This window comes from Faecalimicrobium sp. JNUCC 81 (assembly GCF_053667625.1).
In genome coordinates this window covers 979650-1441022 of the sequence record NZ_CM132203.1, presented here as the reverse complement: position 1 = coordinate 1441022, position 461373 = coordinate 979650, and the positions used below count along the sequence as shown (strand labels likewise).

Here is a 461373-nt window from a genome sequence, read left to right as displayed (position 1 = left end):
ATTAATTCATTCTTAATTACATAATATGATTCTTTTAGTCTTTCATGGTATGTTGGCATGATCCAACCATACAAATCATAAGTAGCACTATGCAGTCTATCTGTTTTATTTCCTTCCTTTACAGTTACCCCTACATTTATATCATTTATAATTAATGGCTTTGTTTTAAATTCTTCATAAAAGTCATTTTGTATTTGTTTTGTTGAAGGGTCCATAAAGTTTAAAATCCCCCATGGAATTCTTAACTCTATATAATTTTCTCCTATATAAAAATCCGATACTGAGTTAAAATCTTTATCTTTTGGATTAGCATTTCCATACACTAATTTACCGGTTTCATAAACTAATTTATCTGCAAATCCTTCTAATGATTCTACGTACATTTTAGGTCTTGTTTCTATAAATATCGGAGAAAATTCATCCATATCTGGTGTATGTTTTATTAAATCAGGCCTTATTTGATTATTCTTTTTATTTTCATAGAAATTAAATCCATTATAGTACTCATGAACTAATATTTTAGAATCATTCCTATCTTTTATACTAACTATAAAATCTGATGGCCTATCAAATTCTAAATTTAATTGAGAACTTTTATTTGAACCTGATTTTGGTGTTGTATCTAAATCTATATATAAATCTTGCTTATCAAGGTCTAGATTATTCGAAAATTTTAACATTAAGTATAAATACTTTTCATCACTTTTCATTGATAAACTCATATTACCATTTTTGTTTAAAACATCCTCTTCTTTCCAATCACTTATAGTATTATCCGGGTAACTCACACTTTCTTTTTTACCTGGATCAAATGCCATAATCCCAAAGTTTTGGCTATATGTTTGAGCATCACTCCAATAGGCTGACTTATCTAAGATTTTACTTTCTTTAGTATTCCATGATGAATTATGCCAGCTATCTTGAAATTCAAATATAAAGCTTCCTGCACAATTAGACCTCTTTATAGATTCATAAACATCTGCTAGTGCTTGACCCTGCTCTTTTTCATTTATATACCCTTTTGAAGAGTTTTCCATATTAAAGTCACCTGCAACTCTAGCTGAAGGTATCCCAAACTCTCCAATTACAACTGGTATTTTATGATATTCTTTTATCTTTTTAAAATAATAATCCATATTATTTTGATACTCTCTAACTTCAGAGTATGATGGATATATATTGTATGTTGCAAATACACCTGTTTTTAACTTCCTCTTTGCTTTTATATTTTCTGGATTTAGATATTTCTTTAGCTCATCTTCTTTATTATCTTTTGATAATATACTATCTCCTTTTGGATTTTCTCTACTACTTACTATATGATAAGATGAAGATCCTACAAAACTTATAAGGCTTTGCTTTTTATACATTTCTAATTCATATCCTGCTAAATAATCTCCCATTTGTGCCATATATGATTCAAATGATGATGCTTTATCATCTGTGTATAAAAACTTTCCACTATAAGATTTTTTTTCATTCATAATCTCAGTATATATAAGGTCATGTTTTGCAAATTCTATACCTATAGTGTATCCAATTATATATTTAGAAATATCAGTATTATAAAATTGAACTATATCAGGCTTGTCAAAATTATATGGATTTCCATGAACTGAATCTATTATAAGCTTTATATTAGTTTTAAAAACTTCCTTCAGTTTATTATCTTGAGGGTCATATCCATCTTTTAAATAAGTTTCATCAAAATATATTCCTTGAACTAAGTAAATTGGATTTTCTCTATCTTTGTTAAACTTCTCTAGTGCATTATAAAAGTGTTGACTCATAAGATTTGAAACTTTTATACAGTTTGCTCCCATATCATAAATATACTGTATCCATCTAAGATACTCTTCTTCTTTTACAGTATTTTCACTTGGGAACACCCCTGGCTTAGCTGGATCTAAATTAACTCCAACTATTTCAAACTTTTCCCACTTATTATTCTTAGCTATATATATCTCTTCACCTTTTATTTTTGTAAAATAAGTATCATCCATTCCTGCCATTCTATTTGTAGCTATATCATCTATGAAGTTTGCTATTAATATAAATATTATAGTACTAATTATTAAAAATCGTTTCACATGTTATCACTCCTGCTAATTTGCCCATTTTCTAAGACTATCTATATTCTCATCCATCCATTTTCCCCTTTTAACTATAAAGTTTTTCATTAAGTTAATCTCTTCATCATAAGAAGTAGCTTTACCTGTAGCATCTTTTAGTAAATGATCATTCTTTTTTAAGAACTCTTTGTATTTACTTATATCAGCTGAATATTCTCCTGACACATCTCCGTTCTCTTCAAAAACTTCAGCTTGATTAGACATATCCATTGGCCATTGATAAAAGTTTCTCTTACTTGCATCACCTAATGATTTTACTGTTTCATCTATTAGGTTAAGTAAATATTCGTCACTAAGGTATGTTTTTCTAAGTAATTTGTACCTATCTACTACTTTATTTGCAAAGTTAATATCTTCCATTAATCTATCAAACCAAGGTCTTTGGTTCATAAAGAAAGCTGTATAGTCATATGGTTTACCAATATCATCATTGTGATTTCCTAATGACTTATTAAAGTCCCATACTGGTCCTGCTTTTATTTTTTCTTCATAGTCTTTGTATATATAAGTACTTAATAATCCTGCGTCCGTATTTTTGAAAAATTCATTTATTATATAATAATCTACAAAAGAATCTATATCTATATACTTGTTATACCCTAATACTGGGTCATTAAATTTATCTGAATATAAAACTCTTTCAAATTCACTAATATGCTTTTCTATATATTTGTATTTTTCTGGTGTAAGACTATTTTTAGGATATACTACATTAAGACCATAATGATAAAGGTATGTTTCTTTACCATAACTTTTTAGTTTAATATCTCCTTCTTTTTGTCTATCTTTTGCAAGTATAAAACTAGTTTCATTAAGATTTTTTAAAGACTTAGTTATATCTACTCTCTTGTCACCTCTTTTTATTTTTTCAATCATAACGTAAACACCTTTATAGTGTTTTTCTTTTATTTCTGTACTATTGTCATCAATTAAAAATACTTCACAAAATCTAACATTTGGTGCATATTCCATTATATTTCTAGATGTTTTTAATGCTATATAATTTCTCATAAGCGATTTATCTGCAAATGGACCATTTAATACCCAATCTGAACTTTTTGCCATACCAAGCATTTTCTTTTCATTTTCTTTACCTTTATTAGTTAAAAGTTCAATATTATATTGTTTTTTAGGATATTTACTAGTACTATTTCCTCTTATCTTTATACTTGCTTTACTTACAATATTAGGATCATTTGATAGCTTATTTGACTTTTCTTTATTATCATATACTTGCATATTTACAGGGATTTTTTCTTCTCTTGGAACTAACTTACCATTTGTATCTATTATAACTATCGGTAAGTTAAAATCTGAACTTTCTAGACTGCTTTCATAGGTTTTATTAAGATTTTTATTTTGAATTTTTTTAACTTCTTCTCGTGATTTTTCCTTTATACTATTTAGATAGGCTGAACTAAATATTGCTATAAAAACAAAACTCAGTGCCATAAATGACCTAAATATGTCTTTTTTCATAATTTATCACCTAACCTATTGTTTCTCCATTTTGAGCAACTATATTTACAGTACTTACACCTTCTATTTTATATAATTCATCTATTATATTTTTATCTTCATTATTTTTTATTTTTATTTGATATATTATTTCCATATTATTTCCAACAGAGTTTTTAGCTCTTAACTGACTTCCCTTAAAAGCTTTAAAAACACATCTCATTATATCCTCTTCTCTTTCTCTATTACCTCTTATAATAAGTATATATCTTTCTTCTTTACCAAATCCACTGAAACTAAACATAGCTAAAACTCCAAATAAAAATAAAGATCCAATAGATGCTATCATATAGTTTCCACTACCAACACTTAAACCTACTCCTATACACCAAAATATATATGCAGTATCCCTTGGATCTTTAATAGCTGTTCTAAAACGAACTATAGATAGTGCACCTACCATACCTAGAGATAACGCTATATCACTTCCTATAACTATCATTACCATCGTAGTAACCAAAGTTAACATTACTAATGATACATTAAACTTGCGATTATACATTACTCCACTAAAAGTTATTTTATATGTCCAAAATACTACCATCGATAGTATTAATGCTATACTCATCATTTCTATTGCATCAAATGCTGTTATAGCTCCACTTGGTGCAGTTAAATATTTATATAATGTTTCTTTCATTTTTGCCTCCTTTATAACATATAATTTTCAAAAAATCGTCTTGAAGTACAATACTTGCTAAGAGATTGATTTGTTGTATCCAAATCAGTTAATGCTTGAGATATCCAGCAAAATAGCTCTCCATCAAACTTAACTTCTAAAAGTGCATTGTAATAATCTACTATCGGTGTCATTATTACATCCTCACTAAACATATTAAAGTCAAATTCATTGGACCTAATATCACTATCTAAAGTAACTCTTATATTATTTTCATTGTGTATATACGCTCTTCTATTATAATCAACTAAAACGACAGGCTGATATTGTTCTACTGTCATAATGTTATATGCTGAATGAGCAGTTTGATTATCATACTTTAAAAGTACACTATAATCTTTGTTTATAAGCTTTATCGCATCTTCTCTACTTATTGTTGTTGTTTCTTTAATTTGGCTTATATTTAGTTTTCTTTTTATTTCAAGCTTTACAGTATCTGTATTTGTATCATATATTCTTAACCTTATTTTTTTCCTTATTTCTTCTCCATCCATTTTAGAAAAATAATCACAATTATTTATACTATCAAAGTATAAACTCCTAATTCTATATCCATATTCTTTATTATTTTTATCTGGAGTTAAAACTTTTTTAAATAATTCATTAACTTTGTAATAGTCTATTTCACCTATAGGATATTTAAGCTCCCTTCTATTGACTATCATAATTTTCCTCCTTTCCCAAACAATTGCAAAACTATTTTAACTGTTTTAAATTTATCGAAATTTTATAAATACAGTCTTGTTTTTTGTATATCATAAGTATACTCGAGCAAAACTACTTTTTTCAATATTATATAAGTAATAACCACATTTTTCATCTTCATATATAATATTTTGTCATCTTTTTCCAATATTATTTTTATTGGTAATTATTAAAATTTTTCAAATAAAAATTATAAATATTATAGAGATATTAAAATTATGAAATAAAAAAAGTGGCTTAGTTAATTTAATCTAAGCCATACTTTTTATATTATTACTATATTCTTTTTACCATTTTTACCGTTTATTAATTTGAAATCTGCATCTTTTATTATTTTATTAAAATTATTTATACATTTATCTATACCAGAAATACCAAAACTACAAGTTACATTTATATTTTTTCCCTCATAAGTAAATAGAGCTTTCTCTATATCTTTTCTTATTTTTTCAATAATTTCATAACACTCCAGTTTTGATGTCTTATTCATTACTATTACAAACTCATCTCCACCATATCGTCCTACCCATCCATATAAGTTAATATTTATCTTAATAATATCTGATACAGATTCCAAAATATAATCTCCACACATATGACCATATGTATCATTTATAATTTTAAAGTCATCTATATCCATAATAGCTAAAGATAGGTCATATTGATTTTCTATGGCATTATTTATATCTGATGGTGTTTTTTCATTTATATACCTTCTGTTATAAATATTTGTAACTTCATCTATTATAGCTAAATCATTAAGTCTTTGAATTTCTTTTTCTGCTTGATCCATAGATTTACTAATTAAACAGCCTGTTATATTATCATTAGTTATATCTTTTAAAACCTCAACTATATATTTTTCTTTATTTTTTATTATAGGCGTTGCCATTATAAAGTATATCCGATCTTTTAAGTACTCTACTTTAGTAAATGATTTATTTTCATTATAAGCTCTCATTGAAATGCAATTGCTGCATTCAGAATTTTTTCCCCAAAATTCATAACATTTATGTGCACTATATTTTACATCGTCCTTTGAAATTTCTAAAGTACATTTTCTGACTGGATCTAATATTCTCCTATATTCAAATAGCTTATCTATTATATTTTCGTCATCTAATGCTTCTTTATATATATTCACCATTACATCCCCCTAAGGCTTAATACCCATAACTATTAATATAAAATTACATATATAATATCATTGTTATATTATATTTTATCACTTACTTTAGTAATAGTCTAATTTTTCCAAAACAAAATAATACTTGCAAACTTGCAAGTATTATTTAAAAATCACTTAAACTATATATATTTAAGCTACTCTGAAATTATATCTTTATAAAAATTAGTCATAGATAATGTTATGTATGGCACTAACCATAAAAACCCTATTCCTAAAGTAAGTAATGAAAGTATAGCCCATCCTAGGAAACTAATATATAAAACAAACAACTTCCATTTATTACCTTTCATTATCTTTTTACTTAATTTCATAGCTTTAAAAACACCTAAGTCTTCATTTTCAATTATTATATAAGGTGTAAGCGATACTCCGTATACAAATATATTGTAAATTATTAAAGCTAAAATTATTATAATAATAGGTAAAACTAAACTTGCTGTCATACTTTCTATAGACATCTCTACTAGTCCAAGTAAAGCAGGAATAAAGTTCATTGAAAAAGCAAATATAGTTATAGCACATATGAAAATTAATATTAAAGCTATTATTCCTACTATCATAGTATATCCTAATGTTTTTAGTACTTTATTAGATGATACGATAAAATCTTTAAATTCTGCGTCTCCATCTTTTTCTAAAAATTTCAAATAGAAATTTGAACAACCAGCTGTTACTATTGATGTTAATATATACGTAATTACTAGTCCTATTGTGATTCCTATTAAGGATTCTATATTGTTTTGTATCAATTCTTGTGCTATTAATACTACACTTGTTACTAGTGTTAATAATACTGGTATTTTCCAATGTCCTTTAAGTTGACTCTTTGATAATTTTTTTAATTCTAATCTAGTGATATTAACCTCTCCCTTATGATGATTTTAATTTATAGATTTATAAGTATAAGTTTTACAAAGACTTTTGTCAACTTTTTCCTATATATAATTTTATTTATTCTAAATTAAGTTTTTTATTTAATATATAAACTGTACCAGCAAATAAAAGACCTATTATAATAATACTAATTATAAACATATAATTTGATCCATTTGCTGATAGTTTGCTCACTTGAGAAATACCTGATTCATAATCAAAATCGATTGGCATATGTGAAATTATTGAATTATTTACATTCCCTATAATTACATTAATTATAAAAAATGTTGCAAGTGCTACTATATTTCTATGTTTATTAAACTTAGGTAACTGCCCTACTGATAGTGATAAATATATTTGTAAAATAAATGTTGAGTATGCAAGAAATAACCCTGCAGATATAATAAAAATTAAACTTCTAAATTCTGGTTGGCTTGATAATCCATTCCAAATTTCATTAAAAGCTAAAGTTATTTCAGAAATATTCATTGCATTGAATATAATCATAAAAGATAAAAGTGCTACTAAACCACTTAAAATAGTAAATATTAATGATGCTAAATATTTTGAAATTATAATACTACTAGTCTTAACTGGCAAAGTAAACATTAAATAACCTTCATCCCCTAAAAGATTTTTTCTAAATCTTTGTATTGCTATAATTATACTTAATACATATAAAGCTACAAAAAGTCCTATTAATACTGTTGTCATTATAAACTGCATTTGGAATAATTCACTTCCACCAAAAAGTCTATTTAAAAATGACATAGCTATTATTGCTATATATATTGGAATAAATATTCTTATATAAGCTTTAAGTTCATATTTTAATAATTTTCCTAACATTTAAATTCCTCCCTAAATAAGGCATCTATAGATTTACCTTTTTCTTCTCTAATACTTTCTACATCCCCTTGAAGTACTATATTTCCATCATATATAAATATTACTTCATCACATATATTTTCAATTTCACTAATTAAATGAGTCGCAATTAATAAAGTACTATCCTCACAGAAATTAGCTAAAATAGTTTTAAGAATATAACTTCTAGCTGCTGGATCAACTCCGCCAATTGGCTCATCTAATACATATAAACTTGCCTTTCTTGACATAACTAATATTAACTGTACTTTTTCTTTAGTCCCTTTTGACATAGTCTTAAGTTTTTCATTTTTATCAATATTTAAGCTTTCAAGCATATCATAAGCTTTATTAACATCAAAGTCTTCATAAAAATCTTCAAAGAATTTAATAATATCAGTAACCTTCATCCAATCATTAAGATAAGTTCTTTCTGGAAGGTAAGATACTGTTTTTTTAGTTTCAACAGATGGTTCAATTCCATTTACTAAAACTATTCCATCATTTGGTGTTAATAATCCATTTATAAGTTTTATCATAGTACTTTTACCATTTCCATTTGGTCCTAAAAGACCTATTATCTTTCCTTTTTTCAAGTTTAAATTTATACCTTTTAAAACTTCTTTTTTACCATAGCTTTTGTGTACATTCTTAAATTCTACAATACTATTCACTATATTCCCTCCCTTAAATTCTCCGTTACAAGGTCTATAATTTCTCCATTATTATATCCAAGTTTTACTAGAGTATCTTTTAATTCTTTTATTCTTAAATTTGCTACTTCTTCTCTCATGTCTTTAATTTTTTCTTCATCATCAGTTACAAACCTTCCACTAGTTCGTTTACTATAAACTAATCCTTCTCTTTCAAGTTCTGATAATGCTTTTTGCATAGTGTTTGGATTTACTTCAGCTTCTTGTGCCATGAGCCTTACTGGATCTAGTTTAGAACCTACTTGTAATTCACCTGATATTATACTTAGTTTTAGTTGTTCTACTAACTGTATATATATCGGCTTATTATTATCTATTTCCCATTCCATTTTTCCACCACCTCATTGTATTAATATAATAGTACAATAGTACAAAAAAAATTGCAATAATTTTTTTATAAAATAAAAATTCACTTCATTAATATATAAAAAAGCTATGTTAAATAACATAGCTTTTTTATATATTAATCTAAAGTTACATTCTCTATAGCTAAATTTTTATAGAAATTAGTATCAGCTAATGACATATACGGAATTAACCATAAAAATCCTATTCCAAGTGTTATTACTGAAAGTATACCCCAACCTAAAAAGCTTAACTGTAGAACAAAGTATTTCCACTTATTACCTTTCATTATTTTTATACTTAAGCTCATAGCTTCTAATAATCCTAAACCATCTTTTTCAATTATAATATAAGGTACCTGTGCTACTGCAAAAGTGAATATTATAAATGCTATATACATTAAACATATTAAAATTATTCCTACTACATTTGCAATTGTTATTCCATCACCATAAAATACTGAGGCTGCAATTATCCCAGTTGATGCAAATACAGATATAAATCCTATTATCATTGAAATTATTCCTATTATAACAGTATAACCTAATGCTTTTAGTAATTTATTAGATGGTACTAAAACATCTTTAAATAAAGCGTTTCCATCCTTTTTCAAAAATTCTAAATAAAAATTAGGTAATCCTATAGTTGCCCATACGGAAATTGCCCATACCACTACAAATGTTATTATGATAGTTGGTAAAGACTGTGCTTCTTCCTGAAATAAGCTAGCTATAATTGTTACTATTAAATATGCTAATGTTAATAGTACTGGAGTTTTCCAATGTCCTTTAAGTTGGCTTTTTGTAAGTTCTTTTAATTCTATTCTGTTCATGTAACAACCTCCTTTAATAATATATATATTATTCATTGTGTAATTATGTGCCTTAGTAAAATTTTATTATTCGAGCTTAATAACAAAAGATATAAAATTTACTTTATAATTAAATAATCAAAAAAGAATTGCCTTCAAATGATTAAACCATTTAAAGGCAATTCTTTAAATTAATACCTAGAACCAATTAAGTTGGCACGTTTCATATTTATTTTTATAGCTATCTATAATATCTTCCATTTTGTATAAAATATTGTATTTATTACACTCTAATTCAAATAAATCTCTTAATTTTTTAGATTTAATGGATTCGTATTCATATCTATCTCCATAAATTTCAATATACTTATTTACTATATCTTTAGAAAATATAGTTCTTAATTTATCATAATAATATTCTCTTTGATTTTGTCTAAGAGTTACTCCCATACCATAGGAAAAAATAAATTTAGCCCCACATTCATAAGCTTTTCTTACTATTTCCTTTACATTTTCTTCACTGTCATTTATAAATGGTAGTATCGGCATTAATAATATTCCTGTAAATATACCATTTTCACTTAGTTTTTTTATTGCTTCAAAGCGTTTCGATGAAGTAACAACATGTGGTTCAATTTGTTTACATAAATTATCGTCATAAGTTGTAATAGTAATCTTTACTAAAACAGGTGAATGTTTTTGAATTTCTTTTAATATCTCTATATCTCTTGTGATTAAATTACTTTTAGTTGCAATCGATACTCCAAATTTAAAGTCATTTATAAGTTTTAAAGCGTCTCTAGTAAGCATATATTTTGCTTCAAATGGATTATAAGGATCACTCATTGCTCCAGTTCCTATAACACCTTTTTTTCTTTTACCTTTTAATTCTTTTTTAATCATTTCTATTGAGTTTTCTTTAATTCTAACTCTATCAAAATCTATGATCTGATAACAACTACTTCGAGAATCACAATAAATACATCCATGTGGACACCCTTTATATATATTCATATTGTAATTTATAGAAAACCAAGGATTATTTTCTATATAATTAGAAATTATAGATTTTGCTTTTATAAACTCCATTTTAGTATCCTCCACGTTTTATGCATTATAACTTATTTGTATAAAATTTAATTATTAATAATATCTGATTTAATATTTTCTGTCCCTGGAATTGTAAATATAATAGATATAATCCCACATACTATCATAAGCATTGGATAAAACATATAAGGTACAATAGTAAATGGAGATACTCCTGCAAGAGATGATGCAACTAATAGTTGTCCTCCATATGGTATTATTCCTTGAAACGCACTAGAAAATATATCTAATAAACTAGCGCTTTTTCTAGGGTCGATATCAAATTCATCAGAAATTTCTTTTGCAATAGGTCCTACCATAATTATAGATATAGTATTATTAGCTGTACAGATATCTGCTAAACTAACAAGAGCTGCTATTCCAAATTCTGCACCTTTTTTATTTTTTATTTTACTTTTAGTAAATGAAAGTAACCACTCTATTCCGCCATTTACCTTTATAAGTTCCACTAATCCTCCTATAACTATTGATATCATAGCTAGATTTTGCATGCCTACCATACCTTCAAAACTGACTTCAAATAATCCCCCTATATTAAATGATTCAGTTATAATTCCGATTAATCCACTAATTAATATTCCACTAGTTAAAACCACAAAAACATTTACACCTAATAATGCCATTAATAAAACTAAAATATATGGAATTATTTTTATTAATGAATAAGATGTATCTCCACTTATATTTCCACTTCCCGAACCTATAACTATAAATATAATAGCTGTTAATATTGCTGCTGGAAGTACTATTTTAAAGTTAGTTTTAAACTTATCTTTCATATTACAATTTTGAGTATTAGCTGCTGCTATAGTTGTATCCGATATCATCGATAAATTATCTCCAAACATAGCTCCACCGATTATAGCTCCTAAGCAAAGAGTTAATCCTATTGAAGTTTTATCTGAAATCCCTACAGCAATAGGTACAAGAGCTACTACTGTTCCTGTTGATGTTCCCATAGATGTTGATACAAAACATGATACTAAGAACATTCCTACTACCAAAAGGTTTGGTGGCAATATTGACATTCCAAAATTAACTGTTGATTCTACTCCTCCCATAGCTTTTGTAACTGAACCAAATGCACCTGCTAATAAAAATATTACACACATTAACATAACATTAGAATTTCCTGCTCCATTAGTAAATACTTCTAGCTTTGTATTTAAATCTCTTTTATTATCTATTAATATTGCTACACCAACTGATATAAAAAATCCAACCAAAATAGGCATTTTAGAAAAATCTCCTGTTATTAATGCTGTGGATACAAATAATAGTATAAAAACTGCTAATGGTGCTAATGCTACTGGATTTCCACTTATTTTCTTATTCATACAATACCCCCTGTTATATTTTTAGATTCTAATAAAAAATTCGCTTTGCTCATGTCGCCAACGACCTAAAAACCAGGTCCATTGCTCAAGTTTAGATGATATCAAATTGTAACTTATCAACAAAACAGATAAATTATAATTTACTTATAATTAAAATAATTAAAAAAAGCTTAAGTATAAACTTAAGCTTTTTAGCGAATTTATACTTATCTTTCAGCTTTGTGCTGCAGGATTTAGCACCATTGCATATTTAATATGCTGGTTGCCGGGTTTCAAAGGGCCAGTCCCTCCACCTCTCTAAATAAGTTTATTTATTTGTTATAGTAATCTAATAAATATAAGGTGTCAATTATAAAAAATAAATGATATATAATATTTATTTTTTATAATATTTAAAACTTTGTATAAATATATTACTAATTATATGTCCATACTATTTAATATTTCTTTAAGAGCTTTTAGTTCATCAACTGTAAAAGTTAATCCTTTACCCATCTTCTCGTGTTCTTCATCCCATTCTCTTATATCATATTTAGCTTTATTATTATTCCAGCTAACTAAGTTTAGCTCCTTTTTCCATCCTTTTGATGATTCTGAAATAACTCCATATTCATACTCTATATCAAATTTAATATTTGCCATATTTATATCTCCTTTATACTTAGTTTGTATTTTGAGCTGCTAATTTATATTGGTTTTCTCCTATTTTTTCAATATCAACTATAACAAACTTATCTTTAACCCAATTATCACTAGACTTAATTCCGTTTCCAGTTGTAAAGTAGTCAACATATCCATCAACTGACTGTATATCATAGTTCATACTAACTCTAAAATCGCCATTCTCTAAACCACTTTTAAAAGTAACATTTTTTACCTTATAATTTTTTAATATATTAATATATTCTCCAGATTCTACTTTAATATTTCCATAATCGTATGCTAAAAGGATTTCAAATAACTTTTTAGCTATCTTTTTTTTATCAGTCTCTGAAGTTTCTATTACACTTGTGTGGTTTCCTATTTTTAAACGTCCTTCTCCTATATTATCATAGCTTTCCTTGCTTAATAGATCCTTCCACAAATTTAAATCTTGTGGTAATTTTCTTAAATCAGTTTTTATAACTTCTTCTATTTGACTTCTATTGTAAGTGTATATAACACCATGTTCTTCTCCTAGCTTTATATTAACTATATCAAGATTATCAACTAATGCAAATAATATAACTGAATTAGTATAAAGTAAATTTGTTATATTATTTTCTTTATATTCATTACCTAATTTATAATTAACAGTAATTTCATAAGGCTGTTTGTCTGTTTGCAAACTAAAACCATCCTTTGAATTATTTCCCGGCAAATACTCTAAAATATTTGAAATTTTAGAAGAGTTACCTATTTTTGTACCTTTAAATTTTGATAATTCATTTAAATCAATACTACTTTCTTTCTTTATATCTTTATTAACTTTAATATTCAAATTCTCTTTAGATTCACAACCTACTAGACCTATTGCACTTGTTATTATCATAATTGAAGTAATTATGCTAGCTATTTTCTTCATATATCGTCTCCTTATCTTCTATGTAGTATACATTTTAGTAAAATTTTTCGAATATAAGAATAATTTTTAATTGCTCTTCTAAATTAAATCCTAAATTTCCCATATATCTAATTATACCATTATGTTTTGAGTTATTATCATCAAGTTGAATTTATCTATCACTTATATGCTTTTATTTCTAACTTCTAATTTAACCAATCTCCTCAATGCTATAGATAAATTTCATATATCTTTCAAATATGATATGTATGAAAGTATAGACTCTATAAATAAAAAAATCAATATTATCAACATTATTGTAACTTTATCTTCATATTATAACTATAATTAACAAGAATTCTTAGGTAATACTATATTAATAAATAAAAAAAGAAGGCCCAAGCCTTCTTCTTTTATTTATTATTTTTTACTAATGTTACTTTTGAATTATCTAATCCATCTATTATAAAATCAAATTCATCTAATTTTTCATATTGACTAACATCAAAAGTGATAGAAACATAATCTTTTCCATCTTTACTCTCCATCCATCCTGGCCTTTCACTTCTGTATTCTTTACCATTTTTATCTACTAATTTTGCATTTAACATTATAAGTTCATCTATCGGCTCATTAACCACAAAATCTATCTTTATTCCAGTTGCAAATCCTTTTGCTTCAATTATTTCTACTTTTTCATTTTTATCTTTAGCTACATAACTTACTTCTTTATTATTTATAATAAAATCATTAAAATCTAATTTTAAATCCCAATTCCCTTCTATGTTTGATATCTTATTAGTTTGTATTCTAAGTCCTTTTATATCGCCTAGTGAACCTTGTGATGAAGTAAACACACACCAAAAATATACTTCATTTTCATTTAATCTGCTTACATCTATATCTTCATCAGCACCTGAAGTCAAATGATATTCATTTCCATCTTCATCAGTTAATGGAGGAGACATTATACCATCTTTTCCATATGTTTGAAGTATCCTTCCTTTATCATCAGTTATAGTAAAATGATTCATTATACTTTTATTTTTAGTTTCTGGATTTTTGAACTTTTTTAATTCATTTGTATCCTTTGAACTTAACTTAAATTTAATATTTATAATAGTAGGGTCAGCTACTAAATCTACTACTTCTAACCTTATTCCATTACTTTCACTAAATACGCCTTCTGCTTTTTGTTCATATCCATTTTCTTTTGCACTTTGAACTCCTCTATATCTTCCTTCAAATAATACTTTATTAATATTCGCTAATACTGGTTTTCCGAAACTTAAACCTCCTATAACAACCATCGCTACCGCAGCTGCTGTTTTTTTATTTATATATTTTTTCTTAGCTTTTATATTTTCTTTTTCCATATCTTTTATCATATTAAATGCATCCTCTTTTTTATTTATTATGCTTTGTGGTATATATTCTTCTTTATTTAAGTTTTCTTTTATTAATTTATCTAAATCATTTTGCATTTATAATCCCTCCTTCTTTATTATTTAGCAAAAAATTTTTAAGCTGTTTTTTCCCCCTAGAAATTCTAGATTTTATTGTGTTTTCATTTTCATTTAAAATTTCACTTATTTCTCTAGAATTAAATCCTTCGACATAATATAGATTAAGTACTAATTTATAATCCTTATTTAATTTTTCAAAAGCTTCATCAAATTCTAATTTATCATGTGTTTGGTCACTATAGCCTTCTTCCTTATAACTGTCTATAAATATAATATTTTTATTGTTTCTTATAATATCATTGCACTTATTAATTAAAATTCTTGTAATCCAGGTTTTAAAATATGTAGTTTGTTTTAGAGTATGAATACTTTTATAAGCGGATATTATTGTTTCTTGTATTGCATCACCTATGTCTTCTTCATTATGAAGTATTGCTTTAGCCGCTTTATACATAGAAATTTCGTGTTTATTAATCAAACTTATAAAAGCTTCACTATCTCCTTTCATCGCTTTTTTTACTAAAAATTCCATTTTATCCTCCATTTTGTTATCTTTTACAATCATTAGACGTACGTTTTATTTAATTAGTTGCATATATTATTATTTTTTTATATTATTTTTAAATCTATAAAAAATAGTAGTTACTAAAAAGTAACTACTATTTTAACATGTATTATGCTTTAGTTTTATTTTAATTAATATATTCTTCTATTTCACTTGTTATATCTTTTATATCTACTATTTTATTTTTATATGTAATTTTCATCTTTATATAATTAAGTTTATTTTTGTAATCTTTTTTAGGTATTTCTACTTTGTATCCTTTATCTTGCCAAGTAGTCCCATCTATATCATTTTGTTTTTCTTCATAGTATTCGCATTTATAAGTTTTTTCACTTTCACCTATTCCAAGTATTATATCCATAGATTTTATCTCTTGATTACCTCCATCTTTTTTATTAGATTCATAATAATTTCCATCATTATCTACATACATATTATTTAAATTTACATATATACTTAATTTTTCTCCATCTACATCATTATCTTCTCCATAACTAATTGATGGAGGATATGGAATAAACTCATATTTATCTAAATCAGTTATATCTCCACTTTCAGATATGCTACCTTTTGTTATTACTTTATATTTATATTCTGAACCTATATTATACTCCATAACTCCTGTATATGATAAATTCCCATCTTCAGCTAAACTAATCTCAGTCCATTTATCTGATTTATCTTCTTTATACATAAAATATACTTTAGAATCATTACTCAATCTACTTAAATCTACTCTTATATTTAGTATATATTTATCATTTTCTACTTTATCTAGTTTAAAGTTTACATCTTTTGTAAGATGTGTTTTAGCTAATTCTTCATTTAATGTACTTTGAACCTTTAGACTTACATTATTAATTAAATCCATAGCCTGGCTATGATTTCCAAATGTTGTATTCGATAAATCTTCTACTTTTTTGTTCATTATTAATATAACCATAAACTGGTATATTAAAGCTATAATTACTAATGATATAACCCCTATCTTTAAATATTTTTCCATAAATCCTTCTCCCTCATATAAAATTCATCCCAAATATATAGTATCATAACTCATAAATATTAAATATAAACATATAATTACAATTAATATCTATATTTATAATACTTATATGACCAGTCCATTCCAAGAACAGGCATTATCATATTAGCTGTTTCTTTATCTTATGGATCTAGATAAATATTTGCTTGATTTTCAACAAATGTATCCATCATTGTATAAAATCCTCTAGATCCTACCCATCCACCAACTGACATTAATAATTTTACATCACTAAATTCTTTTTTCATTACTTGTAATAAATTAAAATGACCTTTATATGGTAAACTTTCATCTAATTAATAGAAATACTATAATCAATACATTTCCCATATATATTCATTTTAAACATATATATTTAATCCTTTATTTTTTACAAATTATTCTAAAACGTTTTAGATATAATAAAAAAGAGATATATTAAAATAATTTTAATATATCTCTTTCACTAAATTATATTTTTATTAGGCTTTTTTATTTATTGGTTTTTTAAGTATTCCAAGAAGTAACATTCCAACCACTGAACCTGCTATTATTGCTATTATATATCCTACTGGATTTGATACAACTGGTATTACAAATATTCCACCATGTGGTGCACGAAGACCTACATTAAATATCATACTTAAAGCTCCTGCAACTCCTGAACCTACAATACATGCTGGTAATACATGAAGTGGATCAGCTGCTGCAAATGGTATTGCACCTTCTGTTATAAAAGATAATCCCATAACATAGTTTACTTTTCCTGACTCTCTTTCTTCTTTTGTAAATCTATTTTTAAAAAATGTTGTAGCTAAACCTATTGCTAGTGGAGGAACCATACCTCCAGCCATAACAGCTGCCATTATTTCATATTGCCCTGATTCAAGTGCTGCTATACCAAATACATACGCTGCCTTATTTATTGGCCCACCCATATCTGCTGCCATCATAGCTGCAACTAATATACCTAATAATATTTTAGAACTAGCTCCTAAACTCATTAAGAAGTTTTGAATTGAAGTATTAATTGCCGCCACAGGAGGTATTACTATAAATGTCATTATTACAGATATTAATAGTGTACCAAACAATGGGAATATAAGAACTGGTTTTATGCCATCAAGTGATTGTGGTAAACCTGAGAATAATTTTTTAAGCCCTAAGACTAAGTATCCTGCTATAAAACCTGCAAGTAAAGCACCTAAAAATCCTGAACCACCATCTCTTGCAATAACTCCTCCTATAAAACCTGAGACAAAAGCTGGTCTATCTCCTATAGAATAAGCAATATATCCTGCAAGTATTGGTAACATAAAGCTAAATGCAAGATCACCTATACCTTTTAAGTATGCTGCTAACGGTGTATTTGATCCAAAGTGTTTAGGATCTATTGTATAATCATCAAATAAGAAAGCAAGTGCTATAAGTATACCACCAGCTACAACAAATGGTAGCATATTAGATACACCATTCATTAAATGCTTATATATTTTTCTAAATGTTGTTTCATCTTCATCAAAACTAGAAGTAGACCCTCCTGAACCACTATGATTATAAATTGGTGCATCACCTTTTGATGCTCGCTCTATTAATTCATCTGCTTTGTGTATTCCATTAGCAACCTTAGTTATTATAACCTTTTTACCATTAAATCTTGCCATTTCAACATTTTTATCAGCTGCTACTATTATACATTCTGCATTTTCTATTTCCTCAGGTGTTAATATATTTTTAGCCCCAGCTGAACCATTTGTCTCTACTTTTATAGAAACACCTTTTTTCTCACCCATTTTATTTAAGCTCTCTGCCGCCATAAATGTATGTGCAATCCCTGTTGGACAAGCCGTAACTGCAAGTACTTTTGGGTAACCTGCTTCTTTAGATACTACTTCTTCAACATATTCATCAGCAAATTTTTCTCTTTCTTTATCATCTATTAATTTAATAAACTCATCTACTGAAGATGCATTTATTAAATTATTTCTAAATTCTTCATCCATAAGTATAGTAGATAATCTTGATAATACTTCTAAATGTGTATCATTAGCACCTTCTGGAGCAGCTATCATAAATATTAAATGTGATAAACTACCGTCAAAAGATTCATAATCAACTCCAACTTTAGAAACTGCTGCTGCAAGCGCTGCCTTTTTTACAGCTTTTGATTTAGCATGAGGTATTGCTACACCTTCACCTATTCCTGTCGTACTTAAGTTTTCACGAGCAATTATTGCTTCTTTATATTCTTCTTTATTAGATAAGTTGTTTCCATTATTCATTAAATCAACCATTGTATCAATAGTTTTTAACTTATTTTCACATGGCAAGTCTAGTTTGACACAACTTTTATTAATTAAGTCAGTTATTTTCATATTATATTATTATCTCCTTTACTATAATTTCACTTAAAAGGCTTTCTATAAATTCTCTTTTAGCTAAGTCACTACAAAATGCGGTTGCACTACCACAAGCTGTACCTAATTTTAAGGCTTCTTCATAACTATTAGTACTTATATATCCAGAAACGAATCCTGCTACCATTGAGTCTCCAGCTCCAACTGAATTTATAACTTTTCCTTTGGCAACATTACTTATAAAGACTCTATTTTCTTCTGTAACTAGTATTGCACCATCTTTTCCCATAGATACTAATACATTTTTAGCACCCATATCCTTTAACTTTCTAGCATAAAGTGCTACATCTTCATTTGATTTTAGCTTTACATTAAACATTTCTTCTAATTCATGATTATTTGGCTTTATTAAAAATGGTCTATGTTTTAATACATTTAAAAGTAAATCTTTAGTTGCATCAACTACTACCTTAACGTATTTATTTTCTAATCTTTTCATTATATTCTCATATAAATTTTCATTAAGTGTTTTAGGTATGCTTCCTGATAAAACTAATACGTCACCTTCATTTAATTTATCTATTTTTTCATATAGTTGATTTAACTTTTCATCATTTATATGAGGACCTTGTCCATTTATCTCTGTTTCTTCATTACTTTTTATTTTTACATTTATTCTTGTAAATCCATTTTCTAAATCTATAAAATCAGTTTCAAGTCCTTTTTCATTAAGAGCATCTTTTATAAAAGCTCCACTAAATCCACTTATAAAACCTAGAGCTGTACTTTCATATCCTAACTCTTTAAGTACACCTGATACATTTATTCCTTTTCCTCCAGGATATACATTTTCCCTACTTATTCTATTTACACTTCCTGTTTTTAAATTATCTAACATTATTACATAATCTATTGCAGGGTTTAATGTCACTGTATAAATCATATGCTACACCTCTTTCTTAATTTTTAAGAAATATTATATTATTATAATACTTAGAAAACATTTTCCGTGAAAGTCAAAAAATTTCCCTTAATCAAAAGAGAAATTTATCTTTATTACTTAAACATATTTACAAACTTTTCGAAACTTCCATTTTCACATATACTAACAACTTTTGCAATTGAATCGACTCTTTTGTATATAGTAGAAAATAATTCTTCATAATCTAAAACTGTTTCAGGATTAACTGCTAGAATTATAACCAGCCTTACTTTTGATAATTCCCAGTTTATTGGACTTTTAAGTATTCCTATTGCTATTTTATTATTATATATTGTTCCATTTGCACCATGTGGAATAGCTACCATGTTTCCAATTTCAGTAGTTGCTATTTTCTCTCTTTCAAAGAATGAATTTTTCATATCACTATCTATATGACCTAGTTTTATTAATTTATTTGACATAAAATCGATAACGTCTTCTTTACTTTTAAAATCTAAATTTGTAAAAAATAGTTCTTTGTCAAATATATTTTTAACATTAATATCTACATATATATTTTCTGTTTCTATATATTTTTCAATAATTTTAATCTCTTTATCACTTAGCAGTGGAGATATGTTTATAACTGGTATGGATTCAATGTTTATAGGAACCGTTGATATTATAAAATCCACTTCCATAGCATTTATATAATCTACTAAATAAGCAGGTATAATCTTTAAAATTTCAAGCTTTTCTCTAAATATATTTTCAAGCTTTGATTTTATAAGCATAGATGTTCCTATACCTGAAGTGCATACTATTATAGTTTTAAAAGTCTTTTTTTCATTCTTATATGATGCTCTTTCAAGTGCACCACCTACATGTATAGCTATATTTGCTATTTCATTTTCATTTATTTCTATATCTAAATCTTTTTCTATAGTTTTCTTGGCTATTTTTGCTAATTCAAATGCAAATGGATATTTTATTTTTATATCTAATGTCTTTATATCATAACTTTCTATTCCTAGCTTTATCTTTTTATATAAACTATTTATATGATTGTATAAACAATCCTTAAATATCTCATCATCTTTTATATTAATAGATGTTGCTAGTTTTAAATTTTCACAAAACTCATTTATAGCATTTTTTATTATATCTTTATTTTTATCATTATTTATTACTAGATTTCTCTTATTTTTATAATCATTTATGTAGTTTTTTATAAATCCTTCATTATTATAATTTCCTCTACTTAAATACAGTAGTATATGATTAATTATATTTTTAAATTCTGTATCTAGTAATATTAGTTTCTCATTATTTAAGTTATTTAATACAATTTTTTTTATTATAAATATATTATTTTTTACTTCATCACTTAAAAATTCATTTAAATTAAGTTCATTATCAGATTTTATGCATAAGTCTATTATGCACTTTATTATATTTTCCTCAATTCTCTCTATATATATTCCTTGCTTATGTTTTGTTAATATTTCAATATTATATTTAGCTAATACTTTTTTAACGTCTTTTAAATCATTCTTAATAGTAGAAGTGCTTACATACATTAAATCTGCTAAATCTTCAATTCTTATAGCATTACTTTCCTTTGAACTTAGAATTAATAATGTTTTTATTATATAATGAACTCTGTCTATATCATTATAAGTATCACTGTTAATGTTTATATCTTCAACACTACCTTCTAACTTATATCCAACTCCTCTTATTGATAAAATCTGAGCATTTTTAAGTTCTTTATTTAATAATTTTATTTCACTTTGAATGGTTTTAGTAGAACATCCGATTTCTTGACTAAGCGCTATGCTACTTACTGGCTGATCTGAATTCAAAAGAATATTTATTATATTTAATGCTCTTGAGTTAATATTTGTCATAATCAATTAAGCCCCTTCTTATTTACTTTAATATAATTTTATATACCCTAAAATTTTATTTTTATTATAATACATTATCATAATCTATACTTAAATAAAAAAATAGCCTAGAATTTTTTATTCTAGGCTATTTTTTTAAACCTCAACACATAATTTCATATTATTTTCATAGCTACAAACAAGACATTTTAAAATACTTACCATGTACTCTATTGCACCTTTAATATAAACTATTGATGAAGTTGTCATTATAGTTGATATTACTGAAACAAAAAAATATAAATTTCTAGCATCATAATCTTCCTCCAACTATTTAAAACTTTATATAGTTTATGACATTATACTTTATTTATTTCTTCTTATAATTAACTTATATATTAATGTAATTAAACTTAATCCAATAATTGCTCCTAAAGAATCAATTAAAACATCTTGAATCATTCCTGCTCTACCTGGAATAAATAACTGATGTATTTCATCAGTTATTGAATATAAAAATGTTATTAAAAAACCATAAATAAAAGATTTTTTTATATGTGACTTATGAGCATATACCATTATAAAGCTTAATACAGCTAACATTGCATAAGATATCATATGTGCAGATTTTCTTATTATAAAAGATGCGCCTTTTGATTTATATAATATATGTAAAATATTTCCTAATACACTATCTTCTGATATTTTATCTAAAGCATGTATAACTTTGTTTGATTGAATTGTAGATACTGTCGCAGGTTGGTTTGAAAAATAAAATATAACCCCCATCCAAAGTATAACTAATACTATTGATATCTTTTTCATAGTGAACTCCATTTCTAAATTAATACTAATTTTTATTTCATGTTTTTGATATATTATAGCATAAATCTATTTTTATAAAAAATTTTTAATTGATAATTTTTTCTTAGAATTAAATTTAATCTCTTAGGCAAACTAAAAAGGTAATTAATATTACAATAAATTTAAAAGGAGATTTATATAATGGAATCTAATCATAAACATTTACTAGATGGATCTTTAGCTCAATATAATGATGCTGCAGTTCCAAAAATACCTGTATTTGCAGGAGAAGACATGACATCTGAAGTTTATTACTTCAAACCAGGTCAAGTACTTAAAATGCACAAACATCCAAATGGAGAACAAATATTTTTCTTCTTAAAAGGCCATGGTAAAATGACTGTTGGAGATAAATCTCATGATGTATGCGTAGGATGTACTTTATTTATAAAACGTGATGAATGGCATGAAATAACAAACAGCAACGATGAAGAAATGGTAGCTGTTCAAGTTACTAAAGTTGATGCTGGTGCAGAGTATAAATAAGAATGATGTAAATTTATATAATTTAAAAAGGTATTACCATAATTTATGGTAATACCTTTTATAAAATAATACATATTCTAAAAATGGCAAGTATTCAAAATAGTATTTACTAATTATGCTTTTTTAAGAGCTTCAATTAATTCATCTTCTGAATCAGCAGTTATTAATTCTTCACCTGAATATGCTGTAAGCTCTGATCCACATTCATATATACATCCGTCTTCTATTTCAACTTCTCCACCTAAACGCGCTTTTAACTCATCTATACTTATTCCTGAGCACATTGAACATATTTTTATCATATTAAATTCCTCCTGTGTTTTTAATTGTATAAGCTATCATTATATATATACACCAGAATTTAATATTAAAACATTTTTTATAATTTTTTTGCAAATTATTATTTAACTCTATCATAAACTATAGGATCTACAAATCCAAAAGTAATTTTTCCATTCTTTCTAAAGACTTCGCTAACTATTAATCGGTCGATTTCAGTACTCTCTTTTAATGTAAAAGTAAATCCTGGAGAAAATTCACTTACACTTTCTCCATGAAATACTCCATTTTCTTCTTTATACACCATTGGTGTAAATTTTTCAGATTTAATTAATTTACTATAATCCATAAATAAATTATCATTATTATTTCTAAAATCTTCTTTACTTACTCCCTCTGGTAATTCATATGAGATTAATACTACATTGTTATATTCATTTAATGTAAATAAAAATAAATGAGGTAATATATTCTTTCTATTATCTAAATCATAATAACTCTCTTCTATAACAAAATATCCATTAAAATCTTTTGGTAAGTTACTTATTTTATTGTTACAAATAGCATTTATATGCTTTGCTTTAGGATGTTTTACTTCTCCAACCTTTAATTCTTCTTCAATCTGCCTATTATTATTAAATTCTCCACATAAGTTCTTTAAAAATTGATTTAATATTTCCATTTCATCCTCCTATGTATTTGATAATTATATAGATACAGATATTATTATGTTAAATAATATTTGCATATAAACTTTATTTGCTAAATCTTTCTATAAGTGCTTTTATAACTTCCTCTAAATCACCACTATCTTCAACTTCTTGAGTTCTTGGAGTTCCTATTCCTCCTCCATGTTCAAAGTTTGTAACAGAAATAATTATTTCATCATCTGCAAAGTCAAATAATAATCCTACTAAATGGTCTAAGTCTAGATTCAGTTCACCTATATCTTTTATACTGTTAGAATCTTCATATAAATCTTGTGCATAGTGTTTCATACTATATTTTGTTCCATCTATAAATTCTATTTTTTCACAACTTTCATAAGTTTTCCCTATAGTAAAATGAAGTGAATATTCTTCATCTAATAATAATCTTATATAATCATTAGCTTCTTCTAAACCTTCATAATCCTCATCAAAAGTTATTACATCCATATAGTCTTTATCTATTAAACAAACTCTTGATATAGAGCTTGGAAATTCTAAAAGTAATTCTTCAGAGTTATCTTTATAGTAATTTATAAAATTAATTAATTTAAATTCTTCCGGTTTTATTCTTATAGGTCCCATATTATACTTCCTTTCGTTTATGCAATTTTTATCTTCTACAAAATATTACATAATTCTCATAAATGCAAAGTATAATATATCATAAAATAAATTTAATTAATAGGTTTTCTTATTATATAATTATTTTTATATTCTTTTATTTTTTTATTAATCTCACTTATATCGTAGTCATTTCCAATTACAACTCCTTTATTCTCATCTATTATTTTTCTATTTAAAGAAGATTTCATATCTAAACAAGCTAAAATTCTATTTTGTTCTAATGTAAAATTTACAGTATGCATAGTACCCGAATTCACATCACTTTGTGCTACTATTGTTGCTAAACTTAATCCACTTTGTATTCTATCTCTTTCTACAAAGCTATTTTTGAAAGACTTATATCCAACAGGATATTCGCTTATTAAACACCCTTTATTATTTAAAATTTTCTCTGCTAAGTTATAATTTTCTTTGGGATATACATTATCTAGACCGCAAGGCATAACTGCAATAGTACTTCCACCCACATCTAGACATCCTTTATGCGCCATTTCATCACATCCTAAAGCCAATCCACTAACTATACTATAATTTTCCTTTGATAATATACCTCCTAGTCTATATGATGATTTTAATCCTTTTTCATCTGCACTTCTACTTCCAATGATAGCTACACAATCTTTATTTATAATACTTTCATAATTTCCTTTATAAAATAATATCACTGGTGCATTAGGTATATATCTTAAATGACTCGGATAATTATTACTTAATATGTCTACAAATTTAATACTTTTTATTTTTGATTCTCTAATTATACATTGTGATTTTTCCCTTGCTATTTTTACCTCTTCTAATTTTGGTACTACAATCCGATTATTATCTATCTTCATATTTACAAACATATCTACTATATCTGCTTCATTTTTAGGCATATTGTGCATTTTTTCTATGAAATTAGTAGTAGTCTTTTTTCCTACTTTATTTATCGATAGTAAAGTTAATACTAAGTTATTCATTTGGCATCTACTCCTTATAACATAAGTTTTCCCAAATATTGTTTAATATATATACATAATAAAAAAGCAGTGTAAAATTATTTTACTCTGCTTTTATTTGATTTATTTAATTCTACTTACCTAAATAATTTAATACTGCATTTAAAGTTCCCCATCTATCATTTCCTTGTAATTCAACATCTCCCTCTATATCATTTGCGGCAGCACCAACCACAAAGACTTTTTTACCTAAACCTTCTTTATATTCATTCATTGGTACAATAATATAGTCTTTTAATCCCCAACCTAAAATATTAGCTATATTTTTATCTACATCTCCCTTATAAACTATACAATTTTCATACACATCATAACCGGGAGTTTGTGATTGTGATGGTGGGTTTCCTCCTACCTCTTTATATGATATTTCAAAATATTTACAAATACCTTTTACTGTCGCTTTTGCTAATTCATCTCTGTTATTTTTTAATATTTTTAAATCATCTCTATTAGTATAAAAAGCATATTCTTCAAGCACTGATGGCATTAAAGCTTTGTAGATTACAGTAAAGTCAGCAACTTTTACTCCTCTGTCTTTCGCTTCACTATCTATTGATCTCATTGCTTTATATACTTCATCTTGTATATCTCTTGCTGCATCTTTAGATTTTTGGCTTGCGTTAGAAGCATAATATGTTTCAGTTCCTCTTGCTGCATTAAATTTTGAATCATAAGCATTTGAATGAATACTAAAAAATAATGCATCTGGCTTTCCTTTTGATATCCAATAATCATTTGCACGTTGAGCTCTTCTAGTAAGACCTATTTCATTTTTCTTATCTGGATTTGGATTAGTTAAATATACCTCTATCCCCTGTTTTTCTGCTATAGCTTTAATCTTATATTGCATATCATTGTTAAATTCCCATTCTTTCATAGATTTATCAGGTGCTTCTTTTCCTGATACATATTCAGTATGTCCGCTATCAAGTATTAATAGTTTCATATTTCCATCTCCCTATTTTTCGTATTAATATATAACTTATCTTGTTTATTTACTGTACTTATAATTATAAATTTTAGACTGTACACTAATATTATAGTATTAGATTTAGCCTATTAATTGTTCCTGTAATTTGGCAATTTTTATTACTTATAAAAATATTTATATAATATAGATAAAATATTTTTGTGTAATTGCACTTAATATCGACTATAATATTTTATATACAAAATGAGAGTAAGGTGAAATAATTGGACTATAATAAATTACTAGATTTAATAAAAGTAAATACAGATATCCCTAGATGGAATAGGGGTGTAAGGTACTATAATAAAAAATTAGTTGATCATGTCAGTTTTAATATAAATGAAAATATAATAACTCTTGAAGGCGTTTTAGAATCTGAATTTAACAATGAAGTTTATACAAATACACTATCAATAGATCCTATAAATTTAAAAATAATCGGCGGAAGATGTACCTGTGAAGATTTTAGATCAAAAAACACAGGTACTAAATTATTTATATGCAAACATTTAGCTGCAACTTCTATCTCAGCTATTTTAATGGCTAAAAAAGATCTTGTTAGAAATATTACTACAAAGTTCGAAGATGAAAAACCTCCTAAAATATATCCTTCTACACCTGATAAAAAGCTTTTGGAGTTTTTTAATGACACTTATAAAAAACAAGTCAATCTAGAAGTTAATTTGACTATAAATGAAGGTAATGTACATGCTGATTTTAAAATAGGAACTGATAAAATGTATGTATTAAAGAGTTTAAAGGATTTTTCAAACTCTAGAATATCTACTTCTACACTAGACTACGGTAAAAACTTTACTTACGATCCTATTAATCATTATTTTTCAAATATAGATGAACCAATAGTCGATATTATAGAAGAATATGGTTGCAACTATCATCCACATATAAATTCGACTATTAATCCTAAAATATTAGATTTAGGTGAAAGTGGATTAAAAAGATTTCTTAAGACCTTAAAAAATAAAGATTTCACTTTTAATTATAAAGAAGAAATTTATAAACCTAAAATAAATGAAAATTTAATTCCTATTAATTTTGATTTTAAGAAACTAAATAATAAAATAGCTCTTTCTTCCCAAAATGATATACCTATCCCCCTAACGAGTAAAGGTGATGTTATTTTGTATGAAGAAGATATTTATTTATTAAATAATGAGTGTGCTCTAAATTATAAAAAAATCTATGAAATACTAAATGAAACTAAGACTGTAGTATTTGACAAAGAAGATATGGTTGGTCTTTTAGGTCATCTTGTTCCTAAATTAAAGCAAATCTCTGGCAATGTAGTTTTAGATGAAGAAATAAAAAATAATATAATAAGCGATTTTAAAGTAGAATTCTATTTTGATTTTAAACATTCTGATACTATTTGTGATTTAAAGTTTGTATATAATGATGAAAACGGTCAAAAGTTTATTCTTCCAGATAAAGACAAAGAAAAAGATATCGCTAATATTTTAATATCTTTTGGTTTTGTAAGAGAGAGTGATACTTATGTATTTAAAGAAAGTGATTTGCATTTATTTAATTTCTTAGATAAGGAAATTCACAATTTAAAAGATATTGGTGAGGTATATTATTCTGATAAATTTAAATCTAAGAAAATCTATAACTCCTCATCAATACAAGCAAGCATTAGAAGTGGTATTGATGGTTATTTAGATTTTGATTTTAGTATTTCTGACATTGATAAAGATGAATATAAAAATATACTACTTGCTTTTAAAGAAAAAAGTAAATTCTATAAATTAAAGGACGGTAGTTTTATTAATTTAGCTCAAAATGAAACTAAAGATTTCTTTGAGTTAATGGATAACTTAGACCTAATTAATGATATTGAAAACACAAGAGTTCATGCTAGTAAAGGTTTATACATAAATGATGTATTGAGTTCTAAAAATTTAGACTTTGTAAAAGGTACTGAACATCTTGAAAATATTTGTGATAGATTTAGAAATATTGATGATATAAATTTTGATATTCCAAAATCCTTAAATGCAACCCTTCGTGATTATCAAATTAGTGGCCTTAATTGGTTTAAAACGCTTGATCATTATGAATTCGGGGGAATTTTAGCTGATGAAATGGGTCTTGGTAAAACAATACAGACCATAGCATTTTTATTATCTAAAAAAGAAGAAAAAGATAAATCACCAATAAGTTTAATAATCACTCCAACATCACTTATTTATAATTGGAAAAATGAATTTGAAACCTTTGCACCTGATATGAATGTTTCTTTAATTCATGGAAATAAAAAAGAACGTGATAAAGCTTTAGAAAATTTAGAAAATGTAGATGTTATTATAACTACCTATGGTACATTAAGAAACGATTTAGATAGCTATTTAAATAAAATATTTGATTATTGTATTATTGATGAAGGACAAAATATAAAAAATCCAGTAGCATTAAGTACTGAAGCTGTTAAAAGTATAAATGCTAAAGTAAGATTTGCCTTAACAGGAACTCCTATTGAAAATAACTTACTCGAGCTTTGGTCAATATTTGATTTTATTATGCCTGGATATTTATATTCTCGAAAAAGATTTTATGAACTATTTATTAATAATGAAGATAATACTTATAATCTAAAAAAACTTATAAAACCATTTATACTTAGAAGAACAAAATCTGAAGTTATGAGAGAGCTACCTGATAAAATAGAGAAAAAATTCTTTGTTGAACTTAATAAAGATCAAAAGAAAATATACGGTGCTTATGTTAAGGATATTCAAGAAAAAATGATTGATAAAGATGTTAAAAAGGATAAGATAGTAATCTTCTCTTACTTAACAAAATTAAGACAACTCTGTCTTGATCCTAGAGTACTTCTTAAAGATTATAATAGCAAAAGTTCAAAAATAGAAACTACAATCGAGCTTTTAAACGATTATATAGAAAATGGACATAAAATATTATTGTTCTCACAATTTACATCTGTACTTAGAAATCTTGGAGATGAACTTAGTAACAATAATATAACATACTCTTATATAGATGGATCTACTCCTGCTAAAGAAAGGTTATCTTTGGTAAATGAATTTAATGAAACTGATAAAAATAAAGTATTTTTAATTTCACTAAAAGCTGGTGGAACAGGTCTTAATCTTACAAGCGCTAATGTGGTAATTCACTTTGACCCTTGGTGGAATCCATCCGTTGAAAACCAAGCAAGTGATAGAGCACATAGATATGGCCAAAAAAATGTTGTTGAAGTTATAAAACTTATTGCTAAAGGAACTATTGAAGAAAAAATCGTAAAACTTCAGGAAAGTAAAAATGAACTTATTAATGAATTTATTAATGGAGATTTATCAAACGGTAGTTTACTAAAAACTTTATCTGATAAGGATATAATCGATCTATTCAATTAGAATTATATAAATTTAATTATTTATAATATAAAATTGCCCATTCCTATATAAAATATATAAGAATGGGCAACTTCAATTATTCTGGCATTATTAACTCTTCTATAATTAATTTACATTGTTCTTCTTCATCAACACTTTTTATCCACTTTTTACTTAATAGCCTTCCTACACACCAAAGCCCTTTTATAATTTCATCAATTTTTAAGCATATTAACACTATTCCTGCTGGCAATTTAAATACTAATCCAGCTATTGCTCCAAGTGGTATTGATACAGTCCATAAAAATAATATATCAGCTATCATTAAAAACTTTGTATCTCCTCCTGCACGAAGTACTCCTTTTGTAAGAAGTGATGATATTGACATAAACACTACTAAAAATGAAGTAGAATTCATAAGTTGTATTGCCATTTGTTTGGTATTATTGCTTATATTATAAAAATCTATAATTACATTTTTAAGTATAAATATAAAGAATGCAGAGCTAATCCCTAATATTATAGACATGGCTAAAAATGTTACAGCTCTTTCTTGAGCTAGCTTATGCTGACCTTGACCAATTGTATTTCCTGTTATAACTCCACTTGCATTAGATACACCCATTAAAAATACATTAGTAAATTGTAAAACAACACTTGATATACTGTTGGCTGCAACCATGTCAGAACCAATTCTACCCATTATTACAGAAACCATATTAAGTCCTATTGCAAGTATTAAGTCACTTACTAAAACTGGACCACCTACTCTTATATAGTTTTTAAGTAATTCTTTATCTAATTGCAATAAATACTTAAATTTAAAGTTAAGTTTTTTATCTATTTTAAATAAGTATATCATTATAACACTAAACTCTATTATTCTTGCTGTTAATGTTGCTATTGCAGCACCTTGGATTCCAAGTTCAGGTGCACCTAGATTACCAAATATTAAAACCCAGTTTAAAAATACATTTACAAAAAATGAAGATATGGATGCAAATAATGCAACTTTTACACTTCCAACTGTTCTAAATAATATATTCACAGTAGTTGATATTCCCTGGAATATGAATGAAAGTGATACTATTTTTAAATACATCATACCTTGATTTGAAACTGATGTCTCTTTAGTGTAAATAGACATTATAGTTTCTGGAAAAACTTGTGCTAAAAATAAAAATAGCAGTGCAAATAACACACTAGCCTTTATAAGTATTGATAATACTTTATTTATAGATTTTGTATCTTTTTTTCCCCAGAACTGTCCAGATAAAACTCCTGCTCCTCCGCCTAATCCAAAGTTTATTATTAAAAATATAAAACAGAATTGGTTTGCAAGTGATGCAGCAGATAGTGTTATTTCACCAAATGATCCAAGCATCATTGTATCCGTCATACTTACCCCAACATTTATAAGACCTTGTAGAGCTATCGGTATGCTTATAGCTGCTACATTTTTATAAAATTCTTTGTCTTTTACAAAAATATTCAATTTTAATCCTCCCGTAGTAATCAGTTCTTATTTGAGTATAATTTTCACTAATATGTACCTTATCATAATTACCCCATTTTTTCAATCTCACTCATCCATAAAAAAAATTATATCGCTCTTAAATCTATATTAAATTAGATGTATTTTTAAGCATTTCATATTAATTATTTTATTTTTAAATATTACTACTGTAATACCACAAAAAATATTTTTTATAGCTATAATTATTATATAGATAAAAATTACTAAATAAGTTTAGGGGGATACCTAATGAGATTTGAATGTTTTTATTATCCGATATTAATTGATGATGAAGTTGTAAAAAGTAATGAAGATTTAATATCATTTGAATTTAGAGATGCTGTTCCTTGTAAAACGCTTTATTATAATTATGGGCAAAATTTTGCAATCTATAAAAATGAAGATTTTTTTATAGTTGAAAATGGAGTTTTAAAAAAAACAATAACTTCTAAGGATCTAAAATATCCATTGAAGATGGTATTTAACAAAGGTACTCAGCTTACAGTATTCTCTCAAAAGGATCTATCATCAATTAGATTATTATTAAAAGGTGAAAATGAAAGAGAAAAGCAATTAGGGGAGCTATTCTTTTTATCAATTGCATTAAACAGAAAGATAAAAAATATTCAATACAAAGTTATGTCTGATTTAACTAATAGTTCTAGCGATTTTAACTATCTAAATGAAGAAATTGATTTAAGAACTAAAAAACTATTAGATGATTTAAGAACTGTAGAAAGCAAGTTTAATAACTTAATTATAAACTATCCCGATATAAAAAATTCTTATTTAGACTATATGAATTTTAGTAACAAAGAAGATATACTTCAATTATCTATAAATAAATATTTTAAAGAAAATACTGAAGAATATAAAGAATATATGCTTAAAAGTTCTGTTTGGAAATCTAAGCCTATTTATCCAAAATTCAAATTAGATCACTTAGCTAATTCTTGTAACTATAATGTCTAAAATAAAAAGCTACTTAATTTTAAGTAGCTTTTTATTTTAATCTAGAAATGATTTTATATCCTTATATAATTCAGATGGAACAATATACCATACGCTAATACCATCTAAATCTCGTCTTGCAAAGCTTTCATTTTCACATAATCCAATTACATTACCTTCATTATCTTTTATAAATAAATCAGGTTCAAGACTTACATTTATATCTTTAACTTCAACCCAATTACTATCTTTCATATTTTTTATTATAGCTCCTACATCGTAAGGATCTGTAATAACTTTGCTTATATCTTTTTTTATATCTTTTATTATAATCTCTTTACCTTCATACATAGCTATATCATTATGTTCTTCTTCACTATAATTATAGTATACTAAATATTGATCTACGCTTATACTATCAGAAGAACCTTCACTTACTTTTTTCATAGGTACATATACTATAGGGCTATATTTGTATATATTATTTTTTGAAATAAGTTCTTTTGTAGAATAGTCATCATAATTTATTTCATACACTTTTTTGTCCTCTAAAGTATCTGTATAAATATGGTTGCTATATTTAATAGTATAACTATCAGCTTCTTCATATTTTTCAAATTTTGTATTTTCTATTATATCCATAAATTGATCAGTGTTTAGATTAACTCTATCATCAGAGCCAATAAACATGTTCATTTCATTTTCATTCCTTATCTTGTCAGCATATATATCATACTTTCCATCTTCAGGATAAAAATTTATATGATATTGTTTATCATTACCTAATACACTATAATATAAGTTTTCTATACTACCATCTTTTTTATATCCTAAATTGAAATCTTTCATCTCAGAATAATCTATGTTTAAGTTATCTTTTATAGTTTTCCAATCTTTTTTTATATAATCAATACTATTATTATTAGTTATTATAGAATGATTTCTATTCTCTATTTTTTCATAAATTACCCCACTAAGCACTCCTGCATAAAGCATTATAACTCCAAATATAGCTGCTCTCTTTTTAGTAATCTTATTCAATCTAGGTCTATTTCTCATTATAAAATAATAAAAACAAAATCCTACTGGCAATATGATAGAAACACTCTGTGTATTAAAACTTAAATGATTAAAGTTTTCGCTGCTAAAATTAAATGATCCTAACAAATAAAAGCCTATTACCTTCCACCCTAAGTTCGTTTCATCTTCTTCTCTTTTAGTATAAATATATATAAGACCTACTACTAAAAATATCCAATGCCCCAAAATTGATAAAATATAATTCATTATTCCTCCTTATTTCATCCCCTCTATGCACTCTTATTTATGCAAATTATATTATATAGCCATATTTAATATTTAGAAATTTATTAAAAATCTCCAAAACTATCGTTACCACTATCAAAACATCCACAATCATTATTTCCATATTGTAAACGCCTTTAATTATTTTATATATATTAATATACCACATTATAACTTATATTTTATATTGTAATATTTTGTATATAAAAAGGTTACCAAAAAATCTTTTGGTAACCTTTTTGCTTAATGCGCTAATTCTACTTTTTTATACTCATCATATACTATCTTTTTATGCACATACTTACTAGTTGCTGCACTTACTAATCCCCCATACTCAACATTAAAATCAACTGCATCACCAATATCATACTTTTTACTACATCCGCTCATATTAAGTATCATATGGTCCGAACTAGCCCCTAATATTTCTATATCTTTATCTATTGGACTAATAGATGTTATATCTATGTCCTGTCTTCCAATAGCTACAATCGCCCTTTTTAGTATACCTTTATCTTCATACTCTGGCTTATTTCCAAAAGCATCTACACCAATTTGACCAATTGGAAGAGATGGTTTTTCTTTATTTTCAACTATTTCGCATACTAGTTTAAATACATCTTGATGGGCTCCTTCTAATATCTTACCATATGCAGTTTCACGTCCAAGTGCTATAGCTTCTCCGAGCCTTAAATTTGTTATACCGTAAGGCATTTCAAATGATTGTGCTAAATAAATTGAACTTGAATTTCCGCCAGATATAAAATTTAATACTATATTATATTTATTTTCTATTTTTTTAGCTAATTTTGATAATCTCCCAAGATTATCATTAGATGGTATTATTGCACCGTAACATGTCAAATTAGTAGCTAGACCATATAGTTTTATATTTTTTAATTTCAAAATATCTTCTACCGCACTTAATAATTCTTCTTCTTTAAAGTATCCTTCTCTTAAGTCCCCCAAATCAACCATTATAACAACTTTATGAATTATATTTTGCTTTTTTGCCTCTTCATTTAATTTATATATAGTTTTAATTTCTGAATTAAAACTAATATCTGAGTATTTTACAACATCACAAATTTCACTAATCATTGGTATTCTAAGTAATATTTTAGGCAAATTTATATGTGATAAATGTCTTAAATTTTCAATCCTTGAATCTGCTATATAATCAACATTTTCTTTAGTTATTTCTTCTACAACCTCTGGTATAGCACAATATGACTTAGTAACCATAGCCATATCCATATTATGGTTTTTGCAAATATCTGATACAACAGCTACATTTTGTTTCAGCTTATCTATATTAATCTCTAACCTTGGATACATAATTTATCCTCCTCTAAATCCAAGCTTTTTAGCATAAGCTTTAAAGATGCTACCTCATATTTTTTAGATAGTACTCCAAGAGATGCCATAATATAATCGTTATCTACTAATATTTTTGCTTTTGACTTTGGGAATAATAAATCTTTATTTCTATTATACTCTCTAATAGATTTCATAATTTCAACTCTTTGCGGCAACCTTGTAAGTGCACCGCCTGTGCCAACAATATATTTAACTTCACTTAAATCCTTGCCTTCAGCTATTTTACTTTTGCCACTTGTTCCATATATATTTCTAATAATCCCTGCATGTCTTTTAGTAGCTCTAAGTACTGCTTCTTTTGTAAGTCTTTCAACAAATTTTATCTGATCTTGTGTCTTTGGTATAGGTAAGTAACTATTCATTATTTTATTTACATCTAGATCTTTTAGTTCTTTCTCTAGCTCTTCTTTACCAATTAAATTAACAATATTTCTCATATTTACATAAACACCTAAATCACCTTCAACACTTCTCTTTGCAACAGGCTCTGGGTTTACTAATATTCTATTTACACCTTCACTACCTTCTGTAACAGAATGTATATCAGTTGTAGCTCCTCCAACATCTATAACCATCAAATCTCCTAAATAGTTTTTTAAAAGTTTTGCAGATTCCATAACAGCACCTGGTGTTGGCGTTATATGTTCATTAACCATTTCTTTTACATGTTGCATTCCAGGTGCATTAGTTATATGTTCTTCAAATACATTCTGAATAACATCTCTAGTAGGCTCTATGTTTAGTAAATCTATTTTAGGATAAACATTGTCAACTATATACAATTTATAATTTGTATTTTCAAATATTAATTTTATCTCTTCTACATTTTCAATATTTCCTGCATAAATTACAGGAACACCTAAATTCAAACCTGCAATAAGTTCTGAATTATATATAGCGGTATCACGCTCACCATAGTCCACTCCTCCCGCTATTAATATGATATTAGGCTTAATTTCCTTAATCTCTTTTATATCTGTTCTTCTTAATTTACCTGCAGTTACTTTATGTATAACTGCACCTGCACCTAGTGCTGCCTCTTTTGCAGCTTTAGCCGTCATGTCATAGACCAACCCATGAACAGTCATCTTAAGTCCACCTGCAGCACTAGATGTCGCAAACATATCATCATATTCTATACTTTCTACACCTAAGTTTTTAGATAAACTAGAAATTGCACCTTCTAAACCCTTTCTAACATCTCCGCCTTCAAATACAGTTGTTGGAGCTTGGCCTTGACCAATAAATTTAGGATTATCAGAGTTTATACCGTCGATGGCATTTACAACTGTTGTTGTAGATCCTATCTCAGCAACTAATACATCTATTTTCATATCTTAATTGTTTTCACTTTCAGCTAATTTCTTTTGAAGATTTTCTCTTCTTTTTTCAACTAAAAATGTCGCTACATTTACTCCTCTATCATTTCTTCCAAATCCAGCATCCATTCCTTGTTCAACTGCAATCTCAGGCGTTACTTGTGTTCCTCCACAAGCTATTATGACTTTATCTCTTATACCTTTTTCTATACAATATTCATGCATTTTTTTCATATTTTTATAATGTATATCATCATGGCTTATTATTGTTGATGCTAATATTGCATCAGCATTTAATTCTATTGCTGCATTTACTAATTTTTCAACTGGAACTGAAGTTCCAAGGTAATTACATTCTATACCATATTTTTCTATACCACCATGCTTAATATCTATTATTTCTCTAAGCCCAACAGAATGTTCGTCTTCACCTACTGTTGCACAAACTATCTTCATAGGCATATTTTCTATATCTGCTCTTATTTCATCATCAGTCATTATCTTTTGTTCTTCTGGTATTACTAAATCATTTATATCTATGCTAAATCCAACTTTTCCTTTTAACTCAACTCTAGTTCCTTCAGCACTATGCATTACTTCTCTACTTATAACTTCAACCTCTTCTAAATTCATATTCTTAGCAAATTCTATTGCTGCAAATTCAGCTGTTCTTTTATCTGTTGGTAGCATCATAGTAATCATTACTGTACCATCTGCACACCATTCCATTTCTGGTTTTATTTTAGTAGAATTTCTAAATTCTTCAGTTTCTTTAAGTCTTACATTTACATTATCAATATCATCTAGTTCATCTATATATATTATTTTATCTGGATCTTCAAATGTACACCCATCTATTAAATTAGAAGGATTTAATACACAAGTTTCATCATATTGAGCTATGTTGTTGTATCCAAAGTGAGCTGTTACTGGTGCTAAGTAATCTTCATCTCTTTCATAGACTGTTCCTGCTCCTACTCCTTCCCTTATTTTTCTAGATATTCCATCACCATTTCGTTCTGGATAATTTCCTGAATCAACAAAAAATCCTTTTTCAACAGCTTCAAAATATCCACCAACTTCTAGAATTTCTTCCATGTATAAAACAGCTCTTTCTTTTAACTCTCTAGACTTATCTCTTAATGCACCAGTTTCTTTAAGTTCTATCATATCCATTAATCCGTCCATACCAACTAAAGCTTGCTTAGCAGTATCACAGGCTTCTATATTGTACATATGCCAAGGTACATTTCTTCCTTCATCAGGAGTTATAGTCGACTGTATATCCGCTCTTGTTAAAACTGATGTTAATAAATTAAGTACATGAGTTACAGTAGCTTCTCTAGTTGAAGAGTCCATATATTTAGTATTCATTTGAGCTCTCATTTTATATTCATTAAATAACTCTCTAAGCGCTACTGCATAAGGAAGATCTAATGTTAAACATGGAGCAGGTGGCGCTGTTGGAGGAACTGTTGATAAGCATATATTATCTTTTTTTATACCAACTTTATGTGAAAAAATTGAATTTAGTGCATGTTGTACCATAAGTTCCGGCATAACCTTCCAAGCTTCTCTTGCAGTTGCATTAGCATTATGAGCTCCATCTATTTGAGCCATATTTGAAAATGCCATTATATTTTTCGCTTCACAAGCGTCAACAAATGATCTTATCATATTTATATTTCTATAAAGTACATTATATTGTGGGTCTTGATGAGCTCCATTTATACCTTCTTCTGCAAACATTACGGCAACTTCAGGTCCTGCAACTCCACTTACATAAGAATGGTAATTTATAGGTCTTCCAACTTCTTCTTCTATAAAATCAAGAGCTTTTCTTTGTGCTCTAACTTGTTTTCTAGTTATTGGAACTCCACCTATACCTTGAGGTGTACCTTCTATAAGTCCATCAAAGTGAGATTGACCAGCAGTTCTTATAACCATTATGTGATCCGCTCCATGATGAGCTGCCATTCTCATTCTTCTTATGTCATCTTCAAATCTACCAGAAGCTATTTCTGTGGTTATTACACATTTTGGCTGAGGATCTATATTATTAAAGTATTTAGCTGATGGAAGAGCTACACTCTCAACTAGGGGCGTTGAGCAATCTTGATATTTAAAGGGTCCCATTTCTAAGTCTTTTTCATTTTCTCTCCAAGTCCAACCTTTTCTATTTGGTCTATAATTTTCTAAATCATTTAATATATACTCTATATCTAACTTTTTATTTTCTTTTAACATGACGCTTCCTCCTTACCAAATAGATTATCTATTTCATCTAAGCATTCTCCATTTGCTAATTTAACTCCAGCATCTCTTACACTTATATTTTTAACCTTTGCTAATTTATAGACAATATGACCCGCACCCTTACTTATAAGTCCTTTTTCTAGTACTAGATTAACTATTTCTTTAGCTTCAAGTGACGAAAATCCCATTCTTAAAAGTACTGATCTTTCTATTGATGGAGATGTATTCTTTCTGCCTAATTCTAGCATAGGATCAACTATTTCTTCTGCTAATCTCCAAAATCTTGCATGCAGCTCTTCATCACTTAAATTAGCTAAATGAGTTCTTCTATCTTTATAATCATCCAATCTCTTTTTCATATATATCCCCCTAAATTTTACATAGTATTTCTTTAGAAACTTCTTTCACGAACTCTTCACTAGACTTACTATCTTGGGCTAGAAACTCTATATCCTCTTTACTTAAATATTTTACATTATTATTTTCTATTGCATTTTTTATATAAGATTTTCTTATTTTATCCATATTTATTTCATTTATTTTTATTAAATTTGGATGAGATGGTAATATTAAATTCTGACCACATATTTCTTCCTGTGGATTTCCAAATTTTATTTCTATTCCATTTTCATGAGCAAATGTAAGCTGTGGATTTATATGTTTTCCTGCCCCCGTATATTCTGTTTCTTGAACTACTATAACTTGACCTTCATCTAGTTCTTGAGCTAAACAAAATGCAGCAGTTAAAGATGTATTACCAGCTGGACCTCTCTCTAAACCTTCAAGCTGTGCCAAAAGCTCGGTCATATAAAATACTTCTCCTTGATTTACTGTTACATATCTATCCATATATCTAAGTGGTCTTGCAGCAGATCTTGGTACATCTGATCTATCTGGCCAAGTAGAAAATGGAATTCCAAATCCAGTATGACCTGTCGTAAAAGATTTTTTGTTAAATTGACTATCACTAGCCATATGAAGACCTTTTAGATTAACACTAGCTCCGACTACTTTAGTATCCATTGCACCTGCTTTTATAAGACCTCTTGCAGTTCCTGTCAAATTACCTCCACCTGCATTAGTACAAACTACTACATCTGGATCTTTTCCTATTCTTTCTCTAAATTGCATAGATATTTCATACCCTAAAGTTTCTACTCCTGCTATTCCAAAGGGAGAATAAAGTGACGCGTTAAAGTACCCTGTTTCTTCTAACATTAATAAAAATGTATAAAATAACTCTGGTCCTACTGTTAACTGAACAACTTCCGCTCCATAAGCTTCACATTTTCTGGCCTTTTCTATTATTTCTGGTTGTCCAATACCTGTACTATCATAACATTCTTGAACAATTATACATTTAAGTCCTTGCATAGCTGCTTGAGATGCTACTGCAGCTCCATAATTTCCACTAGTTGCTGCTATTACACCTTTATATCCCATTTTTTTAGCATGATATACAGCAGTTGCTGCCCTTCTTGCCTTAAAACTTCCTGATGCGTTAGCTGCTTCATCTTTTATAAATATTCTTGCTCCCTTTCCTTTTGGTGCTACTTTTCTAGCTAAAGAACTTATATTTTTTAGCTCTATTATAGGAGTATTCCCCACTGCGTGATTTGATTGAATTTTTTCTATTTCATCTAAAGAGTAACCCGTTTCTCTCATCATCTTTTCATAATCAAAAGATATTCCATCATTTTCAAATAAAGCATAATCTATTCCTATTGCATTTTTCATAATTTCATTTTTTCTATTCATAACCGCTTTGTAACTATTGTCTTTCATCATTTAAGTCACCTCCAAATAATATTTCTCTTGCACAAATTCCTATTTGAAGTAACTCTGGCATACACTTTCCATAATCATGAGTATAATAAGGATTGACTTGTAATAAATTTCCTTCAACTAATCTTCCTGTAATAGTTTCTACTTTTACCAAATCACCTATGTTTGCATCATTATCTATAAATCCTTTAACCCACATTTCAAGAGGATGAGATTTTGTATCCTCTGGTACTTGTGGTGCTCTTTGGCAAGGATTTAAAACTATATTGTGGATTATAACCCAGTCTCCACGTTTAGCATCCATACTATCACTCTCCTTTATATTAACTCGTACTAACTAGATTTTATAAAACTACTAGCTAGCACGAATATTATTAAGTTTTAAGCTTCTGCTGATTCTTTTAGCTCCACTAACTTTCGTACATCTCCCATCATCGCTCTTGGAACTGGAATATCTAACATTGATTTTAATCCTGGTTTTGCGTTTATTACATGAGGTATAGAGTTTACACACATAGCAATAGTTCCTATTCCACCTGGTATCTCTGGAGTTATTTGTAAATCTATATTTGGTATACCTTTTATACTTACATAATCTCCTGTTGACTGACCTTCTAAGTGAGGTAGTATTTGTTGTGGATGTTCCATTTCTATTTTAATTTCTCCATTAACGTATCCATATCCGCATTGTCTACATCCTGCTACATTTCCGGCTTCTACTTCTGCATATTCAGATTTTCTATATACACTACTCATTATTGGTTCTCTAGTTTGTTCTACTTTTTCTAAATTCCATCCTATACCTTCAGTTATCATATTTACAGATTCAGGGAATCCTACATGCCCTGCTATTGATTCATTTTCAACGCCTTTATCAAATACCTCTTTCGTTACACCAACACCTTGTTCTATCATTACAGCCTTTCCAAATGGAGATAAATCATTAACTCTGGCAGCCTTTATGTAGTCTACTTCTTCACAAGTTCCTGTAAGTGCAAGAATTAATAAATCAAGTACAAATCCTGGATTTATTCCTGTCCCAAGAACTGAAACTCCGTTTTCTTTAGCTATTTTATCTAACTTTTCTGCTAGTTCTGGCTCTTGAGCCTTAGGAAATGCCATTTCTTCAGCAGTAGATATAACATTTATTTTCTTTTCTAATACCAACTTTATCTTGTCAAACGCACCTTTTGTAAATGAGTCTGTAGCTATTAATACAACATCTGCACATTCTTCACTAAATACTTCATTTGGGTTAGAATTTATTATAACGTCTGCTCTTTCTCCTCTTTCACATCCTAATACTTCATATATACTTTTTCCTAATCGATGTTCATTTCTATCACATACCGCAACTATTTCTATTCCTATTTTCTTTAAAATCATTTTTGCCATTCCACTTCCCATTGCTCCAAATCCCCAAATTCCAACTCTAACATTTCTCATTAAAAATTCCCCCTTATTTAAAATAATAAAAATACCTACTATTTAATAAAGCAAACATCATGCCATATATGATATTTTTTATTATTAATTTTCTAAAAGTTAATAATTTACAGCTATTAACTTCTAATTAAATATTTAACAATTAATTAGTTGTAAATTGTTTATATAAAATTTATAATATAAATAAAAACAAATAAAAAAAGAGCATTAAATTTTGCATTAACTGCAAATTTTTTTGCTCTTTATAATCCTTTAAACTAATTATTTATAATCTAACAGAAGATACATCTGTTGTTCTAAGTTGTACGGAGTTATATCAAATTCTTCATATGATATCTCCTCACCTGATTTTGAAATTTTATAAATTGCAAGATCTCCTGTGTTACCACCGCTGTATATAGATCTTATTATCTTTAAGTCTTTACTTTCATAGAATATTTAATTTACGTTCTTTTTATATTGTATTTTTTCATTTTATATTGTAAATTCTGTCTACAAAGTCCTAGTATAGCAGCAGCTTTAGTGACATTATCATTACTTTTATCTAAGGCTTCGTTAATATATCTTTCTTCTATATCTGCCACTATCCAATCTAATGGTCTAGCTTCTACATCTATTACATACATATTTTCAGCTGTATTAGTTTTATATTCATTTATATTTATAATGTCTTCGCTTAAAAGTTCTTCTTCATCCATCATGCTCATACTTGAATAAATTGTATTTTCAAGTTCACGTACATTCCCCTGCCAATAATGATTTCTAAGCATTTTTTTACCTCTATCCACTATGCCCTTTACACTTTTATCTAGTTTTTGATTATATTTTTCTATAAACTTATTAGCCAATAATATTATATCTTCTCCTCTTTCTCTTAATGGAGGTATTTGTATATATATAACATTTAACCTATAGTATAAATCTTTTCTAAGTTTACCTTCATTTAATATATATTGTGGATTTTCATTAGTAGTGGCAATAACTCTAACATCAACAGGTATATCTTTTGTACCTCCTACCCTTCTTACGTATCCTTCTTGCAAAACTCTAAGTAACTTTGCTTGAAGTTGAAGTGGCATTGAATTTATTTCATCTAATAAAAGAGTTCCCTTATTTGCCTGTTCAAATAAACCTGGTCTATCTACTGCTCCAGTAAATCCTCCTTTTACTGTTCCAAATAATATCCCTTCTAATAAACTCTCTGGAAGTGCTGCACAATTTTGTGCTATAAATGGATATTTCGCTCTTTTACTATCATAGTGAATAGATTGACTTATAAGTTCTTTTCCGGTTCCAGTTTCTCCATATATTAAAACTGTAGCATCACTTTTCGATGCTTTTTTAGATATATTAAGAGATTTTTTTATACAATCACTTTCTCCAATAAAGTCATCAAATTTATAAAATATTTTTTTATTCTTTTCTATATTATTACCCTTAGTTTCTTCAAGCTTCAAAATCTGTTTTGATAGAGTCTGAATTTGTGTCATATCTTTAGATATTTCAAGTGCTCCCACTAGTTCATCTTCTACTATTATAGGAATAGTTGTATTTATAGTTGTAATTTCTTTTCCATCTTTGTTTAGATATATTTGCACATTATTTTTTATAGATGTTTTACTCTTTAGAACTTTTAGTAATGTGCTATTTTTTATCTCCATAGTTCTTGCTATATCAGTAAATGGCTTTTTAAGTACTTCTTCTTTATCCATTTGCTCTAATTTTGCCATAGAATCATTATAGATAATAGTTTTGTAATTTTTATCAATAAAGTGTACCCCTTCATCTATACTCTCTATTATTTTTTCAATAACTTCACAGTATATCTCCTCTTTCATTTACTTTCCCCCCAAAATACTATTTATCTATTTATGTGCACATAACTTTCTTAATTCTAATATTTATCTACTCTGTTTATATATTACATAAGAAGCCTTTATCCTTTTAAATTTTATAAAATTTGTTATATTTTAAAATAAACTATAACTTCTTATAAATATAAAAATACTTATATCTAGTTTTGTTAGATATAAGTATTTTTATATTTCTTACTATTTAATTATATGTTCTATCTGATTTATTAATCTATACTTTTCTTCATCTGATATAGACTTAATTTCAGATATTTCTACTTTTAATTTTAAGATTTCTTTATCTTTTTCATCTAATCTTTTTCTACATTCATATTCTATATCTTTAAAGCTTTTACTTAACATGTTTATAAGAGATGCCATTTCATCAGAACTTCCAGCTATTCTATTAAGTAACATCAAATTTTGTTCAAGTATCTCAGGTATTTCTTTTAGTGAATATCTTAGCTGATGATCTATTTCTCCATACCCTTCTTCAAATATTGTTCTAACTTGTATTTCTGCGATAATTTTGCTAGTAGTCGGGTAAGACTCTACTAAATAGTGAACTGATCTGTATCCTGATAACCTAGAACATACATGTATTCCTAATTCTTCAAACTTTTTAGTATTATCTCCCTCTCTTATATTTGCAACTATTTCATTTACATTCCACATTCGACTTATAAAATCATGTATTTCTTCCCAATCCTCTTTAAATATATGAATTACTCTTATACCTAATAAATCTGTAATTTCCTCTTTATAGTTATCTAAATTAAATTTAAAGTCGTTACCATATTTATTTTTTCTATCTTGAGTTTTTCTTATAATCTTTTCAATTAGATGATCACCATCTTTTACTCTTGTTTTAACAGAGTGTACTTTATTGTGTCCTCTTAAAATATTACCAATTAATTCAGCTTGTGTTTCATAGCTTTTCCTATACTGGTTATAATCATCATATATTTGTTCTAATGTATCCCAATCTATATCATTTTTAACTAAAAAATTTTCGCTTATGTTGTATCTTTTCAAAAAGTCCTTTTTATTAAGCATTTCATACCTCCAGCTGACTTTTAATTTTATTAATTCCCTTGATTATCTCTTTTTATTTTTACCATTTTTTTCTTTATGCTTATTTCTTTATATTTCTTTAATATACCTTCTCCTTTATGATTTAATATATCAACATAAGAACATAAATCTTCTACTTTTATAACCCCTATATCATCACCTTTTATACCATCTAAATTGCTTATAGCTCCTACTATATCTATAACTCTTATTTTTTTCTTTTTCCCTGCATTTAGATATAGAGTAGTTACTTCACTATGAATTTTCATATCTGATTTTTTTATTTTCTTATTCTTTAATAATTGCATTTTATATTCTTCAAATTTTATTTTACCTTTTTTAACATCTTTTTCTTCCATATATTCTTTTTCTTCTATATCATATCCAATATAATCAATTATTTCATTTATATATTTTTCATCTTTATTTGATACAAGAGTTATAGCCTTTCCAAATTTATCTTTTCTTCCCGTTCTACCTATTCTATGAACATAGTTCTCCTTATCTTTTGGAACATCATAGTTTATTACCAAGGAAATATCATCAATGTGAATACCTCTTGATGCTACATCGCTACTTACTAATATATTAAACTTTTCCTCTTTAAAATCTTTTATAACATATATTCTCTTATCTTGAGACATGTCTCCATGAAGTTCTCTTACTAAAAATTTATCTTTTTTCATCTGGCTATATAACTTCATAACTCTTTCTCTTGTATTTAAAAATATCATTAGTGATTTTGGATTCTCTAAATATATAAGCTTTTTTAAAATTTCATATTTTTCCTTTTCTTCAATTTTTATAATTTCTTCATGTATTTGTTTTTTATTAATTATTTTTATATCTTCTATATCTACCATAGATGAATTTTTCATATATTTATCACACACATATTTTATATCCTTATCTATAGTTGCAGAAAAAAGACCAATAGCTTTTTTGTTTGGTGAATTTTTAAATATAGTATCTATTTGATCTATAAATCCTTTATTTAACATTTTGTCCGCTTCATCTATTATTAAATATTTTAAATTATCTAAGTTTATAGTTCCTCTTTCAATATGATCTATTATTCTTCCAGGAGTTGCTACTACAATATGAACTCTTTGTTTTAAACTTGCAATTTGCTCTTTTATAGGTTGCTTTCCAAATATAGCACTACATCTAATCTTTTTAAGTCTACCAATGTTAAATATCTCTTCACCAACTTGTAGTGCTAACTCTCTAGTTGGAACTACTACAAGGGCCTGTACATTAGTATTATCTATCTCTATATTCTCACATATTGGTATAGCAAAACTTGCGGTTTTACCACTTCCCGTTTTCGACTTTACCACTACATCTTCACAATTTAACAATCTTGGAATTACTTCTTCTTGAACCTTAGATGGTCTTTTATAACCTAAGTTATTTAATGCTTTTAGTATTTCTTTATTTAATTTAAAATCTATAAATTTATGGTTCATCTTTTGCTCCTTTTAATTTTTATCAGCTATTCATTATATCATAAACTAAAAAATACATAGCTATCACATTTATATTATTTCTTAGTATTTACTTATAAGAAAAAAAGCATGAAATAATAAAATTATTATTTCATGCCTTTTTTATATGGTATTATAATTTATTTTTAGTTAAATTATAATACACTCTTAGACCATAAATGTACACCACTCCAGTATGATGAATTTATATTAGCTTTTTGCACATTTGATCCTGGCTTTGGTGCATGTATCATTTCACCATTTCCAATATATATTCCTACATGGCTGACATTGCCAGTTCCATTAGTACTAGAGAAAATTAAATCTCCTGGTTTTAAATTTGATTTACTTACAGTAGTTCCAACCTTAGATTGTTCTACTGATGTTCTTGGTAAAGTCTTTCCCGCTCCATTTTTATATACATAATACATTAATCCTGAACAGTCAAATGAATCAGGTCCTTCTGCTCCCCATACATATGGTTTGCCAATTTGAGCTTTAGCTAAATTAACTACAGCTTCTCTTTTATTCTCCGAAGGTTTAGTAGTATCTTCACTTGATGATGAGCCTGAACCTTTTGTTATGTAGTCTGCACTTGCCCATCCTGTTTTTCCATTTGATAGTTTTATTTTATACCATCCATTTTTGCTTGCAAGTAATTCTACTTTATTGCCTTTGTATACTTTTCCTACTACAGAGTAGCTTGTTCCTGCCCCACTTCTAACATTTAATGTAGATGTTGTCACTGTACCATATCCTGATACTGCTACTTCTCCTGAATTATTACCTGAGTTATCTGATCCTTTTGTTATGTAGTCTGAACTTGCCCATCCAGTGCTTCCATTTGATAGTTTTATTTTATACCATCCATTTTTACTTGCAAGTAATTCTACTTTATTGCCTTTGTATACTTTTCCTACTATAGAGTAGCTTGTTCCTGCTCCACTTCTAACATTTAACGTTGATGTTGTCACTGTACCATATCCTGATGCTGATACTTCTCCTGAATTGTTACCTGAGTTATTTGATCCTTTTGTTATGTAGTCTCCACTTGCCCATCCAGTACTTCCATTTGATAGTCTTATTTTATACCATCCACTTTTGCTTGCAAGTAATTCTACTCTATCACCTTTGTGTACTTTTCCTATTATAGAATTACTTGTTCCTACTCCACTTCTAACATTTAATGTAGATGTTGTCACTGTACCATATCCTGATACTGCTACCTCTCCTGAATTACTACCTGAGCCCTTTGTTATATATTGCCCACTTGCCCAACCAATAGTTCCATTTGACAATTTTACTTTATACCATCCATTTGACTGATCTAGTATTTCAACTATATTTCCTTTATATGATTTAGTTATTACTGAATGATTTGTTCCTGCCCCACTTCTTATATTTAACACGTCGACATTAACTGTTCCTTTTTCTGCCGCGTATGAATTTGTCACACCAATTGCCATAACTGCTGAACTTAATACTATCGCTTTTGTTATACTTCTTTGATTCATCAACCTTCCTCCCATTTATTAATAATATAACCATAGATTTTCTCTATCGACAAAATCTACCTATTTATAGGTTACTATAACAGGAGTTTATTGTAAATAAAAATTGCATAAAAGTTACAAAAAAGTTACAATTTTTTACCATTATTGTATTTATTTTTTAATTTTATTTTTAAATGTAAAAATATGTAAATTTATATTGGAATTATATGTAAAAATATGAGTTAATTTAGTCTAAGTACTTAATTTAAGCCTAATTTTCTGAATTTGAAGATTTTAATTTAAATCGGCTAACTATAAGATAAATAGCAATTAAAATCATAACAAATAAAGATATTCGTAAATCTTCTCTTTCCTTTTTAAAGAAATTAGAGGTTGTATCTAATCTAGTTAAAATACTCAATACAGCTACTACTAATGTAATCTATATTAAATTAATTAATGTTTTTTAAATTTAATTATAGTTAATATTATAATTTTAAATAACAAAAGCACCTTAGTTAAAAGATGCTTTCATAATGTAAAAAACAATCAAAATTTTAAGTATAACTTATCTTAATAATTCTTTTTAGTCTTCTATGTATTCAAATATAATTTTTTGATTTTCTTTTAATGTTATTTCTTCTTTTTTAGCCTCAATCCCACTTGTTTTTATTTTAACTTCTGCAACAAATGGTTCACTTCCCTCTACCATTGATAATAGTTCTTGGGCTTTTTTACGACCTATTTTAGATGCAACTTCTTTTAAGACTGCGATTTTCTTTAACATTTAATCTACCTCCTTTTATAATTTTAATTATATCATTTATTATAAAAAATCAAAATATATAAATAAAAACCGTATTATTTAATAATACGGTTTTTATTTATATATTATTTTTTAATTTTTGATTCTACGAAGTTAACTACATCTTGAGGTATTAAGTTAGTTTTTTCATATCCAACTCCACCATTAGAAATATCAAACATAGCAACTTCTCCGCCTTTAAATTTATTATCTACTAAATCTTTAATTGTAAGTTCTACACCTGTACCAACATTTTTAAGAGCAGATGTAAGTATTGTATCTGGAGCTATGCGATTTTGAGGAAGATCTACAGCAACAGCTAATTTACTAAGTTCTTTTCCTGATTCATAAACTCCTGAATTAACGCCTCCACCTGCAGTAAATATAATATCTATTCCACTTGTATACATTTTAGTTGATATAGCTTTTCCTTTTGCCGAATCGGTAAATGAGTTTGCATATTGAGTTATTAACTGAGCATCTGGCTTTACCTCTTTTAATGCTTTTTCATATCCTACAGCAAAATTACTTACTGATGGAATATCCATTCCTCCAATAAACCCAAACTTATCTGATTTGCTTACTTTAGCAGCAACCAAACCTGCTAGATATCCAGCTTCTTGTTCATTGAAAAGTATCGATCTTACATTTGATGGTATTTTATCATAGCTTCCATCTATTATTGCAAAGTTTTGCTTTGGATAATATCCAGCTGCTTCCTTTATTGCATCGGCCAGCTTAAATCCAACCCCAATTACTAAGTCTGTACCTTGATCAACAGCAGTTTCAATATTTGTTTTATACTCACTGTCTTCTTTAGACTCTATGTAATTTACCTCTACTCCATACTTTTTCTCAGCTTCTTTTGCTCCTGCCCATGCTGACTGGTTAAAGGATTCATCGTTGACTCCTCCTTTATCTAAAACTAATGTTATTTTTAGTTTTTTATCTTTAGTATTATTTTCTTTAGAAGAGCATCCCACTAATCCTAAAATACTTAAAAATAAAGACATAACTACTAATGCTAATTTTAGTCTTTTCATAACACCCTCCTATTTAAATTTCTTTATCAATTATATTATATTTTTATATAAAAAGTAAATTTATTTTTGTCGTTTTTTGTAGTATTATTTTTTTAATTCTCCGCTTTCTACTAAATAACAAAAGGCTTCCACAATATTACTATCAAATTGCTTCCCTGAACATTTTCTTAATTCATTTATAGCTTCTTTCAAAGTTTTTTTCTCACTATATACTCTATTAGTAGTCATTACATCAAATGAATCAGCGACAGCTATTATCCTAGATACAAGAGGGATCTCTTCTCCTAAAAGTCCTAGCGGATAACCTAGACCATCCCATCTTTCATGATGCGTTAGTATACTTCTAGATATATGACTTAATTCCGGTAGTAGCATTGCTAACCTATACCCTTTTTCTGAATGTGTTTTCATGATTTCATATTCATTATCCGTAAGTTTATCTTGCTTAAGTAATAATCGCTCTGGTATACCAATCTTTCCTATATCATGTAATCTACCTACTAAAGATAATTCATCTATAGTTGCACTATCAAGTTTCAAGTGCTTACCTATTAAAGTTGCATAATTTGCTACCCTTTCGGTATGCTCCTCAGTTTCTACATTCTTTGACTGAAGACTTTCTTTTAATGAATGTAGTATAGAGCTTCTAAAGCTTTTTCTATTTAGTATTTTTTGCCTATAAAGCTTATCCTCTGCATCCCCTAACACTTTATCTACTTTATCAATTTCATTATTTAATATTGAAAATCCCATAGACATACTAAGTTTAAACTTATCACCTTCATAGTTTTTACAGATAGAATTCAATCTTTCCATTAACTTATCACATTCTTTATTAGATGTTGATGGTATTAATATAACAAATTCATCTCCACCCCACCTAAAAATAAAACCTTTTTCATCAAACACTTCTTTTAATTTTTTTGAAATTTCTTTCAATAGCTCATCTCCTTCAAGGTGACCTATTGTATCATTGATTATTTTAAGTCCATTTACATCTCCAATCATTATACCTATTGGAAATTGTCCATTTTTTATTAATTCTTCTATCTTTTCATCAAAATAAGCTCTATTATATAGTCCTGTAAGAACGTCTGTATAACTTAAATATCTAAGCTTTTTTTCTATTGATTTTCTTTCTGTTACATCTCTAACAACTCCAACTATTCCCCATATATCTCCACTATCATTAATTACAGGTGTCTTTATAGTCTCTACAATTTTTATATCACCATCTTCAGTTGGAACTTCTTCGTCTATAATTAATTGTTTTTTAGTTTCTATAACGACCTTATCATGCTTTGCACATGTTTCTACAAAGTCCCTATCAAGATATAATTCTAAATCTGTTTTTCCAATTACATTATCTATACCTAGATTTTCATAAAAATCTACACAGTGTCGATTTACACCTCTATATATACTTTTGTTATCTTTATAAAAAACTATTTCAGGTATATTATCAATTATAGTCCTTAGTATATTTCTCTGATTTTCAAGTTCTTCATTATATGCATTTGATATATCTATTAAAAATCCTACCCAGTTATGACATTTATTATCCTTTGATTTATCACAAAATACTATATGCTTAAATAAAGAGTTATTTATTTTTTTTATATCTGTAAGTTCTTTATCTATACATTTAATATAACTAACTAAATCTCTTTTATAAATATTTGAAATATTATTATAAAAGTCTTCCAGCGATAAATTAAAGTTAATTTCAAAATATTTATTTATGTAAATTATCTCCCCTAAGCTATTTTTAATCCACACAGGGAACGGAATAAATTCAAATATAGTTTCATTAATACTCATTACTTGCCCCCTCTAATCTCTCTTTTTATTTTCATACCCCAATACAATATATGTTAATTAATATTATATCATAATTATATATCATGTTATTATTTAACAACTTTTTAAAACCCTATAATCAATTATAATTTATTTTTTATTTAACTTTTAAATCATTTTGTAAAACCCTTTTAATATAAAATAAGCTGTCACTATTTAAAATCTAGTAACAACTTATTTTAACCTGTATTATTTATCTTGTTATCTATATACTAAGACCTGTTCTGAACTGACTATTATAAAGATTTGCATAGAAACCATTATTTTCTAATAATTCATTATGGGTTCCTCTCTCTATTACTTCTCCTTCTTTTATTGCAAGTATAATATCTGCATTTTTTATAGTACTTAATCTATGCGCTATTATAAATGTAGTTTTTCCTTCCATTAGGTTACCCATAGCTTCCTGAATATGAGATTCTGTACGAGTATCAATTGATGATGTAGCTTCATCAAGTATTAGTATTGAAGACTTAGAAAGCATAGCTCTTGAAATTGAAAGTAATTGACGTTGTCCCTGAGATAAATTACTCCCATTATCAGATAAGACTGTGTCATATCCATCTGGTAATTGTCTTATAAAGTGATCTGCATTAGCAAGTTTTGCTGCTTCTTCGATTTCCTTGTCATTTGCATTAAGATTTCCATATCTTATATTTTCACGAACACTTGTTGAGAATAAGAATGTATCTTGGAGCACTATTGATATCGACCTTCTTAAACTACTCATCTTTATATTTTTAATATCTTCTCCGTCAATAGTAATTTTCCCGCTATCTATATTATAAAATTTATTTAGTAAATTTATTATAGTAGTTTTCCCAGATCCAGTTGGACCTACTATTGCTACAGTTTGGCCTTTTGATGCCTTTAAATTTATTTTTCTAAGTATTTTTTTATCTTTTTGATATGAAAAGTCTACATCTTTTAAGCATACGTCTCCATATAAATCATTAACTTCTATTGCATTTTTATTATCTTCTTCTTTCTCTTCATCAATAACCTCAAACACTCTTTCAGCTCCAGCTAATGCAGATTGTATTGTATTTGCAATATTTAGCATCTCGTTTATAGGTCTATTAAAGTTTCTCATATAAAGAATTATTGTAAACACTACACCTACAGTTAAATCCATTCCTGATAATATAAAATACCCTCCAGAAACTGCTAATATTAAATATGTAAAGTTGCTAATTGTATTCATAATCGGACCCATGCAACCAGATAAAGCCTGTGCATATATTGCACTTTTAGTAAGGTTTGAATTTATTTTTGAAAATTCTTCCTTAGCTTTTTTCTCTTGTGAAAACAATAGTGTTACCTTTTGACCAGAAACCATTTCTTCTATATACCCATTTAATTTACCTAATTCATTTTGTTGATTAATAAAAAATGGTTGTGTATTTTTCATAATAAGTCTAGTTGTTAAAAACATTATAGGCGTTGTTATTAATCCTATTAAAGTTAAACTCGGACTAAGCATAAGCATAGCTATAAGCATACCAAATATATTTATTATACCTGAGAAAAATTGAGCTATACTTTGAGATAATGTAGTGTTTATATTATCAACATCATTAGTAAGTCTACTCATTAAGTCTCCGCTTGAGCTAGTATCAAAATATCTTAAAGGTAGGTTTTGCATATTTTTAAATAAATCACTTCTTATATCTGCTGATGTTTTCTGAGCTATATTTACCATTAGTCTATTTTGAATAAAAGTTGCTATTGTACCTATTACATACATTCCAATTAAAACTAAGCATATTTTTAAAAGCCCATCAATATCTCCAACTACTATATATTTATCAATTATATCTCCATTTAATTTTGTACCTACTATACTGACTAAAGTAGTTATTATACAAAATATAAATATTGATAATAATGCTATTTTTTTATTACCTAAGTACTTTAGTAATCTATTTATTGTTTCCTTTGGATTTTTAAGTTTTTCTCTTTTACCACTAAAGTTTTGATTATGCCTATTCCCTGCAAGAGGATTTACTTTACTCTTAGACAATTGATGTCACCTCCTCACCTAATTGTGATACTGCAATGCTTTTGTAAATTTCACTATTTTTTAATAATTCATCATGAGTTCCCATATCAGATATTTTACCGTCATCTAATACAATGATTTTATCAGCCTCCATAACACCAGATATTCTTTGTGCTATTGTAATAACTGTCAATTCCTTCATTCTAGAATTTATTGCATCTTGAAGTTTAGCCTCCGTTGCCATATCAAGTGCACTTGATGAATCATCCATTATAAGTATTTTAGGATTTTTCATTAAAGTTCTTGCTATAGAAAGACGTTGCTTTTGCCCTCCTGATAAGTTTTTGCCTCTTTGTTCTACTATACTCTTATAAGTATCTTCCTTAGATTTTATAAATTCATACGCTTGGGCATCTTTTGAAGATGATTCCATTAGTTTCATATCTGCATTTTCATTTCCAAACTTTAAGTTATCTTCAATCGTACCTGAAAATAATATACTATCTTGTAAAACTATACCTATATTGTCTCTAAGATCTTTTAGTCTTATATTTTTAACGTTAACTCCACCAATTAAAACTTCTCCACTAGTTACATCGTAAAGTCTTGGAATTAAGTTTACAAAAGAACTTTTACCACATCCTGTAGACCCTATTATTCCTATTTTTTCACCCTGCTTTGCTTTAAATGATATATTTTCAAGTACTAGCTCACTATGCTTATTATATTTAAAGCAAACATCTTTAAACTCTATATCAAAGTTATTAATTTCAACAGAATCTTTTGAATCTTTTATAGAACTTTCTGTATTTAAAACTTCATTTATTCTATCTGATGATGCTTTTGCTCTTGAGAAGTTTAAACTTATACCTATAACCATAATTATTGAGTTCATTATTTGCATTAAATAGTTTATAAATGCCATAATTTTACCAACCTCAAGACTTTCTGTATTAACCATATTCCCACCAATCCATAAAACAGCTACAACTGTTAAATTCATTATTAAAGATGCAATGGGCCATAGTACTAGGTTCATATTTTGAGATTTAATGCTATTATTCATTAATTCACTATTAACTTCATTAAATATCTTTTCTTGATTTTTTTCTATAGTAAATGATTTAATGACTCTAACCCCTAATATACTTTCACGCATAACGGTATTTATCTTATCTAATTTTTCTTGAGCTACCTTAAATAAAGGCATTGATTTTCTTAGTATAAAAACAACAGATACTATTATTATAGGTATCGATGCTGCTAGTATAAGAGATAATTTTGAGCTTAATCTTATTGCCATAAATAATCCACCAATTGCTAGAAGCGGTGCTCTTACCATAATTCGAAGTCCCATAAGTACCATATTTTGAACTTGAGTAACATCATTTGTAAGTCTTGTAATAAGTGATGATGTTTTAAATTTATCTATTTCTAAAAATGAAAGTGTCTGTATTTTATCAAATATTCCTTGTCTTAAATTTTCTCCCATTTTCATAGCTGCTATAGATGCAAAAAATGAACACGATATACCAGCTACAAAACTTATAATAGCTGTGATTATCATTTTCAATCCAATATTAAATACATATGATAAATCTCCATTTGCAACACCTATATCAATAATATTTGCCATAAGAGTGGGCTGTAATAAATCCATTATTACTTCTAGGCTCATTGTAATAGGTGCTAAAATTGCACAAATTATCGCTGAACCTCTTAAATATTTTAATAACTTAACCAATTTATTTATCTCCTTTTTCTAAGTTGATATAAATCTTATTTAAAATACATATTGTTTGAGATTTTTCTTCTTCTGAAAAATCTTTAAAGCATTTATCATCTAAGTCAATAAATATCTTATCAACTCTTCTTTGAACTTCTTTGCCCTTATCAGTTAAATATACATTTAAAATTCTTTTATCTTTTGGATTTCTTTCTCTATATATAAGATTTTCTTTTTCCATTCCAGCTAATATACTTGTAGCTGTAGCAGGCTCTATTTTACAATAACTTGCTAACTCTCTTTGGCTACAGCCTGAATTATCTATAAGAAAATCTAGTATTTTAGGCTTTCCTTGCGTTAACCCTATTTTTAAAAATTCATTTTTTGCATTTTTACGATGTGCTCTCATTAACTTCATTAATGCAGCATGTAGAGTTCCATTATTTATATGTCTTCTATCTTCTTTAATATGTAACACCTCCAAAGTATAATAGTTAGATGGCTAATCATTAGCCATCTAACTATTATACTTTATCATATTAAATTTTATATGTAAATTGTAGTATTTTTTATTTTTAATACTTAAGCTGTGTAGATAAATATCCTTAGGGTAATATATAAATAAAATTTATATATTTTTAATTCATTAAAAAGAAAGGAGTTTGTCATTTATTTTGACAATATAATAAAATGATTAGCATCTTAGGTTTAATTTTTTCATTAGCAATTATAATGTATCTCGCTTATAAAGGATACTCAACTATTATTACCGCACCAATAATTGCAATAATTACTATATTAGTTACAACTGGATTTGATAGTCATCTAATGGCTAACTATACAGAAGTTTATATGGTTGGTTTTTCTAACTTTATAAAAAATTATTTTCCATTATTTATGACTGGAGCAATTTTTGCAAAATTAATGGAAGAATCAGGTTATGCAAAATCAATTGCACACTTTATTACTATAAAACTAGGAAAAGATAAATCAATTTTAGCAGTAGTATTGTCTGGAGCTTTACTTACATATGGAGGTGTATCTTTATTCGTAGTTGCATTTATTTTATATCCTATTGCAAGTATGTTATTTAAAGAAGCAGACATTCCTAAAAGACTTATTCCTGGAACAATTGCATTAGGTTCCTTTACCTTTACAATGACGGCACTTCCAGGTTCACCTGAAATCCAAAATGTAATTCCTATGAAGTATTTTGGAACAGACACTTTTGCAGCTCCTATTATTGGTATATTTGCAAGTATTCTTATGCTGAGCCTTGGTATGATTTGGTTAACAAAACGAGCTAAATCTGCAAGGTCTAATAATGAAGGTTATGGAAATCATAAAGAAGAAATAATTAAAGGAAATTTAGATAATTTGCCAAATATATTTTTATCTATTCTTCCTATATTAATAATATTCATTACTAATTTAATTTTTTCTAAATTGTATTACCCTAATATAGATGGAAGTTATTTAAGTAAATATAATACAACATTAAGTAGTGTTTCTGGTATATGGAGTGTAATTATAGCTATTGTTCTAGCAGATTTATTTATAATAGTAACTAATTTAAAGTCTATAAAAAATATGAAAAGTGTATTAGACACTGGAGTATCAAATTCATTTAGGCCATTGCTTAATTCAAGTGCAATAGTTGGATATGGTAGCGTTATAAAATCTCTATCTGTGTTTGGAGTTATTCAATCATTTGTATTTGGAATTTCATCAAATCCAATAATATCTGAAGCCTTATCAGTAAACCTTATTTGCGGACTTACAGCTTCTGCCTCTGGTGGTCTTGGTATCTCCCTTGATGCTTTAGCTCCAACTTATATTAATATGAGTCAGGCTTTAAATATATCACCTGAGATACTTCATAGAATAGCTTCACTTTCTTCGGGTGGATTAGACACACTCCCTCACAATGGAGCGGTTATAACAACATTAGCTATTTGTGGATTAACACACAAGGAATCTTATAAAGATATTTTTGTTACATCTGTTGTTATACCTATTTGTGTAACATCTATAATTGTTTTGTTAACGTCTTTACAAGTAGTGATTTAAATAAAAGGGTGAAATGATTCACCCTTTTATTTTATTACCTTGCTGTCTAAAATAGTTGCATTAGAGTATTTTTTTAATAATTTTATACCGTATTCTATATAATCATTTAGCTCTTCATATCCATTGAAGGAAATTATATTCATAAGTATATGCTTAGTATCTTTAGTTGTCATGGCTCTTACTGAATCTGATGTAGTACTTCCAAATTTCCCCTTTTCATCTTCAAACACAGGTAGATTTTCTATATTAATTGATCCTCTACCAATGCCATCATAACGTTCTTCATTGCAGCCTACATTAAAATATATTACACCACTTACCTTATATAAATCATATGTTCCTACTGAAAAAAAGCTTTTAAGTGATATTAAATTATTTATATCTACTATATTATTTACCTTATATAATTCCATACCTTTTACTACTCTTTTAACCAATGATTGCGATGAAAGTCTATACCTACTTGGATCTTTCCCTAAACTTTTATATGCTTTTCTAGATGCATCTATATTTTTTATTTTTAATATATCACTTTGTGTAATACTTTCTCTTATAGTACTACATTTATCATCTATTAATTTCCATAATTTATCACAACCATCATAAACATCAACATTTGCCTCAATACATCCTATTGCTACTTGAGGACATTTCTTCTTTAGTTCATCAGATATTTTAATTTCTACCATATATATCATCCTTTCTTCAACTTTATGTATTTATTAACATCATCCTTAATAGTTATACTATTTTTTTATTACTTATATTTTATATACTAACATAGTTTGAAATATTACTTATCCACTTTTTATAATACCTAATTTATAGTAATATAAATATGTATAATACTATAGAAATTTGGAGGCTTATTTATATGAGAAGTTCATGGGAAGAATATTTTATGGGTATAGCCGAAAGTATAGCACAAAGAGGAACTTGTGATAGAGCTTTCGTTGGAGCTGTTATTGTAAACTCAGACAATAGAATAGTTAGTACTGGATATAATGGTAGTATTTCAGGTGATGATCACTGTATCGATACTGAGCATAAAATGAGAGATGGCCATTGTATAAGAACTATACATGCTGAACAAAATGCACTATATTACTGTGCTAAGGAAGGTATAAAAGTTAAAGAGTGCAGTATATATGTAACTCATTTTCCTTGCTTAAACTGTACAAAAGCTCTTATCCAATCTGGTATAAAACATATTTATTATAGAAATGATTATAGAGTTGATGAATATGCATTAGAGCTTTTAAACTTGGCTAATGTAGGATATACAAAACTATAAATAGTAAAATATCTGGCAATAATATAATTTATACTATTTAAGTGGAGGCTTATTATGATTATAAATATAACTGAAATGGCAAAAGTTGCTCTTGATAATATGATAAAAGACTATAATGTAGATAGTAATAATATTAGAGTATACTTAAAAAGCATAGCTTGATATGGACCTATATTTAATGTAGCTCTGGATGATCCTACTGAAAAAGATGAAGTATTCAAAGTTGATGATTACTTGATAATAATTAATAAAGATTTAGCTTCTAAATTTGAAGTGGTAAATATTTATTATAAATCAACTCAAAGCTATGGCGATTTTCATATAACTACTGACTTAGTATGGAAAGATGAGTACCATTATAGCGATTGGGCAAAACCTTGGTAAATTTTACTTAAATTAATAAAAACCTCATGCTTAAAACATGAGGTTTTTATTATTCAAATGGGTATTTTATTTCCCACTGATTTCTAACATTATCCATTAAATTCATAACGTCAATAGACAATTCTAAATTTTTATTCTTTAATTTATTTAATATGTAACTATTCATATTTTCTACTTCATACTCTAATGCTTTTGATGTATCTCCTACTTCTATTTTTTCGCTAGAACCATCTGTATAAGTTATTAAGGCACTACAAGCTCTTGGAAAATTATCAACCGTTATAAATGCTAATTCTCCCGCTATTATACATCTTTTAGGCATCTTAGACCTCATTGTAAGAGATACAACTGCCATTTCATCATTATCATTTTTTAAAATTATTCCTGATTGTTCATCTACTCCTGTTTCAAATTCTTTAACAGTTGTTAATACTTCATTTGGTTGACTCGATAAAAAGAACCTTGCAAAAGATAGTGCATATGTACCTATATCTAAAAGTGCTCCACCTGCTAATTCTTTGCTAAAGAATCTATTATTAACGTCATATTCTTTACAACTTCCAAAAGATACTTGTATCATTTTTAACTTCCCTATTCTACCACTATCGATTATATCACGTAGCTTTTTATACAATGGCATATGATAAATTGTCATTGCCTCAGTAAGTATTAAATTTTTTTCTTTTGCTAAATTGACTACTTTTTCTAATTGACTATTATTTACCGTAATAGCTTTTTCACAAATTACATGTTTGTTTTTTTCTAAACTTTTAGTTATAAATTCATAATGGTTACAGTGAGGTGTTGATATATATACAACATCAATATTTTCATCATCTAACATTTTATCTACATTGTCATATACCTTTTCAATATTATATTTATTAGCAAACTCTTTTCCTTTTTCAATATTTCTTGCAAAAACTGCATATATACTTTTATTAACGTTATTTATAGCGTTCGCAAAATCTGTTGCCGCTATTCCAGGACCTATTATTGCCCAATTTAAATTACTCATATATTACCTCCTAATTATTTAGAAATTGTTGCCTACTACTAAGATTTTACTGCATATATTTTTATAGTATTATGATAGCTTATTTTCTTCAATATTAAATTTATAAAAACTTCTTTTTTAATTAGTTTCTTAGATTACTCTAAATAGTTACAAATAACCAACCTTTATTTACATAATTTACCACGAGTGATATATTTAACTTGTACACGTTTTCACAATTAAAGAATTTTATTGAAATATATGAAATATATTTCGGGCAAACTAATATCTAATAAAAATATTTTATAAAGGAGATATACATATGCTAAGCGAGGTATTATTAAAAAAACTTAATGATCAAATTAACTTTGAATTTTATTCTTCTTACACTTATTTAGCAATGTCTGCTTATGCTGAGTCTATTGATTTAAGTGGTTTCGCTAATTTCTTTAGAGTTCAAGCTGAAGAGGAATTATTCCACGCTATGAAACTTTATGATTATGTATTCCAAAAAAATGGTGTTGTAGAATTAGAGGCTGTTCCTAAACCTAACACTAAATTCGAGGATATAATTGATGCATTTGAAAAAGGTTATGAGCATGAACAATTAGTAACAAGTAGAATATATGAACTTGCTGATTTAGCTTCTGAAGAAAGAGAACACTCTACAATGAGTCTTCTTAGATGGTTTATAGACGAACAAGTTGAAGAAGAAAATAACTTTAGTTCTCTATTAAAAAGAGTAAAAAGGTCTAAAGAAAATCCAGCTGCTTTATATATGATGGATGATGATCTTGCAACAAAAGTATTTACACCTCCAACAAATCAACAATAAAGCTATAAAATTTATTATATTTGCTTATAAAAAAATACTAGATAATTATCTAGTATTTTTATTTTAATCTATACATTCTACATTCATATGGTCTTAAATTTATATTACAACATTCAATATGATTATCCACATTATAGTTTGATAGTATTAAGTTTTTGTGATTTAATTTAAAGTTTTTTAGATCACACTCTAAGATCTTATCACTTATATTACATATAACAATAACTTGTCTATCTTTAAAAGTCCTTGTATACGCATAAATATTTTCATCTTCTTTAAGTAATAAATCGTATTTACCATATACATATAACTCATCACTTTTTCTTATTTTTATCATATTCTTGTAAAAAAATAGTATTGATTTTTCATTATTTAACTGATTCTCTACATTAATATTTATATAATTAGGATTAAGTTTCATCCATGGATTTACTTTACTAAATCCAGCATTTATACTATCGTCCCATTGCATCGGGGTTCTAGTATTATCTCTTGAAGTTTCCCATACTTCTTTTATAAGTTCTTCATGAGTTTTACCATTATTAAGTTCTATATAATAGTAATTTTTAGTTCTTACATCATCATAATCTTCAATAGAGTTAAAAGCTACATTTGTCATTCCAATCTCTTGTCCTTGGTATATAAATGGAGTTCCTTGTAACATAAAATACATCAATCCTAATGAAGTAGAACTTTCATACCAGTAGTTTTTATCATCACCAAGTGAAGATACACATCTTGCTATGTCATGATTTTCTATAAATAGTGCATTCCAACCAGTTTTATAAAGTCCCTCTTGCCACCTAGTTATAACTTCTTTAAATTTTACTAAGTCAAGTTTTTCTCCTACTTTATTATTCCAAAGGTCTATATGCTCAAACTGAAATACCATATTAAACTTACCTTCTTCTTCCCCTACCCACATATGAGCATCTTCTGTTTTTACTCCATTAGCTTCTCCAACAGTCATTATATCGTATTTATCAAAAGTATTTTCTTTTAATTCCTTAAGATATTTATGTATTCCTTCTACATTCATATGCTTATCAAATGATGGTACGTATTCTAAATTATCAGGATTTGGCATATCTTTTAAATCTTTTTCTTTATTTATATGACTTATAGCATCTACTCTAAAACCATCTATACCTTTATCTAACCACCAGTTCATCATATCATATATTCTACGTCTCATATCTTCATTTTCCCAGTTCAAGTCTGGTTGTTTCTTTGTAAATAGATGAAGATAATATTGTTTAGTATTTTCATCATATTCCCAAGCAGAACCTTTAAATATACTTTCCCAGTTATTTGGTTCTTTATTATCCTTTCCATCTCTCCAAATATACCAATCTCTTTTATTACTATCTCTAGATGATTTTGATTCTATAAACCATGGATGCTCATCACTGGTGTGATTTATAACTAAATCTATTATTAGCTTCATATTTCTTTTGTGTACTTCTTTTAAAAGATTATCGAAATCTTTCATTGTTCCAAACTCTTCCATTATATCTTGATAATCACTTATATCGTATCCATTATCATCGTTTGGCGATTTATAAAATGGAGATACCCATATAACATCTATACCCAAATCCTTTAAATAGTCTAAATTTTCAATTATTCCTCTTATATCACCTATTCCATCATTATTTGAATCATTAAAGCTTCTTGGATATATTTGATATGCAACAGCTTCTTTCCACCATATTTTTTTCATTATTTGTCCTCCACAGTATACCTATAAACTTATTATATTTTTACCTCAATCTCTACTCCATAATGGTCTGAAACTATATCTTTATTTATATTATTAAATATCACATTAGAACTTACTACTTCTACTTTTTTATTGCTAAGTATTAAATCTAGCCTCAATTTTTCATCATTATAATCCCATCCAGCTATATTACCTTCAACAGTTACACCATCATCTTTTTCAATTGATAAATAGTATGTATCTATAAGATTTTTGCATAAATAATCATAGCCTTCATTTTTTATATTTGCATTATTATTAAAGTCCCCCATAATAAAAGCTATATTTTCTTCTTTTATATTTTCAAGTAATTTATTAGCCTGATTTATAAATGGTTCTTCTTTATCATGCCACCACCCCAAATGACATGAATAAAAACTTACTTCTTTACCTTTATAATTTGATTTTAATTTAACTATTTTTCTAGTTTTCCAAAATTCATAATCATTACTATTTGTTATAAAAAAACTTTCTTTTTTATGAATCGAAAGCTTTGTTATAAGACAAATCCCTTCCTCATATATATCATATCCTATATGACACATATCCCAGAAAAAGTTGTAATTGAAATTTCCAAGTTTCTCAAGTTCTTTCTGTAATACTAAAGCAAAATTATCTTCCTTTATATTTTCATAAACTACTTTTGAACTTTTTTTCTGACTTACTTCTTGAAGTGCTATAACATCATAGTCATTTTCATTTACATTTTTTGCTATATATTTTATTTTTTCTAATTGTTTATCTTCTTGCCATGAATGACAATTTAAAGTTAAAAGCTTCAATTTTATACCCCCAATATATCTTGGATATTTGATTTTAATACATCTGCTTTTGGTCCATATACAGCTTGAACTCCTCTATCTTTAATTATAAGACCTAATGCTCCATTTTCTTTCCATTGCTTTTCATTCCATACTATAGAAGTATCCTTAACTGTAACCCTTAAACGAGTCATACATGCATCTACATCTTCAATATTATCTGATCCTCCAAGTAGATTTATTATTTTTTCTGATAACATATCTTTTTCACTATTATCTGTAGTTTTAGAAGATGATTGTTCTTCTCCATCTTCTATATAATTCCCATTACGACCTGGTGTTGCTATATCAAATTTCTTTATCAAGAAATTAAATGTAACAAAGTTTAAAGCAAAGAATGCTATACAAGATAATACAAAGTTTACTAAATCCATAGTCAATCCTGCTTTAATTAACATTGGAGTACGAGTTAAAAATTCTATAAAACCAAATGAGTGTACTCTTAAATTTATTAAATCTGCTAATGCAAATGCAAGACCTGTAAGTATTGCATATACCGCATATAATACTGGTGATATAAACATAAACATAAATTCTATTGGCTCTGTAACTCCTGTTAAGAAGCATGCAAGAAGCGCTGATAAAAATATTGGTTTATATTTTTTTAATTTATCACTATCAACATTCTTATACATTGCAATAGATATACCTGCAAGTGATGCTGTAGATAATATTACTTGACCTGCTTTAAAACGAGCTGGTGTAATAGTTGTTAATAAACTATTATATCCTGCTATATTTCCTGCATCTTTTAAATTTATTAAGTCAGTTATCCAAGCAAGCCATAACGGATCTTGGCCTGCAACCATAGTTCCTGCTGCTGAACCTGTTATTATTTCATATACTCCACCTAACTCTGTATAATTCATTGGAACTGTTATCATATGATGAAGTCCAAATGGTAATAATAATCTTTCAAGTGTCCCATATACAAATGGAGCAAGTACTGGTGCTGTATCTTTAGATGAAGCTATCCACATACCAAAAGCATTTAAAGCACCTTGAACAAATGGCCATATTATTGATAATACTATTGACGCTATTACTGAAGCAATTATAACAACAAAAGGTACAAAACGTTTTCCATCAAAGAATGCTAATGCTTGAGGTAATTTACTAAAGTTATAGAATTTATTATATAATACCGCTCCCATAAATCCAGAAATTATACCAACAAATACACCCATATTAAGTGCTGGAGCTCCTAGTATTGATGTAAAGTAATCTTTAACTAAAAGTTCTGCTCCTGTTAATGAAGTTACTGTTGCTAAAGGATCTATTAACATATCTAAATTTACTCCAAATATTGATCCTGTTATACGATTTATTAATATAAATGCTATAAGAGCTGAAAATGCGCCTCCTGAACGTTCTTTTGCCCAAGATCCACCTATTGCTACTGCAAATAAGATGTGTAAGTTTCCAATTATTCCCCAACCTATGTCTTCAACTACTCTAGCAATTGTAGCTATTAATTGCATATCTGATGACATTCCTATAAGTTTTCCGATTGAAACCATAAGTCCTGCAGCTGGCATAACAGCTATCACTACTAATAAGGCTTTTCCAAACTTTTGCCAAAAATCAAATGATCCTAATTTTATTTTACTCATATTCCCCCTACCCTTTCTTTTTATTATAAGTGTTACATTATGCAATCGATTGCATAATGTAACAAAAAAATATAAGAAATTTTCTTAATTTTTATTCTTTTATATATTGATTATAGCATCCGGTGAAAACATTTTCAAGTTTTTTCAACTTTAATTTTAATTTTTAATTATTTTTATATAATTTTAATAAAAACTTATGCAAACGATTGTCTTTATTAATTCATAATAAATAAAAAACTGATTAGATACACTAATCAGTTCTTTTATAGTAACTTAGTTTAAACTTCTAATTTATCATTAACTATATACTTATTTCCATATATCACTACCTCTATAGGGTTTCCAACTAAATTTTCTATACTTATTAAATCTTTATTTATAGAAACCTTCAACTTGTTATCCCTATAATTAATATTAAAAGAATATCCTTGCCACTTATCTGGAAGTTTAGGGTTAAAACTTAAAGTTTCTTTATATGTTCGCATTCCTGCAAATCCTTGCACTATAGATAACCATGCTCCTGACATAGAAGTTATATGAAGACCATCTTCAGTATCATTGTTATAATTATCTAAATCCAATCTTACAGTTCTTGAGTATAGCTCATAAGCTTTCTCTAAATTATCTATTTCAGATGCTATTATAGAATATATACATGAAGATAATGATGACTCATGTACTGTATATGGCTCATAGAAGTCAAAGTTTCTTTTCTTTTCCTCTAAACTAAACTCATCTGAAAAATAATACATTCCTTGCAATACATCTGCTTGTTTTATAAAACAAGATCTTAATATTTTATCCCACGACCAGTTTTGATTTAAAGGTAGATTTTCTTTAGGTAAATTTGATACCTTTATAAATTCTTTATCTAAAAAGTCATCATGTTGAACAATTATATTTAATTCTTCATCATAAGGAAGATACATTTTATTAGCTATATTTAACCACTTTTCAACTTCTTTATCTGTAACATTATTTCTTTTTACAGATTCCATACACTCTACTTTTAATTTTTTTATATTTTTAACCGCATATTCTAAACACCACTTTGCAATAAAGTTAGTGTACCAGTTATTATTTACATTATTATCATATTCATTCGGCCCTGTAACCCCATGAATCATATATAATCCTTTTCTAGCTGATAGATGAACTCTACTTGCCCAAAATCTTGCAACTTCAACTATTACATCTATACCTTTTTCTTTTATATATTCATAGTCACCAGTGTAATTTGTATAATTATATATTGCATATATAATGCTTCCATTTCGATGAATTTCTTCAAAAGTTATTTCCCACTCATTATGGCATTCTTCACCATTAAATGTAACCATTGGATATAAAGCACCATCCAAACCTAATTTATTTGCTTGTATTTTAGCTGGATCTAATTGATTATATCTATACTCTAAAAGATTTCTAGATACTGATTTATCGGCAACTCCTAAATATACTGGTAAACAATATGCCTCTGTATCCCAATAAGTAGCTCCTCCATACTTTTCCCCTGTAAATCCTTTTGGACCTATATTAAGTCTTGCATCTTCTCCATAATATGTTGAAAATAATTGGAATAAATTATACCTTATACCTTGCTGAGCTGATTTATCTCCGTATATTTTTATATCAGCAGTTTCCCACCTTTTATTCCACTTGTCACTATGTTCTTTAATTAATACTCCATAGCCTTTATCTATCTCTTTAGATAGTATTTTATTACATTTATCTAAAAGTTCATTCTCTTCATAATCTCTTGTAGTAGTTATCGCTACATATTTTTCAATTGATATTATTTCATCTCTTTTTATATCAAATACTAACCTATTTTCACTATAACCTTTTTTGTTCATACAGCTTAATAATTTGCTATTCTTATTAGCACTTATATTCATAGTAGCGCCTATAGTAAATACTTCTGTTTTAAATAAATTTTCCTTAGTTTTTGCTATTAAGCTTCCATAATTTTCTTTAGAATCTGATGATATATGAACCCAAAAATCTTCATCATAGTTTGAATCTTCATTTCTAACATTTGAATCTAAATATGGTCTAAATGTTATCTCTCCATCAAAGTTTAATGCTTTTACATCATATTTTATAACTGCCATTTCTTTTTTAGCTATACTTAAAAATCTTACGACATTTACTTCTATCTCTTTTCCACAAATATCTGCAATAAATTTACGAGTTAACACTCCATTTTTCATATCTAATTCTCTATAAAAATCTTTAACTTTTACTTTACCTAAGTCTAAAACTTCTCCATCTACAAATATGTCTATTCCTATATAATTTACACTATTTAAAACTTTGCCAAAATAGTTAGGATATCCGTTTTTCCACCAGCCAACGCGAGTTTTATCAGGGAACCATACTCCTGCTATATATGAACCTCTGTGACTATCCTTTGAATAACTTTCTTCGTAGTTACCTCTCATGCCCATATAACCATTACCTAAACTCATTATTGATTCTGCTAATCTATTTTCATTAAATTCTATACTATTTTGAATTATTTTCCATTCATCTATATTATCAAATAAACGTCTCATAAAATCCCCCTTTATAAATTACTAAAACTATAAATCTTTACTATATTTTTCAACTATTTTTTCAAAGATTAATTCGTCAGTACTTTTTACAATATACTTAGCCTTTTTTAATATCTCAAAATTTCCTACTCCTACAGAATACATTCCTGCTTTATTTATTGATTCTATCCCAGCACTTGCATCTTCAATTCCTATACAATTTTTAGGATTTACACTTAATCCTTTTGCTGCCATTAAAAATATATCTGGCGCAGGTTTACTATTTTCACATTTTGATGCATCAGATATAAAATCAAAGTAATCTATAAGTTTTAAATTATTTAGTACCTTTATAGCATTTTTACTTGCAGATGCTAGACCTATTTTTATGTTATTTAATTTTATACTTTCTAATAGCTCTACTATTCCTGGCAACACATCTTTTGGATTTATATTTTCTATTAAAGATACATAATAATTATTTTTATCATCTGCCATTATTAATTTTTCTTCCTTATCGAAATAATTCTCTTTTTTGCCATGAATTAATATTCTTTCCAAAGATTCCATTCTACTTATTCCCTTTAGGCTTTCATTGAACTTTTTATCTATATCTATTCCTAATCTATCCCCTAGCTCTTTCCACGCTAGATAATGAAAATGAGCTGTATCTGTTATAACGCCATCTAAATCAAATATAAAAGCTTCTATCATGTTTGCTTCCCTCCCCTTTTTGGACAATCGGTTGCATAGTTAAGTAAAAAATGCAATTACATTTATATAAATAACCTATTTAAATAAGTTATTTATATAATGCTTTTGCATTTTTACTTAAATGATTCTCTTTCTATAAACTCTGTATTTACAATATAGTGAGTATTAGTACTAATATTAGATTCTAATTTTTTTATTAGTAATTTTGCTGCGTAATATCCTAGTTTGTCTGCGTTTATATGTACAGATGATAATGGTGGAGTTTGATACTGAGCCAGCTGATTGTTATTAAATCCTACCAATGCAATATCATCTATACTATTGTCTTTAAGCATATTTCCTGCTCCAAATGCTAATAAATCATCTGTTGCTACTATTGCACTTACTTTTCTTTCTTTAACTAATAAATTAGCTGCATTATAACCTTCATTTTCATTAAATTGCAACTTATGTATAACCAAACTTTCATCATAATTTATTCCATTAACTTCAAGAGCCATTTTATATCCTTTTAGTCTATCTCTAGACATGTTTAGGCTTTTCATAGCCCCTATAAACCCTATCTTCTTGTGCCCTTTTTTTATAAGTTTATTAACTACATTATACATAGCTTGAAAGTTATCATTATCTACCCATAAAACATCTTCAGTACTTTCAGGTCTTCCTATAGCTACAAATGGAAAATTTATTTTTTTTAAGTATTTTATACTTTCATCATTTTCATTTACCCTTAAAAGAATAATTCCTTCCACCAAATTAGCTGCTGTTATTTCCTTTATACTTTCAGTTTCTGTCTTATCACTTTTACTAAATGCATAAGTTATATAGTAGTTTTTGCTTTGTGCATATAAACTCATTCCTTTCATAGCATTTATGAAAAATGGATTTGTAAGTAAATCATCAGCTTCACTTGGTAACACAACTCCTAGTATTCGAGTCTTATTATTAGCTAAACTTCTTGCAATAGGATTTGGCTTATAATTTAGTTTCCTTACTGCCTCATGAACGCGTTCTTTAGTTTCATCACTTATTCTAGGATTATCAGATAACACTCTCGATACTGTAGATGTAGCTACTCCAGCTTCCTTTGCTACGTCTTTTATAGTAATTTTAATCATGCTCAACTATCCTCTATATTATTCTTTCTATTTTATTTTATATATAACTTAATACTTTCATATCAGTTTTATAAATTTTTTCTTTTTAAATATATTTAATATAAATTAAAAATATTTATAGTTATAATTATATCATACTTACTAAATACATCTCTATCCATTTATTTAAAACGTCTATTCATGGATAAATTATTTATAAATATCTAACTTATATATTTTCAAACTAGTATGTTTTACTACAACTCTATTTTATACTTCCTGATGTAACACTTTTTATAATATGTTTTTGAGCAAAGAAGTAGAATAATAGCACTGGTATTATAGTAAGAACTAATCCGGCTAAAGCTAAATCCCATTGTTTTGTGTATTGTCCAAAGAAGAAAAACATTGAAAGTGGTATTGTTCTTGTGCCTGGAGTATTTATAACTAATGATGGTAATAAGAAATCATTCCATATCCAGACTGTATTTAGTATTGCAACAGTTATAGATATTGGCTTAAGTAATGGGAATATTATATATCTAAATGTTTGCCACTTGGTACACCCATCTATTAAAGCTGCTTCATCTAATTCCTTCGGTATTCCTTTTACAAATCCATGATATAAAAATATTGCTGATGCGCACCCAAAACCAATATACATAAATATTATCCCTGGAACATTAAGAAGTTTTAATTTTCCCATTATATTTATAAGTGGTAACATTATTGATTGGAAAGTTACAAGCATTGATGATATAAATAAAAATAGTATTATATTACTTAATTTAGAACTTGTTCTTTGTAACATCCACGCCGCCATAGATGCAAATAATATTATAAATACTATACTTACTATTGTTATAAGTAAAGAATTGCCTAAGACTTTTATAAAATCTAATTGCTCCCAAGATTTAGTATAATTATCAAGCATCAAACTTGATGGAAGCGCTAGTGTACTTTCAAATAATTCACCTTTCGTTTTAAAAGAATTTACGATTATTATATAAAATGGAGATAAACATACTAAAGCTAATATTATGCCTACTATATCTAGTCCTATTTTACTAAATTTATTTTTCATTATGCCTCCACCTCGTCTTTCTTAGTTAAATAAACTTGCACAAGTGTTATTATTGCAACTAATACAAAGAATATTACAGCTTTTGCTTGAGCTAAATTCATCTTATTATATGAAAATGCAGTTTGATAAACATTAAGAGCAAGCATTTGAGTTGCATTTCCTGGTCCACCATTTGTAAGTGCTAAGTTTTGATCGAATAATTTAAACGAATTTGATAATGTTAAAAATAAGCTTATTGTAAATGCAGGTCTTATCATTGGGAAAGTTATAAGTCTTATTCTTTGCCAAATATTTGCTCCATCTATTTTAGCTGCTTCATTTAATTCAGGCGGAACATTTTGAAGTCCTGCTACATATATAACCATAACGTATCCTGACATTTGCCAAGCCATTATAATTACCATTCCCCAAAATCCTGTTGTTGAATTTGACAGCCAACCCATCATCCATTCTTGACCTAAAGCTTGACCTATTGAATTAAATACATTAACAAATATAAATTGCCATATAAATCCTAAAATTAACCCACCAATTAAGTTAGGCATGAAAAATATTGTTCTTAATAAATTACTGATTTTCGATTCTCTTGTTACCAAAAGAGCTAAAGCAAATCCTATAGCATTTATAGTAATTACTGATGCTACAGTAAATTTAGCTGTAAAGAAAAATGAATTTCTAAATCCTTCATCTGAAAATGCTTTTATATAATTTTCAAATCCTACAAAATTTATATCTTTAGAAATTCCATTCCAATCTGTAAATGAATAATATATACCAACTATTAGTGGAATAAATATTACAACTAAAAACGCAAATAAGCTAGGTCCTACAAATGCCCAAAAGGCTAGGTTATTTTTATTTTTACCAATTTTTTTAACTTTGCCACTCATATATTTCACTCCCCTTAGTTTTATAAGTTTAAAAGTATAGGAAAGTATACCAATACTTTCCTATAACCTAGATCATATTATTTAATGCTATTTTCTTTCTTCTGCCCAAGTAGCTTTTGAATTCTTAACTAAGTCTTCCCAAGTCATGCTTCCATCTAAATATTTTTGTAAATCAGCTCCAACTACATTTTCTCCCCATCCACTTGGGTATCCCATAAATACCCAAGGCATAGTTTTACCTTCATTAGAGTATTTTAATACATCTGCTGATAATGGATCTTTTGGTTGTAGTTCATCAGATTCATATCCTTTAAATGCTGGTATAAAATTAAAATCATTTATTATCATTTTTTTACCTTCATCTGAAGTATATAGCCAATTTAAAAAATCTTTAGCTGCATCTTTTTGAGCATTATCTTTATCTTTATTTATAGACCAATACATTGGAACTCCTACTGGTATAGAGTCTTCTACTACACCTTTAAGTGGCATTGGAAGTATACCTGAATTTTTCGCTACATCAGCATTAACTCCTTCTATTCCTCCATATGCCCAGTTCCCCATTTGAACCATTGCAACTTTTCCAGTTGAATATTTTTGTTCTACTTGCATAGCATAGTCAACACTATTTATAGATGGTAATTTTCCATCTGGCTTAAATGCATATGTAGTCTGTAAATCAAATAGATCTTTTAGTTCTTTATTATATTTAAATTCTAATTCTTTTGCCTTATATGCATCTGTTCCATCTTTAAATTCATTAGATAAAGCAACATTCATTAAATGTAGACCTGTTACCCATTTTTCTTTTCCTGGTACTGCAAATACTGCTTCAATACCTAACTCATCTTTTTTAGAATCTAAAGTTTTAGCTGCATTTTCTATAGCCTCAAAACTAGTTAAAGTTGTTGGATCAATTCCTGCTTTTTTAAATACTTCTTTATTATATATAAATCCATACCCTTCTTGATTAAATGGCATACCGAATATTCCATCATCATTAGTTACTGCTCCTAATGTACCATCAAAAGCTTCTTTAACCCAAGGTTGGTCTTTTAAATTCTCTACTTTAGAGTTCCAATCTTCAACATCTTGAGGTCCACCTATATTAAATATAGTTGGTTCTTGGCCTGATTGAAATTTAGATCTAAGGGCTGCTCCGTAGTCGTTTCCACCGCCTACAGTCTCTATATTTATGTCTACATTAGGATTTTTCTCTTCATAAACCTCAGCTGCTTTTTCTAGTGCATCTTTCGCTTCCACTTTAAATTGGAATATATCTACAACTACTTTATCACCCTCCTTAGCTGTACTTCCTCCACTTGAGCTACATCCAACAACACTAGCTCCGACTAATACTGTTACTGTTAAAAGACTTAGAATTTTTTTTAATCCCATATTATCGTCCCCCTAATTAAATTTTTAAGCAATCGTTTGCATCGCCTTATGTTTTCATTATAGCACTTCATTTTTTCTCGTGCAATCGTTTTTCCTTTTTTATTTATTTTTATTTTCGCAAATTAATGATACACTATTTGGTATATACCATTATATAGTGTATCACTTTATCAAAATTCTAATGTAGTTTCATCTATAAATTTAATATCTTTTCTTAACTTTTTTAGATCATTTATTAACTTTTCTACAGTTAAATCTTTTTGCTTTGCTTCTATCATTACATCAAAATCTTTATTTGCCATCTCCTTAGCTATATCTAAAAAATTTGAAAAATCAATTGCATTTATATAATCCGAATGCTTTCTATCATTTTCAAATTCTCTGGGGCTTGAAAAGTGAATTTTAGGAACTAACGTTTCATCTTTCCATGTATTAAATATTTCTACAAGTAAATCACCTATAAACTCTCCATCATTATTACAATTATGATGATGAACGTCTAATACCATTGGTAAGTTTATAGCTTTGCAAATATTTAAAACATCCTTTGCTGTAAATATCTTGTCATCATTTTCTAATATAATTCTTTCCCTTATTCGATTGGGAAACTTATCAATATTATCAATGAATCGTTTTATTGCTTTTTCCTTACCTCCTAAACCTCCTCCAATATGAATAACCATTTTCCCATCTTTATAATTTAATGCTTCAAATATATCTACTTGTTCACTTAAATTTCTTATTGTATTTTTTACTACATTTTCCTTATCACTATTTATTACATTGAATTGATCTGGGTGAAAATCAACTCTCATATTACTTTCTTTAATTATTCTTCCTATATATTTAAAGTCTTTTTTGAAATATTTTTTATAATCCCACATAACTTCTGGATGAGTTGATAACGGTATTAAATTAGATGTTATTCTGTAAAAATGTATATTATTTTCTATATTATATCTAAGTATTTTTTCAAGAGCATTAAGATTTGAATAGGTTACTTCTTTAAGTTTATTAATTTTTTCATCTTCTGTTTTTAATTTATTATACCTTGAATAAGTTAGTGTACTTGAAGAAGTTACTTTACCTAATTTTAAAGCTATTGCTACATATCCAAGTCTTATTTTCATAATATTTCTCCTTAAAATTTGAATGTAAATTTATTTTTCATTACTATAATCTTTAGTATTATCTATTTTTATTTAATAAATTATAATTTCTCATATATATAATATTTAAATATTAATTTACATATATATGAACATAGTACTTGTTTATAAGTTTATACTTTAAAATAAAAATTTACTTTAAACCACAATTGGCGAATTACTTTGCTTAAGTTTAAAAATATAAGGAGATAAACATTATGAAAAGAAAAAATTTAATACTAAATGCATTAATATTAACCTCAACTACCATGGCTGTAGGTTTTATAAATATGGGGTTTAGGGTATATTTATCTAATAAAATCGGAACTGAAGGAATGGGACTTTATCAACTTTTAATGAGTATATATATGATGGCAGCTACTTTAGCCATATCCGGAATTAGAGTAACTACTACTCGCCTTATAGCTGAAGAATTAGGTAGAAAAAATGTAAAAAAAATTAAAAGCATAATGAAAAATGCAATTATTTATTCTCTATTTTTTAGTTCTTTAGCAACCTTTTTAGTATTTTATAATGCTGAACTTATTGCTACTTCTTGGATAGGAGATGAAAGGGCTATAATCCCTCTTAAAATATTATCAGTATCATTACCTTTTTTTGGTGTAGGTGCATGTTTTCATGGATATTTTTATGGAATGAGAAAAGTTATAAAGAGTGTAACATCAGATATTATAGAAATTTCAACTTTGATGATTATAATATGTTCTTTTATAAGTATTACTCTCCCAAAGGGTTTAAACTATACTTGTATTTTAGTAACTGCAGCTAATTCACTTTCTGTAATAATCTCAACACTTTTTTCCTATATAATGTACATATTTGAAAAGAAAAATATAAATAAAACTATAGCTTCAAGGAGTGATAGTTGTAGTCTGTTTGGGATATCTAAGATAGCGATACCTATAGCGTCAAGTGCATATATACAAACAGGTCTTAGAACAGTAGAAGATATACTAATTCCAAATGCCCTTAGATTATATGGGTCTTCAACATCCGCATCTTTATCTATATTTGGACTTATAAAGGGAATGGTTATGCCTTTACTTAACTTTCCTTCCATATTTTTAGCTTCATTTTCAACACTTATAATACCTGAAATTTCAGAAGCTAATGCACTTAATCAAAGATTAAGGGTAAATTCCATAATATCTCGTGTTTTTAAATTCACATTACTTATTGCTATATTCGCTTCTGGATTATTTATAATTTATTCTGACGAATTAGGAATGACAATTTATAATAATAACGAAGTTGGATATATGATAAGAATATTGGCTCCACTTATACCATTTATGTATTTAGATAGAATTGTTGATGGTAGCTTAAATGCTCTAGACCAACAAATGAGTACTTTAAGGTATAATTTCATTGATATGGGAATAAGAATATTTTTAATTTTATTTCTAATACCTAAAAAAGGTATTGATGGTTTTATTATAGTTTTATTTACAGGAACACTTTTAAACTCTTTACTTAGTATAAATAGACTTTTAAAGGTAACTAAGCTTGATTTTCTTTTATTAGACTGGATAATAAAACCAACATTTTGTATAACATTATCAAGCTTTTGTACAAAATTTTTATTTAATTTACTTGGATTTAGCTCCTTAGTATTTATACAAATAGGCGTTGTTGTTATTTTTTATTTTATATTTCTTCTATTATCTAAGACCATATTAAAAAGTGATATTATGTGGTTTATAGATGCTTTCAAAAATGATATAAAATCTGATAAAATTGGAGACTTAGGTGTATATAAAAGATTCTAGAAAAAAACTATGGATTATAATAATCCATAGTTTTTTATTATTTTATTTTATCTAAAAATTTTACTATACTTTTAGAAGTAATATCTATTTGTTTTTCCTGATTTATTATAGCGTCATTGTCTCCTTTTTGTTTACCATAATCTCCAAATTGAGCATGATTTCCACCTTCAATTTCAACAAATGTGGCATCTGATGGTAATTTTTCCTTAGACTCTATAAGAGATTTAAAGTTTACTACACCATCTTTACTTCCCCATATTGAAATTACATCCATACTTAAAGATTTTAAATCATCATTCATAGGATATGATGCTAAAAGAACTACTCCGTCTACTAAGTTTCTATTATTACTAGCAAATTTAGCTGCAATAGTTCCTCCTAAAGAGTGTCCTCCTACCACCCAAGTGCTTATATCACTATTTTCTTTAATTACATCTTTTGCTTTGTTAGGAGAAAGTATCGCTAAATTAAGAGTTGGTTCAACTATAAAAACTTTATACCCCTTTTTAGCTATATCTTTACATATTGGTGCATATGATTCTGGATTAACCTTAGCCCCTGGATAAAATATAAATCCTTTTGTAGGGTTAGTGTTTGTAGGTGTAAATGTTATAAATTTATCCTTATTTACTATTACACTTTCATCGCTTACTAATGCTAAATGTGCCATTGCTTGTGGTTTATATGAGTTATTTGCCCATATAAAAAATCCTATTATAGCAATTACTAAACCTGCTAAAATCCACCTCATTATATTTTTTATATTTTTATGGTTTATTATTTTTTTATTATCTTTTTCTCTAGTTTTATTTTCTTCTTCTACTTCATCATTTAGTATCGGCCTTTCTAGTTCCATTGTTATACTAAATGTTTCGTATAACTTTTTTTCTCTTGATTCTGCGTCATCACCCATACTATACCTCCAAACTCATTTCTATACTATTATAGTTTATCATATATAGAAATTTTTTTCACCTAATGAATTAAAGAGATACTCAATTGAGTATCTCTTTAATTCATTATTTTTTGAAATCTATAATTTCTTTTTTATCAAGTGTTACTGTAGTTTCACTTAAGCTAGTATATGCTATTACTTTACCCTTTCTTATTGAATAATATACTGGCACTTGTCTCCTTATAGCATCAAATCCGTTTTCCGCAGGTAATACTATTAAGTTACCTGGCTTTCCTACTTCTATTCCATATTTATCTTGTATATGAAGTGTTTTTGCACTATTATTAGTTATTAAATCTATAGACTCATTTATTTGCCCATACCCCATCATTTGGCATACATGAAGTCCCATATGAAGAACTTGCAACATATTTCCTGTTCCAAGTGGATTCCATGGATCCATTATATCGTCATGGCCAAAGCATACATTTATATTTGATTCTACCATTTCTTTAACTCTTGTTATACCTCTTCTTTTAGGATAAGTATCAAATCTACCTTGAAGGTGTATATTTACAAGTGGATTTGCTATAAAATTAATTTTACTCATTTTTAAAAGTCTAAATAGTTTATATGCGTAAGCTCCATTATATGAATGCATAGCTGTTGTATGACTTGCTGTTACTTTTTCACCCATATTATTTTCATATGCTCTAGTTGCCAGTACTTCTACAAATCTTGATTGTTCATCATCTATTTCATCACAATGTACATCTATTAAAACATTGTATTTTTTAGCTAGTTCAAATATTTTATCTATAGATTCTACCCCATATTCTCTAGTAAATTCAAAGTGAGGTATTGCCCCTATTACATCTGCACCAAGCTTTAAAGCTTCTTCTAATAATTGAAATCCATTAGGGAACGATAGTATACCTTCTTGTGGGAATGCAACTATTTGTAATGTTACATAATCCTTTAACTCTTCTCTTAGTTCTACCATAGCTTTTATAGCCGTTAAATTTGGGTCTGTTGTATCAACGTGAGTTCTTATAAATTGTATCCCATTAGCAACTTGCCATGTTATGGCTTTTCTTGCTCTAGTTTTTACATCCTCTATTGTTAAGAATTCTTTTCTCTCTGACCAACATTCTATTCCTTCAAACAAAGTTCCACTTTCATTCCATCTTGGTTCTCCAGCAGTTAATGTTGTATCTAAGTGAACATGTGGTTCTATAAATGGTGGTATAACTAAAAATCCTTTTGCATCTATGACTTCTTCATTAGATTTTTCTATATTTGCTTCTATTTTAGTTATTACTCCATTTTCTATTAATATGTCTACTAAGTCATTATTGTTTCTTAATTTTGCATTTTTAATTAACATATTTATCCTCCTAAGATACTTCAATTTAATAAATTTATTGTTATTTAACTGCTGATTAAACTATTATGCAGCTTTTTTTATTTCTATGTCATTTGATTTAGTATTTATTTTACTTAAAGCAACATAAGTCACTATTGCAGTAAGTACTGAGTTTAAAGGTGTTATTCCAGGTATTGCATAAGCACCTATAACTCCTGCTACCCATGCTACTATTGCATTTATATTTAGATTTTTAAATTTTGCAATTTTAAAATCTACGTATTTAGCTTTATTCAATATAAAGTAATCTGCTATTATTATTGCACCTGTTGCTGGTATAAATGAATTTAGTAAGTTTAACCATCCCATAAAGTTGTTGTATAAGAACATTGCAAGTAATGTACCTACTATTCCATTTATTATAACCATTCTATTTTTAGGTTGCTTAGTTATATTTGAAAATCCAAGTCCTGAACCATAAAGTGCATTATCATTAGTTGTCCATATATTTAAACCTAATATTATTATTGCTGGTATTATAAGACCTTGCATAAACATTACTTCAGCAATATCTGATTGTCCTGTAACCATTGCTCCTATTGCACCAAAAGCTAACATTAATGAGTTACCTATTAAAAATGCTATTACCGTTGTTGATACTGCTATTTTTTTACTTTTAGAAAATCTTGTAAAATCTGCTGTTAATGTACCACCGCTTATAAAAGTTCCTACAACTGAAGCAAGTGCTGCACTCATTGTCATAGTTCCTGTTGGCTCTATAGCTAGTAATCCTGTCATACCTCCAACATCTCCTATAGCTTTTCCTGCTGATATACTTCCAAGTATTGCTATTGATGGAACTGCTATCATACTTAATATTGTAAGAGATTTCATTCCAAAGAATGCTGTTGCTGTCATTAATATACCTGATACTAAAACTAGTATTCCTACATCTATACCTGTAACCTTTGATACTGGTATAGCAAACATTGCAACACCTACTCCAAACCATCCAACTTGTGTAGCTGATACTAAAAATGATACAAGATATGAACCTTTCTCACCAAATGAATATCTTGCAAGTAAGTGTGTTGAAAGTCCTGTATCCCCTGCCATATAAGCTAAAAGACCTGTGTATACACATAATATTGTATTTCCTATAATTACAGCTGTTATAAATTGATCCATTCTAAGACTAGTTCCTAAATTTCCACCTGCTAACATACTCGCTGAGAAAAATGTAAATCCTAGCATAACAACTAACATTGGTATAAATCCTTTTTTTGAATTACTAGGTATTGCTTCTAGTGAATAATCATGATCGTGATGTTTTTTACTCATAATGATGTATCTCCTTTTATTACAAGTACCTATAAAAGAAAAAACCTCTTGCTTAGCAAGAGGTTTTCATACAAATAGTTTATTAAAATAAATTTAGATATAAATTATCCTATGATTTTAATAAACTTCTTTTATTTTCTTCCGAAAACCTTGCCAGCTTCTCTGAACTGGATTAAAGGTACTTTTTATTTTATTAAAATCATAATATCATATTTGTCGAATTGTGTAAATATATTTTTATTGTTTTGGAACTACGACTTCTCCACTTACAATTTTTTTAACTTGTTCATTTACATAATCTATTACTTCCTTTGGAACATTTTTTTCTGTAGTTGGCGCTAGCCCTACAGCATTATTTTCTAATCCATACACTTTCACTTGTCCACCATCAAATTTACCCTCTTTTAAATCTTTTACAGTATTATAAACACCTTCATTTACTTTTTTCATAGCTGAAGTTATTACTGTATTTGGCGCAACCTCATTTTGGTCTCTATCAACACCTATAGCAAATTTACCTTGTTCTTTGGCCACTTCTATTGCACCTAAACCAACATCTCCTGCTGCAGAGAATATTATATCTGCACCATTTGCATACATTTGCTGTGCTATTGATTTACCTTTAGCTGAATCTGTAAATGTATTTGCATATTGATCTATAACTTTTGCATTTGGATTAGCTTCTTTCACTCCAGCTTTGTATCCTACTTCAAACCTTTTTATAACTACACCTTTTATTCCACCTATAAACCCAACTTTATTAGTCTTTGTCATTTTACCAGCTACTAATCCAACCACATATCCAGCTTGTTCTTCACTAAATGTTATACAAGTTACATTGTTTGGAGTTTTATCTTCATAATCAGCATCAACTATTGCAAACTTTTGATCTGGATAATTTTTAGCTGCTGATAAAATAGCATCTTTTAACTTAAATCCAACTCCTATTATTAAATCATTTCCATCATCTACTGCAGTTTCTATATTTGCAGTATATTCAGAGTCTTGATTAGATTCTATGTAACCTACCTCTACACCTAAATCTTTCTTAGCCTTTTGAAGCCCTTCCCAAGAAGATTGGTTAAATGATCTATCATTTATACCCCCAACCCCTGTTATCATAGTTACTTTTACCTTATTATTATTCTTATCATCATTGCCCTTATTCCCTGTACATCCTATTAATGCCAATGATGATACCATCGCTACCATTATTAAACATAATATCTTTTTAAGTTTCATTAAAATACCTCCTATATATTTTAGTTATCATTATTTAATATTCGCAAAATATTTGTATAATATAATAAAAAAATACCTAATTATTAGGTATTTTTTTATTATATTATACAAATTGTAGTTCCTGTTTACTATCTATCTTTATAGTTTCATCTAATATACATATTAAATTTTCACATACTATTTTATCATTTGTACAATTTATATTTTTCATTTGATTTATTATATTATCTCTAAAATCCTCATATTCTTCTACTGTAAAATTTGATACATCATCTATATTGCCTAGCATATTAATAAGGTTTCCATCTTCTATTTTACCTTTCTTTACACTTATATAAAAGTTATACATATCACTGATTAATCTTTTTTGTGTTTTAATAAATTCTTCTTCTTTTCTATCATTAAACATTGTATTAACTAGTAATAACCTATCCTCTATTAATGTTGGTATTAATAAAAGATTTTTTATACTATGATGATTATTCTTATCTTTTACGTAGTAAGCTATTTCCTTTACTATTTCTTTAGTTGTATTTTTATATATATTTATCAAGTCTTTATGACCTTTTTTAGCATCATACGGAAGTATATATCTATTTGCCAACAATGATATAATAGCGCCTATTATTATATACATTACTCTATGTAGTACTAGTATATCCGGGCTAGATGCAATTGCGGCTGAACCTAATGATGATACTGTAACACATATTATTAAATATTTATAGTTAGTTAGATATGAATTCATATATCCTGCTAAAATCAAAATTAGCCCTCTTATAGATTCATCTTTTATTATTGTAAATAATACAAAGAATAAAGCTGAACCAATAAGAGTAGCCTCTACTCTCTGTTCAGACTTTGTTAAGCAGTTTTCTGAATATGTTTGAGTCAAAGAAAATACAGTAAACATTATCCATCTTCCGTCTTGTAACTTAAAGTAATCCATTATAAAACCTGCTATAGCCGTTAACAATCCTATCTTAAGAGCATAAGAAAATCTTAAAGACTCAGTATTGAAATTTCTCTTATGTATTGAAATCGATTTAAAACTTTGTGGTATTTCTATTTTTTTGTTAGTATCAGTTTTTATTTTATTAACTTTGTATTGTTTTATATTCTCATATATATTTTCTTCTAAATTATATATCTCATATAAGTACGAATCATCTAAATCTTTTTTCCCCTTAATATCCTCTAATTTTTGTACTAGATTTAAATCTGTATCATTTTTTATTAAACTTTTTATATCATTTAATTCATTATTTATTGTGTCTAATATTTTATTTTTATTTTCTATAAGATTATCTAAAGTATTTTCAACCAATCCAAGATCATTAAGATTATATCTATCAAGTATTAAACTTATCCTTTCTAGGGAAAATAAAATATTTAATAAATTAATACCTTTTTCTGTAACATAAAATTCTTCTTTTCTATTATCATAAATTATCCTTTTTAACTCTTTTGATAACTCTTCTATTTTTTTATCACAAGTATTAGTATTTTTATTTTCTTTTAAGAATTTTATTTTATATTTTAATTCATCACATATTAATAAAATATTTTTTTCTCCTAGTTTTTGTAGCTTATTTTTATTTAAAATTAGCTGAACAAGTATTACAAAGGCTGCACCAAATACTAAAGACATAAATCTCATTGGCAGTTGCTCTAGATTAATTGGTGTACTAACCATAAATAAATATTGAAGGCCAAATGGTACATACATAGGTTTTCTTAATTCATAATTAAAGAAGTAACCTACCATAAATAATGCTAAAAAATTACATATTAGTCCAATCAAAATATTTTGAGATGCAAAAAAAGCTAATGAGCCTAATATTAAATTTATCGATAATATTTTGAAAAAATTACTTAATAATGTTGATGTCAAATCCCTCTCTAAAAACATTAATGTTGCAGTTATTACCGTAACACCTATAAGTGTATTTTCTTCTCCAAATACTGTTTTAAATATTACTATAAAACTTAAAATAAAAATAAATAAAAAGGTCTTTGATACTACTACCTTTTTGGTCATTAAATCACTCCTTTTCTCGATTGTTTGTAATATTAATATTATCATAATTGGAAATTAAATAAAAATTTGGTAATATACGATATATAATTTATTTTTATACCTTTTTATACTTTTTTATACGTATGTTATCGAATATTAAAGACTATAATATTTGTATATTTTTGATGTGTACATATTTTATTACTTTATTTTAAAATTTTAATAAGTAAAAAATGATGTAAATATAAATAAACAGCTTTGCATACTTATACTTGCATCATTTTATCTTGATTACTCTAAATTAAAAAGCTTTATTGCATTAGTAGTTTTAACTTTTCGTTCTAATGATTCATTAAATTCTTCTTTTACCACTTGGGTATAAATAAGATCTATCATAAAAATTTGAGCTAATTTAGATGATATAGAACCGGTCTCTAAAACTGTTTCTCCTGATATATACCCTAAATTCACATCTGATATGTCCTTTAACTCAGACTCTTTATTTTCAGTTATAGATATAACGTTTACTTTATTGGTTTTAGCTAATTTTACTGTTTTTATAATTTCCTCTGTTTCTCCTGAGTGAGATATTGCTACAATTAAATCGCCTTCATCCATTATAGATGCCATCATTATCATTGTATGACTACTATCAAAACATGTACAGTTTAAACCAATTCTCATAAATTTATAGTTTGAATCCTGTGCAATTATACCCGAATAACCAATTCCTATAAAGTATATTCTTTTTGCATTTATTATTAGCTGAGAACATTTCTGTACATCTTCACTATTTATTATTTCTACAGTATTTGCCAAAATATTAATGTTAGAATTTAATAATTTTCTTGCAGTATCAATAGCAGATTCATCATTTTCTATATTACTGTTTATTATATTTCTTTTATAGCTATTTGATGAAATCTCTTGTGCTAATGTAACTTTAAAGTCTTGTAAACTACTAAAACCCATTTTTCTTGCAAATCTTGTTATTGTAGATTCTCCAATATTGCTTTCTTTAGCAATTTGAGAAATCGGCTTATAAGCTACATCTGATAAATTTTCTTTTATATAGCTTATAAGTAACTTATCCGACTTTGTAGCCTTAAAATCTGGTACCTCTAATTGTTCTAAAATATTCATATAAACCCTTCTAACTTAATACACTTTTTGTAAATAATTATACAATGCTCCTAACATTCCTGCATCATTTTGCATTTTTGCAAATTCGATTTTAGTATTATTATAAACACTCGGTATTAATGTATTTTTAAGTTCTTTCTCTATCTTAGGCTTTAAAAACTCTTCTTGTGCCATTATTCCTCCACCTAATATTATAACTTGTGGATTTATTAAATAGGCAATATTTGCTATTCCTATTGATAATGATTTTATCATATTATCAATTTCATTTAAACAATCTTCATCATTATTTTTTGCTAAATCAAATATTATTTTCCCATTTATATCTTTTTCATTTAACGATTTTGCTTTTGCTATTCTCTTTACTAAACTTGTTGTTGACGCTAAATCTTGGAATGTCTCTCCATTTATATTCATGTATCCAATTTCACCGGCACTATTACTGAACCCATGAATTAATTTGTTATCTAAAATCACGCATCCACCTATACCAGTTCCGATAGTCATGCAAATAGATGATTTACTATCTTTTCCAGCTCCTATCCACATTTCTCCCAGTCCTGCACAATTTACATCATTTTCAACTTCGCATCTTATATTAAATTCACATTCTATTTCCTTTTTAATTTCCATACCTGTGTAGTTTGGTATTAAATGTTCTAAAGCATAAGATATTTTTCCAGCTTCAGGGTCTACCATTCCAGCTGTAGATATACATATTCCACTTATATTATTGTCACTTATATACTTTCTTACGATTGTCTTCATTTTCTCTAGTATCCCAAATCCACCTTTTTCAAGTGCTTCAGTATCCATACTAGATTTATCTATTATTATTCCATCTTCCAGTGCTAACCCATATTTTATAGAAGTTCCACCTACATCTATACAAACGAATTTTTTCATAGTCAATCTCCATGCATAATTATTTTATAGTACTTTACTTATATTTTCTAATTGTTCAATATAATTTCTCTCTACATCCAAGTTTATAGTATCTTCTAGTTCTAAATCTTTTTTTGTAGTGTGATATTTATATATATTTTTACTTAAATCCCTTCCAAGTATATTTAATCCAATCTGAGAATAATGAACGTCATCTATTACTAAATTTTCATCATGGAAAGTCATAGCTCTTTTACTTCCAAGTGATAAAATTTCACATTCTTTGCATGCAGCTTCTTGGGCTGCTGCTATTCTTCTAGTTCTAATAAAGTAATCTTTGTGACCTAACCAATAGCCTGTTAAACTTATAAACATTTTATCTATATAGCATTCATCTTTTAATCTATTTGCTATAGATTTTAGGTTCTCTTTATAGTATAATGCATCACTACCATATTTTGCATCACTTTCTCCCTGAATCCATATGACATATTTATTTTCTATTTCATATTTTTCACTTATTTTTTTACATCCCTCATTAAATTTTTTTATAGCATCATTTAAAAACTGATTTGCATCATGATTCCAATTTTTTATTCTTGATCCATCTTTAGCTTCATGTATAAAGCAAACTTTATTACCTGTCATGCTATTCCAATTATTTGAAAATGCAGGGGCTATAGTTCCATCCCCTTCAGAACTTTCCAAAACACATCTCATTTTTATAATCTCTCCGCTTTTTAGGTATTCAAAACAGTTTTCATTTGGAATTTCACTGTCTTTTGGATTACCCACTCCCCTTGCATTACTTTGACCAATTAGTAAAAATACATCTATTTTTTCCATTATGCCTTCCCCCCTTAATTTACATAGGATTTGATTGCTTTTATACTAAATCAGGGAGAGTAGAAAACTACTCTCCCTTTTAATATATTTTATAGGTACATTTTAACTATCTCACTATTACCTTGAATATAGCTTTCTTTATATTTTCTTTATTGTTAACTTTTATAGCTGTCATATGTCCATCTTCTGGATAGCAAACTAAGAAATCTCCTTTTCTAAGTTCAACATAACTATTAGGTTCTCCTTCAAGAGGAAGAAAGTCACCTTCTTCTTGATAAGGCTTTTGTTCTAAATTTTCTATAAAGTTTAAGTCTATTCTCTCACATCCATCAAGCATTAGATGAACATCTATATATTTTTTATGAGCTTCCCAAAATCTATCTTCTTTTTCGCAAGTCTCATATCCAACTATATTTACGAAAATATCATCTCCATCTATAACGTGGCTTCCTTTTTCATAGTCTAATAATACATTTTCTTTAGCATAATCTAAACATCTAAGTAAATCTTTATCTAAGTTGGCATACGTTTTCTCGTGTTTTATATTTCCAAATATCATGTTTAGTTCCTCCTACTTAATATTATCCTTCAAAATATATAGTTGCTTCGTTGTTAGTTTCTTCTTTTTTATTAGACATTTTTAATTGAATAATACTTGCTATTTGACCTACTACTACTGATGTAGTTATTGTTACTAGCGAATAGGCCCAAGAAGTAACTTCTGGAACATTATATTTTAAGTAAACAACTAATATAGCTGAAACTGTAAATCCTACATAAGCTCCAAATCTAGTTGCTTTTTTACAGAATGCTCCAAGTATGAATATTCCTGCTAAAACTCCAAGTACTAGACCCATAAAACTATTAAACCATTCGTAAGCTGATTTTATTTCTCCATTTGCAAGTACTATAGCAACACCGATAGCCACTATACCTACACCTAAAGATATATATTTAGCTATTTGAGTTTGTTTTTCAAAACTCATATCTTTACTTATCATAGTTTGAATATCTAATGTCCAGCTTGTTGCAACTGAGTTAAGCCCAGTTGATAATGTAGATTGACTAGCTGCATATATTGCTGCAAGTAATATTCCTGTTACCCCTACTGGTAATTGGTATGCAATGTATGATGCAAATATCTGGTCTTGTTGAGCTGTTTGAGCTAACTCTGGATTTTGTCCATAGAATACGAATAAACAAGTTCCTATTAAATAAAATACTGTAGCAAGTACTATTGATAATATACCATTTCCATAAGTCATTTTCTTTAGTTCTTTTAAATCTGTAGTTGTTGTAAATCTTTGCACTATATCTTGACTTGATACATATGAAGATAATGTATTAAGTCCAGCACCAACTAATATTATAAATACACTTGATTTTAATATGTTTGGATCAAATAAAGTTTCACCTTCAGCTAAGAATTTTCCACCTTCAGAAAGAGATGACATTACTGATCCAAATCCTCCATCTATTTTACTTATTAAGAAGAATAAAGTACAAGTAACACCTACTATTAAAACCATACCTTGTATAAAATCTGTCCATAAAACTGATTTTAAACCACCTGTATATGAATATATTATTGCTATTACACCCATTACAATTATTAATGCGTTAACTGAAATTCCTGTAAGGTCTGCTAAAACTACTGATGGTAAATACATTATAATAGACATACGTCCGATTTGATAGATTATAAACATTAAAGCACCGATTACTCTAAGTCCTTTACTATCGTATCTTATTTCTAAGTATTGGTAAGCTGTATCTAAATCTAATCTACTATATAATGGTAAGAAGAATTTTATTGTTAAAGGTACTGCTATAAATATACCTAGTTGTGCAAACCATAATATCCAAGTTCCACCATATGAGTTACCTGCTAGTGACAAAAATGATATTGGACTTAAAAGTGTTGCAAATATTGATACTGATGTTACCCACCAAGGTATAGTCCCATCACCTTTGAAAAACTCTTTTCCCTTCATGTCTTTCTTTGAAAATAAAAGTCCTGCAAATAATACCGCTAATAAATAAACTACTAATATACCAAAGTCAATCATTGTAAAACCTTGCATATTTTACAACTCCCCTCTTATTTTTGTATAAAGAGAAGTATTTTAAATACTTCTCTTTTCTTTTAAGTTAGTTTTTATAATTTTAATAAAGCTTCTTCATTTTGAAAGTATTTCTTATGCATTTCTTTAGCTTTTGCTCTCATTTCCTCAGTTGCTTCCTTCATAGGTTTTCTACAGAATCCTGCTTCTACACCTTCTTCTTCAAGTATTGCTTTTATTGTTTGATATAATCCATTTCCTAATATATCTGTTATTAAGTCATTAGTAACATGTTGTATTTCTAAAGCTTGTTCTATTTTTCCTTCTTGAGCTAACTCAAATATTTGTCTAGCTCTTAAACCATTTACGTTGAATGTTGAACCTATAGCACCATCTACTCCAAGTACAGTGGCTGGTAGCATCATTTCATCAAATCCAGCAAATATTAATTTATCAGGGAATCTCTTTCTCATTCTTTCTAATAAGTAGAAATCTGCTGCTGTAAACTTAACACCTATTATTTTTTCATTTTCAAATAATTCAGCAAATTGATCTAAACTCATGTTTACACCAGTTAAGAATGGTATAGAATATATTATCATTTTGTTATCTACAGAGTTTATTATTGTTTCATAGTAATGCTTTATTTCTGCAAAATCGAATTTATAATAGAAAGGTGTAACCGCACTTAGTGAATCATACCCTAAATCAGTAGCAAATTTAGCAAGCTCAACAGCTTCTTTTAAGTTAACAGAACCAACTTGTGCTATTAATTTTATTTGATCTTTAGCTTCATCTTTAGCTATTTCAAATATTCTTTTCTTTTCATCAGTCGATAACATAAAGTTTTCACCTGTAGATCCACCTACATAAAGGCCATCAACTTTGCACACATCAATGTTATGTCTAATTATTTGTCTTAAACCTTTTTCGTTTATGTTTCCATCCTTATCAAATGATACTAGTAATGCTGAATAAATTCCTTTCATATCTGTTCCTCCCAAAATTTATATATATTTTTTTATTAAACTAATTTAAGTTATTACTTATTTTATAACGTTTTATAATGCTTTTACAAATTTTTCTGTTATAAGTTGAGGCCTTGTAATTGCAGATCCCACAACTGCTGAATGTACACCTTTACTAAAAGCATCTTTTAAATCATTAGGTGTATTAACTTTTCCTTCTGCTATAACTGGTATTGATAAATCTTTTACTAATTTTTCCATCAATTCTAAGTCAGGTCCATCAGTTTTTTTAGTATATGGAGTATATCCTGATAATGTTGTTGAAACACAGTCTGCTCCACATTTACATGCATTTATACCTTCTTCATAATTTGATATATCCGCCATAACCAATACATCTTTTGACTTTATATAATCTATTAATTCCTTTAAGCTTTCATCATTAGGTCTTTTTCTATTAGTAGCATCTAATGCTATCATTTCACACCCTGTAGTTAAAAGTTCATCGACTTCTTTTTTAGTTGGTGTTATAAAGATTTCTGAATCTTCATAGTTCCTTTTTATAATACCTACTACTGGTAATGAAGTTACTTCTTTTATTTCTATAATATCTTCAACACCTTGAGCGCGAATTGCAACTGCACCACCCTCCATTGCAGCTTTTGCCATTCTACCCATTATAAATGGGCTATGTAATGGCTCATCTTCTAATGCTTGGCATGATACTATTAACTTGCCTTTTACTATATCTAACATTTATTACCCAACTCTTTCCTTTTTGAAAATATTTTTCTTTTTTCTATAATTGAATAATAACATGAAATCATTTTCCCTGCAACATATTTTCATTATTTTTTTAAAAAAATTTATTTTTTTCTCTTTTATTCATGATTTTAAGCTAAAATCATTTATTTTTCTATGGTTTTGAAAGTTTATTTCAATTACTAATTATAAATATCACTCTACTATTTAGAAAGTTTTTTTCATTTTATCATTTTTACACTGACTATTTATAACATAAAAAAATAAAAGAGCCTAAGGGCTCTTTTATTTTTTTATGTTATACTATTTCTTTTGTCTTTTTATTTTTATTATTTTCATTTCCTAATATATAACTCCCTAGACCCATAAATATTGCTCCTCCAACCATATTTCCAAGAGTAACTGCTGCTAAATTATATATTGCACCTGATATAGCAACACTTTGTATTGCTGGAGAAAATAAAGCAACTCCAAATATAGTCATATTTGCAATACTATGTTCAAATCCACTAGTTATAAAAGTAAATAAACATAAAAATATCATAATTAATTTAGCACTATCATCATTAGTCCTAAATGAACACAATACAGCTACACAAACTAATATATTACAAAGAACTCCTCTAAAGAAAAGTGATGTAAATGAAGCCGATGCCTTTGCTGCTGCTATTGTTGTGAAAAACTCCATAACTGGACCTTTATCTATTAATCCTGTTCCAACAAACAAAGCTGCTACTATTAATGATCCTATTAAGTTACCTATAAAGCTATATATCCATACTTTTGATGTATCTTTAACACTTACACCTTTATTTAAAGTTCCTGCTGCCATTACCATATTATTTCCAGTAAATAATTCTGTCCCAGTCATTATAACTAAACTAAGTGCTACTGCAAATGATAATCCCATCATTATTTTAGTCATTGGAGAATTTACTTGAGTTAATAAACCTCCAACTGTAAAAATTAATATTACACCTAATCCTACATAAAGTCCTGCAAAAGCAGCAGACACAGTATATCTAAGTTTACTTCCATTTAATAAATTTACCTTATTCCTTGCTGCATTAGTCAATTTTTCTAATGTTTCTTTATGCATTTTTATTTTCCCCCCAAAATGTTTTATTTAGTATCTAACACCACTCCAATATACATTTTCATTAACTTTTGTAATATCCTTAAACTCGACACCTTCTAATGCCCATTTTTTAAATTCCATAAATCCAGTTCTATCAACTATATATCCTATATGTTCTTTTCCTCCTGGAGCATTTCTATCTATATATTTATCTACATATTTATATGTGTTAAGTATTATCTTAACTATACTATCTTCATCAGCCCATACTAAAAAATCCTCTGCAAGTCTTGGATTTTTCTTACCAGTTCTACCCATTATAGCTAACCTATAATATTTTTTATTATCCCTTGACCATGCTCCTGTTGGACAATTAAGTACACATTCTCCACATCCTATACATTTATCATGATCTCTTATAACTTTATAATTTTCTGATTTTAAAGCTCCTGTTGATAAGACTTTACATTTTTTAACACATGCACCACATGATACACATCTATCTTTTTCATAATGCGGTAGTGTCATTCCTATTATTCCAAAATCATGTGTTCTAGCTTTTATACAATCATTTGGACATCCTGTTAGTGCAACTTTAAAGTGAAAATCATTTGGAAATATTTCTTTTTCTATTCTAGCTGCAAATTCAGTTGTATTATATTGAGCCTTTGGACAGACTTTATTTCCTATACATGCTGCTATATTTCTAGTCCCTGCTGCAGGGTATCCCTTATTTTTTTCATACTGATTTATATTCATCTTTTCTATAACTGGCTGAATAAGTTTATTGACCTCATCCATATCATCCATACTTATACCAAGTATCTCAAATCCTTGCCTAGTTGTTATATGAATTTGTCCATTTCCATATTCATTTGCAACTTTAGAAACTATCATTAGACTTTCAGGGTCTACACATCCACCTGGTATTCTAACTCTAAGAGAAGTTTCATATTTATTTTTAGTTATTCTAAAAGCATTTTTCATTACTTTTTTAGTATTTATATCTCTTATCATATTAAATTCCCCCTAATCTATAAGATTTTTAGCATAAGAATAATCAAATACTGGTCCATCTATACATATATAAGTATCATCCATTTTACAATGTCCACATTTTCCTACTCCACAACACATCTTTCTTTCATATGAAACCCAAATATTATTTTCAGCTAAATTTCTCTTTAAAAATTCCTCTACTGTAAATTTCATCATCATCGGAGGACCAACTACTATAGCACTAGCATTATTAATATCACCTATTGAAAGATTTGCTATATACTTTGTTACTAGTCCTACATGACCTTTATAATCTTTTTCAGCCTTATCAACTGTCATAATTACTTCTAGTTTTTCACTCCATCTTTTTAAATCTTCTTTAAATAAAATATCCCACGGAGATCTAAACCCTACTATTAACTTAAAACTTTTACATTTATCTATATTTTTATAAAAATATTCAACTATTCCTCTAACTGGAGCAAGACCACTTCCTCCTGCAACTACTACTATTTCTCTATCTTCATATATACTTACATCAAAACCATTTCCATATGGTCCTCTTATAAAGAATTTATCTCCAATTTTATAATTAAATAATTCATTAGTAACTTTACCAACGCTTCTTATAGTAAAATCTACATAATCATCTCCATATCCTGATACTGATATTGGACTTTCTCCAAACTTAGGTATAGATACTTCATAAAATTTTCCTGGCAAAACATCATCTGTACTACATTTAACTCTATATGTCCATTCTATCTCCGTATGCTTTACTATATCTATTATTTCTGCTCCTACTGGTATATATTGGTTCATATTAAGCTTCCTCCTTGTTGACTTCATCATTTACTTTTTCTATACAACTTGAAAATGATATATATTGTGGGCATGCATCATCACATCTTCCACATCCAACACACATATGATTACCAAATCTTTTGTTAAAGTCATAAATTTTATGCATTGTTTTAAACCTCATTCTTTGACCATGTTTATTTCTAAATGAATGCCCTCCTGCCATATCACTATATCCATCTACTTGACAAGAAGCCCATACCCTTCTTCTTTCTCCGACATTTTCGTTTTCTTTATAAAAAATATCTTGCATAGTAAAGCATGAACATGTTGGACAGACAAAATTACATCTTCCGCAAGCTATACATCTTGCATCATATTCATCCCACATAGGGTTTTGTGATATTTTTTTAGAATCTAAATCTTTTGGAATTTCTATAGATATTGTGTTTTCTTTAACATAATCAACTAAAAAATCAGTAGACTCTCCTTCAAAAATATCTAAATCTTTATCTTTTATATCTAAATAAACTTCATTATCTCTTAAATTTAATGCCATAGAGTAATTATCAGTTTTATTTGAATCCATACTTACGCAAAAGCAATTTCTAAAGCTTTCCTTACATCCAACTAAAACAAATTTTACTTTTTCTCTAAGTCTTTTATAATAATAATCTTCTTCTATTCCATTTTCTAAATATATTTGATCTAATCTTTTTACTGCATTTATATCACATGCTCTTAAGAAGATAATCGTTTTCTTATTATCAATATCACTTTCCTTAAATTCTTTTTCTGTGAAGTAGAATAATATCTGTGTTATTGGAAGAATTATTTCCTTTGGTGAGAAGTTTGATTTTCTATTAAGCTCCATTTCTTCTATGCTACTTACCTCTTGATACCTTACTACATCAGTATCCGAATATGTACCTTTATATGGCATTGATACTGGTGCAAGTATTTTGTAGTCATTGCTTAAATATTTCAATCCTTCATTAAAGCTTGCTAAGTTTATTTTTTTTTTCATGACTTAACCACCTTTTCCCTATCTTTGTTAATAAAATATTAACACTTGCTTATTTAGTTTTCTGTGACTATTATCACAATATAAAAAATTCTCTCTTAATTAATTGAAATAATTACATTTCATATTAATTAAGAGAGAATTATTATAACTATAATTCTTCATATAATAAAAGACTTTAAATTTAATTTTATCATATATAATTAAATTTATTTTTATTCACATAGTACAATCTAATTGCCTTTAAAATATTTAGCTAATTCTTCTTTCTTTGTATAAATTTTTTTACCATCTACTTTAACTAATTTTTTATCTTGTAATATTTTCATAGACCTTGATAAAGTCTCTCTTTTACATCCTAACATATCTGCTAAATAGGTTATTGTTAAGTTGAAATTTATAAGAGTCCATTCTCCATTTCTTATTCCAAATTCTTTGCTTATTCTATATAGTTTAGCTGCAAGTTTTTTGTCTATTTTAATAGATATAGAGTTTTTAAGTTGTCTATATAATCTTCTAGTTCTTAATTCAGAATATGATAATATATTTCTTGTTAATATAAAATCCATTTCCATAAGATTTAAAAATTTTTTCATGTCACATTCTAAAACCAGAGATTTTTCAAATGCTTCACATCCAATTGTTGAATTCCTTTTGTTATCTATTAAAACTTCATTTATCATTTCCCCTTCCTTTAGCATAAATATTATTTTTCGTTCTCCATTTTCGCTTATTTTAAATATTGATACTTTTCCTTCTAATAAAAAATATATTTTACTTATGCTATCATTTTCACGAAATAATACTTCTTTTTTTTCCAATCTTCTAATAGAACTTATCTCTAAAACACTCTTTATTGATGCGTTACTTATATTTTTAAATATATGTATTTTATCAATATCACATTCTCTAATTTTTTTCACATTCATCACCTTAATATTTATAAACTATATATTATTATATCACATTCAGTTTTATATTTATAAAACCTAAAAAAGGTGAATATATATTCACCTTTTTATAACTCTAATTTATTACCACAGCATATACAATAGTTACTATCTGCGTCCATTTTATTATTACAATGTGTACAAATTTTAAAATCTACTTGACTATCCTCTGATTGAATCTTTCTACCACATTCAACACAGAATTTATCATTTACATTTGCTACATACCCACATTCACAAAAGATTCCTCTTTTATCTTTTTCTAATTGATTTATATTTAAATTATTTTCATATATTATTTTATCTAGTTCTAATATTTCATTACATAATTCATTAAAACTGTAATCATTGATTTCATTTAATCTAATTTTTTTTAATGTAAGAATTCCCATTTCTAGTAATAAATTAGTTTTCTTTAACTCAGCTTCATTTATTACTTTTTTTGTATCTAATTTTGATTTTAGGTGTTCAACTTTTTCTTTTCCTTTTTCAAGATTGTCTTGAACTTTCGAAAAATTTTTTTCTATTTTATCCTGCATATCCTATATTCCTTTCTAGAGTTATTAAAATGTATTTAACTTGTACCCTATCCATGATACAACGTAGCTATATATAAAAGATATTAAAATAGTAGATGGGATGCTTGTTCCCATAAAAATTGATGCATTATAATTATTCATCTCAAATAAAGATATATTTCCTCCTAAGGTTATATAGCTAAACATTGCCAATATACCCATAACAATTGAATAAGATATCGCAAATATTAAAATTGATTTTTTCCCATTTTCTTTATATTTATATTTAATATTGCACCCTGATATTAAAACTATTAATAAAGATAAAGTAATCATAGAATAAAATATCAATTTAGTATTAAAAAATATTCCTGTATTAAATATAGATATAATATTACTATTTATGCTAATAGGAATAAAGTTTGAAAACTCCCAAATATATGTCGTAAGTTGAGACAATACTACTCCTATATTAAATTTGTCTAAATACCCATAAAGTCCAATTTCATTTAGGAAACTCGCATCTGATAAACTTAATACTAAAAGTAATAAAAATACTGAAACATATCCTATTGCTATTGTATTTATAGCGCTTTTAAATATGTTTAGATATATATTATTATTTCTGTATTTTTTCTTGAATGAAAATATATAAGTGGTCATAAATCCTATAATAAATCCATTAACTAATAGACTTGAAAATCTATATCTAAAGTTTATTGCTAAACCATAGTCTATCATATCCATTGGATTCGATTTAACAGTTGCAAATATACTTATAATAGCTAACATTAATCCATAACTAATTCCAACTCCTATAGAATTTCGTACTACTGAGTTTAAATCTTTATTTTCTTTCCTAAGAAATATAAAGTTAGATATAATTATAGAAATTATAGGTACTATAAGCAATATTAACATACCTATATGAGCTTCTATAGAACCTGATCCTACCATAGTTGATGAATATCCATCTAATACTCCAAGATTTAAAGCCATTATTATATGCAATGGATTTATAATATAACTTATCTCTGAAAATTCTAGACTAATAAATCCTTTTATAAAAAATGCTATAACTAAAAGTATACCTAATGATAAAGAAGACGTTAGTAGGATTTTTCCTATATTAAATCTTTCTAAAATATAATTTATATTTTTTTTATTTTCTCTAATACCTTCAAGCTGACTTTTATCATTTATCTCATACATATCAGCTCCACAATACTTACAATAGTTATTTCCTGTGCTATTTTCACCTTCACATATTTTACAAATACTATCTTTTAACTTTTCTAATTTAAAATTATTATTTTTATTGAAATTTAAAGTTTCTCCACTTTTATCACAATAGTTTTTATATTTACCATTGTTAGTGTCTGTATTATCCATCTTCTCCTCCATTTTTATAATATAATTATTTAGAATATACTAATTGATACATATTATATTGTCAAGTATATTATAAAGCTCTAGCAAATTGCTAGAGCTTATAATCGATTATACCTTTTTCTAAATTGTATAAATCTGTAAATCCTGACATAGATAATATATTACAAGCAGTTATACTTCTATGTCCACTTCTACAGTATACAACTACTTTTTTATCTTTATATTCTTCTATATCATATATATCATATAAAAGATTTTGTAGAGGTATATTAACTGATGTATCTATGTTACCTTCTTCATATTCTTCTTTTGTTCTTATATCTAATAAGAAAATATCCTCTTTGTTTTCTATTATCTTTTTTAACTCATTTTTTCCTATATTTTTAAAGTTCATACTAATTCACCTCTTTTTGTTTATACCCAAAAGTATTATGTCAAAATCATTGTGCTAAGATGAATTACTAGTATCTTAATGAAAATATTTCATCTAAACTCATATTAAATATACAAGGTTTATCAAACTCCCATGTTCCTTCATATATTAATTCATTTTGCAAATAAAAAGTTCCTTTTCCATGCCTTTTTCCGTGCATAAATTCACCTGTGTACTTTTTACCTTCTTCCCATATATATGTACCTTGACCATGGACTAAATTATTCTTCCATTCACCTTCATATATTAAATCTCCGTTGGAAGCATAACATTTTCCATAGCCTTCCATTTTATTATTATTAAACTCCCCTACATATACACATCCATCATTCCATTTATATATTCCCATCCCAGATTTTTTACCGTCTTTCCAATTACCTATGTATTCATCTTGGCTTTTATAGTTCATTTGACCTATACCACTCATTACATCATCTTCAAAAGATCCTATATATATATTTCCGCTTGGAAATGTACACATTCCCTTACCTGACTTTATATCATTTTTAAATTCTCCTAAATATTCTATACCTTCTGTAAATGTGTAAATGCCTTTACCATTCATTTTACCATCTACTATTTTTCCTATATATATATCACCATTTGAAAAGTTATATATTTTATTATTTATTTTTTTCTTTTTGACTTCTTCATTCTCTTGTATTATTTTACCTTCTTCTAATGCTAACATTTCTTCTTCTGTTGCTTTTTCATCTTTTCTTAATGTATTTTTTTGTATGCTTTTAACTGATTTAATTTCTTTATTTACTTCATTTATAAATCTTAAGTATTCGTTATATATATCAATGTGTTCTTTAGATAACCTCATAATGTACTTCTCCTATCACCACTAGTCAACTATTATTACCTCAAACTTATTATATATTAAATCCATTCTACTTTTCTATACATATATTTAAAAATATAATTTTAGTATGCTTATTTAATTAATAAAAAAAGAAATTTTAAGTTAATATTATTTAAAATTAAAAATAGGCTACACCCTCGCCTGGTATACCCTACTTTTAACTTCACATATAAAATTATCCGAATTCCATTAAATAGCTTAAGCTTTCCGCTCCATTTACTATAATCTATACAAACTTCTTCTTCACTACTCCCACATATAATTATGTATAAGTAATACCGATGTAATTTAAACTCTAGAGTTTTGAGAGGATACGCACTCCTCTCAATATATATTATATATAAAATTTATAAGTTTTATACATATCTTATAAAAATTTTTCTTTAAATCCTCTTCCTTTAACTTCATTTACATCATTAACTGACATAAATGATTTTTTATCATATTTTAATGATATTTCTTTTATTTTTGGTATTTCATTGGACGAAACTATACAGTATATAAGTTTCTTTCTTTCATGAGTATAAGCACCCTCAGCCTCTAAAAAAGTAACACCTCTATGCAATTCATGCATTATTTCTTTTGCTATGGCTTCACTTTCTTTAGATATAACCATTACAGATTTTTGATTATTCATAGCATCCTTTACAATATTCATTACTGAAGAACTTAAAAACATTCCTATAAGAGTATATAATGCCAATTGCATTCCAAATAGTACTCCACCTATTGATACTATTAAAATATTTATAAAAAGCATTGTATCTTTTACTGGAATATTAATTTTCATCTTTAATATTGCTGCTATTATATCCGTTCCACCTTGTGAGCTTTTAGTCTTAAATACAAGTCCTGATCCTATACCTGATAGTATACCTCCATATACACTTTGAAGTAATATATCTTTTACTGGTATAAATTGACCTACATCCTGTGTTATACCTAATAATGTAGAAAATAGTATCATGTTTATTAAACTTGTAATACAAAACTCTCTCTCTAGGTAAATAAATCCTAAAATGAATATAGGTATATTTATAATAAATGTTAATAAACCTATATTTATATCAGTTATATAATTTATAGCTGCTGATGCACCAGGCACTCCTCCACTTAATAGATGTGCTGGTCTTAAAAAACCGTTGACCCCTATAGATGAAATTGTCATTCCTGCTATTATGACAATATATCTTAAAAATATATTGTCTTCTAGGGCGGTGTTAACTTTACTCATTTCTTTCTCCCTTCACCTTTTTCTACGTAGTCATGTACATAGATATTTTGATTAAATAATATTTTTATAATATATATTATTTAATACATCATATATTATATTACCTTTTTTTTATATGTCCAGTGCAGATTTTTTAATTTACATATATTGTAAATTTAAAGTATTTAACTTCTGATTAAATAAATCAAATTCTATCATAGCATGATAAATATATTTTAAATCTTGCAATAAATTATTACTTTATTATTTGCTTAATTTTTAATATTATCACTACCTTATATAGTATTTTCAGTTTCTTATACGCTTTACATACTGTATACATGAATTACTAAAATGAAATATATAATTTTAAAGTTTCAATTTATGAATAAGCAATTTTACTTATTTCATTTTTACTTAGTAAATTTATTTTTTATTTTAATTAAATTTTATAATAAATTTATTATTATAGGTATTAAAATAACTGTTATTATTCCAGATATGCCTATGGATAAACCACTCATTGCACCTTCTACTTCTCCCATTTCTAATGCTTTTGATGTTCCTAGTGCATGTGCTGATGTTCCTAGTGCAATCCCTTTTGCTACTGGATGATTTATCTTACCTATTTTAAATACCACTGGAGCCAATATACCTCCTAGTATTCCTGTAAAAATTATAGCAACTACAGTTACAGATTCTATACCATTAATTGTATTTGTTAAAGATAATCCCATTGGGGTAGTTATTGACTTTGGAATTAATGAATTAATTATGTCCATATTGGCATTTGTAAATTTTCCAATTATCATTACAGATATAAAGGATACTACAACTCCTGAACCTATGCCTATAAGTATTTCTAATAAATGTTTTTTAAATAAATCGAATTGTTTATATAATGGAACTGCAAGAACTATTGTAACAGGCCCTAAAAAGTAATTTATATTATCTCCTCCGATTTTATAACTTTCATAAGGTATTTTAGTTATATCTAAAAATAGTATAATTCCTAGTATAGCTATTAATAATGGATTGAATATTGCTTTTTTCGTTTTTCTCTGTATATATAATCCTATATTAAAAAATAAAATTGTTACAACGATTCCAAATATTGGTGTTTTTAAAATGTCATACATGATTAACTCTCCTTAACTTTACTTTTTATCATTTTTTCGACTACAATGCCTGTGAAATACATAACTATAACTGTACTTATAAGTATTGTTATTACTAGCACCCAAACATTACTTGCTATTATATCTAAAGATTTTATTAACGATACTCCTGCAGGTATAAAAAATAGTGCCATATTGTCTAAAAATAAATTACTGAGCTTTTCTATCCCTTCAAGTTTTATTATTTTGAATTGTAGCATTAAAAATAATAAAATCATCCCCACTATACTTCCTGGTATTACAACTATACTTCGTATTAGCGAGCTAATATATTCTCCTACAGCCCATATACCTAATATTAAAGCTAGCTGATTAAATAGTTTCATTGTTATTCCTCCTTGAAAAATCTGATTAAAATATTAATGAAAAGTTAAAGGGAGGTTTAATCCTCCCTTTTCCCCCTTATCTATATTACTACTTTGGTATTTTTTTTTCAAATTAATTTATAAAATCAATTTTCCGTATTTATCTATATAGTTGTTGTTATTTCCATCTATTACTTGAGCATAGCCATCTTCAAAATCTGATATAGAATCAAATATAGGAATTATTTCTATATCTCCTTCTTTATTTAAAAATCCCCACATTCCACCCTTAGGGCTGCTTATTCCTCTTGTTAATGAATTATATCCTATATTAAATCTAGCCAATCCATCTTTAAAATTACAGGCATAATCAAATATTGGATCAATAATTATTTCACCTATTTTGTTTATATAACCCCATTTTTCATCTATGCATATAGCCGCTAAACCTTCATAAAATGGCTTAGCTCTATCAAATAATAGCTCTATTTTTAAATCTCCAGATTTATCTATATAGCCCCACTTATCGCCTACTCTAACTGCTGCTAATCCCTCTGAAAAATCTGTTGCTATATCATATCTTGGAGATACTATAAACTCCCCTAATTTATTTATATATCCATACTTATTCTTAACTTCAACTAAAGCCCGTTCATCAAAAAATTGGTTTACATATGTGTATGTATTAGGTATTACAATCTCTCCATCCTTATTAATAAATCCCCATTTTTTATTTACCTTTATTCCTGCTAGTCCATCTCTAAAATTTGCTGCCATATCAAATTTAGGTTTTATTATTTCTTTAAGAGATTTATCTATATACCCATAGTTTCCATCTACTTTTATTCTAGCTAATCCTTCGTTAAATTCTGATGCACTTTCCAAATGAAGCATTATATTTGTATTTCCTAATTGATCAATATATCCAAATACCCATCTTACATTTTTTCTTATCTTTTTAATATAAGTAATAACACAGTAACCATCTCTGAATCTTTCTGAAACATATTTAAACCTCGGTTTTACAACAATATTTTTATCTTTATCAATAAACCCATACTTTCCATCTCTAAGTATCGGAAGAAATAAATCTTTATTTATCATGCTTAGCCTCCCCCAATAAAAAATAATTTTATCCTAACATTACAGTTTATTATTTTATAGGGTATACTATGCTTATTCTTAAAATACTGTTATCTTTACTTGTTTACATTATCTTTTATAAAATTCAAAAAGTTATTGTTTGAAATTTTTTCTATATCTATATCTTTATAGCCTCTACTTTTAAGTTCATAAATTATATTTTGAGTTTTAGATGCATTCTCTAATCCAATGGTTACTTCTTTTCTTGCATGAATATTTTCTTGTACATCATCTTCTATATAATCACAGTAATCAAAACCAAAACATACTGAATCAATACCTATTAAGTCAACCATATAATCTATATGATTAATTAGATTTTTCAAATCTTTTTTTGACTTTTCTTCGTGTATAAAGTCTCTATATGCATTTATACCTACTATCCCTCCAGTATCTTTAATAAGCTTTAACTGTTCATCTAATAAGTTTCTGCCTACGTTGCATAGTTTTCTACAGTTAGAATGACTTGCTATTATAGGTTTTTTAGTATTATTATAGATATCATAAAAGGTTTTATCACTTGCATGAGATACATCTATTACAATTCCAAGCTCTGAAGCTAATTTTATATACTCTTTTCCTTTTTCTTTAATCCCAAAGTCATTATTTACCTTTATTCCACATGCGAATTCATTTTCTTCATTCCAAGTTAGCGAAGAAAATCTTATACCATAGTCATATATTTCTTCTACCTTACTAATGTCACCTTCTAGTACACTAAGACCTTCTAAATTCATCATGGCTGTTATTTTTCCTGACTCTAATGAATTTATATACTCTTTATAATTTTTAGCTATAAATAAATAATCTTTTGAAATCTCAACTTCATCTTTAGCATATTTCATCATTTTTTTAAATATTTCATAATTATCATATTTGCTATTAGGCTTTGTCCAAAATACAAATATTCCTCCATTTATTCCACCTTTATTAAATTTATTTAAATGATATTTTTCGATTATATTACTTTCACCATTTATTTTTTTATTAAATACATCTGTAAATATATCTGCATGAATATCTAGTATCATGTTCAATCCTCCTATTATAGTAAAAATTTATTTTCTAGTTTTATAGTTATTGCATAAAAAAAGCATTACAAAATAATTGTAATACTCTTTTATATATATATGCTTATTTTTCTTTTAAAATATCTTTTACTTTAGAGTTATTATACATACTATCTGGAACTTCACTTCTCATTCCATAGAATGTTTTCTTAGCTTTTTCCAAATCTCCATTGTTGTAATATAACATACCTAATTGATAAAAAGCATCATCATAGTACTCTGACGTAGATGTATAAGTATTTATATACTTATTATAGTACTTTATAGCTTCTTCCTTATTCCCTGTTTTTTCACTTATAAGAGCTACTTGGTATATTGATTCAGAAATAAATTTTTGTGATTTTCCTCTATCTATAACATGTTTAAAGTTATTTATAGCATCAGTATATTTTTCTTCTTTTTTTAATTTTAAGGCTTCATTATAAAGTGTTTGCTCATCTGCTACTACCACCACTTCTTTAGGTGATTGTTTCTCCTCATTTTTTGCTTTATCTAATTCCTTATTAGTATTGTCTAATTGCTGAGTCTTTTCATCTAATTTTTTATCTGCTTCACTTAACTTTTGTTCTTTGTGATCAATCTCTGATTCAAGATTATTCATTTTATTTTTTGTATTTAAATAAAACGCTCCCATGCCTATAGCTAAACAACCTATAATTACATATGGTAAAGGACTCTTTTTATTTGATTTTTTAGGTTTTTCTTCTTTTTTTGATATTTCTTTAGATTCTGATGTATCACTTTCTTTTTTTTCTTCAAATATTTCATTATCTTTATCTATTTCTCTAAGTTTATGTAAATAAATTTCTCTCTTTTTTATATTTTCAAGTTTATCATATAACAATGATAATATAACATATGGCTCTATAAGCTCTGGATTTTCATCTATAATATTATCTAATATTTGTATAGACTCGTGATTTAATTCTTCATTTATAAATCTTATAGAATGATTATATCTTCTTAAAAATACGTTGAAATCATCTGATGATAGCATATCAACATATTTTCTAGATAATTCATTGTTTCCATAACACATACCTGTATAAAAACTTTCAAACGCTCTTGAAAAGTCACATTTTAATAACTTAAGTAATCCCTTTAGATTAAGAATATCAACATCTTTAGGGTTGACTTCTAATGCTTTTTCAACAATATTACATGCACTCGTTATGTAATTTTTTTCTGCTAAATCTAGTGCATTATTATATCTTTTGTACGATTCTATTTTTAACTCTTTCGTTGTATCATCTGATGCACTATTTAATGTTTTTTGTAAATTTAGTATAGTTTCTTCTTTATAATTTGTTGTAACATAGCTTTTTTTTAATGCCTTTAATGTATCATTGCTTTCTTCTTCATCTATATTAAAAAAAGTTAAATCACTTTTATCTTCTGCTATCAAAGATGTATCTAAGCTTTTTCTAGGCATATTTTCTATATCTTGTTTGATATTTTTACCTAAAATAACAATCGCCTCCCATTTTAAATATATATCTAAGATACCATATTTGATATTTTAAGTCAAAACTATACATTTATTTCCATATATTTACCTATTTTTAAAATATTTCAAATGCTTTTTTTAAAACTTTAATTGCTTTTTTACTATGTGGAGGATATTTTATCGGAATATCTATTTTTGACGACTTCATAACGCTTTTTTGATGAGAAAATGTTTCAAAACTTTTCTTACCATGATAAGATCCTATACCGCTATAACCAACCCCTCCAAATGGCATATTATGGTTTGTAATATGCATTATAGTATCATTTACACATCCTCCTCCAAAGGATATTGTACTAATGATACTTTCTTCAAATTTATTATTGTTTGTGAATAAATAAAGCGCTAGAGGATTTTTATGATTTTCTATAATTTTAATCAAATCATCAAAGTTCTCAAATTCTAAAATAGGCAATATAGGACCAAATATTTCTTCACCCATTACTTTATCATTCATATTAGCATTATTTATTATAGTAGGTTCTATTTTTAAATTATTTTCATCTATATTTCCACCATAAATTACTTTTTCATATTCAATTAAAGATATTAACCTCTCAAAATGATTTTTACTTATTATACTTGTGTAATCGTTGCTTCTTAAAGGTTCATTTGTATAAAATTTTATAATATATTTTTTGATATTTTCTATAAGTTTAGATTTTATTTCTTTATGAGCTATAATATAGTCTGGAGCTATACATGTTTGGCCAGCATTTAAAAATTTTCCCCAAACAATTTTTTTTGCACTTATGTCTAAATCTGCACTTTTATCAACTATGCATGGACTTTTCCCTCCTAATTCTAGTGTTACCGGTATTAATTTTTTTGCTGCTGATTCCATAACTATTTTTCCAACCTTTGGGCTTCCTGTGAAAAATATATAATCAAAGTCTTTTTTTAATAAATACTGATTTGTGTCTATTTCACCTTCTACAACCCATATATATTCTTCATTAAAGCTTTCATCTATTATTTTTTTTATTATTTTTGATGTGTTAGGTGCTAACTCAGATGGTTTTATTACAGAACAGTTACCACCTATAATAGAACCAATTAATGGTGACATACAAAGTTGAAAGGGATAATTCCAAGGTGCAATGATTAAACAGAGCCCGTATGGCTGATTGTATATATAGCTTTTAGATCCTATATTTAGAGCCGGTGTTTTGACTTTTTTAGGTTTACTCCATTTTTTAATTTTATTTCTTACACTTTTTATTTCTGATATTACAATTCCAATTTCTGTTTCATATGCTTCAAATTCACATTTTTGTAAATCATCTTTAAGTGCTTTTAATATACATTTCTCATTTTTTTTAATTGAATTTAATAATTTATCTAGCTGACTTACTCTAAAGTCTGAGCTCTTAGTAACTTGAGAATTAAAATATTTTTTTTGCTTTTCTAATATATAATCTATTTCTTTAAATTTTTCCATAATAACCTCCTCACCTAATTAAATAAAAATAACCTTTGTTTTAACAAAGGCTATTTTATTTATTAGTTTATATAAATTATATAAAAATTTTCAATTTTATGTTTATAAATTACTTATTCTTGATTTGGCTGTTGTGTATTTTCTGCCGGTGGTACTTCTGCTGGAGGATTTGGAGTATCTGGTTGTGGTGGTGTTACTGGTGGTGTTGTCGCCGGCGGCGTTGTTACTGGTGGCTTTGGAGTTTCTGTTGGTGGCTTTTCTTCTGGTTTTTCCATAGTTCCCACTGCTATAACACCTTGTTTTTTAGGATAATATGATGTTGCTACTTTTTCCTTCTTTGTAACATTTCCATTTTCATCTTTATATATTCTGTATGTAGATACTGTATATCCGTTTCTCCCTTTTTCTAACTGTTTTTCTTCACCTTTTAAAATAGTAGGGTCTTCTACTTTTTTTATAGGTGCTTCAGATACACCATCTATACTTGTTGATATTTGTATGTTTTGTTTATCTTTAGAACTACCATATATTTGACATGTAACAGTATTTCCTGATACATAATTTTTTACATATATAGGGTGTTCAAGTGTGTTTTTAAACACAAAATCTATTCCCGAATCTGTAACAGTTGCATCTCTTCCTTTTGATACATAAGTAGATGGTATTGAATGATTTTTTAGTTCAATAAAACTTACCCCTGAGTATAATGCTGCATTGTAAAGAGTTGATGATACCTGGCAGACTCCTCCTCCTACACCTTCTTGTACAACCCCTTGTACAATTACTGGTGCATTTTTATACCCATTTGCTGTAGTTCTCATGCCTGTATGTTCATTATAAGAAAAACTCTCTCCAGGCATTAATAATACATCACTTGATTTGTTTGCTGCTAATTTTATATTTGTACTTCTCCCAGATACAGATGAATCAAATTTTGTCGTATGACTTCCAAGTAGTGTGTTTACTTCCTGCAATTGCTCCCTTGTTATACTTGGCTCTACTTTTGTAACTACCAATTCTTCTTTTGTATTTCCTTTTTCAAGCTCTCTTACAATATTTTTTAAGCTTTCTTCAACATTTACTTTTAAGCCACTGTTTGAATCATTTATTTCTATACTTGATCCACTTATATTTATAGATGCATCTTTTACATCTACATCTATATCTCTTGCTATATTTTCTATACGATTTTTTAACTTATCTTTATTATAATCTATAGCTATGTTTAAATTATTTTTTTGACCAAGTTCTGATTTGATAGTCTTATATATATTTTCCATAAAATTATTTTCTTTATTTAATTTATATGCATTTTCTACAGTACTATCTAAGTCGTAAGAAAGATCTATATCTTTATATGGAACTTGCCACGATTTATCTAAATATGAAATATCCAAATCCTTCAGTCTATACTTTTGTTCTAATTCACTTTTAGCACCTTCTTTTGTTAGCCCTCCAACGTTGATACCATTTATATATGTATTTTTAACTATCTTTTGCCCATTTATCTTAGTTATAGTCATCCCTATGAATAATATTACAATGACACTTACTATGCCAATTCCAATATATATATTCTTTTTCATATTACTCATTCTTTTGTTTCTCCTTACATTAAAATTTGTCTATATACTATATATATTTAGATATTACTTTAATATATCCTTTTATAATACATAAAAAACTATTTTTCTTTTATATCTAGTTACATTTTCTATTATAATATGATTTCTAATAAAAAGTCTAATTTTAAAGTTCATTCTAATAAAACCATTTTATTCCAAATACATAAATTTTAAAGAAAAAGAGTATTAAGATGTGTTAAGTAACACATCTTAATACTCTTTTATATTATCTTCAGAAATAAAGTATACTTTTTCTGTATACATATTTATAATATATACTTCTTTCGCTTTGAACCATCCTTTATTTACTATTTCATAATAATATAAGTCTTTTTCGTCTCCTAAGAATTTATCTAGGTTTTCTTGATTGTCAATATATCTACTTGCCTTTTCCTTAGATACAGGGTATAAATCTTTATACTTATTACCTTTTTCTTCTAGTTTATTTTTTAATATAAATTTAGCTTTTTCTTCATTTATTGCAAATTCTAATTTACCATCTTCTAATATTCTAAAATATCCATCTGAATAAGTAGTTTTATATTGCTTATTTGAACCTTTATATGAATAAATTGATTTAGTTTTTGCATCTATTAATATTTCATCTATTAATGTACCATGTTCGAACACTTCAACATAATAATATTTTTCTTGATTTATCATTTGTTGGTATGAATCTATAGATATATTTTTTTTCTTTATTCCACTCTTTTTCGAAATGATATTTATAATATCTTCTGGTGTTAAAGTATAAATAGATAAATTATTTTGATATTTTTTTTCTAATGAAACTATTTTTTCATCATCAAAGTAATAATGTTTTAAATAACCTATATATTGCAATGCCTCTTCATAATTTCCTTGAGTATTAGATTCATCAGCCTTTTCTAAGTAATAATCATACATATCTTCAATACATTCTTTTTTACTTTTTTGTGCTAAATCGTAATATTTTTTATCTTCTTCTAAAATTTTGTCATATTCACTTATAGCTTCATAATATTTTTTCTTTTCTTGATGTTCTGTTGCTGTTTTGTATAACTGTCTAGATTCATATAATTCTTTTATTGTCTGTTTATATACATCTAATTCGTTTACAATAGCCTTTAAAGTAGATGATATACTGATATATGACATTGCTGTATCATAATCTATATTTTCCTCTTGATACATTTCACTAACCCTTTTGGCTTGTTCTATAATTCTTTCAATATTTAATTCAATTCCATTTAGAGAATTTATTGTATTTATTAATGCTAAGTACTGTTCTTTAGTTATCTGTCCATTTACATACTTATCTCCATTAGTAAGAAGTAATTTATCTATCTTTTTGGAAACTGACTTATTGAATCTTCTCATTTTACTTTCAGAAAATTCTTTTTTTAGTGTGTTATTGTAGTATTGACTTGCATACTCGTATTTTCTATTTTCTATACTTTTTAATAATGCATCAGACTCTTTGCCTATACTTAATTCTTCACTACTTATAAAAAACACTATCATTAATAATATAAGTCCTAGTATTGATAATGAAACGGTAATTATAGATTTTCTTTTGCTATCTATAAAATCTACACATTTATCAAACAATTCCTTAAAATTCATTCTTGTTCCTTCCTTAACTTTAGTAATTTATTTATTCTTCCAACTTTGTTTAATTATATCATATATATACATTATTAACCATATATTCCATTACTAGACATTTATCTCATTCGACAAATTATAGCATTTTATTCCTTTGTAAAAATGTATATTATACTAATGTCATCCTTTGATATAGCTTTACTTAGCTTGCTTAAATCCCATTTATAATTTTTATATAGCATCCATCTAGAAAAAACACTTTTATTATATTGGTTAATTGTTTTTTCTAAGCTTTGAAATAGCACCTTTTCGTTCATAAAACTATTTTCATATCCATCAGTAAACAAAATTACAGAATCTAATTTATTACTTTCATCATTTTTTTCTATGTAATAAATAAAGTTTTTGTATGCTTCAAATCTTCCTAGAGAGTCCACAATTTCTTTATTTTTTGTTTCTAAAACTTTTTTATAAGAATCTTTGTTTTTTACAACTATATTTCCATCGCCTATCTTTAAATATAACCTAAAATCATTTGTTATTAAGGCACTCACTAATGTTGTAGAATATTTTATATATTCTGTTTTAAATACTATAGCATTTATATTTTTATAATGTTCATTTACTAAATCCATCCATTTATCATAAATTAATCTTTGTATATTACCTTTTTCTAATTCATGTTTAACTTCATCCAATGATTTTCCTATAAACATCTCTAAAATATCAATTGATGAAATACAAGCTAGTCTTGATCCATCACTACTATATTCAAAAAAATCTGTACTATGACCATCTGCTACTGTACAAATAATAGAGTCATCTACTATTTTATAATCAAGATAGTCTTGAGATCCTTTACCCTTTTTTATATTTTTATATCCAACTACATCAGCTTCAAATAAATTATATTTCATATCATAATACCTCCATATAAATACTTCTATTTACTTTGTATTATAATTATTTATAGATTATAACGTCATATCATTATATTTATTATAAATTTAATATTTTAATAAGCAAAAAAACACAGTGATTACTGTGTTTTATACTTTATACTAAACTTGATGTTATACATTTTATGATATTTTTCTCTTTCTAACTTCACTAGTATGTTTACTAGTTTGCCTTACAACTTTATGAGAGCCTCTATTTTTTCGCACCTTTTTTTTCTTAGAAAATATTTTCTTAGAATTATACAAAACCAACCCAATAGTTGATGCTATAGTCATTCCAACAAATAACATAAAGTATATGTCTATACCAATAAATATCCTCATAACTGCATTTATTATAATTAAAGCAAATGTTAAAGAAAAACAGGTAACGGCTGACATAATAAATATTCTTAGGACTTTTTTCAACTTTATCACCCCATATAGTAACAAATCCCTACATTTAATATTATATTTAACTATACCAAAACTAACGAAAAATATCAATTATTATTGTTATTTTTTGTTAGTTTTGTCATTAAAATGTTAATCTTATTCAATGTAACAATAGACATGATTTATAAATACAATAAGAATAGGTTACTATTTTATTAAATTGAGGGGTGATTTAAATGCCAAGTCTGCCAAGTTTAGGATCAAAAGCTCCTGATTTCAAGGCTGATACAACATCGGGACCTATTAAATTATCTGACTACTCAGGTAAATGGGTCGTATTATTTTCACATCCTGGTGATTTTACACCAGTCTGTACTACTGAATTTTTATGCTTTGCTAAGTACTACCCTGAATTTCAAAAAAGAAATACTGAATTAATTGGACTTAGCGTTGATAGTAATAGCTCTCATTTAGCTTGGATTTATAATATTTTTCAACTAACAGGTGTTGAGATCCCATTCCCTATTATTGAAGATAGAGATATGAGAGTTGCTAAATTATATGGTATGATTTCTGAACAAATGAGTAATACATCAACTATTCGATCTGTATTTATTATAGATGATAAACAAGTTCTAAGGACTATACTTTACTATCCTTTAACAACTGGAAGAAATATACCTGAAATACTTAGAATTATAGAAGCTTTACAAACTAGCGATAGAGATAGTGTTGTTACTCCTGCAAACTGGTTCCCTGGAATGCCCGTAATTTTACCTTATCCTAAAACATATAAAGAACTTAAAAATAAAGTTTCCAATTGTGATAAAAACTACTCTTGTATAGATTGGTATCTATGTTTCGTTCCAGATAACAATAGTAGTGTTGATAATTACGAAGGAATAAATTATATACCTAACTATTCAAATAAAAAACCGAAATTAGGGGCTTGTTCAAAAAATAATACTAGACCGCCTATAACAGATATAAATTTCCAACCAGTTGATATATCATTTTGTCCAGATGTAACTCCTATAGTTATGGAGTATGTTCTTGGAAACCCTACTAATGTTGACCCTCAACTTTTAGATGCTGTTATTTACGCATTCGTTGAAATAAATCCAGATGGAACTTTATTTGTTCCTACTCCAAGATTTTTAAATCAATTAGTACAATTAAAAGCAGAAAAACCTAGCTTGCAAGTAATTGCCGCTATTGGCGGCTGGGGTGCTGATGGATTTTCTGATGCAGCTTTAACACCTGCTTCTAGATATAACTTTGCAAGGGAAGCTCAAAAACTAGTAAATCAATATGGATTAGATGGTATAGATATAGACTGGGAATATCCTAGCACTAGCGCTGGTGGAATAAAATCTAGACCTGAAGATAAAGAAAACTTTACACTTTTACTTACTGCATTAAGAGATGTTTTAGGAGAAGATACATGGCTAAGTGTAGCTGGTACCGGTACTATGGAATATATAACTAAAAGTGCTGATATAGGTGCAATAGCTCCTATAATTGACTACTTTAATCTTATGAGCTATGACTTTACTGCTGGCGAAACAGGAGCAAATGCAATGAAGCATCAAGCTAACCTTTATGATTCACCTCTTTCTCTTCCTGGGTATAGCGTAGATACTATGGTTAGAAATCTTGAATCTGCTGGAATGCCTTCTGAGAAAATTCTTCTTGGAATTCCTTTCTACGGAAGATTAGGTGCAACTATAACAAGATCTTATGATGACTTAAGAAGAGATTATATAAATAAAAATGGATATGAATTTAGATTTGATAAACAAGCTCAAGTTCCATACCTTGTTAGAAATGGTGAATTTGCAATGTCTTATGATGATGCACTATCAATATTTTTAAAAGCTCAATACGTACTTGAAAATTGCTTAGGTGGAATTTTCTCATGGACATCGACTTATGATCAGGCAAATATATTAGCAAATGCTATGTATCAAAGCATACATGATCCAGTAAAAGTTCAATCAGAACTAAAAAATGTATATGGAACCTTAAGAAAATAAATATATTTTAATAAATAAAAAGTCTTGTAATTAATTACAAGACTTTTTATATTCCTATTGCAGTTTTTGCTAATTTATCAGCTTCTTCATTATATTTATCACCAGAGTGTGCTTTAACCTTAACAAACTTAACATTTAACTTATCTTTTATTGAATCATAAAACTTTTTATATTCTATAGTACCTTCTTTATTGGTTTTCCATGCTCCTATGCACCACTTTTCAATGCCTTCATAATCAAAATAAAGTGTTAAATTTTCTATATTATTACTTATACAATATCTCATAGCAATTTTAGAAGCTTCTATCTCCCCTGCTACGTTTCTCATACTCACAAGAGATTCATCTTCCCCTTTTACACTATAAGTTTTTTGTACTATGTTATCTTTTATCATAACTATACCTGATCCATATGCTCTAAGAGAATGTTCATAGCTTCCATCTACATAGGCTTCTATACTATTTTGGGGATTTTTTGAAATTGTAGCTTTATTACCTTCTATATATTCTTTTGCTTCATCAATTGTAGTAAAACTTTTATACTCTGCTCCAGAATATCCATCTACTTGCATCTTACATTCATTCCAAGTATTAAATATTCCAGTCTTTTTTCCTTTTCTTACCGCATAAAATTTCTTCTTGCTCAATCTCATCACTCCCTTGCATGTTTTACATACTATATTCTAACCTAAACACATTGAATTTAAAAGTTTTATTTAGTTATCCAAATTTTGATAATATGCTACTTTTTTCTTTTTTAACTTTAAAAATAAAAAAATATATGATATAATTTATTTATCAAATTAAATATCGGATATAACTAATGGTAGAGGTCGCATCGTTAATAAGTAGTTTTGTGGAGGTAAGCACGAAGAAGCAAAATAAAAGGTAACTGTGCCGAAACATATAAGTAACGCTTTAAATCTTATATGTTGGGGTCATATATAATATATATGGCACTGTCACAATTATATTGTGGAGTACTATCTTTAGATTAAGTATACTATTCATTTTTTGAATGCTTAAGTCTAGGATAAGTTCTTTTATCCTGGACTTTTTTTAATATCTAATTTCTCCTTGACGTTATATTCGACATACATTACAGGAGGATTTTATGAAAACAAGAGAAAAAAAACAAGCAACACTTTTTGATTCGCTGTTGTGCTTAGGTTTTTTAGTTGCAGTGCTAGTGACGTGTTTAGTAGTATTAAAAGAATATGAAATATCTGCACATATACCTTTAGTATTAGGAGGAGTATTTGCAGCAACAGTCGCAGTTATTAAACTTGGTTATACTTGGAAAGAACTTGAAGAAGGAATTTTAGCTTCTATAAATACAACTATGCAAGCAATACTTATTTTATTAATTGTAGGTATGTTAATAGGAACTTGGATTATATCTGGTGTAGTTCCATCTATGATATATTGGGGACTTAACATTTTATCTCCAGGAATATTCTTAGTAGCTACAACATTAATATGTGCCATAGTATCCATATCTACAGGTTCTTCTTGGACTACTGCTGGTACTATAGGTATCGCTTTATTAGGTATTGGTAGTGCACTTGGTATTCCTGTTCAAATAATAGCAGGTGCTATAATCTCTGGTGCTTACTTTGGAGATAAGATGTCACCTTTATCTGATACAACTAACTTAGCTCCAGCGATGGCTGGTACTAACCTATTTGATCATGTTAAGCACATGCTATATACTACTGTTCCAGCTTTAGTTATATCTCTTATACTTTACGCTATAATAGGTATGAAATATGCTGGCAGCCAAATAGATACTACTCAAATAGCACAAATACAAAATGCACTTTTAGGTAATTATAATACGTTATCACCATTTTTACTTTTAGTCCCTGCATCAGTTATAATATTAGTTATACTAAAAGTTCCAGCAATTCCTGGACTAATATTTGGTGCCTTATTGGGAGGGGTTATAGCTGTTATATTCCAAGGTGCATCTATAGCTGATGTAATTTTAGTCGCTAAAGGTGGATATGTATCAACTACTGGTATGGATTTTGTTGATCAATTACTTAGTCGTGGTGGCCTTGATAGTATGTTAGGAACTGTATCTTTAATGCTTTGCGCTTTGACTACTGGCGGTATATTAGAAAGAACAGGTATGCTTGAAGCTTTAGCAAAGGCTATATTAAAAGTAGCTAAAGGTACTTTTGGATTAATCGCCGCAACAATATTTACTTGTATAGGCACTAACTTAGCTGTAGCAGATCAATATTTAGCTATAGTAATACCAGGAAGTATGTACAAAGAGGCATTTATAAAGCAGGGATTATCTCCTAAGAATTTATCTCGCGCGTTAGAAGATAGTGCTACAATAACTTCACCTTTAATTCCTTGGAATACTTGTGGGGCTTATATGTCTGCTACTCTTGGGGTTGGATCTTTTGCATTTTTACCTTTTGCATTTTTAAACCTACTTTGTCCTCTAATATCATTATTCTATGGCGCAACTGGTATAACAATATCAAAACTATCAGAAGAAGAAAAACTTGAATTAAGTATAGAAAGTTAAGTACAAAAAGAGCGTTGTTTATAGCAACGCTCTTTTTATACTCAGTTAAATTTTTATTGTCTTATTATTATAAATGCCATATATGCTATATACATTAATGATAATAAAGCACCCTCTCCTTTATTAATCTTTCTCTTAGTTGCTGATAATATATAACCTAATACTGTCACAATTATCATAATTAACATATCTATAAATACTATTGGATGTATTTGTATGTTATGTATAGTCGATGATATTCCTAACACAAATAAGATATTAAATATATTTGATCCAACCACATTACCTATTGCTATATCACTTTCACCTTTTCTAGCTGCAATTATGCTGGTAACAAATTCCGGAAGTGATGTTCCTATAGCTACTATTGTAAGACCTACTAAGTTTTGACTCATACCCCAAGATAGCGCTATATCACTTGCTGAATTTACAACTACGTTACCACCTATAATTATCCCTAAAATACCAAGTATACTCATTATTATACTTTTACTCATAGACATTGGTTGACTTGTCTGTTCTATTTCCATTTCTTCTTTTGATGTAATTGCCATTTCTATTAAGTAATACATAAATATAGAAAACAATACTAATAGTATTAAACCATCTGCTCTAGTTAGTAAGTTTTGATTATATCCTTGAAACTTAGTATCATGCGCTAATATCATTAATACTATTGATGCTAAAATTGCAAAAGGAAACTCTTTTATTATAGTACTTTTTTGTACTTTTATAGGATTTATTATAGATGCAATACCTACAACAAATAATAGATTAAATATATTTGATCCAACTACGTTTGCAATTACCATATCATTATTTCCCTGTAATGCTGCTGTTATACTTACAGCTGCTTCTGGTGCACTTGTGCCAAATGCCACTATTGTAAGCCCTATAATTAATGATGGTACATTAAAAATTTTAGCTATTGAAGATGAGCCTGATACAAATGCATCCGCTCCTTTTATAAGAAGTATAAAACCTATTAGCAATAATATATAACTCATATAAATTCTCCTTAAATTTATTTAAATACAATTATTATATATTTTTTCTAAAATGTCTTATCTTATTCAAAATGTAATCATAATATATAAAAAAGCACTTCTATTAGATAGAAGTGCTTAAAATTCTTAATTTAGCTTTATGCTGGGTAATGTAATAATGCTCCTGGTCCTAATGGTACTCCTAACATCATCCATATTCCAAGTAATATTATCCATCCTATTAGGAATATTATTGTATACGGTATCATTGTAGATATTAATGTACCTATACCAGCTTTTTTATCATGTTTTTGAGCAAATATAACTATCATCGCAAAGTAACTCATAAGTGGTGATATTATATTTGTAGTCGAATCACCTATTCTATATGCTACCTGTGTTAATTCCGGAGATATTCCAAGTTTCATAAACATTGGTAAAAATACTGGAGCCATTATTGCCCACTTAGCTGAAGCTGATCCCATAAATAAGTTTATAAATCCTGCAAATAATACAAATACTACCATAAGAACTATCTTATTCATATTCATTGATTGTAGTAAGTTTGCACCTTCTATTGCAAGTATTGTACCTAAGTTAGTATATGCGAAGTATTGTACAAATTGTGCCATAACAAACGCTAATGCTATATATCCACCCATTGAACTCATTGCTTTACCCATTTCACTACATACATCTCTATGATTTTTAAATTGGCCTGAAGTTCTACCATAAACTATAGCTGCTACGAAGAATATTATGGCCATTAAAGGTACGAATCCATTCATTAATGGAGAATGATCTATTATAGATGCTACAAATCCATTAGTTTTTTCAACTTCTAAGTTTCTAAGTAATGAATTTGGCACTAATGTTATAACTATTATAGCAGCTATCATTAGTAAAACCACTAAATTAGTAACTTTTAATGCTTTATTTTCTTTATCAGTTAAGTTTCTTAAATCATCATCTTCTTTAGATAAACTTGAGCCACCTTTGTAAGCACCTAATCTTGGTTCAACTATTTTATCTGTTATAAACCAACCTAAAAAAGTTATTAAGAATGTAGATACCATCATGAAAAACATATTTGAAGTTGCTGTAACTGTATATGTAGGATCTATCATTCTTGCAGCTTCGGTAGATATACCCGCAAGCATTGGATCTATAGTACCAACTATTAAGTTTGCACTAAATCCTCCAGATACCCCAGCAAACCCTGCTGCAAGACCTGCAAGTGGATGTCTACCAAATGACATAAATATAAGTGCTCCAAGTGGGACTAATACAACATATCCTGCATCACTTGCTATGTTTGACATAACTCCTAAAAATACTACCATTGGTGTAACTAATTGTGCAGGTGTTACTGATACTGTCTTTTTAAGAAGTGCTGATATATACCCACTTCCTTCTGCAGTACCTATACCTAACATACCAACTAAAACCATTCCAAGTGGTGCAAAGTTAACAAAGTTAGATACAGCATTTTCTAACATATAAGCTATACCTTTTTTTGAAAGTAAACTTATTGCTGGTATTGTTTGTTGTTCTAGAGTGTTTGTTGTTCTATTTATTAATTCACCTTCTACTGAAAGTCCTGTTGCTGCTGCTATTGCAGATATAATCATGATTGCTAAACAAAATAGTCCAAATAATGCTATTGGATGCGGAAGTTTATTACCTACAGTCTCAATACCATCTAGACATTTACCAAATAAGTTCTTTTTTTCTTTTGCCACTGTATTACTCATTTGTTTCCCCCCTAAATGTATTCTTATGTAAAAATTTTCTTTTATATGTAATTTATTATATCAACATTTTTTTCATTGTCAATACAATTATACAAATTTTCTATAAATTTAAATAAATACATAGTTGACTTTCATTTTTTCATTCACAAGTTATATTATGTATACATAATTCTATATCATATCTTAAGTTAATAAATAAAAAAATCTAGTTAATTCAATGCTTTAACTAGATTTTTTTATTTATATTATTTTTTTATTCTTTTTATATTCTTTTATTTTTTTGAATATCCAAAAATCACAATTGCATTTTTTATATAAATCCATTTTTATAAATCTATTTTTATAAACTATTTTTTTAGTTTTTCTTTATGTATTAAATAGTTTTGATTAAAGTACTTTACTTTCAAAATATCAACAGCTGAATCTTCATAAATTACTCTACTTTTCATTAATCTATTTTTCATTTCATCATTCATATATTTTTCTACTTTTTTCATACTTACTTTTTCATTATAATTTAGTGATCTTATTATTTCTTTAAGTGCTAAATTCATTACATCCTTCCTAGATGTATATAAATGCTGATTTATATAGCTATATATTCTATTCTCATTCATAATTGATATATTGCATTCATGTAAATCTTTTTCTAATCTTTTTAATGTATTTATATTAGTTCCTGTATTAAATATTATAAAGCATCCATAATCATACTTACTCCTTAAAATACGTCCCATAGCTTGTTTTACTTTTATAGCCATTTGAGGATAATTTATTTTATAATAAGGTTGATTATATTTTTTCATTATTGTAGAATACAAAGGATCTTTAGGATTTATATTAGGTATTTTATCTAATGTAACGCATGTTAGACCATCGCCTGGAACATCTACTCCTTCAAAACATCCTTTCGAACCTAAAACTACACATCTTTTATTTATATCTTTTAGGTTCTTTATACCTTTTTTATTCATATATACTTCTATATTTTTACTATCTAAATTCTCTTTTAAAATTTCATAAGTTCTTTCTTGTCTATCTTTGCTGTTAAATAGCGATAGTAAATGACCATCTGTTATTTGAGATATATTTCCTATTATCTTACTCATTTCTTTAGGAAAATCTTTATTTTGATAGGTACATATATCATTTATTCCTATTATTGAAATTCTTTTTTTATAATCATATAGCGGGTCTATAATTTTTTCTACATTGTCTACTCTGTTTATCCCTAAGGTATTTTTAAAATAATTCATATTATTTTCTATACTTAAAGTGGCAGATAAAAATATACCACTATCTATTTGTGATAATATATTTTCTTCAAATAACTGTGCTAGTTTAAGAGGTACTACTCTAAGCTCGAAACTTTTAAAGTTTTTATCTATATCTACTATTCTTGCATAATCATCATCTTCACTATATTCCATAAATAAATCAAATATAGTTTTTATCTCTTCTAATTCCTTTATTCTAACTTTACCAAACTTATAAACTTCAGCTTCTTTGTCTATACTATCTTCATCTAAGTTTCTATCTATTGTCACTAATATTGAAACCAAATTTCTTATTATATTTTCACAGCTATTCTTTATTTTATCGCTATATAGATTATATTTAATATCAATATAATTATTCTCACTTTTAACTTTTCCAGCAACTTCATTTTCTTGTAAATTTAACTCCCATTTTAAATTATATTTACTTATATCTTTATAATTGCTACTTATGCCAAAAGTTAATATTGAGCTCATTTCTTCTACTATTAAATTTATACTTCTACTTATTCTATCTTTTATATTTCTATCAAAATGAACATGGTGATAAAATTTATCAAACGGTTTTATCTTACCTATGTGTTTATTTTTATTGTCATATATAAATGGGCTATTTTTTATATTCTCATAAGGATATATTTCTTGTAAAAAATAATTTAACATTTTATAATCTATAATACTTGAGAAAAATTCATAACCTTTTTCTACTAAATTATGACCTTCATCTACTATTATATTTTCTAATGGCTTTTCTTCTTTATATGGCCACTTCGCTAAAAGAGAATGGTTTATTACAGTTATATCTTCTTCTTTTAATTCTTCAATTCTGTTTTTATATAAACAATTTTTAAAACACTTTTTAGGCCTACATAAATTCGGGTCACAACATACATATCTTAAATGAAGTTCTAACTCTTTAAATCGTTGAATTATTAAGTGACTTATTTCTTCTATATCTCCATATTTACCTTCCTCGGTTAATCGTTCTAATAAAATAATTGAAAGTATATCATTTTTAGTTAATTCTTTATCACTATATTCTCTTTTATAACTTTCTAGCTTTTCAACACAAATATAATTATTTTTACCTTTTATATATCCATAGCTTACTTTATTATTTAAGCCTAACGAATTTAATACATTAGGAATATCTTTATTTATTAATTGAATTTGTAATTCTTTAGTGTCTGTAGATATTATCACTCTTTTTTTACTAAATCTAGCTTCTAAAATAGCACTTACCAAATAACCTACACTTTTTCCAATACCAGTTGGAGCTTCTATGCATGCTATTTTAGCACTACCTCCATTTTTTCTAAATGTTTCTCTTATGGTTTTTGTAAGTTCATATTGTCCAGGTCTATATTCATACATAAAACCTTCTTTACTTGCCCATATATTTTCGTCTTTTAATAATTCCTCATAAATCATCTTATTTTTATTAATTTGTTTTATAATATAGCGTTCTTTTGATTCTTCATTTTTTTCTATTTTATTTTCTTTGTCTTCATAAACTACACCTATTAAATTGCTTTGGTCATAATTTGCATTATCTATTAAATCACTCCACTCCCATTTATCTAATTTATGACTATTTAAGTATGAATTTATCTTAAATGTTAATGGCTCTAATGTAGATTTTTCATTTTCTTTAAGCCTTATAAGTAATGAGTTTACAATATTTATATTATCAAAACAATTATTTAATAATTTGTATTTTTCATCAGTTTCATAAGTAGTTATGTGTTTTTTTAAGTACTCTAAACTATATTCTTTGTGATATGGTTCTAATACTGCTGCTAATTCCATTGAATCTATAATATTATTTTTTATATCTGGCAAATAGGTGTTTATAAATTCCTTTTTAGGTTGTGAATCATGAATAATAATAAATTTATTTTCTAAAAAATTTATTATTTTGTTTTTTATTTCCAGAGAAATGTATTTTTTATCTTTTATTAATATGTCCAATATATAGGTTTCATTGTTCTGTATTTTTACAGCACAAATTTCTATTATTTCAGAATTTATTGGATTTAATCCACTAATTTTTATATCTAAATATATAATATTATCTAAAACACTTGTTATTGTTTTAGATAATTTACTTATTATTCCTTTCATTTAATTTACCCTTTCGATTGTCGATTATATTTACATGCTTAATAATTATATGACAGTTTTGCCCAAAAAGTAAAAGTGTAATTTAAAATGTATAATTTTAATTTTATTATAGAAACTATATTTAAGTTAATAATCATTTTAAATTTTACAACTTACTAGAGGTGATATTATGAATAAAAGAAATTACAGGACTTATTTCATAATAGGATTTTTTATTTTAGTATTTGGAGGATTAGTTGGTACTAACTTTTACATGCTAAATAAAACTAAAACTCAAATATCAAATGGTTCTCTTAGTACACAAGAGTATAGTTGGTATTTCAATCCTAGAAATGACGGAAAACAACCAGAACCTATAAAAGAAGCTAGCTTTTTTAATAAGTATAGTTCTTATTATGTAGGTAATCCGGATGAAAAGGTATTATATTTATCTTTTGATGCTGGATATGAAAATGGTAATACTGAAAGCATTCTTGACACTTTAAAAAAACATAATGCTAAAGCTCAGTTCTTTGTAGTAGAAAGTTATATAAAGAATAATCCTGAGATAGTAAAGAGAATGGAGAAAGAAGGCCATTTAGTTTGTAACCATTCAAAGTCTCATCCTTCTATGGCTTCAATTACAGATTTTGAAAAGTTTAAAACTGAAATTATAAGTGTAGAAGAAGCTTACAAGGAAGTTACAGGAAAGGATATGCCTAAATATTTTAGACCTCCAATGGGTAAATTTAGTGAACAGTCTTTAAAGTATACTCAAGATTTAGGATATAGTTCAATCTTTTGGAGTTTTGCATATGTAGATTGGTATAATGATAAGCAACCATCACACGAATTTGCAAAAGATAAAATATATACTAGAACTCACCCAGGCGCAATAATTTTACTTCACCCTAATTCTAAAACTAATACAGAAATATTAGATGAAGTAATAACTCATTGGGAACAAGAAGGATACAAGCTAAAAACATTAGACTACTTAACTAAAAAATAGTACCCTTGCTTAAATTAAATAATTAAAATTTATATAAAAAGGATATAAAGTTAATTCACTTTATACCCTTTTTATATATTTTAGGTAATATAAGTAAAGTAAATTTTTTATTTATTATGCATCTATAAGTATATTTTTACCTTTAAAATCTGCTACCCAATAGGGCTTATAAATACTTTTAATCTCTTTTATATATATATTTTGAAAACTAATTTTATCTAGGTTTTCTTTTTGATATTTATCCTTTAAAAAGAATATTATTTGTGCTTTAACTCCCTCTATCATATCGTCTTCTTTTATTTTAGATCTTTTAATACAACTTTTTGATATATATCTTTTTGATGTATTTGGAACATTATCTATTGATTGAGAGTATCCATTGTATGTATTTACTAACATGGTTATTTTATTTCTTTTAGTGTTTTGTCTAAACATTTTATTTCTTTTTTCTTTAGTTATAACTTCATAACTTAATACCTTAAATTCTATGTATTCTAAATGTACATCAGTTGCTACACTATTAAATTGAGCCACTCTACTCATTAATGGCATCTTACTTAAAATATGCTTTTTAGCTTCTTTTTTATTTACTTTAGACTCAATTACTTCTACTCTCATAAACTTCCTCCTAAGATGAATTTTTTTATCTTAGTAAATTATATTAAAGTAACCTATAATTTCATGTATGTACAAATAAAAATTACATATCATAAGTATTATATTTTATTTTAAAAGGAATGATTATATATGTATTCTAAGATTTTAACAATAATTTTAGCTCTTTCTCTTTTATTATGTTTTTCTAATATTTTTAAAGGGAAAGATTTAACAAAAGAAGACATTAAATATACTTATAATAATGATGTCCCTACTATAAATGAACAGGATATACTTCCTCCAAATGTAAAAAACATATCTCCTGGAAAGTGCCAGCAATATATAGTTAGTAAGCCTACTATAAAAATAAATTATAATGATGAAAGTGGTATAGATACATCTTCAGTAAAACTGTATGTCAATTACAATGATGTAACTAAAAAATGTACAATAAGTAATCATACAATAATTTATACTCCAGATAAAAAATTTAAACGAGGTAATCAAATAGTTAAACTAGAAGTGTCTGATCTTTCTAAGAATAAAAATAATACTACATTTGAATGGTATTTTACAGTTGGTACTCCTGTTTATACTCACTATTATGGTTTGCTACACTCTCATACAAGTGCAAGTGACGGTCATGGTACCTATGATGATGCTTATTATATGGCAAGAGATAAAGCAAATTTAGACTTTTTTGCAATAACAGAACACTCAAATATGTTGGACAATAATTTAAATTGTAGTATAGAGGATGCATCTTCTAGTAAAAAATGGAATGAGCTTATAAAAGCTAAAGATAAATTTAATTCAAACGGAAATTTCACAGCTCTTAATGGTTTTGAAATGACCTATCCTCATAACTCAAAAGATCCTATAGGCCATATTAATATATTTAATTCAAATGGATTTGTAACTGAGAAACATCCTAATATGACTTTAGAAAATTTTTATAAATTAATTTATGACCAAGGAGATTTGATTGGTCAATTTAATCACCCTTGTGATAAATTTGGTAAATTTGATAATTTAAAATATTCTCCTTATGGTGATGAGGTTATATCTCTTATTGAAGTTGGTAATGGATACAATAAAAATTTATCTAAAAATATAATCTCTCATGATATGTACCAATTAGCACTTGATAATGGCTGGCATGTGGCTCCTACTTGTAACCAAGATAATCATAGAATAGATTTTGGTGTCGCTAATGAATTTAGAACAGTTATACTTTCTACTGATTTGACTAAAGATGCTTTATTTGACTCTTTAAAGAAAATGAGAGTTTATGCTACCCAAGATAAAAATATAAAAATAGATTATACTATTAATAATCTACCTTTAGGCTCAACTATAAGTAAAACTTCAAAATTAAACTTTTCTATAAGTGCAATTGATAAAGATTTTGATGATAAAATAGAAGAGATTCAAGTTGTAAGTAATAATGGAGAAATTATTAACAGCAAAAAATTTAATTCTAACTTAGCTAAATTGGACTTTACTTTAAAACCTACTAAAAATAAATTTTATTATGTAAAAGTAATTCAAAATAATGAAAAAATATCAGTAACAGCTCCAATATGGGTTAAATAAAAATTGGATGATAGGATTTACCTTCCTATCATCCAATTTATATATACTCCCATTCCATTTTTAGTGTCGTCATTACATACATGAGATAAAGCACCTATTAACTTACCATTTTGTATTATAGGGCAACCGCTCATACCTTGAACAATTCCTCCATAGTTTTCAATTAAATTTTTATCAGTTACCTTAAATTCAAAACCACATATTTCTGGTTTATTTTGTTCATTAATTTTAGTTATCTCTATATCATATGAATTTTTTGACGAATCCTTATCATCTTTTATTAAAACTTGGGCCGATCCTAAATTTACATCATCCTTATCACCTAACTTGTATATACTAGCATTTTTAAATACTTCATTTCCTATTATTTTTCCTCTTATTCCAAAGTCGTTTATATTTAATATATTACCTTGAACACCATATATTTTTTCACCATACATATTTCCAACTTCATTGAGATTTGATTTTTTTATTTGCTTCAACTTGCACAAATATATATCTCCCTTTTTTGATAAAATATCAGGTGAATCAGGTATTCTCATATTATGTCCTAAAGCACCAAAGGTACTATCCTTTGTATTTATATAAGTTAACGATCCAGAAAAAGGTACTTCTTCTGTGAAATAACTAGGGTTAATATCATATTTAGAAAGATATAAGGTTTTTATTTTATTATCTCTAAGTATTTTTAATTTTATATTATCATTATCTTTCATATTTATATTTAAAGTTAATATATCTTTTCTAGTTGCATTAGTTATAAAGTCTTTATTAAATGCTTTTTTCACAGCATTTCCTTGTATATAAGTTATCAAATCATATTTTTTCAGTTTAAATCTACTATCATCTTCTACATAAAACATAAGTTTTTCGGTTTTTATATTTATGTGAAGAAGTTCTCCTCCTACAATAACTTCTTGGTCTATATTTTTATTATTCTGTATTGAATAACATTTGCTAGGTAACAATAGTATAACTAAAAAAATTATTAAGGAAATTATTTTTATGTCAATCCTTTTGGATTTTGTCATCTAGTCTCTCCTTCCTTAAATGTTTTGATTTAATTTTATTATATGTAAATCATTATATTATATAATGGTAACTAATTTATCATTATTTAGTATTTACTTATATTTGAATTATTTACTTATACTAAAAAAGTAATAAAATTTACTTAGTAAACTTTATTACTTTCTTCCGATTTATACTTTACCATGACACATAATTAATAAATAAAAAATAAAAATATAAAAAAGTATATATATTATCTATATATATTTTATATTTATGATATTATTCTACTTTTTGTTACATTTTAATTCATCTTTTTAGTATTAATTTTTACAGGTATTTGTATTTCTGTAATAAATTCTTCTACATTTCCTGTTTCATGAATATCTATTTTATATATTTCTATTGGTTCTTTAATAACCTCATATTTATTAGTATTTATAAAATCTAACATTTTATTAATATATTCTTTGTTATTTTTGTAACTACCTTTATAAGTTAATATTACATAGTATCCTTCATCTACAACTATATTATAAATATCTTCATCATCTTCTAAAAAACAAAATACTGATTTAAACTCGTTAAATATTCCTTGATTTATTTTTTCTAAGTTAAATACTGCTCCTATATTATTATTTCCTAATATATTGAATCTATCTTCATATTCTTTTTGTAATTTTTGAATTAAAAAATCTACATCTTCATCTTTTTTTATATCTGCATTTAATTTTAAAGCCTTTCTTTTATTTATGTATACAAGATTTATCTCATTTATATTAGACTCATTTATAACATTATTAATTGAATCTAATCTTTTATTTATACTTTCTCTATAATTTAATAATTCTCTTATTTTTTCATCAATAAGGTTGATTTCTTCATTTAATATTTTATTAGTAGTTTCTATATTTCTATCATCCAAATATTCTTTTATTTTTTTCATAGAAAAATTTAAACTTCTAAGTTCTTTTATTAAATTAAGTCTCCATATATCTGATATACTATACATTCTATATCCATTTTTATCTCTAAATGGTTTTAGTATTCCTATCTCTTCATAATACATTAAGGAGTCTCTTCCGATTCCATAAATTTTAGATATTTCACCTATTTTATAATATTCTTTCATATATTAACTCCTTTAAATTTAATATTAATAGGCTATGGATTATAATCCATAGCCTATTAATATTATACCAAAATTCCATCTTCTACATTTTCTTTATTATCTTCATTTTCATCTTTATAAAGTAAACTTATAATTTTTCCACTTATACTTACTGCGATTATTGAGAAAAATATCTGTCTAAAATCTAAGTATGATAATGATAATAGAAGAACAACTATATCTGTTATTAAATATATATGGTGAATTTTAAGCGGTGTAAACTTATTGCCTAAAAGAGCAATGACATCATCTCCACCGGATGCTCCCCCACCTCTTACAACGAGACCTACTCCAATACCTACCCCTAGACCTGCAAATATACTTGCAAGTAACATATTATTTAAAAGGTTTGGAACTATAAATCCTATACTTTCCCATATCTTATATGTTGATGAAAATGTAATAGTTGCTGTTAATGAATATAATAAAAATCTTTTTCCAAAGAACTTTGAACCAAGTGCAAATAATGATAAATCTATTATTAAGCTTGTTATTGAAGGAGATATATCAAATAAATTCTTCATTAAAAGTAATAAACCTAATACTCCACCTTCCGTTACATTGTTTTGATAATTAAAATTGTAACTTCCAAATGATAAAATAGTTGAACCTATTATTATCAATAAAATACTTTTTACTATTTGTTGTTTTGATAGCAAAATATCACTCCTATTTGTATAATTACTAACTAATTTTTTCCTTAATATTAGTATATACCTTAGTATAATACCAATGTACATACTTTTTTATATATAATTTCTAACTTCTAAATTTAAGCGCATGTAAATAGCTTAAAAAATAAAGTTTTTATTAATTTCCAAATATGTAAATATGTATTTATCATAAAGAATTAAAAATTTACACAAAATATATTGAATTTAATTTTATGGAGGTGCAACAATGGAAAATAATTCTTATAAAATAGCTCATATAACTAAACAAGAAGAAGATGCTATTAAAAAAGCTGAAGCTGCATTAAAGAATGAAACTGGAAAAGATTTTGTTGTTATAGCATGGGAGAAAAAATAATACTTTATTAAAAGCAAAACACCTAAGGTTATATAACCTTAGGTGTTTTGCTTTTAATAAAACTTTTTTATACAATATGTAAATGACCGTATCCATTAGCAATTATTTTATCAGATATTTTAAAATCTATAGCTTTTTTAAATATAGGTCCATCTATTACAAAGGTATGATACTCTCCATTTTCTCCACATGGATCTGATCCAGTCTTCTTTATATCACTTATAATTTCTCTAGTCAGTTTTTTACCTAAAAATTCTTCTCCTAAGTTATTTAAGTTTACTTTGTTTATTATAGTTGTAAATCCGCTATCTATAAATTCATAAACTAATTCTTCTCTACTGCCTTGCCATAGAGGGAATTCTGACTTCATATTAGCAGCCTCGCATCTATCTACTCCCCACTGTCTATGATGAACTATATCTATGTCTCCATATGCGCAAATAGTAGCTCCCATATCTTTAGCTACTAAAAGCATTTCTTCAAATGTTTTTTCATAGTTAGAAACATCACATTCAGCTTTTATAAGAGGTATATTTAAGCTTTCGCTAACTTGCTTTAATAAGTTATGGTTTAGACCATGAGTCCATGATTCATCTTCATTTTTTTTAACAGCTGTTAAAAGTGCTACTGGTGTATACCCTCTTTTTATCATTTTATATAAGGCTAATGTACTATCTTTACCTCCACTAAATGACATTACGAATTTTTCATTAGTCAATTTTTAATACCTCCAAATATCTCTTTATATCTTATTCTCACTAATTGAGTATAAAGAAAGTTCCTATTACTAGTAAAACAGCTCCTATGCCTTTATATAAGTGTATCGATCCTTGTCCTAAAATAAAACTATCTATTAAAAATCCTATAAGCATTTGTGATACTACTATCAACGTCAGAGTATTGGATACCCCTAACCCTGGTATAGCCCTTACAGTAAAATATATTACAAGACCTCCAAGTACCCCGCCTATTAGTAACTTTGGATCTATATCATTTATATTACCTAATGATTTTAAATCTCCTGTTATCAAAATACTTATTAAAAAAAATATAGATCCTACTATTAGACTTATAAAGGTTGCTGTTAATGCAGTTGTACTTTTTCCAAGTTCTCCATTTACAAATGCTTCTAAAGCAGTTGATCCACCTGCTAATACCGCACATAGTATTGGTACTATATTTGACATACTCACCCTCCTTAAGATTAATATTTATTAATATACTTTATGATATAACTTTTTTATTAATACCATATACACTGTGTCTTAATAAAACTTTGATATGGTGAGTATTATCAATATATAATATTTTCTATATTTTCCTTAATATAAAAGGTAGCATATCATAGGAATTCATTCAATATTTTTATACTTTATTTTAAAAACCAATGCAATCATTTCAATAGTAGTAATGAGACTTTTATTATATTTGACTTTAAAACTATTTGAGTAAATTGTAATTTTTGTTATAATTAATTAAAAATTAATGTATAAATTTATAAACAGCGAGGTGAAATTTATGTTTCAAATATTTAATATTAACTTTGATAATATGTTAAAAAAAGAAAACTCTACTAAATTTATATTAATAGGAGTTTTATTATTAGTTCTTGGTGCCTTTTCTTTTTTTAATAAATATCTAGGTATAAAAATTATTTCTATGGCTTTAAGTATAGTTTTATTATTTTTTGCATACTTAAACTTAAAAAACATTAATGATCTTAGAAGATATGCTTCTAAAGAAGAAATAAGGCCATTTACAAATTTACAGATGATACTTTTAATTAGTGCGGTTGTATTATTTTTATTCCCAGAAAAAATACAAGTTCTTATTTCTTCTACTGCCGGAGCTTATATTATTTTTTCTCAAGTAAAAAGATTAATAGTTAACAAAAATAATCCTTATTATAGATTTGGAGCTTTAAATATATTAACTATATTATTTGGATTTACATTAATATTATCGCCTCTATTTTTATCTAGGTTCATAGTTTCAATATTGTCTATTTTAATAATGCTAATAGGTTCATATTTAGTTTCTATGGGAAATAAACTAAAATAAAAAAGAGGACATTTGTCCTCTTTTTTATCTATATACACTAGTATCTATATGTTTTTCATATACCTTTTTACCCTCTTTATCATATCCATAAAGATATGTATTTGCTACATTTCCACTTGCATATCCTACAGCCTTGTATTCAATTCCATTAAGTGCTTTTTCATTTGACCAAAACTCTATTGTTAAAGTTCCTCCGCCTGCTTTTGTGTTTATCACTAATGGGTATTTATATGTATTTTTAAACTTATAATCTATACTTCCTGTAGCTAATGTAGCATCAAGACCTCTTGGGACATAATGTACTGGTTTTGAATGATTTCTTCTTTCAGTTGGAACTATACCTGCTTTTAATTGTGTATTATATAAAGTTGATGATACCTGACAAACTCCTCCACCTACTCCATCTTTAAGTTCTCCATTTACTATAACAGGTGCATATGAATATCCATTTTCTATAGTTATATCACCTAAAGTCTTTTCATAAGAAAATTCTTGTCCCGGCATTAATATCATATTATCTAATTGCTTTGCTGCAAGTTCTACATTTCTTCCTCTTCCTCCACCTGCTCCATAGCTAGTTGAGTATGTTGATATTTTAAAGTTTACTTTCTTTAGCTCTTCCATTGGTATATTTGGATTTTCAGTTTTATATTTTGCATCTATTTTTAAATTTTGATTATATATATTTTTTTCTTTCATACATTTTTGTATTTCATTAAATAATTTATTTTCGTCAAGTTTTATACCATCTTTTCCTTCTACAAAATTTATATTTTCTCCATTTATTATAGCTTCTGGTTCTTTAGATTTTTTATTAGTATCTTTTGCTACTTCCTTTATAAAGTTTTTGATTAAATTATCATTTGTATTAATAGTAAATTTATAGTCTGCATTTTTACCAAATGTTATTTTGCAAAACTTTTGTATAAAATTGCCATCCTTTCCATAACTCATAATCTCATCTTCTAATTGATTCATATTATATCCTGATGCAATGTCTTTAATCTTTAGTTTGTATTCTTTATTATTAGCTTTTATATATATTTGACTTTTTTCTATACTATTTTCTATAGATTCTAATTTTGATTTCAACTGTTTTTCATATAATTTTGATACATCTTCTTTGTATACAGTTACATTTGGATATACTAAATTTTCATACTTTGATGTTTTTATATACATTACTATAAATAATAATATTAATACACCGATTATAATCCATATAATAGCATTTCTTTTGTTTTTACCACATTTAGATGCTTTTTGTAGGTCTTCCTTTTCCTCATTATTAATTTCCTCATTTTCGATAAGTACGTTCTCACTGTCATTATTATCATCTAATACTTCTTCATTTTCAGAAACATCTTTTATCTCTTCTTCTGTTTGATTAGAAATATCACCATCTTTAATATTTCTACTTATACTGTCTTTTTCTTCATCCATACTTTACCCCCCTCAAATATCTGATTAGTAAATTTTATTAGGATATAAATATATATATTCAGTAAAATATGTAACAGTATTGTAATTATTATTCATGCTAATATGTAATTTGTATATATAATTTATTTATGGTAATATATTTTAATATAAATTATTTACTTCATAAAATATAACTTAGAAAAAGGTGATATAATTGACAAATTTTAAATATGCTTTTGATAATAAAAGATATCATACATGGAATTACTACCTTAGAAATACTTTTGGTGAAAAAGTGTTTAAGGTATCTATAAATGCAGGTTTTACTTGTCCTAATATAGATGGAAAAGCTGGATACGGTGGATGTACTTATTGTAGCAAAGAAGGTTCTGGAGATTTTGCTGGAAATCCTAAAGATAATCTTATTAAACAATTTGATGATATAACTCAAATGATGCATAAAAAATGGGCCTCAGCAAAATATATAGGCTATTTTCAAGCATTTACTAATACTTATGCTCCATTAGATGTTTTAAAGGAAAAATACGAAACTATACTACAAATGGATAATGTTATAGGGCTTTCTATATCAACAAGACCTGATTGTCTTCCTGACGATGTGATTGAGTACTTAGGAGAACTTAATGAAAGAACTAATTTATGGGTAGAATTAGGACTTCAAACTATTCACGATAAAACCTCTAAACTTATAAATAGAGGTCATGATTATGAAGAGTTTCTTAAAGGTATTGAAAAATTAAAGTCTAAAAATATAAAAACTATAGTTCATATAATAAATGGCCTTCCAGGAGAAGATTATAATATGATGATAGAAACTGCTAAAGCAGTTGCTGATTTAAATGTGGATGGTATTAAAATACATTTACTACATGTTATAAAAGATACTCCTATGGAAAAAATGTTAGATAAAGGAATGTTAAATTTAATGACACAAGATGAGTATGTAAACTTAGTCTGTGATCAATTAGAGATACTTCCTGAAACTATGATAGTTCATAGACTTACTGGAGATGGAAAAAGAGATGAACTTGTAGGACCTTTGTGGAGTTTAAAAAAATGGGAGGTTTTAAATGCAATTGATGATACCTTAAAAATACGTAATTCTTACCAAGGTATAAAATATAAAAAATAAAAAACACCTATAATGCTAATACTGGCATTATAGGTGTTTTTTATGATATGAATCTTATATCATTTCTAATAATTATTACATTATTTACATTAATTTCATATTGTAAATTGAATAATTTATTGATATCATTAATATGTCTTATAAATTTTGGTTGATTAACTTTAACCATTTTAAACTAACGAGGTGTAAAATATGTTAATGAACGCTCATTTTTTAATAGCTAAATCATTACTTGGAAATATAGATTATAACAAATCGTTTTTCGTAAGTGAAAAAAACTTTATCTATGGTAATATAAAGCCCGATTCATCATCTAAATATGTCTTTCAAAAACATTATCTTGATGAATCTCTAGATACTATAGTATCTAAAATAAATCACTTATGTAGTCTTACTTTAGATTCTTTATCTAAATATTTTTCTGTAAGCAAATTCAGCCAAGAATTAGGTGTTATTTGCCACTTTTTATGTGATTTTTTCTGTGTTCCTCATAGCCAACGTTGGGAGTTTAAACATAGTATGAAAAAACATATGGCCTATGAAAAAGAGCTATCTATCGTGGCTAAAGAAATCGATTTATCTAAATTTAAAGGGGATGTTATAACTCATGATAGCTTCGAAGATTTTTTCTATGAGCTGTATAATGAATATGTAAAAAAACTAGATTACAAAAATGACTTGCTATTTTCATCTTATATATGTAATAGTGTCATTGATTATATATTAGATTCTATATTAAAAAATACAGTAAAATCTTACACTATGCTTAAATGTATTTAGGTGTTGAAAATTTTCAACACCTTTTTATTTTTTATAATTTTAACAATTCTACCCTTAATTCATTTAATAGTGTCTTTGTTGCCCTCATTCTAATTTGTTGTCGATCTCCATTAAATACAAACTTCTTTACTATAGTTTTTCCATTTATGTAAATTCCCATATATACAAGGCCAACCGGTTTATCATCAGATCCACCTTCTGGTCCTGCTATTCCAGTAGTTGACAATCCAACATTTGTATTAAAGTTTTTAGCTATACCCATAGCCATTTCTCTTGCAGTTTGCTCACTTACTGCTCCGTATGTATCTAGTGTTTCTTTTTTTACACCTAACCTATTAATTTTAGCTTCATTAGAATAGGTTACACATCCTTCCATAAATACAGAAGATATACCTGGATAGTTTATAAGTGAACTACTAACTAATCCTCCTGTACAAGATTCTGATGTAGAAATAGTCATATTTTTTTCAACTAATAGCTTTGCTACAACTTCTTCTATAGATGTATCTCCTTCTGCGTATATAAATTCCCCTACTCTTTCTCTAATTTTATCCTCTACTTCACTTATAAGATTATTAGCTTCTATTTTATCTTTAGCTTTAGCAGTTATTCTTAAAGTGACATCCATATTGCCTACATATGGTGCTATCGTTGGGTTACTTTGTTCTTTTATTATATCTATTATTTTGTCTTCAAGTAATGATTCTCCTATTCCAAATAGCCTTAACACCTTCGACTCTAAAATACTGTCTGTTGTATTTTGTAAATACGGCTTTACGTAGTTTTCAAACATAGGTATCATTTCTCTTGGAGGTCCTGGAAGCACTATTATTGTCTTGCCCTCTTTTTTTAGTATTGCACCTGGTGCTGTTCCATTTTTATTTTCAAGTATTATTGAATTTTTTGGAAAATACGCTTGCTTTTTATTATTTTCAGTAAGTCCTATATTTAATTTTTCAAAGTGCGATTTTATCTTATTTAACGATAGTTCATGAAGTATTAATTCTTGATTAAAATATTTACATGCTACTTCTTTAGTTATATCATCATCAGTTGGACCTAATCCTCCTGTTGTTATTACTATATCACTTCTTTTTAAACTATCCTCAAGTACTTGTAATAGTCTATTTTCATTGTCTCCAATACTAATTTGATAGTAAACTTCAATTCCTAATAATGCTAATTCTTTAGCTAGATATTTTGAATTGGTATTTACTATATCTCCTAAGAGTATCTCAGTTCCTACAGTTACTATTTCTGCTTTCATATTTATCACCCCTATAAATATAATTTTAAACTATTTTATTTAAATTAGCTCAATTTTAAAATACTATTACTTTAGTTTCTTTTTATGAGTTATAATATATATAGTTTTTTTTATTATAACAGTATAAATTTTTTAATGAAAGGGTGATTCCTTATAAAAAAACTAATATATTTATTGATACTAGGTATAATAATCACTCCAATCTATATTATACAAAAAGCTAGCAACACCAATTTAGAAAAAGATGGTTTTAATATAATACAAGAAACTTCAAATTTAGATAATGACAATAAAAATTCTTCTGAATATGTTTCTTCTAAAATTGAACCAGTATTTTCTTATTCCCCCATTCCTGATAATATAAGGAGTAAGATGATAGGTTTATCTATGCCTAAATCTGAGCCCATAAGCTTTGATAGTCTTAGTTATCTAAAACTTAGTTACTATGACTTTGATGGAAATACTCATATTGGTGAAATGGTTGTAAATAAAGATATTGCATCTGATGTTGTAGATGCTTTTAAAGAGGTTTATTATAAAAAATATCCTATTGAAAAAATAAGATTGATAGATGAATACAATGCTGATGATGAACTTTCTATGTCTGATAATAATACTTCTTCTTTCGCTTATAGAAAAATTAAAGGTACTAATGTTATATCAAACCATGGAAAAGGTCTTGCAATTGATATAAATCCACTTCAAAACCCACATGTAGTCGGAAATACTGCTAATCCTAAAGAAGGCTCTGATTATATTGATAGATCCAATATAAGAAAGGGTATGATTATAGAAGGAGATGACCTTTATAACGCCTTTACTCATCGAGGCTTTAGCTGGGGTGGACATTGGAAAAATCCTGATTATCAACATTTTGAAAAAAAATTATAAATATAGAAATATAGGTGATGTTATGAATTTAATGACTTTAGAAAATATAAGTAAAAGTTACTCTGAGAAAAAATTATTAGAAAATATATCTTTTGGTATTAATGAAGGAGAAAAAATAGGTATTATAGGTGTTAATGGTACAGGTAAATCTACTTTACTTAAAATTATAGCAGGAACTGAAATATGCGACTCTGGTAATATTACTAAGGCTAACAGAGTTAGAATTGAGTACCTTCCTCAAAACCCTGATTACAATGAAAATTTAACTGTTTTAGAACAAGTTTTCAAAGGTACTTCTCCTGAAATGAAATTACTTTTAGAGTACCAAGAAACACTAGAAGAAATTAATAAAAATTATAATGATAGTTTAAATAATACGCTAATTTCTATACAAGAAAAAATTGATGCTCTAAATCTTTGGGATTTAGAAAGTGAAGCTAAAAATGTATTAACTAAGCTTGGCATAACTAATTTTAATCAAAAAATAAAAGAATTATCTGGTGGTCAAAGAAAAAGAGTTTCTCTAGCTTCAGCTTTAATAACACCTTGTGAATTATTGATATTAGACGAGCCTACTAACCACTTAGATAATGATACTATAGACTATTTAGAAGAATACCTTAATTCAAGACGTGGTTCTTTAGTTATGATCACTCATGATAGATATTTCTTAGATAGAGTATCAAATAGAATTATTGAACTTGATAAAGGAAGATTATTTAGTTATGATGGTAACTACTCAGTCTTTCTTGAAAAGAAAATGGAAAGATTAGCTCTTGAATCTAGTATGGAAGAAAAACGTCAAAATCTAATAAGAACAGAACTTGCATGGGTTAGACGTGGTGCTAAGGCTAGAAGTACAAAACAAAAAGCTAGACTTCAAAGATTTGATGAACTAACAAATAGAGAACATATTTCATCTGATGAAAAAATGGATATATCTGTAGGTTCTAGTAGACTTGGTAAAAAAATTATAGAAATTCACAATATATCTAAATCTTTTGGAAATAAGCTATTAATAGATAATTTAGAATATACATTAGCTCGTACTGATAGAATCGGTATCATTGGTAAAAATGGTATGGGCAAGTCTACTCTTATAAATATATTAAATGGTGAGCTTAAACCTGATAGTGGTAATATAGAAATTGGTGAAACGGTAAAAATAGGATGCTTTAATCAAGATGATTCTCATATGCATATTGATATGAGAGCTATTGATTATATAAAAGAAGCTAGTGATTATATAGAAACTAGTGATGGTACTAAAATATCAGCTTCTCAAATGTGTGAAAGATTTTTATTTAACTCTACTATGCAGTATACTCAAATAGGAAAATTATCTGGTGGAGAAAGACGTAGACTTCATTTACTTAGAACATTAATGATGGCTCCAAATGTTTTATTACTTGATGAGCCTACAAATGATTTAGATATAGATACTCTTAATATACTTGAAAATTATATTGATGAATTTAGCGGCATTGTTATAACGGTTTCACATGATAGATATTTCTTAGATAGAATTTGTAATAAGATATTTGCTTATGAAGGTATAGGGAAAATTCATATATATACAGGAAATTATAGCGATTACCTTATTTATAAAGAAATTCAAGGAATTGAATTTAAAGAAGATAAAGTTGAAAAAGAAGTTTCTAATTCTCCAAAAAAGGAAAAACCTAAAAATGATAAAAAACTTAAGTTTACTTATAACGAACAAAGAGAATTTGATAGCATAGATAGTGATATAGAAAAGCTTGAGCAGAAAATTGAAGAACTTGAACAAAGTTCTGTAAAATTTGCTACTGATTTTGTTAAATTACAAGAAGTACTTGATAAAAAAGCAAATGCAGAAGCAGAACTTGAACATAAGTATGAAAGATGGGAATATTTAAATAATCTAGCTGAAGAAATAGCTAATTCAAAAAACTAAGAGCTATCCCATATGGGATAGCTCTTTTTATTGTCATTAAACTACTCTTTTTTTCATAAATTTATATTAAGTGTCTATAAATTTATATTTAAAGGAGCTGTATATATTGAAAAAGTTAATATTTCTATTTTTTATAATTGCTACTCTGTTTATTTCTTTAGTAGGATGTAGTAGTACTTCTGATGCAAACCAAGTAATTGATACTACTAAGTCCGAGACTTTTGGTAAAAACAATGAAGGTAATGTTTTAGCAACCATATATACATCTGATTCTTCAGCTGAAAATATTATTAATAAAGAAATTGCTTTAAAAGAATTAAGCGCAGATTCTTTATTTAATGAATTGAAAAATCAAAAAGTAATAAACGAAAATACAGCATTAAATAATTATAAATCTTATAAAGAAAATGGCCAAATAATCGGTATTATAGATTTTTCAAAAGAATTTTATGACTCTAATTTAGGATCTTCTGGGGAATCTCTAATGTTAAATTCTATAGCTAAAACTTACATTGATAATTTTAAATTAGATAAATTTAAAATATTAGTAAATGGAAACGAATATGAAAGTGGTCATATATTATTCGAAAAAGATGATTTCTTTACTAAAGATGGCCTAAGTAATTAATTTTTAGGTTTATTTTTTAACAATATTTTTATAAAAACAGCTAGATTATTATTTAAAATCTAGCTATTTTTATTTTAAAAACTATCTACTCTTCTATAGGTTCATCTATATTAAAACTATAAATTATATGATCTATCACCTCTTCATAAATAGTATCAAGGTGCTTATCAACAATTACTCTAACATCATAAACTCCTCTTTTACCTTTAGCTATAAATATATAGTTATAAGTTCCATCAATACCTTCTCCGCATATAAGTTTCCCATTGCAGTTTCTATTATTAAAATCAACAGATTCTATACATCCCATATTATTTGCTACACTATCTAGTGATACACATCCCGCCATATTATAGGGTATCTCGATTAAGAATACTTGCATTTTTATATTAAATATAACATCTCCATTAAAATTGTCTATAGCTACTGCATCAAAACAATCTTTATTTTTAGGCTCTAGATTAATCCAATCATTTGGAATATCTATACTAAATCCTAATCTGCTTTTTTTATTTGTAAATCCTATATCAATTTTTTTATCTAAATTAGGTTGTTCATTATATCTTATTTCTCTTAAAAGTTCTCCTGATTTTTTAAATCCATGCTTATAAGATTCCATTAAATACTTTTTAGCTTTATCCTTATTTTCCTCTACCCCTAATCCATCTTTGTATAATCTTCCTAGTTCATATTGCGCCTGAGAATTATCACCTTCTGCACACTTACTTAAGTAAAATACTGCATCTTCATAGTTTTCTTCATCTAATAAATCCATTCCCGTTTCAAAGTCGCTTAACATATTGCCTTTACTTTCTAGTACATGTTTTATCATTTCCTTTTGATGTTGCAGTTCTCTTTCTCTTTTTTGTTCATTAAACATTTCCCTAAATATATTATTAATGGCCATAATTTACCTCCCTAGATAAACTTTATACATTAATATCATTTTATTTTTATTAATCTTATTATGTTACTTTCTTTAGCTATTAAATTATTACCTCCAATTCTTTGTATATTTTTTAACATTTATTTATATATTTTTTTGAATTTTTCAACAATAAAATTTTTTTCAGTAAATATCGTTGACTTTTCTCTAAAATTATTTTAACATTAAATCAACAAGTCAATATTTTACATTCAGTGATGAAGAAAGTAGGTTATATTAATTTTATAGAGAGCCAAGGGTGGTGGAAGCTTGGTATTGAAATTTAACTGAAGAGAGCTTCTGAGAATATTACCTGAAATTAAGTACGGTAATAGGTTATCTCGCCTTAAGAGATTTGAGTGGATAAAAATATTAATTATTTTTATCAACGAGAGTGGTAACGCGGAACTTTTTCGTCTCTTGGTCTTTCTAGACCAAGGGGCGTTTTTTAATTTCAAGGAAACTGTACTTTGTCTGATTTATAGATAAAATATAGTTTTCAATTGCTAGGCTTTAGCAATAAACCTGATTTATAGGTTATTTGAGCTATGTATTAGCGAACTAATTGAGCGACATTAGAGAAGTTAATTTTTTATTTTATTAAAATTTGGAGGTTAAAATTATGGAAAAAAATTTATCAGCAACCCAGAAAAATAACTCGGGATTAATGAAATTCTTAATACCATCACTATTTGGATTAATACTATTTATAATCCCAATACCTTATGGAAGTATTGTTCCTTTAGAAGGCTTATCACCTATAAACATAGGTATAGGATTTTTATCAGAACTTTTTAAAATTACAGTTGGAGAATCACTTAATACTTTAGCATTAATAGTTATAGTATCATCTGCAGTATTATCTATTTTAAGTAAATTTATAAATATAAAAAACGAATTTTTAAATGGACTTTTAAACGTTTCACCATTTTGGTTAGTGTGTAGAATACTAGGTGCAATATTTATTGTTATGAGCATATATCAAGTTGGTCCTGAGTTTATAAATTCAGAGGTTACAGGTCAAACTATGTTAGGTTTGCTTCCTAGCTTACTTGCAATATTTTTAGTATCAGGATTTTTATTACCACTTGTAGTTGACTTTGGTCTTATGGATTTATTTGGTACTTTAGTATCTAAATCTATGTATAAATTATTTAAGGTTCCAGGCCGTTCTGCTGTAGATGCTATTTCTTCTTGGCTAGGAGATGGTACTTTGGGAATAATGATAACAAATACTCAATATAAGCAAGGTTTTTATACTGCTAAAGAAGCTGCGATTATATCAGTATGTTTCTCTTTAGTATCACTACCATTCTCAACTGTTATAGCAGATCAATTAGGATTTATGCCTTTATTCGTTCCTTTTTATGGTACAGTATGCGTTGCATCATTAGCCTGTGCATTAATAATGCCTCGTATATACCCTCTAAAAGGATTTAAAAATACTACATTTAACAACGTTGATCACTTAAAAGAAGAATTCGTTCCTGAAGATGCTAATATATTTGAGTTCGGTTTAAATAAAGCTATATATAGAGCATCTACTGCTCCATCAATAAAAGATATATTAATAAACGGATGTAAAACAGTAATAGATATGTACCTTGGTTTATTACCACTGGTCATGGCTTGGGGAACTTTAGCATTAATTGTTGCAGAGTTTACGCCATTTTTTAATATTATATCTTTCCCAGTTGTATTTTTATTAAAATTATTACAAATACCTGATGCAGTTCAAGCTGCACCTGCTGTACTTGTTGGTTTTACAGATATGTTCTTACCATCAATAATGGTATCTGGTGAAGGTATAAGCCAAGTAACTCAATTTATAATAGGTGCATTATCTATAACTCAGTTAATATACCTAACAGAAACTGGTGCTGTTATATTAAAATCTGATATACCACTTAATTTAAAAGATTTGTTTTTAATATTCTTGACACGTACTTTAATTGCTTTACCTATAATAACTTTACTTGCTAAACTTATAATTAAATAAAAATTTAATTATAGTGTTTCAATTTTATAATTAAAGCATATTATATATAAGGAATGTATTCGACCTTTGCGGATAACTAATTCCTTTTAAAATACTACTTTTATTTTAAAAGTAGTATTTTTTATTGTAATACATAAACTTGACTTTAATTTCTTTAGTATGTACAATTTTAAATATGGAGGTGTTTTATGGAAAATTTATTAAAAGAATTAAAATCTTTAAAAGAAAATCTTGATAATTTACCTATAGAAAATATATCTAATTTTGACCTTAAAAAAACTTCTCTTTTTATAGTCGATATTAATAATGGATTTGCAAAAAATGGTGCACTATACTCTCCTAGGGTAGAAGCTCTTATAAGTCCTATAGCAAATTTTACAAAACATCTATCTAGTAATGAAATAACTAACATAATAGCTTTTACAGACTGCCATACACCTGAGTCTATAGAATTACTAAGTTATCCTTCTCACTGCTTAGAAAATGATTTAGAGTCTCAAATAGTTGATGAACTTAAATTTATTGAAAATATACATATCTTACCTAAAAATTCTACTAATGGATTTTTCGCTTTAGAAAATTTAAATTTTAATAATATCGATAATATAATAATAGTTGGTGATTGTACAGATATTTGCATATATCAATTTGCTGTAACACTAAAAGCTTACTTTAATCAACAAAATATATCTAAAAATATAGTTGTTCCTATAAATTTAGTCGATACATATGATATACCTAGTGTACATCCTGCCGAACTTTTAAATATTGTATTTTTAAATAGCATGATTCAAAATGGTATAAATGTTGTAAAAGAAATTTCTTATTAAAAAAAAACTATGAAATTAAAACTTTTAAGTCTAATTTCATAGTTTTTTATTTTAATAATCGTATTCGCTATAATTTTCGCATAGAACTACTCTTATCTTTTTATTAAACATATTTTTATATGCTAGTAAAAATTCATTTAATTCTGCATCCATAAGATTCACTTTTTTATTGCTGTAAAGCATTACTTTTTCTTGATCTATTATTACTTCTATATCATTATTATCATTTTTTATATAAGTAGTTATGCAACTCTTAGGTTGAATTTTAGCTCCATATTTTTCATAAAATCCAGCACTCTTTTTTATTGCTTCCATATTTTCATTTGTCATGTTACTTAAATCAATATTCCCAAAACCTGCTGAAGATGGATCTATACCAAAATTTTTAAGCTGCTTTTCAACTTCTTCTGAGTCCATCCCATATCTTTCCATAAACTTTTTTTGTATATTCATGAATTTTTCTTGAGATATATTATTATCATTCATATAATCAAATATTTTTCTTGAAAATTCAGCCATTGTTAAACTTCCATCCATAACAGAAAAATATAAATTATACATATATTGCTCAAATTTATCTACATCAGCATCTTTGACTTTGTTTTTTAAATCATTAAAATCGATTATTCTATCATCTGACATCTTAGTTCCTCCTAGCTAAAGTTTTCCTTGTATATGATTATATCATACATATTAAATAGATGTACTTTTCTTTTAAACTTAATTATTTAATTAAAATTGCATTAATTCTCCTTAATAATATTAGTATATATATCATTTTTTTAATATTATATCATAAAACAATACATTAATATTCATGTATATAGTATTATAGATTATATACACTATTTGGGGAGTGGTTATTATTAACAATAAATATAAATTTCCTTTTAATGAAATTATTTATTTTATTTTATTTATTTTATTTTTAGTAATTATAACATTTTCTATATTCACAGTTGTAGGAATTGGATTTTTATCTTTTTTAGGATTTGAGTATGATTCTATTAAATCTGTATTTATATTTTTTGTAATATACTTTTGTATAAGTAAGGTTACTGATATATTTTATACAAATATATTAGATTTTATAAAATATTCAAATAGATTACCTTATTCTCTTTATAAACTAATAGACTTCTTTATCGATTGTAGCTTAACTTTTATTATAATAGATATACTTGATTTCTTTATAAAATCAGTACGAATTCCAACAAAAACACAGATTTTATTTGCAATATTATCTTTCGCATTTTCTGAGTGTATAGATTTTATTACTAAAGATAATATAAGTGGAGAGTAAAATTTTTTACTCTCCACTTATATTATATACATAATGAATCCATTTCTATTGCTATATAATTATATGCTTTTACCATATCATTTAATATTTTTTCATAATTATTTCTATTTTCAACAATACACTCTAAGAATTTCTCATAATTATGATCTACTATTTTTACTAAATTTCTATCAATATAATTTGAATTACACATACTATAAAGTATGTTTAATACTTCATCTTTTGAGAACGGATTTTTATAAATTCTCTTTTCCGTTAATGCACAGAATATATCACTTATACTTATAACTCTATCACCTATACTTAGTTCATCTTCTTTTAATCCCCTTGGATATCCACTTCCATCTAATCTTTCATGGTGATTACAAGCTAAATTAATTAATTCTTTATTTATTCCAGCTTCTTCTAATATATCTCTTGAATAAACTGCATGCTGCTTCATTATTTCAAATTCATTCTCTGTTAATTTTCCTTCTTTTTCTAGTATATGTTTTGGTGTACATACTTTACCTAAATCATGTAAATATGCCCCTATTTCAATCTTATTTTTATATTCTTCATTTAAGTTCATTTCTTCACATATTTTTTTAGATATTGAGGATACACTAACAGTGTGAATAGAAGTTTCAAAGCTAAAAAAATCTATTGATAAAGGTAAAAATATTAAGTATTCTTTTGCCTTATCTAAATTAATTTTTATAGACTCTAACCTTTTATTTAATTTTAATTTATATGTTGCGTTTACTATATCACTTATCAAGCCTTCATTTTCTATTAATCTAAATAAAACATCTACATGGCTGGGTTCAAATATATTCTTATTCAACCCTTTTAAATCATCAATAATTCTTTTTTCATCATAGTTTAATAAACTACAAAGTATAGATACTCTATCTGCTAATCCTATTAAGAAAGCTTCTTTAGGTATTTCAATTCCTTTTATAAACTTATCTTTATTTTTATAAGAGTGATGATGATATAAAACAGCTTCTGACATTTCTTTAAATAGTTTACTATTATTTAAAATAATATATCCATAAATAGAATGCCTGCCTGTATTAGATATTTCAAATTTTTTAAAATTTTTAATTCCTTCTGTTTTATATGCACCTATATCGTGTAGTATTGCAATTCTTATTATTATATCTATCTTATCATTGCTATATCCCAATTCTTGCGCTATTTTATAGGCTATATAAGCAGTCTCCTCCCCATGATTTACTACATACTTATCTATTCTTTTTAATATATACTGATTAATTTTAAATAAATCTACTGCACTTATTATTTCCATATATAAGTTATGACACCCCTTTAATTTACATCTAGTAAATTTTCTTTTAACCCTTTATAATTGATTATATTATATGGTTACATTTTTTTCCATATTACCATTTTTATCATTTTAATTTTCTATCTATATTCGTCTGATAAATTGAATTTTTATCCTAGATTATTAAACACATCTATATTATAATTTATATTGTCAAAAATTTTTGGAGGTTTGAAATATGGAAATAAAGAGATATGAAGGAAATCAAAGAATGAGTAAGGCAGTAGTTCACAATAATACAGTTTATTTATCTGGACAAGTTCATGCTGAAGGTGATGTTAAAGAACAAACTGCACAGGTTTTAGCTAAAATAGAAGATTTATTAAACAAATATAATTCAAATAAAGAGCATATACTATCTGTTACAATATACTTAAAAGACATAGATAATGATTTTGCTAATATGAACTCTGTTTGGGATGAATGGATACCAGAAGGATTTAAGCCTGCTAGAGCTTGTGTTGAAGCTAAGATGGCTAGAGAATGCTTATTAGTAGAAATGAGTGTTATCGCTGCAACAAAATAATTAAATAAAAGCAGACTTTAAACAAAGTCTGCTTTTATTTATAATAAATTATTTATTTCATCACTAGGTATAGGTTTACTAAAGTAATATCCTTGAATATTACTACACCCTAAGTTTCGTAGTATTTCTAATTGTTCTTCATTTTCAACACCTTCTACAATAGTTTTCATTCCTAATTTTTCAGACATCGTTACTATAAGTTCTACCACATCTTTATTTTTTTTACTATGAATAATATTATCTATAAAACTTTTATCAATTTTAATTATATCTATTGGAAGATGTAATATATAGCTTAAGGATGAGAATCCTGTTCCAAAATCATCTACTGCAAATCTTATTCCTTTTTTAGATAATCTACTCATTATATCAAAAACCCTATTATATGAATGTATAAATATATTTTCAGTTATTTCAAATACTAATCTACTGTACCCTATATTGTATCTGTCAATAATTTTAATTACATCTTGTTCAAAGTTTTCATTCATAAATTGTACTACAGAAATATTTATAGATATAGCATCTATACTTTTACTTTCCTTATCTAGTTCTATAATTTTTTCACATGCTCTTTCTAATATATATAATCCTAGATCATATATCTGGCCTGTTTCTTCAGCTATGCAAATAAATTCTATCGGTGAAATAAATCCAAGTTCTTCATCTACTATCCTTATTAAGGATTCTATTTTATTATATTTATTTTCATTAATAGTCATTATTGGTTGATAGTAAATTTTTAATTTATCACTTTGAATTGCAATATCAAGAATTTTTTTTATCTTTTTATTTCTTTTTATATTGGTATCTTTAGAATCGAAATAATTAGTTTTTTGATTTTTATATTTAGCTTCTTTCATTCCATATTCAAAGCTTCTTAAAATATAATCTAAGTCATTATTATCTGAATTATAATCACTTATTAAAATAGTTACTTTTATAGTATAGTTAATTTCATTTACATTCCATGTTTTCTCAAACCGTCCATGTATTTTACTTACTATATCTAATGCATCAAATTTATTATTTTCTTCTAAAAGTATGATAAATTCATCATCCCCATATCTAAATAGATTCTCTTTATCTGTAATACTTAATAAGTACTTAGCTATTTTCTTTAAAAATGTATCTCCATTTCCATATCCAAACTTTTCATTAAATAATTTAAAATTATTTATATCTATAACTAATATACTTCCGTATTTACCTTCTTTTTTTAGTATGTTATTTATCCTATTAAAAAATTTATTTTTATTATTTATCTGTAATAAGGTGTCAGTATATGCTAATATCTCTAACTGGCTCTGTACTTTTTTTACTTGATTAGACATATTATATAAGCTATCTTCTATTAATCCAAATTCATTCTCTTTATTATATATTTTTTTTACATCATAATTGCCATTTTTAATATTTTGAGCCATCTCTATTATATATTTCATTGGTGACCACACTTTATTACATAAAAATATAATTAAAACTACAGTTAAAATTATTATACTAAGGAATATAAGTCTTATATTTTTTATAGCTTCATTAAACTGATTTATTATATAATCTATATCTACTAATTTAATAATACTTACTCCATTTACTTTACTTTCTTTATAATCTATAATATAATCATTATTTTCATTTAAAGCCAATTTTATATTTTTATATTTATCCATTTTATTTATATCATACATATTATAGTTAATAGATTTAATACTATTTATATCTTTAACTTTATTATTTGAATCACTAATAATATTTCCTTTTGAGTCTAATATTAATGTATTCATATATTTTTTATTACTAACGTCTTTAGCTAGTCTGGATATTTTGTCTATATTTATATCTACTCCTAATACTCCATTTATATCATCTTTATACTTTATAGCTTTACTTAATGTAATTACATTTTTATCTTTCCATTTATAAATAGAACTAAGTACAGATTCATCTTTATTTTTAATAGCATCTTTATAAAAAGGTCTTTTTACATGATTATAATCTTTCGGTAAATTTGCATCGCTATCCAAGTATATCTTTCCATCTTCAAGGGCTAAGTATATATGTTCAATACTGTCACTATTTCTATTTAAACTATACATACTCTTTTTTAAAATCTTCTCTAAATCTTTATCATCATCTAATTCTATTTGAGTTTGTAGATAATTTATATTTTGCTCTATAGTAAGCATATATTTTACTAATACTTTATCTAGTAAGTCTATTTGGTAGTGTATTTCTTCTTTTACTTTTTCTATAATATTTTTTTTACTGCTATATACTTGAATTGTAGAAAAGATTATTATTGGTACCATAATAATAATTAATAAAATTAGGATAAATTTATACTTAATACTTGAAAGAATTTTGACTTTTTCCATACTAATTTCTCCTGCTTACCATCTAGCAAACTGATAGTAAAATTTATATTTTAACTAACATATTCTACCAAAAAACAATATCCCAGTCAATTTATAGAATTGATATGATTTGTTAATTTTTTATAATTTCATTTATTTTCTTTTTTATAATTATATGATAAAATAATTAGTATATTTTGCTTTGATTGGATATAAATTTTAATGCCAAACTTGTACATAATATAAATGTAGTAAATTTTTAGTTTCAAACAAGATAATGTTATTATAACTAAATATTTATTAAGATTAGGAGGATTAATATGGGCTTTAAAGACAAATTTGCGCAATCTTTTGCTAGATCAAAAACAATGACTGGACCTGAGAAAAAAGCTAATGAAATAATGGGAAAACTAATCATGAAAAAAGCGATAGCTCCTATTGTTTTAATGTTAATTGTGTTAATTGGAGGATTTTCATTAAAAGTTAACTCTTTAGTTATTCTTGGAGTAAACTTATTAATTGCAGTTGGAACTTACTTCTATATAAAAAAAGCTAGTGAAAAGTTCCAAAACTTCAAACCTTACGTAGGTAACTTAATAAACCTTGAGAAAAAAGGTAAAAATGAATATGTTGCTATTATAAAACAAGGAAAAATGCCTATTAAATTAGAAATTGCTTACGGTGGAGAAGATTTTGTTAACGTAAAGAAAAATCAATTAGTTCAAGTAAGTTATAACCCTGATGCTAAAATAGCCGTCTTAGTTACAAGATAGTAATAAAAAAGCTTCTACGATTAAAGTAGAAGCTTTTTTATTACTCTTGTTCTTCATATGCATATTCTTTATATATTTTTAATGCTTTTGCTAATTGGTCTGGGCATGAAGTTCCTCTATTTTTACAAGGTATATCTTCAAGCATATCTATTATTTCATCTATATTTTTACCTTCTACTAAATGCTTAATTCCTATTGCATTGCCTGAACATCCTCCTTCAAATACTACATCTTTTAATATATCTCCTTTTATATCCATTAATATAGATTTTGAACATACACCTTTTGTATAATATCTATACATTTAAATCCCCCCCATTTTTAAAGTTTGAATGTTTATATATTTATAATCTTTATAAAAATCAATGTCTATTAATATATATTAATTTTTTTTATAATATTTCATATATTTTTTTAATATAGGAATATTAATTCTAGTATTTAACAACTTTATATGTTTTAATTTACTTATAAACATACTTAATTGATAACTAAGAAAGGATGGAGCTTAATTGATTAATAATAAATTTTTTGATAACTATTTTAAAGTCTTAACCCTTCTATTCTGGCCAATTATTTGGTATAAATGGGTTGCACTTTCAATTAAATCTATAGAAATAACTATACTTATATCATATTGTTCTTTAGCTATAATATTTATGGCTTTCTACTTATTTTTTAATAGAAAAAATAATGATACTAAAGGTATAGTAGTTTTATATAGAATAAGTACTCTATTTGCTTTTATATCCACTTTATTTAGTTTTGTATTATTTCCTACAAGCTATATCTGGCTATATTTAAAAATAGTTTTTGTCCTTATTTATTTTTATTGTTCTTGTCTTAATGTTTATAAATATAAAATAGAAGAAGGTGTTGTTGGTATTTTATCATCTCTTTTATTAATTTTAATCACTTTGTTATATTAAGGAATATTTAAAAATTATATACTATAAATTAATTTGTTAATTATATAAATATATAATTTAATCTTTGGAAATATTAGACATATAGATTCTTTTCTGATATTATTTATCTTAAAGGATAATATTAATAATGAAATATATAAATAAAGGAGTTAACTACTATGGAAAAAAAAGTTTTAGCTACAGTTGGCGAAAAAGAAATAACTAATTATGATGTTGAAAGTGCACTATCTAGCTTAGATCCTTATCAAGCTATGCATTTTAACACAGAAGAAGGAAAAAAACAATTATTAGAAGACTTAGTTAACCAAGAGTTATTCTATATAGAAGCTAAAGAAAATCAATTACATAATGATGAAGAATTTAAAACTGAAATGAAAAAAATAGAAGAAAACATGTTAAAGCAATACGCTATAAACAAAGTTTTATCTGAAATAAAATTAACTGAAGAAGAAAAGAAAGCTTTCTTTGAAGCTAATAAGTCTAAATTCAATAAATCAGAAACAGCTTCTGCTAAACATATATTAGTAGATTCTGAAGATTTAGCTGGTGAGTTACTTAATAAAATAAAAGCTAATGAAATAAGCTTTGAAGATGCAGCATCTAGCCACTCTACTTGCCCATCTAAGGATGCTGGCGGAGATTTAGGATCTTTCCCTAGAGGACAAATGGTTCCTGAATTCGAAGAAGCAGTATTTAATATGAACAAAGGAGAAGTAGCAGGTCCTGTTAAAACTCAATTTGGATATCACTTAATAAAATTAGAAGATATTCAAAAAGGTGGAGAATCTGAGTACGAAGAAGTTAAAAATGAAATAGAAAAAACTTTAATGTATCAAAAACAAAGTGAAGCTTACTCTAATAAATTAAATGATCTTAAATCTAGATTTTCAAATACAGTTAGATTTAATGACTAATATATAAAGCCTAGCAAATTTGCTAGGCTTTTATATTTATCTTATTTTATGCTCTTAATTTATCATAGCAATACTCTATTATATCTCTTCTCTTAATTATTCCTATAAACGTATTTTGATCATCTATAACCGGAACAAAGTTTTGATTCATTGACTTAGATATTAAATCTTCTATATTTGCATTAACAGAAACTGGAGCATTGTCCATTCTTCTTTTTACATTCATAATAGGTATATCTTCTATAGATTTTAAATCTAGTGAAAAATCATTTTTTAATGTCCATAATAAATCTCCTTCTGTAATGGTTCCAACATACTTACCGTCTTTGCTAATTATAGGAATCGAAGAATATCTATGGTATTCCATCTTTTCTAAAGCTTGCCTCATAGTGTAGTCTTCATATATATATGCAACTTCACTTTTAGGTGTTAGAAAAAATAATATATTCACTATACTACACCCCCAAATACTTTTGTAATCTTCACAAAATATTATATTAAAATTCACTCTTCATATTAATTTTACCATATCTACGCACTTTTTTAAATTTAATTATATACTTATACAATATTTTTTTATTTAAAATCATTTTTTTGGGTATATAAATATTATATTAATTTATTAAATAGACGATTTAAATAATTTTCCACAACAGGAGGCACCACTATGAAATTCGATTATAATTTTGAAATTGAAAATATATTAAACCATATATATAAACATAAAATATACAATATTGCCCATAAAAATAATATTTTAGATATTAACAAAGAAAACCTAGCAAATTATATAAATATATTTAAAAATACAAAAATTTACCTAGGAAGCGATATGGATGAATTTATTATAAATTTACTTCCAAAAGATAAAGATGGCTACTTCTTTAGATGCTCTATAGCTAAGCATCATAATTATTCTTTCCCTAGATTATATGATTATGCTGGAAATAAATTAAAAAATGTTAATTATAGTAAGTTTGCATTTCAACTTTGGGAAGCTCATATGAATGAAATGCTATTAGAAGATGTGAATCGTAGATTTAGCCAAGATAGCTTTATAACTTTTATAGATAATAATCTAAATAATATGATAGATAGTATAATATCTCATGTTAACGATTTAAATAAAGATAATGAGATTATTATACCTTTAAAAGATAAAGAGGATTTAATTCCATCTGTAAAAAAAATGATATTAAATAAAAAACTTGATCTTTCTTTTGCTCATATTGTGATTGACATGGATGCACTTAGAGATGAAATGACTAAATTCACTACACCTTTTCATATCTATAGTGAGTTTGATAAATTAGAAGACAATTTACAATATTGTTTAGATAATTTCTTTAAATATAATTCAAAAGAATTATATGATCTGCTTACAAATGAAAAAGGATTTATCTTTGTAAATGATATGGGACTTGTTCGTAAATAATTATAAACTTATGATTTTTAGTATTAAAAATCATAAGTTATTTTTTTACACAAAAAAGCCGCTTACAAAGCGGCTGTTGTTTCACATATTACTAGAATTACTAATATATATGAATTTTAATTATAATCTAACTACGTTAGCAGCTTGAGGGCCTTTAGCTCCTTCAACTACTTCAAATTCTACACTTTGTCCTTCTTCTAAAGACTTGTATCCATCACCTGTTATAGCTGAGAAATGTACAAAAACATCATCTCCACCTTCTACAGATATAAATCCAAATCCTTTTTCATTGTTAAACCACTTAACTACACCAGTTTTCATTGATAAATCCTCCTAAAAAAACACAATTATTTAGCTACAAGCATTGTAACCTCATAAATACTTTATCATATATAACCATAATTGTCAAATATTATTAAATTTATACAATAACACATATATATTATTTAAAAATTAGAATTATTAGTAATGTACTTGTATTATGTGAAATTTTATAGACTTATCACTCCAACCTAAATCCCATGGAACTAGTAATCTATCACTATTATGACATGTTACTAAAGGGTATCCTTTTGAGTCTATACCCGTTACAGTAGATACATGAGTTATTCTTCCACCTTTTTCATAACCAACAAAATCACCTGGCTTTAGATTATAAGCTGCTTTATATACATCTTGATAAGTTCCTTTAGTTATTAAACTACCTCTACCACTATTTAGTATATAATTTTTAAATGCTTGAGCATTTACCCATGCTTTTGTTCCTTCATTATCAGAGTAATTCCAAGTTCCATTTTTCTTAAATTTTCCACTTTCAAACATAATTTGTGATGCGAAGTTTGCACAATCGCCTCCATCTGGATTGTAATCTTTATACTTTGAATTAAATTTCATACCATGTTCTTCATCAGCTGCCGCTCCACAAAATTGGTGAGCATAACTTATCGCCTTTGCTTGTTCTTGTGTAAGCTCTAAACCTTTAGGTTGTTGATTGGCTATGTAAGCCTTTATATCATCCGACTTAATATTATCTAAATTCAAAGAATCTGCAAAAGGATCTGTATACCATTCTTTAGTTATTATACATTGGTTATCATTAATTTTTACATTTAAATAATGATATGTACCAATCCTAAACATATTTATTTCATCTGGTTGGTCTTCATATGAATATTTATATTCTGTAGACACAGTACATATAACACCATATAAATCTTCTTCCTTTTCTTTTACTTTTTTAACCTTTACTCTAGTTTTTATATCATTAAATTTAACTCCTTGCTTACTAGACCAATTTTCTAAATACTTCATCTTTTGTACTTCATGTTCATATGCCCAAAGACCAGTTTTTTTGTTTGTTTCGTAAAGTTGTTTTAACTCTTTTTCATTCTTATCTAATAATGCCTTATTTCTATAGTCAAAAAGATGTTCAAATAATAGCTGATATTGAGTATTTACTTCAGTATCATTCATATTACTAACTTCATCATAAATTTCTTTTATCATTTTTTTATCTTCTTTAGAGGTTATTTTATCTTTATAATTTGATAAACTATTTAGTAAAATTTGATTTTGACTATTCTCCTCCTTTATATTAATACTACTTGCCTCAATCATTTTATCTTTCTTAAGGTTTTGATTAATAGCCAAGCTTGTACCTATGGACAAAGTTATACCTAATGATAAAATCATACCTTTGATGAACTTATTTTTTATTTTAAGTTTTTTCAAATTTACACCTCCTAACAAAGAGTACATCACTCTTTAAACTTTACTTATATTTTTAATAGTTAATTATTTTATATTATTATATCCAAATAATAAGTAAATAATTTTAATTCTTTTATTTAATGTTAAATTGTAATGGTACATTGTATTTTTTCCATTTTTTTTAATTTATTTACTATTTTTTTATAATTTTTAGTAGTAATATAGCTATATAAATATAATTTTTAATTTAGTAAATTTTAAATAGTTATGGAGGTGCTGCTAAATTGAAAAAAATTGCAGCTATAAATGATTTATCTGGTATTGGAAGATGTTCACTAACAGTTGCTATTCCAATACTATCAGCTTTAAAGTTACAATGTTGCCCTCTTCCTACTGCAATACTTTCAAGTCAAACAGGGTATTCTGAGTTTACTTTTTTAGATTTTACTAATCATATGGGAGATTATTCTAAAGTATGGAAAAATTTAAATGTTGATTTTGACTGTATATATAGTGGTTTTTTAGGCTCTATTGACCAAATAGATATAGTATCTGCTCTTATTAAAGAAAATACCAATTCATTGATTGTGGTAGATCCTGTTATGGGTGATGACGGTTGTATATATCCTGTTTTTACCGAAGAGATGTGCCATAAGATTAAAGATTTAGTAAGATTATCAGACTTAACTACACCTAATTTAACGGAAGCATGCTTTTTAACTAATCATGATTATTCTAAAAAGGATCATACTAGAGAAGAAATTATTAATATTGCAAAAGAAGTATCTATGCTTGGTCCTAAAAATGTTGTTATAACTGGTATAATAGAAAATAATAATATTTTAAATCTAGCTTATAGCAAAGATACTGATGAATACTTCTTTACCTGTGTAGAGTATAACCATTGTTCTTATAGTGGTACAGGTGATATATTTACATCTATTCTATGTGGGTTATTAAATAGAGATTATGATTTAAAATTTGCAGTTAAAACTGCTACTAACTTTATTTATAAAACTATAAATTATACTTCTAAATTTAAAACTAATCGTAATGATGGAGTAATGTTTGAATATTTTTTATCCGAATTAACTTCAATTTAAAAAGGAGATCTTAAAATTTAAGATCTCCTTTTTCCACGTTGTCTATTTTTTATGTCAATCTTGATACCTTATATACTATTAAATTTTCACTATATTTGCTACACTTTTGAAAGGATTTATAATAATATTTATATATTAATAATTAGTCTATATTTTAATCAACATCTATAAAATATAATATACAGATTTTTAAAAGGAGATGATATTATATGGATATAAATCATAAAGCTAAGGAGTTTGCATCATATGTGAAAAATACTAAAGAATTCAAAGCTATGAATAAAAGCAAAGCTGATCTTGATAAAAATAGATCTCTTAAAAAGAAACTTGATTCCTATATTAATAAAAAAAATAGTATATACTCTAACTATAGAATGGAAGATGCTTCTATAAAAATGAATCAATTAAATCAAGAATATAGTGATTTTTTTAACTCACCTATTGTATCTAACTATATGCAATCTACAAAACAATTTAATTCTATGATGGAACAGTTATATAAAACTATAGAAAAAGAATTACTTAGATAAAATAAATTTATTTAATAAAAAATAGAATGCCTTTTGGCATTCTATTTTTTATAATTATTCAAAATCTCTTGGTTGTATCATATTTTGCATCATCATATTTTGCATCATCATATAGTAATTCATCCACATATCATTCATATCTTGATATTGACTTATATATGGATTCATATATGGCATCTCCATTGTTGGATATTCTTTTGCAAATCCACCCATATATTGCATTGGACACATATCATACATTGGGCTTACATAAGTTGAATCACACATATTACAGTCGTATATATCTATATCTTCAACATATATTATTTCATCTTGTTGTTTACATGGATTACAGTAATTTGATTTGTTCCCTTTTGTTTGTGGCATATTAAATCCGAAATCATACTTTTCTTCTTTACATGGATTTTTCTTTATTTCCTGACATCCACAATCATGTTTTTCTTCTTTGCATGGACTCTTTAACAATTCATTGATACATCCACATTTTTGTTTTGCTGGTTTACATCCATAACTTGGAACATATTTGTCTATACCTTTTACACAATGATCCTCATATGCAGGTTTTACATTTTTATCGCATTCATCTAATTTCATACCACATTTATCTATCATATCTTCACATTTTTTAGATTTCAGTTCATATTCTTTTATTTTTTCTCCTGCACTTTTATAGCATTCTAATGCTTTCTCATCACATTTTTTAGCTTGAGCAAATAATTCTTTTGCTCTTTCATTATGTTCTTGTGCTTGTTCATATAAGCATTTAGCTCTTTCACAATTTTCTTCAGCTTCTGCTTCTACTCTTTTAGCTTCTTTGAATAAACATTTAGCTTGTTCGCAAAGCTCTTGTGCTTTTGCTAATAATTCTTGTGCTTTACATTCAGCTATTTTTGATTCTTTTTCACTACAATTAGCATTATTTTTTAAGTTTTCAGCTTTTGCTGATAATACTTGAGATGCTTTTTCACATTTTTGAGCTTGTTCAAATGCAGCTTTCGCTTTGCATTCGCAGTCTAATGCTTTTTCAAATAATTCTTCTGCTTGTTTAGCTAATTTCACACATTTATCTACACATGTTATTTCGTAGTCATCACAACCACAGTCTACATATTTTTTGGCAGGCTTTTTGCAAGTATTCATTGGTTTACATGTATTTGCCGGCTTACATGTATTAGCTGGCTTACATGTATTTACTGGTTCACTACAAAAATTACAATCGTCATATTGAGGTGCACATGCACATCCATGTTTTTTTTTCTTTCTCATAATACGTCAAAACCCCTTTGCTGTATTTTAACCCCCATAAGAAAAACTTATGTTGTCTACTATAATTATATGTTTGTCAGCAAATGTGGTTACTAATTTATTTAATGAGTATTATTCTTGTCTTTGAATCTTATATTTTTTTATTTATTGGATATTATATTGATAAGCACTATAGAATAGTCTATTAAAATAAGATTTTAAGATTGGAGAAATTTTATGACTTCTGATGAATTTAACAATGTTTATTTAATTAATGAAGAAAATAATTTTAATTCTTCTACCTCAGACTACTGTACTAATTTAAAAAACTTTGCTAAAAATAATCCTGCATTAACTACAGGATTAGCTACAGCTTCAGTAATTGCTACAGCTAGTGTTATTAGCCCAAAGGTTAGAAAAGTTACTATGCCAGTTTGTAAATATGTAGCAAAACAACAATTGAAACTTCTTACTGGTATCGGATTATTGTCTGTAGCTCGTTCTATATCAAATCAATCTAATCTATATAATAAGTTAGATGATAATAATTTGTAATAAGATAAAAGCAGTATTAGAACCAAAATTGGTATCTAATACTGCTTTTTAATCTAGTGAAATTAATTCATCTTCATAATATAATTGAACTTTTTTTATCCAAGTTCCTTTGTGACCTTCTTGAATAAGATTTTTTATTATTGCATTTACTGTATATTCTTTAGCGTATTCGTTTAAGTAATCATCTTTCCATGATACTCTACTATTTTCGATATCTGTTGGTTCTACTAATTCAACCTTAGCAGTTTCCGGTTCATCAACATTTACTTTAATAGGTAAATCATTAAAAGCTTCATGAGAAATAAAGTTAATTATAGCCTCAACCTTCTCTTGCAGAGAACTATTTTCTTCTACCTCAACGAATCTAATATCTTTAACATCTTTAGATAACATACTTATAGGTATTTTTATAGGATTGACAAGTTTATTTTCTTTACTTGAATCCTTTGTAATTCCATTAATTTCTCCTGCTACTTCTAAAGGCTGACTATGTGTATCGTCAATTATATAAGATGACTTAGAATCTATAGCACTACTATCACTTATATCATTACTTGCACATCCTGTAATTAATAAAATAGTAGCAATTACACCTAAATTTACTGCTAATTTATTCATAAGTATACCTCTTCTTCATTTAAGCTTTATTTTATTATAGCACAGTATACTTTATATTTTTAGCATTTTTAACCTATTTTTCTACTTTATTTTATTTTTTTTGTTTTTTTCTATTATAATTTTTATATTTTAAATTTATTTTAAATTTAATTATAATAAATTTTAATATTTAAATTTATATAGTTTGTAATATAATAAAACAACTATATACTACTTATAACTAGCATGTTGCTCCACCTATAATATGAAGATCTGCACCTAATATTTCATCTTTTCTACTTAGTATTTCATCTTTTAATATCTCAGATTCTACTTTTCCAAATCCTATTCTATCTATCATATCACCAAAACGTTCACCAGTTTTTCCTTGTTCTCTATATACAAGTAATGTCTTTTCTATTATTTTTATAACCTCATTTTCAGTATATATACCTTTTAGCATATCTCCTGGTCTAGATACTTTACCCCATTTACCTCCAATATATATTTTAAGTCCCCTTTGGCCTTCTTCTATTGCATCAAAATGACATTTATCTATACATAGACCACAGTTATTACACTTTTCTCTATCTATAGATAATCTACCATCCACCATTTTTAAAGCTCCCGTCTTGCAAACTGATAATGGTCCACATTTTTTACATCCTGAGCACATATCTATATCATAATATGGAACATATTGACCTACTATACCAAAATCATTTAAATTTGGTTTAATACAGTTATTTGGACATCCACCTATACCTATTTTAAATTTATGAGGTAGCTTCACGTCATACCATCCCTTATAAAATATTTCATGTAATTTAGTTCCCAATCCTTGTGTATCACAAAGTCCAAAAGTACATACAGTCCCCTTACATGGTACTATTGGCCTAACTCTTGAGCCAGTTCCCCCTGATGCTAGGTTATCTTTTTTTAAATATTCTTTTACATTTTCTATATCATCATATTTTATCCCCGGTACTTCTAATGTAAGCCTTGTTGTTAATGATATTTGTCCATTCCCAAATTTTTCAGCTATTTCAGATACATTCTTAAGCTGTTTAGCTGATAAAGCTCCATTTTCAGTTATAACTCTACAAGAAAAGTGTTCTCCATCATTATTTGATAAAAAACCTTGTCCTTTTACTACTTTTCTCATTTCATCACTTAATTTAGCCATTTTAATTTCCCCCTACTAATTCCAAATTTAATAAATCTTTATTTAAAGCTATTCCACCTTCTAAAACTTTAACATCTTTATATCCATAATATTTCATCCTATTATATGTCATATATGCTCTTTTTCCTCGTGCACATACAAGAAGTATTTTATCATCATATTCAAGACCATCTATTTTCCCGTTAATATTTGTAAGATTTATAAATTGAGCACCTTCTAATTGCTGTACTTTCCCTGAGTCTATAATTTTATATAGATCTTGATTTTTTATAAATTCATCATATGTAATTATATCGACTTCACCATTTATTTTATTAAGTAATACGTTTGCTGCATGTCCAATTGGAGGTATTGCCGTTGAAAATGGTGGTGCATAAGCAAGATCTAGATTTTGTAAATCAGAAACCTTTGCATTAAATGTCATAGCTGTTGCAACTACATCTATTTGCTTATCTACTATTCCTTTTCCAAATATTTGAGCACCAAGTACTTTTTCAGTATTTCTATCTGCTATAAGTTTTATAAATATAAGATCTGCATCTGGATAATAATGTGCCTTATCATCTATTGGAACTATTACACTTTCAACATCATACCCTAAATTAATAGCTTCTTTTTCTGTAAGCCCTGTTCTTGCTGCATTTATATTTAATAATTTTACTATTGCAGTTCCTAAAACACCCTTAAACTCTGAATTTTTACCGGCTAAAGTTTGAGCTAAACATCTTCCTTCTTTATTTGCAGAAGATCCCATAGGAGACCATACTTTCTTATCGCTTAATATATGCTTTACAGCTACACAGTCTCCTGCCGCATATACGTCATTGTCACTTGTTTGCATGTATTCATTAACTTTTATAGTCTTATTATTTTCTAATTCTAATCCACAATCTCTTGCAAGTTCTACATTAGCTTTTATTCCTACTGCCATTACTACTAAATCAGCTTTCATGGCTCTTTTATCAGTTCTTATTCTACTTACTTTATCATTTCCTTCAATTGAAGATAACGTCTCATTAGTAAGTACCATTATTCCACTTTCCATAAGCTCGTCTTCTATATATGAACATACTTCATTATCAAATCCCGGTAATATGTGCTCTGCTGCATCTATTATAGTTGTTTTTATATTACATTCATGAAGATTTTCAGCAACTTCAAGTCCTATAAAACCTCCACCAACTACTATAGCTCTTTTAATCTCTTTTCCCTCAATAACTTCCCTTAAATCTATAGCATCCTTCGGTGTACGCATATAATAAACACCTTCTAAGCCAATTCCCTCTATTGAAGGCTTTATCGGGTCTGCTCCCGTCGTAAGAACTAATTTATCATATTTAAATTTAACATCTTTTTCTGTTAAAAGATTTTTAGCCATTACAACCTTATTTTCTCTATCTACAGATATAGCTTCAGTATCAGTTATAACATCTACTTCTGTAAGTTTTGAAAAATTTTCAGGAGTATTTACTATAAGACTATCCTTATCTTCAATTACACCACCTACATAGTAGGGTAATCCACATCCAGCATAAGATATATCCTTTCCTTTAGTGATCAGAGTAACATTATATTCTCTGTTATCACGTTTTAATTTTGCAGCCGTTTTAGTGCCAGCCGCTACTCCACCAATTACTAAAATATTCACCTTTTGCCCCCCTTTTATTTATACAAAAAATTTAACTTTAGATAATTATTTTTTTAACAGTTAATATCTATTAAAATTATAGCAATCCTCCTACAAAAAAGTAAACTTATAAATATTTATTAATCTATAAGTTTAATTTATAGTTAAATTTAGTTTTTAAATAATTATATTATACTTACTCAAAAGCTTAATAATTTAAGATATTTTAAATCTTGTTGTGATAAGCACTATGAATATTTATTGCAAACTCAAAGATTAAAATGTATATTAGAAAATATAGAAAAATTACTATGTCAAATTAAATGTTTCCCTACTAAAGATTGTGATTTATTATCTAAAATTTTATGTTTATTTAAAATATAACTTATTTATTTCTATATAATTAATAATAATCAAATATATAAGTGAACTATTATACATAATGTAATCTCTGATATCCATCCTTCTATTTTTAATAATATATTGTTATTGCAATTTTTTAATCATCAATTATAATATAATTATTCTATAAAACAAAAAATTTAACAAATATATATAGTTAATTTTCGAATATAAATCCAATTAGGAGTTTATCAAATTCATATATAAAACTGTTAAATATTAATTAGTAAATGAAATTTGAAATTTATATGTATTTCGAGTTTTATAATAAACCAAATTCTAAATACTAAGGGGAATTTATATGCTTGATTTTAGATTAGAAACATTTATACAACTTTGTGAAAGTAAAAACTACACAAAAACCGCAAAAAAACTATGTATTACTCAACCTGCTGTTACTCAGCATATAAAATATATTGAATCTAAATATAATATAAAATTATTTCAGTATGTTGGCAAAACTCTTACCCTTACAAAAGCTGGAGAAACTTTTTTAAATAACATACTTCATCTTAAAACCATGTCAAATGCAATTGAAAATAATATAAAAACTTTAAATACTAACAATAAATCATTATCATTTGGAGCTACTCGTACTATTGGTGAATTTATTGTACCTGATATAGTTAAGAAATATATTTCTATGTTTCCTTCAACTAATTTATCAGTCGTTGTTGATAACACTTCAACATTACTTGATATGTTGAAAAAAGGATTAATTGAATTCGCTTTAGTTGAAGGTCATTTTAATAAATCTGAATATGAAACTTATTTATTTAGCAAAGAAGAATTTGTAGTTGTAACTTCTCCGCAAAATGAACTCGCTAACAAACCTCATGTTAATATTGATGATTTGCTTAATAGTCGCTTAATAATTAGAGAAAAAGGTTCTGGAACTAGGGAAATTTTTGAAATGTGGCTTTATGAACATAACTATTCTTATGAAAATTTTAATCACTTTATAGAACTTGGTAATATAAACCTTATAAAAGATTTAGTTAAGAATAATCTTGGTATCAGCTTAATGTATAAAAAAGCTATTGAAAAAGAAATCAATAATAAAGAGCTTACTTTTATAGATATCGATAGTTTCGATTTATATCATGAATTTAATTTCATATTTTTAAAAGATTCTATTTTTAAAGAAGATTATATAGATTTTTACAATTTAATAAAAAAATAAAAAAACTTCTCTTTTGAGAAGTCTTTTATTTTATAAAATATTTATATTTTGTGCATTTATATTAATCTTATATTCTGTTTCTAATGATTCTAGTTTTTTATTTAATGTACCTTTAATTTCTCTTATTATATTATTTTGTGAGTTATTATTATCTAATGAATCTTCTATATCTATATTTTCTGATGCTTTCATATCTACATTAAACTTATATTTATTTACAGGAATATCTAGTTTCACTTGTGAATCATGGCCATTTATATTAAAATTATTTGCCATTGGTATATCAGTTGTAATATAAACATCACCATAAGATTGAATGTTTAAATTGACATTGTTTGGTATATATTTTTCTATATTATCAATAAATATATCGTCATCAGAAGAATATACATTTATTGAATCTGCTGCTATATTTATATTTTCTATTCCTAAAATTTCTCCCATAGATAATCTAATGTTACTTTTAGATACTATATCTAATCCCTTTAAGTTTTTAACTCCTTTAGGTAAAGATATAGCTCCATATATTGTCTTAAATTCTATATTATTTAAAACAACATTATCTATAATATTTAAAGATCCATACTTTGCAGATACATTTAAGTCTACATTATTTGGAATATATATTGTTATATCTTGTCTATGTCTATAAATATCTGATTTAACTAAATCTATAAGATCATCTAAATTATTAACTTTAAAATTATAGTTATTTTTTCTTTCCAATTCTTTTTCTGTTATTGCTAATTCTTTATTATTATTTTGTATATCATAATTACTCATCCCTCTTTTAGTAATTTTTACACTATTTTCATTATGCTTTTTTATTAGAACATGGGCATTTATAGTATTTATATTTAATTTATTAATATCTATTTGCTCATTGTATATAATTTCTTCTTTATCCATTTCTTTTTGTATTTCATATGCTTTATTTGTAAAATATGGTATAGATTTTATACCTGAATATACAGTTCCTATGCCTCCTATTATTACTAATATTATAGCAAATATAGATAATTTCTTATTCATATTTCTCATCTCCTTTATCATAATCTTTAGATTTTTCATTATCATGATAATTTGATTTTTCATAATTTATTTCTATTTCTTGTTTTTCATATTCTTCTTTTTTCTTACTAGCATTTATATATATGTTTCTTGTTTTCATCCAATTTATATAATTTTTAACTATTTTCTTACATAATCTTATTGCAAATATGTATATTTGCCAAGCAAGTATTTCCCCTCCAATAAATGCCATCGAGCCAAATATAAATAATCCTATTAACTGTGGAGTTGAAAATATAAATTTAAATGTGAATATTAATACACCTGTATAAATTACTAATGATGCAACTAATCCTATTCCTATGGTTACTAATGTCATTAAAACTCCAAAAGCAGGTATTATTAAAAATAAAGATAATATAGCTAATGCTACTTGTATCCACCTTCTACTTACTTTATGATCTTCATTTTCTATATTTGGTGTTAATTTTTCGCTTATATACTTTTTACCTTTATTGTAATTTTCTTTTGCTCTTAATTTTATTACATTTAATCTATCATCTATACTATCTGTTTTAGACGATTTACTATCACCATTATTTCTTATTTGTGATATAAGTTCATTTGCAATAGATTTAGGTGAGCCTAACGCTTTTATTATCTCCATATCACTTTTGCCTTCTATAACTCCGTCTACAAAATACTCTTCGTAATCTCTTAATATATCTGCAACTTCATCTTCAGAAAAATCTTTTTTTAGATAGTCTTTTAATATCTCTAAAAATTCTGCTTTATTCAAAGTAATTACCTCCCTTATCATTATCAATTAAAATATTTACAGCCTCAACAAACTCTTTCCATTCAACCATTAAGTTATTTAAATTTTGATTTCCCAATTCTGTTATTTTATAATACTTTCTTGCCGGCCCTTCACTTGACTCTAATATATATGTCTCAAAGTACTCTTCTTTTGTTAATCTTCTTAAAATTGGATATATAGTTCCTTCATTAACATCAATAACTTTAGATATATTTTGAACTATTTCGTATCCATACATATCTTTCTTAGAAATAAGTGCTAATACGCATATCTCTAACACGCCTTTTCTAAATTGTGTGTTCATATACTGCCTCCTTTCTATACAACACAGTACTGTTTAATACACAATACTATGTAACACTTCTTATGCATTAATAATAACACAGTACTGTGTGACGCACAATAGATATTTATAAATTTATTATAACCTTATTAAAACCAATTAATACTTGCCCATTATGTATATCATTTTAATTTAGTAATATTAATATGTTCATACATTTATATAAAAATAAAGCTATTTAAATATTTAAATAGCTTTATTATATCTTAGATAAATTTATTTTATATAATTTATAATTAGATTTATAGTTTCTTCTATTGACTTCATATGAGTTCTTTCATATCCATGTGATGCAAATATACCTGGCCCTATAAGTGCAAATTTTGCATTTAATCCAGCTTTTAATGCTGCTGTTGCATCTGAACTATAATTTGGGTATATATCTAATTTGTAATTTACATTATTTTCCTTACAAACATTAACGATTTCACTTATAAAATCATAATCATACGGTCCACTAGAATCTTTTGTACATATACATACATCATATTCTGTTGAGTTTTGACCCTCTCCTGGACATCCCATATCAACCGCTATAAATTCCTTTGTATTCTCAGGTATAAACGTAGCAGAACCATGTCCCACTTCTTCATAATTACTAAAGAAGAAGTTTATAGTATTTCGAGGCGTTATGTTATTTATTTTTATATATTTTATAACATAAAGTATAGCTGCTACAGATGCTTTATCATCTAAGTATCTAGATTTAACATATCCTGAATTAGTAATTTTAGTTCTAGTATCAAAAGAAACAATATCTCCTATATTTATTCCTAAGTTTTTTGTTTCATCCTTTGAGAATACTTCTTCATCAATTACTATCTCGTAATTTTTGCAATCTCTTGGTAATTCTTTTGCCTCACTTGCATGTATATGAATAGATGGTTTTATAGTTTGTAATGTACCTTCATATTTTTTATTATCTCTTGTGTGTATTAAGCAGTTTTCTCCTTCAATTGTATTCATCATGTATCCACCTATTTGAGATACTGCTAGCCTTCCATTTGCTTTTACTTCTTGTACCATAGCACCTAAGGTATCTATATGAGCTGAAAATGTAATTTCATTTTCTTTATCTGTTCCTTCTATTGTAGCTACTAACATACCTTTATTTCCAAGCTTATATTCTATATTCATATCATCTAATTCTTTTTTTATATAATTAATGATCTCTTTTGTATATCCTGTTGGACTGGGTATATTTAATAATTCTATTAAATAGTTTTCTATTATTTTAGTATTGTGCAAATTATTACCTCCTATATAATTCTATATTGTTTAAAATACCTGAATATTCTTTATTATTATATTTGAATTTATCAAGTTATGTACCCTATATAAAAATAATGTAATATAGAGTAAAAAATCATTGTTATAAACAATCTCTCTAAATAAGATATTATAAATTCAATTTTACTTATTTTAATTTCTGTACTTGAAATATACGCTATATTACTAGTTAATGATGTACATGTTAGTAATGAAACTATCCCAATTAGAAATCTAGTTGTATATTCTATATTTTTATTCAATATGTCTATGGCTATAACATTATTATAAAATAAATTAACGCAAAATTCATTAAATTCATTTATACTTGGAATTTTTAGTATTTGAGATAGTGGATTTACTATATATTTAAGTATTTCAATAATAATATCTGTATTTATTATTGCATTTCCTATATATAAAATAATTACTATATTTGGTATTAACTCCATAACAATTTTTATAGATTCTTCAGCATTATTTAACATATATAAAAATATACTTTTTGTATTTTTATTAATAAGATGCTTATCTAATCCTTTTTGAAATTTATTATCTTTATGTATAGTCTCTTTATATCCTGTTTTAATATAATATGATTTTCTCTTTTTATTTAAAGGATATATTCTACATAATATAATATTCATAACTATTGCTATAAATATACTGGCTATTATAAAATCAAATCTATTTATATCTAACTCCTTAGATATATATATACTCATAGGAAATGATATTATAGAAAAATTTAGCATTATCATACAAGCTTCAACTTCTCTTAGTTTTCCACTTTTATATAATTTATTAGTCATAAAAAATCCACTAAAAGTATCTACAAATAAATATACCAATATATTTACTATACTTTTACCACTTAATTTAAACATTTTTTTCATAGTCCTTTGTAAATAGGATTCTACTATATCTAAAAGACCATATTCTAATATAAACGGCATAAATATTGCACTTATTGGCAGTACTGTAGCTACATTTAGAATAACCTCATTAATTAGAAGTAATACATTATCATCTAAAAAAATAATTGTATTTTTTCCATAAAATATATTTAATAATATTAAAATACTTAATAGGCGAATGTATAAAAACATTTTTTTTATACTATTTTTTTTATCTTTATACGAAAATATAGATTTTAAACATCCTAGGGTAGTATATAAAACTATACAAAGTTCCAATAAAGGTCTTGCGTCTGTTTGTAATTTATATGAGAGATGATATATTATTGTTTGCACTTGTCCATTTGATTTTATTGGTATAAAAAAAATAATTAGGCCTATTATAGAGTATATTAATGACTTTAATCCATAGATAAAGTCATTACTTATATCTTCTTTTTTAAATTCATTTTTTGTACTTATATTCTCCATAACTTACACCTCTTTATTTATAAATGTTCCACTTATCATAAATATTTCCTTCTAAAATTAATAAGTTTTAATATGATTGATAAAATCCAATTTGAGAGGTATAATACTATAATTGGTAAGTTAAATCTAATAGAGGTGATAAATTGATTGAAAAAAATAAATTTAAGAATATTTTAATACTTACAGCACAATTTGGAGCAGGTCATATAAGTGCTGCTAATGCTATTAAAGACGCTATCTTGGAAAAAGATAGTACTTCTAATATTACGATTCAAAATTTTATGATTGCAAGTGCTCCAAAAGCAAATGATTCAATGGTGAAATTTTATGAAAGGAATACAAAGTATACTCCTGCTTTATACAATTATTATTATTATTTAAAAAAATCATTTGATTCTAAATATGATATTGCACATAGAATTTATACTCCAAAACTTGCAGATTATATTCTTGATAAAAATCCAGATTTAATTATATCTACATTCCCTCTTGCAGCTGCATGTGTAGATAACTTTAAAGTAAAATATCCTGATATAAATGTGCCTACATTAACTGTTATCACTGATGTAGTAGATTCTCTTGAATGGGTATACCCTCATACTGATATGTATTTTGTTCCTGCTTTAGAAATTAAAAATAGATTTGTTCAAAAGGGCATATCTCCTGATTCTATTAAGGTAACAGGAGTTCCTATTAATAAAAAGTTTTATGCGGATAAAAAAACATCCATACCTAATAAGAATAGGTTATTAATATTAGGTGGAGGTAGAGGTTTATTTGATATAAGTGAAGATTTTATGTATTGGATTGACGAATTTTTAGATGATTTTAAAGACTCTATAGATGTAACTATTGTTACAGGTAGTAATTCTAAACTGTATAACAATTTAACAGTAGAAAAACCACTTTCTAATATAAAAGTTTTAGGATATGTAAATAATATGCATGAATTAGTAAAAGATTATGATCTTATGATAACAAAACCTGGTGGTGCTACTTTGTTTGAGGCTATACATTCTCAAACTCCTGTTATAGTTAGAGTTCCTAAAATTGGCCAGGAAATAGAAAATGCTAGATTTATAATTGATAAAGGTGTTGGCCTTTTATATCATGATGAAGACGATTTAAAAAAACTCTTTTATAATTTACCGTCTGGTAAGTTTGAATCTTTAAAAGATTTTATGCAAGCAAATATAAGTGATTTTAAAAATACAATATATGCTGATAAAATTTCAGATTATATATCTGAGCTAATAAATAAAAAATAGAAGAGCCTTTGTACGGCCCTTCTATTTTTTATTTATTAACTGCATTAATAGGATTTATATTTTCATCATTTACTATTGTTTCAAAGTGTACATGATTTCCCGTAGAATCACCTGTTGTTCCTACCTTTGCTATCACCTGTCCTTTTTTTACTATATCCCCTTCTTTAACTACATTAGAAGTGTTGTGGGCATATACGGTTTTTTTACCATCAAAATGTTTAATTTTCACTACATTTCCATAGCCATTTTGACTCCCTGAGAATATTACTATACCGTCATCAGAAGATAATATATCTGTATTCTTTGGTGCTGGTATATCTATTCCCCTATGAAATTTTACTTCTCCTGTTATAGGGTGTACTCTTTCCCCAAATGGTGAACTAATTTCTTTATAAGATTGAAGAGGCCATATACCATTTATAAATTGTAAATTGTTTTCCTCTAAATACGCAAACTTTTCTTCTTCTATTGATTTTTCAAGTTTTATACTATCTATAACAAAATTTTCTAGTTGTTTTTCAAGTTCATATTTTGTACTTGCTAAGCTTTCTATTTCTTCTTTTTCACTATAATTTTTATCTTTTAGACCTTCTGGAACAAAACTTACACTTACAACTTCTACACTGTTTTCTGTATATGTATTTTCTTTATTTTCTAGTTTTTCAATATTATTTTTCTTGGATTCTAAATTAGATTTTAAATCATTGATCTTTATCCTTAGCTCTTCTTGAGCTTTTTTATTTTCAATTAATAAATCTATGTTAGTTTTTTCATTTAATGCATATGTATTTATATTTTTATTTCCTAAAATAAAAAAACATATCGATAATATTATTAATATCATCATTTTACTTCTGGTTTTACTCATTATTTTTTCACTCCTTTTTCCACTATCTATTAATATTGACAAATTTTATTAAACTTATTACTTTTTTTGTATAAGTAAATTTATTCACTTAAAATTTATACTTTCTATTCAATAAAAAAAGCCCTCTAAAAGGACCTTTTTTATTGAATTTATTTATATGAGTGTTATGTTTTTACTAATTAATTTTTTATATGAATTTTATGATTTTTTAATATGTTTTCTAGTATCAAGTGCAACTGCTGCTATTATAATTAAACCTTTTACTATAAATTGTAAATAAGTACTTACTCCAATAAATGCAAGTCCGTAGTTTATAACTTGGAATATTAAAACCCCTGTTATAATACCACCTATACTACCAACTCCTCCTGCAAAAGATACTCCTCCAACTACACAAGCTGCTATTGCATCCATTTCATACATAAATCCTGTATTATTAGTAGCACTACCAACTCTAGCCGCTTCAAGTGATCCTGCAAGGCCGTATAATGCACCTGCTATTACATATATTATTATAATATTTCTTGCAACGTTTACTCCTGAAACTTCTGCTGCTTCTGGATTTCCACCTATTGCAAACATATTTTTACCAAGCTTAGTTTTATTCCATACAAACCACATTATTATAGAAATTACTATTGCGTATATTATAAGATATGGTATTCTAAAATCTCCTGTACCTATGTTTCCTTGAGCAAGCTTTGTAAATGCCGCGTCAAGACCTGCTATAGGTTGTGCCCCATATGGTGGTCTATCAAAGTATAATGATGTTAATCCATATACTATAAGCATTGTACCCATAGTTGCTATAAATGGAGGCGTTTTAAGTTTTGCTACTGCAAAACCATTTAAAGCTCCCATAAGTCCACATAATATCATTGCTATTATTATCGGTACTACAAGTGGCATCTTTTGCAAATCAGGATACATACGATACGCATAGTCAGTAGCTTGTAATAGTGATGCTGATACAACTGCTGCTAAACCAATTATACGCCCTGCAGAAAGGTCAGTACCTTGAGTTACTATTATTCCACCGACACCCAGTGCAATTATTACACGTATAGATGACTGTGCTAATATGTTTCTAATGTTATTTACAGAAAGAAAACTTGGTTCTATAAATATTATTATAAATAATAATGCTACTAAAACTAATTGTATTGCATTATTTGTAATAAATTCTTTTATTGAATTTTTATTATTTATCGTTTCTTTAACTTGAGACTTCATAACTATCCCCCTCTAAAAACTTCGCTGATAATTTCATTATCTCTTCTTGATTAGTATCTTTTGAATCGACAATTCCAGCAACTCTTCCATTACTCATTACTAAAATTCTATCTGTTACGCCTATAAGTTCTGGCATTTCTGAACTTATCATTATTATTCCCTTTTCTTTGCTTGCAAGGTCATTTATTAATTGATATATTTCATATTTTGCACCTACATCTATCCCCCTAGTAGGTTCATCTAGCATAAGAACTTCAGGATTTGTGAGTAACCATCTCCCTATTATAACCTTTTGTTGATTACCTCCTGATAAACTTCCTATAGGAGTTTTTTGTGATGGTGTTTTTACATTCATAGAGTCTATTACCCATTTAGTATCTCCTGACATTTTCTTGTTTGATAAAAATAATCCATTAGATTTATAGGAATTCATATTAGATATAATAGAATTAAATTCTATACTTAACTGAGGGAATATTCCTGTGCTTCTTCTTTCTTCTGTAACTAGTGCAAATCCATTTTCAAGTGCACGTCTTGGATTTTTATTTTCAATTATTTTATTATGTAATCTAATAGTTCCATTTTGAAGCTTTCTCATTCCAAATAAAGCTTCTACTATTTCGGTTCTCTTAGACCCAACTAATCCTGCTATACCAAGGATTTCTCCTTTTTTCAAGCTAAAACTAACATCTTTTAAACCAAATTTATTTTCTTCTGTAAAATTCTCTACTTCTAATATTACTTCCCCTGGATGATTGTCTTTTTTAGGGAATCTATTAGACATATCTCTTCCTACCATCATGCTAATAATATTGTCTATTGTCAATTCACCAGCTTCTTTGGTATCTATTAGTTGACCATCTCTCATTACTGTTACATAATCAGATATTTTTAATATTTCTTCCATTTTATGTGATATATATATTATAGCTACGTTATCTTTTCTTAATTTATTTATTATTCTAAATAAATGTTCTACTTCTTTTTCAGTAAGAGACGATGTAGGCTCATCCATAACAATTACCTTTGAATCATAAGATACAGCCTTTGCAATTTCTACCATTTGCATTTGTGATACAGATAAAGAGTTTACCTTTTGACGTGGGTCTAAATTAATATCTAAATCTTTAAATATTTTTATTGTGTCTTCATACATTTTATTTTCATCTATAAATAGCCCATGTTTAGGATATCTTCCTAACCATATATTATCTAATATATTTCTTTGTCTAACCTGATTTAGCTCTTGATGTACCATAGATACTCCATTATCTAAGGCTTGCCTTGTATTTTGAAAATTGATTTCTTTACCATCTAGAAATATTTGACCTGAATTTTTTTGATATATACCGAATAGACATTTCATTAATGTTGATTTACCAGCTCCATTTTCACCCATTAAGGCATGAACTGTCCCTGGTTTAACATTTAAGTTTACATTAGATAAAGCCTTTACTCCTGGAAATTCTTTCGATATATTTTTCATTTCTAATACAAATTTATTATTTATATTTTCCAAAAGTTGCGCCTCCTTTAGACGTAACCAAGAAGATTAATTTAATCTTCTTGGTTTATTAGTACTATTTAGTTACTACTTAATTATGTATTATATTATTTTGCATCTCCTATATTTTCTTTTGTTATTCCAACATAAGGAACACGAAGAACTTTATCATTTAATTTCCACTCAGTTCCTTCAACTACATCTTTACCAGAGGCAGCATTTACAGATAAATCTATAACAGCTTTACCTTGATTTACAGCATCATTTAATACTGTTCCTATTACTTTATCACTTTCTATAAGAGTTATTATTTCTGGTATAGCATCAACTCCTACAACTGGCATAAATTTATCTCCTGAGAAATATCCTTCTTTTTCAAGAGAAGCGACTGCACCAGAAGCCATACCATCATTATTACAAATTACAAATTCTATTTTATCTCCAAATTTAGCTAACCAAGCATCCATTTTTTCAGTAGCTTTTGCAGCATCCCACATAGCAGTATCCACAGCTAACTCTTCTGTCTCTATTCCTTTTTCATTTAGTGTTTTTATAGAATACTCTGTTCTTGCCTCAGCATCTGGGTGCCCTGGTTCACCTTTTATCATTACATATTGAATTTTTCCATCTCCATTTTTATCCCATTTTTCCTTGTTTGCATCCCATTGTTTAGCCATAACTTCACCTTGTATAACGCCTGATTCCTTTGAATCTGTTCCAACATAATAAGCTTTATCATAACTCTCCATAGCAGCTTTATCTGGTTCTTTATTAAAGAATATTACAGGAAGCTCTGCAGATTTAGCTTTTTCTATAACTGTAGTTGCAGCTTTTGGATCAACTAAATTTATAGCTAATACCTTAACACCTTTTGCTATCATTGTATCAATTTGTTCTAATTGTTTTGCTTGATCATTTTGCGAGTCATTGATTATTAGTTCCGCTTTATCCTTTGCATTTGACTCTAATTCTCTACGTACTGCAGACATAAAGTTATCATCATATTTGTATATTGTAGCACCTATTTTTGGAAGGTCTGATGCTCCCTCACTTTTACTTCCTTTATCAGATGATGAACTACACCCTACAGCTGAAAATAACATCATAGCAGCCATACTTAGTGCTAAAACCCCTCTTTTATTCATACAAATACCCCCTAAGATAATTTTTAAGATATAATGTAAATATATCCCTATAAAGTGTTTTTCCTAAACCTTATGTAAAACGTTTTCTTAATTTTATTATAAAACGTTTTCTATATGTTTCGCAATAAATTATCTATAGTTTTTCTATGTTTTTAGAATTTTTAGTCTATTAGTGGGAGGTAAAAATATGAATTATGTAAAAAAAAATAACTACAGTTTAGCTCTTGACTACTCTAGAGAAAAAATTAAAAGTCTAGACCCTTATAATATAGCTAAATTAAGTAATATTATATTTAATAAAGATTTATCTATATTTGAAATTAACATTATGAATAATATGTTTAATATGGAGTACCCAAGTGGCAAAATCTTAGAAAAATCTAATAGTTTAGAGTTAGATATTATAATTACTCGCTATTTATCAAACGCAATGGGTGCACTTCCTACTAATAAATTTATTACATTTAAAGAAATACCTGGTGGAAACGTTTACTATAATAATTTTCTAAATAGAACTATAAAAAGATTAGCTTATGAGTTTTCTGATTGTATAGACAAGTATAAAACTTTTATGGATAATTTAGGGGCTGAAAAAGTAAATATGGGTGATTTAGCTTATAAATTTAATTTTATTGGTAATACTTTTATGATATTTATTATTTGGTTTGAAGATGATGAATTTGAGGCAAATGCAAATATATTATTTGATTCAAATATAACTTATTATTTTAATACAGAAGACTTAGCTGTAGTTCCTGATATAGCTATTGATTTAATTTCAAAGGGCATTAAAGAACAATTTTAAATATATTATTTATTCACATATTTAATATATTTAAATATTATATAGTAATAGGAAAAGGGGGATTTATAAATGATTAAAGATTTGGCTATTTTATCTGGCTTTATATCCTCAGTGTTTATATTATTATATACTTTAATGTACTTATTTAGAGATATTTACTATATATCTAATAATTTAAAACTAAAAAAAATCATCAATAAAATATTACCTGTATTAACTAAATATAATTCGTTCTTTATATTGATGATTTTGATATTTGCTATAATTCATATATTAGCTCTTTATAGTATATATGGTTTTTCTATTAATACAGGATATGTTATTATATTTGTTCTAATTTTTATAATTAAGTTTAATTTTTTCCCATCAAAAAATATAATTTCTAATTCCTCAATTAATATTTATGCTTACTTATTATTTATAAGCTTGCTAGTTCATTTAGTATTTAAAATATGATAGTTAAAAATTATAATTTACTTAAAATAAAAAAGAAGAGTTATACTCTTCTTTTTTATTTATATTAATATATGTTTTTCTTATATTGCATATATAACTTTTCTATTTCTTCCATCTCAATATTTAATTCAAGTTGTAACTCAGATACTTTCTTATAATCCTTGCACTCTATCGCATCTCTTATTTGAGTAAATAATGATGTTTTAGTCAATGTGTCTTTCATTACCTTGAACTTAATATCTGATATTGAATTCCACACTACTTCATCTAATGCATCCATATTTTCTTTATTATGTAATTTAACATACGAAACTATAGTCTCTTTATCATCTTGAATTATTCTATTTTTTAATTCTTTAGTCCATCTATCTATAGCACCTGCTTTAAATGAGTTGATTATAGCATCATTAAATACATCCCCTTGTTTTAAAGCTTCTAATTTATAAGAATAAGTTTCTAAGTTTTTCATAGTTTCATATACAGTAGCTGGTGGTGCCCCAAATCTTTCATTTCTTTCTTCTAATGAATAATGTTCAAATACATCTTGTTCATCTCTGTATGCTCTATTTTTGTCTAGATAAAAACTTTCTTCCCCTACATCTTTAGATAGTTCTTTTTCAAGTTCTTTTGTATTTAATTTACTTTTAGCGGCTGCCTTTATACCATCTAACATTGTTTGGTAACATCCTGCTATTACTAAGTAAGTATTTGATAAAGGATTTGGCGCTCTTAGTTCAAGTCTTACTGATTTTGGACTTTTTATATCTCTTACTAAACCAACAAGTACAGATCTATTTCTTGATGGTACTTCATAAGAATGTCCTAAAGATGTAACTATACAAACTGGAGCTTCAAATCCTGGTACTAATCTATTAAATCCATCATTTGATGATGTTACTATTGGACTTAATACTTCATAATTGTGAAGTATACCCATAAGCGCTCCGTATCCTATCTCACTTAAGTAATCTTCTTTCATATCTTTTGGTGCAAATAAGTTCTTTATACTACCATCTTTTAATTTAGCACTTACACCTACATGAGTATGTTCTCCGCTTCCAGCTACTCCATGTATTGGTTTTGCTTTGAAAGTGACTTCTAATCCGTTTGATGCAAAAACATCTTCAATAACTTCCCTTGCTAGTAATTCAGTATCTGCTGCTTGAAGTGGAGTTGAGAATTTCCATGAAACTTCTAATTGTTCCATTGCATGATTCGTTTTACCATCTATGCTTATAGAACGATGTATACCACCAACTTCTTTATGAGCCATTTCTGGATTTACACCTAATTTTTCAAGTAATATTAAACTTTTCTCTAAGCAAGTTCTTATAATACCATGAGTTCTTTTCCAATATTGTTCTTTTAAGCTTTGCGATACATATAATTTTTCTAAATCAGCTTTATCTTCTGGAGTATTTACCCAAAATTCTAATTCTGTAGCTGATGTTAATATTATTTCCTCGATGTCTGATACGTCTTTTATTCCGATATTATTTATAAGGTGGGGATATTCTTTAAATAATTCTAAAAGAGATTTTCTAAAGTTTTTCTCTGCCTTTTTAAGTACACCTCTTGAACATACTTTTTTATTATCATGTATTAAAAATGCAGGTATTTTTAATGTACCTACTGGTAAGTTAAGTTCTTCATCAATATGTTCAAAATTATAATCTATATACCATTTACTATCAACATCTGGCATTAAATCTACTTTAGCATTATTCAGTGTCGCTATATTATGAAGCTCAACACTAGATCCATCTGTTTGTATAGCTGATTCTAAAAAGTCATCTATATCATCTAGAAACAATTTCATTGGTATCTTTTCATCTGTTGCATTTCCTCCTAGGTCTACTCCCATTAAAGAAACAAACTTGATGTTTTCATTTTTACTTAAAATTTCTCTTAAATCTTTTTCATTATGATTCTCTTTTGCTATAGTGTATAATAATTTTTTCATATTACCACTCCCCCAATCTATTGATATAATATTTTATAACTTAATAAAAAGAAACACGTCTTAAGATACTTTTTTGTTGTTTCGTATACTTTCTTTGTATATACATTTTTTGTTCGCTTATTTATTTATACTTATTATATATTAGCGTTAAAAAGTTCGCAATATTTTTATTTTTAATTATACATATCACTTCTACAATAATTTAACATTTTTATAAATATAGGGTATACTAAAGAGTAAGTATTTATTTTACTTTATAAGTTAATTTATTATATAATTAACATAAGATAATTTAGGAGAAAGATGCCATGGAATATATTGTTTTTGATTTAGAATTTAATCAAGGTTTTGATAAATCACTTAATAAAACTGTATCTAATGAAAGATGTCCTTTTGAAATAGTACAAATTGGCGCAATTAAATTAGATAGTAGTTTTAATATAATAGATACATTTAATAGTTTTATAAAACCTGAAATATATAAAGGAATTCATCCTTTTGTTGGAAAAATGACTGGAATTACAATGAAAGATGTTTCAGATGCACCAGGATTTGTTCAAGTTTATAAAGATTTTAAAAAATTTATATCTTCTAAAGAACCGATTTTATGTGTATGGGGAACTGGTGACTTAAAAGAGTTATACAGAAATATAAAGTATTATGATTTACCTTCAAAATCTTTACCTAAGGAATATATTAATATTCAACAACATGCGTCTAAGCATTTCAATAACCCGGTTGGTAAAAGTATCGGTCTTCAAAATGCTATAAATATCTTAGGTGTTACGCAAGAAAAATCTTATCACAATGCATTAAATGACGCATACTATACTGCACAAGTTTTTATGAGAATTTATAATCCAAGTATTGTTCCTGATACTTATATATACACTACTGTTAAGCCATCTAGTGTTAAGCGTAGTCCTAAGAAAGTAGTTGATTACGATAAATTATTTAACGAGTTTAGCAAAATGTTAGATAGAGAATTATCTAAGGAAGATAAAAAAATAATTGACCTTGCTTATAAAATGGGAAAAACTAATCAATTTTTAATAGAAGCTACAAAATATAAAAAAAGATAGACTATAAATAGTCTATCTTTTTATATATTTACAAATAACATCTTTATTAATTCATATTGAGCAAACTCTACACTTTTAATTTCTTTCTTAGTTTCTCTACTGTATTCATTATTTCCAATAAAAATATCTACATCTCCTACACTCGCATACAATCCATCTAATATTTTCATAAAGTCATTTACTTTAACACTTTCTTCCTTTGACCTTAATAATGTTATATTTTGACTTTCACAATCTTTATAAATAGAGCCTACCCCACATATAAGACTATCTTCTTTTATATATACAACTTCTGCTCCTAATGATTTTCCTTTTTCTAATTTATATTTAAGATCTAATAACTTCATACGTATCCCCCTAATTATAAAAATCCGCTTTAAGCCAAATATGAGTAATCATTTTTGTTCTCACTAACATATATTGCCTAAGCAGCGTGTTAGCAAAACTTTTAAATCTAGCGGTTCGATATTATATTATATTAGTACATATGATTTTTTATTAATTATTTTTTAATTTTTTATATTTATTTAATAACTAACTCTACTGGACAATGATCTGATCCTAATATTTCATTATGAATATTAGCACTTAATAATCTATCTTCTAATTTATTAGATGCTACAAAATAATCAATTCTCCATCCAGAGTTATTTTTTCTTGCATTGAATCTATATGACCACCAAGAATATGCTCCTTCTTTTGATGGGTTAAAGTGTCTATAGGTATCTATAAACCCTTCTTTTAAAAACTCACTGAATTTATTTCTTTCTTCATCTGTGAATCCTGCATTTTTTCTATTAGTCTTAGGGTTTTTTAAATCTATTTCTTCGTGAGCCACATTTAAGTCTCCACATACTATAACTGGCTTTATATTATCTAACCTAACTAAATAATCCCTAAAATCATCTTCCCACTTCATTCTATACTCAAGTCTCTTTAACTCACTTTGTGAATTTGGAGTATATACTGTTACAAAATGAAAATCATTAAATTCTAAAGTTATAACTCTACCTTCAGTATCATGTTCTTCTATGCCTATTCCATAATACACATTTAGAGGTTTTTCTTTTGTAAATATAGCAGTTCCTGAATAACCTTTCTTTTGTGCATAATTCCAGTATTGGTGATATCCTTCAAGCTCTAAATCTATTTGACCCTCTTGAAGTTTTGTTTCTTGTAAACAAAATATGTCTGCATCTACTTCCTTAAAATAATCTAAAAACCCTTTAGTTACACAAGCTCTTATCCCATTAACATTCCATGATATAAATTTCATTTATTCCTCCTTAGTTTAACTATCTTTATAAAAATTATATTACCCAATTCTTATCATAATCTATCATATAGTAATGCATTTTGTAAACTTTTATATTTTAATTAATATATAGTTTATTTAATTTTTCTATAAATTAAATAAACTATATATTGGTGATTTTTTAGTACTGTATACATTGGCTATATTGCTACTTTCTAGGTGATTTTTAATTTTAATTATGCTACTATAAACTTGGATACGCATTATAATTTTAGTCTTCTATATTAATTTAGTAGGGGGTATTTTTAATGAAATATTCAAAGAGAGTTAGTTCTATGCAATCTTCTCCAATAAGAAAGCTAGTTCCTTATGCACTTGATGCAAAATCTAGGGGAATTAAAGTTTATCACTTAAATATAGGTCAACCAGATATTAAAACTCCTAAAAGTTTTTTCGACGCAGTAAAAAATTTTGATAACGAAGTTTTAGAGTATGCTGTATCACCTGGCATTCCTGAACTAATAAAAGCACTAAAAGACTACTACGCTACATACGATATGTATTTTGAGGATGATGAAATACTTGTCACAAATGGTGGAAGTGAAGCCTTACTTTTCACCATGATGGCTATATGCGATCCAGGAGATAATCTACTAGCCCCAGAACCTTTTTATACTAACTATAACGGCTTTAGCCAATCTATTAATGTTGATATAAAGCCTATTACTACTAACGCTGAAGATGGTTTTCATCTTCCATCTAGAGATTATATAACATCCTTAATTACCCCTAATACTAAAGGTATCTTACTTTCTAATCCAGGCAATCCAACTGGAACAGTTTATACAAAAGATGAAATCTATATGATAGCAAACTTAGCTATCAAACATAATCTTTGGATAATAGCTGATGAAGTTTACAGGGAATTTGTTTACGATGGGCTTGAGTATACAAGTTTTGGAAATATAGATGAAATAAAAGATAGAGTTATTATTATAGATAGTGTATCTAAAAGATATAGTGCTTGTGGAGCTAGAGTAGGATCTATAAGCTGTAAAAACAAAGGACTTATAGCTGAAATACTTAAGCTATGCCAAGGAAGACTTTGTGTTGCTACCTTAGAGCAAGTCGGATCTACCCAGCTTTATAAAACTTCTAGTTCTTATTTTGAAGAAGTTAATAAAGAATATGAAAATAGAAGAAATATGCTATATAATGAGTTAATGAAAGTTGATGGAGTTATATGTAAAAAACCCACTGGTGCATTTTATATATTAGCTAAATTGCCAATTGAAAATTCAGAAGATTTCGTCATTTGGATGCTTAAAGATTTTAGCAAAAATGGTGAAACGGTTATGACATGTCCTGCTGAAGGTTTTTATGCAACACCAGGCCTTGGCCGTGATGAAATAAGGATTGCCTATATACTTAATGAAGATGATTTATTGAAAGCTGCAACATTACTTAAAGAAGGTCTTGAAGAATATGTAAAATTATTTAATAAAAAATTATCTAATTCTACTAATTAAATAAAAAAGCAACCTATTTAGGTTGCTTTTTTATTTAATTCCATTTTTAGTTAAAATATCTTGTAAGGTATTTATAGCATTGATATATCTATTTCTATCATCCTCACTAAATTTAGAAAACTTTTCTTCTAACTTAATGCTTAACTTTTCCATAAAGTCTAGAGCAATCTCATTTCCTTGTTCTGTAGTATTAATTAAGTATTTTCTTCTATCTGATAAATCTCTTTCTCTAATTACAAATCCTTTTTGCGCTAAATCATCTACCATGCTAGTTAAACTTCCTTTTTCTATGTTTAACTTTGAACATAGATCAGTCATACTTATAGATCCATTATTTTTTATAAATAGTAAAGCTCTTAACTGAGTTTTATTTACATTATACGTACTTGCATATTGTTTTAGATACTCTAGATAAAGGCTTGAATATATTTTTGGAAATGTTTTAGATAAAAAGCTTATTGTATCTGATATTATATAATTCATTTTACCCCTCCAGATATTATAATTTATTATCTTTTCAGATATTCCATTATAGTTTACATTAAAATATTTATTAATACAATACCTTTTTAAAATAAAATAATCTCAATTTATTACTATTTTTTTTAGCTAAAATAAAAATAAAGCATGTTATTTTAGTTTTAATTAAAACTAAATAATATGCTTTAACTTACTACACTATTTTCTATTTAAATATCTACTTTCATACATAGAGTATAATATTAACGCAACTATTGAGAATGCAACAGAACCTGCTATCATGAATATGGTATCTAAGATTCTACCTCCTAGAGCTGGTTCTACTGCACTAAATACATTAGCAAATCCAAATACTGATGTAAATATCATCAGTATTAATGATATCAGAGTTAATTTTTTGGATGTGTTAGTATTTCCTTCCATTATGATTCCTCCTTAGCATGATATAATATTACTTTTTGCAAGAAGTATCATTTTAATTCATATATATAACATTTTATCTTTTTAATGTTACTCGATTTTATACATATTTTTATATTTTTAATTCGATAAACTTATGATTTATTTTTAACTATTAGATTCCATATTTTCTAAAAAAATAAACTCATATAGATTAGGATATAATTTACCTTATCAATATGAGCTTATTTTTTAACTCTTTATATAAAATTTTATACGTGTAAATCTATTTTTAATCCTATATCTTCTTTATAAGACTCTATTGCAGGTTCTAATGTTTCATTTACAAATTCTACAACTTGCTCTGGAGCTCTTCCAACAAAGTTTTTAGGATCCATTATAGATAACATTTCTTCTTTACTCATTTTAAATGAATCATCATTCATTATAAGCTCCATTAAATTATTATCTAAACCTTCATGCTTAACTCTATAAGCTGCCTTCATAGAATATTCTCTTATTATTTCATGAAGCTCTTGTCTGTCTCCACCTCTTTTTACAGCTTCCATTAAAATAGTTTCTGTTGCCATAAATGGAAGTTCCTCATTTATATGTTTATTTATCATGCTTTCATAAACTACTAATCCATCAGTTACATTCATTCCTATTTCAATTATAGCATCTGCTGCCATAAATGCTTGAGGTATAGCTAATCTTTTATTTGCTGAATCGTCTAAGCTTCTTTCTAACCATTGAGTAGCTTGTACTAATGCAGGACTTAAAGATTCTGATATTATATACTTAGAAAGTGACGCTATTCTTTCACTTCTCATTGGATTTCTTTTGTAAGCCATTGCAGATGAACCTATTTGATTTTTTTCAAAAGGCTCTTCTAATTCTTTTAAACTTTGTAAAAGTCTTATGTCGTTAGTCATTTTGTGCATACTTTGAGCTATACCTGATAATACGCTTATTACTTGATAGTCTAATTTTCTTGTATAAGTTTGACCACTTACAGCATATGAAGACTTGTATCCCATTTTTTCACAAACTAATCTATCAAGTTCTTTTATTTTATCTGTATCGCCTTCAAATAAGCTAACAAAACTTGCTTGAGTACCAGTAGTACCCTTAACACCTCTTAGTTTCATATTATCTATTCTATAATTTAAATCTTCTAAATCTATTATTAAATCTTGAGCCCATAAAGTTGCTCTTTTACCAACTGTTGTAAGTTGAGCAGCTTGGAAGTGAGTAAATCCAAGTGTTGGCATATCTTTATATTTTAGAGCGAATTCTTTTAAATTATTTATTAGGTTTACAAGTTTAACTCTTATAAGTTTTAATGCTTCATTCATTTGTATAACATCTGTGTTATCTCCAACATATGCTGAAGTAGCACCTAAATGTATTATACCTTTAGCATTTTCACATTGCATACCATATGCTTTTACATGACTCATAACATCATGTCTAACTTCTTTTTCTATTTTTCTAGCTTCATCAAAATTTATATTTTCTATATTAGCTTTTAACTCAGCTATTTGCTCATCAGTTATATTTATTCCTAGTTCTTTTTCACCTTCTGCAAGTGCAACCCATAATTTTCTCCAAGTAGAGAATTTAAATTGTGGCGAGAATATGTAGCTCATGTCTTTGCTACAATATCTGTCTGTTAAAGGATTTGTATATGTGTTATATTTGTTATCTATCATAATTTGCACCTTCCTTGAGTCTTTTTATAACCTAATTATACAAAATATGCCGAACCATAACAAGTTTTTTTTTGTTTATGTTCATATTTACTTTTCATTTATCTTGAGATTTTCCTTATTCGCTAAGTAATCTACACTTTCACTATCAACAAAATTTAAAACATATTTATACCTTATTGCATAGTATTTATCGCTCCATCCCAATTGATTTTTTATATCTTCTTCCTCTGCACCTAATCTTAATGCTATAGCTGCAAATGAATGTCTAAAATCTTTTGCTGAATACTGAGACAGTCCTGCTAAACTTAATGCCTTACTTACTATTAATCTTACATTTCTATCTGTTATAGAATTACTCTTTTGTGTAGTAAATACAAAATCTTCACTTGGAGTTATAATTTCCTCTAATCCTGAGTAATTTCTATAATCTTCTATTAATTTAAAGCAATATGGATGAAGTTTAACTATTCTTTCTTTTCTACCTTTTCCTAATTTAGTATAATAGTTATCTTTCTCATCAACCATTATATCTTTCCATTTTAAGTTTACAAGCTCATTTAGTAAGCATCCCGTAGTTATTAAGAATACTATTATTACCCTATCTCTAATATTTAGTTTATGTAATACGTCTATAAGCTTATTTATTTCTTGTATGCTAAGTACATCATCTTTAGTTTTTATTCTTGTTACTGCTGGTTTTTCAACATGTCTAAAAGGATTTATTTCTATATATTCTTCTTTCATTAAAAAATTATAGAAACTATGTAAATAACTATAAATTTTTTCACATGTTGATTTTGCATATCTTTCTTGAATATAGTCTATAAATTTTTTACAATCATGTTTTGTTACATAAACTAAGTCTTTATTTTTCAGAAATTCTTTAAATAATGTTATTTTAGATAAGTAGTCATGCTTTGTTGTTGGGCTTAGCTTCCTTGCAAAACTTTTAAAAACTTCATATTCATAATCATCTAATCCCTTTGTAGTATACATAATGTCTCCTTTCCTATTCTTTATAATTTATTTAATATTTAATCTTATGTATTGAATATATTTTATAATATTGATATACTTTTATAGTTAACGTATTTTACGTTACTTAGATTTTAAATTGGAGGTAATTAATATGCTTGATATTTTAAAAGCTATTATCTTAGGTGTAGTTCAAGGAATTACTGAATGGTTACCTGTAAGTAGTACTGGACATATGATACTAGTTGATGAGTTTATAAAACTAGATATGCGTCCTGAATTTATAAGTACCTTTTTAGTAGTAATTCAGTTTGGTTCAATCCTGGCTGTTCTTACAATATTCTTTAAAAAGCTAAATCCATTTGATAGCTCAAAGAGCAGAATTCAACAACGTGAAACTATAGATTTATGGATTAAAGTTATAATCGCAGTTATACCGTCTTGTTTAATTGGTGTATTATATGAAGATAAAATAGATGAGTTATTCTTTAATTCAACTACTGTAGCTATAGCACTTATAGTTTACGGTATAATAATGATAGTTCTTGAAAACAGAAATAAAAAACCTAAAGTTAATGATTTTTCACAGCTTACATATAAGTTAGCTATTGGTATTGGATTATTCCAATGCTTAGCTTTAATACCTGGTACATCTAGATCTGGTTCTACTATAATAGGTGCTACACTTTTAGGAGCATCTAGATATGTAGCTGCAGAATTCTCATTCTTCTTAGCTATACCAACTATGCTTGGTGCTAGTGCTTTAAAACTTTATAAAGCAGGTTTTGCATTTACTGGATTTGAATGGATTGTACTAGCAACTGGCTCTATAGTAGCATTTATTATTTCAGTATTTGTTATTAAATTATTAATGGATTATATTAAAAAACATGACTTTAAAGTATTTGGTTACTATAGAATAGTTCTAGGGGTAATAGTACTTAGCTATTTCTGGATATTTTAGTATTATAAAGTAAAAGAAGCACAAATGTGCTTCTTTTTTATTTTGACTCTATAAGAAGCTTTATTATATCGCTAGAGTTTTCATTAAAAGTAGTGATTATACTTAAGTAATCACAAGCTCTATTTATAGCTAAATATACTTTATTTAAATCTCCTACGAAGTCATTTATTTGATAATCTTGTTCTTTATCATTTATTTTATGATTATATAGCATTTCTAACTGACAAATTATTATTGCCTTATATTCTAAGTTTCTAATTGTATAAATATTAGACATTGTAACGCCAGGTTTTTTGCTTATATTAGTTAAATTCTCTTCTGCATATATATATGGTATTTCAGCTTCTTCTAGGGCCTTTTTAAGCATATATTGGAAGTATATAGTTTTGCCATTTTTAAGTTTTTTCTTATTATATGGATATATAATTCCTATTTCAGAATAATCTAGTCCTTTTTTACTTACTAAATATTCAATTTCCCATAAAACAGAGCTAATTTGTTCATCTAAATCACTAACTTTTATAATATCTACAGCTTTATTTCCACTTCTAATTGCTTTAGTTTCATAAAATTCATTATGATTTATATTACTTCTTAAATTTTTAATATATTCATTAGAATTTTTAGCGTAATTATTGCCAAACTCAACAAGTTCCATAGACTGTCTATAGTTTTTATCTAAGAATATTTTCTCTTCAAATTCTATATCATCATATACACCTTTAAATATATTTAAATTAGTAGATATATTTATTGAGTCACATGAAAACATATTAAATATAAACTTACTCTTATATAAAAATTCTCTAATAAACTCTATATTTGATTTTGAAAAACTTTCCGCCTCATCTATAAATATTCCTTTAAACATGTGTTTATTTTTTATAATATTTTTGGCTTGTTTTAATAAATTATTGAAAGTTTTTTCAAAATCTTTTTTCAGCATATTATAATCTACAATTAAATTATACTTTTTAGCTAATTTAAAAATAAAAGAACTAAATGTATATATTTCTAAGTTATTATTCCCCTTATATAATAGTTGTACTTTTTCTCTTAATTCATTACATGCTTGCTTTGAATCCGTTAATATTAAAAACTTATGATGCGGATATACTCTAGCTAATTTCATAGCTCTAGATATCATAATAGTACTCTTACCTGTCCCAGAACCGCCTGTAAATAATGTATTACCATACTTTATAGATATTACATCTCTCATTTGGCTACCTTTTATCATATCAGCACTATATTTATAATCATCATTATAAAATGAGATTTTTTTAAACTTTTTATTTAAATTAGCCTTATCGTTTATAACATAGTATTCTGGACATATTTCTAATATAAATAAATTTAAATCTATCTCATTATTACTTTCTTTTAAGTAACCATTTATAAGGTCTTTATTGTCTATAATATTTTGAAGTTTAGTCTTATCTATTATATGATTATTAACAAATTCATTATCTTTATAATCGTCATCTAATTCTATATATGGCATAATAAAAATATAATTATAGAATATATTTTTATTATTTTGTGCCATTTTAAGTTTTAGTAAATCATTTTCTTCATTCATTACTTCAATTAGCTCTTCTTCTAATATGAAAAATAAATCCTCTGTTGTATCCATAAATTTTATAAATAAAATCTTATTATCTTTTATATACAACATATCTGTATTTATTCCTTTAAAAGGAGTAACTTTTGGCACAATATTAATATCTTGATTCATCTTTTTATAAAAGCTTTTTTCTATTTCTTTTATCTTTAAAGCATCTAGTTGAGAGTTAATATTTATGTACTGATTCACCTTACATTCCCCCTTATTTTATAATAATTATACCATTTTAACTTATACTTTGCTATATCGGTTATTTTTAAATGTAAAATTTTACATATTTATATTAAATTTTAATTTTAAATACATATAATAAGTTTTTATACAAAATAAGGAGAGTATATTATACCCCCCCTATAAATTACATTTTATAATTCTTTTCTATCCATAAATTCATTTTTCTTCTTACATCATTTTCTTTTACTTCATAAAATGTAGCATCTTTTGTAGTATAAGTTTGTACTAAATTCTCTACATCTGTAGGATAATCTATAAATGATCCATTTTTATTTTCAAATCCAACACTCATTATATCATACTTATCATCTTTTTCAGTAAGTACTACTCCATATTCTATATCTTCATTTTTATCACAATTTGTTATTTTTACATATTGATTTTTAGCTAATTTATTTAACATAAAATACATCCTTTCTTTGCGTTTGTATTTATTATTACCAATTTAGTTATGTATCATATACTTTTTATATTTTTATTTTAAATAACTTTTATATATATTATTTTTATATATTTAAATTTTTATACATTTAAATTTTGTATTAATATATTTATATGATAATAGGCTATATATTAGTTTTTAAGCCGTTTCTAATACATATTATTAGATTTCAAATTTTAATTATATATTCTGATTTATTATAAATATTTATATATTAATTTTATAAATTCAAACTAAAAAAGAGAGGTAATTTACCTCTCTTTTATCTATTTAGCATATTCAATTGCTCTAGTTTCTCTTATTATACTTACTTTAATTTGTCCAGGATATTCAAGTTCATCCTCGATTTTTTTAGTCATTTCTCTAGCTAATAAGTGGATATCCTCATCGCTTACATTTTCAGGTTTAACCATTATTCTAACTTCTCTACCTGCTTGTATAGCAAACGATTTTTCTACGCCTTCATAAGAATTAGCTATTTCTTCTAATTTTTCTAATCTCTTAATGTACGCTTCTAAAGTTTCACGTCTAGCACCTGGTCTAGCTGCTGATATAGCATCTGCTGCAGTAACTAAAACTGCTTCTATTGTTTGTGGTTCATAGTCACCATGGTGAGTACTCATAGCATGTATTACGTCTTTTGATTCTTTATATCTCTTTAATAAGTCCATACCTATTTCTACATGTGTACCTTCCATTTCATGATCTACTGCTTTTCCTATATCATGAAGTAAACCTGCTCTTTTAGCTAATTTAACATCTGCCCCTATCTCTGCTGCCATTATCCCAGCTATGTGAGCTACTTCTATAGAATGCTTAAGAACATTTTGTCCATAACTTGTTCTATAATTAAGTCTACCTAATAATCTTACTAATTCAGGATGTATTGCATGTACACCAGTTTCAAAAGTAGCTTGTTCCCCATATTCTTTTATTATGTTATCTACTTCTTTTCTAGCTTTTTCAACCATCTCTTCTATTCTAGCAGGATGTATTCTTCCATCAGCTATTAATTTTTCAAGAGCAACTCTCGCAACTTCTCTTCTTATAGGATCGAATCCTGATAAAATTACAGCTTCTGGTGTATCATCAATTATAAGATCTATCCCTGTTAATGTTTCTAAAGTTCTTATATTTCTACCTTCTCTACCTATGATTCTACCCTTCATCTCATCATTAGGTAAGTTTACTACTGTAACAGTAGTTTCTGCAACATGGTCTGCTGCACATTTTTGGATGGCATACCCTATTATTTCCCTTGATTTCTTTTCAGCATCTTCTTTAGCTTGAGCTTCTATCTCTTTTATCATTATAGACATTTCACGTCTTACTTCTCTTTCAGCATTAGTTAATATAATATCCTTTGCTTTATCTGAAGTTATCCCTGATATATTCTCTAGCTTTTCTAATTGTTGAGTCTTTATAACCTCAACTTCCTCTGTTTTTTTCTCTACATTTTTTAGTTTGTCATTTAAACTAGTTTCTTTAGATTCTAAGTTTTGTAACTTTTTATCTAATACTTCTTCTTTTTGAATTACTCTTTTTTCATACTTTTGTAAATCAATTCTTCTCTCTTTGTTTTCTCTTTCAGCTTCGCTTCTCCACTTATGGATCTCTTCTTTTGCTTCTAGTAGCTTTTCTTTTTGTACTGTCTCTGAATCTCTAGCTGCCTTTTCTAATATTTCTTTAGCTAGGTTTTCAGCTTGACCTATTTTTGATTCGGAAATATTTTTTCTTACAAAATATCCTACTATAATACCAACGGCTGCACCTATTAAAATCATTACGAACTGCATTATGACATCCACCTCCTTTGTTAATAATCCCAAAATGTCATCTCTAAAACTTTCAAAATCATTTTTATAATCACAAGTAAAACTATATATATGTAAAGTACCCTAAATACACATAATCTGTCTTGTAATCTAAGCAAATTACTCTTACTTTAATTTTTCTAAAAATAGTTTGCTATAAAATCAAAATTAGATAATTTATCCTTCTTTAATTTTATAATTTTTTCTAACTCATGTCAAGTTAATAGGAGGTGTGTATATTTTTTTATTATTCTAATGTATCTTCTTCTTGTGCATTTTCTCTAGTTTCATCTAATTTATAATGTTTTCTTACTTTTACATCTATTTCTTCTATTAAATCTGGATTATCAATTAAGAATTTTTTAACATTTTCTCTACCTTGTCCAAGTTTAATTTCCTCATAAGCATACCATGCTCCTGATTTTTTAACTATATCTACTCCAGCAGCTATATCAAGTAAATCTCCAACTTTAGATATACCTTCTCCATACATTATATCAAACTCTGCTTGCTTAAATGGTGGAGCTACTTTATTTTTAACAACCTTAACTCTTGTTCTATTCCCTATTACTCTGTCTCCTTGCTTTATAGAATCTATTCTTCTAACATCAAGTCTTACTGAAGAGTAGAACTTAAGAGCACGTCCACCAGTTGTAGTTTCTGGGTTACCAAACATTATACCAACTTTTTCTCTTAACTGATTTATAAATAATGCCACGCAGTTAGATTTTTTTATAGAACCTGTTAATTTTCTAAGCGCTTGAGACATAAGTCTTGCTTGAAGACCAACATGACTATCTCCCATATCTCCTTCTATTTCCGCTCTTGGAACTAATGCTGCAACCGAGTCAACTACTATTATATCTATTGCACCACTTCTTATTAATGCTTCTGCTATTTCTAACGCTTGTTCCCCTGTATCTGGTTGAGATATTATTAAATTGTCTATATCTACACCTAAAGCTTTTGCATAAACTGGATCTAGCGCATGTTCTGCATCTATAAATGCTGCTATTCCACCTTGTTTTTGTGCTTCTGCTACAGTATGAAGTGCAACTGTTGTCTTACCTGAAGATTCTGGTCCGTATACTTCTATTATTCTTCCCTTTGGAAGTCCTCCTATACCAACTGCTATATCAAGACCTATAGACCCTGTAGGTATAACGTCTATTGCCATTGAAGTAGCTTCTCCTAACTTCATTACTGAACCCTTACCGAATTCCTTTTCTATTTGTCCTAACGCTTGATTAAGCGCTTTTAATTTATCTTGTTCTATACTCATTTTAATACCATCCTTTCATCTATATAAATCAAACATTTGTTCTCTAAACTATATATTGATTATATCTTATAAATCTTATATAGTCAATTCTTAAAATAGTTTAAATTGTTCTTTATCTATCTATTTTTAAAATATTTTTGATGATGAATTCTAAATAAGTTTTCAGTAAAATTTTACCACACCCATTTTATTTATAAACCTTTATTTATATTTTTATACAAAATTTATATTTATATTTAAAAAGCTGTAAAAGGTAATTAAAATTATCTTTTACAGCTTATATTATTATTTACTATCCATAAATAAATGTTTATTTTTATGTAAATATTCCCATCCTGAATATAACGTAAGTAATGTAGCAATAAGTATAGTTATATCACCTATTATTATTAAAAGTGAATTATCAAAATTAGCCCCTAATAATAATAATGGTATTGCTACCATTTGGCTTATTGTTTTTAGTTTTCCACCACCACTTGCCGCTATAACCTTTCCATCAGCTGCTGCAATTGCTCTTAATATACTTACAGTAAGTTCTCTAGCTACGATTATTATAACCATCCATCCAGGAACTAAGTCTACTTCTATCATACAAATAAGTGCTGATATAACTAAAAGTTTATCTGCTAATGGGTCCATAAATTTTCCAAAGTCAGTTACTAAATTATGTTTTCTAGCAATATTTCCATCCATTGCATCTGTTATAGCTGCAATTATGAAAACTAAACATGCTGTCAAAAATTTGTTCGGTATGTCAAATAACATTACCAGTATGAATACTGGTATTAAAAATATCCTAAATAAAGTTAATTTATTAGGCAAGTTCATTAATAACATCTCCCATTAAATCATATTCTAGCGCATTATTTATTTTTACAGTTACAAATTCTCCAACCTCAAGCTGATTTTCAGATTTTACATATACTATACTGTCTATTTCTTCTGCATCTCCTTGAGTTCTTCCTATATAAACCTTATCTTCTATTTGTTCTTCAACTAATACTTCATATACATTTGAAACTTTAGCTGCATTAAGTTCTTGTGATATACCTTGTTGAACTAACATTAAAGCATCTCTTCTTTCGATCTTAACTTCTTCGTCTAAGTGATTAGGTAGTTTATCTGCTGGTGTATTTTCTTCTCTTGAATATGCAAATGCACCTAATCTATCAAATTTAGCTATTTTTGCAAACTCTACTAATTCTTCAAAGTCTTCTTCAGTTTCACCTGGGAATCCTACTATTATTGTAGTTCTTAAAGTAGCATCTGGTATATACTTTCTTATCATTTCTATTTTTGATAATATGTCTTCTTTAGTTGTATGTCTATTCATTAGTTTTAGTATTCTATTACTTGCGTGTTGTATTGGCATATCAAAATAATTACATATATTATCGTACTTTTTGATAACTTTAACTAATTCTTCAGTTATAGATTCTGGATATGAATACATTATTCTTATCCATTTTAGACCTTCGATTTGTGCAAGTTCTTCTAAAAGCTCTGGTAACATCTCTTTGCCATATAAGTCACAACCATACTTTGTTGTATCTTGTGCTATAACTACAACTTCTTTAACTCCTCTAGCTGCTAATCCTTTTGCTTCAGTTATTATATCTTCCATCTTTCTACTTCTATATTTACCCCTTAATTTAGGTATTATACAGTAAGTACACTTATTGTCACAACCTTCACCTATCTTTAAATAAGCCATGTGAGCCGGAGTTGATATATATCTTGGTAACTCTTCATTATAAGCAAATTCTATGTCATTTAAGCTTACTATATGCTTTTCTTCTTTTAATGACGCTATTATTTCGTCTATATTTTGATAACTTCCTGTTCCAACTATTGCGTCTATCTCAGGAATTTCAGCCTTTAATTCTTCAGAATATCTTTGAGCTAAACATCCTGTTACTATAAGAATTTTTAAATTTGCAGTTTCTTTAAGCTCAGCAAGTTCAAGTATAGTATCAATTGATTCTTGCTTTGCTGATTCTATAAATCCACAAGTGTTAACTAATATTATATCCGCTTCTTCAAAGTCTCCTACTAATTTATATCCTTTTTTATTAAGTATTCCCATCATTATTTCTGCATCTACCAAGTTTTTAGAACATCCTAGCGATTCTAGTGCTATTTTTAACATTGTATCTCTCCTTTTGTTGCTGCTTTATGAAATGTCATTGCTTCTTCTAAAGCTTTTTCCATATTATCAAAATTTATAACTTTATTGTAAGTATACTTCTTAACTGAATGTAAATATAGCGGATCATAGTATTCTACTAAATACTTTTCTACAAGTTCTTCATATTTACCTTCATCTAATAAATTTATATACTCATCTACTTTATTATTACCAAGTCTTTTTCTAAACTTAGATATACACGTCTTTAGTACTTCTATATTTTCACTATCTTTACCATATATATAATCTCTGCATAATCTTTTTACTCTATTTTCCAAACTACATTCTAAAAGCAAATGATACCCATCTCTAACTATTGCATCATAAATTTCATTAGGTATTAATACATGTCCTACTCTTTTACTTTCACTTTCTATAAACACATAGTCAGTAGTTGAGAAAAATAAATTTTCAAAGATTTTAGTCTCAAAATGCTTTTGAGATGGTGGTTTTTCGTCAAAAGTTATAAATCCAAAAGTAGACCCACTATTTTTAGCTATCCCTTCTAAATCAATATTATCTATATTTTTTTCTTCTAACATCTTTAGTAAATCTGTTTTTCCTGCTCCAGTTAAACCATGTACTACTACAAAGTTTTTAGTGTCCATTATATTTTGTAAATAGTTTAATACATAGTTTCTGTATGCTTTATATCCACCTTCAAGTTGGTAAACATTTATCCCTAGAGATGATAGTAGATTAACTATAGACCCACTTCTCATCCCACCTCTAGCACAATATACAACTATATTATCATACTCTCCTGCAAAGGCTGTTACTTGCTTGTATATATCTTTTAATTTATAAGTTACATACTCAAATCCCTTTTCGATAGCTTCATGCTTTCCTTGCATTTTATATATAGTTCCGACTTCATTGTGCTCATTATCTTTAAATAATGGCATATTAAATGCATTTAGTATATTATCTTCTTTGTGTTCTGATTCTGTTCTTACATCTATAAATATTGCATTTTTAAGTACTAATGCATCCTCTACCTTTATTGTTTTCAATTTTATTCACCTTCTAAATTTTGTAAGTCTTGTTTGCTCATTAATACCTTTCTAGGTTTACTTCCTTCGCTTTGACCAACAATACCACGTTCTTCCATAGAGTCTATAAGTCTTGCTGCTCTATTAAATCCTATTTTAAATTTTCTTTGTAGCATAGATGCTGATCCTTGACCACTTTCAACTACAAACTCTATAGCTTGGTTTAATAATTCATCTTCATCACTTGATTTAGATATATTAGCCTTAGATATAGTTTCCATTATAGTATCTTCATATTTAACTTCTTCCCTTACTTGGCTCTTCACGTAGTCTATAATTTTTTCCGACTCATTTTCTGATATAAATGCCCCTTGAAGTCTTACGGGTTTCGCTGCACCTAATGGGTAGAATAACATATCACCTTTACCAAGTAATTTTTCTGCTCCACCCATATCAAGTATAGTTCTTGAGTCTGTTTGAGATGAGACTGCAAAAGCAATTCTTGATGGTATATTTGCTTTTATAACACCTGTTATAACATCAACTGAAGGCCTTTGCGTTGCAACTATTAAATGCATACCTGCAGCTCTTGCCATTTGTGCCAATCTACAAATATAATCTTCAACATCATTTGCACTTGCCATCATTAAGTCAGCAAGCTCGTCTATTATTATTACAATCTTTGGAAGTTTTTCTTCCGACTTTTCATTGTAACTTGTTATATCTTTTACTTGAGTGTCTGCAAATAATTTATATCTTCTATTCATTTCAACAACTGCCCAATTAAGTGCATTTGCTGCTTTTTTCGGATCTGTAACTACTGGTATTAATAAGTGTGGTATTCCGTTATAACTTGCAAGTTCAACAACCTTAGGGTCTATAAGTAAAAACTTAACTTCATCAGGTTTTGCTTTGTATAATATACTGTTTATTAAAGTATTTACACAAACACTTTTCCCAGAACCAGTTGACCCTGCTATAAGTAAATGAGGCATTTTTCCTATATCACCTATAATTGGTTTTCCACTTATATCTTTACCTAAAGCCATAGCTAATGGAGAATCAAACTTTTTAAATTCATCACTTTCAATAACATCTCTAAGCCCTACCATTTGTGCTTCTTCATTTGGAACTTCTATACCTATTGCACTTTTACCTGGTATTGGAGCTTCTATTCTTATACTTTTTGCCGCTAAGCTTAAAGCTATATCATCAGTTAAATTTACTATTTTACTAACTTTAACTCCTGGGCTTGGCTGTATTTCATATCTAGTTATAGTAGGTCCAACTGTAACTTGATTAACTTTTGCTTCAACTCCAAAGTCAGATAATGTCTTTTCAAGTAAAGATGCATTTTTTAACACTTTCTTTCTACCATTATCATCAGTTTTTTTATCAACTTTATTTAAAAGCTCAATACTTGGTATTTTATAATTTTCATATGTTGCTTCTGATTTAACATTTATTGGTTGAGTCTTTTGTATATCATTGTTTAAATTATTTGATTTTTGCTTTTCTTTAGGTTCTTCTTTAATATCTTGAAGTCCTTTTAGTACCTCTAGCTCAGACATACTTTGAGTTCCTTCTAATATTTCTAAATACTCATCTTCTGCTTTGTTAAATCCTACTATCTTTATAGTTTTATCATTAACGTCTTCATCATAATTCATAACTGCTTCTTCGACTTTTTCTGCTTTTTTCTTAGACATAAAATTCTTTAACTTGCCTTCTTTTTTAACAACTGTATTTTCATCAACTTCATCAGTTATCATGTCTATTGCAGATTGTTTCATATTTAAAACTCGATCCTTAAAACTTAAATCTTTGTTACTGTTATTTTTACTAGCTACATTTGACATTACATCCTTTATAGATATATTAAATGTAAACATAACAGTTATTATAAGCGCAAATACACTTATTAACCAGCTACCTGTTATACCAAATATTTTACTTAAATAGTAAGTTATTGTAGTTGCTATCAGTCCACAACCTTCACCATTTACCCCCATTTGCATAACCGGTTTTAACATTTCTGGACTTAGTGGACTATCAACTGGAAGGTTTCTAGCATTCATAAGCCCATAAAATACAAATATAAATGCTATACCTGCATAATATACTTTAGTATGTTTAAGCCTGTATATATACTCATTTCCATCAAAGAATCCAAGTATCCCTGTTACAATTACTATAAATGGTATAGCAATTGAAAGAGACCCAAATAGCCCTTTAAATAATGATTGCATCATGTTTCCTATCAAACCCATTGAACTTGAATTTAAACTATATAATAAAAATATACCTACAAATATGGTTACTAGGTTGTGATATTCTGCATTAAAGCTTAGTTTATTATCTTTCTTTTTGCTCTTTTTTTTCTTAGCCATCAATCTCACCTCTTATTTTTCTACAGTTTCATATAATCAACTATATCTAATAAAAAATATCTCTATAGTTAACTAATTATAATATTTAAAATTTGATTATCTAGACCATAGCAAAAAGTGTTAATGCCTTAACACTAACACTTTAATCTATATTTTTTAATTATATCATATAATACATTATTTGAACAAATCTTATTTATTTTCATCACTATTGCTATTTGTTACTTCATTAGATTCTTTTATTAGTTCTCTTAACTTAGATAAAGCTTCTTTTAACCCTCCAACTTCATCTATAAGACCACATTCAACAGCTTCCTTTCCTATAAGAACACTACCTACATCGCTTACAAGTTCATCCTTTGAGTGCATAATTTTTATAAGCGTTTCTCTTTCTATATTTGATGTTCTAGTAATAAAATCAACTATTCTCTCTTGCATTTTCTTAAAATATTCAAAAGTTTCATTAACACCAATTACTAATCCGTTAGTTCTAATTGGATGTACTATCATTGTAGCTGTTGGTGCTATAAAAGAATAATCTCCAGCTGTAGCAAGTGGAACTCCTATACTGTGACTTCCTCCAAGTACTAAAGTTACTACTTTTTTAGATGTAGAATTTATAAGTTCTGCCATAGCTAATCCTGCTTCAACATCTCCGCCTACGGTATTTAATACTATTAGAACCCCTTTTATCTCAGGGCTTTCTTCTATTGAATAAAGCATTGGTATTATATGTTCATATTTAGTAGCTTTCTTTTGCGGATTACCTATAAAGTGACCTTCTATTTCTCCTATTATAGTTATACATTGTATATCTTTAGTAGGCTGTGGCGGCATATTAGGCACTCCCATTTGTTTTATATTCTGTATTTCTTCACTTTCTGGAACTGGATTATTTTCAGCCTCACTTTTTACTTGTTTACTTTTAGTTTTATATTTATTTTTACTCCCATCAAGATTTGGCATGTTTATATTATTATTAAAGTTGTTCTCTTCATAGTAGTTCATATGTAATACTCCTCTCAAAATATGCTTTAGGATTATTATTTCCAAAAATATCATAAAAAATTCGTTATACGAACGTTACTACTTTTTATAATACGCATATTTTAAGAGGAGTATTTATTATCTATATTCTATTTTAGGTAAAATTCATTATGAATGGCATGAACTGCGCTTGACATATCTTGTTTATTCACTAAGCAAGATATTGTCATATTTGAATCAGATGTCTGAAGTAAATCTATTTTAGATTTTGCAAGTGAACTTACTACCCTAGACATTATACCAGGTATTCCTGTCATGTTTGAACATATTAAGGTTACTTTTGATAAACCTTTATTTGTTTCATATTCTACTTCAAATTTATTTAATGTATCTTCTAAGCTGTTTATATTTTCTTCGTCTATGATAAATATTTTTTCATCTATAAAAAAGTTTATCATATCTATGCTTATATTATTTTTTCCTAGTTCATTTATTATATTTATAAACACATCTTCTTTTGCTTTTATTTTTACTTGAGCTATTTTATCTTTATTGGCTACTGTAGCCATAAAATTAAAATTTTTCTCATAAGATTTTTTACAATTTTTATTGTCACATTCTAGACAAATTTTAGTTCCTTCACAGGCTGGGTTTAGCGTATTTTTTATAGCCAAAGTTATATTTCCACTTTTGGCAAGTTGTACTGCTCTTGGGTGAATTACTTTTGAACCTTTATCTGCCATTTGAAATACTTCTTCATAATCTATACATTTTAAAACTTTAGCCCCTGGCTCAACTCTAGGGTCTGCTGTCATTATACCATCTACATCTGTATATATCTCAACTATATCACAATCTAGAGCTTTTCCTATTGCAACAGCTGAAGTATCACTACCACCTCTTCCAAGTGTAGTTATTTCTCCATCCTCTGTCGCACCTTGAAAGCCTGCTATTACAACTACTTTTTTCTTCTCAAGCTCATTTATTATTCTAGTAGGATTTATATCTAGTATTTTTGCATTTGAAAAATCATCACTAGTTATAATTCCTGCTTGAGCTCCAGTTAAAAAAACTGCATCTATATTTTGTGATTTAAGCATATTAACAAGTATTGTTCCAGATATTATCTCACCACAAGACATTAAGATATCTAGTTCTCTTTTTTGTGGTTCTACTTCTATTTCTTTACACAAACCTATAAGAGTATCAGTAGCATAAGGTGCACCTTTTCTTCCCATTGCTGATACAACTACTACTAATTCTAGATTTTTATCTTTTTCTTTGTACGACTTTACTATTTTGCAAACCTCATTCATTTTTTCATAGGATTCAACTGATGTACCTCCGAATTTCTGAACTAAAATCCCCATATATAAGCCTCCTAGTAAACACCATCATATTCTATTATTATCATGTCGTTTCCTATCTTTCTAACATTTCTCCATGGTACTTCTAGTGTTGATTTATCTTTTTTAATTCCAAAAAATCCTCTTTCTCTTGGTACTAAAAGGGCAAGTATTTCTCCCGTAGTCTCATCTAATATAAGGTCACATTCTCCAATTACACCTAGTCTTTCCCCTGTTACTAGGTTAACTATTTCTTTACCTGCTATTTCAGATAAATTCATGTTTATCCCCCCAATTTTTATCTATTAAATAGTAAATTACTATAATTTAATATCCTCTACACCTCTACCTACGATACATACGCCTAGTTTATCTATATTAAATATTTTATCTATTACTTTGTTTACCATCTCGCTGTTGACATTGTCTATGCATTTTAATATATCATCAGTAGTTCTTACATTTTTATTTAGTAACATAGCTTTTCCAAATGCCATCATTCTGCTACTCGTACTTTCTAAACCTAATATATAACTTCCCTTAAGCTGTTCTTTACTTTCTTCAATTTCTTTTTCTGTTAAATAATTTTCTCTCATATTTTTTATTTCTTCTATAATTGATTCATATACTTCTTTTAAGTTATCAAGTCCCATGCTTGCAAATATACCTAGCTCTCCACACTTTTTATATAAAGTTTGAGTTGAGTATATTGAGTAAACTAAGCCTTGTTCCTCTCTAATTTTTTGGAATAACCTAGAACTTATACTACCGCCAAATACAGTATTTATAACCGCTAATGCATAAACTTCTTCTGTATTTTCTGATGGTACAGCTTCTAGACTTATAGCTATATTTACTTGTTCTGTATCTTTATTTTTAGCTATAAAGCAAGGGTTAAATTCTGCTTTTTCTACCTCTACACTAACTTCTCTTTGTTTCCATAAGTTAAATTTATCTTCTATTTTATTAACCATTTCATCAAAGTCAAAATTCCCAGATATAGATATTACAGCATTATTAGGTACATAGTATTTATTAAAGTAATTTAATAAATCTTTTTGATTTATTTCATCTAAAGACTTCGTTGTTCCTATTATATTCATTCCAAGAGGATTGTTTACATATATATTTTCTGTTAATAAATCATATGCTAAGTCCTCCGGTGAGTCTTCATACATTTTTAGTTCTTCAATTATTACTGATCTTTCTTTTTCAATATCCTTTTCATCAAATAATGGATTTAATACCATATCACTAAGTATATCCATTCCAATATCTATATGTGAATCTAATAGCTTAACATAGTAGCATGTACACTCTTTACTTGTAAATGCGTTTATTTGTCCGCCTAAATTATCTATTTCACTAGCGATTTCTTTTGATGTTCTATGCTTTGTCCCTTTAAATAGCATATGTTCTATAAAGTGAGATATTCCACTTATTTTTTCATCTTCTATTCTAGATCCTGCATTTATCCAAACCCCTAAAGAAATAGATTTAAGGTAAGGTATTTCCTCTCCTATTATAGTAAGTCCGTTATCTAATTTATGCGTTTTGTACATACTCAACCTCCATTTATATCGTCTTTATATAAGCTTAATTTTATCTTAATCGTAACTTTGTTAAATATACATGTATTCAATTATAAGTTAGAAGCATTTTTTATTCAACTATTCCCCTAATTTATAAACGTATAAGGTTAAATCACTTAAAATATATCATTTAAGCTTCCCGGTTTAAAACCATTGTCCCTTACTATTTTTATAATATCATCTATACCTTCCATTGTTGCATATGTAGGATGCATTAATATTATACTTCCATCTTTCATATCTTTTTTTCTTACCCTTTCTACTATAACTTCTGGTTCTTTCCTATTTTGCCAGTCTATTGTATCTATATCCCATTTAAAGCATGTATAACCTACTTCTTTTGCTGCCTTCATTGTTGCTTCTCCAAAAGAACCAGATGGAGCTTGGAAGAATTTTGTATCTTCCTTGATTATATCTTCTATTATTTTTTTAGAAGTTTTTATTTGATCTAGATTTTCTTCATAGGATAAATTTGCATAATCTAGATGTTTATGTCCATGATTACCTATTGTATGCCCCTGTTCTTTAATCTTTAAAAGCACGTCTTGATTTTTTTCTGCCCATCTACCAGTTACATTAAAAGATATTTTAACATCTTCTTTTTCTAGTGCTTTAAGTATTCCCTCTACATACTCTGTTTCCCAACCTAGGTCTACATTACAAGTTAATGCAACGTACCCGCTATTTTTTTTTGTACCTTGAGTATATGGTAACTCTACACTGTTAAATAATTTAAATGTAGGCTTAATGTTTCCTTTAGTTGCCATAAATATTATACCTACTAAGACTACTATAGCTATTATTGCTACTGTAATCATCTTCTTTAGTTTCTTTTTAGTAAGTACCATCATTATCATTGAAACTTCCTCCTAAAACTAATTTTGTTTATATCAAATATGTACAAATTATTTCTTTATAAATTTTATTAAAGGAAGTCCCTATTTATGCAAAAAAAGTGAACTCTAATTTTAGAGTTCACTTCTTAAATCTATTTTTATATTATAGATATTACTGCCTTAACTAATTTTCTAATGTCGCCATTATTGACTGTACATCAATATTTATTATTACATTTTTGGATATTTCCAAAGAAACTTTATTATTATTAATTTTTCTTATATATCCATATATTCCAGACATAGTAAGTACGTAGTCTCCAACTTTTATGCTTTTTATAAATTCATCTCTTTTAGATTGTTCTATCTGAATTTGATTTTTTCTTTTATTTTGCATAATTATCATAGTAAGAATATACAGTATAAATATTACTACTACTAATAAAATTGTGCTACCTTTCATTTTATTACTCCTTAATTAATATGAATATAAAATTTATATCATATCTTCACATTCTAAATCCTCTTCTTCATTTTCAAAGTCACAAAGACTCATAACTCCCATAGTAGACTTTGCCAAATCTAATGAATTATTTATCTTATCTAACATATTATCTTCATCATTTAATACTAATATGTTAGTCGCAATATCAATCATAATTCCTAAAGATACTCCTGATACTACAAATTGTTCTTTTGATCTTGCTAATTCTGCTATTTTTCTTGTTACTATTTGACTTGGAGCTCCCCCCATCAAATCTGCAAATACTATTAATTGATCATGTTTATTTAAATAATCAGTTACTATATTTTCAAATTTTTCATGAGTTATATCTTCTGAAAGATCTTGAGCATAAACTCTATCACTATCTCCTAGCAATAAATCAAATGCTGATTTCATACCGGTTGCAAAATTCCCATGTCCTACTATTAATATATTATACATATTACACTCCTTCTTATGCTATTACCCCTACTACTGATCCAATCATACCTATAGCTAGAGTTAAAGCTAATAATTGATATACATTCCATTTTTTATTTCTAACTAAGTAGAATATAAATAATGTAAATAATGCTGGTAATAAGTTTGGTGTTATTTTATCTAAGATTGTTTGAAAAGCTATTTCATTAACAGATCCATCTGGTAAAGTTGCAGAATACTTAAGCGGAATCGTAATTTTTACAAATGATACTGCAAGACCTGATACGACTGTTATACCAACTATAGCTGCAAGTCTTGATATACTTGCCATCTTATCACTTAATGATTCTATGTACTCAGTACCTAATTTATATCCATAGTATCCAGTTAAAACCTTAGTCGTTATTAAAGATGCATTTATACCTAAGAAGAATAATATTGGTCCTAGTATTAATCCTTCTGCAGCTAAACCTGCACCTATACTTGAAAATAATGGTGCTAAACCAAATTGGAAAAATGAATCACCTATTCCCGATAAAGGTCCCATTAGAGCCATTTTAATTGAACGAGCATTTTCAGCACTTTCACCATTATCTAGTAGCGCCAAATGTATACTAGTTATAAACGGTAACGTCTGAGGGTTTGAGTTAAAGAATTCTATGTTTTCTATTGCTGATTGCTTTAATTGATCTTCATTATTTGCATATATTTTCTTTAAAGCTGGTAGCATAACGTTAGCATATCCTAGGCCTTGATAATTTCCGTAGTTAAAAGCTGATTGTAAGAAAAATGATCTAAATGCTACTATTAAATAATCTTTTAGTTTTAATACTGGGTTTTTTTTAGATTCCATCTGAATAATCCTCCTCTGAGCTTTCTACTTGATTTACTGTTGCTACCACTGGCTTATTATGATAATCATATAGCGCAAATACTAATGCTAAGAATGCTACTCCTATAACTGGTAATTGGAAGAATGTAATTGCAACAAATCCTAAAACAACAAATGCAGTATATTCTTTTTTTACCATAACATTAAGTATCATAGCAAACCCTATTGCTGGTAACATTCTACCTGCTACAGAGAATCCATCTATTATCCAAACTGGTATCATACTGATTAAACTTTGAGCTCCTTCAACACTAAATGCAGCTGCAAATCCTATTATAAATCCTACTACTACAAATGCCCAAAATGATAAGTGAGATAAGAAGCTAAATTTCTTGAAATGTTTTGCTTCTAAAGCTTTTCTTGCAGCTGTTGGTATACCTGACATAGCTGTATATGTTGCTGTGATTATAAATTGGAATGCTACAGCAAATGGCATTGATAATGCAAGTGCTGTTTCTGGGTTCATTCCTGAAGACTTTAATGTTATAGCCATTAAAGTCCCTACTATACCAGGCCCTAGTTGATTAGGAGGTACTGTACCACCTGCTCCAACTCCAAATCCCATAAATGCTATTTCTGAAACTGCTCCCATAGCTAATGCAGTTGGTAAATCTCCTAATATTAAACCAACTCCTGTTGCTAGTACTAATGAACGGTTAGTATATATTCCTAATAACTGACCGCCTAAACAAATTCCTGTCCATAAACCAATAAGTACACACTGGAATATTCCGATTTCCATTACCTTATCCCCCTAGTATAAAAATTTATAAGTAATTATTTATATTAACTTCAACTGCTCCATCTCCACCAATTGGAGTTGTTTTAGTGTTAAATTTAACACCATGCTTGTCTCTTAGTGTTCTTAGTACATTTTTGTCATCTTCACCTAAGTATATTGATCTAGTTATTTTTTCTTTTCCATCTTGATTATGTATATTTCCAATATTTATTTCTTTTATAGGTACTCCACCATCAACTAACTTAAGCGCTGATTCAGGACTTTTACACACTATAAATATTTTTTGATGTGGTGCTGCTTTATGTATTACTTCACAAGTTTTTGCTATAGAGAAAAATCTCATTCCAACTGATGATGGTACTACTGTTTTCATTAATGTTTGTTGCATTTTATTAGTGCTTGCCTCGTCATCTGCTACTATTACTAAGTTAGCTCCTAGTGCACTTAGCCACATTTGCCCTTGCCCATGTATTAATCTTTCATCAATTCTCATCATTTTTATATCCGGTATACCCATAATAAACACCCCTTATTTTATAATTTTTTATTTTTATTACCAATATAATTCCCAATCTTTATAAAATCTTATTAATGCTTCTAGATAGAAATAATCTCCCCATATGTTACCTTCATCAACACCTTTTCCTGAATGCCATGAGTAAACACCATGAAGCAATAATGTATCTACATCATCATCTTCTTTTGTAGCATATTTATCAATTAAAGATTTTAATATTGTGTGCATTGCATATTTATAAGTTTCTTTATCTTCATCTACTTCTGGTAAATATTTGTTCATCTCATGCATACCACATACTGCTATAGCAGCAGCTGACGAATCTCTTGATTGATCATCTCCATCATTAAATATTAAGTCCCAGAAACAAACGTTATCCTCAGGAAGACGATTTAAGAAGTAATTTGTAACTCCCTTATATAATCTAAAGCATTCTTCATTTTTAGTATATCTATAGTTTAAAGGTAAACCATATACTCCCCATGCTTGGCCTCTTGCCCAAGAAGAATCATCATTGTATCCTTGTCTTGTTACTCCCTTTAGAGGTTTTCCTGTTTCATTATCAAAATAGAATGTATGGAATGCTGATGCATCATCTCTTACAACGTTATTGCATGATGTAGTATAATGTTTAAACGCTATATCATAATACTTTTTTTCTCCTGTAACCCTATGAGCCCAATAAAGTAATGGTATATTCAATAGGCAATCTATTATTAATCTGTAGTTATCTTTGGCTCCAAGTTCTCCCCATGCCTGTATAAACTGACCTGTTTCTTGATATCTTCCTATCAGCTGGTCTGCCGCTTTAATAGCTGCTTCTTTTGCATTTTCATTACCAGTTAATTTATAAGATGCAACACATGATAAACTATATAAAAATCCCATATCATGATGGTCTACTTCTATTTTGTTGTCAATTCTATATTTAAATGAATCAACATTTTTATCAGCTAAGTTTTTAAACTTTTGATCATTTGTATATTCATATGCTAACCAAAGCATACCTGTCCAAAACCCCGTAGTCCACTCTATATTGTCTATAATTTTATACTTGTTGTCAAATGTAGCTGGAGTAGGATACATTTCCACAAATTTATCCATATTTTTTTCAATTCTTTTTATACACTGCTCTATTGCTGACTTAATTTCTTCCCTCGTAACAAAATCGTTTTCCTTAAATACATTATGTTTTACTATTTTTTCGATGTTGATATCTTTGATCATGACATACCTCCATAATATAATTTAAAACCCGAACCTCCATGTTCCATATTATGAAACGGTGTTTCGCTTTTCTTAAGACCATTATAAATGGTATATAAACCATTGTCAATTATTTTGAATATATTTTTTTATTTTATGTTGTATATTTATCAATCTTTTTCTTTTTATTTTTTTGCAACTTTACTCTTTAAATAAAATCTTATATAGTATATCTTAGTAATATAAATATTTTTTTAAGGGGATAAATAATGAACGATAATAATTTAGTCCAATCAGTTGATAGGGCTCTTAGTATAACAGAATTCTTAGCTGAGTGCCCAAATGGAGCTGGAATTACGGATATTTCTAAAGCTCTTGGATTAAGTAAAGCAACTGTACACAGATTAATTTCAACATTAAAATCTAGAGACTTTGTTACTCAATCAAAAAATACAGAGCAGTATTATCTTGGGTACAGGCTATTATACTTATCTAGTTGCGTAAGCAAAAATACAGATATATTCAAGGTATCAAGACCTATAATTAGTAGTTTTGCAGATAAGGTAGATGCAACAGTTCATCTTTCTGTATTAGATGATACACGTACTAATATTATCTATGTAGATAAAATCGAGCCTACAAATTCAAATAAAACATTTGTGATGTCATCAAAAGTTGGTAAAAAAGCTCCTTGCTATTGTACTGCAGCAGGTAAATTATTACTTTCAAATTATAGTGATGAAGAGATCAGAGAAATAATGAAAGATGTAAATTTTGAAATTTACACACAAAAAACAATAAAGAATATAGAGGAATTTATAGAGGAAATCCATGAAGTAAGAAAAAAAGGATATGCTCTTGATAAGCATGAATACGACTCTGGAATAATTTGTATATCTATGCCTATATATGGTAGCGGAGGAAAGATGGAGTTAGCGATGAGTGTTACTGGATTGATTATATATTCAACAGTTGAGGATCTTATTGATTTAAAAGAGCCTCTTGGTAAGGTTTCTAAGGAGATAAGTAATACAATTAAATATCTTTAATCTATTATATTTAAAATAAAAAGAGATGTCCTTAAAATAAAATTTTAGGACATCTCTTTTTGTTATCTTGCTATTTTTCCAACGCCATGATTCATTAAAGTTTCAACTTCTTCTATTGATACTAAGTTTGCATCACCTTTTATACTGTGTTTTAATACAGATGCCGAGGCTGCAAACTCTGTAATATACTCTGATTTTTTATTATTTAAAATACCATAAATAACTCCTGCTGTTAATGCATCTCCTCCTCCAACTCTATCTACTATATCATCTATAGTATAGATTTTAGAAGAATATAGCTTATTATCACTGTAGTAATTACATTGTAATTTATTTACAGATACAGATACATTTTCTCTTATAGAAGAAAAAATGTGCTTTACATTTGGGTATAGACTTATTATTTCATCATAATAATATTTTAATTTTTCATATTTATCTTCATATTCACAACTCATATTTAAAATATTCTCGGCATCTAAAATTCCAGCTGATAATATATCTACATATGGTAGTACTTCGAAAGTAGCCTTACTAGCTTCTTCTAAAGACCATAGTTTAGCTCTATAGTTAGAATCATAGCTTACTATTATATTATTTTTTTTGCAGTATTTTAATATATTTAAAATTAATATTCTTAGACTTTCAGAAAGAGCCAAAGTTACTCCTGAGAAATGAAATACATCAACTTCATTTAATACTTTTTCTATATTTAAGTCTTCATCTCTCATATTACTAAATGCTGAATCAGCACGGTCATAAATAACTTTTGATGTTCTATTTCCACTACCGGTTTGTAAAAAATAAATTCCTGTTCTTTTATCACTTTTTGTTATAAATTTAGTTTCAACTTTTTTACTACTTAAATAATCAATTATGGCCTCTCCTATTTCATCATTTGAAACTTTAGTTATTGCTCTTGTATCAATTCCAAATTTAGATAAGGATATTAATACATTGGCTTCTCCACCACCATAATTAACATTTAAATTGTTAGCACTTGAAAGCATCGTTCCTTTATCTGTAGATAACCTAAGCATTATTTCTCCAAGTCCAGCTACTCTCATCTTAGTTACCTCTTGCTTTCTTAAACTTCTCTACATATTGCTTACAGATAGATGTTATATCTTCAAATTTACCATCTTCTCCAAGCTTATTTAATTCTCCACCTATTCCGACTAGGTCTACTCCTGCCTTAGCCCATGTATCTATATTATCTAAATTAACCCCACCAGTTACCATAGCATTTGCATAAGGAAGGGGTCCTTTAATTGCAGCTATGTATCCTGGCCCAAATGCACTTCCTGGAAATATCTTAACTATATCAACTCCATTTTCATGAGCTTTTATTATTTCATTTATTGTCATTACTCCAGGTATATATGGCACCATATATCTATTACAAAGTTTTGCTGTTTCTTCATTAAAAGATGGTGATACTACATATTTAGCTCCTGCTAATATAGCAAGTCTTGCTGTTTCTTCATCTAATACTGTTCCCGCACCTATTACTACATCATCATAATCTCCATATATTTCATCTAACTCACGTATTATATCATTTGCAAACTTATTAGTATAAGTAACTTCTATAGCTCCTACATTTCCTTCTATACAAGCTTTAGATATTTTAACACCTATATCTTTAGTATTACCTCGTACTACTGCAACAACTCCGCATTTTTCTAATGTATTTAAAACCTTTAATTTTTTCATAATAAATCCCCCTTTGTATTTAGTATTTTATAACTTCTTTATTTACCGTGCCATCTATATCACTTATTAAAACAACTTTCCCATAAACATCATGTCCATCTACTTTTAATGATTTTTTACCTTTAAATATTTCATTGTGGCAAACTAAAACTATATATACTTTATTTTTAACTGATATTTTTATAGCTTCAGCTTCTAAATCTTCTAATAATCTACCATTACAATTTTTAACTTCTATTTTTTCTATAAGTACATCATTTTCATACTTATTTGCTAAAATAACAGTTGCAATTGATGTAAATCCATTATTTTTATAATTTGTTATTAATGTATCTTGTTTTTCTAACATGTTGTAGTGATAAGATACTGGTGTTTTTTCTATCTTTCTTTCTAGATTATTTAAATGATATAATGTTAAACTTCCATTTTTACCTTTACATATAGTTTTCTTGTCTTCTAAATATATATCATTTGCAAAATGGAAAAACTGTTTATACTCATGTTCTCCTTCTCCATAAAATTCATCTACCAATACCCATATATTAGGCTTTATATAGATTACTTTTCTATTTGTAAATATTCCTTTATATATATAACCTAAGTGAGATCCTTCACAGTAATCAAAATTATCATTAGTTATAAAAGGATGCTTTATAGGTGTTGCCACTTTTTTATATCCCCAAGACCCATCTAGTACTGTAAAATCTGTATTATCAACAGTAGTTGTATTATGAGCACTACAACTTTTTAGATATTCTCTTATTTCATCACCTTCTATGTAAGTATATCTACCTGGATCTATTAGGTAATCTTCTTCATTTGCATATATACTAATATGTAATAAATCAGCGTGACCATGTCCACTACCTAGAGTTCCACAATGGAAATACATATAATTATCATCACTTTCCCATCCAGATCTCATGTAATAATTTCCGCTATCTTCAAAAGCATACGATGAATATTCTGGTGTTTTAGTATTTATAGTCTTGTACTCTTGTACGGACTTATATCCTAAATCCCATATACTTTCAAAGTCAATTTCTTCATACCCACCAAATTTTAATACTTCATCACTAAATAAATAAGCTGATTTAGTAATCATATCTCTTAAATCAGTATCATCACTATCACTTTGACATACTTGAGTGTGATTTGGCTTTTTCATATATAAGTTGGCATAAGCTAATTTTTTAGTTTTCTCATATATATCTTTAGGTAATGGTATATTATTATTTTGGCATACTATTAAAGTACCTAAATAGCAATGAAGTACTTCATTTAAATACATTGGAGATTGTTCCCAATGCATACCATCATCCATAACTTGAAGATTTATTTGTTCTTTTAATCTTTCTATTGATAAATTTATATAGTAATTATCATCGATTAACTTATCTAAAAATACAGAAACTACTAATAGACCATAATTTTCTAATACTCCCCAATTACTTAGTTTTCCTGATTCTTTGTAATTTTTTTCTAGATAATCGACATGCTCTTTTAATGATTTAAAAAATATTTCATTAAATTCTTGAGTAATATATTCACTATCTTTAAAGTATGTATACGCTTTTATCCAATTTTCACATCTTATTCCTGTATCAATACTCCTCCATGTTGTTTTATCTGTACCATCTACAGGTTTTACATCTTTTATCCAGTTAATTATTTGTTCTATGAATACTTTTGAATATTTCTCATCTTTCGTAAGAACATAGGCCTGACCTAATGTAACCCAGTATCTATGTCTATTTAACATAAAAATCCATTCTGGGTCACCATTAGGAGTTTTATCCCAAATTATATTATCTTCAAATCTATATGGTATAAAAGTTCTTTCCATATCCCATTTCCATTCAAATTTAAATATCTTATTAGAAACATCATCAGCTATTCTTATTACATTTTGTACTTCTTCTTTAAACTTTTCCTTGCAGTATTTTTCTATTTCATCTATTTCATTTTTATTTGCATAGATATTGAAATTAAAATTATTTCTAATATCACTTTGTAAAGTAAAATTATTCATTATAAAGTCTCCTTATTTATTAAATACAAAGAAACTATACCCTTTAGACTTTACGTGAGTATAGTTCTTTGATTCTAATATAGAATTATCTTACTAACCATCCACCATCAACAGCCAAGATAGTTCCGTTTATGTAGTCAGATGCTTTACTAGATAAGAATACAACTGCTCCCATTAAGTCAAATGGTTTACCCCATTTACCCGTTGGTATTCTTGATAATATTTCATCGTTTCTTTTTTCATCTGCTCTTATCGGTGCAGTATTAGCTGTTTCTATATATCCTGGTGCTATAGCATTTATTTGAATATTTTTATCAGCTAACTCATTTGCAAATGCCTTAGTTAATCCTGCTACTCCATGCTTACTTGCTGTATATGGAGGTACAAATTTTCCACCTTGGAAAGATAGCATAGATGCAATGTTTATTATTTTACCACCACCATTTTCTGCCATAATTTTAGCAACTTTTTGGCTTAGGTAATATACTGCATTTAAGTTTATATCCATTACAGCTTCCCAATCTTGTTCTTTGTAATCAAGAAGAGGTGCTCGTCTTATAGTTCCTGCATTATTTACTAGTATATCTATTTTGCCAAAAACTTCTATCGCTTCCTTAATAACGTTTTCTCTATCCTCAGATTTAGTTAAATCGCCTTGAACAAAATGAACTTTTCTTCCTAAGTTTTCTACTAGTTCTCTTGTTTCATCCCAATTTTTATCATGAGTTGGAACTACTAAATCAGCTCCTGCTTTTGCTAAAGCAACTACATATCCTTGACCTAATCCTGTATTTCCACCTGTTACCATTGCTACTTTTCCTTCTAAAGAGAAAAAGTTCATTGAAAAATCATTTAAGCATCCCATAATATATTCTCCTTTAGCCCCTTTATGTTTATTTTAAGTCTGACATTTTTACATGGTCCATATCATCAAATGTTTGGTTTTCTCCACACATTCCCCATATAAATGTATAATTACTTGTTCCTACTCCTGAGTGTATTGACCAACTTGGAGATATTAGTGCTTGTTCATTCTCAACTACTAAATGTCTTGTCTCTGTAGGTTCTCCCATTAAATGTATTACTCTTGTATCTTCTTTCATATCAAAATAGAAGTATACTTCCATTCTTCTTTCATGTGTATGACACGGCATAGTATTCCATACATTATTAGGCTCTAGCATTGTCATACCCATTAATAATTGGCAACTTTGACATACATTTGGATGAACATATTGGTATATAGTTCTTTTATTTAAGTTTTCATTTTCTCCTAATCTAACTGGTCTTGCATCCTCTATATTTATTTTAACTACTGGATATTCCTTATGTGCTGGTACTGAGTTTATATAAAACTTAGCTGGATTTTCTGCACTTTTAGATTTAAATAGTATTTCTTTAATTCCCATACCTATGTAAATACCATCATGTTTTTTCATGTCATATTCAACGCCATCTAGTACTATTACACCATCTTCTCCTACGTTTATAACTCCCATTTCTCTTCTTTGTAGGAAAAATTCCACACCCATCTCTTTTCCTGCAACTAAGCTTAATGTTTCACTTATTGGCATAGCTCCACCAAATATGATTCTATCTACATGACTATATGTTAAACCAATAGAATTTGGTGTAAATATTTCTTCTTTTAAGTAATGCTCTCTTAATTCTTGTGTTCCATATTTTTTTGAATCAGCTGGATGATTCGCATATCTTATATCCATATCAATAACCCCTCTCTTATTCGTTCCATAATTCGGAACAATGTTTCATTTCTATATTCATTATATATGATATAAGCAAATAAAGTCAATAATTTATAATATATTTTTACTTAAATTATATTTATCTAAAATATAATTTACTTATATAAAAAAAAGACGAGAGTAAACTCTCGTCTTTAATCTATATTATTTATCTTCTTTTTTCTCAGCTTTTTCAGGCTTAGGTAAAAGTACTTTTCTAGATAAATTAACTCTTCCTTTTTCATCGATCTCAGTAACTTTAACTGTTACTTCATCTCCTATGTTTAATACATCTTCAACTTTAGCTACTCTTTCGTGTGCTATGTGAGATATATGAAGTAATCCTTCTTTTCCTGGAAGTATTTCAACAAATGCACCGAAGGCCATTATTCTTGATACTTTACCAGTATAAGTTTTACCAACTTCAGCTTCAGCAACTATATCTGTTATACGCTTTTGTGCAAGTGCTAACATTTCAGGGTCTACACCTGCTATGAATACATCTCCAGTTTGTTCTATATCTATCTTAACACCAGTTTCTTCTATTATCTTTGTTATAACTTTTCCACCTGGTCCTATAACATCTTTTATCTTATCTGGCTTTATGCTCATTGTTATTATCTTTGGAGCATATTTAGATAACTCTGGTTTTGGAGCATCTATAGTTTTCTTCATTTCGTTTAGTATATGAATTCTACCAACCTTAGCTTGAGTTAAGGCTTCTCTTAATACAGATTCATCTATACCAGCTATTTTTATATCCATTTGTATAGCAGTTATACCTTTTTCAGTTCCTGCAACCTTAAAGTCCATATCTCCTAAATGGTCTTCCATACCTTGTATATCAGAAAGTACCGCAACTTTATCATCATGCTTTATAAGTCCCATTGCTATACCTGCAACCATATCTTTAAGTGGTACACCTGCATCTAAAAGTGATAATGTAGAACCACATACACTTCCTTGAGAAGTTGAACCATTTGAACTTAATACTTCAGAAACTACTCTTATTGCATAAGGAAATTCTTCTTGAGAAGGAAGTACTGGAACTATTGCACGCTCTGCTAATGCACCGTGCCCTATCTCTCTTCTTCCTGGCCCTCTTGATGGTCTAGCTTCACCAACACTGTATGCAGGGAAGTTGTAGTGATGCATATATCTTTTATTTTCTTCATCATCAAGTCCATCTAATATTTGAGCTTCACTAATTGAACCTAGTGTTGCTATTGACATAACTTGAGTTTGACCTCTTGTGAAAAGTCCAGAACCATGAGCTCTTGGTATAAATCCATTATTACACCATATTGGTCTTATTTCATCTGGCTTTCTGTTATCCGGTCTTATATTTTCATGAACTATAAGTTTTCTAACTTCTTCTTTTATTATAGCTTGTAGAGTTTCTTCTACGTCAGTTGCATATTCTTCTAATAAATCTTCAAATTTCTCAAATGTTGCTTGTTTAACAGCATCCATTTTTTCCATTCTTTCAAGCTTTTCTATAGTTTTAACTGCTTCTTTCATATCAGCAGTTGCAAATTCACGAACAGCTTTTTCAACTTCTTCATCTATTTTGAAAAGAGACACTTCTATCTTTTCTTTTCCAACAGCTGCAACTATTTCTTCTATGAAAGCTACAACTTTCTTTATTTCTTCATGTGCAAATAATATAGCTTCAAGCATTAATGTATCTGGTATTTCTTCTCCACCAGCTTCAACCATCATTATAGCATCTTTAGTTCCTGATACTACTAAGTGCATAGTACTTTTTTCTCTTTCTTCAGCAGTTGGGTTAACAACAAATGCACCGTCAACTAAACCTACTAAAACCGAACCTGTAGGTCCATTAAATGGTATTTCTGATATTGAAAGTGCAACAGATGAACCTATCATTGCTACTATATCAGGAGTACAATCTGGGTCTACTGATAAAACTGTAGCAACTACTTGTACATCATTTCTAAATCCTTTAGGGAATAATGGTCTTATCGGTCTATCTATAAGTCTTGAAGTAAGAACTGCCTTTTCTGAAGGCTTTCCTTCTCTCTTTAAGAATCCACCTGGTATTTTACCAACTGAATATAATTTTTCTTCATAATCAACACTTAGAGGGAAAAAGTCTATTCCATCTCTTGGTTGAGCTGATTTTGAAGTATTAACCATAACCATAGTTTCGCCGTATGTAAGTATTGCACTACCACTAGCTAACTGAGCTATTTTTCCTATTTCAACAGAAAGTTCTCTTCCTGCAAAATCCATTTTGAAAATTTTATGTTCAAACATTAATGCTTGTACCTCCTCTTTATTAAATTCGCTTCGCTCATATCGCCGACACAGTCGCTTAAAACCGAATTTATAGTTCTATTTATTATCTTATCAAAAATACTATAATTTAACAACATAAAACTCATATACTAAGTCATGCTTGTGAATTTTTGAGATACAAAACGAATCATAATACATTTTAGTCTAATTTATTATTTACTGTTTCCTTTAAATTTAATCATTTTCTAGTTCGAACAACTAATTGCTAATATATCTGGTCCTGTATGAGAACAAATACATGCTCCACCTCTTGTGAAATAAATATTTTTGCATTTTATTCTATCTTCAACTTCTTTTTTAAGAGTTTCAAAATCACCCAAGTTTGCTCCACATCCGATTATTATATTTTTATCTTCTAATGTATCGTATTGCTCTATTAAAGTATCAACCATAGTATGTACAATGTGCTTTTTACCTCTTATCTTTGTTAGTATAAATATCTTTGCATCTTCAACTGTAAATAAAGGTCTTATATTTAACATTTGACCTATAGTTGCTGTTGCAAGAGATGCTCTACCACTTCTTTGTAAGTACTCTAAAGTATCTGGTAAGAAGTATAATCTTACACTACTTCTTAAGTTTTCTAGTCCATTTATGATTTCTTTTGGAGTAATATCACTGTTGTTTTCAATTAACTCACAAGCTTTTACTACAAACTGAGCACTTCCTAACGAAAGTGTAAGTGTATCAAATATATGTATCTCACCTTCAGTATCATTTTTAGCCATTACTGCACTTTGATAAGTTCCAGAAGACTTTGATGAACCAGTTATACAAACTATAGGATATTCTCCTACATATTTATCAAAAGCCTCTTTGAATTGTATATATGTAGCTTGAGAAGTCTTAGGAACGACTTTCTCTTCCTTCATTCTTCTATAGAATTCATCATTAGTAATATCTATGCCTTCTTTATATTCATTTTCTCCTATTATAATATTTAAAGGTATTATATCTATATCATACTTCTCTACTAATTCACTAGGCACATCACATAAACTATCACATATTAATTTTATTTTCATAATCAATCCCTCCTACTATACTTGACTATTATATTACTTTTAGAGAATTTACACAAATTTCTAATTTCTATATCTATACCATTTTTACCTTTTATATCCTCTAAAATTATTAATTATAAACTTAATTTTATGTAATTATCCAATAATAATAAATATTTTAACAAAAAGTATAGTTTCTAAAAAGTATAAGAAACTACATTCTTAATAAATTTTAATTTAAAAATTGCTTCATTTTATATTTTTTGATAAAGTTATGAATATGTTTTATCACTCTTTATACGATAATACACTACTTAAGAATATGGTAATACAGATTACACTTGTAATGGACGTTATTATACTAATCAACTTCGCAGGTACTGTTAGAGGTATTATATCTCCATAACCTACAGTAGTAAATGTAACTATTGTATAATAAAATAAATCAAAATTGCTCGATACATTTGAAAATGATTCTGGATATATTTGATTTATTAAACATGTAGCTAAAAATAAATTTAATATAATCATAAATAATAATAATATTGAAATTATAGTTATACTAGAAATTATATTTTTATTTTTATTTCTTATATGCATAGGGTTTTTTATTAACTTAATAAGTATTTTTAAATTTACTATATACGATATAACTAATCCAATTAATGCAATAACATGAATACCTTTAAACTGTATTGGGTCAAATAAAAATACAGTAAAATATACACTTAATATAAAATAACTTAGCAATAATTTCCCTTTTAAGTCTTTATCCTCTACGTCGCCTATAAATTTTTGTATACCAGTAGTTATCAATAATATATATCCTATAGACAAATGAAGTATTAATAAGGTTAAACCTATACATCCTAATGAAAATAAATAGTGTACTAATGTTTGCTTTGTTAGAGAATATTGTGTCACTGATTTTATAACCATCAATATTACTAATATTTCTGATACAATGAATATTCCACCGTGCATTATCTTTATAAATAGACTTCCTTCTGTGAAAATTTCCTTATATGTTTTATTAATCTCTTTAAATGTTTGATATATAGATTTTATTAATCTTTTATTATCTTTTCTGTTACTTACTAAAATAGATAGTATTACTACAATAGTACTTAAAACTATTAATATTTTTCCCATATTAAACATAGCTCCTATATGCTTATTTTTATGTATTTTGTAACTTTAATCTATAGTGTTTCCTTAGTTATATCAATGTATTTAATAAAAAAATAACCTATATAGTAATTTTAAAAATTACATAATAGGTTATTTTTTACGAAATCTTTATAATAAAGAAATTATTATTTTCTTAATCCTAACTTAGCTATTAACGCTCTGTATCCTTCTAAGTCATTTGCTTTTAAGTATCCTAATAAGTTTCTTCTTCTACCAACCATCTTTAATAGACCTCTTCTTGAGTGGTGGTCTTTTTTGTGAGTCTTTAAGTGACCGTTTAATTCGTTTATTCTAGCTGTTAATAAAGCTATTTGTACTTCTGGAGAACCAGTATCTCCTTCTTTTCTTCCAAATTCTTTGATTATTTCAGTTTTGTTCATTTGTGTTACCTCCATTAATTATTATAATCGCCTCTTACTAAGCACTAATTGGAGCAATTAAATGCCGAGTAAAGGTTAATTTACTTGTTTATATTATCATAGATTATTTATTTTTGCAAATATACTTTTTAAAAACATAGTTAGTGTCTTTTTTAAGTTGACCTTTTAGATCATCTAGTGATGAGAATTTCTTTTCATCTCTTATTCTTTCTAAAAATTCAATCTTAATATCTTTTCCATATATATCATCATTAAATTCTAATATATTAGTTTCTATTGATAATTTTTCTCCATTTACAGTAGGATTATAACCAATATTAGTTGCTCCATAATATACTTTTTCACCAATGTGTACTTTAGTTGCATATATACCATTTTTAGGAATAAGTGTATCTTTATCAACTTCTATATTAGCTGTTGGAAATCCTATTGTCCTTCCAAGTTGCTTGCATTTGATTACGTTGCCTTTTATTTCGCAGTTATACCCTAAATATTCTTTCACGCTACATACACTTCCTTGAGCTACTAAATTTCTAATATATGTGCTACTTACTCTTATATCATTTACTTTTATAGGCATTATTACTTCGACTTCAAATCCATATTCATCTGATAACTTCTTTAGTAGCTTCGTATCTCCTTCTTTGTTTTTAGCAAAGGTAAAATCATGTCCAACTATTATTTTTTTAGCTCCTAATTTATCTAATAAAATGCCTTTTACAAATTCAAGGGCTGATATTTTAGTCATATATTCATCAAATGGTATACTTATTACATAATCAACACCAAAATCTTTTAACCTTTTTATCTTTTCTTCATTTGTAATAACATGTTTTATAGGAGTTTTAGCAAAATAATTTGCCGGATGATTTTCAAAAGTAAATACTATACTTTCTATATTTCTTTTTTTAGCAGATTCTACTGCTTTTTTTATTAATACTTGGTGACCCTTATGTAAACCATCAAAGTTACCTATAGTGACAACACTTTTTTTTATATTTACTATTTCTTTTATAGATTTTATAGTAATCATAATGATTTCCCCACTAAAGTTATGTTTTCTATACTATAAATAATTTATCACTTTTTAAATTTATAGTGTTATCTGTTTTGCTTAATTGTCCTGTACCCAAAAACTCGCCTTCACAATAAACTCTTACGATTTCATCTTCTTCTTTAAAACTTTTTTCTATAAATCTTCTTTCATCTATAACTCCACCATTAACGTAGTACTTATAAGCATTTGGATTTATTACCACATGGTTAAAGTTAGATAATACATAGTCTATTTCATATAAATGTTTGTCTAAAGTATTATTTTCTTTAAACTCTCTTAGTTGTTCTAGTGTTATACCATTTTCAAGGTCAAATTTACCTGATGATGTTCTAAGTAAGAAAGACATATGTCCTCCACAACCTAATTCTTTTCCTATATCATAACAAATACTTCTTACATAAGTTCCTTTAGAACATACTACATAAAACATTATTTTGTTGTTATTTATACTTAATACCTTAAGCTCTTTTATATTAACAGGTCTAGATTTTAAAACTACCTCATCAGCTCTTCCACTTCTAACTAAGTCACACATTCTTTTTCCATTTACTTTTAGCGCAGAGTAAATAGGAGGCAATTGGTCTATTTCTCCTCTTTGGCTATCAAAGGCTTTTTCTATTTCATCTTTAGTTACATTTACATTAAATTTTTCTAATATTTCTCCTGAAGAGTCATAAGTATCTGTATTTATACCAAGTGTTAATTCACAGATGTAAGATTTATCCTTATTTAGTATAAGCTCACTTACCTTTGTAGCTTTTCCTATACATATAGGTAATACCCCTGATGCATCTGGATCAAGGGTACCTGTATGTCCAACTTTTTTTATATTTAAAATTTTCCTTACAGCACTTACAACATCATGAGATGTCATCCCTGTAGGCTTTATTATATTTACTATTTTGTTCATTTGCATCACCCTAGATTGATTTTAATACTGCTTCTAATACTTTTTTCTTGGCATTTTCAACACTATCATAAATAGTGCATCCAGCAGCTCTTACATGGCCACCACCACCAAAGCTCTGTGCTATAGAACTTACATCCACATAGCTTTTAGCTCTTAAACTTACTTTTACTTCATTTTCTTTCTTTTCTTTAAGAAGTATGCCAACTTCTACACCATCTATATCTCTAGTGTATGAAGTTATTCCATCTACATCATTAAAGCTTATCACATTTCTTTTTAGCATTTCTTTAGTAATATTTATACAAGCTACTTTCTCATTAACTATATCTAATGTATTTAAAGCTTCTCCTAATAATTTATAATAATTATATGGATTACTTTGGAAAACATTTTGTATTATAGTTTCTTTTTGAGCATTTTTTAACAAAAGGTTTTTCGCCATATCAAAACTACTTGGATGTGCATTTGAATAAGAGAAGTTTCCTGTATCTGTTACAAGACCTGTATAAAGGCATGTAGCAATCTTCTCATCTATTAAATCAATATTATTAACTTCACTAAATTTTACTAATACATTATAAACAAGCTCACAAGTTGATGATGCCTCAACATCTATATAGTTAAAATCACCATAAGAATCATTGCTAGCATGATGGTCAATGCAAATTATTTTCTTTGCATTTGCTTTTATTTCTTCACTTACACATATTCTTTTTCTATCTCCGCAATCAAGAGATATTAAGCTATAATTTTCAATATTTATTTCTTGTGATTTTAGTATGTTTATATCTTTAGTTAAAAATCTTAGATTTAGTGGAGGAGTATCATCTAGTATATAAGAAACGTTTTTTCCTAATTTTATTAGAGAGTAGTACATTGCAAGAGTTGAACCAATATTATCTCCATCAGGACTAATATGAGAAGTAACGACAAAGTCGTTACTTCCATTTATATAGTCTATAATATTATCAATATTAGTTATCATTGTTTTCTTCATCTGTATTATCAACAGATTCTTCTTGATTTTTTTCATTAACTTTTCTTATTAAATCAGACATATACATACCTTTTTTAATAGAATCATCAACTTTAAATATTATTTGTGGAGTATGTCTAAGCTTTACATTCTTGCTTACTTCTCTTCTTATATAGTTAACTGCACTCTTAAGTCCTACTAAACTAGATTCTTCGTCTCCACCTAAAATACTTACATATACATAAGCATAACTTAAGTCATTTGTAACCTCAACATCAGTCACACTTACCATAGAAGTTATTCTAGGATCTTTTATTCCACTTATAAGCATTGTGCTTACTACTTTTCTTATTTCTTCAGCTATTCTTCTTGTTCTGTTATATGATGCCATTTAAATCGACCTCTTTATATCTATTTTAATTTTCTTTCTACTTCTTTAGTAATGTACGCTTCTATTACATCGCCTTCTTTTATATCGTTGTAATTAACGAAACTCATACCACATTCATATGCTTGATTAACTTCCTTAACATCATCTTTGAATCTCTTAAGAGCAGCTAATTGACCTTCATGAATTATTATTCCGTCTCTAACTATTCTTACTTTAGATCCTCTAAATATTTTACCTGTTGTTACGTAGCACCCTGCTATTGTACCAACACCTGATAATTTAAATGTTTCTCTAACTTCAGCTTTACCAGTATCTTCGTCTCTGTATTCTGGATCTAACATTCCAGTCATAGCAGCTTGAACATCTTCTATTGCTTTGTATATTATTGTGTAACTTCTTACATCAACATTTTCTTTTTTAGCTATCATTTCAGCACCTGGTACTGGTCTTACGTTAAATCCTATTATTATTGCATTAGATGCAGTTGCAAGCATAACGTCTGATTCGTTTATTGCTCCAACACCACCATGTATAACTCTAACTGCAACTTCATCATTTGATAATTTTTCTAAAGATTGCTTAACAGCTTGAGCAGATCCTTGAACGTCTGCTTTTATAACTATTGGTAATTCCTTAACTTCAGCATCACCCATTTGGCTGAAGAAATCATCAAGACTCATTCTTTGGTTAGATTTTAACATTTCTTCTCTAGCCATTTGTTGTCTCTTTTCAGCTACACTTCTAGCAGCTTTTTCATTTGGAACTGCAATAACTTGGTCTCCACCTTGTGGAACTTCTGATAAACCTAATATTTCAACTGCAGTTGATGGTCCAGCAGTCTTAACTCTTTTTCCTTTAGAGTTTATCATTGCCCTTACTTTACCGCTAGCAAGTCCTGCAACTACTGGGTCTCCAACTTTAAGTGTTCCACCTTGAACAAGGATAGTAGCAACTGGTCCTCTACCTTTATCAAGTTCTGCTTCTATTACAGTACCAACAGCTCTCTTGTTAGGATTTGCTTTTAATTCTTCCATTTCAGAAACTAATAATACCATTTCAAGTAAAGTATCTACACCTTCACCTTTTAATGCTGATACTGGAACTGATATAACATCTCCACCCCAGTCTTCAACAAGTAAACCTTGATCAGCTAATTCTTGCTTAACTCTATCTGGATTTGCTCCTGGCTTATCTATTTTGTTTATAGCAACTATTAATGGTACTTCAGCAGCTTTAGCATGGTTTATAGCTTCTACAGTTTGAGGCATTATACCATCATCTGCAGCAACAACTAATATTGCCATATCTGTAACTTGTGCACCTCTAGCTCTCATAGACGTAAACGCCTCATGTCCTGGAGTATCTAAGAATACTACTTTTTCTCCATTTACCATAACTTCAGAGGCACCTATATGTTGAGTTATTCCTCCCGCTTCACTTGAAGTTACATTAGTTTTTCTTATAGCATCTAGTAAAGAGGTTTTACCATGGTCAACGTGTCCCATTACAGTAACAACTGGTGGTCTTTTAACTAAATCTTCTTCTTTATCTTCTTCTATATCTATTAAAGCTTCTATTGCTTCTAACTCTTCTTCATCATTAGCTGACCCTTCAACTAATTCAAATCCACATTCACTTGCAACAAGTGAAGCTATTTCAAAGCTTATTTCTTGATTTATTGTAGCCATTGTTCCCATTTTCATAAGCTTCATTATTATTTCTGATGCAGACTTATCTAATTTCTCAGCTAACTCTTGAACTGTTAACTTTCCACTTACTGTTATAGTGTTTCCATTTGCAGCTGCTATTTCGTCTTTTAATATTTCTAAAGCTAATTCAACTTCTTCTTCTTCTAATTCAGAATTTTCATCTGCTGCATTTATTTCTAATTCTTTTAATTTAGCTAATACATCTTCATTTGACATTTTTAGCTCTTGTGCGATTTGGTATACTCTTGTTTTTGACACAAGATCACCCCCTATTATATTTTTGGTTCTTCCATTAAATCTTTTATTTTTTTTGCAAATCCGCTATCTTTGATTCCAAGAACAGCTCTTGGAGCCTTACCTATAGCTAACCCTAGTTGTAATTTCGTAGAGAAATTTATATATGGTATACTTCTAAAAGAACTTTTGTCTTTAAAAAGTTTTTGTGTATTATTTGACGCATCATCTGCTATTATTACAAGCTTAACATATCCTTTTTTTAGTTCAGTAAGTGTTGTATCATCTCCTGAGACTAACTTACCCGCACGCATTGCAAGGCCTAATAAAGAATATATTTTTGCTTCAGTAGTTTTATTCATAAGATTCAAGCTCCTTAAGTAAATTTTCATAAACTTCACTTGATACCTCTATTTTAAATGCTTTATTTAAAGCTTTAGTTTTTATAGCTTTTTTTAGACATTCACTATCTTTACAGATATATGCACCTCTACCGTTTGCCTTTTTAGTTGGATCTAAGAAGATTTGACCTTCTTTGTTTTTAACAATCCTCATTAACCCTTTTTTGGATTCTCTTTCTTGACAAACTATACATTTTCTTTGAGGAACTTTTTTTATTTTTTGCAAAGGTATCCCTCCTTATTCTGCATTTGCTTGAGATTCGCTTTTTATATCTATCTTCCAGTTAGTAAGTTTTGCTGCAAGTCTTGCATTTTGTCCTTCTTTACCTATTGCAAGTGATAATTGATAATCAGGAACTACAACTAATGCAGACTTTTCTTCTTCATTAACGTCAACTCTTACAACTTTAGATGGACTAAGTGAAGCTGATATAAATTCAGCTGGATCTTCACTATAGTTTATTATATCTATTTTTTCGTCTCCAAGCTCATCAACTATATTTTTAACTCTTGAACCTTTAGGTCCAACACAAGACCCAATTGGATCTATCTTTTCATCTATTGATTTAACAGCCATCTTAGTTCTAGATCCTGCTTCTCTAGCTATAGATTTTATTTGAACTATACCTTCAAATATTTCAGGTACTTCAAATTCAAATAATCTTTTAACTAAACCTGGATGACTTCTAGAAACTACTATTTGAGGTCCTTTATTTGTTTTCTTTACTTCTAATATGTAAACCTTGATCTTTTGTCCAGCTTTATAGTTCTCTCCTTGCATTTGCTCAGTTTGAGTCATTACAGCTTCTATTCTTCCAAGATTTACATAAACTATATTTTTGTTTACTCTAGCTACTTCACCTGTAACTATTTCATTTTCTTTATCCATAAACTCTTTGTATACTATTTCTCTTTCAGCTTCTCTTATTCTTTGAACAACAACTTGCTTTGCAGTTTGAGCAGCTATTCTTCCAAAGTCCATAGGAGTTACTTCATTTTCTATTATATCTCCTAATTCATAATTTGGGCTTATTTCTCTAGCATCTTTAAGTTCTATTTCTAAGAAAGTATCATATAAGTCAGACTCATCAACTACTACTCTTTGAGAGAATACTTTAACATCTCCTCTTTCTCTGTCAAACTCAACTCTAACGTTTTGAGCTGAACCAAAGTTTTTCTTGTAAGCTGTTAAAAGTGCTTGTTCTATAGTATCTATAAGTATCTCTTTATCTATACCTCTGTCTTTTTCTAATTCGTCTAAAGCTTCCATAAATTCGTGATTCATTTGTTTTTCCTCCCTGTTAAATTCTCACTAAAACTTTATAGCAAGTCTAACAAGTGCAACTTCTTTTTTGTTAAACTCAACTTCATTTTCATCTATTATAACTTTTATGTTTTTATCTTCAGTTAATCCAACTAATTCACCTTCAAATTGTTTTGAACCGTTTAGTGGCTTGTATAATTTTATTTCAACGTCTCTACCTTGGTATCTTACAAAGTCTTTATCTTTTTTAAGTGGTCTATCAAGTCCTGGTGAAGATACTTCTAAGAAGTAATTATCCTTTATTGGATCTTTTACGTCTAGTATTTCACTTAACTCTCTACTAACAGCTTCACAATCATTTAAAGATATTCCTCCTTCTTTATCAAGGAACACTCTTAAATAATATTCTCCAGCTTCTTTAACATATTCTATATCTACAATTTCAAATCCTTTAGCATCAGTTATTGGCGATAATATTTCTTCTATTGTAGCTTCTATCGATCTTTTCATGTTCTTCCCTCCTATTCAGTTGTAAGTTTAGTATTTAAAACAAAAGAGTGAGCACATCGGTCTCACTCTTAGTTTCTGCAAAATATACTATTTTATATACCATAATACCATATATTAGTTTTCATTGCAAATTTTTTGAATTGTAAATGTAGTTTCTATCTATATTTCATAGTATAATATACTTATTATTTTCAATACTTTCTAGGAAATATTATCACTCTTTAATAAGCATAGTCCATTTGCCAATAGTTTCAAATCCTAATCTATGATATATTCTACCAGCTTTAGGATTATCATAGAATAAACAAAGTGTTTTATTTTCATTTAATAAATCATTACATAATCTAGATAAACATTTACTTAATAATCCTTTATTTCTATAGTCTTCTCTAGTTGCAACTCCTACAACCATTGCTGATTTACTATTTTCAGCAGCTGTTTGAGCTACACTCACTATCTCTTTATTTTCATTTTCTATATAATATATACGACCACTTTTATCTTCTATCTTTCTTACAAGTTGTTTAACTGTAGGATTTGGTGAATCTTTAAATTCTTTTATTGTATCTATTAAATCATATACATCTTGTGCTTCATTTTTAGAAGCTATTTTTACACTGTTATTCCATGATAATAAATTTTTAGAACTAACCATCTCACAAAAATAACTATTATTTTCTTTACTATTTTCAAATACATCATAAAAATTATCTACTATACTCTCTTCTCCTGAAATTATCTTAGCATTTTTATTAGAAAATATTATCTTTTTAAATCCATCAGTATCAATATTTTCATCTTCATAATACGGAATAAAATTTTCATAAAATCTAAGTAGCACTCCATTTAGATTATTCTCTTTATTAAAACTTCCCCAGACCTCTTGAAATTCACTATCAAATCCAAAGTTTTCTATATCACCGATTATAAATAAATTAATAGCAGCTTGTTTTGATAAAAAATTAATCGTAATCTTTCTATCATTTTCATTTAATTTTCTTATCATTATATCCCCCCCTAATTTAATTAATAATTTTAAATTATATTCATTGTTATTAACTAATATCCTATTATTAAATACATTTTTTATATTTATAAAGTCCTACTTTCTTAAGGTATTAATCTTAAAATTAAAACATTATAAATTGTATATCTAAATTAAAATAGAGTAGATGTGTTACATCTACTCTATTTCTTATAACTATATTTTAAATAATCACTATGTTTAATTGAATATATTAAATGTTCCATTTCCTTATTATCATATACCTTTATATATTTACCTTGTATTTTCATGTTTAATCTTTTTGCTACATTACACGAATTAGTGTTATTAGGCCTTATTTGTGCAATAACTTTATCAGCATTAAGCTTATCAAAAGCATACTCTATACATGCGCTCACACCTTCAGTTGCATATCCCATTCCCCATGCTTCTTTATTTAATATATATGCTACTCCTATGTACTCTCTTTGGTCTATTTTTTCAATTAAAGGTCCCATTACTCCAACAACTTTATTATTCTCTTTATTTATAGCTAAAAAATAGCTATATCCTTCATTACTGTATCTTTTTAAATTTTTATTTATCCAATCTTGAACTTCTTCACCTGAAAAAGATTTTTCCCATGCATACATTACTTCAATATCTTGAAGTATATTAGCAATATCTCTATAATCATCTTTAGTTATTTTGCGTAGACTCAACCTATTAGTTTCTATGATTATATCTTCCATAACTCCCTCCTATTAATTTCTAATTATAAACTCTAGTATTTCTAGAAATCCTATTGCTATATATCTATTTTGATTTTTAATAAAAGATAAATATTCTTTTAATTTACCCCATTTTTCATCTAATGTTATTTCTTCATTTTTTATAGTTTCTATATTTTCTAATGTATTTAAAATTTCTTCTTTATTTAGAATTTCACTATTTTTAATCTTTTCTTTAAGGTCTTTTATCTTTTTATTTATATCTTTTTCACTTTCTTCTTTTATTAATTTTTCTCTATATTCATTTAAACAATTTTCTATAACTTGCAAATCGCTTTTACTATACTTCCAAACTATATCTTTTTCTATATTAGAAATTTGTTCTATATTATTTTTATATTTATTATGTAATTCTTCTATTATAATTACCATTTCTAAAAAATCATTTTCTTTTAACGTATCTTCACATATTTTTATATCTTTATCTAATAAATCTATTAATTCATTCACTATATTTATTTCCTTCCATATTTAAAGTCTAAATACTATACCTACTATTGCACCTATTCCTAAATATAGTGCAGGGTGTTTTTTTTGCTTATTAGAAAGAACAAATAGTACTATAAATAAAATCAATGCTTTATAGTCAAAAATATTTAAAATATTTTTTGTTTCTAAAAATTTATCTAATGTAATAACTGATAATTTTAAAATCTCAAATCCTGCAATTGCTATAAGTCCTGTCACAGCTGGTCTAATCCCATAAAAAACTGCATTTACCCCATTACTCTCTCTAAATTTCTTTAGAAAATGAGCTAATATAATTATTATTATAAATGATGGTAGTACAAGTCCGAATGTGGCTATAACTGCTCCTAATGTTCCAGCTGCATTAAATCCAGCATATGTTGCCATATTTATTCCTATTGGTCCTGGAGTTGATTGAGATATTGCTATCATATCGGCAAGCATGGATTTATCAAACCATGTATATTTTTCAGCTATATCATACAAAAATGGTAACGTGGAAAGCCCACCACCGATAGCAAATAGTCCTGTTTTAAAAAATTCAAAAAATAATTGTATATATGTAATTATCATTATTTTTCTCTCCTAAACTTAAGTATCAGTCCTAATACAGACGCCCCTATAACTATATAAATAGGTGAAATATTTAAAAACGCACCTAGTATAAATGTTACTACAAAAATTACTACTCCTATTTTATCTACTACTGAATTTTTCCACAGATTAATTATTGCATTTAAAACTAGCACCGCTACTGCAACTCTAACTCCTGAAAAAGCATATTTTACCACTTCATACTGTGCAAAGTTTTGTAAAAAACTTGCTATTATTAATATTATTACAAGAGATGGAAATACCACCCCTAAAGTTGCAAAAAATGCACCTACTATACCCCTTACTTTATATCCTACAAATGTAGCTGTATTTACTGCAATTATTCCTGGTGTAGCTTGACCAACTGCATAATAGTCTAATAGTTCTTCACTCGTTGTCCACTTTCTTTGTTCAACTACTTCTTTTTCTAGCATAGGAAGCATTGCGTATCCACCTCCAAAAGTTAATCCCCCAATTCTAAAAAATGTCTTAAATAAATCAAATAACTCACTCATATACATACCTCCTATATAGGATTATTATAAAATAAAATATAACTTAAATAAATCTTTTATTACCATAAATTTCATATTATTTTAACTAGTATTTATTGTGTAATTACTTACTTTTATAACTACTATTTCATAATATCTAAGTTAATATAAAAAAGCTATAAATAAAAATATTTATAGCTTTCACTATTTTAATCTAATAGGACACATTCATCTCCAACCTTTACTTTTCCACCTTTTAATACTTTTGTGAATATTCCATTACTAGGCATGATACATTGACCTACTTGATAATATATTGCACATTTATCATGACATTTTTTCCCTATTTGAGTTACTTCAAGCTCAATTTCTCCAACTTTAATCTTTTGACCTATGGGAAGTTTATTTAGCTCTATACCTTCTACAACTAAGTTCTCTCCAAATGCCCCAAAGTCAACCTTTGCTCCCTTATTTCTGAAATCTTCAATTTTTTCTAGTGCTAAAAGACTTACTTGTCTATGCCACTTCCCTGCATGAGCATCATTTTCTATACCAAAGTCCTCTATGACATTAGCTTCTTCAACCATAGTTTTTGAAGTACCCTTTTTTTCACTTATACATATTGCTATTAATTTGTTCATTTCTTCTCCTCCAAGTCCTTATATTCCTCAGGTGTATTAATGTTTGAAAACTTGTCAACTTCAAATCCTTCTATTACTTTGTAATCTAAGTTTTTTATTAGTTTTTGAAGTTTATTTTCATTTTTATTTAAGCTATGTTCAATATTATTGATTATATTCTTTGAATATATTGAACACAGAGTTTGTAGTCTATTACCTACTTTAGGAACTAATACATCATAATTTTCACTATAATTACCTAAAGTATTTATAATTTCTTTATTAATTAGAGGCATATCACATGCTATACATAAAACCTTATCTGTAATGGAATTTTTAAGTGCTGTATGTATTCCTGATAAAGGACCATTTCCTACATATATATCTTTAACAATTCTTAAGTTAAATCTTTCGTATAATTTTCCATCATTAGCTACTATTATAACTTCTTTATAATCTTTTCCACAACCTATTATATGTTCTATAAAAGTTTTATCTTTATAACTTAAAAATGCTTTATTATTGTAGTTCATTCTACTACTTTTTCCACCTGCTAAAATGGCTAGGGTTTTATTAATCAAAACTAACCCTCCTTAGAATTTAATTATGTCGACTAATACTTTCTCTTCAAGTCCTGTATTACCTTTTTGAACTTCTATTAGACAATTAGAATCTTTTGTTGAACTTAGTATTCCGTTCCCAGTTTTTATTTGAGTCATTTCTACATACTGTTTACCTTCATTATAAACTGTTTTTCCTCTTATAAATCTTCTTTGTGGGCTCTTCTTATTAAAGTTACCTAAAAGTATTGCCTTCTCTCTTTTTATTTCTATTTTTTCATTACCACTTAGTTTATCTAATGTTGGTCTTGCTAAAAGTTCAAAAGTTGTTAATGATGCTGTTGGATTACCTGAAAGACTTATTATAATAGAGTTGTTAAATTTAGAACATAATACTGCTGATCCTGGTTTAATCGTTACCTTCCAAAATAATTTTTCTGCACCTATATCATCCATAGTATCTTTTAATAAATCTTTTTCTCCAACTGATACTCCTCCAGTAGTAATTATTAAATCGCTTTCTTTTGAAAATTCTTTTATAATATTTCCTATATTTTTGCTACTATCATTTGCATGATCTATGCCTATAACATCATATCCAAGTTCATAAACTCTAGAAAGTATGCTATATTTATTACTATTGTATATCTTACCTTCTGTAAGATTTTCATTTATATCTAATACTTCATCTCCTGTACTAATAAAAGCTATCTTAGGCTTTTTATAAACTTTTATTTTATTAATTCCAGAACTTGCAATTATTCCTATATCAGAATAATTAAGTTTTTTATGTTTATTAACTAAAAGGCTTCCTTTCGTTATATCTTCACCTTTAAAGCATATATTTTGATTGGGTTTAGCTATTTTATTAACTTCTATAAATTTATCATATATATGTACATCTTCTTGCTTTACTACTGCATTTGCACCTTTTGGAATAGGCGCTCCTGTCATTATTTTAATAGCGGTATTTTTAGTAACTTCATTATTAGAGCATTCTCCTGCATAAATTGTATCTATTACTTTAAGTTTTACTTTTGCATTTAAAGTATCTTCCGAAATTATAGCATATCCATCCATAGCAGATTTGTCAAAAGGAGGATTATTGATTTTAGAATAAATATCTTCTGCTAATGTCTTATTTATTCCCTTTATTAAATCCACTTCTTCAACTTCTAAAGCTTTTGTATTAATATTTAATATTTCTATGGCTTCTTCTAAACTTATAAAGCTTTTCATATCTACTCCTTAATATAATCTTTTTCTTTTTCTATTAAATCAGCAAGTAATTCATAGTCTTCTTTATGTATTACAGGTATTTCTTCAAAACTAATATCTATATCACTTGCTATTGCTATTAATTTCTCCTTAGGAGATATAATCTCCTTGCTAATTCCATTTCTAAATACTTCTATTTTTCTAAGATTACTTTTTTTATATCCTTCAACAAGGACAATATCTTTATTATCAATCATATTAATAATATCATCTAGCTTCTTTTCTTCTTCAAGTTCATTTATCATCGCTAATCTATTTTTTGACGATATTATAACAGTTTGTGCTCCTGCCTTTCTATGTTTATATGTATCTTTTCCTTCTTTATCTATATCAAAGCCATGGATATCATGTTTAATTGTTGCTACTTTTAAATTTCTTTTAGTTAACTCTTTTATCAATCCTTCTATTAGAAAGGTTTTTCCTACATTAGAGCTTGATCCAATTATATTTATTACCTTTGACATATTTTACTCCTTCAACTTATATATTTTAAACATGAGACTTTCGTCACATAAATTCATTTTACTTTAAAGTGTGATATCTATATGATAAAAATAATATAGGTTTATAACTTTATAATAATATTTATACATCAATTTGAAAACGAAAATATATAGATTTAAATAATTTAAAATTCTTTTCTAGATTAAAGAAATCTTAGTAGTCTATATCAAATAAGCTTTTCTTTACTTTTATTCTTAATAAATCTATACAAAAAAGATATTGCCATAACTTCATGACAATATCTTTTTTATAAATTTAAATAGTATAAATTAGTTTATGAAATAATTAAATTTAATATTTTCTAATTTTCTTTTTTAGATTTTGGTTGTTGTTGTGTTATACAATGTATGTTCCCTCCGCCTAATAATATTTCTCTTGCATAAACTCCAACAATTTTTCTATCTGGGAAGCAACTTTGTAGAGTTTTTCTTGCTTTTTCATCATTAGAGTCATTGAAAGTAGGAAATACTACGCCTCCATTTGCTATATAGAAATTTGCATATGAAGCTGCTAAACGGTCGCCTTCTTCACGAGGAAGTGTTCCATCTATTCCATCTACACCTTGACTTTCTTCTTTTGTAATTAATATATTAGCTGGAAGCATTAATTTAACAACTTCTAATTTTCTTCCTTTTGCATCTGTTGAATTGCTTAAGATTTTATATGCTTCTTGGCATATTTCATATTGTGGGTCATTTTTATCTTCGGTCCAAGCTAATATTACCTTACCTGGTTCAACATAGTGAATTATGTTATCCACATGTCCGTTTGTTTCATCATTGTATATGCCACGTGGAATCCAAATTATTTTTTCAAGATTTAAGTATTCTTTTAATACCTCTTCAATTTCTTCTTTTGATAAATGAGAATTACGACCTTCACTTAATAAGCACTCTTCAGTTACTATTAATGTTCCTTGACCATCAGCATGAATAGATCCACCTTCTAAAATAAAATCATCTAAACGATATCTATTTTTTCTTTCTATTTCACATACTTTTCTAGCTACATGATCGTCCTTATCCCAAGGGAAGTATAAACCGTCAACTAATCCTCCCCAAGCATTAAATGACCAATCAACACCTCTTACTTCTTCTCCATTTGTTACAAAAGTAGGTCCACAGTCACGAATCCAAGAATCATCATTTGATATTTCAACTACACGTATATTATCTGGTAACATATTACGTGCATTGTCATACTGAGCATTGCTTACACACACTGTAACTTTTTCAAATTCACTAATTGCTGTTGCAACTTTTTCAAATACATGCTGTGCTGGTTTACCTCCAAGTCTCCAATTATCTGGTCTTTCCGGCCATATTATCCAACAACCATCATGTTCTTCAAATTCTCCTGGCATTCTAAAGCCATCTTGTTTCGGAGTAGATGTTAACTTTTTCATTTATTTTATCTCCCCTTTTGATTTATTTTTAACGTTTCTTACTTTTATAAGAATTTCTCCTATTATGAAGAAAATAATTGAACCTATTGTAATTGGTAGTGTTTCTGATAAACTTGCTGTATCAAATTTCATTGGTACTGCAATAAATATTAAAGAAATAATAATCATAATCATTGGTAGTGTAGCTAAAACTTTTAATACAAAATCGCTTCCACTAACTCTAAATGGTCTTTCTTTATCAGGGTCAATTTTACGAAGTTTTAAGAATGCAGGAAATACTGGTAAATATGCTGCTAAAAACATTACAAGATTTAATGCAAAGAAACTCCAAAATAAATCCTCATTTGGTAAAAGTGGTGCTATAATTACTACTAATGATGCAACTATTCCGTTCATTATTGAAGATCCTACAGGCATACCATTCTTTGTACTTTTTTTACCAAATACTTTAGGCATATCTCCATTTGACGCTGCATAGCAAGCCACATTATTCACTCCAAGAGCCCAAGAAACCATATTTCCAAATAAAGTTAATAAGAATAAAATACTCATTATAGAAATAAATAATCCACCTGTTTTTCCTGTTAATAACTGTATACTATCAATTAATCCACTGCTTGTGCTTACTTCAGATGTTGGAATTGCAACGCCTATACCAAATGCAGAGAATATATAAATTGCTGCTATAACAATCCCTCCAATAATAATTGCCTGGGGAATTTGTTTTTTAGGATTTTCCATGTCATCTGCAAATGTGCAAACAACTTCAAATCCTAAGAAATTAAATAATATAACAGAAATAAATGATAAGCTATTTAAATCAAAAGATGGAAGTAGGGAAGTTAATGTATATTCATTTGCTACACCTTTAGTAATAGCTCCATAAATACCAAGTACACCTACTACAACAGCTAATAATACTTTTATAAATGCTGCACCGTTTAAAATCCATACACTATCACATACTGGATAAAAGCTAATAGATACTATAATCCATATAAACGCTAATTCTATAAGTAATGATGCAATTAAAGGAATTTTTATACCAAAAGCAATTCCTAAAATTTCAGGAAATATTACTGCTAAAGAAGCCATCCATAATGGGTAATTGATCCAATAATACCAAGATGCTCTTGCTCCCCATTTATGCCCAAACGCTTTTCTAACCCAGTCATATAATCCACCTTCTCCGTTATAGGTAGTGCCTAATTCAGAAGAAATCAAACCATATGGCAAAAGGAATGTTAACATCAGGAATATCCACCAAAAATATTGTGAGTTACCTATAGCTGCTACTGGAGCTGCTGCTTCCGCAACAAATACTACACAGATTACGGATAAGACAGCATCCGTTAATCTAAATTTTTTCTTTCCTTGAGTCTCATTCATTTTCTCCTTCCCCTTCCCAGATTCCTAATTATTCATAAATTCTTCTAAGTCAGCTTTTGCCTTTGCCTGTTCTTCTTTATCTATTTCTTTAGCAGCCAAATTCATAAAGTAAACTAGTAAACCTCTCATTGCAGTTAGACGATTTTCAGCTTCATCAAATACTATTGAATAAGGTGCATCTATTACTTCATTTACAACTTCTTCACCTCTTGTTGCTGGTAAACAATGCATAAATTTAACATAAGGAGCTGCCTTTTTCATCATTTTAGGAGTTACTTGATATTTAGGATAAAATATTGCTAATCTTTGTTCTTCTGAAAGCTCTGCATCATATAATCCATACCATACATCTGTATAAACAAAATCAGCATCTTTTAATGCTTCATCTTCATTATCAGTTATAGTATAAGAACCTCCTGAAACCTTACAGTTTTTTTCTGCTATTTTTAAATGTTCCTCTTTTAATTGATATCCTTTAGGTCCAAATTGCGTAAAATGCATACCTAATTTTGTAGTAATAAACATTAATGAAGTACAAACTTGAGTTGCATCACCAACAAATACTACCTTACAATCTTCTAGTTTTTTACCTTCCGGTAAATGCTCTATAATAGTACACATATCTCCCATCTCTTGTGTTGGATGGTTATAATCAGACATACCATTTATTACTGGAATTGTTGCATATTTTGCTAAGTCTGCTACACTTTCATGACGATCAACACGAGCCATAACTATATCTACTAATCTAGATAGTACACAACTAGTATCTTCTAGAGTTTCATGTCCTCCTAATTGTATTTGACCTGGTGCAAGGTATTGTGCATGACCACCTAATTGAGTCATTGCTGTTTCAAATGATACTCTCGTTCTTGTTGATGATTGTTGGAATATCATTCCTAATGATTTATTTTTTAATAATTGTGGATAATATCCTACTTTGATACATCTTTTAATTTTAAGAGAAAGGTTAATTATCTCCATTAACTCTTCCTTTGTAAAATCATTAGTGTCTATAAAATGTTTTATTGGCATAAACGTTTCCCCCTTAAATTTTTAATGTATATTTTGTTAATCAACTACTAAGTTTCATCAATCAACTTATACCTTAATCATAGTTTCGAAACTTAAAGTTTAAAATCAATCTAATATATTACTTTAGGGTAGATTTTTCTATAACCTATGTGTATCTCTCTTCTAAACTTCTCTAATCTTCGCCTGTATTTTACACGTTTTTTTGAGTTGCTAAACGATTTGCTTTATAGTACACTAAAACTATAAATTTACTTTTATAGTAAATTTAGGTAATTATTTAGGGAGGGATTATCTATTGAAAATTACTTTTTTTATTTATAATATTTTCTTAATTTCTTTATACACAAGCGCATTAACTTATTCATCTAGTCTATACCTACGTAAAAAATATCCTTTCCACCTATGTATAAGTGTTCTATTTTTATTTTATATTTTTGATGACACTATCATCTATATGTCTGAGTTTTTAAGCAGTTTTTCAAATTACTATGACCTACAGTTTCTAAATGTACCTGCCTTTAAAACCGTAATTATGATGGCTACAGGTACTTGCTTAATCTTCATTCATCACTATATTTTAGATAAGAAAATTTCATTTATTGATTGGTGTATTTTCATATTACTTGCTGTTTCTATAATTTTTACACCTATGATTTCTCAGGATGCTCTTATGGTGTGGTCTTACTATCTTCCTTATCAAATTTTAACTTTATACTTAGGCTTTACTGGCATTTTATATTTAAAAAATAATTCTTATTTAATAGAAAAATATCCTAATATTAAAGGATATAAAAGCTTACTAATTCTAACTATTATTTTTTCATTTTTAATTATCATTGAAGATACCATTGTTATTTTTAGTTTTGATATTTATACACACATTTCTCTTAAAATCAATAATAGAAGCATATCTGAGGATATTTTAAATATTATTTATGCAGTTTCTGCTATTAGGTATTTTTCTAAACAATTTAATAATTCCATGATAGTAAAACCTGCTTTTAAAGAAGATAGCCCAGACGATTTAGAATTAATAAATAAAACTAAAATTTCAAATTATATTTTTTATCAATTTTCAGAAAGATATAATTTAACAATTAGAGAACAAGATATATTAGAAGTATTACTACAAAACAAAAACAATCAAGAAATAAGTAATGAGCTTGTTATTTCTATAGGAACAGTTAAAAGTCATATTCATAATATTTTTCAAAAGGTTAATGTAACAAAGCGCAGCATGTTAATTCGTGTTTATGAAGAATTTTCTGCTGAAAATTCTTATATAGAAAAATATTAATTTATTCTTTCCATAATAAAAAAGGACTAAATTTTTAAAATTTAATCCTTTTAGTTATATTTTAATGACAATATAGACATCTATTTAGGCTTTTAATAATCTTATTCTTTTTCTCTTCATACTTCTTATAATATCTTTAGTATCCTTTTTAACTTTAAGTGATTCACATATTTTCTGTAATGATTTATTGTACGTATAATCATCAAGATTATTATTTTTCAAATATTCTAATGTTAATTCTTCAAATTTGACAAATGAAATAGAAATTGCCCAAGCCACTGCCATCTTAACATAGTATCCATCGTGACTAATATTATCTAATTCCTTTAAAACTAACTTTAAATACTCTTCATTAATGTAATAATTAATCATCATAACTACTGCAAATCGAACTTCAAATTCTTTGTCAGAACAAATATATGGCTTTAAAAATTCCCAAACTCTTTCTCTATTTTTATTTGTTATTTTTAATCCTACACAAAAACTATCACAAACAGACCAGTTATTAATTTTAGGCACAAAATCAGATATACATTTTAAAATATCTTCAATATCTTGATTTTCTAAATATCCAATTATCATTCCTTTTAACATCACTTCTTCAAAATATATTTCATCATTATTTTCTATATAACTTTTCCAATCTAATTTTACAATTTGCTTTGCAATTTTTCTTAAATTAGGAATACGAACTCCAATTAAATTATCTATTCCTGGTAACAAATTTGAAGAAAAATTCTTATAATTCTCCTCTGCTAATTCTACTAATTGTTCCCTAATCATTTTTATTTTCATTTTCCATTTCTAAAAGTTGTTTTTTCATATCTAATCCCGCTGCATACCCAACTAATTTTCCATTTTTTCCTATTATCCTATGACATGGAATTATTATCAAAATTGGATTTTTATTATTAGCCATTCCTATAGCACGAGAGGCCTTCGGATTACCTATTTTTTCCGCTATATCTTTATAGCTTAAAGTTTCTCCATAAGGAGTGTTTTGAAGCTCTTTCCACACCTTCTTTTGAAACTCAGTTCCTTCTGGTTCAATAGGAAAATCAAATGATTTTCTTTTTCCTTCTAGATAATCCTTAAGTTGATTTGCTGCTTTTAAAATTAGTGGGGTTTCCACCACTTCCATCCCATCTGAAGGTAATTTGTCAGAAGTATAAATATTAGTTATATTTTCATTATTTTGTACTATACCAATTCTTCCAATTTTAGTTTCATAATAAAATATTTTTTTCATAAAAGTATCTCCATTTATTATTTTATTTTTAATCTTTTGTATATTTATATATATAACAGATAGAACTTTTATCTATAATTTATCATACTTTTGAAATTATTTCTTCAGCATTTTGTATTTTACTTTTTATATATATTTTTTTAATCAAATTATTACCTAAAAAGAAAAACCGCATCACATTAAATTGTGATACGGTTATTTGCTTCTATTAAAATTAAATTATTTTTTATTACTTCTGATAGGTATCCAAACCTTGAATTAGCTGGTTCTCAATTTAAATATACTTCTTACTTTATAAGAGATACTATTTCAGTTATTTTCTTTGCTCCAAAATATACATCTTTATCATTAATTATGATCCCAGGAACGCTCATTATCTTATGCTTTGATTTTAGTTCATCAAATTCAGATATATTAACCATCTCCGCTTCTATATTTTCATTTTCTATAGCTATTCTTTGAGCTGCAATAACTACATCAGGGCATAAATTACAAGATAATGATACTGCAACCTTTATGTTTGTCTTTGTATTTATATCCTTTATATTATCTATTATATCTTTATCTATATTCTGACCTGGACCACTCAGGTTATATATAGCTAATATAAATGAATTTAATTCATGACCTCCAGGTACTCCATGGAATTTAACTCCGCAATAATTTTTATTACTATCTAGTAAGGCAACTACAGGAAGTTTATTCGCATTTATTTTTGACTCTATATCTAAGTTTTCAGATTTTTTATATACTTCAACATGTAATTTTTCACAAAGGTCGGCTATGTCTATAACTAGATCTCTAAGTTCTAAAGATTTTTGTAAACTTTCATCTACTACTGTTACTAATGTTACATCATTTTCAATTTTATCTAGTATACCTTTTAGTTGAGTTCTTAATGTATCGTTTAAAAGACTACTTCTTTTACTAACATTAGAATTTAATTCCTCTTTTGCATTGTTTTCAACTACTTTACTTGCATTAGTAGATTCTTCTATAATTTCTTCTTTTATACCAAGCCTCTCTTTTTCACTTGATACAAACTTTTCGGCACGTGTAGCTGCAATAGCGCCATCTGCAACTGCTGTTACTACCTGTCTTAATTCCTTTGGTCTTAAATCTCCAGCTGCATATACTCCTCTAACATTAGTTTCCATATTCTCATTAGTTAATATATATCCATAATTATCTAAATCAACTTTCCCTTTAAATAAACCTGTTTGAGGTTTATATCCAATAAATATAAATATACCAAATGATCCATCTTCTTCACTTGATGTATATTCAAATACTTCATTAGTCTCATTATTTTTGAATTTAGCATACTGCAGTACACCATCTCCACCAGCTTCTATAATTTCTGTATTAAATTTAACTTCTATTTTAGGATGAGACTTTACCTTATCTGCTATAGATTTTGCACAAGTAAATTCTGGTTCTCTTGCTACAACTGTAACCTTTCTAGCAAACTTAGTTAAAAATAATGATTCTTCTGCTGCTGCAAATCCCGCACCTACAACAAATACTTCTAATCCTTTGAAAAATTCACCATCACAAGTTGCACAGTATGCTATTCCACGACCTGTAAACTTTTCTTCTCCTGTAAATCCTAATTTTCTTGGAGATGCTCCTGTTGATATTATTACAGACCTTGATTTTAAGTTTTCTGACTTAGTTTTAATTATTTTTATGTCACTATCTAAATCAACATCTAAAACTTCATCTTCTTTAAATTTAACATTAAAGTCTAGGGCTTGTTGTTTCATCTCTTCCATAAAATGTGGTCCACTACTTTGTCTTATGCCTGGATAATTTACTATTTCACTAGTAGTTTTTATTTGTCCTCCACAACTTTCTTTTTCTATAACTAATGTATTTAACTTAGCTCTACCAGCATATATACTTGCTGATATACCTGCTGGCCCTCCACCAATTATTATTAAATCATATATTTTACTCATATTTAAAATCTCCCAACATGAATTTATTTAAAAAATAAGAAGCATATCAATGCCTCTTATTTTAATCAATCCCCTTAAGGATTAAAGTTTATCTATAAATATTATAATTTACCTACTAAGTCTAAGCTTGGTGATAATGTTTCATCTCCTGGTGTCCATTTAGCAGGGCAAACTTGATCTCCGTGTTGTGCAACAAATTGAGCTGCCTGTACTTTTCTTAATAATTCTTCTGCATTTCTTCCTATACCTAAATCATGAACTTCATAAGCCTTTATTTCTCCATCTGGGTTTATTATGAAAGTCCCTCTTAAAGCTAAACCTTCTTCTTCTATCATAACTTCAAAATCTCTAGCTAACTTTCCTGTTGGGTCAGCTAACATAGGATATTTTATTTTTCCTATTGTTTCTGAAGCATCTGCCCATGCTTTATGTACAAAATGAGTATCTGTTGATACTGAATAAACTTCACAACCTATTTCTTTAAACTTTTCATAGTTATCTGCTAAATCCCCTAACTCAGTTGGGCAAACAAATGTAAAATCTGCTGGATAGAATACAAATACTGACCAATGTCCTTTTACTGAATCAAGTGTTACTTCTTTAAATTCTCCTTGCTGATATGCTTGAACTGTAAATTCTGATACTTTCTTATTTATTAATGACATATTAACTACCTCCTAATTTTAGTAACGATTACTATTATTATTTATTTAATTATATTTTATTCTTTATATTACTATTTGTCAATAGTAATTAATAATGATTTTCATTATTATATTTTATTTTTACCTCTAGCTATTAAATTTAAACATAAAATATTTCATTTTTGTTTTTTATTATTCATTTGTCCAATTAAAAAGCTGCACCACTTATTTGTGATACAGCTTTTTATTATATTTCTGAAATATATCATCTTATGTAATCAGCATTACGTTAAAAGTTCAATTTAATATAAAATTCTCTCAGCATCTAATCGTAGTTTATAAAATACTTGAACCCACTCTGGCTGTTCTCTTAATATTAAACTTATTTTTTTCAGACTTCTTTTCCCAACTCTTCTATCAAGTATAGCTAAAATACGAGTCAAATAATTTTCTGAATAAAGACTTTTATCTATACTTTGATTAAGATACTCAGTTATAGAATTTGTAAATAAATATGAAGAAAATATCCTTTCATTAAGTAATTTATTTTCAATACATTCTTCAATTTCTATCTTTTCTTTGTTTAATAAGACTTCATCTTCTATCAGTTCTCTATCTATCTTATCTTTAGTTATACTAAATAGCAAACTATATAGTTCATAAAAATCAGAAACATTTGTTTTTAAAACTTCTTTTCCATCAACAATAATCGCAAATCTCTCTTCATTATCATGTTTACGATATCTAGTCATAAAATAATTAACTCTTCCTCTTAAAGGTTGTGCGAGTAAATCTTTCTCTAATCTCTTTTTTATTCCACTCCATGATTGCCCCATATTTATTATCTCCTTGTTTACATAAATGAAACGATTATTCAAAAACCTGAAATTTAGAAAATATTCTCTATTATAAAATTATATTTTCTTATCTGACTTTTCTCTTAATTCCATTAAAATCTTATTTTTTAAATCTTTTTCCAAGTATCTAGTTGGAACTATTTGAGCAATAAATCCACTTATATATATAAGTATCATATCTTCATATACCTTTACATTTTTTATACTACTTTTTAAAATAGTTTCAGATGAAAATTCACCAAATACTTTTATATTATCTACATCAATTTCTAAAGTTTTTTTCCCGAAAATAGATGAATTATCCCCTTCATTTAATATTTTTTTAATTTCTTTTTTTAGTAAGTTTTTATATTGTTTTGGATATGTTACAATCCATACAATTACAAACAGTATAGAAATTATAATCCAATAAAAACTTGGTTGTCTAAATAAATTATGACCTATAAAATATATTGGTATTGAAAAAATTACTGGTACTAAGTATCTAAGTAAATAAAATGTTTTTTTGTGAGCTGGTGAATTTTCAATATGATATAAATTAAATTTAATGTAATCGTCTTCTGTTATTTCAAAATCAAACTTCATCTTAAAAACCTCCTTTATTTCTCTCCCTTTTGGGTTATCTATTATATTTACATACTATTTTTATATTTGTATATTAAAAATTATTTTCTAAAATAATAACATCTAATATCAAATCTGCATATATATTTGGTTTAAATAGTAGTTTTTGAGGTCTAAATGGTCATATATTTAAAATTTTAATCTTTATTTTGACTTAAGTTGTTTTTATTAACTTAATGGTTAACTAATGTTATAATAATTTCTATTTATTGGAGGATAAATTTATGTTTTCAAAACCAGATTGTGGATGGGTTAAATTTACTTTAGGTGATTTTAAAGCAAGACCAAGTTATTTAACTGACAGACCTATAGATTGCGTAAATGCATTTATTTCTACAATGGAAAATAATCTTCCTACAAGTGTATGGTTTGATGAAGAAGGTAGTGAAGTTTTGTTAGTTTTATCTGAATATAATAGTGTCTTTATTATACATAATATTTCTGATGAACCAGCAAAGATGAATATAATATTGGTCATAGAAAGCTTGCAATTGAATTTTTAGATGATATAGGTAGATACTTTGATGATTTTACTAACCCATATTTTTATACATTCGTAGATGAAAATGAGGCTAATATAAGAATAAATCAACTTTCTGAAAAACTATATAGCTTACAAGATTTAGTAGAAAATTACATAGTATAGATCTATTATATCCCTTTACCCTATAATATTATTTTCATAAATATAATTAAATTTTTCATATAAAATATTAATATTTCCTACTTTACTATCTTTTTTAATAACACCATCTGAATAATCTTTATAACTAATAATTAGCTTATCATCACTCTCCCAGTTAGCATTGACACTACCACTAGAGGCTCTATTTAATGAAAAATTAACATCGCAGTCATAAGCTCCTTTTTTATCACTTGAAATAACTGCAACTCTAACATTATTTGGTACTGTAGCACCGCCTCCTGTGTAAAAGTATATAATAGCCTTATACTTTTTATCAGGAGAATAAAAAGTATTAATAATTTCCATTCCTTCTCTATCTAATAAATATCTTCCTCTATTCATTAAATTATTTTCCATGTAGACCAAACTTTTTATTCTGCTTACTAAGTACTTTCCATAACCTAAACATAATACAATACAAGCTAATGTAATAACTATCTTTTTCTTTTTGCCCATAAAACCTCCTATTTTGTTTGATTCCCTATTATACATTATTTTCCAAATTAAAAAAACTCTTATACCTAATCATAAATTAGGTATAAGAGTTTTTTATTATTTATATTTTAATATGATTTAAATAAACTAGTTATTTTATCATTCATTATTAAATTAAGCAAACATGATTCTATCTGAAAGTTCTTCTTTAAAAGTAATTTTATTAAACTCTTCTATAAGATCATTTTTAGTGAGATTCTTCTTTTCTAATCTTCCTATATCAAGAATTATTTCTCCCCTATGCATCATAAGCAGCCTATTTCCAAACGCTATAGCATGATTTAAATTATGAGTTATCATAATTGTTGTAATATTTTTTTCTTTAACTATTTTATTTGTAAGATTTATAATATTTTCTGATGTCTTTGGATCTAATGCTGCAGTATGCTCATCTAAAAGTAAAATCTTTGGTGTATTTAAAGTAGCCATTAGTAAAGAAAGAGCTTGCCTCTGTCCTCCTGATAACATCCCTACTTTTGTGTTAATTTTATCTTCAAGACCTAAGTTTAATATAGAAAGATGATTTTTAAATTCCTCTATCTTTTTTTTATTAACTCCTAAAGAAAGCCCAAATTTACTACCCTTATTATCTGCCAAAGATAAATTTTCTAAAATAGTCATAGATGGTGATGTTCCCTTAGTTGGATCTTGAAACACCCTACTTATAAATTTTGATTTTTTGTGCTCTTTTAAATTAGTTATATCTTTTTCTTCTAGAAAAATATTACCTGTGTCTAACTCTAATGCACCAGATATTATATTTAAAAGAGTGGATTTTCCTGCTCCATTACTTCCAACAATAGTTATAAAATCCCCTTTATTTATCCCTAAATTAAAGTTATTAAAAATGCTAGTTTCATTTACTGTTCCCTTATTAAAACCTTTATTTATTGATTTTATCTTAAGCATTTAAACTCCCCCCTTTCTCTTGAAGAAAATTTGAGTTTATTTAATATATTGTTATTATTCATAATTATAGCAATAACTACTATTAATGACGTTATTAATTTTAAATCTGTTGGTGGGAAACCTAAATTTAAAGCAATACCCACGCTTAATTTGTATAAAAATGCACCTATTATAACCACTGTAGTTCCTTTTAAAAACTTACTATTTTTAAATACTGATTGGCCAAGTATAATAGAAGCTAAAGCTACTACTATAAATCCATTTCCCATAGATATATCTGAAAATCTTTGGTATTGTGCCATTATAGCTCCACTTAAAGCTACTAGTCCATTAGATATCATAAGTCCAACTATTTTCATTGTTCCCTTGTTTACTCCAAGAGAAGTAACTAATGTGTCATTATCCCCTGTAGCTCTTAATATAAAACCAAACTTAGTTTTAAATAAAATATCCATTAATAACTTAGTTATTAAAGCTATTAATGCTAAAATTATCACTATCGATATATTACTAGAGAATATATTACTCTTATTAATCATAGGAAGATTTGCCTTTCCCATTACTCTTAAGTTTATAGAGTATAATCCTATCATTACTAAAATTCCTGATAAAAGATTAGTTATTTTTAACTTTACATGAAGTATTCCAGTAACTAATCCTCCAATAGCTCCTCCTATAAATGCTAATACCAATGATAAAAATGGGTCAATATCTTTTAATATAAATGCTGCAGTGATTGCAGCTCCTAAACTAAAGGTTCCATCTACAGATAAATCTGGAAAATCTAATATAGTATAAGTTATATATACTCCTAATGCCCCTATAGCAAAAATTAGACCTTGTTCTAAAGTACCTATAAAGAAGTTCATATTACTTACCTCCTTTTATAAGCTTAGCTCTATTTATTATGTCTTTATCAATATTTATAGAAAGCTTTTTAAGTGTATCTTCATTTATAACAAGTTCTGTTTCTTCTAGAGTTTTTACAGATAACTCTTTTATATCTTTTCCTTCTAAAACTTCAACTGCCATAAGTCCAGCTTCAAAACCAAGTTTTTTGTAATTAATACCTTCTGTTATTAAAGCTCCACCTTTAACATGAGCTTCTTCTGCTCCAATTACTGGTATTTTTTTATCTACTGACTTAGAAGCTATTATTGCCATTGAAGAAGCTACCATATTATCTGCTGGTGTGTATAAAACATCAATCTTATCTAAAATAGAGTCTAGTCCTTGACTTATATCATTTACACTGTTTACACCTTTTGCAATTACTTCTATATTATTTTTCTTCGCTAATTCTTTTAAATTATTTACTTGAGTTTCAGAGTTTACCTCACTAGTATTGTATAAAACCCCTATAGTTTTTACGTCCTTAACAATTTCTTGAATAAGTTTTAATTGCTTTTCTATAGGTACTGCATCACTAGTTCCTGCAACATTTGTACCTGATTTGTCATTTGATTTTACAAGACCTGCTTTCACAGCATCTGTTACTGCTGTAGTTATAATTGGAATATCTTTTGTTGTATTAAAAGCTGCCTGTGCTGCAGGAGTTCCAATAGCAAATATTAAATCTTCGTTACTTGAGACAAAATTGTTAGATATCATCTGAGATGTTGCAATATCTCCCTCTGCATTTTGTACTTCTAGATTAAGATTTTCGCTTTCTTTAAATCCATTAGAATTTAAAGCTTCTATGAATCCTTCTTTAGCTAAATCTAAAGCTGGGTGAGATGCTATTTGAGATATTCCTATATTCACCATATTTTCTTTTGATGAAGAATTCCCATTTGAACATGCTGAAAATAAAGACATGCCTACTAGAATTGAACTTAATAAAATTATTTTTTTTGCTACCATACTACCAACCTCCAAATACTTTGTTTTAATTTATATATGATTAATAGAACAAAGTTTTAAATAGTATTTTCTTGTAGTCAAAATTAGATATAATTTATTATAATAAAAAATCCCTCCATAAAGTTAAATGGAGAGGACTTATTTTAATTCAAAAATAATTAATTATTAAAACTATATCTCCTACTTATGCTACTGTGCTACTATTTAATATTTATGTATCTAAATATATAAAACTAATATATTTGAATACATTTTTAATATATTACTTTTTAATGTGTGGCGAATTAATAATTCCTATTCTACGTTTACTTATTATACTTCTAATTCTCCATAACATTTATACTATTAAACTACTGTTCTACTATTCTACCTACTAAGATAATCTATATTATCTATACTACTTTCCTATTAAAGTGAATTATATATAGATTCTTCACTTCTGTCAACTATCCAATTTATAAATCTGCTATTGATCTATGTCCAAGTCCAATTACTACTTCATTTAAATGAAGTAATCCTACACTAAGGAAAATACATACACTTACATGCTCTCCTTGTCTTGCAACTCCAATTTTCCCACCCACACTAAGTCCATTTGCCTTATCTGCAACCTGCATTATTGCTTCTCTTGTAGCTCCTGCAATAGCACCATCATGAACATGGCAATCTTTAATTATTCCAGTTCTTTTAGATGCAACTAAAGCTCTTTCTATTATTTTTTGAATTGATGAATTTAAATTTCCACCAATATCTACTGCTACAGCTAAAACATTTTCCTTTTTAAATTCTTCTATAAGTTTTTCTTCTTCTTGTCTTGAAGATATAGCCATCTTAACAGAAGCCTTGGCTATATCAACGCTACTTTTTTCTTTCATTAGTAAACCTCCTAATTAAGCTATTTATATCATGATTTTTATACTTCAAAAATTCTATAATCCAAAATAAACTTTTATATTTTATAGCTTATTATATCATTAAGCTTGCATTTATTTGTAGGTGTAATATACACAATTAACATTTTTTTATAATTCTATTTTTTATTAATATTTATATCTCCTACATTAGATTTTACTTTTATCGTACCTGAAATATCAGTTCCTATAGATGACTTTAATGTTTTGCTATCTATATTTGCTGGGAAATTTGAATCAACATCTCCAACGTTAGATTTAGCATCTATATCAAAACTACTATTTTCTGATATATATACCTCTACATCCCCTACATTAGATTTAATATCTATATTCCCATCTATTTTATCTATTTCACATCTTATATCTCCTACATTAGATTTTATACTACCTTTTCCACTAAGACCTTTAATATCAATATCTCCTACTGATGCCTTAATGTTATATTCTTTGGTATTAATAATTCTAGAATCAATATTTCCTACATCTAATTTCCCATAAAAACTATTGCAACTAATATCTTCTTCAATATTTAAATCTCCAACATTTTGGTATATTTCAAAATTTTCTAAATTCAAATTTGATAACACATCTATATCCCCAACATTATTATTTACAATCAAATTTTCTTTATAATTTTCTGGTATATAAATTTCTATGCGTCTCAATTTAGATCTACCAAATGATATCCATCCTAACATTTTATTATCTCTATAAATATTTAAACTGTTACTTTCTTCTGATACTTTTAACTGTTCTCTTTCACTTATTTCATAATTGCTACTCTCAACTATTTTTATATTTTTATCTTTTGTAGTTTTTATAACTAAATCGTCTCTTGTTAAATTTATATTTATATCTTTTAAATTATCAACCTTAACAGTCCATTCATTAGTTTTACTTAAATTATCTTCATTTCTTAATGATATTCCTCCTACAAACAAACCTATAAGCACTACAGTTATTATAGACCATATTACTATCCTAAATTTAGCATTTTTCCTACTCATAACTTATTTACCCCCCTTAAAGTCATAAAATGCCTTAATTATTTGTTCTATAGATGCTCCAATTAAAAATACTATCCATGAAGTTCCCCAGTTTCCAAATGTAAAACTTACTAAAAAATATATTGCGGTTATCATAATCCACATAGCAGATGTAATAGATTTTCTTACTCTATGATTTTGATCGTTTGATGATTTCCACTCTTTAAATTCTTCTACCATAGTATCATCTATTTTTTGATATTTAGGTTTTGATACTTCATTATAAATTAAAAGTCCTGTAGCCGCTGCAATAAGTGCAAACATTATTACTGTACCTAATTCTTCACCCCATGTTCCCACTGATTCAAATAATATAACTGGTATCGGACATATTATATACATCATAACTGATATTGCTATAATCTTAGCTGATTTTTTTCTTTGTTCTTCATCATCTTTATTCATAAAATCATATCCAATAAGTTCTTCTACATCACCTATATTAGATATAGCTTTGTTATATGCTTCTTTTTCATCTAACCCTGATTCTAGTAGATCATTATATTTATCATTTACACTTGATGTAATCTCTTCTTTAAGCTCACAGTTCTTTTTCGATTTAGGTGCGTCTTCAAATAAACTACTTACATACATTTCTATTTTTTTGTTCATTTTTACCTCTCCTATCTCTTTATATTAAACTATCTATTAATTTTTTTGCTTCATCCCAATCTATCTTATTTTTTTCATATGTGCTTTTTCCTAATGGTGTAATTGAGTAATATCGTCTCCTTGCACCTTTGTTTTCATTACCCCAATATGATGTAATCATACCACCTTCTTCAAGTCTTCTAAAAGCTGAGTAAAGTGTTGCCTCTTTTAATTCATACTCGTTATTTGTTTTTTCTTTTATACTCTTATTAATTTCATATCCATAAGTATCTCCTTTAACTAAGCTTGCTAGAATAATAGTTTCTGTGTGACCTCTTATTAAATCTGAAGTAATTGACACATTACTTCACCTCCTTCTCTATATGATTATCTGACTAAATTTATATTAGTTTTATATGACAATTGTTTTATTCTTTACATTTACTATTATACTTATATATTAGTTTTATATACCTCGCCTGTCAAGGTATCTTTTTCTATATAGTATATAAATTTTATATATAAATGTTACAGTTTATTGCAAAAATTATCTTTTATAAAATTTATATAAACTAAAAGAACATGCTATTTTATAATAAGCATTTTAGTTTTATATCCCTGTTACTGCATCTTTATTTGGAGAAAATCAAGTTAGAGTGGCTTCACTATTTACGATGGCTCAGCAAATGAATGCTGATAGCAATCTTTGAGGATAAAAAGTAATATTTAGTTCTGATTTTTGTGTACTTACAGTATTCTTTTGGATATTTATTCTAAAACAACTAGATTTAATTTAATAAACAAACAAATTCTTTTCTTTAATTTTCTTTTATTAAGCCCACTTCCGCTCTTATTTTAAGAATAATATGTACATCTAAAATAAAAAAGTATTGGTTATTTTAACCAATACTTTTTAGCTTTTTAATAAAATCTTTTATCTTGACTTTGATAGCAATAGTAACTTTTTTCTTCTGTTTCTATACTTAAAGAATCATTGTATACTATTACTTCCTTTATACTTTTATCACTAACTTCACATACAGTATCTTCTTTTGACTTACCAAAACTTAAACATCCTTTGTCTCTTTCAGGCTCATATCTAAATCTTATTTGAGCATTTTGAATAGTTACTTCTTCATTATTTTGTTTGTGTTTTACAATTACTTCTGTATAATCATTTTCTACAAGTATATTTTGTATTTTATAAGTTAATTTATTTTTCATATTTATATCTCCCTTGCTTATAACAAATCTTTATATATTTAATATAGCAAGGTTATTTAATTCTCTCAATTAGGCACTTTTTTGTAACCTAAATATATTACATTTTCTCAATTTATTATATACAAATAAAAAATATAAATTTATTTAAGAGCATTTTTTATATCTGCTATTATTAACTCCTCCGTTAAATGATAACGTTCATATAATTCTTCTAATGATACACTATCAGTAAATTCTTTTGAAGCGCCAAAATTTAATACTTTTATATCTTTATCTGAATAGAATCTTGAAATCTTTTCACCGAAACCACCGTCAAGTATACCATCTTCTAATGTTATTACTAACTTATGATTATCTAATAAGTCAATTAATAAATCTTTATCTATTCCACTTATGAACCTCGGATTTATTAATGTAGCATTTATTCCTGTAATTTCTTTTAATTTTTCTTGTACTTTTTCTCCAAGATTATAAAAACTTCCAAGTCCCATTATTGCTACTTCACTTCCATCTTTCACTTTTTCATAAGTATTTAAATTATAAAAATCAGATTTAACTTCAACACCAGTTGATACTACATCCATATTTGGAACACGTATTGCAACTGGATGTTTATCTTGTTCTATCCCCCACTCCATCATAGCAAGATATTCTTCTTTATTAGTTGGTGCAAGGTATACTATATTCGGAATATTAGATATTAAAGGTATATCAAATAGTCCAAGATGTGTCACATCGCTATCTGTTATCCCTCCCCAGTAAACCATAATAAGTGCAGGGTTATTGTTTATAGCAAGGTCTTGAGATAATTGATCATAAGTTCTTTGAATAAACGAACTAACAAAAGATGCCACAGGTTTACCACCTTGCGAAGCTATACCTGATGCAAGCGCTATTGCATGTTCCTCAGCTATCCCAACATCTATAAATTGATTTTTAAATTCATGTCTAAATGATCCTAGTCCAACTGGACCAGGAGTTGCAGCTGTTATCGCTACAATACTACCATCTTTTTTTGCTTTTTGAGATAAAAACTCACCTGCAATAGTAGCATAATCTTTTCCAGTACTTTTAAATAATGGCTCTTTAGTTTCTAAGTCAAATGGCATTACCCAATGGAATGCTTCTTTATTTTCTTCTGAATCTTTATAGCCTTTACCTTTAAGTGTTTTTATGTGAACTACTACTGGGTGATTAGTATCTTTAACCTTTTTAAATGTTTCAATTAATGACTCAATATCATTTCCATTTTTAACATAATGATAATTAAATCCTAAAGATTTAAAGAAATTATTTTCTGCTTTTCCATCAGTTTCACGAAGTAAGGCTAAATTTTTATAAAGACCTCCATAATTTTCAGCTATAGACATATCATTATCATTTACTAGTATTATTATATTTTTTCCTGATGCAGCTGCATTATTTAACCCTTCATAAGCTTGCCCACCACTTAAAGAACCATCTCCTATAACAGCTATAATATTTTCACAACCACCCTTTACATCACGCGCTTTTGCTAAGCCACATGCTAAACTAATTGATGTTGATGTATGTCCTATTGTAAAGAAATCATGCTCACATTCATTAGGTGAAGTATATCCTGTAACGCTTTTATACTCTTTAGGATTTATAAATGCATCCTTTCTTCCTGTTAAAATTTTATGTGGATATGATTGATGAGAAACATCATATACTATCTTATCTGTTGGTGAGTTAAATACATAGTGTAGTGCTATAGTAGCTTCAACCATACCTAAGTTTGGTCCAAAGTGCCCACCTACTTTACTTACTTTTGTTATTATACTTTCTCTTATTTGACTAGATAATGCTTTTAATTCATCACTATTAAGTACTTTTAAATCTTTGGGGCCGTTAATTTTATTTAAAATATTTAATGACATATTAATACCTCCAATATTTATACTATAAATTATTTTTGTTAATATATTGATTAGTATAAATCTTAGAGTAAACTCTAAGTCAATAGAAAATTTTAAAATAGTTTTTCTAATTTTTACTTTACTTAGAGTACACTCTAAGGGTTATAATATAATATCATTTATTTTAGGAGGTAAAATTATGACCTATACTATCAAAGAAGTAGCTAAAAAATATGGTTTATCCACTCATACTCTTCGCTATTATGAAAAAGAAGGTTTACTTCCTTTTATCAAACGTAATGAACAAGGTAATAGAGTTTTTAGTGATAAAGATTTTGAATGGCTTGATCTTATATGCTGTTTAAGAAATACTCATATGCCTCTATCTGAGATTAAGGAGTATGTGGATTTATGTATAAAAGGTCCTGATACTATTTGTAAACGTGAAGATATACTTTTAAATCATAAGAATTATATAGAAAACGAGATAAAAAACTTTAATTCTTATCTTAAAATTGTTGATAACAAAATAAATCATTATATTAAAGAACAAAAGTCTATTGTATGTAAATAATCCAAAAACCGTATAGAATTATCTATACGGTTTTGTGTATTTCAAATAACTTTATATTTGCAAGAGTTGAAGCACCGCCAATGAATCTAGAAAGATGGCGGAGTTACTGCAAATATAACTTCACAATCAAAATCAGTTATATTTTCCCATTTGTGATTTGAGTGTGGAGGTATTTTTATACTATCTCCACAATTTAATTCAACTACCTCATTCATTAAATAAATATTGACTGATCCTTTCATTACATAAGCAACTTCTTCACCTTTATGGCTAAAAAGCTCTTTTGAAGAAGATTTTTTAGGAGGTATTTTCATAAGCATAAACTCAATATCTCCTTTTGAGTTGGGTGTTAACAATTCATATGAAAAACTGTCATCTTCAGCAAACATTATTTTCTTACGACTATCTTTTCTAACTACTAAACTTTCAGTTGCAACATCATTTATGAAAAAATTAAACATTGGTATATCCAAAGCATTAGCAATTTGTTTTAGTGTATTAATAGATGGATTAGCACTTCCCTTTTCTATTTGGCTAAGTAGTGATGGTGTAACACCGATTAAATTAGCTAATTCTTTAATAGTTAATTCTTTTCCTTTTCTGTATTCTGAAATATTTTTTGATATATCTACTTCATTCATTTACAAACTACCTCATTTTTACGTATTTTAAATTATTATTAGATAATTATATCAGTATAGGCTATTTTGTGCAATTTGATTAAATTCTATTTACTTAAATCCAAAATAATTAAATATCATTGACTATAATAAAAAAACATGCTAGTATTTATTAAAACATACTTAATTTATTAAGTTAAAATTAAATATTATTTAACTAATGGTATTTAAATCTATATAATATTAAGATAAGGATGGTTAATTATGGCTAATTCAAAAGTATTAAACAAAGAAATCTCAACTTGGATAGAAGAATATCCATTATTACAAGAAATAATAAATTTAAAGGAAACATTATGGATAAATCCACAACATAGCAACTTTGAAGAAGGAATTAAAAATGTTTCTCTATCTGATGATGACGTATTAGATGCAGAGAAAAGATTAGATAGATTTGCTCCATATATAGCAAAAGTATTCCCAGAAACGATACCAGAAAATGGAATAATAGAGTCTCCAATAGCTAAAATAGATAATATGAAAGCTAAATTAGAAGAAATATGCAAAGAGGAACTTGCAGGAAATCTCTTATTAAAATGTGATAGTCACCTTAAAGTTTCAGGATCTATAAAAGCTAGAGGTGGTATATATGAAGTTTTAAAACGCGCAGAAGATTTAGCTTTAGGAAACAACATAATTACATTAGAAGATAACTATGAAAAGCTAGATAGCGATGAAGTTAGAGCATTTTTCTCTAATTACTCTGTAGTAGTAGGATCAACTGGAAATTTAGGGTTAAGTATAGGTATAATGAGTGCCAAACTTGGTTTCAAAGTTACTGTTCATATGTCAGCAGATGCAAGACAATGGAAAAAGGATCTTTTAAGAAGCAGAGGTGTAGAGGTTATAGAATACGAATCTGATTACAGTAAAGCTGTTGAAGAAGGTAGAAAGCAAGCTGAAGCAGATGCTAGTAGCTACTTTGTAGATGATGAAAATTCCAAAAATTTATTCTTAGGATATTCAGTAGCAGCTAAAAGATTAGATAAACAGCTAAAAGATATGGGTGTAAAAGTAGATAGCAATAATCCACTATTTGTATATTTACCATGCGGAGTTGGTGGAGGTCCTGGTGGAGTTGCTTTTGGGCTTAAGCTTTTATACAAAGATAATGTACATTTCTTCTTTGCAGAACCAACACATTCTCCATGTATGATGATAGGTTGTATGACTGGAGAACATGATAATGTATCTGTTCAAGAATTCGGAATAGATAATATAACTGCAGCAGATGGATTAGCAGTAGGTAGAGCTTCTGGATTTGTTGGTAAAACTTTAGAAAAATTAATGAGTGGATGCTACTCAATTACAGATGAAAATATGTACAGGCTATTAACTAAAATGGCTGATAGTGAAAAAATATTCTTAGAACCTTCAGCACTTGCTGGTGTTCCAGGTATTGTAAATATACTTACATCTGAAGAAGGTAAAAAATATTTAAGAGATAACAACCTTGAAGACAAATTAAACAACATAACTCATATTGCATGGGCAACTGGAGGAAGTATGGTCCCAAAAGATATGATGGATGAATATTATAATAAAGGTGTCTCATTACTTAAATAAAAATAATAAACTCATTTTATGGATTTTAATAGTATTTAATGTTACAAATATAAAGACCATATTGACTACTTAGTCAATACGGTCTTTATTAATTTTAATTATGAATAGTTATACTACTCACAATTAATTTAGAATTCTTCACTATCAAATAACATTTTGCTATCAAAGTATTTATTCTTTTCTTCTTTTAGATTAAATTTATGAAGAAGTTCTTCTAACATTTGAGCCTGACTTGATAATTCTTCACTTGCAGCAGCACTTTCTTCAGAAGTTGCTGAGTTTGTCTGCACAACAACAGATATTTGTTCTACACCAATATTTACTTGGTTTATATGTTCTGCTTGTTCATTACTTGCATCTGCAATTTCTTGTATAACTTCTGCTGACTCTTTTGCTCCATTAACAACTTCTTCAAGAGATTTTGCAGTTTCTGAAACTATTACAGTTCCATTTTTTATTGCTATAATCGATCTTTCAATTAGCTCCGCTGTATCTTTTGCGCTTTGTGCAGATTTTGCTGCAAGGTTTCTAACTTCATCGGCAACAACAGCGAATCCTTTACCAGCTTCTCCAGCACGTGCTGCTTCTACAGCTGCATTAAGAGCTAATATATTTGTTTGGAATGCTATTGAATCAATATTTTTTATTATATTTCCAATTTCATTCGATGTATTGCTAATTTCATCCATTGCTGCAATCATCTCTTGCATTTGCTTTTTACCTTTATCAGTAGCAATGCTTGATTTTACAGATATTTCTTTTGCTATTTCTGCATTTTGTGCAGTTTGCTTTATTTGTTCTGATACTTCATTTATAGTTGCTGAAAGTTCTTGGATTGAACTTGACTGTTCTGTAGCACCTTGAGAAAGTACCTGTGCACCTTCTGCTACTTGATTTGCACCAATTGCAACTTGTTCACCAGAAACATTTATTTGTGTTAAAGTACTATTTAAACTATCTACAATTTTATCTAAAGCTATTAACATAGGCTCAAAATCATTTACAAATAAATCACCTAATCTATCCTCATCTATATCAACATCTAAGTTACCATTACTAATTTCAGATAGTATATTTGTTAGTGTATTTATCATTTCTCTAAAATCAGTAACTATTTTACCTGTAGCATCTGCTACTAGACCTATTTCATTATCCTCATCTATAACTGGTATCTCTGAATTTAAATCACCTTCAGCCAATTTTTTCAATCTTTCACTACATTCCTTTAATGGATTTCCTATTTTATTAGAGAACTTTATTGCTACAATAAATGCTATAATTGTAAATATTATAGATAATATAACTGTAATCATTATTGAAGTATACATTTGGCCAAGGAAATCATTTTTATTTATCATTACACCTACACCCCAATTATCACTATCTTTTACTGGAGCATATCCTAAAATCCAATCATCTCCTCTTAAATCTACATCAGTGTATCCTGTTTTTCCTGAAATAAGCTTTTTATCAGCTTCTGCAAAAGGTAATAAATCCTTATTTGTTGCTGATTCTTTTATAGTATTTTCTTCACCGATAAGACTAGTATCTCTATGAGCAATTGTTGTTCCTTCATGGTTAAGAAGATAAGCATAACTATTTTTACTTATTTTTATGTTATTAACAATTTCATTTAAGAAGTCTTTGTCTGGGTCAAAAGTTACAACCCCTACTATTTTACTACCTTGTACTCCATTTTCCCAAATAGGTGCTGAAACTACAAGTGTAAGATTTCCTGTCACTTGACTTACAACAGGACTACTCATATAAGCTTTTCCTTCCATAGATATTTTAAAATAATCTCTTCCAGAATAATCTTTTCCACTAAAAAGATCCTTACCATTTGCATCTAAAATTTGACCTAATGATAATCCATATAGCTTTTCCTGTCTAGTTATAATACTTTGTTTTTCTTCTAAGTTCACCTTAGGATCTGAGAGTTCTTTTATAATACCTGTTTGAATTGCTGCATTTTTAAGATTTGTAATTTTTTGAGAAACAGTTTCAGCAGCTTGTTTAGTAGTCTCTACTGCTGTTTTAGATAAAATGCTGTTAGAAGTCTTATAATTTAAAAAACTTGTAATAGCTCCTAAACATATACAGCAAATAACTGCAAAACACACAATTGTTAAAGCAAGTTGAGTTTTTATACTTTTGTTTTTTTCTTTACTTTTTTCTCTTAATTTAAAATTCATTTTTCATTTTTTCCCCTTTATTATTTTGCTTTATCTGTTAATTTATCAGCACTACTAACATAATTAACTATTTAAGGCTTAGTTATTTTATTATTTAATCACTCCTCACACATTAAAATATTATAGTTATTAAAACCCACTTACATAATACAAAAATAAAAGAGCATCAACATAAACCAGTTAATACTCTTCTTCTAAAATACAAATAAGATACAAAATTTATGCAACTGGCTGACTTAAAAAAAGTCCCTATAGCTTTGCGTCGCCGAATCACTTCGGGTTTGCTAATTTAATTTTATTTTATATTTAATTTTACATTTTATATTAACATGAATGGTAATTTTTGTAAATATTTAAGGTATTATATATATTTATATTATTTTCTTAATATGATCGCAAAAAATTGTAATTTTATTTACTTAATTAATATATTTTTTATGTACTTTAGAAATTAATTGATTATTTGAAAAAATATAAAAATATAAAAAATTTAATTTTTTATGTTGACATAAGTAAAAATAGTCTATATTATTAGATTAATAAATTTTTTAAAAACAAATTCTATGAAGAGAAAAAGTAAGTATTCTTTTGTTCCACAGAGAGTTGGTGTTTGCTGAAAACCAATGTTCAAATTATACTGAAAAATCATCTCTGAGAAGCAATGCTGAACGTATTTTCAGTAAGTATTGCCGGTATCTTCCACCGTTAAAAGGTAAGCGTATTGATAGATACGTAACTGAGAGCCAAAAATAGGTTTATTTTTTATAACCTTAATTTTTGGAACTAGGGTGGTAACGCGGATAATCCGTCCCTTGTATTTTACAAGGGGCGGTTTTTTTGTTTTTGAAAGGGGGAATTTTAATGGACATTGAAGGTGAAATAATGAAGTACTGAAAAATATAATTAAAACAGGAGGATATAAAAATGAACGATTTATCAAAAAAAGATTTATTACTTACAGGCTTAATGCTTTTTTCTTTATTCTTTGGAGCAGGAAACTTAATATTTCCACCATTTCTTGGGCAATCAGCAGGAGATAATACATGGATAGCAATGGCATCATTTTTTATAACAGCAGTTGGATTTCCGATATTAGGTGTAATTGCTGTTGCTAAGTCAGGTGGATTAACTAACTTAGCTAAGAAAGTTAATAATAGTTTTGCAATAATATTTACTATTTTAATATATTTATCAATAGGACCGGGTTTAGGTATCCCAAGGGCTGGAAGTCTACCTTTTGAAATGGTGGTATCACCATATTTACCAGAAAGTGTACCAAAATCTTTAGCATTATTCTTATTTACACTTGTATTCTTTTTAGTAGCATATTGGCTTTCACTATCTCCAACAAAATTGGTAAATCGTATGGGTAAAGTATTAACTCCAACTTTATTACTATTAATACTTGTTATTTTTCTAGGGTCTTTATTTAGACCACTAGGCAGCTACGGAGAAGCTAGCAAAGATTATGTAACTAATCCATTAGTCAAAGGATTTTTAGATGGGTATTTAACTATGGATACTATAGCGGCTTTAAATTTTGGTATAGTTATAGCATTAGCAATAAAATCTAATGGAGTAAAGGATGAAAAAGCTGTCGTTTCAGCAACTATAAAAGCAGGACTTATAGCAGGTACTTTACTAGTAATAATATATTCATTACTTGCTCACCTAGGAGCTACTAGTGGTTTTAAATTTGGAGCTACTGAAAATGGAGCACAAACTTTAACAAATGTTACAACATATATTTTTGGTAAACCAGGAGCATTATTATTAGCCGTTACATTTACATTAGCTTGCTTAACAACTAGTGTTGGCCTTATAAGTTCTTGTAGTCAATACTTTGCTACACTTACTGATAAAGTATCTTATAAGTCTTGGGTTAGAATATTATCTATCTCTAGTATGACTCTTGCTAATCTAGGATTAACAAAAATACTAGCTGTATCAGTACCTCTATTAAATGCAATATACCCAATCTCAATAATGCTTATAGTACTATCAATGTTTGATAAGTTTATAAAAGAAAATACTTTAGTTTACAAGTTTACAATACTATTTACTGGTATAGTAAGTGTTGTTGATACTTTAGGTCAGGTAGGAATAAAAGTAAGTTACATTTCAGATTTATTCAGTAAATTACCTTTATATTCTCAAGGGTTAGGTTGGGTAGTACCTGCAATAATTGGAATCCTTTTAGGATTAGGAACAATGTATTTAAAACCTAGTTTAATTAAAAATGAAGTTAATAAAAGCGGAAATTTAGAATAAATAAATTATAAAAATAAAAAAGGCTATAATTATAAAATTATAGCCTTTTAATTAATCTTAAGAACAAAACCTTTATTGTATCCATATTAAATATATACTTAAATAAATTTAGCTATTTTTTTATTATCTATATAACTAATTATAGTGCCATGATAACGTTTCTTACACTCTACAGCCTTAGAAATTTTATCAATTAAAATTAACTTATATTCTTCATCACAGCAATACAAGCATAGTCCTTCTTTTTTTAAGACATAAGAAATTGGAAATACTTCAACTTTACGTTCCTCTATTTCTAACTCTAGAAAAGATTTATTATCTAAAGATTTATTAATTTCATCGCATATTTTATTTTCAGTACTAAATTTATTTTCATATAAATCTATTATAAGCTTCTCTTTGAGATTATTTAAAATTCTAGAACATCTATCAGAATCAACAAGAGTAAATTTATCAATAAGAAAAGATTTTTTTATATTTTCACTTATATTTTCAGATATATATAGTGCTAATATTAAAGATTCATAGTCACTGTCTGTTAGAATATACTTAGCTATTATATAATTTCTATCTAAATCTACTCCTCCATTAACACCTCTATATGTTATTATAGGAATTCCAAGTAATGATAATTTATCTAAGTCCCTTTGTATAGTTTTCGTTGATACTTTAAACATTTCAGATAGTTCTTTAATTGTAGTCTTAGAATTATTTTTTAATAAGTAGAATAATATATCTAATAATCTCATCGCCGCATCCTTCCAAATTACTAATAAACTAATATTTTATTTATTATTTTTTAACCACATAATGGCACTATACGCATGCATAGCTGCTCCTGTAACCATTATATCCTCATTGAATACTACTTGTTCGTTATGCATCGGTAACCCATATAAAGGATTTTCTTGCTTTGTACCTGCACCTAACATAAAATAAACACTCGGCACCTCATATGAATAAGAGGCAAAATCTTCTGATCCCATGCCTCCACCTTCGAATGAAATAACTGACTTTTCACCAACTAAATCTTTTATATAAGATGCAACTTCGTTTGCTAAATTTCTATCATTAATTAGCGATGGTACTGATGATAACTCTATTAATTGAGCTTTTCCTCTAAACATTTTAGCTGTAGAATTTACTATCTCATTCATTCTATTGAATATAAATTCGCCTATTTCTTTCTCTAAACTTCTAATGGTTCCTTCCATAACTACTTCTTCTGGTATTATATTTGGAGCTTCTCCTCCAACAAATTTTCCTATAGTTACTACGGCAGGTTTAGTTGCTGATATTTCTCTACTTATTATTTCTTGTAAAGATAAATAAATATGAGCTGCTATATTTATTGGATCTACTCCTGTTTCTGGCATTGCTCCATGGCATCCATTTCCTTTTACAACTATTCTAAATCTATTACATCCAGCTATACTAATTCCTAATCCATATAGTATCGTATTTAAAGGTGTTCCAGAGTGTACATGCATTGCCATAGCTGCATCAACCTTTGGATTTTTAAGCACACCTGCATTTATCATACTTTTAGCTCCGGTGAATCCTTCTTCATCCGGTTGAAATACTAACTTAACAATACCTTCTATTTTGTCTTGATTTTGTTTAAGTAATCTAGCTGCACCTAAAAGCATTGCAGTATGCATATCATGTCCACATGAATGCATACATCCATTCGTTGATTTGAAATCACATTTTGTATCTTCTCTCATAGGCAAAGCATCCATATCTGCTCTTAATAAAAATGTTTTTCCAGGCTTATTACCTTCAATTGTAGCAACTATACCACTTTCACAAATTTCCTTTGGCTCATATCCAAATGACATTAACTTATTAATTACATAAGACTTTGTTTTAGGTAGGTTAGTTCCAACTTCCGGATTTTTATGAATTGACCTTCTATAATCTATAATATCTTCTTTTATTAATTTAGCTTGTTCTATAAAGCTATTCATAATATCACCTCATTTATTTGTATAAAAATTTAGTACTATTTTTAACTTATTATTTAATAATAATACTAAAATAGGACATATATAGTCCTATTTTCCATTATTTTTTAATTTGATTAAATATAATAATAAAATTATAATTTATATAGTTTAAATTTATATTAAAATTATCTAGAATTTCTATTAATTATTAACACTAAAAAAACACATTTATAATTATATAAATGTGTTTTTCATTAAGTTTAATGGTTAGGGTGTTTTTTAATAATAGCTTAATTATGTTTATTATATATACATCATTAAACATTAAATTTTTTATGTCCCACAAAAAGTTCTATAAGCACAACTTGAAGTTTTAGGTAATTCAGAATATTTCTCTTGGTCTTTTGAATGTTCATATGGCCTTGAGATAGCATTAAGAAGATTTATCATAATATTAAAATCTCCTTTATCAGCAGCTTCTATTGCTTCTTCTACGCTATGATTTCTTGGAATTACTGCTGGATTAGACTCCTTCATTAATTGGTGTACTAACTCCTTTGACTGCGGTTGTCTTTTAAGCCTTTCTTGCCAAACATTATTCCAATTAGAAAATTCTTCAGTATTAAACATACCTTTATCATTATTCTTATTAAAAGTTAATGCAATGAAAGTATTAGTAAAATCTTCATTGTATTTTTCCATCATACTAAGTAAATCTTCAATAATTGCTTTATCTTGTACTTCTCCATTAAATATTCCAAGCTTTGACCTCATGTTAGATAACCAATTTAAATAGTATAATTCAGAGAAATTTGAGATAGCATCTTGAGCTATTTTTATAGCATTTTCTTGTTTTTCATGTAATAGAGGTAATAATATTTCAGCAAATCTACATAAATTCCACTCAGCCATAATAGGTTGATTCTTATATGCATAACGTCCATTAACATCAATAGAGCTAAATACAGTATTTGGATTATAAGTATCCATAAAAGCACAAGGACCATAGTCAATTGTTTCTCCACTAATAGTCATATTATCAGTATTCATTACACCATGTATAAATCCAACAGTTTGCCATTTAGAAACAAGACTAGCATGAACTTTTACTACTTCATTAAGTAAGTTAATATATTTATTTTCATTATCTAATACATGTGGATAATGTCTTTTTAATGTGTAATCAGCCAGTTCTTTAAGTTCCTCATTACTACCAAACCTAGCAACATATTCAAATGTTCCAAATCTAATATGACTAGAAGCTACACGAGTTAATATTGCTCCTTCTTTTATACTTTCACGAATTACACGCTCTCCTGTTTTAACTACTGCTAAGCTACGTGTAGTTGGAATACCAAGACCATACATAGCTTCACTTATTATATATTCGCGAATCATAGGTCCAAGTACTGCTCTTCCATCTCCTCCACGAGAATATGGAGTTCTTCCAGATCCTTTAAGTTGTATATCGTATCTTTCACCTGAAGGTGTTATTTGCTCACCTATTAATAATGCTCTTCCATCTCCTAACATTGTAAAGTGCCCAAATTGATGTCCAGCATAAGCTTGTGCAATAAAAGCTCCTTCTTCTATACTCTTATTACCTGCAAGTATTGACACACCATCATAACTTTTAAGAGCCTCACTATTTAATCCTAGAGATTTCGCTAAAGAATAGTTTATAATAACTAATTCTGGTGAGCTAACTTTATTTAAATTAATTTTGCTAAAAAATAATTTTGGTAAAGTAGTATAACTATTATCTAAGTTCCATCCTATTTTTATAACTTCTTTTTTATTAGTCATTTTTTCTCCTTGTATATTTAATATTTTAGCGCGTAATTTATGTTATATTAATATACCCTTATTCTTGGATTGAAATAAGTTAATTTCTATTTTTATCAAAATATTGTTTAAATTATACTAAAATTAATCTAAGTAATTAAGTCAATAATTTATATTATTACTAAAGTAGTTAGATTTTGATATAATATATTTATTATACTTAGGAGGTACAACATGAAATCAGCACAATATTATATAGAAAAATTAGATATGACACCACACGTTGAAGGAGGATACTTCAAAGAATCAGTAGTATCTAAGGATTTCTTTAGAGAAGATAAGAAACTTTTTAGTAGCATATATTTCTTACTTGAAACTGGAGAGGTATCTAACTTCCACAGATTGACTTCTGATGAGATGTGGTATTACCATGATGGTCAGGCTCTGACTATATATATGATAACTCCAGATGGTGATCTTATAACTAAGCAATTAGGATTAGATATAGAAAAAGGAGAAGTTCCTCAAGTTTTAGTTCCTAAAGGATACATATTCGGTTCTTCTATGAACAATGATGGGTTTGCTTTAGTTGGATGTATGGTTGCTCCTGCATTTACTTTTGATGATTTTGAGCTATTTGAAAGAAAAGAACTTTTAAATATGTATCCTCATCTAGAAGATGTAATAAAAAAACTAACTAGATAAAAATTATTTTTTTATATTTGTTTACAGTACATATTTAATAAAAGGGTCTATCTTAAATAAAATTTTATATTCTATTTAAGATAGACCCTTTTATTAAATAAATACTTAAATTTAATTTTTTAAATCTGGATATAAGAATTTAAATATTTTTATATTCTTTTCTATTTTAGGAAGATAGTACTTTTGAGCGTATTCCCTTCTATCAAAATTAGCTTCTTCGCCATTTTTAACATTCCACTCTTGAACTACTTTACTTAAACCTTCATTACTAAATTTAGATATATAATATGCCCCTAATTTTAAACTAGTTTTTTCATTAACTAAATCCTTAGGTGTAAATCCGCTCATATTTAATTCTTTTGCTAATTCAGTTGAAGATTTATCACTAAATCTTAAAATCCCGTTGTTTGAATTTTTCTCATATTTTTTATCATCAAATCTTGATTCGAAGTGTGCAAGTGTAGCTAATACATATGGGTCTATCTTGTATTCACTAGAAATACTCTTTATATCAGATTTATATTTAACAGGAAATAGCAATGTTCTTACAGCGAAAAATGCTCCCCCTAGTATTATTAAAATTGCTATTGCAATAGATATTATTTTTTTCATATTAAATTCTCCTTAATTTTTTTAGTAACTATATCAAAATAAAACTTAGATGTAAGTAAGTAATATACTACATAAATTATTGAATATGGTATAAGTGTACACGCCATTACAAAGATTAAGTTTTGTCCAAACATTTTACAAACAACATAGTTTGCTACAATACTATGAATACTTCCTATTAATAACGGTACAAAGAAATTAAATCCAACTTGATTATAAACAGATGACTTTACATCACTATTGTCTACACCTATTTTGTCTAATACACTATATCTAGGTGCTTCATCTTGAGCCTCAGATAGTAATTTGAAAAATATAACACTACCAGTACAAACTAAAAACACCAACCCTACAAATACTCCTATAAATACCATTATTCCAGAAGTTGTAAATGTATCTTTAAACGTTGAGTAATAAGAATTTACTAAACTATTCGTAGATTTTTCATAATCTCCAACTGCATATTTTTCAGTTAACTTTAAAACCTTATTATTAAAATCTTCACCATCTTTTGCATTAGATAAATTGTATAAATAATAGTTATTTACTTTATTATTTGATTTTAAATTTTCAAAAGTACTATCAGATACAACTATAGTGTTTTGAGGTATCTCTGTATTATATAACTTTTCATCTAATCTAGATTTAACATTCAATTCAAGTCTATACCCATTATCTATATTAATAACAGGCTTAGTATAAGAACCATACCCATTAGAATATACGTTAATAAATTCATTATCTTTTATATTGCCAACTTCTTTAACGTCTTTTATTTTTAGTAATCGATTTAAATTAGATAAAGATATTATTTCATACTCTTCTGTATAATCAGAATTTGAATCATTTTTTATCTCTGGTAATGTTATATAAGTGAATTTAGCTTTATCAACTAATTTATGTTCACTAGACTTACTTAAAATGTTTTCAAATTCTTTTATATAATCTTTATTATCAATTTTTAAAGTATAAGAAAACGGAGCAACACTATCTACATTTTCAGAACTCATAAAATACGTTGACATAGATACACCTATAGCAGTTAAAGTAGTTGCACTTAATATTGAAATTATAGATAACATCTTCGCATTACTTTTGATTCTATAAAGTAATTGAGATGTAGATATCATATTTAATCCTTTGTAATAGTTTGATTCTTTATTTTTTTTCTTTCTAATTACAAAATACATAAACGAACTAAAGAATAAAAATGTACCTAATACAACTGTAAGTAAAGTAACCATAGCTGCCACTACTATATCCATTCCATTTAAAACTGAAATATAGTTTACATATCCAAATCCTATAAGAACTATTGATATGATAGCTAATAACTTTGATCCTTTTTTAGCTTTTTCCGATATGCTTGAAGCTTTAAATAACTCTATAAGTTTAAATTTATAAATTATTCTATTACTTTGATAAGCAATAACTAAAAATACAAATATAAAAAGTACAAATGTATCAAATATCCCTTTAAATGATACTGAAAAAGGTATACTTAAATTTAATCCTATAATTTTTAAAAGTATTCCTAACATAAGTTTTGAAAATATAATTCCAAACACTATTCCAATTATTAGTGATGCTGTTCCTATTATTAATGTTTCAAAGAATAAAAGAAGTCCGATTTCTCTATTTTCTATTCCTAAAAGAGCATATAAACCTATTTCCTTTTTCCTTTTCTTTACAAAGAAACTATTTGAATACCATATAAATAGTACTGAGAATAAAGCAATTACAACTGAAGCAGAATTAAATGCAGTAGACGCCTTACTACTTCCCGCTAATGCACTATCTATACTTGGGTTATACTGCAAATTTTTGAATGTATAGTATATACATACAGTAAATACTATAGAGAAAAAATACAAGAAATATCCTTTTAAGTTTTTCTCTATATTCTTTTTGGCTATATTAAATAAGACCACTATCACCACCACCTATCAAAGATAAGACATCTAAGATCTCTTTAAAGAATTCTTTTCTAGATCCACATCTTATTATTTCTTTAAATATTAATCCATCTTTTATAAATAAAACTCTTTTGCAATAACTAGCAGCAAATGCATCATGAGTAACCATCATTATTGTTGCATCTTGTTCTTGATTTAAGCTAGTCATAGCGTTTAAAAGATCTGCAGATGATTTAGAGTCAAGAGCTCCTGTAGGTTCATCAGCTAATATTAGCGAAGGTTTTGTAATTATAGCTCTAGCACAAGCAGTTCTTTGTTTTTGTCCACCTGATATTTCATAAGGGTATTTATCAAGCAATGATTCAATTCCTAGTGTAGTAGCTATTGACTTTACAGTTTTATTTATCACCTTTGCATCAACACGAGCAAGAGCTAATGGTAGTGCAATATTGTCATTTACAGACAAAGTATCTAATAAGTTAAAATCTTGGAATATAAATCCTAAACTTTCTCTTCTAAACTTAGATATTTGTTTATTGTTTAAATTAGTTATATTTTTATCTTCTATATTTATTTCTCCACTCGATGCTGTATCTATAGTAGAAACAATATTTAAAAGAGTACTTTTACCAGCTCCTGAGGGTCCCATTACCCCTACAAACTCTCCTTTGTTTATTTCAAGGTCTATACCATTTAACACTATTTGTGTATTTTTTTTAGTTCCATATGACTTTTTTAAGTTTTTAACTTGTAGTATTTTCGACATATTTGTGTACCTCCTTTTTCTTCTTTACAGTAATTTAGTATATAGTTTTTTATAATTACGTAGAATCGATTTATATCTCAATTTCCTTACAAATTTGTCACATAGATCTATAGATTTAGTATAAAAAAAGTACAAACTTAATATAATCAAGTTTGTACTTTCTTTGAGTATTTGTACTGCTTTGTTTTCAATTTTGATATTTTAAAAATTATCATTAAATTAAATATAAAAATCCTACTATTACTATTATAAATATAATTATTCCTGCTAAATTTCCTAGTGAATATTCTAAAATCGTATATATATATGGGTTTAGAGTAAAATTCAATTCTTTCTCTTTATTAATTTCTTTTTTTATTTTTTCTATAGATAGAATACTAAATTTAATCTGAATTTCTGAAAGTATTCCTTTTTCCCCCATAACTTCTAAGTCATTAATTACTTTAGATAATAATTGATGTTTTTCATCATCTGTTTTTAAATTTTGTATTTGTTCTTTTAAACCTTTACTTTCTTTTACTGATTGTTCTGCTATTTGTTTTATATCCGGATATTTCTCAGTTATAAAATTTCTTTCTCTTGAGGTTAGCTTTTCTCCTTTAACCAGTTTTGTAGCTATTATTTCTGCTTTTTTGTTTTCTAATTTATCTTTTTGAAATAACTTTTCCACTTCTTCTATAGATTTTAATTTAATTTTAACTTGAGTTTCTGATAATACTCCTTTTTTCCCCATAGATTTTACATCATTAATTATCTTAGATAAAAATTGCTGTTTTTCTTCATCTGTTTTAAAGCTTTTTAATTGTTCTTTTATATTTTTACTTTCTTTTATTGATTGTTCTGCTGTTTCTTTTATATCAGGGTATTTTTCAGATATAAAAGATTTCTCATTTGCAGTTAGTTTTTCTCCTTTAACTATTTTAACTGCTATTATTTCTGCTTTTTTGATTTCTAATTTATCTTTTTGAAATAACTTTTCCACTTCTTCTATAGATGATAATTTAATTTTAACTTGTATTTCTGATAATACTCCATTTTTACCCATAGCTTTTATATTACTAATTATCTTAGATAAGAATTGTTGTCTTTCTTCATCTGTTTTAAAGTTTTTTAATTGTTTATTTATACTTTTACTTTCTTTTATCGATTGTTCCGCTGTTTCTTTTATATCAGGATATTTTTCAGATATAAATTTTTTTTCATTTGTAGTTAATCTTTCTCCCTTAATCATTTTTATAGCTATTAATTCTGCATTTTGAATTTGTTCTTTAATTTGTTTCAAAAGATTTTTGTCTATCTCTTGAAAGTTATTTTGTGCTTGCTTAATTTCACCATTAATTTTCGTAGGTATATTTGTATAAGGATTCATATTATATGGATTTTTGTTTATATTGTTAATCATCTTTTATTCTGCTCCTAATAAACTATTTGTAGTTTTCTCTATATAAAGTTTATCGGTTTATAATTTACTTAATTTATAGATATTCTTAGATTAATCTTATTTTTTAGCAATATATTTTATTTTTATAAAAAACTGTAATTAAATATCTTTTTTCATTTTTTATCTTCCTCTTTTTGTTTTCTATATGTAAAAAAGATATTGATTTTTAAATCAATATCTTTTAAATAATTAAAATATTTATATAAAACTATCTATATTTTAAAATAATGATAATTGGTTTTCATCACTCATATTCTCAAGTGAACCATGAACTGTAAGTGTTTCTATTACAGTTTTTGAAATTTTAGTCCTCTTTCTTAATTCCTCTTTTGAGATAAACTCTCCATTTTCTCTCTCTTTTTGAATATTAATAGCAGCATTTTCTCCTACCCCTTGTAGAGCTATCATTGGAGGAAGAAGTAATTTTTCTCCTGCTACTTGGAATTTCGTTGCATCTGATTTATATATATCAACTGGAAGTATTTTTATATCTCTTGCATACATTTCAAGTGCTACTTCAAGTACTGTTAGCATGTTTTTCTCTTTAGCTGTTGCATCATTTCCAAGACTTTCTATTTCATTTATTTTTGCTTTTATAGCAAGAATTCCTTTTACTATTAAATCCGCATCAAAGTCTTCTGCTTTTGTTGTAAAGTAAGTTGCATAAAATGCTTCTGGATAATGAACCTTACAATATGCTAGTCTAAATGACATCATAACATAAGCCACGGCATGGGCTTTTGGGAACATGTATTTTATCTTTTGACACGAACCAATATACCACTCTGGTACATCATTTTCTTTCATTTCTTCTATATGCTCTGGTTTTAATCCTCTACCTTTTCTTACGTTTTCCATTATTGTAAAGGCATTTTTAGGCTTTAATCCTTTAAATATAAGGTAGTTCATTATATCGTCACGAGTTGATATAACATCATCTATTCCAACTACTTCATCTACTACTAAATCTTGTGCATTGTTTAACCAAACATCGGTACCATGAGAAAGTCCAGATATACGAACAAGTGCTGCAAATGTTGATGGCTTAGTATCAAGAAGCATTTGTCTAACGAACTTCGTACCAAACTCTGGTACTGCAAGTGAACCTATTGGACAGTTTATCTCTTCAGGTGTTACACCTAGTGCATCTGTTGAAGTAAATAATGACATTGTCTCTGGGTCATCTAGAGGAATATCCGTTGCAGTTATTCCAGTAATATCTTCTAGCATCCTTATCATGGTCGGAGCATCGTGTCCCAGTATATCAAGTTTTAATATTCTACCACTTATTGAGTGATAATCAAAGTGAGTTGTTATAACTCCACAAGAAGTATCATTTGCAGGATACTGTATTGGTGTAAAGTCGTATACATCTTTATAGTGAGGTATAACCATAACTCCACCTGGATGTTGTCCTGATGTTCTTTTAACTCCTGTACATCCATTAGAAAGCCTTAGTACTTCTGCTGTTGGTACATGAATATTATTTTCTTCTACATATTTTCTTGCATATCCAAATGCTGTTTTTTCTGCCACTGTACCTATTGTACCTGCTCTATAAACGTAACCTTCACCGAATAAGTCTTCTGTATATTTATGGATTATTGGTTGATAGTCTCCTGAGAAGTTTAAGTCTATATCCGGCTCCTTATCTCCTTCAAATCCTAGGAAAACTTCAAACGGTATATCATGACCATCTTTTCTAAGTGGTTTTCCACATTTAGGACAATCTTTATCAGGTAAATCTACTCCTGAACCATACTCTCCTATTTCAAAGAAATATGAGTACTTACATTGTGGGTCATCACAAATATAATGAGCTGGAAGAGGATTAACCTCTGTTATGTCACTCATTGTAGCTGCAAATGATGATCCAACTGACCCTCTTGAACCAACTAGGTATCCATCACTTAGTGACTTTGTAACTAGTTTTTGAGATATTATATACATCACGGCGTACCCATTACCTATTATAGAGTTTAACTCTCTATCTAATCTATTTATTACTACTTCTGGTATTGGATCCCCATATATTCTTTTAGCTTTTTCATAGCACATTTCTCTAAGTTCAGTATCTGAACCTTCTATTACTGGTGGATAAGTATCATCTGGTATCGGCTTTATAACCTCTACCATATCTGCAATTTTATTGGTATTTGTTACTACAACTTCATAAGCCAATTCCTCACCTAAGTATTTAAATTCTTCTAACATTTCATCAGTTGTTCTAAAGTGAAGATAAGTTTCTTCATCTTCAACCTTAAACCCTTGAGAGTATTTTAATACCTTTCTATGAACTGCTTCATGCTTATCTAAAAAATGAACATCACCTGTTGCAACTGGAATTTTTCCAAATTTATATGCAGCTTCTATTAGCTTTCTATTTAAATCTCTTAATTCCTCTTCATCACTTACTTCACCTTTATCTATCATAAAGCGGTTATTGTCTGTTGGCATAACTTCGATGTAATCATACATTTCGATTATTTTTTTCATTTCTTCATCAGGAACATTTTTCTTAACTGCTCTAAATACAGCCCCTGCCTCACAAGCAGAACCTATAATTATTCCTTCTTTATGTTCTTGTAGTACACTTCTTAGTATTCTTGGAGCTCTATAAAAATGATTAACATGTGCATCTGAAACTATTTTATATAGATTTTTAAGTCCTGTATAATTTTGAGCAATTAATGTTATATGATTTGTTCCTAGTTTTTGATAATCAATCTTTCCAAGTACATCATTAACTTCACTTAAAGTACTTGCACCTTTTTTATCAAGCATTTCTAAAAACTTTATATATATAAGTGCTGTTGCCTGTGCATCATCTACTGCTCTATGGTGATTTAAAAGAGGCACACCTAATGCTTTTGCAACTACGTTTAATCTATGCCTTTTTAAATCTGGAAGTAATATTCTAGCAAGTGTTAATGTATCCACACTTTTATTATTAAACTCTATGTTTTGTTGTCTACATTTTTCTGATATAAAGCCCATATCAAACTCAGCATTATGGGCAACTAATACGCTGTCTCCTATAAATTCTAAAAATCTAGGTAATACTTCTTCTATTGTCGGCTTATCTTTAACCATATCATTAGTTATACCTGTTAATTCTTGTATTTTATAAGATATATCTTTTTGAGGATTTATAAGTTCACTGAATTTATCCACTACTTTAAAGTTTTCTATTTTAACTGCACCAATTTCAGTTATCTTATCGTTAGTGTTAGAAAAACCAGTAGTCTCTATATCAAATACCACAAAGCTTTGTGTTAGAGGCTTATCATTTGCATCTTCTATAATTTGCGCATCATCTTCTACTAAGTATCCTTCAACTCCATAAAGTATTTTTATATCATGACCTTTAGCTGCATTCATGGCTTCTGGAAAGGCTTGAACTACTCCATGATCTGTTATCGCTATTGCCTTATGCCCCCATTTAATTGCCCTTTCTACTAATTTTTTAGTAGGACAAAGTGCATCCATAGAAGACATTTGAGTATGTGCATGAAGCTCTACCCTTTTATCACCTTCAACTAAATCTTTTCTTTCAGGCTTACTTTCTTGTCTTATACCACTTATCGTCATAGTAAGTTCTCTTTGGTAAGTATCATAAATTACGTCACCTTTAATTTTTAAATATGAATCTTTTTTAACGTATTCCAGTACACTATCTTTATTAGTATCATTTAAGAAAAGTTTACAACTTATTGAACTAGTATAATCTGTAACTGAAGCTATTAATAAAATCTTTCCATTTCTAAGTTCTTTAGTTTCAACATCAAAAACTTCACCAATTACACTTACTGTCCCTGAGGTATTATTTAAGTCTTTAATATGTTCTACCATGGCATGTACATTTTCACCATATATTAAACTTTCATCAACTTCTGGTTTTATAACGTATCCTACTTCTTCATCTTCTTCAGATTTAGTTTGGCTACTTATTTCTAATTCTCTAATTTTTTCTTCAGTTATTCTATCTGTTTTTTTAATTATTTTTTCAATATTTACTTCTTCATCGACAGCTCTTTCAATTTCTATATTGATTTCCATACCTATTTCTTCAATTAATACCGTTTTAATTACATGAATTATATTTTGCTTCATTAATCTATCATAAAATAAACCTTTAGGTAATTTTATTTTTAATAAATCGTCTATACATAAGTATTCAACTTGCTTTTGCCATCCTGCTAATGATGGGCACAAACTTTTTAGTATATACATAATATTTACCCAGTATCTTTTGATTATATCTTTGTTTGATTTTCTATCAAGTCCTGTATATCTTATTTTTAATTTTATATCTTTAAAATAATTTAACTTTTCCTTTAGCTCTTCTCTAAACGATTCTAATAGTTCGTTTGATACTACATCTTTTGAAGTTAAATGAAAATAAACTATTTTATCTTCTTTAAAATACACTACTTTCTTTATATAAACCTCTTTTAGTTGCTTTGCTAATATATTGTTATTTATCTCTAATTTATCTAAATACTCTTTTACACTTTCCATAGGCAACTCCCTTCTATAGATTAACTATTATATCATAGGTATATACCCTTTTGACTAGCGTGTTATCTAAATTTTCATATCAATATTTTATCGAAATTTTTTGATTTTTCAAACTTAAATTTATACCTGTACTATTTTAAATTGGATTAGCTACAAATTTAACTTTATTTAATATTATAATATACAATACTATAACGCAAGGCGGTGTTATCATGTCTTCTTTTGATGTAGATAATTATAGAAAAATAGCACTTTACTACCATGAATTAGGAGAAAAAAAATTACTTAAAAAGTCTTTATCAAATCTTAATATAAGTAAAAAAGTATATCTTTATTACTCTAAAACTAGAAATATACCGATTTGCACACTGCCTAACTTTAAACTTGTTTTAGCATCCAAACTTGGATTTTTATCTTTTTGTTATAACTTCTTTACTTTTATAAATGTAGATAAAAATATTATCCCTATTAACTCCACTAACATTCAATCTATAGCCAAGTTTGTACTATCTCATGAAGTTGGCCATATATTAGACCCTGATATTACTAAGTCTAAAGAAGAGTACTCAGAAATATTATCTGATATTGTGGATAAAATTATTGAATATGATATAGATATTAATAATACTGATTTTCATAAAGGTAATATACCTTACGATCTTGAACTTTGTGTTTTAAAATTAAAGCAAAATCTAATTGCTAGAGAGTCTAAGGCATGGGATATAGCAAGAGACTTTTTAATTTTCAAAGATAATGATGAAAAACTAGTTTTTAATAAGATGAGAGAATACGCGCTAGCTACCTATAATTTTGGTAATTTAAAAAATATAGTTAAAGAACATAATATAGATGTATTTTTCAAGTACAAAAGATATTTCAAATAAAAATTCTCTAGTAAAGAATCCCTATAAAATATAACTTATTAAAATCTATATTTTATGGGGAATCTTTATGTTATTTAAAATATTTTTGTAATATGAAATTTAATGTTATAATTTAGTTATATTTTAATACTTTACAAGGATGTGACTAAAATGAAAAAAGGGAGTATTCTCTATGATATATTAGGAAATATTGGAGTTTTTATATATTTAATGGGAATGGTAATACCATCTTCATTCTATTTATTTGATAGTTCTGATTACCCAGTTGTTATAAGTGAAACTGGGTTGTTATTATTGCCAATTGCTCTTATATGTATTTTAAGTATCATATGTATTTTATTTTCTAAAAAAAGATATTTTGTAGCATTTGTTCCAGTCCTGATATTCTCAATATTTACTACTATTTGGGCGTTTACCACTAGTGGAGATTTAAGATTGCTTGGTTTAGGTTGTTTTGTCTTAAATATTGCATTATTAGCATCAATAATTTATAGATTTTTTAATAATAATCTAAATACCAAAAAATAAAATTAATATTTAATAAAAAATAACTAGATTAATATAATATTAATCTAGTTATTTTTTATTGTACTATCCGTTATAAATAGGAATTTCATATTTTAAGTTACTTGTTGTATCATACATTCCTATTAATCTATACATTATACCTGATATTCCATTTGCCCAGTTTACATCTGTTGCATACTGATGTCTTGGATTATTATAGTTGAATTTCATTTTATAAACTGTATTTTGGTTATGTGTTGAGCTCTTTATGTAATTATTTGCTATCCATTTTGCAGAACCTTCAATAGTTTTTTCTACGCTTGTCCATCCATTTGCATAAGCTGCTTCTGCTCCTGATAAGTTGGCAGTTCCATCAAATGCACCTATCCCAAAGAAGTTATAAACTTTAACTGGAGAACTTAAAGCTTGTCCTTTATAACTTGTTAAAATTTGTCCTTGTGCTAATGTTGAAGAACCATACCCAGTTTCCCACATAGAGTGTGCTACAAGATATACTAAATCTATATTATACTTTCTAGCAGCATCTATAAAAGCTTGTCCTTGGTTATGGAACACATTACTGCCTTGTGAAGAAAGCTTTTGAGCATTCAAGAATGAATTTAACTCACTAGCAGTTATTCCACCCTTGTAAGTATCTAATCTTAAGAACTGTAACATTCCTTTTTTGCTATTTCTAAAGTTATTAGGATTTAAGAAATGTTCTAAGTCACTTTTATCTGCAGTAACATATGATCTACTTTGTGCCATACTAGCTACTACTCCATTTCTAGGCTTACTTGAATGTATAACATTTTGAGCTGAATTAAGTTGCTTTTGAACATGGCTACTTAATGAATAAGTTAATCCTTTATTATGTACAGTAGCACCATCTACTATTTGAACACTATCTCCACCTACAACAGGAGGTGCTGGATTTTCTGGTTTAGAACCATCCTCTTGACTTAAATATTCACTTGATACGAATCCATCTTTTCCACTAAACTTTATATTTGACCATCCGTTATTTTCTGATATTACTTCTACCTTGTTTCCTTGTTTTAAACTTCCTATCTTAGAGTAGTTAGTTCCTGGACCACTTCTTACATTTAATGAAGATGTATTTACTTCTTTTGTTTGAGTAGAAGTTTCAGGTTTAGATGGCTTTTGCGGTGTCTCTGGACTTGTATTTACTTTACTTAAATACTGGCTTGATACATATCCAGTAGATCCATTGAACTTTATCTTAGACCATCCATTACCTTCTGATATTACCTCTACTTTGTCTCCTAATTTTAAACTTCCTATTTTAGAATGATTAGTTCCCGCTCCACTTCTTACATTTAATGAAGATGTATTTACTTGTTTTGTTTCTTTAGTAGCTTCTGGAGTAGTTTCCGGTTGAGATGGTTTTTCTGTATTTGTATTTGTTTTGCTTAGGTACTGACTCGATACATACCCAGTAGACCCATTAAATTTTATTTTTGCCCATCCATTACTTTCCGATATTACTTCTATCTTTTCTCCTAATTTTAAATTTCCTATTTTAGAATGATTAGTTCCTGCTCCACTTCTTACATTTAAGGAACTTGTATTTACTTGTTTTGTTTCTTTAGTAGATTCCGGTTGAGATGGTTTTTCTGGTACAGTAACTTGACCTTCTGATTTTAGATACATTGTAGAAGTATATGCTTCAGTCGAATTAAACTTTATTTTTGACCATCCGTTGCTTTCTGATATTACACCTACTTTTTCACCTCTTCGTAGTTTACCTACTATACCATTACTAGTACTTGGCCCACTTCTTACATTTAGTGTTTCTGTATCAACTACTTTTGTTGATGATACATTACTAGAACTTGACCCTACATTTTCTAGGTATTGACTAGAAATATAACCTAATCTTCCATCATGCTTAACTTTTGTCCATCCGTTGCTTTCTGAAATAACTTCTAGTACTTCACCTTTATTTAAAGTAGTAATAACTCTATAGCTAGTCCCTGCTCCATTTCTTAGGTTTACTCTATCAGTAGTTTTTTTCTTATTTCCTGTTGAAGATTCTTGGCTTGAAATTTGACTAGTTGATATATATTCAGAAGATGACCAACCCTCTTGCCCTGAGTTAGTTTTTATCTTATACCATCCATTTGATGTTTCTTTTATTTCAACTTGGTCACCTTTTTTTATAGTAAAAATAACACTATGATTAGTTCCAACTCCACTTCTTACATTTAAGGAACTTGTTGTTACTACTCCTATCTGTCCAGATGCACTTACATTAGTTGCTGCTATTGGTAACATAGCTAATGTTGCTAATGCAATTTTATTTTTCAATTTATCTCCACCTCATCCTTCGTTCCATTTTTTTCCATATATAACAATTATACGACATATTATATATCTAGTAAATAATAGTAGTTGTAAAATAGTTGTATATTATCTATTCGTCCACAATGAAGATTTATTTAGCTTTTGTTTCAAAACTATTAGTTACCCTAACTTTTTTAAAATCAAACCTTTAAATTCTATTTTTTTAATTCATTTAAAATATTTCTTATTTATAATTTCTGCACAAATTACTCCATATGGAGTTTTATTAATCCCTGTTTCATTTTTAAACACTTCTATTAAATTTTTATTATTATCTACATAAATTTCGTGTTTTGGGTACATAATCGGATATTCTAAGTATGATATAAAATACTCTAAATCTTTCCCACTGCATTTTTTCCAAAACCCTTCCCATTTAGTGTTATTCACATAGTTATGAGGATTTAATGTAGTACCATTTTCCATATAATATTTTATAGGGTCTGGAATTTCATTTGAATTTTCCTTAAATTCTAAATCTAGCTTGCAAAATTCTTTAGTATAATTAGTTAATTCTTTATCTATGGTATTCATCTTTTCCTCTAGCCTATTAATCTTTTTTTGATCTTTTTCTTGCATAACTTTTTTGTATTCTTTAGCATATATTTCAAACATTCTATACTTTCCTTCTTTAATGTTCATATATACACATCCCCTATTTTAGTTTTAATATCATATTTATGTTAGTTATTATATTTTACATATATATGCTTTTTTCCTTTTTATATGAACTACAAATTTCGATTTTTTCTAAATTTTTTAAATAATATAAAAGCACCTATAATTATAGGTGCTTTTATATTACTTAATATTAGTATATGAGAGTATTGTTACCACAGCATCTATCTTCTCAGATAGGTTTAATATTTCCGTACTTGTTTTATCTAACTTTTCACATAAGTTTTCTAAATTTCCTAAAGTATTTTGAACTTTGAATAGTTCTAGGGATTGTTCAAAGGTCAAATTGTAACTTTCCATAATTTTTTTTACTTGTTTCATAATTTCTTCTATATTCATAATAGCACCCCTAATATAAATTATGAACCGCTCTTAAATAATGTTACTCTTTGTTGAACTTTCTCAAAAAATATACTATTATTTATTTTAGAAGTATTCTAATTTACATGATTGTATGTCCTTGAAGGGAGATTTACATAAATGGCCTTATTAATACTTATTTTGTTAACTTTAGATATTATTATTGGTTCTATTTTAAAGAAGAAATTTTATATAAAAAATATTGATAAGGATACTGCTCTAAAACTTTTACCTAAAAATTTTAGATATCTATTATCTTTTGGTCTTTTAATATGTCTTTACCTTGTAGCGATTAAGAGTATGCATTACTCTTATGTATTAATTCTTCTATATGCTCTTAGTACTGTTGAGAATTATTTAAAAACTATTAAACTTTATAAATTAGATAACGATAGTAAATCTTATTATTATCCTTTATTTAAACTTATATCTTCATTAGTTTTAATGATTTGCGTTATTGTTCTTTTAGTTTTAAATAAAGTACCTATATTTCTTTAGTTATAGTAAAAAAGACCACTTAAATTTAAGTAGTCTTTTTTACTATATAAATCTTATATTTAAACACATCTATTGATTTAAAATCAATATTTAACTTATATGTAGAATCTTTAGATTGCTTATTAGTTGTAATTACTTTTTCCTTATTATTTGATACTTTCTTAGAAAATACTTCTTTATTATTCTATTTAATCTAATTAATCTAATTATTATATTAAAAATTCTTTTGCGTAAACTACTGTTCCACTAACATTATTTAAACCATTAGGTATTAATTCTAAAGCCATAAATGCTTCATCAGGCACTTCAAAAGGCGCTTTTATATTATAATTACTTGCAGGTATAAATCCAAATTTAGGATAATACTTATCATGTCCTAAAACTATAACTGATTTATATCCCTTTTCTTTTGCTTTTTTTAACCCTTCTTTAATTAACTTACTTCCTATACCTTTACCTTGATAATTTGGTAAAACTGAAACTGGTGCTAAAGCTAAAGTTTCAAAGTCTTCTTTACCATTATCTATTAGTGCCTTTGTAAATAAAATATGTCCTATAATCTTCTCATTATCTTGCGCTACCATAGATAATTCTTTTATAAAAGAGTTTCCTTTTCTAAGTCTATTTACTAACAAATGCTCACTTTTATCACTAAACTCTTCATTTTCAAAGGCTAATTTTACTACTTCTTCACTTATTTCATAATCTTTTTCATTTTCTTGTCTTATTGTTATGTTCATTATTTCTCCTCACTTAAAATTTATTCTTTATTTTTAAAAATCTACTATCATTTTACTTATGTTCATATCCAATTCATAATATACTTTGAATCCTTTAAATATTAGATTCATAAATTCATTTTACTACTTATATCTTAGCTTAGCATATTTTAATACTTTATGTTTAAATAATTTTATATAAATAAAACAAGCCTTATAAAAATAGATTTCCATAAGGCTTGATTATATTTATAAATTTATCTGTATATTAAATTTCTGATACATCAGAAGAAACTTCTTCACTTTTTATATTCTTTTTATCTGCCACTCCAGTAAGCATAAGGGTTATTGCACCATCTCCAACAACATTACATGCTGTTCCAAAGCTATCTTGAAGAGCAAATATAGTTAGTATAAGTGCTGTTCCAGTTTCATTAAATCCAAGAACACTAGTTATTAAACCAAGAGATGCCATAACTGTACCACCAGGAACACCAGGAGCACCTATTGCAAATATTCCAAGTAATACTATAAATAAAATCATAGTAGTAACATTTGGCAGTTTTCCATAAAGAATTTGAGATACAACCATTACAAAGAATACCTCAGTTAATACTGATCCACAAAGATGTATATTAGCACAAAGAGGAACAGAAAAATCTAATATATCTTTTCTTAAAGATTTAGATTTTTTAGCACATTCTAATGCTACAGGTAATGTTGCAGCAGAAGACATACTTCCAACAGCTGTTAAGTAAGCCGGACCATAATGTTTTATAACTTCAATTGGATTTTTACCTGATATAGCACCACCAATAAGGTATAAAACTGCTAACCATATAAAGTGACCAATAAGAACAATAGCTATAACTTTTAAAAATACTGGAAGATGATTAGTTATAGAACCTTCATATGCTAAAGATGCAAATGTTGTAGCTATGAAAAAAGGTAGTATAGGTATTACTATTTTATTAACTAGACTTAAAACTATATCTTGGAATTGATTTAATAATTTTTCAACTAAATCTGCTTTAGTCCAAGTTACTGCTAAACCAACTATTATAGATAAGAATAAAGCACTCATAACAGGCATTACTTGTGGTATATCTAATTTGAAGATAAGCTCCGGCAATTCACGTAAAGATCCAGTAGCTGATGCGATTGATAGTTTCGGAATTAGAATATAACCAAATATTGCAGAAAATGCAGCTGCTCCTACTGATGATATGTATGCAAACCCAATTGCAAATCCTAATAGTTGAGAAGCATTATGTCTTAATCTAGCAATTGATGGAGCTATAAATCCAATTATTATTAATGGAACTGAGAAAAATATTACTTGCCCTAAAATATATTTAAGAGTAACTATTACGTTCATCAAAGACTCTGAAGACGCAAAACCAATTATAAGACCAACAACAACTGCTATCACTAGCTTAAAAATTAAGCTATTAAAAACTTTTTTCATAATAAATCCCCCTTTTAATATGAATACAATTTTATAGTTATAAAAACATATATTACAACACAAATGATAGCAAACTAATACTTAATATTCAACAAGTATCTAACATTTATTATATTGTATATTTTGATATTACGTTAGGAAACCAACATTAAATTTGTTTTTTTGTCGAATAAAATCTTTATCTATCTTATTTGTAAAATTATATCGTCCATTCTAGTAAGTAAACTCTCTTTTCCTTTAATATTATATAATCAGTATCATTTTTAGTTTTATATATATATTCATCTCCTAATTCTATATTTATTGGTTTTTCTTTATAAGGCTTTATATTAGATTTATTAATTGAAAATACTTGTTCTTTAAATTTTTCTATTTTTTTATTTAGTAATTTTATATTATCTTTATTTACAATTATCCATTCTTTTGAATTTTTCATCTTATATATATCTTCTTTTGAGTATTCTAAATAAGCATACCTTTCACCATCACCATGAAAAGATGGTTCACTTTTAAAAATATTTACTACATTTTCCGGTGTACTTAATCTAATGTCCCAATTAATATATATGTCTTTTTGACTATTATTTATTTTTTTGTATATGTTTGATCTTATTTGTGCAACTATTAAACCTAATATGATTATTAATATTGCCATTATGCTTTTTCTTAAATTACTATTCAATACTCTTATCCCCCAAATTTTATTTATTAATATAATAACCTAGTTAGCTATATATAATAAATATTTTCCCATATCTACGTTTTATCCTTTTGAATTTTTGTAATCAATATCTTCTTGTATATACTCTTTAAGTTTTACATTACTAAGATCTATATTTGAGTTATTCTTTGCATCTATCCTAAATAAATCCTTTTCACCTTTTTTTAATTTTGAATACTCTATTATCTCGCTTTTACCGCTTGGATGAATACTTTCTACCTTAAATATAGCATCATTGTTTTTGTCTATATATATTTTAGCTGTTTTGCTATTATATTCTGCAACCGAACTATCTTCATTCTTAACTTTTTTAAATTTATCCTTTAAGTATTTTGTTGTATACTGATTTGACATATTCTCCATTAAAGATATCTTTTCTAGATTTTTATTTTCTCTTGCTATTTGAGGTGAAAGTATAGTTGTACTACCCTCAAATTTGTCATTTTCATTACATATGCTAACTATTTTCCCTTCATTTTTATAAAATATTTCCCTAGCTTGCAATTCATTATTTTTATTGTATTCGTCTCTTTGCTCTACTTCTGTTTTTGAGTCTTTGTAGTACTCTTCATAAGAACCATCATCTTTTGTAAATTTAACGTACTCTACCTCTCCCCTTGATTCAATTAATTTTTCGTAAGCCTTTGTAACTATTTCTAGATTCTTTTTTAGTGTTTTTTCCCTAATTAATACAAATGACATTGCTATTATCATAATAGATACTATGCATAATAAATATTTTTTCTTCATATTTCTCTCCCTTCTTATAAGTTTTATCTAAATAATCTTATTATAAAATATTTTACCATATTTATGAAAATTAGACTCAATTCTAAATTTCGGATAATATATTAATTAAGTAACATGAAATATATATTACATTTAATTTGTTATAAATTTCTTTTACAAACATAAAAAAACAGTGATTTATTTATCACTGGATTTTTATATTTATCTTATTATTTTTAATTTGCATTTTCTCTTTTCTTTTTTTCTACATTCTATTAGTTCCTTTTTTTCTTTTACAAAATCCATTAATGTTTTCTTTTCATAATTAATTACTTTATCATTATATTCTCTTGCAAAAAACAATTCATATGCTTCTTTTACTTCTTTACCATTTCTTTTTATTCTTGCTAAATTTTCTTCATCATTGATTTTTACAACTTTCATTATTTGTCCACAATCACAAATTATATATCTGTAATTTTCTTTAACTTTACTTGATATGCTAATTTTCAAGTTAACCGGCTTTAAACAGTTAAAACATATTGGTATTTGATAAAAATTCCCCTTATTTTCTCCCCTTTGTAAATTCATATCTATCCCCCATTATAGAATTTGCCTACTTATATATTACAACATTTTTTAAATTAAAATAAGGTATTCAAGGAAAACTTTTTCTCATCTAATTATCTCCAAGATATTTGAGCATCTTTTCTAGGTACAGTTCTTGAATATTTTATATCAGGATATCCGATTACCATACAAGTAACTACTTCTTTTCCTTCTTCTAACCCTAGATAATCCATTATTTTTTTATTACCTTGAGCTGCTCTTACAAAGAATCCACTAAAGAATGTTCCAAGTCCTAATGCATTAGTCATAAGCTCCATATTCGAAGAAGCTAGGGCACCATTTACTGGCGAGTCAGATACAACAAGTATTACAGCAGGGGCATTAAAGAATAAACTATCTCCTTTTACTTTATCTTCTTTGTAGGCATCATACATATTAACCCACATATCAGCGTATTTCTTAATAGGCATTGTCTGTGAATTTAAGTTAGAAAGTATATGTTCTCCCATTTGGCTTAATCTTTCTAATATCATTGATCTTAATTCATCTATATCATCTTTTACTACTATATAAGATACGTTTTGACTATTACTTCCTGTTTGAGTAAATCTTCCTGCTTCTATAATTTTTGAAAGCTTATCTACCTCTACATCTTTATTTTTAAATTGCCTTATGGTTCTTCTAAACTTTATAAAGTTCAATAAATTATTCGCATCTATATCAAATTCTTCTTTATTATAATCCTTAACATCTTCCATATTGTACTCATCAGTTGTTACTGCATCTTTTGGACAGACCGCTATACAGTGACCACATTTAATACAAGTTACATTTTTAATATTAGCCTTTTTATCTACAAGCTCTATATCTTTTAAGAAACAGTCCTTCACACATAATCCACAACCTATACATTTATCTTTATCTACTTTCATCATAATATTTATTTCCCCCTATCTTTGACATAACTATAAATAATATTTATAATTTATGTAATTATATTAGTACAATTAATTTATTTTTTAATCATTTATTGAGATTATATCACTATAAATTTATATATGTCTAATGTCTATTTTTCATATAAGTATAACTTTTTGTCATACATTAACTACAATAATAAGGAGTATAAAAATGAATCTACAACAGCTAGAATATTTTAAAACAATATCTGAAACTGAAAACTTTACAACAGCTTCAAACTTACTTTCAGTAACTCAACCGGCTTTAAGTAAATCAATATCAAAATTAGAAGAAGAACTAAAAGTTCCTTTATTTGAAAAAAGCGGACGGAATATAAAATTAACTGCATATGGAAAAATATTTTTATCTCATACAAATATAGCACTGTCTGAGATTGAAGAAGGAATTCAAAAACTACAAGACATGACTAATCCTAGTACAGAAACTATTTCTATTTCATCTACATCTAGTGTCGGAACGTATTTTATGCCACTTTTAATTAGTGAATTCTTAAATACTTATCCTGATACTAAATTTAAATTTAGTCATCAATCTATATGTAATATAGTAAGTGATTTAAAGGCAGGGAAAATAGATTTAGGATTTTATCAAAATATAGATAAGTTTGATAATTATCCTGAAATTGAATCAATACCTATAAAAAGAGAGGAATATGTTTTAATTGTTCCTAAGAGTCATAGTTTATCTAATAAAGATGAGGTTTCTTTAAAGGATTTAAAAGATGAGTTTTTTATTGTATTTTGTGAATCAAGTAAGGATAAAATGATTTCTTACTCAGAATTTTTAGGATATATTCCTAAGATATCTATACATCCAAGTGAAGCTAGTATGATTGAAGGCTTAGTGGCTGCTGGTTCTGGTATTTCTATAGTTCCTAATACTCCATTTATTAATACTAATACTCTTTCTATTGTAAAAATCAAAGAAAAGATAAAAGATAGAGTTATTTATATGGGGTGGCTTAAAAACTCATCTATATCCCCTGTAGCAAAGGAGTTTAAAAACTATGTTATATCATCTATTTCTTGATGATATAACATAGTTTTATTTATTATTAAGTATGATAATAGTTTAAAATTTTTAATATATATCACTACATTGTTTTATAGTTAATAATTATCTTGATTAGGCATAAGAAAAATTAAAGCTACGTATAGCATTATTCCCATAGTTATATTTCCAAATACTGTGAATAACACAAATATTATTCTAAAAGTTGATGACTTAAATCCAAAAAATTCAGATACGCCTCCACAGACACCAGCAAATACTGAATCATTATTAGATATATACATTTTTCTATTCAAATAATTTCCCCCTTTATATATTTAAGCTTAAAATTATTTTATATTTATGATGGTACTACACTTTAAAATATACAACAACAATAATTATTAGTTCGAAAACTTACCATACATTAATTTACAAATATTACTACATAATCTATACTATATTTAAAAGGTTATTAGAGATTAATCTTTAAGGGGGATTTAAAATGGATAAAATAATTAACGAAATTGTTAATATATTAGATGAAGATGAAGAAATATTATTATCATTAAGATGTTCTATAAAAACAGTTTTACGAACAGAGGTATATAGACCTGGTATACTTACATCTACTAATAAAAGACTTATATTTTATGCTTATAATTTAGGAGATGCTAATTTAATCGAAGTTATTAATTATGAAGATATTTCTTCAATTGAAAAAAAGAAAGTTTTACTAAAAGAGTATATAACTATTAGAGGTAATTTTGAAAATATAGTGTTTTCAAATATACTAAGTGATAATTCTGATGAGTTTATAGATTTTATAAATAAAATATTAGATTAATAAAAAATTTCCTTAAATATAAAAAGCTATACTTATTGAAATTTCAATAAGTATAGCTTTTTATATTTTTTAATATATTTTTCCTGGATTTAATATATTCTTATGGTCAAATGCCATTTTTATATTTCTTATAACGTCCATATATGCTTCACTTTGAGATTCGTGTAAATATCCTTTTTTAGCATATCCTATTCCATGTTCTCCTGAAACTTGCCCTCTTAATTCTCTTGCTTTCTTATACATACAGTCAAAGCTTTCTTTCAGTTTTAATTCCCATGTTTTATCATCCATATCGTCTCTTAATGTATATACATGAAGGTTTCCGTCTCCTGCATGACCAAAGCTTTTTATTCTTACATTTAATTCTTTTTGTAGTTCATTAGTATATCTTATAAAATCAGCAACTTTATCTCTAGGTACTACAACATCACACTCATCTATTTCTGTTGTAGATGCTTTTATAGCTTCTAAGAATGCTCCTCTAGCAGACCATATAGATTCATTTCTTTCTTGTGTATCAGATATAAATACATCATACGCTCCGTTTTCTAAACATAGATGAGCAACTTTCTCATATTCTTTTTCTATGTCTTCTTTGCTATTTCCATCAAATTTTAGTAATAAATATGCATCTGAACTATTATCTGGGAATTTCTTTCCTAAAAATTCTTCTGCAGCAAGTATTACTTCTCTTTCCATAAACTCTATTGCTGTTGGTATAGATTTTGATTTTATTATTTTAGGTACTGTATCTATTGCTGCTGCTAAGTCTTTAAAAGGTACTAATAAACTTATATCCTTTTTAGGAAGTGGTAGTAATCTTAGTATAGCCTTTGTTACTATTGCTAGTGTTCCTTCTGAACCTACTATTAAATCTTTTATACTATATCCAGAACTATTTTTAACAACTTTTCCACCTATATTAATTATTTCTCCATTTGGAAGAACAGCTTCTAAGCCTCTTACATAATCTCTAGTCACTCCGTACTTAACTGCTCTCATTCCACCTGCATTTGTATTTATATTTCCACCTATTGTAGCACTTTTTTCACCTGGATCTGGTGGGTAAAATAAGTCTTTTTCCTGAACATATTGACCTATAGTCATAAGTAGTACACCTGGTTCTACTGTTAATGTTAAGTTTTCCTCATCAAGTTCTAATATTTTATTCATCTTACTTAAATTAATCATAATACCACCATGAATTGCTACTGCTGCTCCAACTAATCCTGTTCCTTGTCCTCTAGGTGTTACTGGTATGTTATTTTCATAGGCATACTTCATTATTTTAGATACTTGTTGTGTTTCATATACATTTATAAGTACTTCTGGATATTTTTCAACTCCACCTAACTCATCATGAGAAAAGTCTTCACTTATGCCTTCACCTACAAAAACTTCATCTTCTCCACAAATATCTATAAGAAAATCTATATCATTTTTATCAATTTTTTTATACATAGCTAATCCCCCTATTCTTCCACTGATAATGCTAAGTCTAATTGTTTTTTCTCTATTTTTTCTATTAACTTAGGAACTATTTCATAAATATCACCTATTAATGCTAAGTGAGAAACATCAAATATAGGAGCTTTTTCATCTTTATTTATAGCTACTATGTAGTCTGAACCTTGCATTCCGGCAACAAATTGAACAGCTCCAGATACACCACAAGTTATTATAAGTTTGGGTTTTACTGTTCTACCACTAAGTCCTATTTGTTTTTTTGCATCTATCCACCCAGATTCTACTAATGGTCTTGTTCCTGCAACCTGTGCACCTAATACATCTGCTAATTTATAAATCATTTCCATATCTTCTTGTTTTTTTATAGCTCTACTTCCAACAACAATAACTTCTGCATCTTCAAGACCAACTTCTTTAGTTTTAGGCTTAGTGCTTAATACTTTTATATTTGAATTTAATTTTTCTCTACCGATGTTACATAAAATAACTTTTCCAGTTGGATTTTCTACTTCATTTGGTGCAGAGAATATTTTATATCTTACTGTTGCAAATTGAGGTCTATTATTTGGTGTATGAATATGAGCCATTATATTTCCACCAAAAGCAGGTCTAATTTGATCTAAGTCTGTATTTTCTTGTATATCTAGTATTGTACAGTCAGCTGTAAGACCTGTTTTAAATCTTGCAGCAAGTCTTGGTGCTAATGATCTTCCTAATGTAGTTCCCCCTACTAACATTATTGTTGGTTTTACGTTCTCTATAAAATCTTCAATAGCACTAGAATATGGTTCTATTCTAAAGTGTTCAAATTCTTCTTCATCATATACGAATACTTTATCTACACCATAAGATATTAATTTATCACATTTATCTTTTATATTTTTTCCTACAAATACACAGTATACTGGATGATTTACTTTTTCAGCCATTTCACGAGCTTTACCTATAAGCTCATAAGTTACAGGATGTATATCTCCTTCATGGTGGTCTACATATACAGCTATCCCTTTCCACTTGTCTTTATCTATTTCTACCTTTAAACTTTCAACAAACTCAAATGCCCCTTTCGGACCTTTTTTAACACACATTTTACACATTTTACAAGCTGCGTTTATTTCTACTTTATCATTTATAAGCTCTATTGCATTAAAAGGACATAGTTTAATTACTTCATCAACATTCTCTATTCTTTCTTGATTTATTATTATTTTAGCCACTTTAAATCATCCCCCTATATTAACTTTAACGCCTTAAGTTTATCTGCTAACTTATCACTTATTTCATCACTATTTCCTCTTAAAACTTCTTTTTCATTATTAGAAGTTGGAGGGAAAATTTTTAATACTTGTGTTGGAGAGCCATTAAGTCCATAGTTATTTTCATCTTTATCTTCAAAATCACTTAAACTATACATAGGTATCTCTCTATCTTTAGTGTCTAATTTTAATTTAAATGAAGGTAATCTTGGTTGGAATATTCCTTTTTCAACAGTTATAAGGCAAGGGTAATTAACCTCACACTCTTCTAATGTATTTGGCATATCCGCCTCTACAACTATACTATTTTCTTTTACTTCGATTATTTTAGTTACATTTGTTATATGAGCTATATTTAAAAATTCTGCTATTTCTGGTCCAACTTGAGCAGTATCGCCATCAGTTGTTTGCTTTCCACATATTATTAAGTCTGGACTTCCTACCTTTTTTATTCCTTGAGATAGTGTATATGATGTTGCAAGTACATCTGCACCTGCAAATTTTCTATCACTAAGTATAGCTCCTTCATCAACACCCATCATAAAACCTTCTTCTATTATTTGCTTTGCTTGTGGTGGTCCCATAGTTAATACTTTTAAAGTTGCACCTTTTTCCTCTTTTATTTTAAGGGCTGTTTCTAGTGCATATAAATCGTATGGATTCATTTTAGAATCTATCCCATCTCTTTTAAGTACCCCTGTTTTCTCATCAACTTCAACTTCAGTAGTTCCTGGAACTTGTTTGATACATGTTAAAATTTCCATTTTTATCCCCCTTATCTACTTAACAATTACAGATACTCCATCAGGAATAACTACAACTTTTGAGTCTTTGCCTTTTATATCAAAGGCTATATTTAAAGCATCATCAAAGTTTGATGTATGCTTCATATGCATACTTTCTATCATATTTTTATCACACTTATCTGTAACCATTATTACTGTGTGTTTTTCTAGTATTCTGGCAAGTATTTGAAACTCCCATTGATCTGGAGCAGTTTGTGCTCTACTTACCTGTCTAACCCTTTTTAATACTTCAGTTGGAGATTTGGCATTTGCTATATTATCATAAAATGATTGACCTCCATGACCATCATTACATGCAGATACCATAATTATTACTCCACCTTCATTACATGTTGCCTCTGCTGCTGTCATTCCTTTTACTGATTGATATATATTTTGATCTAGTGGATATCCACCATTAGTACTGACAACTATATCAGCTTTATGAGGTTTAACCCTAGACAGTTCAGTTACAAATTCGCATCCTTTTTTATGTGCCTTTTCTACATCTCCAGCAAAGGATTCTATAACTTTTTTATCTTGATCTATTACAACATTTAATATAAATGCTAGATTAGATGCCTTAGCCGCATATATCATATCTTCATGTATAGGATTCTTATTAAGTGTACCTGTTCTTGCATTTTTACTATCAATAAAATCACTACAATGGTTATACATTATAGTTTTAGCTGATGCTACACCTGGAAGTATACTTTTTCTTCCTCCAGAAAATCCTGCAAAGAAATGAGGTTCAATAAATCCTTCTGCTATTAGTAAGTCTGCTTCTTTAACTAGTTTATTTAAATATAAATCTCCACCAGACGGCAGTACTCCCATTTTTACCATTTGAGAATCATCTGTTGATATATGCATCACTATCTCTTCATTATTTACTATTTCTTCACCCATTTTATATATTAGTTCTTCTCTTGTACTTTCTCTATGAAAGCCTGTCGCAACTAATATTTTAATATTTGCATTCTTATTTACTTCTCTTATTCTTCTCAATATTATGGGCATTGTCACCCTACTAGGTACTGGTCTTGTATGGTCACTTGTTATTATTACTATATTTTCCTTATTTTTTGCTAATTCTTCTAGTTTCTGTGATCCAATTGGATTGTCTAATGATTTTTCAACTATTTCTTCTTGAGTTTCACTAACTTTATAGTCGTGTGCCTTAGATGTGAGTAATTTGATAAAGTTTTCGTCTGGAATATTTAAAGTCATTCCTTCTTTTGAGTATGGTACTTTTAAAGTAGGCATTTTATCCCCCCTAATATTTAATTAAATACCTATATAACTTCCGAAATAAACCATAATGCCTAGTACTATTACATAAACTAAGCAGAATTTTAATGTTGAGTTAAGTATTTTTCCTTCTTTTCCTATTAATCCTGTTGCTGATGTTGCAATTGCTATACTTTGTGGTGATATCATTTTCCCAGCTGTTGCACCTGCTGTATTTGCTGCTGCTATCCAATATGGGTCTATGCCTAGAGCTGTTGCAGATTGAGCTTGTAGCCCACCAAATAATATGTTTGCTGATGTATCACTGCCTGTTACAAAGGTTCCAATTGAACCTAAAAGTGGTGCTATTATCGGATAGAAAGACCCAGTTATTGCGCTAAGTCCAAATGAAATTGATCCTGTCATACCGCTATATGACATAATTTTTGATATTGCAACTATTGATGTTATAGTTACAAATGATTTAGATAATTGTTTTACTGTTCTTATTAATACATCTACCATAGTAGAAACTTTTACTCTTTGTATTAATCCTCCTAAGAATGTAGCAACTATAATTACCATTCCTGGTGTATTTAACCACACAAATTTAGTTGTTGCTGCTCCTTCTCCTGTATATATTTTAAATTCACTTGTAAATTTAGATAAAAACTCGTTTATTGATGGGAATAATGGGCTTGCTGCTAATATCAAGATACATAATAGTATGTATGGAAGCCATGCTAGTAACCCTTCCTTTAAAGTTACACTAGACTTTATTGCTACATCTGTGGAAGCATCATCATCTCTTGTTTTAGATTCATTCTTTTTCATTGCTTTTGCCATAAGTATTGTGACTAACATACTGCACAAACTTCCTACAAGGGCTGGTAATTCAGCTCCTAAATATTTTGCTATAAATATTTGTGGTATGGCAAAGGCCACCCCTGATGCGAAAGTTATTAAAAATACTCCTTTTAATGCTTTAAAACTTTTTTTAGTAAGAATTACTAATACAAAAGGTATTAATATTATGAATGGTGCTAATTGAATTGCTGTCATATAACTTAATTTCATTACATCTAGTCCAGTTACTGTTGCTAGTGTACTTACTGGAATACCTATTGCTCCAAATGCAGTTGGAACTGTATTAGCTATAAGACATATTATAGCTGCAAATATTGGATTAAATCCTAATGATGCAAGTATACTGGCTGGTATTGCAACAGCTGTACCATATCCTGCAACTGCTTCTAGGAAACCACCAAACCCCCAAGCTAGTATAAGTACTTGTATTCTCTTGTCTGTTGTTATACTAGATAGCATTTGTTTCATAGTATCCATTGTTTTTGTCTCAACAGCTAAGTTGTAAGTAAATAAAGCTGCAACTATAACTAAAAGTATAGGCCATAGTGCAACTAATACACCTTCAATAGATGCTGTAATTGCATCTATAAATGGCATTTTCCAAAACGCCATAGCTATAATAAATGTAAGTATACCTGTGAAAAGACAAGTTTTATGTGCTGGTAATTTCAATACTCCCAATGACACAATCAACCATATAATTGGTATTATAGCTATTAAAAATAACATATAATCGTTCATCAAGTTTCCTCCTAAATATTATTTTGTGACGGTCACTTGAATGATGGTCAGTGGTATTACCACTTATGCTTTAATAGTATAAGATAGTGATGTTTTTTTCAATGATTGTTTGAAATTTAACATTTTCCATCGAATTATTTCACTAAATAACTTTCTCTAATAATTGACATATGTCTTTTCATTTCTGTATATGCTAAATTAGGATTTTTTTGTTTTATCCCTTCATATATCATTTTATGACTTTCAAATAGCGTCTTTTCATCTCTATAATTGTATATAATTCTTTCTCTTGCATCCTCTATAAAAGTTTCAAAAAGTCTAGATGATGTCATGAATACACTTTCAATTAAATAATTTTTACTTATAGATGCTATTTTATTGTGAAATTTTTGGTCAAGTTGAACTATCTTTTTACTATTAAAATTTAACTTATCATTTTCCTTTTGCATCTGCTCTATTATTTCTCTTAATTCATTACAATCATCTTTTGTTGCTTTTTCTGCTGCTATTACCACTGTTTGTAATTCTAAAACTTCTCTTAACTCTAATATATCTTGCCACGTACCTTCATTTAATTTAAATCCCATAGATAGTGGCTCTATTAGTGATTTTTCTATGCTATTGCATATAAAGTTGCCTTCCCCTTGTTTACTTTCAATTACTCCCATAGTTTCTAAAACTCTTATAGCTTCTCTTATTGATGTTCTACTTACACTCATACTCTCTGATAATTCTCTTTCTGATGGTAGCTTGTCCCCCTTTTTTAATTCTCCTCTTAATATCTTATCTTGTATTTGTTCTATTACAAGCTCATAAACTTTTTTATTTGAAATATTATAAAACATATTATCCCCCACTGATTTGCATTTTCTCTTATATATTATTTATATCAAATACATTTATCTTATACCATATATTTTATTATCTAATCTATATAAATAAAAGTAAAATAAATAACCCCTTAAATTAGTATTGTACAAGTATTTTTTACTTGTGTCTACTTTAAGGGGTTAAATTTATCATATAAACCTATTGATGATTTATCTTCTTTTTCTTGTGGTGCTTGTTCAAAACATTGGTTACAAGGAAAATCTCCTCCTATGCTCTTTTTCTTTTTTGTTCATCTAAATATGATACGGCTGAAAGTGCAGCTATATTTCCTTCTCCAGCTGCTTTTATATATTGATAAGGAGCTCCAACTATATCTCCTGCTGCAAAACAACCTTTTAAGTTTGTTTTCATTAATCTATCTACCTCTACATGATTTCCATCTAGTTTTAACCCTGGTACTAGTTGTCCTGGTGAAATACTATCTCTTAATATAAATATCCCATCCGTTTCTATTTCACTATTTTTTAATATTAATTTATTTGCTAATCCATGACCTGATATTTCTACTGGAATATCTTTTATAACTTCAATTGAATCATCAACTTCTACATCCTCTTTGTACATAGGTATATAGTAAACCCTTGAAGCAATAGTAGCTATAAAGTTCGCTTCAGCCTCTTCATGTTTGTTGTAAGAAATTATTGTAACTACCTTATTTTTATATAAAGGAGCATCACAAGTTGCACAATATCCTACACCTTTTCCTAAAAATTCTTCTTCTCCTTTAAATGGTCTTCCAAAATTCACACCCGTTGCTAATATTATAGAACTAGCTTCATAATTATTTTCATTTCCCATAAGCGAAAAGTACCCACCCATTGAATATATACTATTTATCTTTTCTTCTGTTATTTCTATATTCATAGATTCTAAGTGATTAACAAACTCATATTTTATTTCTGCTCCACTTTTACCATAAAAACCTAAATAATTATTAACTTTATGAGCTTTTACTAACTTATTACTTATATCTTTACTACCAAAAATTATAAATTTCTTATTTCTAATACTTGCATTTAATGCAGCAGATATTCCCGCTACTCCACTACCTATTATTGCAATATCATACATTTCACTCATATATTTTCCTCCTTATAGCCTTATGTTTATTTATCTTAATAAATTTTCTATATCACTTTTAATCTTTAATGGTGATACTGTAGGTGCATATCTTTTTATTACATTTCCATTAGAATCTATTAAAAATTTAGTGAAGTTCCACTTTATCTCTTTACCAAGTAATGATTTTGCCTGGCTTTTTAAATATTTATATAATGGGTGTGCATCTTTTCCGTTTACATCTATTTTTTCAAACATAGTAAATGTAACTCCATAGTTTAATTGGCAAAATTCATGTATTTCTTCATTACTACCTGAATCTTGTTTAGCAAATTGGTTACAAGGGAACCCTAATATTTCAAGCCCTTTATCTTTATACTCTTGATATAATGCTTCTAAATCTTTAAATTGAGGAGTTAGTCCACATTTACTTGCAGTATTTACAACCAAAACTACCTTCCCTTTGTAATTATCCATACTTATTTCTTGCTTGTTCATTTTTTTAGCTTTAAAATCATAAAATTTCATATTAGTTATTCCTCTCCATTTTCAATTTATTTAAATCTAATTTAGTTCAATTAATTTATTTAAAATATAAAGTCAAATTCTGTATAGAATTTAACTCTATTTATTAATCTAATTCACTTAAGAATTCATCTAAGTATACTTTTAATTTTTTAAGGTTTTCTTTATCTCCATTGAAGTTACAGTATAATTTTTCTGGAACTTCAAGTATATCTTCTTTTAATAATTTGCCTTTTTCAGTTATTTCTACTGTAACTACTCTATCATCTTCTTTATTTCTATATTTAGTAATTAAACCCATAGATTCTAATTTTTTTACTACTGGAGTAATAGTTCCAGAATCTAGGTGTAGTCTCTTACCTAATTCTTTAAATATAATTTTTTCTTCTTCCCACATTACAAGCATGGCTACATATTGTGTATATGTTAAGTTATATTTATCAAGTAATGGTTTATACAGTTTTATAACCTCTCTTGATGCTGCATATAATGAAAAACATATCTGGTTTTCTAATTTTATTTTATCATATTTACTCATTTATTTTCTCCATTCAATGATTTATATAAATTTAATTTAATTAAATCAGTTGTTGAATTTATTATATACACTATTATTTTTGTTGTCAATAATTTTATTCATATATTTTTTATAATAAATGTATAAGATTGTGAATGCTGGATATAATTAAAGTATACTCATTAATGTTTTTATTCAAATTTTATCCTAATTTTATATTTTATATCCTTACTAAAAGACAGGCAACGGACCCTGTCTTTTTTAATCTTTAATTTCTCTCTATTAATTAAATCTATATAATAATATTATTAATATATAAATAATACTTTTTTAACATTTTTTGCTATAATTTAATATATAGTAACTAATTTAGTTAGTTTATTAGTTTTAAATTATATAGTTAAATATTATTCTTAATAAGCTATTATATAAATCGATTGGAGATTATTAATGAGGAGCAAAATATTTGATGATTTTATAGTTCTAGCTGGTATTGCAGGACTAATATATCTTATACTTATTGGAATTAGAGATTTTATAAAAAATATTTACAGAAAATTCAGGGTTTCTGAAATAAGAGTAACTAATGTTAATATGACTATTAAAAATAAAAGGTTTGTTAAAGGCATGCCTTGCAATTATTCTGATAGAAATAAATATTTTATTTCAAATTTACCAAACTCTTATTTATTAGAATTGGAATATAAAGATAAATCTTATAGAATAAATGATAAAAATATATTTGAAACTGTAAATATCGGTGATAATGTTATGATAAGACTTATCGAAAAATTTGATAAATATGAAAATCTACTTAGCTATAAACTAGAAAATATGAAATAAAATTGATTATTAATATTTAATTAAAAAGGGCTGTGAATTATTTTCACAGCCCTTTTATTTTAGTTATTTTATTTTTTTCTTCTTATATTTATAACTAATCCACCCATTGCTAATATACCTACACTTATATATGGCATAATACCTGAATCATAGGTTTTAGGGTTCCCATAGTTTTGAAGTTTATTTACGTTATTTTTTTTATCTTGTGCAATTTCTTTTATAGTTTCTTTAGGTTTGCTTTCTTTAATTTTTTTGTCTATTTCTTTTTCTTTTGGGGTTTCATTTGGTCTTTCTTCTTTAATGTTTTTGTCTGGTTCTTTTTCTTTTGGAGTTTCATTTGGTTTGTATTCTTTAGGATTTTTGTCTGGTTCTTTTTCTTTTGGGATTTCATTTAGTTTGTCTTTTTTAATGTTATTGTCTGGCTCTTTTTCTTTTGGGTTTTCATTTGGTTCATCTTTTTTAATATTTTTATCTGGTTCTTTCTCTTTTGGTGTTTGAGTTGGTTCATCTTTTTTTATATTTTTATCTGGTTCTTTTTCTTTTGGGGTTTCAACTATTTTATCCCCTCCACTATTTTTATCTCCTTCTATTTTATTATTATATATATTTCCTAAATCAACTGTAGTACCTAGGTCATCTTCCTTTATAGTAAACTTTATATATTCATTATTTAAATAGTATCCTTTTGGAGCTTTGGTTTCTTTTAGATAATATGTTCCTGGAGAAACTATCTTTTCTCTTATTATTCCTTCCTTATTACTAGTAACACTACCAATAATTTTTTTCTCTTTGTCTAGTATATCAAATGTAGCCCCGGATAATAAACTTTTAGTTTTTTTATCTAATTTAAGAGCTTTAAAAGCATATCCCTTTTTAGTCTCAACAGTATTAGTACTTGAATCTTTTATTTTAGCTACGTTTAATATTGTCGTTCCATCTTTTACATCACTAAAATCCGTCTTTATATTCACTTTATATATTTCATCGTAGTTCATATTTACACTATCATTAGTAACTTTTATTTTATTATTTACCTTATCAACTTTAAGGCTAATACCATTTGAATTATCTTCTATTTTTTCAGTTATATATTTACCATCTTTTTGCCCAATAATTTTATGCTTTTCAACGTTAACTACCATAATCTTAACATCTGGGTTAATTTTATCTGATAAATCTATATATCCCTTACTAAAAAATCCATGTGAGTCAATTTCTATAGAATAATTTACTATTTGATTATCTCCATCTTTAAGTGTATTTTTATCTACTTTTTTTATTGCATTTATAGAGCCTGAATCTTTTTCATATTTAACAGTTGAGTTTGCATTTGATGTTTCATTATTATAACTAATTGTTGCCTTATTTTTGTACTCTTCATGCTTATCTGTAACTACTAATCTATAATATATAAAGTATTTATTTTTAATATCTCCAAGATTTATAGTCATTTTGTTGTTCTTAACAGTAATCTTATCTTTACTATTTGGGTATATTTGATAATTACCTTTTGAATCATAATAATATATTGATGCACTTGATTCTTTATACTTTGTACCTTGTGGTAATGTATCATTTATTACTACATCTTTAATATTCTCTTTATTTTGGTTTACAACAAGTGTGTATCCAATTTCATCACCTATATCTGTGACTATACTATTTCCTTTTTTATCATGAAACTTCGTATTTTCATATTTCTTAATCATAGGTACTTCTACCTTTTTAGTTTTTAGCATAGATGAACTTTCAATAGTCTTTCCGTTTATATTTAATATTGCTGTATTTTTATAAGTTGGAAACTCTTCATTTATATTAACGTAGTATGAAATATCATATTTTGAGTTTATATTTCCAAAGTTTATTACTAGTCCATCTTTAGTTTTCTCAGTTTTTAAAAGTAGTTCTTTTGTTACGTCTTTTTTATTTCCTATGTATGGTGTTTCTTCTATTTTTAAACTATTTATATCTAGTTCTAACCCATTAGGCATTTTATCTTTTAAGACTACGTTATTTAAATTAGAGTATTTCTCATTAATAGAAACAATAAACTCCCATCTTTTACCAACAGCAGGAGCAGGTATATTTGCAGTTAATATACCATCAACATAATGACTTGCATTTTGTGCATATTTATTTAAATATCTATCTACTGCAAGATTATGTTCTTGCTTTTCTTTTGGGTCATCTGTTACCACTGGATCTATATTTACTAAATCAACATCTAAATATGTAGTATCGCCATTTAAACTAGCTTCAACTCTAACTTTTTTATCTTCATCAACTTTAGGTGCAAAAGCTCTAATACTTAAATATCCCCCTATACCATTAGTAAGTGCTTTTTCACTTAAAGTTGCTACTACTTTAGTTCCTTCTACTATGACATTATCAAAATGATCTTTAGGATAAGATGGTTTAATATCTCTAAATCCATCTGGGAGGTTAAATGTTATTACATTTCCTCCTTCTTTTAATTTTCCTAATTCTCCCGTTATACTATAGTTTAGTGTAAATTTAACTTCATCATTTTCTTTTATAGGATTTTTATTGCTACTTATTGATAGGCTAATATTTTTATTTGTATCTAAGGCAAATACATTTATGACCGGTGACATAAGATTTATCATTAAACTAACTACCACTAACATTGTTGTAAATAAAAAACTATACCTTTTATTACTTTTCATACTTACACTCCCTCTATTCATTTTTTGCAATAAAAAACCGACTTTAAACAATAATTGTTTAAAGCCGGTTGCATCACTAACTCCATATATCCCAGATGCCCACATACAGAATATACTTCCTCGTTTCTTTAAAAAAAAAGACTTTAGACATTAATTGTCTAAAGTCGGTTGCATCATTAACTCCATATATTCCAGATGCCCACATACAGAATATACTTCCTCGTTCCTTTATATAAATAATAGCACATGTCTATGCTTATTTCTATATTAGTAAGATTTTGATACTATTTTATATATATTAATTGATATAGTAAGTTCTTATTTTTTTATTTAACTAGTTATATATTTATTTTAGATATAATTAATCATGTATAATTTAGGAACAATTATATCTTTTTCTAGCACTTATGTTTGTTTTAAGTTACAAACATAAGTTTGACTAAATATTTAATTTATAGTATTATGATTTTAAGTAAATAATAATACTAAATAACGATACATAACTTCGGAGGATAACATGATCAATAAAATAGGCAAGATAACAATATATGTAGATAATCAAGATGATGCTAAAAAGTTCTGGACTGAAAAGTTAAATTTTGTAGTAAAATTTGAACAATCAATGGGTCCCATGACTTGGTTAGAAGTTGGTCCAAGTGAAAGTGAATTTACAACATTTGTTTTATATGATAAAAAAATGATGCTAACTCAAAACCCGTCTGCAAATGTTAATCATCCATCTATATTACTAAGTACTACTAATATAGAAAAATCATACAATGAAATGAAAGAAAATGGAGTTGAAGTTGGAGAACTTATGATTATGCCTTATGGTAAAATGTTCTCATTCAAAGACCAAGATAACAATGAGTACTTATTAAGAGAAGATAAATAATAAAAAGCTCTAATCATTAAATGATTAGAGCTTTTCTAATTGTATTTTTTAGGTTTTTAGTGTAGTTTTGGTGTAATATATACTAAAGACATGTAAGTATTGCTATAAGAAGTTCTTTAATAAATTTTTTTATATCTGTTTCTGGTCCTTTGATAACTAACTTATTACTATTCTTTTTACATTCACTCATATAATCATCTCCTTTATATAACACGATGAAGTAATTATCTTAAACTTAATAAATAATATTTTATGGGTAAAATATTACTTTTGATTTAAGAATTATTTTTAGATAAATATAAAAGACCGACGAAAATAATTAAAGAAATAGAGCTTAATATAATCCTCCATAAACTTCCAGAAAATAAAATTAAATATAAATCTAATGATATAAAACCAAGTATAGTTATAAATTGTGCTAGTTGCTTAAAATTTTTTTCCATAAAACCTCCTAAAAAAACTTATCATCAATATAAGGCATAATTGTAAAATTGATTAGAATTAAAAATATACCACCTACAATAAATATAAGACCTATACTCTTCATATTCATAGCATACTCCTTATACATCTAAGTTATAACAATACCTCCTGATTATCTTTTATAGTTACATTTAAATTTTATCATAATAAAAATTAAATTAATCAAAGGTGGTCTAAAATATAGAATTTATGGACTAAAATATATATTTCTATTTATATATATGAGTTAATTTAACAATAGGTTGATGAGTTATAGGATGTTCTTTACCTTCTTCAACCTTGAAATTATCATTTTCCTTAGGCATAATAGTTAAAACATTATCTTTATACTCTGATTTATCAAAATTTATACTATATCCTATTTTTCCTTTATGCCCATATAAATAGCAAACAACTTTTTTATTATTCATAAATACCATCTGCATCATATCATCATTTTCAGCTTCAGTGATATTTAAAAACTTATATCCTACAGTATCATATATTTTTTCTCTAGGAGTGTTTGATTTAAATACATACGCCTTGTCCCACTTAATAGGAACCACCTTTGATAAATTTATTTCTTTAACTTTAGTATCTAACATTGTGAATTCTGCTGATACTTTCCCATAATTATCACATAGTTGTTCTAGATATTTTTTACTTTCTTCAAATTGTGTTATTTCACTAGACTTATCAACTACATTCCATTTATTATTCTTTTTTTCTAATTTTAAATTTATTTTAGAAATACACTCTCCATGATCTCCTGGTTGAGTAACTATAACATTTTTTCCTGACTCATTTTTATAATCATGTTGCTTTATCTGTTCATGTGTATGACCTGCAACAATTGCATCAATACCCTCAACTTGTTGTGCCAAATCTTGTATTCTATTTCCTGGGTGTTTTGGCTTTTTAGGTTTTTCCCCTGTATGTGTAACTACTACTATAACATCAGCCTTATCTTCTTTCATTACCTTAACCCATTTTTTAGCATCTTCTACTAAGTCATTCATGTATAAGTCACCATATCCATCTGCTTTATCAAAATCTTTTAAGTCCTCACTATCTTCTCCTACTTCTTTTATAGTAAGACCTAATATTCCTAATTTTACAGTTCCTTCATTAGTTTTAACATCTTTTATTACATAAGGTTTTGTGTAGTTCTCTCCATTTTTCTTATATGTATTTGCTGATAATACACTTATTCCTTGTTTTTCAAAGTCAGATATCATATTATCTAAATGAAATTTATTATTAGATACAAATTCATGGTTTCCAAGTGTTACAGTATCATATCCAACTTCTTTCATTTCTTTTGCAATAGGTGCTTCCATATATTCGTCTCTTTTTCTTTTTTCAAAATATTTATTCATATCTCCTGAAGCTTCAAATCCTCCATCAAAAAAATCCCCTGCGTCTACTAAAGTAATATTTTTATCTTTCTTTTTTTCATTTTCTACATAAGAAGATAACTCATATGGTATTACTCCATGTAAATCTGTTGTTGCTAGTACCTTTATATCTGTTGTTTTGGTAGAAGTACATCCTGATATTAATAGTGTCGTTAATCCTAATACTCCCAATATTATCTTTTTCATAAAATCCCTCTTTTCCCCTTTTATAAACAATAAAAAATTTGCTTTGCTCAAGCTTAATAGTTGGAAATTATATTTATCCACAAGTCATATAAAATATAATTTCCTTATATGTAAAATAGCCAAACATTATTAAATACTTTATTTTAACTTATCTATATAGTTTTTAGCTTCTAAAAGTTGTGAATTAGTTAATTCTCTGTATCTTTTTACAGCTTTTACTTCTTCACCTTTTAAAATCATTTGTTTTAATTCATTGTCTATCTTTTCTATTTCCTCTTCAGTTAAGTTAACTTCACTTTTATTATTTTTAAGTGCCATTATATAACTAAATAGAAAACACATTGCTGATATAAAGTAAAGGATTCCTACAATAGTTTTCCCTCCTATTATATTAACAACAGCACATATAGAAAATAACATCACTAGTACTATTTCCCACCTAAATAACCTTTTCTTCATTCTCCTCACTCCCATTTTATAAATAATATTTTTAATTTATAAACTAATATTTGGCTATAATTTTAATTATCTTCTTAAAAATCATTTACATAATAATCCATCTTATTTTTAACATATAAATTCTAATTTTAGTTGGAAAATGGACTAAAACATAATAAAAACGGATTAAAATAATCTTTATGTCTAAAAATAGGTCTAAAGTTTATATTTAATACATAAAAAATACACACTAAAAATAGTGTGATTTTTATGTATTAATTGTTTTTTTTATTTATAATATAACTGCAAATATAACTTTTGCATCTTTATCCGATTTATTTTCCCAACGGTGATTTATACCTGCTGTTACTTTAACACTATCCTCTTTATTTAATACAAATTCTTCATCATCAAGATATAACAAAACTTCGCCTTCAAGTACATAAGCTATTTCATATCCACTATGATTTATATTTCCATTACTTGATGATGTATTTGGTGCAAGGGTCATAATTGCAAATTCAAAATTATCAGTTACTCCTGGGGCAAGTATTTCATAAATAACATCATCACTATTTGGAAGAATTACTTTTTTTCTATTGTCTTTTCTAACTATTAAGTCCTCTTTTACAACTTCTGATGTAAAAAATGTAAATAACGCTACATCTAAAGCTGATGCAATAGATTTTAATGAATTTACAGAAGGATTTGCAAGTCCTCTTTCTATTTGACTAAGCATAGATGATGTAACATTAGATAACTGTGCTAATTCTCTTATACTTAAGCCTTTATTTTTTCTTATTTGTGATATTTTTTCACCTATATTTATATCTGACATTGTAATCTCCTTATAAACTAAATCTTCTTATTTCATAATTTGAACCACTTTATTAAAATTATAGCATTTAAGTTCATTATAACATAATAAATCAATAAAATTAAATTGTATTTAATTAATTAAATTACATTTGACACCTTTATGCTTATTGTATAAAATCATAGATAATAGCTTTGACAATAGAGGGGGAATACATATGACAATAACAACCTTAGGGGCAACTATAGGGTTAATTGTAGCAATTATACTTATAATAAAGAAATTTGAACCATTTTACTGTTTAGTATTTGGTGCTTTAGTAGGTGGATTAGTAGGTGGTGCAAATTTAGTTGAAATAGTTGGGTATATGGCTATTGGTGCAAAAGATATGGCACCATCTATTCTTAGAGTAATGACATCAGGGTTTTTAGCTGCCACATTGATAAAAACAGGAGCAGTTGAAAAAATTTCTGAGGAGATAATAAAATTATTAGGACTTAATAAAGCTATTTTAGGAATTGTATTATCCGCAATGGTTTTAGCTGGTGTAGGAGTTGACTTAGATGTTGTTGTTCTTACAGTTGGGCCTATTGGAATGTCTATAGGACACAAATTAGGATATTCAAAATTAGCAATACTTTTAGCAGCATTAGGTGGCGGAAAAGCTGGAAATATTATTTCTCCAAATCCAAATACATTAGCAGCTGCAACTAATTTTAATGTTGATTTATCAAGTGTTATGCTTGCAAATATAATTCCTGCAATATGTGGAATTATCGTAACTACAATTTTAGCTAAATTATTAATTAATAAAGGTAGTAAAGTTGATATTGATATAAATATTAAAGAAGATGAGAATTTACCAAGTTTATTTGCGTCTTTAATCGGACCCATAGTTTCTATTGGATTATTATTTTTAGGAAATATATCTAGTATAATTATAGATCCACTTGTAGCTTTACCTATTGGTGCTGTTATAAGTATTATTGCTACTAAAAACCTAAAAAATACTAGAGAGTATATGTCTTTTGGAGTTGCAAAAATGCAAGGGGTTTGTATATTACTACTTGGTACAGGTACATTAGTTGGAATTATTCAAATGTCTAATTTACAACATAGTACTATAGGACTACTTGATATGCTAAGTGTACCACAATTTTTATTAGCACCTATTTCAGGTATGGTAATGTCACTTGCTACTGCATCTACTACTGGTGGGTCAACTATTGCATCGTCAACATTCTCACAGGCAATTTTAAGTTCTGGCTTATCTGGTGTTTCTGGAGCTGCTATGGTTAATGCCGGTGCTTGTGTATTTGAACATTTACCTCATGGTGCATTATTCCATGCAAGCACTCGAAGTGTTTCTATGGATATAACAGAAAGATTTAAGTTAATTCATTATGAGATAATTATAGGTGTTGTTATAGTTGTAGCTTCAACTATAGTTCAATTAGTTTTAATGAACTTGTAAATAAAAAGAGTGTATCTATTAAAATTATTTATTCTAAATGATACACTCTCTTGTATGTTATTTTTAATTAAAATTTAAGCTAATTTTTTATTTATTTAAGTTTATAGTAAACTCTTCACCTATTACTTTATAATCATTACTACTTTGTCCACTTGTTTTAGTTTCTTCTGTTGCATATGGAGTAAGTTTTAATTCCTTTGCATTTTCATTTACAAGACCATCTATACTCTCTATTTTAAATATACCCTGATCTCCTCTTACTCTAGATATATAGAATGTTACTTCATTTCCTAAATCATCATGTCCTCTAAGTTCCATATTGTAATCAGTACCTTGTGAATCTAATGAGAAGTAAATCTTTTGACCTACATCATTACTTGTGTATTTTTCTAATTTTATATTTTGACCATTGTCAAATGTAAATGAATTATCTAACTTTATTTCCTTTGTTTCTGCCCTTAATTCATCACCATTAACTTTAAATTCAAACACCCAAGGTCCTCTTATATCTTGCTCTCCAATATGACCTCTGCTATATTTAATTTTTATATCTATATCTCCCTTTAAATCATTTTCATCTATATTATCTAAACTATGAGATATAACAGACTCTGCGCTGTACTCATCTAACTGACTAGCACTACCACTAGCACCCTCACTTACATTTCTTCCATTTATATAAACATCTCCATCTAGAGAAATATCTCCCGCTCCACCTAATTTTTTATCACTTGTAGCAGTTGTTGAAACTATTAATTCATCATTATCTAGAATTACTTCATTTAATTTAACTTTTATTCCATTTTTAGTTATTCCTTGATTAACTACTGTTTTGTACTCAGCTATATCTTTTTTAATTCCTAATGCATTTGATATATCATATGCAATAACTCCTAGTGTTTCAAATGCATATGTACCTAAATTACTTCCTAAAATACCAAAACTTACTACTGCAACTGATGCTACTACAATACCTTTTTTATAAAAATCTTTTTTATTAACACTTCTTTTAAATTTATTTTTTATTTTCTTTTTTTCAAATTCTGTAAAGTCTTGTTTTTTATATTCATCTAAATCTATATTAGCCTCGTTTAACATTTCGTATATATTATTTTTCATATTTTACCCTCTACCTTCCGAAGTTTTAAATATACTTCTAATTTTTGACTTTCCTCTAGATACTCTATTGTAAATTACATCACGCTTTAATCCAGTTTCCTTAGCTATAATATCTATTTCTTTTTCTTCTACATATAGTTTAAAAAATAATTTTTTATCTTCTTCTTTTAAACAATTTAATAGATTTTCTAAGTCTCTGTTTAATTCATTTTTAGTTAGTTCTATGTGAACATCATCTTCTGTTTTTAAGTCTAGTGTGTCTATATTCTCTTTTTCCAAATCTTTTAAATATTTTCTTTTGTAATCAATAGCTTTATATTTAGATATTCCACCTACCCAGTTTTTAAAGCTATTTTTACTTTCATCAAAGCTACCTATGTTATTCCAAATTCCAAGTAATATATCATTTATACACTCGTCCTGATAACTATCTAAATTGTATAAGTGTTTTCTTACAATTGATTTAATAATCCAACCGTAGTTATCGATTACATATTCTAAAGCTTTTTCATTTTTGTTTCTAAGCTGAAGAATAAAGTTATCTTCTTTTATTTTCATATCTATTCCTTTCTTCCAATAAGCTTATTGTACTTATCCGTACACTTAATACTTCGTGTTCTATATTACTATATCTATCAAAAAATAAAAAAAGATAATTTTTCCTGTATATTAATTATGAATAAAATATCATCAAAAAATAAAAAGAATTACCAATTCTGGTAATTCTCTTTATATTTATATAAAATTATATAACTTTATTTTTATCTAATATGGCTTTAAATTTATCAATCTCTTCATTGTATATATACATGCGTTTAAATGTTTTATTATCATATTTCAAAACTAAATCCCTGTATTTTGTTCCTCTAAAAGAACTTTTAAAATTATAACTTTTAGCACTTTCAAAACTATAGAATTTACCATCGTCTAAAATCAACCCTTCTTTATATAATATACCTTTCCTTGAGCTGGCTTTAGTATATATAAACATAATTAAAAGACATAATATCCATATAATACTATTTATATCAACTATAAAAAGAGATTGTTCTTCAAAAGGTACTTTAGCAAAATTCTCCATTATATACTTAAAATCTAAACTATAATCTACCATCATAAATATAATAAAGTATATCCAAAATCTATCTGTTACTTCAATTTCTTTGCAATATAAGTCAATTCTCTCCGAAACCTTCTTCTTAGAGGCTTCCCTATAATTTACGCTCTTTATGCACATATATACAGTAGATATGGAAATTACAAAAATTAAGATAGTAAAAATATAAATATTTTCTATTATTAGAGATAAAATAAATAAACTTACACACAATACAACCAAAAATACAGTCAAATAAATCATCCTTTCTTAAATAACCTTCAATCTTAATGCTACCATCAAATTAATATTTAGTTATTAAAATGGACTAATATATGCTTTTTATGGAGTAAAATAAAATAATTACTATTATAAGTAATTATTTTTTATATAAAACTATACAACTTTATTTTTATCTAATAAAGCTTTAAACTTATCAATATCCTCATTATAAATGCAGACAGTTTTAACATTTTTATCATCATAAGTTAAAACTAAGTCTCTATATTTCATACCTTTAAAAGAAGTATTAAACTTATAATTTTTAACCTTATCAAAGCTATATAGCTTTCCATCACTTAAAATTAATCCTTCTCTGTATACTATCCCTTTCTTTGAATCAATTTTCTCATATATAAACATAATTAAAAAACATAGTGCCCATATAACACCATTTATAATAAATATAAATAGATATTGTTCCTTAAAAGAAACTTCAGAAAAGTTTTCTAATATATAATTAAAATTTAAATCATTACCTATATTTATTAATATAGGGAAATATATCCAAAATATCCCTATTCCTTCTTGTCCTTTGCAATATAAATCAACTTTACTTGAAACTTTATTCTTAGATTTTTTTCTATAAACTATAGTATTTACAAGTATATAAATTATGCATATAGAAAAAGTACCAACCACTATACTAAAAAAATAAATATTTTTTAGTATTATAGATAAAAAAACTATCCCTATTAGTAGGATAACTAAAAGTATGGTCAAATAAATCCCCTCCTTTTAAATAACTATCTACTTTAATACTATCATGAAATCGTTATTTGGTTATTAAAATGGACTAATATATACTTTTTATGGATTGAAATAAAAATAAAAAAAGAATTGCTATCCTTGGCAATTTTTTTCTAATAATTCTTTAAATTTATCAATATCATCCTTATAAATGCATACAGTTTTAACAACTTCACCATTATAGGTTAAAATTAAATCTCTGTATTTCATACCTTTAAAAGAAGTTTTAAACTCATAACTTCTAACATTATCAAAACTATATAACTTACCATTTTGTAAAATTAATCCTTCTTTGTATACTATACCTTTCTTTGAGCCAATTTTAGCATTTATAAACATAATTAAAATACATAATGCCCATATAAAACCACTTATGGTAAACATAAAAAGAAACTGTTCTTTAAAAGTAACCTTAGAAAAATTTTCTAAGATATACTTAAAATTCAAATCATCACATATTCTTAGGAATGTAGGCCATAACATCCAAAAAATAAACATTTCTCCTTGTTCTTTGCAATATAAATCACTTCTACTAGAAACCTTAGTCTTAGAAGTTTTCCTATCAATTATATTTTTTATGACTAAATATACTGAAAATACTGAAAATCCCAAAAATAATATAATAAAAAAGTAAATACTTTTAAATATAAAAGATAGAATACCTAATCCTATAAATAATAAACTTAAAAATATAACCAAATAGATCCCCCCCTTACTATATAGCTAATAATCCTAATGTTATCATGAAATCAATATTTAGTTATTAAAATGGACTAAAACAAGAAGTTATATTAACATTCATTATACGGTTCTTCATTCCATCTATCTCTAATATATAATCCTTCTATATTACATATGTATTTAACAATATCTATATTTCCATTTAACCCTAGATATACCCCACTATATAATCCATTTATATCTAATGCTATTTCTAAATCTAGCATATATATAGTTAAGTGGTTTCTTTCTCTTAATGCTAATTTCATTAATAAATTTATAGCATTATAATCAAAATCAATTTCTTTAAAATCAAATATATGATCTTTTATTACCTTAAGGTATTTCAATTCTTTTCTACTTAGAACTTTTTTTAAATGTTTTTTATTCTCAGAGTGAAAATATCCATCTGATATTATCATGTCATTACTGTAACTCATTATAAGCAATAATGCTCTTATAAATTTTTCTTCTTGCTTTAAATACCTTGTTTTATCTTTTTCTAAATCCCAAAAAGTATCTAATAGCCCATATGCAGATTCTGCATTCATTTGCATTGGAAAGCTATCTATCCCAAAGTATCTATTTTTTAAGACTTTCTTATCAGTTTCATCTACTTCTATATAGGGAAATTCTTCATATTCTTCATCAAAATAAAACCCAATAAAAACTTCCTTTAGTTTTTGCGTCAAATTTTTATATTTATTCATTTTATCGCCTTTCTAATAAATCTTTAAACTTATCGATATCTTCATTATAAATATATAAAGTTTTAATAGCTTTATTATCAAAGGTTAAAACCAAATTATTATATTTAATTCCTTTCCAAGATGTTTTAAATTCATAACTTTTAACACTATCAAAGCTATATAATTTACCATCACCAAAAAGGACTCCTTCTTTATATAATATCTCATTCTTTGATTTGACTTTAACATATGCACATACAATTAAAGGACATATAAGCCATACAGAACTGTTTATAGCAGCTATAAAAAGATACTGTTCATTAAAAGATGCTTTATAAAAGTTTTCTAAAACATAGTTAATATCTAATTTCCAATTTACAAATAGCATCATAAATATCCATGCTAGAAAAATAAATACCCCTATTTTTTGTTCTCTATAGTATAAATCAATTTTACTAAAAGTCTTAATCTTACAAGTTTTTATATTAATTATGCTTTTTATAGCGTTATATACCATATATATAGAAAGCCCAGTAAATACTATAATGAAAATGTAGATATTTTTAATTGCGTGTAATAATCCTATTGATAATGCCATTAATAATGGCATAAAAGAGTTTTTCAAACAAATCATCCTTTCTTAAATAAATATTAATCTTAATACTATCATTAAATTAATATTTATTTATAAAAATGAACTAATATATGTATTTTATGGAGTAAAAATAAAACTATATAGCTTTATTCTTATCTAACAAATCTTTGAACTTATCTACATCATCCTTATAAATACGTAAAGTTTTAACAACTTTATCATCATAAGTTAAAACTAAATCTCTATATTTAATTCCTTTTACAGATGTTTTAAATTCATAGCTTTTTGTACTATAAAAACTGTACAACTTACTTTTATCTAAAATTAATCCTTCTTTATATATTATCCCTTCCCTTAAGCTAATTTTAAAATATATAAATACAATTAAGATGCCTGATATCCATAAAATACCATATATGTTAATTACAAATTGTAACTGTTCTGAAAAGGAAACTTTAGAGAAGTTTTCTAATATATATTTAATCTTTATATGATAATCTATATTTATAAGAATAATAAAAAACGTCAAAAGATTTCCTGTTACTCCTAATTCTTTGCAATATAAATTCATTTTACTAGATATCTTTCTCTTAGAGCTTTCCATATAAACTATATTTTTTATAGATTCATATAACGAATATATAGAAATTCCAAAAATCAGCACATTTAAAAGGTAAATATTTTCTATCATAACAGATAAAATAACTCCTCCTACAAGTAATAATTCTAAAAACGTAATCAAGCAACTCACCCCTCCCTAAATATCTGTCATCCTTGATACTATCATAAAATCAATATTTAGTTACAAAAATGGACTGATATTTAGTTTTTTAGGACTAAAATAAAATTTTTGTATTTATTTTATATAAGTTGATATTGTAGACTTTTATATGAAATACTATGTCTATAGTTTTTCTACTATTTTCCTAATTTTGTAGTTTAATTACTTATATTTATATAAAAATACCAATCTAAAATATAAATTTAACTTTAAATAAAAAATTTTTTATATTTTTTCAAACAAAATAAAACTTCATTCGTATATATATGATGAAAGGAGATGAGGAAAGTTTTTAATATAGAAAGCATGATTGACGTTTATAAAGATGACATTTATAAACTTTGCCTTAAATTAAGTGATAATAAAGTTGATGCTGATGATCTTTTCCAAGATACTTGGTTAAAGATATATAATAATTTTCATAAATTAGAAGAACAAAAATCTGTAAAAAACTGGCTATACACAATTTGCATTAATACTTACAGAGATGAATACTCAAAAAAGAAGAGATGGCTAAATGTCATAACAAATTTTTTTGATTCTAAAATTAAACATGAAGTTATGGAAAGCCAAAGCTTAGAAATAGATGAAACAGAATCTATAGTTTTTAATAGTATTGAAAAAGAAGTAATTCAAAATCTTATAAAAGGTTTAGACGAAAAATATAAACTTCCAATAATACTCTACTATTATTTAGATTACAGTTATAGCGATATTGCTAATATTTTAAAGATTCCAATTGGAACTGTAAAGTATCGACTTAATAATGGAAAGAAACTACTTAAAGAAAAACTTAAAAGTATTTAGTACAAGGAGGTACATAATGAAAGATAATGAATTTGATATATTCATTAAAAATAGTTTAATAGATGAAAATGATTTAAAGCCCGAAAAGGTCTTAATAGAAGCAACTAAAAATTTAATTAAAAAACAAAAAAAGCGTGATTTATTTATAAATAAAATATATATACTTTGCTTAAGCGTTGTATGTTTACTATTCTCAATTAAAGCAATTAATTTATCTATACAAAGTGGAAATGTTATTATGAAAAATAGCTTAATTTTCGGTATTTTAGCTACTTTAATTTTAAATTTCGTTTACAGACGCGAAATAATATCTTTTCTTAAAATAAAAGGAGAATAAACATGGATACACTAACTTTAGCCATTGTATTTTACATTTTATATATTATAACAAAGTTATTAATAACATTTGATGTATATAAAGATGCAAAGTCATTAAATTTAAAACCCTATATTTGGGCCTTAGTCCTAATGTTATGCCCAAATTATATTGGATTTGTATTTTATTTAATTATTAGGACTATAAAAATCACTAAGACAGTTAATGAAATGGAGAAAAATATAAATATGAAAAATTTTAAAATGCCAGTTTTATTAATAATATCAATTTTACTTCTTGGAAGTGCTTATTATTTCTTGGGTAATTTCTTTAGTGATGTATCTAGCTCTAAGTTTAACAGCTACGAAGATGCCAAAACTATAATTGAACATGGTTGGATTCCAGATAATATACCCAGTACTGCAAAAGAAATTTATGAGGTACATAACTTAGATACAAACGTAGGTAATGGTACTTTTAAGTTATCTGAAACTGAAGCTAAAAAATTCGTTTCAACATTAAATCCAATAAAAAAAGATGAAGTACTAAAGATACAAAGTATTGATAAAAAATGGTGGAACAAAGAAGAAATTAAAAAGGATATTAAAAGTAATAAACTAATATTAGGAGAAAAAGATGATTTTGTTTATGCAGTTAATCCAAATGGTACTGTATATTTCTGGTTAAAAAAATAAATCTGTAAGGACAGTTATTAAAATTAACTGTCCTTACAGATTTTTAATTTAATACAGATTCTTTACAATCTATATCTATACCTTTATCATTTTTATCTTTATCTTTTACATAAATTAATGATATTACTAGTCCTACTAATATTATAACCGTTGCTATTTTAAACGATGTATTCATACCTTCTATTTCTGCTAAGGCTTTTGATGTACTTAGGCTATGTTTTGTAACTGTAGTCATTACAGTTATAAGTATAGATGAACCTATAGCACCAGATACTTGACGTACAGTAGAATTTATAGCACTACCATGTGATATTTCCTCTTGCTTTAGTGAATTTAATCCCCATGTTGTAACTGGCATTAATAAAAGTGTTATTCCTATCATTCTTATTGCGTACATAATTGTTAAAATTGCTATTGATTTAGTTATTGTTAATGTAGAAAGCTCAAATGTCCCTAATCCTAATAACAAACAACCTAATATAGCTAAAGTTCTAAATCCATACTTATCTAATATATTACCTGCAATAGGGCTTAAAATTATCATTGCTATAGAACCTGGTAGCATTATTATTCCTGGTACCATAGCAGACATACCTCTTACTGATTGTATATATATAGATATAATAATAGAAGCAGATGTCATAGCTGTATATACTATTATAATTAGTACTGTACTTATTATAAAATTACGACTTTTAAATACTCTAAGTTCTAATAAAGGCTCTTGTACTTTTAATTGTCTCCTTGCAAATAATATAAGAGATACTATACCTATAATTAATGGAATATATGTTAATGGACTGATTATAGAATAAGCACCTATATTAGATACTCCAACTAAAATACCTCCAAATCCAAAAGTAGATAAAATTAATGATATGATTTCAAGTTTAGATTTTTTAACTTCCATTATACTTCTTAAGAATAAAAATGCTAATACTATATTAACTAACGTAATAAAGGCTAATATATAAAATATTACTCTCCATCCTAAATTATCGATTATATATCCTGCAGCTAATGGCCCTATAGCTGGTGCTACTCCTATTACGAATCCATAAATACCCATTGCTTTACCACGCTCTTCTTTTGGGTATAGATTAATCATGGCAACTTGAACCGATTGCATTATTATACCAGCACCAATAGCTTGAAGTATTCTAGATACTATCATAATGCCAAAGTTTTTAGCAAATATAGATATTATACATCCTACTAAGAATAAAGCCATCGATGTAATAAATAAATTTTTAATAGAAAATCGATTTATTAAGTAAGCGGTTGAAGGAATCATAATTCCTAAAACAAGCAGATAAACTGTTGTTAGCCATTGTGCTGTACCTGCATCTACATTAAAAGTACACATTATACTTGGTAATGCCGATGTTAATACAGTTTGAGTGAGTGATGTTATTAGAGATCCCATCATTAATACTAATATAATAAGATTTCTAGTTTTTTTATTATCTATCATTACTGTCGTCCCCTAACTGATACTTTATACTTTTTAATTCATTTACTTCTCTCTTTACCGATTTTTCTTTTTCTAGATATGCTATCATTGCATCCATCATTAGTGAATTATAATTTTTTAATTCATACTCTTTTTCCACTGTCAAAATAGCTTCATTAAGTTTTTCATTTAAGTCATTTTTTTCCACTTTAATTTTCATATCTTTGATTACTTCTAAAAACCTTTCATGTAAATCTAACTCTATTTTTAATTCACTATCTTTTTCAACTGTGAAAAAAATATTTTCTTTTATTGTACATTTATTATTTTTTAAATTCTCTAGATTTAGTTCTATCTGCTTTAAAGTAAAGTCAAATACATAATCTTTATCTAATTCTTTTTTATTTAAACGATAAATTAAGTTAAATTCATGAGTTATACTATCAATTACAAATATAAGTTCCCATATAAATGGCTTAATCTCTTCTCCATATATCTCAATTAAACTATCATAGTATACTTTTACTAATTTAGATTTAATTATATTTTTTATTTCTTCAACTGGTTTTCCATTTATCTCTGAAAATGATCCTAAAATGTATAAGTTAAAATACCTATTTGATTCTAAATATTCTAATACAATATTTATTTTTGACTTTAATTTTTCTTTAGATGTTTTTTGAATATCTTCATCTATTAATCTAGATTTACTAAGAAATTTATTGCTTGAATAGCGTAAAATCTCCTCTACTAGATTTTCTTTAGTAGAAAAGTATTTATAAAATGTTGATTTTGATATTTTACATTCTTTTACTATATCATCGATTGAGGTATATTTGACGCCATAACTGTTAAAACATTTTTGTGCTACATTCATTATTAATTCTTGCTTTATATCCATTATAAACCTCCAAAATAACTTTACAAAACTACTTAGTACTATTAAGTACTCATTAGTACTAAACAGTACTTATTAAGTATACAGTACATTTTTTCTTTAGTCAATTGCATAATATCAATGTTTCAAGATAATAAAAAAACAATTAAAAAGGACTAAGCCAATACTGGCTTAATCCTTTTTAATATGATAACTATTTTAATAATGAAATTTTTGTATTAATTACTTCTGGCTCTCTTTTAAATAAGAATTCACCTTTTCTAACAGAACAATTAACTCCAACTCTTTCTAATATTGCATCAAATTCATTTTTTGCATTTAATACTATAAAGTTAGCATCCTTACCTTGTGCTATGCCGTATTTATCTTCTATATGAAGCGTTTTAGCACCATTTACTGTAATTAAGTCTAGGGAATTTTTAATTTCTTCAAATGACATCATATGGCAAATATGAATTCCTGCATCAAGGATATTCATTAAGTTTCCGTTTCCAAGTGGATACCATGGATCTGAAATTGAGTCTTGTGCAAAACAAACATTAATACCTGCATCATTTAATTCTTTAACTCTTGTAAGCCCTCTTCTTTTTGGATATGTATCATATCTTCCTTGTAAATGAATATTTTCAGTTGGGCATGATATAAAATTAAGCTTTGATAATGCTAAAAGTTTAAATAGCTTAAAAGTATATGCATTATTGTAAGAACCCATAGCACAAGTGTGACTTGCTGTTGTTAGCTCTCCAATTCCATTCATATAAGCTTCAGCAGCTAATAGTTCAAGGAATCTTGATTGTTCATCATCTGTTTCATCACAGTGAATATCAATTAATTTGTTATATTTCATAGCAAGTTCTACAGTTTTTTTAACAGATTTCTCTCCCATTTCTCTTGTGAATTCAAAGTGAGGTATAGCTCCTACTACATCAGCACCCATTTTTAATGCTTCTTCTACTAATTTATCCCCATCTTTATATGAATACATTCCCTCTTGAGGAAATGCTATGATTTGTATATCAACAACATCTTTTACTTCTTCTTTTAATTCCATAATCGCTTTTAAACAAGTAAGCTTTGGATCTGTTACATCTACATGAGTTCTAAGATATTGAGTTCCATATAAAATCTCTTTTTTTAGTGCAATTCTAGCTCTGTCTTTTATTTCATCTATTGTCATATTTGATTTTGTCTCAGACCATCTTTGAATTCCTTCAAATAAAGTTCCTGTTCCGTTATTTGCACCAGCCATACGAGCTGTATATACATAATCTAAATGAATGTGTGGGTCAACATAAGGTGGAACAACTAGATTTCCTTCTAAATCATAAGTCTCTACATCTTTATATTTTTTTGAAAGATTTGGACCTATTTCTTTGTATTTTCCATTTTCAACAAGTAAATCAACTAATGTTTCATTTCCTTTTAATCTAGCATTTTTAAATAATATTACTTTCATTTTAATAATCCCCCTTCTATTATTTTTAGCTATTTTATTAGCGACATTCAAAGTCTAACATGAAAATATACACTAGTCATTGTACTAACAATACAATAAAATTTTAATATGACTGTGCACATAAAGAACATATTTTAGGAGATTTATTTGTATTTTTTGTACATTGTATATAAAATTTTCTAAGTATATACTAATTAGTGCAATGACACTTCATGAAAGTAAAAAGCTCATTGTGTAAAATACTTAGAAGAAGTTTTTAATTAAAAAGGGGGACGTTATTATGTACGAAAATGTTAAAATGAGAAACATGACATGGAAAGAATTTGCTAAGAAAAAAGATGATGTAATTATATTACCAATAGGTGCTACAGAGCAACATGGACCTCATCTACCTACTTGTGTAGATGCTGTATTAGCAGAAGAATTTGCTTATCGTATAGCTGAAAAAATTAATGGTGTAGTTGCTCCAACTCTTTCATATGGATATAAATCAAAACCATTAAGCGGTGGGGGACCATTATTCCCAGGAACTATTGACTTAAATGGAGCTACATTACAAGCTTTAGTAATGGATATAATTGATGAATTTGTTCGTGATGGATTTACAAAAATATTTATTTTAAGTGCTCACTTTGAAAATGAAGCATTTATTGTAGAAGCAATGGATTTATGTTCTGCAAAATATGGAGACAAAGTAAAACTTCTTCTTACTAACTGGTGGGATCCAATGTCACCTGATGTAATTGATAAAGTATTTGATGAAGTACCATTCCCAGGATGGGCTTTAGAACATGCTGCTGTTACAGAAACATCATTAATGATGTACTTTGCACCAGAACTTGTTAGAGAAGATAAAATATTAGATACAGAAAATGCTAGTCCAGCAACTTACTTTAGATACCCTATAGAAAAAGATATAGTTCCTGAGACTGGAATACTTGCATCAGCTAAATCATCTTCAGCTGCAAGAGGAAAAATAATTGTAGATGACGTTATTCCAAATATATTAAAAATAGTTGAAGAAGCATTCAAATAAATCTTTATAGAAAGAAGTAGGTAAATTTATGAAATTAAAAGGAATATTTCTAACAATGCTATCCTCTATTACCTTTGGTTTTGCCTTTACATTAGGACCTATGACCTATGGCGCTGGAGGAAGCAATCCTGTAACATTAACTTTTTTAAGAAACTTTTTAAGTTTACCCTTTTTATTACTAATAGTTTTATTTTTGAAAATTGATTTAAAAATAACAAAAAATCAACTTAAAAACTTAGTAATATTAGGATTTGTTGGAAATGCAATAACAACATTAATGCTAAATATAGCTTTTGCTCATGTAGATGTAGGAATAGTAACTCCTATACACTTTACTTATCCTATATTTGTAACACTTGGATGTGTACTATTCTTCCATGAAAAACTAAGCAAGCAAAAGATTATAGCATTAATTATAGCTATGTGTGGTATAGGATGTTTCTTTATTGAATCATTAAATTCTGCTTCTTTTGATTCATCTACGTTACTTGGATTAATTTTAGCAGTCGCTTCAGGAGCATTTTATGCCTTCTATATTATATTTATGGACAAAAGTGGCCTAAAAGGTGAATCTCCATTTAAAATAACATTTTATGTAGCTATTGCTTCAAGTATAGGTATGTTTATCTATGGTATTTTTACTAATGAACTTGTTTTATCTACGCTAACAACTAAATCATGGATTATATCTGCAGTATTTGCATTTTTATGTACAGTTGTTGCCCTATCACTGTTACAAGTTGGTATAAAATATATTGGAGCAAGCGAGGCAGCTGTTATAAGTACTTTTGAACCTATAACAAGTGTAATATTCGGAGTGTTATTATTAGGTGAAAAGATAACAGCTATAAAAATTGTAGCATGTATATTAATTTTTGCAGGAGTCTTAATATTATCTTTTTCCAAAGAAAAAACATCAGAAACTAAAGAGGAATTGGAAATTTAAAATTAACCCCTATGTATTATCATAGGGGTTTTTTATTTTGAAGATTAATAAATTCATAAATTAATATGCTATTAAAAAGTTCTAAATCTATCATTGCATCATCTAAATCTATTTTTAAAAGATCTTTGATTGTTGACAATCTGTAAATCAATGTATTTCTATGGATGAAAAGCTCTTGGGAAGTCTTTAATAAATGTCTATTATTTTGGAAATAACATTTTAAAGTTCCAATTAAATCCATTCCATGATTTTTATCATGCTCTAAAATAGGACCCAAGTTTTCATAACAATATTGCTGAATTTCTTTAATATCAGCCAATTCTACTAGCCATCTAACAATTCCCAATTCCTTATACTTAATAATTTTTGAATCTCTATGGCATATATCAATCATAGACAAAGCTTTAAAAGCTTCTTTGAAACTTTTTTTTATCTCTGAGTTTGTTTCTCTTATACGACTAAAACTTAAGCTAATTTCAACTTCTGAATATTTGGAACTTACAAGGTTAAACACCGCTTCAACAGTTTCTAATGACTTATTTCCTTCATTATAATCATTTGAAAATATTAAAAACATCAAGTTATTTGCATATTCCATAGGAATTAAGGTTTGACTTTCTATGTTTAATGCCTCTTCTAATGAATGAATTATATGTTTACTAATTTGCTCTAAATCATAGGAAACATTAGATATATTTTCTATTTTAAATATACATATATAGTGAAAAGGTCTTAATTTTATATTATAAAATTCTGCTAGAGTATGTATATCTTCATGCAACTGGTCTTGTGAAAAAATAATTGATTCAAAAAAATGCTTTGCATTCTTTTTTTCTTCATGTTTTTGTTCTGATTTAAATAAGATTTCTTGTGTAATATCGATTAATTTAATATTCCAAGGCATTATAAATACAGGAAATTTTTCTTCATCTGCCCTATCTAACACATCTTTAGGTATGCTATTTATATCCTTATCATCAATTAAAATTACAATCCCAGAAAGCTTTTTATCAATACATTCTTCTATCAATAATAAAAAACTATTATCATCCTTTTTTATATCTGTATAAATAACAAATATTAACTCTCCCCCATAAAGCCACTGGGAAATAGATTCTGTCATTCTTACATAAGGCCAAGATATTTCACGGTTTAACCCCTTCTCCCCAGCTAATAGCTTTGCTTTTGAAAAATTTTTAAGTTGAAATAAATCCCTACAACAAAGAGCCATAAAACGATTCCTTCTTTCTTCATTTGTTTTGTTACATTTTGTTAGATAATTATCAATTCTAATTATATTACAAATTTTAAATTGGTACAATTATCCATATATCCTTGAAAATGAATTAAATAATTATACTGTTTTTCTTATTGAAATCTTATATCTTAAATTAACTATTAAGTTATATAAAATATTAGCTTTTGATTTGCTTAATCTAGTAATTATTGATTTTAAGGAATAGAAATTTCTTCTAAACCACATATATCCATCAAACAATTCCTCATCCTTGCATCTTTCTAAAGTAACCTGAGCTGCCCACTTTTTATTTAATTTACTAAGTTCTTTTAATAATTCTTTTGCATACTCAATATCTCCAAAGAAATTATCATCCCAAAAAACAAAAAACTTACTTTCGCTACTTTTGATATCCTCTATTACTTCATTTATTGGTCTTTTCCTAAATGAGTCTTCATATATTTGTTTTAGATTACAATAAGAACAACTATAAGGGCACCCCCTTGTTGCAAAAACAGCACCTTTAGTAAACCATCTTCCTGTTATTAAATCTCTTCTTGGTATTGGAATTTGCTCTAGTGAGGGAGTATTTAAATATCTATATTCACTATCATAATTTCCATAATAAAATTCTTCTAAAAACCTTGGCCAACTATCTTAAGCCTCCCCTATAATTACTACATCACAATGTTCTTTTACTTCCTCTGGTAAAAGAGTTGCATGAGGTCCTCCAAAAACAACTTTACTCCCTTTACTTTTAAATACTTTTGAAATGTTATAACAATGAGGTGCATTTGCAGTATTAACTGTAATTACAACTAAATCATAATACTTTTCAAAAGGTATTTTTTGATTATACTAATCTATTAATGTAATTTCATACTTGCTTTCATCAATAAATGCTGCTAGATATGGCATTGTTATTTGTATAAAATTGTTCATCTGCCTTTTTCTAAACCTATTAATCTCCTTGTTTTCAGGAGTTATCATTAATATACTTTTTTCATATCTCCTCCAAATAATGCTTTATTATATATGTCTTGTTATAAATTTACTCTTTATTCCATTTGCCGTATCATCATCTTATAATAACATAATTTTTAATAATAAAAACCGTATCACTTATTTGTGATACGGTTTTACATAACTAATCTATTAAACTTAACACTATTGTTTATATATTAAATTTAAATGCAAAACTTTTTCTCATATAAATACCTAAAAAGCTTAAATACTGTGGAACATATAAGCTTAATAACTTATATAAATAGTAACTTATAATTGCTGCCACACATACAATTAAAAGCTTAAATATCATATTATTTACTCCTATATTTGCTGGTATGTTTACTGGTATACTCGGAATAAATATCGATAAAACTGCCAAAATAAAGGCTATGAAAAGTACTAAGTTTACTAAACATAGTGCTAAAATTACAAGCCCGAAAGCCAATACTAAAGGCATTATTATCATTATATTTAGTACTCCAATTGTAAAGTTAGCACATGTATATATAAGTTTATTCTCTATCATTGCAGACCTCACCACAAACTTCAACCTTTTTCAGGCTGCTAAAAATTTTTTTAGACATAAGTGCTATTACACCAGAAAATAAAGTAGATACGAATATAATTATATGTGCATCGTTTTTAAGTGCCTCAAATAAATACCCATATATAATTTGTCCAATAGGCGTTGCACACATTGTCATAGCTAAACAAAATGAAATAACTTTTCCTGTAAGATGAGTAGGTGTTTCACTTTGAATGAAAGTCAATACTTGAATACTAAATAAAGTAGATACAGCCATTATTAAGAAACAACAAGCCGTAACAACAACATAAGAAATCATAGGAGTTACATCAAACATAAGTACAGTCCCTATTGGAATCAGAGCTAATATAGCAACTAATAAGATTATATGACTATGATAAATCTTAATTTTATTGGCTAAGATCCCTGTCATAATTCCACCACATAGTCCACCAAAGGCTAACATACCTTGAGTTACTCCATATGCTTGACTAGACATATTTAATATTTGAGTAATTATAACTGGAATACCAATCATTATCAAAGAACTTAAGAATAAGTTAAAACAAAGTATTATACCAATAGTTTTAAAAATTACTGGCTTATCTTTAAATATAAAACTTAAGCTAGTCATAAAATCTTCTTTTACAATATTAAAAGCACTAGATGTAGTTTCTTGCTTTGTGTAAGGTATTGTTATAAATATTTCCATAATAGCAGATACAATAAAACAAATTATACTTGCTATTAATATAGGTATCAATCCATAAAATCCATATAAAATACCACCAATTACAGGACCTAATAACCCTGCAAGTGAGCTAACCTGGTTTATAACAGCATTTCCTGGTAACAAATTTTCTCTATCTACTAAAAGTGGTATACTCGCTTGAACAGTCGGTTGATAAGCACCTTGTATTCCATATAATGCCATCAATGTAACTATTAACATAAATACTAAATTAAAATTTCCTATAGAAAGCGAAAAAACAGTAATTAATAATGCAGTAAAGAAATCTAAAATTACCATAATATTTCTTTTATTAGCTCTATCTGCAATAATCCCACCAAAAGGAGTTACTGTAATCATAGGAATTAAAGAACAAGCTGAAACTGCTCCAAATAAAGCGGCAGAGTTTGTAGTATCTAAAAGATAAAGTGGTAATGCAAATCTCAATATTGAGTTTCCAAAAAGTGAAATTATTTGACCTATTACCATCAAGGTAAAGTCCTTGTTAAAAAGTTTCGTTTTATTATTCATTAATAAACCCCCATATATAATATTATAAACTCCATAAACTTAAATACATTCGTTCGGTATGTATAAGTTTAAAATTAAACTGCCACTTTGGGCAGTATTTTTTAATACAAACATCTTTAGTTAAAAATATTTTCTAGCACATTCTAAGTTTATGCGAAAGCTACATAAATTGTTCTATATTTTTAATTTATTTCTCTTTCAATAATAGCTCTATATCTTTCTAATATTTCAAGAACACTATCATCTAACATAGGAATACCTAAGTCTGATATTAATTTTCTACAAAATAAAAACTTATTTTTGAATTCTTCTTCTGTAGAATGAAATATAGCTGGATTTATCCATATATTCATTAAAATCATGAACACCTCTGCAACTTCTTTTGGGTTATTACTTACTATTGATCCATCTTTTATACCTTCTCTAATAATAGGCTCTACAAGGTTTGGTACAATAATTTCTACTGTATTATAAAGTTGTTGAGTTAAAAATCTAGGGTTTTTCATTAAATTAGGTGCTGCCATAGCTAGCTTTTCTTGACCAGGATTTTCTAAAGAAATAAGTAATATCTGCTTAAGCTTTTCTAATCCAGTATAATATGTAGACTCTTTTATTTCTAAAAATTTGCTATCTGATGAGTCATAAAGTCTAGGTATAACAGCTTCTATTATCTCTTCTTTAGACTTGAAGTGATGATAGATAGCTCCTTTACTTAAATCTCCTAAAGCATCTACTATATCCTGAATAGTAGTATTGTCATATCCTTTTTTTAAAAATAGATCCATTGCTGCATCTAGAATACGATTTATAGTGATCTCAGGATTTTTATTTCTTGCCATCTTCATTCTCCTTTACATACTTTTGTTCGGTATGTAATAAGCATAGCAATTAATTTTTACTATGTCAACGACAATTTAAAATAAAAACCATATCACTTATTTGTGATAAGGTTCTCTATATCTTATTATCCAAAGCTTATTTTCTTTTATTTATTCAAATTTGTCTTATTGTTTATTTAATTTTCATTAAGTTTTATTCAAATAATATACTTGCTAGTATCCTTTAAATAAGCCATTCATAATATTAATATTTTTTAGAATAATAATTTGCTACAAATATCCATGTTATTAATTGGCCTAGAACTAAAACTGATAATACTAAGCTTATTTCTTTATATCCTAAAAGTGCTGCTAAAAGTATTGCTCCACACTCAATATAAGAAAATATAGAATAAACTTTCGCACTAGTTTTTTCTCTTAACAATATATTTCTTTCATCGTTTTCAATTAGTTCAATTTCTTCAGTTTTTTCATGATTTTTATAGTTTTTCAAACTTAATACAGTATTTCCTAATCCTACTGCTGTAAATCCACATCCCATGCCAAATACTGTACTTCCTAGAGAATCTTCCGGTAATGCACCAATTAATGATATTATTAAAAGTACAACTCCTACTCCTAATAATATGCTTGAATATATAATATTCTTCTTTACTGTATTCATTTATTCTTCCTCCTCAAATATAAATACTTCTTCAATTATACAGCCAAAAATAACAGATATTTTCTGAGCTAGCATTATAGATGGATTATACTTCCCATTTTCTAAAGATATTATTGTCTGTCTTGACACCCCACACATTTTTCCTAGCTCTTCTTGAGTGATTTTTCTTTCCTTTCTTAGTTGTTGAATGTTATTTTTCATACTAACCCTCTTTCTTTAAAAGTAAACTAAACTTTACATTTTTAGTATAGTTTACTTTACATTTAATGTCAATTATACTTTACATCTATATTAAAATTAGAATATAATAATAATTTTTTATTTTTATAAAAAACATACTTATCTATATAAATTGTGATATAATCTAATTAAATTAAAAATATAAAAAATTCCGAAAATTTAAAAAAGGGGGATGTTGTATGGTATTATTCAATCCGGTAGTAATATCTATTGCAGTTATGATAATACTTTGTTTGTTAAAATGTAATGTATTATTATCTATACTAATATCAGCAATAGTAGCTGGGGTTTGTTCAGGAATGCCTATAGCAGATGCAATGTCAACACTAGTTTCAGGTATGGGTGGAAACGCAGAAACTGCATTAAGTTATATTTTACTTGGTGCACTAGCTATAGCTGTAAGTAAAACAGGTCTAGCTTCAATATTAGCAAGAAAAATCTCTAAAGTAGTAAAAGGAAAAAAATTAACATTAATATTATTAATCGCATTTATATCATGTTTTTCTCAAAATCTTATCCCGGTACATATAGCCTTTATACCAATCTTAATTCCATCATTATTAAAACTTATGAATAAATTAAAAATAGATAGAAGAGCCGTTGCATGCGCATTAACATTCGGATTAAAGACACCATATATAGCAATTCCAGTAGGATTTGGTCTGATATTCCAAAATATTATTAGAGATCAGATGATTGCAAATGGAATTGATACTACAACAAACATGGTTACTAGTGTAATGTGGATACCAGCAATAGGTATGATTTTAGGATTACTTATTGCAGTATTTATAACTTATAGAAAACCAAGAAACTATAAAGATGTAGCAATAGACGGAATAGATGAAAATGAAATAGATGAAAAAATGACAAAGAGACACTGGTGTGCACTTTTAGGTGCTGCAACTGCATTTTTGGTGCAAATTAAAACAGGTTCTCTGCCACTAGGCGGCCTTTGCGCAATTATTGTACTATTTTTAACAGGCGCTATTAAGTTCAATGAAGTAGACGATTTATTAGATGGTGGAGTTAAAATGATGGGCCTTATAGGATTTATAATGCTTGTAGCTGCAGGATATGGAAATGTATTAAGAGAAACTGGTTCAGTAGAAGCTTTAGTTGCTTCAATTACAGGTATTGTTGGAGATAGCAAATTTATAGGATCCCTACTTATGCTTTTAGTAGGCTTATTAGTAACTATGGGTATAGGAAGTTCTTTTGGTACTTTACCTATAATAGCCGCAATATATTGCCCATTAGGACTTAGTTTAGGATTTAGCCCACAAGCTATCATATTATTAGTAGGTGTTGCAGGCGCTTTAGGTGATGCTGGATCTCCTGCATCAGATAGTACTCTCGGACCAACTGCCGGTCTTAATGCCGACAAACAGCATGATCATATTTGGGATACTTGCGTTCCTACATTTATCCACTATAATATCCCACTTTTAATTTTCGGTATTATAGGATCAATGATATTATAAGATTAGGTTTTCTATAATCAAATATAAGTATTAGTTTAATAAAAAACGTATCACTTATTTATGATACGTTTTTTTATTTACTACTATAAATAATACTCCCTCATACCAAATTTTTAGTATTTCTAAATAGAAATATCATTTATAATTAACCCTCTATTTCTGCTAAGATTTGTTGTGATTTTTGTACTACGTTATCAAATTTTGTCTGCTTAAATCCAAGCTCAACCGATTTTTTATAAAACATTTTTGACATCTCTATATCTCCCTTAACATTTTCTAGTATGCTAAGATTAAAATATGGTAAGCAATATAGCGAATCTATTTCTATAGTCTCATTAAAATACTCATTTGCAACTTTTAAATCTCCTAATTCTAAATATGCCACTCCTAAATTATTTAATGTCATTGCTTCTATATCTTTACTATAAATACCCCAAGAAAGGAGTATTAGCTTCTTTTTCCAATTATTTAGTCTTATATCTTCTATAAATTCTTGACTATATTTAATGCTTTGCATATAATCCTTTTTATTTAATAATTTTCTGCCTTTAAAGTGATCTCTATAATAATATCCTTGAATTCTACCTGGAATAAGTAAAATTATAGATATAATAGGCATTAATATTATAAAATCATATATAAATAGTATTAACATTGCAAATATACTCAAAATTGATAAAATACCTATTATTAAAATATATTGTATCTTGGATTTTTTGACTCTATTAATAAAAATCTCCTCCTTAAAAATTTAAATTTATGGTTTATTCATACAGTAAATCAATTATTTTTCAAAATACTTATCTCCTTATAAATTTTATATACTATGCTTATCAATTCTCTATACCTATAAGTTTCTCTATCTTTCCTTATTTGATTTAAATATACGTTAATTATATAGTATTCTTTAACTACCTAGGTAATCTATTTTAATAGATATATTATTATAAAAAAAAAGAAGAGTTATTTTTAAACTCTTCTTTATATGTTAATCTAATATTATTATTTTATATGGTTCACTTGATTTTTTAATTGTTCAAAGGCTGTCTCATTTCCATTTCCTCCAACTTTAGTTAGTTGCTTTGAAAATGTATAATAAAGCGCTGTAGATTGATTTTTATCTAATCCATTTGGACTTACTAACATTACTGGAGAATTTTGTTTTGATGCTAATACCCCTACTGATAATGCATCTATTAAATCATTTGGACTTCCATAACCATTTTTAGCTACAAATATATTGTTAAGTTCTGTTTGGTTATTATGATTTGTATTTGAGAAAAATCTCTCTATTATATTTAAGTTAGTTAAGTTTCTATTTGACCCCGCTATTCTTACAGGATTTTTAAGTTCTGTTATTAAATTATCTGGAAGTACTGTTGTTCCTCCTATAACATAACTTGTTGCTATATTATTATTCTTTATATAATTTTCAAATGTTTTAAGACCACTTCTAGGCGAAGTGTAAACTATTGCCATATTATCTCTTGCACATACTGGTGCTATACTTACTGCATCTGCAAATCCATTTTCTCCATTTACTACTGCGATTTTATTTACATTATTTAATTTATTTGCAATAGCAAGTGAAGTTTCATATCTATCTTTACCAGATATTCTTTCAACTGTTACTCCCATCGATTTTAGTTCATTAACTATATCTTCACTAATAGCAGTCGTTCCACCTATTACATAAACTTTTTTAACTCCTAATCTCTTAAACTCTGCTTTTGTAGCTTGATTTAAACTATTTGAATTACTTAACAATACTGGAGAATTTTTTTGTGCTGCAAATGGTGTTACTGATAACGCATCTGCTAATGAATTAGCATTAACTAAAACTGCATTTTCACTTGTATTCCATCCAGTTTGACTAACTTTAACTGCCGTATCAAATCTATTGATTCCTACTAGTTCATTTATTTTTGATTTATACTCTTTTAATTTATTTATTTTTTGATTTATCTCATTAGCATTTGGCATATTATTATCTATTTTTATTTCGATATATGAATAATTTGATGTTTTACTATCTGAATTTATTCTTATTTTATATGTTGTATAATTACCTTCTACTTTAGATTCTAAAATACTTGGTGATAATTTTGATATATTATTTATAAATTTATCTACATCACTTATAGTTGCACTATTTTTTAAGTTAAATGTAACCGGATTATTTTGTGTTCCATTTGAATCAGAATATATAGGTGTAAATACATTTGTATCTATAACATCTTTAACTATGTTTGGAATATTTGTATTATCATAAAAATTTACTAAAACTATATTAGTACTATAGCTTATACTGCTGTTATTTAACTTAACAGTTACCATAACATTACCTGGTTTCTTAGCATTTAGTGTACCATCTTTACTTATAGTCGCTATATCTTCATTATCTACTGACCAATCTACATTATCTACATCTTTTCCATTAAGACTTGCTATCAATTTATGATTATTACCTACATACATACCAAAAATAGGATTTTTTATTTTAAATTCCGAAACTGATTCTATAGCCTGAGTAACTTTACCTGCAAATATTTGAACATTTTCTTTATCATAATATGCAAAATCATAGGATACACTATCTACATTTGATATATTCGCACTCTTCCAAGTTATATAATTAGTTGATTTATTTAATATACCACCATTAGATATACGGTCAGGTACTATAGGTTCACCATCCATACCTATACCTTCATTTTTAACAGATATATTTTCCCCTGCTTGACTTACTACTGCTGGCAATACTATACTTTGATGACGAGCATTAATATGATATAACTTTTTTAAATTTTTTAATGGACTTATATCACTTACTTGATTAGTAAATAAAGTTAAAGAATTTAAATTTGTTAAATTACTTAATGCACTTATATCACTTATTTGATTAGTGTGTAAGCCTAAAGATTCTAAATTTGTTAATTTACTCAATGAACTTATATCGTTTATTTGATTCTCACATAAACTTAAGTTCTTTAAATTAATTAACTTATCTAATCCATTTGTATTAGTTAAATTATTTTCATTTAAGTTTAGTCTTTCTAAATTAATTAATCCACTTAATGCACTTATATCACTTATTTGGTTTCTATCTAAGTCTAAATTTGTTAGGTTTGCTAATTTACTTAAATTTCTTATATTACTTATTTTATTTCCACTTAAACTTAAACTTTTTAGGCTCGTTAATTCACTTAATGCACTTACATCACTTATTTGATTTCCACCAAAATTTAGATCTGTTAGATTTATTAGCTCACTTAATACACTTATATCGCTTATTTGATTGTTAAACATACTTAAATTCGTTAAATTTCCTAAGCTACTTAATGGACTTATATCTTTTATCTGATTATTAAATATTTGTAAATCAGTTAAATTTGTACAATATTGAAGACCTTCAAGATTTTTTATTTGTTTATTGCTTAACTGTAATTTTTTTAAACTACTTAATTGTCTAACTGTTATATTAGAATCTACTTTTTGGCTTAATGCATAATTTAATTCCCTTTTTAAATTTTCATCAGGTATATTTACAATATCGTTTTCCTGTAAAGCCTTAGTACTTATATTTTCGATTTTTGTTGTGTTATTGTTAGTAAGTTCTTCCGCAAATACTCCTAATGTAGATACATTTGTTATAGAAGATGTTACTAGTACAATTGATGCTATTTTTTTTGTATTTTTATTCATTTTATCTCCCTACCATATAAATTAAGTTTTAAATAAATTCTAATATTTATTTATGTCTAAATTCATTTTATCATAAAACAAATATATTTTTAATATTTATTTTATAATACCAATTTTTACATTTTTCGATAATATATTCTGTATTTAGACAGTCTTATAGCAATACTATAAAGCATGCTACGTTACTTGTGATATAGATTTTCTTCCTTACTCTACTAAAATTGTTAGGCAATCATCTTATCTAAACATATATCATATAATGTTATAAAGTATATAAAAGGGGAGATAAATATGTATAATATTCCTAAACCATATCCATATCCTTGCTGGATTAACACACAAATGTATAATATGTACCCATACCTTTTCTGGGGTAACGCACAAATGTATAATATGTATCCACATAAAACATCAATATATAAGAGACCATTTACTAAATTAAAAGATTATGGTTCTGAACCGTTTGTAGTTAATATTGATGAGGCTACTGAGCAAAATAATACTTTTCGTACTGCTTTATGGACGGGAAATAATTTACAAGTTACCTTAATGAGCATTAATGTTGGAGATGACATAGGTTTAGAAGTTCATCCAACAGGTGATCAATTTATACGTATTGAAGAAGGTGAAGGACTTGTTAAGATGGGAGATAGTAAAGATAATTTAGATTTTCAAAGACAAATCTCTGATGACTACGCTATAATGATACCTGCTGGTAAATGGCACAATGTAATTAATACAGGAAATAAAGCACTTAAATTATACGCTATCTATGCTCCACCTGAACATCCACGTGATACAGTTCATAAAACTAAAGCAGATGCAGAGTCTGCTGAACATAACTACAGATACTAATCAAAAATCACTGTAAAACAGCTTTCTATGAAAGATTAAATTTTCGTATAAGGCTGTTTTTACAGCAAAACATTCTACCCTTAAATTAGCATTTATAATCCAATTTTCAGCATCTCTAATATTATTGAACAGTCTAAAATCATTTGACTTGTTCAATTCATTAAGTAATTCTTTAAATCTTCCTTGAATTTTATTCTTATTTTCTATGGTAACTGAAACAAAAATAATATGGCAAAAACAGTAAGGGTATGATAAGGTATGTTTGCCCAAAATAAATATATAATATTAATAATAGGGTCTAGTTTAAATGGTGTATTACCATTCAAACTAGACCCTATTATTAATATTCCTGATCTATTCCTCTTTCCTTGAATCATCTTTACTAATGTGTTGTATTCCAGTAAATATAAGATTTATCAGTTCAGTTAGTATTTCCCACTGAGATTCCTTTGAATCAAGATAGTAATAATTTCTTGTACCTTCTTTACGTACATTCACAATTTCCGCTTCTTTTAGTATTTTAAGGTGATGGGATACAGCTGGTCTAGATAGATGTGTTTTCTCTGTGATTTCTCCTACTCGAATTCCATTAAAGTCACTCTCCAAAAGTGTAAGTAGAATCAACTGTCTAGTTTCATCCCCCATAGCAGAAATAGCTTTACGGCATACTTTAAACTTAGATGTTATTTCTTTTAATCTTTCCTGACATTCTTTTTCCATAAGTCCTCCTTAACATTTATAAATATCTGACATTCGCAGTCTCTTTTTGTGCAGTACGTCTGTATTTCACATCTGGGTATCCAAGAACTAGAGTTGTCAACACATAACCCTTTGATTTTAGATTTAAAAGTTTTCGTAATTTTGGTGAATTATTTACTACACTTGTAAAAAATCCACTATATAGTACACCTAGTCCAAAAGACTCTGCCATTAATGACATATTTGATGCTGCAAGTGAACCACTAATCTTATCTTTCGTTACTACTATTATTGCAATAGGTGCCTTTTTGAAAAAGAAATTATCATCAATCGTAACTTCTTTTGCATCTTTCATCCAAAGACTTACGATTGGTTTTATTCTTCTAAAAAATTTTACTGCAATTTCTTCATACTTACTTTTATCCTCACCTAAAACAATGTATGATACATCTTGTGCATTTTTAGCACTAGGTGTAAACCTACCTGCCTCAATAATTTGTTCTATAATTTCTGAAGGTACTTCTTTATTTTTAAACTTACGTATTGTTCTTCTTGACTTAATTGCCATTAACAATTCATTTGGATCTAAAGTAGTCTGTTTTGTAAATTCAATCGGCGGTTCATCAAATCCTGTCATTGTAATAGCCTTTGTGGGACAAATAGCTACACAATGCCCACACTTTATACAATCTTGATTTTTTATTACTGATTTTTTATCTTTAATAACTATATTATTTACTGGGCAATCATTTTTACAAAGACCACATCCAATACAAATGTCTTTATTAACTTCAATTATGTGTTGTTCTTTCATAATCTATTCATCTACCTTTCGCTTATTGGTTTAAACCATTATAGCATGTATATATTTTTTATTTTCATTGGTAAAGAATTTGTTTACCATTAAATTTTTAACGCATTTTAATAACATACAAATTAAAGTTAAAGTTATTAGACTGATAGTTACATTACTTAATCACCAATCAATAATTTATGATTCTTTATTACTAGGAGGATTTTCTTGTTAAATGTTAAATTACTTTATAACTTATAAAAACTATAAAGTTCATGAAGGGAGATAGATTTAGTATTATGAAAATAAAAGCTTTTACATTAAACTCATTTGCAAAATCCATTGAAGGAGGAAATCCTGCCGCGGTTGTGTTTAATGCTGATTCTCTATTGGAAAATGATATGAGAAATATTTCAGGTATAATTGGTTTTAGTGAGACTGCCTATGTAATGAAGTCAGACATTGCAGACTTTAAGGTAAGATTTTTTACCCCTACTGAAGAAGTAGACCTTTGCGGACACGCTACAGTAGGAGTTTATTATTTATTATTGAGTCTAGGTCAAATAAAGCCCGGTATATATACACAGGAAACTAAGGCAGGAATTTTAAATATAGAAATAAAAGAAGATATGTCAATCATAATGAATCAGAATCTTCCAACCTTTTACGAAACAATCTGTAAAGAAGAAATTGCAGATTCTTTGAATATTACTCTATCTGAAATAGAAGAAAATTTACCAGTTCAAATAGTATCTACCGGTCTAAGAGACATCATCGTTCCTATCAAAAATTTAGAAATATTAACAGGGATAAAACCAGATTTTGAAAAGGTAGAAGAGATTAGCAAAAAATATAATTCTGTTGGTTATCATATCTTTACACTAGAGACAGTTAATGGTTCAGATGCTCACTGCAGAAATTTTGCACCTCTTTACGGAATACCAGAAGAGTCTGCAACTGGTACATCTAACGGAGCTCTTGCATGTTATCTGTTTAAATATGATAAAATCAATCCTAACAATACTGAGTATATAGTTATTGAACAAGGTTATTCAATGAAAAAACCTTCAGAAATAATTGTTTCCTTGGCAGTTCAAAATAAAGAGATTGTTGAGGTGCTGGTAGGTGGAAAAGCATTAAATATATCTGAAATTGAAGTTGAAATATAACTGCATCGTTTATTAATAAAAAACCGTATCACTTATTTGTGATACGGTTTTACATACTTTACTCTATACAGCACACTTTCCATAGTTTTATCTATATCGCAATCCTAAGCACGCATACTAATAATATAAATGCTATTATACTCATTACATATTTTTCAAAATATGTTCCCAAAAGTTGCATTATGATACTAACTACAAGCAGTATAACCATAATCCACAATACAATATGTACTATACTAAATAATATACTTGGTATGCTAACAGTAATGATTTCACTTGCAACAAGTAATAATACTATTGATATTGTTAATACTATTATTCCTAATATAGATTGTTTTCTTTGAGATTCATAGGATGTACTTTTTCCTCCATTTATCCATGTATAAGGTAATATTTTTAATATAATCAGTCCATGAACTATAATAATTAATACTAACATAGTAACCGCTAAATATCCTGCTACCTCAACGCTAATACCTTTTATTAAATCTAGCAAATTTTTCACCTACCTATCTTTTAATAAAATTCTATCCAACCAATTTTGATCTATATTTTTATTTTGTTTACTATTTATATTCATAAGGGCTAATGTATGAACAACACTCCAATAATAGTCAGCTAATTTATAAGCATCTCCATTAACGACACGACCTTCACTTTGGCCTTGTAAAATAATATTTTCTAGTATTTTTGTAGGCGCATTTTCATAAGATTTTGTAAATACATTATCAATAGTACCTTCTTCTATCATTCTTATATTTAGTACAAATGAGTATGCTGTAATAGTCTTATTTTCAATTTCTTTAATAATACTCTCTGAAATTAACTTTATTTTACTTTCTGCATCTATATGTACCTTCGCTAAGTTCTCAAATCCACTTTCATTTTGTAATTTAAGCTTCTTTAGTATTTCTAGAAATAACTCTTCTTTAGAAGTAAAATAATTATATAGTGTTCCTTGACCAATCCCTATAGACTTTGCTAATTGACTAATTTTAGTACCTGCATAACCATTTTTTGCAAAGTAAATAATAGCACCTTCTATAATTTTTTTGTTCATTTTCTCTCTTATTTCTTCACATTGTCTTTTTGTCTTAGGCATGTATATCTCCTTTTATGAATGAATTTTTGTTCATTTATAAATCATAGTGTAATATACTTAACTACTTTTATCAATTATTTTCACTCTAAATCTTAAATAATTTTAAAATATATTAGAATTTGCTTTTTCTTCCATACGACCATCAATTTCATAGAATATATGACGAGTAAAAATACTAATTATCATCATTATAAATCCTGCTACATAAAATGGAATATACATGCGGTTTCCTATTTTGTCAAATACAACACCATAAATAAACTGACCAAGGGGATTTGTGCACATGCAGATGCACATAACACATGAAATTACTTTTCCAGTTAAATTTTTTGGTGTTAAAATTTGTTGATATGTCATTATTTGAATAGAAAATAATGTGGAAAATATCAGTAATAAAACACCTCCAAGTACTAGTGCAATATAAATTTTTATTGGATCTTTTAGTAGTTGTAACGCGATGCCTCCTATTAATACAGATAATGAACATCCTATTAGAAGCAATGGACTTGTTTTTAATTTCAATTTCTTTGAAAATACTCCTGCAAGCAAACCTCCTAATATACTACCAAAAGCCATTACTCCTTGTGCGTATCCGTAAAGTCTATTAGCTTTGTTAGGTTCAAATCCTAAGTGCTGTGTAATTAAGACTGGTAATCCAACTAAAATTAAAGTAGTTAGTAATAAATTTACACAGGCAAATACTAAAGACATTTTCAATAAAACAGGTTTCTCCTTAAACATAAATGTAAAGCTTTCTTTTAAATCATTAAAGCCTGTAGCTAGTAGGTTACCTTTTGCTTTCTCTCTTTCAAATGGAATATTAATAAACATTTCCATTAGTGCTGAAAGAAAAAAACAAGCTATACTCACATATAGTATCGGTGTTAATCCCACAATTGAATATAGTATGCCACCAATTACTGGTCCAATCATATTTCCCAAAGAGTTAATTATATCAACAATTGAATTTCCTTTCATTATATACTCTTTATCTAGCAAAGCAGGTATGCTTGACTTAACTGCTGGTTGATAGGCACCTTGTATGCCATATAAAATAATCAGTGTAATCGCCATTAGTAAAACAATATCCATTTTACCTGTTAGCAAATAAAACATAAAAATCAGTATTGCCGTACTAAAATCTAGAATTACCATGATGTTTCTTTTGTTGAAACGGTCTGCAATTATACCTCCTATAGGGAAGAGTAAAATCATAGGTATAAAGGAAGATGCCATAATGCTACCAAATAATACAGACGAACCTGTTTTATTTAGTAAATAAAGTGGAAGTGCATATCTTAATATTTGATTGCCAAATAGGGAAATAATCTGCCCTACTGCAACAAGTAAAAAATCTTTTGATAATATTGTCTTTTTATTCATAGTTAGTGTTTCTCCTTTTTAATTTTTGTTTCCTTGGAAACATATCAATCGTATCACCATTTTGTTTCCTTGTCAACAAAATATCAATAATAAAAAATGCAGCCTTCTTTTCAATTAAGTTAGGCTGCATTTTTTATTTGGATTTAACATCCTCACGCACTTTCTTTATTTCTGTATCTAAATGGTTACTATAGATTTTTATAAAGCTAAATATACTTTCATATTGTTCATCAGTTACTTGATCAAATATTGCTTTATCACGTTCTTCAAATTCTTTGTGCAGTTTCTCGTGCACTTTGTTAACTTCTTTTCCTTTTTCAGTCAGTCTAAAATATATTTCCTTTTTATTATCTGGCTTTTGGTAACTTTCCATTAGTCCATTATTTATAAGTTTCTTGATTATTTTACTTATGCCACCTCTTGTCATATAAAAAGCATCTGCAAGCTTTGTCACATTTGAATCTGTATTTTTTTCAATATATTCCATGCAATGAATTTCAGAAGACTTATATCCTTTGAGTGCCTCTTCCATCTTAAGTCTATTAAGCCAATCCATCTTGCTATACAAATCTCTAAAACCCTCTTTTAGTTGTTCTTCTTTATTCATGGCCTATCCTCCCACCTTTTGGTGTATTTATAATATTATTTTTTGTATTTTTAAACCATTCGATTGTTGCTTGTTCCATTTCTTTTGGAAGTATCTTGTTATACACTTGATTATATAGCCATTCTAATGTCTTATTACTTAAATATTTTTTCATTTCATTTTCAGCTTCTGACATTACTACCTTTATTAAGCAAGGGCACTTAGTATGTGTATCTGGTAAATTATCCTTATCTAGTAATATATTATTTTGTCTTATCTCTGCACATTGAAAGAATGGTTCGCTTCCCTCTACAGCTTCTACGACATCCCAAAATGTTATCTTATCTGCACTACGGGCTAATGCATATCCTCCCTTTACTCCTGATACAGATTTTACTATTCCAGCTTTACTTAATCTTGCATATACCTTTGACAAATAGCTTTCTGATATACCTTGAAATGTTGCTAAATCTCTAATTCCAATTGATTTGCCTTCTTCTAAATTAACCATATATAGTAAACAATGTAGTGCATATTCTACTCCTACTGAAAATTTCATTTAATTTTACGCTCCTAAAAAAAATAATACCTTTATCATACATTATTATTAAATTTGATTCAAGATACCTTACTTGTATTCAACTTAAAATAAGATTTTTATCAACGGGCAAAACCGTTTGAGCCACGTGTGGTCAAACTACTTGAGCGACATGAGCAAAGCGAACTTTTTATTGACACATTAAAAAAATTATTATATTATAATTCCAGACAATATTTATCGACGATAATATTTATCTATAATTCAAGGAGGAATATAAAATGTTTACAGAAAAATTTTTAGAGGTTTTAAATAATGAAGGAGTTGTTTCTATTGTTACTTGTGCAAATAATGAGGCTCATGTATCAAATACGTGGAATAGCTATCTAGTTATTGTAGAAGAAAATAAAATATTAATTCCAGCTGCTGCAATGATAAACACAGAGAATAATATAAATATTAATCCTAATGTTAAATTAACGCTAGGTAGCCACGAAGTAATGGGCTATAGATATATGGGAACTGGATTTTTACTTGAGGGAACTGCTAAATTCTTAAAAGATGGGGATAACTTTAAAATGATGAGAGATAAATTTCCTTTCTTAACAAGAGTATTAGAAGTTACAGTTAACTCTTGTAAACAGACTTTATAAAGGGAGTATACTATGCCTAGAATAATTGATAAATTTAATTGTGTAGCTTGTGGAACCTGTGAAAGAGTATGTATAGTCGGATGTATAGCACAATTAGAAGATAAAAAAAGAATAATAAATTCATCAGCTTGTGTTGATTGTGGAGCATGTGAACTTTCTTGTCCTAAAAAGTGCATATCTCAAAACTAGTTGAAATAATGTAAATGAATGAAAATAATAAAAAAGAACAGCACTTTTTATCCTATACTGTTCTTTTTATTATTTATATTCTAAAATCATTATACCTTACTTATGATAAGATTAACTATTATTTATTCTATAAGTTTAAGATACTTAATATCTACTATTTCATCCTTGTTATAATAAGGCTCTGTACCATTAAAGTATTGCTTTCTTTGCATTCTAACTACAAAAGTTCCTCTACTAGATGAATAAACTCTACTCTCTATTCCATAACCTTCATTAACTAACAACCTCTCTTCCTTTGCATCTGAAGGTAACACTAAACTTATTAAATACATTGCACTTTTCCTTTGAAGAGTTATATTATTATCGTAGCTATCATAAGAATATGGATATAAAATTTGACCATACCTTTTTTCATCTACTATTTGTCTCTTAACCATTCCTTCATAATGTTCAAATGTATTGAATGTAGATTCTACATAGTACTCCTCAGGATGAAAAATCTCATAATCAAGCTTATCTTTTTTAGTATTTTCATATAAATCTAAAATTTCTTGTCCTGTTAATACTATATCTGGATTATCCATATATTCTATATCATTTTTATATTCAGTATCTTCGTATGTAGCATTGTTATATTCATGCTCGTTTGTATGCACTGTAAAAGTTTTTATAAATATACCTATTATAATTACCAAAAATGCAAATAATGAAAAATAGGTACCTTTAAGACTTTTCTTTGGCATATTAATAAAATTATTTATCATTATACATCTTTTACTAAACACTCCATATACCACTTCTACCGTGTCCATTTCACATATATTAAATAGTTCTTCTATTCTAAATTCCATCTCTGTTTTATTTTCATAGTCTGTAACAACTATTATATAGTATCTATTTCCTTTATTACTACATCTTTTAACTGATGTACATACTCCTTTAGTACTTGTATAAAGGCTAAATAAATTTTCTATTACCGCGGCAATATTAAATAATAAAATATATCCCATTAAAAGCCTTATTAAAATCGAATCTGGCATCATAAAAACTATTGCAAAAACAATTGTTGGTATATACTTAAGTATATTCATATATCTATAATTTAAATTTATTTTTACATATCCATTAAACTTACATTTTTTTCTCCATTTATAAGTATCTTTATAGATATCTTCATTATTTATTTCTTTAAACCATCGAAGTTGCCTATTGTATAAATAAGATTTTAAATATCCTTCTTTTGCATAGAGAATAAGTACGCTATCTATTATTAGAAATATACTTGTAAATAATATGTCTATATTATTAGAAGCTAAGGTTATATATGTTCCAAACCCAATGGTTAACACTACTATTATCTTATATATAATTAACTTTTTGTGAATTTTATTTTTTATATTTTCATCTTCATATATTATTATTTTATCAGTATCCGATTTTATAATATAAAAAGTAATCGAGTAAAAAATAATAAAGAATAAGGTACTACCTACACCTACTGGTGATTCAAAATTTATTTTTTCAAATATGTGTGTTATAGGGTTGTTATCTTTAAATAATCCTATTTGTACTGCTTTATTTATAATTGATATAAAAAGTGGTACATATATAAAATATGACATCCCTAAAGCAGAACGAAATTTTTCTTTCATGATCCCCCTCCATCTTCCTTATTTTATAGCCTTTATTGAGTTGTATCAAATAAATTATATAAAATATTTGTTTTTGATTTTCTTAATACATCCATTGTGTAACTTCTTGTAGTGATTTTCGTGGATATGGGGATTGGTTTGGATACCCTATTGCTACTGCTGCTACAAGTTCTTCTTTACAGTTTAACCACGAGCATATTTCATTATTACAATAAAAAATATCACAAATCCAAAGAGTACCTAATCCAAAATTATGTGCCCCTAATATCATATTTTGTATAGCAGCACCTATTGATTGAGTATCAGTAAGTAATCTATGGTGGTTATAGTCTTCTTCAAAATTAGAAAATGCATTAAATACTAAAACTACCGCAGATGCTTCATTAATTGAATTGGTACTTAAATCTAAACTTCCAATAGACTTATTCTGTTTCTTATATAAATTTGATACATTACTCATAATTTATGTCTTTTATTTGCATTATTATATAAAATATCATCTTATGATAACATACTTTTAATGAAAGAACCGCATCACTTATTTGTGATACGGTTATTTGTAAGTCCTTAAATAAATCTATTTTAATATTAATCTTGTTTATTCATTTCTAAAATTAAAATATGAGAAGTTTCTTTTGCTTTAATTAAAATATCTTCCTCAACTATTTCCATTGCATCTCTTTCATTTAATTCAATTTTATTAATTGATGAATTTCCTTCTATTTGAACTAGATAAGCTTGTCTTTTTTCATTAACTTTAAAATCAATTTCTTTTCCTTTTTCAAGTTCTAAAAAGTAAATATTCATATCCTGGTTTATTTTTATTGGTGCATCTTTATCTTCTCCTGAGACAATATGAAGCCATTTATTTTGTCTATCATTCCAATTAAATTTATAATCTCCATAGTCAGGTTTATATCCTTGTTTATCAGGTAAAATCCATATTTGTAAAAGTCTTAATGTATCTTTTCCAAAGTTATACTCACTATGATAAACCCCTGTTCCCGCACTCATGTACTGAACATGCCCACGACTTATAGTATTTTTATTACCCATACTATCTTCATGAGTAAGTTCACCATTAACAACATATGATACTATTTCCATATCTCTATGAGGATGAGTTCCAAATCCAGTATTAGGTTGAATTAAATCATCATTTATAACTCTTAAAACTCCAAAATTCATATTATTTGGATTATAATACTCTGCAAATGAAAAGTGAAATTTACTTTCTAACCATCCAAGATTACTACTTCCCATATTTTTACTATCTATTTTTCTTAACATTTTATAACACTCCTTTTTAATATATTTTAAATTTAAACTATCCATATATACTTCAATAAAATTATTTATATCCTTACATATTTTCATTAAAACTAAATTTTATAGTTACTTACTTTTAGTTACTAACTTTAAAATTATTATCACATGCTAATCATAATTAGTCAATAGTTTTTTAATAAATAAAAAGAACCCCCTAAATCAATAGAAGATTCTTTTTATTTATTTTATATTATTTTATTTAATTCCATTTTTCCGCCCAGTTTTGAATTTCATTCATAACAGCTTCAAGTTCTTGTCCTTTTTCTGTAAGTTCATATTCTATACGTACAGGTGTTTCTGGATAAACTTTTCTAATAACAATTCCTTCGCTTTCTAATTCTTTAAATCTTTCTGTTAACATACGAGCACTCATATTTGGTATTGCATCTGCTATATCAGAAAAACGCTTTTGTCCGCTTAGCAATGTTCTTATAATTAATCCAGTCCATCTCTTTCCTAATAATTCAAAGGCATTTTCAAACTTTGGACACATATGGTATTTTTCCATATCCAATCACCACCTGCCTACATTCTAACATACTTACTAAAAAAAAGTAAGCAGGTTGTTATTTTTAACCTATACTTAGAAGCTTATCTACATTTATACGTTAATTATATAATGTTATTTAACGCTCTAGATACTTTATCTTAATAATGAAAAGCTATACCAAATCAATGATATAGCTTTTTTATTATACTAATTTACTTATAACATCTTTTGTTGTAAGTGATCCACTTGATAGCATATCAAAGTTTACTTCAGCTGCTTTATAAGCATCCATTCCTGGTGCAGCAGTAGCATCTTTTGCTATATAAACTTCAAAACCTTGTTCAACTAAATCACGCATATGTGATTCGATACAAATATTTGAGTTCATTCCTCCTAGTATTACCTTGTCAATTTTTTGTTTTCTTAATTGTAGTACTAAATCATTTGTTTGAGGTCCAAATATTTTATGTGGACTTGCTATTACAGTTTCTCCATCCTCTATATATGGTTTAAATGAATCATATATATCTGCTCTTGAATCTTTTTCAACTGCATCTGATGGACCTTTTCTTTCAAACATTTTCATACCATGCATCATATTTTCACCATTTGTACCAAATTGCCACTTGTGATCATGTGGATAGTAATAATGTGGTGATACAAATACTTTATATCCTTTTGCCTTTGAAGCTTTAAGTAGAGACTCTATATTTTCTATAGTATTATTATTTTCTAAAACATCCTTTGCTAATGAGTATCCAGCTCCCATTTCATGTAAAAATTCATTTTGTGGATCTACAAGTACTAATGCTGTGTCTTTGTTATCAAAATTCATATAACCAACTCCCTAAATTATTTAATGTATTTTTTCTTTATTTATCTTAAATACATAATAATCCTTAAATAAATAAGCTACAATTAGGCACTTTTAAGTAACTTATTTTTATAAATCTTAAATTTTTATAAAAGATTGTTTTATTTGTAACTATTTTATTGATTCTATATTAGGATTCCACTCACTAGTTTGACCACTTGGATAAGTAATGTTTCCTTTAATATTCCATGTAGGAATTAAGTATCCTGTCTCTTCTTGTACATAGTAAGAAGGTCTAATATCATTAATATATGCTGTTCCCATAGTATCCCCAACACCAACATCTTTTGCAACTTCAACTGCCTTTTCTGGTTTTATTATATCTACCTCTTTATAATATTTTCCTTGTACTCGTCTATCACTTATTCCAAATAATTTCCCATCTTCACCTATCTCAACAACTACTTCACCTACAGATTTTATTTTACTATTTTTCTCTTCTATAGGTTCAAATATTAAATGCAAGTTATCATCACCATAATCAGTTCCAAGCTTTACATATTTTAATTTATTTGTATCAATTTCAAATTTATCTAAATATGTTTTTGCTAATTTAGTAGCATTTTCTTCGTTTGGTAGTTTTCTTTTATTTACTTTATTTGCAACTCCATAGGTTATGTTCCAGGTATTATCTTTATATACATAGATAGATTTGCTATCATCTTCACTGTATACCATTGTGTTATCTTCAATTTTATCAAATTTATAGTTTTTAAATCCTGAGTTTTTAATTATTCTTTTTCCTACTTCTTCTTGGCTTTCAGTAAAATAAATCTTATAAACTACTGACTTTGTATCTGATGTACTTATATTCTTATTAAGTACAATCTTCTCCGGCATTAAATGTCCATAATATACATGTCCAAATTCACTTTGAGACTCTATGATATTTATTACTACAAAAGGGCTAAATGTTATTAGTAAAATAGCTATCGAAATAACAACTTTTAATTTGTAATTAGAGATTTTAAATGTATCATCACCTTTCTTTTTATTAAATAAGTAACGCATACCATAATAAAAAATATAAATTGCAAACCCTAATAATCCCCCAATTGTATTTGCAATAATATCATCTATATCTGCACTTCTACCTGTTAATAATTGTATAAGTTCTGTAACAAAAGTTAGTCCAAAAGATACTATAAATACAGGTAAATATCTATCAAAACGTTTTGGAAATACAATAGGTAATAAAATCCCTAAAGGTATACACATTAATACATTTAACCATATTTGGCTTATCATACCTCCATTAACTGTTCCATATTTAGCAGATATATAAAATGGATGTAGTGGTTTTAAATTTAATCCACTCCCTAAACCTCCATTAAAATCCATTATCTGTGTAACGTATATAAACATTACGAAAAAACCTATTAATGCAAACTCTGATAATGCCTTTGTTCTATTGCGACCTTTAATATTAATATTTTTTATTTTGCAAATTATAATATAAATTATAGCTGTTATTAGTAGTGACAATGGAAAAATTTGAAATGCCATTAGTATATACTTCATTTTTTATCTCCTCCTTTAATTTTATAAATTCTATATGTTTATTTTATTAAAGAAGTCTTACTTTAAAATGACTACATTTATTACGCTTTATTAACATTTCATAATTATCCCAAATACGCATAAAAAAATGACCTATAAATAGGCCATTTAAAATATTAATTTAGTTGTATCTTATATTAATTAATCATCTATAGAATAATATATTATCTCAAAATCTTAAGAAATATCTATATCCTTATTTTTAAGTCTTTTGTTTACAGTTTGTGAGAATAGTTCATACACTACACTTAAAAGTGGCATTCCTAATAACATTCCTAAAATTCCAAATAAATTACCTCCAACAACTATAGCTAGTAATATCCATAAAGATGAAAGACCTAAAGAGTTTCCTACTACTACTGGATATATAAATTTACCATCTATTTGTTGTATCGTAATTATTATTACTAAAAATAATATTACTGCTGTAGGCTTTACCATAAGAATTATAAATGCAGATATGGCTATACCTATGTATGTACCAAAAATTGGAACAAAATTTGAAATAGGTATTAATATACTTATAAGCAGTGCATATGGTATTTTAAATAATGAAAGTGCAATAAAAAATACTGTTCCTAGTATTAACCCATCTGTAGATTGCCCTAATATAAATCTAGAGAATTTATAGTTAGTTAACTTTAGTACATATAATATCTTTTCACATTTCTTTTCACTAATAAAAGCATATATTAATTTTTTAAATTGTATCATAAGTTTTTCTTTACTAAGTAAAATATATATAGCTATTATTACAGCTAAAAATAAATTTACAAAGAAATTAGTTATACCAAGTGTAAAGTTAAATAAATTAGATATAAGCATATTTGTAATATTGCTAATATATAATAATCCCTTTTGAATTAGTGATGGTATATCAGTATTTAAATATTTAATTACGTCTAACTTATTTAAATTTTCAGTTATGTAATTTTGCAGTGATTTTATATAGTCTGGAATTCCATCAGTTAAAGTTATTAAACTATCAAGCAACTGAGGCACTATGTAATTTATAAATGCACCTATTAAAACAGAAACAATTGTAAGTGCAGATATCAAAGCTATAACTCTAGACATTTTTTCTAAATATTTATACTTTTTACCTAAAGGCTTTACTATTTTTTCTTCAATAAGTTTCATAGGAATATTAATCAAAAATGCAATTGCTCCACCTATTATAAATGGTTTAAATGCAGTTATTAATTTCCTAAAAGTATTTGGTATTAACGTTGGTTTTATTATAATAATAAGAAAAATCATTATATATGTAACAATAATAAGTTGATTTTTCAACTTTAAGTCTTTTAATTTATTCATTAATGTCCTCCTAAAAATAGTATTGAAAATACTATAGTATATACTTCCTAAATTTGTCATCTTTTATTATAGTTTATATTATCTCACTTAATCTATCATTTTTATAAATTATTAAACTAATCTTTTTATTATCATAAATATTAACATTTTAAATTACTTTAAAACACCTTTAAAATCTTCACTTCAATTTTACTAACTTTTTCCTCATGTAATTTTAAGCTTTCTTCAAAATAATTCATTAATATCATCCTTCCTCTTTGATAATTATTTACTATGGTTAAATGATATCATCAAATTAAATACATTAAAATATTATGGAAATTTAAAATAAGTTTTGGTCATAAAGGATATTTTATTAACGCATTATTATAGATTTAAAATTATTAAAAAATAAAAAAATACCTACACAAAGTAAGTATTTTTATCTGTTTTTCCAAGAAATTAGTTTCTCCCAAGGATCATTTCCAAAACAAATTCCTAGTAAAACCCCAAATATTAATATATAAAGAGTATATATTGGTACTACTAAAAATTTTTTAAAATTACTTTTTAGTATATTCATATTTCTCTCCTTTTATAAAAAATATATAGACTTATAATAGCCTATATATTTTATTATAGCCCAAAGTTATAAAATGCTCTACATTATTAAATTCCAAATATGTTAATTACTTATCATTTTCAAAAGATATATAATAATTATTTCTGTACAGTCTATAGTAATAAAATTCTCTATCTTCATTTTCTCCAAATACAAATAAGGTTTTAGTAGCTAATTTTTCAAATCCTGCTTTTTCAATTACCCTTTGAGATGGTTGATTTCCTATTTGGATTATTGCCATTAAAAATTCTATATCACTATTTTTAAAAATCCAATTTATAATAGCTTGACTAGCTTCTGTTGCATATCCTTTATTAAGATGGTCATGGTCTATAAAGTATTCAATTTCTGTTTCATTATTTACTTCTTCTTTAGAGTCAATTCCAATAAACCCTATTAATTGATTAGTCTTTTTTAAAGTAATTCCCAACATTACAGTAGGATTTTCTCTATTATATTTTAGATACTGCCCCACCCTCCAATCAATCCAACTTATAGTTTCACCCAGGGTGCTTTCAAAGTCTGGCATCCATTTTAAAATATGTAATTGATTTTCTATTTTATTTAAAGCTTTTGCATCACTACTAAAAAACTCTCTAATTACTAATCTCTCGGTTTCAATTTTAATCAAAATTAGCCCCCCAATTAAACCTTATAAATAATCACTTTATATCTTATTATTTTTTATTTTATTTTAGAATTATTAGTTTCTATAATATATATTTTAATAAAAAAAATAATTATATATATAGTTATTAATTTCAATCCATAAAAATGCAATTTCAGTCCATTTTAGTTATAAATATAAAGTATACATCATTCAATTTTATGAACCACTTATATAAAGGTTAACTTTTTTCATATGGTTAAAAGCCGATATTATCTATTTTAGATATTATCGGCTTTACTTTATCTATATTATTTAGAATAATTTACCTTGACATTTTTGGATTACAAGTGTAATATTAGCTTAAGAATTACAATTGTAATCTTTAACTAGGGGGTTTGTTATGAGGAGCAAAATAATATGAATGAATTATTTAAAACTATAGTTCAAAGTACTTTTTATGCAAGTGTTATTGGTGTTTTTATATTGCTTATTAAATTTATTTTTAAAAATAAATTAACACCTAAGTGGATTTATTTAATTTGGATGATATTGATTATAAAACTTATATTTCCTTTTGGTCCACAAAGTAACTTTAGTATATTCAACAAAATAGAAACTAAAAATATTATTTACACGGACATATCAAAAAATAAAAGCAATATAAATAAACCAGTACATAAAACTGAAAATATTAGTACAAACAAAGATATTAATGAAAATATAGAAAATATAGAAAGAAATAATCCTATAATGCCTATAGAAAAAACTTCTATAAATAATAACTTAAGCTTAGGTCATATATGGATTACTGTATGTTTAGGATTTATTATACTTTTTAGCTTTTCGTATATTCTATTAATTAAAAACTTAAGAAAAAATCAAATAACTTTAGACTCAAGACTCAAAAAATTATTTTTTAAATCGAAACAAAAAATGAATGTAAAATCTAGTATTAGATTAATTTTGAGTGATACAATGCGATCTCCCGCTATAATGGGAATTTTTAAACCTACTATTGTACTTCCTTTAAGTATTATTGATTTAGAGGATAAAGAACTAGAATATATATTTTTACATGAGTTATCACATTTCAAACGAAAAGATAATGTTATGAATTGTGTATTAATAGTTCTTCAATCAATACACTGGTTCAATCCATTTTTATGGTATTTATTTAGACAAATAAGAGAAGATATTGAACTTGCTACGGATGAAAAAGTACTTTCTAGTTTAGAACATAATGAGTATAACAATTATGGTATTACATTATTAAATGTAATTTCAAAAGTTAATAAGCTAAGATTTTATCCAAATATAATTAGTATGGCAGATGATAAAAAAGGGGTGGAAAAAAGGATTATGAATATAAAATTTATGAAAAATAAAAAGAAAAATGGTATAGTTATTACTTTAGTGGGGGTATTAATTTTAGTAGTGGCATCTCCAATATTTTTAACTAGTGCAAAGTCTAGTGCTAAAAGTAATGAAGATAAGATTGTCTCAAGTAAAGATACGTTAAGTGAAGTTCAACAAGGCTACTTTGATATAATTGAAAAGAAAAAGTTAAATGAATTTATGACTAAATCTGATGTTGAAAATATTTTAAAGCTTGTAAATATAACACCTGAAAAAGATAATAAATCTAAAGGTGAAGAAATGTTTAGACAAGGATCAAAATATTTAACATTAAGATATGAACCAGAAACTCAAGAACTATCTAGTTTAAATTATAAAGACACTAAAGAAAATGATGAAGTTACTTTATACGGCTCATATTTAAAAAATTATCCAGAAGTTGCTGAAGATAAATCATTTAAAATACTTATCGATACTAAAAACTTAAATACTTTAGAAAAAATATCAAATAATATAAATTATAATGGTGCAGATAAAAAGCTATATGATACATATCTATCAATAGTTAAAGATGTTCAAAAAAATCCATCTCTAACAAAAGATGATATAATGAATAAATATAAGGGTTTTAAAAATTCTAATAAAAGAATCATATTAGAAGGCAATGGTAAATTAATAGTTTATCATGACTCAGATGGTAAGATACTTTTCATACAGTTATTTTCAAATAATAACTCTGAGGCACCTTTATTTGATTCTTCTACATCAAATAATAAACCTGGACCTGGATATAATAATTCTATAGTTATAAATTTAAGCGATATTATAAATCAAAAAGATCTTTTTACTAAGATTATAAGTAATTAAAATAAAATTGAGTATAACTTATATAAGTTATACTCAATTTTTTATACTATAAAGCTAATACTTAAATATATAATTCTACCAATTACCTTTTATATTTGTATTTACAGAACTATTCATAATATTAGTGTTCGCAAATGCATAATTTTTACCTCCATTTTTAGACATCTTTGATACAGGCTCATATATATATATTTCTGATCCAGATAAGCTACTACCTATACATACATTAACCCATAGAAGATTTTTTTTAGCCCTTCCAGTATGACAACCCTCACTTGGATAACATAAAAAATTAGACGCTGAACTACTAGTTGGAGCTGGATAAGTTCCTAATAAAGTTGTTCCATCATATGCATAAAGATTAGTAGTTTTAACAACTCTCATTACTGGTGCTCCATCATAAAAAAACTTCGGATTATTTTTCCAATATCCAACACCATTGTATCCTCTATACCAACCTGTAGCCCATCCACTAGGACTTAAAAAATCTATTTTATACCATTCATATCCTGATGAATCAACATGTTTATTTCCAGTAAAACAGAATGATTCTTTTACATTTAATTGTCCTATTTTCCTATTTGAAGTACTAGGTCCAGTTCTAACATTTAATACTGAATCTGATTTATTTACTCCGTATTGTAAATATCCAGCTGTAGCATATTCACCTTTTGTTAAATCTCCTAGTGAATCAACATTAAGCATCTTTTTCATTTTTTCTATATCCGTAATTATTTTTTCTCTAATTTCATCGCTCATTTTTAAATCTAATATATCTGGTACTGATTGTATTATTGTTTCAGTTTTTTTACCATACAAATATTCACCATCAGGTGTTGGAGCATTGTTAGGGAAATCAGCTAAATCTAAAGGGTTTAAAATCATAAAAAACACTTCTTTCTTTATTTATTATTTTAGGTTCTAAAATCTTTTATAAATTTGCTACAATAGTAGATATAAATTTTATCTATTTTTGTCGAACCTAAGATATAAATATGTAAAAATAAGTTTTTATGTTACAGAATATAAAAATGTAAAAACATTTTTATTTTTCGTAATATTTCAAACATTCTTATTATTCATTTTTATGAAGTGTCATATTTACTTTAATTGTAAACTTCTACTTTCTTAACTAACCCATATTTAAGTTTAGAGATTTATTATTATAAAAGTTTAAGCGACTTACATATATTTAAATCTATCTAAATTGTTTATTTTACCTTAAGATACCTATGAAAACATATAAAAATATCATAGACAAAAATTAAAGTAAATTTGAAAAGAATTGAGTAAGTTCATAAAAATAAAATAAGTTCCTACGAAATCATATGTTTTTTTAAGCACTAAATTTTTGATACTCCATCTAAAATTTGAGCTACAATTTCATCTGTGCTCAAACTACCATCTACAACTAAATCTGAGTTAGGCTTTATTATTTTTATATGTTCTAAATAAGAAACTCTAGCCTCTGATAGATAGCAATTCATATCATTTTTCAGTAAGTCAGATGGCTTGTCTATCATATCTCTTAATATACGCCTAGCCATTGCGATGTCTAAGGGTGTATCTATAAAAACTGTGAAATCAATATAAGGTGCTCCTTGCTTATTCTTATATGCAAATGGATAATCTAAAAGAAGATAATCAAAATTATTTTTATCTAATATCTCTCTTATATCATTTACTAATACCTCAATATTCCAATCATTAAAATCTGAACCATTTTGTACCCATTCAAAAAAATCTTTAGGATACTCTTCAAATTCATAATCATCAAAGTAAATAGCTCTACATGAAGGCAATTTCTTACTTAATTCATTTATAGTTGTTGTTTTTCCACCACCTGATACAGCTGAAACTGCAATTACAATTGGATTTTTCTTCATAAATTCCCCCTATATATTAAATATGTTATTACATACATAGAATATAGTATCATACTCTATTTAATAAAACTCCCAGATATGCCAATTAAAACAGATGTTTTCATGGATATTAATAAGAGATACTATTCTCTAAAAACACATTTATTTGAATTTTAAGGGTTTTATATTTATAAAGTAAAATTTTAAGACTAGTTACTTTCACAATAGTAGAAAATGAAATTATAAATACCAGTTATAAAATTAAATAAGTTCTTAAATTTTGACTAAAAATAAATGCTAAATTCTACCCATAGATTAGCTATATTAATATTTAAAAATTTTATATTAAAATTTATCTAAATTAATTATTGACTCTATCATTATGGTAGACTTTATAATAAAAATGAGCTCAGAAATAACATATATATGTGAGGTAAATAAGATGATAAAGATTGGCGATTTTTCAAAATTCACTCGTATTAGCATTAGAATGCTTAGACATTATAATGAAATAGGACTTTTGATTCCAGATACAATAGATGAATCTAATGGATATAGATATTATTCAGAAACACAACTTGATAAAGCAAATAAAATAACAGCTTTAAAGTTTATGGGATTCAGTTTGAATACAATCTCGGGGTTACTTTCAAGTCATGAATCTGACTTAGTAAAGGAAAGACTTTTAAAGAGAAAAGAAGAGCTAATTCACGAAGGTGAACTTATAAAAGAGAAATTAAGACTTTTAGAAAATACAATTAATAGATTTGAATTGGAGGATTATTTAATGAAATATACTGTAAACTCAAAAGAGATGCCTCGCAGAAAGGTTGCTAGTTTAAGAAAAACAATACCAAGCTACGATATGGAAGGAATGCTTTGGGGAGAACTTATGAACTCTGGTCTAGATATTAAAATAGCTTACCCTTGTTATTCAACAGCCATCTTCCATGATGGTGAGTATAAAGAATCTGATGTTGATGTTGAAATACAAATCTCAGTAAAAGAATTAGGAAACTCAGTTGGAAATATAGAGTTTAAGGCAGTTCCTGCTCAGAAAATAGTTAGCTGTGTATTTAAAGGTTCATATAATCAAATAAATGATGTTACAGAATCTATAATTTCATGGTCAAATCAAAATAATATTGAACTAGCTGGACCAATGTTTAACATATACTTAGTTGGACCTTATGAAGAAAAAAATCCAGATAACTTTGTAACAGAGGTCTGCTTTCCTGTGAAATAATTTTTATATTAAGTAAAAATGCCTTTAGAATCCATGTATTTAGATTCTAAGGGCATTAATTTTATTCTAAATATGTAAAAGTTAAATTTAAGTAATAGTTGCTAGTTATAGAAGTTTAAAGTTAAATTTTGATATAATTTTTATTATTTTATTTAAGTGTGAAAAATACAAAGGAGAATATATATGATTCATATAAAATATGAAAATGAAACATTTTGGGTTAAAGGTTCTTTAGATTTAGGCTACTTAGGAAAGTATATTAATGAAACATGGCAATCGTTTGATGATAATTCTATGATAGCTATTGAGGATTACAACGAGGGAATATCAGGTATCATTGAAGATTTAAGAGAGAACAATGATTTAGAGGGATATGGATGGAGTTTTTTATGTAAATATTTAAAAAGGGATGAGTATAATCATGAAAAAGTTATCCAAGCAATGGAGTATTATTTTAATAAACAAGAAGAAAAAATAAAGAAGAATATAAAACAGTTTAATAGTAATTTTCTTAGTTTCATATTTAATGAACTTTGTTCGACAGCATATCTGTTTTGGAAAAATCCAAATACTATTATACAAGAGTATATGCCGAAAGGATATGAATATGAAAGTAATAAACGTTTAGAGGAAATTATTTATGAGCCAGTAGCAAGTTTATTTCAAGAATTATATTATGAATATTTTGATGGGAGCTCTAATGATGGAACAATAAATAAACCTGATATTGAGAACATGATTCGTAATCACTTTCCAATGTTTAATTTAGATGGGCTAATATCAACACTTAATCCAGGAAGTATTATATTGAATGGAAATACTATGAGTTTTCAGTGTGATGATGGATGGGGAAGTAATATTCTATGTTCAACTTATGCAGAGATTAAAAGAGATTTATCTTTTAATGATTGGCATAATCATTAAGAATAGTCTAAATAACTAACTAGCCTTTAAAATGGAATTTAAGGGGGGGGGGGTTATAAATTCTATATTTTTTAAATTTGGTGATATAATAAAAATTAATAGTTTTAAAGAGAGGGGATATAAATGCCGATTTTAACAATATTAATGGCTATTTGTTTTTTTTATCGGAGTAATAAGTTAAAAGAAACTAAAGATATAGAAAAATATGTATGGGGATACCCTAAAAAAATCAAAGATAGAGATGGATATATAAAATTATATTCTAAAATATATTTTTCAGATGGATTAATTTTAACTGCACTTGGAGTGTTTTCTATATTAAATAAATATTATTTTGATTTGTCTATCAAGGTATTACTAATATTACTTTGTATAGTATTCATATTAGCTCTTATACAATCAGTTGTAATTGAGAAAAAGAGCAAAAAATTTACTTATTAAAAATAGAAGATACTATTCACTAAAAACACATTTAAAGATATCTAGTAAAAAAACCCTTAGAATCCAACTAAATGGATTCTAAGGGTTTTAACTTTATCTCAAATACATAACTAGTCCCTAAACTGAAATTTTAGGTTTGTAAAAATATTTTACATAATTTGGTCTAATTTTCACCATATTTAATAAGATTTTGTAGAACTTACCTTTTTGAACATCTTAGTATCATTGCCTTTTTTGACTTCAACAAACGAGATAACCCTATAAGTGTATCCTATATTTAGCGTACTCGTTTTTTTTATAGAGATTAAATTTTCTTTTTCAAGTTTATTCCATTCATTTACATTCTCCCATTTTGAATTTACTTTCTTTTGAAGTATTGATTTCATTTTTATTTCATTTATACTTTTGCTACATTTCACAGACGTATTTATTACGGCTAATCCTTTATATGAAATTTTCAAATCTACATCAAATTTCTTTACTGGGTTATCAAATTTACTTATTGCAAATATAAAACATAAACATATAAAAAACAATACCATTCACTTACTATTTTTAATTTTTTGCACCTAATCCCACCCCCTAATCTATACTTAACTTAATTTAAAGTATAAATATAAGCAAGTTATAAAAGGTTACAAATTAGTAAATTTATTAAAAATGTAGCAGTTCTTGTCAACTTATACTACAATTGTAGTGAACTAAAATGTAATATTAGCACTTTTTTAAATACTTAAAATAATAATTATCACTTCAAAGGGGGTAATATGAAAAAATATAGATTAAGGTTTATAGCATTACTTATAATAACTTTATCTCTTTAGATCAATATCTTTAACTTTTTCAAATCCTAGATTAGTCCAAAATTCATAAATATTTTTATTATAATTATTTACTACATCAATTCTAATAGATTCAGAATTTGATGATTGTAAATATTGTTCAAATAAATTATAAATTTATTTTCCAATACCTTTTGACTTGTAGTCTTTATGGATCATAAGTAAAGATAAATAAGAGATTTTTCCAAGTCTGAAATCTAATAGACCAATAATAGCATTATTCTTTTTATCAATAACTTTACAGCAATTAAAATTAATACTTTGCATTTCCCTAAACTCTTTAGTAATCCATTTTAAATCAATTTTAGAAACTCCAATATGATTAATAAGAAAGTCTACGTTAGAATTGTATATATTAACAAACTTATCTAAATCTCCAGTAGTAGCATAATCTATACAATAATCTTTGTTTTCAAGACTCATTTAAAATCCCCCTTTATTTAAGAGTAGCAGATTTAAGTATTCCCTAAAAACAGATTTAAAGATATCTAGTAAAAAAGCCCTTAAAATCAATTTATTTGAATTTTAAGGGCTTTATACTTGTTTTAAATGCACTAGTCCCTAAAGTGAAATTTTAGGGCTAGTTATTTTTAATATTAATTTAAATAATTTTTAGATGTGTTATAGATCAATTAAGTATGTTCATCAAATTATTGTTTTTGTGCACATAAAAAGAGAGTGAAATTATTACTCTCTTAGTTCTAAATCAAATGAAGTTAGTTATTACTATTTCTTATTTTTTCTTCTAATATTTCTGCTACTACTAGATATGCAATACCTACAACTAAAGAAACTATACTTAGTGTTTTAAGAGTATTCCCTATATAACTTAACATATGTGAAAATAGTTCTGCATCCCAAGAAGAAACATTCGAGCTAAAAATTGCTGCACTTATATATCTTGTTGAAAATAATATTGCTGATATTAAACAAAATATTGTTCCTGTCCCTCTTCTATTCATATTTCATCCCCCTACTTTGTTATTTATTTTTTAATTTGATAACTTAATTATATAATACCTTTAAATTTAGAATATGTTCACTAAAACAAATGTTTTTATGAACAGTATAATAAGACACCTTTACTATTAAGTTCTAACATTTAAAAGCCATTACTTTACCTATTTTTATAGGCATGATAGTATATTCTGAAACAAACACCATCAAAAATGGGAGTATTACCATTTAAAACAATGTATCATAGTGAATTTATATTTAAATTCGCTATATTAACTTACTTAGCTTGTTTAGCTTGTTTAGCCACCAATCAACAAAATGAGGATATTCATTTTTACAACAGTCTCTTAATTCAACATATTTAAGCTATGAAAATTTATTTACATCATAATTCTCTTCAATAAAGCTACACATTTCATTTAAATTAGTATGATTAACTTTTTCATCTATAATATCATTAAACTATTTGTTCCACTGTAATTTAAGTTTTTCAAAATGTAAATCATCAAAATTTAAAATAAGTATATTAGTTGACCAACGCTTATTTTCTTCATCAAAGTTTTTCCATCAATTAAATTATACATACAGCCTGTAATTATAACAAAATTAATAAATCATCATTGGAAGTAATGATTAACCATGATTCATTACCATTTTCATACATCATCTAAAATCTTCTTAATTCAGCTTTAAAGCTTGATTTTATTTACTATTAGCATTATTAGTTTATAAACTAAAAGAACAATAAATTTAACCTTACTGTTCTCTTGATTTATAATATATAGTTATACTTGTGTTATTTTATTCGTTTGGATAAATATAAACTTCACTTTGTAATTTTTCTATCCATTCATCATATATAAAACCTAAATTAAGTAATAAATTTTTCGAAGGAATATTTTCTTTTTTAGTCATTGCTATAATCTCACATTCAGGATAATTTTTTCTAACTAGTGGAAGCACAGCCTTTAAAGATTCAATTATATATCCTTTTCTAGAGTAAATTGGACTAATCGCATATCCTATTGAAATAGTTTTTTCTTTTTTTATAATATAAATATCCCCTAAAAGAGTATCTGTAATTCGGTCACTAATAGCAAATCTAATCCCTTCATTAATGTTTTTATGACCTAACAAATCTTTTCTATAGTCGTCTTTTGATAAATATTTTAGGTTTTGATGTTTCATCCATTCTTCATTATTTCTATAAGCTATAAATAATTCTAAATCTTTTTCTTTAAAGCATCGTAATATGCATCTACTAGTTTCAATCATTATATAACCTCACTTATAAATTTAATTGGCACTTTATAACAATCTTTAATTTAATTATAGCAGAACTTATAACTTCTTATTATGAACACATCTATTTCCCTGTAATTTAAATATTAATTTTAATGAAAATATGTTGACGGGAAGGCAATTGTCGTACTACACTTTAAGTATAAAGGTAGACAGTTGCCGTAAGAAAGGAAGGTGTTAGATTTGAAAAAAATTCCTAGAACAGAACTTCAAGTTATGAAATACATATGAGCTCAAGAAGAACCTAAGGTAGCGTCTGTTGATATTACAAAATTTATGAATGAAGAGTATAATTGGTCAAAGGGAGCTACATCTAAAACTCTTATGAGACTAGTAGAAAAAGAATTTTTAAAATCAGAAAAAGAAGGTAGACACATCTTTTATTATCAACTCATTAATAGCGAAGAATATCTAAAGTTTGAAACTCAAGACTTCTTTAGCTTTATGCATGACAACTCTTTATCTAGTATGATATCAGCTCTTGATGATTCTAAGGATATATCAGAAGAAGATATTAAAGCCTTAGAAAAATGGATAGAAAGTAGGTAATTACTATGAGCTATGTCATATTTGATATCTTAAAAACAAGTATATATATAAGCATACCAATTATATTAATAGCTTTATTAAAAGATAAAATTCTAAGTAAATATACTTATAAATTAAATTATATACTTTGCATTTTGATAACTTTAAGAATGCTTTTTATATCAAATATAGAAGTATATTTGCCTTTTGAATCTTTAAAAACTCAAAATAATACAACTCTGAAAAGTATATACTACATGAATAATGAAAATAGCAGTTCATTAAATTATGTTAAAATACTATTTGTCATTTGGATATTTGGTACTTTATATGTTATCTTTAGAAATATTTATAAACAAATCATATTTTATAAAAAGATAAAAAATATAGCTTATAAAGTAAGTGATGATAACATAATAAATAGCTTTGAAGAAGAAAAGAAAGCTTTAAATATAAAAAGAAATATTAAAGTATTTAGAGTTGATGGACTTTCTTCACCTGCTTTAATAAATATTTTAAATAGTAAAATAATAATACCTAATAAAGACTATGATAAAGAACAATTAAAGTGGATTTTTAGACATGAGCTAACTCATTTTAAAAGAAAAGATAATTTATTAAAATTATTTTTAATGATTGCTTGTGCAATTCACTGGTTTAATCCATTAATAAAAATACTAAAAATATATTTTCATGAACAATGTGAGCTTTCTTGTGATGAAAAAGTTTTAAAAAAATATGACTTAGATGATATCAAAGAGTATGCTTTCGTGTTAGTTAGCACATTAAGATATAGAAATACTCTAAAATCTAATATGCTTTATTCTCAGTTTAATACTAACCAAATTCATTTAATTAAAAGGAGAGTTGAAGGAATGATGAATTTAAAAAAACGTAAAAAAGGAACACTTATAACACTATTTTTATGTGGTATTTCAACATTATCAATTTTATCATTTAATCTAATCTACAAACAAAATACAGCTTACGCTAACCAATCAGAAATAAACAATGAAATTGATTCAAAATCTAATGAAAATTCTCAAGTAAGACCTAAGATAATAACAGATGAAGAGCTAAAAAATAATCTTAAGAAGGTTAAAAGAAGTGATGTGAAAGATGTAATGGAATTTTACCAAGATAGAAAGTTCGATGAATTGACACAAGAAGAAGTTGATTATGCTATGGATTTTCTACTTACTGGTAAGTGTAAAAGAGTACTAATTGGTTCAGATGTTTCATATTCAATTAACACAGACTCTTTATATAAAGATGGTAATAACTAATATATTTCATATACAATTCAATTAATATATAAAAAGCACTTCTTTAAATAAGGAGTGCTTTTATAGTATTTAAAATAAATAACTTTCTAAAACTAAATTAAAACCTTAACATATAGAATTTTTCAACTGCAAAATATATAACTATGGTTAATTTTATTATAGCAAGATTTATAGATTTTCATATTACTAGATTAACTTGCTTAGCTTACTTATCCACCACTCTCTACTTAAATCCAAGTATCCATTAGGAGTAACTATTATATACTCATCATTAATATCTAATACTTTAGGAACTCCTGTATATACCATATCTAAGTAGAGCTTAAATGGTTTAGATTTTTTATTTAACTTACATTCTAATTCACTAATATATTCAGAAATTTTATTATTACCAATAAATTCATAAAAAGACAGTGCAACTCTACCACCAGCTTGCATATTCCACCAATCAACGAAATGAGGATATGCATTTTTACAACATTCTCTTAACTCAACATATTTAAGTTGTGAAAAATTATTTACATCATACTTTTCTTCAATAAAGCTACACATCTCATCTAAATTAGCATTACTAATTTTTTCATTAATAATGTTATTAAACCATTCGCTCCACTGTATTTTAAGTTTTTCAAGATGCAAATCATCCAATTTTGAAATAAGTATATTAGTCGGCCAACGCTCATTTTCTTCATCAAAGTTTTTGCCATCAATCAAATTATACATACAACCTGTAAATATAACAAAATTTAATAAATCATCCTTTGAAGTAAAAATTGACCATGATTCATTATTACCTTCATACATCATCTGAAACCTCCTTAATTCAGCTTTAAAGCTTTATTTTATTTACTACTTTTAGATTATAACCTAAGTAAATCAAATATTTTGTCGAATAATAAAATAATCCTATCTATCTCTAAATAATTCAATACTTCTATCTAATATTCCTGTAAAGTATGCAATTACTAATCCATAATTAGTTATTGGTATAGTTTTTTGTTTACATTTTTCTATTTTAGTTATTACACTTTTTCTATTAACCATACATGCGCCACAATGTATTACAAAGTCATAGTCTTCTAAATTTTCTATAAAGTCATATCCAACCTTAAAATCAAAATTTAACTTACCTTTTGCTATTTTTTCTAATATATTCGGTATCTTTACTCTTCCTATATCTTCATGGCTTATATTGTGTGTACAACTTTCACATATTAGTATTTTTTGCCCTGGTTTTAAGTCTTTTAGTTTTCTTGCTCCCTCTATAAACTCTCTAAGTTCACCTTTTTGTCTTGCAAATAATATAGAAAAGCTAGTTAGCTTTAAATCTTTAGGTATTATATCTTCAACTTGTTTAAATGCTTGTGAGTCAGTTACAACTAAGTCAATATTATTTAGCTCAGTTATTGCTTCCTTAAGTTCTGTGTCTCTTACTACATATGTTTTTATACCATGATCTAAACAATCTCTAATTACTTGTACTTGTGGAAGTATAATCCTTCCTTTAGGGGCTTCTGAATCTATCGGGACCACTAAAACTACTTTTGATCCATATTCTAGTAAGTCTCCAATTATAGACTTTTCTTCATCTTTTTCAAGAGTGCTTATTAATTTTTCTTTTAATGCATCAATGCTAATATCTTCTTTTACTGATATAAATAATACTTCTTCTGATATTTCTTTTAATTTACTAATTTCATTTTCACTTAATTCATCTAACTTATTTACAACTAAGATATGTTCTAAATTATATTTATCAGCTTTATATTTCCAGGTTTTATAAGTTAATATATCTGGATTTTTTCCATCTAATACATATATAGCTAGATCCATTCTTTTCATATATTCATAACTTTTTTGTATTCTTATATTACCTAGCTCACTTTTATCTTTAAGGCCAGCTGTATCTATTAAAAGAATTGGCCCAAAAGGAATAAGTTCCATTGCCTTTTGAACGGGATCAGTAGTTGTACCTTCTATACTAGATACTAATGATATATCTTGACCTAATATTTTATTCATCAATGATGATTTTCCACTATTAGTATTTCCATATATACCTATATGTTTTCTATTTGCATTTGGAGTGTTATTCATATGTGCCTCCTATATATAAAAATCTCTTTTTCCTAGTTTCATTTTTTCTAAGCTATTTTTTGTATAATCTTTTATATCATCTCTTTTTATATTTTCAACTTCAACTTTTATTATTTCTTGGGCTTTTTCATATAATTCTTTGTCACCATAATCTAATGTAAATTCTTGAAGTGTCATTATAGCATTTGGTTCACATACATATTTTATATTCCCAGACTTTGCAAGTTGCATGAATCTATCTCCAGTTCTACCTTTTCTATAACAAGCTGTGCAATAACTTGGTATATAACCATCATCTAATAGTTCCTTTAAAATTTCAATTGGAGATCTTTCATCATTAGTTTTAAATTGCTTTATATCTCTACCTTCTTCCCTTTCCTTATATCCACCAACGCCAGTTGAAGAACCTGCCGATATTTGGCTTACACCATGGTTTAATAGCTCTTTTCTCATAGATGCCTTTTCTCTAGTTGATAGTATAAGACCTGTGAATGGCAATGCTATTCTAAGTATAGCTACCACTTTTTTAAATGTTTTCTCATCTAATAAATATGGATAATTTTCTAAGTTAACTCCACTTGCTTCTTGAAGTCTTGGTACAGATATAGTATGGAATCCAACACCATATTTCTCTTCTAAATGATTATTATGCATCATTAAACTTAGTACCTCAAATCTTGGATCAGCAAGTCCAAATAAAACTCCCGCACCAACATCATCTATTCCAGCATCCATAGCTCTATCAAAAGATGTTAAATGATAATTATAATCACCTTTTATTGACTTTGGGTGCATTTTATCATAAGTAGGTTTATGATAAGTTTCTTGGAATAAGATGTATGTACCTATCCCTTTCTTATGTAATAATTTATAGTTTTCTACTGTTGTAGCAGCAATATTTACATTTACTCTTCTTATTTCTCCATTTGCATTTTGTGTTTTATATATAGTATCTAAACATTCTAGTGCATAATCTATAGGAGTATTTGCTGGGTCTTCGCCTAACTCTAAAGCTAATCTTTTATGGCCCATCTGTTCTAATATTTTTACTTCTTGAGCAACTTCTTCCATTGTAAGTTTTCTTCTTATAAACTTGTTGTCTCTTTTATATCCACAATAAACACAATTGTTTACGCAATAGTCACTTACATAAAGAGGTGCAAACACAACAACTCTTTTTCCATAAATATCTTTTTTTATATCTCCTGCTAAAGAATATATTTCATTTAAGTCTTTTTCATCTTCTGCTTGAAGCAATATAGCTATTTCTTCATAAGATAAACCTTCTCTTTTCTTAGCTTTTTTAAGTACTGCTTTAATCTCATCATTTGATTGATTTTTAGTTTTTTCTAATATCTCATATATATAGTCGTGATTTATAAACATAACCAAAGCTCCTTTTCTTATTTAATGAAATCTATATTATCTCCTCTATTAACCTCAACTTCGAACCCTAATTCTTTTATTTTTTCTTCTATTAACTTTCTATACTCTGCATCTTCATCTAATATATATGCCTTGTCGTTATATAAAGAATATTTTTTCCTTACACTCATAGGAGATAAATTTGGCATTATTACGTTACCTCCAGCTTCAATCCCTGCATTTCTTCCGTTTTTATCAATACTTGATAAAGCTGTTGTAGCAGGAAGTAGCACCTTTGGTAAAAGTAGCCTTACTATAGATAAACATATTATCGTTTTTTCTAAGCTACCATGACCAAATCCCTTTAGCGGAGTATCTTTATGTGGTATAAAAGGTCCAATTCCACACATTGCAGGCTCAAACTCTTTTACAAATATTAAATCATCAACTAAATCTTCGTCAGTTTGGTTTGGTATTCCAACCATAAATCCAGCTCCAGCTTGATATCCAATTTCTTTTAAATTTTTTAAACAATTAAACCTTTCTTCAAAACGCTCTCCTGGATGTATAGATTCATATAGCTTTTTAGATGCACTTTCATGTCTTAATAAATATCTGTCTGATCCAGCCTCAAATAACTTTTTATAAGATTCATAATTTCTTTCTCCTAATGATAAAGTTATTGCATTTTGAGGAAACTCTTTTTTTATAGCTTTGATAATATCTATTATAATTTCATCACTATAATACATATCTTCTCCACCTTGGAGTACAAAGGTTTTATAACCTAACTCATCTCCTCTTCTTACACACTCTAAAACCTCTTTTATATCTAGCCTATATCTTTGAGCATTCTTATTACTGCGTCTTAGACCACAATACAAACAATCTTTTTTACAGAAACTTGTAAGTTCTATAAGCCCTCTTAAATAAACTTTATTAGAATAATGTTTAAGCCTAGTTTTATGAGCTTTTTCTATGAGTATCTTTTTAGATTCTTCATCAATATTTTTTATAAGATATATAAGTTCTTCTCTTGTCGCATTATTTTCGTTATATAATTTTTCTATTATTTCATTTATATACATGAAATTACTCCTTATAGATTAATATTTGGTGAAGTTTTTAACAAAATAAGCTAGGTAAAATACTTATCTTTCACCTAGCTAAATATATTTTAATAAATAATTATTTAAATTAAATTAATATATATTAATAATTTTCAGTTCTAACCTCAAAAAATCCTTGAGAGTACATACATACTTCACAGCTATCTGGAGCCTTTTTTCCCATAACAAGATGTCCACAATTTAAACATTCCCACATTGTTTCTTCTGTTTTTTCAAATACAGATTTCATATCAACATTGTTTAAAAGTTTACGATACCTTTCTTCATGAGCTTTTTCTATTTTACCTACTAATATAAACTTTTTCGCCAAATCGAAGAACCCTTCCTCTTTAGCATCTTTAGCAAATTTCTCATACATATCTGTCCACTCATAATTTTCACCTTCAGCAGCATGAAGAAGATTTTCACTTGTATTTCCTAAGTAACCTAGTTCTTTAAACCATAACTTAGAATGCTCTCTTTCATTTTCAGCTGTTTTTAAAAATATATGCTGAATTTGTTCATAACCTTCATTCTTAGCTACATTTGCAAAGAAAGTATACTTATTTCTTGCTATTGACTCTCCTGATAGGGCTTCCATTAGATTTTTCTCTGTTTTAGTACCTTTATATTTGTTGCTAGATTCATTTTCTTCGTTTCTTTCTTCTACCTTAACAAAAACTGTTGAAGGTTGTTTACATATAGGACATACAAATCCATCCTCTAATTCTCCCTCATGTATATAACCACATATTGAACAACTGTATTTAACTAATATATTCATTTTTTCTCCTCCTAAATTTTTACTTTTATCACTATAAACTGTATGTAACATTTTTTTAGCTAAATTGCTTAATGGATTACCATAGAACTCCTCATATAGTGCTTTTATTTCTTCATTTTCATGGCTCAGTCTTAATTTCATTTCAGAATCTCTTTTATAAAGTCCATTTATACGTTTTTCTCTAAGAGAGTCTCCTTTAAATTTAGTATCCTTTGGTTGTCCACCACCACCAATACATCCAGCTGGACAGGTCATTACTTCAACAAAATGATATTGTTTTTTTCCACTTTGCATTTCATTTATAAATTTAGATACATTTTTTGTTCCATAAATTACTGCAATATTTATATCAATATCATTTATTTTTAAAGTAGCTTCACGTACACCATCCATACCTCTAACATCTTTTAAATTGTAAAATTCTTTTGGTGGGTTTTCATTCGTTATATATGAATATGCTGTTCTTAATGCAGCTTCCATAACACCACCAGTATTAGCAAATATAACTCCTGCACCAGAGGATTCCCCCATTAACTTATCATAGCTACTATCTTCTAAACTACTAAAATCAATATTTTTCTCTTTAGACCACAAAGCTAATTCTCTTGTAGTTATGACATAATCCATATCACGCATTTCCTCAATATTATTATATTCAGCAGATGCGTTCATTTCTTCTCTTTGAATTTCATATTTTTTAGCAGTGCAAGGTGTGACAGCCACATTGATAATTTTTAGTGGGTCTATTCCCATCTTTTTTGCAAAATATGTTTTTATAGTTGGTCCTTGCATTCCAATTGGACTCTTTACTGAAGATATATGATCTAATATATCTGGGTGAAACGTTTCAGCATATTTTACCCATGCTGGACAACAACTAGTAAATTGAGGTAACGGCTTTTCTTTATTTTGTACCCTATCCAATAGCTCACTTGCTTCCTCCATAATTGTTAAGTCTGCAGCAAAGTTTGTATCCAGAACATAACTTGCACCAAGTTTACGTAATAGTGAGACCATCTTACCTTCGACGAAGCTACCGTCTTGCATTCCAAATTCTTCACCTAGAGAAACTCTGACAGCTGGTGATGTAGAAAATATAACTATTTTGTCTTTGCTTTGAATAATAGATTCTACTTCTTTATAGTCGTATATTTCTGTAATACTTGATGTTGGACATACATTTGCACATTGCCCACAATCAATACATACAGCAACATCATTTGTATTCTCTAATGAATAATTCCCATTTACTCCTATGTAATCTGTACAGATATTTTTACATAAACCACATTTTATACATTTTTCCTCATCTCGGCATATTGAATAACTATCAGCTTCAATAGCTACACGAATATCTGTTGATAAATGTTTACTCATTTTATATCCCCCCTTCTTTTTGTTTTAATAATAGTAATAGTTACTATTATTATTTTATAGTTTATATTATATATTTTTTTATGTCAATATTAATTTTAAATCTAACTAATATATATTTTATTTGTAATAATATTAGCTTGATTTAAATTAAGGATAATATTAACAATCATTATTGCAATTAGGGAGTACTTTACTAATTCAAAAGAAGCTAAAATAAAACAAGATTTATTATTACTTTTAGCAAAATTAAATCTATAGTCTGTTCCTACATCTGCACATATTGAATTTATATTAATATCCTTTGGTAAACCTTTATAAAGTTTTTCAATCTCTGGCATTTCTTCTATACAAGGACCACACCCTGTGTTCCCTATATTTATCATTATTAATTTATACTTACTAAATATATCTGAAGTAATTTCTTGGCTTTAATCTTGTTTTTGAACATAAAAATCTACTTTGACCATTTCTCCAACGACATACAAATCAGGTAAAATATAATTTACTTATATATAAAAAAGCCTAGTATTACAGATTCAACCACTGTAATACTAGGCTTTTAACTTATGCCATTACTAAATTTTTTTCTTTATCAGTTATATAATCTAATACTAATTCTTCCCTAGCTACTGCTAAATCAGAAATTTCTTTATTATTATATATACTAAACTTAAATCCTAAGTTAAACTCTTCAAATTTACATCTGTACTTATCTAGTTGCCATTGTCCACAAGAGTTTGTTCCTACTCCATTTTGCTTGTAGTCAATATTAAATACTATATAATCTCTTTTCTCTAAATCTATTGTGTGTTTTGCATATTCTAAATCAGTATCTTCATAATATGATGCACTAAAATCTAGTTTATCATTAGCTACTGCCATTACTGACATTCCTCTATCATCACTTAATCTTACCCAAGAACAATCACTTCTGTTTCCATTTTCTTGAGGCTTAACATAATTTGTAAATAGCCCATCTACACTGTTTTCATATACTCCAAATAAGTTGCATTCTTTAGTATCAGCGTAAGATTCTCCTGGGCCTCTACCTTTATATTTAACATTATCTAAGTTTTTATTAACTTTAAGTTTTAATCCTATCCTAGGTAACATTTCTGGTGCAGTTTCAATTCTTCCACTTGGAATTCCGGATACATTTACTAATATATCTCCACTACCTAAAACAGTATATTCATAAGTTGACTTGTAATGCCATGCAGAGTTTGTGCTTCCATTTATTGTTTCAACTTTAAATAATAACATGTTTTCTTTTTCTTCATAAGAAACATTTGTAACTACCTCATGCATTAAGTGCATAAAATACTTTTTCTTATAGTCTTCAACTACATACATATCATTATCTATCGGAGCTCTCCAGAAGTTTAGTCTTGGACCTTCTTCAACCAATAAATAATCATCTTTACTTATTTCTAGAATATTACCTCTTACTAAGTCAAATACTACTTTAAAGTTTTCTCCTTTAGCCGTTAATTTGCAATGTTCTTTTATAATTTCTAAACTTCCTTTTGGAGTTACTTTAATCTTTTCAGTTACTATTGGCAATTCAAATTGTGCTGTTGCAAGTTCATGACCTGCCTCACACCAAGAAGTATCTTCTCTTAATACATAAGATATATTTAGGTAATAAGTTGCCCCTGGTGTTTTTGCAAAATCTAAGTTATATGGTAATTTAATCTCTGCTTCACTTCTACCAGTTATTGATGGCATTGGTATTCTAGAAGAACTTATAATCTTATCATCTTCTTTTATACTGTAAACTAAATCTAAGCAATCTAAGTTTTTAAAGTCATATCTATTTATTACTTTTATTAATCCTTTTTCTAAATCAACAACATGAGTTTCAGCTGGTTCTATAACTTTTTTATATTCTAATAATCCTGGAGATACACTTCTATCTGGCATTATAAGTCCATCTATGCAGAAATTTATATTACTTGGGTCATCTCCAAAATCTCCTCCGTATTTATAGTAAGTTTCTCCATTTTCTCCTTTACTTTCTATACCATGGTCAAACCATTCCCATATAAATCCACCTTGTAATTTATCATAAGCATAGAATAAATCTTGATATTCTCTAAGATTTCCCGGGCCATTTCCCATCGCATGACAGTATTCACATAGTATATGAGGCTTCTTAATATCATTTATTACCTTATCCATTAATAATTTACTATCATGTTCTAACCAAGTGTACATTGTACTATAAACTTCTGACACTGGCCCTTCACTTTCATCAACATTAAAATCGCCCTCATAATGAACAAGTCTTGTCGGATCCATTTCTTTAGCCTTAGATGCCATTGCTTTAAAATTGCATCCAAATGCTGATTCATTTCCAAGTGACCACATTAATATACATGGATGGTTTTTATCTCTTGCTATCATTCTAGTCATTCTATTTACATAAGATTTTTCCCAAGCCGGATCATCACTTATCCATTTATAATCTCCTGTAAGTTCAAATCCATGACACTCAAGGTCTGTTTCATCTATTACATACATTCCATATTCATCACATAAATCGTATATATAATGAGAATTTGGATAATGAGCTGTTCTTATTGCATTTATATTATGTTGTTTCATTAATAATATATCTTTTATCATCTCTTCTTTAGCTACAACTCTTCCGTTTTTAGGGTTGTAGTCATGTCTATTTACACCTTTAAATTTAATAGCAACGCCATTTACTAAGAATACTTCACCTTTTAACTCAATTTTTCTAAATCCAACCTTTTGAGGTATTACTTGAATTAATTTATCATCTTCATAAACTGATACTAATAAAGTGTATAAGTTTGGTTCTTCTGCATTCCATTTTAAAGGATTAATTACTTCTTTAGAGTAATTAACTTCTCCATTTTGAGCTTTTGTAAAATCTTCAAATACTATATTTTGATTTGTATCTAATAATTCAAATTTTACATTGTGATTATTAGTTTTTCTAAATTTTAAATCTATATTTAAAGTAGCATCTTTGTATTCACTATCTAAATCAGTAACTATTTTTATATCTTTTACTCCACAAACAGGTTCAGTGTACAATTCTACATCTCTAAATATACCACTTAGCCACCACATATCTTGGTCTTCTAAATATGTACCATCTGACCATTGATATACGCGAACACAACATTCATTTTCTCCTAATTTTACCCAATCAGTTATATCAAATTCAGCTTGAATTCTAGCACCTTTACTGTATCCTACTTCTACTCCATTTATCCATACGTTGTATGATGAATCAACACCATTAAACTTAAGTATTACTCTTTCTCCTAACCAAGATTTATCTATATTAAACTTTCTTTTATATATTCCAGTTGGGTTTTCTGTTGGAACATATGGAGGATTTATTGGGAAGTTATACCATAAATCTGAGTAATGCATTTTTCCATATCCTTGTAATTGCCAGTTACCTGGAACTAATATATTATCCCATGAGTCACTATTAAAATCTTCTTTGAAAAATCCTTCTGGTGAATACTCTGGAGCATCTAAAAATAAAAACTTCCAGCTACCATTTAAATTTTTAAAATTATGAGTGTATTTATTTTCCCCAAGTAATGCTAGTTCTCTAGATTCAAAACTTTGAAAATGAGCTCTTTCCTCTAATCTGTTAACCCCATCAATACTAATATTTTCCCATAGCTTCATAGTCCTAATCTCTCCTTATTTATATTATTTAACAAAGATTTATCTATTTTTAAATAAAGGACCTAATTAAAATACTTATGTTTAGGTCCTCTAATTTATACTATTTTGAGCCACATGTGGGCGAATCATTTTGAGCCACGTGTGGGCGAATCATTTTGCTTCTATTAATTCATTTGCCACATCTTTTCCAACCTTGTTTTCATATTTCTTCCAACATATTAATGCAAATCCTAAAAATATTACTAATCCTAATACGTTATATACTAAAACAAATATTGGATTAGCAGAGCCTTCTGCTAAAGTTCCATTTAAATAAGCCATTATATCTGTTGGTGAAGGTATTGAAGATATTACAAATACAAAACTAAATAATACAAGTAATAATACTCCTATTCCTATACCAAAACCTCTTGAACCTACTTTGAAATCCCTTTTTACAGTATTTTCTTTTTTAGCTCTTAGAACAATATATCCAACTAAGAAGAATAATACTGGAATTAAAGATGTTGACGCTGTCATGTTTATTAATATTTCAAGTAAAGTATCAACTGAACCTATTCCAAGTGCTGGTATTATTAAAAGTACTGTTACTATCATTGCTTGAAGATAAAGTGCATTAATTGGATTTCCTTGATTATCAGTTTTAGCTACCCATTTTCCAAATATACCTTCTGGTATCTCAGAGAATAATACCTTAACTGGTGCTGCTGTCCAAAGTACTAATGAACCTAAACTTGCAAGTAACATTATAAATCCAACTATATTTGTTATTATATTTCCTATTCCATAATGAGAACCTAGCAATATGAATGAATCAAATAATCCATTTGAAAAGTTTCCATGTAGTGTTGACTCTGGAACTACTATTCCAACTGCTGCTGCCCCTAATGCATAAAGCGTTCCTACAAGTAATGTTGAAATTAGCATCGTTTTTATAAATGCCTTGTTTCCACCCTTAACGTCTTTTATATAAACTCCTATACTTTCAGCACCACCTACTGCTTGAAGTACCCATGCTAATACCATAAAGTATTTCCAGTCAAATTTTGGTGACATAGTTTGTGCACTAAATTCTTGTGCTGGTGCTTTTCCTAAGAATAATATTACTCCAAAAGATAAAACTATAAATCCAATTCCAAGTACCATTCTAGCTGCCCCTGATAAGCTTGTAATTTTAGATACCCAAGCTACCCCTTTAGTTGATATTATTGTTACTCCCCAGAAAAGTATTATTGATAATATTGAAATTAAAACAGTTTTTCCATCAAATACATTTTTTCCAACTAATGCGTAAGATGCATATATTAAAGTTTTTGGAAGTAATGATGTAAAGAAAAACAAGTTAACAAAGAAATACGACCATGAACCTAAAAATGCCCACTTTGCTCCTAATGAAGTTTTTATCCAACTATTAATCCCCGACTCTGAATTTGAATTTGCAGATGCAAACTCTCCTATCATTAATGCAAATGGGAAAAAGTAAAATATTGTTCCAAATAAATAAGATGGTACAGTAGCTAAACCAATGTTTACACTACTATCAATAATATTTCCAAATGAAAACACTGCTGTAAATGTCATAAGCATTAAAGCACTTGAACTAAGACTTCCCCTTTTTTCACTCATAATAATCTCCTTATTAATCATTGTATTTTTGTTACATAAATAAATCTTAAAAACACAAAATAAATTTAAAAATAATAATGGCTAAAACTAAACAAAATACATTTAAAATTATAAACTCTCCCTAGTATCCCTTTATTTCATATATTTCCCTTTAGTTAAACGTTTTCTTGACACTTTAATAATATACTTTTAATATTATCTTATCAATACAGTAATGTTGCAATGATTTGTATTATTGTTGCATATTAAAAGTTGACAATCATTAGTAATCTTTCTACAATCAAATTATAAAACTTGATTTTATATAATGATTTAAATTAACATTATTTAAATTATCTACAAGTTAGGTGTGTTACTTAATCTTATATTATAGGAGGGGTTATTATGGAAAAATTCGGCATCTTTTCTACAGATTCAAAGCCTAGTAGTGAACTTTATATTTATGAATGTGGATTTGAACATTGTGCTCCTAGAGAGCCTTATCAATATGAACAAATAGATTATTATCTACTTCATTACATACTAGAAGGGGAAGGTCTTTTCTTTATGGACGGTAAAGTTCATCATTTAAAAAAGGGAGATGGATTTTTTATACCACCTTTTACCGATAATAACTATTACCCTTTAACTGATAATCCTTGGGTATATAGATGGATTGGAATTAATGGCACACAGGCACAAGAACTTTTATCTTTATGCGGATTTAGAGATGGAAACTTTATATTCAATTATACAAAAGATGATAAAATAGATAATTATTTTAAAAATATTTATGAAAGTTGTACTTCAAATAATCTCTTTGAAGCTTTAGGATATTTATACCAATTTTTATCAACTTTGATGAAAGAACATTCAACATCTTATCAAAGTTCTAGCATTCCATCTAAGGTTTATATATCTAAATCAATAGAATTTATAAAAGAAAATTACACTAAAAATATATCTGTATCTGATATTTCTGATTATTTGAATATTGATAGAAGTCATTTTTTCAAAATTTTCAAGAAAGATATGATGATAAGTCCTCAAGATTACATAATTAATTATAAAATCAAACAAGCTTGTGATTTACTTAGAAAAAGTAGTTATTCTGTATCAGAAATTAGTAGCTTGGTAGGATTTTCTTCTCCTTCTTATTTCTCAAAGACTTTTAAGAAGAATATGGACACTAGCCCTATTAAATATAAAGAATTGTTTATAAAATAGTAAAATTCGCTTAGCCTGAGCCACGTATGCGCGAATTAATTTATAATCCCTTAGTATAGAAAAAGAGTTATATTTAAACGCTTCAAAACATTTAAATATAACTCTTTTTATCTTATTAGTTTTAAATTGGTAGCTACATTTCATTTAGTTTATCTTGTATTTAATCTATTTAAACTAGTCTTTTATGTCATTTAACAATCCTTTTTTACTAGCATTGTATAAAAGATAAGAACATAGTGCAAATGATACACTTCCTATACTAAAGGCAACTACTATAGATGAAACTTTTACAATTATTCCTGATAATAAAGTTCCTATCATTATTCCAAGATACATAACTGTAGAAGTTAATCCATTTACTTTACCTAGATATTCTTGATCTGTCGTTTTAGTTATAAGAGCCATAACATATCCACTTAATAATCCTCCTATAACATTATCTATAAATTGAAGTGACATAGTTAACCATGGAATTGTAGAGTATCCTTCAAAAAATACTGTAAAAGCAAATACTCCCATAAGCATATATAGTATTTTCATATTATTTAATTTTTTTGATATAGCTATATAAATACCTCCACCTACAATAACTCCAACACCTGCTATTCCTGAAAAGAATTGATAAAATCTTTCATCAAGTCCAAGTCTTTGTGTAACTAAAAATATATCTAAATTATTAGCTATTCCAATTGCAAATGATAGTATTAAAAACATCTTAGTAAATACTGCTAAAACCGGCTTTTGCTTTAAGTATTTAAATGTAAGTCTAGCATCATCTAGCAAACCTTCACTCTCAATTTTTGAAAATTCTTTATTAGGTAATGTAAATATTAAAGCTATTGATATTAAAAATAATATAGCTATTATAATAATGGTTTTATCCATTCCAAATGTAAAATAAAAATGTGACCCTATAAAAGGTCCTATAACACAAAATAAAGATCCTAATAATTGAGAAATTCCTATTGCTCCTTCAATATCTTCTTCATCTACATACTCTTTAAAATATTTTTGAGATGCTGGATAAGAAAACTGTGTTACAATAGCAGAGATTAATGTTGCTATAAATATAGCACCTATATAACCATTTTTAATAAACAAACCTAGTATTATAAAAGATATAAAGCTAAAGAAATCTCCTAATAACATTAATCTTTTAGGATTGTATTTATCAGCTATTATACCTCCTATAAATGTTAATAAAAACATTGGTAAAAATTCTACAAAATTTAATGATGATATAGCAAGTGGATCTCCATTGGTAGCATCCATAATAAAAAACATTATTGCGATATTTCTTATCCATATAGCTGCTTGTTGTATAATATCAGTAATTAGTATTGTTACAAATACTCTATTTTTAATTAAATTCATTTTCTTCCTCCTTAAGTTACCTCGCTTATTTACTATTCTAAACAGTAGAGTAACTCCAAGGTCAATATATATTTTTAAACTTTTAACTTTATATTTACAAAATATGTTTCATCGTCATTTCTCTTAGGTAAATAAAATTCATAACTAACATAAGCTATATTATTTTTTTCACATTTAAAATATTTATTAAGTAAAATTATATAATCATTTATTTCATTTATTGTTCCATAAAAATTAGTAGTAACAAACTTACCACTTACATTTTTTCTTACAAATCCTATCTTATCTTCTTTTAAATACCTTTGTATTAAGCTTATATTATTTTCATTTTCTTTTATAAAAGCCATAGTTTCATCTTCTTCTATAGCTTCATTTTCTAATATATTGTAAATGTAAATATAAGCCTCTTCATTTAAATGGACTAACTCTTTTTCAATTGTCACTTCATCTTTTTTATATAAATCTGAATTTAGTACAATTTTAGTATCAAATCCATAAATATTAAAGTTTTCATCAATTATTTTAAGTTTACTAAAATCATATTCATTATCAAAGTTTATTATTTTATCTAATATTTCTTTGCTATTATGTATAATTTCTTGCAATCCTTCTAATTCTTTTATTTTTCTTTTAATTATTTCTTCTTCTCTTATTACTAAATTTTTATACTCTTTTACATCTTCACTTTCTATAGTTCTTTTAATGTCCGCTAAAGATATTCCTAAATACTTTATTGCAAGGATTAATCCTAGCTTTTCTAAATGTTTTAATAAATAGTATCTATATCCATTGTTTTTATCTACTTCAGGAGTCAAAATTCCTATTTTATCATAATATCTTAATGTATCTTTACTTATATCAAAAATTTTACTTACTTGTCCTATTGAAAGTTTCATTTATTTTCATCCTTTTCAGTTTTTACGATTTTATATAGATTCTCTATTTTTCATAGCTTACATTTATAGATATTTTTATAATATAGTCATCAATATTTTTCGCTACCACTTCATCAAATATTACATTTTCATAGGAATTTCCAACTATACAAAGATTATTATCTTCAATAAACTTTATCAACTTTTTATATAAAATATAAGTTTTATCATAATAGCCTCTCTTATACCCAACTACATATAGCCCTTTAGGCTTTACAATTATATTTTTATTAACTGTATCTTTATTAACCTTAGTGTAATAATAACTATAATCAGTATAATCCTCATTGTATATACTCTCTTTACTTATAATAACTCCAACTGGATAGCCTATATATAAATCTTTTCTATAACAATAATCTAAATGGTCTATATAACAATTTAAATCATAAGGCTCCTCACTATTATTTACTGGTCTACTAAGTAATAGATATTCATCTTCTTGTTCTTCAATTATTATATCATTATTAAAATTCTTACCTTCTTTAATAATGTTAATTTTGTTAAAGAGCATTTCTTGCTTTCTTCTTAGATTTTTTATTTCATTTTCAATTTCTTCATATTCATAACTAAAAAGTTCTAAAATATTTTCTGGATTTCTATTATCCATAAAAGTTTTGATTTCCTTAAGAGGCATACCAATATCTTTTAAAGTCCATATGACATTGAATAAGTCTAGTTGACTCTGCGCGTAGTATCTATAACCATTCTCCTCTACTTTTTCAGGTTTAAACAATCCTATTTCATCATAATGAAATAAAGTTTTTTTATTAATTTTAAATAGTTTGGCAAATTCGCCAGTAGAAAAATATCTCATTTTTTATTCTCCTTATTGACTATCCCGTAACGGGATACCTTATTATATATTAAAGAAATAGATATATCAAGGAGGACATTATAATGAGTAGTTCATTAAATAATAATATAACTTTAAAATCTTTAATTAAATTTACTTTACCAACTGTTATTATGATGGTATTTTTTTCGCTAAGTACAATTATAGATGGGATATTTTTATCTAGATATGTTGGAGCAAATGCATTATCTGCATCTAATATAGTTTACCCTGTAATAAATATTTTAATAGGTATAAGCGTTATGTTTGCTACTGGAGGAAATGCTATTGTAGCAAAATATATGGGGGAAGGTAAAAGTCAGGAAGCTAAGGAAACTTTTACACTTATTACATTAAGTGCATTAGCAACTGGAATTATAGTTGCTCTAATATCTGTAGTATTTATAAAAGATATAATATATACTTTAGGTGCAACAGATAGTTTATATAAAAATTGTTTTGATTATCTGATTGTATTTTTAATATTTGCACCAGCTTTAATATTAAAGTTATTTTTTGATTATTTCTTAGTTACAGCAGGAGTACCAAAGTTAGGTCTGATAAGTTCAGTATCTGGCGGTGTAATGAATATGATTTTAGACTATTTATTTATAGTTGTATTTGATATGGGTGCATTAGGAGCAGCTCTTGCTACTTGTATGAGTTACGCAATTCCTGCTATCGTTGGAATAATTTATTTTTCAAGAAAAAGTAATATATTATGCTTTACAAAGCCTAAATTTGATATGAAATTAATTTTAAATAGCTGTATGAATGGTTCTTCAGAAATGGTAACTCAAATGTCAGGTGCAGTTACAACATTTTTATATAATATAGCTATGATGAAACTTTTAGGTGAAGATGGTGTAGCTTCTATCACAATAATACTTTATATGCAATTTTTATTAAACTCAGCTTATATAGGATTTACTTCAGGTGTATCACCTCGTATAAGCTATAATTATGGTAGTAAAGATGAAGTTCAGATAAAAAAATTAGTAAAATATAGTTTCACAATTATATCTGTATTTGCAATCTTTATATTTATATCATCTAGATTTTTCTCAGATACTATAATAGGTGTGTTCTCTCCAAAAGGAAGTAGCTTATATAATATAGCGTCAAATGGATTTATGATATTTTCATTTAACTTCTTAGTTGTTGGTATGAATGTTTTTACATCTGGGATGTTTACAGCTTTTGCAAATGGTAAGGTATCTGCACTACTTTCCATTCTTAGAACTTTTGTGTTATTTACTATAGGTATTATGATTTTGCCAAAGTCTCTAGGTGTGAATGGTATTTGGATGGTTGTTCCATTTGCTGAATTTACAACTTTAATGGTTTCTATGATATTTATAAATAAATATAAACAGGTATATATGTATGGTAAAAATGATACAAGTTTAGATTTAGCATAATTAGTTGAAAGTTATGTCTATTTAAACTAAAAATATGAAAAAATGGCTACCTAAAAATGATTTTCCTAATCATTTTTAGGTAGCCCCTTTTTTACATTAAATTTAGTTGTATCTCTAAAAGTTCTATTTTCTCGTCCCAACTTATATCCATATATATTATATCTAATATTTGAATTATTCTATTTTGTACTGATTTATTTTCCATAAAATCCATAATCTCAACTCCTTTATTTGGAGTATATCCAATTTTACAGATTTTATATAATTAATAATTTTTTTATTCTTATAAAACATCCTTGCATAAATTGCCAATGCTACTACAATCATAAATCTTATGTAGTTTGCAAATATAACATAATGTTCTTGTTTTTCAAATAATTGATACTGATAAAAACTTCTAAATAGTTCCTCTACACCCGAAATTATTAATAGCGGTAGTAAATACAATACACCCATTAATATTAAACCTATTATTCCTAGGCTTACTACTTTCTTTATATCTTTATCTTCTGCTTTCATACTACTTTTATATCCCCCTTTGTCTAACTAACTTGCTAACTATTTTTCCTTGTTCTTTTAAACTACTATTTTTCTTCCATAATTGAATACCTGAGTCACCATCTTTATAATAGCATAAAGATACTTCATAAGATTCATTATCTTCTAGTAATATATCTTGACACTTACCTTCTTTTTCATTATAAACAATATTCATATTTAAACCATCTTTTGAGTATAAGTAAAGAGATAAATCAGTATTTTCATCACTATAATCATCTGATTTTTTAAGTTTGTTACTTTCTAAAATATTTTCTATATCAGATAAACTCATTTTACTGTCATCTTCTATACTTTGTGCAATTTTATAATAAACTTCATATATATCACTTATTTCTTTTTTGCCATTTATTATATTAACTAATTTCTTTTGTTCTTCTACTGATTCTGGATAAACACCAATATTTAAAGTACCTGCTTCATCACCATAATTTGCATAATAAACATTTAGATATATATCATCAGCATTTTCTTTATTTAAAATATAACTTACAGAATCTATTTTGTCTAAATTTTCTTCTTTGTTATTTTTATCTAAATAAGATACCTCAAAAACTTCATTGTCATTTTTAAAGCTGTAATTACTTGTATTATAAGATTTTTGAGTATTTCCATTTTCATCTTGAGAATCAACTAAAACTGAAGCACCTTTTATTTTTTCAAATTTTAATTCTTTAAGGTTACTTACCAATTCTTTAGAGTTTACTTTATTATTATTCATATCTTTATCTACAACTTCAAAATATGTATTTTGTAATTGCGATAGGTTATTTTGTACTTTACCACAACCAGCCATACTTGCTCCTAATAAACCTAGACCTATAACATATAGTAAATATTTTTTGATTTTCACTGTTATCCTCCTATTTTTAATATTTGTTTTATAAATAGTCAAGATACTTAAAATGAGTTATGCCTTATTATCTTCATTAAGCGTATAAATTATAACTAGGTATAATAAAAGCCAAGTATGATAAATCATTCTCGGCTTTATTTTTTATCTAAAAGTATATTTAATTATATATATTCTATTTTATTATTAATTAACCTCTTTCTGTAAAATATCAAAATATATTTTTATTCTAATTTTTATAATTATATATTAAAGCTACTATTTAATAATCATTTTAATTAGTTCCGGTCTAACAAACTGAAGTATAGCCCCTAGTATAATAATAGCAAGTAATAGTACTTTATATCCTATTTTTATATTAATATTAATAATAGTAATTATTAAACTAATAGCTATATACACTATAGTAGCTAATATTGATAATATAACTATCGCTATTGCTATCATTGGAACTGACGTACTTTTTATAAAAATTGATAAAATTTCCGCTATAATAGGCGATAAAATTCCTAATGTAATATTTATAATTCCTATATTTTTAAGTATCTTAGAATACTTTTTTCTAATTTTTATAATATCTTTCTTTTTAAATATTTTACTATCCTCAACACTAAGTTCATGTTTTAAAGATAATGATTTTCCAAACCATAAACAAACTAAACCATCTATTATTTGAAGTAAAATAATTCCACACATCATTGCCCACATTGTCCTGTCTGTGTTCACACGTCTTCCTCCTTTAAATTTATATACTTTATTTTATACGTCACTTAATTGTAAAATCTTACCACATATTATTTATATTGTCATTATAATAATATTTCAAAAGGCATAATAAAAACCAAGTATGAAAATCATTCTTGGCTTTATTAATTATTTTCTCTTTTTAGATTTCTTTTTCTTTTTACCATGAGCTTTCTTATCAGCTTTTGCTTGCATTTTAGCCTCTTCTATTTCTTTTCTTTCAGCTTTAATTTTTTCATTTTCTCTATATGCTATAAAAAAGTCAATTGCACTTACTAGAAGTGTTGTCCATGCTATAGGGCTTTTATTAATAAAGCTTACTATCGCTGATATAAGGAAAACTACCCCTATTATAATCCAAAAATTTCTATTTTTTGTTGAAACCATTCTGTCTACCTCCTATATGTCTAATTATCAAACGTTAATAATTACTATTATAACCCATATATTTCATAATTTTTAAAATTTCTCTAAAAATTCACTTCGCTCATATCGCCAATTACCTACAAACCATGTCCGTTGCTCAAGCTTAGAGTATAAAGAAATATAAATTTCTATATCTATAACCCACATTCATTTACTATTCTCTTAACATGATTAACACAAATTCCATATTCAGTTGAAAGTTGATTTGCATTTACTCCATTATATCTTTTTACTATTTCCCTATTTCTACTATTTCTAATTGTGCTTTTATATGTAGGTATGTAAACATTATTACCTCCATACATTTTAGTGATTTCTAAAAATTTTTCTTCTCCAACAATTTCAAATAATAAATCTAACTTATCACAAATATCTTTAGCTTTTATTTTCATAAATATTCCTCCTATTAACCCTTTAATATAACTACATCTTTAATTTAATATTATATAAATTCAACCAATATTTAAAGTAAAGTACCTAACAATAAATCTTTGAAAAAACATTGCACACTTTAGTTTAAACTACAAGTTTGTTCTAGGTAGTACTCTATAGATATAGAAAGGAGGTGAGAAAATGACAATAGTATCAACTAAAAATCCCTCTGGATTAAAACTTAAGTTTGACTGTGGTAAAGGTGAAAATGGTAAGTCAATAGTAAAAATTAAAACTTACTCAAATGTAAGAGCTAATGCTACAGTTGAAGATGTTTACGAAGTTGGAGCTTCTTTAGCATCACTTCAAGAACACACATTAGTAGAAGTTTTTAAAATTGACTCTACTTCTATATCAGAATAGTTATTTGTATTAAGCAAATATTGATGTTGAATTTAATGCAAATACTAATAATGGTACTTTAATTTTAAATAATAATATTTCTAGATAGGAGGATAAATTTATGGAAACTAAAATTAAATTAATAATGTCTTTTAAAGCTAATGATGATAAAAAAGTAGCAATATCAGTTGATAACCCAAGAACTGATTTAACTGAGGAAGAAATAAAAACTGCTATGGAACTTATAGTTTTAAAGAATATATTTGCACCAAATGGAGCATCTTTAGCTACTTTAGTTGAAGCAAAAGTTGTTCAAACTGATACTACTGAATACGATTTAGCTTTATAGTAGGTGTTAATATGGATGCTAATATACAAACACTAGTTGCTAATGTAGGATTTCCAATAGCCTTATCAATGTACTTACTTATAAGGATTGAAGGAAAGTTAACACATTTAACAGATAGTATTAATGAACTTTCTAAAAACATAGTATATGTAAAAAAGAATTAAAAATTATATAAGGCATGAGCTTGATATTAAAATCAACTCATGCCTTTTTATTATATATATCTATTTTATTTATAATATAGCTTATTTTAGTCCATAATTTATATAGTTTAATCCATTTATAATAAATATTATTTTAATTATGATAAAATTTTCTATAATTAAAATAGTATTTAACAAGGAGCATTTTATGAAAAATTTTTATTTTAAAATTTATATTAAAATAATGAATATAATCGGAAAAGTCTTACCATCATTTGAAAACTTTACTTATTATCATTGAGAATAATATAAAAAATAGCATAAAGATTCTAAATAGTTTAAAATCAAAAATGTAAATCTATAAATAGGAAAATATATATTTATTGCTATAGCAACTAAAGAAAATTATTTGAAAGGAGGATATTATTATGGAATACGCTTGGTTGAACCCAGCAAGTATAGTGTTTGGGTTAATTGCATGGATACTTCCTTTTATTAATCTTACAAAACAGAATAAATCAGCTAACAAGAACTGGGCTATTTTTTCTATAGCTAGTATTAGTGCATGTTCTATTTCCCTATGTATGCAAATTTTCTATACTAATCATTTAGTTAATATAGAAGATTTTGTGGCAATTATGGATACTTTTAGTGTAATAGCTTCTACATCAGCATTTCTTCTTGTCAGTACAATTGTACTTAATGCTATTACTTGCGTTGTATATTATGGAAATAAAACTCAAAATTAGCAAACTATATAAAAGGGGTTATAATATAGGTATAAACTACACTTCACGACATTTTATAGAAAGGATACCTATACATGAAAGATGAAAAATATATTAAATATGGATTATTATCATCCATACTTATAGCTTTAGGTCCAATACTGTGGCTATTGATGAACATATACAATAAAAATTCTGAATCTATAGTATTGAACATAGCTTTTGTTATAGTTGGAATTGCTTTAGTATTTTATAATCTCAGAAAATATTTAAAAGTATACAGCAAAAAACGTAATATAACCTTAGACTTTTTAAGCCATATAGTATCCTTTATATTTTACATTCTATTAATAGCAGTAATGGTAATAGCTTTTCTAGGATTTTGCATGGTAATTGCACTTTTACAACAAAAACTATTTATAAATGAAGAATATCTAATTTATCTTATAAAATATCCATATTCATATTTATTATTTGTAATACTGATAATAGTAGCTAGTAAAATCGGAATGCTATTTTCAGGAGAGGAAAAATTTTTTTCTACTAATAAAGGCTTATCTCTGTGGTTAAAGTTTGATAAGTTTATTATATTAGCAATAATTCCACTTATATATATAATACTGACTAGTGTAGTGGTAGTTACAAAAGATGGTATTTATGATTATAGCTTTTACAACTTAAATGGAAATAAATACAGCTTTAGTGATGTAGGGTATGTAAATACTGGTTTTGTTGATAGTGGAAAAAATAAGGGTGAATTTTTCTATAATATTGAGTTGAAAAATGGTAAAAAGTTGAGATTATCTTATCCATCTTTGACTCAGACTTCAGAGAAATATGATTCATGGCAAGAATATGTTGATATAGATAAATATATTATGAATAGTAGAGCAAAAAAGGACTCTAGCGAAGAAGGATCAAAGTATGTGAAAATGGATAAGATTTATGTAGATAAATTATTACATGTTGTAAGAAATAAATAATTAAAATAATACTTAACAAGGGGTGTTTTATGAAACAATCTTTTTTTTATACTAATGGTATAATTTTACCTTTATGTATAATACTAGCTTTAATTTTAAACGATAAGGTTGGTGCATTTGGAGTAATAGCTATAGTATCAGGCTCACTTTCTATAATTATAAGTATTTTTGCTCTTATATCAAATAAAAGACAGCATAAAGATGCTAAATAGTTTAAAATATATGTTTATACAAATGATTTTGCCAAATTTTTAATAACTTAGTATTAAATTTAATTAATAACTGTATCTTCGTGCATCTATTATGAACACTAGGATACAGTTATTTTATTCTTTATTTATCACACTTTTGCCTAGCATAATCTAACTTTAACATGACTTAATAATATATCTTAAGTGATTTTCACTAATTCCAAACTCTCTTGATAACTCTTTTGCATTAGTTCCATTATACTTTTTCTTAATCTCTCTATTTCTACTATTTCTAGCGATACTTTTTTTATTAGGAATATAAAAATGACATCCTCCAAACTTTTCACAAATCTCTATAAACATATCCATCCCCATAAAATCAACAAGCTCTACAAGATCTTCTCTAATATCATCTATTCTAACCTCTTCCATAATAACCCCTCCTAATATTTTATTTCTTGAAAGTGAAGTCTTGGTCCATGATAACAGTAATGCTTAAACTTAACCTCTCCATCTCTGCACTTTGCAACGATTAAATCAACTAATTTAGTACCAACCTTCTTAGCTGCTAGTACCTTTCTTTTATCACTTTTTATATTTTGGGTAGCTTCCTCTAAATCACTTCCAACAGGTTCATGTATATAAATAACGTTATTACTATCATGAAAAATTGCCTTACTGTCTCTCATTGGTCTTTCTCCCCAAGGTCTAAGGTCTTTCATTTCATCATTTAATTGACTTAGTTGAATAAGAGGAATATTAAAGTCTATTGTAATATTTTTTAGCTCTCTAGATAACGTAGCTACTTCTCTTTCTCTATTTTGTTGGTTAGCTTCAACATTTAAAAGCTGAAGATAATCAACTATAACAAGATCTGGTTTAATTTGCCTAATCCTCTTTTTAATATTGCTTATTGTGCTTATTCTATCATTTATATAAATAAGGTTTGCCTTACCAAACTCTCCCATAATACTTATAATCTTTTGCCAATCATCTTCATCAAGACCTTTATCCTTCATCTTTTTTATGCTAATTCCAGTCTTTTTAGTAATATTTCTCATAAATATTTGTTCATTACTCATTTCTCTACTTATAAATAATACCTTCTTACCTTGACTTATAACGTTTAACATAATTTGAAGTGCTAAAGCTGTTTTTCCTACACCACTTCTAGCAGCAATTGTAGTAAGTTCTCCCTTAAATAAACCTCCAATAGTATCATCTAATAGCTCAACACCAAACTTCATACCTACTTCTTCACTATTTTCTAAAAAATCTAGAATTCTTTCGCAAATACTTGAAATGCTGTCATCTTCATTATCTTTATCATCTAATGTATCTTGGATTTTATTTTCAAATTTATATAAAGATGTGTTAATATCTTTTCCTTGAATTATAGCTTGAATAAGGTTTGTACAATTTTTTACTACTCTTCTTCTTATATACCTTTCTTTTAAAATCTCTATATGAGTATCAATTGCATAACTAAGTCCCATAGACGCTAACTCTGTAAGGTATGTTACTTGTATATTTATGGATTTTTCATCTAGCTTAGTCTTTATAGTTTCTAAATCTAAAGTCATTTTATTTTTATATAACTCTTTCATAGTGATAAAAATATGCTTATTTATATCTATGCTAAACATACTTTCACTTAATTCATCTACCTTATACCCCAAACTGTTATCAACAATAAGACTTCCTAAAATTGATTTTTCTATATTTATTGAATCTAAAACTTCCATAAACTTCCCCCTTGTTAAAAATCTTAAAATTCAAATTCAACACTCCAAGGCTCTATATTATCTAGATTGTTTTTTTGTATATATTCTTCATTTAAATATCCTTCAAATTTATTGCTAAATAGTGTTTCTGGCCTTAGAAATTTTTCCATATTCGTATTTAGCCATTGTTTACACTTTGTATCTATTACCTTAAAAAACTCCTCTTCAATAAAACCTTCATTTAACCTAGCTCTTATTAAAGACATAGTTTTTTTAGTATTTGGTTTAAAGTTCTTTTTAGCTTTATTATTTAAATATCCAATAACACTTGTGTATATTTTTATATATGTATTTAGATTATCTTTTTTAGATGTCTCATTTGAAGTTTCACCTATAGGGTTATCTTCAGTTTTTATAGCATCATTAAAGTCTTTGAATTCACTAAGTTTTATAGTAGCATCTATAGTTTCTATTTTAGGTTTATTTTGCGTTTTTAGATTTTCAGGTATAAGGTACCTATAAACAGAACATTTATTTTTTCTAGTTCCATTTTCTACAAGCTCTATAATTTCAGTTTCTTCAAAGTACTTTACTAATTTATCAACTGAACTTTTTGCTAAATTTAAATCTACAGATGCAGACCTTCTTGTTATAGAAAAATATCCACTTGGCAAATCTCCATTCATTTTGTTTTTATTTACTTTTCTCATTATATAATGGTTAAATCTAATTTTTTCTATATCATTATTGCAATCAAATTTAAGTATGTGTTTATTCATTGGATGAAAGTAATCTCTCATATTCTTATCCCCTTTGTATTAAATTTTCTTTATATAATATAATATTAATAAATTTCGTTCTATTATTCAATATATCTTCTTAAAATAAACAAACATATATTCGTAAATTTATATTTATTGAAATCTTTGATTATTTTTAATAAAATTCTTTTATAACCTATATTTAACTAATGTAAGCAATATTAATATTTTCACACCATAAACATACGTTCTTATATTAAATAAAAATGTTCTGTATTTATAAGTTTATATTTATATATATTTTTTTAATAAATTTTAAAGGGATATTAATTTTTAACTTGAATATTTTTATAAATATACTAAAATATAAATTTATATTTTAGTTAGTATAAATATATTTTTTATATTATTGATGTATATAGATATTAATTATATAATTGTTCCATAATATTTTTTGAAAGGGGTATAACAATTGACTACTCTAAAGGAAAGTTTAAATGAAATTAGGCAAAAAGAAAGATCTGATTTGTCAATAAATCAAAAATTTATTAAAGCTTTACTTGTTTTTATATTTGGTGCTGTTATGGGTGTTTTTGCAAAATATACAGATGGTACCCTTATAGGGTTAATCGGGACTTATTTAGGTATTTGGATTTTTATTGCAACTTTAATTTCTGTACATAGCAAAACACCAGAAGAAGCAGCACTTCATGTTTTTGCATTTTTTGTAGCTATGCTTTTAGCTTATTACATTTATTCTATGAAGTTATTTGGATTTTTCCCAAGCTATTATTTCTTAGGTTGGATGGGGATTTGTTTGCTAACTCCAATAGGAGCATATATTGTTTGGTATGGTAAAGGTAATCATTTAATTAGTTCAATTTTTGCTTCATTACCTATATCTGTGTTGTTATGGGAGGGGTATAGCTTTTACTATACATTATCTATGCCACAGTTTCTTGATATAATTTTTGCAGTGTTACTTTTATTTATTTTTAGTAAAGATTCAAAACAAATACTTAGAACTGTGCTTATTAGTCTAGTATTATTTTTTATAATCCTTAAGTTTGATATAATGTATTTATTTATTGGTGGATTATAATTATTTAATATAGTTTAAAGTAAAGATACTTATATAACAAAAGTAACTATAAAAATAGATATACATAATTAGCTTAATGTGTTATAACAATAGATAATAGTAAGAAATCTAATAATAAATATAACGCTAAAAGGGGATTGGTATAAGTGAGTGTTAAAAATAATTGTAGAGTTGAAAATGTTTCAAAGTATTTAATTGAAAACTTTAATGCTATAGAAATTACTATAGGTGAGTTTTTAGAAAAAAATAAAGATATCTATGAAGATACCTTTGAAGATACTGCAATGATTTTTAAGATAGAAGACGAAAATATTATTAAAAACCTATTAAGTGAAAATGAAAAATCAGAAATAGAAATTACTATAAATCATTTAATGAAAAACAATCAAATAGATGATGTTTCTCCTTATATGAACAAAATAAGTACTGGTAAATTAATCATCATACTTTTAGAGAGTAAGGATAAAATAAATTTATCTGGATTTGTAATGGAGGGTAACGGTCAGGTATTATTTGATTACCTAACAAGTTTAATTGATGAACCTATTGAAAAATCTTTAAATCCGCTAGATGAGACAATTGAAGAATTTAGCCATTTTAGACCATATGGCAAATATTTTAAATAAATATCTAACTTTTTTAACTATAACGGTAGATTATTTTAATAATAATCTATCGTTATAGTTTTATTTTTATATTATAAATGGTATATGTTAAAAATTAAAAGAAGTTAATCCTTTTTATTATTTATAGCAGCTTTATAAATTCGAAGCTTGTCGTTGCATATGTTCCAAAAACTCTATTATTAACTTTCTCTTATAAGATACAAATTTATGCTCAAAATTATCATTTGTCAGTATAGAAATTCCATTTGGAACTATGCCTAATGTATTACGTTTAGTTATTGAATATAACATAAAATAACTTTATTTTATTAAAAATGAACTAAAATAGGCTTATTCTGGAGTGAAATATAATAATAAATATTTTTAGTATAAATACTTATTATTAACATAATTAGATGATGTTAAGTAAAGTACATTTGGATAAAACATTCCAAAATCCAATATATCTCCCAATTTAAATTCTTTATTGGAATTTTGTATATCTATTATAAGGTGGTCACTACTACTTCCCACTATTTCAATGCCTTCATCTAACGGTATTAAGCTATCATGAAAAACAAAATCTTGTTTACCAATTCCTAATATTGCTCTTTTTCTTACTCCTTTATCTTCATATGTTGGCTTATTTCCAAATGCATCTATAAACATTTCCCCTATGGGATAGGATGGCTTATTTTTTAATTCTATTATCTCAGCTTTTAAAATTATTGTATCTTTATTAATTCCATCTACATCATATCCCCAAAAGTCTATTAAATCTCGTCCTACTAATATTGCTTCACCTACTCTTAAGTTATTAATTTTTTTAGGTATATTATTTTCTATTATTAAAGGTAATGTAGTAGTTGCACCTCCTGATATTAAGTCTAATTCTCTGCCTATATGATTTTCAATCTTTGTTGCTACATTACATAATTTATTCAAATTTTCATATGATGGTTTTATAGATCCATAACAACTTAGATTAGTTCCTACTCCATATAGTTTTACATATTTTAAGTTGTTTTCTATGTATAAGGCTGTATTAATAAATTCATTTTCATCAAATATTCCTTCTCTTAAATCCCCTAAATCCATCATAAGAATTATTTTATGCTCTTTATTTTGCTTTTTGCACTCTTTTTCTATTTTATTTATAGTTTCTATTTCTGAATTTAAGCTAATATCAATGTATTTTACTACTTCTTCTAATTCTCCTACCATAGGCATACGAATTAGCATATTTTCATTTTCAATTTTATTTTTCCTTATATCTATTAACTGTTCTATTCTAGAGCTTGCTATATATTTGCATCCTCCATCTACCATTTTTTTTACTACTTCTATTTGTGCATTTACCCCTTTTACTACACCTGCTACGGTTATATCTTTTTCTTTGCATAGATTTACTATATACTCTGTGTTTTGATAAATTTTATTTAAGTTTATTTCTAGAATCGGATACTTCTCTGTATATTCCATAATTCCCCCTAAATATATTTAATATAGTTTAGCTTTATGCTTGTTATTAAATAGTCAATTTTTATGCACTTTAAAATATGATGTTTATTTAATAGTCTTATTTTCTAACTAACTCATTAATATAATTATGGTACATTTCTATGCTAAATCCAACAACTAATAAATATTTTATCAAACTATACTTATATCAATTTGTTTTTCTAGTACTTTTGCTCCAAATAGTCCTTTATATATACTTCTTAAACTCTCTTCAACTTGTTTTTCAACAAATTTATCCTGAGTCATAATCATAATTATATATTTTACTCCGAATACTGAACTTCTAACATTTGTATGGTGTAACCCATTTTTTTCATAGAATTTTATTCTCTTTTTTCTATATTCTAAGTCATCTTTATCAATTGCATAATCTGGATCTTCTATTTCGCATATTATACCTTTATATGACTTGGTAATTTCATATAACTCATTTAAAAATTTACTTCCATATCCTGTCCCTCTAAATTCAGACTCTACAACATAATAATCTAACATTATGTATTCACTATTTTCTGATTTACATAGTAATGCATATGCAACGAGCTTATCACCTTCATAAAGTCCATATCCCATATATTTTTCTTCTTTTATTAATCTTTTTACTAGCTCATAAGGTTTTATTTCTTCTTTATGAAACTCATTTACTAACCTTTCTTCGCACACTTTCAATAATTCTATATCGCTAAATTTTTTCATTTATATCCACCTCTTAATCTAATGATTTTATATTCATTCTAATCTTTGGTATAATACCAAACTCAATCATTTTTATAATATATTTTATAATTTAAGAAAATTTAATTTAGTAAAAATAAAAAATACTTAGAATTGATTCTAAGCTTATTTTAAAAGTGATTTTGGCCAATCATCAAATTTCACTTTAGGATTAGTTTGTATGTTTAGAATAAAGTTTATGCCCTTAAAAGCCAAATAAATGGATTCTAAGGGCATAAACTTTATTAGTCATTTTATATTGATGGTATAAATACTTAAGAATAAATAAGATTATATTAATATATTTACTTTGAACTTCCCTCTCTTATAAGTCTTGCAAAATCATTTGGTAGTATTTCATTTTTCTCAATTTCTTTTGCTAATTTTTCAAAATTATACTCTACTTCAATTATTTCAACTTCAACACTTGAATGAGGTTTTGATAATTCATCTTCATTTTTTATATCTATGATTACATAATTTGCATTAGGATTATTAGTCTTTGGCTTTCCTACGCTACCTGCATTTACAAGTAATTTATCTCCATAGAACTTAGCATATGGTATATGAGTATGACCACAGACTAATATATCTTCTACCAGCTCACTCATAACTTCATCTGCTTCTTTAGAATTTTCCTTTAAATACTCATTTATAAGTCTTGTACTTCCATGAACAAATCTTATAGTCTTATTATTAAAAGTAAATATTACCTCTTGGGGTAAATTTCTTAAAAATACTTTATTTTCAATTGTGGTTTCTTTCCCTGTAAAATGTATTGAAAGGCCTGCTTTTTCAGCATCTTTTGGGTCTGGGTAATCACATCCACATACTATTTTAGAATTTCCTATTGCTTCATCATAATTTCCCATTATAGTAAGTATTTTTTCTCTTTTTAAAGTCTCTATAACTTCATTTGGTCGAGTTCCATAGCCTACTAAATCACCTGTGCATACTGTCATATCTATATTTCTTTTTTCAATATCTAATAAAACTTCATTAAGTGCATATATATTACTGTGTATATCTGATATTACTGCTATTTTCATATTTGCCTCCTATTTAATTTTCTTTCGTTTATTTTTTAAATTATATCTTTAACTTTAGATACAGTATTAAAATTAATTTCTGTCTCTTTATAATATTTTAAAATATTAGCTATTCTAATTCTCATTTCATCTCCTAAAGCTTTTACAATTTCATATTAATCTTTAATCATATGATATGCTAAAAAATAGTTTTTGTAAATTAATGCATCAATTTTTTTTGATATATTTTATAGCTATTTATTTTTATATCCTATTATTTTTTAAATATAAATATATTTTTATATTTAATAACACTAAATATTTTATATTATTAAACATTAAATATTTGTTATAATAATATAAAGTGTTGGAGGTACTGTAATGAATAATATAGACTTAATCTTTAAAGCTTTATCTGATCCTATACGATTGGGTATATTAAAAAAACTCTACTCTGCTGAAAGTGTTTGTGTATGTGAATTAGTTGATATATTCGATATATCTCAATCTAAGCTATCATACCATTTAAAGTTATTACTTTCTGTAGGTCTTATAAACAAAACTTCTGAAGGAAAATGGAACTTTTACTCTGTTAACAGAGATACACTCTCTAAAATATTGACTTATGAAGTTATACAAAAAATATTTTTTTAAACAGTTGTCAAATCAAAAAAAATTGATATAATGAATAATATAAAATATAAGTTTTTTATTATTTCATAAATATCAATTTTTTTAATGTTTATTTATAATAAATAACTTAATATATTTTTAATTCTAATATCAAATTTTTTTGATGTATTTTAAAGGAGATTGAGATGAACGTATTTAATTTTTTTACCGACCAAATCTTAGGAATGAAATGGTTATCGGATTTAACTACATTATTTGTTGAAAATATATTAAATCTTGATATAACTTCAAAACTTGGAGGAAGTGTTCAATTTTTTATATACGATACTATAAAAATATTTATATTACTAGGAGTATTAATATTTTTCATATCATACATTCAAAGTTACTTCCCTCCTGAAAGAACAAAAAAAATCCTTACAAGGTTTAAGGGAATATCAGGTGCAACAGTTTCAGCTCTTTTAGGGACTGTAACTCCATTTTGCTCTTGTTCTAGTATTCCAATATTTATAGGATTTAGTAATGCAGGTTTACCACTTGGTGTAACTTTTTCATTTTTAATATCTTCGCCTATGGTTGATCTAGCATCACTACTATTATTAACTGGATTCTTTGGTATGAATGTATCTATTTTATATGTAGTTCTAGGACTTATAATTGCAATAGTTGGTGGAACTATTATAAGTAAACTTAAATTAGAAGATGAAATTCAGACATATACTGAAAATACTAGGGATCTTTACGATGAATCTGAAAACTTTAACCAAAAACAAAGATTAAATTATGCAAAAGAAGATACTTTAGCTATTATAAAAAATGTTTATAAGTATGTTTTAATCGGAGTTTTTATAGGATCTTTAATACACAACTGGATACCACAAGAGGCAATACTTGCAGTACTTGGACACAATAATCCACTCTCTGTTTTTATAGCTGCTGTAGTAGGTATTCCGATGTATGCTGATATATTTGGAACTATTCCAATAGCTGAAGCATTATTTATGGCTGGAGTACCTATAGGAACTGTCCTTGCATTTATGATGAGTGTTACAGCACTTTCTCTTCCTTCTATTATTATGCTAAGTAAGGTTGTTAAACCTAAACTATTAGCTATATTTATAGGAATTGTAACAATAGGCATAATTATAACTGGGTATTTATTTAATTACTTTAGCTTTTTATTAATGTAATTTCAATTTTTTATTCAATGTGGACTATAGACATTTTATCAAGTAAATGTCTTTATGATTTATTATATAAATCCTAGGCGTAACAAATAGTTAACGTGTATCTAATATCACTATTAATATTAAATATTAATAAAAAAATATTACTGGTTTCAGTAATATTTTTTTATTAATTTATTTATATACCTATATATTTAAAGAATTTCAGCAATAGCTTGTATTGTGTTTTGTATATTTAAAATTCCATATCCCTGAGAGCTATTTGGATAAACATATATTTCTTTTTTAGTTGCCCCAAGCATTAGGTATGTTTTAAGAACTTGTGTAAATAGTCCTCTTCTTGCATATGCACTTTGCTGGCTTATATAATCCATTATAAGAGCTAAAGCTCCTGTTGCTAAAGAACTACTTACTCCTGTTCCTGTAGCTTTAGCATAGTTTTGGTTTATAAACGTTGATATTATATCAACTCCTGGAGCTACTATATCTGGTTTTGTGTATCTTTCCTTTACTGGTCCTTTTGATGATCCTATCCACATACTAGTTGTTTTATTATTATATGTACCAATAGTTATAACATTTTCTGTTGTTCCATATAATGTTATTGTTGAATAAGAATCTGGATCTATAAATCTGGTATCTTTAGCCATTAACTTTTCATTAGGAAGGTAAACATCATAATCTCCTGTTATAAAAAACTCAGGAAATAGTCTTAAAATCCATATTCCAGGCTTTATATCATTTATTCTTATAGATAACTCTTCATTTCCTGAAAAAATCCATGGATAAGTAAGAAACATTTCAAAAGTTGAATTTTCTAAATTAAATTTACCCTTATATACTTGAATATCTGGAGAATATTCTACTGGATCACTAACTTCTCCTGAAGGTGATATTAAAAATGCACTAATTTTTCCCGGCCCATTTGCAGCAACAGTAATATCTAGTGCTTTTTGTTCTCCCACTTGTATAACTACATCTTGAGGTGTTTGGTCATCTCTAAAAGTTCCATTATAATGAATATCTGTATTTCCTTCATTTCCTGCACCGCTAACTATAATAATTCCTGAACTACTTAAATCAGGAAAAGTATCTAATAAATTAGTTATTATAATAGACTTTGATCTATCAGCTACAGTTAAATTTATTATGGCTAATCTATTATCTCTCTTTGATACATCTATTACATACTTTATAGCCGCTAAAAAATCAGTATTTAAGTAATTTATTCTGCCTTCTTTATAAGTCCCTTCATAGTGTCTTAACTTAACAACTACTAATTCACTATTAATTGCTACACCTTTATAAAGAGAATTTAATCTCCCACTTCCTACAGCTATTCCAGCTGCTATTGTTCCTGTTCCAATATTATCTACACTTAAAGTTGGATCTTTATCTGCTATCGCTTGATTTATTTGTTCTTGGCTAAATTCACTTCCAAATATCATCCCTTCTGGAGGATTATTTTTATCACTTTCTTGGTCCCAAATAGATATTATTCTACTAGTACCATCATTTCTTATAAAATCTGGATGTAAATAATCTATACCAGAATCTATTATAGCAACTAATATACCAGCTCCAGATACATTTAAATATGGGTGATTATATATATAGTCTGTTCCTGAAGCAGCTGTAACAGTCACTCCTCCTGCTGTTGACTCATCTATTTCTATCAAAGAACTTAATGGCGATTCTCTTTGCCACCATGCAACTTCTGGTATTATATTTAGTATCGTTTCATTAAAATTCACGGGCACATATATAACAGCAAGCTGGCTATTTAAAAGCATATATTTACTAATATTATTTTGACTGAAAGCTTGAACTATATCCCCTTGATAAATTACGGTATATGATGTTTCCATGTTTACCTCCTTACCTTAATTGTTCAAGAATATTTTTATACTAAGAAATCCATATCCATAACTATTGTTATGATATAAAATATTACTATCTCTAACTGCACCAGCTCTAAAATATATTCTTATTTTTTGAACAAATGCTTTATCTGGATATAGTATCTCAATTAATATTTATGTACGCATGACTCAATATCTCCTTTTCCTGAAAATTTAAAAATCTAGTATTTGAACTTAAACCTTATGACGTAGGCAGATACATATTTATACTTACATTTAATATGCTTATTGACTCAAAAACGATCCTCAGTATTTCTGGTGTTATGGTACTATCTGATGTTAGTTAAAATGTTACTCTTCTCGTAAGTGAAATTCTTTGAGTTTCTTGATTTGATGGATTTACTAGTTGAATACTAAAATCATCTAAAAAACTAGGCTATATATTAATATATATGTGTTAAACCTGTCTTTATTGTTTAATACTGATATAGATTTCTATAAATATGTTATTTCTTACTTTATATAAGTAAATATTTTGAACTAATTAAGTAAAATTCCGTCATAAAGCTTTTTACTATAATACTTGAAATAATTTTTTAGAGATTAGTTTTTGAATTTTAACTAGTTTCCAAATTCTCCTTTAAGATGTAATAAAAAAATAAGGCTTGAATTAAGCCTTATTTTTTATCTTTAATTTGAATATCATCACTTCTTCAAACAAAATTAACCTGTCTTTCATTAAATGTTTTATCTGTTATAACTGCAAACTGTTCTTTGCCAAAATATAATTTTCCTACATATACATCATTATATTTATTTTTATTTTTACACCATATTTTTTCTGTTCTACATCCATCATCATTTGTTCTTACTATTTTATGACCTTCCTTCTCTCTCTTTCTCATATACGGACTCTTCAGGATTATTCGCTTGATTTGATTTATCTGGATTATATGGGCATTAATCTTATAAATTAAATCATTATAATGTTGTTTACTACAAATCAATTATCCAACTCTTGTTCCACTAGGTACTGCTTTTTCAGGTTGTGCTAACACAGGAATAATACCATCAGCATATCCAATATCAAAGAGCATCCCTTCTGAAACTTCACCAGCCATTTTCTTTGGAGCTAAATTAACTATAAATAGTGCCTGTTGGCCTTCAATCTCTTTAGGATTATCTCTTTCACCTTTCATTCCTACTAATATAGTTCTTGTAAACTCCCCAAAATCAACAGATAATTTAACTAACTTGTCTGATTTTTCAACATCCTCGACTAGTTTAATTGTTCCAACTCTAATATCAATCTTATCAATTAAATCCATATTAATATTTGCTTTAACTGGAGCACTCATACCAATCCCTCCCTTTCAACCTATTTTAAATAATTATAGCATAGGAAGAAATATTAAATATCCATTATTCAACAACTATGCTATATATCGTAATACATCTTTTCATTAAAATTTGATATAATGAATACTAAAATTAACTAAGTTATCAATACGGAGGTTTTATATGAAAAAACATCGAATATTTACAACTAGTGTTTCAAGTGTGTATCCTTATTATGTAGCCAAGGCTGAACGTAAAAACCGAACAAAAGCAGATGTTGATGAAATCATATGTTGGCTAACTGGATATAGTCAAGAAGAATTAGAAGTTCAATTAAAAAAAGATACAGATTTCGAAACTTTTTTTTCAGAAGCCCCTACTCTAAACCCGTCAAGACTTTTAATTAAAGGTGTCATCTGTGGCGTACGAGTAGAAAATATTGAAGACCCAATAATGCGAGAAATTCGTTATTTGGATAAATTAGTAGATGAATTGGCAAAAGGCAAAAATATGGATAAAATTTTACGTCATTAAAAATAATTAATATTTTTCTAATTTAATAAAGTATATATTTAGTAATGCACGGAGAAATTTCCGTGCATTTAGTTTATCTACCGTCTGAAACCTTATATTTTATAAGGTTTTTTGTTAGTTTTTACTAAATCTATTTAAATAAGTATTTAGATAATAGTATTTATTAAATATCCGCAAAATACTTATTTAAAATTATTGACAGTAAAATTAATATTATTAATATATAAGCATATAAAAATTAATATATTTAAAAATAATATTAAAAATATCAAATATATTAATGACATTCTTTAAATATTTTAATATACTAATATTAAAAGAGGTGATAAAGTGCATAAAGTTATAACTAAATGTCCTGTTTGTACAAAAGAGATGAAGATTATGAAATTAAAATGTAATCATTGCAACACAATTATAGAAAATGAGTTTTCTATTTCAAAATTTGATAGATTATCAAAAGATCAGTTAAACTTTGTAGAAGTGTTTTTAGCTTGTAGAGGAAATATAAAAGATGTTGAAAAACAATTGGGTATATCTTATCCAACTGTAAGAGGTAAGCTTGATGAAATTAATAATGAGCTAGGTTTAGTAATAAAAAAAGATACAACAAAGGAAAAAGAAAAAATAATGGATATGTTAGAAAATAAGGAGATAAGTTCTGAAGAAGCTATTAATCTTTTAAAGAAATTATAAATTAAAATATAAAGGAGTAATCAATATGGAAGATAAAAAGAGAATTTTAAAGATGGTTGAAGAGGGAAAAATAACTGCAGAGGAAGCTATAAAACTATTAGAGGTATTAGATTCTAATGAAAAGTGTGATACCGTTGCTAAAGCTGAAATATTTGAAAATGATGATTTTTTTGATATAAAAAATGATGGCCAAAAAGGAAAGATATTATTTGTAAGAGTAAAAAGTGAAGATGGAAGTAAAGTTAAGATTAATATACCATTAGAATTTATAAAGATAATGGGTGGATTAGGAAATATGTACAATGATAAGTTTGAAAAATACAATATAGATATAGCAAAATTAATGGATGCAATAGATAATGGATTTGTTGGAAGAATTGTAGAGGTAGAAGATGGAAATGACAAAGTTATAGTAGAGATAAAATAGGGTTTTGGGTATGAGAGTAATCATCAAAAGCAAAGAAGATAAGGTTAATATAAACATAATATTACCTCTAGGTGCTATAACGACTTTGCTAAGAGTATCTAAGCCATTTATAAAAATCTATTATAATAAAGAAGTTAAAATTAGCAAAGTAAATTATACATTTAAACCCAATGATGTAGATGTAATTATAAAGGCTTTAAAATACCTAAATAAAGAACATAAAGGGCTAAATCTAGTAGATATAGAACAAGAAAATGGAGATGTTGTAAAAATCAAGATTTAGAAAGGTTATTTTTATACTAAATAGTTATTTTTTAGTCCCAAATTGTAATTTAACTTAAAAAGATTATTTTTTATTTTAAAATATTTATAAAATTTCACTCCAATTCAAAGTCATTTCAGTACACATTTAAGCTCATTTTAAGTTTATATGTTAAAATAACTTTGTATTTATAAAAAATATAAAGGAGCCAAAATTAATATGAAAAATAAAAAACTAACATTTCTCTTTTTCTTAGTTGGAATTTTAATTATATTTGGAGTTGTATATTATAAAAATAAAATAGAATGGCAATATAATCCTGTTAAAGTTATAGAAAAATCTTTTGAATTTAAAAATAAACACGATTATGATGAATATAAAAAATGTTATAACTACCCAGATTCTATACAAAAAGATAGTCTAGATAATATAGAATTGATAAAGATTATAAGTATAGATAAAGTAAAAGATGAAAATCTATATAAAGCTTTTACAGAGGGTAATAATATTGATAAGAAAAATGTTGAAATATATAAAGTTAAATATAATATTAAATTTAAAGATGCATCAAAAACACCTATAGACAACGGTGAGGATGAAATAGACTATACATTAGTTAAAGATGAACATTCAAAGTGGAAAATTGATTCTTTGGGACGTTAATAGTTTAATATTTTATGTATTATATATTATAAAATTAATAAATCTCAAAATTTCTGTTTAGGAACTGCATACAGATTTATAAGCCATTAAAATCCATTTTGAGATTCTAATGGCTTTTACTATTGTCATAAATTTTGAAATCTATAACGATTTAATCTAATTATATTATTCTATGTCCATCATAATTTATAATACTGATTTCACTTATTCTTAATAGTCATATAAAATTTATTAATTTTATTTTTAATAACCTTCTAACGATTTAATTTTATTTTTAATTCCTATACTTATCTTATCATCCAAAGATATTTTTTTAAGCTCATTGTTTAAATCTTCTTTTTGTTCTTGTGAAAGTGATATTTTTATTGAAGGATCAATGTGCTCTATTGCAATTTTTATATCATAATCAATAAAATTAGATATATCTTCTAGATTATTAATTAAAAATTTTAGATTTTCATATGATATAGTATTAGAATCTCTCCCCTTATGTACTAAGTATTCACTAAGTTGATACTCCTCATTTACTACTTCAAAGTAACTACCTGCAGGATCAATTATACCTTCCTTGGAATTTAGATACTCAATAAGTTTAATTTGCTTTATTAATTTCTCCTTTTCTGTTAGGTCACTATAATTTTTATTAAAGAAAGCAACTAGACCCCATTCAGACGTTAAAATTCCAAGTTTACGATCTTGAAGTTCTTGATTTGAAGTTTTACCAAAGTTATTAAGGTATCCTACATTTTTATCAACACCCTTATCTCTAATTTCTGTCAATTGCTCAATACTTAAATCTTCTAAGTCTTTAGGCTTAGCAATTTCTTGCACATTACCATTATCATTTTTATTAGCAAATAGTAGTTGAGAAACTGATACTGATAGAATTATCGCTAGAATTATTATAATTATTTTTTTATTAAGCATTTAATCTCCCCCTTTAATAGTTTAACTTTTAAACTATCTTCAAATTTTAACTAATTATTCAATTTTTTTGTATCATTTATAGCTAACTTCTAAATTACAATTAAAAACCCGCTATATCTTTAGATTAAGATTTTCTATTACATATTAACATAAAAAAATATATATTTATTACAAATAGATTAATATAGTATTAAAGTGGAGTAAAGTTAGATATAAAAGATATAGCTTAAAAATTAAGTCGTATTTTTATATCTAGTTTTACTTTATCTAAAAGATGTAATTTATACGTAATTAGATAATAAATCAAGAAAATTTAATCAATCCTCAAAAGATAATTCTTGTATTTATAGCCAAATTGTAACTATTTTAGCCTAACTTTTTATAAATACCTTTAGTAAAATAAAAATTAGGTTTGTTCTGAAAAACTGAACAGACTTATCTATTTTGAATACAGTTTTAATAGCATTTGATTTAATTCCTCACAAATTTCAAAATATATAAAAATAAATAGCAACAGTTGGTAGGTGAATATATTGAAAAAATTAATTAAGATAAAAAAAATAAATAAAATTTTAAATGAAAGAGAAAAATGCTTAACTGAAAAAAATTATATTATGACTAATAAATATATAATTAGCAATTTTTTATTAATTAATGAACCAAATTATTTTGAAAAAAACATTTTAGATAATCTTATTAATATATTAATAAAATTACCTAATCCGCAGTTAATGTATGCAATTCCACAATTAGTAGAAGTACTACAAGATTTAAATTGGCCCGGGAGTATGGATTCAGTTGAATTTTTATCAAGTCTCCCCATTGAAAAATATATTAAAAGTTTAGAGTATTCACTAGAAAAAGCAATAAAAGAAAAAGATGAAGATTGGTTATTTGGAATTTTTTATCTAATAGATAAAGTCCCTATTAAGGATAATCATTTTAAAAGAAAAGATATATATATTCAAGCAAGAAGTATGTATAAAAAAATCTGCGAATAAAACCAGACCAATTTTGATACTGGTAATTCCTACTTAAAATTTCGCTATTATATTCTAAATATTAAAAATTTAAGGAGAATATTATTATGACAATATATCTATTTTTATATTTAATATCTCCTATTTCAGGTATAATTTTTTTAAATATCAGTTTATCCATGTAAATATTTATTCTTTTATTATTATACTTAGATTAATTCATTTTTTACCAGTAATACAATTCAACAATATAACTTATGAGATCAAAAATCTATATTTTACTCCAAAATAAATCTATCTTAGTCCATTTTGTACTTTATTTTCAAATATATATGTTAATATAATCTTTATAAATTTCAATTTAAATTAGAGTCAATATAATATGAAACTTATTTTAAATAAAATTAAAACCTTTAAAATCCAAATAATTAGATTTTAAGGTCTTTTCTTTAAACAATCTTTTAGATAATAGTTTAAATCTAATATTATAGAGTTAAAAAAGGGGGCATATTATGAAAAACTGCTCAGAGTGCAATTATACTTTTACATTCAAAGATAGATTAAAAAGCACACTTTTAAGAGAACTAAAATGTAAAAATTGTAATTCTATATATAGAGTTGAAAGTAGTATTTATCGCTTTATTTATTCCTGTATTATAATGCTTTTACTAAGTTTTATATCAAATTATGCAAGCATATTTTTAGGTACTTCAATTAAAGTATTAATTTTATTTATAATCTTAATAATATTTGATTTAATTCCTCATAAATTTCAAATATATACTAAAATAAAGTAATACATTCTCAAGTTCCAGTTTAGGATATAGTTAGCTTAAGGTAAATTTTTATAGGTCGTACATTTATATTAAATCATATTTGAAAGGTAGTTATTAAATAAGGGGGGGTTAACATATGAACATTTTAGATATAAGTAATAATAGCGTACTATTAGATAGTTATAACAGCAGTTCTTTAAAAAAAATACAAATCAATGTTACTACTAATAAAGAACATACAGATATATCATTAAAAGAATTAAGTGCTATTAATAAAGGTAAACATTTAGCTATAGAAAGCTTAAACGCTACATATAATTCAAACATAAATAAAAAAATTCAAGAGTCTTTAGAACGTAAATTATCACAGCTTAATGAAATAAAAAACATGATTGAAAATAAAGATAAAAAAAATGATACAGTAGAAAACGCTAAAGTTGATAGCCATATCAAGAGTACAGAAAAAATCAAAGATAAAAAAGAAACTTTACTTAATGAAGATGAACAGACTAGTCTTCAAGATATAAACAAAAAAATATCTGAAACTAATAATGAGTTAAAGGAAGTTATGATTGTAGCTGAAGAGTTAAGTAAAGAATCTGAATTAATTGATGAAAGAATATATGTATTTAAAAAAATGTATGGTAATGATATATTCAAACTTTCAGAGAAAGAGGCAATTTTAAAACAAGTCTACGATACTCGAAACAATCCATTAATTCAAGAGCTAAAGAGTACTCTTAATGAAATTATAGAACTTGAGGCACAATTAAAAGATAGATTAAATAAGGATGAAGCAGAAGATAAAAAAGAAATATAGTTATATAATTTAAAAATTTGATATTTTAACTAAAATTAAGAATTATTGAAGTGAAGTTAAAAATTTTTTAGTATATGGTTGTAAATGTCCTTTATAAATTAACGATAACTATTCATAATAAACATAAACTATATTATAATATCTCTTAAGCATTGGGGGGGGCTAAATTTGTATTTAAATTCTTTAATTATGTCTTTCATATTTTTTATAGTAGCTTTTATATTTTTTATTTTTAAAAATAAAGCGTGTATCCTAATAGGTGGATATAATTGTATTCCAAAAGCTCAAAGAAAAAACTATGATGAACTAAAGCTTAGTAAAGATTTCAAAACTACCTTTTTTAAATATGGCCTAATATTTTTATTAGGATCAATTGGTTGTGTATTAGTTTCTGATTGGTGTTTTTGGATATCCCTTACAATTTGGTTAATATACTTTCTTAAAAATGTGAGTTTTGATAATAAAATTTTTGATAAGTATAAAATCAATTAGTAGCTTTTGATATTTATAATAAAATTAAAGCCATTATAATCCATTCACTTGAATTATAATGGCTTTGTTTAGAATAAAGTTAATACACATAGAATTCAAATAAATGGGTTCTATGTGTAGGTTTACTACTACAGAAACAGATAAATAAAGAAAAGAATAATAAATAAAATAATACCTCTGAATACATATGCATCCTGAGGTATTATTTTGTTTATTTTGAATTTAATAGATTAATGACCTTATTTTTCTCTGAAGAATCAACAAAAATAGAACAAGGTATAACGACATATTGCTCGATATTTGGACCTAGTGCCATTATAACGTCTTTTTCTACTACAACCTTTGAAATATCTTTATAGTATGTTTTTACAGTAACATTAGTATATGAATAGATTACATGGTCTTCTTTAAATTTGACAATTTGCTCCTCTAGTAAACCAGGTTTATTTTTTAACATATTAGCAACTACCTTAGATCGTTTTCTATCAAGAAACGACGGACTTAAGGAAATAAAAAAAACTATTAAAATAATACCTGCTACTATACCAAAGGCAATGAAACTTTTAAATCCTTGAAATATCAAGAAAGCTAATGACATCCCTACATATGTAAATAGAATAACACGTTTCATTAACTTAACCATCCAAGCGCGTCCACCGCCAAGCGTTTCTATAACTTTAAATACTGTTGTATACTCATCAACAGTAAGTTTAAACTTATACTCCATATAATCGCCTCCTGGGTTTATAATAAATTTAACCTCACTATTTTAATTATATCCATTTTAGATTCATTTAAATTCTTGTTTAAAAAATAAGCTTCTCTCTAGATGTTTTATAATAAGTTTTTGTTCGTCCATATAAATCATATAACCCAAGCGAATTTGTTGCCAGATGATAAACCCTAATAGTTTACCCTTTACTATCTACTTTATATTGCTACACTTTACTTGTTGTTTTACCCCAAAACTGATTTTCTCTCTTAGAGTACTCCATATCATCATAAGATAATCCAAAATCTTTGCTATGTATTTAAAGAAGTAATCTACATAAATGTATACATATATTAGAAAATAAATAATTTTGAGATAGGTAATTCTTATGAATGTATTACATGTTTTATTAATGTTTATACTAGGAGTGTACAGAACAAGGTACGCACAAGAATAGTCATAATAAATATAGAAAGGAATATATAAAATATGCAACATCCTAAATATAGTAAACTATTATTTAGCTTTATATGTGTATTGGCAATAATGGGAATATATTTATTAAGTTTTCCAATTAATAACTACCAAAATACAAAACAAGATTCAAAAGATACTAATACTGCCTTTCAATATTTTCAACATTTAAATGATTAAATTATATAAAACAAAAGAATTCTATACTGTTAAACTTGTAGAAATTTTTTGTTTTATATAGCTATATCAAAAGAATTATCTTCTTCCAATATAATTTCAAAACTTTGTATATCTCCATTCACTCTATATTTATTATCACTTAAATCTTCATATGATCCTTTATCAACCTCTCTATTATCAATATATTCAATAAAAATTATTATCTTCCTTATTAAATAACATTTGAACATGATATCCATTTACCATATTACTTTGGTAAAATCCATGCAAATCTAATTTTATACTATATGAACAACCAATCATTAATGAAGTAAAAAACAAACATAACATAGAAAGTGCCATTTTACTCATAAATCTATTCCCCCATATATAATGCTTAATTTATAACAATTCTGAACTTTAATTATATTATTCTCCATTATTTATCAATTTAAAGCAATCACATTATTTCTAGTGAGAATACTATAAAAAATAGAACTATAATATAATTTCACTTTATGGACTAGTTATATATATGAAACAAATATAAAACTCTTAAAATTCAATTATTTTAATTTTAAGGGCTTTTTTACTAAACATTTTTAAATGTGTTTTTAGAGAAATTTTTAGAATATAATATATTATTTTTATATTTCGCTCCTAAATAAACCCATTTTAATCCATTTTTAATTATTATTTTAAAAATTTTTATATAATTAACTTTGGTCTAAATAAATTAATATTTCCTAGAGGTTTAGTAGATTGTTTTAAAGAATCAGATACCCCAAGAAGAATAAGTTAGCCAAAATGAAAGGATTAAAAAATGAGTAAACAATTAAGAATAATAAATTGGATTATAGGAGGAGTAGTAACTTTATTTTTCTTATTTGGGCCAATGTGGTTTTTTGATCAAAATCCATATAGTAACCCATATAAAATTCCTGTAAGGGTTGTATATTTATTTTTAATATACTGTGTTTTATCATCAGCATATTGGATAATGCATAAAAAATCAAATATGATATTTCATTATCTTTTAATCGTAATAGTATATACATGTATAGCATTTTCTATAATAGTGTATGCGGCATATAAAGGATAAATTATAACAACTTAGTAAATGGCCTGCCTCTCTTATGTATTTGAAATAAAGTTAATGCCCTTAAAATCTAAATAAATGAATTTTAAGGGCATTTTGGTTACTTATCTTTAAATGTGGTTTTAAGGAATAATGTTTTCTATTTATTTCGTTTTCTATTTATGATTTCAATAACTATATATCCTATTATTAGTGAAGGTGTAACATACATGATAGTTTTATGTATTAAAGGGTATATTTCAAAGATTTTATTTTCAGGTATTCGGAATATAAAATAAATAATTTGATTCTTATTATTTTCTTGAGTTCCGAATATACCGCCATAATACTCTTTATCTTCTTTCCAATTTCCATATTCAAAAATTTTATCTGAGGACTTATTAGAATATTTATAAGCCTTTTCTTTATTTGGATACAATCTTAAAAATAAAATATCTTTTGATTCAATCAATTGATCTACATCTGTTTTGTAGCTATCTATATCATTTATATCCTTATTTTTTATTATGATACTTAATTCCTTACGAATTTCCATTCCTTCATTTAACCAATATTGCCATCTTTTTTCAGCAATGCTTTCTTCTGCATTAGTTAAGGTTATTACTAAAAACAAAACAATAAATAATACACATACAATTCTAGATATTTTTATAAGTTTGCTTAATGCTTTAGAATCATTTGAAAGTTTTTTCACCATATCTTCATCCTCCCTTAATAGCTCATCAAGAGAAATATTATATAAATCACTAAGAGCTACTACACTTTCTAAATCTGGGTAACTTCTGCCTACTTCCCAATTTGAAATAGTTGTTCTAGATACATTTAAGATATTTGCTACATTCTCTTGAGTTAGTTCTTTTTTTAATCTAGCCTGTTTTAATTTTCCTCCAATTGTCACTATTACTTCTCCTTTCAATTTCAGTATGCAAAACTTTTTCATATTAACCTAGCCAAGATTATGAACACCAGTAGGAAACACTATGTCAAGATTCTTCACATCCGCTTAATTTGAATAATTTGACAATATTTTTTATTTTAATTTTTTAATAATAACTAGTAAATATTTAATCCTTTATTTAATAAGGATTTATCTAGCAGTCTTAAAATTTAAGTTTAAGGACTAGGGTCTTAAAATAAAGCCCTTAAAATCCAACTAAATGGATTTTAAGGACTTTTTTACTAGATACATTTAAATGTATTTTTAAGAAATAGTTTAATTACTTAAATTCACCTGGGTTCTCTGCTAAAAACTCTATATGGCCACATGTAGTACATACATAACATAAAACATCACTTATCTTTTCACCTTTAAAGGTACCTTTTTTCTTTGCACTTATGTATGGTTTTACTCCAACTAGCATAGTCTTAAAATCCACTATCTTCATTTCAATTTTACATTTCTGACATTCCATAAATTTTATCCCCCCTTTTAACATTTATGATATATGTATAACTAAAAAAATAAAAGTAAATTTATTAACTGCTCCTTAAAATTTACTTTAGAGACTAGTATTTTTAAAGGATGATATCAAGCACAACTATTTTAGTGAAGACTTTATAAAAATAGTTGTGCTACAGTTAAATTAATATTTATTATAAATATTAATTTATTAAGAAGAGGTATTCTGATGAAAGAAATTTTATTTTTATGTGGCCTAAATGGAATAGGAAAAACTACTATTTGTAATGAAATTATTAAACAATTACCAAATTCAGCTTATATTGATTCTGATTCATGTAGGATGATGAACCCATTTATTTTAAATGATGACACAATACCTACAATATCAAATAATATTAGTGATTTACTGATTAATTATTTAAAATGTTCTACTATTAATACTGTAGTTTTTTCGTATGGATTTCACGGACGAAGAAAAGAAGTGTTTCAAAATGTTCTAATGGAAATTTCTAAAGAAGAATATAACTTTATTCCGTTTTTACTTTGGTGTAGCGAAGAGGAAAACATTAATAGAATGAATATTGACAACAGAAGTTATGATCGTATTCAAAGAGCTTTAAATGAATCGAGAAAAGCTTTTGATGATATGATTTATCCTAAAATAGATATAACTAATTTATCTGCTTATGAGGCTGCAAAAACTATAATTACTAAAGCAAAATCAGGTATCTATTAAAAGACAAATTCTCTAAAAAGATTTCATCATAAAAAATAAATACTTCTTAAACTTTACGCTTAAGGAATAGTTTAAATAATTCTATCATTTTCAATATTTTTAGAAACTAAAAGATCCAAATTTTAGTTTTTTAGTCTTACTCTTTTTAATATCTATCTGCATCAAAATTGCTTTTAAAAATCCTCTGTTGTTTTTTGTGATACTACATATTGGATTTATAACTCAATTAATATACCTCAGACAAAGCTGAGATCTATTTTTTTAATTAATTTATGAATATTTCTATAGTAATTATAAAAGTATCTATTTTTGACTATCCTTTTTGGTTGAAAATAAAAGATTGATAGATTATATATGCTCTCCCCTCTGTACATATTTTTATTTTAAGCTTTTACTAAGTTTCTTATCTGCTACCCTCTTTATTCACAGTATATAAAAATTATTAGTTTAACCTTGTAATTCTTTTATTTTATTTTTAATTTCTATATTTATATTATTATCTAAAGATATTTTTTTTAGCTCATTGTTTAAGTCTGTTTTTTGTTCTTGTGAAATTTTTATTGAAGAATCAATATTATTTATTGAAGAATAAATACGGTCTATTGCTTCTTTTATATCATAGTCAATAAATTTAGATACATCTTCTAAATTATTAATTAAAAATTTTAGATTCTCATATGACATAATATTAAAATCTTTTCCATTTTGTAACAAATATTCACTAAGTTCGTACTCTTTATTTGATAAATTAAAATACTCACCTGCAGGGTACATTATATCTTCATTATAGTTTAGATACTCAATAAGTTTAATTTGCTTTATTAATTTCTCCTTTTCTGTTAGGTCATTGTAATTTTTATTAAAGAAAGTAACTAATCCCCATTCAGAATTTAAAATTTCATTTTTACGATCTTGAAGACTTTGCTTTGAAGGTTTTCCAAAGTTATTAAGATATTCTACATTTTGATCAATACGTTCATCTCTGATTTCTGTTAATTGTTGAATACTTAAATCCTCTAAATTTTTAGATGTAGCAATTTTTTCTACATCACTATTAGTATCTTTATTAACAAACAATGATTGAGTAGTTAATAAAGATAAAATTATCATTAAAACAATTAAAGTTATTAGAGTTATTTTTTTATTAAGCATGTAATCCTCCCCATTTAATAAACTAAGTTTTAAATTCCTCTTAAAATTTCACTAAGTCAGTATTTGTTAAATTTTTCTGACTATATACTTTATAATCAATTCTAAAATTTCACTTTAGGTACTAGTTACGTCTTTAGATTAAGATTTTCTATTACACATTAACATAAAAAAAGTATATTTACTAACAAGTGGATTAATATAGCATTTAAGTGGAGTGAAATTAGATATGTTTAGAAATGTTTTTACAGTATAATATATTATTTTTAGATTTCACTCCTAAATAAAACTATTCTAATCCATTTTTAATTATTTTTCGAAGAAAAATTATATAATTAACTCTAGTCTAAATAAATTAATACTTTTACTTTTGTATCTAGATATAATTTTTAGAATTATTTTTACATTTTGAAATTAAAAAGCATCTAATGATGAACTTGGAGTTGAATAATTTTCAAAAAAATTTTATGCAAGTAAAACAAAAAATCCTCATATAGTATCTCCAAATTTATATAATACGAGTACATCATATTGCTCCAAATTAGTTTATTGAACCTTAAGGTATAATTGAAATATTAATTTTTTATAGGAGGTAAATAGATGATAAATTTTTTCTTATTTTTTGGAATAATCCTTGGACTTGGTGCTATAATCGTCACTTTTGCACTTAAATACATATTACCTGAAAAGCATTTTAAAAAATACTGTAAATTTATTCTATATATATGTTTTATAATTTCTCTTATATTAACCATAGGAGGTTATATTTTTGAAATCAATGATTTTAAACCTTGTTTAGTTCCAACTATATCAAACGGAGGTTTAATCATAATACTTCTCAGTGCTGAAAGTAATAAAAAAAAATAACTATTTAATAAATTTAACTTTAGGAATTAGTTTAAATAAATCCAATTTTTTCAATACTTTAAATACTGTTAGAAATAAAGAAAGTGTAAACTTAATATTATTAAGTTTACACTTTCTTTATTTTATTATCTTATAATGCTCTCTTCTTTAATTTTAAGGATTATTTTGAATAAAATAACCTAATTATCTTTAGTTTTATTATTTCAAATCTAATTTAATTAAAAAAAACATTTTTAGTTTAACTAAAATTCTAAATTTTATAAAATTCACTTTATTTAGCAATTTACTTCATGTATTATAATATTAAAAAATTAATCAGATACGGAGGTTTTAAATGTTTAGAAAATCGACTTTTTCAGATGTCAAAACAATAATGAAAATTATAAAACAAGCCCAAGAATCTCTAAAAGAACTTGGGATTGATCAGTGGCAAGATGACTATCCAAATTCTCAGGTAATAGAAAACGATATTAACAACGACTGTAGTTATGTTCTTAAAAAAGATAATGAAATTATATCAACAATAGCTATATCTTTTGATAGTGAAGAAAGCTACGAGAATATATCTGAAGGCGAATGGATTACAGATTCAAACTCTAAGTATGCAGTAATTCATAGAGTTGCTGCTAGTAACAGTGTAAGAGGTTCAGGTATAGCCAATAAATTATTTAAGTATGCTGAGAATTTATGCAAAGAAAATAATATTCCAAGTGTAAAAATCGATACTCATGAAGATAACATACCAATGCAAAAGTTCTTAAATAAAAATGGTTATAAATACTGCGGGGTAATATACTTAGAAAACGGAGATAAAAGAGTTGCTTTTGAAAAGGTCTTATAGTAAAAAATGAGATACTTAATATGAATAAATATACATGCCCTTGTTGTTGTCATATAATAAATCTTATATTTATAAAAAGCAAAAACACTTGATTTAAAACCAAGTGTTTTTGCTTATACCTATTTAATTATCTGTATTTACTATATTCATTCCTGTAAGTTCATTTATTTTTTTACCTATTTCTAAACCACTAATATATTCACTTACCTCTTTAACTACTGTTGCATCTTTAATATCATTTATAGTATTTTCTATATCAATATTTTTAGCTTTATCAACTACATTTTCTACTTTGAAATCCTCTACATAACCAGTTACTTTCTTAGCCACATCTGTATCTTTAATTTCGTTTATAGCTTTTTTTACATCTGTATCTATAAAGTCATTTATTCCATTTACTACTTTTCCTATCCCCTTATCACTAAACTTATAACCTACAACATTTATAATAACCAATGATATTAATAGTGTTATGACTATCTTTTTAATTAATCTCATATTCATTCTCCTTAATAATTTAATAATTATATATTAACTTGCTAAGTTTAATTTATCATTATCTTATTCTTAAATAATACTTAAATTTTTGTATGTAAATTATACCATATATATTAATTATTAAATCTGGAAAATATTAATATTTTAGAATAAAATCATGAATTAATATTATAGTCATTATCCTTTAAACTATTAACTTTTTTGTTTTTTATATAGCTCACACCTTTTATTAATAAGTAAATTCCTAATACAGCATAAATACCCTTAAATAATAAATTTTCTGGAGTGGGTAAAAATAAAAAGTTATTTATAAAATGTGCAAAAATAGATAATTTCATAGAACCAGTACAATAATAAATTCCACCTAAAATTATACCTAGAATAAATGCATTAATTCCTTGAGGTATATTTAAATGAGCAATCCCAAATATTAATGCTGAGATTATTATTGCTTTTTTATAATTATTTTTATATTTACTTAATAACCCATTTAAAATTACTCCTCTAAAAAGTAATTCTTCAAATATAGGAGCTGTAATAAGTATTTGTATAGCAAGTGTTAATCCAACAATACCAATCTCTATAGAACTTAAATTATTTAAAATAAAATCTATATCATTCTCACTTATAGGTCCTTCAAATTGCGTTAATGCATCAAATAAGAAAACTTCTCTAATTAGCATATATCCAATTATAATTAAAAATACATAAATAAAATCTTTCTTTGTAATTAGTATCTTGTTCCTAATTATTTCATCATTATCCTTTTTTATAGACTTGCGTCCTAAAATAGATACAATAACAATATTTGATACTATAATTATAATACTACCTACTACAATAGCAGTTCCAAATGATATATTCTCATTTATTAAAATCATTATAACTGTCGCTATAAGGTTTATTAAAACAGGCACTACCAAAAATATAGCCATAATTATAAATGATTTTAATATTGATATTTCTTTAATTTGACATTCATTTTTATATATTGATTTTAATGCTCTCATATTATCCTCATTTCTCTTTTATATAATTGTAAGCTTATTTTTTCATATGTTCAATATTTTCCAATATAAAATAATTTCATTTAAAAGTATTTCCAATAAACAATTATACTTAATATAGCAGCTATTATTGTATAAAATACAGAAACTATAAGAGGAATATTTATATAAACCTTAAAAAAATTAGGATTTCTACGAGAGTCACTTTCAAGGAATCTTTTTACTGGCAAATCTAGCATAGCAGTACCAGGTCCTCCTTCACTTGAAAAAAATACTATCAAAACAGATGCCATTAGACCTGTTGCAAATGACATTTCTAAAAATTCAACATTAAAAATTTTAGATACAATAATATTTATTACTACTAGAATAATAAGACAAACAAATGAATAAATAATTTTTTTCATAATATCTCCTAAATTATAATTTTTATTTAGTCAATAATTTTGATATGCTTATAAAATCTTTATTATTTAATATGTCTTTTGAAATAATTTTGTTATCTAAATTTAGACATTATTATTTCGTCGTAGTATTTTCCTTCTTTGAAAATCTCATTTTTAAGAACTCCTTCAACTTTAAATCCACACTTTTCATAGCTTTTTATTGCTCTTTCATTAAATGAAAAAACAGAAAGTCTTATTTTATTAATATTCATATCATTAAATATAAAGTCAATTAATACCTTCATAGCATCTGTTCCATATCCCTTGCCCCAGTAGTCTTTATCTCCAATCATTATGCCAACAACTGCAACTCTAGTTAACCAATTTACACTGTTAATTCCGCATCCGCCTATATATTTATTAGTTTCAATATCTTCTATTGCGAAGTTATATGTGCCTTCTTTATTTGATTTTTGTGATTTTATCCATTCGTCTTCTTCCCACTTACTAGTTGGAAAAGGAATACAATCAACTAAAAATTTCTTTAACTCTTTATCATTAACAAGCTTTAGTGCTATTTCTATGTCTTCTTCTTTATATGATCTTAAAACTACTTTCTCTCCATAATACATAAAATCATCATCCCTTTTTTTGAAAATTTCTATAATTGTATTACTAAATATATCTATAGTAAATAATAAAATAAAAATTATATATATTATTTTTTTAATATATAATTTTAAATTAATAAAAAGCTAGAAATTCTATTCTTAGAACTTCTAGCTTTTTATTAATTTATATATTTATCAATTTTATTTATAATTTCTATTTGTTCATCTAACTTGTTACTAGATTTTGTTACACCCATTTGAAATTCACCTTCATTTAATGTCTTATTATCTCTAACAGTTTTAACTATGTTATTTCCAAATTCATCTAAATCCATATATGATAATTCATACATCTTATTACTACCTTTTAAAAACTCTGCTGATATGCTTTCTTTATTACTTTTAAATACATAACTAATTGATTCTTCTTCTTTTATTTTTTCAACTTCACTTTTGTGTGGCTCTTCACCTATAATAGCTTTTAATTCTTTAATGCTTATATTATTTTTATTTGAAAAATTATTAACAATATTTTGATAATACGATTCATAATCTGTGTATTTATTATTTAGTAATTTGCATATTTCTTGATATTTAATATTATTTGGTAAAGATATACCTAAGAAAAACTTCGGCTTATATTCTTCGTTTTCATCTAAATTACCTTTATATGATTCAGGTGTATATGATAAATTTATGTTAATTTCTCCATCATTAAAAATATATACTGGGGATACGCTTTCATATCCATTATATATAATATTGGTTATAATCAATTCTTCTTTATCATTTTTAAATATGTATTGCCGTTGAACCATTTCAACGTCTGAGGATTTGCCTCCCATTTTTAATTCTTCACCCTTTTCGCATTTATAGCCTGATAATAAGCTTTTTATATAATCTTTATTTAATTTATTTTCTTCATCTAGCTGTTTTGCAATTTTAAAATATCCTTCTTTTAATGAACTTGCTTTTTCTACTGATGTTGAATTTTCACATCCTGATGTTAGTACTAAAACCACTGTTAATAGTATTAATAATACTTGTTTTAGCTCAAGTTTTTTCAAGTCCTTCTCCCCTTTTGTATATATATATTTCCTTATGATAACATTACCATATTTTAGCAATAATTTCTATTCATTTCTAAAATAAATCATTTGATTTCTAATTTATTTTAAATTTATAGTTTTATATATACATTAATATTTACTATTCCTATAAATTGTTGATTACTATTAATTTGGAAACTTGTGAAAATATACTCATACTATGAATAGTAGGAGGCGATAATATGGATTACAGGTATTTATATGATGGAATAGATGATAAAGTAAAACTAGCAAGTGGAGAAAAAATAACTCCCATTAATTTTGATAATGGTGCTACTACACCACCTTTAAAAAGTGTAACAAAACTAATTCAAGATAATATAAAAAACTATGGGCCAATAGCTAGAGGTGTAGGACCTAAAGGTGAGTACTGTACTACAATGTTTGAAAAATCTAGAGAAATAATACTTAATTTTTTCGGTTTAAAAGGATGTAATACTCATACTGTAGTATATACAAAATCAGATACAGAAGGATTAAATATATTAGCAAATGCACTTATAAAAAATAAAGATGATATGATTCTTACAACTAGAATGGAACATCATGCTAATGATTTACCTTTTAGAAAATCAGGTAAGGTTGTACATGTAGATGTTGATAAATTAGGCAGAATAAATATAGACGACATAGAACAAGAACTTGTAAAAGCAAACGGTAAAATAAAAGTTGTAACTGTAACAGGTGCATCAAATGTAACAGGGTACTTAACTCCAATACATGATATAGCCAAACTTGCTCATAAATACAATGCATTAATAATAGTTGATGGTGCTCAGCTAGTAGCACATGAAAAAGTTGATATGAAAGGGTATAATGAAGATGAAATGATAGACTTCATAACATTTTCTGCCCATAAAGCTTATGCTCCATTTGGTAGTGGAGCAATAGTTGGCTTAAAAGATTATCTAAAAGACTCAGATCCATTTTTATCTGGTGGTGGATGTGTTGCTGGTGTATTTGATGAGAGTGTAATATGGTCATCAATTCCAGAAAGATTTGAGGCCGGAACTCAAAACTTCTTTGGTGTAATTGCTATGGCAAAAGCTTTGGAAGAACTTCAAAATATTGGATTTGAAAATATAAAAAATCATGAAAAAAATATAAAAGAATACCTTATAAACTCTATGAATTGTATAAATAATGTAATTTTATATGGAGATACAGATTATATTGATGATAGATTAGGTGTAATTACTTTTAATATTAAAGATATGAACTACGAAGCCGTTGCTGTAAACATGGCAACTGAAAAAGGAATATCTCTAAGAGCCGGTAAATTCTGCGCTCATCCTTATGTATATAGACTCTTAGGTGTTAGTGACTGTGACGGATATAGAGATGTAGTATCTGGAGCATTCAACGATGGAATGGTAAGAGCAAGTATTGGACTTTATAACACTATAGATGAAGCTAATATTTTCTTGGAACAACTAGACTATATTGCTAATGTATTAAGAAAATCTAACCGTAGATATAAAAAAACAATAAGAAAAATAAAATTTTAGTTAAGGTTAATATAAAAATAAAAAATTAGATATAAATAATAGCCCCAGTGAAACTTTAAAATATTTACTGGGGCTATTATTACTTATTTTTATATTCATATTCTAATATAGACATTATGATTATAGATTCATAACTTCCATTATAAATCACACATTCTCTTAAAATTCCTTCTTCTTTAAACCCTTCTGACTTATAAAGATTTTGTGCTTTAGTATTTTTACATCTTACATCTAGCCATAATCTATGTGCATTTAGTTGATTGAAGGATACTTCTTTTATTAATTTCAATGTTTCTCTTCCAAATCCCTTGCCTTTATCATTTATAACAAATCGTCTAAATTCAATATTGTTATCTTTATTTTCAATTCCTGCCATAATTATATATCCAATTGGTTTGTTTGTATTTGAATCTTCAACTATTATATGTAATATATCTTTATTTGTTAAAGAATTTATATGACTTTCTTTACTCCACTGACCTATATACTGAGCATTATAAGGTTCTCTTTCTAAACTTATAACAAATTCTAAATCTATACTTTTAGTACGCCTTAATGTAATACTATTAGATTCTTTTATAATATCATTCATCAATTACTCCCCCCTATTTTAATTTTTATATGTATCTTTGTTATTTATATTGTAGCAGTAATAGTAGTCTTTTATAAAAAACACATTAAATATTTCAGTTTAATTTAATATAAGTTATAATGTAAGTATATCATTATACTATAATTAAATGTAAAAAATTAGCATATTTAATAAATATAATTTTTGATTAATTTCAATATTTTATATTTAAAGATAAGGGGGATAATTATTTTGAATAAAAAAAACAAAAATGAGATATTTGAATGGTTTAAAACAATATGTGCATCGTTAATTATTGCATTTGGAGTAACATTATTTGTACAACCAACTATAGTTAGTGGACAATCTATGTATCCTACGTTAGAAGATAAAGATTATCTAGTAATAAATAAATTATCTTACAACAAAGAAATTCCAAATAGAGGGGATATATTAGTATTTAAATCAGATTTAGTTGATGAAAAAACTAGTCATAAAAAAAATTTAGTTAAAAGAGTAATTGCTTTGCCTGGAGAACATATCCTTATAAAAAATAATGAAGTATACATAAATGGCAAATACTTAAGTGAAGATTATCTAAATGATGTATATACAGATGGTGATATTGATACTGTAGTTCCCAATAATCATGTATTTACTATGGGAGATAATAGACCAAATAGTGGTGATAGCAGAGACTCAAAAATAGGAACAATTCCTTTAGACGATATAATTGGGAAAGTTGCTTTAAGAACATACCCATTTAATAAATTTGGTAAAATAAAATAAAAAAAGTAGATAGTTTTTCATTTAAACTATCTACTTTTTTATTTTATTATTTCATATATTTATCTAGTTTATTTACCATTTTTTCTTGTTTATCTAATTTATCAACGAAATTAACTACACCCATATGAAACTTCCCATCTTCTAGTTCTTTATTATCTCTGGCATTTTTCATTATATTAGTTTCCATAGTTTCTGAGTCCATATCTATATATGATAATCCAAACATCTTATTACTATTTTTCAAATACTCTGCACGTATTTCTTTTTTATCTTTTTCAAATTTATATGAAATCAAATCTTCTTCAGCCTTTTTTCCAACTTTAATTTTTTCAGTTGTTGTTTCACTAGGTGAATCACCTATAATATCTTTTATATCTTCTATACTCATATCATTTTTAATAGCAAAATTATCAGCAATCTTTTGATAATATAACTCATAGTCACTATAATTATCATTTAACGTTTTGCATATATCTTCATATTTATTATTGTCAGATAAAGATACTCCTACAAATAAATGTGGTTTTGGCTCTGTATTCTCCTCTATAAACTCTTTATCCGCTGGACTATATGATAAGCTTACACTAATATCTTCATCATTATAATCATACACCGCAGACAAGCTCTCTTTATCATTATCAGTCATATGAGTTATAGTAAGTTCTTCTTTATCATTTTTAAATATATACGGTTGTTGAATCATCTTAAGTTCTGGAGAATAATCTTCTAGTCTAAATTCTTCTCCTTTTTTATATTCATAACCATTTAATAGATTTTTTACATATTCTTTGCTTATTTTTTCATTATCATCTATTGCCTTTGAAATTTTAAAATATCCATCTTTTAATGAAGCTACCCCTTTTACAGATTGTGTACTTTCACATCCTGATAGTGCTATTAAAAACGGTGCAACTAGCATTAATAATACTTGCTTTACTCTATTTGTCTTCAAGTTTTTCTCCCCTTTTATTTTTATTTCACCCTCTATATATGTCCATTATAAACTTTATCATTTATTATAAATTTTTACTATATAATTTGTTATATTTTAAAATAATTAATTCATCAAACTTTTAAATTTCATAAACTTCTAAATAAAAAATTCGCTTTGCTCATATCGCCAACGACCTACAAACCAGGTCCGTTGATCAAGCTTAGTAGTTGGAAATTATATTTATCCACAAGTCAGATAAAATACAATCTCCTTATATATAAAAAAATGGAAGCTTAAAAGCTTCCATTTATATAGTATTAAAATTTATTCATAGCAAAATAATCATCTTTATCTTCAAAACTTATATGTTTTTTATTTCCATGTAAATCCTTTAACATAAAGTTTTCAACAAGTGATTTAACCATCTGTGCTTGTCCACTTAGTTCTTCACTAGCAGCTGCACTTTCTTCTGATGTTGCAGAATTAGTTTGTACTACCTCTGAAATTTGACCTACTCCTAATGTGACTTGGTTAATTGCAGTAGCTTGTTCCCCAGAGGCTTTAGCTATATCCTCAACTAATACAATACTTTGATGCATTGTATCAATTATCTTTTGAAGTGATTCAGCTGTTTCGTCTACAATCTTACTTCCTTTACCAACTGCTTCTATCGAATTTTCAATAAGTGTAGCTGTGTTTTTAGCAGCTTCTGCTGATTTAGCAGCAAGATTTCTAACTTCATCAGCAACAACAGCAAATCCTTTACCAGCTTCCCCAGCTCTAGCAGCTTCAACTGCAGCATTTAGTGCTAATATATTTGTTTGGAATGCTATGTCATCTATCGTTTTTATAATTCTACCGATTTCATTAGAAGTTACTGAAATTTCTTCCATAGATTTAACCATTTGCTTCATTTGATTATTACCATTTTCAACTTCATTACCTGCATTCATTGTTAAAACATTAGCTTCTTTAGCATTTTTTGCAGTATCTTTAATTTTATCAGATATTTCAGTAATAGTTGCAGATAATTCTTGAATTGAACTTGCTTGTTCAGTAGCACCTTGTGCTAACATTTGTGATCCACTAGCAACTTGCTCTGATGCAGCACCAACTTCTTCTGAAACTACATTTATTTGTGACATTGTTTCACTTAAATCATCTGTTATTCTAATTATTGATTTTTCGATTTCTTTAAATACTCCTATGTATTCTACTTCAGGCTCAACAGCAAAATTACCTGATGCAACCTCTCCTAAAACACGAACTGTATCATTTATAATTGCCTTAGTTTTATCACTCATTTGACGCATGCTACTTGATAAAGAGCCTAATTCATCTTTTGATTCATAATCAATTGAAATATCATAGTCTCCAACAGCCATTTTATTTGCAGCTACTTCTATTTCTCCAATTGGATTTCTTAAACTCTTTGTAATATATATACATATAATTACTCCAGCTACCATACTAGATATATTTAAAGTTGTAGAAATAATCTCAGATTTTGATACTGCATCACTCACTCCTTTATCAAATTTAATACCTAATTTTTCTGCATCTTCATAAAGAGCTATAGCGTAGTCTACACACTTACCATAAGATTTATAGTATGCTTGATCTTCTTTTACTACCATTTCTTTTGCAGTTTCATAGTCTCCTTTATCTATAAACTCATAAACTTTTTCATATTCTTGTCTTAATTCAACAACTGAGCTTTCAATATCACCAACTAATTTTGAAGCTTCTGAAGTGTTCTCACGAGGTATGTCAACACCACGAATTATTTTAATTCTTTCATTGATACTATCAAAGTTTTTTAAAATTGTTTCTTTATAGCTTGTATCTGTAGGATTTTGTGCAGTGAATGCAGTTACAAGATTTTGGTCAATAGAAACTATGTCTCTACGAATTCCCATAGATTGGTTAGTTAGTTGATAAGGACCTTTAAACAAATCATGTCCTAATTCTCCTGCTTTTCTCAAGTTATTCATTGCATTACCATTTGCAAATGCTGCAAGCAAAAGTACAATAATAAAAGATAGACTCAGCTTTTTACCAATTTTCAGATTTTTAACTTTTAATTGTTTCATATACATCCCCCCATTTTGATTTGATTTCTATTTAAATGAAAAATTCAAATATTCTAATTATTTGATTTGTTAATGTTTAAATTTTATAAAAAAATGATTTTAATTTAAAATTCATTTTAATATAAAATAGTTTTTTATTATTTTTATACGGATAAACATATAGATACTTTAGATTTTATATAATAAAATTTATAGACTTTTAAGAATTTTCTAAAAAATATTAAATACTAAAATCTCATTTAGATGATGTGATTTTACATATATTTTAAATGCTACCCTAAGGTTATAGGCAATAGCATTTATGTAATTTATTGTTAAAAATTGTAACTTGATATATATTTTTTATATAAGGGGGTGATTTTTTGAAATTTATTGAAAAGTATAAACATTGGAGTGCCTTCTTTGTTATATTACTATTAAATTTAATTGATACAGCATTTTTTCCAAACACAACTTTTAGTATTTATAAATTAGTAGCTAATATTTTCTTAATATTTATCTTAGTAAAGTTTCTAGGAGGTATTTTCTCTTCCTTTAGATCAGATGGTTTAGCTAACACTTTAAGTTTAAAATTAATACTTGCCTATGTTATTATATTTGCTTTATGGTTAAGTCTATTAATTAATATAAATTCTTAAAATAATATATAACTTTATATTAAAAGATAATTCTTTTACATGTATATTATAAATATTTTAACGCAAAATATTTTTGTATAAATATTAACGTTAAATGGAGGAAAATATGAAATTAATAACTGATGATTATATTAAAGTAAGAAACGCGATGTCAAATGGTGCTAGAACTATTGAAGATGTTAAGTCAATGACTGATATAAATATTGAAGATTATGAACACCAAAAAGAAATAGAAGAAGTTTTAAAAAATGCTTGTAGATGCATGAACGTATCTGTTGAAGAAGTTGTAAAAGCCGTTGAAAATGGTGCTGATACTGTTGAGAAAGTTTCAGAGGCTACAAAAGCTGGTACAGGATGTGGTAGATGCAAAGGATTATTAAATAATATTATAGATAACAAAAGATAGTAAGATTTATACAATATGTACTTTATTTATTATTTTAATAATTAATTTTTATAGATAAATAATAACTATATAGACTAAAAACACAAAAGTTATCTCCATGTAATTACATTGAGATAACTTTTTTATATAACCTAAGCTATTTAATTAAAAATTTACTTCTTTCTGCTAAGTGATTCTTTTATATCATTCAATGAATTGTTTCCTGTTCTTATTTCATAAACAGCATCTAAAAATTGATTAAGGTCACTTGAATCATTTAAATATAACAAAAGACTATCAAGTGCAAAAGAATATGATGATAATGTATTACTTATAGCCGAATACTGTTTTCTTAATATTGGATCATTTGAAGCTTTGTATAAATTATTCACTCTAGCAATGGAATAATTAACTTCAGAACTAGTGCTATCAATATCTTTTTTAATTTCACTAATTTGCTCATTATTTTTATTTTCTAGACCCATCATTGCTTTAGTAAGTATCGTTAAATCATTTTTTATTAATTCTAAGTCAGATACAAATTTATCAACAGTAGGATCTGGAGAATAAGCAAAGGAAATACTTGTAGATATAAAAATAATTGAAAGCATCGTTATAATTATTTTTTTCATTTCAAACCCTCCATATTTTTTTATTATACATATTATGCTCTTATTAATAAACTAATATGTCCGAGCGTTTTATTATCGAATTGGAAATTTAATGTTAAACTATAAAATAATACAAAATAAAAAGAGTCCTAGCCTAAATTAAGACTAAAACTCTTTGTTTATTATCTTTTTATTTCATATTTCTAAATCTTAATCCTGCAATTGCAGCTCCACCTAATAACACGTATGACATTAAACTAATATCTCCTGTTTTTGGGTTATCTGTCTTGTTATTATTTCCTTTGTCATTATTTGGTTTATTAGTTTGTGGTTTATTTTCTTCTGGTTTATTTTCTTCTGGCTTAACAGCTTCATTTTCTTCAAAATCTGCTTTTTTACCAGTAGTTATTCTACCTTCTGATTCCTTGTAATTAACTGTGCCTAATTTTTTTATATAGTTTTCAAGAGCTTCATTTAATGCACTATATTCATTTACTATAGGTAATTTAGCAAATACAGGATAATCATCTCCACCTGCTGCTGTAAAATCATTTGTTGCTACTGTATAAGTTTTATCCATATCTATATTCTTACCATTAACTTTTAAAGAAACTATTCTTTGTCCTATTGGTTGCTCAGGGTCTACTACGTATTTCATTCCTCCAACATGTGGGAATCCACCAAATGAAACTCCATAATTTTCAACGCCAAACTCTAAAACTTCTTTTATTTGAGCTCCAGTAAGTTTTTTAGTTACTATAAAGTTTCCAAAAGGTAATACATTTACTATATCTCCTTTTGTTATATCTCCCTTAGCTATGCTTGAACGTATACCTCCACCGTTAGTTAAAGATACATCTGCTCCAGTTTCATTTAACATAGCATCAGTTATTAAGTTACCTAAATTTGTTTCTCCAAATCTAACTTTATCTCTTGATCCTTCTAGATGAGTTTCTGTTTTTCCTACTTTAATAGATAAAGCTGCTTTTTGCTCATCTTCAATTTTTTTCATCATAGACTCTACTTCAGGGTCTGGTGTTATAGATGATGTTTGTGATTTATTTATAAGTGATGCATCTACACCTACAACTTTATTATTTTCATCAAATTCTATTTCAACTTTACCTAAGTTACTTAAGTACTCCCCTGTACTTACTAACATAGTGTTATTTACTTTTTTACCATCTTTAAACGCAGTATGGCTATGACCATCTACAAATACATCTATTCCATCTACATCTTTTATTATATCTTCAGATGTTGGCTCACTTGATTTATCTACTCCTATATGTCCAAGAGCTACTATTACGTCTGCTCCTTGAGCTTTTAGGTTTTTAACTTCTGCTTTAGCAGTTATTCTTGGGTCTTCAAAATCTAGCCCTTTAACATTGTTTGGATGTGTTTTATAGCTAGTTTCTTCTGTTGCCATACCAAAGAATCCTACCTTTATTTCTTTTCCATTTACATTCATTACTTTTATAGCACTTGGTTTAAATAAAGATTCTCCGTTTTTCTTTATGTTTCCAGCTAAAGGCTTAAGCTTAGTACTACCGCTTTTTACTTTTGCATTTTGGAATAATTCTAATAATCTTTCATACCCATAATTAAAATCATGATTTCCTGGTGCCATATATTCATATCCAGTAGCATTTAATAAATCTACTGCATCTTGACCTTTACTTAAAGTAACAAAAGGTAGTCCATGAGTAGTATCCCCTGCATCTACTAATATAGAGTTTTTAGTTTGATTTTTTATAGCTGCTACTACATCTAATCCTATAACTTTATCAGTTCTTTGGAATCTTCCGTGCATATCATTTGTGTGTAATATAGTTATTTTATTATTTGTATTTGCTTTTTCTTCAGTAGCTTCTACTGTTTCTTTTTTAGGCTCTTCTTTTGAAACTTCCTCTTTTGGAGCTTCTTCAGTATTTTCTTTAGTAGGCTCTTTTTCTACATTCTGTTTAGACTCTGTATTTTCTTTTGAAGTATCTTCAGTAGGTACTTTTTCATCAGTTTTTTCAACTACTACTGGTTGTTCTTCTTTTAAAACATTGTCTAGTGCAAATATAGTTTGTAAATTCTGTCCTGCTAGTGCTGCTGCTATAGCAATTGCTGCTATTTTTCTTCCATTTTTCTTAATCATAACAAATCCCCTTATTTTTTTAGTTAAATAGTGTTTTTCGATACAGAGAAAACGTATTTTTTCGAACCAATTCTTAATATATTAAATTAATTTTCGTATTTTACTTTTTTATTATATCATATTATTTATCTTTTTCTATAAATTTTTACAATAAATTCATACCTATTTCATATTAACACGAATGTAATTATTATATAACCTATTTTATCCAAAAAATAAAAAAACAGGTAAAAAACCTGTTTTTATCTTTACATTATACTTATTAAATAGTTATATATTTTTTCTAATTCTTCTTCACTACCTTGTATACAGTTTGGATATGAATATGGAAAATCTTCACAACTTTCTGGTGATGGTAGACCTGAACCAAATATTAATAGAAGGTTTCCTCTAAGCACTACCCCTGATATAGCTGATACTTTTATACACATTGACTTTGTTCTTGATTTTGATTTAAATATTGCTTTTTCTCTACTTTTATCTATGTATATTTTATCTTGATTTATTTCTATTACTATTTGTGTATTCGTTTCAAATCTTGCCATGTTTCCCCCTTAAGTTTATTCTATTTTTTATTTTATTAATTTTATAGTATCATTTATATTATTTTTAAACAATGACATTAAATAAAAACCCTATAAAATAGACTTTTACTGTCTATTTTATAGGGTTAATAAATATATTTTAAGCAGTTTTACTTCTTTTTGTTAAAGGACTTTTTTCTATATTAACAATCTTCCACTTATTTTCTACTTTTTCTAGGTAGTATGTTCTTTTTTCTTGATAAACTTCATCTAAGTTCATTTTGTTTTTATCAAGATAATCTTTATTTGCTTCTTTAATTGTAAACTCCGATTCAACTGTTACCTTACATGTAGTTATATCTTCATTAAAATAATTACGATACCATATTAGATTCTCATACTTTAAAGCTAGTTTATTATTTTTATACATTGACTGTACTGATTCTTTATAATTTCCTTTTTCTAAAGCTTTAATGAAGTTTTCGCTATATAAATTATATTCATCTTCTACATTTAACTTATTAAAATCTCTATTATCTACAAGCAAGCAATGTTTTTCTATAACATCTATTATTTGTTCTACATTATTATCATTACTTGTTAGCATTTCTTTATCATTACCATCTTTATCTAGTACAGTCCATAAAGTTTGCTTACTTCTCTCTTCTTGCTTTTTTTCTTCTTCTTTTGAATTTATCTCACTATTTTTATTTGAACTACTACTAGCTACATTAATTTTCTGCTCACTAACACTACATCCAGCAAACATTGAGATCATTAAACAAAGTGTAACTAACTTTAAAATTTTCATAATATATTACCTCTTTCTTTTATAAAAGAACCTAGAAAAATCTAGGTCCTTTTATAAATATTAAGTCTATTTAATATCTAAAGTTGTAGGGATTAATTGCCATTGGCTACTCCAATACCCCTTAGGAACATTTCCATATTGAACTGAACCATTTTCATCCTCAGTGTGAATATATGAATTAGGTTTCCATCTATTATTAAACCTCAAATAATTTTCTTCATTTTCTATCTTCCATTGAGCGCTATAATAAGTCGGAAGTACCTTTCCATGTTCTAATAATCCTTTTTGGTTTTCTATGTGTAAATACTCATCAGTTTTTTCATTTTTTAGACGAACATATTCACCTGCTTGTTCTTTTTTCCAAACTCCATTTGTATCAAACTCATTAAGGTCTCCATATGAAACTTTGTCACTATTTTCTTCTATATATAAGTATTTTCCTGTTTCTCTATTTTTTATATGGTATGAAGGTAATTTATATCCACCATCTTTTTTCCAAACACGGAAATAATCTATAGCCCATTGTTTAGGCCAAACATTATTATGTTGTCCTGAACCTGCATCTGTGTATATATTTAAAATTGTACCCATTGGATAGTCTGGTGCTTGATTTATTTCTTTATATAATTCATTATCATAGTAGAATTTAAGGCTTCCTGGTGACCAATCTAGACCATATATATGGTATTCAGACGTTGGGTCTCCTGATGGTACAGGTTCTTCAGAAAGCATCCAGCTTGTTTGGAAGTTTGGATCATTCCATCCATATGCTGCAATTCTCCAAGTGTCTGGTTTACTAAAGAAAGATTCTATAATATCTATTTCTCCAGTTTCTTTTGAATTAAACCAATCATCAGTATCATTTTGCATACCTACCATCCACCAAGCTTGATGACCTCCACCACCACAGTCAGCAAACTTTGCACGTATTTCAAAATATCCATAAGTAGTAGCATATCCTACCCAAGGTTCTCTATCTTGGTTATCAGTTGTACCACTAAAATTATGAATCCAATTTTTATCAAATGACATTATAGCAGATGAACGAACTGTTCCATCATGTTCAGGGCTCCATGGCTTTTGATCTTCTGTTATGTATTCTATCAAAGAACCGTTTTCAAACTTATATTGTGCTTTTGCATTTTCTGGATTTTTAGTCCAGTGAGGTAAATAGTAATCAGTCCATTTTGTTTTATCTAACCCTGGTCCATTAAATTCATCTGAAAAATCTAGAGTATATCCTTCTTTTGTCAAAGGATTTGGTGGCTGATCTGCTGCATAAACTGATGATGTAAAAACAGTAGATATAACCATTAATAATGTCATTATAACCCCTAAGCTCTTTTTTAAGATTTTATACATAGTATAATCCCCCTCTTAAAATAATTTTACTTACTCCCATATATTGCTAATATACAATATACTTTGCCTTTTTACTATACTTTTTTACCTTTAGTATGTTTTCTTCAAAATACATCTAACACAAACACTCATAATATTTTAATTATGAGTGTTTGTAAGTGTAATTTATTATTTTAATGTTGGCCAGTAAGCTTTATTAGCTTCCATTAAATCATCTAATACCGCCTTACCCACTCTATAAGAAGGTATTGTTTTATTAAGTAATATAGCTTCCATTGCAGTATTATAAGATCCTGTTAAAGCTGTTTCTACTGTTAACTTTTCATATGCCTTTTGCATTTCCATCATACCTTTATAAAATGTTGGTATGTTTCCAACTGTAACTGGTTCTGGTCCTGTTGCTCCAACATAGCATGGAACTTCCACTACAGCTTCGCTATTAAAATTATTAATAGCTCCATTATTTTTTATATTTATAATAAATCTTTCTTTAGTATCATGTATTATTGCATTAGTTATATCTACTATATAATTTCCATGAACTCCACCTAATAATTTAGAATCTTTAGCTGTACCTAATTCTATAACACGTTTACACTCTTCAAATACTGTAATTTCTCTAGTGCTTAGTACATATGACCCTCTTGTAAATTCAATATTATCTGATTCAACCATTTCGTCTGCAAAATAATAATATTGTAAGTAGCAGTTAGGGAAAAATTGTGGATACATTTTAAAAGCCTTAACTACATTTTGGAAAGTCTTAGTCCAGTAATCATCTCCAACAATCTCTTCATTAGTTTGTATTAATCCTTTTAACTCTCCTGATTCTACTTTTTCTCTTATTCCTGGTAATAAATCTTTTCCAAACTTATCATAAATATTAGTCCACCATCCAAAGTGGTTTAAACCAAAGTATTTGAAAGTTAAATCTTTATATGGTATATCTAAATACTCTGCTAAAGTTTCTTCTATACTTATTGGCATATCACATATACATAAACATTTAGCTTTAGGGAATTTCTTATATATAGCTTCTGAAATTATAGCTTCTGGATTAGTGTAGTTTAGTATCCAAGCATCTGGACAAACTTCCTGTGCAACTTCTACTATTTTTAAAATTTCTGGTATAACTCTTAGCGCGAAAGAAAATCCTCCTAAACCACAAGTTTCTTGACCTACAACATTATGCTTTAAGCATATTTTTTCATCAATTTCTCTTTGATTATTAAGGCCTGGTCTTATTTGAACATATAAGAAGTTAGCATCTTTAAAAGCTTCTCTTATGTCTGTTGTATAAGAAACTTTAATATCTGAGTTATTATCTCTATAATATATTCTTGTAAACTCACCTATAAGGTAGTTTCTTTCTTCATTATTATCATATAATACTATCTCTTCTAATTGTAAATCTTTTGAACGGTTTCTAAGTACCTCTACTATTCCTGGAGTATGTGTTGATCCTCCACCTACTATTACTATTTTATTTCCCATATTATTTGCCTCCCTCACTTGCTAATTCACTTAGTAATGCATTAAATTCTTTCATTACATGAACTACTTCTGTCCCTACTATAATTTGTATATTATTTTTATTTACTTTTACTACACCTTTTGCGCCTGTTTTCTTTATGTTATCTTCATTTATTAAGTTTATATCTTTTATTTCTAAACGCATTCTTGTAACACAGTTTTCAGCGTTAACTATATTTTCAACTCCACCAACATTTTGTAATAATTTCTTCGCCATATATGCATAGTTTGAATGAGATAATTTTAATGAACTTTCATCTATATTTTCAGTAATATTTTCACTTCTTCCTGGAGTTTTTATATCTTTTTTAATGATAAGTGTCTTAAAAGTGAAATAGTATAAGAAGAAGAATGCTATCCCAACAGGTATTACATATATTACATTGTTACCCATGTTCCAATTTAGTGTTAAATCTATTATGTTAAATCCAAATGCAAAACCAAGTCTTGAATCAAATAAATATAATATAGCTCCTGCTAAACCTGTAAACACTGAATGTATAAAGTATAAAAGTGGAGATATAAACATGAATGAAAATTCAATTGGCTCTGTTACTCCTGCAAATATTGAAGTTAATGCACCACTGTTTGCTAATCCTTTTACTTCTTCTTTATTTTCTGGACGTGCAGTTTTATACATTGCTAAAGATATACCTGGTATTCCAAATACCATAATTACGTAAAACATTATTAAGAATGATCCTGCACTTGGATCTCCAGCTAAAAATCTTGTCATCTCTCCTGTTACTACTGTTCCATTTGCTGTTGTATAACTTCCTAATTCATAAAATATGTAAGCATTAAAAACATGATGTAGTCCAGTTGGGATTAAAACACGGTTTAAAAATCCAAATAAAAATACTCCTATAATTCCCATTGATCCAAGACCTATTGCAAAAGTATCTAATCCTGCTTCTATTGGAGGCCATATAAAACTAAATGCTCCTGCTAAAACAAGTGAAAATATTGGCCCTAAAGTTATAGCTAATTTTTCTCCTGCAAAGAAAGAAAACATACTTGGTACTTTCCAGTTTTTACTATAATTATATATAGTAGCAGTACTTATACCCGATACTATACCTCCAAATACTCCCATACTAGTACTTTCATTCAAGTAGGTAAGCGCTTGCCTGAACACCATAACTGAAAGTACTCCTGCTAAAACTGCTGATGATTTGTCTTTACTCTTTGTATATGCAAGTATACATCCAACAGCAAATAATAAATCTAAATTTCCAAATACAACATCAGATGCAATTTTTAATATATCTAAGTTTAGTAAATCTGGCTGACCAAGTCTTGATAAAAGACCAGCAACAGGCATAGCAACAACTGGTACTAGCATTGCTTTTCCAAGCTTAGATAATTGATTACTTAGTAATCGAAGTGAATTAGTCAAAATAATTTCCCCCTTTAAATTTATATATTATTATAATTACAAAGTTCTATATCGTATTTATTTATAAGCTCTTTCATATAAGGATCACATAGTATATCTACTTCTCTTATTCTAGCAATATTAAAAGATGATCCTTCAAGTAAAGGGCTATCTAAAAATGCTGGATGACACATTGCTTCACTTTTCTCAAACTCAATATTTTTAAGTATATTTGATTCAATAATCTTAAAACATTGTTCTCTAACTGACATATACTTAGTAGTCATATCTCTAATAGGGTCGTAATTACATAAATCTAAAAAATTTATTTCACTATCCTTTGTTATCCTGTTACAATTTCTAACAGGTAGATTGTATTCTTTTGAAAGCATTTTAACTACTTCCATTTGTTCTTTAAATGTATGTATATGGTGATGGGAATCAATATGGCTTAACTTAATCCCAAATGAGTATAATCTATCTATTTGAGCTTTCCACTCACTATAAAGTTCATTTTTATTAATATTTACAATTCCTTTTTCAAAATTACTTAACTTATAAAAATAGCCGTCTTCTTTTGTTAATGAACTTACACTATTACCTAAAATAGGCTTCCCACACGTCAATGTTAGATGTACCCCTATTGCCAATTTAGGCATTTTTTTAGATAATTCAACTGCATGTTTTGTCCCTGGCATATTTGCCATTAATGTGGTAGATGTTAGCACTCCATTTATATGACTCTCCGCTATTCCTAGGTTAACAGCATGAGAATATCCAAAATCGTCTGCGTTAATAATTAATTTTTTAATATCCGTCTCCCCCTTTCCTTTGATATATTTTAAGTATATATTCTTTTTATCCTTATGAATATACTTTACTTCCCATTTGTAACGGATGTACAATAGCGTAACATGTTTCATAATGTAAATGGTTTATGATATAATTTACTTATATATTAAATGTGTAAAATTCTGGAAAGGGGATATCTATGAACAAAACATTTCATGTTGGTAGAATCTTTAAAAATCAAAATTTATCAGATTCAGAAGTAAAAATACTTGAGTATATGTTTGCTAGTCCAGAAAAGATAAAAAAAGAAGGTATAAGACAACTTGCTAAAGCAAACTTTACTTCTACGGCATCTATTATTAGATTGGCTAAAAAGCTTGGATATAGCGGATACAATGAACTAATTTTTGATGTAAAAAGGATGACATCGGATACTTTGGTTAACAGCATCAAAAAGGAAGATAGTTTTTCATGGAATTCAAAGCGTCCTTTGAATGACTTAAATGAATTGTCTAAAACATATTTAAATAAAGATAAATATATTTATCTATACGGAGAAGGTTTTTGTGAGTTTGTAACAGGATACATACATAGAAAACTATTAGTAAAAAAGTATAACGTTATATTGTTACATGGTTTAGAAATACCTATAGTATACGAAAAAAATCACAACCCTACTTTAATAGTTATATCAAAGTCTGGGGAAAACTTTGCGTGTATTAGAAAAATTGAACAATTATCTGATCTTGGAGGAGATATTATATCTATAACTTCAAACTCTAATAGTAGTATAAGTACTATTTCTGACGTATCTCTTTCCATACCTGTTAGTCATGTTGCAGATAGTAAAAATGAAGAGTTTACTACTTTCTATGGAGATAGTATAAATCTTTTAGAAGTCTTGTTCTCTAGGGTTTAATTAAATTATTTAGATTTAATATAAAAATTAAAAAGAGCATACTAAGAAAATATATTACTTAGCATACTCTTTTTAATAAATAAAAAGCCCCTAGTCCTATCCCTAAAATTCCAGCAACTATAATTCCATAAAGCATAGTATACGAAATCGTAAAAATTTGTATAGTCATATAATTTTCCCCCTTTTATATTCACTATAAAAAAGCTTAACATTATAGATATAACATAACAACTGCTTGTTTATATAGTAACTAATGATTTTCTTCTATATACACTAGATAAAATACCTATCATTATGCAGTTAGTAAACATATTAGTACCACCAGAGCTTATAAATGGTATACAAAATGTTAAAGGTGATAGTCCTAATGAATATAAAATAGTAGCTGTAAATTGAAGTGATAACATACTTACTATAGAAGCAGTAACTAATTTACCAAAATTATCTTTAACTTTAAACACTAGTACAAAATTTCTCACTAAAAAAGCTACAATTACAGCTAAACTAACAATTGCCATTATCCATCCTAGAGAATATGCAATAGCAGTAAATATTAAATCATTTTTTAGAAAAATAATATTCATATTAATTCCATTTATATGTTGACCAAATAAAGTAGCACTATCTAATAATTTCATAGACTCAGTTTGTATATATGAACCTATATAATCAGACGTATTTTTAAATATTCCTGGCATATATCCTAATAGTCTATATGTCAAATATGGTGTATTTAATATTTTAATAAATACAGTAATTAGCCCTAATAATTCTATTACAATTATTCCTAGCTTATATTCCTTTGGTGCTTTTGACATAAAAAATATTATATTAACTGTAAATATATAAAACAGAGCCATAGTAACACTTGGTATATCTATTAAAGTAAACATAGGAATAATAGATAGTATAATTAAAGTCATTATATTCTTTATTTTACTTAAATCCAATAATTGAATTATTCCAGATAATGATATTAAAAATATCATAGTGCTTAGTAATGATATATTGTTAGATATAGTATTTATACCATAAGTATTCGAATTTAAAATTTTATCTATAAATAATAATCCAAGCATTAAAAAATACATATGATAACTATATTTTTTTATCTTTCTATAATCAAATTTATAGATACCTATACTTATAATTCCACCTAGCATAGCACTTAGTATATTTTTATAAACCATACCCTTGCTTACTAAATCACTTTTCATAAGTGAATACATAGTTAACACCCCAATAGATAAAAGCCCTATAGTTAATAGTATAGTTACATAGTCTGGTCGTGGTTTATGTACTTTATTTAATCTTGCTCCTATTTTTTTAGGATCCCCCATTCTTTTTATAGCTTCTTCTATTGATTTCTCTTCACTTAATCCATTATCTATAAATTCATATACAATTTCTAATATATGAGATTCAAATTCCATTTTAACCTCATTATGAACATCTTTATTTTTAATATGTATTATTATGTTATCTAAAAAATCTTTTATATTTTGGTTATTCTCTAAATTCATATTATTTTAGTCCTCCAGTAATATCCCATTTACAGTATTAGTAAATAGTTTCCATTCATCTTCTTTTTCCCTAAGTTGTTTGTTCCCTTTATCTGTTATTTTATAGTACTTTCTCTTTCTAGCACTTTCCCCTTCACTCCAGAAAGACTCTACCATTTCGTTACTTTCTAGTGTGTGTAGTATCGGATATAATGTTCCTTCTTTAAAGTTAAAAACACCGCTAGACTTTAGCTCTATTTCTTTAATAATTTCATAACCATACATTGGTTTTCTTTTTAATAAACTTAAAATCAATATTGTCGTGCTTCCTTTTAACAACTCTTTATTTATTTTCATAAGCCCTCCTTATATACATAGATTTACTATGTATAGTAAATCTATGTATATAATAATTTATTTTTCAAAATATGTAAAGATATTTTTTATATAATCTTTTAGTTTGTAAATAAAAAAACTGGATTTAAAATCCAGTTTTTTATTTATCATATTAACTTTCACACACTCTTCCATCTTGTATTTTTATAATTCTATCAGACATATTAGCTATTTCATTATTATGAGTTATCATAACTAAAGTTTGACCAAAACTTTTAACACATTCTTTTAATAAATTCATTACCTCATCAGTAGTCTTACTATCTAAATTCCCTGTTGGCTCATCTGCAAATATTATATCTGGCTTATTAGCTAAGGCCCTTGCTATTGCCACTCTTTGTTGTTGACCTCCACTTAATTCATTTGGAAATTTATTTATTTTATCCTTAAGTCCTAATAAATCTATAATTTTATAAATATAATTTTTATCTACTTTTTTATCATCTAAATCTATAGGTAGCGTTATATTTTCATAAACATTAACTACCGGAATTAAGTTAAAACTTTGAAATATAAATCCAAACTTTTCTCGTCTAAGTTTTGCCAACTCTTCTTCTTTTAATTTAGATATATCTTTATTATCTAAAATCACTTTTCCTGAAGTTATACTATCAAGACCTGATATACAATGAAGTAGTGTAGATTTTCCACTACCACTAGGCCCTATAATAGATGTAAATTTTCCTTTTTCTATACATAAATTAATATCTCTTAATGCCTCTACTTTATTATCATTTTTACCATATACTTTATTTAAATTAGTTATCTCTAATATATTCATATCTATCCCACCTTTACTCATCATTTCTTAGACCTTCTACTATACTAAGTTCTTCTATTTTCTTTCTAACTAATAAAACTGCTAATACACAAATTAATACACAAACAGATATATATTGAAGTATTTCTATTATAGGAATTTTAAAAGCTTGTACATTTTGAGTTCCAAATCCACTTGCTACTATTTCATTGACTATCTTTACATATTTATATTGGTCATAGGTTGCATAGACACTCGCAATTATTCCACCTAAAAGTCCATACATAATAGATTCTATCATTATCATACGTTTAAGTTTTTTCATACTCATACCAATTGCTCTTAATGTTGCAAATTCTTTAATACGCATTATTAAATTTGTTTTTATTGTGCAAAGTATGTTGAGAGAAGATATTACAAGAATAAGTGATACTACTAATAGTACTACTCTTTTATTTTCAACTTCTTGTTTTTCAAAGAACTGTTTATATTTATATTTACTCTCTATTTCTCCATATGGCTCATTTTTAATTACTTTTTCTAATTTCTTATGAACAGCCACATCACTGCCTTTTTCGATTTTCATAGAGATTTTATTATAAGTATTTCTTCCTGTAAATTGCCATAATTCATCTTGAGAAATAGCTACTTGCATAGCAGAAAAGTTACCAATCTCTCTTTCTTTTCCCCATTTTCTATTTATAAATCCAGCTACTCTTACAGTCATATCTTTATATACTTCTTTCCCATTTTCTATAGCTGGTATTTTTGTAGTTAATAAATCTCCTATATTTAAATCTTTTAATATTTTATTTTTATTATCACCATTATAAAAATGATTATAGACAAGTACATTTGGATACTTTGATTTATCTTTATTTAAATCTGTACTTCCTTTTTCTATATATTTATCAAATCCTTTTAATGTTTTTTCATCATAACCCTGCATCCACAAATCAGTTTCAAGTACTTTATCTTCTTTTGAAATTCCTTGATTTTTTATATACTCATTATCTAAATTAGAAAACTCAGGTTTTAAGTATCCATAAATAGAGGTACTAGCTTCTACACTTTTTACATCTTTTATCTTAGATACTTCATCTATATATTTACTACTATATCCTGCATAACTATTATTAACATTAAATCTATTATGAGTTAAATTTATATCTATATCTCCCATAGACATAATGCTCCATGCAGTATTATCATATGAGTAGTCATCATTATATAAAGCCATCATCTTTATATATAAACTTCCACCTAAGCTTATTGCAAGTATTGACAGTATTGTTCTAATTTTATTTCTCCACAGATTTTTATAAGCCCTCTCTCCACTTACACCAAATACTTTTCTTATAAATTTATAGTAAAATCTATTTTTTTGCTTAGAACTAGTTTTATCACTACTTCTTATCGCTTCTATTGGAGAAATTTTCCCTGATTTGTATATTGGTACAATACTAGCTATTAAAACAGTAATAGTCGCCATAGTTATAGGCTGTAATAAACTATTTTTACTTATATATAGACCTATAATTCCTTTATAAATCATAGCTAGTCCTATATATGATAAAATTATTCCTAATAAAATCCCAATTAATGTTCCAAGTACTAAAACTAATAAACTTTGAGTTAAAATTATTATTCTTATATGTTTCTTTGATGCTCCTATTGCTTTTAATGTACCTAATTGCTTAGTCATATCTACAAGTACCATATTGAATATATTGTATATAACAAGAACTGCTGTAAACATAGGCAATAATTTATTATTTGCCTCAAACTTCGTTGTTCCTTGCATTTCAAATGAGTTTAAAGTTTGGATTAGTCCTGCATTACCCATAAAATTCATTTGGCTTAATCCATATTTACCAATTACACCTTCTATCTTACTCATTTGAGGTGCTTTTGTACTAAAACTTAATGTACCTCCATATTTTACTAAATCTAGTGGTATAAAGTTATCTTTTCCTTCTTGGTAATAAGCAAATGCTTTTAATATGTGGTCTTCATACTCTTCATAGTAATCTTTAGGCTTTGATATTATCCCTACTAACTTAAAAGAATTATTTTTAGCAAATATTTTATTTTCTCCATCTTTCTCTTTATATTCTTTTTGTATGTTGAAATTTATATTTTGATTTAGTTTTTCATCTACACCCATTTTTTCTAATGCTTTAGATTCTAATATAATTTCATTTTCATTTTGTGGTAATCTACCTTTTTCCAACTTATATCCAATCTCTTTTATAAAATCTTTATTAGATGAATCTAGTGCCATAGTTATCCCATTTTTATCTACAATACTTCCTAGATTAACTATTTCATACATATCTCTTATGCCTTTTTCATCTCTTAGTTTTTCTACTATATCCTTATCTAAGTTACTATACTCAACGTGGTAATCTCCATAAGTTTTATATGCTCTTTCAGTTTCTATTTTACTTTTAGTTTCTGGTACTACATTTAATGAAAATACCAACATAACTGCTAATGATATACCAATGATTAAAGAAAAAGTTCTTCCCTTTTGCTTTTTCATATATTGAATTGCTAGATATATAGCTTTTCTCATTTTATCCCTCCTAGTTGTTTTAAGTGTTATTAATTTAATCGGCCGATTTTTAAGGTAGAGTATGATTTCTTTAAATAAAAAATGTTACCTCTTATGTTTAAAAGGTAACATTTTAAATATTTATCTACAATATACTTTCCCCAGTTGGTATTTTAACTGTCCCAACTGTCATGTTTTTGTAGCGGTATATATATTTTTATTATAAATTTATTTTCTAAGTCTTCTATTTTAAACTCTCCATCATACTTTTTAAGTGATGATTTTACACTTTCTAAACCTATACCATGAAGATATTTATCTTTTTTACTAGTAAAGACTTTATTATTTTTAATCTTAACTTTATTAATCTTACTATTTTCACATTTTATAACATAATATGATTTTACTAGTGTCCCTCTAATATTTATGTTTTTATGTATTGTATCATTTTCTATACTATTGCAAGCCTCAATTGCATTGTCTAATATATTTGAAAATATAGCACATACATCTGCCATTTCTATAAATTTACACTTTGAAAAATTGATATTGCAAAATAAATCTATATTATTCTTTTCACACAGTACTTTTTTTTCATTTAATATTATATCTAGTATCATATTTTCAGTATTAAAAGCATTTTGAAAATCATACATCTCTTTATTTATACTATCCATATACTTATCTACATCTTCTTTTTCATTATACAAACTCTTAATGCAAGCCATATGATTATTTATATCGTGGTATAGTTTTTTTACTTTATTTTGAGATTCTTGAATATTTAAATAATAGTTATACTGCATATCTAATTTTTCTTTTATTATTTTATTATCTGCCTTTATTTTATTGTCTCTAATTATTTGAATCATTACAATTGTAAGTAAAACACTGCTCACAATACTTAACTTAGGTGCTGAAATATAATTGAATCTACTCAACTCACTATAAAGATTTACCTCTCTAACTATACTCGGTATGTAGTTCATAAGTGCAATTGATAAATTTGCTAAAATACAAACTATCATATATATAATATTTCTTTTCTCAGTATCTAACTTTATTAATTTTTTTACTATATATATAAAAATTAAATTTATAAATAATTCTATAATATGGCTATACGAAACTATTAAATCCACATTTTGAGTTGACGTAGTACTCCTAGTTATTAAATTTTTTGTTACGAAAAAATATACAATACTAAGTATATTATCAGAAATAATATAATATACAATATCATATATTATATAAGTGCTTATTCCTTGAAAATAACTTATTTTATAATATTTCTTAGCAAATAAAATCCAACACAACATAAGTAAATTATTAATAAAATCATAATAATTTAATATTATTTTATGTGGTAACATCTCTATCATTATTAATAAGATAAATGAAACATATAAAAATTTATTATTTTCTTTTCTTTCAAATAATAAATCTAAAATTTTTATAAATACTAAAAATTTGACTATAATTGAAGTGCTTCTTAAAATATCTCCTAATAAGTCTATACTTAACATAGTATATTTCCTAAATGATTTAAAAATTCATTCTTTAAATCTTTAAATCTATGCCTACTAACAGGTACTTCTTCATTATTTTCAAGTATAGCTACATATTGTTTTATATTTTCAATGTAATTTATATTTACTAAAAAGCTTCTATGACATCTAAAGAAATTATATAATTCCAATTCTTTCTCTATTTTTTCCATACTACTTTTTACTTCATAATCTTTTGATAGAGTATGTATTATCATATCTTTTTTTAGGATTTCTATATATGTTATTTCATTTATACTAATTTTATAAATTTCACTTTTACTATTTATAATTAAATTATTTTCTTTATTCTTTGTTATTGTATCTATACAAGATAAAATATGTTTTTGAAGCTCTTCAAGCTTTATCGGTTTTAGTAGATATCTATACGCTCTTACCTCATACCCTTCTTGTATATAATCAACTATTGATGTTGTAAATATTATTTCTACATTCTTATTATCTATTTCCCTAATTTTTCTTGCTGTATCCATTCCATTTAGTTTGTCCATTTGTATATCTAGTAAGAAAATGTCTATATTTTCAGGATAATTATTAAATAGTGCTTCCCCAGAATTGAATATTAGTATTTCGTATTGACTTGTTATTTTAGAAATTATCTTATCTAAATAATTTTTTATTAATTCTTGTTGCTTTATCTCATCTTCACATATTGCTATTTTAATCATGTTAAAACCCCTTAAATTTTCATTACTTTTTACAGTTTTATTTTAACATATTTTTCTATTTTTATAATTATAATTTAAACTTCTAATTTATATACTTTCAAAAAATACTATTTTTTACTTATATATTTACAATAAATATTACTCTATAGATTATATATTTTCAAATTATATTAATATACTTTTAATGTTTTTTTATGGCGTCGAATTTATATATTTAATGTAAGTATTTGTTGTACTGTTATAAATAATTAGTCGTTATTATTGTGATAAAATAAAATGGAGTAAAATTTTAAACATAAAACATTGGAGAGAAACATAAATGAAAAAAGTAATATCCATTATATTTTTAACGACAATTATTATAATATTAGGAGTATCTGGAACACATTGTGAAACAGAAAAAAGAAAAATACTATATTTTCAATCTTATAATAGTCTTATTAGCAGAGTGTCTAGTGAACAAAAAAAAGATTTATCTAAAATTTTAGGAGATAATTTTGAGATTAGAGTTGTATCTTTACCATTTGATACAATTAATAACCCTAATAATGAAAGTAAAATATACAATACTCTTAGTATACACACTATGGATTATAAAAAATTTGATTCAATAGTAGTAAGTGGAGATAGGGCATTAGAATTTACTTTAAAGTTTAAAGAAGATATGTTTAAAGATATTCCTATAGTATTTTTTGGTATAAGCGACGATAATCTTGAAAAAAAAGCCTTAAGCCACAATCTAGTTTCAGGTATTAGGTCAACTGATTTATTAAAACCAAATATAGACTTAGCGATTAAAAATCATAAAAATATTAAAAACATACATATTTTAAGTAATTCTAAAAAAGATTTTGACTATGATATTATATCAAATTATAAAAATATGTATAAAGATAAAGGCTTAAATATTAATATTGTTGAAACAAGTACTATGAGTCTAAAAGATTTTACCGACATTATATCAAAGTTTAACAATAATGATGCAATAATAAAAGTCACTCCTGGGAACTTTACTGATGCATTTTTAAGTATACCTGATTTAGCATCACTTATAGATTATATATGTACATATACTCCTGTATATAGTTTATCTTATCTCGGTTTAGGACACGGAGAAGTTGGTGGAAGGATTATGAGTCATTATTCCATTCTTAAGGCTACCGTTGATATAGTAAATCATATTATTGAAAATAATCCAAGTGAATCTATTAGTATCGACCAGCTAGAACTTAGTAAATTTGTATTTGATAAAAATGCACTTAAAAAATTTAATATTAATAAAAGTCATCTTCCTAAAGACTATTATATGTTAAATAGCTTTAAAGATATTATATTTAGAAATGAAGAATTATTTAATAAGATTGTTCTTGCTGGAATTATTGTACTTTTTATAATTTCATTAATGATTTGCTATATTATATATAAGCAAAAATATGAAAATGCATTAAAACACGTACTGAAAAAGTCAGAAGATTTAAATATGTTTAAATCTCATTTAATATCAAATATTAGTCATGAGTTAAGAACTCCTTTAAATGTAATTACATCTTCAGTCCAACTATTAAGATATAAACATAAAAATTCTAAAGAACTTACTGAAAATACATTTGATATTATAGATAATAATTGCAATAGACTATTAAGACTTACAAATAACTTAATTGACATAGATAAATATGAATACGGTAAGTTGAATTTAAATTTAGAAAATGTAAATGTAGTTGATATTATTGAAAACATTGTAGTTTCAACTACTCCACTAGCCAATTCTAAAAATTTAAATCTAGTCTTTGATACAAATGATGAATTTATATACATGGCTATTGATATAGATAAAATAGAAAGAGTTGTTCTTAATTTAATATCAAATGCTATTAAATTCTCAAAACCTAATATGGACATAAATGTTAACCTTATTAAAAATAAAGATAACTTAAGAATAATTGTAGCTGATAAAGGAATCGGCATTTCAGAGGATAATATAAAAAAAATATTTAAAAGATTTTCTCAAGTAGATACAAGCTTAACTAGAAAAAATGAAGGTAGTGGAATAGGATTATCTATAGTTGATACTTTTGTAAAATCACATAGAGGATCTATTGATGTAGTATCAAAATTAAATGTTGGTACAGAGTTTATAATTGACTTGCCTATATATACATTAAATGAGAACACAAAATCATACTATGAATATGATACTGTAAGTTCTAAAAATAATGCAAATTTAGAGTTATCGGATATATACTTATAATTCTATTACTTTTAAGTAAAAATAAAAAATCAAGGGATAAATTATATCTCTTGATTTTTTATATTAATTAATTTGATTTATTTTTTTCCTTACGAAGCTTTGAAAATTCAGCTACTGCTGTAAAAAGTACATCTGTTGATGAGTTAAGTGCTGTTTCACAAGAGTCTTGTATAACACCAACTATAAATCCTACACCTACTACCTGCATAGCCACATCATTTGGAATACCAAATAAACTACAAGCAAGTGGAACTAATAACAATGAACCTCCTGCTACACCTGAAGCACCGCAAGCACTTACAGCTGATAATAAACTAAGTAATAGTGCCATACCAATATCTACTTCAATACCAAGTGTGTGGACTGCTGCAAGTGTTAATATAGAAATTGTAATAGCAGCTCCTCCCATATTTATAGTCGCACCTAGTGGAATTGAAACTGAATAAGTATCTTTATTTAAATTTAATTCTTTACATAACCCCATATTTACAGGTATATTTGCAGCTGAACTACGTGTAAAAAATGCTGTAATACCACTATCTTTTAAACACTTAAATACAAGTGGATATGGGTTTTGACGAATACCAATATAAACGATCAGTGGATTGACCACAAGAGCAACAAATGCCATACATCCAACTAATAAAATAATTAACTGTCCATAACTAAGTAAGGATTCTATCCCCTGAGTAGAAATACTATCAAATACGAGACCCATAATTCCAAGTGGAGCGAAATTTATTATCCATTTTACTACTTGTGATAAAGCATCTGAAACATTACTAATCATTGTTTTAGTAGAACTTGATGCTTTTTTAAGTGCAAGGCCAAGAATTAACGCCCAAGATAATATACCTATATAATTAGCATTGAAAAGTGCCTTAACTGGGTTATCAACAATATTCATAAGTAATGCCTTTAATACTTCTACTACTCCTCCCGGTGGAGTAACATCTTGAACACCTAAACCAAGTGTTAATGTTATTTGGAATATAAAACTTGCAATAACAGCTATAAATCCTGCTAAAAATGTACCTAAAAGGTAAAGTAAAATAATTGACTTCATATTTGTTTGCTGATTACTTTTATGAGAAGAAATAGCAGACATAACTAAGAAAAATACAAGTATTGGAGCAACTGCTTTTAATGCACCTACAAACAGTGAACCAAAAATAACGATAGGCTTTGCAACATTAGGAATTGCCAAAGCTAAAATAATACCAATAATTAAGCCTACTATAATTCTTTTAACTAGGCTTATTTGGTTCCATTTGTTAATTAAACTTTTCATACTCTCCCCCTATTATTTAAATAATTATTGTAGATAAATTACAAGTATTTTAGATTTCTGCATTTTATCTATTCTTAATATTATTAAATAATAAATAGATATATGTTTCATTTTTCTGAATTTATAATATATATTTTAATAAATTAATAATATATAATTTAATAATAAAAAAAAGCCATCTATTAGAAAAACAGACAACTTTTATGTTTATTAATTATATATTGATTTAATATTTTTTAATGCAATAGTTGCATTACTATAACTTGAGCATGTGTCAATAAAGTAATCTGTTTTATTATCATCATTAATATAAACAACCATACTAGATAAACTTAGTTCATATAAAGATATAATATACAACATCAAAGAATATGACCTTTTTAACTCAATATCAGTTTCACTTGAGTACAATGAAGTCATTTTTTTTGAGTTTTCTCCTAATATAGTTTCACAAAATTTTATTTCTTTTTTGAAATCATCTATATCGAGAGGATCATCACCTGTAATAGTTTTAATCATGATAGATATTCTATCATTAACCATAGTTATATCTTTAATAGATTTTATTATATCATTTTTCTCGGCAAATGATATATTTGTGAAAATAAGAAAAAAAGAAACTGTTAGTGCAAGAAGTTTTTTCATTTTGTCCCTCCATATAATATATTACTATATATTTTAGTATCTGCTCCAAAATATACTATTATTCGTTAGTATATGAAATAATTTATTATAAAAAAGACAGGTCACAAAACCTGCCTTTTCTAACAAATAATTATTATTTTAAATCTAATTTTTTCTCCCTTTTAATCATCATATATATTAATAAAACTGATACCACTACTAATCCTATATATAATACATATAAAAGATATTTAGGCTCGTATACAGCTGTTAAGTAACCTGCATTATATCTATTTATAATTTTGTAAAATATAAATAATATTGGTATTTGTATACCTATAAGTGATATATAAGTATTTACTCTAGTATATACAATTGATGATATTATCCCACCGATTATCTTTTTATTTAATATTTCTCTACATACCTTTTAGCTATATTGTAAATAATTAACCTTATTTTTATTATATCTAATTTTTTGTAATCTCAAAATTTATAAATAGTATCCATATTAATGACGTTACAATCCCAATTATAATTAAATTAGTTATATTAAATATTTTTTTATTTCATTTTTTATTACACTCATAAGTCCCCCCTAATTTATATCTTCTTTCTTAAACCTTTTAATTACAAACATTAAACTTAACATACACATGCATCCCCAAACTACTATTGTTATTAATTCATAATATTTATTTGATATAAAAGGTATCTTTGAAGTAAACCAACTACCTGGTCTTATTGCTAAATTAAATACATCATAACCAAGATGCATAATTATAGGAGAGCTCTTACTTACAAATGTTGATACGGATAAATTAATCCCAAATATAATAAGAAATACGAAAAATACTATATAACTATTTTTTAATAATTTAGATATTACAAATGTAATTGCAGTAAATATAAGCATACAAACAATAACTATCAAAATTGATAGCATCAATTGATTTATAAATGTGTGTCCAAATATATTTATAATAGGCATAATATTTTCCCAGTTAAAAGCACTATTTAAAGGAATATTTAGTATATTGCTATAATCAAACGTAATAAAGTATGCTAAAAGTGTTACTCCTAATATTATTAAACTTATTATAAATGAACTTAATAGGCATACTGCAAGTTTATCTCTATCATTATTTCGTCCTCTTTTAGTTGAATAAACAAGTAAGCTTGTCTTATTATCAAACTCATAATTTATAAGGTATGAAGTTATTAAAACTACTAATATCATTATTTCATATATACACTCTGATAATATATCTTGAAATAATAAGCTATAAGCTCTATATGGACTTCCTAAAAAAAATAAACTTTTATAACCTCCCTCTTCTTTTATTTGTTCAAATCTTTTATCTAATATCTCATATCTTTTCTTTGCTATTTCTTTAGCCTTACCACTTAAGCCATAAGCTTTTATATATTTTTCACCAGTTTCAAGTATGTTTATATCTTCATAGCTTTTTACTTGTTCTACTGCTAAGTATTTATATATTTCTAATAACTTAAGCTCATTAAAAAATTGTAACTCTTCATCATTAAAAATTTTATCCTCATGAATATATCTATAATAGTTTTCACTATTAATAAAATCTTCCATAGTTTTATAACTTTTATTTAATTTATCTTTAGTTGTTTCATTAAACTTTTTAATTTTTTCATTGTATTCTAAATTCATATTATTTAACATATCATCATTTATTTCATATCCAAATTCACCTATCATATTATTAATAATTTTTAATTCGTCCTTTATGTATGAATTATTGTAAATTGTTAATATGTTAAAAAAGATAAATATAATAGTTAGGGCTATTACAATAGGAGATGAAATTATCTTTTTAGCTTCATGAAGTTTTATATCCATATCTTATACTCCTATAACTTCATCTTTATACTCATATAAAAATACATCTTCTAAAGATGGGTATACTAAATTCCAAGTTTTATTGTACTCCTCTTCACAAATAAACCTTACTTTTACCTTTTGATTTTCCTGTTTTTCTGATAATGTTAAATAGTTTTTTCTAAATTCTAACATTTCACTATTATTCACTTCAGCTTCAAATACTTTACCATGTAACTTTTTACAAATATTTTCTATATTATCTTTATATAATAATTGCTTGTCCTTTATCATTACTATTTCATTTGATATAGATTCTATATCTGATACTATATGAGTTGATACAATTATAATTTTATCTCTTGATAATTCACTAAGTAGATTTCTAAATCTTGCTCTCTCCTTTGGATCAAGTCCTGCTGTTGGCTCATCAAGAATTAATATCTTAGGATTATTTAAAAGAGCTTGTGCTATTCCCACTCTTTGTATCATGCCTCCTGAAAATTTTCTCATTTTTTTATCAGCTACATCTTGTAGTGCTACTAGTTTTAAAATTTCTTTTATTTTTTTATCAGCATCATCTTTTTCTATCCCCTTTAGTGCTGCTAAATAATTTAAAAACTTATTTGGTGAATAGCTTTTGTAATATCCGAATTCTTGTGGTAAATATCCTAATATACTTCTATACTTCTCATCAAGGGATAGTATATTTTCACCGTTGTAAAGTATCTCTCCCTCACTTGGGAATATTAATGTAGATAACATTTTTATAAGTGTTGTCTTACCTGCTCCATTTGGTGCTACTAAACCGTATACCCCATTTTCAAAATCCATAGTTATATTTTTTAAGGCACAAAAGTCCCCATAATTTTTAGTTATATTTTTTATACTCAGCATCTCTTTCTCCTTAAGTTTATTTCTGAATTTAATTATAATTAAATGTTTCTTCTTTTATATGTTCGTATGTTTTATTTAAATAGTTTTAATTTTTATAAAAAATTCGCTATTAAATATCACATTTTAATTCTTTTTTATTTCTTAAATATAATATTGATATAGGCAATATAATTAAGACCATATATACTATAGGTAAAAAATATTTTGGTAAATAAATATATCCTATTTTATTCATAACGATATACATACTACTTACTTTATTTATTAAAATTTTCAGTAAGAAATTACTTACGATAAATATATTTGTAACTTGAATTCCTATAAGTGATATATAAGTATTTACTTTACTAGATATATATAAAGTAATCATTGATACAGCTATTGATATTAAATATACACATGCTATTGTTAATCCTATATAATCTCTAAATGTTATATCATACCATGATTTAATTGGGCTATTATAGTGTCCTGATATATTACAGTCTAAAAATATTGAATTATTTTGAGTTTTATAATATATAAAAAATACTATAAGTTGTATAGATGTTATTAATACACTGACTAACATTGTAGCTATAACTTTTTTCTTAAATATGTCTCTTCCAATCTTTGAAGAATATTGAAGATAATTTATTTTTTCTAGTTTATCTTTTAAGTAAATAGGTGATATAACAAATATTATACTTATAAGTATTAATATACTTACAGACTTTACTAAATCATCATATGTTTCAAATACGGTATAAGGCAGTAATGAGTTTCTATACCCTCTTTCTACTATCTCCTTTTCCCTAGATATTGCTTTTTCTTTGCTATTTTCATTTTGGTTATTAACTACATTGTAAAAAGGTTCTTCATCTATTGAACTTTCATGTTCATAAGTAATTAATCTATTTTCTATTTCTGATAATTCATTAAATAAACTTATTTCATCATGGTATTCGTATTTATAATAAAGTTCTTGTAGCTTTGGATTATCGTATTTTTCTTCCCCATTATTTCTCACTATCTTATCAAACTCTTTATAATTTAATATACTCAAATTACTAAATTCTTCATTGTCTTTTATAAAATCATTAGCTAATTTAACTTTTTCATTGTATTTATTTTTAAAATCCTTAAATTCATCATTTTCCATAGTTACACCATAATCTTTTATCATATTAGATGCTACTGTATTTACTGAGTCTTTATTGACAATTACATCTGCCTTTGGGATAATTACTAGTTTGTAAAATAATACACTTATAATAAATAAAATTAGTATAGTTTTTATATTAATTACTTTTTCAATCTCATGTTTTATAATTCTCATTTGTATTCTCTTCCTTTACCTATTTGATTTGTTAATTATTTAGCCAACACATTCCTTAAAATATTTCAACTATACATATCTTAAGCAAAGTTAACATTTTTATATCTTGATAATATCTGTATATTTTTTATATAAGAATAAATTGCTAATGTTAAAATAGCCACATATACAAGTATTGGAATATTTTGAAGCAGATTAGCATAATTACTTAAACTTAAACTTACAAGTAATACATTAACTAGTATCCATCCAGCTATTACCATGTATCTTATATACTTAGACTTTATTTTCACTAATGAATATAACAGTATTGATGAAAATAAAAATACAGAAGTTATTGAAATCATTATTCCTCTTAGTACATCTATATACTCATATAAACTAGATACAAATATAGTATTTATAATTACTGCAATAACACTAAATACTAACATTCTAAGAGATGCTAATTGATAAACATTGTATTTACATACCATTTCAACTTCATAAGTCTTATTCTCTTTTAAATTTATAAATGAAAATATATTTGTAGCTAAATAATACAGTGGAGATACAGTAAAAATTAATACATAAATTTCTTCCGTTTTATTAACTGATTCTAAATTAATTGCTTCTGGATATATTCTCATAGATAAATAAGTTAATATAGAAATAACCACTATTGCTATAAAAATTAATTCTGATTTATCATGAAATAAATTTTTAATTCCTATACTTTTGTACATATTTTTTATATATAAATAAAATGATTCTTGCTCTTTAAGTCCTTTATCTAATATTGTGTTTATTTGACTTTTTATTTCAAATTCATCTGGCATATCTATTTTAAATTTGTCCATATTATCCTCCTAAATATTATTGAATTCTCTTTTTACTACTTTTATCATAGAGTAATATTTTGTTTTAACTGTTGATTCTGGAACTTGAAGTATTTTTGATATTTCGCTAAAGGTGGATTCAAGAAATATCTTAAGTCTAAAAATTTCTTGATACTGAGTATCCAGTTTATTTACAACACTTTGTATCTTATTTACATCTTCTTTGTACTCTAAATTAATCACAAAATCATCTTTTGAAGTGATTTCTTTATCTTCAATGCTTTCTATCATTTTGCTATATTTGTAATTTTTAGAGCGATAATAATCTACCACCTTATTAGTTGATATTTTATAAAGCCATGTTCTAAATGATGATTTATCTTTATCAAAGTTATATATGCTTTTAAGTACACTTATAAATATCTCTTGTGTTAAATCCAAAGAAGTTTCTTTATCTGATACTTGCTTATAAACATATATATATATTTCTTTATAATATTTTGATATAAGCTCATTTGCGCATTCTTTATCATTTTTATTGATTATTCTTTTAATAAGCTTTAAGTCTTTATCCATTTTTTAACCTCTTTTTTAGTTTCTATTTATATATTCGTAAATAGTTTTTGTTTAGTTTTAAATTTTTATTATTTTTTAACAAAAATAAAAGATAGTTGATATAATAAAGCGCTATATCAACTACCTTTTAAATAAATTTAATTATATATAAAAATATTTTACCCTACTTTATAAATTATTTTTCACTTCTTTTTTTAAAGACTTATTTCCTTTTAAAAGCCATACACCTATAGCTATAAGTATTGCACTCATAAATAATAAAGTAATAAATTCACCTACATTAAAATCTTTAAAGTTTATTTCTAGGAATTTAAATACCCTATTTAAAATTTCATTATCTGAGTAATGACTTGCAGTTACTGATAGCGTATTATTAATAAAGTGAAGTATCATAGGCACAAATATAGACCCTGATTTATACACACAGTAAGCAAATGAAATACCTAATATACTTGTAGGTATTATTCTTATAAAGTCCATATGCATAAACCCAAATAATATACCACTACATACTATAGCTGCTTTATAGCTATTTTTTCCTTTAAAAGAAGTATATATAAATCCTCTAAAGAACATTTCTTCACAAATTGCAGGCATAAGAGCTACTACAAGTAAGTTTAGTATAAAATTGTCCTTTATAATTATCGTTTCATTTAAAGCTTCAATTACATCCATATTTTGTGGGAAGAAGTGAAGTATAACTTGAATTACAATATTCATAAATATATACGCACCTGCCCAAAGGACAACACCACCTATGATATGTTTTATACTTGGCATTTTTAAACTAAAAGTCTTTTTAAAATCAGTTTTAATATAAAAAGCAAATAATAATGGAAGTGCTATAATCATAACTTGCGTTAATCCTACTCCAACCATCTTAAATTTAAGCTGTAAAATTATACCTACATATATAAGAAGAACTAATCCTACTGCATATAATATTGCACCATCACTTACACTTGGCATAGTTCCTTTTTTAATATTACTTCTCTTTTCTAAGAATGAAAAACTCTTACTACCTCCAAATAATATTTCTTCTGAGTTAAACATTTTAGACAATAGTAGTACTGATAAAATAACAAAAGCAAAGTTTGATATAAATACTAATGATATTAAATTTATATCACTATTAAATGTTAAAACACTTTTTATAAGTAAAGATATATTTACAACTGGAACTGCTGCTGTAAAGTTATCTAATTTTATAGTTGGTATCATAGATACATATGAAGGTATCATAACAAACAACATAACTGGAGTTATATAGTTTTGTGCATCCTTAAAACTCTTTGCAAGTGAACATACACACATACTTATAGCTGAAACTACCATTGAGAATAATCCTACACATATTATAGTTATAATTCCTGGTAATACCAACTGGTTCATATTAGACATACTTATTCCAATCTGTTCTCCAAGTCCTGCACTTGCAACTAAATACACCATAGTTAAAAGTATGGAAGCTATATTTAAAATTGCTGTTAATATTGCACAAAATGAAACTGCTAAGTATTTACCCATTACTAATTCTAAGTTTGTAATAGGAAGTGTAAATAATGTTTCTAAAGTACCTCTTTCCTTTTCCCCCGCCATAACATCAATTGCAGGATAAATAGCCCCAAGTAAAACACCAACTATAAGTATAACTGGTAAAAACTGACCTAACATATGGCCTGCTATTTCTTCATCTTTAGCAACTTCTACGTCTTCATAAGATAATGGCTCTAAAATATTACCTACATTAAGACCTTGTTCTTCTATTTTATCTTCTACAATATCTCTTTTATACTCATCTAATGATTTTTTTATTCTACTAGTTGCCTTCATTGAATTTTCTTTAGAAGAGTTTGCATATATCTTATAATTTTTAGCATTGTCTTTATTTTCTATTTCTACATATGCATCTATTTTTTGTCCTTCTAAATCTTTTTCTTTATCTGTTGATTTAACTATATTCACTTTACCCTCGTCTTTATTTTCTTTTTCAAGAATAGAAACTAAGGCACTACTTGGTTTAGAACTAAAAGCTATATTTATATCTTCCTCTTGCATTTTACTCATTGACATCATCATAAAAGATGACATACCTACCATAAGTATTGGATATAAAATTATAGGAAGTATTATCATCATAAATATAGTCTTTTTATCTCTTATTATATCTAACATTTCTTTTTTAAAAATTTGCTTTACTATTTTACTCCTCAACTAGATCACCTCTTTCTGATGCTAGTTTTATAAATAAATCTCTTAAGTTGCTTGTATTTGATTCTTCTTTTAACTTACTTGATGTTCCTGATGCTATGATTTGACCTTGATGAATCATTATTATTTTATCGCATAGGGTTTCTGCTTCTTCCATATAGTGAGTTGAATATAAAACTGTCTTTCCTCTCTCTTTTTCAGATTTCATAAAGTCTATTATTGACTTACTACTAATTACATCTAACCCTAATGTTGGCTCATCAAATATATAAAGCTTAGGTGAATGGACTAAGCAACGAGCTATTGAAGTTCTCTGAGTTTGACCTGTTGATAAATTTTCAATACGATTATCTATAAAACTTTCCATATTCATTACTTTTGAAATTTCCTCAATTGATTTTTCTATTTCATCTTTTGGCATTTCATAAAGACTTGCAAATGTTCTTAAAAGCTCTCTTGGTGAAAGGCGATTGTATAGTTTTGTATTTCCTGATAAATATCCTATTTCTTTTTTAGCTGCATTTTTATCTATAGAATAGTCTACCCCTGCTACCTTTATATAACCTGAAGTTGGTGTTAAAATACCTCCAAGCATTCTAAGTAATGTAGTTTTCCCCGCTCCATTTGGTCCTAATATCCCTACAATCTCACCCTTTTCTACAGTAAAACTAACATTGTTTACTGCTAAAAACTCTTCCTTTTTAGTTTTTATTTTTTTTAGTTTTGTCTTTTTCTTATTGTTTTCATCTTTTACAACTCGCGTAAATGATTTACATAAGTTTTCTACTTCAATCATTATTTCTCCCCTTCCCTTAAAAATTTGTATGTAATTTATATCTTATAAGTTATTTTGAATGTCGAATAAATTACATTTTATTTGTAATCTATAATGAGTATACGGCATTTTACCACTTTATTCCATAATAAGAAGATTAGATTTAATAATAATCTATAATAAAAATAAAATTTTTTAATTACAACAAAAAAATCTATATAGACGTACATGTTTTATATGCATGCCTATATAGAATCTTTATCTTACTTATATTAATTTTCATTTCTTAGTATTTCATTTAAAGAATCATATGTGAAGTTTATTATTTCATCACAACCAACTCTATTTTTCTTTAAATTTGCACATATTTCTGTGTTATATTTATCTCTAACACTTTTCATTAAAGCTTTAGAATATTGTCTTGCTTCATTTTGATCTAAGTGATTATCTCTACCCTTTAAGTATCCAATTATAACTACTGCTGCATTTACAGCTCCACATATACTTCCTACAGTCATACCAACTCCCATGCCACTACCTATTGATATTGGTATATCTGTGTTATGTTCTTCATTATATGATTTTATTAATGATTCTGCACATGTGTATCCTTGGCTATGATATTCTGATGGTTTTGTCATTTTATCTCTCCTTTAATTTCAACTTATAGAGTATATCTATCTTCTATTAGTATATTACAATATTATCGACTTGTATTCTGTGATATTGTCACATAAACTTTATTTATTTTCAGTCAAAATAAATAAGAAGACACAAGGTGTATCCTCTTAAAAATTAACTTAAAAGTCTTATACTTTATTAGATAGTTATTTTGTTTAAATTATATATATGTTTTATAGCTTTTTCATATCGTGCTATAACATTTTCATTATGTCCATAATCATCCCACTCAAGTGATACATTCGTTTTTCCAATTTGAGAAGTAAATATACTATAAGATTTTTCAACATATTCTTTTATATATTTTTGAATTGTTAATTTATTCTCTCCTTCTCTAAGTCCAGCTATAATTAATATATTAATATCTTTATTTTTAATATTATTTTTCTGCATAAAGTCTATCCAACCTCTGTACCATTGAGATCCACAAATACTTACTATATTTCCAAATGACCCATGCTTATATATTGAAAAAAGTGATATTAATCCTCCAAGAGAATAACCAATCATACTTGTATTTTTAGCATATTCCTTAGTGTTAAATTTACTATCTATACATGGCTTTAAATTATCTACAATAAAATCTAAATACTCTTCCCCCTTACCTTTAAAAGGCTTAAATTTTTCTACTAAAGATGATTCCGGCCATGGAGTATATTCATCTAGCCTATTTATAGGAACTATTCCTACAATAATATGTTCTTCACATTTATTCTCTAGTGCATACTTTTCTACATTAAACATAATTTTATCTAATATATTTAATACCTTATCTCCATCATGAATATATATAACAGGATATTTTTTACCATGGTTATTTTCATCATAAGATTTTGGTAAATATATAAGTATCTCTCTTCCTAATATATTGTAATTTACTACTTTTCCCCTCATAAATCTTCTCCTTAATGTCTAATTCTTTTTCTTTAGTTTGCTTGGAGGTACTCCAAAGTTTTTCTTAAATAGTCTACTAAAATAAAATTCATCTGTATACCCTACTGCTTCTGATGCTTCTTTAACTGAATATCCAAATTCATCTAATAATCTTGCTGAAATCCCCATTCTATATTTAATAAGATAATCTATTGGTCTAACTTTTGTGTATTTATAAAATATGTATGAAATTCTATTAGTTGATTCTCCATACAGTTGTGAAAGAGTTTTTAGTGATATATGCTTCATATAGTTTTTTTCAATATACTCTATCATAGACCCTAATAACTCTTTTTCACTATTATATTGTCTTGACTTACTTTTTTTTAATAAATCTTTTAAAAAAATATTAACTTGCATTTGTAATTTAATTTTTGAAGTTATATCTAAACTGCAAGATGTTTCCAATATATTCTTTAATGAATCTAATACAAATTCTTTATTTTTAATCTCCATTTCAAATATAGAGTTCATATAATTAACACTTTTACTCTTGTCGTTTCTTACATAGTATATATTGATATAAGTAAAAGGATTATTTCCTATAACATTAAAAGATATTTGTTTGCCTTCACATACATGAATAAATTTGCTTTGGTTTGCTATATAAGTATCTCCATCAAGCTTAATTTCAGCACTACCACTTATAGTAAACATAAATGCCGAAAGATTAGTTTGGTAACTACCAGTACTTATATTTTTTTCTTTTACAAATTTACCTACTCTAATTACCTGAAAAGAATTATTGCTAAATTCATTTATTAAATCATTAGTATCTATTTCAAAATCTTTATCAAGATTTTTAATATGCTTTTCTACCATTTTACATTCCTTTCAATATAATTATTTAAATAATATTATATATTTTGTATATTTACTACAATTAATTGCATCAAAAACTTAATCTATGTAAATTCACGAATTAGATTTTTTAATAATTGTCCATGTTTTCATAATTATGTATTCAATTGTACATATATCTATATTATAATAATCAAAGATAATGATATACAATCTCAATTAGTATTATTTCAATATTGATAAACTATATCAATTAAGTTTATTATAATATACGTTTTCAGTATATACAAGAAAGGAGATATTTATGGACAACGTTGAATACTTGTCATTTGAAAATAGCAAAAAAAGAAAAAGATTTTTTAACTTAGTTTTATTATCTCTTATTTTATTGCTATTAATTTCTATTGTTTTATCTGTATCTATAGGTTCTCTAAAAGTAGATCCATCACTTTCTTACAGAATCCTTATAAATAAATTATTCGGTATTACTATTGGTGATCCTTTGGAGCTAACTAATAATGCTAACTATAATATAATATGGATGATTCGATTTCCTAGAGTTTTATTAGCAATAGTTGTTGGAGCTGGACTTGCCCTTTGCGGAGCTATTATGCAAGCTACTGTACAAAATCCACTTGCAGAACCTTATATTTTAGGAATATCTTCTGGGGCATCACTTGGAGCTACATTTTCAATAATGTTAGGAGTTGGTTCTTTCAATTTTTTAAGTATGCAAGGGACTTCATTTTGGGCATTTGCAGGAGCTTTATCTTCCTCACTTATGGTGCTTGTTTTAGCATCTTTAGGAAGTAAAATTTCATCAGTTAAACTTGTACTTGCAGGTACTGTTGTAAATGCTTTATGCAATTCACTATCAAACTTTATAATTTCTATGGCTAGTAATGCTGAAGGTATGCAAACAGTAAAGTTTTGGACTATGGGTTCACTTGCTAGTGCAAAATGGGATAACTTATTGTTCCCAAGTATTGTTGTAATTTTATGCTGTATATTCTTTATCTTACAATCTCGTAATTTAAATCTTTTACTTATGGGAGATGAATCTGCTATAACACTTGGTATAAATTTATCTTTTTATAGAAAGTTGTATATGGTAATAACATCACTTTTAACAGGCGTGTTAGTTTCTGTTTGTGGCATTATTGGGTTTGTTGGATTAATAATACCTCATATTGTAAGAGCTTTTATAGGATCGGATCATAAAAATTTAACTCCTATAGTTATTTTATTTGGTTCTACTTTTATGATATGGGCAGATGTTATCGCTAGAACCGCAATTCCTAACTCTGAACTATCAATAGGAATTATAACGTCTCTAGTTGGTTCTCCTCTATTTGTTTATATGTTAGTTAAAAAAAGTTATGGTTTCAATTAGTATGGAGGTATTATATGTATGATTTAAACGTTGATGATTTAAAGGTAGATATTGCTACTAAGCAAATTGTAAAAGGAGTTTCTTTATCAATTAAAAACAATGAATTTGTTGGGCTTTTAGGTCCTAATGGTAGTGGTAAATCAACTTTACTAAAAGCTATTTATCGTGTATTAAAACCTTCTGGAGGAACTGTTTTACTATATGGAAAAGATATAAAAAATATAAATCCTAAAACAATAGCTAAACAATTAGGAGTTGTTAGTCAATTTAATGATATTAATTTTAATTTTAAAGTTATTGATGTTGTTCTAATGGGAAGAAGTCCTCATAAGTCTTTATTACAAAATGAAAATAAAGATGATTATATATTAGCCATCCAATCTTTAGAAAAAGTTGGTATGGAAAAACATTTTGATAGAAACTTTTCTTCTTTATCTGGAGGAGAAAAGCAAAGAGTTATATTGGCTCGTGCTTTAACTCAAAATCCTAAAATACTTATATTAGATGAACCTACTAATCACCTAGATATAAAGTATCAAATTGAAATAATGAATGTTGTTAAAAATTTAAATATTTGTGTATTAGCTGCATTACATGACTTAGGTATAGCTTCAAAGTACTGTGATAAGCTTATTGTATTAAAAGATGGACAAATAGTAACACAAGGTGAACCTGAAGAGGTAATCACTTCAGAAATGATAAAAAATGTATACGATATAAATAGTTATATCTATAAAAATCCTGTAACAAATACTATTTCTATAGATTACTATTGTGACTAAAATAAAAAATAATTAAAAGGGAGATATTTACTATGAATAAAAAATATTTAGCTTCTATTGCATCATTAGCTTTAGTTGTAAGCTTAGTTTCTGGTTGTGGGAAAAATAAAACAGATAATAAATCAGAAAATCAAAACACTACAATAAAAAATGAAAAAACTTCAGAGGAGACTACTTATCCTATTGAAATAGAAGCTTTTGATTCTACTGGAAACACATACAAACAAACATTTAAGGAAGCTCCTAAAAGAGTTGTTACAAATAACCAATCATCAACTGAGTTACTTTTAGAATTAGGATTAAAAGACTCTCTTGTTGGTACAGGAGATTTAGATAATAAAGTACTAGATAGACTTGAAGATGACTATAAGTTTATTCCTGTTATATCTCAAAAAGGAGATCTTGCTAAAGAAGTGCTAATAGGTGCTAACCCTGATATGGTAATAGGAAGAGCTGCATCTTTTACTGATGAAAGATATGGTACTATACCTAGCCTTAACGGTATGAATATAAATACATATGTCCAAATTGCTAGTAAAATGGATACTACTCAATCTTTAGATAATATAATTTTAGATGTAAGAAACGTTGGAAAAATATTTAATATACAAGAAAAAGCAAATAAATATGCCGATCAACTTCAAGATAGATTAGATAAAGTAAAAGAAAAATCTTCTACTATTAAATCTGATCCACTTAAAGTTATGTATATGGTTAAGTACGATAATGGTCAATTTGGAGTATATGGAGCTAATGCTTCATTACAAACCGAAATGCTTAAATTAATTAATGCTGAAAATGTTGCAAATAAGGGTGGTACTCTTTCTACTGAAAATTTAATATCTCTAAATCCTGATGCAATAGTTTATGTTCATGCAGATAAAAATTCTAGTACTGATAAAGATGCTATTAGCTCTTTATTAAATAATAAATTAATACAAAGTGTTCCTGCTATAGCAAACAAAAAAATTATAGAAGTTGATTATACAGAACTTATGGGATATGGATTTAGAACATTTGATGCTTTAGATAAGATAGCATCTGGATTATATCCAAATATATTTAATTAATATATTTGTTTCATTAAATTAGGTAATGTAGGTAAATTGGAATAATAACAAATTTACCTACATTACCTATTGTATTTCTTATTATAAAAAAGGGAAAGGCATAAAGCCTCTCCCTCTATTTAACAACCTTTTTATTATAAATACCTTCCAAACTAGCACTCTTAACTCTATCAGCAATAACCTTATAGTCAGTAGTATAAAAACCAGCTTCATTCATTCTATTAAAATAAATACTTCCAGCAAAAGTAAATCTTAACTTATCGCCATCAGGCTTATGCATCTCATTATTAGAATAAGCAATAAAATCACCTATTAATAAATTAGTAGGAAGTTGCAATAAATACATACCTACTGCACTTCTAGCAGCATTGTGTCCAGCCAAACTTCCCGTACATATAGCCTCAGTATGACCTACATAAAATCCTGATTTTTCGCCTCCAACAAATAGGTTATTAACACCTTTAACTCTCATATAATTATCTCTTGGAGCTACTGATAAGTATCTTATAGAATTACCTTTGCCACCTGCATAAGGATCAACTATTATAGCTTTTTCAAAACCAGGTACCATTCTTAATTTTTCTAAATTGAAAAATGGACTCATAAGTTTTGCATGACCAGTATATATAATATTGCGATAAAAACTAAGCTATTTAAACTATATGGAGGATACTATAATCTTAAGCCGTATAATATAAGCGATACCTTACAAGATCTACTATTAAAGTATCGAATAAATAATAATATAACTCTGACCGATTTATCTAAAAAAATTGGATGTAGTACATCTTATCTATGTTCTATTGAAAATAATACTCTATTTCCTAATGAAAGAATAGTCAAATTTATCTATAGCATAACGATAAAAAATATAATTTAAATTTTAAAACTTTAATATCATATGTTGCAGTGAACACAAAATAGAGCAATAATTTTGAAATTATTGCTCTATTGATTACTACTTTAATCAAATTGACAAGAAGATATTTGTGTTATTTATATATATTTATTTTAAACTCTCCTTCGAAATATAATAATATTTTTCAGAATCATCTTTATAATCTAAATCCTTAGCAACTTTTACGATTAAATTCCCCTTTTCATCCAATAAACACCCCGTAGTATATTTATATGACTTATTTGCTTTTATATTTATAGGTTTCATTTCTGATTTATCTAGACTAAAGCTAAATAATTTATCCTCATGCCTATTTAAAAAATAAACATTATTAGTTGATAAATTTCCTAGATTACCATTATATATATCCACTAAACTTAAATAGTTGTTTTTTCCTAATTCTATCTCTATTAACTTATTTTTATCATATTTGAATAGTATACTTCTTCCATTTAAAGTTTCGAAGTAAAAATAATTTTTAAATGATTTAAACTTAAATATTGATTCAATCTCACCAGTATCATCTTTAAGATAATTTTCAAAATCTTCTAGATGGATACTATTCTCTAACTTACCATTTAAATCATATATATCAATTGAGTAAGTTGTATCATTTTTAGAACCTTCCATTACATATGCATATATTTTATTATTATTTACAGATACGCTAACAATTAATTTACCATTTTCACTTTCAGAATTGTATTCAGATTTAATAATATTTTCTCTAGTATTAGTATAATGATTATATTTATCTATATAATAATTATATCCTGTACCTTCTTTATATGGTACTGCACCATTAATTATTATTTCTTGGTCATTTAATTCATTAAAATACACTAAAGGAACTATATCTTTATCACTTCTTATGATAGTGCTCTCCTTATCCTGAATATTAAGCTTGATAAAATCACTTATCAATCCATCTTTTTTGTATACACCTTCATACATATATACTTCATTATCATTTACGATTTGAAAATCTCCAGAGCTTATATTAAAGTTTTTAATTTCTCCAATATTATTAGTTTTATTATTATCAAGATTTAATATAAAATATTTTTCATCAGTAGTATCATTTTTATTATCTGTAGACTCACTATATAGTATCTTTCCATTAAAAAATGCTAATAAATTCATTCCATTATTTACATTAATTTCTTTACCCTCGACTTGATTACCTATATTATTTTTTTCAGAAGTATCTTTAATTTCTGAATTATTTTCAATATTTTTTGTACATCCTATTGTTAATGATATAGTAAATGCTATTACAAAAATTATACTTTTTTTCATCTGTTATTCTCCATATCTCATTACTTTTTATTACTATATATAAAGGTTATTATCGAATTAGTAAAAGTCTTAATTCTGATAATAACCTTATTTATTAAAACATTAGAACTTAATAATATATATGTTGACCAAAATGATTCATAATACCCTTGTATAAAAGATTTGACCTTTCATAAAATTTACCTGAAGTGTTATTTTTGTCTATCCATTGAATATATGGATCTGTAAGTTGATGCATTACTGTACTTCCGCTCATTTTTTGACCTGATATATTTAAAAAGTGACCTCCTGTCTTATATTTCCATCCTTCACCTGGCCTAAATTTAATTCTAGCTATAGGAGTAGAATTATATGATCTTAAAGCTGAATTTACAAGTGTTGTAAAATGATCATTTGACTTTGGATTTGCTATTACATAATTAATTTTATTTTGGCTACTATTTAAATACTTTACTATTTGTCTTCCATCAGTTCCCTTTTCAGGTGTTGTTCCAAGAATTTTACAAAGAGTGTCTTGACTTGGAGATGATCCCTTTACAAATTGTAGAGTTTGTTTAGTTGTAGCTGGCCCACAATAATGACCACGCTCTTGTTTAAAATATGGTACAGATAATACTTTCGAAGCTACTGAGCTTATAATTGGTACACTTTCTGTGCCCTTTATTTTATTTATAAATGCAGCCTTATCTTCTTCACTAAGATTTGGGTCACTTTCAATCATCTCTATCTGTTTAGATTCTGTGAAATTTTCAAAATAAGCACGCTCTTCTTGAGAACCTCTGCCACCATCCATTATCTCTTTGGCACCCTCATTTGCAAAAGATAAACTTGGAGATAGCGTAGATGATACTACTAAACTTGAAAGTAAAATTTTTTTGATATTTTCTTTAATTTTTACCATAATAAAATTCCACTTTTTTGATATTTTCATATTAAATATATTTTATTTCAACATTTTTTTCAATATATACGACAAACATTGTCAAATTATTTTATTTTAAAATTTTTATACTATAAAATAAATCTATATTTTAAATATTTCGATACTCTCTTTTTATTTAAGATTCGCATAATATTATATATTTTTAGTTTTTTAATTATGAAAAACAATTTGAATGAGGAAAAATAAATAATCAATAGAATCAAATTCAAGTTTAATATTCAGAGAAATGGACACTCTTAAAAATAAAAAAGGAAAATGTGGAATTATTGAATGTAATATTGAAGAGTTTTAGTAAATTGATTCTAATCATAGACATAGTATTATTTATAGCTCTATTGACATTATATTTTAATTTATAAAAAAGGTAGCTATTAATAGCTACCTTACTTAATATTCATATAGAAAGTTTCTATTATTTGGTTATCTTTGTTAAATCATCTACATCTAGCCCCATGCTTTATTCTAACTTCTGGATACTCTACATGATTGCTTAAATCATTTAATTTAGTTACTATTATTCTCTATTCTATATATTATATGAGATATACCAATAAACCATGCAGATAAGAATATTAAAATAAAAATTATTGCAATAAATCTATAAAGATTATTCGGGAATAAATCATATATATATATTCTTGTTTCTAATGGTATTAGTCCCAATATAGGGACAAATACAATGCTTAAAAACCTTAATATAAAAATCTTAATTTTTTTAATCACACTTTTATTAGAATTATTTTTCATATTCATTAACTTCTTCCTTTCAGAGTTTAGATATTTGAGATACCTATATTTTAAATGGTATAATACTGTAGAGCTTTATATAAAAATAGGTATCTCAAATATTTTAATTTTTAGCTAATCTTGGGCTTCCGTCATGTTGCCAAACAATTTTTTCTAAAGTTGAATCACTCATTGATGAAGATCTATAGACAAATGTAACATAAGCATATTGATATGGAACAGGAACGTTTACATGTGCATTTTTAGGATTTGTAATTTTTCTGACATAGTAAGATTTCGTATACACACCTCCGATTTTTTTAAAAATATCTTGATTAGTTAAATAATAAACAGCTTGTATCGCTGAAACTGAATAGCCGAGATATCCCTGTACCAATGAGCTAAAAGCGGAATTTAAAACTACTTTAGCCGCTTCCATTTGGTTGCTTGTTTTATATGGTTTACTTGTAATTTTAGGGCCTCTTACAATTTTAAATCCCTCAAACTTATCTACTGGATAAGATCTCCTAACTCTTGAACGTGGATTAGAATTACTACTTATTTCTGTTGTATCAGTAATTATATTATCATTATTTAATGATTCATATGTCAAAGCATTCGTTTCTTGTATTGAAACTTCATAGTCTTTATCCTTTGATATAGAAGTAGTATTATTTTCCATTGCTAAAACAATGTTAAATATTGGTGTACCAAGTGTAATCCCTACTAATGCTAATGCTATACCTTTACTCGCCCTTTTCTTTAAATTCATAATATTCCCCCTATTTAAAATTATCACTAAATTCTTAGCGTACCATTAAATTAACATTAACATTTAAAGTTAACAATATATTGTGTCCGAATGGTCATGTTTTGTACTTAAATGGTCATATTTAGGTATAAAATTCTAAATAACTATCTTAGGGCTTAAATATTAGCATATCTTTTGTAAATTTTAAGTTTAACACTCAGAAGAATGGACTCTCTTAAAAATAAAAGATTTTACTCTTTACCTTATATTTTTAAGAGAGTCCTGTAGATATAACCTTTGCAAAATAAAAAGATATAAAAAGATAAATGAATGGTATAAATATACTTATGATACTAATTTTATTATTTTGTTTATATTCTATATAATAATGAAATGTTTTTTCTATAAAGAACATAAAAAAACTAAGAAATCCTACAAAAGCAATATCACTTATTTTTTAAAAAAATAAAATTACACTTACAATATCTAATATAAATAAAATATTTAAAAATATTTTTAGTATTTTAGGCTTTTCTTGACTTAATTCCATAATTTTCACCACCTTTATTTAAATTATATTATATTTACCATACAATTCAAATAATTTCAAAAATATTAATCTTTTTATATATTTAAAAATCAAATTATATAAATTTTATTTTTAGGAAATAAATCTAATGAGGTGATATTTTGCTAGGAATAACTATACTTTTATACGTAGCACTATTTTTTAATTTGATTATACTTATCTCTTCAATATTTTTTATTTTATCTATGATTCAAATTTTTGCATAAAAAGAAGGTAGCCGTTGAGAGGCTACCTTTTGTACGGTTTAGACCGAAAACTCCTAATATATCCTTATTAGGTAGGGTTGATATAATTATTATAACATAATCTATTTATCTATAAAATTTAAACACTTTCTAACTACTTCAAATCAGTTAAATTTTTTAGCTCTATTTATAAACTTTAACATTTCTTCGTGAGTTTCTTTTCTATTTGGTCCAAAAATCTTCGTGAACTTTTCATCTGATTGAAATGTATTGCACGCTCCACCAATTACATATAGATTATATCCCTCCCACATAACATGGTCTTTTATATCTTTTACTATACAGTCTTCGTAATAGAACCCCATACAAGTTGCGACAGCTTTGTCAATTTCTCCGCTATATAGGATGCAGTTTTTATATTTTTTAGTTGACGTTGGGTTGTTCAGCTTTTCAAGCTCTGCCTTTACTCTATTTATAAATTCTTGATGATTAGTAGTGCTTGGGCAATTCTTGCCTGACCAATGCTTGTGAGGCTTTAATCTATCTATACCTAAGTTAAACTGTTTTAATAATTGAGCACATACTTTAACTGCATTATCTTCACATTTTTTGAATGTAATATTGTTAGCACCTAATTTATTTTTGCATATTTCAACATGTATTGATTTTCTATTACCTGTACCATTCTTGCCATCACCAGCCGCCCAAGCATTTCTATTAAATGGTATACCTTGTATGGCTTCTATATCATCTACAGCAACATGAAAGCTAATTTGTTTGTTATTTCTAATCATATAGCCAACTTCATCTTTAGCTGATGCTGTATTATCTGTATTATGTACGGTTATATACTCAGGCTTTAATGAGTAAGGGCATTTTATATTATACTTACTTTTGCTAACTAAATTTTGCTTTATTATCATAATTAATTACCATCCTTTTCTAACTTAATTTTTATTTCATTTACATCTTCTTTTATTTCATTTACTATTGAAATCTTATTTGCTAGGCTATTTATAGTCTTTTGATATTCTTTCTCTCTTTCTTTACTATCTTTTTTGCTATCGAAAAGTAGCCAAACAAAAAGTACCGCAAATATTCCTTGCGATACTAAATAATCAAAACTTAAATTCTCCATTTTTTATTCCTTTCTAAAATTTATTTAATTTTGGTTTGGAAAAATATAATACTTCCTCCGTTCATATGATATTATTAATTTACGTCCACATAATTTGTATATATAAAAGGAGACCGTTAAAATGCCTTCCCGAAATTTTACGGTCTCTTTTTGTTTATTAAAATTTAAATAAAAAAAGAACTATGCTATGTAGCCCTCTCCTATAATCTCTTTATATTCTTTTTCAGTTATTTTCTTACTTTTCACAAATATTTTTACTTGATTACTTGTGTATATACCTTTTTCGTAATATCTTTTTACTTTTTCAAACCAATTCATATTACATCCCTCCTATTTCTATTAATATATCTGCAATATCATTTTCTAATGATGATATTTTTACATCTTTAGTAGCGCTATCTAAAAGTAAATCTGCATTTTCTTCTTCTAAAATTAATATCTTATCTTCTACGCTTGGTTCTTGTGGTGGAGTATCCTGTAAATCTACATAAACAGAATTTGTATCTTTATCATATTTATAAATCGCATATTTTCCTTGTGGAATTTCTACTTTGTAAGGGCTTACGAGTGCGCCTTCTTTAAGTAACTCCTCGCTTGTCTTACCTAATCCATCTCTGTTATGAAAAGGCATATGATGTGTACGAGTTACTATATTATTTTCATCATATTCTATATATACTCTATTATCCATAATTATTTTTTATCTCCTTTATTAGTCAATTATTTCCACATATCAGATGTTGATGCTACTCTACCTCTGTATATAAGTGGTTTGGCTGAACCACTTAACTCTGATATAGTTATCGTTGAAAGAGGTCTATCATTCTTTAAATCATCAAGAGATTTAAATATTTTAATTTTCCCCATTAACGAACTATAATCGCAAACCGTAACTATCATTCCAGTTCTATCTGGTTCAATAACCCTAGCAAAACCATTTCCTCTAAGGTCAGCAGTATAAATAGTTTCAAATGTTTTTTTGTCTTTAATATAAATACTATAGCTTGAGAAAAGGTAGTAGTAGTCTTTATCTACAGATATATAGTCGCATTTAATTTTAGTATCACTAAATAATTCTGCTCCATTGGAGTCAAGTACATAGGTACCATCAGGCTTACCATCAGAGTAATTAGTTATTCTAGCGACACTCATAGTTATTCTATCTTTATCGTCTAAAGTAAAACTAAAAGGATAAATATAATTTACTTGTTGATATATAACTTTTCTAGTTCTATTATTTCTAAGATACCTAACAATGCAATAATGAAAACCATCGCTACTACCAGAACCATTTGTACCAGCTCTATAAGACAAATAGAAATCTCCGTTTACATTGCACTCACATTGAATTGCGTTTGGGCTATTCTCTGAATGATTATAAGTTGCTATAATTTTATTTTGATCAAGACTATAAATATATGATACATTGTATCCAGTTAGAAGTATTTCATTGTATCTATTTATACAACGACCTATTGTAGCTCCATTTGAATGAGTTGTAACACTTGGTAATTCTACTTGTTTAATTACCTCGCCAGTTGAATGGTTTAATATTGTACATAAATTTCTATTAGAGGTATTTATATTGTAAACTCCACTGAATACAACTAAATTTCCATCATAAGTGTAGTGTATTGAAGTTATTTCACCAGAAAAAGTTTTATTCCAAATATGAGCTCCGTTAGGTAGTCTATTATATACAGTTGTACCTTGTACATAACTTATAATAGAGTTTCTTCTATCGAAAGTATGCCAACTATTATCTTTATAATACATAGCCTCTATATAATGCCATTTAGAATTTTTAAAATATCTAGCATGAGAAACACTCGTATATAAATTCATGTATCCATTTTGCCACACCTTAGTTTTTGGTGTATTTGCTATTAAATTACTCTTCTCAAACGATACATATATTTCTTTATTTTCTTTATTTAAAAATTCTAAAGAATTGCTTATATCAAATGACATATCTATTTCACCGTAAGTAATCCATAGCATGCCATCTATAGGATTAGTTGGTTCAGTTAGACTAAATGTTGGCTCTGATAATTCTTCATTTACCATTAGCCACATATCACCATCTTTTAACTCTCCAATAGGTTCTTCCTCTTGAGTGAATATGCTAACTGTAAGAGTTCCATTTGGTTCAACTCCAGTCCTAATTGAATTTATATTATTAACAAATGTTGCCTTATCATCTGTTGCAAGTGTTGGAACATTTTTGGCGGTGATTGCACTTGCAACTTCTGTCTTAAAATCAACGCCATATTGCTTTACCTCTTCAACTTCTGTGCTTAAAGATGAAATACTTGTTTTAGCCGAACTAATGGCTTCTTCAACAGTGCTTCCATCACTCATTGTTACATTACTAGCAACTAATTCTAAATTATCTACCGTTTCTTTTAGTTTATTTATTTCATTTAGTAAATTACCAGCAACATCACCATCTAGTACACCTTTAACTGTATCAAACCAAGTATTAAAATCATTTTCAAAGAAAACTTTAGCACCCTTAAGCCACTCATTCATTTCAATGCCTTTTTCTTGAATGTGAGCTTGCAATTGATTATATAAAGTAGTTGTATCTATTTCTTTTATTAATCCAGTAACTATACCGCAAATTTCGGTATTTAGCCTAGTATCTGCTATCATGCTTTGTTGTATATCTATACTACCTTTAGAAATTAATATTTCTGCAATACATAGTTCATGTGCATCTGCATCACGTTGCAATGAAGGTGCAACTGGATTTGATGCAAACTGTCCTTTTTTTACTATACATTTAATATTTCTTTCTATAGTATCCATACGAAGTACAATTCTATCTATTCTATCAAGTACTCCATCCGCATGATCTAGCGTTAAAACTAAATCATCTGTATTAATATACAGAGAACCGTTTATGAAAGCCTTACCTTCTTTTACTATAATTTTCATTCCAGTATTTGAAACCACTTGAAGTTTTGTAGACGGATTTGGATAAATACCATTACTTATAAACGGTATAAAGTATTCTCTAAAGTCCTCAGCTTTCATTTTTCTATCACCGTTGATACTATTGAATATAAAACTTTTTTCCATTATCTCACCGCCTTCAACAATCTATTTAAAAAATTGGGTATCCCCTTCCCAAAAACCAATTGAATCGCCATTGAGTTCGGAGTATAATTTTCTTTTACTTCTACAATTTTAGTATACATAGTAACATTAAGCTTTTTATCTTGAACGGTCACTATATCACCTAGATCATAATCCTTTTCATATATAAACGTATTTTTATAATTCACATCTAATTCAAACGTTTTAAGTTCTTCTAAATCTTTTAAAGCAACTTGTGCTGATTTAGTTAATTCTGATACTTCATCTGAATTAGTATCTACAAAAGTTTCTATACGCTCAAAGTCTGTAATATTCCCAGCGCTTAGAACCATCTTTGTAGAATCTTCTTTAGTTCCCGAATAAACCACATTTTTACTGTTTATAATACTTTCTGTATATTGTCTAGTAAGTATATTATTAAAATCACTTCTAAAAGTTATTGGAGGTAAATCACTTTGATTTACTGTTTTATTTTTAGATTCTAAAATATCAAATACAAACTGTTTATTCTCTATATCTAGTTCAATATTCCATCCTAAGCCACTGTATTCACCTATCTCATTTAATTTACTACCTAACAACTCATAAGAACTTCTCCATGAATCATTAGCTCCTCTATTTTTATTTTCAGCTATTACCAATCTATTTATTTTTCTTTTTGGGTCAACAGGATTTACACAATTTTTATAAACAAAAGATTTAATTATTTCTTCTTGTGTTCCTTTAAAACTCATATATGAATTATTTATATCTGGAATTATTAATCTACGATTCATAAGCCCTTGAAGTAAATACCCTTTTATAGATAATAAGTCGGTATTTTCCTGACCTTGAGAATAGTCAAATCCTCTATGAAGAATAATACCGACCTTATTAAAGTCTTTTCCAAATAATATTAAATTATTTTTTACTAACTTATCAGTATGTAATTTGCTAGTATTTATAGTTAACTCAAACTCACCATTTTTGTAAAATCGTCTAGTAATATTTAAACTCTTATAATTATCTATTTCACCTAATAAATTTATATTTTTATCAAATATTCTAATGCTTTTCATAACTCCTCCTATATACCTATATATAAAGGAGAATAATATATTGATACTTCTAGATTATCAATGCCTTTATCTGCATCGTATCTAAATAAATTATCTCCTAAATCTAGTTTTAAAAATTCACTGTTTAAATCTAACCAATGATATACATTTTCTTTAGCACCATTACTTTTTAATAATTCAATTTTTTTATTAGCATAGTGCGTTGTAACTTCTAGAGTATCCCCTTTTTCTAAACTCCTATTAATACGAATAAACTCTCTAGTATTTATATTAATAAGTTTTGGGTTAACCACTGTAGCTAATGCTTTAAATTTTATCTTTATACCACATTCAATGTCCCCTTGATTCTTTATATTACAAATTAAATTGCTTACTCTTGAACCTAAATCTATTCCATATTCATCAACTTCTAATTCAAATCCAAAATTAGCTTCCCATAAAGCTATATCAGCTTTATATGTATTTATATCTTCCCAAAATGGAATATAGGCTATAAATTGAATTAAAAATTCTTGATAACACATCATAGGTTTATTAAATGTAATACTATCAATACTTACATTAATTTTTCTTGTTAAATTGTTATTTGTATAAATTAATTCACCATCCAATAAAGGATTTAATATGCGAGTTAATTGATTTCTTTTTCTATCTAATTCGTCTGCATCGAAAGCATCTATAGCTCCAGTGATAGGAATAGATCTTTCTTTAAAAGATTTACCATCAACATCATATCCATGATCTCTTGCAGATAGAGTTGTACTTATAGAAGATGAAGATGTATTTTCTATACTTAAAAGATAAAAAGGTCTAGAACTACTAAAAGTAACTTCTTGACCTTTTTCATTTCTATATATTAATTTTCTCAAAACTCAACCTCCAAGCTTAATTAGGATATAATAAAAGCTAATTCTCTAAATCCTTTTTCTATTGCACGTTCTACTCCACCAGAAGAATTAGAGACATTTACTTCATAATTATTAGTATTATGATTTGTATTTGTAGTTCTATTAGTAGCTAAATTATTAGATAAACTTCTACTTGCTAATGCATTATCTCTAGCCAAATTCAAATCAGAAGTTATACCAGATATCATATTTTTAATACTATCTATTGCTGGTTTAAAACCTTCAACTAATTTATCTCCTAGCGTCATTCCCGCAACTTCATAGGATTTCGCATAACTATTAAGTAACTCAACTATTTCTTTTTGATTTTTATCTATTATAAGTTTTTCGGCTTCCGCTTGTAACTTAGCATCTTCTACTCTTTGTTCATAAAACTTTTTAGATTCT

General features: G+C 26.8%; 452 protein-coding genes, 1 pseudogene, 5 riboswitches and 2 other annotated features (2 of these 460 running past the window's edge). Of the genes and pseudogenes, 100 read left to right on the top strand and 353 right to left on the bottom strand.

Translation table 11 applies throughout. From position 1 onward, the window contains the following. The 23 genes from JNUCC81_RS07145 to JNUCC81_RS07035 all read right to left on the bottom strand — a co-directional run. Positions 1-2090: the 5' portion of a hypothetical protein gene (locus JNUCC81_RS07145; RefSeq protein WP_454095949.1), read on the bottom strand. 22 nt of this gene lie to the left of the window's left edge; the window shows 2090 of its 2112 coding nt (coding positions 1-2090); the start codon lies at positions 2088-2090; its stop codon lies off the left edge, out of view. 15 nt (positions 2091-2105) lie between these two features. Beyond that, a complete protein-coding gene (locus JNUCC81_RS07140) occupies positions 2106-3611 on the bottom strand; it encodes a CotH kinase family protein (RefSeq protein ID WP_454095948.1) in 1506 nt (501 codons plus the stop codon). A gap of 10 nt (positions 3612-3621) precedes the next feature. Then, positions 3622-4290: a DUF4956 domain-containing protein gene (locus tag JNUCC81_RS07135; protein ID WP_454095947.1), complete on the bottom strand. Its 669-nt coding sequence runs from the start codon at positions 4288-4290 to the stop codon at positions 3622-3624. An 11-nt stretch (positions 4291-4301) separates the two neighbouring features. Beyond that, positions 4302-4994, bottom strand: coding sequence for a polyphosphate polymerase domain-containing protein (locus tag JNUCC81_RS07130; RefSeq protein ID WP_454095946.1), 693 nt, complete (start codon positions 4992-4994; stop codon positions 4302-4304). Between the two features lie 305 nt (positions 4995-5299). Then, the gene (locus JNUCC81_RS07125; protein ID WP_454095945.1) at positions 5300-6181 is read right to left on the bottom strand and encodes a GGDEF domain-containing protein; all 882 of its coding nucleotides are present in this window, start codon (positions 6179-6181) and stop codon (positions 5300-5302) included. Between the two features lie 176 nt (positions 6182-6357). Next, entirely contained in the window at positions 6358-7023 is a 666-nt protein-coding gene (locus JNUCC81_RS07120) for a DUF975 family protein (protein ID WP_454096380.1), read from the bottom strand. Between the two features lie 151 nt (positions 7024-7174). Then, positions 7175-7948: an ABC transporter permease gene (locus tag JNUCC81_RS07115; RefSeq protein ID WP_454095944.1), complete on the bottom strand. Its 774-nt coding sequence runs from the start codon at positions 7946-7948 to the stop codon at positions 7175-7177. After that, the gene (locus JNUCC81_RS07110) at positions 7942-8640 is read right to left on the bottom strand and encodes an ABC transporter ATP-binding protein (protein ID WP_208334383.1); all 699 of its coding nucleotides are present in this window, start codon (positions 8638-8640) and stop codon (positions 7942-7944) included. The genes JNUCC81_RS07115 and JNUCC81_RS07110 overlap by 7 nt, the downstream gene beginning before the upstream one ends. Next, complete coding sequence (locus JNUCC81_RS07105) at positions 8640-9008, bottom strand: GntR family transcriptional regulator (protein ID WP_042273227.1); 369 nt, start codon at positions 9006-9008, stop codon at positions 8640-8642. Before JNUCC81_RS07105 ends, JNUCC81_RS07110 begins: the two co-directional genes overlap by 1 nt. A gap of 134 nt (positions 9009-9142) precedes the next feature. Further along, positions 9143-9856, bottom strand: coding sequence for a DUF975 family protein (locus tag JNUCC81_RS07100; RefSeq protein WP_454095943.1), 714 nt, complete (start codon positions 9854-9856; stop codon positions 9143-9145). Positions 9857-10033: 177 nt separating this feature from the next. Continuing rightward, entirely contained in the window at positions 10034-10924 is an 891-nt protein-coding gene (locus tag JNUCC81_RS07095) for a radical SAM protein (protein ID WP_454095942.1), read from the bottom strand. 47 nt (positions 10925-10971) lie between these two features. Continuing rightward, a complete protein-coding gene (locus JNUCC81_RS07090; RefSeq protein WP_454095941.1) occupies positions 10972-12282 on the bottom strand; it encodes a Na+/H+ antiporter NhaC family protein in 1311 nt (436 codons plus the stop codon). Between the two features lie 203 nt (positions 12283-12485). Then, positions 12486-12590, bottom strand: a riboswitch (SAM riboswitch). Positions 12591-12702: 112 nt separating this feature from the next. Further along, positions 12703-12924 carry a YdbC family protein gene (locus tag JNUCC81_RS07085; protein WP_208334380.1) on the bottom strand — a complete coding sequence of 74 codons (222 nt, stop codon included), beginning with the start codon at positions 12922-12924 and terminating at the stop codon, positions 12703-12705. A 19-nt stretch (positions 12925-12943) separates the two neighbouring features. Next, complete coding sequence (locus tag JNUCC81_RS07080) at positions 12944-13846, bottom strand: DUF4825 domain-containing protein (RefSeq protein ID WP_454095940.1); 903 nt, start codon at positions 13844-13846, stop codon at positions 12944-12946. A 392-nt stretch (positions 13847-14238) separates the two neighbouring features. Next, a complete protein-coding gene (locus tag JNUCC81_RS07075) occupies positions 14239-15309 on the bottom strand; it encodes a DUF4179 domain-containing protein (protein WP_454095939.1) in 1071 nt (356 codons plus the stop codon). Next, the gene (locus tag JNUCC81_RS07070) at positions 15299-15823 is read right to left on the bottom strand and encodes an RNA polymerase sigma factor (protein WP_454095938.1); all 525 of its coding nucleotides are present in this window, start codon (positions 15821-15823) and stop codon (positions 15299-15301) included. The genes JNUCC81_RS07075 and JNUCC81_RS07070 overlap by 11 nt, the downstream gene beginning before the upstream one ends. Before the next feature lie 160 nt (positions 15824-15983). Then, positions 15984-16862, bottom strand: a complete 879-nt coding sequence (locus JNUCC81_RS07065; RefSeq protein WP_454095937.1) for a hypothetical protein — start codon at positions 16860-16862, stop codon at positions 15984-15986. A gap of 161 nt (positions 16863-17023) precedes the next feature. After that, positions 17024-17149: a hypothetical protein gene (locus JNUCC81_RS07060; RefSeq protein WP_454095936.1), complete on the bottom strand. Its 126-nt coding sequence runs from the start codon at positions 17147-17149 to the stop codon at positions 17024-17026. A gap of 213 nt (positions 17150-17362) precedes the next feature. Continuing rightward, the gene (locus tag JNUCC81_RS07055; protein ID WP_454095935.1) at positions 17363-19255 is read right to left on the bottom strand and encodes a PTS fructose transporter subunit IIABC; all 1893 of its coding nucleotides are present in this window, start codon (positions 19253-19255) and stop codon (positions 17363-17365) included. A gap of 1 nt (position 19256) precedes the next feature. Continuing rightward, on the bottom strand, positions 19257-20180 hold the full coding sequence (pfkB, locus tag JNUCC81_RS07050; protein ID WP_454095934.1) for a 1-phosphofructokinase: 924 nt from the start codon (positions 20178-20180) through the stop codon (positions 19257-19259). Between the two features lie 113 nt (positions 20181-20293). Next, entirely contained in the window at positions 20294-22069 is a 1776-nt protein-coding gene (locus tag JNUCC81_RS07045) for a BglG family transcription antiterminator (protein ID WP_454095933.1), read from the bottom strand. Between the two features lie 135 nt (positions 22070-22204). Then, positions 22205-22378 carry a hypothetical protein gene (locus JNUCC81_RS07040; RefSeq protein ID WP_454095932.1) on the bottom strand — a complete coding sequence of 58 codons (174 nt, stop codon included), beginning with the start codon at positions 22376-22378 and terminating at the stop codon, positions 22205-22207. Between the two features lie 36 nt (positions 22379-22414). Then, positions 22415-22873 carry a VanZ family protein gene (locus JNUCC81_RS07035; protein WP_454095931.1) on the bottom strand — a complete coding sequence of 153 codons (459 nt, stop codon included), beginning with the start codon at positions 22871-22873 and terminating at the stop codon, positions 22415-22417. A 180-nt stretch (positions 22874-23053) separates the two neighbouring features. On the opposite strand from JNUCC81_RS07035, the gene JNUCC81_RS07030 reads away from it, so the two are divergent. Beyond that, positions 23054-23398, top strand: a complete 345-nt coding sequence (locus tag JNUCC81_RS07030) for a cupin domain-containing protein (protein WP_208333610.1) — start codon at positions 23054-23056, stop codon at positions 23396-23398. Between the two features lie 113 nt (positions 23399-23511). Here JNUCC81_RS07030 and JNUCC81_RS07025 read toward each other — a convergent pair whose 3' ends face one another. The 5 genes from JNUCC81_RS07025 to JNUCC81_RS07005 all read right to left on the bottom strand — a co-directional run bounded on the left by JNUCC81_RS07025 (position 23512) and on the right by JNUCC81_RS07005 (position 26955). Continuing rightward, positions 23512-23700, bottom strand: coding sequence for a hypothetical protein (locus JNUCC81_RS07025; RefSeq protein ID WP_454095930.1), 189 nt, complete (start codon positions 23698-23700; stop codon positions 23512-23514). A gap of 98 nt (positions 23701-23798) precedes the next feature. Continuing rightward, the gene (locus JNUCC81_RS07020) at positions 23799-24359 is read right to left on the bottom strand and encodes a hypothetical protein (protein WP_454095929.1); all 561 of its coding nucleotides are present in this window, start codon (positions 24357-24359) and stop codon (positions 23799-23801) included. A gap of 73 nt (positions 24360-24432) precedes the next feature. Then, on the bottom strand, positions 24433-24969 hold the full coding sequence (locus JNUCC81_RS07015) for a hypothetical protein (protein ID WP_454095928.1): 537 nt from the start codon (positions 24967-24969) through the stop codon (positions 24433-24435). 92 nt (positions 24970-25061) lie between these two features. Further along, entirely contained in the window at positions 25062-25970 is a 909-nt protein-coding gene (locus tag JNUCC81_RS07010; protein WP_454095927.1) for a DNA-processing protein DprA, read from the bottom strand. Between the two features lie 112 nt (positions 25971-26082). Further along, the gene (locus JNUCC81_RS07005) at positions 26083-26955 is read right to left on the bottom strand and encodes an N-acetylmuramoyl-L-alanine amidase family protein (RefSeq protein ID WP_454095926.1); all 873 of its coding nucleotides are present in this window, start codon (positions 26953-26955) and stop codon (positions 26083-26085) included. Between the two features lie 248 nt (positions 26956-27203). Here JNUCC81_RS07005 and JNUCC81_RS07000 point away from each other — a divergent pair, with 248 nt between their 5' ends. After that, on the top strand, positions 27204-30377 hold the full coding sequence (locus JNUCC81_RS07000) for a DEAD/DEAH box helicase (RefSeq protein ID WP_454095925.1): 3174 nt from the start codon (positions 27204-27206) through the stop codon (positions 30375-30377). A 76-nt stretch (positions 30378-30453) separates the two neighbouring features. Here JNUCC81_RS07000 and JNUCC81_RS06995 read toward each other — a convergent pair whose 3' ends face one another. Continuing rightward, entirely contained in the window at positions 30454-31851 is a 1398-nt protein-coding gene (locus tag JNUCC81_RS06995; protein ID WP_454095924.1) for an MATE family efflux transporter, read from the bottom strand. A 270-nt stretch (positions 31852-32121) separates the two neighbouring features. On the opposite strand from JNUCC81_RS06995, the gene JNUCC81_RS06990 reads away from it, so the two are divergent. Next, positions 32122-32844, top strand: a complete 723-nt coding sequence (locus JNUCC81_RS06990; RefSeq protein WP_454095923.1) for a hypothetical protein — start codon at positions 32122-32124, stop codon at positions 32842-32844. 36 nt (positions 32845-32880) lie between these two features. Here JNUCC81_RS06990 and JNUCC81_RS06985 read toward each other — a convergent pair whose 3' ends face one another. The 18 genes from JNUCC81_RS06985 to JNUCC81_RS06900 all read right to left on the bottom strand — a co-directional run bounded on the left by JNUCC81_RS06985 (position 32881) and on the right by JNUCC81_RS06900 (position 56135). Then, positions 32881-34110 carry a hypothetical protein gene (locus JNUCC81_RS06985; RefSeq protein ID WP_454095922.1) on the bottom strand — a complete coding sequence of 410 codons (1230 nt, stop codon included), beginning with the start codon at positions 34108-34110 and terminating at the stop codon, positions 32881-32883. A gap of 261 nt (positions 34111-34371) precedes the next feature. Then, a complete protein-coding gene (gene orr / locus JNUCC81_RS06980; protein WP_454095921.1) occupies positions 34372-35466 on the bottom strand; it encodes an ornithine racemase Orr in 1095 nt (364 codons plus the stop codon). Beyond that, positions 35451-36842, bottom strand: coding sequence for a GlmL-related ornithine degradation protein (locus JNUCC81_RS06975; protein ID WP_454095920.1), 1392 nt, complete (start codon positions 36840-36842; stop codon positions 35451-35453). Before JNUCC81_RS06975 ends, orr begins: the two co-directional genes overlap by 16 nt. A 3-nt stretch (positions 36843-36845) precedes the next feature. After that, positions 36846-39074 (bottom strand): D-ornithine 4,5-aminomutase subunit OraE, encoded by a 2229-nt coding sequence (gene oraE, locus JNUCC81_RS06970; RefSeq protein WP_454095919.1) that lies wholly within the window; start codon positions 39072-39074, stop codon positions 36846-36848. Next, complete coding sequence (locus JNUCC81_RS06965; protein WP_454095918.1) at positions 39068-39442, bottom strand: ornithine aminomutase subunit alpha; 375 nt, start codon at positions 39440-39442, stop codon at positions 39068-39070. Before JNUCC81_RS06965 ends, oraE begins: the two co-directional genes overlap by 7 nt. 10 nt (positions 39443-39452) lie before the next feature. After that, the gene (ortB, locus tag JNUCC81_RS06960) at positions 39453-40868 is read right to left on the bottom strand and encodes a 2-amino-4-oxopentanoate thiolase subunit OrtB (RefSeq protein ID WP_454096379.1); all 1416 of its coding nucleotides are present in this window, start codon (positions 40866-40868) and stop codon (positions 39453-39455) included. After that, positions 40855-41172: a 2-amino-4-oxopentanoate thiolase subunit OrtA gene (gene ortA / locus JNUCC81_RS06955; protein WP_208333625.1), complete on the bottom strand. Its 318-nt coding sequence runs from the start codon at positions 41170-41172 to the stop codon at positions 40855-40857. The genes ortB and ortA overlap by 14 nt, the downstream gene beginning before the upstream one ends. Positions 41173-41249: 77 nt before the next feature. After that, a complete protein-coding gene (ord, locus tag JNUCC81_RS06950) occupies positions 41250-42314 on the bottom strand; it encodes a 2,4-diaminopentanoate dehydrogenase (RefSeq protein WP_454095917.1) in 1065 nt (354 codons plus the stop codon). Positions 42315-42757: 443 nt separating this feature from the next. Next, a complete protein-coding gene (locus JNUCC81_RS06945) occupies positions 42758-44152 on the bottom strand; it encodes a sigma-54 interaction domain-containing protein (protein WP_454095916.1) in 1395 nt (464 codons plus the stop codon). A gap of 213 nt (positions 44153-44365) precedes the next feature. After that, on the bottom strand, positions 44366-45223 hold the full coding sequence (locus JNUCC81_RS06940) for a RelA/SpoT domain-containing protein (protein ID WP_454095915.1): 858 nt from the start codon (positions 45221-45223) through the stop codon (positions 44366-44368). A gap of 29 nt (positions 45224-45252) precedes the next feature. Continuing rightward, positions 45253-46710, bottom strand: a complete 1458-nt coding sequence (locus tag JNUCC81_RS06935) for a DEAD/DEAH box helicase (protein WP_454095914.1) — start codon at positions 46708-46710, stop codon at positions 45253-45255. Between the two features lie 173 nt (positions 46711-46883). Then, the gene (locus JNUCC81_RS06930; protein WP_454095913.1) at positions 46884-48242 is read right to left on the bottom strand and encodes a C40 family peptidase; all 1359 of its coding nucleotides are present in this window, start codon (positions 48240-48242) and stop codon (positions 46884-46886) included. Positions 48243-48807: 565 nt separating this feature from the next. Then, complete coding sequence (locus JNUCC81_RS06925; protein WP_208333631.1) at positions 48808-49008, bottom strand: hypothetical protein; 201 nt, start codon at positions 49006-49008, stop codon at positions 48808-48810. A 104-nt stretch (positions 49009-49112) separates the two neighbouring features. Beyond that, positions 49113-50069, bottom strand: coding sequence for a BMP family ABC transporter substrate-binding protein (locus JNUCC81_RS06920; RefSeq protein WP_454095912.1), 957 nt, complete (start codon positions 50067-50069; stop codon positions 49113-49115). An 84-nt stretch (positions 50070-50153) separates the two neighbouring features. Further along, positions 50154-51890, bottom strand: a complete 1737-nt coding sequence (locus tag JNUCC81_RS06915) for an HD domain-containing phosphohydrolase (RefSeq protein WP_454095911.1) — start codon at positions 51888-51890, stop codon at positions 50154-50156. 244 nt (positions 51891-52134) lie between these two features. Beyond that, positions 52135-53952, bottom strand: a complete 1818-nt coding sequence (locus tag JNUCC81_RS06910; protein WP_454095910.1) for an ABC transporter ATP-binding protein — start codon at positions 53950-53952, stop codon at positions 52135-52137. Continuing rightward, the gene (locus tag JNUCC81_RS06905) at positions 53945-55675 is read right to left on the bottom strand and encodes an ABC transporter ATP-binding protein (RefSeq protein WP_454095909.1); all 1731 of its coding nucleotides are present in this window, start codon (positions 55673-55675) and stop codon (positions 53945-53947) included. Before JNUCC81_RS06905 ends, JNUCC81_RS06910 begins: the two co-directional genes overlap by 8 nt. A gap of 1 nt (position 55676) precedes the next feature. Continuing rightward, on the bottom strand, positions 55677-56135 hold the full coding sequence (locus tag JNUCC81_RS06900) for a MarR family winged helix-turn-helix transcriptional regulator (protein ID WP_454095908.1): 459 nt from the start codon (positions 56133-56135) through the stop codon (positions 55677-55679). A gap of 212 nt (positions 56136-56347) precedes the next feature. Here JNUCC81_RS06900 and JNUCC81_RS06895 point away from each other — a divergent pair, with 212 nt between their 5' ends. Continuing rightward, positions 56348-57727: a GntP family permease gene (locus JNUCC81_RS06895; RefSeq protein ID WP_454095907.1), complete on the top strand. Its 1380-nt coding sequence runs from the start codon at positions 56348-56350 to the stop codon at positions 57725-57727. A gap of 26 nt (positions 57728-57753) precedes the next feature. On the opposite strand, the gene JNUCC81_RS06890 is transcribed toward JNUCC81_RS06895, so the two are convergent. Continuing rightward, entirely contained in the window at positions 57754-58416 is a 663-nt protein-coding gene (locus JNUCC81_RS06890; protein WP_454095906.1) for a B3/B4 domain-containing protein, read from the bottom strand. Positions 58417-58601: 185 nt separating this feature from the next. Here JNUCC81_RS06890 and JNUCC81_RS06885 point away from each other — a divergent pair, with 185 nt between their 5' ends. Further along, positions 58602-59021: a deoxycytidylate deaminase gene (locus JNUCC81_RS06885; RefSeq protein WP_454095905.1), complete on the top strand. Its 420-nt coding sequence runs from the start codon at positions 58602-58604 to the stop codon at positions 59019-59021. Between the two features lie 234 nt (positions 59022-59255). Further along, positions 59256-59405, top strand: a complete 150-nt coding sequence (locus JNUCC81_RS06880) for a hypothetical protein (RefSeq protein ID WP_208333637.1) — start codon at positions 59256-59258, stop codon at positions 59403-59405. A 49-nt stretch (positions 59406-59454) separates the two neighbouring features. On the opposite strand, the gene JNUCC81_RS06875 is transcribed toward JNUCC81_RS06880, so the two are convergent. Further along, positions 59455-60423, bottom strand: coding sequence for a Gfo/Idh/MocA family protein (locus JNUCC81_RS06875; RefSeq protein WP_454095904.1), 969 nt, complete (start codon positions 60421-60423; stop codon positions 59455-59457). 301 nt (positions 60424-60724) lie between these two features. Between JNUCC81_RS06875 and JNUCC81_RS06870 the strand changes: the two genes are divergently transcribed. After that, the gene (locus JNUCC81_RS06870) at positions 60725-61237 is read left to right on the top strand and encodes a ferritin (RefSeq protein WP_454095903.1); all 513 of its coding nucleotides are present in this window, start codon (positions 60725-60727) and stop codon (positions 61235-61237) included. 58 nt (positions 61238-61295) lie between these two features. Here the strand turns inward: JNUCC81_RS06870 and JNUCC81_RS06865 are convergent, their stop codons facing one another. From JNUCC81_RS06865 to uvsE, 10 genes are all read right to left on the bottom strand, one after another. Next, positions 61296-62960, bottom strand: a complete 1665-nt coding sequence (locus JNUCC81_RS06865) for a glycoside hydrolase family 13 protein (RefSeq protein ID WP_454095902.1) — start codon at positions 62958-62960, stop codon at positions 61296-61298. 32 nt (positions 62961-62992) lie between these two features. Then, complete coding sequence (locus JNUCC81_RS06860) at positions 62993-63781, bottom strand: endonuclease/exonuclease/phosphatase family protein (RefSeq protein WP_454095901.1); 789 nt, start codon at positions 63779-63781, stop codon at positions 62993-62995. A gap of 2 nt (positions 63782-63783) precedes the next feature. Beyond that, positions 63784-65433: a PTS transporter subunit IIBC gene (locus JNUCC81_RS06855; RefSeq protein WP_454095900.1), complete on the bottom strand. Its 1650-nt coding sequence runs from the start codon at positions 65431-65433 to the stop codon at positions 63784-63786. Between the two features lie 278 nt (positions 65434-65711). Further along, on the bottom strand, positions 65712-67991 hold the full coding sequence (locus JNUCC81_RS06850) for a glycoside hydrolase family 65 protein (RefSeq protein ID WP_454095899.1): 2280 nt from the start codon (positions 67989-67991) through the stop codon (positions 65712-65714). 27 nt (positions 67992-68018) lie between these two features. Continuing rightward, complete coding sequence (pgmB, locus tag JNUCC81_RS06845) at positions 68019-68684, bottom strand: beta-phosphoglucomutase (RefSeq protein ID WP_454095898.1); 666 nt, start codon at positions 68682-68684, stop codon at positions 68019-68021. Positions 68685-68797: 113 nt separating this feature from the next. Next, a complete protein-coding gene (locus JNUCC81_RS06840) occupies positions 68798-69802 on the bottom strand; it encodes a LacI family DNA-binding transcriptional regulator (protein WP_454095897.1) in 1005 nt (334 codons plus the stop codon). 244 nt (positions 69803-70046) lie between these two features. Then, on the bottom strand, positions 70047-70865 hold the full coding sequence (locus JNUCC81_RS06835; protein ID WP_454095896.1) for a carbohydrate ABC transporter permease: 819 nt from the start codon (positions 70863-70865) through the stop codon (positions 70047-70049). Beyond that, entirely contained in the window at positions 70865-71755 is an 891-nt protein-coding gene (locus tag JNUCC81_RS06830; protein WP_454095895.1) for a carbohydrate ABC transporter permease, read from the bottom strand. Before JNUCC81_RS06830 ends, JNUCC81_RS06835 begins: the two co-directional genes overlap by 1 nt. Positions 71756-71842: 87 nt before the next feature. Further along, positions 71843-73153, bottom strand: coding sequence for an ABC transporter substrate-binding protein (locus JNUCC81_RS06825; RefSeq protein ID WP_454095894.1), 1311 nt, complete (start codon positions 73151-73153; stop codon positions 71843-71845). Between the two features lie 170 nt (positions 73154-73323). Next, entirely contained in the window at positions 73324-74283 is a 960-nt protein-coding gene (gene uvsE, locus JNUCC81_RS06820) for a UV DNA damage repair endonuclease UvsE (protein ID WP_454095893.1), read from the bottom strand. A 236-nt stretch (positions 74284-74519) separates the two neighbouring features. On the opposite strand from uvsE, the gene JNUCC81_RS06815 reads away from it, so the two are divergent. Continuing rightward, the gene (locus JNUCC81_RS06815; protein WP_454095892.1) at positions 74520-76091 is read left to right on the top strand and encodes an oligosaccharide flippase family protein; all 1572 of its coding nucleotides are present in this window, start codon (positions 74520-74522) and stop codon (positions 76089-76091) included. Positions 76092-76128: 37 nt separating this feature from the next. Here JNUCC81_RS06815 and JNUCC81_RS06810 read toward each other — a convergent pair whose 3' ends face one another. The 32 genes from JNUCC81_RS06810 to JNUCC81_RS06655 form a co-directional block, all read right to left on the bottom strand. Further along, the gene (locus JNUCC81_RS06810) at positions 76129-77004 is read right to left on the bottom strand and encodes an alpha/beta hydrolase (protein ID WP_454095891.1); all 876 of its coding nucleotides are present in this window, start codon (positions 77002-77004) and stop codon (positions 76129-76131) included. A 106-nt stretch (positions 77005-77110) separates the two neighbouring features. Then, positions 77111-78373: a cytosine deaminase gene (locus JNUCC81_RS06805; protein ID WP_454095890.1), complete on the bottom strand. Its 1263-nt coding sequence runs from the start codon at positions 78371-78373 to the stop codon at positions 77111-77113. Positions 78374-78436: 63 nt separating this feature from the next. Next, positions 78437-79693 carry a cytosine permease gene (gene codB, locus JNUCC81_RS06800; protein WP_208334842.1) on the bottom strand — a complete coding sequence of 419 codons (1257 nt, stop codon included), beginning with the start codon at positions 79691-79693 and terminating at the stop codon, positions 78437-78439. Positions 79694-79930: 237 nt separating this feature from the next. Then, the gene (locus JNUCC81_RS06795; RefSeq protein ID WP_454095889.1) at positions 79931-80935 is read right to left on the bottom strand and encodes a BMP family lipoprotein; all 1005 of its coding nucleotides are present in this window, start codon (positions 80933-80935) and stop codon (positions 79931-79933) included. Positions 80936-81038: 103 nt separating this feature from the next. Then, the gene (locus tag JNUCC81_RS06790; protein WP_454095888.1) at positions 81039-82976 is read right to left on the bottom strand and encodes an FUSC family protein; all 1938 of its coding nucleotides are present in this window, start codon (positions 82974-82976) and stop codon (positions 81039-81041) included. Between the two features lie 270 nt (positions 82977-83246). Then, positions 83247-84098 carry a MurR/RpiR family transcriptional regulator gene (locus JNUCC81_RS06785; protein WP_454095887.1) on the bottom strand — a complete coding sequence of 284 codons (852 nt, stop codon included), beginning with the start codon at positions 84096-84098 and terminating at the stop codon, positions 83247-83249. A gap of 15 nt (positions 84099-84113) precedes the next feature. Next, complete coding sequence (locus tag JNUCC81_RS06780; RefSeq protein ID WP_454095886.1) at positions 84114-85004, bottom strand: ROK family protein; 891 nt, start codon at positions 85002-85004, stop codon at positions 84114-84116. 24 nt (positions 85005-85028) lie between these two features. After that, on the bottom strand, positions 85029-85829 hold the full coding sequence (locus JNUCC81_RS06775) for a sialate O-acetylesterase (RefSeq protein WP_454095885.1): 801 nt from the start codon (positions 85827-85829) through the stop codon (positions 85029-85031). A 106-nt stretch (positions 85830-85935) separates the two neighbouring features. Then, positions 85936-86388, bottom strand: a complete 453-nt coding sequence (locus JNUCC81_RS06770; protein WP_208334435.1) for a YhcH/YjgK/YiaL family protein — start codon at positions 86386-86388, stop codon at positions 85936-85938. A 22-nt stretch (positions 86389-86410) separates the two neighbouring features. Then, a complete protein-coding gene (locus JNUCC81_RS06765) occupies positions 86411-87913 on the bottom strand; it encodes a sodium:solute symporter (protein WP_454095884.1) in 1503 nt (500 codons plus the stop codon). A 74-nt stretch (positions 87914-87987) separates the two neighbouring features. Continuing rightward, positions 87988-88881 carry an N-acetylneuraminate lyase gene (locus tag JNUCC81_RS06760; RefSeq protein WP_454095883.1) on the bottom strand — a complete coding sequence of 298 codons (894 nt, stop codon included), beginning with the start codon at positions 88879-88881 and terminating at the stop codon, positions 87988-87990. Between the two features lie 72 nt (positions 88882-88953). Continuing rightward, positions 88954-89616, bottom strand: a complete 663-nt coding sequence (locus JNUCC81_RS06755) for an N-acetylmannosamine-6-phosphate 2-epimerase (protein ID WP_454095882.1) — start codon at positions 89614-89616, stop codon at positions 88954-88956. A gap of 304 nt (positions 89617-89920) precedes the next feature. Next, positions 89921-90721: a formate/nitrite transporter family protein gene (locus tag JNUCC81_RS06750; RefSeq protein WP_454095881.1), complete on the bottom strand. Its 801-nt coding sequence runs from the start codon at positions 90719-90721 to the stop codon at positions 89921-89923. 27 nt (positions 90722-90748) lie between these two features. Further along, positions 90749-91717, bottom strand: coding sequence for a sulfite reductase subunit C (gene asrC / locus JNUCC81_RS06745; RefSeq protein WP_454095880.1), 969 nt, complete (start codon positions 91715-91717; stop codon positions 90749-90751). Between the two features lie 12 nt (positions 91718-91729). Further along, the gene (asrB, locus tag JNUCC81_RS06740) at positions 91730-92521 is read right to left on the bottom strand and encodes an anaerobic sulfite reductase subunit AsrB (RefSeq protein ID WP_454095879.1); all 792 of its coding nucleotides are present in this window, start codon (positions 92519-92521) and stop codon (positions 91730-91732) included. 1 nt (position 92522) lies between these two features. Further along, positions 92523-93527, bottom strand: coding sequence for an anaerobic sulfite reductase subunit AsrA (gene asrA, locus JNUCC81_RS06735; protein WP_454095878.1), 1005 nt, complete (start codon positions 93525-93527; stop codon positions 92523-92525). A 230-nt stretch (positions 93528-93757) separates the two neighbouring features. Continuing rightward, the gene (locus tag JNUCC81_RS06730; protein ID WP_454096378.1) at positions 93758-94453 is read right to left on the bottom strand and encodes a Crp/Fnr family transcriptional regulator; all 696 of its coding nucleotides are present in this window, start codon (positions 94451-94453) and stop codon (positions 93758-93760) included. Between the two features lie 89 nt (positions 94454-94542). After that, complete coding sequence (locus JNUCC81_RS06725; protein ID WP_454095877.1) at positions 94543-95013, bottom strand: zinc ribbon domain-containing protein; 471 nt, start codon at positions 95011-95013, stop codon at positions 94543-94545. Between the two features lie 24 nt (positions 95014-95037). Then, on the bottom strand, positions 95038-96384 hold the full coding sequence (locus tag JNUCC81_RS06720; protein WP_454095876.1) for a hypothetical protein: 1347 nt from the start codon (positions 96382-96384) through the stop codon (positions 95038-95040). A gap of 91 nt (positions 96385-96475) precedes the next feature. Further along, positions 96476-96778 carry a rhodanese-like domain-containing protein gene (locus JNUCC81_RS06715; RefSeq protein ID WP_454095875.1) on the bottom strand — a complete coding sequence of 101 codons (303 nt, stop codon included), beginning with the start codon at positions 96776-96778 and terminating at the stop codon, positions 96476-96478. A gap of 67 nt (positions 96779-96845) precedes the next feature. After that, positions 96846-97646, bottom strand: coding sequence for an MORN repeat-containing protein (locus tag JNUCC81_RS06710; RefSeq protein ID WP_454095874.1), 801 nt, complete (start codon positions 97644-97646; stop codon positions 96846-96848). Positions 97647-98052: 406 nt separating this feature from the next. Beyond that, complete coding sequence (locus tag JNUCC81_RS06705) at positions 98053-98919, bottom strand: YitT family protein (RefSeq protein WP_208334577.1); 867 nt, start codon at positions 98917-98919, stop codon at positions 98053-98055. Positions 98920-99347: 428 nt separating this feature from the next. Further along, positions 99348-100037 (bottom strand): LrgB family protein, encoded by a 690-nt coding sequence (locus tag JNUCC81_RS06700; protein WP_208334578.1) that lies wholly within the window; start codon positions 100035-100037, stop codon positions 99348-99350. Positions 100038-100039: 2 nt separating this feature from the next. Next, positions 100040-100402, bottom strand: a complete 363-nt coding sequence (locus tag JNUCC81_RS06695) for a CidA/LrgA family protein (protein WP_208334579.1) — start codon at positions 100400-100402, stop codon at positions 100040-100042. Positions 100403-100519: 117 nt separating this feature from the next. Further along, positions 100520-101485: a WG repeat-containing protein gene (locus JNUCC81_RS06690; RefSeq protein ID WP_454095873.1), complete on the bottom strand. Its 966-nt coding sequence runs from the start codon at positions 101483-101485 to the stop codon at positions 100520-100522. A 95-nt stretch (positions 101486-101580) separates the two neighbouring features. Then, the gene (locus JNUCC81_RS06685; protein ID WP_454095872.1) at positions 101581-102555 is read right to left on the bottom strand and encodes a dipeptidase; all 975 of its coding nucleotides are present in this window, start codon (positions 102553-102555) and stop codon (positions 101581-101583) included. A gap of 103 nt (positions 102556-102658) precedes the next feature. After that, positions 102659-104026 (bottom strand): tetratricopeptide repeat protein, encoded by a 1368-nt coding sequence (locus JNUCC81_RS06680; RefSeq protein ID WP_454095871.1) that lies wholly within the window; start codon positions 104024-104026, stop codon positions 102659-102661. A gap of 130 nt (positions 104027-104156) precedes the next feature. Beyond that, the gene (locus tag JNUCC81_RS06675) at positions 104157-105542 is read right to left on the bottom strand and encodes an aldehyde dehydrogenase (protein WP_454095870.1); all 1386 of its coding nucleotides are present in this window, start codon (positions 105540-105542) and stop codon (positions 104157-104159) included. A gap of 113 nt (positions 105543-105655) precedes the next feature. Further along, positions 105656-107137, bottom strand: coding sequence for a VanW family protein (locus JNUCC81_RS06670; protein ID WP_454095869.1), 1482 nt, complete (start codon positions 107135-107137; stop codon positions 105656-105658). A gap of 240 nt (positions 107138-107377) precedes the next feature. Next, positions 107378-108772, bottom strand: coding sequence for a UbiD family decarboxylase (locus tag JNUCC81_RS06665; RefSeq protein ID WP_454095868.1), 1395 nt, complete (start codon positions 108770-108772; stop codon positions 107378-107380). Between the two features lie 128 nt (positions 108773-108900). Next, complete coding sequence (locus JNUCC81_RS06660; RefSeq protein WP_454095867.1) at positions 108901-109671, bottom strand: protein phosphatase 2C domain-containing protein; 771 nt, start codon at positions 109669-109671, stop codon at positions 108901-108903. Between the two features lie 165 nt (positions 109672-109836). Next, positions 109837-110094, bottom strand: a complete 258-nt coding sequence (locus JNUCC81_RS06655; RefSeq protein WP_454095866.1) for a hypothetical protein — start codon at positions 110092-110094, stop codon at positions 109837-109839. A 230-nt stretch (positions 110095-110324) separates the two neighbouring features. Here JNUCC81_RS06655 and JNUCC81_RS06650 point away from each other — a divergent pair, with 230 nt between their 5' ends. Further along, entirely contained in the window at positions 110325-112124 is a 1800-nt protein-coding gene (locus JNUCC81_RS06650) for a peroxiredoxin (protein ID WP_454095865.1), read from the top strand. Between the two features lie 46 nt (positions 112125-112170). On the opposite strand, the gene JNUCC81_RS06645 is transcribed toward JNUCC81_RS06650, so the two are convergent. Beyond that, on the bottom strand, positions 112171-112776 hold the full coding sequence (locus tag JNUCC81_RS06645) for a ribonuclease H1 domain-containing protein (protein WP_454096377.1): 606 nt from the start codon (positions 112774-112776) through the stop codon (positions 112171-112173). 166 nt (positions 112777-112942) lie between these two features. Continuing rightward, positions 112943-113117: riboswitch (Lysine riboswitch) on the top strand. Positions 113118-113237: 120 nt separating this feature from the next. On the opposite strand from JNUCC81_RS06645, the gene nhaC reads away from it, so the two are divergent. Further along, complete coding sequence (gene nhaC / locus JNUCC81_RS06640; RefSeq protein ID WP_454095864.1) at positions 113238-114668, top strand: Na+/H+ antiporter NhaC; 1431 nt, start codon at positions 113238-113240, stop codon at positions 114666-114668. Between the two features lie 53 nt (positions 114669-114721). Here nhaC and JNUCC81_RS06635 read toward each other — a convergent pair whose 3' ends face one another. From JNUCC81_RS06635 to JNUCC81_RS06625, 3 genes are all read right to left on the bottom strand, one after another. Then, positions 114722-115675, bottom strand: coding sequence for a calcium/sodium antiporter (locus JNUCC81_RS06635; RefSeq protein WP_454095863.1), 954 nt, complete (start codon positions 115673-115675; stop codon positions 114722-114724). A 137-nt stretch (positions 115676-115812) separates the two neighbouring features. Further along, positions 115813-117408: an AbgT family transporter gene (locus tag JNUCC81_RS06630; protein WP_454095862.1), complete on the bottom strand. Its 1596-nt coding sequence runs from the start codon at positions 117406-117408 to the stop codon at positions 115813-115815. A gap of 347 nt (positions 117409-117755) precedes the next feature. Beyond that, a complete protein-coding gene (locus tag JNUCC81_RS06625; RefSeq protein ID WP_454095861.1) occupies positions 117756-120809 on the bottom strand; it encodes a helicase C-terminal domain-containing protein in 3054 nt (1017 codons plus the stop codon). A gap of 169 nt (positions 120810-120978) precedes the next feature. On the opposite strand from JNUCC81_RS06625, the gene pdaA reads away from it, so the two are divergent. Beyond that, on the top strand, positions 120979-121800 hold the full coding sequence (gene pdaA / locus JNUCC81_RS06620) for a delta-lactam-biosynthetic de-N-acetylase (protein ID WP_454095860.1): 822 nt from the start codon (positions 120979-120981) through the stop codon (positions 121798-121800). A 114-nt stretch (positions 121801-121914) separates the two neighbouring features. Here the strand turns inward: pdaA and JNUCC81_RS06615 are convergent, their stop codons facing one another. Next, the gene (locus JNUCC81_RS06615; protein ID WP_454095859.1) at positions 121915-122418 is read right to left on the bottom strand and encodes a hypothetical protein; all 504 of its coding nucleotides are present in this window, start codon (positions 122416-122418) and stop codon (positions 121915-121917) included. Between the two features lie 129 nt (positions 122419-122547). On the opposite strand from JNUCC81_RS06615, the gene JNUCC81_RS06610 reads away from it, so the two are divergent. Further along, positions 122548-123993 (top strand): CehA/McbA family metallohydrolase, encoded by a 1446-nt coding sequence (locus tag JNUCC81_RS06610; RefSeq protein WP_454095858.1) that lies wholly within the window; start codon positions 122548-122550, stop codon positions 123991-123993. 17 nt (positions 123994-124010) lie between these two features. On the opposite strand, the gene JNUCC81_RS06605 is transcribed toward JNUCC81_RS06610, so the two are convergent. The 3 genes from JNUCC81_RS06605 to JNUCC81_RS06595 form a co-directional block, all read right to left on the bottom strand. Next, on the bottom strand, positions 124011-125024 hold the full coding sequence (locus JNUCC81_RS06605) for a SpoIVB peptidase S55 domain-containing protein (protein WP_454095857.1): 1014 nt from the start codon (positions 125022-125024) through the stop codon (positions 124011-124013). Between the two features lie 284 nt (positions 125025-125308). Then, positions 125309-126136 carry a MerR family transcriptional regulator gene (locus JNUCC81_RS06600; RefSeq protein ID WP_454095856.1) on the bottom strand — a complete coding sequence of 276 codons (828 nt, stop codon included), beginning with the start codon at positions 126134-126136 and terminating at the stop codon, positions 125309-125311. A 62-nt stretch (positions 126137-126198) separates the two neighbouring features. Next, entirely contained in the window at positions 126199-126834 is a 636-nt protein-coding gene (locus JNUCC81_RS06595; RefSeq protein WP_454095855.1) for a YitT family protein, read from the bottom strand. A gap of 241 nt (positions 126835-127075) precedes the next feature. Between JNUCC81_RS06595 and JNUCC81_RS06590 the strand changes: the two genes are divergently transcribed. After that, entirely contained in the window at positions 127076-127204 is a 129-nt protein-coding gene (locus JNUCC81_RS06590; RefSeq protein WP_286184246.1) for a hypothetical protein, read from the top strand. A gap of 67 nt (positions 127205-127271) precedes the next feature. On the opposite strand, the gene JNUCC81_RS06585 is transcribed toward JNUCC81_RS06590, so the two are convergent. Further along, positions 127272-127922 carry a Dph6-related ATP pyrophosphatase gene (locus JNUCC81_RS06585; RefSeq protein WP_454095854.1) on the bottom strand — a complete coding sequence of 217 codons (651 nt, stop codon included), beginning with the start codon at positions 127920-127922 and terminating at the stop codon, positions 127272-127274. 40 nt (positions 127923-127962) lie between these two features. Then, positions 127963-128391 carry a DMT family transporter gene (locus tag JNUCC81_RS06580; RefSeq protein ID WP_208334704.1) on the bottom strand — a complete coding sequence of 143 codons (429 nt, stop codon included), beginning with the start codon at positions 128389-128391 and terminating at the stop codon, positions 127963-127965. A 331-nt stretch (positions 128392-128722) separates the two neighbouring features. Here JNUCC81_RS06580 and JNUCC81_RS06575 point away from each other — a divergent pair, with 331 nt between their 5' ends. Continuing rightward, the gene (locus tag JNUCC81_RS06575; protein ID WP_454095853.1) at positions 128723-129265 is read left to right on the top strand and encodes a DUF308 domain-containing protein; all 543 of its coding nucleotides are present in this window, start codon (positions 128723-128725) and stop codon (positions 129263-129265) included. A gap of 24 nt (positions 129266-129289) precedes the next feature. Here JNUCC81_RS06575 and JNUCC81_RS06570 read toward each other — a convergent pair whose 3' ends face one another. Then, positions 129290-130708 (bottom strand): VanW family protein, encoded by a 1419-nt coding sequence (locus tag JNUCC81_RS06570; protein WP_454095852.1) that lies wholly within the window; start codon positions 130706-130708, stop codon positions 129290-129292. Between the two features lie 193 nt (positions 130709-130901). Between JNUCC81_RS06570 and JNUCC81_RS06565 the strand changes: the two genes are divergently transcribed. Beyond that, complete coding sequence (locus JNUCC81_RS06565; protein ID WP_454095851.1) at positions 130902-131840, top strand: TIGR01212 family radical SAM protein; 939 nt, start codon at positions 130902-130904, stop codon at positions 131838-131840. A gap of 192 nt (positions 131841-132032) precedes the next feature. After that, on the top strand, positions 132033-132620 hold the full coding sequence (locus JNUCC81_RS06560; protein ID WP_208334708.1) for a zinc dependent phospholipase C family protein: 588 nt from the start codon (positions 132033-132035) through the stop codon (positions 132618-132620). Between the two features lie 31 nt (positions 132621-132651). Here JNUCC81_RS06560 and JNUCC81_RS06555 read toward each other — a convergent pair whose 3' ends face one another. Beyond that, positions 132652-133887: a competence/damage-inducible protein A gene (locus JNUCC81_RS06555; RefSeq protein ID WP_454095850.1), complete on the bottom strand. Its 1236-nt coding sequence runs from the start codon at positions 133885-133887 to the stop codon at positions 132652-132654. Between the two features lie 174 nt (positions 133888-134061). Between JNUCC81_RS06555 and JNUCC81_RS06550 the strand changes: the two genes are divergently transcribed. The 3 genes from JNUCC81_RS06550 to JNUCC81_RS06540 all read left to right on the top strand — a co-directional run bounded on the left by JNUCC81_RS06550 (position 134062) and on the right by JNUCC81_RS06540 (position 137342). Then, complete coding sequence (locus JNUCC81_RS06550; RefSeq protein WP_454095849.1) at positions 134062-134778, top strand: M15 family metallopeptidase; 717 nt, start codon at positions 134062-134064, stop codon at positions 134776-134778. A 22-nt stretch (positions 134779-134800) separates the two neighbouring features. Next, positions 134801-136714, top strand: a complete 1914-nt coding sequence (locus tag JNUCC81_RS06545) for an ABC-F family ATP-binding cassette domain-containing protein (protein WP_454096376.1) — start codon at positions 134801-134803, stop codon at positions 136712-136714. Positions 136715-136820: 106 nt separating this feature from the next. Further along, complete coding sequence (locus tag JNUCC81_RS06540) at positions 136821-137342, top strand: GerMN domain-containing protein (protein WP_454095848.1); 522 nt, start codon at positions 136821-136823, stop codon at positions 137340-137342. A gap of 85 nt (positions 137343-137427) precedes the next feature. Here JNUCC81_RS06540 and JNUCC81_RS06535 read toward each other — a convergent pair whose 3' ends face one another. Then, positions 137428-138249 carry a tetratricopeptide repeat protein gene (locus JNUCC81_RS06535; protein ID WP_454095847.1) on the bottom strand — a complete coding sequence of 274 codons (822 nt, stop codon included), beginning with the start codon at positions 138247-138249 and terminating at the stop codon, positions 137428-137430. Positions 138250-138473: 224 nt separating this feature from the next. Then, positions 138474-138691 (top strand) — a binding site (T-box leader). Between the two features lie 198 nt (positions 138692-138889). Between JNUCC81_RS06535 and JNUCC81_RS06530 the strand changes: the two genes are divergently transcribed. Together JNUCC81_RS06530 and JNUCC81_RS06525 are read left to right on the top strand one after the other, a co-directional pair. Then, positions 138890-140266 carry a YjiH family protein gene (locus tag JNUCC81_RS06530; protein WP_454095846.1) on the top strand — a complete coding sequence of 459 codons (1377 nt, stop codon included), beginning with the start codon at positions 138890-138892 and terminating at the stop codon, positions 140264-140266. A 188-nt stretch (positions 140267-140454) separates the two neighbouring features. Beyond that, positions 140455-141096 carry an isochorismatase family protein gene (locus JNUCC81_RS06525; RefSeq protein WP_454095845.1) on the top strand — a complete coding sequence of 214 codons (642 nt, stop codon included), beginning with the start codon at positions 140455-140457 and terminating at the stop codon, positions 141094-141096. A gap of 51 nt (positions 141097-141147) precedes the next feature. Here the strand turns inward: JNUCC81_RS06525 and JNUCC81_RS06520 are convergent, their stop codons facing one another. Continuing rightward, positions 141148-141738 carry a DUF3867 domain-containing protein gene (locus JNUCC81_RS06520; protein WP_454095844.1) on the bottom strand — a complete coding sequence of 197 codons (591 nt, stop codon included), beginning with the start codon at positions 141736-141738 and terminating at the stop codon, positions 141148-141150. Between the two features lie 214 nt (positions 141739-141952). Between JNUCC81_RS06520 and JNUCC81_RS06515 the strand changes: the two genes are divergently transcribed. Then, positions 141953-142399 carry a YrvL family regulatory protein gene (locus JNUCC81_RS06515; protein ID WP_208334714.1) on the top strand — a complete coding sequence of 149 codons (447 nt, stop codon included), beginning with the start codon at positions 141953-141955 and terminating at the stop codon, positions 142397-142399. Positions 142400-142421: 22 nt separating this feature from the next. Here JNUCC81_RS06515 and JNUCC81_RS06510 read toward each other — a convergent pair whose 3' ends face one another. Beyond that, complete coding sequence (locus tag JNUCC81_RS06510) at positions 142422-143693, bottom strand: HD domain-containing phosphohydrolase (RefSeq protein ID WP_454095843.1); 1272 nt, start codon at positions 143691-143693, stop codon at positions 142422-142424. Positions 143694-143910: 217 nt separating this feature from the next. On the opposite strand from JNUCC81_RS06510, the gene JNUCC81_RS06505 reads away from it, so the two are divergent. Further along, positions 143911-144258 (top strand): RidA family protein, encoded by a 348-nt coding sequence (locus tag JNUCC81_RS06505; protein ID WP_454095842.1) that lies wholly within the window; start codon positions 143911-143913, stop codon positions 144256-144258. 38 nt (positions 144259-144296) lie between these two features. Here JNUCC81_RS06505 and JNUCC81_RS06500 read toward each other — a convergent pair whose 3' ends face one another. Then, positions 144297-146636 carry a bifunctional diguanylate cyclase/phosphodiesterase gene (locus JNUCC81_RS06500; protein ID WP_454095841.1) on the bottom strand — a complete coding sequence of 780 codons (2340 nt, stop codon included), beginning with the start codon at positions 146634-146636 and terminating at the stop codon, positions 144297-144299. A gap of 299 nt (positions 146637-146935) precedes the next feature. On the opposite strand from JNUCC81_RS06500, the gene JNUCC81_RS06495 reads away from it, so the two are divergent. After that, the gene (locus JNUCC81_RS06495) at positions 146936-147388 is read left to right on the top strand and encodes a hypothetical protein (RefSeq protein WP_454095840.1); all 453 of its coding nucleotides are present in this window, start codon (positions 146936-146938) and stop codon (positions 147386-147388) included. Positions 147389-147428: 40 nt separating this feature from the next. Here the strand turns inward: JNUCC81_RS06495 and JNUCC81_RS06490 are convergent, their stop codons facing one another. After that, on the bottom strand, positions 147429-147692 hold the full coding sequence (locus tag JNUCC81_RS06490) for a TIGR03905 family TSCPD domain-containing protein (protein ID WP_454095839.1): 264 nt from the start codon (positions 147690-147692) through the stop codon (positions 147429-147431). Positions 147693-148475: 783 nt separating this feature from the next. Here JNUCC81_RS06490 and JNUCC81_RS06485 point away from each other — a divergent pair. Continuing rightward, positions 148476-149231 carry a peptidylprolyl isomerase gene (locus tag JNUCC81_RS06485; protein WP_208334940.1) on the top strand — a complete coding sequence of 252 codons (756 nt, stop codon included), beginning with the start codon at positions 148476-148478 and terminating at the stop codon, positions 149229-149231. Positions 149232-149277: 46 nt separating this feature from the next. Here JNUCC81_RS06485 and JNUCC81_RS06480 read toward each other — a convergent pair whose 3' ends face one another. Beyond that, complete coding sequence (locus JNUCC81_RS06480; RefSeq protein WP_208334166.1) at positions 149278-149682, bottom strand: CBS domain-containing protein; 405 nt, start codon at positions 149680-149682, stop codon at positions 149278-149280. A 216-nt stretch (positions 149683-149898) separates the two neighbouring features. On the opposite strand from JNUCC81_RS06480, the gene JNUCC81_RS06475 reads away from it, so the two are divergent. After that, on the top strand, positions 149899-150666 hold the full coding sequence (locus JNUCC81_RS06475; protein WP_454095838.1) for a hypothetical protein: 768 nt from the start codon (positions 149899-149901) through the stop codon (positions 150664-150666). A 120-nt stretch (positions 150667-150786) separates the two neighbouring features. On the opposite strand, the gene cspD is transcribed toward JNUCC81_RS06475, so the two are convergent. Together cspD and JNUCC81_RS06465 are read right to left on the bottom strand one after the other, a co-directional pair. Beyond that, a complete protein-coding gene (cspD, locus tag JNUCC81_RS06470) occupies positions 150787-150987 on the bottom strand; it encodes a cold-shock protein CspD (RefSeq protein ID WP_042272983.1) in 201 nt (66 codons plus the stop codon). A 141-nt stretch (positions 150988-151128) separates the two neighbouring features. After that, the gene (locus JNUCC81_RS06465) at positions 151129-152424 is read right to left on the bottom strand and encodes an amidase domain-containing protein (protein ID WP_454095837.1); all 1296 of its coding nucleotides are present in this window, start codon (positions 152422-152424) and stop codon (positions 151129-151131) included. A gap of 236 nt (positions 152425-152660) precedes the next feature. On the opposite strand from JNUCC81_RS06465, the gene JNUCC81_RS06460 reads away from it, so the two are divergent. Further along, positions 152661-153479 (top strand): pyridoxamine kinase, encoded by an 819-nt coding sequence (locus tag JNUCC81_RS06460; RefSeq protein ID WP_454095836.1) that lies wholly within the window; start codon positions 152661-152663, stop codon positions 153477-153479. Positions 153480-153688: 209 nt separating this feature from the next. Beyond that, positions 153689-154009, top strand: coding sequence for a YlbF family regulator (locus JNUCC81_RS06455; protein ID WP_208334169.1), 321 nt, complete (start codon positions 153689-153691; stop codon positions 154007-154009). 54 nt (positions 154010-154063) lie between these two features. Here the strand turns inward: JNUCC81_RS06455 and JNUCC81_RS06450 are convergent, their stop codons facing one another. Continuing rightward, positions 154064-155275, bottom strand: a complete 1212-nt coding sequence (locus tag JNUCC81_RS06450; RefSeq protein ID WP_454095835.1) for a hypothetical protein — start codon at positions 155273-155275, stop codon at positions 154064-154066. A gap of 216 nt (positions 155276-155491) precedes the next feature. On the opposite strand from JNUCC81_RS06450, the gene JNUCC81_RS06445 reads away from it, so the two are divergent. Next, positions 155492-155809: a hypothetical protein gene (locus tag JNUCC81_RS06445; protein WP_454095834.1), complete on the top strand. Its 318-nt coding sequence runs from the start codon at positions 155492-155494 to the stop codon at positions 155807-155809. A 48-nt stretch (positions 155810-155857) separates the two neighbouring features. Here JNUCC81_RS06445 and JNUCC81_RS06440 read toward each other — a convergent pair whose 3' ends face one another. The 3 genes from JNUCC81_RS06440 to JNUCC81_RS06430 form a co-directional block, all read right to left on the bottom strand. Continuing rightward, entirely contained in the window at positions 155858-156427 is a 570-nt protein-coding gene (locus tag JNUCC81_RS06440; RefSeq protein ID WP_454095833.1) for a hypothetical protein, read from the bottom strand. Positions 156428-156647: 220 nt separating this feature from the next. After that, entirely contained in the window at positions 156648-157592 is a 945-nt protein-coding gene (locus JNUCC81_RS06435) for a 4Fe-4S binding protein (protein ID WP_454095832.1), read from the bottom strand. A gap of 1 nt (position 157593) precedes the next feature. Then, the gene (locus JNUCC81_RS06430; protein ID WP_454095831.1) at positions 157594-159240 is read right to left on the bottom strand and encodes an FAD-dependent oxidoreductase; all 1647 of its coding nucleotides are present in this window, start codon (positions 159238-159240) and stop codon (positions 157594-157596) included. A 682-nt stretch (positions 159241-159922) separates the two neighbouring features. On the opposite strand from JNUCC81_RS06430, the gene JNUCC81_RS06425 reads away from it, so the two are divergent. Beyond that, positions 159923-160804 carry a LysR substrate-binding domain-containing protein gene (locus tag JNUCC81_RS06425; protein ID WP_454095830.1) on the top strand — a complete coding sequence of 294 codons (882 nt, stop codon included), beginning with the start codon at positions 159923-159925 and terminating at the stop codon, positions 160802-160804. Between the two features lie 30 nt (positions 160805-160834). On the opposite strand, the gene JNUCC81_RS06420 is transcribed toward JNUCC81_RS06425, so the two are convergent. The 5 genes from JNUCC81_RS06420 to JNUCC81_RS06400 all read right to left on the bottom strand — a co-directional run bounded on the left by JNUCC81_RS06420 (position 160835) and on the right by JNUCC81_RS06400 (position 165635). After that, on the bottom strand, positions 160835-161836 hold the full coding sequence (locus JNUCC81_RS06420) for a hypothetical protein (RefSeq protein WP_454095829.1): 1002 nt from the start codon (positions 161834-161836) through the stop codon (positions 160835-160837). Further along, on the bottom strand, positions 161829-162614 hold the full coding sequence (locus JNUCC81_RS06415; RefSeq protein ID WP_454095828.1) for a DUF1700 domain-containing protein: 786 nt from the start codon (positions 162612-162614) through the stop codon (positions 161829-161831). Before JNUCC81_RS06415 ends, JNUCC81_RS06420 begins: the two co-directional genes overlap by 8 nt. Next, on the bottom strand, positions 162607-162939 hold the full coding sequence (locus tag JNUCC81_RS06410; RefSeq protein WP_208334178.1) for a PadR family transcriptional regulator: 333 nt from the start codon (positions 162937-162939) through the stop codon (positions 162607-162609). The genes JNUCC81_RS06415 and JNUCC81_RS06410 overlap by 8 nt, the downstream gene beginning before the upstream one ends. A 255-nt stretch (positions 162940-163194) precedes the next feature. After that, positions 163195-164226 (bottom strand): M42 family metallopeptidase, encoded by a 1032-nt coding sequence (locus JNUCC81_RS06405; protein WP_454095827.1) that lies wholly within the window; start codon positions 164224-164226, stop codon positions 163195-163197. Positions 164227-164297: 71 nt separating this feature from the next. Continuing rightward, entirely contained in the window at positions 164298-165635 is a 1338-nt protein-coding gene (locus JNUCC81_RS06400) for a nucleoside recognition domain-containing protein (protein WP_454095826.1), read from the bottom strand. A 143-nt stretch (positions 165636-165778) separates the two neighbouring features. On the opposite strand from JNUCC81_RS06400, the gene JNUCC81_RS06395 reads away from it, so the two are divergent. Further along, positions 165779-166903: an MGDG synthase family glycosyltransferase gene (locus tag JNUCC81_RS06395; protein WP_454095825.1), complete on the top strand. Its 1125-nt coding sequence runs from the start codon at positions 165779-165781 to the stop codon at positions 166901-166903. Between the two features lie 28 nt (positions 166904-166931). Here JNUCC81_RS06395 and JNUCC81_RS06390 read toward each other — a convergent pair whose 3' ends face one another. The 4 genes from JNUCC81_RS06390 to mglB all read right to left on the bottom strand — a co-directional run bounded on the left by JNUCC81_RS06390 (position 166932) and on the right by mglB (position 171653). Next, positions 166932-167771: a M23 family metallopeptidase gene (locus JNUCC81_RS06390; protein WP_454095824.1), complete on the bottom strand. Its 840-nt coding sequence runs from the start codon at positions 167769-167771 to the stop codon at positions 166932-166934. Between the two features lie 198 nt (positions 167772-167969). Beyond that, positions 167970-169004 carry a galactose/methyl galactoside ABC transporter permease MglC gene (mglC, locus tag JNUCC81_RS06385; protein ID WP_454095823.1) on the bottom strand — a complete coding sequence of 345 codons (1035 nt, stop codon included), beginning with the start codon at positions 169002-169004 and terminating at the stop codon, positions 167970-167972. Further along, positions 168988-170523 carry a galactose/methyl galactoside ABC transporter ATP-binding protein MglA gene (mglA, locus tag JNUCC81_RS06380; protein WP_454095822.1) on the bottom strand — a complete coding sequence of 512 codons (1536 nt, stop codon included), beginning with the start codon at positions 170521-170523 and terminating at the stop codon, positions 168988-168990. Before mglA ends, mglC begins: the two co-directional genes overlap by 17 nt. 92 nt (positions 170524-170615) lie before the next feature. After that, positions 170616-171653: a galactose/glucose ABC transporter substrate-binding protein MglB gene (gene mglB / locus JNUCC81_RS06375; RefSeq protein WP_454095821.1), complete on the bottom strand. Its 1038-nt coding sequence runs from the start codon at positions 171651-171653 to the stop codon at positions 170616-170618. Positions 171654-171840: 187 nt separating this feature from the next. Here mglB and JNUCC81_RS06370 point away from each other — a divergent pair, with 187 nt between their 5' ends. Continuing rightward, positions 171841-172458, top strand: coding sequence for a DUF3786 domain-containing protein (locus tag JNUCC81_RS06370; RefSeq protein WP_454095820.1), 618 nt, complete (start codon positions 171841-171843; stop codon positions 172456-172458). Between the two features lie 520 nt (positions 172459-172978). On the opposite strand, the gene JNUCC81_RS06365 is transcribed toward JNUCC81_RS06370, so the two are convergent. After that, on the bottom strand, positions 172979-174877 hold the full coding sequence (locus tag JNUCC81_RS06365) for a glutamine synthetase (RefSeq protein WP_454095819.1): 1899 nt from the start codon (positions 174875-174877) through the stop codon (positions 172979-172981). 308 nt (positions 174878-175185) lie between these two features. Between JNUCC81_RS06365 and JNUCC81_RS06360 the strand changes: the two genes are divergently transcribed. Next, positions 175186-175959: an exonuclease domain-containing protein gene (locus JNUCC81_RS06360; protein ID WP_454095818.1), complete on the top strand. Its 774-nt coding sequence runs from the start codon at positions 175186-175188 to the stop codon at positions 175957-175959. Between the two features lie 20 nt (positions 175960-175979). Here the strand turns inward: JNUCC81_RS06360 and JNUCC81_RS06355 are convergent, their stop codons facing one another. Beyond that, entirely contained in the window at positions 175980-176306 is a 327-nt protein-coding gene (locus JNUCC81_RS06355; RefSeq protein WP_454095817.1) for a hypothetical protein, read from the bottom strand. Between the two features lie 176 nt (positions 176307-176482). Beyond that, positions 176483-177235, bottom strand: a complete 753-nt coding sequence (locus tag JNUCC81_RS06350) for an exodeoxyribonuclease III (RefSeq protein WP_454095816.1) — start codon at positions 177233-177235, stop codon at positions 176483-176485. A 287-nt stretch (positions 177236-177522) separates the two neighbouring features. Between JNUCC81_RS06350 and JNUCC81_RS06345 the strand changes: the two genes are divergently transcribed. Then, positions 177523-178743 carry a pyridoxal phosphate-dependent aminotransferase gene (locus JNUCC81_RS06345; protein WP_454095815.1) on the top strand — a complete coding sequence of 407 codons (1221 nt, stop codon included), beginning with the start codon at positions 177523-177525 and terminating at the stop codon, positions 178741-178743. A 30-nt stretch (positions 178744-178773) separates the two neighbouring features. Here the strand turns inward: JNUCC81_RS06345 and JNUCC81_RS06340 are convergent, their stop codons facing one another. From JNUCC81_RS06340 to JNUCC81_RS06325, 4 genes are all read right to left on the bottom strand, one after another. Beyond that, positions 178774-179226 carry a MarR family winged helix-turn-helix transcriptional regulator gene (locus JNUCC81_RS06340; RefSeq protein ID WP_208333391.1) on the bottom strand — a complete coding sequence of 151 codons (453 nt, stop codon included), beginning with the start codon at positions 179224-179226 and terminating at the stop codon, positions 178774-178776. A 195-nt stretch (positions 179227-179421) separates the two neighbouring features. Beyond that, positions 179422-179646 (bottom strand): hypothetical protein, encoded by a 225-nt coding sequence (locus JNUCC81_RS06335; protein WP_454095814.1) that lies wholly within the window; start codon positions 179644-179646, stop codon positions 179422-179424. A gap of 248 nt (positions 179647-179894) precedes the next feature. After that, positions 179895-181337 (bottom strand): adenylosuccinate lyase, encoded by a 1443-nt coding sequence (purB, locus tag JNUCC81_RS06330; protein ID WP_454095813.1) that lies wholly within the window; start codon positions 181335-181337, stop codon positions 179895-179897. An 87-nt stretch (positions 181338-181424) separates the two neighbouring features. After that, positions 181425-182333, bottom strand: coding sequence for a tyrosine-type recombinase/integrase (locus tag JNUCC81_RS06325; protein WP_454095812.1), 909 nt, complete (start codon positions 182331-182333; stop codon positions 181425-181427). A gap of 133 nt (positions 182334-182466) precedes the next feature. On the opposite strand from JNUCC81_RS06325, the gene JNUCC81_RS06320 reads away from it, so the two are divergent. Further along, positions 182467-183276 carry an undecaprenyl-diphosphate phosphatase gene (locus JNUCC81_RS06320; protein WP_454095811.1) on the top strand — a complete coding sequence of 270 codons (810 nt, stop codon included), beginning with the start codon at positions 182467-182469 and terminating at the stop codon, positions 183274-183276. A 37-nt stretch (positions 183277-183313) separates the two neighbouring features. On the opposite strand, the gene JNUCC81_RS06315 is transcribed toward JNUCC81_RS06320, so the two are convergent. From JNUCC81_RS06315 to JNUCC81_RS06225, 19 genes are all read right to left on the bottom strand, one after another. Continuing rightward, positions 183314-185092, bottom strand: coding sequence for a UvrD-helicase domain-containing protein (locus JNUCC81_RS06315; RefSeq protein WP_454095810.1), 1779 nt, complete (start codon positions 185090-185092; stop codon positions 183314-183316). Between the two features lie 169 nt (positions 185093-185261). Next, a complete protein-coding gene (locus tag JNUCC81_RS06310) occupies positions 185262-185540 on the bottom strand; it encodes a hypothetical protein (protein WP_454095809.1) in 279 nt (92 codons plus the stop codon). Between the two features lie 305 nt (positions 185541-185845). Beyond that, entirely contained in the window at positions 185846-187387 is a 1542-nt protein-coding gene (rny, locus tag JNUCC81_RS06305; RefSeq protein WP_208333394.1) for a ribonuclease Y, read from the bottom strand. A 253-nt stretch (positions 187388-187640) separates the two neighbouring features. Beyond that, positions 187641-188675, bottom strand: a complete 1035-nt coding sequence (gene recA / locus JNUCC81_RS06300; RefSeq protein ID WP_454095808.1) for a recombinase RecA — start codon at positions 188673-188675, stop codon at positions 187641-187643. A gap of 285 nt (positions 188676-188960) precedes the next feature. Beyond that, on the bottom strand, positions 188961-189503 hold the full coding sequence (pgsA, locus tag JNUCC81_RS06295) for a CDP-diacylglycerol--glycerol-3-phosphate 3-phosphatidyltransferase (protein ID WP_454095807.1): 543 nt from the start codon (positions 189501-189503) through the stop codon (positions 188961-188963). Beyond that, positions 189490-190824, bottom strand: a complete 1335-nt coding sequence (rimO, locus tag JNUCC81_RS06290; RefSeq protein ID WP_454095806.1) for a 30S ribosomal protein S12 methylthiotransferase RimO — start codon at positions 190822-190824, stop codon at positions 189490-189492. The genes pgsA and rimO overlap by 14 nt, the downstream gene beginning before the upstream one ends. Next, the gene (gene mnmH, locus JNUCC81_RS06285; protein ID WP_454095805.1) at positions 190818-191876 is read right to left on the bottom strand and encodes a tRNA 2-selenouridine(34) synthase MnmH; all 1059 of its coding nucleotides are present in this window, start codon (positions 191874-191876) and stop codon (positions 190818-190820) included. Before mnmH ends, rimO begins: the two co-directional genes overlap by 7 nt. A 2-nt stretch (positions 191877-191878) precedes the next feature. Next, positions 191879-194245: a DNA translocase FtsK 4TM domain-containing protein gene (locus JNUCC81_RS06280; RefSeq protein WP_454095804.1), complete on the bottom strand. Its 2367-nt coding sequence runs from the start codon at positions 194243-194245 to the stop codon at positions 191879-191881. Between the two features lie 192 nt (positions 194246-194437). Next, positions 194438-195253, bottom strand: a complete 816-nt coding sequence (locus JNUCC81_RS06275; protein ID WP_454095803.1) for a ClpP family protease — start codon at positions 195251-195253, stop codon at positions 194438-194440. A gap of 128 nt (positions 195254-195381) precedes the next feature. Continuing rightward, complete coding sequence (gene dapG / locus JNUCC81_RS06270) at positions 195382-196602, bottom strand: aspartate kinase (RefSeq protein WP_454095802.1); 1221 nt, start codon at positions 196600-196602, stop codon at positions 195382-195384. A gap of 11 nt (positions 196603-196613) precedes the next feature. After that, positions 196614-196859 carry a YlmC/YmxH family sporulation protein gene (locus JNUCC81_RS06265; protein WP_208333378.1) on the bottom strand — a complete coding sequence of 82 codons (246 nt, stop codon included), beginning with the start codon at positions 196857-196859 and terminating at the stop codon, positions 196614-196616. A 39-nt stretch (positions 196860-196898) separates the two neighbouring features. Continuing rightward, positions 196899-198140 carry a M16 family metallopeptidase gene (locus tag JNUCC81_RS06260; protein ID WP_454095801.1) on the bottom strand — a complete coding sequence of 414 codons (1242 nt, stop codon included), beginning with the start codon at positions 198138-198140 and terminating at the stop codon, positions 196899-196901. Between the two features lie 146 nt (positions 198141-198286). Continuing rightward, the gene (locus JNUCC81_RS06255) at positions 198287-199027 is read right to left on the bottom strand and encodes a polysaccharide deacetylase family protein (protein ID WP_454095800.1); all 741 of its coding nucleotides are present in this window, start codon (positions 199025-199027) and stop codon (positions 198287-198289) included. A 163-nt stretch (positions 199028-199190) separates the two neighbouring features. Continuing rightward, a complete protein-coding gene (gene yajC, locus JNUCC81_RS06250) occupies positions 199191-199469 on the bottom strand; it encodes a preprotein translocase subunit YajC (RefSeq protein ID WP_208333375.1) in 279 nt (92 codons plus the stop codon). A 33-nt stretch (positions 199470-199502) separates the two neighbouring features. Then, positions 199503-199952: a PTS sugar transporter subunit IIA gene (locus tag JNUCC81_RS06245; RefSeq protein ID WP_454095799.1), complete on the bottom strand. Its 450-nt coding sequence runs from the start codon at positions 199950-199952 to the stop codon at positions 199503-199505. A gap of 13 nt (positions 199953-199965) precedes the next feature. Beyond that, the gene (locus JNUCC81_RS06240) at positions 199966-200784 is read right to left on the bottom strand and encodes a PTS system mannose/fructose/sorbose family transporter subunit IID (protein ID WP_208333373.1); all 819 of its coding nucleotides are present in this window, start codon (positions 200782-200784) and stop codon (positions 199966-199968) included. Next, positions 200774-201565, bottom strand: a complete 792-nt coding sequence (locus tag JNUCC81_RS06235) for a PTS mannose/fructose/sorbose/N-acetylgalactosamine transporter subunit IIC (RefSeq protein ID WP_454095798.1) — start codon at positions 201563-201565, stop codon at positions 200774-200776. The genes JNUCC81_RS06240 and JNUCC81_RS06235 overlap by 11 nt, the downstream gene beginning before the upstream one ends. Before the next feature lie 25 nt (positions 201566-201590). Beyond that, entirely contained in the window at positions 201591-202082 is a 492-nt protein-coding gene (locus JNUCC81_RS06230) for a PTS sugar transporter subunit IIB (protein ID WP_454095797.1), read from the bottom strand. A gap of 36 nt (positions 202083-202118) precedes the next feature. Then, on the bottom strand, positions 202119-203309 hold the full coding sequence (locus JNUCC81_RS06225) for a glycoside hydrolase family 88 protein (protein WP_454095796.1): 1191 nt from the start codon (positions 203307-203309) through the stop codon (positions 202119-202121). A gap of 248 nt (positions 203310-203557) precedes the next feature. Between JNUCC81_RS06225 and JNUCC81_RS06220 the strand changes: the two genes are divergently transcribed. Beyond that, positions 203558-204337, top strand: coding sequence for an IclR family transcriptional regulator (locus JNUCC81_RS06220; protein ID WP_454095795.1), 780 nt, complete (start codon positions 203558-203560; stop codon positions 204335-204337). A 62-nt stretch (positions 204338-204399) separates the two neighbouring features. Here the strand turns inward: JNUCC81_RS06220 and JNUCC81_RS06215 are convergent, their stop codons facing one another. The 30 genes from JNUCC81_RS06215 to ptcA form a co-directional block, all read right to left on the bottom strand. Next, positions 204400-205404: a PfkB family carbohydrate kinase gene (locus JNUCC81_RS06215; protein ID WP_454095794.1), complete on the bottom strand. Its 1005-nt coding sequence runs from the start codon at positions 205402-205404 to the stop codon at positions 204400-204402. Between the two features lies 1 nt (position 205405). Next, a complete protein-coding gene (locus tag JNUCC81_RS06210; protein WP_454095793.1) occupies positions 205406-206053 on the bottom strand; it encodes a bifunctional 2-keto-4-hydroxyglutarate aldolase/2-keto-3-deoxy-6-phosphogluconate aldolase in 648 nt (215 codons plus the stop codon). A 19-nt stretch (positions 206054-206072) separates the two neighbouring features. Continuing rightward, positions 206073-208085, bottom strand: coding sequence for an alginate lyase family protein (locus JNUCC81_RS06205; RefSeq protein ID WP_454095792.1), 2013 nt, complete (start codon positions 208083-208085; stop codon positions 206073-206075). Between the two features lie 85 nt (positions 208086-208170). Continuing rightward, positions 208171-208950 (bottom strand): 2-dehydro-3-deoxy-D-gluconate 5-dehydrogenase KduD, encoded by a 780-nt coding sequence (gene kduD / locus JNUCC81_RS06200; protein WP_454095791.1) that lies wholly within the window; start codon positions 208948-208950, stop codon positions 208171-208173. A gap of 28 nt (positions 208951-208978) precedes the next feature. Next, on the bottom strand, positions 208979-209809 hold the full coding sequence (gene kduI, locus JNUCC81_RS06195; protein WP_208333364.1) for a 5-dehydro-4-deoxy-D-glucuronate isomerase: 831 nt from the start codon (positions 209807-209809) through the stop codon (positions 208979-208981). Between the two features lie 186 nt (positions 209810-209995). Then, the gene (locus tag JNUCC81_RS06190) at positions 209996-212110 is read right to left on the bottom strand and encodes a polyribonucleotide nucleotidyltransferase (RefSeq protein ID WP_454095790.1); all 2115 of its coding nucleotides are present in this window, start codon (positions 212108-212110) and stop codon (positions 209996-209998) included. 227 nt (positions 212111-212337) lie between these two features. After that, positions 212338-213177: a DegV family protein gene (locus tag JNUCC81_RS06185; protein WP_454095789.1), complete on the bottom strand. Its 840-nt coding sequence runs from the start codon at positions 213175-213177 to the stop codon at positions 212338-212340. 267 nt (positions 213178-213444) lie between these two features. Next, complete coding sequence (locus JNUCC81_RS06180; protein WP_454095788.1) at positions 213445-214308, bottom strand: potassium channel family protein; 864 nt, start codon at positions 214306-214308, stop codon at positions 213445-213447. A 164-nt stretch (positions 214309-214472) separates the two neighbouring features. Then, on the bottom strand, positions 214473-214727 hold the full coding sequence (gene rpsO / locus JNUCC81_RS06175) for a 30S ribosomal protein S15 (RefSeq protein ID WP_286184083.1): 255 nt from the start codon (positions 214725-214727) through the stop codon (positions 214473-214475). Between the two features lie 103 nt (positions 214728-214830). Beyond that, a complete protein-coding gene (locus tag JNUCC81_RS06170; protein WP_208333359.1) occupies positions 214831-215760 on the bottom strand; it encodes a bifunctional riboflavin kinase/FAD synthetase in 930 nt (309 codons plus the stop codon). A 28-nt stretch (positions 215761-215788) separates the two neighbouring features. Then, on the bottom strand, positions 215789-216694 hold the full coding sequence (truB, locus tag JNUCC81_RS06165) for a tRNA pseudouridine(55) synthase TruB (protein ID WP_454095787.1): 906 nt from the start codon (positions 216692-216694) through the stop codon (positions 215789-215791). Between the two features lie 10 nt (positions 216695-216704). Then, positions 216705-217691, bottom strand: coding sequence for a DHH family phosphoesterase (locus tag JNUCC81_RS06160; protein ID WP_454095786.1), 987 nt, complete (start codon positions 217689-217691; stop codon positions 216705-216707). Next, positions 217669-218061 (bottom strand): 30S ribosome-binding factor RbfA, encoded by a 393-nt coding sequence (rbfA, locus tag JNUCC81_RS06155; RefSeq protein ID WP_454095785.1) that lies wholly within the window; start codon positions 218059-218061, stop codon positions 217669-217671. Before rbfA ends, JNUCC81_RS06160 begins: the two co-directional genes overlap by 23 nt. Before the next feature lie 20 nt (positions 218062-218081). Next, positions 218082-220028 carry a translation initiation factor IF-2 gene (gene infB / locus JNUCC81_RS06150; protein ID WP_454095784.1) on the bottom strand — a complete coding sequence of 649 codons (1947 nt, stop codon included), beginning with the start codon at positions 220026-220028 and terminating at the stop codon, positions 218082-218084. Between the two features lie 14 nt (positions 220029-220042). Continuing rightward, entirely contained in the window at positions 220043-220366 is a 324-nt protein-coding gene (locus JNUCC81_RS06145) for a L7Ae/L30e/S12e/Gadd45 family ribosomal protein (protein WP_454095783.1), read from the bottom strand. After that, complete coding sequence (gene rnpM / locus JNUCC81_RS06140; protein WP_042272856.1) at positions 220359-220631, bottom strand: RNase P modulator RnpM; 273 nt, start codon at positions 220629-220631, stop codon at positions 220359-220361. Before rnpM ends, JNUCC81_RS06145 begins: the two co-directional genes overlap by 8 nt. 12 nt (positions 220632-220643) lie before the next feature. Next, entirely contained in the window at positions 220644-221690 is a 1047-nt protein-coding gene (gene nusA / locus JNUCC81_RS06135; protein ID WP_208333354.1) for a transcription termination factor NusA, read from the bottom strand. 27 nt (positions 221691-221717) lie between these two features. Next, positions 221718-222179: a ribosome maturation factor RimP gene (rimP, locus tag JNUCC81_RS06130; RefSeq protein WP_208333353.1), complete on the bottom strand. Its 462-nt coding sequence runs from the start codon at positions 222177-222179 to the stop codon at positions 221718-221720. Positions 222180-222393: 214 nt separating this feature from the next. Further along, complete coding sequence (locus tag JNUCC81_RS06125; RefSeq protein ID WP_454095782.1) at positions 222394-223185, bottom strand: GNAT family N-acetyltransferase; 792 nt, start codon at positions 223183-223185, stop codon at positions 222394-222396. A 182-nt stretch (positions 223186-223367) separates the two neighbouring features. After that, the gene (locus JNUCC81_RS06120) at positions 223368-223916 is read right to left on the bottom strand and encodes a GNAT family N-acetyltransferase (RefSeq protein WP_454095781.1); all 549 of its coding nucleotides are present in this window, start codon (positions 223914-223916) and stop codon (positions 223368-223370) included. 12 nt (positions 223917-223928) lie between these two features. Further along, positions 223929-224405 (bottom strand): hypothetical protein, encoded by a 477-nt coding sequence (locus JNUCC81_RS06115; RefSeq protein ID WP_454095780.1) that lies wholly within the window; start codon positions 224403-224405, stop codon positions 223929-223931. Between the two features lie 21 nt (positions 224406-224426). Then, the gene (locus JNUCC81_RS06110) at positions 224427-224996 is read right to left on the bottom strand and encodes a chromate transporter (RefSeq protein WP_454095779.1); all 570 of its coding nucleotides are present in this window, start codon (positions 224994-224996) and stop codon (positions 224427-224429) included. Continuing rightward, positions 224996-225532 (bottom strand): chromate transporter, encoded by a 537-nt coding sequence (locus tag JNUCC81_RS06105; protein ID WP_454095778.1) that lies wholly within the window; start codon positions 225530-225532, stop codon positions 224996-224998. The genes JNUCC81_RS06110 and JNUCC81_RS06105 overlap by 1 nt, the downstream gene beginning before the upstream one ends. A 188-nt stretch (positions 225533-225720) precedes the next feature. Continuing rightward, complete coding sequence (locus tag JNUCC81_RS06100) at positions 225721-226152, bottom strand: MOSC domain-containing protein (RefSeq protein ID WP_454095777.1); 432 nt, start codon at positions 226150-226152, stop codon at positions 225721-225723. After that, positions 226149-226712, bottom strand: coding sequence for a molybdenum cofactor guanylyltransferase (gene mobA, locus JNUCC81_RS06095; RefSeq protein ID WP_454095776.1), 564 nt, complete (start codon positions 226710-226712; stop codon positions 226149-226151). The genes JNUCC81_RS06100 and mobA overlap by 4 nt, the downstream gene beginning before the upstream one ends. Positions 226713-226724: 12 nt before the next feature. Further along, positions 226725-227930, bottom strand: a complete 1206-nt coding sequence (locus JNUCC81_RS06090; RefSeq protein WP_454095775.1) for a molybdopterin molybdotransferase MoeA — start codon at positions 227928-227930, stop codon at positions 226725-226727. 2 nt (positions 227931-227932) lie between these two features. After that, a complete protein-coding gene (mobB, locus tag JNUCC81_RS06085; RefSeq protein ID WP_454095774.1) occupies positions 227933-228433 on the bottom strand; it encodes a molybdopterin-guanine dinucleotide biosynthesis protein B in 501 nt (166 codons plus the stop codon). Between the two features lie 341 nt (positions 228434-228774). Further along, entirely contained in the window at positions 228775-229878 is a 1104-nt protein-coding gene (aguA, locus tag JNUCC81_RS06080; protein ID WP_454095773.1) for an agmatine deiminase, read from the bottom strand. Next, positions 229879-231267, bottom strand: coding sequence for an APC family permease (locus tag JNUCC81_RS06075; protein WP_454095772.1), 1389 nt, complete (start codon positions 231265-231267; stop codon positions 229879-229881). A 24-nt stretch (positions 231268-231291) separates the two neighbouring features. Then, positions 231292-232302: a putrescine carbamoyltransferase gene (ptcA, locus tag JNUCC81_RS06070; protein ID WP_454095771.1), complete on the bottom strand. Its 1011-nt coding sequence runs from the start codon at positions 232300-232302 to the stop codon at positions 231292-231294. Positions 232303-232597: 295 nt separating this feature from the next. On the opposite strand from ptcA, the gene JNUCC81_RS06065 reads away from it, so the two are divergent. Further along, the gene (locus JNUCC81_RS06065) at positions 232598-233599 is read left to right on the top strand and encodes a LuxR C-terminal-related transcriptional regulator (protein ID WP_454095770.1); all 1002 of its coding nucleotides are present in this window, start codon (positions 232598-232600) and stop codon (positions 233597-233599) included. Between the two features lie 84 nt (positions 233600-233683). Here JNUCC81_RS06065 and JNUCC81_RS06060 read toward each other — a convergent pair whose 3' ends face one another. The 6 genes from JNUCC81_RS06060 to JNUCC81_RS06035 form a co-directional block, all read right to left on the bottom strand. After that, positions 233684-234394, bottom strand: coding sequence for a DNA alkylation repair protein (locus JNUCC81_RS06060; RefSeq protein ID WP_454095769.1), 711 nt, complete (start codon positions 234392-234394; stop codon positions 233684-233686). Next, a complete protein-coding gene (locus JNUCC81_RS06055; RefSeq protein ID WP_454095768.1) occupies positions 234375-234848 on the bottom strand; it encodes a methylated-DNA--[protein]-cysteine S-methyltransferase in 474 nt (157 codons plus the stop codon). The genes JNUCC81_RS06060 and JNUCC81_RS06055 overlap by 20 nt, the downstream gene beginning before the upstream one ends. A gap of 287 nt (positions 234849-235135) precedes the next feature. Beyond that, positions 235136-236809 (bottom strand): FAD-dependent oxidoreductase, encoded by a 1674-nt coding sequence (locus tag JNUCC81_RS06050; RefSeq protein WP_454095767.1) that lies wholly within the window; start codon positions 236807-236809, stop codon positions 235136-235138. A 101-nt stretch (positions 236810-236910) separates the two neighbouring features. Further along, positions 236911-237474 carry an alkyl hydroperoxide reductase subunit C gene (gene ahpC, locus JNUCC81_RS06045; protein ID WP_208333331.1) on the bottom strand — a complete coding sequence of 188 codons (564 nt, stop codon included), beginning with the start codon at positions 237472-237474 and terminating at the stop codon, positions 236911-236913. Between the two features lie 281 nt (positions 237475-237755). Further along, positions 237756-238289 (bottom strand): SF0329 family protein, encoded by a 534-nt coding sequence (locus tag JNUCC81_RS06040; protein ID WP_454095766.1) that lies wholly within the window; start codon positions 238287-238289, stop codon positions 237756-237758. 78 nt (positions 238290-238367) lie between these two features. Beyond that, the gene (locus JNUCC81_RS06035) at positions 238368-238895 is read right to left on the bottom strand and encodes a YcxB family protein (RefSeq protein WP_454095765.1); all 528 of its coding nucleotides are present in this window, start codon (positions 238893-238895) and stop codon (positions 238368-238370) included. A 263-nt stretch (positions 238896-239158) separates the two neighbouring features. On the opposite strand from JNUCC81_RS06035, the gene JNUCC81_RS06030 reads away from it, so the two are divergent. Next, positions 239159-239437, top strand: a complete 279-nt coding sequence (locus JNUCC81_RS06030; protein WP_454095764.1) for a hypothetical protein — start codon at positions 239159-239161, stop codon at positions 239435-239437. Positions 239438-239595: 158 nt separating this feature from the next. On the opposite strand, the gene JNUCC81_RS06025 is transcribed toward JNUCC81_RS06030, so the two are convergent. The 10 genes from JNUCC81_RS06025 to JNUCC81_RS05980 form a co-directional block, all read right to left on the bottom strand. Continuing rightward, complete coding sequence (locus JNUCC81_RS06025; protein WP_454095763.1) at positions 239596-240075, bottom strand: hypothetical protein; 480 nt, start codon at positions 240073-240075, stop codon at positions 239596-239598. Between the two features lie 153 nt (positions 240076-240228). Further along, positions 240229-241023, bottom strand: coding sequence for an ABC transporter ATP-binding protein (locus tag JNUCC81_RS06020; protein ID WP_454095762.1), 795 nt, complete (start codon positions 241021-241023; stop codon positions 240229-240231). Next, a complete protein-coding gene (locus JNUCC81_RS06015; protein ID WP_454095761.1) occupies positions 241011-241892 on the bottom strand; it encodes an ABC transporter permease in 882 nt (293 codons plus the stop codon). Before JNUCC81_RS06015 ends, JNUCC81_RS06020 begins: the two co-directional genes overlap by 13 nt. 1 nt (position 241893) lies before the next feature. Continuing rightward, positions 241894-242886, bottom strand: a complete 993-nt coding sequence (locus tag JNUCC81_RS06010) for an ABC transporter substrate-binding protein (RefSeq protein ID WP_454095760.1) — start codon at positions 242884-242886, stop codon at positions 241894-241896. Between the two features lie 455 nt (positions 242887-243341). After that, entirely contained in the window at positions 243342-243761 is a 420-nt protein-coding gene (locus JNUCC81_RS06005; RefSeq protein ID WP_454095759.1) for a HutP family protein, read from the bottom strand. Between the two features lie 155 nt (positions 243762-243916). After that, on the bottom strand, positions 243917-244807 hold the full coding sequence (locus JNUCC81_RS06000; RefSeq protein WP_454095758.1) for a DUF4097 family beta strand repeat-containing protein: 891 nt from the start codon (positions 244805-244807) through the stop codon (positions 243917-243919). A gap of 3 nt (positions 244808-244810) precedes the next feature. Further along, entirely contained in the window at positions 244811-245458 is a 648-nt protein-coding gene (locus JNUCC81_RS05995; RefSeq protein ID WP_454095757.1) for a permease prefix domain 1-containing protein, read from the bottom strand. A gap of 19 nt (positions 245459-245477) precedes the next feature. Next, a complete protein-coding gene (locus JNUCC81_RS05990) occupies positions 245478-245798 on the bottom strand; it encodes a PadR family transcriptional regulator (RefSeq protein WP_208333321.1) in 321 nt (106 codons plus the stop codon). Between the two features lie 560 nt (positions 245799-246358). Further along, complete coding sequence (locus tag JNUCC81_RS05985; protein WP_208333319.1) at positions 246359-246661, bottom strand: hypothetical protein; 303 nt, start codon at positions 246659-246661, stop codon at positions 246359-246361. Positions 246662-246801: 140 nt separating this feature from the next. Then, complete coding sequence (locus JNUCC81_RS05980) at positions 246802-248562, bottom strand: 1-deoxy-D-xylulose-5-phosphate synthase (RefSeq protein ID WP_454095756.1); 1761 nt, start codon at positions 248560-248562, stop codon at positions 246802-246804. A 178-nt stretch (positions 248563-248740) separates the two neighbouring features. Here JNUCC81_RS05980 and JNUCC81_RS05975 point away from each other — a divergent pair, with 178 nt between their 5' ends. After that, entirely contained in the window at positions 248741-249115 is a 375-nt protein-coding gene (locus JNUCC81_RS05975) for a MerR family transcriptional regulator (RefSeq protein ID WP_454095755.1), read from the top strand. 86 nt (positions 249116-249201) lie between these two features. Here JNUCC81_RS05975 and JNUCC81_RS05970 read toward each other — a convergent pair whose 3' ends face one another. Beyond that, on the bottom strand, positions 249202-249756 hold the full coding sequence (locus JNUCC81_RS05970; protein WP_454095754.1) for a helix-turn-helix domain-containing protein: 555 nt from the start codon (positions 249754-249756) through the stop codon (positions 249202-249204). A gap of 243 nt (positions 249757-249999) precedes the next feature. Between JNUCC81_RS05970 and JNUCC81_RS05965 the strand changes: the two genes are divergently transcribed. After that, positions 250000-251361 (top strand): D-serine ammonia-lyase, encoded by a 1362-nt coding sequence (locus tag JNUCC81_RS05965; protein WP_454095753.1) that lies wholly within the window; start codon positions 250000-250002, stop codon positions 251359-251361. Between the two features lie 128 nt (positions 251362-251489). Here JNUCC81_RS05965 and JNUCC81_RS05960 read toward each other — a convergent pair whose 3' ends face one another. Further along, positions 251490-253556 (bottom strand): methyl-accepting chemotaxis protein, encoded by a 2067-nt coding sequence (locus JNUCC81_RS05960; RefSeq protein ID WP_454095752.1) that lies wholly within the window; start codon positions 253554-253556, stop codon positions 251490-251492. 219 nt (positions 253557-253775) lie between these two features. Beyond that, a riboswitch (cyclic di-GMP riboswitch) is annotated at positions 253776-253852 on the bottom strand. A gap of 258 nt (positions 253853-254110) precedes the next feature. Next, positions 254111-254372, top strand: a binding site (T-box leader). Positions 254373-254480: 108 nt separating this feature from the next. Between JNUCC81_RS05960 and brnQ the strand changes: the two genes are divergently transcribed. Further along, positions 254481-255827, top strand: coding sequence for a branched-chain amino acid transport system II carrier protein (gene brnQ, locus JNUCC81_RS05955; protein WP_454095751.1), 1347 nt, complete (start codon positions 254481-254483; stop codon positions 255825-255827). A 98-nt stretch (positions 255828-255925) separates the two neighbouring features. Here brnQ and JNUCC81_RS05950 read toward each other — a convergent pair whose 3' ends face one another. The 3 genes from JNUCC81_RS05950 to JNUCC81_RS05940 form a co-directional block, all read right to left on the bottom strand. After that, positions 255926-256576, bottom strand: a complete 651-nt coding sequence (locus tag JNUCC81_RS05950) for a helix-turn-helix transcriptional regulator (RefSeq protein WP_454095750.1) — start codon at positions 256574-256576, stop codon at positions 255926-255928. Between the two features lie 36 nt (positions 256577-256612). Then, positions 256613-257797: a M20 metallopeptidase family protein gene (locus tag JNUCC81_RS05945; RefSeq protein ID WP_454095749.1), complete on the bottom strand. Its 1185-nt coding sequence runs from the start codon at positions 257795-257797 to the stop codon at positions 256613-256615. A 312-nt stretch (positions 257798-258109) separates the two neighbouring features. Further along, on the bottom strand, positions 258110-259582 hold the full coding sequence (locus JNUCC81_RS05940; RefSeq protein ID WP_454095748.1) for a protein adenylyltransferase SelO: 1473 nt from the start codon (positions 259580-259582) through the stop codon (positions 258110-258112). A 213-nt stretch (positions 259583-259795) separates the two neighbouring features. On the opposite strand from JNUCC81_RS05940, the gene JNUCC81_RS05935 reads away from it, so the two are divergent. Then, positions 259796-260266, top strand: coding sequence for a cupin domain-containing protein (locus tag JNUCC81_RS05935; protein ID WP_454095747.1), 471 nt, complete (start codon positions 259796-259798; stop codon positions 260264-260266). A 111-nt stretch (positions 260267-260377) separates the two neighbouring features. Here JNUCC81_RS05935 and JNUCC81_RS05930 read toward each other — a convergent pair whose 3' ends face one another. From JNUCC81_RS05930 to JNUCC81_RS05910, 5 genes are all read right to left on the bottom strand, one after another. After that, positions 260378-260878 carry a transglycosylase SLT domain-containing protein gene (locus JNUCC81_RS05930; RefSeq protein ID WP_454095746.1) on the bottom strand — a complete coding sequence of 167 codons (501 nt, stop codon included), beginning with the start codon at positions 260876-260878 and terminating at the stop codon, positions 260378-260380. Next, positions 260875-262809, bottom strand: a complete 1935-nt coding sequence (locus JNUCC81_RS05925; RefSeq protein ID WP_454095745.1) for an ABC transporter permease — start codon at positions 262807-262809, stop codon at positions 260875-260877. The genes JNUCC81_RS05930 and JNUCC81_RS05925 overlap by 4 nt, the downstream gene beginning before the upstream one ends. Continuing rightward, on the bottom strand, positions 262796-263560 hold the full coding sequence (locus tag JNUCC81_RS05920; RefSeq protein WP_454095744.1) for an ABC transporter ATP-binding protein: 765 nt from the start codon (positions 263558-263560) through the stop codon (positions 262796-262798). Before JNUCC81_RS05920 ends, JNUCC81_RS05925 begins: the two co-directional genes overlap by 14 nt. 214 nt (positions 263561-263774) lie before the next feature. Further along, the gene (locus JNUCC81_RS05915; RefSeq protein ID WP_454095743.1) at positions 263775-264962 is read right to left on the bottom strand and encodes a hypothetical protein; all 1188 of its coding nucleotides are present in this window, start codon (positions 264960-264962) and stop codon (positions 263775-263777) included. Between the two features lie 258 nt (positions 264963-265220). After that, positions 265221-269522, bottom strand: coding sequence for a PolC-type DNA polymerase III (locus JNUCC81_RS05910; protein ID WP_454095742.1), 4302 nt, complete (start codon positions 269520-269522; stop codon positions 265221-265223). A gap of 212 nt (positions 269523-269734) precedes the next feature. Here JNUCC81_RS05910 and JNUCC81_RS05905 point away from each other — a divergent pair, with 212 nt between their 5' ends. Together JNUCC81_RS05905 and JNUCC81_RS05900 are read left to right on the top strand one after the other, a co-directional pair. Beyond that, entirely contained in the window at positions 269735-270406 is a 672-nt protein-coding gene (locus JNUCC81_RS05905; protein ID WP_454095741.1) for a hypothetical protein, read from the top strand. A gap of 150 nt (positions 270407-270556) precedes the next feature. Beyond that, positions 270557-270934 (top strand): hypothetical protein, encoded by a 378-nt coding sequence (locus JNUCC81_RS05900; protein WP_454095740.1) that lies wholly within the window; start codon positions 270557-270559, stop codon positions 270932-270934. A 63-nt stretch (positions 270935-270997) separates the two neighbouring features. On the opposite strand, the gene JNUCC81_RS05895 is transcribed toward JNUCC81_RS05900, so the two are convergent. The 3 genes from JNUCC81_RS05895 to JNUCC81_RS05885 form a co-directional block, all read right to left on the bottom strand. Then, positions 270998-273244: an SH3 domain-containing protein gene (locus JNUCC81_RS05895; RefSeq protein WP_454095739.1), complete on the bottom strand. Its 2247-nt coding sequence runs from the start codon at positions 273242-273244 to the stop codon at positions 270998-271000. A gap of 204 nt (positions 273245-273448) precedes the next feature. After that, a complete protein-coding gene (locus JNUCC81_RS05890; RefSeq protein ID WP_208333299.1) occupies positions 273449-273922 on the bottom strand; it encodes a hypothetical protein in 474 nt (157 codons plus the stop codon). A gap of 159 nt (positions 273923-274081) precedes the next feature. Further along, positions 274082-274297, bottom strand: coding sequence for a hypothetical protein (locus JNUCC81_RS05885; RefSeq protein ID WP_454095738.1), 216 nt, complete (start codon positions 274295-274297; stop codon positions 274082-274084). Positions 274298-274438: 141 nt separating this feature from the next. On the opposite strand from JNUCC81_RS05885, the gene JNUCC81_RS05880 reads away from it, so the two are divergent. Further along, the gene (locus JNUCC81_RS05880) at positions 274439-274816 is read left to right on the top strand and encodes a hypothetical protein (RefSeq protein ID WP_454095737.1); all 378 of its coding nucleotides are present in this window, start codon (positions 274439-274441) and stop codon (positions 274814-274816) included. Positions 274817-275025: 209 nt separating this feature from the next. On the opposite strand, the gene JNUCC81_RS05875 is transcribed toward JNUCC81_RS05880, so the two are convergent. The 6 genes from JNUCC81_RS05875 to JNUCC81_RS05850 form a co-directional block, all read right to left on the bottom strand. Then, positions 275026-275556 carry a GNAT family N-acetyltransferase gene (locus tag JNUCC81_RS05875; protein WP_454095736.1) on the bottom strand — a complete coding sequence of 177 codons (531 nt, stop codon included), beginning with the start codon at positions 275554-275556 and terminating at the stop codon, positions 275026-275028. 247 nt (positions 275557-275803) lie between these two features. After that, positions 275804-277003 carry a dicarboxylate/amino acid:cation symporter gene (locus JNUCC81_RS05870; RefSeq protein WP_454095735.1) on the bottom strand — a complete coding sequence of 400 codons (1200 nt, stop codon included), beginning with the start codon at positions 277001-277003 and terminating at the stop codon, positions 275804-275806. A gap of 199 nt (positions 277004-277202) precedes the next feature. Beyond that, positions 277203-277685, bottom strand: a complete 483-nt coding sequence (locus JNUCC81_RS05865) for a hypothetical protein (RefSeq protein ID WP_454095734.1) — start codon at positions 277683-277685, stop codon at positions 277203-277205. 81 nt (positions 277686-277766) lie between these two features. Then, positions 277767-278474 (bottom strand): hypothetical protein, encoded by a 708-nt coding sequence (locus tag JNUCC81_RS05860; protein ID WP_454095733.1) that lies wholly within the window; start codon positions 278472-278474, stop codon positions 277767-277769. A 201-nt stretch (positions 278475-278675) separates the two neighbouring features. Beyond that, positions 278676-279044 carry a hypothetical protein gene (locus JNUCC81_RS05855; RefSeq protein ID WP_454095732.1) on the bottom strand — a complete coding sequence of 123 codons (369 nt, stop codon included), beginning with the start codon at positions 279042-279044 and terminating at the stop codon, positions 278676-278678. 92 nt (positions 279045-279136) lie between these two features. After that, positions 279137-279958 (bottom strand): nitroreductase family protein, encoded by an 822-nt coding sequence (locus JNUCC81_RS05850; protein WP_454095731.1) that lies wholly within the window; start codon positions 279956-279958, stop codon positions 279137-279139. Positions 279959-280154: 196 nt separating this feature from the next. Here JNUCC81_RS05850 and JNUCC81_RS05845 point away from each other — a divergent pair, with 196 nt between their 5' ends. Further along, on the top strand, positions 280155-281033 hold the full coding sequence (locus tag JNUCC81_RS05845; protein WP_454095730.1) for a LysR substrate-binding domain-containing protein: 879 nt from the start codon (positions 280155-280157) through the stop codon (positions 281031-281033). Between the two features lie 80 nt (positions 281034-281113). Here JNUCC81_RS05845 and JNUCC81_RS05840 read toward each other — a convergent pair whose 3' ends face one another. Next, the gene (locus JNUCC81_RS05840; protein WP_454095729.1) at positions 281114-281311 is read right to left on the bottom strand and encodes a PspC domain-containing protein; all 198 of its coding nucleotides are present in this window, start codon (positions 281309-281311) and stop codon (positions 281114-281116) included. Between the two features lie 188 nt (positions 281312-281499). Here JNUCC81_RS05840 and JNUCC81_RS05835 point away from each other — a divergent pair, with 188 nt between their 5' ends. Beyond that, positions 281500-281841 (top strand): PH domain-containing protein, encoded by a 342-nt coding sequence (locus JNUCC81_RS05835; protein ID WP_454095728.1) that lies wholly within the window; start codon positions 281500-281502, stop codon positions 281839-281841. A 69-nt stretch (positions 281842-281910) separates the two neighbouring features. Here the strand turns inward: JNUCC81_RS05835 and JNUCC81_RS05830 are convergent, their stop codons facing one another. The 9 genes from JNUCC81_RS05830 to JNUCC81_RS05790 form a co-directional block, all read right to left on the bottom strand. After that, entirely contained in the window at positions 281911-283302 is a 1392-nt protein-coding gene (locus JNUCC81_RS05830) for an FAD-binding oxidoreductase (RefSeq protein WP_454095727.1), read from the bottom strand. Between the two features lie 11 nt (positions 283303-283313). Continuing rightward, positions 283314-284525, bottom strand: coding sequence for an FAD-binding protein (locus tag JNUCC81_RS05825; RefSeq protein WP_454095726.1), 1212 nt, complete (start codon positions 284523-284525; stop codon positions 283314-283316). 14 nt (positions 284526-284539) lie between these two features. Continuing rightward, the gene (locus JNUCC81_RS05820; protein ID WP_454095725.1) at positions 284540-285328 is read right to left on the bottom strand and encodes an electron transfer flavoprotein subunit beta/FixA family protein; all 789 of its coding nucleotides are present in this window, start codon (positions 285326-285328) and stop codon (positions 284540-284542) included. 15 nt (positions 285329-285343) lie between these two features. Next, positions 285344-286618 carry a nickel-dependent lactate racemase gene (gene larA, locus JNUCC81_RS05815; protein WP_454095724.1) on the bottom strand — a complete coding sequence of 425 codons (1275 nt, stop codon included), beginning with the start codon at positions 286616-286618 and terminating at the stop codon, positions 285344-285346. 21 nt (positions 286619-286639) lie between these two features. Beyond that, positions 286640-288190 carry an L-lactate permease gene (locus JNUCC81_RS05810; protein ID WP_454095723.1) on the bottom strand — a complete coding sequence of 517 codons (1551 nt, stop codon included), beginning with the start codon at positions 288188-288190 and terminating at the stop codon, positions 286640-286642. A gap of 134 nt (positions 288191-288324) precedes the next feature. Further along, positions 288325-289035 (bottom strand): FadR/GntR family transcriptional regulator, encoded by a 711-nt coding sequence (locus JNUCC81_RS05805; protein ID WP_454095722.1) that lies wholly within the window; start codon positions 289033-289035, stop codon positions 288325-288327. 253 nt (positions 289036-289288) lie between these two features. Then, on the bottom strand, positions 289289-290161 hold the full coding sequence (locus JNUCC81_RS05800; protein ID WP_454095721.1) for an NAD(P)/FAD-dependent oxidoreductase: 873 nt from the start codon (positions 290159-290161) through the stop codon (positions 289289-289291). Between the two features lie 30 nt (positions 290162-290191). Continuing rightward, positions 290192-290668, bottom strand: coding sequence for a glutathione peroxidase (locus JNUCC81_RS05795; protein WP_454095720.1), 477 nt, complete (start codon positions 290666-290668; stop codon positions 290192-290194). 103 nt (positions 290669-290771) lie between these two features. Next, on the bottom strand, positions 290772-291203 hold the full coding sequence (locus tag JNUCC81_RS05790; protein WP_454095719.1) for a MarR family winged helix-turn-helix transcriptional regulator: 432 nt from the start codon (positions 291201-291203) through the stop codon (positions 290772-290774). Between the two features lie 429 nt (positions 291204-291632). Here JNUCC81_RS05790 and JNUCC81_RS05785 point away from each other — a divergent pair, with 429 nt between their 5' ends. Next, on the top strand, positions 291633-292025 hold the full coding sequence (locus JNUCC81_RS05785) for a hypothetical protein (RefSeq protein WP_454095718.1): 393 nt from the start codon (positions 291633-291635) through the stop codon (positions 292023-292025). A 68-nt stretch (positions 292026-292093) separates the two neighbouring features. Here the strand turns inward: JNUCC81_RS05785 and JNUCC81_RS05780 are convergent, their stop codons facing one another. Beyond that, complete coding sequence (locus JNUCC81_RS05780; RefSeq protein WP_454095717.1) at positions 292094-294712, bottom strand: SpaA isopeptide-forming pilin-related protein; 2619 nt, start codon at positions 294710-294712, stop codon at positions 292094-292096. A 53-nt stretch (positions 294713-294765) separates the two neighbouring features. Continuing rightward, a riboswitch (cyclic di-GMP riboswitch) is annotated at positions 294766-294849 on the bottom strand. A 16-nt stretch (positions 294850-294865) separates the two neighbouring features. Next, positions 294866-294949: riboswitch (cyclic di-GMP riboswitch) on the bottom strand. 280 nt (positions 294950-295229) lie between these two features. Between JNUCC81_RS05780 and JNUCC81_RS05775 the strand changes: the two genes are divergently transcribed. After that, positions 295230-295607 carry a VOC family protein gene (locus JNUCC81_RS05775; protein WP_454095716.1) on the top strand — a complete coding sequence of 126 codons (378 nt, stop codon included), beginning with the start codon at positions 295230-295232 and terminating at the stop codon, positions 295605-295607. Between the two features lie 275 nt (positions 295608-295882). Here the strand turns inward: JNUCC81_RS05775 and JNUCC81_RS05770 are convergent, their stop codons facing one another. The 4 genes from JNUCC81_RS05770 to JNUCC81_RS05755 all read right to left on the bottom strand — a co-directional run bounded on the left by JNUCC81_RS05770 (position 295883) and on the right by JNUCC81_RS05755 (position 298949). Beyond that, complete coding sequence (locus JNUCC81_RS05770) at positions 295883-296050, bottom strand: hypothetical protein (RefSeq protein WP_454095715.1); 168 nt, start codon at positions 296048-296050, stop codon at positions 295883-295885. Between the two features lie 249 nt (positions 296051-296299). Then, complete coding sequence (locus JNUCC81_RS05765; RefSeq protein WP_454095714.1) at positions 296300-297673, bottom strand: metallophosphoesterase; 1374 nt, start codon at positions 297671-297673, stop codon at positions 296300-296302. Between the two features lie 138 nt (positions 297674-297811). Then, the gene (locus JNUCC81_RS05760) at positions 297812-298132 is read right to left on the bottom strand and encodes a hypothetical protein (protein WP_454095713.1); all 321 of its coding nucleotides are present in this window, start codon (positions 298130-298132) and stop codon (positions 297812-297814) included. 271 nt (positions 298133-298403) lie between these two features. Further along, positions 298404-298949, bottom strand: a complete 546-nt coding sequence (locus tag JNUCC81_RS05755; RefSeq protein WP_454095712.1) for a cupin domain-containing protein — start codon at positions 298947-298949, stop codon at positions 298404-298406. 196 nt (positions 298950-299145) lie between these two features. Between JNUCC81_RS05755 and JNUCC81_RS05750 the strand changes: the two genes are divergently transcribed. Continuing rightward, the gene (locus JNUCC81_RS05750; protein WP_454095711.1) at positions 299146-300402 is read left to right on the top strand and encodes a GntP family permease; all 1257 of its coding nucleotides are present in this window, start codon (positions 299146-299148) and stop codon (positions 300400-300402) included. A gap of 87 nt (positions 300403-300489) precedes the next feature. Here JNUCC81_RS05750 and JNUCC81_RS05745 read toward each other — a convergent pair whose 3' ends face one another. The 8 genes from JNUCC81_RS05745 to JNUCC81_RS05710 all read right to left on the bottom strand — a co-directional run bounded on the left by JNUCC81_RS05745 (position 300490) and on the right by JNUCC81_RS05710 (position 306392). Then, the gene (locus JNUCC81_RS05745; protein WP_454095710.1) at positions 300490-301521 is read right to left on the bottom strand and encodes a DUF4179 domain-containing protein; all 1032 of its coding nucleotides are present in this window, start codon (positions 301519-301521) and stop codon (positions 300490-300492) included. Positions 301522-301524: 3 nt separating this feature from the next. Then, positions 301525-302079 carry a sigma-70 family RNA polymerase sigma factor gene (locus tag JNUCC81_RS05740; protein ID WP_454095709.1) on the bottom strand — a complete coding sequence of 185 codons (555 nt, stop codon included), beginning with the start codon at positions 302077-302079 and terminating at the stop codon, positions 301525-301527. Between the two features lie 187 nt (positions 302080-302266). Further along, positions 302267-302758, bottom strand: a complete 492-nt coding sequence (locus JNUCC81_RS05735; RefSeq protein ID WP_454095708.1) for a hypothetical protein — start codon at positions 302756-302758, stop codon at positions 302267-302269. Positions 302759-303013: 255 nt separating this feature from the next. Further along, positions 303014-303619, bottom strand: coding sequence for a hypothetical protein (locus JNUCC81_RS05730; protein WP_454095707.1), 606 nt, complete (start codon positions 303617-303619; stop codon positions 303014-303016). Between the two features lie 120 nt (positions 303620-303739). Continuing rightward, positions 303740-304345, bottom strand: coding sequence for a hypothetical protein (locus tag JNUCC81_RS05725; protein WP_454095706.1), 606 nt, complete (start codon positions 304343-304345; stop codon positions 303740-303742). Positions 304346-304437: 92 nt separating this feature from the next. Next, positions 304438-305076, bottom strand: coding sequence for a hypothetical protein (locus tag JNUCC81_RS05720; RefSeq protein WP_454095705.1), 639 nt, complete (start codon positions 305074-305076; stop codon positions 304438-304440). Position 305077: 1 nt separating this feature from the next. Then, entirely contained in the window at positions 305078-305680 is a 603-nt protein-coding gene (locus JNUCC81_RS05715) for a hypothetical protein (protein ID WP_454095704.1), read from the bottom strand. 106 nt (positions 305681-305786) lie between these two features. Then, positions 305787-306392: a hypothetical protein gene (locus JNUCC81_RS05710; RefSeq protein ID WP_454095703.1), complete on the bottom strand. Its 606-nt coding sequence runs from the start codon at positions 306390-306392 to the stop codon at positions 305787-305789. Between the two features lie 318 nt (positions 306393-306710). On the opposite strand from JNUCC81_RS05710, the gene JNUCC81_RS05705 reads away from it, so the two are divergent. Genes JNUCC81_RS05705 through JNUCC81_RS05695 form a run of 3 tightly spaced genes read left to right on the top strand, consistent with a single transcriptional unit; the run spans position 306711 to position 308249 of the window. Further along, complete coding sequence (locus tag JNUCC81_RS05705; protein ID WP_454095702.1) at positions 306711-307238, top strand: RNA polymerase sigma factor; 528 nt, start codon at positions 306711-306713, stop codon at positions 307236-307238. A gap of 16 nt (positions 307239-307254) precedes the next feature. Beyond that, positions 307255-307575, top strand: coding sequence for a hypothetical protein (locus JNUCC81_RS05700; protein ID WP_454095701.1), 321 nt, complete (start codon positions 307255-307257; stop codon positions 307573-307575). Positions 307576-307577: 2 nt separating this feature from the next. Next, positions 307578-308249, top strand: a complete 672-nt coding sequence (locus JNUCC81_RS05695) for a hypothetical protein (RefSeq protein WP_454095700.1) — start codon at positions 307578-307580, stop codon at positions 308247-308249. A gap of 43 nt (positions 308250-308292) precedes the next feature. Here the strand turns inward: JNUCC81_RS05695 and JNUCC81_RS05690 are convergent, their stop codons facing one another. The 3 genes from JNUCC81_RS05690 to codA all read right to left on the bottom strand — a co-directional run bounded on the left by JNUCC81_RS05690 (position 308293) and on the right by codA (position 312056). After that, on the bottom strand, positions 308293-309723 hold the full coding sequence (locus JNUCC81_RS05690; RefSeq protein WP_454095699.1) for an MDR family MFS transporter: 1431 nt from the start codon (positions 309721-309723) through the stop codon (positions 308293-308295). Next, complete coding sequence (locus JNUCC81_RS05685) at positions 309713-310603, bottom strand: TetR/AcrR family transcriptional regulator (protein WP_454095698.1); 891 nt, start codon at positions 310601-310603, stop codon at positions 309713-309715. The genes JNUCC81_RS05690 and JNUCC81_RS05685 overlap by 11 nt, the downstream gene beginning before the upstream one ends. Before the next feature lie 190 nt (positions 310604-310793). Continuing rightward, positions 310794-312056, bottom strand: a complete 1263-nt coding sequence (codA, locus tag JNUCC81_RS05680) for a cytosine deaminase (RefSeq protein WP_454095697.1) — start codon at positions 312054-312056, stop codon at positions 310794-310796. Positions 312057-312336: 280 nt separating this feature from the next. Here codA and JNUCC81_RS05675 point away from each other — a divergent pair, with 280 nt between their 5' ends. Both JNUCC81_RS05675 and JNUCC81_RS05670 read left to right on the top strand, forming a co-directional pair. Then, on the top strand, positions 312337-313092 hold the full coding sequence (locus tag JNUCC81_RS05675; RefSeq protein WP_454095696.1) for a creatininase: 756 nt from the start codon (positions 312337-312339) through the stop codon (positions 313090-313092). A 28-nt stretch (positions 313093-313120) separates the two neighbouring features. After that, the gene (locus JNUCC81_RS05670) at positions 313121-314038 is read left to right on the top strand and encodes a DMT family transporter (protein ID WP_454095695.1); all 918 of its coding nucleotides are present in this window, start codon (positions 313121-313123) and stop codon (positions 314036-314038) included. A gap of 19 nt (positions 314039-314057) precedes the next feature. Here JNUCC81_RS05670 and JNUCC81_RS05665 read toward each other — a convergent pair whose 3' ends face one another. From JNUCC81_RS05665 to JNUCC81_RS05630, 8 genes are all read right to left on the bottom strand, one after another. Further along, positions 314058-315269 (bottom strand): PucR family transcriptional regulator, encoded by a 1212-nt coding sequence (locus JNUCC81_RS05665; protein WP_454095694.1) that lies wholly within the window; start codon positions 315267-315269, stop codon positions 314058-314060. Between the two features lie 663 nt (positions 315270-315932). Next, on the bottom strand, positions 315933-316049 hold the full coding sequence (locus JNUCC81_RS05660) for a hypothetical protein (RefSeq protein ID WP_454096375.1): 117 nt from the start codon (positions 316047-316049) through the stop codon (positions 315933-315935). An 84-nt stretch (positions 316050-316133) separates the two neighbouring features. Then, positions 316134-316265: a hypothetical protein gene (locus tag JNUCC81_RS05655; protein ID WP_454095693.1), complete on the bottom strand. Its 132-nt coding sequence runs from the start codon at positions 316263-316265 to the stop codon at positions 316134-316136. Between the two features lie 184 nt (positions 316266-316449). Next, positions 316450-316809 carry a hypothetical protein gene (locus JNUCC81_RS05650; RefSeq protein WP_454095692.1) on the bottom strand — a complete coding sequence of 120 codons (360 nt, stop codon included), beginning with the start codon at positions 316807-316809 and terminating at the stop codon, positions 316450-316452. Beyond that, the gene (locus JNUCC81_RS05645) at positions 316796-318070 is read right to left on the bottom strand and encodes an MFS transporter (protein WP_454095691.1); all 1275 of its coding nucleotides are present in this window, start codon (positions 318068-318070) and stop codon (positions 316796-316798) included. Before JNUCC81_RS05645 ends, JNUCC81_RS05650 begins: the two co-directional genes overlap by 14 nt. Before the next feature lie 182 nt (positions 318071-318252). Further along, complete coding sequence (locus JNUCC81_RS05640) at positions 318253-318909, bottom strand: TetR/AcrR family transcriptional regulator (RefSeq protein ID WP_454095690.1); 657 nt, start codon at positions 318907-318909, stop codon at positions 318253-318255. A 244-nt stretch (positions 318910-319153) separates the two neighbouring features. After that, the gene (locus tag JNUCC81_RS05635) at positions 319154-319573 is read right to left on the bottom strand and encodes a hypothetical protein (protein ID WP_454095689.1); all 420 of its coding nucleotides are present in this window, start codon (positions 319571-319573) and stop codon (positions 319154-319156) included. Next, positions 319574-319774 (bottom strand): helix-turn-helix transcriptional regulator, encoded by a 201-nt coding sequence (locus JNUCC81_RS05630; protein WP_208332264.1) that lies wholly within the window; start codon positions 319772-319774, stop codon positions 319574-319576. A 218-nt stretch (positions 319775-319992) separates the two neighbouring features. Here JNUCC81_RS05630 and JNUCC81_RS05625 point away from each other — a divergent pair, with 218 nt between their 5' ends. Continuing rightward, a complete protein-coding gene (locus JNUCC81_RS05625) occupies positions 319993-321297 on the top strand; it encodes a Na+/H+ antiporter family protein (RefSeq protein ID WP_454095688.1) in 1305 nt (434 codons plus the stop codon). A 145-nt stretch (positions 321298-321442) separates the two neighbouring features. On the opposite strand, the gene JNUCC81_RS05620 is transcribed toward JNUCC81_RS05625, so the two are convergent. Beyond that, positions 321443-321967, bottom strand: coding sequence for a tetratricopeptide repeat protein (locus tag JNUCC81_RS05620; RefSeq protein ID WP_454095687.1), 525 nt, complete (start codon positions 321965-321967; stop codon positions 321443-321445). Between the two features lie 332 nt (positions 321968-322299). After that, positions 322300-325002, bottom strand: a complete 2703-nt coding sequence (locus JNUCC81_RS05615) for a cell wall-binding repeat-containing protein (RefSeq protein WP_454095686.1) — start codon at positions 325000-325002, stop codon at positions 322300-322302. 291 nt (positions 325003-325293) lie between these two features. Here JNUCC81_RS05615 and JNUCC81_RS05610 point away from each other — a divergent pair, with 291 nt between their 5' ends. After that, entirely contained in the window at positions 325294-325857 is a 564-nt protein-coding gene (locus JNUCC81_RS05610; protein ID WP_454095685.1) for a cupin domain-containing protein, read from the top strand. A 354-nt stretch (positions 325858-326211) separates the two neighbouring features. Here JNUCC81_RS05610 and JNUCC81_RS05605 read toward each other — a convergent pair whose 3' ends face one another. Next, positions 326212-326577, bottom strand: coding sequence for an ArsR/SmtB family transcription factor (locus JNUCC81_RS05605; protein ID WP_454095684.1), 366 nt, complete (start codon positions 326575-326577; stop codon positions 326212-326214). A 16-nt stretch (positions 326578-326593) separates the two neighbouring features. After that, complete coding sequence (locus tag JNUCC81_RS05600) at positions 326594-327370, bottom strand: nitroreductase family protein (protein WP_454095683.1); 777 nt, start codon at positions 327368-327370, stop codon at positions 326594-326596. 278 nt (positions 327371-327648) lie between these two features. Between JNUCC81_RS05600 and JNUCC81_RS05595 the strand changes: the two genes are divergently transcribed. After that, complete coding sequence (locus JNUCC81_RS05595; RefSeq protein WP_454095682.1) at positions 327649-328518, top strand: PhzF family phenazine biosynthesis protein; 870 nt, start codon at positions 327649-327651, stop codon at positions 328516-328518. Positions 328519-328609: 91 nt separating this feature from the next. On the opposite strand, the gene JNUCC81_RS05590 is transcribed toward JNUCC81_RS05595, so the two are convergent. From JNUCC81_RS05590 to JNUCC81_RS05570, 5 genes are all read right to left on the bottom strand, one after another. Continuing rightward, positions 328610-329014 (bottom strand): hypothetical protein, encoded by a 405-nt coding sequence (locus JNUCC81_RS05590; protein ID WP_454095681.1) that lies wholly within the window; start codon positions 329012-329014, stop codon positions 328610-328612. A 9-nt stretch (positions 329015-329023) separates the two neighbouring features. Further along, a complete protein-coding gene (locus JNUCC81_RS05585; protein WP_454095680.1) occupies positions 329024-329620 on the bottom strand; it encodes a TetR/AcrR family transcriptional regulator in 597 nt (198 codons plus the stop codon). Positions 329621-329722: 102 nt separating this feature from the next. Beyond that, a complete protein-coding gene (locus JNUCC81_RS05580) occupies positions 329723-331003 on the bottom strand; it encodes an MFS transporter (protein ID WP_454095679.1) in 1281 nt (426 codons plus the stop codon). Positions 331004-331136: 133 nt separating this feature from the next. Further along, positions 331137-331610 carry a MarR family transcriptional regulator gene (locus JNUCC81_RS05575; RefSeq protein ID WP_454095678.1) on the bottom strand — a complete coding sequence of 158 codons (474 nt, stop codon included), beginning with the start codon at positions 331608-331610 and terminating at the stop codon, positions 331137-331139. Further along, positions 331603-332148: an RrF2 family transcriptional regulator gene (locus JNUCC81_RS05570; protein ID WP_454095677.1), complete on the bottom strand. Its 546-nt coding sequence runs from the start codon at positions 332146-332148 to the stop codon at positions 331603-331605. Before JNUCC81_RS05570 ends, JNUCC81_RS05575 begins: the two co-directional genes overlap by 8 nt. Positions 332149-332408: 260 nt before the next feature. Here JNUCC81_RS05570 and JNUCC81_RS05565 point away from each other — a divergent pair, with 260 nt between their 5' ends. Continuing rightward, positions 332409-332780, top strand: coding sequence for a pyridoxamine 5'-phosphate oxidase family protein (locus tag JNUCC81_RS05565; protein ID WP_208332249.1), 372 nt, complete (start codon positions 332409-332411; stop codon positions 332778-332780). A 12-nt stretch (positions 332781-332792) separates the two neighbouring features. Then, complete coding sequence (locus JNUCC81_RS05560; protein WP_208332248.1) at positions 332793-332969, top strand: ATP-binding protein; 177 nt, start codon at positions 332793-332795, stop codon at positions 332967-332969. Between the two features lie 122 nt (positions 332970-333091). Here the strand turns inward: JNUCC81_RS05560 and JNUCC81_RS05555 are convergent, their stop codons facing one another. The 9 genes from JNUCC81_RS05555 to JNUCC81_RS05515 form a co-directional block, all read right to left on the bottom strand. Next, positions 333092-334621, bottom strand: a complete 1530-nt coding sequence (locus tag JNUCC81_RS05555; RefSeq protein WP_454095676.1) for a hypothetical protein — start codon at positions 334619-334621, stop codon at positions 333092-333094. A gap of 82 nt (positions 334622-334703) precedes the next feature. Continuing rightward, entirely contained in the window at positions 334704-335081 is a 378-nt protein-coding gene (locus JNUCC81_RS05550; protein ID WP_454095675.1) for a nitroreductase family protein, read from the bottom strand. A gap of 128 nt (positions 335082-335209) precedes the next feature. Next, on the bottom strand, positions 335210-335911 hold the full coding sequence (locus tag JNUCC81_RS05545; protein WP_454095674.1) for a pirin family protein: 702 nt from the start codon (positions 335909-335911) through the stop codon (positions 335210-335212). Positions 335912-336149: 238 nt separating this feature from the next. Then, positions 336150-336458 (bottom strand): winged helix-turn-helix transcriptional regulator, encoded by a 309-nt coding sequence (locus JNUCC81_RS05540; RefSeq protein ID WP_454095673.1) that lies wholly within the window; start codon positions 336456-336458, stop codon positions 336150-336152. A 184-nt stretch (positions 336459-336642) separates the two neighbouring features. Further along, positions 336643-337275, bottom strand: coding sequence for a cysteine hydrolase (locus JNUCC81_RS05535; protein WP_454095672.1), 633 nt, complete (start codon positions 337273-337275; stop codon positions 336643-336645). A 150-nt stretch (positions 337276-337425) separates the two neighbouring features. Next, the gene (locus tag JNUCC81_RS05530) at positions 337426-338835 is read right to left on the bottom strand and encodes a VanZ family protein (RefSeq protein WP_454095671.1); all 1410 of its coding nucleotides are present in this window, start codon (positions 338833-338835) and stop codon (positions 337426-337428) included. A gap of 216 nt (positions 338836-339051) precedes the next feature. After that, on the bottom strand, positions 339052-340191 hold the full coding sequence (locus tag JNUCC81_RS05525; RefSeq protein ID WP_454095670.1) for an AI-2E family transporter: 1140 nt from the start codon (positions 340189-340191) through the stop codon (positions 339052-339054). 421 nt (positions 340192-340612) lie between these two features. Further along, on the bottom strand, positions 340613-340753 hold the full coding sequence (locus tag JNUCC81_RS05520) for a hypothetical protein (RefSeq protein WP_454095669.1): 141 nt from the start codon (positions 340751-340753) through the stop codon (positions 340613-340615). A gap of 106 nt (positions 340754-340859) precedes the next feature. Further along, complete coding sequence (locus tag JNUCC81_RS05515; protein WP_454095668.1) at positions 340860-341423, bottom strand: GNAT family N-acetyltransferase; 564 nt, start codon at positions 341421-341423, stop codon at positions 340860-340862. Positions 341424-341819: 396 nt separating this feature from the next. Here JNUCC81_RS05515 and JNUCC81_RS05510 point away from each other — a divergent pair, with 396 nt between their 5' ends. Further along, positions 341820-343625, top strand: a complete 1806-nt coding sequence (locus JNUCC81_RS05510) for a M56 family metallopeptidase (protein WP_454095667.1) — start codon at positions 341820-341822, stop codon at positions 343623-343625. 75 nt (positions 343626-343700) lie between these two features. Here the strand turns inward: JNUCC81_RS05510 and JNUCC81_RS05505 are convergent, their stop codons facing one another. Both JNUCC81_RS05505 and JNUCC81_RS05500 read right to left on the bottom strand, forming a co-directional pair. Beyond that, positions 343701-344510: an SH3 domain-containing protein gene (locus JNUCC81_RS05505; protein ID WP_454095666.1), complete on the bottom strand. Its 810-nt coding sequence runs from the start codon at positions 344508-344510 to the stop codon at positions 343701-343703. A 458-nt stretch (positions 344511-344968) separates the two neighbouring features. Next, complete coding sequence (locus JNUCC81_RS05500) at positions 344969-345511, bottom strand: hypothetical protein (RefSeq protein WP_454095665.1); 543 nt, start codon at positions 345509-345511, stop codon at positions 344969-344971. Between the two features lie 421 nt (positions 345512-345932). On the opposite strand from JNUCC81_RS05500, the gene JNUCC81_RS05495 reads away from it, so the two are divergent. The 3 genes from JNUCC81_RS05495 to JNUCC81_RS05485 all read left to right on the top strand — a co-directional run bounded on the left by JNUCC81_RS05495 (position 345933) and on the right by JNUCC81_RS05485 (position 348101). After that, positions 345933-346736, top strand: a complete 804-nt coding sequence (locus tag JNUCC81_RS05495; protein ID WP_454095664.1) for a MerR family transcriptional regulator — start codon at positions 345933-345935, stop codon at positions 346734-346736. A 183-nt stretch (positions 346737-346919) separates the two neighbouring features. Further along, a complete protein-coding gene (locus JNUCC81_RS05490) occupies positions 346920-347660 on the top strand; it encodes a hypothetical protein (RefSeq protein WP_454095663.1) in 741 nt (246 codons plus the stop codon). A gap of 123 nt (positions 347661-347783) precedes the next feature. Then, positions 347784-348101: a hypothetical protein gene (locus JNUCC81_RS05485; RefSeq protein WP_454095662.1), complete on the top strand. Its 318-nt coding sequence runs from the start codon at positions 347784-347786 to the stop codon at positions 348099-348101. Positions 348102-348280: 179 nt separating this feature from the next. On the opposite strand, the gene JNUCC81_RS05480 is transcribed toward JNUCC81_RS05485, so the two are convergent. The 4 genes from JNUCC81_RS05480 to JNUCC81_RS05465 form a co-directional block, all read right to left on the bottom strand. Then, on the bottom strand, positions 348281-348643 hold the full coding sequence (locus JNUCC81_RS05480; protein WP_454095661.1) for a hypothetical protein: 363 nt from the start codon (positions 348641-348643) through the stop codon (positions 348281-348283). A gap of 417 nt (positions 348644-349060) precedes the next feature. Then, entirely contained in the window at positions 349061-349366 is a 306-nt protein-coding gene (locus JNUCC81_RS05475) for a hypothetical protein (protein ID WP_454095660.1), read from the bottom strand. 293 nt (positions 349367-349659) lie between these two features. Next, positions 349660-349905 carry a hypothetical protein gene (locus tag JNUCC81_RS05470; protein WP_454095659.1) on the bottom strand — a complete coding sequence of 82 codons (246 nt, stop codon included), beginning with the start codon at positions 349903-349905 and terminating at the stop codon, positions 349660-349662. 796 nt (positions 349906-350701) lie between these two features. After that, a complete protein-coding gene (locus JNUCC81_RS05465; protein ID WP_454095658.1) occupies positions 350702-351175 on the bottom strand; it encodes a GNAT family N-acetyltransferase in 474 nt (157 codons plus the stop codon). Between the two features lie 303 nt (positions 351176-351478). Between JNUCC81_RS05465 and JNUCC81_RS05460 the strand changes: the two genes are divergently transcribed. Together JNUCC81_RS05460 and JNUCC81_RS05455 are read left to right on the top strand one after the other, a co-directional pair. Beyond that, positions 351479-351751 (top strand): BlaI/MecI/CopY family transcriptional regulator, encoded by a 273-nt coding sequence (locus JNUCC81_RS05460; protein WP_454095657.1) that lies wholly within the window; start codon positions 351479-351481, stop codon positions 351749-351751. Between the two features lie 5 nt (positions 351752-351756). Then, the gene (locus tag JNUCC81_RS05455) at positions 351757-353016 is read left to right on the top strand and encodes a M56 family metallopeptidase (protein ID WP_454095656.1); all 1260 of its coding nucleotides are present in this window, start codon (positions 351757-351759) and stop codon (positions 353014-353016) included. Positions 353017-353202: 186 nt separating this feature from the next. Here JNUCC81_RS05455 and JNUCC81_RS05450 read toward each other — a convergent pair whose 3' ends face one another. The 9 genes and pseudogenes from JNUCC81_RS05450 to JNUCC81_RS05410 form a co-directional block, all read right to left on the bottom strand. Beyond that, the gene (locus JNUCC81_RS05450) at positions 353203-353823 is read right to left on the bottom strand and encodes a hypothetical protein (protein ID WP_454095655.1); all 621 of its coding nucleotides are present in this window, start codon (positions 353821-353823) and stop codon (positions 353203-353205) included. 99 nt (positions 353824-353922) lie between these two features. Next, positions 353923-355113, bottom strand: coding sequence for a [FeFe] hydrogenase H-cluster maturation GTPase HydF (gene hydF, locus JNUCC81_RS05445; RefSeq protein WP_454095654.1), 1191 nt, complete (start codon positions 355111-355113; stop codon positions 353923-353925). A gap of 9 nt (positions 355114-355122) precedes the next feature. Next, positions 355123-356499, bottom strand: a complete 1377-nt coding sequence (gene hydG / locus JNUCC81_RS05440) for a [FeFe] hydrogenase H-cluster radical SAM maturase HydG (protein ID WP_454095653.1) — start codon at positions 356497-356499, stop codon at positions 355123-355125. Positions 356500-356516: 17 nt separating this feature from the next. Further along, positions 356517-357566: a [FeFe] hydrogenase H-cluster radical SAM maturase HydE gene (hydE, locus tag JNUCC81_RS05435; protein WP_454095652.1), complete on the bottom strand. Its 1050-nt coding sequence runs from the start codon at positions 357564-357566 to the stop codon at positions 356517-356519. A gap of 124 nt (positions 357567-357690) precedes the next feature. Continuing rightward, positions 357691-358188, bottom strand: a complete 498-nt coding sequence (gene rbr / locus JNUCC81_RS05430; RefSeq protein WP_454096374.1) for a rubrerythrin — start codon at positions 358186-358188, stop codon at positions 357691-357693. 114 nt (positions 358189-358302) lie between these two features. Beyond that, a pseudogene (locus JNUCC81_RS05425) lies at positions 358303-359748 on the bottom strand ([FeFe] hydrogenase, group A); the annotation flags it as partial. Positions 359749-359849: 101 nt separating this feature from the next. Further along, positions 359850-360131, bottom strand: coding sequence for a TlpA family protein disulfide reductase (locus JNUCC81_RS05420; RefSeq protein WP_454095651.1), 282 nt, complete (start codon positions 360129-360131; stop codon positions 359850-359852). A 181-nt stretch (positions 360132-360312) separates the two neighbouring features. After that, the gene (gene ebgA / locus JNUCC81_RS05415; protein WP_454095650.1) at positions 360313-363426 is read right to left on the bottom strand and encodes a beta-galactosidase subunit alpha; all 3114 of its coding nucleotides are present in this window, start codon (positions 363424-363426) and stop codon (positions 360313-360315) included. A gap of 150 nt (positions 363427-363576) precedes the next feature. After that, positions 363577-365052 (bottom strand): amino acid permease, encoded by a 1476-nt coding sequence (locus JNUCC81_RS05410; RefSeq protein WP_454095649.1) that lies wholly within the window; start codon positions 365050-365052, stop codon positions 363577-363579. Between the two features lie 384 nt (positions 365053-365436). Here JNUCC81_RS05410 and JNUCC81_RS05405 point away from each other — a divergent pair, with 384 nt between their 5' ends. After that, positions 365437-366258 (top strand): AraC family transcriptional regulator, encoded by an 822-nt coding sequence (locus JNUCC81_RS05405; protein WP_454095648.1) that lies wholly within the window; start codon positions 365437-365439, stop codon positions 366256-366258. A 174-nt stretch (positions 366259-366432) separates the two neighbouring features. Here JNUCC81_RS05405 and JNUCC81_RS05400 read toward each other — a convergent pair whose 3' ends face one another. The 3 genes from JNUCC81_RS05400 to JNUCC81_RS05390 form a co-directional block, all read right to left on the bottom strand. Then, entirely contained in the window at positions 366433-367632 is a 1200-nt protein-coding gene (locus tag JNUCC81_RS05400; protein WP_454095647.1) for an MFS transporter, read from the bottom strand. Between the two features lie 74 nt (positions 367633-367706). Then, positions 367707-368528, bottom strand: a complete 822-nt coding sequence (locus JNUCC81_RS05395) for a MerR family transcriptional regulator (protein ID WP_454095646.1) — start codon at positions 368526-368528, stop codon at positions 367707-367709. Positions 368529-368571: 43 nt separating this feature from the next. Continuing rightward, positions 368572-369384: a MerR family transcriptional regulator gene (locus JNUCC81_RS05390; RefSeq protein ID WP_454095645.1), complete on the bottom strand. Its 813-nt coding sequence runs from the start codon at positions 369382-369384 to the stop codon at positions 368572-368574. Positions 369385-369467: 83 nt separating this feature from the next. Here JNUCC81_RS05390 and JNUCC81_RS05385 point away from each other — a divergent pair, with 83 nt between their 5' ends. Next, positions 369468-370823: an MATE family efflux transporter gene (locus JNUCC81_RS05385; protein WP_454095644.1), complete on the top strand. Its 1356-nt coding sequence runs from the start codon at positions 369468-369470 to the stop codon at positions 370821-370823. Positions 370824-370914: 91 nt separating this feature from the next. Here JNUCC81_RS05385 and JNUCC81_RS05380 read toward each other — a convergent pair whose 3' ends face one another. From JNUCC81_RS05380 to JNUCC81_RS05355, 6 genes are all read right to left on the bottom strand, one after another. Further along, on the bottom strand, positions 370915-371037 hold the full coding sequence (locus tag JNUCC81_RS05380; protein WP_454095643.1) for a hypothetical protein: 123 nt from the start codon (positions 371035-371037) through the stop codon (positions 370915-370917). Continuing rightward, positions 370998-371342 carry a hypothetical protein gene (locus JNUCC81_RS05375; protein WP_454095642.1) on the bottom strand — a complete coding sequence of 115 codons (345 nt, stop codon included), beginning with the start codon at positions 371340-371342 and terminating at the stop codon, positions 370998-371000. The genes JNUCC81_RS05380 and JNUCC81_RS05375 overlap by 40 nt, the downstream gene beginning before the upstream one ends. A 7-nt stretch (positions 371343-371349) precedes the next feature. Next, positions 371350-372234, bottom strand: a complete 885-nt coding sequence (locus tag JNUCC81_RS05370; RefSeq protein ID WP_454095641.1) for a hypothetical protein — start codon at positions 372232-372234, stop codon at positions 371350-371352. A 258-nt stretch (positions 372235-372492) separates the two neighbouring features. Beyond that, positions 372493-372960 carry a hypothetical protein gene (locus JNUCC81_RS05365; RefSeq protein ID WP_454095640.1) on the bottom strand — a complete coding sequence of 156 codons (468 nt, stop codon included), beginning with the start codon at positions 372958-372960 and terminating at the stop codon, positions 372493-372495. A gap of 147 nt (positions 372961-373107) precedes the next feature. After that, entirely contained in the window at positions 373108-373365 is a 258-nt protein-coding gene (locus JNUCC81_RS05360) for a hypothetical protein (RefSeq protein ID WP_454095639.1), read from the bottom strand. Between the two features lie 173 nt (positions 373366-373538). After that, complete coding sequence (locus JNUCC81_RS05355) at positions 373539-373796, bottom strand: Mor transcription activator family protein (RefSeq protein WP_454095638.1); 258 nt, start codon at positions 373794-373796, stop codon at positions 373539-373541. A gap of 181 nt (positions 373797-373977) precedes the next feature. Here JNUCC81_RS05355 and JNUCC81_RS05350 point away from each other — a divergent pair, with 181 nt between their 5' ends. The 6 genes from JNUCC81_RS05350 (at position 373978) to JNUCC81_RS05325 (ending at position 376593) form a co-directional block, all read left to right on the top strand. After that, a complete protein-coding gene (locus tag JNUCC81_RS05350; protein WP_454095637.1) occupies positions 373978-374199 on the top strand; it encodes a DUF1659 domain-containing protein in 222 nt (73 codons plus the stop codon). Between the two features lie 100 nt (positions 374200-374299). Further along, a complete protein-coding gene (locus JNUCC81_RS05345; protein WP_454095636.1) occupies positions 374300-374527 on the top strand; it encodes a DUF2922 domain-containing protein in 228 nt (75 codons plus the stop codon). A gap of 11 nt (positions 374528-374538) precedes the next feature. After that, on the top strand, positions 374539-374691 hold the full coding sequence (locus tag JNUCC81_RS05340; RefSeq protein WP_208332964.1) for a YvrJ family protein: 153 nt from the start codon (positions 374539-374541) through the stop codon (positions 374689-374691). A 407-nt stretch (positions 374692-375098) separates the two neighbouring features. Further along, a complete protein-coding gene (locus JNUCC81_RS05335; RefSeq protein WP_454095635.1) occupies positions 375099-375419 on the top strand; it encodes a hypothetical protein in 321 nt (106 codons plus the stop codon). 74 nt (positions 375420-375493) lie between these two features. Beyond that, positions 375494-376381 carry a hypothetical protein gene (locus tag JNUCC81_RS05330; RefSeq protein WP_454095634.1) on the top strand — a complete coding sequence of 296 codons (888 nt, stop codon included), beginning with the start codon at positions 375494-375496 and terminating at the stop codon, positions 376379-376381. Positions 376382-376410: 29 nt separating this feature from the next. Next, positions 376411-376593, top strand: coding sequence for a hypothetical protein (locus JNUCC81_RS05325; protein ID WP_454095633.1), 183 nt, complete (start codon positions 376411-376413; stop codon positions 376591-376593). 156 nt (positions 376594-376749) lie between these two features. Here JNUCC81_RS05325 and JNUCC81_RS05320 read toward each other — a convergent pair whose 3' ends face one another. The 3 genes from JNUCC81_RS05320 to JNUCC81_RS05310 are packed head-to-tail and all read right to left on the bottom strand — an operon-like array spanning position 376750 to position 379096. After that, positions 376750-377004 carry a Mor transcription activator family protein gene (locus JNUCC81_RS05320; protein ID WP_454095632.1) on the bottom strand — a complete coding sequence of 85 codons (255 nt, stop codon included), beginning with the start codon at positions 377002-377004 and terminating at the stop codon, positions 376750-376752. 11 nt (positions 377005-377015) lie between these two features. Continuing rightward, positions 377016-378317, bottom strand: coding sequence for a replicative DNA helicase (locus JNUCC81_RS05315; RefSeq protein ID WP_454095631.1), 1302 nt, complete (start codon positions 378315-378317; stop codon positions 377016-377018). 23 nt (positions 378318-378340) lie between these two features. Further along, complete coding sequence (locus JNUCC81_RS05310; RefSeq protein ID WP_454095630.1) at positions 378341-379096, bottom strand: conserved phage C-terminal domain-containing protein; 756 nt, start codon at positions 379094-379096, stop codon at positions 378341-378343. A 433-nt stretch (positions 379097-379529) separates the two neighbouring features. Between JNUCC81_RS05310 and JNUCC81_RS05305 the strand changes: the two genes are divergently transcribed. Beyond that, the gene (locus JNUCC81_RS05305) at positions 379530-380159 is read left to right on the top strand and encodes a hypothetical protein (RefSeq protein WP_454095629.1); all 630 of its coding nucleotides are present in this window, start codon (positions 379530-379532) and stop codon (positions 380157-380159) included. A 146-nt stretch (positions 380160-380305) separates the two neighbouring features. Continuing rightward, positions 380306-380785, top strand: coding sequence for a hypothetical protein (locus JNUCC81_RS05300; protein ID WP_454095628.1), 480 nt, complete (start codon positions 380306-380308; stop codon positions 380783-380785). Between the two features lie 363 nt (positions 380786-381148). Here JNUCC81_RS05300 and JNUCC81_RS05295 read toward each other — a convergent pair whose 3' ends face one another. From JNUCC81_RS05295 to JNUCC81_RS05285, 3 genes are all read right to left on the bottom strand, one after another. Then, complete coding sequence (locus JNUCC81_RS05295; RefSeq protein ID WP_208332954.1) at positions 381149-382246, bottom strand: alanine racemase; 1098 nt, start codon at positions 382244-382246, stop codon at positions 381149-381151. 171 nt (positions 382247-382417) lie between these two features. Continuing rightward, positions 382418-382981: a GNAT family N-acetyltransferase gene (locus JNUCC81_RS05290; protein ID WP_454095627.1), complete on the bottom strand. Its 564-nt coding sequence runs from the start codon at positions 382979-382981 to the stop codon at positions 382418-382420. A gap of 323 nt (positions 382982-383304) precedes the next feature. Next, positions 383305-384048, bottom strand: coding sequence for a metallophosphoesterase family protein (locus tag JNUCC81_RS05285; RefSeq protein WP_454095626.1), 744 nt, complete (start codon positions 384046-384048; stop codon positions 383305-383307). 360 nt (positions 384049-384408) lie between these two features. On the opposite strand from JNUCC81_RS05285, the gene JNUCC81_RS05280 reads away from it, so the two are divergent. Then, positions 384409-384681: an ArsR/SmtB family transcription factor gene (locus JNUCC81_RS05280; protein WP_454095625.1), complete on the top strand. Its 273-nt coding sequence runs from the start codon at positions 384409-384411 to the stop codon at positions 384679-384681. A 164-nt stretch (positions 384682-384845) separates the two neighbouring features. Next, a complete protein-coding gene (locus tag JNUCC81_RS05275; RefSeq protein ID WP_454095624.1) occupies positions 384846-385850 on the top strand; it encodes a permease in 1005 nt (334 codons plus the stop codon). A 191-nt stretch (positions 385851-386041) separates the two neighbouring features. On the opposite strand, the gene cspC is transcribed toward JNUCC81_RS05275, so the two are convergent. The 3 genes from cspC to JNUCC81_RS05260 form a co-directional block, all read right to left on the bottom strand. Then, a complete protein-coding gene (cspC, locus tag JNUCC81_RS05270) occupies positions 386042-387715 on the bottom strand; it encodes a bile acid germinant receptor pseudoprotease CspC (protein WP_454095623.1) in 1674 nt (557 codons plus the stop codon). 707 nt (positions 387716-388422) lie between these two features. Next, the gene (locus JNUCC81_RS05265) at positions 388423-388614 is read right to left on the bottom strand and encodes a hypothetical protein (RefSeq protein ID WP_454095622.1); all 192 of its coding nucleotides are present in this window, start codon (positions 388612-388614) and stop codon (positions 388423-388425) included. Positions 388615-388716: 102 nt separating this feature from the next. After that, positions 388717-389067 carry a hypothetical protein gene (locus tag JNUCC81_RS05260; protein WP_454095621.1) on the bottom strand — a complete coding sequence of 117 codons (351 nt, stop codon included), beginning with the start codon at positions 389065-389067 and terminating at the stop codon, positions 388717-388719. A 163-nt stretch (positions 389068-389230) separates the two neighbouring features. Here JNUCC81_RS05260 and JNUCC81_RS05255 point away from each other — a divergent pair, with 163 nt between their 5' ends. The 5 genes from JNUCC81_RS05255 to JNUCC81_RS05235 all read left to right on the top strand — a co-directional run bounded on the left by JNUCC81_RS05255 (position 389231) and on the right by JNUCC81_RS05235 (position 391626). Beyond that, positions 389231-389581 (top strand): DUF2200 domain-containing protein, encoded by a 351-nt coding sequence (locus JNUCC81_RS05255; RefSeq protein WP_454095620.1) that lies wholly within the window; start codon positions 389231-389233, stop codon positions 389579-389581. A 330-nt stretch (positions 389582-389911) separates the two neighbouring features. Continuing rightward, positions 389912-390274: a DUF2089 family protein gene (locus tag JNUCC81_RS05250; protein WP_454095619.1), complete on the top strand. Its 363-nt coding sequence runs from the start codon at positions 389912-389914 to the stop codon at positions 390272-390274. A gap of 25 nt (positions 390275-390299) precedes the next feature. Beyond that, a complete protein-coding gene (locus JNUCC81_RS05245; RefSeq protein WP_454095618.1) occupies positions 390300-390701 on the top strand; it encodes an SHOCT-like domain-containing protein in 402 nt (133 codons plus the stop codon). Between the two features lie 10 nt (positions 390702-390711). Beyond that, positions 390712-390984 (top strand): hypothetical protein, encoded by a 273-nt coding sequence (locus tag JNUCC81_RS05240; RefSeq protein ID WP_454095617.1) that lies wholly within the window; start codon positions 390712-390714, stop codon positions 390982-390984. A 198-nt stretch (positions 390985-391182) separates the two neighbouring features. Continuing rightward, the gene (locus tag JNUCC81_RS05235) at positions 391183-391626 is read left to right on the top strand and encodes a DUF4829 domain-containing protein (protein ID WP_454095616.1); all 444 of its coding nucleotides are present in this window, start codon (positions 391183-391185) and stop codon (positions 391624-391626) included. A gap of 243 nt (positions 391627-391869) precedes the next feature. On the opposite strand, the gene JNUCC81_RS05230 is transcribed toward JNUCC81_RS05235, so the two are convergent. Beyond that, positions 391870-392553 (bottom strand): hypothetical protein, encoded by a 684-nt coding sequence (locus JNUCC81_RS05230; protein WP_454095615.1) that lies wholly within the window; start codon positions 392551-392553, stop codon positions 391870-391872. A gap of 533 nt (positions 392554-393086) precedes the next feature. Here JNUCC81_RS05230 and JNUCC81_RS05225 point away from each other — a divergent pair. From JNUCC81_RS05225 to JNUCC81_RS05210, 4 genes are all read left to right on the top strand, one after another. Then, on the top strand, positions 393087-393554 hold the full coding sequence (locus tag JNUCC81_RS05225) for a hypothetical protein (RefSeq protein WP_454095614.1): 468 nt from the start codon (positions 393087-393089) through the stop codon (positions 393552-393554). Between the two features lie 491 nt (positions 393555-394045). Beyond that, positions 394046-394330 carry a hypothetical protein gene (locus tag JNUCC81_RS05220; RefSeq protein WP_454095613.1) on the top strand — a complete coding sequence of 95 codons (285 nt, stop codon included), beginning with the start codon at positions 394046-394048 and terminating at the stop codon, positions 394328-394330. A gap of 115 nt (positions 394331-394445) precedes the next feature. Then, positions 394446-395129, top strand: a complete 684-nt coding sequence (locus tag JNUCC81_RS05215; RefSeq protein ID WP_454095612.1) for a hypothetical protein — start codon at positions 394446-394448, stop codon at positions 395127-395129. 168 nt (positions 395130-395297) lie between these two features. After that, complete coding sequence (locus tag JNUCC81_RS05210) at positions 395298-395621, top strand: DUF3784 domain-containing protein (protein WP_454095611.1); 324 nt, start codon at positions 395298-395300, stop codon at positions 395619-395621. A 211-nt stretch (positions 395622-395832) separates the two neighbouring features. Here the strand turns inward: JNUCC81_RS05210 and JNUCC81_RS05205 are convergent, their stop codons facing one another. From JNUCC81_RS05205 to JNUCC81_RS05195, 3 genes are all read right to left on the bottom strand, one after another. Beyond that, a complete protein-coding gene (locus tag JNUCC81_RS05205) occupies positions 395833-396348 on the bottom strand; it encodes a hypothetical protein (RefSeq protein WP_454095610.1) in 516 nt (171 codons plus the stop codon). 692 nt (positions 396349-397040) lie between these two features. After that, on the bottom strand, positions 397041-397217 hold the full coding sequence (locus JNUCC81_RS05200; protein WP_454095609.1) for a hypothetical protein: 177 nt from the start codon (positions 397215-397217) through the stop codon (positions 397041-397043). Then, positions 397174-397338, bottom strand: a complete 165-nt coding sequence (locus JNUCC81_RS05195; RefSeq protein WP_454095608.1) for a hypothetical protein — start codon at positions 397336-397338, stop codon at positions 397174-397176. Before JNUCC81_RS05195 ends, JNUCC81_RS05200 begins: the two co-directional genes overlap by 44 nt. A gap of 451 nt (positions 397339-397789) precedes the next feature. Between JNUCC81_RS05195 and JNUCC81_RS05190 the strand changes: the two genes are divergently transcribed. Further along, complete coding sequence (locus JNUCC81_RS05190) at positions 397790-398068, top strand: hypothetical protein (protein ID WP_454095607.1); 279 nt, start codon at positions 397790-397792, stop codon at positions 398066-398068. 136 nt (positions 398069-398204) lie between these two features. On the opposite strand, the gene JNUCC81_RS05185 is transcribed toward JNUCC81_RS05190, so the two are convergent. After that, entirely contained in the window at positions 398205-398963 is a 759-nt protein-coding gene (locus JNUCC81_RS05185; protein WP_454095606.1) for a helix-turn-helix domain-containing protein, read from the bottom strand. 319 nt (positions 398964-399282) lie between these two features. After that, positions 399283-399477 carry a hypothetical protein gene (locus JNUCC81_RS05180; RefSeq protein WP_454095605.1) on the bottom strand — a complete coding sequence of 65 codons (195 nt, stop codon included), beginning with the start codon at positions 399475-399477 and terminating at the stop codon, positions 399283-399285. Between the two features lie 216 nt (positions 399478-399693). Between JNUCC81_RS05180 and JNUCC81_RS05175 the strand changes: the two genes are divergently transcribed. Beyond that, positions 399694-400203: a hypothetical protein gene (locus tag JNUCC81_RS05175; RefSeq protein ID WP_454095604.1), complete on the top strand. Its 510-nt coding sequence runs from the start codon at positions 399694-399696 to the stop codon at positions 400201-400203. A 447-nt stretch (positions 400204-400650) separates the two neighbouring features. Here the strand turns inward: JNUCC81_RS05175 and JNUCC81_RS05170 are convergent, their stop codons facing one another. Continuing rightward, the gene (locus tag JNUCC81_RS05170) at positions 400651-401355 is read right to left on the bottom strand and encodes a hypothetical protein (RefSeq protein ID WP_454095603.1); all 705 of its coding nucleotides are present in this window, start codon (positions 401353-401355) and stop codon (positions 400651-400653) included. A 597-nt stretch (positions 401356-401952) separates the two neighbouring features. Here JNUCC81_RS05170 and JNUCC81_RS05165 point away from each other — a divergent pair. After that, a complete protein-coding gene (locus tag JNUCC81_RS05165; RefSeq protein ID WP_454095602.1) occupies positions 401953-402219 on the top strand; it encodes a hypothetical protein in 267 nt (88 codons plus the stop codon). A 334-nt stretch (positions 402220-402553) separates the two neighbouring features. Continuing rightward, positions 402554-403060: a GNAT family N-acetyltransferase gene (locus tag JNUCC81_RS05160; protein WP_454095601.1), complete on the top strand. Its 507-nt coding sequence runs from the start codon at positions 402554-402556 to the stop codon at positions 403058-403060. Between the two features lie 123 nt (positions 403061-403183). Here JNUCC81_RS05160 and JNUCC81_RS05155 read toward each other — a convergent pair whose 3' ends face one another. The 5 genes from JNUCC81_RS05155 to JNUCC81_RS05135 form a co-directional block, all read right to left on the bottom strand. Then, positions 403184-403558 (bottom strand): hypothetical protein, encoded by a 375-nt coding sequence (locus tag JNUCC81_RS05155; protein ID WP_454095600.1) that lies wholly within the window; start codon positions 403556-403558, stop codon positions 403184-403186. Between the two features lie 155 nt (positions 403559-403713). Further along, complete coding sequence (locus JNUCC81_RS05150) at positions 403714-404568, bottom strand: CPBP family intramembrane glutamic endopeptidase (protein WP_454095599.1); 855 nt, start codon at positions 404566-404568, stop codon at positions 403714-403716. Positions 404569-404648: 80 nt separating this feature from the next. Then, on the bottom strand, positions 404649-404972 hold the full coding sequence (locus JNUCC81_RS05145; protein ID WP_454095598.1) for a hypothetical protein: 324 nt from the start codon (positions 404970-404972) through the stop codon (positions 404649-404651). A 92-nt stretch (positions 404973-405064) separates the two neighbouring features. Continuing rightward, a complete protein-coding gene (locus tag JNUCC81_RS05140; protein ID WP_454095597.1) occupies positions 405065-405583 on the bottom strand; it encodes a GNAT family N-acetyltransferase in 519 nt (172 codons plus the stop codon). Positions 405584-405741: 158 nt separating this feature from the next. Next, complete coding sequence (locus JNUCC81_RS05135; RefSeq protein ID WP_454095596.1) at positions 405742-406629, bottom strand: hypothetical protein; 888 nt, start codon at positions 406627-406629, stop codon at positions 405742-405744. A 224-nt stretch (positions 406630-406853) separates the two neighbouring features. Between JNUCC81_RS05135 and JNUCC81_RS05130 the strand changes: the two genes are divergently transcribed. Further along, complete coding sequence (locus JNUCC81_RS05130; RefSeq protein WP_454095595.1) at positions 406854-408179, top strand: aminotransferase class V-fold PLP-dependent enzyme; 1326 nt, start codon at positions 406854-406856, stop codon at positions 408177-408179. A gap of 79 nt (positions 408180-408258) precedes the next feature. Here the strand turns inward: JNUCC81_RS05130 and JNUCC81_RS05125 are convergent, their stop codons facing one another. Next, on the bottom strand, positions 408259-408771 hold the full coding sequence (locus tag JNUCC81_RS05125) for a GNAT family N-acetyltransferase (RefSeq protein ID WP_454095594.1): 513 nt from the start codon (positions 408769-408771) through the stop codon (positions 408259-408261). Positions 408772-409002: 231 nt separating this feature from the next. On the opposite strand from JNUCC81_RS05125, the gene lepB reads away from it, so the two are divergent. Then, a complete protein-coding gene (gene lepB, locus JNUCC81_RS05120; RefSeq protein WP_454095593.1) occupies positions 409003-409539 on the top strand; it encodes a signal peptidase I in 537 nt (178 codons plus the stop codon). A gap of 46 nt (positions 409540-409585) precedes the next feature. On the opposite strand, the gene JNUCC81_RS05115 is transcribed toward lepB, so the two are convergent. Together JNUCC81_RS05115 and JNUCC81_RS05110 are read right to left on the bottom strand one after the other, a co-directional pair. After that, positions 409586-410491: a hypothetical protein gene (locus JNUCC81_RS05115; RefSeq protein ID WP_454095592.1), complete on the bottom strand. Its 906-nt coding sequence runs from the start codon at positions 410489-410491 to the stop codon at positions 409586-409588. A 299-nt stretch (positions 410492-410790) separates the two neighbouring features. Then, the gene (locus tag JNUCC81_RS05110; protein WP_454095591.1) at positions 410791-412566 is read right to left on the bottom strand and encodes a methyl-accepting chemotaxis protein; all 1776 of its coding nucleotides are present in this window, start codon (positions 412564-412566) and stop codon (positions 410791-410793) included. 362 nt (positions 412567-412928) lie between these two features. Here JNUCC81_RS05110 and JNUCC81_RS05105 point away from each other — a divergent pair, with 362 nt between their 5' ends. Both JNUCC81_RS05105 and JNUCC81_RS05100 read left to right on the top strand, forming a co-directional pair. Continuing rightward, positions 412929-413204: a hypothetical protein gene (locus JNUCC81_RS05105; RefSeq protein ID WP_454095590.1), complete on the top strand. Its 276-nt coding sequence runs from the start codon at positions 412929-412931 to the stop codon at positions 413202-413204. A 106-nt stretch (positions 413205-413310) separates the two neighbouring features. Then, positions 413311-413610, top strand: coding sequence for a (2Fe-2S)-binding protein (locus JNUCC81_RS05100; protein ID WP_454095589.1), 300 nt, complete (start codon positions 413311-413313; stop codon positions 413608-413610). 152 nt (positions 413611-413762) lie between these two features. On the opposite strand, the gene JNUCC81_RS05095 is transcribed toward JNUCC81_RS05100, so the two are convergent. The 8 genes from JNUCC81_RS05095 to chbG form a co-directional block, all read right to left on the bottom strand. Further along, positions 413763-414221 carry a hypothetical protein gene (locus JNUCC81_RS05095; protein WP_454095588.1) on the bottom strand — a complete coding sequence of 153 codons (459 nt, stop codon included), beginning with the start codon at positions 414219-414221 and terminating at the stop codon, positions 413763-413765. Between the two features lie 169 nt (positions 414222-414390). Further along, positions 414391-416346: a bifunctional metallophosphatase/5'-nucleotidase gene (locus tag JNUCC81_RS05090; RefSeq protein ID WP_454095587.1), complete on the bottom strand. Its 1956-nt coding sequence runs from the start codon at positions 416344-416346 to the stop codon at positions 414391-414393. Positions 416347-416594: 248 nt separating this feature from the next. Beyond that, the gene (locus tag JNUCC81_RS05085; protein WP_454095586.1) at positions 416595-416891 is read right to left on the bottom strand and encodes a hypothetical protein; all 297 of its coding nucleotides are present in this window, start codon (positions 416889-416891) and stop codon (positions 416595-416597) included. A gap of 139 nt (positions 416892-417030) precedes the next feature. Further along, positions 417031-417681, bottom strand: a complete 651-nt coding sequence (locus tag JNUCC81_RS05080; RefSeq protein WP_454095585.1) for a hypothetical protein — start codon at positions 417679-417681, stop codon at positions 417031-417033. 66 nt (positions 417682-417747) lie between these two features. Next, positions 417748-419043, bottom strand: a complete 1296-nt coding sequence (locus JNUCC81_RS05075; RefSeq protein ID WP_454095584.1) for a family 16 glycosylhydrolase — start codon at positions 419041-419043, stop codon at positions 417748-417750. 168 nt (positions 419044-419211) lie between these two features. Next, entirely contained in the window at positions 419212-420537 is a 1326-nt protein-coding gene (locus JNUCC81_RS05070) for a family 4 glycosyl hydrolase (protein ID WP_454095583.1), read from the bottom strand. A gap of 1 nt (position 420538) precedes the next feature. Next, positions 420539-421975, bottom strand: coding sequence for a PTS transporter subunit EIIC (locus JNUCC81_RS05065; RefSeq protein ID WP_454095582.1), 1437 nt, complete (start codon positions 421973-421975; stop codon positions 420539-420541). A gap of 20 nt (positions 421976-421995) precedes the next feature. After that, a complete protein-coding gene (gene chbG, locus JNUCC81_RS05060; protein ID WP_454095581.1) occupies positions 421996-422877 on the bottom strand; it encodes a chitin disaccharide deacetylase in 882 nt (293 codons plus the stop codon). Positions 422878-422945: 68 nt separating this feature from the next. Here chbG and JNUCC81_RS05055 point away from each other — a divergent pair, with 68 nt between their 5' ends. Next, positions 422946-423665 carry a MurR/RpiR family transcriptional regulator gene (locus JNUCC81_RS05055; RefSeq protein WP_454095580.1) on the top strand — a complete coding sequence of 240 codons (720 nt, stop codon included), beginning with the start codon at positions 422946-422948 and terminating at the stop codon, positions 423663-423665. A 239-nt stretch (positions 423666-423904) separates the two neighbouring features. Here the strand turns inward: JNUCC81_RS05055 and JNUCC81_RS05050 are convergent, their stop codons facing one another. From JNUCC81_RS05050 to JNUCC81_RS05025, 6 genes are all read right to left on the bottom strand, one after another. Then, the gene (locus JNUCC81_RS05050) at positions 423905-425188 is read right to left on the bottom strand and encodes an FtsW/RodA/SpoVE family cell cycle protein (RefSeq protein ID WP_454095579.1); all 1284 of its coding nucleotides are present in this window, start codon (positions 425186-425188) and stop codon (positions 423905-423907) included. 6 nt (positions 425189-425194) lie between these two features. After that, complete coding sequence (locus JNUCC81_RS05045) at positions 425195-425524, bottom strand: PadR family transcriptional regulator (RefSeq protein ID WP_454095578.1); 330 nt, start codon at positions 425522-425524, stop codon at positions 425195-425197. A 151-nt stretch (positions 425525-425675) separates the two neighbouring features. Next, on the bottom strand, positions 425676-426344 hold the full coding sequence (locus JNUCC81_RS05040; RefSeq protein ID WP_454095577.1) for an ABC transporter ATP-binding protein: 669 nt from the start codon (positions 426342-426344) through the stop codon (positions 425676-425678). Positions 426345-426357: 13 nt separating this feature from the next. Further along, positions 426358-428901, bottom strand: coding sequence for an ABC transporter permease (locus tag JNUCC81_RS05035; RefSeq protein WP_454095576.1), 2544 nt, complete (start codon positions 428899-428901; stop codon positions 426358-426360). A 152-nt stretch (positions 428902-429053) separates the two neighbouring features. Next, positions 429054-430406 carry an ATP-binding protein gene (locus JNUCC81_RS05030; protein WP_454095575.1) on the bottom strand — a complete coding sequence of 451 codons (1353 nt, stop codon included), beginning with the start codon at positions 430404-430406 and terminating at the stop codon, positions 429054-429056. After that, the gene (locus JNUCC81_RS05025) at positions 430400-431116 is read right to left on the bottom strand and encodes a LytR/AlgR family response regulator transcription factor (protein ID WP_454095574.1); all 717 of its coding nucleotides are present in this window, start codon (positions 431114-431116) and stop codon (positions 430400-430402) included. Before JNUCC81_RS05025 ends, JNUCC81_RS05030 begins: the two co-directional genes overlap by 7 nt. A 319-nt stretch (positions 431117-431435) precedes the next feature. Between JNUCC81_RS05025 and JNUCC81_RS05020 the strand changes: the two genes are divergently transcribed. Further along, on the top strand, positions 431436-433367 hold the full coding sequence (locus JNUCC81_RS05020; RefSeq protein ID WP_454095573.1) for an ABC transporter substrate binding protein: 1932 nt from the start codon (positions 431436-431438) through the stop codon (positions 433365-433367). A gap of 67 nt (positions 433368-433434) precedes the next feature. Here JNUCC81_RS05020 and sstT read toward each other — a convergent pair whose 3' ends face one another. From sstT to JNUCC81_RS04960, 12 genes are all read right to left on the bottom strand, one after another. Next, complete coding sequence (gene sstT, locus JNUCC81_RS05015; RefSeq protein ID WP_454095572.1) at positions 433435-434658, bottom strand: serine/threonine transporter SstT; 1224 nt, start codon at positions 434656-434658, stop codon at positions 433435-433437. A gap of 210 nt (positions 434659-434868) precedes the next feature. Continuing rightward, positions 434869-435303, bottom strand: a complete 435-nt coding sequence (locus tag JNUCC81_RS05010) for a hypothetical protein (protein WP_454095571.1) — start codon at positions 435301-435303, stop codon at positions 434869-434871. Positions 435304-435880: 577 nt separating this feature from the next. Next, positions 435881-437155 (bottom strand): hypothetical protein, encoded by a 1275-nt coding sequence (locus JNUCC81_RS05005; protein ID WP_454095570.1) that lies wholly within the window; start codon positions 437153-437155, stop codon positions 435881-435883. A 3-nt stretch (positions 437156-437158) separates the two neighbouring features. Continuing rightward, complete coding sequence (locus JNUCC81_RS05000; RefSeq protein ID WP_454095569.1) at positions 437159-438031, bottom strand: ABC transporter ATP-binding protein; 873 nt, start codon at positions 438029-438031, stop codon at positions 437159-437161. A gap of 109 nt (positions 438032-438140) precedes the next feature. After that, positions 438141-439349 carry a hypothetical protein gene (locus JNUCC81_RS04995; RefSeq protein WP_454095568.1) on the bottom strand — a complete coding sequence of 403 codons (1209 nt, stop codon included), beginning with the start codon at positions 439347-439349 and terminating at the stop codon, positions 438141-438143. Between the two features lie 80 nt (positions 439350-439429). Continuing rightward, positions 439430-440188, bottom strand: a complete 759-nt coding sequence (locus JNUCC81_RS04990) for a hypothetical protein (RefSeq protein ID WP_454095567.1) — start codon at positions 440186-440188, stop codon at positions 439430-439432. A gap of 9 nt (positions 440189-440197) precedes the next feature. Further along, positions 440198-440743: an RNA polymerase sigma factor gene (locus JNUCC81_RS04985; RefSeq protein ID WP_454095566.1), complete on the bottom strand. Its 546-nt coding sequence runs from the start codon at positions 440741-440743 to the stop codon at positions 440198-440200. Between the two features lie 168 nt (positions 440744-440911). Then, positions 440912-442957, bottom strand: coding sequence for an ABC transporter permease subunit/CPBP intramembrane protease (locus JNUCC81_RS04980; protein WP_454095565.1), 2046 nt, complete (start codon positions 442955-442957; stop codon positions 440912-440914). Further along, entirely contained in the window at positions 442947-443750 is an 804-nt protein-coding gene (locus tag JNUCC81_RS04975) for an ABC transporter ATP-binding protein (protein WP_454095564.1), read from the bottom strand. The genes JNUCC81_RS04980 and JNUCC81_RS04975 overlap by 11 nt, the downstream gene beginning before the upstream one ends. Positions 443751-444001: 251 nt before the next feature. Continuing rightward, on the bottom strand, positions 444002-444370 hold the full coding sequence (locus JNUCC81_RS04970; RefSeq protein WP_454095563.1) for a C-GCAxxG-C-C family (seleno)protein: 369 nt from the start codon (positions 444368-444370) through the stop codon (positions 444002-444004). A 178-nt stretch (positions 444371-444548) separates the two neighbouring features. Then, positions 444549-445304: an alpha/beta hydrolase gene (locus tag JNUCC81_RS04965; protein ID WP_454095562.1), complete on the bottom strand. Its 756-nt coding sequence runs from the start codon at positions 445302-445304 to the stop codon at positions 444549-444551. An 18-nt stretch (positions 445305-445322) separates the two neighbouring features. Then, positions 445323-446165 carry a helix-turn-helix domain-containing protein gene (locus JNUCC81_RS04960; protein ID WP_208334141.1) on the bottom strand — a complete coding sequence of 281 codons (843 nt, stop codon included), beginning with the start codon at positions 446163-446165 and terminating at the stop codon, positions 445323-445325. A 283-nt stretch (positions 446166-446448) separates the two neighbouring features. On the opposite strand from JNUCC81_RS04960, the gene JNUCC81_RS04955 reads away from it, so the two are divergent. Genes JNUCC81_RS04955 through JNUCC81_RS04945 form a run of 3 tightly spaced genes read left to right on the top strand, consistent with a single transcriptional unit; the run spans position 446449 to position 449389 of the window. After that, on the top strand, positions 446449-447537 hold the full coding sequence (locus JNUCC81_RS04955; protein ID WP_454095561.1) for a FecCD family ABC transporter permease: 1089 nt from the start codon (positions 446449-446451) through the stop codon (positions 447535-447537). A 14-nt stretch (positions 447538-447551) separates the two neighbouring features. After that, entirely contained in the window at positions 447552-448319 is a 768-nt protein-coding gene (locus tag JNUCC81_RS04950) for an ABC transporter ATP-binding protein (protein WP_454095560.1), read from the top strand. Positions 448320-448351: 32 nt separating this feature from the next. Next, on the top strand, positions 448352-449389 hold the full coding sequence (locus tag JNUCC81_RS04945) for an ABC transporter substrate-binding protein (protein ID WP_454095559.1): 1038 nt from the start codon (positions 448352-448354) through the stop codon (positions 449387-449389). A 115-nt stretch (positions 449390-449504) separates the two neighbouring features. Here JNUCC81_RS04945 and JNUCC81_RS04940 read toward each other — a convergent pair whose 3' ends face one another. The 12 genes from JNUCC81_RS04940 to JNUCC81_RS04885 all read right to left on the bottom strand — a co-directional run. Further along, a complete protein-coding gene (locus JNUCC81_RS04940) occupies positions 449505-449993 on the bottom strand; it encodes an FAD-dependent oxidoreductase (protein WP_454095558.1) in 489 nt (162 codons plus the stop codon). Positions 449994-450395: 402 nt separating this feature from the next. Next, positions 450396-451586, bottom strand: a complete 1191-nt coding sequence (locus JNUCC81_RS04935; RefSeq protein WP_454095557.1) for a hypothetical protein — start codon at positions 451584-451586, stop codon at positions 450396-450398. A gap of 109 nt (positions 451587-451695) precedes the next feature. Then, complete coding sequence (locus JNUCC81_RS04930; protein WP_454095556.1) at positions 451696-452517, bottom strand: C39 family peptidase; 822 nt, start codon at positions 452515-452517, stop codon at positions 451696-451698. An 862-nt stretch (positions 452518-453379) separates the two neighbouring features. Continuing rightward, positions 453380-454027 carry a hypothetical protein gene (locus tag JNUCC81_RS04925; protein ID WP_454095555.1) on the bottom strand — a complete coding sequence of 216 codons (648 nt, stop codon included), beginning with the start codon at positions 454025-454027 and terminating at the stop codon, positions 453380-453382. Positions 454028-454944: 917 nt separating this feature from the next. After that, the gene (locus JNUCC81_RS04920) at positions 454945-455703 is read right to left on the bottom strand and encodes a peptidoglycan recognition protein family protein (RefSeq protein WP_454095554.1); all 759 of its coding nucleotides are present in this window, start codon (positions 455701-455703) and stop codon (positions 454945-454947) included. A gap of 2 nt (positions 455704-455705) precedes the next feature. After that, a complete protein-coding gene (locus JNUCC81_RS04915; protein WP_454093555.1) occupies positions 455706-455918 on the bottom strand; it encodes a BhlA/UviB family holin-like peptide in 213 nt (70 codons plus the stop codon). Between the two features lie 180 nt (positions 455919-456098). After that, a complete protein-coding gene (locus tag JNUCC81_RS04910) occupies positions 456099-456236 on the bottom strand; it encodes an XkdX family protein (protein WP_454095553.1) in 138 nt (45 codons plus the stop codon). Between the two features lies 1 nt (position 456237). Continuing rightward, positions 456238-456609: a hypothetical protein gene (locus JNUCC81_RS04905; protein ID WP_454095552.1), complete on the bottom strand. Its 372-nt coding sequence runs from the start codon at positions 456607-456609 to the stop codon at positions 456238-456240. Positions 456610-456638: 29 nt separating this feature from the next. Continuing rightward, a complete protein-coding gene (locus JNUCC81_RS04900) occupies positions 456639-459002 on the bottom strand; it encodes a hypothetical protein (protein WP_454095551.1) in 2364 nt (787 codons plus the stop codon). Next, positions 459002-460078, bottom strand: coding sequence for a siphovirus ReqiPepy6 Gp37-like family protein (locus tag JNUCC81_RS04895; protein WP_454095550.1), 1077 nt, complete (start codon positions 460076-460078; stop codon positions 459002-459004). Before JNUCC81_RS04895 ends, JNUCC81_RS04900 begins: the two co-directional genes overlap by 1 nt. 8 nt (positions 460079-460086) lie before the next feature. Beyond that, positions 460087-460947, bottom strand: a complete 861-nt coding sequence (locus JNUCC81_RS04890; RefSeq protein ID WP_454095549.1) for a phage tail family protein — start codon at positions 460945-460947, stop codon at positions 460087-460089. A gap of 20 nt (positions 460948-460967) precedes the next feature. Continuing rightward, positions 460968-461373, bottom strand: partial view of a phage tail tape measure protein gene (locus JNUCC81_RS04885; protein ID WP_454095548.1) — the 3' end only. The gene runs 3662 nt beyond the window's last position; 406 of the gene's 4068 nt are visible here — the last part of the coding sequence; its start codon lies beyond the right edge, outside the window; the stop codon is at positions 460968-460970.

Coding starts and splice junctions, on each gene's coding strand:
- JNUCC81_RS05945 (WP_454095749.1), bottom strand. CDS start 257,797: ATGAATAGCTTTATAGAACAAGCTAAATTAATAAAAGAAGATATTATA.
- JNUCC81_RS06635 (WP_454095863.1), bottom strand. CDS start 115,675: ATGAGTTATATATTATTGCTAATAGGTTTTATACTTCTTATAAAAGGA.
- JNUCC81_RS06535 (WP_454095847.1), bottom strand. CDS start 138,249: ATGGCCATTAATAATATATTTAGGGAAATGTTTAATGAACAAAAAAGA.
- JNUCC81_RS06245 (WP_454095799.1), bottom strand. CDS start 199,952: ATGTATAATATATTAATAGTAGGACATGGGAATTTTGCAACCGGTATG.
- ord (WP_454095917.1), bottom strand. CDS start 42,314: ATGAGAAATGTTAGAGTTGGAATTTGGGGATTTGGAGCAATGGGAAGT.
- JNUCC81_RS05080 (WP_454095585.1), bottom strand. CDS start 417,681: ATGAAAATTTTAAAGTTAGTTACACTTTGTTTAATGATCTCAATGTTT.
- JNUCC81_RS07035 (WP_454095931.1), bottom strand. CDS start 22,873: ATGAAAAAGATATCAATAGTATTAGTTATACTTTGGATGGGGGTTATA.
- JNUCC81_RS06220 (WP_454095795.1), top strand. CDS start 203,558: ATGAACGATAATAATTTAGTCCAATCAGTTGATAGGGCTCTTAGTATA.
- JNUCC81_RS05670 (WP_454095695.1), top strand. CDS start 313,121: ATGAAATTAAAAGGAATATTTCTAACAATGCTATCCTCTATTACCTTT.
- JNUCC81_RS05420 (WP_454095651.1), bottom strand. CDS start 360,131: ATGATAAATATAGGGAACACAGGGTGTGGTCCTTGTATAGAAGAAATG.
- JNUCC81_RS06225 (WP_454095796.1), bottom strand. CDS start 203,309: ATGATCAAAGATATCAACATCGAAAAAATAGTAAAACATAATGTATTT.
- JNUCC81_RS05385 (WP_454095644.1), top strand. CDS start 369,468: ATGAGTAGTTCATTAAATAATAATATAACTTTAAAATCTTTAATTAAA.
- JNUCC81_RS07030 (WP_208333610.1), top strand. CDS start 23,054: ATGGAATCTAATCATAAACATTTACTAGATGGATCTTTAGCTCAATAT.
- JNUCC81_RS06030 (WP_454095764.1), top strand. CDS start 239,159: ATGTTTTCAAAACCAGATTGTGGATGGGTTAAATTTACTTTAGGTGAT.
- JNUCC81_RS04955 (WP_454095561.1), top strand. CDS start 446,449: ATGGACAACGTTGAATACTTGTCATTTGAAAATAGCAAAAAAAGAAAA.
- JNUCC81_RS06915 (WP_454095911.1), bottom strand. CDS start 51,890: ATGAGTATTAATGAAACTATATTTGAATTTATTCCGTTCCCTGTGTGG.
- JNUCC81_RS05465 (WP_454095658.1), bottom strand. CDS start 351,175: ATGATTGAAACTAGTAGATGCATATTACGATGCTTTAAAGAAAAAGAT.
- JNUCC81_RS05155 (WP_454095600.1), bottom strand. CDS start 403,558: ATGAGATTAATTAAAAAGATAGTCATAACACTATTAATATCATTGGTT.
- JNUCC81_RS05000 (WP_454095569.1), bottom strand. CDS start 438,031: ATGCTGAGTATAAAAAATATAACTAAAAATTATGGGGACTTTTGTGCC.
- JNUCC81_RS05390 (WP_454095645.1), bottom strand. CDS start 369,384: ATGAGATATTTTTCTACTGGCGAATTTGCCAAACTATTTAAAATTAAT.
- JNUCC81_RS06815 (WP_454095892.1), top strand. CDS start 74,520: ATGAAAAGAAAAAATTTAATACTAAATGCATTAATATTAACCTCAACT.
- JNUCC81_RS05475 (WP_454095660.1), bottom strand. CDS start 349,366: ATGAGTCTTGAAAACAAAGATTATTGTATAGATTATGCTACTACTGGA.
- JNUCC81_RS05095 (WP_454095588.1), bottom strand. CDS start 414,221: ATGAAAAAAATAATTATAACGATGCTTTCAATTATTTTTATATCTACA.
- JNUCC81_RS06125 (WP_454095782.1), bottom strand. CDS start 223,185: ATGATAAGAAAATTAAATGAAAATGATAGAAAGATTACGATTAATTTT.
- JNUCC81_RS04920 (WP_454095554.1), bottom strand. CDS start 455,703: ATGATAATAAAGCAAAATTTAGTTAGCAAAAGTAAGTATAATATAAAA.
- JNUCC81_RS05400 (WP_454095647.1), bottom strand. CDS start 367,632: ATGAATTTAATTAAAAATAGAGTATTTGTAACAATACTAATTACTGAT.
- JNUCC81_RS06870 (WP_454095903.1), top strand. CDS start 60,725: ATGCTAAGCGAGGTATTATTAAAAAAACTTAATGATCAAATTAACTTT.
- pgmB (WP_454095898.1), bottom strand. CDS start 68,684: ATGATAGAAGCTTTTATATTTGATTTAGATGGCGTTATAACAGATACA.
- JNUCC81_RS06680 (WP_454095871.1), bottom strand. CDS start 104,026: ATGCCTAGAAAAAGCTTAGATACATCTTTGATAGCAGAAGATAAAAGT.
- JNUCC81_RS05550 (WP_454095675.1), bottom strand. CDS start 335,081: ATGAGTAATGTATCAAATTTATATAAGAAACAGAATAAGTCTATTGGA.
- JNUCC81_RS06930 (WP_454095913.1), bottom strand. CDS start 48,242: ATGAATCAAAGAAGTATAACAAAAGCGATAGTATTAAGTTCAGCAGTT.
- JNUCC81_RS05575 (WP_454095678.1), bottom strand. CDS start 331,610: ATGAATAAAGAAGAACAACTAAAAGAGGGTTTTAGAGATTTGTATAGC.
- JNUCC81_RS05055 (WP_454095580.1), top strand. CDS start 422,946: ATGAACAAAACATTTCATGTTGGTAGAATCTTTAAAAATCAAAATTTA.
- JNUCC81_RS05170 (WP_454095603.1), bottom strand. CDS start 401,355: ATGCTTAATAAAAAAATAACTCTAATAACTTTAATTGTTTTAATGATA.
- JNUCC81_RS06005 (WP_454095759.1), bottom strand. CDS start 243,761: ATGAAAGAAAAAAGTAGCGTTGATATAGCCAAGGCTTCTGTTAAGATG.
- JNUCC81_RS06885 (WP_454095905.1), top strand. CDS start 58,602: ATGAGAAGTTCATGGGAAGAATATTTTATGGGTATAGCCGAAAGTATA.
- JNUCC81_RS06600 (WP_454095856.1), bottom strand. CDS start 126,136: ATGAAAGAATATTATAAAATAGGTGAAATATCTAAAATTTATGGAATC.
- JNUCC81_RS06715 (WP_454095875.1), bottom strand. CDS start 96,778: ATGAACTTTAAAAATATAGGAAAAAATGAGTTAAAAAAGATAATAGAA.
- JNUCC81_RS06975 (WP_454095920.1), bottom strand. CDS start 36,842: ATGAAAATAGATGTATTAGTTGCTGAGATAGGATCTACAACAACAGTT.
- JNUCC81_RS06040 (WP_454095766.1), bottom strand. CDS start 238,289: ATGGGGCAATCATGGAGTGGAATAAAAAAGAGATTAGAGAAAGATTTA.
- JNUCC81_RS06945 (WP_454095916.1), bottom strand. CDS start 44,152: ATGAAAGAGGAGATATACTGTGAAGTTATTGAAAAAATAATAGAGAGT.
- JNUCC81_RS06940 (WP_454095915.1), bottom strand. CDS start 45,223: ATGCTTAATAAAAAGGACTTTTTGAAAAGATACAACATAAGCGAAAAT.
- JNUCC81_RS06670 (WP_454095869.1), bottom strand. CDS start 107,137: ATGAGTAATATGAAAAAGAATATATATATTGGAATTGGCATAGTAAGT.
- JNUCC81_RS05835 (WP_454095728.1), top strand. CDS start 281,500: ATGGATAAAATAATTAACGAAATTGTTAATATATTAGATGAAGATGAA.
- JNUCC81_RS05485 (WP_454095662.1), top strand. CDS start 347,784: ATGCCGATTTTAACAATATTAATGGCTATTTGTTTTTTTTATCGGAGT.
- JNUCC81_RS06835 (WP_454095896.1), bottom strand. CDS start 70,865: ATGAAAAATAAATTTAGTAAAATAGGACTAGATATAGTAGGCATAATA.
- JNUCC81_RS06025 (WP_454095763.1), bottom strand. CDS start 240,075: ATGGGCAAAAAGAAAAAGATAGTTATTACATTAGCTTGTATTGTATTA.
- JNUCC81_RS05500 (WP_454095665.1), bottom strand. CDS start 345,511: ATGAAGAAAAATCCAATTGTAATTGCAGTTTCAGCTGTATCAGGTGGT.
- JNUCC81_RS05345 (WP_454095636.1), top strand. CDS start 374,300: ATGGAAACTAAAATTAAATTAATAATGTCTTTTAAAGCTAATGATGAT.
- JNUCC81_RS05540 (WP_454095673.1), bottom strand. CDS start 336,458: ATGGAAAAATACCATATGTGTCCAAAGTTTGAAAATGCCTTTGAATTA.
- JNUCC81_RS05520 (WP_454095669.1), bottom strand. CDS start 340,753: ATGAATATACTAAAAAGTAATTTTAAAAAATTTTTAGTAGTACCAATA.
- JNUCC81_RS06265 (WP_208333378.1), bottom strand. CDS start 196,859: ATGAATTTATCTGAAATAGCAGGTAAAGAAATAGTTAACCTAGTAACA.
- JNUCC81_RS06445 (WP_454095834.1), top strand. CDS start 155,492: ATGACTTCTGATGAATTTAACAATGTTTATTTAATTAATGAAGAAAAT.
- JNUCC81_RS05705 (WP_454095702.1), top strand. CDS start 306,711: ATGAGGAAAGTTTTTAATATAGAAAGCATGATTGACGTTTATAAAGAT.
- JNUCC81_RS06345 (WP_454095815.1), top strand. CDS start 177,523: ATGAAATATTCAAAGAGAGTTAGTTCTATGCAATCTTCTCCAATAAGA.
- JNUCC81_RS05160 (WP_454095601.1), top strand. CDS start 402,554: ATGTTTAGAAAATCGACTTTTTCAGATGTCAAAACAATAATGAAAATT.
- JNUCC81_RS05470 (WP_454095659.1), bottom strand. CDS start 349,905: ATGAATAGAAGAGGGACAGGAACAATATTTTGTTTAATATCAGCAATA.
- JNUCC81_RS06985 (WP_454095922.1), bottom strand. CDS start 34,110: ATGAATTATATTTTATCAATTTTGGGGCATTGGATATTTTTAGTAGTA.
- JNUCC81_RS06280 (WP_454095804.1), bottom strand. CDS start 194,245: ATGGCTAAGAAAAAAAAGAGCAAAAAGAAAGATAATAAACTAAGCTTT.
- JNUCC81_RS05525 (WP_454095670.1), bottom strand. CDS start 340,191: ATGAATAAATTAAAAGACTTAAAGTTGAAAAATCAACTTATTATTGTT.
- JNUCC81_RS05845 (WP_454095730.1), top strand. CDS start 280,155: ATGAATCTACAACAGCTAGAATATTTTAAAACAATATCTGAAACTGAA.
- JNUCC81_RS06830 (WP_454095895.1), bottom strand. CDS start 71,755: ATGAGTGGCAAAGTTAAAAAAATTGGTAAAAATAAAAATAACCTAGCC.
- JNUCC81_RS05920 (WP_454095744.1), bottom strand. CDS start 263,560: ATGTCGAAAATACTACAAGTTAAAAACTTAAAAAAGTCATATGGAACT.
- JNUCC81_RS04945 (WP_454095559.1), top strand. CDS start 448,352: ATGAATAAAAAATATTTAGCTTCTATTGCATCATTAGCTTTAGTTGTA.
- JNUCC81_RS05025 (WP_454095574.1), bottom strand. CDS start 431,116: ATGATTAAAATAGCAATATGTGAAGATGAGATAAAGCAACAAGAATTA.
- JNUCC81_RS07080 (WP_454095940.1), bottom strand. CDS start 13,846: ATGAAGAAAATAGCTAGCATAATTACTTCAATTATGATAATAACAAGT.
- JNUCC81_RS05050 (WP_454095579.1), bottom strand. CDS start 425,188: ATGAATTTAGAGAATAACCAAAATATAAAAGATTTTTTAGATAACATA.
- JNUCC81_RS05890 (WP_208333299.1), bottom strand. CDS start 273,922: ATGAACATTAAAGAAGGAAAGTATAGAATGTTTGAAATATATGCTAAA.
- JNUCC81_RS06185 (WP_454095789.1), bottom strand. CDS start 213,177: ATGAAAATAAAATTAATATGTGATAGTTTATGTGATGTGCCTAGTGAA.
- JNUCC81_RS06340 (WP_208333391.1), bottom strand. CDS start 179,226: ATGAATTATATAATATCAGATACAATAAGCTTTTTATCTAAAACATTT.
- JNUCC81_RS05040 (WP_454095577.1), bottom strand. CDS start 426,344: ATGAATATATTAGAGATAACTAATTTAAATAAAGTATATGGTAAAAAT.
- JNUCC81_RS05675 (WP_454095696.1), top strand. CDS start 312,337: ATGTACGAAAATGTTAAAATGAGAAACATGACATGGAAAGAATTTGCT.
- JNUCC81_RS05585 (WP_454095680.1), bottom strand. CDS start 329,620: ATGCCTAAGACAAAAAGACAATGTGAAGAAATAAGAGAGAAAATGAAC.
- JNUCC81_RS05010 (WP_454095571.1), bottom strand. CDS start 435,303: ATGAAAAAACTTCTTGCACTAACAGTTTCTTTTTTTCTTATTTTCACA.
- JNUCC81_RS05615 (WP_454095686.1), bottom strand. CDS start 325,002: ATGAATAAAAATACAAAAAAAATAGCATCAATTGTACTAGTAACATCT.
- JNUCC81_RS05330 (WP_454095634.1), top strand. CDS start 375,494: ATGAAAGATGAAAAATATATTAAATATGGATTATTATCATCCATACTT.
- JNUCC81_RS05285 (WP_454095626.1), bottom strand. CDS start 384,048: ATGAAAATAGCAGTAATATCAGATATACACAGTAATATATATGCACTT.
- JNUCC81_RS05070 (WP_454095583.1), bottom strand. CDS start 420,537: ATGGGAAATAAAATAGTAATAGTAGGTGGAGGATCAACACATACTCCA.
- JNUCC81_RS06685 (WP_454095872.1), bottom strand. CDS start 102,555: ATGATACTAGATATTCATGCAGATATATTTACAGATGTATTTAATAAA.
- JNUCC81_RS06000 (WP_454095758.1), bottom strand. CDS start 244,807: ATGAGTAGGAAAAATGCTAAATTTAGGATAGTAATATGGTCTATAATA.
- JNUCC81_RS06895 (WP_454095907.1), top strand. CDS start 56,348: ATGATTAGCATCTTAGGTTTAATTTTTTCATTAGCAATTATAATGTAT.
- JNUCC81_RS05800 (WP_454095721.1), bottom strand. CDS start 290,161: ATGAGTGAAATGTATGATATTGCAATAATAGGTAGTGGAGTAGCGGGA.
- JNUCC81_RS06705 (WP_208334577.1), bottom strand. CDS start 98,919: ATGAGTAAAGTTAACACCGCCCTAGAAGACAATATATTTTTAAGATAT.
- JNUCC81_RS06425 (WP_454095830.1), top strand. CDS start 159,923: ATGCTTGATTTTAGATTAGAAACATTTATACAACTTTGTGAAAGTAAA.
- JNUCC81_RS06360 (WP_454095818.1), top strand. CDS start 175,186: ATGGAATATATTGTTTTTGATTTAGAATTTAATCAAGGTTTTGATAAA.
- JNUCC81_RS05775 (WP_454095716.1), top strand. CDS start 295,230: ATGATCAATAAAATAGGCAAGATAACAATATATGTAGATAATCAAGAT.
- JNUCC81_RS06730 (WP_454096378.1), bottom strand. CDS start 94,453: ATGAATGTGAAAAAAATTAGAGAATGTGATATTGATAAAATACATATA.
- JNUCC81_RS05910 (WP_454095742.1), bottom strand. CDS start 269,522: ATGGAAAGTGTAAAAGAGTATTTAGATAAATTAGAGATAAATAACAAT.
- JNUCC81_RS06560 (WP_208334708.1), top strand. CDS start 132,033: ATGTTAATGAACGCTCATTTTTTAATAGCTAAATCATTACTTGGAAAT.
- JNUCC81_RS06160 (WP_454095786.1), bottom strand. CDS start 217,691: ATGAAGAAAACAATGATAACTAATATTGATAATATTATAGACTATATA.
- JNUCC81_RS06545 (WP_454096376.1), top strand. CDS start 134,801: ATGAATTTAATGACTTTAGAAAATATAAGTAAAAGTTACTCTGAGAAA.
- rimO (WP_454095806.1), bottom strand. CDS start 190,824: ATGTTAAAAATAGCACTAGAATCGCTAGGATGTTCTAAAAACTTGGTA.
- JNUCC81_RS05145 (WP_454095598.1), bottom strand. CDS start 404,972: ATGAAAAAAATTATTTATTCATTTGTTTGTCTTATTATTCTAGTAGTA.
- asrB (WP_454095879.1), bottom strand. CDS start 92,521: ATGAACCAATATATACCAGTAGGAGCAGAAATAATAGATATAGTAAAG.
- JNUCC81_RS05665 (WP_454095694.1), bottom strand. CDS start 315,269: ATGGCTCTTTGTTGTAGGGATTTATTTCAACTTAAAAATTTTTCAAAA.
- JNUCC81_RS06650 (WP_454095865.1), top strand. CDS start 110,325: ATGCCAAGTCTGCCAAGTTTAGGATCAAAAGCTCCTGATTTCAAGGCT.
- JNUCC81_RS05360 (WP_454095639.1), bottom strand. CDS start 373,365: ATGGTTTCAACAAAAAATAGAAATTTTTGGATTATAATAGGGGTAGTT.
- JNUCC81_RS06035 (WP_454095765.1), bottom strand. CDS start 238,895: ATGAAGTTTGATTTTGAAATAACAGAAGACGATTACATTAAATTTAAT.
- JNUCC81_RS06525 (WP_454095845.1), top strand. CDS start 140,455: ATGGAAAATTTATTAAAAGAATTAAAATCTTTAAAAGAAAATCTTGAT.
- JNUCC81_RS05195 (WP_454095608.1), bottom strand. CDS start 397,338: ATGAGTAAAATGGCACTTTCTATGTTATGTTTGTTTTTTACTTCATTA.
- JNUCC81_RS06725 (WP_454095877.1), bottom strand. CDS start 95,013: ATGCAGGATAAAATAGAAAAAAATTTTTCGAAAGTTCAAGACAATCTT.
- JNUCC81_RS05090 (WP_454095587.1), bottom strand. CDS start 416,346: ATGATTAAGAAAAATGGAAGAAAAATAGCAGCAATTGCTATAGCAGCA.
- JNUCC81_RS05580 (WP_454095679.1), bottom strand. CDS start 331,003: ATGAATAAAAAGACAATATTATCAAAAGATTTTTTACTTGTTGCAGTA.
- JNUCC81_RS05830 (WP_454095727.1), bottom strand. CDS start 283,302: ATGTATAAAAAAATTGATAAAAATGATATAGATTTTCTTATAGATATT.
- JNUCC81_RS05545 (WP_454095674.1), bottom strand. CDS start 335,911: ATGTTAAGAAAAATAGATAGTAAAAATATGGGAAGTAGTAATCTTGGA.
- JNUCC81_RS05275 (WP_454095624.1), top strand. CDS start 384,846: ATGAACGTATTTAATTTTTTTACCGACCAAATCTTAGGAATGAAATGG.
- JNUCC81_RS05085 (WP_454095586.1), bottom strand. CDS start 416,891: ATGGCAAGATTTGAAACGAATACACAAATAGTAATAGAAATAAATCAA.
- JNUCC81_RS05150 (WP_454095599.1), bottom strand. CDS start 404,568: ATGAGAGCATTAAAATCAATATATAAAAATGAATGTCAAATTAAAGAA.
- rimP (WP_208333353.1), bottom strand. CDS start 222,179: ATGAAAAGATCGATAGAAGCTACAATAGAAGAAATATTATCGCCAATA.
- JNUCC81_RS06370 (WP_454095820.1), top strand. CDS start 171,841: ATGAATTATGTAAAAAAAAATAACTACAGTTTAGCTCTTGACTACTCT.
- JNUCC81_RS06255 (WP_454095800.1), bottom strand. CDS start 199,027: ATGATAATGATGGTACTTACTAAAAAGAAACTAAAGAAGATGATTACA.
- JNUCC81_RS05860 (WP_454095733.1), bottom strand. CDS start 278,474: ATGAAGAAAAAATATTTATTATGCATAGTATCTATTATGATAATAGCA.
- kduI (WP_208333364.1), bottom strand. CDS start 209,809: ATGGATATAAGATATGCGAATCATCCAGCTGATTCAAAAAAATATGGA.
- JNUCC81_RS04895 (WP_454095550.1), bottom strand. CDS start 460,078: ATGAAAAGCATTAGAATATTTGATAAAAATATAAATTTATTAGGTGAA.
- JNUCC81_RS05450 (WP_454095655.1), bottom strand. CDS start 353,823: ATGATGTATGAAGGTAATAATGAATCATGGTCAATTTTTACTTCAAAG.
- JNUCC81_RS05035 (WP_454095576.1), bottom strand. CDS start 428,901: ATGAGAAAAGCTATATATCTAGCAATTCAATATATGAAAAAGCAAAAG.
- JNUCC81_RS06210 (WP_454095793.1), bottom strand. CDS start 206,053: ATGAAAAAATTAAAGGTTTTAAATACATTAGAAAAATGCGGAGTTGTT.
- JNUCC81_RS05655 (WP_454095693.1), bottom strand. CDS start 316,265: ATGATAACTCCTGAAAACAAGGAGATTAATAGGTTTAGAAAAAGGCAG.
- pfkB (WP_454095934.1), bottom strand. CDS start 20,180: ATGATTTATACAGTGACATTAAACCCTGCAATAGATTATGTAATAATG.
- JNUCC81_RS06690 (WP_454095873.1), bottom strand. CDS start 101,485: ATGATAAATAAAGATTTATTTCTTCCGATACTTAGAGATGGAAAGTAT.
- JNUCC81_RS05880 (WP_454095737.1), top strand. CDS start 274,439: ATGGCCTTATTAATACTTATTTTGTTAACTTTAGATATTATTATTGGT.
- JNUCC81_RS07140 (WP_454095948.1), bottom strand. CDS start 3,611: ATGAAAAAAGACATATTTAGGTCATTTATGGCACTGAGTTTTGTTTTT.
- JNUCC81_RS06510 (WP_454095843.1), bottom strand. CDS start 143,693: ATGGAAATAATAAGTGCAGTAGATTTATTTAAAATTAATCAGTATATA.
- JNUCC81_RS05885 (WP_454095738.1), bottom strand. CDS start 274,297: ATGAATATAGAAGAAATTATGAAACAAGTAAAAAAAATTATGGAAAGT.
- JNUCC81_RS06320 (WP_454095811.1), top strand. CDS start 182,467: ATGCTTGATATTTTAAAAGCTATTATCTTAGGTGTAGTTCAAGGAATT.
- sstT (WP_454095572.1), bottom strand. CDS start 434,658: ATGAAAAGTTTAATTAACAAATGGAACCAAATAAGCCTAGTTAAAAGA.
- JNUCC81_RS06615 (WP_454095859.1), bottom strand. CDS start 122,418: ATGAGAGTAGAAGTAATTGAGTCTAAAGTAAATAAAAAAGAAGCTAAA.
- larA (WP_454095724.1), bottom strand. CDS start 286,618: ATGCCTACTTTAAAAGTACCATACTCAAAAGAAGGAATGACTTTAAAT.
- JNUCC81_RS06260 (WP_454095801.1), bottom strand. CDS start 198,140: ATGTACAAAACGCATAAATTAGATAACGGACTTACTATAATAGGAGAG.
- JNUCC81_RS06805 (WP_454095890.1), bottom strand. CDS start 78,373: ATGTTAATTAAAAATGCAAAATTAAGAAACAATAATGACTTAGTAGAC.
- JNUCC81_RS04985 (WP_454095566.1), bottom strand. CDS start 440,743: ATGGATAAAGACTTAAAGCTTATTAAAAGAATAATCAATAAAAATGAT.
- JNUCC81_RS07025 (WP_454095930.1), bottom strand. CDS start 23,700: ATGATAAAAATATGTTCAATGTGCTCAGGAATAAGTATAGATGAGTTA.
- JNUCC81_RS05220 (WP_454095613.1), top strand. CDS start 394,046: ATGAAAAACTGCTCAGAGTGCAATTATACTTTTACATTCAAAGATAGA.
- JNUCC81_RS05510 (WP_454095667.1), top strand. CDS start 341,820: ATGAATGAATTATTTAAAACTATAGTTCAAAGTACTTTTTATGCAAGT.
- aguA (WP_454095773.1), bottom strand. CDS start 229,878: ATGAAAAAGTTAACATCTACTCCGAAACAAGATGGCTTTAGAATGCCA.
- JNUCC81_RS05165 (WP_454095602.1), top strand. CDS start 401,953: ATGATAAATTTTTTCTTATTTTTTGGAATAATCCTTGGACTTGGTGCT.
- JNUCC81_RS06755 (WP_454095882.1), bottom strand. CDS start 89,616: ATGTTAGATATAGTAAAAGGCAAGTTAATAGTATCATGCCAAGCATTA.
- JNUCC81_RS05380 (WP_454095643.1), bottom strand. CDS start 371,037: ATGGATTTTATGGAAAATAAATCAGTACAAAATAGAATAATTCAAATA.
- uvsE (WP_454095893.1), bottom strand. CDS start 74,283: ATGAAAATAAGACTTGGATATGTAGCAATAGCTTTAAAATTAGGTAAA.
- JNUCC81_RS05460 (WP_454095657.1), top strand. CDS start 351,479: ATGAATGAAGAGTATAATTGGTCAAAGGGAGCTACATCTAAAACTCTT.
- codB (WP_208334842.1), bottom strand. CDS start 79,693: ATGAGTAAAAAACATCACGATCATGATTATTCACTAGAAGCAATACCT.
- JNUCC81_RS06630 (WP_454095862.1), bottom strand. CDS start 117,408: ATGAGTAATACAGTGGCAAAAGAAAAAAAGAACTTATTTGGTAAATGT.
- JNUCC81_RS05765 (WP_454095714.1), bottom strand. CDS start 297,673: ATGAAAAAGATAATATTGGGAGTATTAGGATTAACGACACTATTAATA.
- JNUCC81_RS06230 (WP_454095797.1), bottom strand. CDS start 202,082: ATGGGTATACCGGATATAAAAATGATGAGAATTGATGAAAGATTAATA.
- JNUCC81_RS05215 (WP_454095612.1), top strand. CDS start 394,446: ATGAACATTTTAGATATAAGTAATAATAGCGTACTATTAGATAGTTAT.
- recA (WP_454095808.1), bottom strand. CDS start 188,675: ATGAGTATAGAACAAGATAAATTAAAAGCGCTTAATCAAGCGTTAGGA.
- JNUCC81_RS06205 (WP_454095792.1), bottom strand. CDS start 208,085: ATGAATAATTTTACTTTACAAAGTGATATTAGAAATAATTTTAATTTC.
- oraE (WP_454095919.1), bottom strand. CDS start 39,074: ATGTTAAAAGAAAATAAAAAGTTAGATATAGAGTATATATTAAATGAT.
- JNUCC81_RS05700 (WP_454095701.1), top strand. CDS start 307,255: ATGAAAGATAATGAATTTGATATATTCATTAAAAATAGTTTAATAGAT.
- JNUCC81_RS04935 (WP_454095557.1), bottom strand. CDS start 451,586: ATGAAAAAAAGTATAATTTTTGTAATAGCATTTACTATATCATTAACA.
- JNUCC81_RS05755 (WP_454095712.1), bottom strand. CDS start 298,949: ATGTCAGATATAAATATAGGTGAAAAAATATCACAAATAAGAAAAAAT.
- JNUCC81_RS06770 (WP_208334435.1), bottom strand. CDS start 86,388: ATGATATTTGGAAATATAAAACACGAGAAAACGTATGCCAACTTAGAT.
- JNUCC81_RS06785 (WP_454095887.1), bottom strand. CDS start 84,098: ATGAATATTTTAGAACAATTAGAGGTACCAGATTTTAAGGCTACAAAG.
- ortB (WP_454096379.1), bottom strand. CDS start 40,868: ATGAAAGACAATAGTTACAAAGCGGTTATGAATAGAAAAAATGAAATT.
- JNUCC81_RS06100 (WP_454095777.1), bottom strand. CDS start 226,152: ATGAACAAATTAATAGCAATATGTATAAGTGAAAAAAAGGGTACTTCA.
- JNUCC81_RS06465 (WP_454095837.1), bottom strand. CDS start 152,424: ATGTACTCTTTGTTAGGAGGTGTAAATTTGAAAAAACTTAAAATAAAA.
- JNUCC81_RS04905 (WP_454095552.1), bottom strand. CDS start 456,609: ATGGATAATAGAGTATATATAGAATATGATGAAAATAATATAGTAACT.
- JNUCC81_RS06180 (WP_454095788.1), bottom strand. CDS start 214,308: ATGGGAAAAATATTAATAGTTTTAAGTACTATTGTAGTAATACTATCT.
- JNUCC81_RS05395 (WP_454095646.1), bottom strand. CDS start 368,528: ATGAAACTTTCAATAGGACAAGTAAGTAAAATTTTTGATATAAGTAAA.
- JNUCC81_RS06500 (WP_454095841.1), bottom strand. CDS start 146,636: ATGGAAAAAGTCAAAATTCTTTCAAGTATTAAGTATAAATTTATCCTA.
- JNUCC81_RS07070 (WP_454095938.1), bottom strand. CDS start 15,823: ATGGAATTTTTAGTAAAAAAAGCGATGAAAGGAGATAGTGAAGCTTTT.
- JNUCC81_RS06790 (WP_454095888.1), bottom strand. CDS start 82,976: ATGACCAAAAAGGTAGTAGTATCAAAGACCTTTTTATTTATTTTTATT.
- JNUCC81_RS06390 (WP_454095824.1), bottom strand. CDS start 167,771: ATGAGTAAAACCAGAAGTAAAATGATGATATTAATAATATTATCGATA.
- asrC (WP_454095880.1), bottom strand. CDS start 91,717: ATGATAAGAGATATAAATACTAAAAAAGTAATGAAAAATGCTTTTAGA.
- JNUCC81_RS05495 (WP_454095664.1), top strand. CDS start 345,933: ATGATAAAGATTGGCGATTTTTCAAAATTCACTCGTATTAGCATTAGA.
- codA (WP_454095697.1), bottom strand. CDS start 312,056: ATGAAAGTAATATTATTTAAAAATGCTAGATTAAAAGGAAATGAAACA.
- JNUCC81_RS05850 (WP_454095731.1), bottom strand. CDS start 279,958: ATGATGAAAGTAGATAAAGATAAATGTATAGGTTGTGGATTATGTGTG.
- JNUCC81_RS05320 (WP_454095632.1), bottom strand. CDS start 377,004: ATGGAAGAGGTTAGAATAGATGATATTAGAGAAGATCTTGTAGAGCTT.
- JNUCC81_RS06925 (WP_208333631.1), bottom strand. CDS start 49,008: ATGTTAAAGAAAATCGCAGTCTTAAAAGAAGTTGCATCTAAAATAGGT.
- JNUCC81_RS06435 (WP_454095832.1), bottom strand. CDS start 157,592: ATGGCTAAATTAAGTGATGAAATGAGAAAAGTAGTAAAAGGACAAGGT.
- JNUCC81_RS07105 (WP_042273227.1), bottom strand. CDS start 9,008: ATGGAATGGGAAATAGATAATAATAAGCCGATATATATACAGTTAGTA.
- JNUCC81_RS06855 (WP_454095900.1), bottom strand. CDS start 65,433: ATGAGTAAAATAAAATTAGGATCATTTGATTTTTGGCAAAAGTTTGGA.
- JNUCC81_RS05855 (WP_454095732.1), bottom strand. CDS start 279,044: ATGAATTTACAAAGGGGAGAAAATAAGGGGAATTTTTATCAAATACCA.
- JNUCC81_RS06215 (WP_454095794.1), bottom strand. CDS start 205,404: ATGAGAGTAGCTGGACTTGGAGAAATAATGCTTAGGTTATCTACAGAT.
- JNUCC81_RS06105 (WP_454095778.1), bottom strand. CDS start 225,532: ATGAGTGAGTTATTTGATTTATTTAAGACATTTTTTAGAATTGGGGGA.
- JNUCC81_RS07005 (WP_454095926.1), bottom strand. CDS start 26,955: ATGAAACTATTAATACTTGATAGCGGACATACTGAATATGTATCAGGA.
- JNUCC81_RS05490 (WP_454095663.1), top strand. CDS start 346,920: ATGATTCATATAAAATATGAAAATGAAACATTTTGGGTTAAAGGTTCT.
- JNUCC81_RS05405 (WP_454095648.1), top strand. CDS start 365,437: ATGGAAAAATTCGGCATCTTTTCTACAGATTCAAAGCCTAGTAGTGAA.
- JNUCC81_RS04950 (WP_454095560.1), top strand. CDS start 447,552: ATGTATGATTTAAACGTTGATGATTTAAAGGTAGATATTGCTACTAAG.
- JNUCC81_RS06965 (WP_454095918.1), bottom strand. CDS start 39,442: ATGAAAAAGAGATTGGATGATTATAAAGATAGAAGAACTCATTTAGCT.
- JNUCC81_RS05280 (WP_454095625.1), top strand. CDS start 384,409: ATGAATAATATAGACTTAATCTTTAAAGCTTTATCTGATCCTATACGA.
- JNUCC81_RS06015 (WP_454095761.1), bottom strand. CDS start 241,892: ATGAACTTCTTTATAGGTACTTTAGAACAAGGTCTAATTTTTGCTATA.
- kduD (WP_454095791.1), bottom strand. CDS start 208,950: ATGGGATGCTTAAATGATTTTTCAATGAACTTTTTCTCTTTAGAAGGA.
- JNUCC81_RS05075 (WP_454095584.1), bottom strand. CDS start 419,043: ATGTATAAAATCTTAAAAAAGAGCTTAGGGGTTATAATGACATTATTA.
- JNUCC81_RS07115 (WP_454095944.1), bottom strand. CDS start 7,948: ATGTTAGGAAAATTATTAAAATATGAACTTAAAGCTTATATAAGAATA.
- JNUCC81_RS05140 (WP_454095597.1), bottom strand. CDS start 405,583: ATGTATTATGGAGAGAAAGTAGTTTTAAGATCATATAAAGAAGAAGAC.
- JNUCC81_RS06660 (WP_454095867.1), bottom strand. CDS start 109,671: ATGAAATATAATTTATTTGAAGCTGATGTAGTTGGATATAAAAATATA.
- JNUCC81_RS06490 (WP_454095839.1), bottom strand. CDS start 147,692: ATGTATAGATATTATACAAAAGGTGTATGTTCAAAATCTATATTAATG.
- cspC (WP_454095623.1), bottom strand. CDS start 387,715: ATGGAAACATCATATACCGTAATTTATCAAGGGGATATAGTTCAAGCT.
- JNUCC81_RS06145 (WP_454095783.1), bottom strand. CDS start 220,366: ATGAATAAAACTACTGAAGCAAAAATATATTCTTTATTAGGCCTTGCA.
- JNUCC81_RS06235 (WP_454095798.1), bottom strand. CDS start 201,565: ATGGAAATCGGAATATTCCAGTGTGTACTTATTGGTTTATGGACAGGA.
- JNUCC81_RS04960 (WP_208334141.1), bottom strand. CDS start 446,165: ATGGTAGAAAAGCATATTAAAAATCTTGATAAAGATTTTGAAATAGAT.
- JNUCC81_RS05900 (WP_454095740.1), top strand. CDS start 270,557: ATGAAAAAAGGGAGTATTCTCTATGATATATTAGGAAATATTGGAGTT.
- JNUCC81_RS05820 (WP_454095725.1), bottom strand. CDS start 285,328: ATGGAAATTTTAACATGTATCAAACAAGTTCCAGGAACTACTGAAGTT.
- JNUCC81_RS05205 (WP_454095610.1), bottom strand. CDS start 396,348: ATGGAGTATAAGTTTAAACTTACTGTTGATGAGTATACAACAGTATTT.
- JNUCC81_RS06990 (WP_454095923.1), top strand. CDS start 32,122: ATGAGATTTGAATGTTTTTATTATCCGATATTAATTGATGATGAAGTT.
- JNUCC81_RS06240 (WP_208333373.1), bottom strand. CDS start 200,784: ATGGAATCTAAAAAAAACCCAGTATTAAAACTAAAAGATTATTTAATA.
- JNUCC81_RS06920 (WP_454095912.1), bottom strand. CDS start 50,069: ATGAAAAGACTAAAATTAGCATTAGTAGTTATGTCTTTATTTTTAAGT.
- JNUCC81_RS06350 (WP_454095816.1), bottom strand. CDS start 177,235: ATGAAATTTATATCATGGAATGTTAATGGGATAAGAGCTTGTGTAACT.
- JNUCC81_RS05555 (WP_454095676.1), bottom strand. CDS start 334,621: ATGAAAGAAAAATTTCGTTCTGCTTTAGGGATGTCATATTTTATATAT.
- mobB (WP_454095774.1), bottom strand. CDS start 228,433: ATGTCAAAGGTAATAAATATAATTGGATCAAGCTCTAATGTAGGAAAA.
- JNUCC81_RS06530 (WP_454095846.1), top strand. CDS start 138,890: ATGGAAAAAAATTTATCAGCAACCCAGAAAAATAACTCGGGATTAATG.
- JNUCC81_RS05770 (WP_454095715.1), bottom strand. CDS start 296,050: ATGGAAAAAAATTTTAAGCAACTAGCACAATTTATAACTATACTTGGT.
- JNUCC81_RS05685 (WP_454095698.1), bottom strand. CDS start 310,603: ATGGATATAAAGCAAGAATTAATAATGAATGTAGCACAAAAATGTTTT.
- JNUCC81_RS05810 (WP_454095723.1), bottom strand. CDS start 288,190: ATGAACGATTATATGTTATTTTTAATAGCTATAATACCAATTATATGG.
- JNUCC81_RS05240 (WP_454095617.1), top strand. CDS start 390,712: ATGAGAGTAATCATCAAAAGCAAAGAAGATAAGGTTAATATAAACATA.
- JNUCC81_RS06570 (WP_454095852.1), bottom strand. CDS start 130,708: ATGGATGAAGAAAAAGACAGTATAAGTAGAAATATTAAAGATGGTGAT.
- JNUCC81_RS06710 (WP_454095874.1), bottom strand. CDS start 97,646: ATGAGGTTATCTAAAGAACACATTGATATATATAACGAATACTTAAGA.
- JNUCC81_RS07090 (WP_454095941.1), bottom strand. CDS start 12,282: ATGAATAAGAAAATAAGTGGAAATCCAGTAGCATTAGCACCATTAGCA.
- JNUCC81_RS06775 (WP_454095885.1), bottom strand. CDS start 85,829: ATGGAAAAAATAGATGTATTTTTACTAATTGGTCAAAGTAATGCAAGG.
- JNUCC81_RS05960 (WP_454095752.1), bottom strand. CDS start 253,556: ATGAATTTTAAATTAAGAGAAAAAAGTAAAGAAAAAAACAAAAGTATA.
- JNUCC81_RS06720 (WP_454095876.1), bottom strand. CDS start 96,384: ATGGATAATACAGACACTAACAATGGTAAATATAAAAACTATTGTGAT.
- JNUCC81_RS06825 (WP_454095894.1), bottom strand. CDS start 73,153: ATGGGATTAAAAAAAATTCTAAGTCTTTTAACAGTAACAGTATTAGTC.
- JNUCC81_RS06410 (WP_208334178.1), bottom strand. CDS start 162,939: ATGAACACACAATTTAGAAAAGGCGTGTTAGAGATATGCGTATTAGCA.
- JNUCC81_RS07085 (WP_208334380.1), bottom strand. CDS start 12,924: ATGGCAAATATTAAATTTGATATAGAGTATGAATATGGAGTTATTTCA.
- ahpC (WP_208333331.1), bottom strand. CDS start 237,474: ATGTCATTAATAAATAAGAAAGTATCAGAATTTACAGTTCAAGCATAT.
- JNUCC81_RS05950 (WP_454095750.1), bottom strand. CDS start 256,576: ATGAGATTATTAGATATATTATTCTACTTATTAAAAAATAATTCTAAG.
- JNUCC81_RS05805 (WP_454095722.1), bottom strand. CDS start 289,035: ATGTTTTATAATATTTCAAATAAAAAAGTTTATGAGCTTGTAATAGAA.
- JNUCC81_RS05965 (WP_454095753.1), top strand. CDS start 250,000: ATGGCTAATTCAAAAGTATTAAACAAAGAAATCTCAACTTGGATAGAA.
- JNUCC81_RS06355 (WP_454095817.1), bottom strand. CDS start 176,306: ATGAAGTTATTAGATCTTAAATATAAATTAGAAAAAGGAAAATCATTA.
- JNUCC81_RS05130 (WP_454095595.1), top strand. CDS start 406,854: ATGGATTACAGGTATTTATATGATGGAATAGATGATAAAGTAAAACTA.
- JNUCC81_RS05975 (WP_454095755.1), top strand. CDS start 248,741: ATGACCTATACTATCAAAGAAGTAGCTAAAAAATATGGTTTATCCACT.
- JNUCC81_RS07075 (WP_454095939.1), bottom strand. CDS start 15,309: ATGCAAAATGATTTAGATAAATTAATAAAAGAAAACTTAAATAAAGAA.
- JNUCC81_RS05030 (WP_454095575.1), bottom strand. CDS start 430,406: ATGTTAAGTATAGACTTATTAGGAGATATTTTAAGAAGCACTTCAATT.
- JNUCC81_RS05745 (WP_454095710.1), bottom strand. CDS start 301,521: ATGAAAAATAATATATACGAAATGTTAAACGAGGCTAATATAGATTTA.
- JNUCC81_RS06020 (WP_454095762.1), bottom strand. CDS start 241,023: ATGCTTAAGATAAAATCAATAAATAAAGGTTTTAATAAGGGAACAGTA.
- JNUCC81_RS05530 (WP_454095671.1), bottom strand. CDS start 338,835: ATGAAGTATATACTAATGGCATTTCAAATTTTTCCATTGTCACTACTA.
- JNUCC81_RS07135 (WP_454095947.1), bottom strand. CDS start 4,290: ATGAAAGAAACATTATATAAATATTTAACTGCACCAAGTGGAGCTATA.
- JNUCC81_RS05645 (WP_454095691.1), bottom strand. CDS start 318,070: ATGAATAATAAAACGAAACTTTTTAACAAGGACTTTACCTTGATGGTA.
- chbG (WP_454095581.1), bottom strand. CDS start 422,877: ATGAAACATGTTACGCTATTGTACATCCGTTACAAATGGGAAGTAAAG.
- brnQ (WP_454095751.1), top strand. CDS start 254,481: ATGAACGATTTATCAAAAAAAGATTTATTACTTACAGGCTTAATGCTT.
- JNUCC81_RS06450 (WP_454095835.1), bottom strand. CDS start 155,275: ATGAGAAAGAAAAAAAAACATGGATGTGCATGTGCACCTCAATATGAC.
- JNUCC81_RS05110 (WP_454095591.1), bottom strand. CDS start 412,566: ATGAAACAATTAAAAGTTAAAAATCTGAAAATTGGTAAAAAGCTGAGT.
- JNUCC81_RS05915 (WP_454095743.1), bottom strand. CDS start 264,962: ATGATTAACAATATAAACAAAAATCCATATAATATGAATCCTTATACA.
- rbfA (WP_454095785.1), bottom strand. CDS start 218,061: ATGGCATCATATAACAGAACAAGAAGAATAGCTGAAGAAATAAGAAAA.
- mglC (WP_454095823.1), bottom strand. CDS start 169,004: ATGAAGTCTCAAGTTAAAGAAACGATAAATAATAAAAATTCAATAAAA.
- JNUCC81_RS05265 (WP_454095622.1), bottom strand. CDS start 388,614: ATGAGAAAGAGAGAGAAGGAAGGTCATAAAATAGTAAGAACAAATGAT.
- JNUCC81_RS06850 (WP_454095899.1), bottom strand. CDS start 67,991: ATGAGACGTTTATTTGATAATATAGATGAATGGAAAATAATTCAAAAT.
- JNUCC81_RS04915 (WP_454093555.1), bottom strand. CDS start 455,918: ATGGAGAATTTAAGTTTTGATTATTTAGTATCGCAAGGAATATTTGCG.
- nhaC (WP_454095864.1), top strand. CDS start 113,238: ATGAAAACAAGAGAAAAAAAACAAGCAACACTTTTTGATTCGCTGTTG.
- JNUCC81_RS06590 (WP_286184246.1), top strand. CDS start 127,076: ATGGAAAATAATTCTTATAAAATAGCTCATATAACTAAACAAGAAGAA.
- JNUCC81_RS05245 (WP_454095618.1), top strand. CDS start 390,300: ATGGAAGATAAAAAGAGAATTTTAAAGATGGTTGAAGAGGGAAAAATA.
- JNUCC81_RS06520 (WP_454095844.1), bottom strand. CDS start 141,738: ATGTCAGATGATAGAATAATCGATTTTAATGATTTAAAAAACAAAGTC.
- JNUCC81_RS05535 (WP_454095672.1), bottom strand. CDS start 337,275: ATGAATTTTGATAACAAAGACACAGCATTAGTACTTGTAGATCCACAA.
- hydE (WP_454095652.1), bottom strand. CDS start 357,566: ATGTATATAAATGAAATAATAGAAAAATTATATAACGAAAATAATGCG.
- nusA (WP_208333354.1), bottom strand. CDS start 221,690: ATGAATCACGAATTTATGGAAGCTTTAGACGAATTAGAAAAAGACAGA.
- JNUCC81_RS05970 (WP_454095754.1), bottom strand. CDS start 249,756: ATGAATGAAGTAGATATATCAAAAAATATTTCAGAATACAGAAAAGGA.
- JNUCC81_RS06700 (WP_208334578.1), bottom strand. CDS start 100,037: ATGTATGACATTTTAAAAACACCAATATTTGGAATCGTTGTAACAATT.
- JNUCC81_RS06050 (WP_454095767.1), bottom strand. CDS start 236,809: ATGAGTAAAATATATGATTTAATAATAATTGGTGGAGGGCCAGCAGGT.
- ebgA (WP_454095650.1), bottom strand. CDS start 363,426: ATGAAGCTATGGGAAAATATTAGTATTGATGGGGTTAACAGATTAGAG.
- JNUCC81_RS05005 (WP_454095570.1), bottom strand. CDS start 437,155: ATGGATATAAAACTTCATGAAGCTAAAAAGATAATTTCATCTCCTATT.
- JNUCC81_RS06780 (WP_454095886.1), bottom strand. CDS start 85,004: ATGAAAAAATTCGTTTGTATAGATGTAGGTGGAACTTCTATAAAATAT.
- JNUCC81_RS05295 (WP_208332954.1), bottom strand. CDS start 382,246: ATGGAATATACAGAGAAGTATCCGATTCTAGAAATAAACTTAAATAAA.
- JNUCC81_RS05560 (WP_208332248.1), top strand. CDS start 332,793: ATGCCTAGAATAATTGATAAATTTAATTGTGTAGCTTGTGGAACCTGT.
- truB (WP_454095787.1), bottom strand. CDS start 216,694: ATGAACAAAATAGTAAATATAATAAAGCCTACAGGGATGACATCTCAT.
- JNUCC81_RS05310 (WP_454095630.1), bottom strand. CDS start 379,096: ATGAGAGATTACTTTCATCCAATGAATAAACACATACTTAAATTTGAT.
- JNUCC81_RS06475 (WP_454095838.1), top strand. CDS start 149,899: ATGAAATTCGATTATAATTTTGAAATTGAAAATATATTAAACCATATA.
- JNUCC81_RS06625 (WP_454095861.1), bottom strand. CDS start 120,809: ATGAAAGGAATAATAAGTAAATTATCTAAAACAATAACAAGTGTTTTA.
- JNUCC81_RS06555 (WP_454095850.1), bottom strand. CDS start 133,887: ATGAAAGCAGAAATAGTAACTGTAGGAACTGAGATACTCTTAGGAGAT.
- hydG (WP_454095653.1), bottom strand. CDS start 356,499: ATGTTTATAAATCACGACTATATATATGAGATATTAGAAAAAACTAAA.
- JNUCC81_RS07020 (WP_454095929.1), bottom strand. CDS start 24,359: ATGGAAATATTAAATCAATTTTTAAAGAACTTATGTGGAGAATTTAAT.
- JNUCC81_RS05935 (WP_454095747.1), top strand. CDS start 259,796: ATGAAATCAGCACAATATTATATAGAAAAATTAGATATGACACCACAC.
- JNUCC81_RS07015 (WP_454095928.1), bottom strand. CDS start 24,969: ATGGGACCTATAAGAATAAAACCGGAAGAATTTAAATTAATTAATTTT.
- JNUCC81_RS06170 (WP_208333359.1), bottom strand. CDS start 215,760: ATGATTACTATAAAATCTATAAAAGAAATAGTAAATATAAAAAAAAGT.
- JNUCC81_RS05565 (WP_208332249.1), top strand. CDS start 332,409: ATGTTTACAGAAAAATTTTTAGAGGTTTTAAATAATGAAGGAGTTGTT.
- JNUCC81_RS07055 (WP_454095935.1), bottom strand. CDS start 19,255: ATGAAAATAACTGACTTAATTAATAAAAGTTGTGTCAAACTAGACTTG.
- JNUCC81_RS05720 (WP_454095705.1), bottom strand. CDS start 305,076: ATGAATAAATATAAAAATTTGACGCAAAAACTAAAGGAAGTTTTTATT.
- JNUCC81_RS06400 (WP_454095826.1), bottom strand. CDS start 165,635: ATGGAGAATATAAGTACAAAAAATGAATTTAAAAAAGAAGATATAAGT.
- JNUCC81_RS06760 (WP_454095883.1), bottom strand. CDS start 88,881: ATGAAAGGAATTTATTCAGCATTACTAGTATCATTTGATAAGGATGGA.
- rpsO (WP_286184083.1), bottom strand. CDS start 214,727: ATGAACAAAACTGAAATAATCAAAGAATTTGGAAGAAAAGAAGGAGAT.
- JNUCC81_RS06455 (WP_208334169.1), top strand. CDS start 153,689: ATGGATATAAATCATAAAGCTAAGGAGTTTGCATCATATGTGAAAAAT.
- JNUCC81_RS06120 (WP_454095781.1), bottom strand. CDS start 223,916: ATGGAAGATATAATCATAGAAACTAATAGGTTGAGTCTACGCAAAATA.
- JNUCC81_RS05735 (WP_454095708.1), bottom strand. CDS start 302,758: ATGTGCATAAAGAGCGTAAATTATAGGGAAGCCTCTAAGAAGAAGGTT.
- JNUCC81_RS06440 (WP_454095833.1), bottom strand. CDS start 156,427: ATGAATAAATTAGCAGTAAATTTAGGTGTAATTGCTACTATTTTATTA.
- JNUCC81_RS05980 (WP_454095756.1), bottom strand. CDS start 248,562: ATGTCATTAAATATTTTAAATAAAATTAACGGCCCCAAAGATTTAAAA.
- JNUCC81_RS06060 (WP_454095769.1), bottom strand. CDS start 234,394: ATGAAAATAAAAATGATTAGGGAACAATTAGTAGAATTAGCAGAGGAG.
- JNUCC81_RS05100 (WP_454095589.1), top strand. CDS start 413,311: ATGAAATTAATAACTGATGATTATATTAAAGTAAGAAACGCGATGTCA.
- JNUCC81_RS05570 (WP_454095677.1), bottom strand. CDS start 332,148: ATGAAATTTTCAGTAGGAGTAGAATATGCACTACATTGTTTACTATAT.
- dapG (WP_454095802.1), bottom strand. CDS start 196,602: ATGGGGATTTTAGTTCAGAAATTCGGAGGTACATCAGTTGAATCCTAT.
- JNUCC81_RS05020 (WP_454095573.1), top strand. CDS start 431,436: ATGAAAAAAGTAATATCCATTATATTTTTAACGACAATTATTATAATA.
- JNUCC81_RS06655 (WP_454095866.1), bottom strand. CDS start 110,094: ATGTCAGCCGTTACCTGTTTTTCTTTAACATTTGCTTTAATTATAATA.
- JNUCC81_RS05985 (WP_208333319.1), bottom strand. CDS start 246,661: ATGAAAAATAAATTAACTTATAAAATACAAAATATACTTGTAGAAAAT.
- JNUCC81_RS06190 (WP_454095790.1), bottom strand. CDS start 212,110: ATGTTTGAACATAAAATTTTCAAAATGGATTTTGCAGGAAGAGAACTT.
- yajC (WP_208333375.1), bottom strand. CDS start 199,469: ATGAAAGGTAGCACAATTTTATTAGTAGTAGTAATATTTATACTGTAT.
- JNUCC81_RS05940 (WP_454095748.1), bottom strand. CDS start 259,582: ATGACTAATAAAAAAGAAGTTATAAAAATAGGATGGAACTTAGATAAT.
- JNUCC81_RS06325 (WP_454095812.1), bottom strand. CDS start 182,333: ATGTATACTACAAAGGGATTAGATGATTATGAATATGAAGTTTTTAAA.
- JNUCC81_RS05785 (WP_454095718.1), top strand. CDS start 291,633: ATGAGGAGCAAAATATTTGATGATTTTATAGTTCTAGCTGGTATTGCA.
- JNUCC81_RS05625 (WP_454095688.1), top strand. CDS start 319,993: ATGGTATTATTCAATCCGGTAGTAATATCTATTGCAGTTATGATAATA.
- JNUCC81_RS05795 (WP_454095720.1), bottom strand. CDS start 290,668: ATGAAATTTTATGATTTTAAAGCTAAAAAAATGAACAAGCAAGAAATA.
- JNUCC81_RS04990 (WP_454095567.1), bottom strand. CDS start 440,188: ATGGACAAATTTAAAATAGATATGCCAGATGAATTTGAAATAAAAAGT.
- JNUCC81_RS06575 (WP_454095853.1), top strand. CDS start 128,723: ATGTTTCAAATATTTAATATTAACTTTGATAATATGTTAAAAAAAGAA.
- JNUCC81_RS07045 (WP_454095933.1), bottom strand. CDS start 22,069: ATGACAAATATTAACTCAAGAGCATTAAATATAATAAATATTCTTTTG.
- JNUCC81_RS04970 (WP_454095563.1), bottom strand. CDS start 444,370: ATGACAAAACCATCAGAATATCATAGCCAAGGATACACATGTGCAGAA.
- JNUCC81_RS05175 (WP_454095604.1), top strand. CDS start 399,694: ATGAAAGAAATTTTATTTTTATGTGGCCTAAATGGAATAGGAAAAACT.
- cspD (WP_042272983.1), bottom strand. CDS start 150,987: ATGAAAACTGGTGTAGTTAAGTGGTTTAACAATGAAAAAGGATTTGGA.
- JNUCC81_RS05455 (WP_454095656.1), top strand. CDS start 351,757: ATGAGCTATGTCATATTTGATATCTTAAAAACAAGTATATATATAAGC.
- pdaA (WP_454095860.1), top strand. CDS start 120,979: ATGAATAAAAGAAATTACAGGACTTATTTCATAATAGGATTTTTTATT.
- JNUCC81_RS05325 (WP_454095633.1), top strand. CDS start 376,411: ATGAAACAATCTTTTTTTTATACTAATGGTATAATTTTACCTTTATGT.
- JNUCC81_RS06810 (WP_454095891.1), bottom strand. CDS start 77,004: ATGGGTGATGACGCAGAATCAAGAGAAAAAAAGTTATACGAAACATTT.
- JNUCC81_RS06890 (WP_454095906.1), bottom strand. CDS start 58,416: ATGGTAGAAATTAAAATATCTGATGAACTAAAGAAGAAATGTCCTCAA.
- JNUCC81_RS04975 (WP_454095564.1), bottom strand. CDS start 443,750: ATGATTGAAGTAGAAAACTTATGTAAATCATTTACGCGAGTTGTAAAA.
- JNUCC81_RS05410 (WP_454095649.1), bottom strand. CDS start 365,052: ATGAGTGAAAAAAGGGGAAGTCTTAGTTCAAGTGCTTTAATGCTTATG.
- JNUCC81_RS05355 (WP_454095638.1), bottom strand. CDS start 373,796: ATGAAAATAAAAGCTAAAGATATTTGTGATAAGTTAGATTTATTATTT.
- JNUCC81_RS05930 (WP_454095746.1), bottom strand. CDS start 260,878: ATGAAAAAAATAATATCTATTGCAATAGCAATTTTAATAATACTAGGG.
- JNUCC81_RS06495 (WP_454095840.1), top strand. CDS start 146,936: ATGGGCTTTAAAGACAAATTTGCGCAATCTTTTGCTAGATCAAAAACA.
- JNUCC81_RS06485 (WP_208334940.1), top strand. CDS start 148,476: ATGGAAAAAAAAGTTTTAGCTACAGTTGGCGAAAAAGAAATAACTAAT.
- JNUCC81_RS06090 (WP_454095775.1), bottom strand. CDS start 227,930: ATGAAAAGCTTTATAAGTTTAGAAGAAGCCATAGAAATATTAAATATT.
- JNUCC81_RS06645 (WP_454096377.1), bottom strand. CDS start 112,776: ATGAGATTGAGCAAGAAGAAATTTTATGCGGTAAGAAAAGGAAAAAAG.
- JNUCC81_RS05230 (WP_454095615.1), bottom strand. CDS start 392,553: ATGCTTAATAAAAAAATAATTATAATAATTCTAGCGATAATTCTATCA.
- pgsA (WP_454095807.1), bottom strand. CDS start 189,503: ATGAACTTGCCTAATAAATTAACTTTATTTAGGATATTTTTAATACCA.
- JNUCC81_RS05335 (WP_454095635.1), top strand. CDS start 375,099: ATGGAATACGCTTGGTTGAACCCAGCAAGTATAGTGTTTGGGTTAATT.
- JNUCC81_RS06875 (WP_454095904.1), bottom strand. CDS start 60,423: ATGAGTAATTTAAATTGGGCAATAATAGGTCCTGGAATAGCGGCAACA.
- JNUCC81_RS06675 (WP_454095870.1), bottom strand. CDS start 105,542: ATGGAAAAATTTAAAGAAATAGATTATATATTAGAAAAGCAAAAAAAA.
- JNUCC81_RS05290 (WP_454095627.1), bottom strand. CDS start 382,981: ATGAAAAAATTTAGCGATATAGAATTATTGAAAGTGTGCGAAGAAAGG.
- JNUCC81_RS06765 (WP_454095884.1), bottom strand. CDS start 87,913: ATGCAAGGTTTTACAATGATTGACTTTGGTATATTAGTAGTTTATTTA.
- JNUCC81_RS05875 (WP_454095736.1), bottom strand. CDS start 275,556: ATGAACATAACAATAAGACAAGAAAATGAAAAAGATTATGAAATAAGT.
- JNUCC81_RS05635 (WP_454095689.1), bottom strand. CDS start 319,573: ATGAATACAGTAAAGAAGAATATTATATATTCAAGCATATTATTAGGA.
- JNUCC81_RS07060 (WP_454095936.1), bottom strand. CDS start 17,149: ATGAAAAAAGAATTTAGTGATGTAAAATTATTAATGTCAGTTGGTGGA.
- JNUCC81_RS05200 (WP_454095609.1), bottom strand. CDS start 397,217: ATGTTCAAATGTTATTTAATAAGGAAGATAATAATTTTTATTGAATAT.
- hydF (WP_454095654.1), bottom strand. CDS start 355,113: ATGAATAACACTCCAAATGCAAATAGAAAACATATAGGTATATATGGA.
- JNUCC81_RS05505 (WP_454095666.1), bottom strand. CDS start 344,510: ATGATTTTAAACCCTTTAGATTTAGCTGATTTCCCTAACAATGCTCCA.
- JNUCC81_RS05640 (WP_454095690.1), bottom strand. CDS start 318,909: ATGGCAAGAAATAAAAATCCTGAGATCACTATAAATCGTATTCTAGAT.
- JNUCC81_RS07130 (WP_454095946.1), bottom strand. CDS start 4,994: ATGATAGTCAATAGAAGGGAGCTTAAATATCCTATAGGTGAAATAGAC.
- JNUCC81_RS05790 (WP_454095719.1), bottom strand. CDS start 291,203: ATGAGTAAATATGATAAAATAAAATTAGAAAACCAGATATGTTTTTCA.
- JNUCC81_RS05905 (WP_454095741.1), top strand. CDS start 269,735: ATGTCTTCTTTTGATGTAGATAATTATAGAAAAATAGCACTTTACTAC.
- JNUCC81_RS05190 (WP_454095607.1), top strand. CDS start 397,790: ATGAGTAAACAATTAAGAATAATAAATTGGATTATAGGAGGAGTAGTA.
- JNUCC81_RS07095 (WP_454095942.1), bottom strand. CDS start 10,924: ATGGAGTTTATAAAAGCAAAATCTATAATTTCTAATTATATAGAAAAT.
- JNUCC81_RS05375 (WP_454095642.1), bottom strand. CDS start 371,342: ATGAAAGCAGAAGATAAAGATATAAAGAAAGTAGTAAGCCTAGGAATA.
- rbr (WP_454096374.1), bottom strand. CDS start 358,188: ATGGAAGCCCTATCAGGAGAGTCAATAGCAAGAAATAAGTATACTTTC.
- JNUCC81_RS06865 (WP_454095902.1), bottom strand. CDS start 62,960: ATGAAAAAAATATGGTGGAAAGAAGCTGTTGCATATCAAATATATCCA.
- JNUCC81_RS05045 (WP_454095578.1), bottom strand. CDS start 425,524: ATGAAAATAAATAAAGAGTTGTTAAAAGGAAGCACGACAATATTGATT.
- JNUCC81_RS06605 (WP_454095857.1), bottom strand. CDS start 125,024: ATGACAAAATCCAAAAGGATTGACATAAAAATAATTTCCTTAATAATT.
- orr (WP_454095921.1), bottom strand. CDS start 35,466: ATGTATCCAAGGTTAGAGATTAATATAGATAAGCTGAAACAAAATGTA.
- JNUCC81_RS05630 (WP_208332264.1), bottom strand. CDS start 319,774: ATGAAAAATAACATTCAACAACTAAGAAAGGAAAGAAAAATCACTCAA.
- JNUCC81_RS05695 (WP_454095700.1), top strand. CDS start 307,578: ATGGATACACTAACTTTAGCCATTGTATTTTACATTTTATATATTATA.
- JNUCC81_RS05760 (WP_454095713.1), bottom strand. CDS start 298,132: ATGAAGAAAAGGTTATTTAGGTGGGAAATAGTACTAGTGATGTTATTT.
- JNUCC81_RS05650 (WP_454095692.1), bottom strand. CDS start 316,809: ATGATAGAGAATAAACTTATATATACATGTGCTAACTTTACAATTGGA.
- JNUCC81_RS05995 (WP_454095757.1), bottom strand. CDS start 245,458: ATGAACAAAAAAATAGAAATGTATGTAAGTAGTTTATTTGAAGACGCA.
- JNUCC81_RS06935 (WP_454095914.1), bottom strand. CDS start 46,710: ATGAACCATAAATTTATAGATTTTAAATTAAATAAAGAAATACTAAAA.
- JNUCC81_RS05595 (WP_454095682.1), top strand. CDS start 327,649: ATGAAAATAAAAGCTTTTACATTAAACTCATTTGCAAAATCCATTGAA.
- JNUCC81_RS05600 (WP_454095683.1), bottom strand. CDS start 327,370: ATGAAAGAACAACACATAATTGAAGTTAATAAAGACATTTGTATTGGA.
- JNUCC81_RS06010 (WP_454095760.1), bottom strand. CDS start 242,886: ATGGTAGCAAAAAAAATAATTTTATTAAGTTCAATTCTAGTAGGCATG.
- JNUCC81_RS06580 (WP_208334704.1), bottom strand. CDS start 128,391: ATGTCAAATATAGTACCAATACTATGTGCGGTATTAGCAGGTGGATCA.
- purB (WP_454095813.1), bottom strand. CDS start 181,337: ATGATAGATAACAAATATAACACATATACAAATCCTTTAACAGACAGA.
- JNUCC81_RS05340 (WP_208332964.1), top strand. CDS start 374,539: ATGGATGCTAATATACAAACACTAGTTGCTAATGTAGGATTTCCAATA.
- JNUCC81_RS05605 (WP_454095684.1), bottom strand. CDS start 326,577: ATGGAAAAAGAATGTCAGGAAAGATTAAAAGAAATAACATCTAAGTTT.
- JNUCC81_RS06750 (WP_454095881.1), bottom strand. CDS start 90,721: ATGCATAAAGAAACATTAGAAAAATTGACTAATGCAGCAAGGAATAAG.
- JNUCC81_RS05260 (WP_454095621.1), bottom strand. CDS start 389,067: ATGAGTGCTCCAGTTAAAGCAAATATTAATATGGATTTAATTGATAAG.
- JNUCC81_RS05255 (WP_454095620.1), top strand. CDS start 389,231: ATGAAAAAACATCGAATATTTACAACTAGTGTTTCAAGTGTGTATCCT.
- JNUCC81_RS04925 (WP_454095555.1), bottom strand. CDS start 454,027: ATGAATTTAAAGAAAAGGGCGAGTAAAGGTATAGCATTAGCATTAGTA.
- JNUCC81_RS04995 (WP_454095568.1), bottom strand. CDS start 439,349: ATGAGAATTATAAAACATGAGATTGAAAAAGTAATTAATATAAAAACT.
- JNUCC81_RS05610 (WP_454095685.1), top strand. CDS start 325,294: ATGTATAATATTCCTAAACCATATCCATATCCTTGCTGGATTAACACA.
- JNUCC81_RS06695 (WP_208334579.1), bottom strand. CDS start 100,402: ATGAAACTATTTAATCAGCTAGCTTTAATATTAGGTATATGGGCTGTA.
- ortA (WP_208333625.1), bottom strand. CDS start 41,172: ATGGATGCTAAACGTGGAGACTGGGTTATAATCCACAATATAGTTTTA.
- JNUCC81_RS05780 (WP_454095717.1), bottom strand. CDS start 294,712: ATGAAAAGTAATAAAAGGTATAGTTTTTTATTTACAACAATGTTAGTG.
- JNUCC81_RS05750 (WP_454095711.1), top strand. CDS start 299,146: ATGACAATAACAACCTTAGGGGCAACTATAGGGTTAATTGTAGCAATT.
- JNUCC81_RS06365 (WP_454095819.1), bottom strand. CDS start 174,877: ATGAAAAAATTATTATACACTATAGCAAAAGAGAATCATAATGAAAAA.
- JNUCC81_RS05235 (WP_454095616.1), top strand. CDS start 391,183: ATGAAAAATAAAAAACTAACATTTCTCTTTTTCTTAGTTGGAATTTTA.
- JNUCC81_RS06795 (WP_454095889.1), bottom strand. CDS start 80,935: ATGAAACTTAAAAAGATATTATGTTTAATAATGGTAGCGATGGTATCA.
- JNUCC81_RS05180 (WP_454095605.1), bottom strand. CDS start 399,477: ATGGAATGTCAGAAATGTAAAATTGAAATGAAGATAGTGGATTTTAAG.
- ptcA (WP_454095771.1), bottom strand. CDS start 232,302: ATGCCAATAAAACATTTTATAGACACTAATGATTTTACAAAGGAAGAG.
- JNUCC81_RS07010 (WP_454095927.1), bottom strand. CDS start 25,970: ATGAATAACTTAGTATTAACTTTACTATCGATAAATAAAGTAGGAAAA.
- JNUCC81_RS06075 (WP_454095772.1), bottom strand. CDS start 231,267: ATGAATGAGACTCAAGGAAAGAAAAAATTTAGATTAACGGATGCTGTC.
- mglB (WP_454095821.1), bottom strand. CDS start 171,653: ATGAATAAAAGAGGGGTTTTAGCACTAAGTATGGCTGCTATGATGTTA.
- JNUCC81_RS05690 (WP_454095699.1), bottom strand. CDS start 309,723: ATGATAGATAATAAAAAAACTAGAAATCTTATTATATTAGTATTAATG.
- JNUCC81_RS06310 (WP_454095809.1), bottom strand. CDS start 185,540: ATGTTAAATAAATTAGCTAAAAATCAATATGTAAAAATAACAAATTGT.
- JNUCC81_RS06335 (WP_454095814.1), bottom strand. CDS start 179,646: ATGGAAGGAAATACTAACACATCCAAAAAATTAACTCTGATATCATTA.
- asrA (WP_454095878.1), bottom strand. CDS start 93,527: ATGAAAAAAAAAATAAACTTAGCAAGCTTTAATGAAGGATTGAAATAT.
- JNUCC81_RS04900 (WP_454095551.1), bottom strand. CDS start 459,002: ATGGAAAAAAGTTTTATATTCAATAGTATCAACGGTGATAGAAAAATG.
- JNUCC81_RS05125 (WP_454095594.1), bottom strand. CDS start 408,771: ATGAATGATATTATAAAAGAATCTAATAGTATTACATTAAGGCGTACT.
- JNUCC81_RS07125 (WP_454095945.1), bottom strand. CDS start 6,181: ATGGTGAATATATATAAAGAAGCATTAGATGACGAAAATATAATAGAT.
- JNUCC81_RS06110 (WP_454095779.1), bottom strand. CDS start 224,996: ATGATAATTACATATATACAATTATTTTTTGAATTTTTTAAAACAGGA.
- JNUCC81_RS07065 (WP_454095937.1), bottom strand. CDS start 16,862: ATGGAAAAATATTTAAAGATAGGGGTTATATCATTAGTAATTATAGCT.
- JNUCC81_RS06055 (WP_454095768.1), bottom strand. CDS start 234,848: ATGAAAAAAATATTTTATTATGAAACTAAAATTGGAAGAATTGGTATA.
- JNUCC81_RS05350 (WP_454095637.1), top strand. CDS start 373,978: ATGACAATAGTATCAACTAAAAATCCCTCTGGATTAAAACTTAAGTTT.
- JNUCC81_RS06610 (WP_454095858.1), top strand. CDS start 122,548: ATGTATTCTAAGATTTTAACAATAATTTTAGCTCTTTCTCTTTTATTA.
- JNUCC81_RS04910 (WP_454095553.1), bottom strand. CDS start 456,236: ATGAATTGGTTTGAAAAAGTAAAAAGATATTACGAAAAAGGTATATAC.
- JNUCC81_RS06840 (WP_454095897.1), bottom strand. CDS start 69,802: ATGATTAAAATTACTATAAAAGACGTAGCAAAGGAAGCTGGAGTAGCT.
- JNUCC81_RS05480 (WP_454095661.1), bottom strand. CDS start 348,643: ATGGTATTGTTTTTTATATGTTTATGTTTTATATTTGCAATAAGTAAA.
- JNUCC81_RS06420 (WP_454095829.1), bottom strand. CDS start 161,836: ATGAATAAGAAATTATCTATATTTGCTATAATATTAGTAATAATAGGA.
- JNUCC81_RS05870 (WP_454095735.1), bottom strand. CDS start 277,003: ATGAAAAAAGTTTTTAATAGCTTAATTTTTAAGCTAGTGATAGCAGTT.
- JNUCC81_RS07100 (WP_454095943.1), bottom strand. CDS start 9,856: ATGAACAGAATAGAATTAAAAGAACTTACAAAAAGCCAACTTAAAGGA.
- JNUCC81_RS04940 (WP_454095558.1), bottom strand. CDS start 449,993: ATGAGTCCATTTTTCAATTTAGAAAAATTAAGAATGGTACCTGGTTTT.
- JNUCC81_RS06505 (WP_454095842.1), top strand. CDS start 143,911: ATGGAAATAAAGAGATATGAAGGAAATCAAAGAATGAGTAAGGCAGTA.
- JNUCC81_RS06665 (WP_454095868.1), bottom strand. CDS start 108,772: ATGAATTTTAAGGAATTGTTTGATAAATGTGTAGATTTTATAGATAGC.
- JNUCC81_RS05740 (WP_454095709.1), bottom strand. CDS start 302,079: ATGAAAATAAAAGAAGATAACTTTATTCTTCAGCTTAGAAACAAAAAT.
- JNUCC81_RS05315 (WP_454095631.1), bottom strand. CDS start 378,317: ATGGAAGTTTTAGATTCAATAAATATAGAAAAATCAATTTTAGGAAGT.
- JNUCC81_RS04965 (WP_454095562.1), bottom strand. CDS start 445,304: ATGAGGGGAAAAGTAGTAAATTACAATATATTAGGAAGAGAGATACTT.
- JNUCC81_RS04930 (WP_454095556.1), bottom strand. CDS start 452,517: ATGAAAATATCAAAAAAGTGGAATTTTATTATGGTAAAAATTAAAGAA.
- JNUCC81_RS06275 (WP_454095803.1), bottom strand. CDS start 195,253: ATGAACTACTATGAAGAGAACAACTTTAATAATAATATAAACATGCCA.